The organism is Kitasatospora sp. NPDC048662, from assembly GCF_055587065.1.
Genome location: NZ_JBVJHA010000001.1, coordinates 650,033 through 1,100,194, shown reverse-complemented (window position 1 = coordinate 1,100,194; position 450,162 = coordinate 650,033). Strand labels below are relative to the sequence as shown.

Annotated in this window: 416 protein-coding genes, 13 tRNA genes, 1 other RNA gene and 5 pseudogenes (2 of these 435 only partly in view); 214 read left to right on the top strand and 221 right to left on the bottom strand. The window is 72.4% G+C overall.

The features are described 5' to 3' along the window. The 3 genes from purM to ACZ6R9_RS05280 form a co-directional block, all read right to left on the bottom strand. Positions 1-1,056: the 5' portion of a phosphoribosylformylglycinamidine cyclo-ligase gene (gene purM / locus ACZ6R9_RS05290; protein WP_380479979.1), read on the bottom strand. The gene continues 21 nt to the left of window position 1, outside the view; the window shows 1,056 of its 1,077 coding nt (coding positions 1-1,056); the start codon lies at positions 1,054-1,056; its stop codon lies beyond the left edge, outside the window. Between the two features lie 92 nt (positions 1,057-1,148). After that, complete coding sequence (gene purF, locus ACZ6R9_RS05285; protein ID WP_380479981.1) at positions 1,149-2,750, bottom strand: amidophosphoribosyltransferase; 1,602 nt, start codon at positions 2,748-2,750, stop codon at positions 1,149-1,151. A 172-nt stretch (positions 2,751-2,922) separates the two neighbouring features. Further along, positions 2,923-3,735, bottom strand: coding sequence for a diacylglycerol kinase family protein (locus ACZ6R9_RS05280; RefSeq protein WP_465536636.1), 813 nt, complete (start codon positions 3,733-3,735; stop codon positions 2,923-2,925). 126 nt (positions 3,736-3,861) lie between these two features. Here ACZ6R9_RS05280 and ACZ6R9_RS05275 point away from each other — a divergent pair, with 126 nt between their 5' ends. Continuing rightward, positions 3,862-5,145 (top strand): adenylosuccinate synthase, encoded by a 1,284-nt coding sequence (locus tag ACZ6R9_RS05275; protein ID WP_380479985.1) that lies wholly within the window; start codon positions 3,862-3,864, stop codon positions 5,143-5,145. 123 nt (positions 5,146-5,268) lie between these two features. Continuing rightward, positions 5,269-5,862: a GNAT family N-acetyltransferase gene (locus ACZ6R9_RS05270; protein WP_380479987.1), complete on the top strand. Its 594-nt coding sequence runs from the start codon at positions 5,269-5,271 to the stop codon at positions 5,860-5,862. 7 nt (positions 5,863-5,869) lie between these two features. Here the strand turns inward: ACZ6R9_RS05270 and ACZ6R9_RS05265 are convergent, their stop codons facing one another. From ACZ6R9_RS05265 to ACZ6R9_RS05255, 3 genes are all read right to left on the bottom strand, one after another. Beyond that, on the bottom strand, positions 5,870-6,292 hold the full coding sequence (locus ACZ6R9_RS05265; protein ID WP_380479989.1) for a DUF350 domain-containing protein: 423 nt from the start codon (positions 6,290-6,292) through the stop codon (positions 5,870-5,872). Between the two features lie 82 nt (positions 6,293-6,374). Next, positions 6,375-6,866 (bottom strand): LURP-one-related/scramblase family protein, encoded by a 492-nt coding sequence (locus ACZ6R9_RS05260; protein ID WP_465536634.1) that lies wholly within the window; start codon positions 6,864-6,866, stop codon positions 6,375-6,377. 66 nt (positions 6,867-6,932) lie between these two features. Beyond that, complete coding sequence (locus ACZ6R9_RS05255) at positions 6,933-7,721, bottom strand: phosphotransferase (RefSeq protein WP_465536632.1); 789 nt, start codon at positions 7,719-7,721, stop codon at positions 6,933-6,935. Between the two features lie 130 nt (positions 7,722-7,851). Between ACZ6R9_RS05255 and ACZ6R9_RS05250 the strand changes: the two genes are divergently transcribed. From ACZ6R9_RS05250 to ACZ6R9_RS05215, 8 genes are all read left to right on the top strand, one after another. After that, positions 7,852-8,508, top strand: a complete 657-nt coding sequence (locus ACZ6R9_RS05250; protein ID WP_465536631.1) for a phosphotransferase — start codon at positions 7,852-7,854, stop codon at positions 8,506-8,508. 79 nt (positions 8,509-8,587) lie between these two features. Beyond that, entirely contained in the window at positions 8,588-8,743 is a 156-nt protein-coding gene (locus ACZ6R9_RS05245) for a hypothetical protein (protein ID WP_465536630.1), read from the top strand. Between the two features lie 48 nt (positions 8,744-8,791). After that, positions 8,792-9,625, top strand: coding sequence for a hypothetical protein (locus tag ACZ6R9_RS05240; protein WP_380479997.1), 834 nt, complete (start codon positions 8,792-8,794; stop codon positions 9,623-9,625). 101 nt (positions 9,626-9,726) lie between these two features. Further along, the gene (locus ACZ6R9_RS05235) at positions 9,727-10,572 is read left to right on the top strand and encodes a hypothetical protein (RefSeq protein WP_380479999.1); all 846 of its coding nucleotides are present in this window, start codon (positions 9,727-9,729) and stop codon (positions 10,570-10,572) included. 85 nt (positions 10,573-10,657) lie between these two features. Next, positions 10,658-11,497, top strand: coding sequence for a hypothetical protein (locus ACZ6R9_RS05230; RefSeq protein ID WP_380480001.1), 840 nt, complete (start codon positions 10,658-10,660; stop codon positions 11,495-11,497). A gap of 91 nt (positions 11,498-11,588) precedes the next feature. Beyond that, on the top strand, positions 11,589-12,434 hold the full coding sequence (locus ACZ6R9_RS05225; protein WP_380480003.1) for a hypothetical protein: 846 nt from the start codon (positions 11,589-11,591) through the stop codon (positions 12,432-12,434). Positions 12,435-12,527: 93 nt separating this feature from the next. Next, entirely contained in the window at positions 12,528-13,367 is an 840-nt protein-coding gene (locus tag ACZ6R9_RS05220) for a hypothetical protein (protein WP_465536627.1), read from the top strand. Between the two features lie 675 nt (positions 13,368-14,042). Then, entirely contained in the window at positions 14,043-14,615 is a 573-nt protein-coding gene (locus ACZ6R9_RS05215) for a recombinase family protein (RefSeq protein ID WP_465536626.1), read from the top strand. A gap of 411 nt (positions 14,616-15,026) precedes the next feature. Here ACZ6R9_RS05215 and ACZ6R9_RS05210 read toward each other — a convergent pair whose 3' ends face one another. Then, positions 15,027-15,215 carry a hypothetical protein gene (locus ACZ6R9_RS05210; protein ID WP_465536624.1) on the bottom strand — a complete coding sequence of 63 codons (189 nt, stop codon included), beginning with the start codon at positions 15,213-15,215 and terminating at the stop codon, positions 15,027-15,029. Positions 15,216-15,524: 309 nt separating this feature from the next. On the opposite strand from ACZ6R9_RS05210, the gene ACZ6R9_RS05205 reads away from it, so the two are divergent. Further along, positions 15,525-16,283 carry a helix-turn-helix domain-containing protein gene (locus ACZ6R9_RS05205; RefSeq protein WP_465536623.1) on the top strand — a complete coding sequence of 253 codons (759 nt, stop codon included), beginning with the start codon at positions 15,525-15,527 and terminating at the stop codon, positions 16,281-16,283. A gap of 81 nt (positions 16,284-16,364) precedes the next feature. Next, positions 16,365-18,185, top strand: coding sequence for an NHL domain-containing thioredoxin family protein (locus ACZ6R9_RS05200; protein WP_465536622.1), 1,821 nt, complete (start codon positions 16,365-16,367; stop codon positions 18,183-18,185). Positions 18,186-18,240: 55 nt separating this feature from the next. Here ACZ6R9_RS05200 and ACZ6R9_RS05195 read toward each other — a convergent pair whose 3' ends face one another. After that, positions 18,241-19,542: a M18 family aminopeptidase gene (locus tag ACZ6R9_RS05195; protein WP_380480031.1), complete on the bottom strand. Its 1,302-nt coding sequence runs from the start codon at positions 19,540-19,542 to the stop codon at positions 18,241-18,243. A gap of 214 nt (positions 19,543-19,756) precedes the next feature. After that, positions 19,757-21,586, bottom strand: coding sequence for an acyl-CoA dehydrogenase (locus ACZ6R9_RS05190; protein ID WP_380480033.1), 1,830 nt, complete (start codon positions 21,584-21,586; stop codon positions 19,757-19,759). Positions 21,587-21,797: 211 nt separating this feature from the next. Here ACZ6R9_RS05190 and ACZ6R9_RS05185 point away from each other — a divergent pair, with 211 nt between their 5' ends. The 4 genes from ACZ6R9_RS05185 (at position 21,798) to ACZ6R9_RS05170 (ending at position 24,896) form a co-directional block, all read left to right on the top strand. Then, positions 21,798-22,286 carry an SseB family protein gene (locus ACZ6R9_RS05185; RefSeq protein WP_043915454.1) on the top strand — a complete coding sequence of 163 codons (489 nt, stop codon included), beginning with the start codon at positions 21,798-21,800 and terminating at the stop codon, positions 22,284-22,286. 124 nt (positions 22,287-22,410) lie between these two features. Beyond that, a complete protein-coding gene (locus tag ACZ6R9_RS05180) occupies positions 22,411-23,370 on the top strand; it encodes a pirin family protein (protein ID WP_380480035.1) in 960 nt (319 codons plus the stop codon). Between the two features lie 146 nt (positions 23,371-23,516). Continuing rightward, positions 23,517-24,020 carry a SigE family RNA polymerase sigma factor gene (locus tag ACZ6R9_RS05175; RefSeq protein ID WP_465536620.1) on the top strand — a complete coding sequence of 168 codons (504 nt, stop codon included), beginning with the start codon at positions 23,517-23,519 and terminating at the stop codon, positions 24,018-24,020. Between the two features lie 42 nt (positions 24,021-24,062). Further along, entirely contained in the window at positions 24,063-24,896 is an 834-nt protein-coding gene (locus tag ACZ6R9_RS05170) for a hypothetical protein (protein WP_465536619.1), read from the top strand. Positions 24,897-25,022: 126 nt separating this feature from the next. On the opposite strand, the gene ACZ6R9_RS05165 is transcribed toward ACZ6R9_RS05170, so the two are convergent. Continuing rightward, positions 25,023-25,502 carry a ricin-type beta-trefoil lectin domain protein gene (locus ACZ6R9_RS05165; RefSeq protein ID WP_465536618.1) on the bottom strand — a complete coding sequence of 160 codons (480 nt, stop codon included), beginning with the start codon at positions 25,500-25,502 and terminating at the stop codon, positions 25,023-25,025. 238 nt (positions 25,503-25,740) lie between these two features. Here ACZ6R9_RS05165 and ACZ6R9_RS05160 point away from each other — a divergent pair, with 238 nt between their 5' ends. Then, positions 25,741-26,286, top strand: a complete 546-nt coding sequence (locus ACZ6R9_RS05160; RefSeq protein ID WP_465536616.1) for a maltokinase N-terminal cap-like domain-containing protein — start codon at positions 25,741-25,743, stop codon at positions 26,284-26,286. 19 nt (positions 26,287-26,305) lie between these two features. Here the strand turns inward: ACZ6R9_RS05160 and ACZ6R9_RS05155 are convergent, their stop codons facing one another. Further along, positions 26,306-27,127 (bottom strand): integrase, encoded by an 822-nt coding sequence (locus ACZ6R9_RS05155; protein WP_380480045.1) that lies wholly within the window; start codon positions 27,125-27,127, stop codon positions 26,306-26,308. A gap of 137 nt (positions 27,128-27,264) precedes the next feature. Here ACZ6R9_RS05155 and ACZ6R9_RS05150 point away from each other — a divergent pair, with 137 nt between their 5' ends. After that, entirely contained in the window at positions 27,265-27,393 is a 129-nt protein-coding gene (locus ACZ6R9_RS05150; protein ID WP_465536614.1) for a hypothetical protein, read from the top strand. A gap of 87 nt (positions 27,394-27,480) precedes the next feature. Next, positions 27,481-27,726 carry a DUF5302 domain-containing protein gene (locus ACZ6R9_RS05145; RefSeq protein ID WP_465536612.1) on the top strand — a complete coding sequence of 82 codons (246 nt, stop codon included), beginning with the start codon at positions 27,481-27,483 and terminating at the stop codon, positions 27,724-27,726. Positions 27,727-27,788: 62 nt separating this feature from the next. Here ACZ6R9_RS05145 and ACZ6R9_RS05140 read toward each other — a convergent pair whose 3' ends face one another. The 3 genes from ACZ6R9_RS05140 to ACZ6R9_RS05130 form a co-directional block, all read right to left on the bottom strand. After that, the gene (locus tag ACZ6R9_RS05140) at positions 27,789-28,022 is read right to left on the bottom strand and encodes a hypothetical protein (RefSeq protein ID WP_380480051.1); all 234 of its coding nucleotides are present in this window, start codon (positions 28,020-28,022) and stop codon (positions 27,789-27,791) included. 49 nt (positions 28,023-28,071) lie between these two features. Then, positions 28,072-28,461 (bottom strand): YciI family protein, encoded by a 390-nt coding sequence (locus ACZ6R9_RS05135; RefSeq protein WP_465536815.1) that lies wholly within the window; start codon positions 28,459-28,461, stop codon positions 28,072-28,074. Between the two features lie 155 nt (positions 28,462-28,616). Next, complete coding sequence (locus ACZ6R9_RS05130) at positions 28,617-29,288, bottom strand: ATP-binding protein (RefSeq protein WP_380480052.1); 672 nt, start codon at positions 29,286-29,288, stop codon at positions 28,617-28,619. A 230-nt stretch (positions 29,289-29,518) separates the two neighbouring features. Here ACZ6R9_RS05130 and ACZ6R9_RS05125 point away from each other — a divergent pair, with 230 nt between their 5' ends. The 9 genes from ACZ6R9_RS05125 (at position 29,519) to ACZ6R9_RS05085 (ending at position 40,073) form a co-directional block, all read left to right on the top strand. Then, a complete protein-coding gene (locus tag ACZ6R9_RS05125) occupies positions 29,519-30,343 on the top strand; it encodes a hypothetical protein (protein WP_380480054.1) in 825 nt (274 codons plus the stop codon). Between the two features lie 133 nt (positions 30,344-30,476). Continuing rightward, entirely contained in the window at positions 30,477-31,205 is a 729-nt protein-coding gene (locus ACZ6R9_RS05120) for a YcnI family copper-binding membrane protein (protein ID WP_465536610.1), read from the top strand. 96 nt (positions 31,206-31,301) lie between these two features. Further along, a complete protein-coding gene (locus ACZ6R9_RS05115; protein WP_380480058.1) occupies positions 31,302-31,985 on the top strand; it encodes an SCO family protein in 684 nt (227 codons plus the stop codon). Continuing rightward, positions 31,982-32,467: a copper chaperone PCu(A)C gene (locus ACZ6R9_RS05110; protein ID WP_380480060.1), complete on the top strand. Its 486-nt coding sequence runs from the start codon at positions 31,982-31,984 to the stop codon at positions 32,465-32,467. The genes ACZ6R9_RS05115 and ACZ6R9_RS05110 overlap by 4 nt, the downstream gene beginning before the upstream one ends. A 22-nt stretch (positions 32,468-32,489) precedes the next feature. After that, entirely contained in the window at positions 32,490-34,841 is a 2,352-nt protein-coding gene (locus ACZ6R9_RS05105; protein WP_465536608.1) for a copper resistance CopC/CopD family protein, read from the top strand. Next, entirely contained in the window at positions 34,838-36,055 is a 1,218-nt protein-coding gene (locus tag ACZ6R9_RS05100; protein ID WP_465536606.1) for a Dyp-type peroxidase, read from the top strand. The genes ACZ6R9_RS05105 and ACZ6R9_RS05100 overlap by 4 nt, the downstream gene beginning before the upstream one ends. 212 nt (positions 36,056-36,267) lie before the next feature. Next, entirely contained in the window at positions 36,268-37,203 is a 936-nt protein-coding gene (pheA, locus tag ACZ6R9_RS05095) for a prephenate dehydratase (RefSeq protein WP_380480066.1), read from the top strand. Between the two features lie 675 nt (positions 37,204-37,878). Continuing rightward, a complete protein-coding gene (gene serS, locus ACZ6R9_RS05090) occupies positions 37,879-39,156 on the top strand; it encodes a serine--tRNA ligase (protein WP_380480068.1) in 1,278 nt (425 codons plus the stop codon). Between the two features lie 95 nt (positions 39,157-39,251). Then, on the top strand, positions 39,252-40,073 hold the full coding sequence (locus tag ACZ6R9_RS05085; RefSeq protein ID WP_465536603.1) for an HAD family hydrolase: 822 nt from the start codon (positions 39,252-39,254) through the stop codon (positions 40,071-40,073). 105 nt (positions 40,074-40,178) lie between these two features. Here the strand turns inward: ACZ6R9_RS05085 and ACZ6R9_RS05080 are convergent, their stop codons facing one another. Next, positions 40,179-42,011: an LCP family protein gene (locus ACZ6R9_RS05080; RefSeq protein ID WP_465536601.1), complete on the bottom strand. Its 1,833-nt coding sequence runs from the start codon at positions 42,009-42,011 to the stop codon at positions 40,179-40,181. 327 nt (positions 42,012-42,338) lie between these two features. Here ACZ6R9_RS05080 and ACZ6R9_RS05075 point away from each other — a divergent pair, with 327 nt between their 5' ends. Further along, positions 42,339-43,058: a FadR/GntR family transcriptional regulator gene (locus ACZ6R9_RS05075; protein WP_465536599.1), complete on the top strand. Its 720-nt coding sequence runs from the start codon at positions 42,339-42,341 to the stop codon at positions 43,056-43,058. Between the two features lie 80 nt (positions 43,059-43,138). Then, positions 43,139-44,383: a CynX/NimT family MFS transporter gene (locus ACZ6R9_RS05070; protein ID WP_465536597.1), complete on the top strand. Its 1,245-nt coding sequence runs from the start codon at positions 43,139-43,141 to the stop codon at positions 44,381-44,383. Positions 44,384-44,469: 86 nt separating this feature from the next. Here ACZ6R9_RS05070 and ACZ6R9_RS05065 read toward each other — a convergent pair whose 3' ends face one another. From ACZ6R9_RS05065 to ACZ6R9_RS05020, 10 genes are all read right to left on the bottom strand, one after another. Next, on the bottom strand, positions 44,470-45,186 hold the full coding sequence (locus ACZ6R9_RS05065; RefSeq protein ID WP_465536595.1) for an ABC transporter permease: 717 nt from the start codon (positions 45,184-45,186) through the stop codon (positions 44,470-44,472). Positions 45,187-45,196: 10 nt separating this feature from the next. Further along, complete coding sequence (locus ACZ6R9_RS05060) at positions 45,197-46,138, bottom strand: ABC transporter ATP-binding protein (protein WP_380480080.1); 942 nt, start codon at positions 46,136-46,138, stop codon at positions 45,197-45,199. 9 nt (positions 46,139-46,147) lie between these two features. Beyond that, a complete protein-coding gene (locus ACZ6R9_RS05055; protein WP_465536593.1) occupies positions 46,148-47,044 on the bottom strand; it encodes an ABC transporter permease in 897 nt (298 codons plus the stop codon). Beyond that, complete coding sequence (locus ACZ6R9_RS05050; RefSeq protein ID WP_380480083.1) at positions 47,041-48,054, bottom strand: ABC transporter ATP-binding protein; 1,014 nt, start codon at positions 48,052-48,054, stop codon at positions 47,041-47,043. Before ACZ6R9_RS05050 ends, ACZ6R9_RS05055 begins: the two co-directional genes overlap by 4 nt. Positions 48,055-48,215: 161 nt before the next feature. Continuing rightward, positions 48,216-49,202, bottom strand: a complete 987-nt coding sequence (locus ACZ6R9_RS05045; RefSeq protein ID WP_465536591.1) for a hypothetical protein — start codon at positions 49,200-49,202, stop codon at positions 48,216-48,218. Next, on the bottom strand, positions 49,199-50,170 hold the full coding sequence (locus ACZ6R9_RS05040; RefSeq protein WP_465536589.1) for a hypothetical protein: 972 nt from the start codon (positions 50,168-50,170) through the stop codon (positions 49,199-49,201). The genes ACZ6R9_RS05045 and ACZ6R9_RS05040 overlap by 4 nt, the downstream gene beginning before the upstream one ends. Then, entirely contained in the window at positions 50,167-51,039 is an 873-nt protein-coding gene (locus ACZ6R9_RS05035) for a beta/alpha barrel domain-containing protein (protein ID WP_380480088.1), read from the bottom strand. Before ACZ6R9_RS05035 ends, ACZ6R9_RS05040 begins: the two co-directional genes overlap by 4 nt. Before the next feature lie 34 nt (positions 51,040-51,073). Beyond that, the gene (locus ACZ6R9_RS05030) at positions 51,074-51,988 is read right to left on the bottom strand and encodes a hypothetical protein (protein WP_465536587.1); all 915 of its coding nucleotides are present in this window, start codon (positions 51,986-51,988) and stop codon (positions 51,074-51,076) included. A gap of 200 nt (positions 51,989-52,188) precedes the next feature. Further along, positions 52,189-53,574, bottom strand: coding sequence for a hypothetical protein (locus tag ACZ6R9_RS05025; RefSeq protein WP_465536585.1), 1,386 nt, complete (start codon positions 53,572-53,574; stop codon positions 52,189-52,191). A gap of 125 nt (positions 53,575-53,699) precedes the next feature. Next, the gene (locus ACZ6R9_RS05020; RefSeq protein WP_380480094.1) at positions 53,700-54,587 is read right to left on the bottom strand and encodes an LLM class flavin-dependent oxidoreductase; all 888 of its coding nucleotides are present in this window, start codon (positions 54,585-54,587) and stop codon (positions 53,700-53,702) included. 307 nt (positions 54,588-54,894) lie between these two features. Between ACZ6R9_RS05020 and ACZ6R9_RS05015 the strand changes: the two genes are divergently transcribed. From ACZ6R9_RS05015 to ACZ6R9_RS05005, 3 genes are all read left to right on the top strand, one after another. Next, positions 54,895-55,542: a DUF433 domain-containing protein gene (locus ACZ6R9_RS05015; RefSeq protein WP_465536583.1), complete on the top strand. Its 648-nt coding sequence runs from the start codon at positions 54,895-54,897 to the stop codon at positions 55,540-55,542. Further along, entirely contained in the window at positions 55,539-56,003 is a 465-nt protein-coding gene (locus tag ACZ6R9_RS05010) for a PIN-like domain-containing protein (RefSeq protein ID WP_465536581.1), read from the top strand. Before ACZ6R9_RS05015 ends, ACZ6R9_RS05010 begins: the two co-directional genes overlap by 4 nt. A gap of 309 nt (positions 56,004-56,312) precedes the next feature. Further along, the gene (locus ACZ6R9_RS05005; protein WP_465536579.1) at positions 56,313-57,380 is read left to right on the top strand and encodes a ParB-like protein; all 1,068 of its coding nucleotides are present in this window, start codon (positions 56,313-56,315) and stop codon (positions 57,378-57,380) included. A 61-nt stretch (positions 57,381-57,441) separates the two neighbouring features. Here the strand turns inward: ACZ6R9_RS05005 and ACZ6R9_RS05000 are convergent, their stop codons facing one another. Both ACZ6R9_RS05000 and ACZ6R9_RS04995 read right to left on the bottom strand, forming a co-directional pair. Further along, positions 57,442-58,311 (bottom strand): LamG domain-containing protein, encoded by an 870-nt coding sequence (locus ACZ6R9_RS05000; protein ID WP_465536577.1) that lies wholly within the window; start codon positions 58,309-58,311, stop codon positions 57,442-57,444. A 223-nt stretch (positions 58,312-58,534) separates the two neighbouring features. Beyond that, a complete protein-coding gene (locus tag ACZ6R9_RS04995; RefSeq protein WP_380480103.1) occupies positions 58,535-59,521 on the bottom strand; it encodes an LAETG motif-containing sortase-dependent surface protein in 987 nt (328 codons plus the stop codon). A 264-nt stretch (positions 59,522-59,785) separates the two neighbouring features. Between ACZ6R9_RS04995 and ACZ6R9_RS04990 the strand changes: the two genes are divergently transcribed. The 5 genes from ACZ6R9_RS04990 (at position 59,786) to ACZ6R9_RS04970 (ending at position 62,842) form a co-directional block, all read left to right on the top strand. After that, the gene (locus tag ACZ6R9_RS04990; RefSeq protein WP_380480104.1) at positions 59,786-60,202 is read left to right on the top strand and encodes a hypothetical protein; all 417 of its coding nucleotides are present in this window, start codon (positions 59,786-59,788) and stop codon (positions 60,200-60,202) included. Between the two features lie 96 nt (positions 60,203-60,298). After that, positions 60,299-61,237 carry a hypothetical protein gene (locus tag ACZ6R9_RS04985; protein WP_465536575.1) on the top strand — a complete coding sequence of 313 codons (939 nt, stop codon included), beginning with the start codon at positions 60,299-60,301 and terminating at the stop codon, positions 61,235-61,237. Positions 61,238-61,300: 63 nt separating this feature from the next. Further along, entirely contained in the window at positions 61,301-62,113 is an 813-nt protein-coding gene (locus ACZ6R9_RS04980) for an HAD family hydrolase (RefSeq protein ID WP_465536573.1), read from the top strand. Positions 62,114-62,174: 61 nt separating this feature from the next. Further along, positions 62,175-62,453, top strand: a complete 279-nt coding sequence (locus tag ACZ6R9_RS04975; RefSeq protein ID WP_380480110.1) for a hypothetical protein — start codon at positions 62,175-62,177, stop codon at positions 62,451-62,453. Further along, the gene (locus tag ACZ6R9_RS04970) at positions 62,450-62,842 is read left to right on the top strand and encodes a PIN domain-containing protein (protein WP_465536571.1); all 393 of its coding nucleotides are present in this window, start codon (positions 62,450-62,452) and stop codon (positions 62,840-62,842) included. Before ACZ6R9_RS04975 ends, ACZ6R9_RS04970 begins: the two co-directional genes overlap by 4 nt. An 18-nt stretch (positions 62,843-62,860) precedes the next feature. Here the strand turns inward: ACZ6R9_RS04970 and ACZ6R9_RS04965 are convergent, their stop codons facing one another. From ACZ6R9_RS04965 to hisC, 11 genes are all read right to left on the bottom strand, one after another. Continuing rightward, entirely contained in the window at positions 62,861-64,519 is a 1,659-nt protein-coding gene (locus ACZ6R9_RS04965) for a sensor histidine kinase (RefSeq protein WP_380480400.1), read from the bottom strand. A 199-nt stretch (positions 64,520-64,718) separates the two neighbouring features. Beyond that, positions 64,719-68,162 carry a thiol reductant ABC exporter subunit CydD gene (cydD, locus tag ACZ6R9_RS04960; RefSeq protein ID WP_465536812.1) on the bottom strand — a complete coding sequence of 1,148 codons (3,444 nt, stop codon included), beginning with the start codon at positions 68,160-68,162 and terminating at the stop codon, positions 64,719-64,721. Positions 68,163-68,203: 41 nt separating this feature from the next. Then, positions 68,204-69,211 (bottom strand): cytochrome d ubiquinol oxidase subunit II, encoded by a 1,008-nt coding sequence (gene cydB, locus ACZ6R9_RS04955; RefSeq protein WP_380480114.1) that lies wholly within the window; start codon positions 69,209-69,211, stop codon positions 68,204-68,206. A gap of 11 nt (positions 69,212-69,222) precedes the next feature. After that, a complete protein-coding gene (locus ACZ6R9_RS04950) occupies positions 69,223-70,761 on the bottom strand; it encodes a cytochrome ubiquinol oxidase subunit I (protein ID WP_380480116.1) in 1,539 nt (512 codons plus the stop codon). Between the two features lie 272 nt (positions 70,762-71,033). Beyond that, positions 71,034-72,500, bottom strand: a complete 1,467-nt coding sequence (locus ACZ6R9_RS04945; RefSeq protein WP_380480118.1) for a sensor histidine kinase — start codon at positions 72,498-72,500, stop codon at positions 71,034-71,036. Position 72,501: 1 nt separating this feature from the next. Continuing rightward, positions 72,502-73,263, bottom strand: coding sequence for a response regulator transcription factor (locus tag ACZ6R9_RS04940; RefSeq protein ID WP_465536568.1), 762 nt, complete (start codon positions 73,261-73,263; stop codon positions 72,502-72,504). A gap of 153 nt (positions 73,264-73,416) precedes the next feature. Then, on the bottom strand, positions 73,417-74,022 hold the full coding sequence (locus ACZ6R9_RS04935; RefSeq protein WP_465536566.1) for a hypothetical protein: 606 nt from the start codon (positions 74,020-74,022) through the stop codon (positions 73,417-73,419). A 13-nt stretch (positions 74,023-74,035) separates the two neighbouring features. Continuing rightward, positions 74,036-75,238 (bottom strand): ABC transporter permease, encoded by a 1,203-nt coding sequence (locus tag ACZ6R9_RS04930; RefSeq protein ID WP_380480124.1) that lies wholly within the window; start codon positions 75,236-75,238, stop codon positions 74,036-74,038. Continuing rightward, the gene (locus tag ACZ6R9_RS04925; protein ID WP_380480126.1) at positions 75,235-76,008 is read right to left on the bottom strand and encodes an ABC transporter ATP-binding protein; all 774 of its coding nucleotides are present in this window, start codon (positions 76,006-76,008) and stop codon (positions 75,235-75,237) included. Before ACZ6R9_RS04925 ends, ACZ6R9_RS04930 begins: the two co-directional genes overlap by 4 nt. Next, the gene (locus ACZ6R9_RS04920) at positions 76,005-77,378 is read right to left on the bottom strand and encodes an efflux RND transporter periplasmic adaptor subunit (protein ID WP_465536563.1); all 1,374 of its coding nucleotides are present in this window, start codon (positions 77,376-77,378) and stop codon (positions 76,005-76,007) included. The genes ACZ6R9_RS04925 and ACZ6R9_RS04920 overlap by 4 nt, the downstream gene beginning before the upstream one ends. A gap of 257 nt (positions 77,379-77,635) precedes the next feature. Then, on the bottom strand, positions 77,636-78,712 hold the full coding sequence (gene hisC, locus ACZ6R9_RS04915; protein ID WP_465536561.1) for a histidinol-phosphate transaminase: 1,077 nt from the start codon (positions 78,710-78,712) through the stop codon (positions 77,636-77,638). Between the two features lie 285 nt (positions 78,713-78,997). Between hisC and ACZ6R9_RS04910 the strand changes: the two genes are divergently transcribed. The 3 genes from ACZ6R9_RS04910 (at position 78,998) to ACZ6R9_RS04900 (ending at position 82,691) form a co-directional block, all read left to right on the top strand. Further along, a complete protein-coding gene (locus ACZ6R9_RS04910) occupies positions 78,998-80,155 on the top strand; it encodes a LacI family DNA-binding transcriptional regulator (protein ID WP_380480132.1) in 1,158 nt (385 codons plus the stop codon). A gap of 147 nt (positions 80,156-80,302) precedes the next feature. Next, positions 80,303-81,436, top strand: coding sequence for a metallophosphoesterase (locus tag ACZ6R9_RS04905; protein ID WP_380480134.1), 1,134 nt, complete (start codon positions 80,303-80,305; stop codon positions 81,434-81,436). Between the two features lie 127 nt (positions 81,437-81,563). Beyond that, positions 81,564-82,691 (top strand): hypothetical protein, encoded by a 1,128-nt coding sequence (locus tag ACZ6R9_RS04900; protein ID WP_465536558.1) that lies wholly within the window; start codon positions 81,564-81,566, stop codon positions 82,689-82,691. A gap of 48 nt (positions 82,692-82,739) precedes the next feature. Here the strand turns inward: ACZ6R9_RS04900 and ACZ6R9_RS04895 are convergent, their stop codons facing one another. Continuing rightward, positions 82,740-83,171 carry an LppU/SCO3897 family protein gene (locus ACZ6R9_RS04895; RefSeq protein WP_380480138.1) on the bottom strand — a complete coding sequence of 144 codons (432 nt, stop codon included), beginning with the start codon at positions 83,169-83,171 and terminating at the stop codon, positions 82,740-82,742. A gap of 469 nt (positions 83,172-83,640) precedes the next feature. Between ACZ6R9_RS04895 and ACZ6R9_RS04890 the strand changes: the two genes are divergently transcribed. Further along, the gene (locus ACZ6R9_RS04890; protein WP_465536556.1) at positions 83,641-86,094 is read left to right on the top strand and encodes a ricin-type beta-trefoil lectin domain protein; all 2,454 of its coding nucleotides are present in this window, start codon (positions 83,641-83,643) and stop codon (positions 86,092-86,094) included. Between the two features lie 115 nt (positions 86,095-86,209). Beyond that, on the top strand, positions 86,210-86,635 hold the full coding sequence (locus tag ACZ6R9_RS04885; RefSeq protein WP_465536555.1) for a nuclear transport factor 2 family protein: 426 nt from the start codon (positions 86,210-86,212) through the stop codon (positions 86,633-86,635). A gap of 38 nt (positions 86,636-86,673) precedes the next feature. On the opposite strand, the gene ACZ6R9_RS04880 is transcribed toward ACZ6R9_RS04885, so the two are convergent. The 3 genes from ACZ6R9_RS04880 to thiC all read right to left on the bottom strand — a co-directional run bounded on the left by ACZ6R9_RS04880 (position 86,674) and on the right by thiC (position 89,236). Further along, positions 86,674-87,069 (bottom strand): type II toxin-antitoxin system VapC family toxin, encoded by a 396-nt coding sequence (locus tag ACZ6R9_RS04880; RefSeq protein ID WP_465536553.1) that lies wholly within the window; start codon positions 87,067-87,069, stop codon positions 86,674-86,676. Continuing rightward, positions 87,066-87,296 (bottom strand): FitA-like ribbon-helix-helix domain-containing protein, encoded by a 231-nt coding sequence (locus ACZ6R9_RS04875; RefSeq protein WP_465536551.1) that lies wholly within the window; start codon positions 87,294-87,296, stop codon positions 87,066-87,068. Before ACZ6R9_RS04875 ends, ACZ6R9_RS04880 begins: the two co-directional genes overlap by 4 nt. 137 nt (positions 87,297-87,433) lie before the next feature. Then, positions 87,434-89,236: a phosphomethylpyrimidine synthase ThiC gene (gene thiC, locus ACZ6R9_RS04870; RefSeq protein WP_465536549.1), complete on the bottom strand. Its 1,803-nt coding sequence runs from the start codon at positions 89,234-89,236 to the stop codon at positions 87,434-87,436. A gap of 276 nt (positions 89,237-89,512) precedes the next feature. Here thiC and ACZ6R9_RS04865 point away from each other — a divergent pair, with 276 nt between their 5' ends. Then, on the top strand, positions 89,513-89,713 hold the full coding sequence (locus ACZ6R9_RS04865) for a hypothetical protein (protein ID WP_380480147.1): 201 nt from the start codon (positions 89,513-89,515) through the stop codon (positions 89,711-89,713). A gap of 185 nt (positions 89,714-89,898) precedes the next feature. Beyond that, positions 89,899-91,383, top strand: a complete 1,485-nt coding sequence (locus tag ACZ6R9_RS04860) for an SPFH domain-containing protein (protein ID WP_380480149.1) — start codon at positions 89,899-89,901, stop codon at positions 91,381-91,383. Between the two features lie 149 nt (positions 91,384-91,532). Here ACZ6R9_RS04860 and ACZ6R9_RS04855 read toward each other — a convergent pair whose 3' ends face one another. The 3 genes from ACZ6R9_RS04855 to ACZ6R9_RS04845 all read right to left on the bottom strand — a co-directional run bounded on the left by ACZ6R9_RS04855 (position 91,533) and on the right by ACZ6R9_RS04845 (position 92,940). Continuing rightward, the gene (locus ACZ6R9_RS04855) at positions 91,533-91,733 is read right to left on the bottom strand and encodes a hypothetical protein (RefSeq protein ID WP_380480151.1); all 201 of its coding nucleotides are present in this window, start codon (positions 91,731-91,733) and stop codon (positions 91,533-91,535) included. Between the two features lie 187 nt (positions 91,734-91,920). Beyond that, positions 91,921-92,583, bottom strand: a complete 663-nt coding sequence (gene tenA / locus ACZ6R9_RS04850) for a thiaminase II (RefSeq protein ID WP_380480153.1) — start codon at positions 92,581-92,583, stop codon at positions 91,921-91,923. A gap of 39 nt (positions 92,584-92,622) precedes the next feature. Further along, positions 92,623-92,940 carry a cupin domain-containing protein gene (locus ACZ6R9_RS04845; protein WP_465536548.1) on the bottom strand — a complete coding sequence of 106 codons (318 nt, stop codon included), beginning with the start codon at positions 92,938-92,940 and terminating at the stop codon, positions 92,623-92,625. A gap of 105 nt (positions 92,941-93,045) precedes the next feature. Between ACZ6R9_RS04845 and ACZ6R9_RS04840 the strand changes: the two genes are divergently transcribed. Then, entirely contained in the window at positions 93,046-93,423 is a 378-nt protein-coding gene (locus tag ACZ6R9_RS04840) for a phage holin family protein (RefSeq protein WP_465536546.1), read from the top strand. 93 nt (positions 93,424-93,516) lie between these two features. Here the strand turns inward: ACZ6R9_RS04840 and ACZ6R9_RS04835 are convergent, their stop codons facing one another. Further along, entirely contained in the window at positions 93,517-93,945 is a 429-nt protein-coding gene (locus tag ACZ6R9_RS04835; RefSeq protein ID WP_465536544.1) for an SsgA family sporulation/cell division regulator, read from the bottom strand. Positions 93,946-94,266: 321 nt separating this feature from the next. Here ACZ6R9_RS04835 and ACZ6R9_RS04830 point away from each other — a divergent pair, with 321 nt between their 5' ends. Further along, on the top strand, positions 94,267-94,794 hold the full coding sequence (locus tag ACZ6R9_RS04830) for an NUDIX domain-containing protein (protein WP_380480159.1): 528 nt from the start codon (positions 94,267-94,269) through the stop codon (positions 94,792-94,794). A 3-nt stretch (positions 94,795-94,797) separates the two neighbouring features. On the opposite strand, the gene ACZ6R9_RS04825 is transcribed toward ACZ6R9_RS04830, so the two are convergent. From ACZ6R9_RS04825 to pdhA (ACZ6R9_RS04810), 4 genes are all read right to left on the bottom strand, one after another. Further along, positions 94,798-96,168 carry a globin domain-containing protein gene (locus tag ACZ6R9_RS04825; protein ID WP_465536542.1) on the bottom strand — a complete coding sequence of 457 codons (1,371 nt, stop codon included), beginning with the start codon at positions 96,166-96,168 and terminating at the stop codon, positions 94,798-94,800. A gap of 171 nt (positions 96,169-96,339) precedes the next feature. Then, entirely contained in the window at positions 96,340-97,626 is a 1,287-nt protein-coding gene (locus ACZ6R9_RS04820) for a dihydrolipoamide acetyltransferase family protein (protein ID WP_465536810.1), read from the bottom strand. Positions 97,627-97,631: 5 nt separating this feature from the next. Next, the gene (locus ACZ6R9_RS04815; RefSeq protein ID WP_380480163.1) at positions 97,632-98,639 is read right to left on the bottom strand and encodes an alpha-ketoacid dehydrogenase subunit beta; all 1,008 of its coding nucleotides are present in this window, start codon (positions 98,637-98,639) and stop codon (positions 97,632-97,634) included. Next, the gene (gene pdhA / locus ACZ6R9_RS04810) at positions 98,636-99,787 is read right to left on the bottom strand and encodes a pyruvate dehydrogenase (acetyl-transferring) E1 component subunit alpha (RefSeq protein WP_380480165.1); all 1,152 of its coding nucleotides are present in this window, start codon (positions 99,785-99,787) and stop codon (positions 98,636-98,638) included. Before pdhA (ACZ6R9_RS04810) ends, ACZ6R9_RS04815 begins: the two co-directional genes overlap by 4 nt. 147 nt (positions 99,788-99,934) lie before the next feature. Here pdhA (ACZ6R9_RS04810) and ACZ6R9_RS04805 point away from each other — a divergent pair, with 147 nt between their 5' ends. Continuing rightward, positions 99,935-100,402: an Lrp/AsnC family transcriptional regulator gene (locus ACZ6R9_RS04805; protein ID WP_380480167.1), complete on the top strand. Its 468-nt coding sequence runs from the start codon at positions 99,935-99,937 to the stop codon at positions 100,400-100,402. Between the two features lie 6 nt (positions 100,403-100,408). Here ACZ6R9_RS04805 and ACZ6R9_RS04800 read toward each other — a convergent pair whose 3' ends face one another. Beyond that, positions 100,409-100,993, bottom strand: coding sequence for a TetR/AcrR family transcriptional regulator (locus ACZ6R9_RS04800; RefSeq protein ID WP_465536539.1), 585 nt, complete (start codon positions 100,991-100,993; stop codon positions 100,409-100,411). 381 nt (positions 100,994-101,374) lie between these two features. Here ACZ6R9_RS04800 and ACZ6R9_RS04795 point away from each other — a divergent pair, with 381 nt between their 5' ends. Together ACZ6R9_RS04795 and paaN are read left to right on the top strand one after the other, a co-directional pair. Further along, the gene (locus ACZ6R9_RS04795; RefSeq protein ID WP_465536537.1) at positions 101,375-102,694 is read left to right on the top strand and encodes a hypothetical protein; all 1,320 of its coding nucleotides are present in this window, start codon (positions 101,375-101,377) and stop codon (positions 102,692-102,694) included. A 129-nt stretch (positions 102,695-102,823) separates the two neighbouring features. Next, positions 102,824-104,515, top strand: a complete 1,692-nt coding sequence (gene paaN / locus ACZ6R9_RS04790; protein ID WP_465536535.1) for a phenylacetic acid degradation protein PaaN — start codon at positions 102,824-102,826, stop codon at positions 104,513-104,515. 92 nt (positions 104,516-104,607) lie between these two features. On the opposite strand, the gene ACZ6R9_RS04785 is transcribed toward paaN, so the two are convergent. Further along, entirely contained in the window at positions 104,608-104,871 is a 264-nt protein-coding gene (locus ACZ6R9_RS04785; RefSeq protein WP_465536533.1) for a hypothetical protein, read from the bottom strand. A gap of 130 nt (positions 104,872-105,001) precedes the next feature. Here ACZ6R9_RS04785 and ACZ6R9_RS04780 point away from each other — a divergent pair, with 130 nt between their 5' ends. The 4 genes from ACZ6R9_RS04780 to ACZ6R9_RS04765 all read left to right on the top strand — a co-directional run bounded on the left by ACZ6R9_RS04780 (position 105,002) and on the right by ACZ6R9_RS04765 (position 111,608). Then, positions 105,002-106,477: an FAD-dependent monooxygenase gene (locus ACZ6R9_RS04780; RefSeq protein WP_380480177.1), complete on the top strand. Its 1,476-nt coding sequence runs from the start codon at positions 105,002-105,004 to the stop codon at positions 106,475-106,477. Positions 106,478-106,655: 178 nt separating this feature from the next. Further along, positions 106,656-108,821, top strand: coding sequence for a S53 family peptidase (locus ACZ6R9_RS04775; RefSeq protein WP_465536531.1), 2,166 nt, complete (start codon positions 106,656-106,658; stop codon positions 108,819-108,821). A 239-nt stretch (positions 108,822-109,060) separates the two neighbouring features. Beyond that, the gene (locus ACZ6R9_RS04770) at positions 109,061-110,167 is read left to right on the top strand and encodes a hypothetical protein (protein WP_380480181.1); all 1,107 of its coding nucleotides are present in this window, start codon (positions 109,061-109,063) and stop codon (positions 110,165-110,167) included. 157 nt (positions 110,168-110,324) lie between these two features. Beyond that, positions 110,325-111,608, top strand: coding sequence for a peptidoglycan-binding protein (locus ACZ6R9_RS04765; protein WP_465536529.1), 1,284 nt, complete (start codon positions 110,325-110,327; stop codon positions 111,606-111,608). A gap of 2 nt (positions 111,609-111,610) precedes the next feature. On the opposite strand, the gene ACZ6R9_RS04760 is transcribed toward ACZ6R9_RS04765, so the two are convergent. The 5 genes from ACZ6R9_RS04760 to ACZ6R9_RS04740 all read right to left on the bottom strand — a co-directional run bounded on the left by ACZ6R9_RS04760 (position 111,611) and on the right by ACZ6R9_RS04740 (position 117,193). Beyond that, positions 111,611-112,282 carry a TrmH family RNA methyltransferase gene (locus ACZ6R9_RS04760; protein WP_380480183.1) on the bottom strand — a complete coding sequence of 224 codons (672 nt, stop codon included), beginning with the start codon at positions 112,280-112,282 and terminating at the stop codon, positions 111,611-111,613. Beyond that, positions 112,279-114,414: an FUSC family protein gene (locus tag ACZ6R9_RS04755; protein WP_465536527.1), complete on the bottom strand. Its 2,136-nt coding sequence runs from the start codon at positions 114,412-114,414 to the stop codon at positions 112,279-112,281. The genes ACZ6R9_RS04760 and ACZ6R9_RS04755 overlap by 4 nt, the downstream gene beginning before the upstream one ends. Before the next feature lie 9 nt (positions 114,415-114,423). Further along, positions 114,424-115,380 carry an HTTM domain-containing protein gene (locus ACZ6R9_RS04750; protein WP_380480187.1) on the bottom strand — a complete coding sequence of 319 codons (957 nt, stop codon included), beginning with the start codon at positions 115,378-115,380 and terminating at the stop codon, positions 114,424-114,426. After that, positions 115,377-116,003, bottom strand: a complete 627-nt coding sequence (locus ACZ6R9_RS04745; protein WP_380480189.1) for a DUF5819 family protein — start codon at positions 116,001-116,003, stop codon at positions 115,377-115,379. The genes ACZ6R9_RS04750 and ACZ6R9_RS04745 overlap by 4 nt, the downstream gene beginning before the upstream one ends. A gap of 71 nt (positions 116,004-116,074) precedes the next feature. Beyond that, a complete protein-coding gene (locus ACZ6R9_RS04740) occupies positions 116,075-117,193 on the bottom strand; it encodes a rhodanese-like domain-containing protein (protein ID WP_465536524.1) in 1,119 nt (372 codons plus the stop codon). Positions 117,194-117,405: 212 nt separating this feature from the next. Here ACZ6R9_RS04740 and ACZ6R9_RS04735 point away from each other — a divergent pair, with 212 nt between their 5' ends. Next, positions 117,406-120,093 carry an ATP-binding SpoIIE family protein phosphatase gene (locus tag ACZ6R9_RS04735; RefSeq protein ID WP_465536522.1) on the top strand — a complete coding sequence of 896 codons (2,688 nt, stop codon included), beginning with the start codon at positions 117,406-117,408 and terminating at the stop codon, positions 120,091-120,093. Positions 120,094-120,106: 13 nt separating this feature from the next. Here the strand turns inward: ACZ6R9_RS04735 and ACZ6R9_RS04730 are convergent, their stop codons facing one another. Further along, a complete protein-coding gene (locus tag ACZ6R9_RS04730) occupies positions 120,107-120,874 on the bottom strand; it encodes a hypothetical protein (protein ID WP_380480194.1) in 768 nt (255 codons plus the stop codon). A 225-nt stretch (positions 120,875-121,099) separates the two neighbouring features. After that, positions 121,100-122,851 carry a phosphatidylglycerol lysyltransferase domain-containing protein gene (locus ACZ6R9_RS04725; protein WP_380480408.1) on the bottom strand — a complete coding sequence of 584 codons (1,752 nt, stop codon included), beginning with the start codon at positions 122,849-122,851 and terminating at the stop codon, positions 121,100-121,102. 201 nt (positions 122,852-123,052) lie between these two features. Here ACZ6R9_RS04725 and ACZ6R9_RS04720 point away from each other — a divergent pair, with 201 nt between their 5' ends. Together ACZ6R9_RS04720 and ACZ6R9_RS04715 are read left to right on the top strand one after the other, a co-directional pair. Next, the gene (locus ACZ6R9_RS04720; protein WP_380480196.1) at positions 123,053-123,721 is read left to right on the top strand and encodes a response regulator; all 669 of its coding nucleotides are present in this window, start codon (positions 123,053-123,055) and stop codon (positions 123,719-123,721) included. Then, a complete protein-coding gene (locus ACZ6R9_RS04715; protein ID WP_465536520.1) occupies positions 123,718-124,905 on the top strand; it encodes a sensor histidine kinase in 1,188 nt (395 codons plus the stop codon). Before ACZ6R9_RS04720 ends, ACZ6R9_RS04715 begins: the two co-directional genes overlap by 4 nt. 103 nt (positions 124,906-125,008) lie before the next feature. Here the strand turns inward: ACZ6R9_RS04715 and ACZ6R9_RS04710 are convergent. After that, positions 125,009-125,092: transfer RNA gene (locus ACZ6R9_RS04710), tRNA-Leu, on the bottom strand. 349 nt (positions 125,093-125,441) lie between these two features. On the opposite strand from ACZ6R9_RS04710, the gene ACZ6R9_RS04705 reads away from it, so the two are divergent. The 6 genes from ACZ6R9_RS04705 to pknB all read left to right on the top strand — a co-directional run bounded on the left by ACZ6R9_RS04705 (position 125,442) and on the right by pknB (position 133,711). Further along, positions 125,442-126,308, top strand: coding sequence for an FhaA domain-containing protein (locus ACZ6R9_RS04705; RefSeq protein WP_380480200.1), 867 nt, complete (start codon positions 125,442-125,444; stop codon positions 126,306-126,308). A 12-nt stretch (positions 126,309-126,320) separates the two neighbouring features. Continuing rightward, positions 126,321-126,842 carry an FHA domain-containing protein FhaB/FipA gene (locus ACZ6R9_RS04700; RefSeq protein WP_380480202.1) on the top strand — a complete coding sequence of 174 codons (522 nt, stop codon included), beginning with the start codon at positions 126,321-126,323 and terminating at the stop codon, positions 126,840-126,842. 45 nt (positions 126,843-126,887) lie between these two features. Further along, a complete protein-coding gene (locus ACZ6R9_RS04695; RefSeq protein ID WP_380480204.1) occupies positions 126,888-128,408 on the top strand; it encodes a protein phosphatase 2C domain-containing protein in 1,521 nt (506 codons plus the stop codon). Positions 128,409-128,439: 31 nt separating this feature from the next. After that, the gene (locus ACZ6R9_RS04690; RefSeq protein ID WP_380480206.1) at positions 128,440-129,933 is read left to right on the top strand and encodes an FtsW/RodA/SpoVE family cell cycle protein; all 1,494 of its coding nucleotides are present in this window, start codon (positions 128,440-128,442) and stop codon (positions 129,931-129,933) included. Then, positions 129,930-131,387, top strand: coding sequence for a peptidoglycan D,D-transpeptidase FtsI family protein (locus ACZ6R9_RS04685; protein WP_380480208.1), 1,458 nt, complete (start codon positions 129,930-129,932; stop codon positions 131,385-131,387). The genes ACZ6R9_RS04690 and ACZ6R9_RS04685 overlap by 4 nt, the downstream gene beginning before the upstream one ends. Before the next feature lie 293 nt (positions 131,388-131,680). After that, positions 131,681-133,711, top strand: a complete 2,031-nt coding sequence (gene pknB, locus ACZ6R9_RS04680; RefSeq protein ID WP_380480210.1) for a Stk1 family PASTA domain-containing Ser/Thr kinase — start codon at positions 131,681-131,683, stop codon at positions 133,709-133,711. A 69-nt stretch (positions 133,712-133,780) separates the two neighbouring features. Here the strand turns inward: pknB and ACZ6R9_RS04675 are convergent, their stop codons facing one another. The 5 genes from ACZ6R9_RS04675 to ACZ6R9_RS04655 form a co-directional block, all read right to left on the bottom strand. After that, entirely contained in the window at positions 133,781-134,476 is a 696-nt protein-coding gene (locus ACZ6R9_RS04675) for a class E sortase (RefSeq protein ID WP_465536516.1), read from the bottom strand. Between the two features lie 57 nt (positions 134,477-134,533). Next, on the bottom strand, positions 134,534-135,478 hold the full coding sequence (locus ACZ6R9_RS04670) for a class E sortase (protein WP_465536515.1): 945 nt from the start codon (positions 135,476-135,478) through the stop codon (positions 134,534-134,536). A gap of 4 nt (positions 135,479-135,482) precedes the next feature. Beyond that, positions 135,483-136,145 carry an aminodeoxychorismate/anthranilate synthase component II gene (locus ACZ6R9_RS04665; RefSeq protein WP_380480215.1) on the bottom strand — a complete coding sequence of 221 codons (663 nt, stop codon included), beginning with the start codon at positions 136,143-136,145 and terminating at the stop codon, positions 135,483-135,485. 53 nt (positions 136,146-136,198) lie between these two features. Beyond that, positions 136,199-136,369 carry a hypothetical protein gene (locus tag ACZ6R9_RS04660; RefSeq protein WP_014137037.1) on the bottom strand — a complete coding sequence of 57 codons (171 nt, stop codon included), beginning with the start codon at positions 136,367-136,369 and terminating at the stop codon, positions 136,199-136,201. Between the two features lie 89 nt (positions 136,370-136,458). Continuing rightward, entirely contained in the window at positions 136,459-137,136 is a 678-nt protein-coding gene (locus ACZ6R9_RS04655; protein WP_380480217.1) for a DUF881 domain-containing protein, read from the bottom strand. A gap of 247 nt (positions 137,137-137,383) precedes the next feature. Here ACZ6R9_RS04655 and crgA point away from each other — a divergent pair, with 247 nt between their 5' ends. Beyond that, entirely contained in the window at positions 137,384-137,638 is a 255-nt protein-coding gene (gene crgA / locus ACZ6R9_RS04650; RefSeq protein ID WP_380480219.1) for a cell division protein CrgA, read from the top strand. Between the two features lie 312 nt (positions 137,639-137,950). Here crgA and ACZ6R9_RS04645 read toward each other — a convergent pair whose 3' ends face one another. After that, positions 137,951-138,760, bottom strand: coding sequence for a rhomboid family intramembrane serine protease (locus ACZ6R9_RS04645; RefSeq protein WP_465536511.1), 810 nt, complete (start codon positions 138,758-138,760; stop codon positions 137,951-137,953). Positions 138,761-138,983: 223 nt separating this feature from the next. Continuing rightward, positions 138,984-139,511 (bottom strand): peptidylprolyl isomerase, encoded by a 528-nt coding sequence (locus ACZ6R9_RS04640; protein ID WP_465536509.1) that lies wholly within the window; start codon positions 139,509-139,511, stop codon positions 138,984-138,986. A 167-nt stretch (positions 139,512-139,678) separates the two neighbouring features. Between ACZ6R9_RS04640 and ACZ6R9_RS04635 the strand changes: the two genes are divergently transcribed. Beyond that, positions 139,679-140,548 carry a DUF5324 family protein gene (locus ACZ6R9_RS04635; RefSeq protein ID WP_465536507.1) on the top strand — a complete coding sequence of 290 codons (870 nt, stop codon included), beginning with the start codon at positions 139,679-139,681 and terminating at the stop codon, positions 140,546-140,548. Positions 140,549-140,644: 96 nt separating this feature from the next. On the opposite strand, the gene ACZ6R9_RS04630 is transcribed toward ACZ6R9_RS04635, so the two are convergent. From ACZ6R9_RS04630 to dnaA, 13 genes are all read right to left on the bottom strand, one after another. Beyond that, positions 140,645-140,717: transfer RNA gene (locus ACZ6R9_RS04630), tRNA-Ala, on the bottom strand. A gap of 108 nt (positions 140,718-140,825) precedes the next feature. Continuing rightward, positions 140,826-140,954 (bottom strand): DLW-39 family protein, encoded by a 129-nt coding sequence (locus ACZ6R9_RS04625; protein ID WP_014137031.1) that lies wholly within the window; start codon positions 140,952-140,954, stop codon positions 140,826-140,828. Positions 140,955-141,220: 266 nt separating this feature from the next. Further along, entirely contained in the window at positions 141,221-142,195 is a 975-nt protein-coding gene (locus ACZ6R9_RS04620) for a hypothetical protein (RefSeq protein WP_465536505.1), read from the bottom strand. A 292-nt stretch (positions 142,196-142,487) separates the two neighbouring features. Beyond that, positions 142,488-142,561 (bottom strand) — tRNA-Ile (locus ACZ6R9_RS04615). Between the two features lie 16 nt (positions 142,562-142,577). Beyond that, complete coding sequence (locus tag ACZ6R9_RS04610) at positions 142,578-143,951, bottom strand: class I SAM-dependent methyltransferase (RefSeq protein WP_465536503.1); 1,374 nt, start codon at positions 143,949-143,951, stop codon at positions 142,578-142,580. Positions 143,952-144,175: 224 nt separating this feature from the next. Next, the gene (locus tag ACZ6R9_RS04605; protein WP_465536501.1) at positions 144,176-144,880 is read right to left on the bottom strand and encodes a DUF3566 domain-containing protein; all 705 of its coding nucleotides are present in this window, start codon (positions 144,878-144,880) and stop codon (positions 144,176-144,178) included. A 143-nt stretch (positions 144,881-145,023) separates the two neighbouring features. Next, positions 145,024-147,624, bottom strand: a complete 2,601-nt coding sequence (gene gyrA / locus ACZ6R9_RS04600) for a DNA gyrase subunit A (protein ID WP_380480233.1) — start codon at positions 147,622-147,624, stop codon at positions 145,024-145,026. Positions 147,625-147,661: 37 nt separating this feature from the next. Continuing rightward, on the bottom strand, positions 147,662-149,653 hold the full coding sequence (gene gyrB, locus ACZ6R9_RS04595) for a DNA topoisomerase (ATP-hydrolyzing) subunit B (RefSeq protein ID WP_380480235.1): 1,992 nt from the start codon (positions 149,651-149,653) through the stop codon (positions 147,662-147,664). Positions 149,654-149,925: 272 nt separating this feature from the next. Beyond that, positions 149,926-150,438 carry a DciA family protein gene (locus tag ACZ6R9_RS04590; RefSeq protein WP_043915363.1) on the bottom strand — a complete coding sequence of 171 codons (513 nt, stop codon included), beginning with the start codon at positions 150,436-150,438 and terminating at the stop codon, positions 149,926-149,928. Positions 150,439-150,505: 67 nt separating this feature from the next. Further along, positions 150,506-151,642, bottom strand: coding sequence for a DNA replication/repair protein RecF (recF, locus tag ACZ6R9_RS04585; protein WP_380480237.1), 1,137 nt, complete (start codon positions 151,640-151,642; stop codon positions 150,506-150,508). Between the two features lie 36 nt (positions 151,643-151,678). Continuing rightward, entirely contained in the window at positions 151,679-152,554 is an 876-nt protein-coding gene (gene gnd / locus ACZ6R9_RS04580; RefSeq protein ID WP_380480239.1) for a phosphogluconate dehydrogenase (NAD(+)-dependent, decarboxylating), read from the bottom strand. A gap of 144 nt (positions 152,555-152,698) precedes the next feature. Continuing rightward, complete coding sequence (gene dnaN, locus ACZ6R9_RS04575; protein WP_380480241.1) at positions 152,699-153,829, bottom strand: DNA polymerase III subunit beta; 1,131 nt, start codon at positions 153,827-153,829, stop codon at positions 152,699-152,701. Between the two features lie 1,041 nt (positions 153,830-154,870). Beyond that, a complete protein-coding gene (dnaA, locus tag ACZ6R9_RS04570; protein ID WP_465536497.1) occupies positions 154,871-156,682 on the bottom strand; it encodes a chromosomal replication initiator protein DnaA in 1,812 nt (603 codons plus the stop codon). 426 nt (positions 156,683-157,108) lie between these two features. On the opposite strand from dnaA, the gene rpmH reads away from it, so the two are divergent. The 9 genes from rpmH (at position 157,109) to ACZ6R9_RS04525 (ending at position 163,663) form a co-directional block, all read left to right on the top strand. Further along, entirely contained in the window at positions 157,109-157,246 is a 138-nt protein-coding gene (rpmH, locus tag ACZ6R9_RS04565) for a 50S ribosomal protein L34 (protein WP_043915359.1), read from the top strand. 19 nt (positions 157,247-157,265) lie between these two features. Then, entirely contained in the window at positions 157,266-157,694 is a 429-nt protein-coding gene (gene rnpA / locus ACZ6R9_RS04560; RefSeq protein ID WP_380480245.1) for a ribonuclease P protein component, read from the top strand. Beyond that, complete coding sequence (yidD, locus tag ACZ6R9_RS04555) at positions 157,691-158,005, top strand: membrane protein insertion efficiency factor YidD (RefSeq protein ID WP_035864431.1); 315 nt, start codon at positions 157,691-157,693, stop codon at positions 158,003-158,005. The genes rnpA and yidD overlap by 4 nt, the downstream gene beginning before the upstream one ends. Before the next feature lie 3 nt (positions 158,006-158,008). Continuing rightward, positions 158,009-159,151, top strand: a complete 1,143-nt coding sequence (gene yidC / locus ACZ6R9_RS04550) for a membrane protein insertase YidC (protein WP_465536494.1) — start codon at positions 158,009-158,011, stop codon at positions 159,149-159,151. A gap of 56 nt (positions 159,152-159,207) precedes the next feature. Further along, positions 159,208-159,729, top strand: a complete 522-nt coding sequence (locus ACZ6R9_RS04545) for a Jag family protein (protein ID WP_465536492.1) — start codon at positions 159,208-159,210, stop codon at positions 159,727-159,729. A gap of 139 nt (positions 159,730-159,868) precedes the next feature. Continuing rightward, positions 159,869-160,648 carry a 16S rRNA (guanine(527)-N(7))-methyltransferase RsmG gene (rsmG, locus tag ACZ6R9_RS04540; RefSeq protein WP_380480410.1) on the top strand — a complete coding sequence of 260 codons (780 nt, stop codon included), beginning with the start codon at positions 159,869-159,871 and terminating at the stop codon, positions 160,646-160,648. Positions 160,649-160,909: 261 nt separating this feature from the next. Continuing rightward, positions 160,910-161,875: a ParA family protein gene (locus ACZ6R9_RS04535; protein ID WP_380480412.1), complete on the top strand. Its 966-nt coding sequence runs from the start codon at positions 160,910-160,912 to the stop codon at positions 161,873-161,875. Further along, complete coding sequence (locus ACZ6R9_RS04530; RefSeq protein ID WP_380480251.1) at positions 161,872-162,924, top strand: ParB/RepB/Spo0J family partition protein; 1,053 nt, start codon at positions 161,872-161,874, stop codon at positions 162,922-162,924. The genes ACZ6R9_RS04535 and ACZ6R9_RS04530 overlap by 4 nt, the downstream gene beginning before the upstream one ends. 121 nt (positions 162,925-163,045) lie before the next feature. Next, complete coding sequence (locus tag ACZ6R9_RS04525) at positions 163,046-163,663, top strand: GNAT family N-acetyltransferase (RefSeq protein WP_380480253.1); 618 nt, start codon at positions 163,046-163,048, stop codon at positions 163,661-163,663. Positions 163,664-163,841: 178 nt separating this feature from the next. On the opposite strand, the gene trxA (ACZ6R9_RS04520) is transcribed toward ACZ6R9_RS04525, so the two are convergent. The 7 genes from trxA (ACZ6R9_RS04520) to ACZ6R9_RS04490 all read right to left on the bottom strand — a co-directional run bounded on the left by trxA (ACZ6R9_RS04520) (position 163,842) and on the right by ACZ6R9_RS04490 (position 174,390). Beyond that, positions 163,842-164,168, bottom strand: a complete 327-nt coding sequence (gene trxA, locus ACZ6R9_RS04520; protein ID WP_380480255.1) for a thioredoxin — start codon at positions 164,166-164,168, stop codon at positions 163,842-163,844. A gap of 116 nt (positions 164,169-164,284) precedes the next feature. Beyond that, on the bottom strand, positions 164,285-165,250 hold the full coding sequence (trxB, locus tag ACZ6R9_RS04515; protein ID WP_380480257.1) for a thioredoxin-disulfide reductase: 966 nt from the start codon (positions 165,248-165,250) through the stop codon (positions 164,285-164,287). A 152-nt stretch (positions 165,251-165,402) separates the two neighbouring features. After that, a complete protein-coding gene (locus tag ACZ6R9_RS04510) occupies positions 165,403-166,293 on the bottom strand; it encodes an anti-sigma factor family protein (protein WP_465536490.1) in 891 nt (296 codons plus the stop codon). Continuing rightward, positions 166,290-167,069, bottom strand: a complete 780-nt coding sequence (gene sigM / locus ACZ6R9_RS04505; protein WP_465536488.1) for an RNA polymerase sigma factor SigM — start codon at positions 167,067-167,069, stop codon at positions 166,290-166,292. Before sigM ends, ACZ6R9_RS04510 begins: the two co-directional genes overlap by 4 nt. A 111-nt stretch (positions 167,070-167,180) precedes the next feature. Continuing rightward, the gene (locus ACZ6R9_RS04500; protein WP_380480263.1) at positions 167,181-169,220 is read right to left on the bottom strand and encodes a protein kinase family protein; all 2,040 of its coding nucleotides are present in this window, start codon (positions 169,218-169,220) and stop codon (positions 167,181-167,183) included. Positions 169,221-169,510: 290 nt separating this feature from the next. Further along, positions 169,511-171,952, bottom strand: a complete 2,442-nt coding sequence (gene murJ / locus ACZ6R9_RS04495; protein ID WP_465536485.1) for a murein biosynthesis integral membrane protein MurJ — start codon at positions 171,950-171,952, stop codon at positions 169,511-169,513. Between the two features lie 50 nt (positions 171,953-172,002). Beyond that, the gene (locus ACZ6R9_RS04490; RefSeq protein WP_465536483.1) at positions 172,003-174,390 is read right to left on the bottom strand and encodes a hypothetical protein; all 2,388 of its coding nucleotides are present in this window, start codon (positions 174,388-174,390) and stop codon (positions 172,003-172,005) included. A gap of 266 nt (positions 174,391-174,656) precedes the next feature. Here ACZ6R9_RS04490 and ACZ6R9_RS04485 point away from each other — a divergent pair, with 266 nt between their 5' ends. Continuing rightward, positions 174,657-176,093: a CCA tRNA nucleotidyltransferase gene (locus ACZ6R9_RS04485; protein WP_380480414.1), complete on the top strand. Its 1,437-nt coding sequence runs from the start codon at positions 174,657-174,659 to the stop codon at positions 176,091-176,093. Between the two features lie 7 nt (positions 176,094-176,100). Here ACZ6R9_RS04485 and ACZ6R9_RS04480 read toward each other — a convergent pair whose 3' ends face one another. After that, positions 176,101-176,724 carry an LppU/SCO3897 family protein gene (locus tag ACZ6R9_RS04480; RefSeq protein WP_465536481.1) on the bottom strand — a complete coding sequence of 208 codons (624 nt, stop codon included), beginning with the start codon at positions 176,722-176,724 and terminating at the stop codon, positions 176,101-176,103. A gap of 66 nt (positions 176,725-176,790) precedes the next feature. After that, positions 176,791-178,083, bottom strand: coding sequence for an MFS transporter (locus ACZ6R9_RS04475; RefSeq protein WP_465536479.1), 1,293 nt, complete (start codon positions 178,081-178,083; stop codon positions 176,791-176,793). 163 nt (positions 178,084-178,246) lie between these two features. Between ACZ6R9_RS04475 and ACZ6R9_RS04470 the strand changes: the two genes are divergently transcribed. Further along, the gene (locus ACZ6R9_RS04470; protein ID WP_465536477.1) at positions 178,247-179,011 is read left to right on the top strand and encodes a peptidoglycan-binding domain-containing protein; all 765 of its coding nucleotides are present in this window, start codon (positions 178,247-178,249) and stop codon (positions 179,009-179,011) included. A gap of 128 nt (positions 179,012-179,139) precedes the next feature. Here the strand turns inward: ACZ6R9_RS04470 and ACZ6R9_RS04465 are convergent, their stop codons facing one another. Next, the gene (locus ACZ6R9_RS04465) at positions 179,140-180,222 is read right to left on the bottom strand and encodes an inositol-3-phosphate synthase (protein WP_380480274.1); all 1,083 of its coding nucleotides are present in this window, start codon (positions 180,220-180,222) and stop codon (positions 179,140-179,142) included. 145 nt (positions 180,223-180,367) lie between these two features. Further along, positions 180,368-181,030, bottom strand: a complete 663-nt coding sequence (locus tag ACZ6R9_RS04460; protein ID WP_380480276.1) for a PadR family transcriptional regulator — start codon at positions 181,028-181,030, stop codon at positions 180,368-180,370. Positions 181,031-181,545: 515 nt separating this feature from the next. Between ACZ6R9_RS04460 and ACZ6R9_RS04455 the strand changes: the two genes are divergently transcribed. Next, positions 181,546-183,933, top strand: coding sequence for a transglycosylase domain-containing protein (locus ACZ6R9_RS04455; protein ID WP_465536474.1), 2,388 nt, complete (start codon positions 181,546-181,548; stop codon positions 183,931-183,933). A 99-nt stretch (positions 183,934-184,032) separates the two neighbouring features. After that, positions 184,033-185,571, top strand: coding sequence for a glycosyltransferase family 87 protein (locus ACZ6R9_RS04450; protein WP_465536472.1), 1,539 nt, complete (start codon positions 184,033-184,035; stop codon positions 185,569-185,571). Between the two features lie 63 nt (positions 185,572-185,634). Here the strand turns inward: ACZ6R9_RS04450 and ACZ6R9_RS04445 are convergent, their stop codons facing one another. From ACZ6R9_RS04445 to ACZ6R9_RS04435, 3 genes are all read right to left on the bottom strand, one after another. Then, positions 185,635-186,666 (bottom strand): alanine racemase, encoded by a 1,032-nt coding sequence (locus ACZ6R9_RS04445; RefSeq protein ID WP_465536470.1) that lies wholly within the window; start codon positions 186,664-186,666, stop codon positions 185,635-185,637. Positions 186,667-186,695: 29 nt separating this feature from the next. Continuing rightward, the gene (locus tag ACZ6R9_RS04440) at positions 186,696-187,814 is read right to left on the bottom strand and encodes a lipid II:glycine glycyltransferase FemX (protein WP_380480283.1); all 1,119 of its coding nucleotides are present in this window, start codon (positions 187,812-187,814) and stop codon (positions 186,696-186,698) included. 190 nt (positions 187,815-188,004) lie between these two features. Then, positions 188,005-188,310, bottom strand: a complete 306-nt coding sequence (locus tag ACZ6R9_RS04435; protein ID WP_380480285.1) for a hypothetical protein — start codon at positions 188,308-188,310, stop codon at positions 188,005-188,007. Positions 188,311-188,548: 238 nt separating this feature from the next. On the opposite strand from ACZ6R9_RS04435, the gene rpsF reads away from it, so the two are divergent. From rpsF to rplI, 4 genes are all read left to right on the top strand, one after another. Continuing rightward, complete coding sequence (gene rpsF, locus ACZ6R9_RS04430; RefSeq protein WP_030270167.1) at positions 188,549-188,839, top strand: 30S ribosomal protein S6; 291 nt, start codon at positions 188,549-188,551, stop codon at positions 188,837-188,839. Positions 188,840-188,940: 101 nt separating this feature from the next. After that, a complete protein-coding gene (locus ACZ6R9_RS04425; RefSeq protein ID WP_465536467.1) occupies positions 188,941-189,534 on the top strand; it encodes a single-stranded DNA-binding protein in 594 nt (197 codons plus the stop codon). 67 nt (positions 189,535-189,601) lie between these two features. Further along, complete coding sequence (rpsR, locus tag ACZ6R9_RS04420; RefSeq protein ID WP_030457605.1) at positions 189,602-189,838, top strand: 30S ribosomal protein S18; 237 nt, start codon at positions 189,602-189,604, stop codon at positions 189,836-189,838. 17 nt (positions 189,839-189,855) lie between these two features. Next, positions 189,856-190,302 carry a 50S ribosomal protein L9 gene (rplI, locus tag ACZ6R9_RS04415; RefSeq protein WP_035864395.1) on the top strand — a complete coding sequence of 149 codons (447 nt, stop codon included), beginning with the start codon at positions 189,856-189,858 and terminating at the stop codon, positions 190,300-190,302. Positions 190,303-190,366: 64 nt separating this feature from the next. On the opposite strand, the gene ACZ6R9_RS04410 is transcribed toward rplI, so the two are convergent. Then, complete coding sequence (locus tag ACZ6R9_RS04410) at positions 190,367-191,713, bottom strand: MATE family efflux transporter (RefSeq protein ID WP_465536464.1); 1,347 nt, start codon at positions 191,711-191,713, stop codon at positions 190,367-190,369. A gap of 464 nt (positions 191,714-192,177) precedes the next feature. Between ACZ6R9_RS04410 and dnaB the strand changes: the two genes are divergently transcribed. Continuing rightward, positions 192,178-193,773, top strand: coding sequence for a replicative DNA helicase (dnaB, locus tag ACZ6R9_RS04405; RefSeq protein WP_380480291.1), 1,596 nt, complete (start codon positions 192,178-192,180; stop codon positions 193,771-193,773). A 22-nt stretch (positions 193,774-193,795) separates the two neighbouring features. Here dnaB and ACZ6R9_RS04400 read toward each other — a convergent pair whose 3' ends face one another. Then, on the bottom strand, positions 193,796-195,007 hold the full coding sequence (locus tag ACZ6R9_RS04400) for a GNAT family N-acetyltransferase (protein WP_465536462.1): 1,212 nt from the start codon (positions 195,005-195,007) through the stop codon (positions 193,796-193,798). A 102-nt stretch (positions 195,008-195,109) separates the two neighbouring features. Here ACZ6R9_RS04400 and ACZ6R9_RS04395 point away from each other — a divergent pair, with 102 nt between their 5' ends. Further along, a complete protein-coding gene (locus ACZ6R9_RS04395) occupies positions 195,110-195,742 on the top strand; it encodes an HD domain-containing protein (RefSeq protein WP_465536460.1) in 633 nt (210 codons plus the stop codon). Here the strand turns inward: ACZ6R9_RS04395 and manA are convergent. Continuing rightward, positions 195,739-196,932: a mannose-6-phosphate isomerase, class I gene (gene manA / locus ACZ6R9_RS04390; RefSeq protein ID WP_465536808.1), complete on the bottom strand. Its 1,194-nt coding sequence runs from the start codon at positions 196,930-196,932 to the stop codon at positions 195,739-195,741. The genes ACZ6R9_RS04395 and manA overlap by 4 nt on opposite strands. 212 nt (positions 196,933-197,144) lie before the next feature. Between manA and ACZ6R9_RS04385 the strand changes: the two genes are divergently transcribed. The 6 genes and pseudogenes from ACZ6R9_RS04385 (at position 197,145) to ACZ6R9_RS04360 (ending at position 202,044) form a co-directional block, all read left to right on the top strand. Next, positions 197,145-198,137: an MBL fold metallo-hydrolase gene (locus tag ACZ6R9_RS04385; RefSeq protein ID WP_465536458.1), complete on the top strand. Its 993-nt coding sequence runs from the start codon at positions 197,145-197,147 to the stop codon at positions 198,135-198,137. Between the two features lie 66 nt (positions 198,138-198,203). Next, positions 198,204-198,797, top strand: a pseudogene (gene mobA, locus ACZ6R9_RS04380) (molybdenum cofactor guanylyltransferase); the annotation flags it as partial. Between the two features lie 778 nt (positions 198,798-199,575). Next, entirely contained in the window at positions 199,576-199,842 is a 267-nt protein-coding gene (locus ACZ6R9_RS04375; RefSeq protein ID WP_380480299.1) for a DUF6457 domain-containing protein, read from the top strand. Further along, positions 199,839-201,056 (top strand): molybdopterin molybdotransferase MoeA, encoded by a 1,218-nt coding sequence (locus ACZ6R9_RS04370; RefSeq protein WP_465536456.1) that lies wholly within the window; start codon positions 199,839-199,841, stop codon positions 201,054-201,056. Before ACZ6R9_RS04375 ends, ACZ6R9_RS04370 begins: the two co-directional genes overlap by 4 nt. A gap of 213 nt (positions 201,057-201,269) precedes the next feature. After that, positions 201,270-201,467 carry a hypothetical protein gene (locus ACZ6R9_RS04365; protein WP_465536454.1) on the top strand — a complete coding sequence of 66 codons (198 nt, stop codon included), beginning with the start codon at positions 201,270-201,272 and terminating at the stop codon, positions 201,465-201,467. 310 nt (positions 201,468-201,777) lie between these two features. Beyond that, positions 201,778-202,044, top strand: a complete 267-nt coding sequence (locus ACZ6R9_RS04360) for a hypothetical protein (RefSeq protein ID WP_465536452.1) — start codon at positions 201,778-201,780, stop codon at positions 202,042-202,044. 239 nt (positions 202,045-202,283) lie between these two features. Here ACZ6R9_RS04360 and ACZ6R9_RS04355 read toward each other — a convergent pair whose 3' ends face one another. After that, entirely contained in the window at positions 202,284-203,393 is a 1,110-nt protein-coding gene (locus ACZ6R9_RS04355; RefSeq protein WP_380480305.1) for a potassium channel family protein, read from the bottom strand. Between the two features lie 151 nt (positions 203,394-203,544). Here ACZ6R9_RS04355 and ACZ6R9_RS04350 point away from each other — a divergent pair, with 151 nt between their 5' ends. The 5 genes and pseudogenes from ACZ6R9_RS04350 (at position 203,545) to ACZ6R9_RS04330 (ending at position 209,645) form a co-directional block, all read left to right on the top strand. After that, complete coding sequence (locus ACZ6R9_RS04350) at positions 203,545-204,513, top strand: NAD(P)H-quinone oxidoreductase (RefSeq protein WP_380480307.1); 969 nt, start codon at positions 203,545-203,547, stop codon at positions 204,511-204,513. 117 nt (positions 204,514-204,630) lie between these two features. Next, complete coding sequence (locus ACZ6R9_RS04345) at positions 204,631-205,650, top strand: hypothetical protein (protein ID WP_465536449.1); 1,020 nt, start codon at positions 204,631-204,633, stop codon at positions 205,648-205,650. An 88-nt stretch (positions 205,651-205,738) separates the two neighbouring features. After that, positions 205,739-206,350: a bacterial proteasome activator family protein gene (locus ACZ6R9_RS04340; RefSeq protein ID WP_380480311.1), complete on the top strand. Its 612-nt coding sequence runs from the start codon at positions 205,739-205,741 to the stop codon at positions 206,348-206,350. Positions 206,351-206,438: 88 nt separating this feature from the next. Next, a pseudogene (locus ACZ6R9_RS04335) lies at positions 206,439-207,773 on the top strand (protein kinase domain-containing protein); the annotation flags it as partial. Between the two features lie 192 nt (positions 207,774-207,965). Continuing rightward, positions 207,966-209,645, top strand: coding sequence for a protein kinase domain-containing protein (locus ACZ6R9_RS04330; RefSeq protein ID WP_380480313.1), 1,680 nt, complete (start codon positions 207,966-207,968; stop codon positions 209,643-209,645). A gap of 28 nt (positions 209,646-209,673) precedes the next feature. Here ACZ6R9_RS04330 and ACZ6R9_RS04325 read toward each other — a convergent pair whose 3' ends face one another. Then, entirely contained in the window at positions 209,674-210,762 is a 1,089-nt protein-coding gene (locus ACZ6R9_RS04325; RefSeq protein ID WP_465536446.1) for a phosphotransferase enzyme family protein, read from the bottom strand. Positions 210,763-210,820: 58 nt separating this feature from the next. After that, positions 210,821-211,480: a response regulator gene (locus tag ACZ6R9_RS04320; protein ID WP_380480418.1), complete on the bottom strand. Its 660-nt coding sequence runs from the start codon at positions 211,478-211,480 to the stop codon at positions 210,821-210,823. A gap of 309 nt (positions 211,481-211,789) precedes the next feature. Here ACZ6R9_RS04320 and pdhA (ACZ6R9_RS04315) point away from each other — a divergent pair, with 309 nt between their 5' ends. The 3 genes from pdhA (ACZ6R9_RS04315) to ACZ6R9_RS04305 are packed head-to-tail and all read left to right on the top strand — an operon-like array spanning position 211,790 to position 215,356. Continuing rightward, positions 211,790-212,938 carry a pyruvate dehydrogenase (acetyl-transferring) E1 component subunit alpha gene (gene pdhA, locus ACZ6R9_RS04315; protein ID WP_380480317.1) on the top strand — a complete coding sequence of 383 codons (1,149 nt, stop codon included), beginning with the start codon at positions 211,790-211,792 and terminating at the stop codon, positions 212,936-212,938. Then, on the top strand, positions 212,938-213,912 hold the full coding sequence (locus ACZ6R9_RS04310; RefSeq protein WP_380480319.1) for an alpha-ketoacid dehydrogenase subunit beta: 975 nt from the start codon (positions 212,938-212,940) through the stop codon (positions 213,910-213,912). Before pdhA (ACZ6R9_RS04315) ends, ACZ6R9_RS04310 begins: the two co-directional genes overlap by 1 nt. A 13-nt stretch (positions 213,913-213,925) precedes the next feature. Continuing rightward, positions 213,926-215,356 carry a dihydrolipoamide acetyltransferase family protein gene (locus ACZ6R9_RS04305; RefSeq protein WP_465536443.1) on the top strand — a complete coding sequence of 477 codons (1,431 nt, stop codon included), beginning with the start codon at positions 213,926-213,928 and terminating at the stop codon, positions 215,354-215,356. Positions 215,357-215,438: 82 nt separating this feature from the next. On the opposite strand, the gene ACZ6R9_RS04300 is transcribed toward ACZ6R9_RS04305, so the two are convergent. Then, on the bottom strand, positions 215,439-215,732 hold the full coding sequence (locus ACZ6R9_RS04300) for a helix-turn-helix domain-containing protein (protein WP_380480323.1): 294 nt from the start codon (positions 215,730-215,732) through the stop codon (positions 215,439-215,441). Between the two features lie 260 nt (positions 215,733-215,992). On the opposite strand from ACZ6R9_RS04300, the gene ACZ6R9_RS04295 reads away from it, so the two are divergent. Further along, the gene (locus ACZ6R9_RS04295) at positions 215,993-217,219 is read left to right on the top strand and encodes a M64 family metallopeptidase (protein ID WP_465536439.1); all 1,227 of its coding nucleotides are present in this window, start codon (positions 215,993-215,995) and stop codon (positions 217,217-217,219) included. Between the two features lie 81 nt (positions 217,220-217,300). Continuing rightward, positions 217,301-218,680: an MFS transporter gene (locus ACZ6R9_RS04290; RefSeq protein WP_465536437.1), complete on the top strand. Its 1,380-nt coding sequence runs from the start codon at positions 217,301-217,303 to the stop codon at positions 218,678-218,680. A 1-nt stretch (position 218,681) separates the two neighbouring features. Here the strand turns inward: ACZ6R9_RS04290 and ACZ6R9_RS04285 are convergent, their stop codons facing one another. Further along, entirely contained in the window at positions 218,682-219,509 is an 828-nt protein-coding gene (locus ACZ6R9_RS04285; RefSeq protein ID WP_380480327.1) for a maleylpyruvate isomerase family mycothiol-dependent enzyme, read from the bottom strand. 158 nt (positions 219,510-219,667) lie between these two features. Between ACZ6R9_RS04285 and ACZ6R9_RS04280 the strand changes: the two genes are divergently transcribed. The 3 genes from ACZ6R9_RS04280 (at position 219,668) to ACZ6R9_RS04270 (ending at position 222,173) form a co-directional block, all read left to right on the top strand. Then, complete coding sequence (locus tag ACZ6R9_RS04280) at positions 219,668-220,465, top strand: carbon-nitrogen family hydrolase (protein ID WP_380480329.1); 798 nt, start codon at positions 219,668-219,670, stop codon at positions 220,463-220,465. Positions 220,466-220,581: 116 nt separating this feature from the next. Continuing rightward, positions 220,582-221,478 (top strand): GntR family transcriptional regulator, encoded by an 897-nt coding sequence (locus ACZ6R9_RS04275; RefSeq protein WP_465536434.1) that lies wholly within the window; start codon positions 220,582-220,584, stop codon positions 221,476-221,478. Between the two features lie 44 nt (positions 221,479-221,522). Continuing rightward, positions 221,523-222,173, top strand: coding sequence for a hypothetical protein (locus ACZ6R9_RS04270; protein WP_380480333.1), 651 nt, complete (start codon positions 221,523-221,525; stop codon positions 222,171-222,173). 144 nt (positions 222,174-222,317) lie between these two features. Here ACZ6R9_RS04270 and ACZ6R9_RS04265 read toward each other — a convergent pair whose 3' ends face one another. Then, the gene (locus ACZ6R9_RS04265) at positions 222,318-223,103 is read right to left on the bottom strand and encodes an SLATT domain-containing protein (RefSeq protein WP_380480335.1); all 786 of its coding nucleotides are present in this window, start codon (positions 223,101-223,103) and stop codon (positions 222,318-222,320) included. A gap of 419 nt (positions 223,104-223,522) precedes the next feature. On the opposite strand from ACZ6R9_RS04265, the gene purD reads away from it, so the two are divergent. From purD to ACZ6R9_RS04245, 4 genes are all read left to right on the top strand, one after another. Beyond that, positions 223,523-224,767: a phosphoribosylamine--glycine ligase gene (purD, locus tag ACZ6R9_RS04260; RefSeq protein WP_465536431.1), complete on the top strand. Its 1,245-nt coding sequence runs from the start codon at positions 223,523-223,525 to the stop codon at positions 224,765-224,767. 428 nt (positions 224,768-225,195) lie between these two features. Next, the gene (locus tag ACZ6R9_RS04255; protein ID WP_465536429.1) at positions 225,196-226,686 is read left to right on the top strand and encodes a M48 family metalloprotease; all 1,491 of its coding nucleotides are present in this window, start codon (positions 225,196-225,198) and stop codon (positions 226,684-226,686) included. Positions 226,687-226,839: 153 nt separating this feature from the next. Further along, the gene (locus tag ACZ6R9_RS04250; RefSeq protein ID WP_380480340.1) at positions 226,840-228,384 is read left to right on the top strand and encodes a N,N-dimethylformamidase beta subunit family domain-containing protein; all 1,545 of its coding nucleotides are present in this window, start codon (positions 226,840-226,842) and stop codon (positions 228,382-228,384) included. Between the two features lie 138 nt (positions 228,385-228,522). Continuing rightward, the gene (locus tag ACZ6R9_RS04245) at positions 228,523-229,422 is read left to right on the top strand and encodes a phosphoribosylaminoimidazolesuccinocarboxamide synthase (RefSeq protein ID WP_380480342.1); all 900 of its coding nucleotides are present in this window, start codon (positions 228,523-228,525) and stop codon (positions 229,420-229,422) included. Between the two features lie 30 nt (positions 229,423-229,452). Here ACZ6R9_RS04245 and ACZ6R9_RS04240 read toward each other — a convergent pair whose 3' ends face one another. The 7 genes from ACZ6R9_RS04240 to ACZ6R9_RS04210 form a co-directional block, all read right to left on the bottom strand. Then, the gene (locus ACZ6R9_RS04240) at positions 229,453-230,067 is read right to left on the bottom strand and encodes a response regulator (RefSeq protein WP_380480344.1); all 615 of its coding nucleotides are present in this window, start codon (positions 230,065-230,067) and stop codon (positions 229,453-229,455) included. Beyond that, entirely contained in the window at positions 230,064-231,308 is a 1,245-nt protein-coding gene (locus ACZ6R9_RS04235) for a sensor histidine kinase (protein WP_380480346.1), read from the bottom strand. Before ACZ6R9_RS04235 ends, ACZ6R9_RS04240 begins: the two co-directional genes overlap by 4 nt. 52 nt (positions 231,309-231,360) lie before the next feature. Then, a complete protein-coding gene (locus tag ACZ6R9_RS04230; RefSeq protein ID WP_380480348.1) occupies positions 231,361-232,218 on the bottom strand; it encodes an ABC transporter permease in 858 nt (285 codons plus the stop codon). Then, a complete protein-coding gene (locus ACZ6R9_RS04225) occupies positions 232,215-233,189 on the bottom strand; it encodes an ABC transporter ATP-binding protein (RefSeq protein ID WP_465536425.1) in 975 nt (324 codons plus the stop codon). Before ACZ6R9_RS04225 ends, ACZ6R9_RS04230 begins: the two co-directional genes overlap by 4 nt. 184 nt (positions 233,190-233,373) lie before the next feature. Continuing rightward, positions 233,374-233,449: transfer RNA gene (locus tag ACZ6R9_RS04220), tRNA-Gly, on the bottom strand. Between the two features lie 37 nt (positions 233,450-233,486). After that, positions 233,487-233,559, bottom strand: a tRNA-Gly gene (locus ACZ6R9_RS04215). Positions 233,560-233,710: 151 nt separating this feature from the next. Then, complete coding sequence (locus ACZ6R9_RS04210) at positions 233,711-234,028, bottom strand: histone-like nucleoid-structuring protein Lsr2 (RefSeq protein WP_073807183.1); 318 nt, start codon at positions 234,026-234,028, stop codon at positions 233,711-233,713. A 423-nt stretch (positions 234,029-234,451) separates the two neighbouring features. Here ACZ6R9_RS04210 and purS point away from each other — a divergent pair, with 423 nt between their 5' ends. From purS to ACZ6R9_RS04190, 4 genes are all read left to right on the top strand, one after another. Further along, positions 234,452-234,706 (top strand): phosphoribosylformylglycinamidine synthase subunit PurS, encoded by a 255-nt coding sequence (purS, locus tag ACZ6R9_RS04205; protein WP_033250393.1) that lies wholly within the window; start codon positions 234,452-234,454, stop codon positions 234,704-234,706. Next, on the top strand, positions 234,703-235,380 hold the full coding sequence (gene purQ, locus ACZ6R9_RS04200) for a phosphoribosylformylglycinamidine synthase subunit PurQ (RefSeq protein WP_465536422.1): 678 nt from the start codon (positions 234,703-234,705) through the stop codon (positions 235,378-235,380). The genes purS and purQ overlap by 4 nt, the downstream gene beginning before the upstream one ends. After that, the gene (gene purL / locus ACZ6R9_RS04195; protein ID WP_380480352.1) at positions 235,380-237,635 is read left to right on the top strand and encodes a phosphoribosylformylglycinamidine synthase subunit PurL; all 2,256 of its coding nucleotides are present in this window, start codon (positions 235,380-235,382) and stop codon (positions 237,633-237,635) included. Before purQ ends, purL begins: the two co-directional genes overlap by 1 nt. Before the next feature lie 76 nt (positions 237,636-237,711). After that, a complete protein-coding gene (locus ACZ6R9_RS04190) occupies positions 237,712-238,524 on the top strand; it encodes a maleylpyruvate isomerase family mycothiol-dependent enzyme (protein WP_380480354.1) in 813 nt (270 codons plus the stop codon). 3 nt (positions 238,525-238,527) lie between these two features. Here the strand turns inward: ACZ6R9_RS04190 and ACZ6R9_RS04185 are convergent, their stop codons facing one another. From ACZ6R9_RS04185 to ACZ6R9_RS04160, 6 genes are all read right to left on the bottom strand, one after another. Beyond that, the gene (locus ACZ6R9_RS04185; RefSeq protein ID WP_380480356.1) at positions 238,528-239,391 is read right to left on the bottom strand and encodes a nucleic acid/nucleotide deaminase domain-containing protein; all 864 of its coding nucleotides are present in this window, start codon (positions 239,389-239,391) and stop codon (positions 238,528-238,530) included. A 19-nt stretch (positions 239,392-239,410) separates the two neighbouring features. Beyond that, entirely contained in the window at positions 239,411-240,106 is a 696-nt protein-coding gene (locus ACZ6R9_RS04180) for an SUKH-4 family immunity protein (protein WP_380480358.1), read from the bottom strand. A gap of 57 nt (positions 240,107-240,163) precedes the next feature. After that, entirely contained in the window at positions 240,164-240,865 is a 702-nt protein-coding gene (locus tag ACZ6R9_RS04175; RefSeq protein ID WP_465536418.1) for an SUKH-4 family immunity protein, read from the bottom strand. Positions 240,866-240,936: 71 nt separating this feature from the next. Beyond that, complete coding sequence (locus ACZ6R9_RS04170; RefSeq protein WP_465536416.1) at positions 240,937-241,344, bottom strand: hypothetical protein; 408 nt, start codon at positions 241,342-241,344, stop codon at positions 240,937-240,939. A 243-nt stretch (positions 241,345-241,587) separates the two neighbouring features. Next, positions 241,588-242,529, bottom strand: a complete 942-nt coding sequence (locus ACZ6R9_RS04165) for a nucleic acid/nucleotide deaminase domain-containing protein (protein WP_380480362.1) — start codon at positions 242,527-242,529, stop codon at positions 241,588-241,590. Continuing rightward, the gene (locus ACZ6R9_RS04160) at positions 242,526-243,311 is read right to left on the bottom strand and encodes a WXG100-like domain-containing protein (protein WP_465536414.1); all 786 of its coding nucleotides are present in this window, start codon (positions 243,309-243,311) and stop codon (positions 242,526-242,528) included. Before ACZ6R9_RS04160 ends, ACZ6R9_RS04165 begins: the two co-directional genes overlap by 4 nt. A gap of 127 nt (positions 243,312-243,438) precedes the next feature. Between ACZ6R9_RS04160 and ACZ6R9_RS04155 the strand changes: the two genes are divergently transcribed. Beyond that, a complete protein-coding gene (locus tag ACZ6R9_RS04155; RefSeq protein WP_465536412.1) occupies positions 243,439-245,178 on the top strand; it encodes a hypothetical protein in 1,740 nt (579 codons plus the stop codon). A gap of 16 nt (positions 245,179-245,194) precedes the next feature. Here the strand turns inward: ACZ6R9_RS04155 and ACZ6R9_RS04150 are convergent, their stop codons facing one another. The 4 genes from ACZ6R9_RS04150 to fbaA all read right to left on the bottom strand — a co-directional run bounded on the left by ACZ6R9_RS04150 (position 245,195) and on the right by fbaA (position 248,535). After that, a complete protein-coding gene (locus ACZ6R9_RS04150) occupies positions 245,195-246,055 on the bottom strand; it encodes a DUF3152 domain-containing protein (RefSeq protein WP_380480368.1) in 861 nt (286 codons plus the stop codon). Between the two features lie 118 nt (positions 246,056-246,173). After that, positions 246,174-246,899 (bottom strand): hypothetical protein, encoded by a 726-nt coding sequence (locus tag ACZ6R9_RS04145; protein WP_465536410.1) that lies wholly within the window; start codon positions 246,897-246,899, stop codon positions 246,174-246,176. A gap of 93 nt (positions 246,900-246,992) precedes the next feature. Continuing rightward, entirely contained in the window at positions 246,993-247,412 is a 420-nt protein-coding gene (locus ACZ6R9_RS04140; protein ID WP_380480372.1) for a DUF3151 domain-containing protein, read from the bottom strand. 100 nt (positions 247,413-247,512) lie between these two features. Beyond that, positions 247,513-248,535 (bottom strand): class II fructose-bisphosphate aldolase, encoded by a 1,023-nt coding sequence (gene fbaA / locus ACZ6R9_RS04135; RefSeq protein ID WP_380480374.1) that lies wholly within the window; start codon positions 248,533-248,535, stop codon positions 247,513-247,515. Between the two features lie 262 nt (positions 248,536-248,797). Here fbaA and ACZ6R9_RS04130 point away from each other — a divergent pair, with 262 nt between their 5' ends. Then, positions 248,798-249,511: a DedA family protein gene (locus ACZ6R9_RS04130; protein WP_465536407.1), complete on the top strand. Its 714-nt coding sequence runs from the start codon at positions 248,798-248,800 to the stop codon at positions 249,509-249,511. A 94-nt stretch (positions 249,512-249,605) separates the two neighbouring features. On the opposite strand, the gene pyrE is transcribed toward ACZ6R9_RS04130, so the two are convergent. The 6 genes from pyrE to ACZ6R9_RS04100 all read right to left on the bottom strand — a co-directional run bounded on the left by pyrE (position 249,606) and on the right by ACZ6R9_RS04100 (position 256,469). Continuing rightward, entirely contained in the window at positions 249,606-250,142 is a 537-nt protein-coding gene (gene pyrE / locus ACZ6R9_RS04125) for an orotate phosphoribosyltransferase (protein ID WP_043915296.1), read from the bottom strand. Positions 250,143-250,174: 32 nt separating this feature from the next. After that, a complete protein-coding gene (locus tag ACZ6R9_RS04120; RefSeq protein WP_465536405.1) occupies positions 250,175-251,038 on the bottom strand; it encodes an SRPBCC family protein in 864 nt (287 codons plus the stop codon). Between the two features lie 129 nt (positions 251,039-251,167). Next, positions 251,168-252,838 (bottom strand): spermine/spermidine synthase domain-containing protein, encoded by a 1,671-nt coding sequence (locus tag ACZ6R9_RS04115; protein ID WP_465536403.1) that lies wholly within the window; start codon positions 252,836-252,838, stop codon positions 251,168-251,170. Positions 252,839-252,917: 79 nt separating this feature from the next. After that, positions 252,918-253,550, bottom strand: coding sequence for a DUF2617 family protein (locus ACZ6R9_RS04110; RefSeq protein ID WP_380480382.1), 633 nt, complete (start codon positions 253,548-253,550; stop codon positions 252,918-252,920). A 422-nt stretch (positions 253,551-253,972) separates the two neighbouring features. Then, positions 253,973-254,932: a hypothetical protein gene (locus ACZ6R9_RS04105; RefSeq protein WP_380480384.1), complete on the bottom strand. Its 960-nt coding sequence runs from the start codon at positions 254,930-254,932 to the stop codon at positions 253,973-253,975. 370 nt (positions 254,933-255,302) lie between these two features. Then, the gene (locus tag ACZ6R9_RS04100) at positions 255,303-256,469 is read right to left on the bottom strand and encodes a pyridoxal phosphate-dependent aminotransferase (RefSeq protein ID WP_380480386.1); all 1,167 of its coding nucleotides are present in this window, start codon (positions 256,467-256,469) and stop codon (positions 255,303-255,305) included. Positions 256,470-256,678: 209 nt separating this feature from the next. Between ACZ6R9_RS04100 and ACZ6R9_RS04095 the strand changes: the two genes are divergently transcribed. From ACZ6R9_RS04095 to ACZ6R9_RS04085, 3 genes are all read left to right on the top strand, one after another. Then, positions 256,679-257,203 carry a hypothetical protein gene (locus tag ACZ6R9_RS04095; RefSeq protein ID WP_380480388.1) on the top strand — a complete coding sequence of 175 codons (525 nt, stop codon included), beginning with the start codon at positions 256,679-256,681 and terminating at the stop codon, positions 257,201-257,203. A 4-nt stretch (positions 257,204-257,207) separates the two neighbouring features. Continuing rightward, on the top strand, positions 257,208-258,305 hold the full coding sequence (locus ACZ6R9_RS04090) for a COG1470 family protein (protein ID WP_465536399.1): 1,098 nt from the start codon (positions 257,208-257,210) through the stop codon (positions 258,303-258,305). Positions 258,306-258,527: 222 nt separating this feature from the next. Beyond that, positions 258,528-259,985: a DUF2079 domain-containing protein gene (locus ACZ6R9_RS04085; RefSeq protein ID WP_465536397.1), complete on the top strand. Its 1,458-nt coding sequence runs from the start codon at positions 258,528-258,530 to the stop codon at positions 259,983-259,985. Between the two features lie 75 nt (positions 259,986-260,060). Here the strand turns inward: ACZ6R9_RS04085 and ACZ6R9_RS04080 are convergent, their stop codons facing one another. From ACZ6R9_RS04080 to ACZ6R9_RS04070, 3 genes are all read right to left on the bottom strand, one after another. Next, positions 260,061-260,624, bottom strand: a complete 564-nt coding sequence (locus tag ACZ6R9_RS04080) for a type III secretion system chaperone family protein (RefSeq protein WP_380480394.1) — start codon at positions 260,622-260,624, stop codon at positions 260,061-260,063. 195 nt (positions 260,625-260,819) lie between these two features. Continuing rightward, positions 260,820-263,423: an ATP-dependent chaperone ClpB gene (gene clpB / locus ACZ6R9_RS04075; protein ID WP_380486181.1), complete on the bottom strand. Its 2,604-nt coding sequence runs from the start codon at positions 263,421-263,423 to the stop codon at positions 260,820-260,822. A gap of 87 nt (positions 263,424-263,510) precedes the next feature. Further along, complete coding sequence (locus ACZ6R9_RS04070; RefSeq protein WP_380486183.1) at positions 263,511-264,440, bottom strand: LysR family transcriptional regulator; 930 nt, start codon at positions 264,438-264,440, stop codon at positions 263,511-263,513. Between the two features lie 70 nt (positions 264,441-264,510). Here ACZ6R9_RS04070 and ACZ6R9_RS04065 point away from each other — a divergent pair, with 70 nt between their 5' ends. The 6 genes from ACZ6R9_RS04065 to ACZ6R9_RS04040 all read left to right on the top strand — a co-directional run bounded on the left by ACZ6R9_RS04065 (position 264,511) and on the right by ACZ6R9_RS04040 (position 271,160). Next, positions 264,511-265,620: a TDT family transporter gene (locus ACZ6R9_RS04065; RefSeq protein WP_380486184.1), complete on the top strand. Its 1,110-nt coding sequence runs from the start codon at positions 264,511-264,513 to the stop codon at positions 265,618-265,620. Positions 265,621-266,260: 640 nt separating this feature from the next. Further along, on the top strand, positions 266,261-267,265 hold the full coding sequence (locus ACZ6R9_RS04060; RefSeq protein ID WP_380486186.1) for a LuxR C-terminal-related transcriptional regulator: 1,005 nt from the start codon (positions 266,261-266,263) through the stop codon (positions 267,263-267,265). Continuing rightward, positions 267,258-268,229, top strand: coding sequence for a helix-turn-helix transcriptional regulator (locus ACZ6R9_RS04055; protein ID WP_465536393.1), 972 nt, complete (start codon positions 267,258-267,260; stop codon positions 268,227-268,229). Before ACZ6R9_RS04060 ends, ACZ6R9_RS04055 begins: the two co-directional genes overlap by 8 nt. Next, positions 268,222-269,175 (top strand): LuxR C-terminal-related transcriptional regulator, encoded by a 954-nt coding sequence (locus ACZ6R9_RS04050; RefSeq protein WP_380486190.1) that lies wholly within the window; start codon positions 268,222-268,224, stop codon positions 269,173-269,175. Before ACZ6R9_RS04055 ends, ACZ6R9_RS04050 begins: the two co-directional genes overlap by 8 nt. After that, on the top strand, positions 269,168-270,121 hold the full coding sequence (locus ACZ6R9_RS04045; RefSeq protein WP_380486192.1) for a LuxR C-terminal-related transcriptional regulator: 954 nt from the start codon (positions 269,168-269,170) through the stop codon (positions 270,119-270,121). The genes ACZ6R9_RS04050 and ACZ6R9_RS04045 overlap by 8 nt, the downstream gene beginning before the upstream one ends. 58 nt (positions 270,122-270,179) lie before the next feature. Further along, entirely contained in the window at positions 270,180-271,160 is a 981-nt protein-coding gene (locus tag ACZ6R9_RS04040; protein ID WP_380486194.1) for a LuxR C-terminal-related transcriptional regulator, read from the top strand. A 7-nt stretch (positions 271,161-271,167) separates the two neighbouring features. On the opposite strand, the gene ACZ6R9_RS04035 is transcribed toward ACZ6R9_RS04040, so the two are convergent. Continuing rightward, positions 271,168-271,788 (bottom strand): hypothetical protein, encoded by a 621-nt coding sequence (locus ACZ6R9_RS04035; protein ID WP_380486196.1) that lies wholly within the window; start codon positions 271,786-271,788, stop codon positions 271,168-271,170. Between the two features lie 346 nt (positions 271,789-272,134). Between ACZ6R9_RS04035 and ACZ6R9_RS04030 the strand changes: the two genes are divergently transcribed. After that, positions 272,135-272,296, top strand: coding sequence for a hypothetical protein (locus ACZ6R9_RS04030; RefSeq protein WP_380486199.1), 162 nt, complete (start codon positions 272,135-272,137; stop codon positions 272,294-272,296). 102 nt (positions 272,297-272,398) lie between these two features. Here the strand turns inward: ACZ6R9_RS04030 and ACZ6R9_RS04025 are convergent, their stop codons facing one another. The 5 genes from ACZ6R9_RS04025 to dnaK form a co-directional block, all read right to left on the bottom strand. Continuing rightward, positions 272,399-273,406 (bottom strand): helix-turn-helix domain-containing protein, encoded by a 1,008-nt coding sequence (locus tag ACZ6R9_RS04025; RefSeq protein WP_380486200.1) that lies wholly within the window; start codon positions 273,404-273,406, stop codon positions 272,399-272,401. A gap of 204 nt (positions 273,407-273,610) precedes the next feature. Next, a complete protein-coding gene (locus tag ACZ6R9_RS04020; RefSeq protein ID WP_380486202.1) occupies positions 273,611-274,129 on the bottom strand; it encodes a heat shock protein transcriptional repressor HspR in 519 nt (172 codons plus the stop codon). A 7-nt stretch (positions 274,130-274,136) separates the two neighbouring features. Continuing rightward, complete coding sequence (dnaJ, locus tag ACZ6R9_RS04015) at positions 274,137-275,285, bottom strand: molecular chaperone DnaJ (RefSeq protein ID WP_380486204.1); 1,149 nt, start codon at positions 275,283-275,285, stop codon at positions 274,137-274,139. 139 nt (positions 275,286-275,424) lie between these two features. Then, positions 275,425-276,015, bottom strand: coding sequence for a nucleotide exchange factor GrpE (gene grpE / locus ACZ6R9_RS04010; RefSeq protein WP_380486206.1), 591 nt, complete (start codon positions 276,013-276,015; stop codon positions 275,425-275,427). Beyond that, complete coding sequence (gene dnaK, locus ACZ6R9_RS04005; protein ID WP_465536388.1) at positions 276,012-277,859, bottom strand: molecular chaperone DnaK; 1,848 nt, start codon at positions 277,857-277,859, stop codon at positions 276,012-276,014. Before dnaK ends, grpE begins: the two co-directional genes overlap by 4 nt. Before the next feature lie 327 nt (positions 277,860-278,186). Between dnaK and ACZ6R9_RS04000 the strand changes: the two genes are divergently transcribed. The 4 genes and pseudogenes from ACZ6R9_RS04000 (at position 278,187) to ACZ6R9_RS03985 (ending at position 284,050) form a co-directional block, all read left to right on the top strand. Beyond that, positions 278,187-280,400, top strand: a complete 2,214-nt coding sequence (locus ACZ6R9_RS04000; RefSeq protein WP_380486210.1) for a (Fe-S)-binding protein — start codon at positions 278,187-278,189, stop codon at positions 280,398-280,400. A 385-nt stretch (positions 280,401-280,785) separates the two neighbouring features. After that, positions 280,786-281,859: pseudogene (gene manB, locus ACZ6R9_RS03995) on the top strand (mannose-1-phosphate guanylyltransferase); the annotation flags it as partial. Between the two features lie 236 nt (positions 281,860-282,095). Further along, positions 282,096-283,061, top strand: a complete 966-nt coding sequence (locus ACZ6R9_RS03990) for a Yip1 family protein (RefSeq protein WP_465536385.1) — start codon at positions 282,096-282,098, stop codon at positions 283,059-283,061. Positions 283,062-283,156: 95 nt separating this feature from the next. Beyond that, positions 283,157-284,050 carry a metal-dependent hydrolase gene (locus ACZ6R9_RS03985; protein ID WP_465536383.1) on the top strand — a complete coding sequence of 298 codons (894 nt, stop codon included), beginning with the start codon at positions 283,157-283,159 and terminating at the stop codon, positions 284,048-284,050. Positions 284,051-284,133: 83 nt separating this feature from the next. Here the strand turns inward: ACZ6R9_RS03985 and dcd are convergent, their stop codons facing one another. Next, complete coding sequence (gene dcd, locus ACZ6R9_RS03980) at positions 284,134-284,709, bottom strand: dCTP deaminase (protein ID WP_380486216.1); 576 nt, start codon at positions 284,707-284,709, stop codon at positions 284,134-284,136. Positions 284,710-285,159: 450 nt separating this feature from the next. Here dcd and ACZ6R9_RS03975 point away from each other — a divergent pair. Then, positions 285,160-285,233 (top strand) — tRNA-Gly (locus tag ACZ6R9_RS03975). Between the two features lie 401 nt (positions 285,234-285,634). On the opposite strand, the gene ACZ6R9_RS03970 is transcribed toward ACZ6R9_RS03975, so the two are convergent. After that, positions 285,635-286,516 (bottom strand): M4 family metallopeptidase, encoded by an 882-nt coding sequence (locus ACZ6R9_RS03970; RefSeq protein WP_465536381.1) that lies wholly within the window; start codon positions 286,514-286,516, stop codon positions 285,635-285,637. A gap of 448 nt (positions 286,517-286,964) precedes the next feature. On the opposite strand from ACZ6R9_RS03970, the gene ACZ6R9_RS03965 reads away from it, so the two are divergent. Next, positions 286,965-287,966: a cytochrome P450 family protein gene (locus ACZ6R9_RS03965; RefSeq protein ID WP_465536379.1), complete on the top strand. Its 1,002-nt coding sequence runs from the start codon at positions 286,965-286,967 to the stop codon at positions 287,964-287,966. Positions 287,967-288,068: 102 nt separating this feature from the next. Further along, positions 288,069-288,542: a hypothetical protein gene (locus ACZ6R9_RS03960; protein WP_465536377.1), complete on the top strand. Its 474-nt coding sequence runs from the start codon at positions 288,069-288,071 to the stop codon at positions 288,540-288,542. An 18-nt stretch (positions 288,543-288,560) separates the two neighbouring features. On the opposite strand, the gene ACZ6R9_RS03955 is transcribed toward ACZ6R9_RS03960, so the two are convergent. The 3 genes from ACZ6R9_RS03955 to ACZ6R9_RS03945 all read right to left on the bottom strand — a co-directional run bounded on the left by ACZ6R9_RS03955 (position 288,561) and on the right by ACZ6R9_RS03945 (position 291,144). Next, positions 288,561-289,181 carry a hypothetical protein gene (locus ACZ6R9_RS03955; protein ID WP_465536375.1) on the bottom strand — a complete coding sequence of 207 codons (621 nt, stop codon included), beginning with the start codon at positions 289,179-289,181 and terminating at the stop codon, positions 288,561-288,563. 38 nt (positions 289,182-289,219) lie between these two features. After that, positions 289,220-290,731, bottom strand: a complete 1,512-nt coding sequence (locus ACZ6R9_RS03950; RefSeq protein WP_465536373.1) for an LCP family protein — start codon at positions 290,729-290,731, stop codon at positions 289,220-289,222. 185 nt (positions 290,732-290,916) lie between these two features. Further along, complete coding sequence (locus ACZ6R9_RS03945) at positions 290,917-291,144, bottom strand: hypothetical protein (RefSeq protein WP_380486241.1); 228 nt, start codon at positions 291,142-291,144, stop codon at positions 290,917-290,919. A 173-nt stretch (positions 291,145-291,317) separates the two neighbouring features. Here ACZ6R9_RS03945 and ACZ6R9_RS03940 point away from each other — a divergent pair, with 173 nt between their 5' ends. Continuing rightward, entirely contained in the window at positions 291,318-292,499 is a 1,182-nt protein-coding gene (locus ACZ6R9_RS03940; protein ID WP_465536371.1) for an ROK family transcriptional regulator, read from the top strand. A gap of 165 nt (positions 292,500-292,664) precedes the next feature. Here ACZ6R9_RS03940 and ACZ6R9_RS03935 read toward each other — a convergent pair whose 3' ends face one another. The 3 genes from ACZ6R9_RS03935 to ACZ6R9_RS03925 form a co-directional block, all read right to left on the bottom strand. Then, entirely contained in the window at positions 292,665-293,924 is a 1,260-nt protein-coding gene (locus tag ACZ6R9_RS03935; protein ID WP_380486245.1) for an RNA polymerase sigma factor, read from the bottom strand. A 5-nt stretch (positions 293,925-293,929) separates the two neighbouring features. After that, positions 293,930-294,292, bottom strand: a complete 363-nt coding sequence (locus ACZ6R9_RS03930; RefSeq protein ID WP_380486247.1) for a YciI family protein — start codon at positions 294,290-294,292, stop codon at positions 293,930-293,932. A 98-nt stretch (positions 294,293-294,390) separates the two neighbouring features. Beyond that, on the bottom strand, positions 294,391-295,203 hold the full coding sequence (locus tag ACZ6R9_RS03925; protein ID WP_380486249.1) for a GNAT family N-acetyltransferase: 813 nt from the start codon (positions 295,201-295,203) through the stop codon (positions 294,391-294,393). A 94-nt stretch (positions 295,204-295,297) separates the two neighbouring features. Between ACZ6R9_RS03925 and ACZ6R9_RS03920 the strand changes: the two genes are divergently transcribed. The 4 genes from ACZ6R9_RS03920 to ACZ6R9_RS03905 all read left to right on the top strand — a co-directional run bounded on the left by ACZ6R9_RS03920 (position 295,298) and on the right by ACZ6R9_RS03905 (position 297,403). Continuing rightward, the gene (locus ACZ6R9_RS03920) at positions 295,298-295,711 is read left to right on the top strand and encodes a MerR family transcriptional regulator (protein WP_380486251.1); all 414 of its coding nucleotides are present in this window, start codon (positions 295,298-295,300) and stop codon (positions 295,709-295,711) included. An 18-nt stretch (positions 295,712-295,729) separates the two neighbouring features. Further along, a complete protein-coding gene (trxA, locus tag ACZ6R9_RS03915; RefSeq protein ID WP_380486252.1) occupies positions 295,730-296,053 on the top strand; it encodes a thioredoxin in 324 nt (107 codons plus the stop codon). A 76-nt stretch (positions 296,054-296,129) separates the two neighbouring features. Continuing rightward, entirely contained in the window at positions 296,130-296,552 is a 423-nt protein-coding gene (locus ACZ6R9_RS03910) for a MarR family winged helix-turn-helix transcriptional regulator (RefSeq protein ID WP_380486254.1), read from the top strand. Positions 296,553-296,632: 80 nt separating this feature from the next. Then, positions 296,633-297,403, top strand: a complete 771-nt coding sequence (locus ACZ6R9_RS03905; protein ID WP_380486256.1) for a MerR family transcriptional regulator — start codon at positions 296,633-296,635, stop codon at positions 297,401-297,403. Positions 297,404-297,425: 22 nt separating this feature from the next. Here ACZ6R9_RS03905 and ACZ6R9_RS03900 read toward each other — a convergent pair whose 3' ends face one another. The 3 genes from ACZ6R9_RS03900 to ACZ6R9_RS03890 all read right to left on the bottom strand — a co-directional run bounded on the left by ACZ6R9_RS03900 (position 297,426) and on the right by ACZ6R9_RS03890 (position 301,817). After that, on the bottom strand, positions 297,426-298,442 hold the full coding sequence (locus ACZ6R9_RS03900) for a helix-turn-helix domain-containing protein (RefSeq protein WP_380486258.1): 1,017 nt from the start codon (positions 298,440-298,442) through the stop codon (positions 297,426-297,428). Between the two features lie 378 nt (positions 298,443-298,820). Beyond that, a complete protein-coding gene (locus tag ACZ6R9_RS03895) occupies positions 298,821-300,311 on the bottom strand; it encodes an aminopeptidase P family protein (protein ID WP_465536366.1) in 1,491 nt (496 codons plus the stop codon). A gap of 135 nt (positions 300,312-300,446) precedes the next feature. Next, on the bottom strand, positions 300,447-301,817 hold the full coding sequence (locus ACZ6R9_RS03890) for a PP2C family protein-serine/threonine phosphatase (protein ID WP_380486262.1): 1,371 nt from the start codon (positions 301,815-301,817) through the stop codon (positions 300,447-300,449). A gap of 353 nt (positions 301,818-302,170) precedes the next feature. Here ACZ6R9_RS03890 and ACZ6R9_RS03885 point away from each other — a divergent pair, with 353 nt between their 5' ends. Further along, entirely contained in the window at positions 302,171-302,827 is a 657-nt protein-coding gene (locus ACZ6R9_RS03885) for a bifunctional DNA primase/polymerase (protein ID WP_380486264.1), read from the top strand. Positions 302,828-303,017: 190 nt separating this feature from the next. Here the strand turns inward: ACZ6R9_RS03885 and ACZ6R9_RS03880 are convergent, their stop codons facing one another. From ACZ6R9_RS03880 to ACZ6R9_RS03865, 4 genes are all read right to left on the bottom strand, one after another. Continuing rightward, positions 303,018-303,995, bottom strand: a complete 978-nt coding sequence (locus ACZ6R9_RS03880; protein WP_465536363.1) for a DUF5926 family protein — start codon at positions 303,993-303,995, stop codon at positions 303,018-303,020. Positions 303,996-304,059: 64 nt separating this feature from the next. Then, positions 304,060-304,587, bottom strand: a complete 528-nt coding sequence (locus ACZ6R9_RS03875) for an ATP-binding protein (RefSeq protein ID WP_465536806.1) — start codon at positions 304,585-304,587, stop codon at positions 304,060-304,062. A 259-nt stretch (positions 304,588-304,846) separates the two neighbouring features. Next, a complete protein-coding gene (locus ACZ6R9_RS03870) occupies positions 304,847-305,659 on the bottom strand; it encodes a glycerophosphodiester phosphodiesterase (RefSeq protein ID WP_380486268.1) in 813 nt (270 codons plus the stop codon). 83 nt (positions 305,660-305,742) lie between these two features. After that, positions 305,743-307,101, bottom strand: a complete 1,359-nt coding sequence (locus ACZ6R9_RS03865; protein WP_380486270.1) for a purine-cytosine permease family protein — start codon at positions 307,099-307,101, stop codon at positions 305,743-305,745. A 558-nt stretch (positions 307,102-307,659) separates the two neighbouring features. Here ACZ6R9_RS03865 and ACZ6R9_RS03860 point away from each other — a divergent pair. Then, entirely contained in the window at positions 307,660-309,213 is a 1,554-nt protein-coding gene (locus tag ACZ6R9_RS03860; RefSeq protein WP_465536804.1) for a S1C family serine protease, read from the top strand. Positions 309,214-309,274: 61 nt separating this feature from the next. Next, a tRNA-Ser gene (locus tag ACZ6R9_RS03855) sits at positions 309,275-309,360 on the top strand. A 70-nt stretch (positions 309,361-309,430) separates the two neighbouring features. Here the strand turns inward: ACZ6R9_RS03855 and ACZ6R9_RS03850 are convergent. The 3 genes from ACZ6R9_RS03850 to ACZ6R9_RS03840 form a co-directional block, all read right to left on the bottom strand. After that, positions 309,431-309,988 carry an NUDIX hydrolase gene (locus ACZ6R9_RS03850; protein WP_465536360.1) on the bottom strand — a complete coding sequence of 186 codons (558 nt, stop codon included), beginning with the start codon at positions 309,986-309,988 and terminating at the stop codon, positions 309,431-309,433. Positions 309,989-309,992: 4 nt separating this feature from the next. Next, complete coding sequence (locus ACZ6R9_RS03845; protein WP_465536358.1) at positions 309,993-311,480, bottom strand: hypothetical protein; 1,488 nt, start codon at positions 311,478-311,480, stop codon at positions 309,993-309,995. 83 nt (positions 311,481-311,563) lie between these two features. Beyond that, positions 311,564-311,785 carry a hypothetical protein gene (locus ACZ6R9_RS03840; RefSeq protein ID WP_380486278.1) on the bottom strand — a complete coding sequence of 74 codons (222 nt, stop codon included), beginning with the start codon at positions 311,783-311,785 and terminating at the stop codon, positions 311,564-311,566. Positions 311,786-311,890: 105 nt separating this feature from the next. Here ACZ6R9_RS03840 and ACZ6R9_RS03835 point away from each other — a divergent pair, with 105 nt between their 5' ends. Continuing rightward, positions 311,891-313,255 carry an FAD-binding oxidoreductase gene (locus ACZ6R9_RS03835; RefSeq protein WP_465536355.1) on the top strand — a complete coding sequence of 455 codons (1,365 nt, stop codon included), beginning with the start codon at positions 311,891-311,893 and terminating at the stop codon, positions 313,253-313,255. 638 nt (positions 313,256-313,893) lie between these two features. On the opposite strand, the gene ACZ6R9_RS03830 is transcribed toward ACZ6R9_RS03835, so the two are convergent. After that, positions 313,894-314,862 carry an EamA family transporter gene (locus ACZ6R9_RS03830; protein ID WP_380486282.1) on the bottom strand — a complete coding sequence of 323 codons (969 nt, stop codon included), beginning with the start codon at positions 314,860-314,862 and terminating at the stop codon, positions 313,894-313,896. 366 nt (positions 314,863-315,228) lie between these two features. Between ACZ6R9_RS03830 and ACZ6R9_RS03825 the strand changes: the two genes are divergently transcribed. Both ACZ6R9_RS03825 and ACZ6R9_RS03820 read left to right on the top strand, forming a co-directional pair. Further along, positions 315,229-316,890, top strand: a complete 1,662-nt coding sequence (locus ACZ6R9_RS03825; protein ID WP_465536353.1) for a long-chain fatty acid--CoA ligase — start codon at positions 315,229-315,231, stop codon at positions 316,888-316,890. A gap of 99 nt (positions 316,891-316,989) precedes the next feature. Next, positions 316,990-317,250 (top strand): annotated as a pseudogene (locus ACZ6R9_RS03820) (DUF4396 domain-containing protein); the annotation flags it as partial. A gap of 74 nt (positions 317,251-317,324) precedes the next feature. Here ACZ6R9_RS03820 and ACZ6R9_RS03815 read toward each other — a convergent pair. Beyond that, the gene (locus ACZ6R9_RS03815; protein WP_465536351.1) at positions 317,325-317,969 is read right to left on the bottom strand and encodes a hypothetical protein; all 645 of its coding nucleotides are present in this window, start codon (positions 317,967-317,969) and stop codon (positions 317,325-317,327) included. A 134-nt stretch (positions 317,970-318,103) separates the two neighbouring features. Between ACZ6R9_RS03815 and ACZ6R9_RS03810 the strand changes: the two genes are divergently transcribed. Continuing rightward, on the top strand, positions 318,104-318,781 hold the full coding sequence (locus ACZ6R9_RS03810) for a response regulator transcription factor (RefSeq protein ID WP_380486288.1): 678 nt from the start codon (positions 318,104-318,106) through the stop codon (positions 318,779-318,781). Continuing rightward, on the top strand, positions 318,774-320,258 hold the full coding sequence (locus tag ACZ6R9_RS03805) for a sensor histidine kinase (protein ID WP_465536349.1): 1,485 nt from the start codon (positions 318,774-318,776) through the stop codon (positions 320,256-320,258). The genes ACZ6R9_RS03810 and ACZ6R9_RS03805 overlap by 8 nt, the downstream gene beginning before the upstream one ends. A gap of 7 nt (positions 320,259-320,265) precedes the next feature. Here the strand turns inward: ACZ6R9_RS03805 and ACZ6R9_RS03800 are convergent, their stop codons facing one another. Continuing rightward, positions 320,266-323,490: a PAS domain-containing protein gene (locus ACZ6R9_RS03800; protein ID WP_380486292.1), complete on the bottom strand. Its 3,225-nt coding sequence runs from the start codon at positions 323,488-323,490 to the stop codon at positions 320,266-320,268. A 201-nt stretch (positions 323,491-323,691) separates the two neighbouring features. Between ACZ6R9_RS03800 and ACZ6R9_RS03795 the strand changes: the two genes are divergently transcribed. From ACZ6R9_RS03795 to ACZ6R9_RS03770, 6 genes are all read left to right on the top strand, one after another. Further along, positions 323,692-323,782: transfer RNA gene (locus ACZ6R9_RS03795), tRNA-Ser, on the top strand. A gap of 177 nt (positions 323,783-323,959) precedes the next feature. After that, positions 323,960-324,035, top strand: a tRNA-Arg gene (locus ACZ6R9_RS03790). Positions 324,036-324,069: 34 nt separating this feature from the next. Beyond that, a tRNA-Arg gene (locus ACZ6R9_RS03785) sits at positions 324,070-324,145 on the top strand. Between the two features lie 1,272 nt (positions 324,146-325,417). Then, entirely contained in the window at positions 325,418-328,516 is a 3,099-nt protein-coding gene (locus tag ACZ6R9_RS03780) for an Ig-like domain-containing protein (protein ID WP_465536346.1), read from the top strand. Between the two features lie 192 nt (positions 328,517-328,708). Then, positions 328,709-329,947 carry an SPFH domain-containing protein gene (locus tag ACZ6R9_RS03775; RefSeq protein WP_465536344.1) on the top strand — a complete coding sequence of 413 codons (1,239 nt, stop codon included), beginning with the start codon at positions 328,709-328,711 and terminating at the stop codon, positions 329,945-329,947. Next, on the top strand, positions 329,944-330,903 hold the full coding sequence (locus ACZ6R9_RS03770; protein WP_465536342.1) for a C40 family peptidase: 960 nt from the start codon (positions 329,944-329,946) through the stop codon (positions 330,901-330,903). Before ACZ6R9_RS03775 ends, ACZ6R9_RS03770 begins: the two co-directional genes overlap by 4 nt. A gap of 72 nt (positions 330,904-330,975) precedes the next feature. Here the strand turns inward: ACZ6R9_RS03770 and ACZ6R9_RS03765 are convergent, their stop codons facing one another. Continuing rightward, positions 330,976-331,932, bottom strand: coding sequence for an aldo/keto reductase (locus ACZ6R9_RS03765; protein WP_465536340.1), 957 nt, complete (start codon positions 331,930-331,932; stop codon positions 330,976-330,978). 151 nt (positions 331,933-332,083) lie between these two features. Here ACZ6R9_RS03765 and ACZ6R9_RS03760 point away from each other — a divergent pair, with 151 nt between their 5' ends. Continuing rightward, the gene (locus ACZ6R9_RS03760) at positions 332,084-332,284 is read left to right on the top strand and encodes a hypothetical protein (protein ID WP_380486302.1); all 201 of its coding nucleotides are present in this window, start codon (positions 332,084-332,086) and stop codon (positions 332,282-332,284) included. A 103-nt stretch (positions 332,285-332,387) separates the two neighbouring features. Beyond that, complete coding sequence (locus tag ACZ6R9_RS03755; RefSeq protein ID WP_380486304.1) at positions 332,388-333,236, top strand: tyrosine-protein phosphatase; 849 nt, start codon at positions 332,388-332,390, stop codon at positions 333,234-333,236. A 226-nt stretch (positions 333,237-333,462) separates the two neighbouring features. Here the strand turns inward: ACZ6R9_RS03755 and ACZ6R9_RS03750 are convergent, their stop codons facing one another. From ACZ6R9_RS03750 to ACZ6R9_RS03725, 6 genes are all read right to left on the bottom strand, one after another. Further along, positions 333,463-334,287, bottom strand: coding sequence for an RNA polymerase sigma factor SigF (locus ACZ6R9_RS03750; protein ID WP_380486431.1), 825 nt, complete (start codon positions 334,285-334,287; stop codon positions 333,463-333,465). 173 nt (positions 334,288-334,460) lie between these two features. Next, positions 334,461-335,318, bottom strand: coding sequence for an RNA polymerase sigma factor SigF (locus ACZ6R9_RS03745; protein ID WP_380486306.1), 858 nt, complete (start codon positions 335,316-335,318; stop codon positions 334,461-334,463). 204 nt (positions 335,319-335,522) lie between these two features. Continuing rightward, a complete protein-coding gene (locus ACZ6R9_RS03740) occupies positions 335,523-335,816 on the bottom strand; it encodes a Dabb family protein (protein WP_380486308.1) in 294 nt (97 codons plus the stop codon). 76 nt (positions 335,817-335,892) lie between these two features. Continuing rightward, positions 335,893-336,033 (bottom strand): hypothetical protein, encoded by a 141-nt coding sequence (locus tag ACZ6R9_RS03735; protein WP_380486435.1) that lies wholly within the window; start codon positions 336,031-336,033, stop codon positions 335,893-335,895. Between the two features lie 403 nt (positions 336,034-336,436). Beyond that, entirely contained in the window at positions 336,437-340,147 is a 3,711-nt protein-coding gene (locus ACZ6R9_RS03730) for a HEAT repeat domain-containing protein (RefSeq protein ID WP_380486309.1), read from the bottom strand. Further along, positions 340,144-340,572, bottom strand: a complete 429-nt coding sequence (locus ACZ6R9_RS03725) for a hypothetical protein (RefSeq protein WP_465536336.1) — start codon at positions 340,570-340,572, stop codon at positions 340,144-340,146. Before ACZ6R9_RS03725 ends, ACZ6R9_RS03730 begins: the two co-directional genes overlap by 4 nt. Positions 340,573-340,837: 265 nt before the next feature. On the opposite strand from ACZ6R9_RS03725, the gene ACZ6R9_RS03720 reads away from it, so the two are divergent. Beyond that, on the top strand, positions 340,838-342,862 hold the full coding sequence (locus tag ACZ6R9_RS03720; RefSeq protein ID WP_465536334.1) for a DUF7507 domain-containing protein: 2,025 nt from the start codon (positions 340,838-340,840) through the stop codon (positions 342,860-342,862). Positions 342,863-342,933: 71 nt separating this feature from the next. Here ACZ6R9_RS03720 and ACZ6R9_RS03715 read toward each other — a convergent pair. From ACZ6R9_RS03715 to ACZ6R9_RS03700, 4 genes are all read right to left on the bottom strand, one after another. Then, positions 342,934-343,020: transfer RNA gene (locus tag ACZ6R9_RS03715), tRNA-Ser, on the bottom strand. Between the two features lie 65 nt (positions 343,021-343,085). Further along, positions 343,086-343,625 (bottom strand): tRNA adenosine(34) deaminase TadA, encoded by a 540-nt coding sequence (tadA, locus tag ACZ6R9_RS03710; protein WP_380486316.1) that lies wholly within the window; start codon positions 343,623-343,625, stop codon positions 343,086-343,088. A 29-nt stretch (positions 343,626-343,654) separates the two neighbouring features. Further along, on the bottom strand, positions 343,655-344,218 hold the full coding sequence (locus tag ACZ6R9_RS03705; RefSeq protein WP_380486318.1) for a tRNA adenosine deaminase-associated protein: 564 nt from the start codon (positions 344,216-344,218) through the stop codon (positions 343,655-343,657). A 284-nt stretch (positions 344,219-344,502) separates the two neighbouring features. Further along, complete coding sequence (locus ACZ6R9_RS03700; protein ID WP_380486320.1) at positions 344,503-344,763, bottom strand: hypothetical protein; 261 nt, start codon at positions 344,761-344,763, stop codon at positions 344,503-344,505. Positions 344,764-344,912: 149 nt separating this feature from the next. Between ACZ6R9_RS03700 and upp the strand changes: the two genes are divergently transcribed. Then, positions 344,913-345,548 (top strand): uracil phosphoribosyltransferase, encoded by a 636-nt coding sequence (gene upp, locus ACZ6R9_RS03695; protein WP_380486322.1) that lies wholly within the window; start codon positions 344,913-344,915, stop codon positions 345,546-345,548. Positions 345,549-345,642: 94 nt separating this feature from the next. Here the strand turns inward: upp and ACZ6R9_RS03690 are convergent, their stop codons facing one another. From ACZ6R9_RS03690 to ACZ6R9_RS03680, 3 genes are all read right to left on the bottom strand, one after another. Further along, complete coding sequence (locus tag ACZ6R9_RS03690) at positions 345,643-346,326, bottom strand: LytR C-terminal domain-containing protein (RefSeq protein ID WP_465536331.1); 684 nt, start codon at positions 346,324-346,326, stop codon at positions 345,643-345,645. A 205-nt stretch (positions 346,327-346,531) separates the two neighbouring features. Further along, on the bottom strand, positions 346,532-346,828 hold the full coding sequence (locus tag ACZ6R9_RS03685; protein WP_014136828.1) for a type II toxin-antitoxin system VapB family antitoxin: 297 nt from the start codon (positions 346,826-346,828) through the stop codon (positions 346,532-346,534). Between the two features lie 78 nt (positions 346,829-346,906). After that, positions 346,907-348,070 carry a hypothetical protein gene (locus ACZ6R9_RS03680; protein WP_465536328.1) on the bottom strand — a complete coding sequence of 388 codons (1,164 nt, stop codon included), beginning with the start codon at positions 348,068-348,070 and terminating at the stop codon, positions 346,907-346,909. Positions 348,071-348,164: 94 nt separating this feature from the next. On the opposite strand from ACZ6R9_RS03680, the gene ACZ6R9_RS03675 reads away from it, so the two are divergent. Then, entirely contained in the window at positions 348,165-349,001 is an 837-nt protein-coding gene (locus tag ACZ6R9_RS03675) for an alpha/beta hydrolase (RefSeq protein ID WP_380486329.1), read from the top strand. 49 nt (positions 349,002-349,050) lie between these two features. Then, positions 349,051-349,569 (top strand): YbhB/YbcL family Raf kinase inhibitor-like protein, encoded by a 519-nt coding sequence (locus ACZ6R9_RS03670; protein WP_465536326.1) that lies wholly within the window; start codon positions 349,051-349,053, stop codon positions 349,567-349,569. A gap of 10 nt (positions 349,570-349,579) precedes the next feature. Here ACZ6R9_RS03670 and ACZ6R9_RS03665 read toward each other — a convergent pair whose 3' ends face one another. After that, complete coding sequence (locus ACZ6R9_RS03665) at positions 349,580-350,074, bottom strand: FBP domain-containing protein (protein ID WP_380486333.1); 495 nt, start codon at positions 350,072-350,074, stop codon at positions 349,580-349,582. Positions 350,075-350,128: 54 nt separating this feature from the next. Beyond that, positions 350,129-350,713, bottom strand: a complete 585-nt coding sequence (locus ACZ6R9_RS03660) for an HhH-GPD-type base excision DNA repair protein (RefSeq protein ID WP_380486335.1) — start codon at positions 350,711-350,713, stop codon at positions 350,129-350,131. A gap of 95 nt (positions 350,714-350,808) precedes the next feature. Between ACZ6R9_RS03660 and ACZ6R9_RS03655 the strand changes: the two genes are divergently transcribed. Both ACZ6R9_RS03655 and ACZ6R9_RS03650 read left to right on the top strand, forming a co-directional pair. Further along, positions 350,809-351,318, top strand: coding sequence for a SixA phosphatase family protein (locus tag ACZ6R9_RS03655; protein WP_465536323.1), 510 nt, complete (start codon positions 350,809-350,811; stop codon positions 351,316-351,318). Between the two features lie 26 nt (positions 351,319-351,344). Next, positions 351,345-351,953 (top strand): hypothetical protein, encoded by a 609-nt coding sequence (locus ACZ6R9_RS03650; RefSeq protein WP_465536321.1) that lies wholly within the window; start codon positions 351,345-351,347, stop codon positions 351,951-351,953. Here ACZ6R9_RS03650 and ACZ6R9_RS03645 read toward each other — a convergent pair. Further along, the gene (locus ACZ6R9_RS03645; RefSeq protein ID WP_380486340.1) at positions 351,941-352,951 is read right to left on the bottom strand and encodes a TolB family protein; all 1,011 of its coding nucleotides are present in this window, start codon (positions 352,949-352,951) and stop codon (positions 351,941-351,943) included. The genes ACZ6R9_RS03650 and ACZ6R9_RS03645 overlap by 13 nt on opposite strands. 514 nt (positions 352,952-353,465) lie before the next feature. Here ACZ6R9_RS03645 and ACZ6R9_RS03640 point away from each other — a divergent pair. Beyond that, positions 353,466-354,266 carry a VOC family protein gene (locus tag ACZ6R9_RS03640; RefSeq protein ID WP_380486342.1) on the top strand — a complete coding sequence of 267 codons (801 nt, stop codon included), beginning with the start codon at positions 353,466-353,468 and terminating at the stop codon, positions 354,264-354,266. A 4-nt stretch (positions 354,267-354,270) separates the two neighbouring features. Then, the gene (locus tag ACZ6R9_RS03635) at positions 354,271-354,792 is read left to right on the top strand and encodes a DinB family protein (protein ID WP_380486344.1); all 522 of its coding nucleotides are present in this window, start codon (positions 354,271-354,273) and stop codon (positions 354,790-354,792) included. A 20-nt stretch (positions 354,793-354,812) separates the two neighbouring features. On the opposite strand, the gene ACZ6R9_RS03630 is transcribed toward ACZ6R9_RS03635, so the two are convergent. The 3 genes from ACZ6R9_RS03630 to ACZ6R9_RS03620 all read right to left on the bottom strand — a co-directional run bounded on the left by ACZ6R9_RS03630 (position 354,813) and on the right by ACZ6R9_RS03620 (position 357,259). Then, positions 354,813-355,793, bottom strand: a complete 981-nt coding sequence (locus ACZ6R9_RS03630) for a restriction endonuclease (RefSeq protein WP_465536318.1) — start codon at positions 355,791-355,793, stop codon at positions 354,813-354,815. Positions 355,794-355,889: 96 nt separating this feature from the next. Next, positions 355,890-356,270 (bottom strand): MerR family transcriptional regulator, encoded by a 381-nt coding sequence (locus tag ACZ6R9_RS03625; RefSeq protein ID WP_465536316.1) that lies wholly within the window; start codon positions 356,268-356,270, stop codon positions 355,890-355,892. After that, a complete protein-coding gene (locus tag ACZ6R9_RS03620) occupies positions 356,267-357,259 on the bottom strand; it encodes a helix-turn-helix transcriptional regulator (protein WP_465536314.1) in 993 nt (330 codons plus the stop codon). Before ACZ6R9_RS03620 ends, ACZ6R9_RS03625 begins: the two co-directional genes overlap by 4 nt. A 137-nt stretch (positions 357,260-357,396) precedes the next feature. On the opposite strand from ACZ6R9_RS03620, the gene ACZ6R9_RS03615 reads away from it, so the two are divergent. From ACZ6R9_RS03615 to gap, 3 genes are all read left to right on the top strand, one after another. Beyond that, positions 357,397-357,960 (top strand): DinB family protein, encoded by a 564-nt coding sequence (locus ACZ6R9_RS03615; RefSeq protein ID WP_380486352.1) that lies wholly within the window; start codon positions 357,397-357,399, stop codon positions 357,958-357,960. A gap of 393 nt (positions 357,961-358,353) precedes the next feature. After that, a complete protein-coding gene (locus ACZ6R9_RS03610) occupies positions 358,354-359,310 on the top strand; it encodes a GlxA family transcriptional regulator (RefSeq protein WP_465536311.1) in 957 nt (318 codons plus the stop codon). A gap of 152 nt (positions 359,311-359,462) precedes the next feature. Further along, the gene (gene gap / locus ACZ6R9_RS03605) at positions 359,463-360,461 is read left to right on the top strand and encodes a type I glyceraldehyde-3-phosphate dehydrogenase (RefSeq protein ID WP_465536309.1); all 999 of its coding nucleotides are present in this window, start codon (positions 359,463-359,465) and stop codon (positions 360,459-360,461) included. Between the two features lie 98 nt (positions 360,462-360,559). On the opposite strand, the gene ACZ6R9_RS03600 is transcribed toward gap, so the two are convergent. The 3 genes from ACZ6R9_RS03600 to ACZ6R9_RS03590 form a co-directional block, all read right to left on the bottom strand. After that, positions 360,560-361,756, bottom strand: coding sequence for a serine hydrolase domain-containing protein (locus tag ACZ6R9_RS03600; protein ID WP_465536307.1), 1,197 nt, complete (start codon positions 361,754-361,756; stop codon positions 360,560-360,562). Positions 361,757-361,948: 192 nt separating this feature from the next. Beyond that, entirely contained in the window at positions 361,949-362,611 is a 663-nt protein-coding gene (locus ACZ6R9_RS03595) for a response regulator (protein ID WP_465536305.1), read from the bottom strand. 100 nt (positions 362,612-362,711) lie between these two features. After that, positions 362,712-363,836 (bottom strand): sensor histidine kinase, encoded by a 1,125-nt coding sequence (locus ACZ6R9_RS03590; protein WP_465536303.1) that lies wholly within the window; start codon positions 363,834-363,836, stop codon positions 362,712-362,714. A gap of 120 nt (positions 363,837-363,956) precedes the next feature. On the opposite strand from ACZ6R9_RS03590, the gene ACZ6R9_RS03585 reads away from it, so the two are divergent. From ACZ6R9_RS03585 to ACZ6R9_RS03565, 5 genes are read left to right on the top strand one after another with little or no spacing between them, the layout of a single operon-like run. After that, a complete protein-coding gene (locus ACZ6R9_RS03585) occupies positions 363,957-364,145 on the top strand; it encodes a hypothetical protein (RefSeq protein WP_465536301.1) in 189 nt (62 codons plus the stop codon). After that, positions 364,142-365,047 carry an ABC transporter ATP-binding protein gene (locus tag ACZ6R9_RS03580; RefSeq protein ID WP_465536299.1) on the top strand — a complete coding sequence of 302 codons (906 nt, stop codon included), beginning with the start codon at positions 364,142-364,144 and terminating at the stop codon, positions 365,045-365,047. The genes ACZ6R9_RS03585 and ACZ6R9_RS03580 overlap by 4 nt, the downstream gene beginning before the upstream one ends. Further along, a complete protein-coding gene (locus tag ACZ6R9_RS03575; protein ID WP_465536297.1) occupies positions 365,044-366,036 on the top strand; it encodes a transporter in 993 nt (330 codons plus the stop codon). Before ACZ6R9_RS03580 ends, ACZ6R9_RS03575 begins: the two co-directional genes overlap by 4 nt. Positions 366,037-366,095: 59 nt before the next feature. Continuing rightward, positions 366,096-366,608 carry a SigE family RNA polymerase sigma factor gene (locus ACZ6R9_RS03570; RefSeq protein WP_380486370.1) on the top strand — a complete coding sequence of 171 codons (513 nt, stop codon included), beginning with the start codon at positions 366,096-366,098 and terminating at the stop codon, positions 366,606-366,608. Beyond that, positions 366,605-367,543 (top strand): hypothetical protein, encoded by a 939-nt coding sequence (locus ACZ6R9_RS03565; RefSeq protein ID WP_380486372.1) that lies wholly within the window; start codon positions 366,605-366,607, stop codon positions 367,541-367,543. Before ACZ6R9_RS03570 ends, ACZ6R9_RS03565 begins: the two co-directional genes overlap by 4 nt. Before the next feature lie 12 nt (positions 367,544-367,555). On the opposite strand, the gene ACZ6R9_RS03560 is transcribed toward ACZ6R9_RS03565, so the two are convergent. From ACZ6R9_RS03560 to ACZ6R9_RS03545, 4 genes are all read right to left on the bottom strand, one after another. After that, the gene (locus ACZ6R9_RS03560; protein WP_465536294.1) at positions 367,556-368,962 is read right to left on the bottom strand and encodes an alpha/beta hydrolase family protein; all 1,407 of its coding nucleotides are present in this window, start codon (positions 368,960-368,962) and stop codon (positions 367,556-367,558) included. Between the two features lie 163 nt (positions 368,963-369,125). After that, on the bottom strand, positions 369,126-369,902 hold the full coding sequence (locus ACZ6R9_RS03555) for an ABC transporter permease (protein WP_465536292.1): 777 nt from the start codon (positions 369,900-369,902) through the stop codon (positions 369,126-369,128). Then, positions 369,899-370,981, bottom strand: coding sequence for an ATP-binding cassette domain-containing protein (locus ACZ6R9_RS03550; protein WP_465536290.1), 1,083 nt, complete (start codon positions 370,979-370,981; stop codon positions 369,899-369,901). The genes ACZ6R9_RS03555 and ACZ6R9_RS03550 overlap by 4 nt, the downstream gene beginning before the upstream one ends. A 67-nt stretch (positions 370,982-371,048) precedes the next feature. After that, positions 371,049-371,717 carry a DUF4097 family beta strand repeat-containing protein gene (locus ACZ6R9_RS03545; protein WP_465536288.1) on the bottom strand — a complete coding sequence of 223 codons (669 nt, stop codon included), beginning with the start codon at positions 371,715-371,717 and terminating at the stop codon, positions 371,049-371,051. A gap of 225 nt (positions 371,718-371,942) precedes the next feature. Between ACZ6R9_RS03545 and ACZ6R9_RS03540 the strand changes: the two genes are divergently transcribed. After that, positions 371,943-372,722, top strand: coding sequence for a helix-turn-helix domain-containing protein (locus ACZ6R9_RS03540; RefSeq protein WP_465536286.1), 780 nt, complete (start codon positions 371,943-371,945; stop codon positions 372,720-372,722). 48 nt (positions 372,723-372,770) lie between these two features. On the opposite strand, the gene ACZ6R9_RS03535 is transcribed toward ACZ6R9_RS03540, so the two are convergent. Continuing rightward, positions 372,771-374,165: an MFS transporter gene (locus tag ACZ6R9_RS03535; protein ID WP_465536284.1), complete on the bottom strand. Its 1,395-nt coding sequence runs from the start codon at positions 374,163-374,165 to the stop codon at positions 372,771-372,773. Between the two features lie 271 nt (positions 374,166-374,436). On the opposite strand from ACZ6R9_RS03535, the gene ACZ6R9_RS03530 reads away from it, so the two are divergent. Continuing rightward, positions 374,437-375,342 carry a LysR family transcriptional regulator gene (locus ACZ6R9_RS03530; RefSeq protein WP_380486387.1) on the top strand — a complete coding sequence of 302 codons (906 nt, stop codon included), beginning with the start codon at positions 374,437-374,439 and terminating at the stop codon, positions 375,340-375,342. Between the two features lie 7 nt (positions 375,343-375,349). Here the strand turns inward: ACZ6R9_RS03530 and ACZ6R9_RS03525 are convergent, their stop codons facing one another. Both ACZ6R9_RS03525 and ACZ6R9_RS03520 read right to left on the bottom strand, forming a co-directional pair. Further along, positions 375,350-375,904 carry a cysteine hydrolase family protein gene (locus ACZ6R9_RS03525; RefSeq protein WP_465536281.1) on the bottom strand — a complete coding sequence of 185 codons (555 nt, stop codon included), beginning with the start codon at positions 375,902-375,904 and terminating at the stop codon, positions 375,350-375,352. A gap of 98 nt (positions 375,905-376,002) precedes the next feature. After that, on the bottom strand, positions 376,003-377,238 hold the full coding sequence (locus tag ACZ6R9_RS03520; protein ID WP_465536802.1) for an MFS transporter: 1,236 nt from the start codon (positions 377,236-377,238) through the stop codon (positions 376,003-376,005). A 127-nt stretch (positions 377,239-377,365) separates the two neighbouring features. Here ACZ6R9_RS03520 and ACZ6R9_RS03515 point away from each other — a divergent pair, with 127 nt between their 5' ends. After that, positions 377,366-378,301 (top strand): LysR family transcriptional regulator, encoded by a 936-nt coding sequence (locus tag ACZ6R9_RS03515; RefSeq protein WP_465536279.1) that lies wholly within the window; start codon positions 377,366-377,368, stop codon positions 378,299-378,301. 7 nt (positions 378,302-378,308) lie between these two features. Here ACZ6R9_RS03515 and ACZ6R9_RS03510 read toward each other — a convergent pair whose 3' ends face one another. Next, positions 378,309-378,641, bottom strand: coding sequence for an alpha/beta fold hydrolase (locus ACZ6R9_RS03510; protein WP_465536277.1), 333 nt, complete (start codon positions 378,639-378,641; stop codon positions 378,309-378,311). Between ACZ6R9_RS03510 and ACZ6R9_RS03505 the strand changes: the two genes are divergently transcribed. Beyond that, positions 378,634-379,368: a hypothetical protein gene (locus tag ACZ6R9_RS03505; protein WP_465536275.1), complete on the top strand. Its 735-nt coding sequence runs from the start codon at positions 378,634-378,636 to the stop codon at positions 379,366-379,368. The two genes, ACZ6R9_RS03510 and ACZ6R9_RS03505, sit on opposite strands and share 8 nt — an antisense overlap. Beyond that, positions 379,334-379,687 (top strand): ArsR/SmtB family transcription factor, encoded by a 354-nt coding sequence (locus ACZ6R9_RS03500; protein ID WP_465536273.1) that lies wholly within the window; start codon positions 379,334-379,336, stop codon positions 379,685-379,687. The genes ACZ6R9_RS03505 and ACZ6R9_RS03500 overlap by 35 nt, the downstream gene beginning before the upstream one ends. Here ACZ6R9_RS03500 and ACZ6R9_RS03495 read toward each other — a convergent pair. From ACZ6R9_RS03495 to ACZ6R9_RS03475, 5 genes are all read right to left on the bottom strand, one after another. Beyond that, positions 379,638-381,146 carry a hypothetical protein gene (locus tag ACZ6R9_RS03495; protein ID WP_465536271.1) on the bottom strand — a complete coding sequence of 503 codons (1,509 nt, stop codon included), beginning with the start codon at positions 381,144-381,146 and terminating at the stop codon, positions 379,638-379,640. The genes ACZ6R9_RS03500 and ACZ6R9_RS03495 overlap by 50 nt on opposite strands. Before the next feature lie 245 nt (positions 381,147-381,391). Next, positions 381,392-381,598: a hypothetical protein gene (locus ACZ6R9_RS03490; protein ID WP_465536269.1), complete on the bottom strand. Its 207-nt coding sequence runs from the start codon at positions 381,596-381,598 to the stop codon at positions 381,392-381,394. 568 nt (positions 381,599-382,166) lie between these two features. Continuing rightward, positions 382,167-383,279 (bottom strand): hypothetical protein, encoded by a 1,113-nt coding sequence (locus tag ACZ6R9_RS03485; RefSeq protein ID WP_465536267.1) that lies wholly within the window; start codon positions 383,277-383,279, stop codon positions 382,167-382,169. Between the two features lie 268 nt (positions 383,280-383,547). After that, entirely contained in the window at positions 383,548-384,561 is a 1,014-nt protein-coding gene (locus ACZ6R9_RS03480; RefSeq protein ID WP_465536265.1) for a CU044_5270 family protein, read from the bottom strand. Then, positions 384,558-385,295: an RNA polymerase sigma factor gene (locus tag ACZ6R9_RS03475; RefSeq protein WP_465536263.1), complete on the bottom strand. Its 738-nt coding sequence runs from the start codon at positions 385,293-385,295 to the stop codon at positions 384,558-384,560. Before ACZ6R9_RS03475 ends, ACZ6R9_RS03480 begins: the two co-directional genes overlap by 4 nt. Positions 385,296-385,311: 16 nt before the next feature. Between ACZ6R9_RS03475 and ACZ6R9_RS03470 the strand changes: the two genes are divergently transcribed. Together ACZ6R9_RS03470 and ACZ6R9_RS03465 are read left to right on the top strand one after the other, a co-directional pair. Then, positions 385,312-385,593: a type II toxin-antitoxin system Phd/YefM family antitoxin gene (locus tag ACZ6R9_RS03470; RefSeq protein WP_380486410.1), complete on the top strand. Its 282-nt coding sequence runs from the start codon at positions 385,312-385,314 to the stop codon at positions 385,591-385,593. Positions 385,594-385,596: 3 nt separating this feature from the next. After that, on the top strand, positions 385,597-385,875 hold the full coding sequence (locus tag ACZ6R9_RS03465; protein WP_465536261.1) for a type II toxin-antitoxin system RelE family toxin: 279 nt from the start codon (positions 385,597-385,599) through the stop codon (positions 385,873-385,875). 56 nt (positions 385,876-385,931) lie between these two features. On the opposite strand, the gene ACZ6R9_RS03460 is transcribed toward ACZ6R9_RS03465, so the two are convergent. Beyond that, positions 385,932-388,187 (bottom strand): helicase C-terminal domain-containing protein, encoded by a 2,256-nt coding sequence (locus ACZ6R9_RS03460; protein WP_465536259.1) that lies wholly within the window; start codon positions 388,185-388,187, stop codon positions 385,932-385,934. 531 nt (positions 388,188-388,718) lie between these two features. Beyond that, positions 388,719-389,142: pseudogene (locus ACZ6R9_RS03455) on the bottom strand (PIN domain-containing protein). A gap of 118 nt (positions 389,143-389,260) precedes the next feature. Here ACZ6R9_RS03455 and ACZ6R9_RS03450 point away from each other — a divergent pair. Then, on the top strand, positions 389,261-389,722 hold the full coding sequence (locus tag ACZ6R9_RS03450; RefSeq protein ID WP_465536257.1) for an SRPBCC family protein: 462 nt from the start codon (positions 389,261-389,263) through the stop codon (positions 389,720-389,722). A gap of 303 nt (positions 389,723-390,025) precedes the next feature. Here the strand turns inward: ACZ6R9_RS03450 and ACZ6R9_RS03445 are convergent, their stop codons facing one another. Next, positions 390,026-391,171 (bottom strand): FUSC family protein, encoded by a 1,146-nt coding sequence (locus ACZ6R9_RS03445; protein WP_465536255.1) that lies wholly within the window; start codon positions 391,169-391,171, stop codon positions 390,026-390,028. Between the two features lie 592 nt (positions 391,172-391,763). Between ACZ6R9_RS03445 and ACZ6R9_RS03440 the strand changes: the two genes are divergently transcribed. Further along, a complete protein-coding gene (locus ACZ6R9_RS03440; protein WP_465536253.1) occupies positions 391,764-392,081 on the top strand; it encodes a potassium channel family protein in 318 nt (105 codons plus the stop codon). 254 nt (positions 392,082-392,335) lie between these two features. Here the strand turns inward: ACZ6R9_RS03440 and ACZ6R9_RS03435 are convergent, their stop codons facing one another. From ACZ6R9_RS03435 to ACZ6R9_RS03415, 5 genes are all read right to left on the bottom strand, one after another. Next, entirely contained in the window at positions 392,336-392,602 is a 267-nt protein-coding gene (locus ACZ6R9_RS03435) for a Txe/YoeB family addiction module toxin (RefSeq protein WP_380486422.1), read from the bottom strand. Further along, the gene (locus tag ACZ6R9_RS03430; protein ID WP_380486424.1) at positions 392,599-392,877 is read right to left on the bottom strand and encodes a type II toxin-antitoxin system Phd/YefM family antitoxin; all 279 of its coding nucleotides are present in this window, start codon (positions 392,875-392,877) and stop codon (positions 392,599-392,601) included. The genes ACZ6R9_RS03435 and ACZ6R9_RS03430 overlap by 4 nt, the downstream gene beginning before the upstream one ends. Before the next feature lie 762 nt (positions 392,878-393,639). Next, entirely contained in the window at positions 393,640-394,101 is a 462-nt protein-coding gene (locus ACZ6R9_RS03425) for a prevent-host-death family protein (protein WP_465536250.1), read from the bottom strand. Positions 394,102-394,471: 370 nt separating this feature from the next. Then, complete coding sequence (locus ACZ6R9_RS03420; RefSeq protein ID WP_465536248.1) at positions 394,472-395,368, bottom strand: hypothetical protein; 897 nt, start codon at positions 395,366-395,368, stop codon at positions 394,472-394,474. 345 nt (positions 395,369-395,713) lie between these two features. Beyond that, a tRNA-Ser gene (locus tag ACZ6R9_RS03415) sits at positions 395,714-395,798 on the bottom strand. A 151-nt stretch (positions 395,799-395,949) separates the two neighbouring features. Here ACZ6R9_RS03415 and ffs point away from each other — a divergent pair. The 8 genes from ffs (at position 395,950) to ACZ6R9_RS03375 (ending at position 403,747) form a co-directional block, all read left to right on the top strand. Continuing rightward, positions 395,950-396,046, top strand: an RNA gene (ffs, locus tag ACZ6R9_RS03410) — signal recognition particle sRNA small type. Positions 396,047-396,108: 62 nt separating this feature from the next. Continuing rightward, a complete protein-coding gene (locus tag ACZ6R9_RS03405; RefSeq protein ID WP_465536246.1) occupies positions 396,109-398,232 on the top strand; it encodes a DNA polymerase III subunit gamma and tau in 2,124 nt (707 codons plus the stop codon). 191 nt (positions 398,233-398,423) lie between these two features. Then, entirely contained in the window at positions 398,424-398,735 is a 312-nt protein-coding gene (locus tag ACZ6R9_RS03400) for a YbaB/EbfC family nucleoid-associated protein (protein ID WP_380487984.1), read from the top strand. Between the two features lie 272 nt (positions 398,736-399,007). Then, on the top strand, positions 399,008-399,607 hold the full coding sequence (recR, locus tag ACZ6R9_RS03395) for a recombination mediator RecR (protein ID WP_380487986.1): 600 nt from the start codon (positions 399,008-399,010) through the stop codon (positions 399,605-399,607). A gap of 187 nt (positions 399,608-399,794) precedes the next feature. Then, positions 399,795-400,418 (top strand): DUF5063 domain-containing protein, encoded by a 624-nt coding sequence (locus ACZ6R9_RS03390; RefSeq protein ID WP_465536799.1) that lies wholly within the window; start codon positions 399,795-399,797, stop codon positions 400,416-400,418. Positions 400,419-400,655: 237 nt separating this feature from the next. Continuing rightward, positions 400,656-401,936 carry an aspartate kinase gene (locus tag ACZ6R9_RS03385; protein WP_380487841.1) on the top strand — a complete coding sequence of 427 codons (1,281 nt, stop codon included), beginning with the start codon at positions 400,656-400,658 and terminating at the stop codon, positions 401,934-401,936. 256 nt (positions 401,937-402,192) lie between these two features. Continuing rightward, on the top strand, positions 402,193-402,720 hold the full coding sequence (locus ACZ6R9_RS03380; RefSeq protein WP_157032412.1) for a SigE family RNA polymerase sigma factor: 528 nt from the start codon (positions 402,193-402,195) through the stop codon (positions 402,718-402,720). Continuing rightward, positions 402,713-403,747, top strand: coding sequence for a hypothetical protein (locus ACZ6R9_RS03375; protein ID WP_465536243.1), 1,035 nt, complete (start codon positions 402,713-402,715; stop codon positions 403,745-403,747). The genes ACZ6R9_RS03380 and ACZ6R9_RS03375 overlap by 8 nt, the downstream gene beginning before the upstream one ends. Before the next feature lie 193 nt (positions 403,748-403,940). Here the strand turns inward: ACZ6R9_RS03375 and ACZ6R9_RS03370 are convergent, their stop codons facing one another. Next, positions 403,941-404,528, bottom strand: coding sequence for a DUF6197 family protein (locus ACZ6R9_RS03370; protein WP_465536241.1), 588 nt, complete (start codon positions 404,526-404,528; stop codon positions 403,941-403,943). Between the two features lie 142 nt (positions 404,529-404,670). Between ACZ6R9_RS03370 and ACZ6R9_RS03365 the strand changes: the two genes are divergently transcribed. Both ACZ6R9_RS03365 and ACZ6R9_RS03360 read left to right on the top strand, forming a co-directional pair. After that, positions 404,671-406,494 (top strand): S9 family peptidase, encoded by a 1,824-nt coding sequence (locus ACZ6R9_RS03365; RefSeq protein ID WP_465536239.1) that lies wholly within the window; start codon positions 404,671-404,673, stop codon positions 406,492-406,494. A gap of 33 nt (positions 406,495-406,527) precedes the next feature. After that, positions 406,528-407,193 carry a hypothetical protein gene (locus ACZ6R9_RS03360; RefSeq protein WP_465536237.1) on the top strand — a complete coding sequence of 222 codons (666 nt, stop codon included), beginning with the start codon at positions 406,528-406,530 and terminating at the stop codon, positions 407,191-407,193. A gap of 25 nt (positions 407,194-407,218) precedes the next feature. Here ACZ6R9_RS03360 and ACZ6R9_RS03355 read toward each other — a convergent pair whose 3' ends face one another. Continuing rightward, a complete protein-coding gene (locus tag ACZ6R9_RS03355; RefSeq protein WP_380487849.1) occupies positions 407,219-408,001 on the bottom strand; it encodes an SURF1 family protein in 783 nt (260 codons plus the stop codon). Between the two features lie 69 nt (positions 408,002-408,070). Between ACZ6R9_RS03355 and ACZ6R9_RS03350 the strand changes: the two genes are divergently transcribed. Beyond that, positions 408,071-408,589 (top strand): GNAT family N-acetyltransferase, encoded by a 519-nt coding sequence (locus ACZ6R9_RS03350; RefSeq protein WP_465536234.1) that lies wholly within the window; start codon positions 408,071-408,073, stop codon positions 408,587-408,589. 16 nt (positions 408,590-408,605) lie between these two features. Here ACZ6R9_RS03350 and ACZ6R9_RS03345 read toward each other — a convergent pair whose 3' ends face one another. After that, entirely contained in the window at positions 408,606-408,977 is a 372-nt protein-coding gene (locus tag ACZ6R9_RS03345) for a YybH family protein (protein WP_465536232.1), read from the bottom strand. A 90-nt stretch (positions 408,978-409,067) separates the two neighbouring features. Between ACZ6R9_RS03345 and ACZ6R9_RS03340 the strand changes: the two genes are divergently transcribed. Then, the gene (locus ACZ6R9_RS03340; protein ID WP_380487854.1) at positions 409,068-409,940 is read left to right on the top strand and encodes a LysR substrate-binding domain-containing protein; all 873 of its coding nucleotides are present in this window, start codon (positions 409,068-409,070) and stop codon (positions 409,938-409,940) included. Positions 409,941-410,033: 93 nt separating this feature from the next. Here the strand turns inward: ACZ6R9_RS03340 and ACZ6R9_RS03335 are convergent, their stop codons facing one another. From ACZ6R9_RS03335 to ACZ6R9_RS03315, 5 genes are all read right to left on the bottom strand, one after another. Further along, entirely contained in the window at positions 410,034-411,149 is a 1,116-nt protein-coding gene (locus ACZ6R9_RS03335; RefSeq protein ID WP_465536230.1) for an aminopeptidase P family protein, read from the bottom strand. A 20-nt stretch (positions 411,150-411,169) separates the two neighbouring features. Continuing rightward, positions 411,170-412,516 carry a dipeptidase gene (locus ACZ6R9_RS03330; protein WP_380487858.1) on the bottom strand — a complete coding sequence of 449 codons (1,347 nt, stop codon included), beginning with the start codon at positions 412,514-412,516 and terminating at the stop codon, positions 411,170-411,172. Between the two features lie 114 nt (positions 412,517-412,630). After that, a complete protein-coding gene (locus ACZ6R9_RS03325; RefSeq protein WP_380487860.1) occupies positions 412,631-413,680 on the bottom strand; it encodes a hypothetical protein in 1,050 nt (349 codons plus the stop codon). Between the two features lie 210 nt (positions 413,681-413,890). Continuing rightward, positions 413,891-413,964 (bottom strand) — tRNA-Pro (locus ACZ6R9_RS03320). 88 nt (positions 413,965-414,052) lie between these two features. Then, a complete protein-coding gene (locus tag ACZ6R9_RS03315; RefSeq protein WP_465536227.1) occupies positions 414,053-414,997 on the bottom strand; it encodes a metallophosphoesterase in 945 nt (314 codons plus the stop codon). A gap of 131 nt (positions 414,998-415,128) precedes the next feature. Here ACZ6R9_RS03315 and ACZ6R9_RS03310 point away from each other — a divergent pair, with 131 nt between their 5' ends. Beyond that, positions 415,129-415,584 (top strand): GatB/YqeY domain-containing protein, encoded by a 456-nt coding sequence (locus tag ACZ6R9_RS03310; protein WP_465536225.1) that lies wholly within the window; start codon positions 415,129-415,131, stop codon positions 415,582-415,584. Between the two features lie 90 nt (positions 415,585-415,674). Here ACZ6R9_RS03310 and ACZ6R9_RS03305 read toward each other — a convergent pair whose 3' ends face one another. Next, positions 415,675-417,999, bottom strand: a complete 2,325-nt coding sequence (locus tag ACZ6R9_RS03305) for a transglycosylase domain-containing protein (RefSeq protein ID WP_380487902.1) — start codon at positions 417,997-417,999, stop codon at positions 415,675-415,677. A gap of 400 nt (positions 418,000-418,399) precedes the next feature. Here ACZ6R9_RS03305 and ACZ6R9_RS03300 point away from each other — a divergent pair, with 400 nt between their 5' ends. Then, on the top strand, positions 418,400-418,723 hold the full coding sequence (locus tag ACZ6R9_RS03300; RefSeq protein ID WP_380487904.1) for a WhiB family transcriptional regulator: 324 nt from the start codon (positions 418,400-418,402) through the stop codon (positions 418,721-418,723). 37 nt (positions 418,724-418,760) lie between these two features. On the opposite strand, the gene bagB is transcribed toward ACZ6R9_RS03300, so the two are convergent. Both bagB and bagA read right to left on the bottom strand, forming a co-directional pair. Continuing rightward, positions 418,761-419,906 (bottom strand): ATPase BagB, encoded by a 1,146-nt coding sequence (bagB, locus tag ACZ6R9_RS03295; RefSeq protein WP_380487905.1) that lies wholly within the window; start codon positions 419,904-419,906, stop codon positions 418,761-418,763. Next, the gene (gene bagA, locus ACZ6R9_RS03290) at positions 419,903-420,988 is read right to left on the bottom strand and encodes an ATPase BagA (protein ID WP_380487907.1); all 1,086 of its coding nucleotides are present in this window, start codon (positions 420,986-420,988) and stop codon (positions 419,903-419,905) included. The genes bagB and bagA overlap by 4 nt, the downstream gene beginning before the upstream one ends. A 173-nt stretch (positions 420,989-421,161) precedes the next feature. Here bagA and ACZ6R9_RS03285 point away from each other — a divergent pair, with 173 nt between their 5' ends. The 5 genes from ACZ6R9_RS03285 (at position 421,162) to ACZ6R9_RS03265 (ending at position 423,830) form a co-directional block, all read left to right on the top strand. Then, on the top strand, positions 421,162-421,317 hold the full coding sequence (locus ACZ6R9_RS03285) for a DUF4177 domain-containing protein (RefSeq protein WP_152645221.1): 156 nt from the start codon (positions 421,162-421,164) through the stop codon (positions 421,315-421,317). Between the two features lie 2 nt (positions 421,318-421,319). Then, positions 421,320-421,784 (top strand): RidA family protein, encoded by a 465-nt coding sequence (locus ACZ6R9_RS03280; protein WP_380487909.1) that lies wholly within the window; start codon positions 421,320-421,322, stop codon positions 421,782-421,784. Positions 421,785-421,879: 95 nt separating this feature from the next. Further along, positions 421,880-422,722, top strand: coding sequence for an NUDIX hydrolase (locus tag ACZ6R9_RS03275; RefSeq protein ID WP_380487911.1), 843 nt, complete (start codon positions 421,880-421,882; stop codon positions 422,720-422,722). 95 nt (positions 422,723-422,817) lie between these two features. After that, positions 422,818-423,012 carry a hypothetical protein gene (locus ACZ6R9_RS03270; RefSeq protein WP_380487912.1) on the top strand — a complete coding sequence of 65 codons (195 nt, stop codon included), beginning with the start codon at positions 422,818-422,820 and terminating at the stop codon, positions 423,010-423,012. Continuing rightward, positions 423,009-423,830 (top strand): MBL fold metallo-hydrolase, encoded by an 822-nt coding sequence (locus ACZ6R9_RS03265; protein WP_380487914.1) that lies wholly within the window; start codon positions 423,009-423,011, stop codon positions 423,828-423,830. The genes ACZ6R9_RS03270 and ACZ6R9_RS03265 overlap by 4 nt, the downstream gene beginning before the upstream one ends. A 209-nt stretch (positions 423,831-424,039) precedes the next feature. Here the strand turns inward: ACZ6R9_RS03265 and ACZ6R9_RS03260 are convergent, their stop codons facing one another. Together ACZ6R9_RS03260 and ACZ6R9_RS03255 are read right to left on the bottom strand one after the other, a co-directional pair. Continuing rightward, a complete protein-coding gene (locus ACZ6R9_RS03260) occupies positions 424,040-424,714 on the bottom strand; it encodes a Crp/Fnr family transcriptional regulator (RefSeq protein ID WP_014136744.1) in 675 nt (224 codons plus the stop codon). A 194-nt stretch (positions 424,715-424,908) separates the two neighbouring features. After that, positions 424,909-425,334, bottom strand: coding sequence for a universal stress protein (locus ACZ6R9_RS03255; protein ID WP_380487916.1), 426 nt, complete (start codon positions 425,332-425,334; stop codon positions 424,909-424,911). 114 nt (positions 425,335-425,448) lie between these two features. Between ACZ6R9_RS03255 and ACZ6R9_RS03250 the strand changes: the two genes are divergently transcribed. The 3 genes from ACZ6R9_RS03250 to ACZ6R9_RS03240 all read left to right on the top strand — a co-directional run bounded on the left by ACZ6R9_RS03250 (position 425,449) and on the right by ACZ6R9_RS03240 (position 427,359). After that, positions 425,449-426,063 carry a universal stress protein gene (locus ACZ6R9_RS03250; RefSeq protein ID WP_465536218.1) on the top strand — a complete coding sequence of 205 codons (615 nt, stop codon included), beginning with the start codon at positions 425,449-425,451 and terminating at the stop codon, positions 426,061-426,063. Continuing rightward, positions 426,056-426,394 (top strand): hypothetical protein, encoded by a 339-nt coding sequence (locus ACZ6R9_RS03245; protein WP_380487920.1) that lies wholly within the window; start codon positions 426,056-426,058, stop codon positions 426,392-426,394. The genes ACZ6R9_RS03250 and ACZ6R9_RS03245 overlap by 8 nt, the downstream gene beginning before the upstream one ends. A 122-nt stretch (positions 426,395-426,516) precedes the next feature. Then, positions 426,517-427,359 carry an NAD-dependent protein deacetylase gene (locus ACZ6R9_RS03240; RefSeq protein ID WP_380487922.1) on the top strand — a complete coding sequence of 281 codons (843 nt, stop codon included), beginning with the start codon at positions 426,517-426,519 and terminating at the stop codon, positions 427,357-427,359. Positions 427,360-427,377: 18 nt separating this feature from the next. Here ACZ6R9_RS03240 and ACZ6R9_RS03235 read toward each other — a convergent pair whose 3' ends face one another. Together ACZ6R9_RS03235 and ACZ6R9_RS03230 are read right to left on the bottom strand one after the other, a co-directional pair. Continuing rightward, a complete protein-coding gene (locus tag ACZ6R9_RS03235) occupies positions 427,378-427,638 on the bottom strand; it encodes a hypothetical protein (protein ID WP_380487924.1) in 261 nt (86 codons plus the stop codon). Then, positions 427,635-427,787: a hypothetical protein gene (locus ACZ6R9_RS03230; protein ID WP_380487925.1), complete on the bottom strand. Its 153-nt coding sequence runs from the start codon at positions 427,785-427,787 to the stop codon at positions 427,635-427,637. Before ACZ6R9_RS03230 ends, ACZ6R9_RS03235 begins: the two co-directional genes overlap by 4 nt. Positions 427,788-427,914: 127 nt before the next feature. Between ACZ6R9_RS03230 and ACZ6R9_RS03225 the strand changes: the two genes are divergently transcribed. From ACZ6R9_RS03225 to ACZ6R9_RS03185, 9 genes are all read left to right on the top strand, one after another. Beyond that, a complete protein-coding gene (locus ACZ6R9_RS03225; RefSeq protein ID WP_380487927.1) occupies positions 427,915-428,067 on the top strand; it encodes a hypothetical protein in 153 nt (50 codons plus the stop codon). Then, positions 428,064-428,153, top strand: a complete 90-nt coding sequence (gene kdpF / locus ACZ6R9_RS03220; RefSeq protein WP_380487929.1) for a K(+)-transporting ATPase subunit F — start codon at positions 428,064-428,066, stop codon at positions 428,151-428,153. Before ACZ6R9_RS03225 ends, kdpF begins: the two co-directional genes overlap by 4 nt. Before the next feature lies 1 nt (position 428,154). After that, positions 428,155-429,816, top strand: coding sequence for a potassium-transporting ATPase subunit KdpA (gene kdpA, locus ACZ6R9_RS03215; protein WP_380487931.1), 1,662 nt, complete (start codon positions 428,155-428,157; stop codon positions 429,814-429,816). Further along, on the top strand, positions 429,816-431,903 hold the full coding sequence (kdpB, locus tag ACZ6R9_RS03210) for a potassium-transporting ATPase subunit KdpB (protein ID WP_380487932.1): 2,088 nt from the start codon (positions 429,816-429,818) through the stop codon (positions 431,901-431,903). Before kdpA ends, kdpB begins: the two co-directional genes overlap by 1 nt. 19 nt (positions 431,904-431,922) lie before the next feature. Then, positions 431,923-432,540 (top strand): K(+)-transporting ATPase subunit C, encoded by a 618-nt coding sequence (kdpC, locus tag ACZ6R9_RS03205; protein WP_465536213.1) that lies wholly within the window; start codon positions 431,923-431,925, stop codon positions 432,538-432,540. A gap of 101 nt (positions 432,541-432,641) precedes the next feature. Next, on the top strand, positions 432,642-435,185 hold the full coding sequence (locus tag ACZ6R9_RS03200) for an ATP-binding protein (RefSeq protein ID WP_465536211.1): 2,544 nt from the start codon (positions 432,642-432,644) through the stop codon (positions 435,183-435,185). Continuing rightward, complete coding sequence (locus tag ACZ6R9_RS03195; protein ID WP_380487937.1) at positions 435,182-435,856, top strand: response regulator; 675 nt, start codon at positions 435,182-435,184, stop codon at positions 435,854-435,856. The genes ACZ6R9_RS03200 and ACZ6R9_RS03195 overlap by 4 nt, the downstream gene beginning before the upstream one ends. A 35-nt stretch (positions 435,857-435,891) precedes the next feature. Beyond that, positions 435,892-436,551 (top strand): response regulator, encoded by a 660-nt coding sequence (locus ACZ6R9_RS03190; protein WP_465536208.1) that lies wholly within the window; start codon positions 435,892-435,894, stop codon positions 436,549-436,551. Beyond that, complete coding sequence (locus ACZ6R9_RS03185; RefSeq protein ID WP_465536206.1) at positions 436,548-437,729, top strand: sensor histidine kinase; 1,182 nt, start codon at positions 436,548-436,550, stop codon at positions 437,727-437,729. Before ACZ6R9_RS03190 ends, ACZ6R9_RS03185 begins: the two co-directional genes overlap by 4 nt. Before the next feature lie 155 nt (positions 437,730-437,884). Here ACZ6R9_RS03185 and serS (ACZ6R9_RS03180) read toward each other — a convergent pair whose 3' ends face one another. After that, positions 437,885-439,180, bottom strand: a complete 1,296-nt coding sequence (gene serS / locus ACZ6R9_RS03180) for a serine--tRNA ligase (protein WP_465536204.1) — start codon at positions 439,178-439,180, stop codon at positions 437,885-437,887. Between the two features lie 280 nt (positions 439,181-439,460). Here serS (ACZ6R9_RS03180) and ACZ6R9_RS03175 point away from each other — a divergent pair, with 280 nt between their 5' ends. Both ACZ6R9_RS03175 and ACZ6R9_RS03170 read left to right on the top strand, forming a co-directional pair. Beyond that, positions 439,461-439,886 carry an SRPBCC family protein gene (locus tag ACZ6R9_RS03175; protein ID WP_465536202.1) on the top strand — a complete coding sequence of 142 codons (426 nt, stop codon included), beginning with the start codon at positions 439,461-439,463 and terminating at the stop codon, positions 439,884-439,886. Then, positions 439,883-440,383 (top strand): MarR family winged helix-turn-helix transcriptional regulator, encoded by a 501-nt coding sequence (locus tag ACZ6R9_RS03170; RefSeq protein ID WP_380487946.1) that lies wholly within the window; start codon positions 439,883-439,885, stop codon positions 440,381-440,383. The genes ACZ6R9_RS03175 and ACZ6R9_RS03170 overlap by 4 nt, the downstream gene beginning before the upstream one ends. 125 nt (positions 440,384-440,508) lie before the next feature. On the opposite strand, the gene ACZ6R9_RS03165 is transcribed toward ACZ6R9_RS03170, so the two are convergent. After that, on the bottom strand, positions 440,509-441,306 hold the full coding sequence (locus ACZ6R9_RS03165; protein WP_465536199.1) for an alpha/beta fold hydrolase: 798 nt from the start codon (positions 441,304-441,306) through the stop codon (positions 440,509-440,511). 32 nt (positions 441,307-441,338) lie between these two features. After that, positions 441,339-441,533: a DUF4287 domain-containing protein gene (locus ACZ6R9_RS03160; RefSeq protein ID WP_380487950.1), complete on the bottom strand. Its 195-nt coding sequence runs from the start codon at positions 441,531-441,533 to the stop codon at positions 441,339-441,341. Between the two features lie 259 nt (positions 441,534-441,792). Between ACZ6R9_RS03160 and ACZ6R9_RS03155 the strand changes: the two genes are divergently transcribed. Beyond that, a complete protein-coding gene (locus ACZ6R9_RS03155) occupies positions 441,793-442,698 on the top strand; it encodes a hypothetical protein (RefSeq protein ID WP_380487952.1) in 906 nt (301 codons plus the stop codon). A 9-nt stretch (positions 442,699-442,707) separates the two neighbouring features. Here the strand turns inward: ACZ6R9_RS03155 and ACZ6R9_RS03150 are convergent, their stop codons facing one another. From ACZ6R9_RS03150 to ACZ6R9_RS03140, 3 genes are all read right to left on the bottom strand, one after another. Next, positions 442,708-443,151, bottom strand: a complete 444-nt coding sequence (locus ACZ6R9_RS03150; RefSeq protein ID WP_465536196.1) for an iron chaperone — start codon at positions 443,149-443,151, stop codon at positions 442,708-442,710. Between the two features lie 160 nt (positions 443,152-443,311). Then, complete coding sequence (locus ACZ6R9_RS03145; RefSeq protein ID WP_465536194.1) at positions 443,312-445,564, bottom strand: heavy metal translocating P-type ATPase; 2,253 nt, start codon at positions 445,562-445,564, stop codon at positions 443,312-443,314. Positions 445,565-445,620: 56 nt separating this feature from the next. Beyond that, positions 445,621-445,893 carry a heavy-metal-associated domain-containing protein gene (locus ACZ6R9_RS03140; protein ID WP_380487957.1) on the bottom strand — a complete coding sequence of 91 codons (273 nt, stop codon included), beginning with the start codon at positions 445,891-445,893 and terminating at the stop codon, positions 445,621-445,623. 358 nt (positions 445,894-446,251) lie between these two features. Between ACZ6R9_RS03140 and ACZ6R9_RS03135 the strand changes: the two genes are divergently transcribed. From ACZ6R9_RS03135 to ACZ6R9_RS03120, 4 genes are all read left to right on the top strand, one after another. Next, positions 446,252-447,241, top strand: coding sequence for a hypothetical protein (locus ACZ6R9_RS03135; protein WP_465536192.1), 990 nt, complete (start codon positions 446,252-446,254; stop codon positions 447,239-447,241). A gap of 203 nt (positions 447,242-447,444) precedes the next feature. Then, the gene (locus ACZ6R9_RS03130) at positions 447,445-448,872 is read left to right on the top strand and encodes an MFS transporter (protein ID WP_465536190.1); all 1,428 of its coding nucleotides are present in this window, start codon (positions 447,445-447,447) and stop codon (positions 448,870-448,872) included. A gap of 105 nt (positions 448,873-448,977) precedes the next feature. Then, complete coding sequence (nth, locus tag ACZ6R9_RS03125) at positions 448,978-449,853, top strand: endonuclease III (protein ID WP_465536188.1); 876 nt, start codon at positions 448,978-448,980, stop codon at positions 449,851-449,853. Next, a protein-coding gene (locus ACZ6R9_RS03120) for an NUDIX hydrolase (protein WP_380487965.1) crosses the window boundary here: on the top strand, positions 449,850-450,162 show its 5' portion. The gene runs 383 nt beyond the window's last position; the window shows 313 of its 696 coding nt (coding positions 1-313); the start codon lies at positions 449,850-449,852; its stop codon lies off the right edge, out of view. Before nth ends, ACZ6R9_RS03120 begins: the two co-directional genes overlap by 4 nt.

Genomic DNA, 450,162 nt, shown 5'->3' with positions numbered 1-450,162 from the left:
GTACAGCGCCGCGCCGCCGTCGTGCTCCGCGTCGCGCTCGACCACGTCGCCGAGCAGCCACGCCTCGACGCCGCGGTCCTCCAGCACCGACAGCACCACGTCGACCGACTCCGGCGGGACGACGGCGACCATGCCGACGCCCATGTTGAGGGTCTTCTCGATCTCCAGGGTCTGCATCGCGCCGACCTTGGCGACGGTCTGGAACACCGGCAGCGGGGTCCAGGTGCCGCGGTCCAGGCGGGCGTGCAGGTGGTCCGGAATGACCCGGGCCAGGTTGGCGGCCAGGCCGCCGCCGGTGACGTGCGAGAAGGCGTGGATCTCGGTGGCGCGGGTGAGCGCCAGGCAGTCCAGGGTGTAGATCCGGGTCGGCTCCAGCAGCTCCTCGCCGAGGGTGCGGCCGAACTCCTCGACCTGGCGGTCGAGCTTCCAGCCGGCCTGGTTCAGCAGCACGTGCCGGACCAGCGAGTAGCCGTTGGAGTGCAGGCCGGAGGCGGCCATCGCGATGACCACGTCGCCGGCCCGGACCCGGTCCGCGCCGAGCAGCGCGTCGGCCTCGACCACGCCGGTGCCGGCGCCCGCGACGTCGTACTCGTCGGGGCCGAGCAGGCCCGGGTGCTCGGCGGTCTCGCCGCCGATCAGCGAGCAGCCGGCCAGCGTGCAGCCCTCGGCGATGCCCTTGACGATGGCGGCGACCCGCTCCGGGACGACCTTGCCGACGCAGATGTAGTCGGTCATGAACAGCGGCTCGGCGCCGCACACGACCAGGTCGTCGACGACCATGCCGACCAGGTCGTGGCCGATGGTGTCGTGCTTGTCCATGGCCTGGGCGATGGCCACCTTGGTGCCCACGCCGTCGGTGGCGGAGGCCAGCAGCGGACGCTCGTAGCGCTTGAAGGCGGAGGCGTCGAACAGTCCGGCGAAGCCGCCCAGGCCGCCCAGTACCTCGGGACGGTTGGTCTTCTTCACCCACTGCTTCATCAGCTCGACGGCACGGTCGCCGGCCTCGATGTCGACACCCGCGGCGGCGTAGGTCGCCCCGGTCTCGTTGCTGGTCACCTGGTGTGGCCCTTTCGAAGTGGTGGTGCTGCCTCCCCCGGCCGGGGCCGGGACGGGGTGCCCCCGGCCCGGGCCGGGGGCGGTGCGCCTGGTTACGGGCGTCGCAGCGCGTCCGCCGCGCCGGCGCCACCCAGCAGCGACTGCACGCCGTCGAGGTCGCTGGTCTGCTTGCCGCCGCGGGCCGGCTGCTGCTGCTTGGTCTGGCCGCCGGCGCTCGCCGCACCGGCAATTTCAGCCTCCAGCAACAGCTTGCCGAGCAGCGCCGGGTCCGGCAGCTCCATCGGGTACTCGCCGTCGAAGCAGGCCCGGCAGAGCTTGTCCTTGGGCTGCTTGGTGGCCTCGATCATCCCGTCGATGGAGATGTAGGCCAGCGAGTCGGCGCCCAGCGAGCGGCCGATCTCCTCGACCGACAGGCCGTTGGCGATCAGCTCGGCGCGGGTGGCGAAGTCGATGCCGAAGAAGCACGGCCACTTCACCGGCGGCGAGGAGATCCGGATGTGGACCTCGGCCGCCCCGGCCTCGCGGAGCATCCGCACCAGGGCGCGCTGGGTGTTGCCGCGGACGATCGAGTCGTCCACGACCACCAGGCGCTTGCCCCGGATGACTTCCTTGAGCGGGTTGAGCTTCAACCGGATGCCCAGCTGGCGGATGGTCTGGTTGGGCTGGATGAAGGTACGGCCGACGTAGGCGTTCTTCACCAGGCCGGAGCCGAACGGGATGCCGCTGGCCTCGGCGTAGCCGATCGCGGCGGGCGTGCCGGACTCGGGAGTCGCTATCACCAGGTCGGCGTCGGCCGGGGCCTCGGCGGCCAGCTTGCGGCCCATCTCCACCCGGGAGAGGTGCACGTTGCGGCCGGCGATGGTGGTGTCCGGGCGGGCCAGGTACACGTACTCGAAGACGCAGCCCTTGGGCTTGGCCTCGGCGAAGCGCGAGGTGCGCATGCCGTTCTCGTCGATGGCGATCAGCTCGCCGGGCTCCACCTCGCGGATGAAGCTGGCGCCGACGATGTCGAGGGCGGAGGTCTCGGAGGCGACCACCCAGCCGCGCTCGATCCGGCCCAGCACCAGCGGGCGGATGCCCTGCGGGTCACGGGCGGCGTAGAGCGTGTGCTCGTCCATGAAGACCAGCGAGAAGGCGCCCTTGACGCCCGGCAGCACCTTCTGTGCCGCCTCCTCGATGGTCAGGTCGGGGTGGCCGGCCAGCAGGGCGGTCAGCAGGTCGGTGTCGTTGGTCGCGGCGGTCCGCCCGGAGCGGGAGACGTGCTCCTCGCCGGGCAGCTCGGCGACCTTCGCCGCGAGTTCGGCGGTGTTGACCAGGTTTCCGTTGTGGCCGAGGGCCAGCGAACCGTTGGCGGTCGCCCGGAAGGTCGGCTGGGCGTTCTCCCAGACCGAGGACCCGGTGGTCGAGTAGCGGGCATGTCCGACGGCGATATGCCCGTGCAGCGACCCCAGGGAGGTCTCGTCGAAGACCTGGGAGACAAGTCCCATGTCCTTGAAGACGAGAATCTGGGAGCCGTTGCTCACTGCGATGCCCGCGGATTCCTGTCCGCGGTGCTGCAGGGCATAGAGGCCGAAGTACGTGAGCTTTGCGACCTCCTCGCCGGGAGCCCAGACACCGAAGACGCCACAAGCGTCCTGGGGGCCTTTCTCACCGGGAAGAAGATCGTGGTTGAGTCGTCCGTCACCACGTGGCACGTCTCCAAGTCTAGGGCAGACGGGGGGAAAGCCCTGATGGCAGCCTCGCGGTACGCGCGTAGACCTCGCCCCTTACCAGCTTTCGGCCCGGACGGTGGCCGGCTTCACGCCCTTGTCATCAAGCCTTCGCACGGCGGGCGGGCGGTCTCGGCGGCCGTTGTTGTGAGCCTGCTCACCCGGCGGGCAGCAGCAGCCGCCAGGAGTCCGGGCGGACCGTCCAGGTGCGGTGGCGGACCGGGCCGACCGGGCAGCCGTCGGCCTCGTAGCCGAAGCCGCGCCCGGCCACGGTGATCCGGCCGACCCGGTGGCGCTGCGGGCTGCCGTCCAGGTCGAGGGTGAGCTCCATGGCGTCGTCCACCATGGCGACCCGCAGGTGGCGCACCCGCTGGTGGACGTCGGCCAGCAGGCGGCCGTCGGCCTCGATCCGCAACTCCTCGGATCCGGAGGGGCTCGCCTGCTCGGCCGCAGCAAGTTTCGCCCATAGCGAACGCCAGCCACCCGTTCGGCCCTGCCTCGGGCCGGTGAAACGGACCTCGGACAGCACCACTCCGCCGCCGTCGTCGAGCAGCAGCCCGAGTCGCCGGGCGCTGCCCGCCAGCACCGTCCGCGCGGCGGCGACCGGCTCGGCCGGCACCCCCAGCAGGCGGGCCGTCGCGGTGGCCACCGGACCCCCGACCGGCACCAGCCCGACCGGGTCGGCGTCCAGCTCCCGCTGCCGGTGCAGCGCCTGCAACACCCGCTGCAGCGCCTGGTCCGAGCCGATCACCACGGCGCGCCTGCGGCCCCGGTGCGCCAGCACCCGGTCCAGCTCGGACGGGCTCTCCGGCAGGGTGACCTTCACATCGGCCCCGCCGCACAGCACATCCTTGGCGATCCGCACCGATTCGCCGTCCGCCTGCCGGGCCGACGGGTCCAGCACCACCAGGAGCGGCCCGGCCCCCTCGGCGTCCGGGGGGCGGGATACGGGCGTGGACAGCGACGACACGACCGGTCCTTCCTCAGGTAATCTCTCGGTGCAAGAGCCCCTTGCGCCATTGCGCCAGGGGCTTCGTCCATCTCGGGGCAGACTGCGGTCTTCGCAGGATGCCCCAACCGGAAGGGGTGTACGCCTGTGCCGGCACTCGTGCTCGTTGGTGCCCAGTGGGGAGACGAGGGCAAGGGAAAGGCCACCGACCTGCTCGGCGGCTCCGTCGACTACGTCGTCCGCTACCAGGGCGGCAACAACGCCGGTCACACGGTGGTCATCGGCGACCAGAAGTACGCCCTCCACCTGCTGCCTTCCGGCATCCTCAGCCCGAACGTGGTGCCGGTGATCGGCAACGGCGTGGTCATCGACCCGGGCGTGCTGCTCTCCGAGCTGCAGGGTCTGAACGACCGCGGCATCGACACCTCCAAGCTGCTGATCTCGGGCAACGCCCACCTGATCACCCCGTACCACCGGACGCTGGACAAGGTCACCGAGCGCTTCCTCGGCAAGCGCCGGATCGGCACCACCGGCCGCGGCATCGGCCCGTCCTACGCCGACAAGATCAACCGCGTGGGCATCCGGGTCCAGGACCTGTTCGACGAGTCGATCCTGCGCCAGAAGATCGAAGCGGCGCTGCACGACAAGAACCAGCTGCTGGTCAAGCTCTACAACCGCCGCGCGATCCCGGCCGACCTGGTGCTGGAGGAGTACCTGGGCTACGCCGACAAGATCAAGCCGTTCCTGGCGGACACCACGCTCGTCCTGGACGAGGCGCTGAAGGCGAACAAGGTCGTGCTGCTGGAGGGCGGCCAGGGCACCCTGCTCGACGTCGACCATGGCACGTACCCGTTCGTCACCTCCTCGAACCCGACCTCGGGCGGCGCCTGCACCGGCTCCGGCATCGGCCCGACCAAGATCGACCGGGTGATCGGCATCCTGAAGGCCTACACCACCCGCGTCGGCTCGGGCCCGTTCCCGACCGAGCTGCTGGACGCGGACGGCGAGGCGCTGCGGCGGATCGGCGGCGAGCGCGGTGTGACCACCGGCCGCGACCGGCGCTGCGGCTGGTTCGACGCGGTGATCGCCCGCTACGCGACCCGGGTCAACGGCCTGACCGACTTCTTCCTGACCAAGCTGGACGTGCTGACCGGCTGGGAGCAGATCCCGGTCTGCGTGGCGTACGAGATCGACGGGCAGCGGGTCGAGGAACTCCCGTACAACCAGTCGGACTTCCACCACGCGAAGCCGATCTACGAGAACCTGCCCGGTTGGAGCGAGGACATCTCGAAGGCGAAGACCTTCTCCGACCTGCCGAAGAACGCGCAGGCGTACGTGAAGGCGCTGGAGGAGATGTCGGGCGCGCCGATCTCGGCGATCGGTGTCGGCCCCGGCCGGACCGAGACCATCCAGATCAACTCCTTCCTGTAGGACGGGTTCGAGAGGCCCGGCATCCCTGTCGCGGGGGTGCTGGGCCTTTCGCATGGGCATTCGCGTTTGCACTAGTGCAGAGATTGCTTGCGCCTAGTGCAAAAACGCCTCTACGGTGGGCGCATGACCGCGAAGCTGCCCGCACCCGTCGTCCTGACCGGCCGCCACATCCGGCTGGAACCGCTGACCCGCGCCCACGTGCCCGACCTGTTCGCCGCCGGCGGCGGGGACGAGGAGGTGTGGCGCTGGGTACCGACACCGCTGCCACGCACGCTGGAGGAGATGGCCCGGGTGATCGACACCCGGCTGGCCGACGTGCACTGCGAGCCGTACGCGGTCATCTCACTCACCGACGGGCGGGCGATCGGGGTGAGCTGCTACTACGACGCGAGCGCGGCCGAGGAGCAGGTGGAGATCGGCGGCACCTGGTACGCGCGCTCCGCGTGGCGGACGGCCGTGAACACCGAGGCGAAGCTGCTGCTGCTCACGCACGCCTTCGAGGACCTCGGCATGGGCCGGGTCAGCTGGCGCACCGACATCCGCAACGAGCGCTCGCAGAACGCGATCAAGCGGCTCGGCGCCTCCTACGAGGGCACGTTCCGGCGCAACAAGCAGCGTACGGACGGCAGTTGGCGGGACACCGTGTACTTCTCGATGCTGGCCGACGAGTGGCCGGCGGCGAAGGCGCGGCTGACCGAGCGGCTGGCCGCCGGGTGACGGCGCCTCAGTAGATGGCGGCGGAGACGATCGCGGCGACGGCCAGGTTGGTGGCGGCGGTCACCCACACCGCCGGGTGCGGCTCCTCGTCGACCAGCAGCTCGCCCAGCCTGCCGGGGGTGACCAGGTCGAGCACCCAGAACGAGACCGCCATCAGCAGCAGGCCGAACAGGCCGAACACGGCGGCGGCGGCCAGGCCCTTGCCGAACTCCTGGTAGGTGGAGATCACGGCGGTGAAGACGATCGCGCCGACCGACAGCAGCGCGGAGCTGAGCACCACGGCGGCGTTGCGGTTGCGCTCGATCCAGATCTGCCGGCGCAGCTCACCGGGCGTCAGCAGGTCGACCAGGACGACGCCGAGCAGCAGCAGGACCAGGCCGACGCCGCCGTACGCAGCCGCGTAACCCAGCTGATGAAGGATGTCGCTCATCCGGTCCCGCCCCCCCTGTCCGCCTGCCGGCCCCGCGCCGAGAACCGGCACAACATAGCGCACGGGGCCGGCGGGGCGTGGCTCAGTCGTTGTGCTCGACCAGGCGGTCCAGGCAGACCGCGACGGCGATCATCAACGGGATGTCGGCGCCGTCCTCGACCTCCACGCCGTACGCGTCACGGATGCTGAACCACTTGCGGGAGACCTCGCCGATCCGGTGCCCGTCGTTCTTGACGGTGTACTCCTTGTCGATCAGGTCGCCGTGGATCTCCCACTCGCCGCCGTTCTCCAGCTCCACGTGGTACTTGTCGTGGAACGGGGTGAACAGCTTCTTGCGGACGGTGGCGACCACATCCCCGTCGGCGTTCTCGATCTTCATCGCGTCGCGGACGGTCAGCACCTTCTCCCGGACGGTGGCAAGCGTGTTGCCGGCGGTGTCCTGCAGCTCGAAGGTCTCGCGGACGCGCAGCACCTTGCCGTCCACCAGGAAGCACTTCTCGCCGTGCTCGTCCTCGACCCAGTAGTCGTCACCGACCGCGAACAGGCGCTCCTTGACCACGAACTTCCGACCCATGACCCGACTCCCTCGTCTGCTTGCCGGCCCGCCGTCGGGCGGCCCTCGACATGCTGCCAGCCCGGGCTACGCGAGACCCCACAACAGGCGGTAGTACGCGAGGCGTTCTTCGTCGGGTTCGACCCCGTACGCCTCCAGCAGGGGACGCTCCCAGCCCGGGCCGTAGTTCCAGACCGTGCTCCAGCTCGCCACCGCGAGGTCGGCCCAGCGGTCGGCCACCCCGAGGGAGCCCAGGTCGACGTGGCCGGTGGGGCGGCCGTCCTCGCCGACCAGGGTGTTGGGGGCGCACGCGTCGCCGTGGCAGACCACCAGGGCGTCCACCGGCGGCGGGTCGGCGAGGATCGCCAACGCCCGCTCCAGGGTGCCGTGGTGGCGCAGGTCCGGGTGCCAGTCGGCCGGGTCGCGGCGCAGCGCGACGGCGCGGTCGATCCGGTCGCGGACGGACCACTGGTAGGGGCAGCCGGCCACCGGCAGCGCCTCGTGGAAGGCGCGCAGGCCCTCGCCGATTGCGCGGACGGCGATCGCCGGCTGCTTGCGCAGTTCCGGGTCCACGGCGGAGCGGCCGGGCAGGCCGGCCGTCAGCAACCAGCGCCCGGTGTCGTCGCCGCCGACCTCCAGCACCTCGGGGACGGTGGTGAACGCGCCTGCCCAGCGCAGCCGTTCGGCCTCCGCGTCGAGATCGGCGCCGCTGCCGGCCGGCGCCCACTTCGCGAACCGCCGCCCCGGGCCGTCGCTCAGCCGGAACGTCAGCCCGCCGAGCTCGTTGCGCCACACCGCCACCGGCGCGGCGCCGCCGGCCAGTTCGGCGATCGCGGGCGGGACGGGAACGTCTTCCTCGGGTGCACAGGCGCTCATCCGGCCAGTGTCGCGCATGGGTCGGCCGATGGTCCCCCGGTTTTCCCGCACCCCGATCAAGGACGCGGACACGCAACGATCCACCGCTCCCCCTCCCCGTGCCGGGCCCGGGGCGCTAGCTTCTGCTCGCATGGAAATCGGCGAACTGATCGCGAGCGGCCGCACCGCGGACGTCTGGGCACTCAACGACGGGCGGGTCCTGCGCCGCTACCGGGACGGGCTGACTGCCGACGGCGAGGCCGAGATGATGGCGCACCTGGCCGAACACGGCTACCCCGTGCCCGCGGTGTGGCCCGCCGACCGGCCCGAGGACCTGATCATGGAACGCCTCGGCGGCCCCACCATGCTGGAGTCGCTCCTCGCCGGGACGATCAGCCCGGGCGCCGCCGGTGAACTGCTCGCCGGACTGCTGCGCCGGCTGCACCAGATCCCGCCGCGCGCCGCCGCCCGGCCCGGCGACCGGATGCTCCACCTCGACCTGCACCCCGACAACGTGCTGCTCACCGCGCACGGCCCGGTGGTCATCGACTGGTCCACCGCCGCCGAGGGCGAACCCGGCCTGGACGACGCGATGAGCGCCGTCATCCTCGCCCAGGCCCTGCACGACCGGCCCGACACGGCCCGCACCATCCTGGTCCCGCTGCTGCGCGGCCTCCCCCCGATCGCCGACCGCCACCTCGCCGAGGCCCGCGCCCGCCGCGCCGCCAACCCGACCCTGAGCGCCGCGGAGATCGCCGTCCTCGACTCCGCCCTCGCCCTCATCTCTTCTTGCGCCAACGGGAGTTGAGCACTTCACCGAACGCCTTACGGGCCGTTCGGGATACGCCGCCCTGGGGAGCGGCGGCAAGCTCATGCCGGGGGAGAACATGGGGGCCTACAACTCGGTGCCGGAGATGCAGGCCGACGGCAACTTCGCGATCTGCACCCGCGACGGCACCGCCCTGTGGGCCACCGGCACCCGGGGCCTGACCCGCCCCGCCCCCCGAACACCCCCGCTACCTAAGGAACTTGAGGGTGTATAAGTGGTGGGCCCACGAACTGTGGGCCCACCACAGAGGGGGCTTCACCACATGCGGAAGAGTGTGTTCAGACGTGTCACTGCGGCGCTGCTCGGCGCCGCCGCCATCGCCCTGATGGCACCCGCCACCAGCGCCTCCGCCGACCAGGGGACGCCCGTCTACCTGGACAGCGGCGCCAAGTTGATGCCGGGGCAGAGCCTCAAGCACGGCAACTCCGAGCTGGTGATGCAGGGCGACGGCAACCTGGTGCTCTACCTGAACGCCGCCAACGGCGCCCACGGCCCGATGCTGTGGAACAGCCACACCTGGGGCAACTGGAACGCCTACGCCTACATGCAGCCGGACGGCAACCTGGTCGTCTACAAGCAGGGCAGCACCACCGACGCCCTGTGGAGCACCGGGACGTGGGGCAACTGGGGCGTGAAGCTGTCGCTGTGGAACGGCTACCTGAGGATCTGGCCGGCCAACGCCCAGGTGCTCTGGGATGCCGGCGCCTCGCGCGTCCATGCGTGTTGCGGCGTCGGAGGTGACCACCCAGAGGCCTACCTCGCCGCGAGTCAGGGCATCGGGCCCGGAGGGTGGCTGGAGTCGAACTCGGTCTGGCTGGTCAACCAGCCGGACGGCAACCTCGCGCTCTACCGCAAGCGCGACGGCGCCACGCTCTGGTCCACCGGCACCTGGAACCGTCCGGGCTCGACCGCGTTCCTCTGGGGCTCGCAGTACTACGGAGCCCTGGAGATGTTCGACCACGGCACGGTGGTGTGGTCCACCCCGGTCAAGGGCCAGGACGGCGACTACATCCACGTGCAGGACGACGGCAACTTCGTGATCTACAACAGCGGCAACCAGGCCAAGTGGAGCACCGGCACCTGGGGCAACTGGTAACCCACGAACCGGGTGACGGCCCTTCGGGGCCGTCCCGGTCACGACGCACCACCGATGGGCCGGCACACCGTGGGCCCACGCACCCAGAAGGGACTTCCCGCATGCGGAAGAACGCTTTCCGACGTGCCACCGCGGCCCTGCTCGGCGCCGCCGCCATCGCCCTGACGGCGCCCGCCACCACCGCCTCGGCCTACCCCTACCCGACAGTCGTCCGACTCAACAGCGGCGAAACCCTCATGGCGGGGCAGACCTTGCGGGACGGCAGCTCCGTCCTGGTGATGCAGGGCGACGGCAACCTGGTGCTCTACCTGGAGGGACCCAACGGCACCCGCCTGACGGCGCTGTGGAGCACCGGGACCTACGGCAACCCGGGCGCGTACGCGTTCATGCAGCCCGACGGCAACCTGGTCGTCTACAAGCAGGGCAGCACCGCCGATGCCAACGCCCTGTGGAGCACCCGCAGTTGGAACAACCCGGGTGCGGTCCTGAGCATGAGCGGGGGCTTCATGACGGTGTGGTCGCCGAAGAACGGCAGTCGGCAGTGGGAGAGCCGCACCGGACTCGCCCCCGCCTACGGCTTCGACAACCCCCACCCGGAGTCCTGCCTCACCAGCGGGAAGAACATCGAACCCGGTCAGTGGATCGAGTCGAACTCGGTCTGGCTGGTCGACCAACCCGACGGCAACCTGGTCCTCTACCGCAAGCGGGACGGCGCCGCGCTCTGGTCCACCGGAACGTGGAACCATCCGCGCGCGTCACTGACTCTCATCAACTCCCCTTCGTTCCCTGCCCTGTGGCTGCTGCAGGAGAACACCGAATGGAGCTGGGTCACCCCGGTCAACGGCCGGTCCGGCATCTACGCGGTCGTGCAGGACGACGGCAACTTCGTGATCTACACCAGTGACAAGCAGGCCCTGTGGAGCACCGGCACCTGGGGCAACAACTGACCCTCGCGCCACGGCCGTCAGGCTCGCGGTGTACAAGTAGTGGGCCCACAGACCGTGGGCCCACGAAAGAGGGGGACTCCGTCCTATGCGGAAGAACGTTTTCAGACGTGCCACCGCGGCCCTGATCGGCGCCGCCGCCATCGCCCTGATGGCACCCGCCACCGGCGCCTCGGCGGCGACCGACGTCGCAGACCTGCGCAGCGGCGACAAGCTGATGTCGGGTCAGAGCATGAAGAGCGGCGACTCGGTCCTGGTCATGCAGGCCGACGGCAACCTGGTGCTCTACGTGGAGAGCTCCACCGGTGTCCGGATCTCCACGGCGCTGTGGTCCACCGGCACCTACGGCAACCCGGGCGCGTACGCGTTCATGCAGCCGGACGGCAACCTGGTCGTCTACAAGCAGGGCAGCACCGCCGATGCCGACGCCCTGTGGAGCAGCAAGACCTGGGGTACCCCGGGCGGGCACCTCACGCTCAACTGGGGCGGCATGACGATCTGGCCGGCCCGCGGCGGCAACGCCGCCTGGGAGAGCCGCACCGGCGTCGCCCGCGCCGTCGACTTCGGGGGCGACCGCCCGGAGTCCTTCCTCACCAGTGCCCGGAACATCGAATCCGGCCAGTGGATCCAGTCGAACTCGGTCTGGCTGATCGACCAGCCCGACGGCAACCTGGTCCTCTACCGCAAGCGGGACGGCGCCGCGCTCTGGTCCAGCGCCACGTGGAACCGCGGGCCCTCGACGCTGGCCCTCGGCAACTCGCAGAGCGCCCCCGCACTGGTGCTGAAGAACAGCGGCGGCACGACCACCTGGTCCACTCCGGCCACCGGCCGGTCCGACCTCTACGGGACCGTCCAGGACGACGGCAACTTCGTGCTCTACAGCAACGGCTCGGCCGTGTGGTCCACCGGCACCTGGGGCAACGGCTGACCCTCCCCTCCCTCGGGGTGACCGGCCCGGGGTGTGTATAAGTTGTGGGCCCACGCTTCGTGGGCCCACGACGGAGGGGGACCCCACCCACATGCGGAAGAACATTCTCAGACGCGCCACCGCCGCGCTGCTCGGCGCCGCTGCCATCGCCCTGATGGCACCCGCCACCAGCGCCTCGGCGGAGGACAGCGTCGCCACGCTGTCGAGCGGCGCCAAGTTGATGCCGGGCCAGACCATGAGGAGCGGCGACTCCCTCCTGGTGATGCAGGGCGACGGCAACCTGGTGCTCTACTTGCAGAGCCCCACCAGCGGTGCCCGCGGCCCGGCGCTGTGGAGCAGCGGCACCTGGGGCAACTGGAACGCCTACGCGTTCATGCAGCCCGACGGCAACCTGGTCGTCTACCGCCAGGGCAGCACCGCCCCGTCCGACGCCGTGTGGAGCACCGGGACCGCGGGCTCCTGGGGCGCGAGCTTCTCGCTGTACCGGGGCCAGATGACGCTGTGGCCGACGATGGCCGGCGGCAAGGGCTGGGAGAGCCGCACCGGACTCGCCCCCGCCATCGGCTTCGGCGGCGCCTACCCCGAGGCCTTCATCACCAGCAGCCGGAACATCGAATCCGGCCAGTGGATCCAGTCCAAGTCGGTCTGGCTGGTCAACCAGCCGGACGGCAACCTGGTCCTCTACCGCAAGCGGGACGGCGCAGCCCTCTGGTCCAGCGGCACCTGGAACCACCCGCACGGGCAGCTGGTTCTCTGGAACTCGCAGTGGTACCCCCTGCTGAGCCTGCAGGACCGCGACAACGGCCAGCGGATCTGGTCCTCGCCGGGCAAGGGCCAGGACGGCACCTACGGAATCGTCCAGGACGACGGCAACTTCGTGATCTACGGCAGCAGCGGTGCCGCCCTGTGGAGCACCGGCACCTGGGGCAACTGGTAATCCGTCAGCCCCCTCCACCGGGCAGTCGTTCGATCCGTGTACAAGTGGTGTGCCCACAGACCGTGAGCACACCACAGAGGGGAATGCCGCCCCATGCGGAAGAACATTTTCAGACGTGCCCGCGCAGCCCTGCTCGGCGCCGCCGCCATCGCCCTGATGGCACCCGCCACCACCGCCTCGGCCGCCGACGTGCCGGAAGCCACGCTGGCGGCCGGCGACAAGCTGATGCCCGGTCAGAGCCTGAAGGCCGGCGAGGCGGCCTTGGTGATGCAGGCCGACGGCAACCTGGTCCTGCGTCTTGAGGGCCCCACCGGCGCCCGCGGACCCGAGCTGTGGGCCACCGGCACCTGGGGCAACCCGGGCGCCTACGCGTTCATGCAGCCGGACGGCAACCTGGTCGTCTACCGCCAGGGCAGCACCAGCCAGTCCGACGCCCTGTGGTCCACCGGCACCTGGGGCGACCCGGGCGCGCGCCTGATGCTCGGCCTGGGCTTGCTGACCGTCGGGGGGCAGAGCAAGCACTGGTCGAGCGGGACCGGGCTCTACCGCGCCACCTGCGCCGGCGGCACCACCCCGGGGTCCTGCATCGCCCCGAACAACCCCGGCATGAACCCCGGCCACTGGATCCAGTCGAAGTCGGTCTGGCTGGTCAACCAGCAGGACGGCAACCTGGTCCTCTACCGCAAGCGGGACGGCGCAGCCCTCTGGTCCAGCGGGACGTGGAACCGTCCGGGTGCGGTCCTGTTCGTCCAGGACTCGACGACGTTCACCGGTGTCCTCCACCTCTCCAACCCCTACACCGGCAAGATCACCTGGTCCACCCCGGCCACCGGCAGGCCCGGCGCCTACGCGGTCGTGCAGGACGACGGCAACTTCGTGGCCTACAGCAACGGCACCGCCCTGTGGAGCACCGGCACCTGGGGCAACTGGTAACCCCCCGCCGCCCCGCCAACCAGCGGGGCGGCCTGCCATCGCCCACCCGGAACCGGCGCGTCGCCGGCTACGGGCGCGCCACCTTGATGCGCAGGCGCCCCGAGGCCTCGACGAGCTGCCCGATGTCTCCCGGGTCGTCGGTGAGAATCGGCGCGTCGAGATGCTCGACGGCGGCCAGCACCACGCTCGCATCGACGACGTCCCGGCTGCCCGCCCGGCTCCACAGCGAACAGGTCGCAGCTTCACCCGAGCTCCGCTCAGCCCTTCGCGGTTGGGCGGAGCGTCTTCGTTCGTGCGGATGCCGTTGGTTTGCCCGGAGACATGGGGCGGGGCCTCGCCCACCGGCGGGGAGTGCTGCTGTGCTGTTTTGGATCAAATTTCCAAATGACCATAGAAACCTATAGCTAAACGAGAGTCGGCTACGAGGCATCACTCCAGCACGCGGGGCAGCCCCGGACGCTGGAAGCCCGGTACTCCGGGTTCGCCACTTCGCCGCATCAGGGCGGTTCGATCACCGTGTGACGCAAAGTCACTCTGCCCGCTCGTCTCAGAAACGATGGTTTGCGAGACGGGTGGCAAATGGGCCAGAGAAGGGACGTTCATGCGCCCAAAACTCGTCTCAAAACCTATTGAAAGCCCTTGATGTTATGAGACGAGTTATGAGACGGTTGGGGCATGGCGAAGAACATGGGACGCCTGATCGGCTATGCGCGAGTCTCCACCGACGACCAGGAGGCGCAGCTCCAGCACGACGCACTCGCCGAAGCGGGTTGCTCCCGGATCTTCACGGACAAGGCTTCGGGCAAGAACACCGATCGGCCGGAGCTTGCCGCCGTACTGGACTACCTGCGCCCCGGAGACACCTTGTGCGTGTGGAAGCTGGACCGCTTCGCCCGCTCGCTGATCGACCTGGTGACCATGGTGGACGCCCTGTCGGCCCGGAGCATCGGATTCAAGGTGCTCACGGGTGCGCTGGCGAGCATCGACCCGAACACGCCCGACGGTCGCCTGATGCTCCAAGTGGTCGGCGCGATGGCGGAGTTCGAGCGCAGCCTGATCAAGGACCGCACTCGCGCCGGACTGGAAGCCGCCAAGACGCAGGGGCGCACCGGTGGGCGGCCGAACGTGCTGGACGCCGGCAAACTCGCTGCGGCCCGCGCCCGCAAGGCGAACGGCGAGAGTGTCACGACCATCGCCAGGGCCTTGGGAGTGAGCCGCGCGACGCTGTACCGCCACCTCGACCATTGACCACGGGAGCAGCAACGGCCAAGAGCCGTCCACCTGTTGAGGGTGGGCGGCTCTCAGTCATGTCGGAGCGCGAGGCCAGGGCACTGCGAAAGTTCGGCGCACTGCCACTCAGCGATCCCGGCCCCAGCTCGCCAAGCGCGCCCTGGGTGTGACGCCGTTTTTGGTGAGCCAATCACGGGCGGCTTGCATGATAGGTGGCCCACAACTCTCCGTTGCCGTCGGACAATCGGCCATGCCCGAAGCGATCGGACTCACCCAGGGCACGAAGCACTTCAAGGTGCAGGTCACCATCCATGGGCGTTACTCGGAAGCTGAGTTGTACGCCGCCCGCCACCTGCGACACTCGTACCTTCTCGCCCGTCAGGGCCACGAACTGGGCAGCCGCATCCCAGGCTCGGCTGAGGGCATCCGTCACCGGGCCGGGGCCGTACGCTCCGGCGGGGCGAGTTCGCCCAGCGTGGTGATGCTCTCCCGTCCGTCCCGCAGACGTCGGACGAATACGCCGCAGGCGTGCACCGCCATCACCCTCACCGGCTGATCGGAGCGCTGGTCGTAGGCCGCCCCACCCTCCTGGGGCTCCCACTGCTCAGGAGTGCTCATCCGCCCACCTCGCGGCATCTCCGAAGAACGGGAACACCATCGGTTCGCCGTCGGACCGGGTGACTGGGCTGTCGGCATCGGCGCAGTCGGCCAGGCCCCAGAGATCTGTCAGCAATGCGCCGGGTTCCGCCGGCGCGGGCACCACTCTGTAGCGCTGATGGGGCGTTGTGGGCATGAGCTGCTCCTCCGTCCGATCGGTCCACGGCCCACACTGACGCGCCCTCTTGGACGAATCCTGCACGTACGTAGGACAGTTGGACCGTCGCGGCAGTAGGTTCGGAAAAGGCCCAAACGTCCCTGGGAGAAGTCTTGAACGCCGCCTTACGATCAGCTATGTCCGCTGCTGGCCTCTCACCACGTCAGTTGGCGGGCCGGGTGGGAGTGTCAGGCAAGACCGTTGAACGGTGGTTGTCCGACGGCCGGCTGATCCCCCACGCCCGCAACCGCGAGGATGCCGCCAAGGCGCTGGGAGTTGACTCAACGATGTTGTGGCCGAAGGCAGTTCGGGACGCACTCAAGACCGGCCCGGACCGGGAGATCATCCGGAGTTACCCGTACAGGTCCTCCTACCCTTCCACCGTGTGGGGGGACCTGATCAAGAACGCCCGGACGGATCTTTTCTTCGCCGGTTACACCAACTACTTCCTGTGGCTGGAACAGCCCAACCTGGTCGAGACTCTGCGGCGGAAGACGGAAGCCGGTTGCCGAGTCCGATTCCTGCTGGGCGACCCGGCCGGGGATGTCACCCGGCAACGGGAAGCGATTGAGGACGTGGCCCTGACCGTCTCCACGCGCATCAGAATCACCCTGGAGCACCTGGCCCGCCTCGGCCTGCTGGAAGGCCTGGAAGCCCGCTTCTCGGCCCCCGAGGACGCCATGAACCACGTGAGCCTGTCCGTGTTCCGGTTCGACCGTGACGCCCTGGTCACGCCGCACCTTGCCCGGCTGGTGGGTCACGACTCCCCACTGATGCACCTGCGCGGACAGGAGAAGGACGGCATGTGGTCCCGGTTCACCGACCACGCCGAAGAACTCTGGGGACGAGGTACGGCGGTACCGCTCAGCTGAGCTCCGTGAACAACAAACGCCCAGCTCCTGGCAGTGAGTGCCACTGTAATTCGCGCCCTGCCGGTGGGGTTTGATTGGGGTATGGCTTCTCGTGCACGTGTCCGCGCCCCCGAGCTGGTCGGCGCCGGCGGATGGCTCAACACAGGCGGCAAGGAACTCAAGCTTGCCGACCTGCGAGGTAAGTGTGTCGTACTAGACTTCTGGACCTTCTGCTGCATCAACTGTCTCCATGTCCTCGACGAGCTCCGGGAGTTGGAGGAGAAACACCGCGACACCGTGGTGATCGTCGGGGTGCACTCGCCGAAGTTCGTGCATGAGGCGGACCATCGGGCGGTGGTGGACGCGGTGGCCCGGTACGAGGTGCACCATCCGGTGCTGGACGATCCGGAGCTGGTGACGTGGAAGCAGTACGCGGTGCGGGCCTGGCCGACGCTGGTGGTGATCGACCCGGAGGGGTATGTGGTCGCGCAGCACGCGGGTGAGGGGCATGCGCACGCGATCGCCAGGCTGGTCGAGGAGCTGGAGGCGGAGCACGAGGCGAAGGGCACCTTGCGGCGCGGCGACGGGCCGTACGTGGCGCCCGAGCCGCAGGCGGGTGACCTGCGGTTTCCGGGAAAGGCGGTGCGGCTGCCGAACGGGCACTACCTGGTGGCGGATTCCGGCCACCACGCGCTGGTGGAGCTCGCCGAGGACGGCGAGACGGTGGTGCGGCGGATCGGCGACGGCGTGCGCGGCCTGGTGGACGGTGCCGCGCCGCGGTTCAGCGAGCCGCAGGGCCTGGCGCTCGTCCCGGAGGGCCTCGGCCTCGGCTACGACCTGGTGGTGGCCGACACCGTCAACCACGCGCTGCGCGGGGTCCGGCTCGCCGACGGCACGGTGACCACGCTGGCCGGCACCGGCCGCCAGTGGTGGCAGGGCTCGCCGGCCTCCGGGGAGGCCACCGCCGTCGATCTGTCCTCGCCGTGGGACGTCGCGTTCTTCGACGGCAGGGTCTGGATCGCGATGGCCGGCGTGCACCAGCTGTGGTCGTTCGACCCGGTGGCCAAGGCGGTCGCGGTCGCGGCCGGCACCACCAACGAGGGCCTGGTCGACGGCCCCGCCGAGCAGTCCTGGTTCGCCCAGCCGTCCGGCCTGGCGGTCTCCGCCGACGGCGAGCGGCTGTGGGTCGCCGACTCGGAGACCTCCGCGCTGCGCTGGGTCGCGCGCGGGACGCACGAGGTGCACACCGCCGTCGGCACCGGCCTGTTCGACTTCGGCCACCGTGACGGGGCGGCCGAACAGGCCCTGTTCCAGCACCCGTTGGGCGTCACCGTGCTCCCGGACGGCTCGGTCGCGGTGGCCGACACCTACAACCACGCGCTGCGCCGCTTCGACCCGGCGAGCGGTGAGGTCTCCACGCTGGCCACCGACCTGCGGGAGCCGTCCGGCGCGGTGGTGGTGGACGGCGACATCGTGGTGGTGGAGTCCGCCCGGCACCGGCTGACCAGGCTGCGGCTGCCCGAGGAGGCCGTCCGGGTGGAGGCCGTCGCGCACCGCACGCAGCGCGCCGCGACCGAGGTCGCCCCGGGCACGCTCCGCCTCGACGTGGTGTTCTCCGCGCCCACCGGCCAGAAGCTGGACGAGCGCTACGGCCCGTCCACCCGCCTGCTGGTCAGCTCCACCCCGCCCGGGCTGCTCACCGCCGGCGCGGGCGCGGACAGCGCGCTCTCCCGCGAGCTGGTGCTCGCGGAGGGCGTGACGGAGGGCGTGCTGCACGTCTCCGCGATGGCCGCGTCCTGCGACGACGACCCGGCGATCGAGTACCCGGCCTGCCACGTCCACCAGCAGGACTGGGGCGTGCCGGTGAAGGTGGTGCCGGGCGGCGCGACGCGGCTGCCGCTGGTGCTGGCGGGCATGGAGTGACCTGGCGTCAGGGTGGGGGAGGCCTCCCGGGGCTCTCCCACACCCTGACCACCGCTCAGCCTTCCAGGAACGCCTTGATGGCCCCCGCCAGGTAGTACGGGTCCTCCGCGCCGCACAGTTCGCGGGCCGAGTGCATGGACAGCGCCGCGATGCCGCAGTCGACCGTCGTGATGCCGAGGCGAGCCGCGGTGATCGGGCCGATCGTCGTACCGCAGGGCATCGCGTTGTTGGAGACGAAGCTCTGCCACGGGACGCCGGCCTTCTCGCAGGCGGCGGCGAACACGGCCCGCCCGACGCCGTCGGTGGCGTACCGGTTGTTGACGTTGACCTTGAGGATGGGGCCGCCGTTGGGCAGCGGGTGGTGGCCGGGCTCGTGGCGCTCGCTGTAGTTGGGGTGGACGGCGTGCCCCATGTCGGAGGACAGGCAGATGGTGCCGGCCAGCGCGCGGGCGCGGTCCTCGGCGGTGCCGCCGCGGGCGTAGCAGGAGCGCTCCAGCACGTTGCCGAGCAGCGGGCTCTGCGCGCCGGTGTCGGACTCGCTGCCGGTCTCCTCGTGGTCGAAGGCGGCGAGCACCGGGATGCAGGGCAGGTCGGCGCCGGACGCGGCGACGGCGGCGAGCGCGGCGGTGGCGGCGTGCACGGAGAGCTGGTTGTCCAGGCGCGGGCCGGCCAGCAGTTCGCGGTCGCGGCCGAGGTAGGAGGGCGGCTGGACGTCGTGGGCCATCAGGTCCCAGCCGATGATGTCGGCGGCGGCGAGGCCGGCCTTCTCGGCGACGTACCCCAGCAGGGCGCCCTCGGTGGTGTCGCCGAGTCCCCAGATCGGCGTCAGGTGGCGCTGGCGGTCGAGCTTGAGGCCGTCGTTGACGCTGCGGTCGAGGTGGATGGCGAGCTGCGGGACGCGCAGCAGCGGCTCGTCGAGGTGGACCAGGCGGGTGGTGCCGTCGCGCAGGACGAGCCGGCCGGAGAGGCCGAGGTCGCGGTCGAGCCAGGTGTTGAGCGGGACGCCGCCGTAGATCTCGACGGCGATCTGCCGCCAGCCGGCCGAGCCGGTGTCGGGGATGGGCTTGACCCGCAGGTTCGGCGAGTCGGTGTGGGTGCCGACCACCCGGTAGGGGGTGGCGGGGCCGGCCCCCTCGGGCACGTACCAGGCGATCAGGGCGCCGCCGCGCACCAGGTAGCGGCCGCCGCTGCCGCCCTCCCAGGCGTCCGTCTCACGGACCTCGCGGAAGCCGACCCGCTCCAGCCGCTCGACCGCGCTCTGCACCGCGTGGTACGGGGAGGGGGAGGCGGCGAGGAAGGCGATCAGGTCGTCCGTGTGCTTCCGGTCGAAGTGGGCCGTGCGGGCGGCGGTCGACATGTTGCTCCTGGGTTGAGGGCGGCCGAGCCTGATGGGGGTTAACAGGCCCGCCCCCTGAGCATATGCCCGTACACGGACAGGACCGTGTGAAGTCCGCAACGGTGACACAACAGTGAGCATGGCGCGACCCAACGCCGCGGGGCCCGGTGGTGAACCGGGCCCCGCGGGGTGAGGGTGGGTCAGGCGGTCGGGTGAGCGACCCGCCGCCGCTCGATCAGAACGCCTCTTCGGCGAGGTCCATCAGCTCGTTGTCGACGGCCTCGGCGATCTGGCGCTGCGCGGCGGTGGTGGGCAGCACGGTGCGGGCGAAGTGCTTCGCCGCGGCGATCTTGCCCTGGTAGAAGGGGACGTCCTTCTCCGCGGCACCGGCCTCCAGCTTGGCGAGCGCGACGGCGGCCTGACGCATCAGCAGCCAGCCGACCACCACGTCGCCGGAGACCATCAGCAGGCGGGTGGTGTTCTGGCCCACCTTGTACATGTTCTTGACGTCCTGCTCGACGGCCGTCAGGTCGGCGATCAGCTTGCCGACGATGGCCTCCAGGTCGCCGGCGGCCTTGGCGAGCAGGTCGCGCTCGGGGGCCAGGTCGGCGCCGCCCTCGTTCGAGGCGAGGAACTTCTGGATCTGCTCGTTGACCGCGGTCAGCGCCTGGCCGCCGTCCTTGACGATCTTGCGGAAGAAGAAGTCCTGGCCCTGGATGGCGGTGGTGCCCTCGTACAAGGTGTCGATCTTGGCGTCCCGGATGTACTGCTCGATCGGGTACTCCTGCAGGTAACCCGAGCCGCCGAAGGTCTGCAGCGACTGGGCGAGCTGCTCGTAGGACTTCTCCGAGCCGTAGCCCTTGACGATCGGCAGCAGCAGGTCGTTCAGGCGCTCGGCGGCGGCGTCGTGCTCGCCGCGCAGGCGGGCGGCCAGCATGTCGTCCTGCACCGAGGCGGTGTAGAGGACCAGGGCGCGCATGCCCTCGGCGTACGCCTTCTGGGTGAGCAGCGAGCGGCGCACGTCCGGGTGGTGGGTGATGGTGACGCGCGGCGCGGTCTTGTCCATGAACTGCGAGATGTCGGCGCCCTGCACGCGCTCCTTGGCGTACTCCAGCGCGTTCAGGTAGCCGGTGGACAGGGTGGCGATGGCCTTCGTGCCGACCATCATCCGGGCGAACTCGATGATCTTGAACATCTGGCGGATGCCGTCGACGGTCTCGCCGAGCAGCCAGCCCTTGGCCGGGTGCTTGGCGCCGAAGGTCATCTCGCAGGTGTTGGACGCCTTGAGGCCCATCTTGTGCTCGACGTTGGTGGCGTAGGCACCGTTGCGCTCGCCGAGCTCGCCGGTCTCCCAGTCGAAGTCGTACTTCGGCACGATGTACAGGCCCAGGCCCTTGGTGCCCGGCTTGCCGCCCTCGGGGCGGGCCAGCACCAGGTGGATGATGTTCTCGGACATGTCGTGCTCGCCCGAGGTGATGAAGCGCTTGACGCCCTCGATGTGCCAGGAGCCGTCCTCCTGCTTGATCGCCTTGGTGCGGCCGGCGCCCACGTCGGAGCCCGCGTCGGGCTCGGTCAGCACCATGGTGGCGCCCCACAGGCGCTCGACCATGCGCTGGGCGACCTTCTGCTGCTCCTCGGTGCCCTCGTCGTAGACGACGCCGGCGAAGGCCGGGCCGGAGGAGTACATCCAGATCGCCGGGTTCGAGCCGAGGATCTGCTCCGCGTACGCCCAGACCAGGGAGCTCGGGGTGACCTGGCCGCCGATGCCCTCCGGGATGCCCAGGCGCCACCACTCGGAGTCCATGAAGGCCTGGTAGCTCTTCTTGAAGGTCTCCGGGATCGGGGCGGTGTTGGTCTCCGGGTCGAACACCGGCGGGTTGCGGTCGGTGTCGGTGAAGGAGGCGGCGAGGTCGTTCTCGGCCAGCCGGGAGATCTCGCTGAGGATGTTCTTCGCGGTGTCGACGTCCATGTCGGCGAACGGACCGGTGCCGTACACCTGGTCGCGGCCGAGCACCTCGAAGAGGTTGAACTCCACGTCCCGCAGGTTGGACTTGTAGTGACCCATGACCGTATCTCCGGTTCGTCTTCCACGGGCGAGCCGCTTACGGCGCACCGCTTACCCACCAGTACGCCCCATGATGCTACCCAGCGGTAACTTGTTCAACCCCTCTGCTGCGAAGCACCTATGAACGTGGTCACGTCCCACAATGCGGCCCGCCGCCGGATTGTGCGGATCACCCGCCCCCAAGCGGGGCCCGGCCCGATAGCCTTGTCCCGTGTACGGCTACGAGCAGAGCGCCTACCAGGATCCCTATCAGCAGCAGATGCAGCAGGGGATGTCCGGCATGCCCGGCGCCGGGTACGGCGACCCGCAGGCCGCCCAGCAGTCGCTCTACCCCGAACCCTCGCCGCCCTCACTGGCGGACGCGGTGCGCGCCTTCACCACGGGGGCGATGCCGGTGGAGGACTTCCAGGCCATCTTCATCACCTCGAAGGTGTACTGCCCGCGCGGCGACCGCCCCGGCTTCCTCGCGCTGCACAACACCCCGACGCCGGTGATCCCGATGTTCAGCTCGCTCAAGGAGCTGAAGCGGTACGCCGGCAAGGACTCCAAGCACTTCTCGGTGACCGGCGCCGAGGTGCTCGACCTGCTGCCCACCGGCTACGGCTTCGCCCTGGACATGGAGGGCGAGCACCGGATGGTGTTCGACGCCCGCGCGGTCGAGCAGATGGTCGACTTCACCATGCGCCGGATGTACGGCTGACCTTCCCTCCCGCCCCTCCCCGGGCCGGAATACGTCCACGTAGTTCAACGTTCAACCTTGCGAGTGGTTGAGAGTTGAACTACTGTGGTGGACGTAGGCCACAGACCCGCCGAAGGAGGCCGACATGCCCGCCGTGACCGTCGAGAACCCGCTGACCCTGCCGCGCGTGACCACGCCCGACCCGGTGCACAGCACCGCCCGGCCGGTCCTCACCGTGGCCACCGCCCCCGAGGGCTACGAGGGCGAGGGCTTCCCCGTCCGCCGCGCCTTCGCGAAGATCAACACCAAGTTCCTCGACCCGTTCATCATGATGGACCAGATGGGCGAGGTGGACTACGAGGCCGGCGAGCCCAAGGGAACCCCCTGGCACCCGCACCGCGGCTTCGAGACCGTCACCTACATCATCGACGGCACCTTCATCCACCGTGACTCGCACGGCGGCGGCGGTGTCATCACCGACGGCGACACCCAGTGGATGACGGCCGGCTCCGGCCTGCTCCACATCGAGACCCCGCCCGAGTCCCTGGTCATGTCCGGCGGCCTGTTCCACGGCCTCCAGCTGTGGGTCAACCTGCCCGCCTCCGACAAGATGATCACCCCGAAGTACCAGGACATCCGCAGCGGCAGCGTCAAGCTCCTCACCTCCGAGGACGGCGGCGCGCTGGTCCGCCTGATCGCCGGCGAGATCGACGGCCACCAGGGCCCGGGCGCCACCCACACCCCGATCACCATGATCCACGTCTCGCTCACCCCCGGCGCCCAGCTCACCCTCCCCTGGCGCTCCGACTTCAACGCCCTCGCCTACGGCCTGGCCGGCAGCGGCTCCGCCGGCACCGAGCAGCGCCCCTTCCACATGGGCCAGGCCGTGGTCTTCGGCGACGGCGACACCCTCACCATCCGCGCCGACGAGAAGCAGGACTCCCGCTCCTCCAGCTTCGAGTTCGTCCTCCTCGGCGGCCTCCCGATCCGCGAGCCCGTCGCCTGGTACGGCCCGTTCGTCATGAACAGCCACCGCGAACTCCAGCAGGCCATGGAGGACTTCCAGGCCGGCCGCCTCGGCACCATCCCCGCCGACGAGCACTGACCCCCCCCCGCCAACTCCCCAAGCCCGCGCACCCCGTCCTCGGAGGGGGTGCGCGGGCTTTTCGTGTCCGGCGGGAAATTCGGGCTCAACCTTTCTCCGCACTCGCGCATTGAGGACGGGTGAGAGACGCGAACCAGGAGGGGTGGATGCGCGGACCGGACGAATTGGGGTTCGAGGAGTACGCGGCGACGCGCGGGAGACGGCTGTACCGGACGGCGTACCTGCTGTGCGGGAACCGGCACCGGGCCGAGGACCTGGCGCAGGCGACGCTCGCGAAGCTGTTCGCACACTGGCGGCGGGCTTCCCGGTTGGAGAACCTCGACGCCTACACCCGCACCGTGCTGACCCGCACCTTTCTCGCGGAGCAGCGCAAGTGGTCGGTGGCCCGCCGGCTCGGGGCGCTGGCGGGGTCGCCCGAGGTGTCCCCGGACGGGGACACCGACCTGCGGGTGACGCTGCTGACCGCGCTGGCCGAACTCCCGGCGCGGGCCCGGGCGATGGTCGTCCTGCGGTACTGGGAGGACCTGAGCGTGGAGACGGTGGCCGAGCTCCTCGGCTGCAGTACCGGCACCGTCAAGAGCCAGTGCTCCCGTGCGCTGGCCCGGCTCCGCGAACAGCTCGGCGAGCCGAGCCCGTACACGCCCGCGTGAGCGCCGCCGTGAATTCCGACCGAGACCGTGAGGGAGTACGACATGCATGAGCAGGCGCCGGAGGCGCTCTTTGTCAAAGAGGCGATGGACCAGGCCACCGACGACCTGGTCGAGCCGATCGGGTTGACCGCCCGGGCGGTACGGGACGGGCGCCGGCGGCGGCTGCGGTCGCGGCTGGCGGTCGGCGGGGCGGCCGCGTGCACGGCGGCGCTGGCGGTGACGGGGCTGGCGGCCGTGCTGCCCGGCACCGGGGACGGCACGGGTTCCACCGCCGTCCTGATGGGGGACGGGGCGCCACCGCGGGTCTTCCCGACCGTCACGTTCTCCCCCACCGCCGGCCCGTCCGCGCCGACGGCCCCGCCGAGCGAGGCCGAGCGGCAGCGGATCGAGACGTTCCGGCAGGCGACGGCCGGGGTCCTGCAGGACCTGCTCCCGCCGGAGATCGGCCAGATCCAGCTGGTCGCCGACGACGTGTCCGGCTACCAGGCGATCTCCCCGCAGGGCACCTACTTCGTCCGGTTCTCCGTAGCTCCCGCCCCGGACGGCTCGCGGGAGAAGTTCTGTCCGCCGGCCGATGTGGAACAGAAGGGAACGTGTCAGGTGGTGCAGCTGCCGGACGGCACGCGGGCCACCGTACGGGTGGCGCCCTCGGGCGACGGCTCGGTGACGGGTACCTCGGCGACCTTCCACTTCGGCGGCAGCGATGTGGCCATTTTCGTCAACGCCTCCGGCATCAACGGCAGTTCGGCGCCGGTGACGGACACGCAGATGGCGGATTTCATCCGCGCGCCCCGGGTCCTGGACCTGATTCGGCAGGCCGACCAGCACCCCGTGCAGGAACCCCAGATCTCCCACAACGAAGGGGAGAGCCGATGAAGCGACGCACCGCCCCCTCTGTGACCCGCTGAACCGCCCGAACGCACGGAAGGCGCCGTCCCGCCGGTGGGCAACTGCCCCGGCGGGACGGCGTGTTGGTTCACTCAGGAACGCTGTGGCGACGTGTCAGGTGAGGGCGAGGCTGATCTGGTCGTTGAAGACCACCCAGTGCTGGCCCTTGTCGTTGACGTCGCACGGCTTGGTGGAGATGTTCGGGGTACCCCAGGCGTTGGCGAGGCAGTAGCCGGGGGCGAGGGTGAGCGAGATCTGCTGGCCCGAGATGGTCCAGTACTGGCCCGGGTCGCCCGAGGCGCACGCCTTGGTGGAGACGTCCGGGGCACCCCACTTGTTGGCCAGACAGTAGCCGCGGGCGTTGGTGAGGGAGATCTGTTCGCCCGAGACGGTCCAGTGCTGGCCCTGGTCGTTGGTGTCGCACGGCTTGGTGCCGACGTTCGGCGTCCCCCAGGCGTTGGCGAGGCAGTAGGTGCCGGGGGTGCGCGTGGTCGCGTGGCCGGTGTCGGCCGCTCCGGCGCCGCCGGTCGGCAGGAAGGAGGCGGCGAGCCCCATCGCGGCAATGGCGAGCGTCTTGCGGAAAGCGAGGGCCATGAGGCGTTTCCGTTCTGGTCGCAAGGCCGCACGATTCCCCTGCGGCCATGGGGTTTTCTCGGCCCGGACCCGGGCGCAGGCAAATTTCTAGCACCGGGCGACCGCGAACCAGTGGCGTTGCGCGCCGGGGTTCATCCGAATGGGCAGCCCGGGGGCAGTCCAGCGCGTTCACTGCCGGCCGGGCGCCCTTCGTAGGCTTGGCCCGGCAAGGACACCGCGCGAGAAGTGAGGACCAGCGATGGCGACGATCCATCAGACCACGATGACCCCGGGCAAGTTGGACCTGCTGGCCGACTGGCTGCCGAAGCAGGACTGGTACCGGCCCGGCGGCGGCGCGCTGGTGCGGGCCGGCGGATTCCGGCTGGACGACCCGGCGGGCGAGGTCGGCATCGAGCTGATGGTGGTGGCGGACGGTCAGGCCGCCTACCTGGTGCCGATGGCGTACCGGGGCGCACCGCTGGACGGGGCGCCCGAGGGCGCGCTGATCGGGATCGCCGAGCACGGGGTGCTGGGCACCCGCTGGTTCTACGACGGCGAGCAGGACCCGGTGGTCCGCGCCGAGTTGACCGAACTGCTGCACGGCCGGGCGGTGCCGCAGAAGCAGAGCGAGAGCGACATGGTGGACGACACGGTGGCGGTGGCGGCCGTCGCCGGCGAGGTGACGGTGACGCTGCGCCGGGAGCTGCGGCCCGCCGGGGAGCCCGCGCCGGGCGAGGTGGTCGCCGGCTACACCGCGCCGGACGGGTCGGCGGCCCGCGCGGTGTACCTGACGGCCGGCCGGTAACGGAGCTCCAACTGCCCGGTCACAGGCGGGCGTAGAGCGCCGCCGCGTCGTCGTGGGCCTTGCCGCGGGGCCACCGGACGCAGTCCGCGTCGGTGCGCTCCGCGGCTCGGACCTGGGCGATCAGCTCGGCGGGGCCGGCCTCGGCGAGCAGTCGGACGGCGTCGGCCCAACTGCCCAGCCCCAGACGCTCGGTGAAGCGGGAGGCGCCGTCCGACAGGGCGGCCACCCCGTGCAGGTCGGCGCGCGTGACCACGCCGGTCTCGGCGTGCTGGGCGGCCTCCGGGGTGGCGGCGGCGATCCACGGCCCGTGGCCGGAGTTGCGTGCGGCGCGGACGGCGATCGCGTACCGCAGGTAGAGGTCGGCGCGTTCGGCGGTGCCGGGGACGGTCGACCAGACCTGGCGGCGCAGTTCCTCGCCGCCGGGGAAGCGCTGGTTGTCGCCGATCACCCGGGGCGGGCCGGCCTTGGGGTGCAGCACCAGCAGGGAGTCGCCGAGCGCCAGGTACTCCAGGGCGTCGCCGCGCAGGCGGGCGGCGACCACCATCGCGGCGGGCGTGTTGGGGTTGGCCAGGTCGCAGGTGTCGCCGTGCAGGGCGGCGGTGTCGGCGATGGCGTCGGCCAGGCAGTCGGCGACGGCCCGGTCGGGGTGGTCGGTGAGCCGGGCCACCAGGTGCGCGCCGAGGCGGCGCACGTACCAGGGAATGCCGTGGCCGCAGCCGGAGTCCAGGGTGTCCGGGGCGCTGGAGCCGTCCAGCAGCACCAGAACCTCCGGGGTGGCCACCACGAAGTCCTCGCAGGCCCGGTCGGGGCGGCGCGCGTCGACTGCCAGCTGTACCCGCATGCCTCACAGTCTGCGTCGGCCACCGGTCCTTCGAACAGGGGCTGTTCGACCCTTCCGCTCGCCCCTCTCGCGCAGCGATTCGGACATAATTGGACCAAATATGGCAACTCGCCAAGGCTTCGTGACAGGAGAGTCCCATGGTCTGGCAGTTCTTCGTCCTGGTGATCGCCTCGTTCGGCTTCCCGATCCTCGCCCTGCTGTTCATGATGGGCGGCCTGCAGTACCGCGACGAGCGGCACCCCCACGGCACGGCACACCGGGACTGACCGACTCCGGTGTCGGCCGACAGCCGCCCCCGTCGGCATGGGAGGGTGTGCTGCAGCACACCCCACTCCCGTCCAGGAGGTCCCGAAATGAGCAGCGACACCGCCCTGGCAGCCGAGCCCGCGCCGGAGGCCGCCACCGACGCCACCGCCGACACCGCCGCCGCCGAGGCACCCGGCCAGGACGACCAGAAGGCCAAGTTCCTGGCCGCGCTGCAGCGCAAGGGCGGCAACAACCGCGGGTCCGGCGGCGGCCCCGGCGGCGACTCGAAGATCCACGGCACCGCCGCCGCGGCCGGCGGCAAGCGCACCTTCCGCCGCAAGAGCGGCGGCTGAGACCCCGGCGCGAACGGCCGGTCCCGCCCGGGGCCGGCCGTTCGGCGTCTGTGCCCGGTGATTCAGTCGGTGTGCTCGTCCGGGAAGTACGGGGTCTCGCGGAGGAACAGCGCCCCACAGGTGTGGCAGTTGCGGTCGGGATCGAGCGTCCAGCGGGTGGCGTCCTGGACGGGGGCGGCGCTGTTGAGCGTCTTGCCGCACAGGGCGGTGAGGTCCGCGTCGCGGACGATGTGCCAGCTGACCACGGAGTCCGTGGCGCCGTCGGGGCCGGTCTCGGCGCGCATCTGATGCATCATGATCACCATCGTCCGCCGACCGGACATACCCGGCAATTCGCGCAGGCGGTCAGGGCTGCGCCGGGGGCTCCGACAGCACCTCGCGGACCTCGATCGGCATGTTCATCGGCTTTCCGTCGTGGCCCGGCGCGGCGGACAGCAGCGCGGCGATCTCCAGCACCCGCGCGTCGCTCGCGCAGTTGACGATCCACCAGCCGAACAGGAACTCCTTCCCGGCCGGGAACGGCCCCTCGGCTACGGACGCCCCGCCGTCGCCGGCCCGGACGATCCGCGCCGTGTCGGGCATCGCCAGGCCCTGGGCCTCGACGAGTTCGCCGCTGGCGGTGAGCTCGGCCACCGAACGGCGCATGAAGGCGATGTGCGCGGCGGTCGCCGCCGGATCCCAGGAGGGGATCGGGGGAACGGCGGTGTCCGACTGGCTGAAGTGCATCTGCAGCATGTGCGTCACGGCGGACGGCTCCTCTCGGTTCGGGCGTTCTCGTCCCATCATCCTGAGGACGGAGCTGCGGCCCGGTTCTCGACACCGCGCCCCGCATGCTCTCGGACCGCGGGCCGGAGGGACGGGCAGAGCGGCCGGTGCGCCCGGTGCGGCCGTCAGGACGCGGTGCGCAGCAGCGGGGCGGTGAGGATCTTGTCGAAGCTGACGGTGGCGCCGCGCTGCGGGTGGGTGCGGAGCTGGACGTGGTCCGCGAGGGCGTGGATGAGGAACAGGCCGCGGCCGGACTCGGCGGTCAGGTCGGGCAGCACGCCGGGGTCGGTGGCCTGCAGGGCCGGGCGCAGCGCGGGCAGGACGTGGGTGTCGTAGGGGGCGGCGGGCCGGTCGGCGGCGGGGCTGCGGGTGGCCAGCACCCGGGCGGGAACGGAAGCGCGGCCCCGGCGGGTGCGGCAGCGCGGCGCGGGGCGGTCGGCAGCTGGGCGGTCGGCGGCGGGACGGTCGGCTGCCGGGCGGTCGGTGGCGGCAGGCCGGTCGGCCGGACGGCGGCGTGGGCGGGACGCGGCGGGCGCGGCCGGGGCCGGACTGGTGTTGGTGACCTCGATCCGCAGGCGGTCGCCGCTGAGCGCGGCGGTGACCTGGAAGGTGTCCCCGAAGTGGCCGGGCCCGGCGTGTTCGACCGCGTTGGCGCAGGCCTCGGTGAGGGCGAGGCCGAGGTCGAAGGCGTCCTGCGGGTCGACTCCGGCGGAGTCCATGGCGCCGAGCAGGATGCGGCGGGCGAGCGGCACGCTGGCCGGGTCGCGCTTGAGGTGCAGAGTCCACCAGATGTCCACGGGAGATCCCTCCTGGCTGCGGCTCCACATACAACTAGCTATCTCCTCGGCGGTGCGCGGTGAACCGTCCGCACTCGCCGGTACCGCCCGTTCGGCGGATGGACTGCCCTTGTCGGGTGTGCCGATCGGCGCGTGGGCGGATGCGTGCGCCGGTCGGGTTCTCGCCATTCGCGGCGGGTTTCGGGGCCTGTCCCGGGAGCGCCTGTAGGCGGTGAGATGATGGCTCGGCCATGACTGACCCGACCGCCGCCGCCCGCCGGGGCTCCGCCCTGCCCGCGGCGCGGGTCTCGGCGGCGGCCTGGGATCTGCGGGTGCTGCGCGCGGTCCCGTTCGCGCTGGTGTGCACGCTGGTGGCGGCCTTCGGGCACGCCCGGGCGGGTGGCGCGGTGGCGCCGGACACGCTGGCGGTGGGTTTCGCCGCCGTGTGCGCGGCGGCGGCGCTGCTCGGCGGGCGGGAGCGCTCGCTGGTGTCGATCGCGGCGGCGCTGGGCGCCGGGCAGCTGGGTCTGCACGTGCTGTTCCACCGGTTCGGCGACGGCCTGGGCGGCGGCATGGCGATGACGCATCCGCCGATGGCCGGAAACGGCGGGCCCGACGCTCTGGCGTCCGTGGCAGGCCGGCTGCTGTGCAACGACACCCCCGGCGACGCCCTGACGGTCGTCCCGCCGACCACCACGGCGGACCAGGTGGTGAGCGCCGCGGGCCTGGACCCGCAGGCGTACGCGACGGCGATGCCGCACGCGGCGGGCTGGCTGGGGCTGGCGCCCGGCATGGTGCTGGCCCACCTGGCGGCGGCGCTGGTCGCGGGCTGGTGGCTGCGGCGTGGCGAGGCCGCACTGTGGCGGCTGGTGCGGACGGCGGCGCTGACCGCCCGCGAGTGGGCGGCACCGCTGCGGACGGCGGTGACGCTGCTGCTGGCGCTGCTGCTGGGCGGTCCGCGCCCGGTGGCGGCGCGCCGGGGCGGGCGGCCGGAGGACTGGCGGCTGCCGGTGGCTGCGGCGCTGCGGCACTGCGTGCTGCGCAGGGGACCTCCCGCGGTGGCGTTCGCGCGCTGAGCCGGGCCCGGAGGGCCGGGGCTCGGGCGTGCGTCGCCGCACCGCGCCCGCCACGTGAGCGGGCCGGTCGAGTCCCCTCCCCACGTTGCCCGCGCGGTGCTCGCGCGGCCTCTCCCTCCCCAGGAGTCCCCTGATGCGTTCGCTTTCCGCCCGTTCTGTCCGTCGTTCCGCCGGCGCGCTCGTGGTGGCGACCGGTGCCCTGCTGGCGTCCGCCGTTCCCGCCTCCGCGCACGTGTCCGTCCAGCCGGGCAGTGCCCAGCAGGGCGGGTACACGGCCGTGGCGTTCCGGGTGCCGAACGAGAGCGACACCGCCTCCACCGTGAAGCTGGAGATCAACCTGCCGCTGGACCACCCGCTGGCGTCGGTGCGCACCCAGCCGCTGCCGGGGTGGACGGCCAGCCTGGAGAAGTCGAAGCTCGACAAGCCGCTGGAGGCGCACGGCCAGCAGATCACCGAGGCCATCTCCAAGATCACCTGGACTGCCGACGCGGGCACCAAGATCGCCCCCGGCCAGTTCCAGGAGTTCCGGGTCTCGCTGGGCGCGCTGCCCACCGACACCGACAAGCTGACCTTCAAGGCACTCCAGACCTACGACAACGGCGACGTGGTCCGCTGGATCGAGGACACCAAGGACGGGCAGCCCGAGCCGGCCAAGCCCGCCCCCGTGCTCAGCCTGACCAAGGCCGACGCCGCGGCCGGTGACCACCACTCGACGGACACCACCGCCCAGCAGGACGCCGCGCCCGCCGCGAAGTCCTCCGACTCCACCGCCCGCACCCTGGGCGTGGTCGGCATCGTGGTCGGCGTGATCGGCTCGGCGCTCGGCGTGGCCGGGCTGCGCCGCCGCTCCGCGCAGTCCTGACCCCCGTCGGGCGGGGCCGCACCCGCGGGCCCGCCCGGCATCCGCCCTCCCGCACCGCTCTCCCGCACCGCTCTCCCGTACGGAACGGAAAGTCCCTTGGCATCCCTCCGCAGCACCCGGCCCCGGCTCCTGACGGCCGCCGCCCTCGTCCTCGGCGCCTCGCTCGCACTGTCCGCCTGCTCCTCGTCCTCCTCGGGCGGCGGGGAGGGCAACGGGGCGGCGAAGGTCAGCAAGCAGGCCTCGACCAGCCAGTACCAGGGCACCGCGCTCAGCAAGCACTTCGACAAGCCGAACCTGGTGCTGAACGACACCTCCGGGCAGCCGTACGACCTGAAGGCGCGCACCGCCGGGCGGACCGTGCTGCTGTTCTTCGGCTACACCAGCTGCCCGGACGTCTGCCCGACCACCATGGGCGACATCGGGGTGGCCATGTCCAAGCTGACGCCGGAGGAGCGGCAGAAGATCGACATCGTGTTCGTCTCCACCGACCCGGAGCGCGACACCCCGCAGGTGCTGCGGACCTGGCTGGACTCGATGGGCAAGGACTTCATCGGGCTGACCGGCGACCTGGCGCAGGTGAAGGCCGCCGCCAAGCCGCTGGGCATCCTGATCGAGGACCCGGTGGTGGCCGCCAACGGCACGGTGACCTCCACGCACGGCGCGCAGGTGCTGGCGTTCCTGCCGACCGACGACAAGGCGCACCTGCTGTACATGGCCGGCACCTCGGTGGACACCTACCGGCACGACCTGGAGCTGCTCGCCAAGGGGGTGGCGGTGTGAGCCGCGCGTTCCGGCGCAGCGCGCTGATCGGGGCCGGCCTGGCGACCGCGTTGGCCGCGGGCACCGTGGTGGTGGCCTGCCAGTCCTCGTCCTCCGACAGTGCCTCCGCCGCGCCGCCGCAGTTGTCGGTGGCCGACCCGTACATACCGCTGCCCGCCACCCCCGGCGGGATGGGCGCCGGCTACCTGACGGTGCGCAACGACGGCGGCGCGGACCGGCTGGTGAAGGTGAGCAGCCCGGGCGCCGGGTCGGTGACCATGCACCGCTCCACCGAGAAGACCATGGAGGAGGTCGGCGAGCTGGCGGTGCCCGCGCACGGCACCCTGGATCTGGCCCGGGGCGGCACCCACCTGATGATCATGGACTGGGCGAAGCAGCCGGCCCTCGGCGACGAGGTGGAACTGGACCTGGAGTTCGCCAAGGCGGGCACCGTCGTGGTCAAGGTTCCGGTGAAGCCGCTGACGTACCGTCCGGGAAGTTAGGGTCCCGGCGATGGTCCCGGCGATGGCGGCAGACAGCGCAGTGACGAGAAGAGGCGCACAGGTGATCACGGTGGCGAAACGGCGGCGGCTGGGCGCGCTGCTGGCGGTGCTGGTGGCGGCGCTCGCCCTGGTACTCGGCGGGGCGACGACGGCGTCCGCGCACGCCACCCTGGAGAGCACCGACCCCGCGCAGGGCTCGGTGCTGCAGACCGCGCCCGCCGCGGTCACGCTGAGCTTCAGCGAGGGCGTGTCGCTGTCCGCGGACTCGGTGCGGGTACTCGACCCGAAGGGCACCGCCGTCGACAACGGCAAGCCCGACCACGTGGACGGCAAGGCCGCCACCGCCCGGGTGACGCTCCGGCAGGGCCTCGGCAACGGCACCTACACGGTGGCGTGGCGGGCCGTCTCGGAGGACTCCCACCCGATCGGCGGCGCGTTCACCTTCTCCATCGGCGCGCCCTCCGACACCACCGTGAACGCCGCCGCCGTCCAGGGCGCCAAGGCCGACGGCGCGGTGGGCTTCGCCTACGGCACCGCCCGCACTGTCGCCTACGGCGCGTTCGCGCTGCTGGCCGGCGCCGCCGCGTTCGTGATCGTGGTCTGGCCCGGCGGCGCGGCCGTCCGCGGCGTGCAGCGGCTGCTGATGACCGGGTGGGTGGCGCTGCTGCTGTCCACCGTCGCCGTACTGATGCTGCGCGGCCCCTACGAGCGCGGCACCGGCCTCGGCCAGGCCTTCGACCTGTCGCTGGTGCGCGCCACCCTGGACGAGCGGATCGGCACCGCGCTCGCCGCCCGCCTGCTGCTGCTCGCCGCCGCCGGTGTCTACCTGTCTCTGCTGGTCGGCCAGCTGGGGCTGCAACCGAAGCCGGCGGCGCCGAACCGCGCACCGGACTCCGCCCAGGACGAGCGCGAGGAGGAGGACGAGGAGGCGGAGGCGGAGGCGGAGAAGGCGGAGCTGCGCCGGCTGGAGCGGGCCGCCACCGAGCGCCCGCAGCGCGACACCCGGCTCGCACTGGGACTGGCCGGGCTCGCCCTGGCCATCGCGCTGTCCGCGACCTGGGTCGGCGCCGACCATTCCTCGGTCGGCATCCAGGTCCCGCTGGCACTGCCGCTGGCCGCGCTGCACCTGCTCGCCATGGCCGGCTGGCTCGGCGGCCTCGCCGTGCTGGTCACCGGCCTGCGACACGGCCTGCCCGCCGCCGCCGTCGGACGCTTCTCCAAGCTGGCGTTCTGGCTGGTCGCGGTACTGGCCGGCACCGGCCTCTACCAGTCCTGGCGCGGCCTGGGCAGCTGGGGCGCGCTGGTGGACACCGAGTACGGGCGGCTGCTGCTGGTCAAGGTCGGCTGCGTGGCGTCGATGCTCGGCGTCGCCTGGATCTCGCGGGCCTGGAGCGCGCGGTTGCGTGGCGCTGACGGGACGGCGGCGGCTTCGGCGGTCGCTCCGGTGGCCGCTCCGGGGGGGACGGCCGCTGCGGGGACTGTTTCTGTCGCTGCCTCTGCGCGGATGGTTTCGGATGCGATCACAAACGAACAGGGCGAGGAGATCATCCCTGCGGAGATTATCTCCGCGCAGACCATCGCGGCGAAGTCGGACGCGGGTGCGGGTGCGAGCACAGACGCGGGTGCGGGTGCGAGCACGGGCACGGACGCGGGCACGAACACGGACGAGGGTGCAGGTACGAACGCGACCCCCGGCGCGAACGCGGGCACGCCCGCCGACACGCCCGCCGGAGCCACCGCCGCCGAAGACGCAAAGGCCGAGGACGCCGACCCCGAGCGCGCCGCGCAGCTCGCCCGCCAGCAGGCGGTGCTGGCCAAGGCGCACCGGCGGCGGGCTGCCGAGGGCTCGCCGGTGCGGGCGGGGCTGCGTCGCAGTGTGCTGGTCGAGACGAGCGTCGCCGCGCTGGTTCTGGTGGTCACCACGATGCTCACCAACTCCCCGCCCGGGCGGGTCGCCGAGGCGATCGCCGCTCAGCCCGGGGCGGGCGGCGGGGCTCCGGTGGCGGGGGCTTCCGCGGTGCCCGGGAAGACGCAGGAGTTGAAGCTGCCGTACGACACCGGCGGCCGGACCCCGAATGCCAAGGGCACCGCCACCGTCACCATCAATCCGGTCGGGACCGGGCCGAACGAGGTCACGCTCAAGCTCGGCAACGCTGCCGGGCAGCCGGTGGACGTCCCCGAGTTGCAGCTCGCGTTCACCCTCCCCGACCGCGATCTCGGACCGCTGCCCGTCGCCCTCAAGTCCGAGGGCACCGGCTCCTGGAGCGGTACCGCGCAGTTGCCGCTGGCCGGGCAGTGGGTGGTTTCGGTGACGATCCGGTCGTCCGACATCGATCAGGTGACGGCGACCCAGCAGCTGAAGGTCGGGCAGTGACGGAGATATCGGCACTCTCCCGGCGGGCCGTGCTCGGCGGGGCCGGGGCGGGGCTGGCCGTGGGCGCGGTCGGCGGGGCGTGGGGCGGGCGGGCGTCGGCGCGGGGTGCGAAGGTGTCCGGGCCGGGCGAGGCCCGGGTGGCGTTCCACGGCCCTCGGCAGGGCGGCATCGTGGAGCCCGCGCAGGCCCGGGTGGAGTGGCTGGCCTTCGATCTGGTCCCCGGCGCCGGGCGGGACCGGGCGGCGGGGCTGCTGCGGGACTGGTCGGCGGCCGCGGCCCGGATGGCCGTCGGCGAGCCGGGCGGCGACGGCGGCAGCGGGATCGCGCTGGACGCGGGCCCGAATTCGCTGACCGTCACCTTCGGCTTCGGCGCGAGCCTGTTCGACAAGCTGGGCCTGGCCGACCGCCGCCCGCCCGCGCTGGCCGCGCTGCCCGCGTTCCCCGGGGACGCGCTCGACCCGGCGCGCTCCGACGGCGACCTGTGGGTGCAGATCGGCGCGGACGACGCGCTGGTCGCGGTGCACGCGCTGCGGGTGCTGCGCCGGCTGGCGGCGGGGGTGGCCGCGCCGCGCTGGCAGATGTCCGGCTTCGGCCGCACGCCCGGTGCCACCGCGCGCCCGATGACCGGCCGCAACCTGATGGGCCAGGTCGACGGCACCAACAACCCGCGCCCGGCGGACGCCGACTTCGCCGCGAAGGTGTTCGCCACCGGCCCCGACTGGATGTCCGGCGGAAGCTACGCGGTGCTGCGCCGGATCCGCATGCTGCTGGACGACTGGGAGTCGCTGCCGACGGACCGTCAGGAACGCCTGGCGGGCCGCCGCAAGAGCGACGGCGCCCCGCTGTCCGGCGGCCCGGACGCCGGCGAACGCACCCCCGTCGACCTGTCGGCGACCGCCCCGGACGGCACCCTGGCGATCGCCCCGGACGCGCACGTCCGGGTGGCGGCGCCCGACTCCAACGGCGGGGCGGCGATGCTGCGCCGCGGGTTCTCGTTCCACGACGGCCTGCTGGCCGACGGCTCGCCCGACGCGGGCCTGCTGTTCGCCGCGTTCCAGGCCGACCCGGCGCGCGGCTTCGTCCCGGTGCAGCAGCGGCTGGCGCGCGGCGACGGGCTGTCGCGGTTCCTGCGGCACGAGGCGGGCGCGCTGTTCGCGGTGCCGCCGGGCGCACCGGCGGGCGGGTACGTGGGGCAGCCGCTGCTGGAGGGCTGACCTCGCGCACGATCGTTCGACCCCGCTGTTCGCCGTCCGGACGGCGGCCCGGCCGCACGGTCGTTCGACCCCGCTGCCCGGCTGTCGAACGGCGGCACGGCGGGGCCGCGGAAGTGGCTAAGGTGGCAGACCGAGGCCTGTGGGGCCCACGCAGTTCGCATCACGCGTTCGCATCACGCAGTTCGCGTCACGCTGTTCGTTCGGAGGCGGTCATGTCGGCGACCCGTTACACCTATCTCGGGCCCGCGGGCACCTTCACGGAGGCCGCGCTGCGCACCCTGCCGGAGTCGGGGACGCGGGAGCTGACGCCGGTGGCGTCGGTGTCGGCGGCGCTGGACGCGGTGCGGGCGGGCGAGGCCGCGGGCGCGATGGTGGCGATCGAGAACTCGGTGGACGGCGCGGTCACCACCACCAGCGACGAGTTGATCAACGGCAGCGCGCTGATGATCTACCGCGAGGTGCTGCTGCCGATCTCGTTCGCGCTGCTGGTCCGCCCGGGCATCGCGCTGGGCGACGTGAAGACCGTCACCGGGCACCCGGTGGCGCAGCCGCAGGTGCGGCACTGGCTGGCGGCGAACCTGCCGGACGCGCAGTGGGAGTCGGCGGCGTCCAACGCCGAGGGTGCCCGGCTGGTCCAGGACGGCCGGTACGACGCTGCGGTGGCGGGGGCGTTCGCGGCGGAGCTGTACGGGCTGCAGGTGCTGTCGGACGAGATCCAGGACGCGGCGGCGCCGACCACCCGGTTCGTGCTGGTGGGCCGGCCGGGGCGGGTGTCCTCGGCGACCGGCTGGGACAAGACCTCGATGGTGGTGTGGCTGCCGGAGGACCACCCGGGTGCGCTGCTGGAGCTGCTGCAGGAGTTCGCGGTGCGCGGGATCAACCTGATGCGGATCGAGTCCCGGCCGACCGGCGAGGGCATGGGCAACTACTGCTTCCTCATCGACTGCGAGGGGCACCTGAGCGAGCGGCGGGTCAGCGAGGCGCTGATGGGTCTGAAGCGGATGTGCCCGCAGGTGCGTTTTCTCGGCTCGTACCCGCGGGCCGACCGGGGCACCGCTTTCCCGCTCCGGCAGGGCACCTCGGACCTGGATTTCGCGAACGCCTCGGACTGGCTGTCGCGCTGCCTGGACGGCCGCGGCGAACTCTGAGGCCCACAACGCCCCGTCCGCCGCAAGAACGCGATTTCGGCCGGGGCGGGGCCTTGCCGGGCCCCGTTCCGTTCATTTTCGACACGCCCGAACGTCACCTGCCCGGCCGACGGGTGTTCACCGGCGGCGCTCCGGGGGCCTTCGGTGCGGGGTCCGGGGCGGCGTGGTTCATCCACAGGGCGGTGGCCGGCATCCACAGGGGACGGTTGTCCCCAGGAGCGGGAAGTTATCCACAGGGCGGGCCGGAGTCGACAAACCGGTAAAGACACCCTCAGGCCTGGTCGGATCATCAGCTAGGGGCATAGGGAGGACTAATCGGACCAGAGTCACCCCTGCGCCGACAAATCACCTGTGCGAGCGAGCGAATTCCCTCACTCGGGAAGCCGTATCGAGGTTTGAAACCTGGAATTGCCGGTTCGGAAGCCTACGGACCATGGGTTTTCCCCTGTCCACAGCCCCAAGCGCGCACCTGTGGATAACCGGCCCTCGAAAGAGTTGTCCACCGGGGTTATCCACAGGCCGGCGGGAGTTATCCCCAGCCCCGGAGTGCCCGCCCACACCCCCCTGCGCCGATGGCCGGGCACAGGATGCCAGATTTCCGGACAGAGCGCGACATACCCACCCAAGCCTCACGATGGCCGGAACCGGACCACCGGCCACCGGTAGGCTTGATCCGTGATCGACCTTCGCCTGCTCCGTGACGACCCGGACCGCGTACGTACCTCGCAGCGCTCCCGCGGAGAGGACGTCGACCTGGTCGACGCCCTGCTCTCCGCCGACGAACGCCGCCGCGCGGCCGGCACCCGATTCGACGAACTGCGCGCCGAGCAGAAGCAACTGGGCAAGCAGGTCGCCGCCGCCAAGGGCGAGGAGAAGGCCGCCCTGCTGGCCCGCACCAAGGAGCTGGCAGCCGAGGTGAAGGCCGCCGACGCCGCGCAGAGCGAGGCGAAGGAGGAGGCCGAACGGCTGCAGCGCTCGCTGGCGAACCTGATCGACCCGGCCGCTCCGGTCGGCGGCGAGGAGGACTTCGTCACCCTGGAGGAGATCGGCACTCCCCGCGACTTCGCCGCCGAGGGCTTCGAGCCCCGCGACCACGTCGAACTCGGCCAGCTGCTCGGCGCGATCGACACCGAGCGCGGCGCGAAGGTGGCCGGTGCCCGCTCGTACTACCTGACCGGTCCGGGCGCGCTGCTCGAACTGGCCCTGGTCAACATGGCGATGGCGCAGGCCTCCGCGGCCGGCTTCACCCCGATGATCACCCCGGCGCTGGTCCGCCCCGCCGCGATGGACGGCACCGGCTTCCTCGGCCAGGCCGCCGAGAACGTCTACTACCTCGAGGACGACGACCGGTACCTGGTCGGCACCAGTGAAGTCCCGCTGGCCGCCTACCACATGGACGAGATCCTGGACGGCGACAAGCTGCCGCTGCGCTACGCCGGCTTCTCGTCCTGCTTCCGCCGCGAGGCCGGCACCTACGGCAAGGACACCCGCGGCATCATCCGGGTCCACCAGTTCGAGAAGGTGGAGATGTTCGTCTTCACCACCCCCGAGGACGCCGAGGCCGAGCACCGCCGCCTGCTCCAGTGGGAGAAGGACTTCCTGAACGCGCTGGAGCTGCCCTACCGGGTGATCGACGTCGCCTCCGGCGACCTCGGCGCGTCCGCCGCCCGCAAGTTCGACATCGAGGCGTGGATCCCCACCCAGGGCAAGTACCGCGAGGTCACCTCGACCTCCAACACCACCGAGTACCAGGCCCGCCGGCTCTCCATCCGGATGCGCGACAAGGACGGCGTCCGTCCGCTCGCCACCCTCAACGGCACCCTGGTGGCCGTCCCCCGGGTCATCGTCGCGCTGCTGGAGAACCACCAGCAGGCCGACGGCTCGGTGGTGCTGCCCGAGGCGCTGCGGCCGTTCCTCGGCGGGAAGGCCGTCCTGGAGCCTGCGGCCAAGTAGCCGCCGCCCACCCGACGTTCCCGTCCGGCCCGTCCGGCCCGGCCCGTTCCTCCCGTCACCTCCCGTCGTCCCGGAGCACCTGGAGCACTTCGCGCATGAGCACCGACGCCCTGCCCTACCGGCTGGTCGCCACCGACCTGGACGGGACGCTGCTCACCGGCGCCGAGAACGTCTCCGCCCGTACCCGCGATGCCCTGGGCGCCGTCACGGCGCTCGGGGCGCAGCACATCGTCGTCACGGGCCGCTCGGCGGGCTGGACGAAGCCGGTGCTGGACGAGATCGGCTACACCGGGATAGCGGTGTGCGGGCAGGGCGCGCAGGTCTACGACGCGGGGGCGCACAAGTTGCTCACCTCGGTCACTCTGGACCGGCAGCTGGCGGCGCTGGCGCTGGCCAAGATCGAGGCCGAGGTGGGTCCGCTGGCGGTGGCCGCCAGTCAGGACGGGCTGGACGGCGAGGTGGTGGCGGGGCCGGGTTTCCGGCTGCGGATCGCCACCGGGCTGCCGGTGCGGCAGGTCGCGCCGGAGAAGCTGCTGGCCGCGCCGGTGAGCAAGCTGTACATCCAGCACCCGGAGTTGACGGACGACCAACTCGCCGAGGCGGCTTGGTCGGTGGCCGGTCAGCTGGTCGGTGTGGTGATGGCCGGGGACGGCATCGTCGAGCTGCTTCCGCTGGGTCTGACCAAGGCGACGGGTCTGTCGCTGGCCGCGCGCCGGCTGGGTGTGACCGCGGCCGAGACCATCGCGTTCGGCGACATGCCCAACGACATACCGATGTTCCGGTGGGCCGCGTACGGGGTGGCGATGGGCAACGCGCACGAGCAGTTGCGGGCGGTGGCCGACGAGGTGACGGTCTCCAACGACGAGGACGGTGTCGCCGTGGTGCTGGAGCGGGTGTTCGGCCTCGGCGGGCGGTAGTCGGCGCGAGAGACGGCGAAAGCGCCACCGGCCGGGTGCCGGTGGCGCTTTCGTGCGCTGCGGGGCCTGTGGGCCCTGTGGGGGCCCGCAGGGCCTTGCGGCGGGTCAGCCGTAGCTGACGTTGGCGCAGGGGTCGTCGTCCGCGGAGCGGGCCTCGTTGGTGACGCTGCTCGGCAGCGGTCCGGGGGCGGGGCTGTTGCCGCCCTGGGCGCCTCCGCCGCCGCCGGCGCTCGCGGCGTAGTCCTTGCCGAGGATCACCGAGACACCGGCGGAGGAGCCGGCCTCGACGGTGGCGCCGGGGAACAGCGAGGCGACGGCCTGTGCGTTGGCCTTCTGGCTGCTGCTGCCGTACTGGACCACGGTGGTGGCGTGGTTCTGGTTGCTGGCGTTGCCGGTGCTGGTGACGGTGAAGTTGGCGGCCTTCAGGGCGGTCGCGGCCTTGTTGCCGAGACCAGCGGCGCCGCTGCCGTTGAGGACGGCGACCTTGATGCCGGCACCGTTGGCCGGCGGGGCGGCCGGGGCGCTGCTGGACGGGGCGGCCGACTCGCTCGGTGCGGGGCTCTCGCCGCCGACGCCGGCGTCCTGGCCGTCGAGGGTGCGGTCGGCCTTGAGGGCCGCCCACAGCTGGTCGACCTCGGGGTGGTTGAGGCCGATCCGTTCCTTCTCGTAGTGCCAGGGGGTGGTGATGAACTTGATGTCGTGCAGGTCGATGTCCTTGAGCGACATCCCCAGGTCGAGCAGTTTGTCGACGCCGGCCAGGTCGGGGTCGACGGTGAGCGACTTGGTGGCGGCGTCGGCCAGCGGCAGCATGTTGGTCGGGCTCATGCCCTTGGTCTTGACCGCCTTGATCAGCGAGGCCAGGAAGGCCTGCTGGCGTTTCATCCGGCCGACGTCGGAGCCGTCGCCTATGCCGTGCCGCAGTCGGACGTAGTCGAGGGCGGCCTGGCCCTCGACCTTCTGCACGCCCTTGGGGTAGATCTCCTTGCCGCCCTTCTTGGGCAGGTTGGGGTTGAGGTCGTAGTCGTGGATGGGGTTGGGCAGGCAGACCTCGACGCCGCCGACGGCCTTGGTCATGGAGGCGAAGCCCTCGAAGTTGACCACGATGGTGTGGTCGACGCGCAGGTCGGTGAGCTTCTCCACGGTGTTCTGGGTGCAGGCCGGGTTGCCCTGCTCGGTGCCGCCGACCGAGAAGGCGCCGTTGAACCTGACGTTGGTCTGCGGCTTGGTCCAGTTCTTGTTCGGCAGCAGGCACTTGGGGATGTCGACCGCGGCGTCGCGGGGGATCGAGACACCGACGGCGTGCTTGTGGTCCGCGTAGACGTGCAGCAGGATCGTGGTGTCGGAGCGGGCGCCGCCGTCCTGGCCGCCGCCGAGGTCCTTGTTGGCGCCGTCGCGCGAGTCGGAGCCGATCAGCAGGATGTTCATCGGGCGGCGGCCCTCGGAGTCGGCGTCGGCGGCCGCGGGGCGGTCCTTGCTGATGCCTTCGCCGTCGAAGGCGGAGATGTTGCCGTTCAGGCGCCAGTAGAAGTAGCCGCCGGTACCGACCACGGCGAGGCTGGTGCCAACCAGCGACCAGATGATGATCCGTTTGGCGCGGCGGGGCTTGCGGCGCCCCTGGGCGCCCGCCCGGCGGGAGCCGGCCCGACCGCCGGAGCCGCCCGCCGACTCGGTCTCGGGCTCGGGTTCGGCGGCGGGGGCGGCGCGGCGCCCGGAGCGCGGCGGGGGGGCTGCCGAGCCGCGGCCCTGGGCGCGGCGGGCTCCGGCGCGGCCGCCGGCAGCTGGTGCGTCGTCGTGGCTCGCCGCGCGACGGCGTGGGACGCCGGGGGACGGTGCGTCGTCGCGACGGGGCGCGTCCTGCCGGTAGGTGCCACCTTGCGGCGGCTCGTTCTCCCACCAGCCGGCGTCCGCGTCGGACGCCCCCGCCCTCTGGCCTGCCATACGTACACCCTTCACCGGAGGCGGCCGTCGGGCGCCTCAGCAACCAGTCCGTCCGCTGGGCTGACGGATGAAGCTAGAGAGCGGAGCATATAAAGGGATCATTTCGAAAGTCACGGCCCGGGTCTCCACTCCGAGCTCTCGAACGACGTGTTCACACCAGGGGTTCCCGTTCTCCCGTGTGAGACATGTGACTTCAGCACCCCGACAGCCCTTGTGCGGGCGCTCGCAGACGCAGTGTTTCCGCACGCCAGAGCAGTTGTAGGATGACCGGGCAAGGAGTTGTAGGATGACCGACATCCAACAGTGAGCGAGAGAGGAGCCCGGCGCGTGGAGGGACTGCAGGCGGCCGGGCGGCGTTCGCTGGTGGACGAGGCGATCGAGCAGCTGCGCGAGCAGCTGGCGGGCGGGGCGTGGCCGGTGGGATCGCGGATCCCGACCGAGCACGAGCTCGCCGAGCGGCTGCGGGTGGGGCGCAACACCGTGCGGGAGGCGATCCGGGTGCTGGTGCACGCGGGGATGCTGGTCTCCCGGCAGGGCGAGGGGACGTTCGTCCGCTCGACCAGCGACCCGGCGTCGGTGCTGCGCGGAGTGCAGCGCTCGGGGGTGCGGGACGTGCTGGAGGTGCGGGCCGCACTGGAGACCGAGGCGGCCCGGCTGGCCGCCGAGCGGCACACCCCGGACGACCTGGCCCGGATGCGGGCGGCGCTGGCCCGGGAGGCCGAAGTGATGGCCGCGCACCCGGAGCGGGCCGGCCGGGAGGCCACCGTCGAGCACGACCTGGAGTTCCACACGGCGGTGGTGGAGGCGGCGCACAATCCGGCGCTGACCGAGGTGTACCGGTACTTCGGGGCCTCGGTGCGGGAGTCGATGCGCACGGCGTTCGGCGACCACGAGATGCCGGAGGTGGCGATCGCCACCCACGCGGCGCTGGTCGACGCGATCGAGAGCGGTGATCCGGAGCAGGCCGAGGCGGCCTGCCGGGCGCTGCTGGCGGAGCCGACGGCGGCCGTGGAGCAGCTGCTCGCCGAGATCGCCGCGCGCAAGTAGCGTCCCGCCGCCCGCCCGGGAGCGCACCCGGCGCCCCGCTCTCCTTCTTTCTTCCACCCGCACAGAGAGTCAGCCCTGCCATGTCGGTCACCCGTGCCGTGCAGCCCGTCCTCGATCCGAAGGTCGGTACCCGAACCTCCAAGTTCGCGCATCCCGCCCTGCTGTTGACGGGGATCGTGCTGGTGGCCCTGAACATGCGGGCCTGCCTGGCGGCGGTCTCGCCGATGGTGGCGGAGATCCAGCGCACCTTCGGTCTGTCGGCGGCGGCGAGCGGCCTGATCACCACGGTGCCGGTGCTGTTCCAGGGCGTGGGCGCGCCGCTGACGCCGCGGCTGACCCGCCGGTTCGGCGCCGAGCGGGTGGTGCTGGGCGCGGTGCTGACGCTGGGCGCGGGCGTGCTGCTGCGGGTGCTGCCCTCGGTGTGGACGCTGTACGCGGGCTGCGTGGTGATCGGCGTGGCGATCGCGGTGCTGAACGTGTCGATGCCGGGCCTGGTGAAGCGGGAGTTCCCGGAGCGGGCGGCCATGATGACCGGCGTCTACTCGACCACCATGCTGGTCGGCGCGACCGTGGCGGCCGCGCTGTCGGTGCCGCTGGAGCACGCGCTCGGCGGTGGCTGGCAGGCCTCGCTGGGCGCCTGGTCGGTGCTGGCGCTGGTCGCCGGGGTGGCCTGGCTGCCGCAGGTGCTGAAGGCCCGTCAGGAGCCCACCGTGCCGCTGCGGGTGGCCCCGGCGACGGCGTCGCGGCGCAGCACCGTCAGCCCGTGGAAGTCCGCGCTGGCGTGGCAGATCAGCGCGTTCATGGGCATCTCCTCGCTGCTGGTGTACACCCTGGTGGCGTGGATGCCGACGATCCTGGCCGACCACGGGATGGAGCGCGGCGAGGCCGGTCTGGTGTTCGCGTTCAGCAACCTGGTGCAGGTGGTCAGCGCGTTCCTGGTGCCGCTGGCGGCGGGCCGGATGACCAGGCAGCGCGGGCTGGCGCTGGCGATGGTCGGGCTGAACGCGGCCGGCATCACCTGGCTGCTGCTGGCGCCGGTGTCGGGGGCCTGGTTCTCGGCGGCGGTGCTGGGTCTGGCGCAGGGCGGCTCGCTGGGTCTGGGCCTGGCGTTCATCGTGCTGCGCACCGACAGCGTGCTGGGTGCGGCGCGGCTCGGCGGGATGAGCCAGGCGGTGGGGTACCTGGTGGCGGCGGCGGGCCCGGTCGGCGGCGGCGCGCTGCACCAGCTGACCGGCGGCTGGGACGCGACGCTGATCGTGATGCTGGTGCTGGCCGCGGTGGCGGCGGCGGCGGGCTGGGGCGCGGGCCGCGACCGGACGATCTGACGGCTGACGGCGGGCGCGGGCGAATCGGACAACGAAACGGCGGGGACGGCACGCAGCCGTCCCCGCCGTTTCGCGTTCCTCGGGGCCTACTCCTCGGCGTTGAGGGTGAGGCCGGCCAGCTTGACCGAGGCCAGCGCGGTGGCGCCGACGGCGGCGATGATCAGCAGCCACACCGCGGTGGTCAGGGCGACCGGGGCGGTGACGGTGCCGTCGGCGGCGATCGCCTTGGTCAGCGACAGGCCCCACTGCTGGACGGACAGGGTGCGGGCGCCCTCGACGTAGTTGCCGATCAGGCTCTCCCAGATCAGCGCGTAGGCGAGGCCGGCGATCACGGCGTGCCGGGTGACCACACCGAGCAGCAGGAACAGCGCGCTGTAGGCGGTGCCGGACACCAGCGTGCCGACGGCGTAGCCGAGTGCGACGTTGTCGGCGCCGCCGTAGAGGAGCAGCCCGGCCAGGTAGGTCGGGACGGTGGCGAGCAGCCAGGTGCTGCCGATCGCGACGGCCAGTTTGGTGGTGACGATCTTCCAGCGCGGCAGCGGCTTGGCGAGCAGGTAGACGATCGAGCCGTCCTCGATCTCGGTGGCGATGACGCCGGTGCCGGTGATCAGTCCGGTGATCGGGACCAGGGTGCCGAGGGCGAGGTTGCCCAGGATGCTGTGCGCGAGTTCCAGCTTGTCGAGGTGGCTGTTGCGGGCGATCACCGCGATGACCAGCAGCAGGACCGGGACGGCCAGCAGGATCAGGATGCGCCGGCGGCCGAACAGTCCGCGCGCGGTGAGCCTGGCGACGGTGGTGTTCATCGGGGGCCCTTCAGGACGAGACCAGGTACGAGAAGACGCTTTCCAGCGACTCGTCGGCCGGGGAGACGGTGTACAGCCGGATGCCGGCCTCGCGGGCGACCTTGGGCAGCAGGGTGGTGAAGCGCTGGAAGTCGATCGCCTGGATGCGCAGGGCCCCTGCGGCGGAGCCGCCGTCGGGCAGGGCCGCGGTGTCGAGTTCGATGCCGGCGGTGGAGGCGTCCGCGATCAGCGCGGCGGCCAGGCGGCGGTCGTCGCTGGAGTGCACCAGGTAGCGGTGCGGGCGGTCGGTCATCAGGCGGCGGATCTCGTGGAAGTCGCCGGAGGCGGCGTGCCGTCCGGCCACCACCACCTCGATGTGGCGGGCGAGTTGCTCGACCTCTTCGAGGATGTGCGAGGAGAACAGTACGGTGCGCCCGTCGGCGCCGAAGCGGCGCAGCAGTTCCATCAGTTGGAGGCGCTGGCGCGGGTCCATGCCGTTGAAGGGCTCGTCGAGCAGCAGCACCGCCGGGTCGTGGACCAGGGCGGAGGCCATCTTGACGCGCTGCTTCATGCCCTTGGAGTAGGTGCCGGTCTGCCGGTCCTGGGCGTATTCCATCTCGACCAGCGCGATGGCCCGCTTGGCGGCGGCGCCGGGGTCGGCGAGGCCGTGCAGTTCGGCGTTGGCGAGGACGAACTCCCAGCCCGTCAGGTAGTCGTACATCGACTCCTTTTCGGGGACCAGGCCGATCTGCCGGTAGACCTGTTGGTTGCGCCAGATCGGGGCGCCGTCCAGGGTGACCGCGCCGGAGGAGGGGGCGAGGAAGCCGCTCATCATGTGGATGAGGGTGGACTTTCCGGCGCCGTTGGGGCCCAGGAGGCCGGTGATGCCGGGTCCGATGTTCATGGTGACGTCGTTGACGGCGACCACGTTGCCGAACCAGCGGGAGACCTTGTCGATGGTGATGACGGCCATGGCTGCCTCTCAGACGTTCCGGTAGCGGCGCAGCGTCAGCGCGTAGCTGCCGGCCGTGAGGAGGACGATGACGGCGGTGAACACCAGCACGCCGAGGGAGCCGGGGGCGACCAGCTTGTCGGGGCCGTCGCCGCCGAGGTCGAAGATCTTGTTGACCAGGCCCTGGACGGTGCCGCTGGGCGAGATCAGTTCGGCCCAGTACGCGGACTCCTTCGGGACGGGGTCGTAGCCGCCGGTCAGGCCGCGGATGATCGCCGAGATCGCGCTGGTGATCATCAGGGTGCCCATGATGGCGGCGACGCCGAAGCCGCGGCGCGGGGTGAGGGCGGCGATCAGCAGGCCGAGCGCGGCGTACAGCATCGCGTACAGGACGGCGGCGACCAGGCCGTACAGCAGGTGGACCAGGTTGTCGCCGAACGGGAACTTGGCGAGCATCGAACCGACGAACAGCACCAGCAGGGGCAGCGTCAGGATGATCAGCAGGGCGCTGAACATGGCGGCGAACTTGGCGGCCACGTAGTCGCCGCGGCTGGCCGGGCGGGAGAAGTACAGCGGCACGACGTGGTGGCGCAGGTCGCGGGACATCAGCACGGGTGCCTGCGCGGCGAGGAAGATCTGCGTCAGCACCCCGAAGTTGGCGAGGTACGGGGCGTAGTCCATCGGCATCTGCTTCAGGCCGGCGAAGGTGGCGATGGCGAGCATCGCGAGCGCCGGGGCGACCAGGCCGCCGAGCAGCAGGAACGGCAGCACCTTGGACTTGCCGGAGCGGCCGAGGCCGAACGCGGCGCGCAGGCTCTGCACGTACAGCGAGCGGGTGGCGTAGCCGCGTCCCAACCGGGGTCCGGTGTAGGGGCGGTAGCCGATGTCGTGGATGACGCCGCTGTGGGTGTTGGCGGGGGTGGTCATGCCTGCTCGCCTCCTGCCGGCACGGCCGCGGCCTGCTCGTCATGCGTCTCGGTCCGGCTGGGCTGCTCGTCGCCGTCGGAGTGGGTGCTGAAGATCTCGGCGACCCGGTGGCGGCGCTGTTCCAGCCGGATCAGGCCGAGGCCGAGGTCGTCCACGGTGTCGCGGACGGTGTCGTAGGTCTCGTCGCCGGTGAGTTCCACCAGCAGGATGCGGCCGCTGTCGGCGCGCACGGTCAGTCCGGCGGTGGTCAGGCGTTCGCGCAGCACCGCTTCGGCGTCGAAGGTGCGGTCGGTGGGGTGGTCGGTGACCTCGACCGCGAGCAGCTGGGTGGCCTCGGTGAACGAGGCGGTGGAGGAGGACCGCAGCAGTTTGCCGCCGTCGATCACCACCAGGTGGTCGCAGGTGCGTTCCAGCTCGCCCAGCAGGTGGGTGGTGACCAGCACCGAGATGCCGAAGTCGGTGTGGATGCGGCGGATCAGGCCGAGCATCTCGTCCCGGCCGACCGGGTCGAGGCCGTTGGTGGGCTCGTCCAGCAGCACCAACTGCGGGTCGTGGACGAGTGCTTGGGCGAGTTTGACGCGCTGCTTCATGCCGGTCGAGTAGCCGCCCATCGGGCGGTAGCGCTCCTCGTACAGGCCGACGTGGCGCAGCGTGTCGGCGGTGCGCTCGCGGGCGGCGGCGGCCGGCAGGCCGGACATCCGGGCCATGTGGACGACGAACTCGGTGGCGGACACGTCCGGCGGCAGGCAGTCGTGTTCGGGCATGTAGCCGACCCGTTCGCGGATCTCCGCGCCCTGGGTGGCGATGTCCAGGCCGAGCACCTGGCCGGTGCCTTCGGTGGCGGGGGACAGCCCGAGCAGGATCTTGATGAGGGTGGACTTGCCCGCGCCGTTCGCTCCGACCAGTCCGACCACGCCGGGCTGCACCTCCACGGTGAGCCGGTCGAGTGCGGTGACCCGGGGGAACCTCTTGGTGAGGCCGTCCGTCTTGATGACTGTGGACACGGTCATCAACGTAATGCCGGTCACCCCGGCGCGGAATGCGCTGACAAGCTGAGCTTTCGTCCGCCCACGGGATGACACTGCGGGCCCGCCCCCTAGGGGTTCCGGGGGCGGGCCGCGGGCCGATGCGTCGTTGACTGTGCGTCAACTCATCTGCGTTGTGGGGTTGTTCAGACCAGCAGGCTGCTCTGCAGCAGCAGGATCTGGCGGAATGCCTGGTCCGGGACGCCGTTCGGATTGGTCATCTGGACCAGCGTGACCACGTCGCCGTTCTGCAGCCAGCCGAGCCGGCCGGTGGGCACGTTGCCGGCCTTCGCGTCCGAGAGCCGGACGTTCACCTGACCGAGCGCCACCTTGTAGGTCCCGGTGACGTCCAGGGACGTGGAGTTGATGTCCGTGGTCGCGTTCGTCTGGTTGACGGACGAGAAGAAGTTGCCCGCCTCGTCCGCCGAGCCGAACCGGATCAGCCGCAGCTCGGTGCGGGTGCCGTCCTTGGTGGTCCAGCCCTGTGCGGCCGCGCCCCGGCAGGCGTCGCTGACCAGGAGGTGCGTGTACTGGTCGTCCTTGGCCAGCATCATGTCCCGGTCGCACGGCATCCAGCGGCCCGCCACCGGCGGCAGGCTCGCGGGCGCACTCGCGGAGGCACTGCCCGAGGCGGAGGCGCCCGCGGACGCGCTTGCGCTCGCACTCGCGCTCGGGGAGGCCGAGGCGCTCGGGGCGGCGGACGGGCCGGTGCCGACGGCGCCCTTGGGCAGCGGCAGCAGCAGCGCCCGCAGGTCCGCGGCGTGCGTCTTGATCTTGTAGTCGGACGGGGCCGAGGCGCCCACCGGAAGCGGAGGCATCGTCAGTTCCGGGAACACGTACCGGCCGTCGTTCGGTGTGGCCAGACCCGGCAGGTCGGTGCGCTCCGGCAGGGTCACCGCGACGGCGGTGGCCGCCCCGGTCACCACCGTCAGCAGCAGCGCTCCGCCGACCTGCCAGAGCCGCTTGCGGTCGCGCTTCGGCGGCTCGGGAGACTCGCCGTGGCCGGCCGGGACGAAGGCGTCCAAGGGGCCGGGCGCCGCGGCGTCGTTCCCCTCGCCGGCGGCCTCGGCGACCGGCACGATCGGCTCGGACGGTTCGGCCGGGCCGGGGTTCGGGGTGATGTCGGTGCTCATGCGGTGGCTCCCGGGATGGCCAGTCGGTCGAGTTGCTGACGGAACAGGTCGACGACCTTGTTCTGGTCGAGGGGCGCGACCCCGGTGACGTCCATCTGCACCAGCAGGTCGCCCACGCCGGCGTAGCACTGCAGGTAGTCGAGCTGGTCACCGGCCTTCAGCGTCGGCAGCGCACAGTGCGCCTCCGAGTGGCCCGCGACGCCCGGGCCCAGCCGGTACAGCTCGTTGTCGGTGTACCACTTGCCGTACGAGTTGTTCTCCGCGGCCACCGCCTGCTGGTTGAACTGGCTCAGCACCAGCATCACCGAGGTCCGGTTGTCCATGGTGACCAGGCTGCGCGCGCCGATGCCCTGGATGTGCAGCGAGGACAGCGCGTTCTCGGCGTCCTTGCGGTACTTCTCCGGAACGTCGGCGAGGGTCTCCTTCAGGGCCTTGTCCAGGTCCGCGTCGCGCAGCTCGTTGTCGTTGCCGATCGACTTGTAGTCCGGGCCCAGCCGGTAGCTGGACGGCACCGGCAGCAGCAGGTCGCGCAGGCTGCCGAAGTGGTTGCCGTTGGACTTCGCGCCCCACGGCTGGGTCTGGCTCTCCGAAGGAGCGGGAGCCGCCGCCGCAGGGGCCGGGCTGTCCTTGTAGTGGACCTTGATGATCGCCTCGCCGATGCCGACGCCGACCAGCGCCGCCGCGACGACCGCGGCGGCCGCCTTGAGCGCGAGACGTCGCGGCTTGGCGGCCGGGGCGGCCGCGGGATCGGCGAACTCGCCTGCGGCAGCGGCCGGTTCGGCGCCCGCGGTCTCGGCGACTGCGGAGTCGGCGACCGTGGAGCTGGCGACCGTGGTCTCGGCGACTGCGGGGTCGGCGACCGTGGAGCTGGCGACCGTGGTCTCGACGACTGCGGAGTCGGTGGACGGGACGGCGGTGGGCGGCTGCGCGGGGGCAGCGGCCGGCTCGGGGGATTCGATGTCGGTCACGCGAGACGCTCCCACTGTCGCTTGGCGATGTCCTCCAGCTGGCTGCGGTCCACCGGGTTCTTGGCGAAGACGTCGATGCTCATCAGCACGGTGCCCCTCCGGGCCAGGGCCGAGGCCCAGTAGTACTCCTCGCTGCTGCGGGCGTACTTGGAGGGCGTCTTGGAGACCATGATCAGGCTGTCCTCGTTGCCCGGGACCTGCGACAGGTCCACGCCGGAAGTGCGCGGGGTCAGGGCGGTCATCACCTTGACCACGTCCTCCGGCCGGTACTGCCGCAGGTTCACCCGGTACTTGACGTCGCCGGCGATCCAGCTGACGTTCGCCTGCCGACGGAATCCACCGGACAGCAGGTCGGTGAACTGGGAGGCGCTGTTGCCGTAGGTCTCCGCCACGTCCGCGACGGACATCCAGCCGTCGCCGTCGCCCAGTTCGTCGTCCTTGGTGCCGTCCGGACGCTTGATCAGCAGGTCGCGCAGGTCGCCGTCGATGTTCAGCGGCTGCGGGCCGGCCGCGGCCAGCGCCTTGGCGTCGATCCGCTCGGCCGGGTAGCTGAGCTTCACCGCGGCGAGCTCCGGCAGCGGCGTCGCCGGGCGGGATGCCTGGATGCCGTAGCCGATGACCCCGCCGATCACGGGCCCGGCCACCACGGCGGTCAGGAACATCGCGCCGACGCCGAACTTCCGCTTCTTGCGGGCGGGTTCCTCACCTTCCGCGAGCACCTCGACGTGCTCGAAGCCCTCGGCGGTCGGTGCGTCGGACGGGGTGCCGGTGGGTGCGTCGCCGGGCGCGGGCGGGGTGGCCGTCGGGGGTTCGGACGGCACGGCGGCGGCCGCCCCGGGCTCCGCGGCGCCCGTGGACTCGGTGCTCAACTGGTACTCCTGAAAAGAGAGTTCGGGACGGCCGTCAGCCGTTGGTGAGGCGGTCGCGCTCGCGCTTCATGGCGTCGAAGAGCAGCGCCTTGTCGGGGTCGCCCTGCACCTCGACGGTGATCTCGTAGACCACGTCGCCGACCACGCCGATACCGATCAGCGCACCGGTGTACGCCTGCTCCTTGGGCTTGAAGATGTAGCCCTTGGCGTTGGACACCCCGTCGATGTCGAAGGAGTTGTCGCCGTAGCCCGAGTGGTCGGCGAAGCCCTGCGCACGGTCGGCGCGGCCGAAGCGCTTGAGTTCCGAGCGCACCTCGGTCTTGCCGTCCCGGAGGCGGTAGGTGCGGCCGGCGGCGTCCTTGAAGCCCCAGGAGTCCAGCACCTCCTTGATGTCGACGCTGTCCTTGTACTGCGCCTGGAGGTCGTCCGTGCTCAGCATCGCGCCGTCCGGCGAACCGTACGGGTCGGCGTTGTCCGGCACCGGCAGCAGAAAGTAGCGCAGGTCGCCACTGTGCTTGCCGCCGGAGACGCTGCCCTGCAACGTGCTGGACGGGCGCGGCGCGGCGCTCGGCGTGGAGCTCGGGGTGGGCGAGGGGCTGGGCGAGGCGCTCGCACTGGCCGAGGCGCTGGCGGTGGCGGCCGGGGCGGCGGCCACCCGCTTCGCCGGGTCGGGCTTGCCGACCGCGACGGTGACGGCCGCGCTGGTCGCGGTCACCGCGAGCAGGCCCGCCACGGCCAGCGCCACGCCGGCCGCCCGGGGCAGGCCGCGGCGGCCTGCGGCGGGCTGCCCCGTGGGCTCGGCGAACTCGGCGGGCTGCTCAGGGTCGGCGGGCTGCTCGGGGTCGGCCGGGGCCTGGGCCGGGGCGACGGGGTTGGGCTCGGTGACCGCCGGCCGGTCGGCGGGCTCGGCGGCCGACTCCTGACCAGGGGTCGGTTCGGAAACGGACAAGGGTCTCCCCCCAGAGTGCGCATGGACGACCGCACGGCACCCACGAGCCATCCCCCCGGCCGGCTCGAACACCGGTGCCACCATGCGGTGCACGAATTATGGGAGCCCTGTGCAGTCGTCAACAACACGGTTGCGAGGTCGATTTGGCGCAATCCCGAGCCAATCGGACAGGCCGTGACCGAAACGCAACCCTGCCCGGATCAGCTCGCGCCCAAGTCATCCTTCGTGGACGGAGCAGGGGGTCCCGACGGGGCATCGGCGGACGGTTCGGCCCGGTCCTCCGGCGCGGTCGGCGCGGGCGGTGCGGGCGGCTCCGCCGGGGCCGCCGGAGCGGACGGGCTCGGCTGGCCGGCCGTCTGCGCGGGCTGGGCCGGCTGGGCCGACTGCGTGGGCGGTGCGGGCGGTGCGGCCTGCGCGGGCGGTGCGGGCTGCGTGGGCGGTGCGGCGGGGTCGGCCAGTCGGATGCCGGCGGCCTCGGCCAGCGCGATGTCGAGACGCTCCTTGCGGATCCGGCGGTCGATGTACATCACCCCGTTGGCGAGCGGCGTGAGCGGCGCCGTCATCGCGGTGAACAGCAGCACGACCAGCGCGCCGATCACCACCAGCGCGGTCAGCGCACCGTTGCTGGGCGCCACAGCCTCCTGCTGCGAGTCGACGCCACTGCCCGCGGCGGCCGGCATGAAGGCCCCGAGAACGAGTCCGAGCGGAGCGGTCACGATGTTGGCCGCGATCCGGCCGGCGAACGCCACCAGGACGCTCAGCAGCAGGCTGCGCCACCAGTTGCCCGCGTTGAGCCGCCAGGCCCGGCGGATCGCGCCGATCGGCGTGGTCTCCTCCAGCACCAGCGCCGGCACCTGCAGCGTCAACCGGATGGAGACGAACACGGCGCCGATCGTGACCGCCGGGAGCAGCACGAGCAGGGCCAGCATCGGCAGCGGGTTGTCGGTCAGCACCCCGAGGCCGATCGGGCCGCCCACCGCCACCAGCTCCAGCAGGGTCATCGGCAGGAACACCGCGCCCAGGGACAGCACGGTCGGCCACAGCTTGGGCAGTGCCTCCGCCCAGGCCTGACGGGCCGTCATCGGACGGCCGAGCGTCGCCGCCCGCAGCACCACGGTGGCCAGCGGGGCGACCACGACGGACAGGGCGAGCAGCACCAGTCCGAGCGTCAGGAGCAGCAGCAGCATCGGACTCATCAGGTCCCACAGCTGCTGCCGGGTCGCCGCCTCCCCGTCGTCGGGCATCCGGTCGAGCGCGTCGCGCAGGTCGCCCACGAAGAACAGCGAGACCGCCGTCACCGGCACCGCGCCGACGCCGGCTATCGCGAGCAGCGGCAGGTAGAGCGCCTTGAAGTAACGGCGGATGGTGTCGAACACCGCGCCGAACATCTCGCCGAACGACAGCGGGCGCAGCGGGATGACGCCCGGCTTCGGTGCGAGCGGCACGGCCCCCCAGGGGCCCTGCCCCCACCCGCCGCCGGGCGCGCCGGGCCGCCCGTACCCCGGCCAGTGGCCCTGCCCGGGAGGCTGTCCCTGGCCCCACTGCCCGCCGGGCTGCTGCCCAGGACCTCTGTTGTCCGCGCTCATCCGTACCCCCTTCAGAGGCCACCGCCCCGGACCTGCGCCGGGCTGCGACCGAGCCTAGGACTCCCGTCCGACCACGCCCTCGGCGGCCCCTGACCGGGCGGGGCGGGCCCTCACCTGCCGTCCGTTCAGTTCAACTGCCGCAGACCGTCGGTGGCGATCCGCTCGAAGACGTCGAGATCGTTCGCGAAGATCGAGTCCGGGACCGGCCAGTGCACCACCAGTTCGGTGATTCCCAGTTCCCGGTACGTTCCCGCCCAGTCGACGAAGGCGTCCACGGACTGCAGCGGCTGCTCGGCGGTCGATCCCTGAAGCAGCACCTTCTCCAACTCGCCGACGTCCCGGCCCCGTTGCTCGCACGCAGCGGTCAGCTTCGCGATCTGCCCGGCGATCACCGCGGGCGCCTGTTCCACCGGCACATCGGCGGGCGCCTTCGGGTCGCCGTACGTCACCCAGCCCTGCCCGTACTCCGCCGCCAGCCGCAGGCCGCGCGGCCCCGTCGCCGCCACGTAGAACGGCACCCGGGGCGTCTGCACACAGCCGGGAATGTTCCGGGCCTCCACCGCCGAGTAGTACGCGCCCTCCCGCGTGGTCGCGTCCTGCCGCAGCAACTCGTCCAGCAGCGGCACGAATTCACCGAGTCGCTCGGCCCGCTCCTTCGGCGACCACGCCTCCTGCCCGAGCGCCGTCGCATCGAACCCCGTCCCACCGGCCCCGATCCCGAGCGTCACCCGCCCATCGGACACGTCGTCCAGCGTGATCAGTTCCTTCGCCAACGTCACCGGATGCCGAAAGTTCGGCGACGTCACCAACGTCCCGAGCCGAATCCGCTCCGTCGCACACGCCGCCGCCGTCAACGTCGGCACCGACCCGAACCAGGGCTCCTCCCGAAAGCTCCGCCAGCTCAAGTGGTCGTACGTGTAGGCCGCGTGGAAGCCGAGTTCCTCGGCCCGCTGCCAGATCTTCTGTCCTTCGGCCCACCGGTGGATGGGGAGGATCACGGTGCTCAAGCGCATGGCCCCGACCCTACGTCGCCCGGGCCGGTGGGCGAGGGTTCGACCGAAGCTCGGTGCGGTGAGGCAGCGCGGGTGAGGTGCTCGTGTGCCGACGCAGATCGCTGTGCCACACAGATTCCCCGAGCAGCCGTACTCGTGACCGGCGAGCACTTCCGTGGGCTCGCCGCCGACACCGGCGGACGGAAGCACAGCTGACCGCAACGTCCCTCCCCGGTCACCCCGTCCGGGTGAAACGTCGGCAGGCCTGATACCTGCACGGGACGATGGAGTAGCGTCGAGTCGTCGCCCGAAGTCAAGGAGGTGTCGCATGTCGTACGAGCCCAAGCTGGCTGCCGCGTTGTCCGGTGCGACTCTGCGGCAGCTGTCCCACTGGCGGCGGGCCACCGGCGAGCGCGGAGCTGTCCTGGTGCCGGAGATCTCGGCATCTCGTCCGGTCCTCTACTCCTTTCGCGATGTGGTTGCTCTCCGCGCCTGTGTCCGTCTCCGCGAGGAGGCGTCTCTCCAGAAGATCAGACGGGCACTGAGCACGTTGCGCGAGGGCCTCGACGAACGGCAGCATCTCTCGGCCTACCGACTGGTCGCGGGCGGGGACACGATCTACCTGGCAGACCCGGACCACGCGGTGGACCTCGTACGGGGCAAGGGCAATGTCGTGATCCACGACATGGTGGACGTGCTCGCGCCGTTCTACCGGGGGGGGCGGCGAATCCCGGATCTCCTCGAACCCCGGCCTCACGTGTCCATCGACCCTGCCGTGCGCGGCGGCGAGCCGGTCGTCGAGGGGACACGTATCCCGGCGACAGAGGTTGCCGCGCTCCTACGGGACGGCGTACCACCGGAGCAGATCGGCGACTACTACCCCGGCGTCACAGCAGAGGCAGCGCGTGACGCAGCGGACTTCGCCGACTACGTCGACAGTTACGAGGGAGTGGAGATCCGGCAGGCAGCGTCTTGAAGCTTCTACTGGACGAGAACGTGCCGCTCCCCATGGCACGGATCGTGCGGTTGCTCCTGAAGCAGCACGTCGTCGAGCATGTGGCTGACCTCAGTGGTTGGGCGGGGACCAGAGACATCGACCTCTACGCACGCGCGGCAGCGGATGGCTTTCAGGTCGTTGTCACGAATGACACGAAGCAACTGAGCCGCCCACTCGAGGTCGTCGCCATCGCCGAGTCGGGCCTGCATCGCATCGAGTTTCGCCAGAACCACAAGCACGGTGGACTGGTGGGTCTCGGTGCTGCCATCGCCACAGTGTGTGCCGGCCTGCCCCGTGCCTTGGCTGAACTGGACCAGGCAGACGGCCAGCGCCTGATCTCGCTGAATGCGGTCGACCCGTCCCAGCAGAGCCGCTTGCGGATCGTGGATCCTGCCAGCGTGCCACCGAAATTCTGGCCGGCCGACTCACAGAACCACTGACATCAGGGCGAGAACCGGCTGTCTGTCGACGGCCGCAGGGGCATCGACAGACAGCCGGCGGCGCTCAGCCGTTGCGTCCTTCGGTAACCACGAACTCCGCGCATCCGCAGACGGCTGACGTGGCCTTCCAATGGCTGCTGCGCGGGCCGGCGGCGTGCGCGTCCCAGGTCGGCCTCGGCCCGGGGCCCCCGGCGTCCGGGCCAGGGATCGTTCACCCGCGTTCTCCGGGAGGCCATGGCGGTGATGCCGGGTGTTGGCCGTCCGCTGGGACGCTCTCGGGCACATCCAGCCATGCTCGCAGGGAGTGTCATGCGATTCCGAGTCCCTTCCGCGGTACCGCTGTTGGCGGTCGGTGCGGCCCTGGTCAGTGTCGCCGCGACGGCGCCGGGCGCGGTGGCCGCGCCCGGTGCGCCGGGGCAGCGTCCGTCGTTCTGCGGGCACGACAACCGACACACGCCGTTCGCCGGCTACTTGTGCGCGAGGCCCGGGGAGCTGTTGGACGTGCGGATCGGGGACGTGCACCCGACCCAGCCGTCGCTCGGCTACGACGAGGTGTACTACAAGCTCGGCCGGTACACGCTCGGCAAGGACGCGATCAACAAGAAGTTCAGCGACTGGTGCGAGGCGGACGGCCGGATCGAGGCGGCCGCCGTGCAGTCGAACGCGCGGCTGGACGACCCGTCCTCGTTCACCTGCGCGCTGCCGGTCGGCAGGGAGACCGCGGACAGCGAGGCCGCGATGAAGACGGTGGTGATCGGCCCGGGCGGCGAGCCGTTCCTGACGGACGGTCATCACACGCTGACCTCGTTCTACGAGACCCCGGACGGCGGCGCGAACCTGCACGTGCGTCTGAAGGTGCTGGCGAACCTGAGCACGCTGACCCAGAAGGACTTCTGGGCGCAGATGCAGGCCAACAAGTGGGTGTACCTGAGCGACCCGCAGGGCAACCCGGTGAAGATCAACAAGCTGCCCACCTCGGTCGGGCTGGCCAACTTCCAGGACGACAGGTACCGCAGCCTGCTCTACTTCGGCCGCGACATCGGCTACACCCAGAACTCGGTGCCGTTCCAGGAGTTCTACTGGGGCAGCTGGATCCGGGACACCGCGCCGGTCGACCTGTCCGGCTGGAACCGCTCGGACCTGACCAGCTACCTGGCCGCCGTGAAGAGCACCACCCGGACAATGGCCGCACTGACGAAGAACACCGTGATCGGCAGTGGCTTCACCGCCGCCGACCTGGGCGCGCTGAGCCAGTGGAACGCCGGAAAGGCCGCCGACAAGGGCGAGTTCGACAAGCTGGGCAAGCCGTACTCGGACGCCAAGCCGGGAAAGCTGGCGTACGCGCTGGAGTACAAGAAGGTCAACGGCCTGGGCTGAGCAACGAAAGGAGGGGGCCGGCGGGTGTCCCGCCGGCCCCCTCCCTCGTGCCCGGAGACGGTCAGGAGCCGAGCAGGCTCGCGGCCGGGGCCTCGGTGGCCTTGCCGGTGGCGGCCTTGGAGACCTGCTCAGCCGTCAGCGCCTTCTTCCAGACCTGGACGCCGGTGATCGAGCCGTTCCAGGCGTCCGCCCACTGCGACTTGGAGCGGGCCCGGCCGAGTTCCAGCGGGCCGGTGCCGTGGACGATGGACGGCGCGGCGGTGGTCTGGGCGAGGGTGCCGTCCACGTACAGCGAGATGCTCTTGGCCTTGGCGTTGTAGACGCCGGTCAGGGTGGTCCACTGGCCGGTGGCGGCGGTCGCGGTGGACACCGCCAGCGCGCTCTTGCCGGCCTCGTTGGCGGTCTGCACCTTGAAGACCCAGCGGTTCTTGTTGCTCCCGGAGTCCTCGCGGCCCAGGTAGAAGGAGAAGAACTGCTCGCCGTTCTGCGACAGCGCCGCCTTCGACGCGCTCGCGGCGTCGTTGCGGACCACGGCGGAGACGGTGAAGTCCTTGGTGGTGTCCACGGTGGCGTCGGCGGCCTCGGCGTAGCCGTCGCCGCTGCCGGTCAGTTGCAGCGCCTTGCCGTCGCGGCCGTCGGCAGCGCCGACCTTCGCGGCGCTGCCGAGCTTCAGCCCGGGCACCGAAGCGGCAGTGTCTGGGGCGGAGCCACCCTGGCCGCCCTGGCCGGCGGGGGCCTTCGCGGAGGGCTTGGCTTCGGCGGACGCGGCGACACCGGCCTTGGCGGTCTTGGGCGTTGACGGATCGTCGGCGCGGTCGGTGACGATCACGGCGACGGCGACCATCGCGCCGACCGTCACCAGGCCGGTGGCCAGGGCGGTGATGCCGAGGGTCCGCTTGCGGCTGGCCTCCCGTGCGTCCGCCTCCGCCATCGCCCGCCAGTACGCCGCTTCCGCTCCCCCGGCCGCCGGTTCTCTGGTCGCGCCCGCACTACCCGCCGCCCGCCTGCCCGCCACGTTCTCCCCGATCCGTCCGCTTGCCTGTCGGCGGAACTCTAGGCGGCCCGGTTCGAACACGCGAACCGGAACGCCAGGCAGCACTCCACCCCGAGCACCGGAATCGGCGTCGGGGCGGAGGGAGTTGATCCGGGACCGGTCAGCCCCGGTGGGCGGCGGCCCGGCGGCGGGCGGCGAACACGACGGCGCCGGCACCGAGCAGTACCAGGGCGGTGCCGCCGATCAGCATCGGCGTGCTGCTGGAACCGCCGCCGGTGGACGCGAGGTTCCCGGTGCCGGCCGGGACGGAGGCCGGGCTCGGGGTGGTGCTGCCGAGCAGGGCGGCCGGAACGACGGCCGGACCGGCGGCGTCCTTGGCACCCGGGGTCTGCGCCGGGGTGGTCGGCGCCGACGGGGTCGCGGCCGGGGTGCTCGGGGCCTTGCTGGTGGCGGTGGGCGCCGGGGTGGCCGGGGCAGCCGGGTGGACGATCGGCAGGACAAACCCCTTGCCGGGTATCGGGGCGACCTGGCCGGCCCGAACGCCCACGCTGACGTCGATCTTCTGCTGCGCCTCGTTGGAGTGGGTGGTGACGGACAGGCGGAAAACGAACCTGACGGTCTGGCCGGGCGCCAGGTCGGTGGCGAGCGAGGAGTAGTCGCCGCGCAGCGTCGGGTCGCAGCCCCACTTCATGGGGAGGGTCTTCCAGGCGCCCCCGGTCTTGACCTCCAGCACGAGGTCTTCCGGGTGCAGGATGCTCTTCGGGTCACCGGAGTCGTTGAAGAAGGTGGGGAACGGCTGGACGCCGTCTATGGTCTCCGTGCCGCCGTTGCTGATCTCGACACCGATCTGCACAGGCGCACCACCTGCGGTGATCGTGTCGGCATCCCGCCAGATCGAGTCGACGCGCAGCTTCACGTCCGCGGCCGGGGCGGCCGCCGGAGCGGGCGCGGCCGGGGCGGAGGCGGGCGCGGCCGGGGCGGAGGCGGAGGCGGACGCGGCCGGGGCGGAGGCGGGCGCGGCGGCAGCCGGCTGGTCGTCGCCGCAGGCCCAGGCGGTGGTCGCCCCGCCGAGGACGGGAATGGTGGCGCCGAGGACGGCGGTGGCGGCGAGGACGGCGAGCCGGGTGCGGCGGGTGCGGACGGACATCGGAAGTTCCCCCCAGGAACTGATGACGGTGAGTGGTGGATGCGGCGGTTGCCCTTGTTCGTCTCCCCTGTCGGGCGAGCGCCGTTAAGAGAATTCTGTCGAGCGGATGTCCGCTGCGAATCGCCGATTCGTCACCGGACGGCAACGGCCGATCGCATCCGTACCGGCTCTGCCCGACAGGGGATCCGACGCCTCGCCGGAAAGGACCGGAGGCCCTCCGCGCGGAACCTGGGCTCGATACGGGGAGGGGGTATCGTGGCGGGGATGGAGCGCACTGGGCGGGCGACGGACCCCGCCGGGCGGACGGTCGCCCGGTGGGCGGTGCTGTGCGCCCTGCTGCTCGGGCTGTTCCTGATGCACGGAAGCCCGGCGAGCGCCGCGGGCTGCCACCGGGCCGAGGGTGCCGCGGTGATGACCCACCCGGGGGCGCACGCCGGTGAAGGGGGCGGCCGGATCGCCGCGGGTGCGCCGGGCGCGCACGACCGGACCTCCACCGACTGCGTCTCCACCCAGGCCCGCGACCGGTCGCCGCTGGCCGCCCCGTCCGCCGCCGCGCCGTGGAGCCACCCGCAGCCGCCCGCCGTCGCCGGACCACTCCGGACGGGCGGGGCCCGGACCGGCCGGTCACCGCCGGACAGCGGGCGGGAGTTGCTGACCCGGGTCTGCGTCGCCCGCAGGTGAGGGCGCCACCCGGCCGTCCCGTCAGGGGCCGCCGGGCGCCGCGTCCTGTCCGCGAACGCGCACCGCAGGTGCGCGCGCACCTTGGAGCGAACTCCGATGACCCGCACCACCACGACCACCCGCCGCACCCTGCTGGCCACCGCGACCGCCGCCGCGACCGCCGCCGCGCTCGCCCTGACGCTGGCCGCCTGCGGCAGCGACGCGATGTCCGGCATGGATCACGGCGCCATGCCGTCCGCGAGCGGCTCCGCCGCCGGGCACGACATGCCCAACGACATGCCCGGGATGAGCCACGGCCCGGACGGCATGGCGGGCATGCCGGGCATGGCCCACAGCGCCGACGGGCCGGCCGCCGAGCAGGGCGGCTACCGCCTCGACGGCGGCCTGGCCGGCAACGAGTACCGGTTCACCGTGACCGGCCCGGACGGCAAGGTGCTGACCGAGTACCAGCCCGAGCAGACCAAGGAGATGCACTTCTACGCGATCCGCTCCGATCTGTCCGGCTTCCAGCACCTGCACCCGACGCGCTCCGCCGACGGCACCTGGACGGCCCCGCTGGCCGCCCTGCAGCCCGGCGACTGGCGGATGTACGCCTCGTTCGTCCCCGGCGCGGGCAGCGGCAAGGGCACCGGACTGGTGCTCAGCCGCACCGCCACCGTGGCCGGGCAGGCCACGCCCGTGCCGCTGCCCGCGGCCGCCGCCACCAGCACCGTCGACGGCTACAGCATCACGGTGGCCGGTACGCCGAAGGCCGGCGCGGCCGGGGAGCTGACCGTCACCGTCAGCAAGGACGGCAAGCCGGTCACCGACCTGGAGCCCTACCTGGAGACGTACGCCCACCTGACCGCCTTCCACGCCGGTGACCAGGCGTTCGCGCACCTCCACCCGGAGACCGGGGTCACGGCCCAGGGCGGCGGCCCGACCCTGCCGTTCCACGCCGAACTGCCGAAGGCCGGCGACTGGCGGCTGTTCCTCCAGTTCCAGACCGGCGGCACCCTGCACACCGCGGCACTCACCCTGAACGCCGCCGCCTGACACCCCGGACCCGCCCCACCCGGGGCGGGTTCACTTCCCGTACAAGTGCGCGAAGATGGACGGATGACCGCCTCCCCGCGCCCCCGCCTGATCGCCACCGACCTCGACGGCACCCTGCTGTGCCCCGGCGGGACGGTCTCCCCCCGGACGGCGGCCGCACTGGCCGCCGCCGAGGCCGCCGGCGTGCAGGTGGTGTTCGTCACCGGTCGCCCGCCGCGCTGGATGCGCCACCTCGGCCCGCACATCGGCGGCCACGGCGTGGCGATCTGCTCCAACGGCGGCGCGGTGGTCGACGTCCGGCGCGGCGAACTGCTGGAGACCAGCCCGCTGGGCCGCGCCGACACGCTCACCGCCGTCGAGCGGCTGCGCGCCCAACTGCCCGGCACCGCCTTCGCGTTCGAGTTCCCGGACGGCTTCGCGCGGGAGCCCGAGTACACCGTCTTCCACGGCGAGTCCGACAACGACCACCCGGTCGGCCCGGCCGCCGAACTCCTCGCCTCCGGCCGGGTCGACGGCCTGTTCAAGCTGCTCGGCAAGCACCCCGACCTCTCCCCCGACGAGTTCCTCGACCGCGCCCGCACCGCCGTCGGCCCGATCGCCGAAGTCACCCGCTCCAGCCCCATCCCCCTGGTCGAGATCAGCGCCCCCGGCGTCACCAAGGCCAGCAGCCTGGCCCGCTGGTGCGCCCAGCACGGCATCGACGCCACCGAGGTCATCGCCTTCGGCGACATGCCCAACGACCTCGAAATGCTCGCCTGGGCCGGCCAGTCCTACGCCGTCGCCAACGCCCACCCCCTGGTCCTCGCCTCCGTCACCCGCCACACCGTGAGCAACGACCAGGACGGCGTCGCCGCGGTCATCGAAACCCTGCTCTGACGGCCCGTCACCGCACGGCTGCGATCACCCGCCTTCACACATGGAGTACTACACTTTTTCCATGGAAGGCTCCCGCCCCGGCCGGACCCGGGTGACCAGCGTCTCCCTGCGTGCCGAGACCCTCGAAGCGATCCGGGCGCGCGCCGGAAAGCAGGGCGTGTCCTCCTACATCGAGGAGGCTGTCCAGCGGCAGTTGCAGCGGGAGGCCATCGACGAGTTCATCGCCGCCGCAGAGGCCGAGCACGGCCCGGTCGACCAGGCCGAGGTCGCGGCCCTGGTCGAGAGCATCCGCGCCCACCATGCCGCGCACCCCGGGGATGCCTCCTCGGATGCCGCATGAGCGGGACATTGGTGCTCGACAGCGAGGCGCTCTCCAAGCTCTCCCGGCGGCACCGCTCCATGACCACGTGGCTGGACGCCGCCCGCACGCTGGATCTGCTGCTGGTCACCAGCGCGGCCACTCTGGTGGAGGCCCGCGACCCGAAGGTGCCGCAGGCCGCCTTCGACCACGCCGTCTCGCTCACCAAGGTGCGCCCCGTCACCGAGGAGGTCGCACGGGACGCGAGCAAGTTGCTGACAGCCGAGGGCCTGCACGGCCACAAGTACGCGATCGACGCGATGCTCGCCGCCACGGCGCATCTGGAGCGCGGCCACGTGACCGTGGTGACCAGCGACACCGACGATCTGCGGCGACTGTGTCACCCGCGCATCGCGGTGCGGGCAGTCTGAAGCCGAGTCAGCAGCTGGTCACAGCCTCGCCGTCCAGCGGACGCGGGTGCCCTTGGCGTGGGGGCCGGGTTCGTGCCAGGCGTCGCCGCCGAGGGCTTCGGCCCGGCGGGTGAGGTTGCGCAGGCCGGAGCGGCGGCCGCCGTCGGGGATGCCCACGCCGTCGTCGGTGACGGTGAGGAGGACGCCGGGCAGGCCGGGGCGGGCGGGATCGGGGGCGACGGGGCGGCCGTCGGGGCCGAGGTGGACGGTGGCGTCGAGTTCGACGGCGACCCGGGAGGCGCGGGCGTGGCGGGCGGTGTTGGAGAGCATCTCCCGCAGTGCGGCGAGGAGTTGGCGGGAGGCCTGTTCGCCGACCAGGCTCTCCACCGGGCCGGTGAAGGTGATGCTGGGCCGGAAGCCGAGCGCCGCCGCGGCCTGGCTGCCCTCGCGCAGGACGCGGGTGCGCAGGGTGTCGGGTTCGTCGTCGGCGTCGCCGTGCTGGAGGGCGTAGATGGTGGTGCGGACTTCCTGGATGGTGGCGTCGAGTTCGTCGACGGCCTGCCCGATGCGTTCCTTGACCTCGGGGACGACGGCCCGGCGGGCGGCGGTCTCCAGCATCATGCCGGTGGCGAACAGCCGTTGAATGACCAGGTCGTGCAGGTCGCGGGCGATCCGGTCGCGGTCCTGGAAGACCGCCAGGCGCTGCTGGTTGAGCTGGTACTCGGCCAGTCGCAGGGCCAGCGCGGCCTGCGAGGCGAAGGTCTGGGCGAGGGTCCGTTCGGTGCCGGTGAACGGTGCGGCGCCGGCGCCGCGCCACACGCAGAGCGCGCCCAGGACTCGGCCGGAGGACACCATCGGTACGGCCATGGACGGGCCGAACTCCCGTGCCAGACGGTCGAACTGACTGTCCGAGGCGGTTTCGGGGGCGGCTGCCAGGTCGTCCAGGTGGACGGCCTCGCCGGACAACAGACGCGGGGTGAGGCCGTGTTCGGGGAGCAGTTCGCCGGCGAGGTAGTCGGCCCGTTCCCCGGAGGCGTACGCGACCCGCATCCGGCTCTCGCCGGCCGGCAGCAGGACCATGCCGAGCGCGCCCTCGGCGAGTTCGCGGACCTGTTCGGCGGCGACGGTCAGCGCGATCCGCGCCTCGTCGGTGGAGAGCAGTGAGGTGGTGACGGCCGCCGCGGCGGTGATCCAGCGTTCGCGGCGCCGCCCTTCCTCGTACAGGCGGGAGTTCTCGATCGCGACGCCGGCGGCGGCGGCCAGTGCCTGCACCACCTGTTCGTCCTCGGGGGTGAACGAGCCGCCGCCCTGTTTCTCGGTCAGGTAGAGGTTGCCGAACACTTCGCCGCGGACCCGGATCGGCACGCCCAGGAAGGACACCATCGACGGGTGGTCGGGCGGGAAGCCGACCGAGCGCGGGTCGGTGGACAGGTCGGTCAGCCGCAGCGGCCGCGGGTCGTCGATCAGGGCGCCGAGGATGCCGCGCCCGGCGGGGAGCCGGCCGATCCGGTCGGCGGTGTCGTCGTCGATGCCGACGTGGATGAAGTCGGACAGGCCGCCGCCGTGCGGGTTCACCACGCCGAGCGCGGCGTAGCGGGCGTCGACGAGTTCGGCGGCGCCGGAGGCGATCCGTTGCAGGGTGGTGTGCGGGTCGAGGCCGGTGCCGACCGAGACCACGGCCTCCAGCAGGCGCTGCATCCGGTCGGCCACCGCGGCGGCGGACTGCAGCCGCTCCGAGACCTCGGTGACCAGGGTGTCCAGCCCGAGCGAGGAGATCTCGGGAATGCGCGGTGGGCCGTTCTCGGCGGCCGGCTGATCCATGCCACCAGTGTGCCTGTTGGTCCCGATCGGTCCGGGTTCGTCCGTGCTTCCGGGCGGGGCGGCACCCCGGCACCCGTCAGGCGGCCACCTCGCGGGCCTCGGCGTCCCGTTCGCGGGCCAGCATCGCGGCCAGCTGTCCGCCCGGCCGGGCCGCCAGCGCGGACCAGCGGCCGCGCTCCACCACCCGGCCGTCGTCCAGTACCAGGACCTCGTCCACGCCGCTGTCGTCGAGTCCGGCGAGCCGGTGGGTGATCAGCAGGGTGGTGCGGCCTTCGGTGGCGGCGAGCAGGTCGGCGGTGAGCGCGTCGGCGGTGGCCACGTCGAGGTGTTCGGCGGGCTCGTCGAGGATCAGCACGGGGAAGTCGGCGAGCAGCGCGCGGGCCAGGGCGAGGCGCTGGCGCTGGCCGCCGGAGAGCCGGGCGCCGTGTTCGCCGACCATGGTGTCGAGGCCGGCGGGCAGTTCGTCCACCCAGTCCAGCAGCCGGGCCCGGGCGAGTGCGGCGCGCAGCTGCGACTCGTCGGCGTCGGGGCGGGCGAGGCGCAGGTTCTCCCGCACGGAGCTGTCGAAGACGTGCGCGTCCTGCGCGCACAGGCCGATCACCCGGCGGACGTCCTCGCCGGTCAGGTCGCGGGTGTCCACGGCGTCGGGTTGGCCGTCGGCGAGTCGTACGGAGCCGGTGGACGGTTCGAGGAACCGCAGCAGCACGTGCGCGAGCGTGGTCTTGCCGGAGCCGGACGGGCCGACCACCACGACGCGCCGGCCGGGCCGCAGTTCCAGCTCGACGCCGCGCAGCGCGTCGCGGGTGGCGCCGGGCCACCGGGTGGTCAGGTCACTGACCCGGATGGGCAGTTGTTCGGCGGGCAGGGTCTTCGGCGCGGCCGGTTCGGTCACCGGCAGGGGCGCGGCCAGCACCTCGGCGAGGCGTTCGCGCGAGGCCCTGGCGCGTTCGCGGAACCGCATCGCGGTGGGCATCCCGGCGACGGCCTCGAACGCGGCGAGCGGCGTCAGCACCACCACGGCCAGGCAGACGCCGGGCAGCGCGCCGGAGGCGACGCCGCGTACGCCGACCGCGGCGGCGGCCACCACCGTCAGGCCGGACACCAGGGCGACCAGGCCCGCCGAGAGCGCGCCGGAGGCGGCGGAGCGTCCGGCCAGCCTGGTCAGCGCGGCGTCGGCGCCGCGGGTGGCGCGCAGCCGGTCCGGGAGGGCGCCGGCGACGGTCAGTTCGGCGGTGCCGGTCAGGGTGTCCAGTACGGCGGTCGCCAGTTCGCCCTTGGCGGGGGCGTGCCGGCGTTCGGTGCGGCCGGAGATCCGGCGCTCCAGCGCGGGGACGACGGCCCCGGCGAGCAGCAGGCCGAGGGCGAGCACCAGGCCGGCCAGCGGCAGGAGGGCGGCGAGGGCGGCGGAGGCACCCAGCGACACCACGAGGGCGATCGCGGCGGGCAGCCGCCAGCGCAGGTGGTGGTCCTGCACCGCGTCCACGTCGGCGACCAGCCGGGACAGCAGGTCGCCGCGCCGGAACTGCGGGAGCCCGGCGGGGGCGAGCTGTTCCAGGCGGCGGTAGACGGCGGTGCGGACCCCGCCGAGGGCCTTCAGCACGGCGTCGTGCGAGACCAGCCGCTCGGCGTAGCGGAACACGCTGCGGCCGATGCCGAACGCCCGGACCGAGGTGACGGCCACCATCAGGTACAGCACGGGCGGCATCTGCGAGGCCCGGGAGATCAGCCAGCCGGAGGTGCCCATCAGGGCGACGGCGCAGCCGAGGGCGAGCGAGCCGAGCAGCACGGCGAGCCACAGTCCGGGGATCCGGGAGGACGGCTCGGCGGCGTCCGCCGGCTCCTGCGGCTGCGCGGGCCGGGGCGCGGCCTTGGCGGCAGCGGGCTGCGAGACCGGCGCGGAGACGGGCGCGGGTGCGCCGGGCAGCCGCTCGTGGTGGTCGGCGAGGGCGATCAGCGCGGGCCGGTGGGTGATCAGCAGCACGGTGCGGCGGAGCCCGCCGAGGGTCTCCAGCAGGGCGGCCTCGGTGACGGGGTCGAGGTGCGCGGTGGGTTCGTCGAGCACCAGCAGCGGGCGGTCGGCGAGCAGCGCGCGGGCCAGTGCGAGGCGTTGGCGCTGGCCGGCGGACAGGCCGTGGCCGTTCTCGGCGAGCCGGGTGCCGGGGTCGGCGAAGTCGACCCGGGCGGCGGCGAGGGCGGCGGCGAGTTCGGTGTCGGTGGCGGCGGGGCGGGCCAGCCGGACGTTCTCGGCGACGGTGCCGGCGAACAGGTGGGGGTGTTGCGGGACCCAGGCGAGTTGGGCGTGCCAGCTCGCCAGGTCGGTGTCGGCGAGCGGCTGGTCGCCGATCAGGATGCGTCCGGCGTCCGGCCGGACGAAGCCGAGCAGGGCGCTCACCAGGGTGGTCTTGCCGGCGCCGCTGGGTCCGGTCAGCACCGTGGTGCGTCCGGCCGGCACCACCAGTGAGACCTCGTGCAGGGCGTCCTGGGTGCGGCCTTCGTGCCGGACGGTGAGGCCTTCGATCCGGATGTCGGTGCCGGCGGGGTTCGGGGCGGGGCGGTGGCCGGCCCGGGGCAGCGGGGTCTCCAGCACCTCGAAGATCTTCCCGGCGGCGGCCAGGCCCTCGGCGCTGGAGTGGTAGAGCGCGCCGACCTGGCGCAGCGGCAGGTAGACCTCGGGGGCGAGGACCAGCACCAGCAGGCCGGTCTCCAGGTCGAGGCTGCCGCGCACCAGCCGGAAGCCGATGGAGACGGCGACCAGGGCGACGGAGAGGGTGGAGAGCAGTTCCAGCGCGAAGGAGGAGACGAAGGCGAGGCGCAGGGTGCGCAGGGTGGCGCGGCGGTAGTCCTCGGTGATCCGGCCGATCGCGGCGGCCTGGGCCTTGGCCCGGCCGAAGACCTTGAGGGTGGGCAGTCCGGCGACCACGTCGAGGAAGTGGTGGGAGAGCCGGGACAGACCGGCGAACTGGCGGTCGGTGCGGGCCTGGGTGGCGTAGCCGATCAGGATCATGAACAGCGGGATCAGCGGCAGTGTCACGCAGATGATCGCGGCGGATTCCCAGTCGGCGCCGAGGATCCGGGTCAGCACGACGAGGGGGACGACCACGGCGAGGGCCAGTTGCGGCAGGTAGCGGGCGAAGTAGTCGTCGAGGGCGTCGACGCCGCGGGTGGCGAGGGTGGCGAGGTCGCCGGTGCGGCGGCCGGTCAGGTAGCCGGGGCCGAGCGCGGTGGCGTGGTCGAGCAGGCGGCGGCGCAGGGTGGACTTGACGGTGGCGACCGAGCGGTGGGCGGTGAGTTCGGTCAGCCAGGCGACCAGGGCCCGGCCGAGGGTGACGGCGGCGAGGCCGAGCAGCGGCCCCCACAGTGGGGACTGGCCGTGCTGGAAGGCGCGGACCACCAGGTCGGCGATCAGCGCGGCCTGGGCGACCAGCAGGGCCGCGCCCACCCCGCCGAGCAGTACGGAGCCGGCGAGGAAGGCGCGGGTGGTGCGGGCGTAGGCCAGCAGCCGGGGGTCGATCGGACGCATCCGCTGCTGGCTTTCCATCAGGTGTGCTCCTGCGACGGCGGTCAGTGGTGGGCGGCGGCGGGGATGTGCTGGACACCGATCCGGCGGCGGAAGACCCAGTACGTCCAGCTCTGGTAGAGCAGCACGATCGGGGTGAAGATCACTGCGACGACGGTCATCACCTTGAGCGTGTAGGGCGAGGAGGAGGAGTTGCTGACGGTCAGCGACCAGCCCGCGTTGAGGGTGGAGGGCATCACGTCGGGGAACAGCGACAGGAACAGCATGCCGACGGCGGCGACGATGGTCAGGCCGCTGAAGCCGAACGCCCAGCCCTCGCGGCCCGCCTGGTTGGCGCCGAGCGCGCCGAGCAGGGCGAGGACGGCGACGATCAGCGCGGCCAGGCTCCAGGCGTTGCCGGAGTGGACCTGGGTCCAGATCAGGAAGGCCGCCGCGAGCGCCGCGGTGACCAGCCCGAGCACGGTGGCCTGGACGCGGGCCCGGTGCCGGATCTCGCCGCTGGTCTTCAGCGCGGCGAACACCGCGCCGTGGAAGGTGAACAGCACCAGGGTGGTGAGGCCGCCGAGCAGCGCGTACGGGTTGAGCAGGTCCCAGAAGGTGCCGACGTAGTTCTTGTCCTGGTCGATCGCGACGCCGTGCACGATGTTGCCGAAGGCGACGCCCCACAGGAAGGCGGGCAGCAGGGAGGTCCAGAAGATGGCGAGTTCCCAGTTGCGCTGCCAGCGTTCGCTGTCGCGCTGGTGCCGGTACTCGAAGGAGACGCCGCGGACGATCAGGCAGACCAGGATGATCAGCAGCGGGATGAAGAAGCCGCTGAACAGGGTGGCGTACCAGTCGGGGAAGGCGGCGAAGGTGGCGCCGCCGGCGGTGAGCAGCCACACCTCGTTGCCGTCCCAGACCGGGCCGATGGTGTTGATCAGGACGCGGCGTTCGGCGGTGTTGCGGGCCAGCAGCCGGGTGAGGATGCCGATGCCGAAGTCGAAGCCCTCCAGGAAGAAGTAGCCGATCCACAGGACGGCGATCAGGATGAACCAGAAGTCGTGCAGGTGCATGTGATCCGTCCTCAGTACGCGAAGGTGAGCGGCTGGTCGGAGTCCTCGTCCGAGGGGCCGCGCAGGGTCGGGTCCTTGGCGGGCGGCTTCTCGTCCGTGTTGGGGCCGGCGGCGGCGTACTTGGCGAGCAGCTTGACCTCGATCACGGCGAGGATCGCGTACAGGGCGGTCAGCGTGGTCAGGCCGAGCACCTGGGTGCCGACGCTGACGTTGGGGGAGACCGCGTCGCGGGTGAACATCAGGCCGAACACCACCCAGGGCTGGCGGCCCATCTCGGTGAAGATCCAGCCGAAGCTGTTGGCGATCAGCGGGAAGCCCATGGTGAGGATGCCGATCCGCCAGCTCCACCGGGTGAAGAAGACGTTCATCTCCCGGTTCCTGGTGAGCATCAGCTTCGGTGGCTCGTCCTCGCCGGTGCGGTGCTCGGGGGCCAGCCAGAACCTGCGGCGGGTGGTCCACAGGCCGATCAGCGCGGCGACGAAGGACGTCATGCCGAAGCCGATCATCAGCCGGAATCCCCAGTAGGTGACGAAGATGCTGGGGATGTAGTCGGTGGGCTGCCCGCCGTGCTGGGCGGCCTCGGAGGCGGCGATGTCGTTGATGCCGGGGACTTCGGACGAGAAGTCGTTGTGGGCGAGGAAGGACAGCAGTCCGGGGATCTCCAGGGCGACCGAGTTGTGGCCCTTGGAGACGTCGCCGACGGCGAACACCGAGAACGGGGCGGGGGCCTGGGTGTCCCAGAGCGCTTCGGCGGCGGCCATCTTCATCGGCTGCTGCTCGAACATCACCTTGCCGAGGGTGTCGCCGCTGATCGCGGTGCCGAGGCCGGCCACCGCGGCGATGACCAGGCCGACGCGCAGCGAGGTGCGCATCGCGGCGGTCTTGCGCTTGTCCGGCTGCTTGCCCTGCTTGGCGCGCCACAGGTGGTAGCTGGCGATGCCGACCACGAAGGCGGCGCCGGTGAGGAAGGCGGCGGTGAGGGTGTGGAAGACCTGCACCAGGGTGGTGTTCTGGGTCAGCACCCGGACGATGTCGGTGAGCTGGGCCTTGCCGGTGACGGGGTCGATCCGGTAGCCGACCGGGTGCTGCATCCAGGAGTTGGCGGCCAGGATGAAGTACGCGGACAGCACGGTGCCGATCGCGACCATCCAGATGCAGGCCAGGTGGATCTTCTTCGGGAGCTTGTCCCAGCCGAAGATCCACAGTCCGATGAAGGTGGACTCGAAGAAGAAGGCGATCAGCGCCTCCATCGCCAGCGGGGCGCCGAACACGTCGCCGACGAAGCGGGAGTAGTCGGACCAGTTCATGCCGAACTGGAACTCCTGGACGATGCCGGTGACCACGCCCATGGCGATGTTGATCAGGAAGAGCTTGCCCCAGAACTTGGTGGCGTGGAAGTACTTCTCCTTGCCCGTGCGCACCCACGCGGTCTGCAGACCGGCCACGATCGAGGCCAGGCTGATCGTCAGCGGGACGAAGAGGAAGTGGTAGACGGTGGTGATGCCGAACTGCCATCGCGAGATGGTCTCGTGAGCGACTGCTAGGTCCACTGCGCCCTCTCTCACAGGATGTGCCTGCCGGACAAAAAGGCACATGTAGCACGCGACCGCGCCGAACCTGCCCAAGCTTGTCCGCTTGTGAACGTGAACACGTTCACAAAAGCAGTATCCATGATGCTTATCAGTGCATTCGCACGGGGGGGGTGTTTTCCGACAATGGAATGATCTGCCGCCGGTTCCGCCGGTCACAAGCCGCAGCCGGGCGGCACCGCTGTACCGACCGGCACTTGACACCGGCCTGGCTGACGATACATCAGCCCAGCTCAGCGCTGATGCGGCAGGGCCACCCTGAAGGCCGCGCCGTCGCCCGGCGCGGTGCGCAGGGTCAGCTCGCCGCCGTGCGCGGACACCAGCGCGGAGGCGATCGCCAGCCCCAGGCCCGATCCCCCGCCCCCGTCGGCCCGGCGGGTCCGGGAAGCGTCCGCCCGGTAGAAGCGCTCGAACACCAGCGCCGCCTGCTCCTCGGTCAACCCCGGCCCCCGGTCGGCCACTTCGAGCAGGCAGCTGCCGTCCACCCGGCCCACCCCGATCCGCACCGCGGTGCCCGGCGGGGTGTGCTTGACCGCGTTGCCCACCAGGTTGCTCACCACCTGGCGCAGCCGGGCCTCGTCGCCGAGCACCGGCGCGGGCTGCGGGGCGCCCTCGCCGTGCGGGCCGGTGAGGGCCACCGGGCGGCCCGGGTCCAGCGCGGTCAGGTCGTGCAGGGCGTCGGCGGCCAGCGTGCGCAGGTCCATCGGGGCCAGGTTCAGCGGGCGTTCCTCGTCCAGGCGGGCCAGCATCAGCAGGTCCTCCACCAGGCCGCCGAGGCGCACCGCCTCCGACTCGATCCGGTCCATCGCCCGGTCCACGTCGTCCAGCGCGCCCATCCGGTGCAGCTCGGCGAAGCCGCGGATGCCCGCCAGCGGGGTGCGCAGCTCGTGCGAGGCGTCGGCGACGAAGCGGCGCATCCGGCGTTCGGAGGCGGCGCGGTCGGCGAACGCCGTCTCGATGTCCGTCAGCATCCGGTTCAGCGCCGCGGACAGCCGGCCCACCTCGGTGCGGGCCGGCAGGTCCGGCATCCGGTGCGACAGGTCGCCGTCGGCTATCCGCTGGGCGCCCGCCTCCAGCTGGCGCAGCGGCCGCAGCCCGGCCCGCACCGCGACCGCGCCCAGGCCGGCCAGGCCCACCAGGACCGCCCCGCCGATGGTGAAGAAGGTGGTGCGCAGGTGCTTGATGGTGGACTGCACGTCGTCCAGCGGCACCGCGACCTGCACGTACCGCGGCGAGCCGAAGTCGGTGGCGACGGTGCGCTGCAACGGCAGCACCAGCGAGCGCCACTCACTGCCGCGCGGCACCTTCGCGGTGAACGGCTCGGCGCCCTCCCGGTGCGCCAGCGCGGCGGCGGTCGGCGCGGGCAGCTGCGGGGCCGGCTCGGAGTCGGTCAGCGGCTGGCGCAGCACCGACAGCACGGTGCCGTCCGCGGACAGGTAGCGCACCACGTACTCGCTGGGCAGCGCCTGGCCGGTGCGGCGGCTCAGCGTCTGCGGGCTGAACACCGACGCCGGGGACTGCTGGCGGCTCGGCGCGCGCCGCGACAGCGGCTCGGCGTACCGCTCCAGTTGCTGGTCGGCGCGTTCGACCAGCTGGCCGCGGACGGTGCCGAGCACCCAGGTGTCGCTGACCACCAGGCCGGTGGTGACCAGCAGCAGGGCCAGCACCAGCAGCCGGACCCGCAGCGAGAAACGCGCCATCTCAGCTGTTCGGCGGGCGGCGCAGCGCGTAGCCGATGCCGCGCACCGTGTGGATCAGCTTGGGGCCGTGCGCCGGGCCGGAGTCGAGCTTGCGGCGCAGGTAGGAGATGTACGACTCGACGATGGACAGGTCGCCGCCGAAGTCGTACGCCCACACGTGGTCGAGGATCTGTGCCTTGGAGACCACCCGGCCGACGTTGGCCAGCAGGTAGTGCAGCAGCTTGAACTCGGTGGGGGAGAGCGAGACCGGGACGCCGCCACGGGTGACCTCGTGCGCGGTCGGGTCGAGGGTGAGGTCGGCCACCACCAGGCGGCCGTCGTCGGCGGGGCCGCCGGCCCGGCGCAGGATCGCCCGGATCCGGGCGATCAGCTCCTCCAGGCTGAACGGCTTGGTGACGTAGTCGTCGGCGCCGACGGCCAGGCCCTGGACCTTGTCGCCGGTGCCGTCCTTCGCGGTCAGGAACAGCACCGGGACGTGTTCGGGGCTGCCCGGCCACTGGGTCTGGTCGCGCAGCCGCTGGACGACGGTGAAGCCGTCCAGGTCGGGCAGCATCACGTCGAGCACCACCAGGTCGGGGCGCTCGGTGGCGATCGCGTCCAGCGCCTCCTGGCCGGTGGCGGCGGAGGCCACCCGGAAGCCGGAGAAGCGCAGGCTGGCCGACAGCAGCTCGCGGATGTTGGGCTCGTCGTCCACCACCAGCAGGAACGGTTCACCGCCCGCCGGAGTCGCCGCGGACGGGCTCGACTGCACTGCGCCAGACACGATCTTGCTCCGCCTCCAGGGCCGGGACGAAAAGGGCCGGCCCGAGCGGTTTCCGGGACGGTCGGACGAGGTTCGCCGGGCACGCCCGATCGAACGTCGTCAGACAGACCCTAGCCCGGGCACGCTGCGCCAAGTGAATGAAGAGGGGTTTGGTCATCCGGTCGTACTCGAACCGGTACCGGGTCCGCCGCCCTGGCCTGCGCCACCGCCACCGCCGCCCCGGCCGCCGAAGCCGCCCGCGCCGCCCTCGGTGAGCTGGGTGGCGTTGTAGGAGCCGTCGGCGCCCTTGCTGCCCAGCACGGTGACGCTCTGGCCGGGCTGGAGGTCGCCGACCTTGCCCTCCTTGGTGGTGGTGACCTTGGTGGAGTCGCCGGTGGTGACCTTCACGGTGTTCCCGCCCGCGTCGGTCAGGTAGACGGTGGTGCCGTCCACCGACTTGACGGTGCCGCGGGTGAAGCCGCCACCGCCGGGGAACTGACCGCCCCCCGGCAGCTGCCCGCCGCCCTGGCCGCCGCGGCGGCCGCCGTTCTGCTGACCGCCGCCGGGGAACTGGCCACTGGAGGCGCGGGTGGCGCCGTTGCCGCCGCTGCTGTTGTCCTTCTGGTACCAGACGCCGCCGGCGAAGGACAGCACGGCGATCAGGCCGCCGGCCAGCGCCAGGGTGGGCCAGGGGAGCTTGCGGCTCGGCGGGGCGGCCAGCTCGGCGGTGATGTCGCGGGCGTCCGGCGCGGTGGCCAGCAGCTCCTGCTCGTCCGACATGAAAGGACTCCTTCTACTCGTGCCGGAGGGCGTCGATGGGGCGCAGCGAGGCGGCCCGGTTGGCGGGGTAGCTGCCGAAGAACAGGCCGATGGCGACGGCGATGGCGAACGCGCCGAGCACCGACTCGGGGATCACCACCGGTTTGATGCCGACCACCGGGAAGTGCGAGCCGGCGATCCCGGCGAGCACGCCGAGGCCGGCGCCGGTCACCGACAGCAGGGTGGACTCGGCGAGGAACTGGCCGAGGATGACCGCGCGGGGCGCGCCGAGCGCCTTGCGGATGCCGATCTCCCGGGTCCGTTCGGTGACGGTGACCAGCATGATGTTGGTGATGCCGATGCCGCCGACCAGCAGCGAGATCGCGGCGACCGCGCCGAGCAGCACCGTGAAGGTCTTGGTGGTGGACTCGCGGGCGCTCAGCAGCGAGGTCTGGTTGCTGATCCGGAAGTCGGCCTTGGTGGGGTCCTTGATGGCGTGCGTGCCCATCAGGATCCGGGTGATGTCGGCCTGCGCCTCGGTGGTGGTGTCGGCGGAGGACGCCTGTACCAGGATCTGGTTGACCGAGCCGAAGCCGGTGAACGCGTTCTGCACGGTCGGCAGCGGGGCGATCACCACGTCGTCGGGGTCGTTGAAGCCGGTGGAGCCCTTGGTGGTGAGCACGCCGGTCACGGTGAACGGGGTGCCGCCGATGGTGATCCTCTTGCCGATCGGGTCCTCGGTGGCGAAGAGTTCCTTGGCGGTGGTGGAGCCGAGCACCGCGACCTTGCGGGAGTTCAGCACGTCGTCGGCGGAGAAGTAGTCGCCTTCGGCGATCTTCTGGTTGGCGGTCTCGAAGTACGCCGGGTAGCTGCCGACGATCTGGCCGGGCTGGTAGGAGATGTTCCCGTACAGCGCGGTGCCGCTGGTGGTGACCACCGGGGCGACCGACTTGATGGCCGGGCTGTCGGTGGCCGAGGCCAATGCCTTGGCGTCCTCCACGGTGAGCTTCCTGGCGGCGGTGGCGGAGCCGCGGGAGGCCGCGGCGGAGACGGTCAGCGAGTTGGTGCCCAGCGAGGTGATGGACTCCTTCACCGCCACCGAGGAGCCGTTGCCGACGGCGAGCAGCAGGATCACCGAGGCGACGCCGATCAGTACGCCGAGCATGGTCAGCGCGGAGCGGACCTTGTTGGCGGCCAGGCCGCCGACCGCGAAGCGGATCATCTGCCAGGCGATCACGCGACCACCTCCGCGGCCAGGGCCGGCGGCGGGCCGTCGACCGGGGCCTGCCGGACGTCGGAGACGATCGCGCCGTCGACCAGGCGGACCACCCGCTTGGCGTGCCGGGCCACCTCGTCCTCGTGGGTGATCACCACCACGGTGCGGCCGCGCGCGTTGAGACCGTCGATGATGCCCAGCACCTCCTCGGTGGAGCGGCTGTCGAGGTTGCCGGTGGGCTCGTCGGCGAGCAGCATCGCGGGGGCGGTGACCAGGGCGCGGGCCACCGCGACGCGCTGCTGCTGGCCGCCGGAGAGCTGGTTGGGCTTGTGGCCGGCCCGCTCGGCCAGGCCGACCAGGGTGAGCGCGGCCATCGCCCGGCGGCGCCGCTCGGCGGCCCGCACGCCCGCGTAGGCGAGCGGCAGTTCGACCTGGGCGAGGGCGGTGGTGCGCGGCACCAGGTTGAAGGACTGGAACACGAAGCCGATCCTGCGGTTGCGGACCAGCGCGAGCCGGCCCTCGTCGAGGTGGCCGACGTCGGTGCCGTCGAGCAGGTAGCGGCCGGCGGTGGGGACGTCCAGGCAGCCGAGGATGTTCATCAGGGTGGACTTGCCGGAGCCGGAGGAGCCCATCACCGCCACGTAGTCGCCCTCGGCGACGTCCAGGTCCACGCCGAGCGGTTCGCCGTCCGGGCCGAGCGGGCCGCGCAGTGCGTGCACGACGGCGTCGCCGTGGCCGTAGGACTTGAGGACCCGGCGGACCTGGATCACCGGGGGCTTGCCGGTGCTCATCCGCGCGAACCCCCGCCGCCGTTGCCGCCGCCGCCATTGCCGCCGCCGCTGCGGCCGCCGCCACCGCCGAGGCCGCCCGCGCCGCCGCCGAAGCCGCCTCCGTTCAGGCCGGGGAACTGTCCGGACGGGAAGCCGTTGCCGGTGCCTGCGGTGGTGGCGGTCAGTTCGACCTTCTCGCCCTCGGTGAGGCCCTCGGTGACCTGCACGGTGCTGTCGCCCTCGATGCCGACCGTCACCTGCACCCGCTCGGTGGAGCCGTCCTCGTGCAGCACGGTCGCGGTGCGGGTGGAACCGGTGCCCTGCAGGGCCGCGGTGGGCACCGACAGGGCGTTCTCGGCGGAGCCGGTGACCACCGAGATGGTGGCGCTCAGCCCGGTGCGCAGCGCGGTGGTGTCACCGGTGATCCGCAGCGTGGCGCCGTACTGCACGGCGCCGTTGGTGGAGCTGGACGGGAGCGGGCTGACCGACAGCACGGTGGCGTCGAGCCTGGTGTCGGACTGCGCGTTCAGGGTAACGGTCGCGCTCTGGCCCTTCTTCAGCTTCAGCGAGTCCAGTTCGGAGAAGTTCGCGGTGACCTCCATCCCGGAGGGGTTGGTCAGCACGATGAAGCCGGTCGGGGTGGTGCTCGAACTGGCGTTGCCGGTACCGGACTTGGTTCCGGTGGAGGTGCCGCCGGAGGAGGATCCGGAGCCGCCGGCGGAGACGGTGTCGCCGACCTTGCCGGAGACCGAGGCGACGGTGCCGTCGGTGGTGGCGGTGAGCGTGGTGCCGGACAGCGCGGCCTTGGCGTTGGTCAGCGCGTTCTGCGCGTTGTCGACCTGCTGCTGGGCCTGCGCGACCTGCGCCTGGTCGATCTTCACGGTGGTCGTGGTGGTCGGCTGCGGGGTGGCGGCGGCCGTGCCGGAACCGCCGCGGCCCGAGGAACCGCCGGCGCCCGAGCCGGACGAGCCGGTGCCGGGGACGGTGGTGGTGACCGTCTCGCCCGCCTCGGCCTTGGTCAGGTTGGCCTGCGCCGCAGTCAGCGCGGACTGTGCCTGGTCGACCTGCTGCTGGGCGGTGGTGGTGTCGACGGTGGCGAGCACCTGGCCCTTCTTCACCGTGTCGCCGACCGCGACCTTCACCGCCGTCAGCCTGCCGCCGGTGGTGAAGTCCTGGCCGGCGTCGGAGGGCGAGAACAGCGTGCCCGATCCGGACACGGTGGCCTGGACCGCGCCCTTGGCGACCGTCGCGGTCCGGACCTTGGAGCCGGTGGCGGCCCTGCCCGTCCCGCCGTCCAGGGTGGTGTACGCCAGCGCGGCCCCGCCCAGCAGGGCCACGCCGAGCGCGGAGTTGACGAGGACGGCACCACGCCGTCGCGGAAGCACCTTCATGGCACCGAAGCATCGCCCTGGGCTCTTTCGCCGCCCTGTGCGCTTGCTGGGCGCCCGCTGGGAGCAGCGATCCGGACGAATCGTCACGAATCACCCGGCCGTTGGCCGTCGGATGCCCGGCGGAGCACCAGCTCTTGACCGGACTCCCGGAAAGCTCCCAGCGAAGTCCCGTCCCCGGTTCACCCGGGGCCGGCACCGGGCCGGTCATGCCGACGGGGCGGACAACCGTGCTGCCCGCCCCGACTGTTGATACTGCGTCAGATCTCCTTGCGGAACGCCTCCGCGGCGCCCAGGAACAGGTCGTTGCCCTGGACCTCGCCGATCGAGACGCGCACGCCCTCGCCGGGGAACGGGCGGACCACCACGCCGGCCTCGGCGCAGGCGGCGGCGAAGTCGAGGGTGCGCTCGCCGAGGCGCAGCCAGACGAAGTTGGCCTGCGAGGGGAGGACCGTCCAGCCCTGCTCGCGCAGCGCGGCGGTCACCCGGACGCGCTCGGCGACCAGCGCCTCGACCCGCTCCAGCAGGGCGTCCTCGGCGCGCAGCGAGGCGACGGCGGCGTCCTGGGCGAGCTGGCTGACGCCGAACGGGACGGCGGTCTTGCGCAGCGCGCCGGCGACCTGCTCGTGGCCGATGGCGAAGCCGACCCGCAGGCCGGCCAGGCCGTAGGCCTTGGAGAAGGTGCGCAGCACGCAGACGTTGGGGCGGTCGCGGTACAGCTCGATGCCGTCGGGGACGTCCTCGTCGCGGATGAACTCGCGGTAGGCCTCGTCGAGGACGACCAGGATGTGCGCGGGCACGGCGTCCAGGAAGCGGACCAGTTCCTCGCGGTGCAGGGCGGCGCCGGTCGGGTTGTTGGGGTTGCAGACGAAGATCAGCCTGGTCCGGTCGGTGATCGCGGCGAGCATCGCGTCGAGGTCGTGGGCCTCGTCGGCGGTGAGCGGGACGGGCACCGGGGTGGCGCCGGCGATCTGGGTGATGATCGGGTAGGCCTCGAACGAGCGCCAGGCGAACATGACTTCGTCGCCCTCGCCGGCGGTGGCGAGCACCAGGGACTGGGCGACGCCGACCGAGCCGGTGCCGGTGGCGATGTGCTCGGCGGGGACGCCGAAGCGCTGGGCGAGTTCGGCGGTGAGCGCGCCGACGCCCATGTCCGGGTAGCGGTTGAAGGAGCCGGCGGCGGCGACCGCGGCCTCCAGGACGCCGGGCAGCGGCGGGTAGGGGTTCTCGTTGGAGGAGAGCTTGTAGGAGTCCGCGCCGGCGGGCTTCCCGGGCTTGTAGCTGGGGATGTCGTCCAGGCTCGGCCGCAGCCGGGGGCCCTGCTCACGCTGAACCACGGGGTTCTCCGTTTCTCTTCGGGCGGTGGTACCGGTCGCTCCCCGGTCGGGTGCCGTGAACGATACCGACCGCTCCTCACCCGTGCGGGTGAGATGCTCGTCCGGGTTACGGGTGCAGATCAGCCATTCTGCCGGGTTCCTTTGGCACATGTCAGAGGTATTGGAGCCGCAAAACCGCAGCTGTCGAAGGGTGCACCCCGGGAATGGCCTTGGAGAAACGGTTCTTTGACGGCCGGTAGCGATCCGGTCACAGAACGCCGCGATGCGCCATACGATCGGTCCGCCATGACAGCAGCAGCCAATCAGAACGGTCGCCGAGCCACCGCCTCACGGCGCCTGGAACGGGCAGGCATCCGGGACGTCGCGGCGGCCGCCGGAGTCTCCATCACCACGGTCTCGGACGCCCTCAACGGAAAGGGCCGGCTCCCCGACGAGACCCGCAGCCGGGTCCGCGAGGTCGCCGAGCGCCTGGGTTACCGGCCCTCCGCCGCCGCCCGGACCTTGCGCACCGGCCGGTCCGGCCTGATCGGACTGACCGTCACCACCTACGGCGAAGAGCCGTTCACCTTCACCGAGTTCGCCTACTTCGCGGAGATGGCGCGGGCCGCCACCAGCGCCGCGCTGGGCCGCGGCTACGCCCTGGTGGTGCTGCCCGCGTCCTCCCGGCACGACGTGTGGAGCAACATCGCGCTCGACGGGACGGTGGTGATCGACCCGCCCGACCAGGACCCGCTGGTCACCGAGCTGTACCGGTCCGGCGTGCCGGTGGTCTCCGACGGCAAGCCCGGCAACTGCCCGGTCACCGCCTGGGTGGACAACGACCACGAGGCCGCGGTGCTCGGCATCCTGGAGCACCTGAGCGAGGCCGGCGCCCGCCGGATCGGCCTGCTCACCGGCACCTCCACCGACACCTACACCCGGCTGTCCACCGAGGCGTACCTCGCCTGGTGCGATCGGATCGGCCAGGAGCCGGTGTACGAGGCGTACCCGGCGCACGACCCGGCCGCCGGGGCGGTCGCCGCCGACCGGCTGCTGGCCCGCCCGGACCGCCCCGACGCGGTGTACGGACTGTTCGACCCCAACGGCACCGACCTGCTGGCCGCCGCCCGCCGCTACGGCCTGCGGGTGCCGGACGACCTGCTGCTGGTGTGCTGCTCGGAGTCCGACGTGTACGCCAACACCGAACCGCCGATCACCACCCTGTCGTTGAAGCCCCGTCGGATCGGCACCACCGTGGTCAACCTGTTGATCGACGCGATCGAAGGAGTCGGCGCGGGATCGGGATCCGTGCCCGGTCGGCTGTTCCCGCCGCGCTACCGCACCGCCGGGACGGGCCCGCCGCCCGGCACCCTGATGCCCACCGAGCTGATCGTGCGGGCCTCCTCGCAGCGCCGCAGCCCGCGCACCACGGTCAGTCCGCCCCGCCCGCCGGGCGAGGTGTGAGCACGCGCCGCCCGCGCCCGCCGACGGTCCGGACCGCCCCGGACCGGGGCAGACCGGGCGGCCCGCCCGTCGCCCGGCGGGTCAACGGGGAAAACGGATACCGACCAGGTGAGGACGGCGGGAGAGTGCGCTTCCTATGATGGGCGAATGACACCCGAGGACCTCTTCCGCGAACCCGAGCAACCGCACTCGGGCATCCGCTCCCGCCAGGACCTCGACGTGCTCCCCCAAGGCTCCTGGTTCGAGCCGGCCGAACCCGCCGGCTACCAGTACGAGGACACCCACAGCACCTACGGCGGCGCCCACTACCTGGAGCAGCACTGGGCCCCCGCCGGGCAGTTCGGCGACGCCGCCCCGCAGGCACCCGGGCACTACGCGCACGAGGACCCGCCGACCATCGAACTCGGCCCGCCGATCGAGGCGGTGCCCCCCGTCGAGGTGCACTTCCCGTACCCGCAGCCCGAACCCGGCGAGGGCCCCGGCCCGCTGTTCGTCATCGGCGACGTGCACGGCTACCTCGACGAACTGCTCGCCGCACTGCACCAGCAGGGCCTGATCGACGCCGACGGCCACTGGTCGGCCGGGCGCTCCCGGGTCTGGTTCCTCGGCGACTTCACCGACCGCGGCCCCGACGGCATCGGCGTCATCGACCTGGTGATGCAGCTGGCCGCCGAGGCCGCCGCGGCCGGCGGCTACTGCCGCGCCCTGATGGGCAATCACGAACTGCTCTTCCTCGGCGCCGCCCGCTACGGCGACGAGGCCGTCCAGTCCACCGCCGGCACCGCCTCGTTCCTCGCCGCCTGGCGGCTCAACGGCGGCCAGCAGCACGACCTGGAACGCCTGCAGCCGCACCACATCAGCTGGCTGTCCCGGCTGCCCGCGATGGCGCTGGAGGACGGCCACCTGTTGCTGCACTCCGACACCACCGCGTACCTGGAGTACGGCGAGACCATCGCCGACGTCAACGACGCCGTGCACGCGCTGCTCGCCGACGAGGGCATCGACGAATGGTGGGACGCCTTCCGCAAGTTCACCAAGCGGTTCGCGTTCCGCGGCCAGGCCGGCACCATGGCCGCACAGGAACTCCTCGCCGTGTACGGCGGCTACCGGGTGGTGCACGGCCACAGCCCGATCCCGTACCTGACCGGCGACCACCCGGAGGACGGCGTCCCCCCGCACGTGCCCGGCCCGTACATCTACGCCGACGAACTGGCCATCGCGATGGACGGCGGCGTCACCATGGACGGCCGCCTGCTGGTCGCACAACTGCCGCTGAACTGAACAACTGCTCGACGGCGCAAGGGAACTGAACGAGCCGAAGTTCCGGAAAGAGCCTGTCGGCGCGCTCCCGCGCACCCCTACCATCGAGGCCAGTGACCTTCCGTCCACCTCGCGGAACGGGGTACCCATGAGCCACCCGCCGCGCCTGCTCGCCGAGGACCGCGCCGACTTCGCCCGGCTGCTCGACGAAGCCCTGCGCGACCCGTCCGTCCGGCAGGCCCTGGCCGCGCCCGGCGAGCACCTCACCGCCGAACAGCTGCACACCCGGGCGCTCGCGGACGCCGACACCGTCGCCGCGCCCGCCGCCGCCGAGTACGCCCACTACCTGGCGCTGCGCACCTCGCAGGCCGAACACCCGAACGGCACGCCGCCGGGCGGCGCCGGGCTGTTCCCCGTACTGACGGTGCTGACCCCGGTGCTGGCCGGCTCCGCCGGACTCGCCCTGCTGCTGCTCGGCTGGCTGCTGCGGGCCGCCGCGCCCGGGCTGGCGCTCGGCCGCTCCACCGTCACCGCCGGCCTGCTCGCGCTGGCCGTCGCCGCCGCCGCGCTGCTGATCGGCGGCACCGGGCTGGTCCTCACCGCGCGGCGCGACGGCTCCCGCGCGCCCGGCGCGGACCCGCAGCGGCAGGCCGCGCTGGCCGAGGCCCGGGCCGCCTGGCACACCGCGCTGCGCGAACGCGCCCTGCTGCCCTGGCTGCTCGCCGACCACACCGCGACCCCCGGTGTCCCGCGCGCCCGGACCGCGCCGCCCGACCTGCTCAGCCCCGGCTACAGCCGGGCCGGGTACGCCAGCCCCGGGTTCAGCACCCCCGTGCCCGACGGGCGGCCGCGCCCCGACGGGCCCCGCTACACCTCACCCGACTTCACCGGCCCGGGCCCCGAGGGCCTCACCGACGACCAGGGGCGCAAGCGCCCGGACGGCCCCCGCTTCACCAGCCCCGGCCCCGAACACCTCACCGACGCGGACGGCCGGCCGCGACCCGACGGCCCCCGATACACCTCACCCGACTTCACCAGCCCCGGACCGGGCGGCCTGACGAACAACCAGGGCGGCCCGCGCCGCCCCGCCGGGTTCACCGGGCCCGGACACAGCAGCCCCGACTTCACCAGCCCCGGACCGGAAGGACTGACGGACAGTCAGGGCGAGCCGCGTCCCGCCGGGTTCACCGGCCCCGGACACAGCAGCCCCGACTTCACCAGCCCCGGACCGGTCCCGCACGCCGAGGACTCGGAGCGGGACGACCCGGCGGAATGACCGGCCAGTGCCCGCCCCGGGCTCGGGGGCGGGCGACGGACCCGGTGACTACTTCTTCGGCGTCAGGCAGAGAACGAACTTGTCGCTGCCCAACTGCTGGCCGAGAGCATCGAACTCCGGGCCACAGGCGTGGGTGTCGAAGCTGTTGTCGATGACCTTCTCGACCGTGTGGGTGGCCTTGCTGTCGCCGCAGCCGACCGTGTCCACCTTGGGGTCGTTGTCGCTGCCCGTGACGGACACGCACTCGCCGACCTTGGCGTGCACCGGCTTGTCGGACAGCATGTCCCGGAGGCCGACCTTGACGATCGCCACCACGACGATCACCACCAGGATGCCGACAGCGGAGAGCAGCTTCTTGCCCATCCCCCGCTTGGGCGCGACCGGCGCCGGCGCGGCCTGACCGTACTGGAACGAAGCCGACTCACCCGCGCCGGGCGCGACCGGGGGCTGGGGAGTCTGCGGGGGCTGTGGGGTAGCCATGAATTACCTCTTGTGCGGATCAGGTCGAACGTTTCCGCGCACCTTATCCAGATCCGACACTGGCGCTTTCCGGCAAATACGGCCATATCAACCGGCCGTCATTCAAGTGAGATGCAAAGACTTGACCAACCCTCAGGACCGCCACGCACCTGTGCCGGCGTCCCGATCCCGCACGACCGCAACGCCGGATGAGCCCCGAGCTCGGCCATGGTGGGCCTGGAAGTCCCCTCCGGTGGTGCGCCGTTCTTCTTTCGCGCGGCCTGTCGTGGCGGGCCGAACTCCGTTGCTCCGGGGGCGACCCACCACTAGCCTTCACCGGGCGTCCCAGGTCTTCACAGTTCTCCCAGGGGTCAGGATCTCTGGTCGAGCGGCGCGAGCCGGGCCGCATCCGCGCACTTTTCGGAGGGGACCTCGGATGAGGACAGACGTGCGTTCCACGAGCAACAGACCTGGCGGCCTGATCCGCCGGTTGGCAGTCGCAGCCGCAGCCACCGCCATCGCCGCCACCACGGCGGCGGGCACCACGGGCACCGCTTTCGCGGCCCCGGCCGGGGCCCGGTCGGCGAACACCACGGCGTCGGTGCCGGGCGACCTGACCGGTGACGGCGTTCCGGACGTCGCGGTCATCACCGGCGGCGGGTACGCGAAGGCCCCGGGCAGCCTCTCGTTCTTCTCCAACGGCAGCGCCCCGGTCACGGCCTCGGACGACGCGCACAGCCCGGAGGGCGACAACTGGTCCAACTACGTGGTCACCCACCACGGCAGCCTGACCGGCGGCACCCTGGACGACCTGCTGGTGCTGAACACCGTCTCGCACCAGCTCTACGCCTACCCGAACGATGCCGGCACGGGCGGCACCCCTGGGCACTTCACCAGCAGATTCTCCACCAGGCTCGCCAAGCCGGCCTGCGCCCCGCCCACCGATTGCGCGGACTACGACGCGACCTGGAACAGCACCACCCAGATCGTCGCCACCGTCGGCAGCGCGAACACTGCCGGTCTGCCGGACGTCATCACGGTCGAGAACGGCAAGCTCTGGTACTACCCGGGCAAGGCCGGCACGATCCTCGGCAGCCCGTCGCTGCTCGGCACCGGCAACTGGGGCAACACCACGGTCCTGGCCCCGGGCAAGGCTGTCTCCGCTCCGGCCCTCTGGGTGCGTGAGAACACCAGCGGTGCCATCGCCACCCTTCCGCTGACGTTCAAGGCCGACGGCACCCCGGCCGCCCGGCTCGCACCCCCCACCACCGTGCAGCTGGAGAACGGCAGCACGCGGTCCGACGGCGCTCACCTGTGCCTCGGCACCGGGCCGAGCGGCCCGGGCGTGCGCGGCTTCGACTGCGACAACATCCCCTACGGGGTGGACAGCCAGTGGATCCTCGGTGCCGACGGCACCCTGCGCGCGACCGGTGGCTGCCTGGACAGCACCCCGGACGCGGCGCCCGCTCAGCCGATCTGGCGGTCCTCCCCGTGCAGCGGCGCTTCGAGCCAGAAGTGGAAGGCCGGGGCCGACGGCACCATCCGTGAGCCCGGATCGGGGCGCTGCCTGACCCTCGTCAACAACAGCTACGTCGGCCATCTGACCGAGCTCGACCCCTGTGACGGCACTCCGTCCCAGCTCTGGGGCACCTCCGGTGCCCAGGGCCCCGGAGCCCTGCCGAACCCACAGAACGTGCTGCCGGTGAGCGTGCAGCAGAACAGCGCCCAGCTGGCGGACTTCGGCAATGCGCACACCCTCGCCGTGGCGGCCGGCCGCGACGGCACCCCGGACCTGTTCACTGCCGGCGGCTGGGTGCAGCAGTACCCCGGCCGACCGCCCGTCAACGGCGTCGCGCAGTTCGGCGACCGGGTCGAGCTCGGCCGGGACAATCCGCGCTTCACGACGGTCGGCCGGGCGGGGGACAGCATGGTGAACTACGACGTCGTCTACTCGCAGTGCGCGAAGCTGACCCTGCAGCGCGACGGCAACCTGGTGCTGACCAAGCTGAAGACCGGTCAGACGCTGTGGTCCAGCGGCACCGCCGGCCTGTACGCGGCGTACGCGATGGTGGAGCCCGACGGCAGCTTCGGGGTCAACCGGTACGGGGACAGTCAGGTGGTGTGGTCGACCCAGACCCCGAGCCCGAGCCCGAGCACCACGCTGCTCGCCGTCCAGGACGACTGCGACATGGTCCTGCGCACCGGCGGCACCCAGCTCTGGTCCACCAACACCGCACCCTGGTCGAAGGGATCGGTACTCGCCCCGGGGATCACGCTGCACGGCGGTGACTCGGCCACCTCGGCCGGCGCCAGGCTTTCGATGCAGGCCGACGGCAACCTCGTCCTCTACACCACCGAGGCCTCCGGACGGACGCTCTGGTCCACCGTGACCTGGGGCCACCCCGGCGCGAGCGCCACCCTGCAGCCCGACGGCAACCTCGTCGTCCACGACACCGGCAACAACGCCGTCTGGTCCAGCGGGACTTGGGGCCACCCCGGCGCCCGGCTGACCGTGCAGGACGACCGCAACCTGGTCCTCTACGACTCCGACAACAAGCCCGTCTGGTCCACCGGCACCTGGGCCGCCGGTCCCGACAGCCGAGGCGTCCCGGTCGCCGTCGGCACCGTCCTCTACCCGGGCACCAGCATCGTCGCGGCAGGCACTCACCTCGACATGCAGGCCGACGGCAACCTGGTGCTGTACTCCAAGGCCACCGGCCGCGCCCTGTGGTCCACCAGCACCTGGGGCCACCCCGGTGCCCGCGCCGCCATGCAGGCGGACGGCAACTTCGTGCTGTACGACGCCAACGGCGGCGGTCTGTGGTCCACCGGCACCTACGGCCACGCCAACGCCCACCTCGTGGTCCAGGACGACAACAACACCGTCCTCTACGGTCCCCAGGGCGACCCGCTCTGGTCCACCGGCACCTGGCACCAGTCCTGACCACCACAGGCCCCCCGTGAGCCCGGTCCCCGCGTCCAGCGGGCACCGGGCTCACCGGGTGACAGCGTCCGAAAACCGCCAGTGTCACGACCCGCGCCCGCCTAGCCTCGCGGTCATGTCTCAACGTAGCCGCGACATCGTTCAGCACGCCTGGAAGGCGTTCGCCAGCCACGACGCGGAGCAGATCTCCGCCGTCTTCACCGAGGACGCCGAGTGGCTGGCGCCGGCCGGGAACGCCACGGCCGTCGCGTTGGACTGCCCCAGTCACATGGTCGGCAGGGCGGCGATCGCAAAGTTCCTCGCCGAGGACTTCGGCCGGTTGTTCGTCCGGGACGTCAATGTCGCGTTCCACGGCTTCCATGCCGACGGTGACCGCGTCGTCGTCGAGGAGACCATGACCGCGACGCTCGCCAACGGCAACCACTACGTCAACGACTACTGCCTCGTCTTCGAACTCCGCGACGGCCTGATCCACCGCGTCCGCGAATACATGGACACCGCGCGCGGCCACCGCATGGTCTTCGGCGACGGCGAGAAGTAGCGGGCGAGAGGGCCGCCCCGAGCCGGTCAAGGGTGGATCTACGCGAAGACCTCGACCACGCACTTCGCCGCACCACTGCGTTTGATCCTCGCGTCGCTGGTGATCAGCGGCACGCCCAGGGCTTCCGCCAAGACAACGTACTGGGAGTCGTACGCACTGAGGTTGGCGTGCAGTTTCTTCACCCGGTCCCAGAAGGGCAGGGTCTCCCGTTTGGCGATGGGGAGCATCCGGTACGCGGCTACCGCCCGCTCCACCTCCTTCTCGGTCAGTTTGCCGCCACGCTGCATGCCGAGGAGGGCCGACTGGATCTCGTAGTCCAGGAGGGTGGGCGCGTAGACGTCCCTCGCCTCGGCCACCCGGCTGCGGATGAGGTCTCCGTCGGATCCGTGGGCCGTGAGGACCAGGACGAGAGCGGAGCAGTCGATGACGATCAACGTCTGGCTCGCCCCTCGTCGATGGCGGCGAGGACGTCGGCGGTGCTGATGGTGGCGGTGGTCTCCCGGTTCAACCGGTCCATCATCTCCGCCATCGTGGGCTTGGACGCCTCCTTGGCGATCAGGTCCTGCATGAACGCCTGGAGCGACTGGCCGGCCTGAGCCGCGCGAACCTTCAGGGTCTGGATCTGATCGTCCGGGACGTCCCGGATCGTGAGGACGGTCATGCCTGCATTCTACTTCGATGTCTGCAAAATGCAGATGACTCGGCGGCCGCATCAGGCCTCAGGAAGGCCGGGAGCGAACCGCAAAGAGCCGCCCCGAGAGGCACAAGCTCTCGGGGCGGGCTCTCGCGTGCAGTGCGTCAGTCGGCCAGCGGGAGGTAGACCCGGTTGCCCTGGGCCTTGAACTCCTCGGACATGGCCTGCATGCCGGCTTCGGCTTCGGCGTCGGGCTCGGTCTCCGCGGCGGTCGATCCGGTGCCGTGCTCGTCCCGGATTTTTTGGCTGATCTTCATGGAGCAGAACTTCGGGCCGCACATGGAGCAGAAGTGCGCGGTCTTGGCGGGTTCGGCGGGGAGGGTCTCGTCGTGGAAGTCGCGCGCGGTCTCCGGGTCGAGGGCCAGGTTGAACTGGTCCTCCCAGCGGAATTCGAAGCGGGCGTCGGAGAGGGCGTCGTCCCAATCCTGGGCGCCGGGGTGGCCCTTGGCGAGGTCGGCGGCGTGGGCGGCGATCTTGTACGTGATGACGCCGGTCTTGACGTCGTCGCGGTTGGGCAGGCCGAGGTGTTCCTTGGGGGTGACGTAGCAGAGCATCGCGGTGCCCCACCAGGCGATCATCGCGGCGCCGATGCCGGAGGTGATGTGGTCGTAGCCGGGTGCGACGTCGGTGGTGAGCGGGCCGAGGGTGTAGAAGGGGGCCTCGTCGCAGATCTCCTGCTGGAGTTCCATGTTCTCGCGGATCTTGTGCATCGGGACGTGCCCGGGGCCTTCGATCATCACCTGGACGTCCTTGGCGCGGGCGATCCGTCCGAGCTCTCCGAGGGTGGTGAGTTCGGCGAACTGCGCCTCGTCGTTGGCGTCGGCGATGGAGCCGGGCCGCAGGCCGTCGCCGAGCGAGAAGGTGACGTCGTAGGCGCGCAGCAGGTCGCAGAGTTCCTCGAAGTGGGTGTAGAGGAAGTTCTCCTGGTGGTGGGCCAGGCACCAGGCGGCCATGATGGAGCCGCCGCGCGAGACGATGCCGGTCTTGCGGCGGGCGGTGAGCGGCACGTAGCGCAGCAGGACGCCGGCGTGCACGGTCATGTAGTCGACGCCCTGCTCGCACTGTTCGAGGACGGTGTCGCGGTAGACCTCCCAACTGAGTTCCTCGGCGCGGCCGTCGACCTTCTCCAGGGCCTGGTAGAGCGGGACGGTGCCGATCGGGACGGGGGAGTTGCGCAGGATCCACTCGCGGGTGGTGTGGATGTTGCGTCCGGTGGAGAGGTCCATGACGGTGTCGGCGCCCCAGCGGGTGGCCCAGGTCATCTTCTCCACCTCTTCCTCGATGGAGGAGGTGACGGCGGAGTTGCCGATGTTGGCGTTGATCTTCACCAGGAAGTCGGTGCCGATGATGGCCGGTTCGCTCTCGGGGTGGTTCACGTTGACCGGGATGACGGCCCGTCCGCGCGCCACCTGCTCGCGCACGAACTCCGGCTCCAGGCCTTCCCGGAGCGCCACGAACTCCATCTCGGGGGTGATCAACCCGCGCTTGGCGTAGGCGAGTTGGGTGACGGCGCCGCCGTCCCTGGCGCGCAGTGGGCGGCGTGGGCGGCCGGGGAAGACGGCGTCCAGGTTGCGCAGGTCGCCGCCGCGCGGCGCGGTGTGCTTGATGCCGTCGTCCTCGGGGCGGACCTCGCGGCCCTGGTACTCCTCGACGTCGCCGCGCTGGCGGATCCAGGCGTCACGCAGGGCGGGCAGTCCGCGCCGGACGTCGGTGGGCCGGTCCGGGTCGGTGTACGGGCCGGAGGTGTCGTACAGCGGGACGGTGCGGCCGTCGGTGAGGTGGACCTCGCGGTAGGGGACCCGCAGGTCGGGGCGGCTGCCCTGGCGGTAGGCCTTGCGCCAGGCCGGGGTGGGGTACCCGGTGGCGGCCGACTCGCGGGCAGACGGGTACTCGGAAAAAGCGGTCATCGGACCTTCAACTCCCTACGCCGGCATTACCCGGTCAGGTTCCTGCGGTCGGCGCAGCAGGTGGTCCGCGGGTCCGCGTACCGTCAGCGCCCTCTCAGCCCGGTGCTCCGAGCTCCCGTTCCGCGCAGGCGTCGTCCGCCTGCGTTCGGTTCCTCACCGTAGGGCACGCGGCGGCGCCGGTCCAGGGCGCGCTCCCGGGGCGGGGCCGCCCCGGCAGGCAACTCCCGCGTGGGCCCGCGCTGTTCACGCCCCTGGCGAGGTGGGAGAATCGTCCGGGTGATCGGACTGACGGGGCGGGTGACGGGGCGGATCGGCGCGGGCCTGGTCGGCGAGGTGATGGTGCACGTCCCGGAACGGCTGGGCACCGAGGCGTTCCTGGCCTACCGCGCCACCCCCGGCGAGCCGCTGGCGCCGGGCACCATGGTGGTCGTGGTCGAATACCAGCCACCGCGCACGGTGTACGTCGAACCCTTTTGATTGCACGTCAGGGAGCTTCCGGCAAACCTGCCGCAACAGTTTTGAGACAGTGAGAGTTCCCACCGTCCAGACCCTTCCCCCGTGATCCGGAACGGCGGAGAATGCGGCTGCCACCGGGTCCGCGCCAGTTCTGCACAACCCAAGCGCAGCACGGGACCGGTGCGCCCTGAAGGGGGAGATTGCCGATGTTGGTCGGCATCGTTGGAGGCGCCGTCGCCGGCGTCGTTCTGTTGGTCGTACTTTTCAAACTGATGTGGCGCGTGGCGGAACCCAATGAGGCGCTGGTGATCTCGGGTTCCAAGCACGGCGAGGGTCTGGGCTTCCGCGTGGTGACCGGACGGGGCACCTTCGTGGTGCCGGGCGTCCAGGCGGTGCGCCGGCTCTCGCTGGACCTGAACGAGGCCGCGCTGGACGTGGAGTGTGTGACGTCGCAGGGAATTCCCGTGCACGTCAAGGGGGTTGTGATCTTCAAGGTGGGCGACGACCCGGCGTCGATCGCCAACGCCGCCCGGCGTTTCCTGGACCAGCAGAAGATGATGGGCCAGCGGGTGCACAACGTGTTCGCCGGCCACCTGCGGTCCATCGTCGGCGGGCTGACGGTCGAGGACATGATCCGCGACCGCGAGCGGCTCACCGGTGAGACCCGCTCCGCCTCGGGCATCGAGATGGAGAAACTCGGTCTGATCATCGACTCGCTGCAGATCCAGGAGATCCTGGACCCGACCGGCTACATCACCAACCTGGCCGCACCGCACGCCGCGGCCGTCCAGCGCGACGCCCGCATCGCCGCCGCCGAGGCGGACCGGCAGGCCACCGAGGCCGAGCAGGAGGCGTTCGCCCGCAAGGCCGAGGCAACCCGCAACTCCGGTATCCAGCAAGCCGGTTACCAGGCCGAGATGGACACCGCCGCGGCCCGCGCGCTGCAGGCCGGACCGCTCGCGCAGGCCGCCGCCCGGCAGGAGGTCGTGGTCCAGGAGACCAAGGTCGCCGAGCTGGAGGCGCACCGCAAGGAGCAGCAGCTCCAGGCGGACGTCCGCAAGCCGGCCGACGCCCGCGCGTACGAGACCCGCACCAAGGCCGAGGCCGACCGCGATGCCCGGATCTCCGCCGCCGAGGCGCTGTCCCGGGAGACCGAGCTGAAGACCGCCGCCGAGGCGAACCGGGTCAAGGTCGCCGCCGCGGCCGAGGCCGAGGCCACCAGGGCCCGCGGTCTGGCCGCGGCCGAGGCCACCCGGGCCACCGGTGAGGCGCAGGCCGCCGCCGAGGCCGCCAAGGGTCTGGCCGAGGCGGAGGCGGCCCGGGCGAAGGGTCTCGCCGAGGCCGAGGCCACCCGGGCGCAGGGCCTGGCCGAGGCCGAGGGCATCAAGGCCCGCGCCGCGGCGCTGGCCGAGAACCAGGAGGCGGTGGTCGCCCAGCAGCTCGCCGAGAACTGGCCGGCGATCGTCCGGGCCGGCGCGGACGCGTTCGGCAACGTCGAGCACATGGTGCTGCTGAACGGCGCCGAGGGCATGTCCGAGATGTTCGCCAAGGCGCTCACCATGGGCGGGACCGGCCTCGGCCTGGCCCGCCAGCTGCTCACCGCGATGTCCCCAGCCGCCGAACCCGCGGAGGCCGCCAAGGCCGCCGCCGCCCCGGCCCAGGTCATCCCGATCGAGTCCGACGCCAAGTAACTCCCGGCAGTGATCAAAAATCCGCCCGGGTGAGGGAATCCCCTCCCCGGGCGGACCCATGACCCCACTCCTCGCCGCGCGGACACCGCGAGCCGCCGCCCGGCATCCGCGAGCCGCCGCCCCGCACCCGGGCAACTGCCCGGCGGGGACTAACTCTTGGCAGCCTTCTTGATCAGGATCACCACGGCGGCGGCGATGCCGACCAGCACCAGGGCGTTGACCGCGAAGCCGATGATTCCCAGCACCGTGCCCACGATGGTCCAGAAGACCTTCCAGGCGATGACCAGCAGAATGATCGGGACGACGATGTTGCGCACCCACGAGGGCAGCGACTTCCAGAGCTCGGCCATGTCCGTACCTTCTCCCCTCGGGCTCGGTGCCGGTGGTTCCGGCTGCGTTCCCGCTCCCTCGATCTCGACACTTCGATCGTAGGACGCCCGGAAGGCCGAAACGAGGCTTCCCGGCCCGGAGAGAACCCGGAGATCGGCCCCTGACGCGGGCCCCGGGAGAACCCTCAGGGCCCGGCCGGGCCCGGGGTCAGACCGGCCAGCTCTCGCCCTGCCAGGCGGCGTCCCAGAACATCCACTCGTACCGCGAGGTGGTGGTGAAGTGCTCGACCACGCGCCGCCGTTCGGCCCCGGAGAGCTCCTCGCCGATCCGGTCGGTGAGGTCCAGGACGCGGCGCACCACGGCCTGGAACTCCTCCCCGCCGTAGGCGGCTATCCACTTGGCGTACAGCGGGTCGGGGGAGGAGCGGCGCAGCAGTTCCTCGCCGACCCGGGCGTAGATCCAGTAGCAGGGCAGCACCGCGCCGAGCGCCTCCGCGAAGGAGCCGCCGTAGACGGTGGCGAGCAGGTAGCTGGTGTAGGCGCGGGTGGTGGGGAGCACGGGTTCGGCGGCGGCCGTGGCGCCGTCCTCGCCGAAGGCGTGCAGGAAGTCGGCGTGCATCTCCTGTTCGGCGGCGATGGCGCCGACCGCGTCGTTGGAGAAGGCCAGCACCTCGTCCTCGCCGGGGGCCTTGGCGGCGCACACCGCGAGCGCCCGGGCGTAGTCGCGCAGGTAGTGCGAGTCCTGCACGACGAAGTGGCGGAACGCGGTGCGCGGCAGGGTGCCGTCGGTCAGGCCGGCCAGGAACGGGTGGTCGAGGATGCGGCCGTAGACCGGCTCGATGGCCGCCCAGAGTTCCTCGGTGAGTTTCACAAGCTGCTCCTCAAAATGTGCGGTCCGGCGCGGTCACGGTCAGTCCTCCGGTGGGGAGAACACCACGAGCACCCGCAGTTCCTCGGTGATGTGGTGGAAGCGGTGTTCCGTCCCGGCGGGGACGAACACCACGCTGCCGCGGGCGACGGTGGCGGTCTCCCGGCCGACGGTCAGTTCGGCCCGGCCGCTGACCACCAGGTAGATCTCGTCCTGGGCGTGCGGGGTCTGCGGGTCGGTGTCGCCGGGGGAGAGCGCGTACAGCCCGGCGGACATCGTGGGCTGCTTCAGGAAGCGCAGGTACGCGCCGTCGCCGACGGCGCGTTCGGCGTCGAGTTCGTCCAGCCGGAACAGTTTCATCGGGGCACGGCTCCTCTCCCGGTCCGCGCCCATTCAACAGCACTCCACATCACGGTTGTTCGGGAGAGCTTCCGCCCGGGCGGGCGGGCTGCCACCATCCGCAGCATGAAGAATTTCGTGATCAAAACGCTCATCAACGCGCTGGCGATCTGGATCGCCGCCTGGATCGTCAACGGGATCACGCTCTCGGGGGGCGACTGGAAGCACAAGACGATCACCGTGCTCGCGGTGGCGCTGATCTTCGGTGTGGTCAACTTCGCGATCAAGCCGCTGGTGAAGCTGTTCTCGCTGCCGCTGTTCATCCTCACGCTGGGCCTGGTCACCTTCGTGATCAACGCCCTGATGCTCTGGCTGACGTCCTGGGCCTCGGACCAGCTGAACCTGGACTTCCACGTGGAGGGCTTCTGGGCGGCGCTGCTCGGCTCGCTGATCATCAGCCTGGTCTCCTGGGGCCTGAACCTGGCGTTCGGCGACGACGACTGAGACCGCGGCGGCGGGCGCGAGCCCCTGACCGGCCACCGGACGGCGCTCCGTGGCTGTCCGGTGGCCGGTCACCTCAGGTACGTGTCCTTCGGCTCAGCCCGCGTTCTCGTGCCCGGTGGTGGACAGGATGCTGGCCAGTTCCTGGTCGAGGTCGCCGCCGGTGGTCTCCTGTCCCAGCGGCACCACCAGGTCGGTGCGGGCGAGGAAGGCCAGCAGGGGCGCGGCCTCGGCACGCATCCGGGCGTCGCCCTCGGGGGAGCGCAGGACCAGGCCGACCTCGGCGAGGTCCTCGCCGACGGGGTGGATGTGCACGTCGCCCTCGCCGCTGGCCAGGCCGAGCCCGTCGACCAGCAGTTCGCGCGCGAAGACCCAGGTGACCGGTTCGTCGCCGGGCAGGTGGAAGGTGAATCGGACGGCGAACGGATCGCCGCCGTCGTACTCCATGTCGACCAGGACCCGGAAGGAGAGCTCGCTCGACACCACGAGGCGCATCGCCATGTGGGCTTGGACCGTGCTGTGCATGCGCCAGTACCTCTCGTTCTGCCCGCCCGGAACGCCGAGGGTCGAGCGGCGGGGTCGGGCTTCTGTGCGGTTCGCTGTCGGTTCTCTGTCGGTTCTTTGTCCCCAATTCCCCGTTCGGACCTCATCGTCCAGGTTTGACGGCGACGCGGACAAGGCGTGCTTTTTCAAATGGTGAACAACACGGCGCCGAGCCGGCGCGGCACCGCCCGCGGGTCGCCGGCGGTGGAACAAAATCCTCCGATTCGGCCCCTTGTGCGAGTTTCATGGTCACCGGGGCGCGGGAGACTCCCGCACAACGCTCGTGCCCCGGAGGTGACAGCCATGTCGGGCCCGGTCCGTCCTGTCGTCAAGCGCACCGCCCGCGCGATCCTGCTGGAGTTCGATCCGGCCGTCCCGCACGCGCCCGCCTCGCTGGTGCTGATCCGCCGGGTCCGCCCCGGCTCCCCGCACCCGTACTGGATCACGCCCGGCGGCGGCGTCGAGTCCACCGACCCGACGGTGGTCGCCGCCCTGCACCGTGAGGTGGACGAGGAACTCGGCGGGAAGATCACCGACGTGGTGCCCGCCTTCGTCGACACCGTCGCGCACTCCCACCACGAGGACGGCACCCCCGCCCACCCGCACGGCGTCAAGGTGCAGCACTTCTTCGTCTGCCGGCTCACCGACTTCGACCCGGCCCGCCGGCACGGCCCCGAGGTGGAGCAGCCCAACGGCGAGTACGAGATCGTCCGGGTGCCGTTCACCCGCGAGGGCGTCACCTCGGTCAACGTGGTCCCTCCCAGCCTCCGTGCCTACCTCGCCGCCAACATCGAGGGCATCCGCGCCCTGCTCGCCGAAGACCTCGGCTGACGCTCAGGCCGGCTCCCCCACCGGGTCGTGCCGGACGGCCCCGGCCGCCAGCCCGCAGCGCCGCAGCGCCGCCGCCCCGCCGCGCACCATCGCCGCCGGGCCGCTCAGGTACGCCGCGTACCCGTGCCACGGGGCGTGCCGGGCCACCAGCTCCGGCAGGGCCGGGGCATCCCCCTCGGACAGCACCGGACGGACCGTCAACCATTGGTGGAGCTCGGCGAGTTCGCGCAGCTCGGCCAGCCGGTACAGCCCGGACTCCCGGCGCGCCCCGTAGAACACCTCCACCCGGCGGCCCGCCGCCCCGTGCGCGGCGACCTCCTCCACCAGCGCGCCGATCGGGCCGATCCCGGTGCCGCCGCCCAGGCAGAGCAGGTGCTCCCCCGCCGTGTGGTCCACCGTCATTCCGCCCTCCGCCGGGCCCAGCCGCAGCACGTCGCCCGGCCGCGCCCGGTGCACCAGCGCATTGCTCACCCAGCCCGCCGGCACCGCCCTCACGTGCAGGGTCAGCAGCCCGTCCGCCCGCGGCGCCGAGCCGAACGAGTAGGGCCGCCACACCCGCGGCCACCAGGGCGTCTCCACCGCCGCGAACTGCCCGGCCCGGAACGGGTACTGCTGGTCCGGACGGAGCGTCAGCACCGCGACGTCCTCGGCCGCCTGCCGGTGCCCCACCACCTCGGCCTGCCACCACGGCGGGGCGGACCGCGCCTGCTCCTCCAGCCCCTCGACCAGCAGCCGCGACACCATCGCCAGCAGCCGCCGCCAGGCCGCCTCGGCCCGCTCGTCCCAGGCGTCGCCGCCGTACCGGGCCAGCGCCTGCACCAGGCACTCCTCGGCGGCGGCGTAATGCCCGGGCAGCGCACCGTACTTGCGGTGCCGGCGCCCCAGCGGGACGAGGAACTCGCGCAGCGCCGCCGGGTCGTCGCCGCCCTGCGCGCACTGCCGCAACGCCCGCAGCAGCAGCTCGCGCTGCTCGTCCATGGCGGCCGGGAACAGCGCCCGCAGTTCCGGGTGGCGCAGGAACATCAGCGCGTGGAAGTGTGCCATCGCCCGGTCCGCGACCGGCTGCACCGCCGCCAGCACCGCCCGGACCAGTGCCAGCTCGGCCGCGTCCAGTGGCCGCATCACCACCCCGGCCGTCCGCTCCACCGCCGCCACCGGCTGCGGCCAGGCCGGCTGCACGCCCCAGGCCCTGGTCCAACGGTCGCCCGGGCCCACCCAGTTGAGCGGAGCGGCCGGGGCGAACAGCGACTCGACGGGCGCGGGCCGGGCCGGGGCCGGCGGCGCGGGCACCGTCGGCGGGCGGGTGGGCTTCGCCGGGACGGCCGGCACCGGGGTGAGCGGCCTGCTGCCGAGTGCGAGCTGACGAGTAGCCAAGGGAATCGTTCCGCTTCCGGTCGACCGATCTGCTGACGCCGCCAGCACAGTGCCACCGACCGCGCGGCAGATCCGTCGAATCCGGCAAATTCCGGACACCCGGCCGGTCCACCCGCTACCCTTCCCCCGCCCGGGTGCGGCCGGCCCGAACCGGCCGCACCCGGACCGGGCTCACAGCCCCCGCAGCAGCATCCCCGGGCGCTCCACACAGTCCGCGACGAACCGCAGGAACCCGCCCGCGGTGCCCCCGTCGCAGACCCGGTGGTCGAAGGTGAACGACAGCTGGGTGACCTGACGGACCGCCAACTGCCCTTCGTGGACCCAGGGTTTGGGCGTGATCCGGCCCACCCCGAGCATCGCCGCCTCCGGATGGTTGAGGATCGGCGTGGAGCCGTCCACCCCGAACACCCCGTAGTTGTTCAGCGTGAACGTCCCGCCGGTCAGCTCCGCCGGGCCCAGCGACCCGTCCCGGGCCGCCTCGGTCAGCCGGGCCAGCTCCACCGACAGCCGCTCGGTGCCCAGCAGTTGGGCGTCCCGCAGCACCGGCACCACCAGCCCGCGCTGCCCCTGCGCGGCGAAGCCCAGGTGGACGGCGCGGTGCCGGCGGACGGCCTCGCCCTCGACGCTGGAGTTGAGCTCCGGGAAGCGCTCCAGTCCGGCCAGGCAGATCCGCGCCAGCAGCGCCAGCACGCTCACCTTCGGGCCCGGCACCTGGTTCAACTGGCCGCGCAGCGCCATCAGTTCGGTCGCGTCCGCGTCCACCCAGCAGGTCGCCGCCGGGATCTCCCGGTGGCTGCGGGTCAGCTTCTCGGCGACGGTGCGGCGCAGCCCGCGCAGCGGGACCAGCTCGTCGTCCGCTCCAGCTGGAGCCGCCGCCGTCCGGGCAGCCGGCGCGGCTCCGTCGATCGCCCGCTCGACGTCCCGCCGGGTGATCAGCCCGTCCGGGCCGCTGCCGGGCACCTGCGTCAGGTCGAGCCCGTGCTCGCGGGCGATCCGGCGCACCAGCGGCGAAATCACCGGCAGCACCGCCGGAGCCGTCGCCGCAGCAGGCGCGGGAGCCGCCACCGCGACCGGCGGCGCGGGTGCCACCACAGCGGCAGCGGCGCCGCCCGGCGCGACCCGGCGACGGCCGGCCCGGCGGGTCTCGGCCACCCCGTAGCCCACCAGCGGCCGCTCCGCCTGCGCGGCGGGCGCCTCCTCGGGGACGTGCCCGGGGGCGACGGCCACGGTGACCAGCGGCGCGCCGACCGGCACCTCCTGCCCGACCTCGCCGAACCGGGCGGTGACCACCCCGCCGTACGGGCAGGGCACCTCGACCACCGCCTTGGCGGTCTCCACCTCCACCACCGGTTGGTCGACGGCGATCACCTCGCCGACCTCGACCATCCAGCGCACCACCTCGGCCCCGGTGAGTCCCTCACCGAGGTCGGGCAGTGTGAACTCGCGGACCACCGGCATCGCCATCACTCCTCCCATTGGAGCCGGGCGACGGCGTCCAGGATCCGGTCCACCCCGGGCAGGTGGTGGTGCTCCAGCATCGGCGGCGGGTACGGGATGTCGAACCCGGTGACCCGCAGCACCGGCGCCGCCAGGTGGTGGAAGCACTTCTCGGTCAGCCGGGCGGCGATCTCCGCCCCGGCCCCGCCGAAGCCGCTGGACTCGTGCACCACCACGGCCCGGCCGAGCGAGCGCACCACCTCGCAGGCGGTGGCCTCGTCGAACGGCACCAGCGAGCGCAGGTCCAGCACGGCCAGGTCCCAGCCCTCGGCCTTGGCCGCCTCGGCGGCCTCCAGGCAGACCGGCAGCGACGGTCCGTAGCTGACCAGCACCGCCGAGGTCCCCGGCCGGCGCAGCACGGCCTTCCCGATCGGCTCCACGCCGGCCGCCGGGTCCCACTCGGCCTTGCCCCAGTACAGGCGCTTGGGCTCCAGGAACACCACGGGGTCGTCGGAGGCGATCGCCTCCCGCAGCAGCCCGTACGCGTCGGCGACGGTGGCGGGGGTGACCACGTGCAGGCCGGGGGTGTGCGCGTAGTACGCCTCGGAGGCGTCGCTGTGGTGCTCGACGCCGCCGATGCCGCCGCCGTACGGGACGCGGACGGTGATCGGCAGCGGGAGCTTCCCGGCGGTGCGGTTGCGCATCTTGGCGACGTGCGAGACGAGTTGCTCCATCGCGGGGTAGGCGAAGGCGTCGAACTGCATCTCCACCACGGGGCGCAGGCCGTACATGGCCATGCCGACGGCGGTGCCGAGGATGCCGGCCTCGGCCAGCGGGGTGTCCAGGCAGCGGTCGGTGCCGAACTCGGCGCTCAGGCCGTCGGTGATCCGGAAGACGCCGCCGAGGGCGCCGACGTCCTCGCCGAGCACGTGCACGGACGCGTCGGCGCGCATCGCGTCGCGCAGCGCGGTGTTCAGGGCCTGCGCCATGGTGCCGGTGCGCAGGCCGGACTGTTCGCGGGTGGCGGTGGTCATCGGGTGTGCACCTCGGCCTCTGCGGCCAGCTCGGCGGCCAGTTGCGCGGCCTGTTCGCGCAGCTGCTGGGTGGGTTCGGCGTAGACGTGGGCGAACAGGGACATCGGGTCGAGGTCGGGGTCGGCATGGAACTCGGCGCGCATCCGGGCGGCCAACGCCTCGGCCTCCTCGCCGGCCTCGGTGACCAGTTGTTCGTCCAGCAGGCCGCGCTCGCGCAGCGCGTCCTCCAGCAGCCGGATCGGGTCGTGCGCCTGCCAGGCGGTGACTTCCTCGGGCTGCCGGTAGCGGGTGGCGTCGTCGGCGTTGGTGTGTGCCTCGACGCGGTAGGTGAGTGCCTCCACCAGGGTCGGGCCGCCGCCGCTGCGGGCGCGTTCGACGGCCTCGGTGAGCACCTGGTGGACGGCCGCGGCGTCGTTGCCGTCCACCAGCCGGCCGGGCATGCCGTAGCCGACCGCCTTGTGGGCCAGGGTCGGCGCGGCGGACTGCCGGGTCAGCGGGACGGAGATGGCGTAGCCGTTGTTCTGCACCAGGAACACCACGGGGGCGTGCAGCACGGCGGCGAAGTTCAGGCCTTCGTGGAAGTCGCCCTCGCTGGTGCCGCCGTCGCCGAGCAGGGCCAGCGCCACGGTGTCGTCGCCGGCCAGCCTGGCGGCGTGGGCGAGGCCGACCGCGTGCGGGACCTGGGTGGCCAGCGGGGTGCACAGCGGGGCGGTGCGGGTGGCGCGCGGGTCGTAGCCGGTGTGCGCGTTGCCGCGCAGCAGGGTCAGTGCCTGCAGCGGGTCGACGCCGCGGGCGACCACGGCGAGGGTGTCGCGGTAGGAGGGGAACAGCCAGTCGTCGTCTCGCAGGGTGAGGGCGGCGGCTATCTGGCAGGCCTCCTGGCCGGTGGACGCCGGGTAGACGGCGAGCCGGCCCTGCTTGGTGAGGGTGGTGGCCTGCTGGTTGTAGCGGCGGCCCGCGACCAGCCGGCGGTACAGCTCGCGCAGCAGGTCGGGGTCGGCCTTCTCGGCGGCGGGGGTGCCGAGGACGCGCAGCGGTTCCTCGTCCGGCAGCAGCGGGGCGGGGTCGGTGCGGGGCGCGGTGGCGCCGGGCAGCCAGCCGGGCACGACGCCCGGGTCGGCCTGATCTCGGTGGTCCAGAACGGTCATGTGGGGCACCTCCGGGGTGGTGGGGGCTCCCTACCGATTGTTCGGTCGTCTGTTCATCTTGACCATAACCCCGTCAAGACGGTGGACAGTCGGCCGAAAGGGCGGTCTGCTGGGGCCAGCACGTCCAATCGCGAGGGATGGGGGGCCATGTCGGCTGAACAGGTGTCCAGACTCGACCGTGTCGACCGGTCGATCCTGCGGCTGCTGCGGCAGGACGGTCGCGCCTCGATCCGCTCGGTCGCCGAGCGGGTGCACGTGTCCCGGGCGAACGCCTATGCCCGGATCTCCAGGATGGTCGAGGACGGCGTGATTCGCGGCTTCACGGCCCGGATCGACCACGAGCGGGCCGGGCAGAGCGCGTCCGCGTACGTCACCCTGCGGATCGTCCAGAACTCCTGGCGCACCGTGCGCGAGCAGTTGCTCCAGCTGCCCGGCGTCGCGCACATCGCGCTGGTCGGGGGTGACTATGACGTGCTGATGCTGGTGCACACCGCCGACAACCGCGAGCTGCGCGAACTCGTCCTGGGCAGCATCCAGTCGATCCCGCAGGTGCTCAGCACCCGCACCATGCTGGTGTTCGAGGAGACCGACCACATTCCCTCGGACGCGCCCTGACCCGGCTCAGCGGGCCCGCAGGCCGTCGAAGGCCAGCTGGACCACGGCGTCCGGCAGGCCCTCCGAGTCGCGCTGGCCGGGGCGGTACCACTCCACCACCGAGTTGATCATGCCGAACAGCAGCCGGGTCGCCAGCCGGGGCTCCAGGTCGGCCCGCAGCTCACCCGCGCCGACGGCCTGCTGGACGAGTTCGGCCACCCGGTGGTCGAAGTCGCGCCGCCGCTCCAACGCCCACTGCTCGGTCACGGTGTTCCCCCGGACCCTCAACAGCAGTGTCACGTACGGCAGTTCGGCCAGCAGCACCTCGGCGGTGCGGCGCACCACGTGCTCCAGCCGGTCCACCGGCCGGCCCTCGACCGCCCGCGGCTCCTCCAGGATCGCGAACAGCGCGTCCAGCGCCCGCCCGACGGCCAGCCGCAGCAGTTCCTCCTTGCCGCGCACGTGGTGGTAGATCGAGGACTTGGAGATCCCCGCGGCCCGGGACAGGTCCTCCATCGAGGTGCCGTCGTAACCGCGCTCGTTGAAGACCCGCACCGTGACGGCGAGCAGCGACTCGACCGTGTAGGAGGCGCGCGTGAGGTTTTCGGCCATGGCAACGAGTATCGCGCCGCCCACACCGCCCCGTCAGCCGGGGTGCGGTTCCCGGCCGTCCGCCGAATCGCCCCGGACAGTGGGAGTTTCGGTCCGATATCGGCGCAAAAGATCAGGGAAAGCGGGTCACGTCCGTCGAATTCGCCGCCACCTGCCGGGTTCCGCGCGGGAATTCTCCGCATTGATTCGCAGCCGCCCGAGGTGCCCCGGATCCGCGCTGGTACGGCCCCCACCAGGAGTGGTTCGGCCCCGGCCGGGGCGCCGCCGCTCCGGGGGCCGACGCACCCGTCCACGAAGCGCGGTGGCCAGTCCTGACGCAGCCTTACACTGTCCGCACCGCCGCCCCCGGCGGCCCGAGATGGCACAGGATGGAGGCGGCCCGTGGGTGTCGTCCGGCAAGGGATGGCGGGTCGTCCACCGACCTCCGCCGAGAGCGGGATCACCACCGTGGACGAGGCCCCGGCCGAGACGGACGACCGGGCGCGGGAGGACTCGGCCGCCGAACCGGCCGCCGGCTCCGGGGCGGGTTGGGGATTGCGCCGCACCGCCCAGCGTTTCGGGCCGGCGCTCGCCCTGTTCGGCGCGGTGAAACTCGCCGGATTCGCCGCTTTCATGTGGCTGCTGGAAACCAGCGGCCACTACCGCACCACCGACCCGCGTTTCGGCGGCGGCACCCACCCGTGGGATGTGGTCGGCACCTGGGACGGCCTCTGGTACCAGAAGGTCGCGCAGCTCGGTTACGACCCGCAGCTGATTCCCGAGCAGGGTTTCTTCACCATCAAGCAGAATTCCGCCGCGTTCTTCCCGCTGTATCCGGGCCTGATCCGCCTGGTGTCGAACACCGGTCTCGGCCTGTACGGCGCCGGCATGCTGGTGTCGATCGTCGCCTCCTTCGTCGCCGCGGCCGGCATCTTCGCCGTGGTGTCCCGGCTGTACGGCCACCGGGCGGGCGTGATCGCGGCGGGCCTGTGGGCGGCGTTCCCGGGCTCCGGCGTGGAGTGGGCGGTCTACTCGGAGTCGGTGTTCGTCGCCCTGGCCGCCTGGGCCTGCTTCTTCGTCGTCGACCGCAACTGGGTGAGCGCGGCGGTGGTGACCTTCATGGCGGGCCTGGCCCGGCCGAGTTCGGTCCCGCTGATCGCCGGCGTGGCGCTGGCCGCCGCGATCGCCCTGTGGAAGCGCTCCGACGGCGTGGTGGGGCCGCTCACCGCGATCGTGCTGCCACCGATCGGCTGCCTGGGCTACCTGGGCTGGGTCGGCTACCGGATGGGCCACCTGGACGGCTACATCACCCTGCAACGCGGCGGCTGGCTGCACTTCTTCGACTGGGGCCGCTACACGCTGCGGGCAGCCACCAACGTGCTGCGCGGCGAGACCGACTACCTGTTCGCGTACCCGACCGAGGACCTGATCGCGGTCGTGGTGCTGCTCGCGCTGCCGATCCTGCTGGTGTCGCTGCTGTCCAAGCGCCCGCCGCTGGTGCTGACGGTGTACACGGTGGGCACCCTGGTGATGGTGCTCGGCAGCCAGCAGATGTTCGGCACGCTGTCCCGTTTCGTGCTGCCGATCTTCCCGCTGCTGATCCCGCTCGCGGTGGCCCTGGCCCGGGTCCGGCTGCGCAACCTGGCCACCGTGCTCGGCGTGGCCGCGCTGTCCTCCGGCTGGTTCGCCGGCTACGTCATCTTCCAGCTCGGCATTCCGTAGACGACCGGGTCGCCGCCCGCTCCGGCGCGTTCCGGCGCGGGCGGCGCCGCCTGCCGAGAACCTCTTGCACCGACCGATCGTTCGGTTACGCTGAGCCGTGTCCCGCCCCGCCCCCGTGAGGAGCGCACCATGGCCGCTGCGACCCCCCTGCCGGTCGCCGAACTGATCGCCCGCCACCAGGACACCCTCGACCGCGCAGTCGCCGCGGCCGGGTCCCGCGACTACTGGTCGCCGTACCCGGAGTTCCCCAAGGCGTACGGCGAGAGCGCCGCCGCCGACGGCAAGGCCGCCTTCGACGCCCTGCTGGGCCGGGAGTTCGAGCTGCCGGGCCACCCCGACGGCGGCGAGCCGGTGACCGGCGAGGCGAGCCCGTACGGCATCGAGCTGGGCATCTCCTACCCGCACGCCGAGCCGGACGCGCTGCTGGCCGCCCTGGAGGCCGCCCGCCCCGCCTGGGCCAAGGCCGGCCCGGCCGCCCGCGCCGCGGTCTGCCTGGAGATCCTGGCCCGGATCAACGCCCGCTCGCACGAGTTCGCGCAGGCGGTGATGCACACCACCGGCCAGGCCTACGGCATGGCCTTCCAGGCCGGCGGCCCGCACGCCCAGGACCGCGGCGTGGAGGCCGTGGCCTACGCGTACGCCGAGCAGACCCGGCTGCCGCGCTCCGCGCAGTGGACCAAGCCGCAGGGCAAGCGCGACCCGCTGGTGCTCACCAAGGAGTTCACCGCCGTCCCGCGCGGCACCGCGCTGCTGATCGGCTGCAACACCTTCCCCACCTGGAACGGCTACCCGGGCCTGTTCGCCTCGCTGGCCACCGGCAACGGCGTGCTGGTCAAGCCGCACCCGCGGGCCGTGCTGCCGCTGGCGCTGACGGTACGGATCGCCCGCGAGGTGCTCGCCGAGGCCGGCTTCGACCCGAACCTGGTGTGCCTGGCCGCCGAGCACGAGGGCTCCGCGATCGCCCAGGTGCTGGCGGTGCGCCCCGAGGTGAAGCTGATCGACTACACCGGCTCCACCGGCTTCGGCACCTGGCTGGAGGACAACGCCCGGCAGGCGCAGGTGTACACCGAGAAGGCCGGCGTGAACACCGTCGTCGTCGACTCCACCGACAACTACCGCGGCATGCTGGACAACCTGGCGTTCTCGGTCAGCCTGTACAGCGGCCAGATGTGCACCACCCCGCAGAACCTGCTGATCCCGCGCACCGGCATCCGCACCGAGGACGGCGAGCGCAGCTACGAGCAGGTGGTGGCCGACCTGGCCGCCGCCGTCGAGGGGCTGCTCGGCGACGACGCCCGGGCCGCCGCCATCCTCGGCGCCGTGGTCAACCCCGGGGTGCTCCAGCGCAGCGCCGCCGCGGCCGGCGGCGAGCTGGGCGAACTCGCCCTCGCGCCAAGGGTGGTGTCCTCGCCGGAGTTCCCCGGCGCGACCATCCGCACGCCCGCCCTGGTGAAGGCCGACGCCGGCAAGCCGGACGACCTCTCGCGCTTCCTGACCGAATGCTTCGGCCCGGTCGCCTTCGCGGTCGCCGTGGAATCCACCACCGCCGCCGTCGAACTGCTGCACCGCACCACGGTCGAGCACGGCGCGATGACCGCCGGCGCGTACACCACCGACCCCGAGGTCGAGACCGCCCTGATCGACGCCTGCCTGGACGCCGGCGTCTCGCTCTCGCTCAACCTCACCGGCGGCGTGTACGTCAACCAGACCGCGGCCTTCTCCGACCTGCACGGCACCGGCGCCAACCCGGCCGCCAACTCGGCGTACTGCGACGCCGCGTTCGTCGCCAACCGGTTCCGCACCGTCGAGATCCGCAAGTAGTCACGACCGGCGCGAAGCGGGCCCGGAGGCCGTCCACCACGACGGCGTCCGGGCCCGCTCCTATCCCTGCCCCAGGGGGAGTGGACAGGGAGTCAGGAGCTCCGGCGCGGATCGAACACCCACGCCCGCAGCAAGGTGGCCGCGGCGTTCGCCGCCACCAGCACGCCCAGCTCAAGGCCGCGCCCGGCCCGCGGGGAGAGCGCGTGCAGCACCGACACCGCCCGGTGGTCAGCGCCAGGCAACGAGTGCTGCTCGGTGTGCACGGGCACCACGATCTCCACCAGCCGCGTCCGGACCACCGCGCCGGCCGGAGCCAGGGCGGCGCGGAGCGTGGGAGGCATCGCGGGCTGAGTCATGGGAAGGAGGTTCACAGCCCCGGATGGGGCCGCGATGATGGCAGTCTGAAAGCGCTCTGAGAACCCGAAAGCCGTGGGACTCCGGTCCGTTGACCACCGGCACACGAGGGATGACGACGGGAGAGACGGGATGTCCGAGACGGAGTTCACCACCGATGTACTGGTGGTCGGGGCCGGCCCGACCGGCCTGCTGCTGGCCGGCGACCTGGCCGCGGCCGGACTGCGGGTGACCGTGGTCGACAAGCGGGCCGAGGAGTCCAGCCTGACCAGGGCGTTCGCGGTGCACGCCCGCACCCTGGAGCTGCTGGACTCCCGCGGCCTGGCCGACGAACTGATCGCCACCGGCCGCACCCTGCCCTCGCTGCAGGCCTTCGGCGGGGTCCGGATGGACTTCTCCGGCCTGCCCACCCGGTTCCCGTTCGCCCTGGTCACCCCGCAGTCCAACACCGAGCGGGTGCTGCGCGAACGGGCCGTCAAGGCGGGTGCGGAGCTGCGCCGCGGCGCCGAACTGACCGGCCTTCGGCAGGACGCGCTGGGCGTCACGCTGACCGTCCGCACCGCCGAGGGCGAGCAGCGGCTCCGTTCCCGCTACGCGGTCGGCGCGGACGGCGTGCACTCGGCGGTCCGCGACCTGCTGGGCATCCCGTACCCCGGCGAGTCGGTGGTGCGCTCGGTGATGCTGGCCGACGTCCGGCTGGAGCACGAGCCCGAGGAGCCGCTGACGGTCGGCGCCGGCGAGCGCGGCTTCGTCCTCCTGGCCTCGTACGGCGACGGCTGGCACCGGGTGATCGGCTGGGACCGCGACCACCAGGTGCCCGATTCCGAACCGGTGGTGGCCGCCGAACTCGCCGATCTGCTGCGCGAGGTGACGGGTCGTGACCTCGGCATGTCCGAGCCCCGCTGGACCTCCCGCTTCCACAGCGACGAACGCCAGGCCACCAGTTACCGCTCCGGCCGGGTGTTCCTGGCGGGGGACGCCGCGCACTGCCACTCCCCGGCCGGCGGCCAGGGCATGAACACCGGCCTGCAGGACGCCGCCAACCTGAGCTGGAAGCTGATCGCCGCCGTCCGCGGCTGGGCCGCCGACGCCCTGCTGGACACCTACCAGACCGAGCGGCACCCGGTCGGCCGGGCGGTGCTGCGCAGCTCCGGCACCCTGGTGCGGCTCGCGCTCGGCCGGCACGCCCCCACCCGGGCGCTGCGCTCGGCCCTCGGCGCGGCCGCCGGGCACCTGGGCCCGCTGGCCGAGCTGGGCGCCAAGCAGATCTCCGGCATCGGCTACAGCTACCCCGCCGAGAAGGGCTCCCACCCGCTGGCCGGCCGCCGCGTCCCGGACCTGCGCCTGGCGGTGGACGTGCCCGGCGGCCCGTCCCGGCTGCACGAGGCGCTGCGCGCCGGGAAGGCCGTGCTGATCAGCAACGACGAGCTGTCGGTGGCGGACTCCTGGGCCGACCGGGTGGTCACCGCCGCCCCCGCCGACCCGCACGGCAAGCTGCGCGACACCGTGCTGCTGGTCCGCCCGGACGGCTACGCGGCCTGGGCCTGTATCGACCCGACCAGGGGCGAGCTGCGGGCCGCGCTCAGCCAGTGGCTGGGCCGTCCCTGATATTCACTGAATTCACCGGCCGGAACCCTGTTCATTCACTGAAGCCTTCTCCGGTTCCACAGTTGACTGTTTTTTAGTTGGTGGTTACTCAGGCATGGGCCAATTCCTGAGAGTTCTCTGAGAGATTCTGGCGAGCGTTTTCGAAAACCGGAACGCCCCCAGATTTCCGGAGGAACCCGTGCGACCCCGCTCGCTGGCCCTTGCCGCAGCCCTGGCTGTCCTGCCTCTCACCGCCGTCTCGCTGGGCGTCGGTACCGCCCAGGCGGCGCCGACGCCCAACGCCAGTGCCCGGGTGGCACTGCCGCAGACCGTCACGCCGGCGGTGGCGCACTCCCACAAGCAGGGGGACGTACCGGCCGACCGGAAGATATCCGTGGCGGTCTCCCTGAAGCTGCGCAACACCGCCGAACTCGACCGTTTCCTTTCGGCGGTCGCGACTCCCGGCACCGCTGAATTCGGGCACTATCTGACGCCCGCGCAGTTCAACGAGCGTTTCGGCCCGACCCAGGCCGACGTGGACCAGGTGCGCGCGTTCCTGGCCGCGCAGGGCCTGAAGGTCGACTCGGTGAGCGCGAACCGCCAGGTGGTGAACGCCACCGGCCCGGCTTCCGCGGTCGCCGCCGCGTTCGGCACCCACGAGTCGACCTACAACGACCCGCAGCAGGGCAACCGGAGCTTCTTCGCCAACGACGACGCGGCCTCGGTGCCGGCCGCGCTGGCCGGCGTGGTCGAGGGCGTCAGCGGCCTCAACGACCACACCGTGCGCACCTCCCGGGTCGCCAAGCCCGAGGCGGCCACCCCGCACGCCACCCCCAGCGGCTTCGGCCCGTCCGGCTACGACGGCGCCTACCGCCTCGACCAGCTGGGCGCGGACGGCACCGGCAGCACCGTGGCGCTCTGGGAGTTCGACGGGTACAAGTCCTCCAACCTGACCACCTACGACAGCCAGTTCGGCCTGTCGGGCCCGGCGGTCAGCACCGTGTCGGTGGACGGCGCGAACTACGACGCGGCCCCCGGCGGCGGCCAGGGCGAGGTCGAGCTGGACTCGGAGATCGTCCGCGGTGTCGCCCCCAAGGCCACCCAGCTGATCTACGAGGCGCCCAACAGCGACCAGGGCGAGATCGACATGGCCGCGAAGATCGTCTCGGACAACCGGGCCTCGGTCATCTCCATCTCCTGGGGCTCCTGCGAGCCGGACACCACCGCCTCCTCGATGACCGCGGTGAACAACTCCTTCAAGCAGGCCGCCGCCCAGGGCATTTCGATCTTCTCGGCCTCCGGCGACGACGGCTCCCGGGACTGCACCCGCTCCACCTCGGGCTCCACCGTGAAGGCCGTGGACTTCCCCGCCTCCAGCCCGTACAACACCGGCGTCGGCGGCACCAACCTGAAGGTCTCCGGCACCACTTACAGCTCGGAGAGCGCCTGGAGCACCGCCGGCGGCGGCGTCTCCACCCAGTTCGCCAAGCCGGCCTGGCAGACCGGCACCAACGTCACCGGCACCATGCGCACCGTGCCCGACATCGCCTCCAACGCCGACCCGGCCAGCGGCTTCGCGATCTACACCCAGGGCAGCAGCAGCCCCGGGTGGCAGGTCTACGGCGGCACCTCCGCGGCCGCCCCGCTGTGGTCCGGCTTCGCCGCGCTGTACAACCAGAAGGCCAAGGCCGCCGCCAAGCCCGCCCTGGGCGAGGTCAACCCGAAGCTGTACCCGGTCGCCAACAGCAGCTCCTACGGCACCGCCCTGCACGACGTGACCAGCGGCTCGAACCAGGACTTCGCCACCAAGGCCGGCTACGACCAGGTCACCGGCTGGGGCACCCCGATCGCCGACGGCCTGGCGAACGCCCTGCTCGGCACTGGCGGCACCACCCCGCCGCCCACCGGCGGCTGCACCGCCGCGCAGCTGCTCGGCAACCCCGGCTTCGAGACCGGCACCGCCGCCCCGTGGGCCACCACCACCGGCGTGCTCGACAACTCCACCTCGCAGGCCGCGCACAGCGGTTCCTGGAAGGCCTGGATGAACGGCTACGGCTCCGCCCACACCGACACCGTCTCCCAGACGGTGGCGATCCCGGCCGGCTGCAAGGCCACCTTCAGCTTCTGGCTGCACGTCGACACCGCCGAGACCGGCACCACCGCCTACGACAAGCTCACCCTGTCGGTCAACGGCACCTCGGTGGCCGCGTACTCCAACCTCGACAGGAGCACCGGGTACGTCCAGAAGACCGTCGACCTGTCCGCCTACGCCGGACAGACCGTCACCCTGAAGTTCAACGGCGTCGAGGACGCCTCGCTGCAGACCAGCTTCGTCATCGACGACACCGCGCTGAACGTCTCCTGACACCTGCTCACCAGGGGTGCCGGGAGGGCCTTTCACCGGCCCTTCCGGCGCCTGTGTGTCAGGAGTGTTTCCTGTTCGGTCCGCCTGCGAAATACTTGTCGTGACCACTGTCATATGTCCTGATTGATGACGTAGCCTCTCAACCCTGCATAGGGTTCCCCCACACTCGGCGGCGCACCTCCGACGCATCGCGGAGCCGGGGCGAACCCACCGAACCCGCCGGGTGGGGAAGGTGTCGCATGGGCCCACAGCAACCACAGCACGCCGGCCGGCTCCGCCTGGTCGGCCAGCGCGAACACGGCGGTGACCGACCACCGGCCGGCCCCGCCGCGCCGGCCGGCCCGTCGGCCGCCGTCCGCAGCAGCAGCACCGCCCCCGTACCCACCTCCGCGCAGAGCGCCGCCCCCGCACCGGCCACTGCCGCCGTACCCGCCGCCACCCCCGTCGCCGCGCAGGGCGGCTTCGCCGAAGTCCTCAACGCCGCCATCGAACACAGCGGGCTCAGCCTCGACCGGATCCGCGCCGCGCTCGCCAAACAGGGCGTCAGGGTCAGTGTCACCACGCTCAGTTACTGGCGTCGCGGCCGCAGCCAGCCCGAGCGGGCCACCTCGCTGCGCGCCGTCCACCTGCTGGAAGAACTCCTCGGCCTGCGCCACACCGCGCTCACCGCGCTGCTCGGCCCGCCCCGCCCGCGCGGCCGCTGGGTCGCCCAGGGCCCGGCCCCCGACGGCCTGCGGGTCGAACAGGTCTGGCCCGGCCAGACCGAGCTCGGCGAGGTGTTCGCCGAACTCGACGCCCCGCCGGCCGGCCAGCTGGAGCGGCAGTCCATCCACGACGCCTACTACGTCGACGCCTCCCGCCGCGGCCACCTGCTGCGGATGCGTCAGGTGGTCCGCGCCACCGTGGACGGCGTCACCCGGCACGTCGTGGTCCACAAGGCCGACGAGGGCACCGACACCTGCCCCGAGATCACCAACGTGCGGCACGCCCGCCTCGGCCGGATCCGCCGCCGCCCGCTCAGCGGGCTGCTGGTCGCCGAACTCCTCCTCGACCGGCCGCTCGCCCTCGGCGACTCCACCATCCTCGAATACGAGGTGCGGATCCCCGACTCCGGCCCCACCACCGACTACGGGCGGTACTTCGCCGCCCCCGTCCGCGAATACGTCCTGCAGGTCCACTTCGACCCCGCCGCCGTCCCCGTCCAGTGCGAACGCTTCGACCGCACCCCGGGCGCCGAGACCGACCGCCACCGCGAACCCCTCTGGATCGGCGCCTCCGCCAGCGCCCACGTCCTCACCTCCGACCAGCAACCCGGCCAGGTGGGCATCCGCTGGCAGTGGGAGTAGCCGCTCCAACCGCCCGCCCGCACCGCGCCGCACCACCGCCCGCCGTTCACCCGTTCCGCCCAGTCCGACCGCCCATCAGGTGGTCCGTGCCGCTGCCTCCGTGAAAGGTGAGTCCCACTCACCGCGTCACCGAGGGAAGGCAGGTCCCACCGTGCTGATGGAGTTCGACGAGGTCGAGCCGGACGAGTCCTGTGTCTGCGGAGACTGCGCCGCCCACCGCCGGGCCCGGCGGCCCGTCGTCCGGTCGGGCCACGGCGCCACCACCCGGGCCCGTGGCGCACGGCGGGCGGCGGTGCTGCTGGCCGCCGTCGGCAGCGTGCTGGGCGGCGGGGTGGTGGCCTCGACGGCCGCCGCCGTGCCGCGCACCGACAGCGGCCCGCAGACCGCGGCCACGCCGCAGGGCGGGGTCGCGGGCCTGTTCGGCGGACCGCTGACGGACCGCCTGGCGGTGGCCGCGCAGCCGGCCACCACCCGGGCGGAGATCATGCGGCGGGCCCAGTCCTGGGTGGATCAGAAGGTGCCGTACAGCATGTCCTCGTACTGGTCGGACGGTTACCGCCAGGACTGCTCCGGTTTCATATCCATGGCCTGGGGCCTGGGCAGCAGTCAGACCACCTGGACACTGCCGGACTTCGCCGACCCGATCTCCAAGGACGCCCTCCAGCCGGGCGACGTACTGATCCGCAACAACCCGGACGACCCGCAGGGCGGCTCGCACGCGGTGCTGTTCGGCGGCTGGCTGGACGCGGCGCACACCACGTACACGGCACTGGAGCAGACCCGTCCGGCCACCACGGTGCGCGGCACCCCGTACGCGTACTGGAACAACTCGGACGGCTACCTGCCGTACCGGTACAAGGGGTTGAGCCAGCCGATGCCGACACCGGACGGGGACGCGTTCCCGGGCGCGGACGCGTTCGGGCCGGGGAAGGTGAACGACTCCATAGCCCGGCTGGGGCGGATGCTGGTGGAGCGCGGCGGCGGGCGGTTCTACCGGGAGGGGCCGAGCCCGGAGTGGGGCGAGGCGGACCGGAGGGCCACCGAGGCTTTCCAGCTGGCGCAGGGCTGGCGGGGCGCGGAGGCGGACGGCTACCCGGGCAAGGACACCTGGGACTTCCTGGTCCACCACAAGGGCAAGGACATTCCGCCCGCCCAGGGCGTCCCGTCGCCCCCGTCGCCCCCGCCGCCTCCGGCGCAGGGCCCGCCGCCGTTCCCCGGGGCGGACACCTTCGGGCCGGGGCGGGTGAACGACCACGTGACGCAGCTGGGCCGGCAGCTGGTGAAGAAGGGCTTCGGCGGCTCCTACCGGCAGGGCCCTGGCCCCGCCTGGGGCGAGGCGGACCGCCGGGCCGTGCAGGCGTTCCAGTCGGCGCAGGGCTGGCGGGGCGCCGAGGCGGACGGCTACCCGGGCCCGCACACCTGGAAGCTGCTGTTCTCCTGACCTCAGGCCGTCCCGGCGGCGGCGTGCTCCCGCACCCAGGCGTGCATGGCGATCGCCGCGGCCGCCCCGGCGTTGATGGAGCGGGTGGAGCCGAACTGGGCGATCGAGCAGACCGCCGCCGAGTGCTCCCACGCCTCGGCGGTCAGCCCGGGGCCTTCCTGGCCGAACAGCAGCACGCAGCGCTCGGGCAGCGGGTAGGTCTCCAGTGGCACCGCGCCGGGCAGGTTGTCGATGCCGATGATCGGCAGTCCCCGCTCGGCGGCGTAGGCGGCCAGCGAGGCCACCGAGTCGTGGTGCCGGACGTGCTGGTAGCGGTCGGTGACCATGGCCCCGCGCCGGTTCCAGCGCCGCCGGCCGACGATGTGCACCTCGCCCGCCAGGAAGGCGTTGGCGGTGCGCACCACGGAGCCGATGTTGAAGTCGTGCTGCCAGTTCTCGACGGCGACGTGGAAGCCGTGCCGCCGGGTGTCCAGGTCGGCGACGATCGCCTCGTGCCGCCAGTACCGGTACTGGTCGGTGACGTTGCGGCGGTCGCCGGCGGCGAGCAGTTCGGGGTCGAGGCGGGGGTCGTCGGGCCACGGTTCGGGGTGCGGGCCGACGCCGATCTCGCGGTCGTCGGCGAGGTGTCCGTCGTCGTACTGCTCGCCCAGCTGGGGCACCGAGGTGTCGCTCACGCCCTCGAGGGTACGGGCTGCCCGCGGGCGGGCTGCGGGCGCGCCCGCACCGAGCGCTCCAGCTCGGTGAGCGCCTGCATGACCAGCCGGACCCCGGCCCGGGTGACGTCGGTCCCCTCGTCGCGGGGGAGCTGGGCCAGCAGGTAGTCCCAGGTGCGGTGGGCCTCGCGCAGCTGGGCGAAGTCGACGTTCTGGCCGAGCAGCACGGCGGCGGCGGCGATCGCGGTGGCGTCCCGCAGCTCCTCGCCGAACGCGCCGGCGCCGGGCAGCGGCGGGGCGTTCTCGGCCGGCAGGTGGGCCTCCAGCAGGACGATGGAGCGGTCCAGCATGCCGACCGCCGAACGGGCCCGGTCGAACTGTTTGCGGCTCAGTTCCGGGGTCCGCGCGAAGTGCCGCACCGGTTCCACCTCGGCCCGGTCCAGCGCGGCCAGCATCTCGCTGCGGGCCTCCCGGACGTCCAGCAGCGCCGGCCGCACGTCCCGCTCGGCGTGCCCGCCCGCCGGGTCGCCGTACGCGCTGAACACGGCGGCCGCGTACCGCCCGGCGGCGGCCAGCCACTCGGCCAGGCGCTCCGGCAGCCGGGCGGTCTGCCAGGTCGGGAACAGCGCGTACGCGCCGAGCGCGACCGCGCCGCCGAGCAGCGTCATCGCCACCCGGTCGACGGCCAGCTGCACCGGCTCGCCGGGCTGCAGGCCGAGCAGGAACACCACGTACGAGGAGATCGCGGCCGTCAGCAGCGCGTACCCGGTGCTCAGCATCATGTAGGAGAGCCCCATCGCGATCACGGCGAGTGTGGCCAGCACCCAGTCATTGGGGTGGAACACCTGCACCACGATGGTGGACACCAGCACGCCGGCGGCGGTGCCGGCGATCCGGGCGACGCCGCGGCTGAAGGTCTGCGCGAAGTCTGGGCGCATCACCATGGCGGAGGCCATCGGCGCCCAGTAGCCGTGCTCGATGCCCAGCAGCCGGGCCGCCAGGTAGGAGGCGGTGACCACGGCGGACATCCGCATCGCGTGGTGGAGGATCACCGAGTGCTTGTGCAGCTGCCGTCCGACGGTGGCCAGCGCGCCGGGCACCACCTCGATCAGCGAGGGGCGGCGCAGGCCGGCCCGGCCGGGGCTGGAGACGGTGGCGCGGTCCTGCCGGTCGAGGCGGTCGGCGGCCCGGCCGAGCAGGCTGGACAGCCGGCGGGCCGAGCGGCGGGCGCCGCCGCGCAGCAGGTCCTCGCCGGTGCCGGGGCGGGCCAGCGCGAGGCCGGGGGTGTCCACGGGCATGCGCACCGGGTCGCCGGTGCGGATCGCCCGGGCCAGCGCGTCCAGCACTTCGGCGGCGGCGGCCAGCACCTCGCGGGCCCGGTCCCGCTCGGGGCCCTGTTCGGCGGCGCCGACCCGCGGGTCGGCGAGCGCGGCCAGTGCGGGGCGGATCCGTTCCGCGATGGTGCGCAGGCCGCGCAGTTCGGCCGGGCGGCGGCGGGCCTGCCGGGGGGACAGCCGGGCCGCCTGCCGGGCGACCATGAACGGCTCCGGGTCGACGTGCGCGACCGGGTCCTGCCGCAGGCTCCGGGCGTAGTCGCCGAGCCCGGCGTAGATGTCGGCGAGCGCGTCGCGCTGCCTGCGCCAGCTGTCGATCGGCCACAGCGTGACCACCAGCGCCTGCACGGCGCCGCCGACCGAGCAGAGCAGGGCGTGGCCGAGCGCGGCGGACACCGACACCGGCAGCTGGACCACCACCAGCATCACGGACAGCGTGTTGGCCGCAACGACACCGGCGGTCGGGCTGACCGCCCAGGCCATGCCCGCGCCGAACGCCCACAGCGCCAGCAGCACCGGGAACGCGCCGGAAATGCCGGCCGCGACGTACCCGAGGAAGGTCGACACGCCCAGCCCGGCGCCCGTCACCAGGGCCAGCGAGGCGCGCGGCCGGAAGGAGCGCTGGAAGGTCGCGACGCCGGCGGTGAACGCGCCCATCGCGGCGGAGGCGGCGTGCGTGGGCCCGTAGATCGCCATGGTCGGGAAGATCACCAGCGCGGCGGCGACCGCGGCGCGCAGCGACCGGCGCGGGTTGGTGAGCGAGAAGTCCACGGTCAGGCCGGTCCGCGCGGTGTCGCGCAGCGCCTTGAACCAGGACATAACGGGAGCTTAGCGACTTTTCCGCCACCGGCCCGTCAGTACGTGCTCCACTGCCAGCAGCGCCCCGGTGGGCCAGAACACGGCGTCGGCGGCGAGCATCGCCAGCGAGAAGAACGGCAGTCCCAGCACCACCGCGATCGCCAGGTGCTCGGCGCCCATCAGCACCAGCAGCACGTTCTTCAGCCGCCGGCTCGCCAGCGCGAACGGGAAGCCCACCTGCGCCAGCACCGTGCCGTAGGTCAGCAGGAAGGTCACCAGCAGGCTGCCGCCGAGCAGCGCCGACAGGCCCGGCCAGGGCGTGAACCAGCCCAGGTGCAGCGGGTAGTGGACGGCGGTGCCGTCCTGCCAGCGGGCGCCCTGCACCTTGTACCAGCCGGCCGTGGCGTACACCAGCACCACCTGCGCGGCGATCACCAGCATCGCGCAGTTGTGCAGCATCGCCGCCAGCGCGTCGGCCAGTGCCCGCGGCTCGCTCCAGGCCGCCCGGTCGGGGGCCGGGCGGCGGGCCCGGCGGCGGGCGTCCAGCGACCAGACGGTGCCGCAGCGGGTGAACACCAGGTAGATCGCCAGCAGGTGGACCAGGTTGTCGCCGCCGTCGCCGACCAGCACGTTGCGGTTCTGCAGCGACAGCACCGTCAGCGCGAACGCCGCCGCGCTCGCCCGGGTGCGCCAGCCGAGCGCGAGGGCCGCCGCCGAAGCCAGCGCCAGCAGGTACACGGCCTCGAACCACCAGCGGCCGCCGCTCCAGGAGAGCACCGTGAAGGCGTGGGTGTCGGCGAGCAGCCGTTCGTTCAGCTCCGCCGACCAGGGCGAGCGGTCCCCGTACAGCAGCCGCCGGTTCGGCCACTCGCGCAGCAGGTAGGCGCCCCAGGTGCCGGCCACCCCGATCCGCACCGCCGCCGCCTGGTACGGGGCGAGGGTGGTCAGCAGGCGCGGCAGCGCCGCCCGGATCGCGCCGGAACTCACGCCAGGCCCCGCCAGTCCTCGGCCCGCACCGGCCACCAGGGCAGTTCGCGGGAGTGCACGGAGGTGTCGACCTGCTCCTCGCTCCAGGCCGGCGGGGCGATGGCCGCCGTGTCCACCCGCAGCTGCACCTGCAGCACCCGCTCCCCGCCGGGGCCGATCCGCTGCAGGGCTATCCGCTTCAGGTACTGCTCGGCGAGCCGGCCGCGCGAGCCGGCGGCGGCCGGGCCGTCGCCGTCGGGGTGGGTGGTGACGTAGAAGTCCCAGGCGCGGCGCAGCAGGTTCTGGTCGAGGTGGCTGGGCGCCGGGTCGTGCCGGATCGCCGCGAGGTCCCCGGCGGTCAGCGAGTGCCAGTCGAGGGTGGTGATCCGGCCGTCGTCGGCGATGGTCTGCACCCGGGCCGCCACGGTGACCTCGCGCTGCAGCGGGTCGGGCGCGAACAACTGCCAGTTCTGCTCGAACTCCGGGTACACCACGGCGTCCAGCTGCGCCCGGTACTCCCGGGACACCGAGTTCTCCGGCGCCACCTGCAGGAACAGCACGCCGAGGAACGCCAGGGTGCCGGCCCCCAGCCCCGCCCCGGCGAACGCCAGCACCGCCCGGGCGGGCTTGGACCAGACGCGCACGGCGGCCATCCTGCCGCACCGCGCACGCGTTCGAACAGGGGCGGGAGGGACGCCGGTTGCCGGACGAAGGCCTACAGGACGAAGGCGCCCTGGCCGTCGCTGCTCACCATCGGGCGGCCCGCGGCTTCCCAGGCGAACATGCCGCCGTCCACGTTCACCGCGTCCCGGCCGCCCGCGACCAGGTACTGCACCACCTGCGCGGAGCGGCCGCCGACCCGGCACAGCACGTACAGCCGGCCCTCGGGCAGCTCGTCGAGGCGGGCCACCACCTGGCCGATCGGGATGTGCAGCGCACCGTCCACGTGGCCGGCGTCCCACTCGTCCTGCTCGCGGACGTCGAGCAGCAGGGCGTCGGCGGGCACCGAGGCGACGTCGGTGGTGGGCAGCTGAGCGAACATCGGGGCGGTCTCCTGGGGTCGGGACGGGTCGTTCGAGCCATTGTCCGGCAGCAGGGCGGCCAGCCTGGCCTGCCGGTCGGCGGCGGTGGCCAGCAGCTGTTCGGCGAGGTCCTCCAGCAGGCGCTCCGGCTCGTCCGGGCGCAGCAGCAGCAGTTCGCCCATCGGGGTGCGCTCCAGCCGGACCCGCTCGGTGGCCAGCGCGGTGATCCGGCCGGTCAGCCACTCCAGGCGCTGGCGCAGCCAGGCCAGCCGGTCGGGGGAGTCGGCGGCGGGCGCGGAGTCCGGGTCGGCGGACCACTCCTCGGCGAGCCGTTCCAGCCCTTCGGTGTCGGCCAGCGCGTACGCCTCGTTGACCCGGGCGATGAACGCCGAGCGGCGCTGCTGCTCGGCCGGGTCGGTGGACAGGTCGGGGTGGGCCCGGCGGGCCAGTTCGCGGTAGATCCGCTGCGCGTCCTTGTCTGGCCGCACCCGGCGGGCCTCCGGCTCGCCCTCGCGCGGGCCGCGTTCCTCGGCGGGCTCGACCCGCTCCCGGGCCTCGCGGGCCCGCCGCAGGTCCTCCGGGTCGCCGCTGAGCGCCGCCACCGACTCGGCGATCAGCGCGTCCAGCTCGTCCAGCTCGGCGTACAGCGGGCCGAGCAGCTGATGGTGGGCGAGGGCGAAGTTGTCGATCTCCACCTTCAGGGTGGCCACGTCGACGTCCAGGGTCAGCCAGGCCAGCTCGGCCGCCGCGACCCGCTCCTCCAGCTCCTGCCGCTCCGGGTCCGCCCACACCTCGACGCTCGGTACGCTCACCCGGGCCACCCTACCGGGGCGCCACACCGCCCGACCGGGTGAGTGTGGAGCACGCCGGGGGCGCGCCGTCAACGACACGCAACTGATACGGACGAATCTGCCCGATTAACTACCTCCCATTGGCATCTCCGTGCTTCATTGGAGGACGCGTGCAAGGACGCGCGCACCGGCCAGGAGGAGCAGCAAGAACACAAAGGGGCAGACCGATATCCATGGTGGACCAGCCCATTTCCGCACCCGACCGGGCGGACCTCCCGGTCGGCCGCCCCGCCGGGGTGGTGGCGCTGCTTCGGGTGGCCGCCGTGCTGATCGACCCGGACGGCCGGATCGCCGTGTGGAACCGCACGGCGGAGGAGCTCTTCGGCCACCGCGCCACCGTCGCCGCCGGCCGCACCGCCAGCGGTCTGCTGCCCGCCGTCTGCCCCCGCCACGACCCCGGTTCCCCCGCGCACCGCTGCGACGCCTTCGACACCCTCGACGACCTCGCCACGGCCGACCCGTGGGCCGGCGCGATGACGGTGCACGACCGCGAGGAACGGCCGCGTGACGTCCTGTGGTGGGCCTACCCGCTGGTCGAACCGGCCGGCCGCTCGCTGCTCGTCCTGGCCGCCGACGCCCGCCCGCTGCGCGCCGCCGGCCCCCGGATCGCCCTCGGCGACCGTCTCGTCCCGTACGCCGCGGCGCCCGCCGCGGCCCGCCCGCAGCAGGTCGAGGCCGCCTTCGCCCCGCCCGCCGGGCAGGCCCCGGAGTCACTGGCCGCGCTGCTGCCCTCCTGCTCCCCGGAACGCCGCGGCCGGCTGCTGGCCGCCCAGGCCGCCTCCGGCCCGCCCGCGCTGCGGGTGGACGGGGCGACGCTGCTGCCGGTGGTGCCCTACCAGTCCTCGCCGGGCGGGCCGTCCGGCACCGCCCGGGTCGCGACCGGCCTCGGCCGCCGCTACCCCACCCCGCAGCAGCGGGCCGCCCAGCAGCGCGAGCGCGCCGCCCGCCGCCCCGCGGAGCCGCTGCGCACGGGTGTCAGGGCCCCGCTCGGGGTACGGATACAGGCTGCCGGGCCCGCCTCCGCCACTTCCCCGGAGGACGCGCGGGTGACCGGCAGCACCGTCCCTGGCCCACGCGAAGCCGCCGCCCACGGCCCGACCCCGGGAGGCCCCGCCATCGACCCCGCCCCGCCCGCACCGGCCCCCACCCTGCCCGGCCCCGCCAAGGCCTCCGAGGGCGTCGAGGTGGTCCGCGGCCTGCCCGACGACGGCGACCTCGCGCTGCTGGCCTCGGTCGGCAGCCAGGTCGGCACCACCCTCGACCTGGACACCACCGCCCGCGAACTGTGCCAGGTGCTGGTCCCCCGGGTCGCCGACTTCGCCTGCGTGGACCTGCTCGACGGGCTGCTCTCGGACGGCGAACTGCCCGCCGACCCGCCCGACGACCGCACCGTGCTGCGCCGCGTCGCCCGCGCCTTCAACGCCGCCTCGCCGCGCTGGAACCACGTCCTGGACGAGGGCTCGCTGCGGACCATGCCGCGCTCCACCCCGCCGGGCCTGGCCCTGCAGGAGAACCAGCCAGTGCTGGTGCCGCTGATCTCCGCGGACGTCGCGGTCGACTACGCGGCCTCGCTGGGCGGCCCCGAACTGGAGCCGACCGTGGTCGGCCGCTCCATGCTGGTGCTGCCGCTGTCCGCCCGCGGCGCGGTGCTCGGCATCCTCAAGCTGCTGCGGCTGTCCGACCGGGCGCCGTTCACCCGCGCCGACGCCGACACCCTCAAGGAGATCGCCGCCCGCGCCGCGCTGTCGCTGGACAACGCCCGGCTGCACCGCGCCGAGTCCAAGGTCGCCACCACCCTGCAGCGCTCGATGATCCCCACCCGCCCGCCGAAGATCCCCGGCGTGCAGATCGCCCACCGCTACATGCCGGGCGACCGCAAGGCCGAGGTCGGCGGCGACTGGTTCGACGCCATCCAGCTGCCCGGCAGCCGGGTCGCCCTGGTGGTCGGCGACGTGATGGGCCACGGCCTGCACTCGGCCGCCGCGATGGGCCGCTTCCGCACCGCCATGCAGACCCTCGCCGCCCTCGACCTGCCACCGGGCCAGCTGCTGCGCCACCTCGACAACCTGGCCCACAAGCTCGGCGACGACCATCTCGCGACCTGCCTGTACGCCGTCTACGACCCGATCAACCGCACCTGCGAACTCGCCTCCGCCGGCCACGTCCCACCGGTGCTGGTCCACCCCGACGGTCGCGGCGAACTGCTCGACCTGCCCTCGGGCGCGCCGATCGGCGTCGGCGGGGTGCCCTTCGTCGCCACCAGGATCGACGTCTCGGACGGTTCGATGCTGGTGCTGTGCACCGACGGCCTGGTCGAGGTCCGCGGCGGCGACATAGGAGAGGGCCTGGCCGCGCTGTGCGGCAACCTGATCGACCCCAAGCAGACCCCCGACGAGGCCTGCGACACGGTGCTGAACACCCTGCACTCCGACGACCGGCAGGACGACATCGCGCTGCTGGTGGCCCGTTTCGACGGCGTCCCGCCGACCGAGGTCGCCACCTGGCAGCTGGGTGTCACCGAGGCGGAGGTCGCCCGGGCCCGCCGCCTGGTGCGCGACCAGCTCGCCGCCTGGCAGCTGACGGCGCTGTCCGAGACCGTCGAACTGCTGGTCTCCGAGCTGGTCACCAACGCGGTCCGGGTGGCCCGCTCCGAGGTGCAGCTCCAGCTGATCCGGGTCGACAAACTGCTGGTCGAGGTCAGCGACGACAACCACAACCTGCCGTCGCTGGAGCCCGCCGACTCGCTCTCCGAGCACGGCCGCGGCCTGAACCTGGTCAGCAAGCTGTCCGAGAAGTGGGGCACCGCCCGCAAGGCGGTCGGCAAGGTCGTCTACTTCGAGATGCCGCTGCCGCGTGGCTGAGCACCTCCCGGGGTCAGGGCGTGACCGCCCTGGCCCCGCCCTGCGCGGCCACCGAGGCGGCCGCGCCGACCCCGGACAGCACCCGCGGCCAGTAGTCGCCGAACACCTCGACCCACACCGCGATCAGCACCGCCGTGCTGATCGCCACCAGGTGCTCCAGACCCGCCAGGTTCGGCAGCAGCACGGCCTCCACCACCATCGCCGTCACCACGGCGCCGCCCGTCCACCAGGCCCGGCAGCGGAACGCCACCACCACGGCCAGCGCCACCACCGCCGCCGAAGGGCCGGTGTCGCGCACATGCGCCACCCAGCGCGGGAACCCGAACAGGTGGTGCGGGCCGAGCGCCACCGCGATCCGGGCGAACAGCGTCCCCGCCAGGGTGCAGGCGTACGCCACCACCAGGGTCAGCCGCCGCCCCAGCACGATCTCCGCCACACCGAACACCAGGAACACCTGCGCCAGCGCCCCCCACACCGGGAGGTCCAGGGCCGGCACGTACAGCGACAGCGGGGTGCGCAGCAGCGACACGTCGAGCGGCAGCGCCGCCTTCACCACCCCGATGTCCGCGACGAACCGGGCCCCGCCCGGCAGGTGCTGGACGATCGAGAACAGCAGCACCAGCGCGGTCGCCGCACTGGCCAGCGGCACCGCGGCGAATTTCCGCCGCAGCACCCGCTCCTTCACGGCGCCGAACAGCGCCCCCCACTCGGCGATCGCGGCCCGGCGGAATACCGCCCCGAGCCCCGACCGCACGCCCCCCGCGTGGGTGTTCTGCTTCACGAACCGGTTCTCCCGTCCCGACGACGTGCGGACTATTCCGACGCCCGTCCTGCTTCGCTTCTCTTCTCTCTACGCCTCGTCTTCGACCCTACGCATCGGGCCGAACAACGGCATCAGCTTCGAAGCCCTCCCGTGTCATACCGGGGTCTGATATTCCCGGCCCACTCCGCCCCCCGGCGGAGGGACCACCGTCCCCGGCCCCAGCGGGCCGGGAAGCCCATGAACTCAGCCCTGCCCGGTATGCCGCCGACGGAACAGCGCCGGCATGCTCGGCACCGTGATGAAACCTTCCGCACGGGCCGAGGCGATACCGATCCGGGGAATCTCGCTGCTCTTCTCGAAGAGCAGATAACGCGGCTCCCAGATCGGCCGGTATTTCGCATTCGCCCGGTACAGCGACTCGATCTGCCACCAGCGGGAGAAGAATCCCAGCACCGCACGCCACAGCCGCAGCACCGGACCGGCACCCAACTTGGAACCGCGCTCGAAAACCGACCGGAACATGGCGAAGTTCAGCGACACCCGTTCCAGCTGGACCTCCTTGGCACGCTGCAGGAGTTCGATCACCATGAACTCCACCAGGCCGTTCTCGCTGTCCCGGTCGCGCCGCATCAGGTCCAGCGACAGGCCGTTCGCGCCCCACGGCACGAAGCTCAGCAGCGCCCGCAGCTCGCCGTCCCCGTCGAAGCACTCCAGCATCACGCAGCGCCCGTCGCCCGGGTCGCCGAGCCGGCCCAGCGCCATCGAGAAGCCGCGCTCGGTCGCGCCGTCCCGCCAGTGGTCGGCCTTCGCCACCAGCTCGGCCATCTCCGACTCGGGGATGGCCTCGTGGCGGCGGATCCGCACCGTGTACCCGGCCCGCTTGACCCGGTTGTAGGCCTGCCGGACCACCCGCATCGCCCGGCCGTCCAGCGAGAACTCGTCCAGCTCGACGATCGCCTCGTCGCCCAGCTCCAGCGCGTCCAGACCGTGCCGGGCGTAGATCACCCCGGCCTCCTCGGAGGCGCCCATCACGGCCGGCACCCAGGCGTGCTCGCGGGACTCCGCCAGCCAGGCGTCGATCGCCCCCGGCCAGGCCTCCGGGTCGCCGATCGGGTCGCCGGACGCCAGCGTCACGCCGCCGACCACCCGGTAGGCGATCGCGGCCTTCCCGCTCGGCGAGAAGACCACCGCCTTGTCCCGGCGCAGTGCGAAGTACCCCAGCGAGTCCCGCTCGCCCTGCCGGTCCAGCAGCTCGCGCAGCTTCCGCTCGTCCTCGTCGCTCTGCAGTTCCTCGCCGCGCGGCGAACGGAACGCCACCCACAGCACGAACAGGAACACCACCGCGCTGATCGCGTTGATCGCCGCGTTCACCCAGGTCGGCACCGAGACCACGTCGGCGACCTTCGACGACGGGGTCACCGTGATCATCCGGTGCACCGCATAGCTGAACCGGGTAACGAAGCCCGCCCCGCTGATGGTGTTGGTCAGCTGCACCAGCACCGAGCCGATCAGGCCGCCCAGCAGCAGGCCGCCAACCCCCACCACCACCGCCGTCCCCGGGTTCGACCGGTCGCCCTTGGAGGTGAACTCCTTGCGGGAGACCAGCAAGGCCAGCAGGAACAGGCCGGTCAGCACCACCGAGAAGTAGTTCCACGGGTGCGAGGCGAAGTGCTGGCCCCAGGCCATCAGCGCCAGGTAACCGGCGAAGGTCAGACCGGCCAGCCCCGTGTTGAAGATCCACGCCGCCCGCTTGCGGCGGCGCATCGCCACGGCCAGGAACAGCGCCAGCGCCACCGAGGCCAGACCGGCGGTCACCAGGTACGGGGTGAAGAACTGCCCCTCGTTGTGCCGCTGCACCGTGTCCTTGAACGGCACCGACAGCACCGCCAACACGTTCAGCAGCGCCACCAGCCGCAGGTACCAGACCGTCGAGGCGGCGGCCTGCCGGCGCCAGCGCTTTTGCGCCCCCGGCCCCTCGCCGCGGGCGGGGGACACGGCCGAGGCAGGCGACTTCACAGTGGACACAGCAACCATTCCAGACGATCGAACATCGGGACGCATCCGCGCGCGGCCTGCGCACTTCACCCCGATTTCCATGGTTGCCCAGCGCAGATGAGAATTGCGTGAATCCGGTAGCGGATTCCCACCCCCGCCGATCGGCGGGGGTGCCAGCCCGTACCCCCACCAGGGAGAGACATGCCGCCGACCCGGGTCCTGATCGTGGACGACGAGGTGCTGGTCCGCTCCGGGCTGGGCCTGATCGTCGGCTCCGCACCCGACCTCGAAGTGGTCGGCGGCTGCTCCGGCGCCCAGGCGGAGCAGCAGACCCGGGCGCTCACCCCGCAGGTGGTGCTGCTCGACGTCCGGATGCCCGACCTGGACGGCATCAGCGTGCTGCGCCGCCTGCGCGCCCTGCCCGACCCGCCCACCGTCGCCATGCTCACCACTTTCGACACCGACGAGTACATCGGCACCGCGCTGCGGGCCGGCGCCGCCGGGTTCCTGCTCAAGGACACCGCCCCCGAGCAGCTGGTGCACGCCGTCCGGGTGCTCGCGTCCGGCGGCAGCGTGCTCTCCCCGACCGTCGCCCGCACCGTGATCAGCGGCTACGTGGACGGCGGCGGCCCCGACCTGACCGCCACCGCCCTCACCCACCGGCTCACCGGTCGCGAACTCGACGTCCTGGCCCTGCTCGGCGAAGGCCTCTCCAACGCCGAGATAGCCGACCGGCTGTTCCTCGGCACCGGCACCGTCAAGGACCACATCAGCGCCATCCTGGCCAAGCTCGGCGCCGCCAACCGGGTCCAGGCCGCCGTCATCGCGCACCGCGCCGGGCTGGTCCGCGAACCCCGGGACGGGGAGTGACCTCCGCCGCCGCCTCCCCCTCCGACGACGCGGCCGAGGCCGACGCCGACCTCCCCGCCGAAGCCGGGGCCCCGCGCCGCTGGGCCTGGCTGCGCTCCCCCCGCACCACCCTGCTGATCCCGGTGGCGGCCGCCGCGCTGGACTCCGCACTGGTCGCCAAGGGCTCCGCACCCTGGCAGCTCGCGCTGTCCGCGCTGTCCGTCGTCGCCCTGCTCGCCCGCCGCCGCCACCCGCTGCCGGTGGCCCTGCTCACCCTGCCCGGGGCGTTCTTCAACGAGATCTGGCTGGCCCCGCTCACCGCCGTGTACGCGGTCTCCGCCGCCTACCCGAAACCGCGGATCCCGGTCACCTGCGCCATTTCCTTCGCCCTGGTCGAGTTCTTCCACTGGCCTTTCGCGCCCGAACTGCTCGCCCTCAGCCGGGACAACGCGCTGTACGCCATCCAGTCCGCGATGCTCGGCGCCGGGCCGGCCGCGCTCGGCACGCTCACCCGCACCCGCCGCGAACTCGCCGAACGCGTCACCGAACTCACCGAGGGCCGCCAGCGCGAGAGCCGGCTGATCGCCGATCGGGTGCTGGCCGCCGAACGCGCCCGGCTGGCCCGCGAAATGCACGACGTGGTCTCCCACCAGGTCAGCCTGATCTCCATCCAGGCCGGGGCGATCCAGGTCGCCAGCACCGACCCGGCCTCCCGGGACGGCGCCCGGACCATCCGCGAACTCTCCGTCCGCACCCTGGACGAACTGCGCCAGATGGTCGGCGTGCTGCGCGCCGCCGGCCTCGGCAACGGCACCCCGCTCGCCCCGCAGCCCACCCTCGCCGACCTGCCCCGGCTGATCGACGGCAGCGGCCTGCCCGTCACCCGCCGACTCGACCCCGGCCGCCGCGACTGGCCCGAAGCGGTCGAACGGGCCGCCTACCGGACCGTCCAGGAAGGCCTCACCAACATCACCAAGCACGCCCCCGGCGCCCCGGTCACCGTCCGGGTCGCCGCCCGCGGCGAGAAGCTCCACGTCGAGGTCCGCAACGGCCCGCCGGCCGACCGCCCCACCACCGTCCCGCTGCCCGGCGGCGGCCACGGCCTGATCGGCCTGCGCGAACGCGCCGCCCTGCTCGGCGGCACCTTCACCGCCGGCCCCACCCCCGACGGCGGCTTCCGTCTGCACGCCGTCCTGCCCGCCTGAAACCGCCGGGAATTCCAGCCGGGCGCACCCGGACAACAACCGGGGAAACCACAAGGGAGAACAAAAAAGCCCCGCAGATCCTGAGATCTGCGGGGCTTCGCTGTGCGCGAGGGGGGAGTTGAACCCCCACGCCCTTTCGGGCACTGGAACCTGAATCCAGCGCGTCTGCCTATTCCGCCACCCGCGCATGGGTGTTGTCTTCCGGAGCTTGTCGCTCTTTCGACTCTTCGAGAAGCTTAGCGCATCTCTCCGGGTCTTCCGTTCGGCTCCCTTGCGGGCGCCCCTTCCGACATGGAAAACATTAGCACGCTCCGAGCCCCACCTGCGAATCCATTCCCGAGGGCCCCCGGCACCGCTCCCTGCGGACCGCAACCGACGTGGGTCCGAACGGGTGAGCGGACCGCCCGGTGGGTACCCTCCGGGCGCGACCTGGCCGGGGAACCGTACGGAAGGGCCGGGCGTGGATACGATCAGTACGGAAGTACCGCTTTCCAGCCGACGAGCCGGCCCGACCGAGCCCTGAGAGGGGGTGCCCCGTGGGAGTCCTGAAAAAGTTCGAGCAGCGACTCGAAGGTCTCGTGAACGGCACCTTCGCGAAGGTGTTCAAGTCCGAGGTCCAGCCGGTGGAGATCGCCGGCGCCCTGCAGCGCGAGTGCGACAACAACGCCAGCATCTGGAACCGGGACCGCACGGTCGTCCCGAACGACTTCATCGTCGAGCTCAGCCCGCACGACCACGAGCGGCTCAGCCCTTACGCCGGCCAGCTCGGCACCGAACTGGCGGGCATGGTCCGCGAGTACGCCGAGGCGCAGCGGTACACCTTCATGGGCCCGCTCCAGGTCGCCCTGGAGAAAGCCGACGACCTGGACACCGGCCTGTACCGGGTGCGCAGCCGCACGCTGACGGCCGAGGAGCCGCAGCGGCCGCCCGCGCCGCCCGCCGCCCCGCCCGGCTACGGCCGCCCGCCGACCCCGCCCGCGCCCGGCGCGCCCTGGCAGCAGGGCGCCGGAGCCCCGTACGGCGCACCGCCGCCGCCCTCCGCCCCGCCCCCGATGCCGCCCGCCCCGCCGGCCCCCGGCCACAACGTCCGGCCGTTCCCCGGCGCGGGCCACGGCGGTGCCGGCACCCGGCGCTGGGTCGAGGTGAACGGCGCCCGGCACCAGATCAGCCAGAACGCGGTCGTACTGGGCCGCTCCACCGAGGCCGACATCCGGATCGACGACCCCGGGGTGTCCCGGAAGCACGCGGAGATCCGCCCCGGCACGCCCGCGATGGTGATGGACCTCGGCTCCACCAACGGCATCGTGGTGGACGGACAGCACACCCAGCGCGCTACGCTCCGCGACGGCTCCCGGATCGTCCTGGGGTCGACCACCATCGTCTACCGACAGGTCGAAGGGTAGAAGCGGGCCGGTATGTCTGATCTGACCCTGACGGTCATGCGGCTGGGCTTCCTCGCCGTGCTCTGGCTGTTCGTCATCGTCGCGGTGCAGGTGATCCGCAGCGACCTGTTCACCACCAAGGGCGCCACGCGCTCCGGGCACCGGGCCGCCGCGCCCAGCGCCCCGGCCGCGTCCGGTGCGGGCCGCCCGCCGCAGGGGCAGCCCGCCGCGGCCCAGCAGCAGGCCCGGCAGCGCCGCGGCCAGCCCACGCACCTGGTGGTCACCCAGGGCTCGCTGGCCGGCACCACCGTCGCGCTGCACGGCCAGACCGTCACGCTGGGCCGGGCGCACGACTCCACGATCGTCCTGGACGACGACTACGCGTCCTCCCGTCACGCCAGGATCTACCCCGATCAGGCTGGGCAGTGGACCGTCGAGGATCTAGGCTCCACAAACGGCACCTATCTGGACCGACAGCGGCTGACCACGCCGACGCCGCTCCAGATCGGCGTGCCGATCCGAATCGGCAGGACCGTCATCGAGCTGCGGAAGTAGTCAGCGCATGAGGACCAGCTCCACCCGAAGGAGGGCCCGGACAGCATGAGTCTCGTGCTGCGCTTCGCCGCCGGCTCGCACAAGGGCCTGATCCGCGAGGGGAACGAGGACTCCGGCTATGCCGGGCCGCGGCTGCTCGCGGTGGCCGACGGCATGGGCGGGGCGGCGGCCGGTGAGGTCGCCTCCTCCGAGGTGCTGGGGTCGATCGTCCGGCTCGACGAGGAACACCCCGGCGCCGACCTGCTGACCCTGCTGGGCGACGCGGTGCAGACCGCCAACGACCGGCTGCGGCAGATGGTCGAGCAGGACCCGCAGCTGGAGGGCATGGGCTGCACCCTGACCGCGCTGCTGTGGGACGGCCACCGGATGGGCCAGGTGCACATCGGTGACTCCCGCGCCTACCTGCTGCGGGACGGCCGGCTCGACCAGATCACCCAGGACCACACCTGGGTGCAGCGGCTGGTCGACGAGGGCCGGATCACCGCCGAGGAGGCCGAGACCCACCCGCAGCGCTCGCTGCTGATGCGCGCCCTCGACGGCCGCGGCCAGGTCGAACCCGACCTGTCGATCCGCGAGGTCCGGGCCGGCGACCGCTACCTGATCTGCTCCGACGGCCTGTCCGGCCCGGTCAGCCACCAGACCCTGGAGGAGACGCTCGGCAGCTACTACGCGCCGCAGCAGACCGTCCAGGAGCTGATCCAGCTGGCGCTGCGCGGCGGCGGCCCGGACAACATCACCTGCATCGTCGCCGACGTGATCGACGTCGGCGCCACGGACACCCTCAGCGGGCAGGTCACGCAGGCCCCCGAGGTGGTCGGCGCGGTCGCCGACACCCAGCCGCACCCGATGCACGACCCGCACCTGCTGGACACCCCCGCCGGTCGCGCGGCAGGCCTCGGCCGCGCCCCGCAGCCCCCGCAGGGCGCCTTCGGGCCCGCCGAGGGCTACCAGGGCGGCTACGACCAGCAGCCCGGCTACGGCGCCCCGGCCGGTGATTTCGGCCCCGCCGAGGGCTACCAGGGCGGCTACGACCAGCCCGGCGGCTACGGCGACCCGGCGGGCTTCCCGCCCGCCGACGGCGGCGAGTACGGCGGCCCCGACCCGTACGAGGGCGAGGCCCCGCCGAGCCGGCGCAAGAAGAAGAGCGGCCTGAAGTTCACCCTGATCGGGGTGCTGGTGCTCGCGGTGCTCGGCGGCGGCGGCTTCTTCGCCTGGCAGTGGAACCAGAACCAGTACTACGTGGGCGCCGAGAACGGCCACCTCGCCGTCTACCGCGGCCTCGACCAGAACCTGGCCGGCCTGAAGCTCAGCTCGGTCTACCAGCAGTACGGCGACGTGGAACTGAAGTACCTGCCCGCGTTCCAGCGCGACCAGGTCGCCAAGAACATCCAGGCGAGCAGCCTCGACGACGCCCGGAAGCAGGTGGAGACGCTGCGCGCGCAGGCGGAGGTCTGCAAGAAGGTCGCCGAGTCCAAGGCCGCCCCGGCCACCGGGGACGCCACGCCGTCCGCCCCGCCGTTGACCGAGCAGGAGCAGCAGCTCGCCGTGTCCTGCTCCGGGCAGTAGGCCGCGGGCGAACCCGGGGGTTTTCACAGGCATGAGCACATTCGACGTGAGCAACGGCAGCACGCCCACCACCGGGCGGCGCCGTGCCGTCGGCCGGTCCGCGGCGGGCGCCCCCCCGAACCGGCGCAACACCGAACTCCTGATGCTGGCCTTCGCCCTCGCGATCCCGATGCTGGCGTACGCCAACGTCGGCCTGGCGATCGACGGCAGCCTGCCCGTCGGCATGCTGAAGTTCGGGCTCGGCATGGGCGTGCTGGCGCTGGGCGCGCACCTGGCGGTGCGGCGGTTCGCGCCGTACGCCGACCCGCTGCTGCTGCCGCTGGCGACGCTGCTGAACGGGCTCGGCGTGGTGATGATCTGGCGGCTCGACAAGGCCGGCAAGCTGCTGCGCAACAACTTCCCGGCGGCCGGGAACCAGCTGATGTGGTCCGCGCTCGGCGTGGCGATGTTCATCGGCGTGGTGATCCTGCTGAAGGACCACCGGATCCTGCAGCGCTACACCTACATCTCGATGGTGGTGGCGCTGGTGCTGCTGGCCGCGCCGGCCTTCTTCCCGTCCCGCGAGGAGGACTTCGGCGCGAAGATCTGGATCCGCATCGGCTCGTTCTCGATCCAGCCCGGCGAGTTCGCCAAGATCATCCTGACGGTGTTCTTCGCCGGCTTCCTGATGGTCAAGAAGGACGCCCTGGCGCTGGCCAGCCGCAAGTTCATGGGCCTGTACCTGCCGCGCGGCCGCGACCTCGGGCCGATCGTGGTGGTCTGGCTGCTGTCGATCCTGATCCTGGTGTTCGAGACCGACCTGGGCAGCTCCTTCCTGTTCTTCGGCCTGTTCGTGGTGATGCTGTACGTCGCCACCGAACGGACCAGCTGGATCGTCTTCGGTCTGACCATGTCGCTCGGCGGCGCGGCCGTGGTGGCCTCCGCCGAGCCGCACGTGAAGACCCGCATCAACGCCTGGCTCGACCCGATGGCGGCGTTCGCACCGAAGCCGCCCGCCCAGTCCTCGGAGCAGATCGGGCAGACCCTGATGTCGCTCGGCTCGGGCGGCACCCTCGGCACCGGGCTCGGGCAGGGCCGCAGCTGGCTGATCCAGTTCGCGGCGAAGAGCGACTTCATCCTCGGTTCGTTCGGCGAGGAGCTGGGCCTGACCGGCCTGATGGCGCTGTTCATGATCTACGGGCTGGTGGTGCAGCGTGGTCTGCGCACCGCGCTGGCGGCCCGCGACCCGTTCGGCAAGCTGCTGGCGGTCGGCCTGAGCTCGGCGTTCGCGCTGCAGGTTTTCGTGGTCGCGGGCGGCGTCACCGGCCTGATCCCGCTGACCGGTATGACCATGCCGTTCCTCGCCCAGGGTGGTTCGTCCGTGGTGGCGAACTGGGCCCTGATCGCCATCCTGCTGAAGATCAGCGACACCGCCCGCCGGCCCGCCGTCGAACCGGCCGCCGCCATCCCGGAACCGGCCGGACCGGAGCGGCTCGGGGCCGCCGGCCCGGGCGCACCGGACGAGAGCAGGGGAGCGACCTCGTGAACAAGCCGATCCGCCGGGTGTCGGTCTTCTGCCTGGTCCTGATCCTCGCCCTGATGCTCCGGGTGAACTGGGTGCAGGGCGTGCAGGCCTCGGCGTGGGCCAACAACCCGCACAACGACCGGACCAAGTACGACAAGTACGCCTACCCGCGCGGCAACATCATCGTCGGCGGCCAGGCCGTCACCAAGTCCGACTTCGTCAACGGCCTGCGCTACAAGTACAAGCGCTCCTGGACGGACGGACCGATGTACGCGCCGGTCACCGGGTACTCCTCGCAGACCTACGACGCCACCCAGCTGGAGAAGCTGGAGGACGGCATCCTCTCCGGCACCGACTCCCGGCTGTTCTTCCGCAACACCCTGGACATGCTGACCGGCAAGCCCAAGCAGGGCGGCGACGTGGTCACCACCATCGACCCCAAGGTGCAGAAGGCGGCCTTCGAGGGGCTGGGCAACAAGAAGGGCGCCGCGGTCGCCATCGACCCCAAGACCGGGGCGATCCTCGGGCTGGTCTCCACGCCGTCCTACGACCCGGGCACCTTCGCGGGCGGCACCAAGGAGGACGAGAAGGCCAAGGCGGCGCTCGACGCCGACCCGAACAAGCCGCTGCTGAACCGGGCGCTGCGCGAGACCTACCCGCCCGGTTCGACCTTCAAGCTGGTCACCGCGGCGACCGCGTTCGAGACCGGCAAGTACCAGCAGCCGTCGGACCTCACCGACACCCCGGACCAGTACATCCTGCCCGGCACCAGCACCCCGCTGATCAACGCCAGCCCCACCGAGGACTGCGGGAACGCCAGCGTGCAGCACGCGATGGACCTGTCCTGCAACACGGTGTTCGGCAAGATGGGCGCCGAGCTGGGCGGCGACAAGCTGCGGGCGCAGGCCGAGAAGTTCGGCTTCAACAAAGAGGTGAACATCCCGATCCGGGCCGACGCCAGCCACTTCCCGTCGAACTCCAAGCCCGACGGCACCGCGATGGACGCGATCGGCCAGCACGACACCCGGGCCACCCCGTTGCAGATGGCCATGGTGGCGGCGGCGATCGCCAACAACGGCTCGCTGATGGAGCCCTACCTGGTCGCCCAGGAGGGCTCGGCCGGGAACGTGATCTCCACCCACACCGAGCACCAGATGTCGCAGGCGGTCTCGCCGGCCACCGCGCAGAAGCTCCAGCAGCTGATGGAGTCGGTGGTGCAGAACGGCACCGGCAAGAACGCGAAGATCCCGGGCGTGACGGTCGGCGGCAAGACCGGCACCGCCCAGCACGGCCAGGACAACTCGAGCCCGCCGTTCGCCTGGTTCGTCTCCTACGCCAAGGGCCAGGACGGCAAGCAGGTCGCCGTCGCGGTGGTGGTCGAGGACGGCGGCGGCGGCGAGGCGCGCGAGGTCACCGGCGGCTCGCTGGCCGCGCCGATCGCCAAGTCGATGATGCAGGCGGCGCTCGGCAAGTAGGTCGGTCGTATCCGTCACATTCCGGCCATCGATCCTCGATCGGTGGCCGGAATTGTCACAATGGGACGGTCCGGGTCGATACCGGTCTGGTCTCAGCTGGCCGCCTGCACCAGGCGGGTCAGGTTCGCCCGGTAGCGTATCCGCCAGCAGCGGGTGTACCCGCAGCCAGTCCGCGGCGACCAACTGCGGACGCCGGCACCGTGAAACCACCGCGGCGGCGGCCGCGTCAAGACAGAGCGTGCGGGGACACTACGTCATATCCTCACCGACCGGTGGGGGAGAGGGTCGGAGATATGGAAGAGCCTCGTCGCCTAGGCGGCAGGTACGAGCTCGGCGGCGTCCTCGGACGCGGTGGCATGGCCGAGGTGTACCTCGCCCACGACACCCGGCTCGGCCGCCAGGTCGCAGTGAAGACCCTCCGTACCGACATGGCCCGCGACCCCTCGTTCCAGGCCCGGTTCCGCCGCGAGGCGCAGTCCGCGGCCTCGCTCAACCACCCCGCCATCGTCGCCGTCTACGACACCGGTGAGGACTACATCGACGGGATCTCCATCCCGTACATCGTGATGGAGTACGTCGAGGGCTCCACCCTGCGCGAACTGCTGCACACCGGGCGGCGGCTGCTGCCCGAGCGCGCGCTGGAGATGACCATCGGCATCCTGCAGGCGCTCGAGTACTCGCACCGCGCCGGCATCGTGCACCGCGACATCAAGCCCGCCAACGTCATGCTGACCCGGCAGGGCAACGTCAAGGTGATGGACTTCGGCATCGCCCGCGCGATGGGTGACGCCGGCATGACGATGACCCAGACCTCCGCGGTCATCGGCACCGCCCAGTACCTCTCCCCCGAACAGGCCAAGGGCGAGACCGTCGACGCCCGCTCCGACCTGTACTCGACCGGCTGTCTGCTGTACGAACTGCTCACGGTGCGCCCGCCGTTCGTCGGCGACTCCCCCGTCGCGGTGGCCTACCAGCACGTGCGCGAGGAGCCCGCCCCGCCGTCCGCGTACGACCCCGAGGTGCGCCCCGAGATCGACGCGATCGTGCTGAAGGCGCTCGCCAAGGATCGCGACTACCGCTACCAGTCCGCCGACGAGATGCGCGACGACATCGAGCGCTTCCTCGACGGCCTCCCGGTCGCCGCCGCCCAGCAGGCCGCCTACGGCGCGGGCGCGGCCGGCTACGGATACGACCAGGGCGGGCAGTACGACCCGTACGGCCAGACCAACATGCTGCCCCAGCAGGGCGGCCCCACCACCATGCTGCCGCCGGTCGGCCACCAGCAGCCCGCGCAGTACGGCGGCTACCAGGACGGCAACGGTGGCGGCGGCTACGAGGACGACGGCTACGAGGGCCGGGGCAGCCGGCGGCGCGAGGAGCAGCCGAAGAAGAGCAACACCTCCTGGATCATCCTCGCCGTCGCGGCGGTGCTGGTCCTGGTCGGCGCGTTCTTCGTGGTGCAGTCGATGGTGAAGACCGGCGGCTCGAACGCCAAGACCACCGTCCCGAACCTGATCGGCAAGACGCTCCCCGACGCGGAAGCCGCGGCGAAGGCGCAGAACAGCTCGCTCACCGTGGCCACGGGCGACCCGATCGCCTGCCCCGACACCAAGATCCAGAAGGACCAGGTCTGCACCCAGGAGCAGGCCGCGGGCACCGAGATCGCCACCACCGGCAAGATCACCGTGCACCTGTCCTCCGGCCCCGCCCAGATCGACGTCCCCGACGTCACCGGCCAGACCAAGGACGCCGCCACCGCGGCGCTGACCGGCAAGGGCTTCACGGTCACCGTCAACTACAGCAACGACGACAAGGTCGAGCAGGACAAGGTCATCTCGCAGTCGGTGACCGGCAAGGCCGCGACCGGAACCTCCGTCACGCTGGTGGTCTCCTCCGGCCAGCAGAAGGTCACCGTGCCGAACCTGATCGGCCAGTCCCAGGACAACGCGACCCAGGCGCTCGCCGACCTCAACCTGACGGCGAACGTGGTCACCAAGGTCGTCGGCCCCACCGAGCAGGCCAAGGTCGGCCAGGTCATCGGCCAGGACCCGAAGGGCGGCCAGGTCGCCAAGGGCACCAAGGTCACCCTCACGGTCGGCAAGCTGGCCGACAAGGTCTCCATGCCGATCGTGGCCAACAAGACCTACAAGCAGGTCGTCGCGGACCTTCAGAAGCTCGGCCTCAACTCGGTGGTCGTGTCGGGCCCGCAGGACGAGAACGCGATCGTGATCGGGAGCGACCCGCCGTCCAACCAGCCGGTCGACCCGAGTATCCCGGTCAAGCTCTGGACCAGGGCCGGCGACAAGACGCCGGCCACACCCTGACCGGCACCGCACAGCGTGAAGGGGCCGCACCGTCCAAGGACGGTGCGGCCCCTTCGCGTTGACGGTGAGTCAGCGGATCTCGGGCGGCGGGGTGCGGTGGGCGTCCATCGGATCGACCCGGACCAGCTTGGCCCACACCGCCATCCGGTAGCGCGAGGTGTACACGGGCGTGCAGGTGGTGAGCGTCAGGTACCGGCCCGGGCCGGTGAACGGCGAGCCCTCGGGGACGGGCGCGACCACACCCACGTTGTACTTGGAGGTCTGCTGGAGCGTCCCGGCGACCCGGTACACGTACCAGTCGTCGCGGGTCTCCACCACCACCGGATCGCCCTCGGAGAGCCGGTCCAGGTCGTGGAACTTCGCGCCGTGCCCGTCCCGGTGCGCCGCCATCGTGAAGTTGCCCTCGGCGTCCCACGGCATCGCCGACCGGTACGGCTCCTCGTACACCCCGGCGACGCCTTCGTTGAGCACGTCCGTGCTGGTGCCCATCCGGATCAGCGTCGTCCGGTCGTCCTTCTCGAACGCCGGCACGTGCAGGAAGCCCACACCATCCCCCGCCCCGTACTCCGGGGCGGGGGCCGGGGCGTCGGACCCCGGCGAGGTGACCGCCGGGGCACTCCAGGCCTGCCGCAGCCTGTCCCCCTGCCGGCTCGCGGCCCGGGCGGCCACCACGTCCGTCCACCAGAGCGAGTAGCCGACGAACAGCGCCAGCACCAGCCCCAGGGTGATCAGCAGCTCCCCCACCAGACCAAGGGCCGCGGCCACCCCTCCGCGCCGTCGCCCGCCCAGATCGGTTGTGCCCATGGTGCCGTGCCTCGCTGCTCAGTGTTGCCCGGTCAGCGCCTCCGGCTGGCCCTGGCTCCTCGGCCGTTCGTCGACCATCTTGCCAAAGACGATGAGCCTTCCCCGGGCACTGAACTCCGGCGTGCATGTCGTCATGGTCAGGTAGCGGCCCGGTCCGGTGAACGGCGAACCCTTGGGCACCGGCTGAATCACCGTCACGTTGCTCGGCGGGGTCTCCGGGATGCCGCCCGCCACCTCGTAGGTGTAGTAGGACGTCGCCGTCTCCACCACGATCTTGTCGCCCGGCGCGAGCTTGCCGATCTCCCGGAACGGCTGGCCGTGCGTGGTGCGGTGCGCGGCGACCGAGAAGTTGCCGGTCTGGTCGGAGGGCATCGCGGTGCCCGGATAGTGGCCGACCAGGCCCTTGTCGAGCACCTGCTGCTTGTTGATGCCTTCGGCGATCGGGTAGTTCAGGTCCAGCTTCGGGATGTGGATGATCGCGAAGCCCTGACCGGGTTCGAACTTGGCCGGTACCGGCGGCGCGCCGTCGGCCGACGGGGCGGCCGGCTGCTTCCACTGCTGTTCCAGCTTCTTGCCCGCGGCGTCGGCGGCGTTGTCGGCCACCACGTTGGTCCACCACAACTGGTAGGAGACGAACAGCAGCATCACCAGGCCGAGGGTGATGAACAGCTCCCCCACCACCCGGGCCAGCACCACCCGCTTGCGCTCCTTGGGCCGCGCCGGACGCGGGCCGGAGGCCCGCCCGGACGCCCGCCGCCGACCGGTGCCCGCCCGCAGCCCCACCGGGCCCTGGGCGCGCCGCTGTCCGGCCCGGGCACCCGGCCCGGGTATCGCGGCCGGATCCGGCCCGTTGGGCGGCAGCCGCAGCTGCAGGGTCTGTTCCGGGGCCGGCTCGTAGACACCCCAGCCGTCCGGCTCGCCCATCTCCTCGGGAACGCCCCGCTCCGGGCGCACGGCGGTCACCGGGTCAGCTCCGGCCGATCACCGGGGCGAGGCCGGACGAGCGGCCCACCGCCTCCGGGAACCCGCACTCGGCCAGCCAGTTGGCGAGCATCCGGTGCCCGCCCTCGGTGAGCACCGACTCCGGGTGGAACTGGACGCCCTCGACCAGGAGTTCACGGTGCCGCAGGCCCATGATCACCCCGCTCTCGGTGCGCGAGGTGACCACCAGTTCGGCGGGCACCGTCTCCGGCTCGACGGCCAGCGAGTGGTAGCGGGTGGCGGTCAGCGGCGAGGGCAGACCCTCGAACACCCCGCCGTCCTCGTGCACCACCGAGGAGGTCTTGCCGTGCAGCAGCTCCGGCGCCCGGCCGACCACCGCGCCGTACGCCACCGCGATCGACTGCAGCCCCAGGCACACCCCGAACAGCGGCAGCCCGATTCGCGCGCAGTGGTGCACCATCTCCACGCACACCCCCGCCTCCTCCGGCGTCCCGGGCCCGGGGGAGAGCAGCACCCCGTCGTAGCCCTCCTCGCCGTCCCTGACCCTGGCCTGAGCCACCGTCAGCCGGTCGTTGCGGACCACCTCGCAGACCGCACCCAGCTGGTACAGGTACTGGACGATGTTGAAGACGAAGCTGTCGTAGTTGTCGACCACGAGAATCCGGGGCGGGTGGCCGGCGGAGGTCATCGCTAACTCCTGGGGTGTGCGTGCGTCGAAGGGCGGACGGAGCCGGAGCCGGTTCAGCCGCCGGCGCCCTGGTCCACCGTCACGTTCCCGAAGGGGAGCAGCGGCTCGGCCCACGGGAACACGTACTGGAACAGGACGTAGACCACCCCGAGGACGAGCAGCAGGGCGATCAGCGCACGAACCGGCGCGGGGCCCGGAAGATGCCGCCAGATCCAGCCGTACATGGTGCTCCTCGATGCTCGGGTCGGCTCAAGCGTAGACGCCCACCCGCCTGCCTCAGGCGGGTATCGGCGCAACGGGCCGCCGTGGCGGCCTACTGGGCGGAGGCGGCCCGCAGATCGATCGATCCGGCGTACCCTGGCAGGCTGAGCTCGTTGCTCTCCTGGACCTTCCAGCCCAGCCCGTAGGCGGCCACGTAGCCCAGGTAGTTGCGGATCGTGGGGTCGGCGTCCACCGCGGCACGCAGCGAGTCGGTCCGGCCGACCGCGCGAATCACGTACGGCGGGGAGTAGACCCGGCCCTGCAGCAGCAGGGTGTTGCCGACGCAGCGCACCGCGCTGGTGGAGACCAGCCGCTGGTCCATCACTTGGATGCCCTCGGCGCCGCCGCGCCACAGCGCGTTCACCACGGCCTGGATGTCCTGCTGGTGGATCACCAGGTCGTTCACCCCGGGCTCGGGAACGCCCGGGATCCGGGCAGTGGCGTTCGGCGGGGCGTCGTCCAGCGTGACGGTCAGCCCCGGCCCGTGCAGCGCGTCCAGCCCCGCGGCCTGCTGCAGCGCGGTCAGCCGGGCCGCGTCGTCCGGGCTCTGCCCCTGCTCGCGGGCCAGCCCGTCGGCCCGGTCCTGGTCGGCGGCGACCTGCTCCTGGAGCTGCTGGTTCTGGGTGGAGCGCTGCTGTATGACGTCGCTGAGCCCCAGCAGCGAGTTGTCGGTGCGCAGGTCGGTCCCGTGCGCGGTCTGTGCGCTCACGTAGAACAGCAACCCGGCCATCGAGAAGACGGTGCAGGTCAGGGCACGTCCGACAATTCGGCCCCGGCGCGGGCGCGCGACCGGGCTCGGCGAAGAATTCGTGGAATCAGGCACCGTACCCTTATCTCCCTCAGACCCGGCGAGCCACTACGCTAACGGACGCCGGTGGCATGTGCGGAGCTCCGCGACCGTACGGACCGGTCCACACGTGCCACCCGCCCCCACTGACCACCTGCGCGGTCACAGCGCATCGACAGGAGAGCCCCTCGTGCCGAAGTCTCGACTCCGCAAGAAGGCCGACTACACGCCGCCGCCGACCTCCGCGACCGCCGTGAAGATCAGTTCCGGCCGGAGCTGGGTGGCACCGCTGATGCTGGTGCTGTTCCTGATCGGCCTGGCCTGGATCGTCAGCTACTACGTGACCAGCGGCACCTGGCCGGTCCAGAGCTGGGGCAACTGGAACATCCTGGCCGGTTTCGGCTTCATCGCGGCGGGCTTCGCCGTCTCCACGCAGTGGAAGTAGGGCCGGTGCCGCCCGCCGGGCGGTTCTCGGCCTGATGCGTGCCCCGCACCGCTTCGGCCTCCGGGCCGGGGCGGTGTTCGGCATGCCCGGGCGTCGCCTGCCCGGAGGCCGCCTGCCCGGGAGTCGGCCGGTCACGGAGCGTCCGAACGTTTATCCACAGGGTTGTCCACACTGGGGAAAACTTCCCCATGCCTGTGGATAACTCGCAACGCAGCAGGATAACGCGCGTAGATCAGGGAAATCCAATCGCCCGGCACGCCCCACCGCCCACCACCTGTGGACAGCTCACGCCCGGCCGCTGCCACCCGCGGATCAGCCGGGCAGACGGGCCATCCCGAGCAGCACCAGACCCAGGCTCACGGCCAGCACCGCGGCCGCCGTCAACCCCTGCACCAGGTTCCGGTGCGCCCGTGGGGCGTACATCATGCCCGCGCCGATGACGGTGCCCGCCACCAGACCACCGACGTGCGCCCGCCAGTCGATCATGCTGCTCAGCGAGAAGGTGATCACCAGGTTCACCACCAGCAGCGCGATCACCGGCTGCATCGGCACCCGGTTCACCCGGAACAGCACCGCGGTGGCCCCCAGCAGCCCGAAGATCGCCCCGGACGCGCCGACCGTGAACAGCTGCGCATGCGGCGGAGACAGCAGGAAGGACAGCGCGTTGCCGGCGATGCCCGCCACCAGATACAGGCCGAGGAACCGCACCCGGCCGAGCACCCGCTCCAGCTGAGGCCCGAGCACCCAGAGCGAGAACATGTTGGTCGCGATGTGCAGCAGCCCGCCGTGCACGAACATCGCCGTCACCAGCCGGTACCACTCCTGCGGCCCGTCGGCGATGCCGAACCTCAGCCCCGGCAACGGCGCCCAGCTGACCAGACCCAGCCTGACCTGCCACTGCCTGGACACGTACTCGGTCAGCAGGAACACCAGCAGGTTCAGGCCGATCAGCACCTTGGTGACCAGCGCACCGTCGCCGAGCGCCAGTATCCCGCCGAACGCCGTCCGCTGCCGGGGCTGCCGCTCGGCCGCGCCGCGCACGCAGTCCGGGCACTGGAAGCCCACCGAGGCGGGCACCATGCACTCCGGGCAGACCGGCCGCCCGCAGCGCGCACAGGACACGCCGGTCTCCCGCTCGGGGTGGCGGGGACACCGGGGCAGCCCGGATTCCTGGCCGTCCACGGGCGTCGGCCGCACGGGCTCCTCCGGAAGCATCGGCGCTGTCCCTCCATCAACGAAACGGTCCCGGTGCCGCCGCCGTGCGAAACGGGGCACCACCGGGACCGTCCAGGCTACTGCGCGCCGGAACGCGCGGCGCCGCCCCGCAGGGCGGCAGGGATCCGAATCAGCCGCGCGAGACGACGACCGACTCGATCACCACGTCCTGGACCGGGCGGTCGTAGGGCTTGGTGGTGGCGGTGGTGGCGATCGCGTCCACGACCTTCTGGCTGGCCGCGTCCACGACCTCGCCGAAGATGCTGTGCTTGCGGTTCAGCCAGATGGTCGGGGCCACCGTGATGAAGAACTGCGAGCCGTTGGTGCCCGGGCCGGCGTTGGCCATGGCCAGCAGGTACGGACGGTCGAACGACAGGTCCGGGTGGAACTCGTCGGCGAACTTGTAGCCCGGGCCGCCGGTGCCGTTGCCCAGCGGGTCGCCGCCCTGGATCATGAAGCCGTCGATCACGCGGTGGAAGACGGTGCCGTCGTACAGCGGCTTGGCGGCCACCTCGCCGGTCTCCGGGTTCTTCCACTCGCGGGTGCCCTCCGCCAGCTCGACGAAGTTGGCCACGGTCTTCGGGGCGTGGTTCGGGAAGAGCTTGACCACGATGTCGCCGCGGTTGGTCTTCAGGGTGGCGATGAGTTCCTCGGCCACGGGAGTACCTTCCTGTCTTTCTAGCTGACTATCCGAGGAATCATCCCATGATCGCCGCAGACGGCTCAGCCGAAGGTGCTCGGCAAAGAAGCGGGATGCATGATCTCCTATCAGGTGGAAAGGTGCATACCGGACAACACCGGACACCCGCCGAGAAGGAGAAGCCCGTGAGCCGTACGGACACCGCGCGCGAGACCGCCGCACGGGCGAAGGACGCCGTCGCGCCCTACGCCGCCTCCGCGAAGGAAGCCGCCCTGCACTACGCCGAGGAGGCCAAGCAGGTGCTCGGCCCCAAGCTGGAGGCGCTCGGCCCGAAGGCCGCGGCAGCCGGAGCACAGGCCCGCAACGGGGCCGGGCAGGCCGCGCACGCCGCCCGGGTGCAGTACGTCAAGCACGTCGCACCACACCTGGAGCAGGCCTTCTTCAGCCTCCCCCCGGAGACCCAGAAGGCCGCCCTGAAGGCCGTCCACCGGGCCCAGGAGGCCGCGCTCGCCGCCAAGCTGTCGGCCGGTCAGGCCGCCTGCCAGGCCCGGACGAACGTCGCCCCCAAGGTCGCCGAGACCTTCCAGGCCGCCAAGGAGAGCGTCGTCCCGCTCGCCCACGAGGCCCAGGCCCGCGGCGCCGCCGCGATCACCGCGCTGCACGGCAACGTCAGCGCCGCCGAGATCAGCAGCCTGGCCGCCAAGAACGCCAAGAAGAAGCGCTGCAACAGCTGGACGACCGGCCTCGCGGTGGCCGGCACCATCGCCATCGGCGCCGGCGTGCTGGTCTGGCAGTGGTACCGCAAGCAGAACAACCCCGAATGGCTGACCGAGCCCCCGGAGCCCGCCACCACCCCGCCCGCGACAGCCGAGGCGACCCGGCCCGGCAGCGCCACCGGCACCCCGGTCGGCGGGGCCACCATGAACGGCTCCGTCCCGCACGAGGAGCCGGAGGCCTCGGCATCCGACCCCGCCACGAAGCCGACCCCGCCGCCGGACACCCGGCCCGCCGACGACGACCGTCCCAAGCCGCACGACCCGCGCAAGCCGCACTGAACGCCCTGGACGCCGAACCCACCGGCGGCCGGGAGTCTCCGGACGCAGAACGGCCCCCGACCTTAGTTTCCCCGGTCGGGGGCCGTTCAACGACTGTGGAGCCTAGGGGAGTCGAACCCCTGACATCTGCCATGCAAAGACAGCGCTCTACCAACTGAGCTAAGGCCCCGAGCAATGGGCACTAGCCTACCCGCTCCCGGGCAACGCCCCACGCGGGTTTCGGACCGGCCCCGGCCTGTGCTCCGCAGGCCGGTCCGAGGAAGACTCGTGCGTCAGCTCAGCGGCCGGCCGGAACCGGGTCGGTCGCCTCGGTCCACAGGTCCTGCTCGGCGCGGTCCGCCTGGACCTGACGGTAGACAAAGAAGCCGCCGAGGGCGACCAGGGCGACCAGGAGAAGCTTCTTCACCGCGGGACCTCGTCCTTCTTGCTTGCTTGGATGTAAGAGTACGAACCAGCGGTCAGGCTGAAGACCGCCCTGGGGCCGATGATACACACCGGTAACCGGTTCAGAAGCGGCCCCCGCCACCGCCAACCGGCCGATCTGCAAGCGCCTTTGACGCTTCCCCACCAGTACGGTCATCGGACTGCGGGCCCGCTGCCTCCCCTACTGTCGACGCCCCGGGCCCGCCAACGGTTCCGAACCGCCGGCGGGCCCTTCGAAAGGCCCGCCGCCTACCCGGCCTGGCCGCGACGCCGCCTGCGCAGATGCGCGACATCCCGCCGGATCGCCAGCACGTGCTCGCTCAACGAATCCAACCGGGCACCGTGGGCGTCCAGCCGCGACTCCTGGCGGGAGACCCGCTCACTGATCGCGGTGATCACCATGCCCTGCGCCTCCAGCCGCCGGTCCACCGACCCGAGCGCGGCGGCCAGCTCGGCGACCACCCCCGGCAGGTCCTCCGCGGTGCAGCCGTACTCCGGCGGCTCCTCCCCCACCGGCGGATACCCCTCGAAGGGCTCCAGCCCGTCGATCCGCCGCCGCCAGGCCGCCACGGCCGGATCCCGCCGCACCGCCTCCTCCTCGTCCCACCGCAGCTCGCTCCACCGCTTCCACGGCGGGGCCGGGAACAGGTGGTGCACGGCCGGCGGCTCGGCCGCAGGCCGGGCGGCGCTCTCGACCAGGTCGAGCAGGCGACTGCGGACCTCGCGGGCGACCTCGCTGTCCCGCAGCAGCATCGCGACGTTCAGCACGGCGCGGCGGGAGTACAGCGCGACGCCGTTCCCGCCGCCCTGGGGGCGGCGGCCGACGGGGGCTTCAGGGGTGCTGACCTGCCAGAGGGACTCTTTGTCCCTCTGGTCCATGGGGTTGTCCACAGGGCCTGCGATCGGATCGCCCGCCTCCGCCTCGGACTGACCGCTTCGCAGGCCCGTGACCTGCCAGAAGTGCGGATTGCACTTCTGGTTCCCGAGGTTGTCCACAGCCTTGCGAATGGTGAACCCGTTGCTCTCCAACTCCGGCCGGTGACGCCGGACCATCTTGCGGATGGCGTACTCGCTGACCCCGAAGTAGTCGGCGACCATCCGCGTGGTGACGTGCAGCCCGTCGGGCAGCAGGACGAGGGCCTTGACCTCGTCGAGGACTTCGGTGCGCTCGCACAGGCCGCTTCGGAGCGTCCTGGACTCGAGCAGCGCGGCTTCCATGGACATGGGGATGCCTCACAGGGTGAAAGAAGACATGACGTGGGAACCGCCCAGTCGCCCGGGGCGGGCGGGGCCGGTCATCCGCCGGCCGGAGCAGAGGTCGCGCTGTGTCCTACGTCACCCAATGACCGGGTCTGTCGCCCGGCTATCCCCGACTTCACATCAGTTTCGAGTCAGCTCACCCTGTGTTGCCTCTGCGCACCCACTTCAACGAGCGGTGCCGGACGGAGGTTACGGCCGTTCGTGGGGGAAAATGTCGAAGGCCCCGATCACCTGGTGATCGGGGCCTTCGCGCCGGTGGGCCTAACAGGACTTGAACCTGTGGCCTCTTCCTTATCAGGGAAGCGCTCTAACCGTCTGAGCTATAGGCCCTTGCCGCACTGAAAGATTAGCGGACCGATGGCCGATCTCCCAAATCCGTATCCGCGGGCCCCGCCGGACGGCGCTGCTCAGCGGCCTCGGCGAGCCACTGGGCGCGGGTGGCGGGGAGGCGGGAGGCGCCCGCGGGGGTGGGGCGGACGGCGAGGATCTGGTTGATGCCGATGCGGTTCTGCTCGAAGGCGAGGGCGCAGGCGGACATGTAGAGACGCCAGACCCGCGCCCGGCCACGGCCGGCCAGTGCGGCGGCGTCGGGCCAGTGGGCCTCCAGGTTCGCGACCCACTCGCGGAGGGTGCGGCCGTAGTGCTCGCGGAGGGCCTCGACGTCGCGGACCTCGAAGCCCGCCTCCTCCAGGCGGGAGACGGTGGCGCCGACGGGGGAGAGCTCGCCGTCGGGGAAGACGTAGCGGTCGATGAAGGGGGAGAGCTGGTACTTCTCGCCGGGGTCCAGTGGGCGGCGGGCGATCTGGTGGTTGAGCAGGCGGCCGCCGGGGGCGAGCAGGTCGTACAGGTGGCGGGCGTAGACCAGGTACTGGGCCGAGCCGACGTGTTCGGCCATGCCGACGCTGGAGATGGCGCCGAAGGGCCCGTCGGGGATCTCCCGGTAGTCCTGGAGCCGGATCTCGATCCGGTCGGCCAGGCCTGCCTCGGCGACCCGCTCACGGGCCAGGGCGACCTGTTCGGTGGAGATGGAGACGCCGACCGCCCGGACGCCGTAGTGGCGGGCCGCGTGCAGGACCAGCGAACCCCAGCCGCAGCCGACGTCCAGCAGGCGCATGCCGGGGCGCAGGCCGAGCTTGCGGCAGATCAGGTCGAGCTTGGCCTCCTGGGCGTCCTCCAGGCTCTTCGCCCCGGGGGCCCAGTAGGCGCACGAGTAGACCATGGTGGGGCCCAGTACGAGCCCGTAGAAGTCGTTGCCGACGTCGTAGTGGTGGCTGATCGCGGCGCGGTCGCGACGGCGGCTGTGCAGCGGGCCGCGGCGGCTCCGGACCTCCTCGGGCGGGGGCGTGGGTGCCGGGCCGAGCGCGCCCAGGCGCAGGGCGGTGCCGAGCAGGCGGCGGCCGGGGGCGGCGAGGAGCCGGCGCGGGCCGAGCCGCAGGGCGCGGATGTCCGGGTCCTCGGCGAACGCGGCGACGGCGTCCAGCACCTCGTAGAGATCGGTGCCGGGGTCGAGTTCGAGGTCGCCGGCCACGTAGGCGCGGGCCAGGCCGAGCTCGCCGGGGGCCCAGATCAGGCGGCGCAGGGCCCGGCGGTTGCGCAGGACGAGGGTGGGGGCGCCCGGCGGGCCGGCCTGGGAGCCGTCCCAGATGCGTAGTCGCAGTGGGAGCCGACGGCCGATCAGGCCTTCGAGCGCTCGGACCAGTTGCTGTGCGTTCTCCGCCATCACGGACACCTCTCGACCGGCCGTACCCGTCCCGGGCCGCCCGGTGTCCGCTGTCGCGGCCGGTGGGCCCCGTGCTCGTTCGTGGCTTTCATTTGTCCATGCGGGGGCGGTGCGGCCTCTCCCGGCGCGCCGCCCGGTCACCCGATTGCCGCCGGGGACGGCGACGGGCCCCGAAGGCTTCAACAGCCTTCGGGGCCCGGGGAATTCCGCGAACTGACGTGGGGTCAGTCTTCTTCGGCGAGGGTGAGTTCGACGCCTCCGGTGAAACCGGCCGCGGTGTTGTAGATGAACGCGGCGAGGGTGGACAGCGCGGTCATCAGCACCACGTCGACCACCGCGATCAGGGTGGTGAACATCATGACCTTGCCGAACCCGATGTAGTCCATCAGGTTGAACGCGCCGGAGCTGTCGCTGCCGGTGACGTCCTTGAGGGTGCTGGTCAGCGAGTCGAAGACGCCGAGGCCGTCCAGGGTCATCCAGAGCACCGCGGAGGCGACGATGACGATCACGCCGACGGCCAGCGAGAGCACGAAGCTGACCTTCATGACCGACCAGGGGTCGGCCTTGGTGATCCGCAGCCGGGCCTTGCGGACCCGGGCGGTGCCGCCACCGCCGCCACCGCCGCCACCGCCGGCGGCGCCCGGTGCGGGGCGCTGGGCGCCGGGGGCGCCGCCCTGGGGGCCCGGGCCGGTGCGGGTGCCGCGCGCCGGGGTGTTCTGGCCCTTGGCGTACGTGGTGGGCTGGGAGAAGCCGGGCGGGCCGCTGGGGGCCGGCGGGTTCTGGCCGCCGTAGCCGGGCTGGCCGGCCTGGGGCATCACCGAGGTGGACGCGGCGGGGTTCTCGGGGCGCTGCGGTGCACCGTACGGTGTCCCGCCCGGTCCGCCCGACAGGCCGCCCGTGGCACCTCCAGCACCCGTGGCTCCGCTCACCGTGGTCCTCCCGAACCGTCCGCCAGGCCGATCGAACCGCCTGGTCCGTGTTGTGCTCGCTCCGCCTGCCCGGTTGGCCTGCGGTCAACCCGTGGTGCCCGCCCCGCCGGAAGCGGAACGGGCACCACGGTCGCGGTCGCGCGTCAGCCCTGGTCGGGCGTGCCGTCCGCCTCGTGCTCGGTGGCGGTCGCGGTCCCGGTCGCCTCGGCGTCGAGGTCCGCGCCCTCCTCCTCGTCGGCCTCCGCGTTGCGGGCCATGCCCACCACCGCGTCGCGCTTTCCGAGGTTGATCAGTTGGACGCCCATGGTGTCACGTCCGGTTTCACGAACCTCGGAAACCCTGGTCCGGATCACTCCTCCGGAGAGCGTGATGGCCATGATCTCGTCGGTCTCCTCGACCACCAGGGCGCCGACCAGCGAGCCCCGGCCCTCGACGATCTTCGCAGCCTTGATACCGAATCCGCCGCGTCCCTGGACACGGTACTCGTCGACCGACGTCCGCTTGGCGTAACCGCCGTCGGTGGCGGTGAAGACGTACGTCCCCGGGCGGACCACGTTCATCGAGAGCAGTTCGTCGTCCTCGCGGAACGACATGCCCTTGACGCCGGAGGTGGCCCGGCTCATCGGGCGCAGTGCCTCGTCGGTGGCCTTGAAGCGGATCGACTGAGCCTTCTTGGAGATCAGCAGCAGGTCGTCCTCGGCGGAGACCAGCTCGGCGCCGATCAGCTCGTCGTCCCGGCCCTCCTCGTCCTGGCGCAGGTTGATCGCGATCAGGCCGCCGGAGCGCGGCGAGTCGTAGTCCTTGAGCGGGGACTTCTTGACCAGGCCGCCGCGGGTGGCGAGCACCAGGTACGGCTTGTCCTCGTAGGTGCGCACCGCCATCACCTGGGTGATGTGCTCCTCCGGCTGGAAGGCCAGCAGGTTGGCGACGTGCTGGCCGCGGGCGTCGCGCCCGGCGTCGGGCAGCTCGTAGCCCTTGGCGCGGTAGACCCGGCCCTTGTTGGTGAAGAACAGGATCCAGTTGTGCGTGGTGGTGACGAAGAAGTGGTCGACGATGTCGTCCTGCTTCAGCTGCGCGCCGCGTACGCCCTTGCCGCCGCGCTTCTGCGAGCGGTAGAGGTCGGAGCGGGTGCGCTTGACGTAGCCGCCGCGGGTGATGGTGACCACGATGTCCTCCTCGGCGATGAGGTCCTCGATGGAGAGGTCGCCGTCGGAGGGGATCAGGGTGGAGCGCCGCTCGTCGCCGTACTTCTCGACGATCGCGGTGAGCTCCTCGGAGACGATCTCGCGCTGCCGGGCGGGCGAGGCGAGGATCGCGTTGTACTCGTTGATCTTGGCCTGGAGTTCGTCGTGCTCGCTGAGGATGCGGGCGCTCTCCAGGGCGGCCAGGCGGCGCAGCTGCATCTCGAGGATGGCGTTGGCCTGGAGTTCGTCGATCTCCAGCAGCTGCATCAGGCCGGTGCGGGCGGCGTCGGCGCTCTCCGAGGCGCGGATCAGCGCGATCACCGCGTCGATCTGGTCGAGGGCCTTGAGCAGCGCGCGCAGGATGTGGGCGCGCTCCTCGGCCTTGCGCAGCCGGAAGGTGGTCCGGCGGACGATGACCTCGATCTGGTGGGCGACCCAGTGCCGGATGAAGGCGTCCAGCGAGAGGGTGCGCGGCACGCCGTCGACCAGGGCCAGCATGTTGGCACCGAAGTTGGTCTGCAGGTCGGTGTGCTTGTACAGGTTGTTGAGCACGACCTTGGCGACCGCGTCCCGCTTGAGCACGATGACCAGGCGCTGGCCGGTGCGCGAGGAGGACTCGTCGCGGACGTCGGCGATGCCGGCGATCCGGCCGTCCTTGACCAGGTCGGCGATCTTCAGGGCGAGGTTGTCCGGGTTGACCTGGAACGGCAGCTCGGTGATCACCAGGCACTGGCGGCCCTGGATCTCCTCGACCTCGACCACGGCGCGCATGGTGATCGAGCCGCGGCCGGTGCGGTAGGCGTCCTCGATGCCGCGGCGGCCGACGATCAGCGCGCCGGTCGGGAAGTCGGGGCCCTTGATCCGCTCGATCAGGGCTTCCAGCAGCTCCTCGTTGGAGGCCTCGGGGTGCTCCAGTGCCCAGAGCGCGCCGGAGGCGACCTCGCGCAGGTTGTGCGGCGGGATGTTGGTGGCCATGCCGACCGCGATGCCGGTGGCACCGTTGACCAGCAGGTTGGGGATGCGCGAGGGCAGGACGGTGGGTTCCTGCTGGCGGCCGTCGTAGTTGGCGGCGAAATCGACGGTCTCCTCGTCGATGTCGCGCATCATCTCCATCGCCAGCGGCATCATCTTGCACTCGGTGTAGCGCATCGCCGCGGCCGGGTCGTTGCCCGGGGAGCCGAAGTTGCCGTTGCCGTCGACCAGCGGCATCCGCATCGACCAGGGCTGGGCGAGGCGGACCAGGGTGTCGTAGATCGAGGTGTCGCCGTGCGGGTGGTAGTTGCCCATCACGTCGCCGACCACGCGGGCGCACTTGTAGTAGCCCTTCTCGGGCCGGTAGCCGCCGTCGTACATCGCGTAGAGCACGCGGCGGTGCACCGGCTTGAGGCCGTCGCGGACCTCGGGCAGGGCGCGCGAGACGATGACGCTCATCGCGTAGTCGAGGTAGGAGCGCTGCATCTCGGTCTCGAGCTCGATGAGCTCGACCCGGTGACCGCTCTGGGCAAGGGTGGTGCTGTCCTCGGGCTGCTCGCCGCCGTCCGGACGGTTGTCGTCGACCACTGGTGGTCAGTTTCCTTTCAACGATCCTTGGCGGACGTCAGACGTCCAGGAAGCGGACGTCCTTCGCGTTGCGCTGGATGAAGGAGCGGCGGGCCTCGACGTCCTCGCCCATCAGGACGGAGAACAGGTCGTCGGCGCGGGCGGCGTCCTCCAGGGTGACCTGGAGCAGCAGGCGGTGGGCGGCGTCCATGGTGGTGACGCGCAGCTCCTCGGCGTTCATCTCGCCGAGGCCCTTGAAGCGCTGGATGGCGTCGTCCTTGGGGAGTCGGCGGCCGGCCTCGACGCCGGCCGCGATCAGCGCGTCGCGCTCGCGGTCGGAGTAGGCGTACTCGAACTCGTCCCGGCCCCACTTGATCTTGTACAGCGGGGGCATCGCCAGGTAGACGTACCCGGCCTCGACCAGCGGGCGCATGAAGCGGAACAGCAGGGTCAGCAGCAGGGTGCGGATGTGCTGTCCGTCGACGTCGGCGTCGGCCATCAGCACGATCTTGTGATAGCGGAGCTTCTCGGCGTCGTAGTCCTCCTGGATGCCGCAGCCGAAGGCCGAGATCAGCGCCTGGACCTCGGTGTTCTGCAGCACCTTGTCGATCCGGGCCTTCTCGACGTTCAGGATCTTGCCGCGGATCGGGAGGATGGCCTGGGTGCGCGGGTCGCGGCCCTGCTTGGCGGAGCCGCCGGCCGAGTCGCCCTCGACGATGAAGATCTCGCACTCGGCCGGGTCCTTGGACTGGCAGTCCGAGAGCTTGCCGGGCAGCGAGGCGGACTCCAGCAGGCCCTTGCGGCGGGTCAGGTCGCGGGCCTTGCGGGCGGCGACCCGGGCGCTGGCGGCCTGGATGGACTTGCGGACGATGTCCGCGGCCTCGTTGGGGTTGCGGTCCAGCCAGTCGGCCAGGTGCTCGTTGACCACCTTCTGCACGAAGGTCTTGGCCTCGGTGTTGCCGAGCTTGTCCTTGGTCTGGCCCTCGAACTGCGGCTCGCCGAGCTTGACCGAGATGATCGCGGTCAGGCCCTCGCGGATGTCCTCGCCGGAGAGGTTGTCGTCCTTGTCGCGGAGCAGCTTCTTGTCGCGCGCGTAACGGTTCATCAGACCGGTCAGCGCGGCGCGGAAGCCCTCCTCGTGGGTGCCGCCGCCGTGGGTGTGGATGGTGTTCGCGAACGAGTACACGCCCTCCGTGTAGGAGGAGTTCCACTGCATCGCGATCTCGGCGGAGATCCGCTTGTCCTTGTCCTCCGCCTCGAAGTCGATCACCGAGGGGTGGATCACCTCGCCCTTGCGGGAGTTGAGGTGCGCGACGAAGTCGGCGATGCCGCCGTCGTACTTGTACGTGACGGCGAGCGGCTTGCCCTCCTCGTCGGCGTGCTCGGCGCGCTCGTCGGTCAGCGAGATGGTCAGGCCCTTGTTGAGGAAGGCCATCTCCTGGAAGCGGCGGGAGAGCGTCTCGAAGGAGTAGACGGTGGTCTCGAAGATGTCCGGGTCGGCCCAGAAGGTGACGGTGGTGCCGGTCTCCTCGGTGGCCTCGTGCTTGGCCAGCGGGGCGGTCGGGGCACCGGCCTTGTACTCCTGGGTCCAGCGGGCGCCGTCGGTGAGGATGTCCACCGCGAGGCGGTTGGAGAGCGCGTTCACCACGGAGATGCCGACGCCGTGCAGACCGCCGGAGACCGCGTAGCCGCCGCCGCCGAACTTGCCGCCCGCGTGCAGCACGGTGAGGACCACCTCGACGGCGGGCTTGTCCTGGCCGGGCATGATGCCGACCGGGATGCCTCGGCCGTTGTCCACCACCCGCACGCCGCCGTCGGACAGGATCGTCACGTCGATGGTGTCGGCGTGGCCGGCCAGCGCCTCGTCGACCGAGTTGTCGACGATCTCGTAGACCAGGTGGTGCAGGCCGCGCTCACCGGTCGAACCGATGTACATGCCGGGGCGCTTGCGGACGGCGTCGAGGCCCTCCAGCACCTGGATCGCGCTGGCGTCGTACGCCTTGTTGTCGGACGGGTCTGGGGTCTGGCTGGGGTTGCCGGAATCGGCCACGAAGCGCCCTCTCTGGCACAGCGGGGCCGCGCCCCTTCCCGCTTGCCCGGGCAGGTGTGCGACCACGGCGTTTCGACTCTGTTGCTCCACGCAACGGTGTTTGCGCTTCAGTCTACCGGTACGACTGACAGAGAGGGGCGTTTGGCAGCCCCTGAGGGCAGATGTGCCGCCCTGAATCCCCTCGGGACGAGTCCCGATACTTGGCAGGGGGGCTCAGAGCGCCTGGACGGGCCGTCAGCGATTCCGGAGGGCCCCGATCCGCTCCGCCGGGCTCAGCCCCAGGTGTCCCCGGGGCCCTTGCTGCCGGGCGCCCGCAACCGCCCGTAACCGCGCACCGGGGCGTCCGGCCCCAGCACCTTGATCACCCGGACCGTGCCGTGCCCCAGCTCGTGATTCAGCCGGGCCACCAACTGGCGTGCCAGCAGCCGGAGTTGAGTGGCCCATGCGGTGGAGTCGCACTGCACGGTGAGCACCGCCTCGGCCTCCGCGTACGACTTGGGTTCACAGTGCGCAGCGATGTCCGGCCCCACGATCTGCGACCAGCGGCCCATCACTCCGCCCACCGCGGCCGGCGCCTCCCAGCCCCGCTCGGTGATCAGACGGTTCAGCGCGGCGCCCAGCGGCACCGGGTCGCGGCCGTCCGCGCGGGCCCCGCTGCGCAGCCCGGTCCGCTTGGCCTCGCGGCGCTCGCGGACCTGCTCGCCGCGCTGCCGGGCCTGCTCCTTGGCGGCGCGCAACGCCACCCGGGCCAGGTCCACACCCGAAAGCTCCGAGCCCTCCGACATCACGCTCCATCCCCAGGCTGTGGATAACTGCACCGACGAGCGGTCCAGGGTACGGGCTCGCCGGGGTTCACGGCGTGAGCCGGGTCACGGTGCCGTCCGAGACGGCGTACCGGGCACCGCTGAGCGCCTTCGGGACGTCCTCCGCGACCGCCGCGGTGACCAGCACCTGCTCGCCGCCGGCCACCAGCTCGGCCAGCCGGTCGCGGCGGCGGGCGTCCAGTTCGGCGAACACGTCGTCCAGGATCAGCACCGGCTCCCCGCCCTCGGAGCGCAGCAGCTCGTAGGAGGCGAGCCGCAGGGCCAGCGCGTACGACCAGGACTCGCCGTGGCTGGCGTAGCCCTTGGCGGGCAGCGGGCCGAGCCGCAGCAGCAGTTCGTCGCGGTGCGGGCCGACCAGGGTCAGGCCGCGCGCGACCTCCTGCGCCCGGGCCGCCTGCAGGGCGGCCAGCAGTTGCTGCTCGGCCTGTTCGCGGCTGGTGGGCAGCTCGCCCTCGAAGGAGGAGCGGTACTCCAGCACGGTCTCCCCGCCGCCGGGGGCCAGCTGACGGTAGGCCTCGGCGACCAGCGGCTGCAGGGCCGCCACCAGCTGGATCCGGAAGGCGGTCAGTTCGGCCCCGGTGCGGGCCAGGTGGCCGTCCCAGACCTCCAGGGTGGCCAGGTCGGCGGCCCGGCCGCTGCCCGCCCGGCGGGCCGTCGCGGCGGTCTTCAGCAGGGCGTTGCGCTGCTTGAGCACCCGCTCGTAGTCGGAGCGCACCCCGGCCAGCCGGGGCGCCCGGGCGGTCAGCAGCTCGTCCAGGAAGCGCCGGCGCTCGCCCGGGTCGCCCTTGACCAGGGTGAGGTCCTCGGGGGCGAACAGCACGGTGCGCAGCACGCCCAGCACATCGCGCGGGCGGACCTTGTCGGAACGGTTCAGCCGGGCCCGGTTGGCCTTGCCGGGGGTGATCTCCAGCTCCACCAGGGTGGTCCGGCCGCCCTGGGCGACCACGCTGGCCCGGACCACCGCGCGCTCGGCGCCGAGGCGCACCAGCGGGGCGTCGGAGGCCACCCGGTGGCTGCCCAGGGTGGCGAGGTAGCCGATCGCCTCGACCAGGTTGGTCTTGCCCTGCCCGTTGGGCCCCACGAACGCGGTGACGCCCGGGTCGAGCGGAACCTCGACCCGGGCGTAGGAACGGAAGTCGGCGAGCGACAGGTGCGCGACGTGCATGACGGTGGACTGCGCTCGCCTTCTGGCCGTGGGTACTTACTTGGACTCGACCGCGTGGCCGCCGAACTGGTTGCGCAGCGCGGCGATCATCTTCATCTGCGGCGAGTCCTCCTGGCGGGAGGCGAAGCGGGCGAACAGCGAGGCGGTGATCGCCGGCAGCGGCACCGCGTGGTCGATTGCGGCCTCGACCGTCCAGCGGCCCTCGCCGGAGTCCGCGGCCCAGCCCTTGAGCTTGGCCAGGTGCTCGTCGTCGTCCAGCGCCCGGACCGCCAGGTCGAGCAGCCAGGAGCGGATGACGGTGCCCTCCTGCCAGCTGCGGAACACCTCGCGCACGTCGGTGACCTCGGGGGCCGCCTCCAGCAGCTCCCAGCCCTCGGCGAAGGCCTGCATCATCGCGTACTCGATGCCGTTGTGGACCATCTTGGCGAAGTGGCCGGCGCCGACCTTGCCGGCGTGCACCGAGCCGAACTCGCCCTCGGGCTTGAGCGCGTCGAAGATCGGCTGGACCTTCGCGACGTGCTCGGCGTTGCCGCCGTACATCAGCGCGTAGCCGTTCTCCAGGCCCCAGACGCCGCCGGAGACACCGCAGTCGACAAAGCCGATGCCCTTGGCGGCCAGCAGCTCGGCGTGCTGGATGTCGTCGGTCCAGCGGGAGTTGCCGCCGTCCACCACCACGTCACCGGGGGAGAGCAGCTCGGCCAGGTGCTCGACGGTCTCCTGGGTGGGGCCGCCGGCCGGGACCATCACCCACACCACGCGGGGGCCCTCCAGCTTGGCGACCAGCTGCTCCACGCTGTCGACGTCGGCGAGGTCGGGGTTGCGGTCGTAGCCGATGACGGTGTGGCCGGCGCGGCGGATGCGCTCGCGCATGTTGCCGCCCATCTTGCCGAGACCGATGAGGCCGAGCTCCATGACAAGTCCTTCACTGTGGTGTCGTGCCTGACGGCGGCGCCGTTGCCGCGCTCCCCGAGCCTACGCCGCTGGTCGGGGAGGTCCGGGCAGCCACAGGGGCGCGGAGGCCGATGGCCCTCGCGCCCCTGGTGCCTGGAGACTTGGTCAGCCGGAGAGGCGGACCGGCATGATCAGGTACTGGTAGGCCTCGTCCGGCTCCGCGTCCACCGAGGGCTTGCCGGTGAGCAGGGCCGGCTTGGTCGGGGTGGTGAAGCTCAGCTGCGCGTACGCGGCGTCGATCGCCTTGAGCCCCTCCTCCAGGTAGCCGGGGTTGAACGCGATCGAGATGTCGTCGCCCTCAAGATCCGCCTCGACCCGCTCGGAGGCCTGGGCGTCGTCGCCCGAGCCGGCCTCCAGGGTGAGCACGCCCTGCTCGAAGTTCAGCCGGACCGGGGTGTTGCGCTCGGCCACCAGCGAGACGCGCTTGAGCGCCTCCAGGAACGGCTGGGTCTGCACCGCGGCGACGGCCGAGAACTCGGTCGGGAAGATCGACCGGAACTTCGGGAACTCGCCCTCCAGCAGGCGGGTGGTGGTCCGCCGGCCGGCGCCCTCGAAGCCGATCAGGCCCTCGCCGGCACCGCCGGTGGACAGCGCGATCGACACCTGGTCGCCGCTGCCCAGCGACTTGGCGATGTCCTGCAGGGTCTTGGCCGGGACGAGCGCGACGGCGTTGATGTCGTCCTGCTCGGGCTTCCACAGCAGCTCGCGGACGGCGAACCGGTAGCGGTCGGTGGCGGCCAGGGTGATCCCGCTGCCGTTGATCTCGACCCGGACGCCGGTCAGCACCGGGAGGGTGTCGTCGCGGCCGGCGGCGACCGCGGCCTGGCTGACCGCCGAGGCGAACACGTCGCCCGGGACGGTGCCGGTGGCGGTCGGCATCTGCGGCAGCGCCGGGTACTCGTCGACCGGCAGGGTCGGCAGGGTGAACCGGGAGCTGCCGCAGACCACGCTGACCCGCATACCGTCGGTGGAGATCTCCACCGGGCGGTTCGGCAGGTTGCGCGAGATGTCGTTGAGCAGGCGACCGGAGACCAGGACGGTGCCGGCCTCCTCGACGTCCGCCTCCAGCTCGACCCGGGCCGAAACCTCGTAGTCGAAGCCGGACAGCGCCAGCGTGCCGTCCTGCGCGGTCAGCAGCAGGCCGGCCAGCACCGGCACCGGCGGCCGCGCGGGGAGGCTGCGGGCGGCCCAGGCCACCGCCTCCGCGAGGACATCACGCTCCACCCGGAACTTCACCGGTAACCGCCTCCTGGCTGCTGTCGCCGCGCCCTCGGCCCGTATCGCCGACCGGCGCTGTTGATCGTCTTCCGGCTCCCCGCCGACCGGACTCGCTCCGCTCGGCTTCCAGGTGCCGAAGGACAGTCTGACGTACTCGGCCGACAGTCGGGGCAGATGGGCGGAAGCGAGCCGAACAGATGTCGGGGCGCGGTTGTCCACAGATTCGGGCCACCCCCACTGTTGATCAAGTCGCGAGGTCTCTAGGTGTAGCAGTAGTAGTAGGGCCTGTGGATACCGTGGATAACCCCGTTTTCGCAGGTCAGACCCGGTTTTTTGTCCACAGGTCTTGTGGATGCGGACTGTGGACAACCTAGGCCTGCTGTGGACAGCGGAGCGTAATCCACAGGGCACTGTGAGTATCCACAGGTTATCCCCAGGTTCATCCACAGAAATTGCCGGAGTTATCCACGGGCTCCGATCAACATCACGTGACGCCTTTCACACCCAGGCCTGACAAGGGAGTTGATGTTGTCGAACTGTGGACGCCGCTGTGGAAAACCTGGGGATAACTCCCCTGCTCCTGTGGACGGCCTGTGGACGACCCTGAGGTCATCCTGACGGCTCCTCAGTTCTCCACAGGCTGTGGATAACTGTTGTGCACAAGTCCACAGGGGTCTGACCTGCGCCGAAGAGCGTAGCGGCGATCCGCCTGTGGAGGAACCTCTGGATAACTCGGGCCGGTGGAGCCTGTGGACGGGGAAATCCCACCCGTTCCTGTGGACAACTCCAGTACGCACCCGAACCGTTCGATTTGCTGAGCAGATGTTCGGGTGGGCGGCGGATCGGCCGCCCGGGCCGCTGACCCGATTCCTGCCCCGCCACCGGCCGTTCCACACCCACCGATCGCCGGGATTCGCCCGGGCGGCCCGCCACAGGCCCGTTGTGGGCCCGCCGCAGGCCGTTGTGGGCCCGCCGCCGGCCCGTGGCGGGCATGCCGAAGGGGAGCCCGGCCGACTCGGCCCGACTCCCCTTCGACCTGCGTCAACTACCGTGCTGCCGCTAGCTCTTGATGCGGTTGGTCAGCTCGGTGACCTGGTTGTAGATGGACCGCCGCTCGGCCATCAGCGAGCGGATCTTCCGGTCCGCGTGCATCACCGTGGTGTGGTCCCGGCCGCCGAACTGCGCGCCGATCTTCGGCAGCGACAGGTCGGTCAGCTCCCGGCACAGGTACATGGCGATCTGGCGGGCCGTCACCAGCACCCGGCTGCGCGAGGATCCGCAGAGGTCCTCCACGCCCAGCCCGAAGTACGCGGCGGTCTGCTGCATGATCACCTGCGCGGTGATCTCCGGCCCGGCGTCCTCGTCGCCGCCCGGGATCAGGTCCTTCAGGACGATCCCGGCCAACTCCAGGTCCACCGGCGCCCGGTTCAGGTTGGCGAACGCGGTGACCCGGATCAGCGCGCCCTCCAACTCCCGGATGTTGCGGGTGATCCGGGACGCGATGAACTCCAACACGTCGGCGGGAGCGTTGAGTTGCTCCTGGATCGCCTTCTTGCGCAGGATCGCGATCCGGGTCTCCAGCTCCGGCGGGGTGACGTCGGTGATCAGGCCCCACTCGAACCGGTTGCGCAGCCGGTCCTCCAGCGTGATCAGCTGCTTGGGCGGCCGGTCCGAGGAGAGCACGATCTGCTTGTTGGCGTTGTGCAGGGTGTTGAAGGTGTGGAAGAACTCCTCCTGCGTCGACTCCTTGCTGGCCAGGAACTGAATGTCGTCGACCAGCAGGATGTCGATGTCCCGGTAGCGCTTGCGGAACGCGTCCGCCTTGCCGTCCCGGATCGAGTTGATGAACTCGTTGGTGAATTCCTCCGAGCTCACGTACCGCACCCGGGTGCCCGGGAACAGGCTGCGCGAGTAGTGCCCGATGGCGTGCAGCAGGTGGGTCTTGCCGAGACCGGACTCGCCGTAGATGAACAGCGGGTTGTACGCCTTGGCCGGGGCCTCGGCGACCGCCACCGCCGCGGCGTGCGCGAAGCGGTTGCTGGCGCCGATCACGAAGGTGTCGAACAGGTACTTGGGGTTCAGCCGGGCGTTCGGCTCGTCCTTGCGCGAGCCGCCCGCCGGGGGAGCACCGGGCGGGGCCGGGACGCCGGGCGCGGGCCGGCGCTCCACCGGGGCCGGCCGGTCGGACGGGCGGGGCGTGCCGCGCCGGGAGCCGCCGTGCCGCGGCCGGTCCTCGTCCGGGGAGCCCAGCGCGCCGCCGAACAGGTCGCCCTGCGCGGAGTCCGGGCCCGGACGGCTGGTCCGCCGCGGGGCCGGCTCGGGGCGCCGCTCGGGCACCGCCTGCGGCTCCCAGCTGCCGCCGCTCGCGTCGGGCTGCTCCCGGTACGGGTCCTGCGGCGCCGCCCCGTAGGGCTCGGCCGGCGGGTAGCCGGGCTGGTACGAGGGGCGCTGGTAGTCCTCGGCGGGACGGCCGGGCCAGGCGCCGGGCTGCGGCTGGTGGACGGCGGGGCCGGGCTGGTAGCCCTGCTCGGCCCGCGGGTGCGGCCACTGCTCGGCGCTCTCCGGCTCGGGCTCGGACTCGGCCTCCGGTTCGGCGGGCGGGGCGGCGTTGGCGTCCACCATCACGGCGATCCGCACCTGGCGGCCGAACTCCTGCGAGATGGCCTCGGTCAGCTGCGGCAGCAGCCGGCCCTCCAGCACCTGCTTGGCGAATTCGTTGGGCGCCGCGAGCAGGGCCGTGTCGTGCATCATCCACATCGGCTGGGTGCGGAGGATCCACTGCTTGTCCTTCTCCACGACATTGCTGTCGCTCACCAGTCGCTCGACGACCCTCGACCACATCAGGACGAGATCGCTGTTGACATCAGCCACTGGTACACGCTTTCTCGTTCCCCGGGCAGGGGCAGTCAGTCAAGGTCGGGAGTGATTCGGGTGGCGCGGCGCGGAGGCGGCCACGAGCACAGAACAAAAGAGACAAGTCCTGCAACGGTAGTCAGCGCGCAGAGCTGATTCAAGTCGTTGTCCACAGGCTGTGGGCAACGGGCCGACACCCACCTGGTTTGACCCTCCGACCCGCCGCCGCGTACCGTAACCAGGTCGAGTTGTCGATGGCCGCTGCCGCATGTCCGCGGGTCCGCCCGCTTCCATGACGCGCGCAGCACGGGCGCCGTGGTGGTCCCGGTCCAGCAGATCTGGGTCCCGGGACCGGATTTCCCAGTGCAAGGGGAGATCGCGCGGACGCACGGTGACGGCCAAGCGACCCCCCGTCATCCTACGATTCACCCCAGGAGCCCCCGAGTGAGCAAGCGCACCTTCCAGCCGAACAACCGTCGTCGCGCCAAGACCCACGGCTTCCGGCTGCGTATGCGTACCCGCGCCGGCCGCGCCATCCTGGCGTCGCGCCGCGCCAAGGGCCGCAGCGCCCTGTCCGCCTGATCCGCGCCAAGGGTCTGCAGTGCTGCCCACCGAGAATCGGCTGCGGCGGCGCCAGGACTTCGCGACCGCGGTGAAACGCGGTCGCCGCGCCGGTCGGCCCCTGCTGGTGGTCCACCTCCACAGAGAGGTGGTACCCGGGGAGGGCGCCGACCGGAACAGCGACTCCAGCCCGCACGTCGCCGAGGGGCTTCCTTCGGCGCGTGCGGGTTTCGTCGTGAGCAAGGCCGTGGGACCGGCCGTGGTTCGCAACGTGGTGAAGCGTCGGCTGCGTCACCTGGTCCGCGAGCGTCTGTCCCGGTTGCCCGAAGGTAGCCTGATAGTGGTACGGGCGCTGCCCGCTGCTGCGGCGGCCTCGTACGACGAACTCGGGCACGACCTGGACGCGGCGTTGCGCCGCCTGCTCAGGTCGGATCCGGCCGGCAGTGCCCCGACGGGAACAGGGCGATGAAGTACCTGCTGATGGGCCTGATCAGGCTCTACCAGTGGACGATCAGTCCACTGCTCGGCCCGGTGTGCCGTTACTACCCCTCGTGCTCCCGCTACGGGTACGAGGCGGTGCGCGTCCATGGGGCGATCAAGGGTGGCGGGCTGACCGTCTGGCGCATTCTGCGCTGCAATCCCTGGTCTCCCGGTGGGGTCGACCATGTTCCGCCGCGAAAGCATCCGGTGTGGCACCGCCGACTGCGCAATCTGCTGACCCCCACGAGCGGGACCGCCGAGCCGGAGCCGGTGGCGAAGCCCGATGTCCAAGGAGTCTGACCGGTGACCTTCGGTTTTCTGAGTCCCCTCTACTACGCGGTGTCCTGGATCATCGTCCAGTTCCACTCGCTGTTCAGCCACGTCTTCGATCCTGACGGCGGCTTGGCGTGGGGCCTGTCCATCGTGATGATGGTGGTCGCCATCCGGATCTGCCTGATCCCGCTCTTCGTGAAGCAGATCAAGGCGACCCGGGCCATGCAGGCGATCCAGCCGAAGATGAAGGCCATCCAGGAGCGCTACAAGAACGACAAGCAGCGCCAGTCCGAAGAGATGATGAAGCTGTACAAGGAGGCGGGTACCAACCCGTTCTCCTCGTGCCTTCCGATCCTCGTGCAGGCGCCGTTCTTCACCGCCCTCTACGGTGTGCTGGCCTCGGTCGCCAACGACAAGCCGATCGGCGTCATCGACCAGAGCCTGCTGGAGAGTGCCAAGCAGGCGCACATCTTCGGTGCCCCGCTGTCGGCGAAGTTCGTCGGTGCGGACAGCATCCAGGTCCAGATCGTCTGCGCGGTCATGATCGTGCTGATGTCGCTGTCGCAGTTCATCACCCAGCGCCAGCTGATGACCAAGAACGTGGACCTGACGGTCAAGACGCCGTTCATGCAGCAGCAGAAGATGCTGATGTACGTCTTCCCGGTCATGTTCGCCGTGATGGGCATCAACTTCCCGGTCGGTGTGCTGGTCTACTGGCTCACCACCAACGTCTGGTCGATGGGCCAGCAGCTGATCGTCATCCGCAACAACCCGACGCCGGGCAGCAAGGCGTGGGACGAGCGTCAGGCCCGCCTGAAGAAGCAGGGCCGGCTCAACCCGGACGGCTCGGTCAAGAAGACCGGCGGCGTGCTGGCCGCGCTGACCGGTTCCAAGGGCAGCGCGGAGGCCCAGGCCCAGGCGGCGGCCGAGGAGAGCGTGCAGGTGCGCCGGCAGCAGCCGCGCAAGCAGAGCAAGGCTCAGCGGCAGGCTTCGGCGGCCCACCAGGCACACGCCGCGGAGGAACAGAGCGCGGCGGGCGACGAGGCGAACGCCGAGCCGGCCGGGGCCGGGCAGTCCGGTACGAAGGCGGGCGGGGCGAAGCCGGCCGACCGGCAGGGTCAGCGCCAGCAGCCGAAGCGCGGCGGCCAGGCCCAGCGGCCGAAGAAGAAGTAGTCCCGACCCTCGTTCTCGGCCCCATCCGAGGGCCTCATTCCTGAAGGAGTCCACCTGTGACCGATGGCACCACCTCCGCCGTCGACACCGCGCCGGCCGGTGAGAGCGCCCTCGCGCGTCTGGAACGCGAGGGTGACATCGCCGCCGACTACCTGGAGGGTCTGCTGGACATCGCGGACCTGGACGGCGACATCGACATGGACGTCGAGGGGGACCGGGCGCTGGTCTCCATCGTCGGCGAGGGCGACGACCGGACGCTGCAGCGGCTGGTGGGCCAGGACGGCGAGGTGCTGGAGGCGCTCCAGGAGCTGACCCGGCTGGCCGTGCACCGGGAGACCGGTGAGCGCAGCCGACTGATGCTGGACGTCGCGGGCTTCCGGGCCCGCAAGCGGGCCGAGCTCGCGGAGCTGGGCGGGGACGCGGCCGAGCGGGTCAAGCGCACCGGCGAGCAGGTCAAGCTGCAGCCGATGACCCCGTTCGAGCGCAAGGTGGTGCACGACGCGGTGGCAGCCGCGGGACTGCGCAGCGAGTCGGAGGGCGAGGAGCCCCAGCGTTGTGTGGTCGTACTGCCGGCCTGATGCCGGTGGTGCCGTCGGAACGGCGTCCGACCCCGCCCGCCTCTCGCGGGCGGGGTCGTTGCCTTTGCGGTGGACTGATGTTTCACGTGGAACAGTGCAGGACGGGTGGGTGGATTCGACGGTGAGCGGAGAGGCAGAGATGGACAGGGACGGCACGGAGCCCGAGGCGCCGCTGGAGGGGCTGGCCGAAGCGCCGGCGGCAGCGGGACGGATCTTCGGTGATCGGCTGCCACTGGCCGTGCGCTACACCGAGCTGCTGGCGACCGCCGGGGTGCAGCGCGGGCTGATCGGCCCGCGCGAGGTGCCCCGGCTGTGGGACCGGCACGTGCTCAACTGCGCGGTGCTGGCCGAGCTGCTGCCCACCGGGGTCTCGCTGTGCGACGTCGGCTCGGGCGCCGGACTGCCCGGCATCCCGGTGGCGCTGGCCCGGCCGGACGTCTCGGTGACGCTGCTGGAGCCGCTGCTGCGGCGCACCACCTTCCTGGAGGAGGTGGTGCGCGAGCTCGGCCTGGACAACGTCACCGTGCTGCGCGGCCGGGCCGAGGAGATGATCGGCAAGCTGGCCGTGGACGTGGTGACCGCCCGTGCGGTGGCGCCGCTGGACCGGCTGGCCGGGTGGGGCATGCCGCTGCTGCGGCCCTACGGGCAGATGCTGGCGCTGAAGGGCGACACCGCGGAGCAGGAGCTGACCGACTCGCGGGCGGCGCTGACCCGGCTGGGCGCGGTGAAGTGGTCGGTGATCGGCGTTGGTGAGGGCGTGCTGGAGACCCAGACCCGGGTGGTCCGGGTGGAGGCCGGTGAGAGCCCCGGCGGCGTCAAGGCGGCCACCCGGCGGGCCAAGGCGGCCCGGGCCGGTCGCGGCGGCAAGGGCGCCGAGGGTGCGGGCCGGCGTGGTGGCGGTGGCCGCGGCCGGCGCTGAGCCGGTTGGGTGCGTTCAACTTGCGGGGCGGGTGGCGATCGGGTCACCCGCCCCGTCGGCTTGTCGGCGCCCCGGAGTGTCGGGCCGTCGGACACCGACATTCCGGGCATCGTGTTTCACGTGAAACGTCGCTTCCTGCTGACCGGCGTACTTGATCAGGAGCTGAACCGGGCCCGTGAACGGGACCCGGCAGTGACTGTCGCGGCTCCGGTTTCACGTGAAACACTGGCCCCCATGCAGGAGTCGGAGATCGTCGATCAGGTGGATGAAACCCCCGTCGCACGTGCCGCGCACGCCGTCGTCCCGGTCACCGGGTACGCCGGGGAGGGGCTTCCCCGACCCGCCGCCACCCGGGTCATGGTGGTCGCCAACCAGAAGGGTGGGGTCGGCAAGACCACCACCACCGTCAACCTGGCCGCCTCGCTCGCCATGCACGGTCTGCGAGTGCTGGTCATCGACCTCGACCCGCAGGGCAACGCCTCGACCGCCCTGGGCATCGACCACCACGCCGAGGTGCCGTCGATCTACGACGTGCTGGTGGAGGGCAAGCCGCTGGCCGACGTGGTGCAGCCGGTGGTGGACGTGGAGGGGCTGTTCTGCTGCCCGGCCACCATCGACCTGGCCGGCGCGGAGATCGAACTGGTCTCGCTGGTGGCGCGGGAGAGCAGGCTGCAGCGGGCCATCGCCGCCTACGAGCAGCCGCTGGACTACGTGCTGATCGACTGTCCGCCCTCGCTCGGGCTGCTGACCGTCAACGCCCTGGTGGCCGGTCAGGAGGTGCTGATCCCGATCCAGTGCGAGTACTACGCGCTGGAGGGCCTGGGGCAGCTGCTGAAGAACGTGGAGCTGGTGCGGGCGCACCTGAACCCGCTGCTGCACGTGTCGACCATTCTGCTGACCATGTACGACGCCCGGACCAGGCTGGCCGCGCAGGTTGCCGAGGAGGTGCGGACGCACTTCCAGAAGGAGGTGCTGGCCACCGCCATCCCGCGATCGGTGCGCATCTCCGAGGCCCCGAGCTACGGGCAGACCGTGCTCACCTACGACCCCGGTTCCAGCGGCGCGCTCTCCTACCTGGAGGCGGGACGCGAGCTGGCGCTGCGGGCCGAGGTCGCGAAGACGACGGTGGGGCGCCACCGGGCGGGTGTGGAGGTCGTTCCGCCCCGCAACGGCGCGGAGTCGTCCGCGTCGACGGCACAGCACAGTTCGATGGAGGGCAAGCGGTGAGTGGCACGCGCAGGGGTCTGGGCAGGGGTCTGGGAGCGCTGATCCCGGCGACCCAGCCGGCGGCCGGGGGAGCGGCCGCACCGGCCGACCCGCCGGCGCCGGTGGTTCCCACCGATCGCGGCACGGTGGCCGCCAAGGCGGCCGCGGAGAGTCTGCGGGAGCTGGCCGGAGACAAGCGCCGCAGCGTCCTGGAAGCGGCGCTGACGCCCGTGGACGGCGCCCGCTTCGCGGAGCTTCCGCTGGACTCGATCAGTCCCAACCCGCGCCAGCCGCGCGAGGTGTTCGACGAGGAGAAGCTCGCCGAACTGGTCGCCTCGATCAAGGAGGTCGGCCTGCTGCAGCCCGTGGTGGTCCGTCAGACCGGCCCGGAGCGCTATGAACTGATCATGGGTGAGCGCCGCTGGCGGGCCTCCCGGGAGGCCGGTCTGGCGGTGATTCCGGCGATCGTCCGGGCCACCGGGGACGACAAGCTGCTGCTGGACGCGCTGCTGGAGAACCTGCACCGGGCCGAGCTGAACGCGCTGGAGGAGGCCGCCGCGTACGACCAGCTGCTGCGCGACTTCGCCTGCACGCACGACCAGTTGGCGGCTCGGGTCGGCAAGTCCCGTTCGCACGTCTCCAACACGCTGCGACTGATGAAGCTGCCGGTCCCGGTGCAGCTGAAGGTCGCGGCCGGGACGGTCAGCGCCGGGCACGCGAAGGCGATCCTGATGGTGCCGGACGGTGCGGGCCAGGAGCTGCTGGCCGAGCGGGTGGTGGCCGAGCTGCTGACGGTGCGGGCCACCGAGGAGATCGCCGGGCTGATGGCCGGGGAGACCCCGAAGGCGAAGAAGGCCGGCCCGCGGGCGGGCCGGACGGTTTCACCGGCCTTCACCGAGCTGTCGGACCGGCTCTCGGACCGCTTCGAGACCCGGGTCAAGGTCGAGGCCTCGCAGCGCGACGGCCGGATCGGCAAGGGCAAGGTGGTGCTGGAGTTCGCCTCGGTCGAGGACCTGAACCGGATCCTGGACAGCCTCGCGCCGGGCGAGCAGGGGCTGCGGCTGTCCTGAGGTCGGTGACCGCGAACGGCGAACAACGGGTGCATGTTTCACGTGAAACGTGCACCCGTTTCGTCGCTCGGAGCAGACTGGACTCCAGGGCCGGTTTCCGCGTGGAGGAGGAGGTACGGGCGTGGGGCGAAGGGTCGTTCCGCTGACACTGGACAACCTCTCGGAGCTGCCGAACACCTGCCGCTCCTGCGTGTTCTGGGAGCTCGATCCGGTCAGCGGACGGGCCGCGCAGGACGGCGGCAAGGGCGAGTTGGAGAAGGAGGGCTGGATCTCCGCCGTACTGCTGGACTGGGGATCCTGCGGCAGAGTCGCCTACGTGGACGACCGCCCGGCCGGGTTCGTGCTCTACGCTCCGCCCGCGTACGTGCCGCGCGGGCAGTCGTTCCCGACCAGCCCGATCTCCCCGGACGCGGTACAGCTGATGGTCTCCCGGGTGCTGCCGGAGTTTCAGGGGCAGGGCCTGGGGCGGGTATTGGTGCAGGCGGTGGCCAAGGACCTGATCCGGCGCGGCTTCCGGGCGATCGAGGCGTTCGGTGCGCAGGGCAGCGAGATCCCCAGCTGCGTGCTGCCCGCCGAGCACCTGCGGGCGGTCGGCTTCAAGACCGTCCGGCCGCACCACCGGTATCCGCGGTTGCGGTTGGAGGCGCGCTCCACACTGTCCTGGAAGGGCGACATGGAGGGTGCGCTGGAGCGGCTGCTCGGCGGCCGGCGCAAGGAACCGGCGCTGCGGCCGTTCTGAGGGAGGCGTTCTCCGCTCTGGGCCCGCCCACGCGGAGCGGGCCGCCGCGCTCTCGGGGCTTCCTGACGAAGCCGTAGGAAGCCTGCTGAAGCCTTGCCCGAGGGCACGGAAACGCCGAGGCGGCCCGTACGAGGATTCCCCGTGCGAGCCGCCTCGGCGACGGTCGGCCGGAACTGACTTACAGGTACTCGGCCAGCTCGCGCAGCAGCGCGGCCTTCGGGCGGGCACCGGTGATGGTCTTCACCAGCTCGCCGCCCTTGTAGACGTTCAGCGTCGGGATGGAGATCACGTTGTAGGCCGCAGCGGTCTCCTGATTGGCGTCCACGTCGAGCTTGACGACGGACAGCTTGTCGCCGTGCTCGGCCGCGATGTCCTCCAGGACCGGGGCGATCTGGCGGCACGGGCCGCACCAGGTGGCCCAGAAGTCGACCAGGACGGGCTTGTCGCTCTTGAGTACCTCGGCCGCGAAGGTGGCGTCGGTTACTTCCTTGGTGGCGCCGGCCACGGGAACTCCTTGGGGTCGGAGGGGAAATGCGAGAGGGATAACAACGGCGGGGGCGGTTCTGTTTCGTGGCGGAAACGGTCGCCGCCCCGGCCGGGGGCTGCTCGGCCCGGTGGACGTCAGACCGCGAGGGCGGCGGTCTCGGCCTCGGCGTCGGTCAGCGCGGCGAGGTAGCGCTCAGCGTCCAGCGCGGCGGAGCAGCCGGTACCGGCGGCGGTGATCGCCTGGCGGTAGGTGTGGTCGACCACGTCGCCCGCGGCGAAGACGCCGGGGATGTTGGTGCGGGTGGAGGGGGCCTCGACCTTGAGGTAGCCCTCGGCGTCCAGGTCGAGCTGGCCCTTGAACAGGTCGGTGCGCGGGTCGTGGCCGATCGCGATGAACAGGCCGGTGACGGGCAGCTCGCGCAGGTCGCCGGTGTTGGTGTCGCGCAGGGTCAGACCGGACAGCTTCGGGTCGCCGTGGATCTCCTCGACCGCGCTGTCCCAGGCGAAGGTGATCTTCGGGTCGGCGAAGGCGCGCTCCTGCATGGCCTTGGAGGCGCGCAGGGTGTTGCGGCGGTGGACCACCGTGACGCTGCGGGCGAAGCGGGACAGGAAGGTGGCCTCCTCCAGCGCGGTGTCGCCGCCGCCGACCACCGCGATGTCCTGGTCGCGGAAGAAGAAGCCGTCGCAGGTCGCGCACCAGGAGACGCCGCGGCCGGAGAGCTTGTCCTCGTTCGGCAGGCCGAGCTTGCGGTGCTGCGAGCCGGTGGTGACGATCACGGCGCGGGCGCGGTGCACGGTGCCCTCGGAGTCGGTGACGGTCTTGATGTCGCCCGTGAGGTCGACGGCGATCACGTCGTCCGGCACCAGCTCGGCGCCGAAGCGCTCGGCCTGGGCCCGCATGTTGTCCATCAGCTCGGGACCCATGATGCCGTCGCGGAAGCCCGGGAAGTTCTCCACCTCGGTGGTGTTCATCAGCGCGCCGCCGGCCGTGACCGCGCCCTCGAAGACCAGAGGCTGGAGGGAGGCACGCGCGGTGTACAGCGCAGCGGTGTATCCGGACGGGCCGGAACCGATGATGATCACGTTACGGACGTCGCTCACTGCATCTCCTGGTTCGCATGGCGTCCCGCTTGCGCGGGGGAGGGCGGTCGCTCCGCCGCCCCGGACAACGACTTACCAGTCTCCCGCATTCCCAGGCCCGACCGGACCAACCACCCCCGGTCCGGGAGTGGGCGGCGCGGAACGGTGAGGAATCAGGGGGCCGGGACGGTGCTGTGCAGCAGGATCGTCGAACGGGGGCAGTCCGGGGTGGCCAGGTAGACGTCCAGCGGCCCGCTGCCGCCGGGCGGGCGGAACACCAGGGCCAGCACCGGCCGGCCCTGGTAGCTGCCCGTTCCGGTGGCCAGCGGCGGCTCGTCCGGGTGCCCGGTGGCGCTCAGGGCGCAGGCTGTCGGGTCCTTGCCCGGGTCGGCCGCGGAGAGGTGCCCGGCGGGTTTGGTGGTCAGCAGCTCGTGGATCTGGGCCGGGAGCTGTTCGGCGGTGAAGGCCGGGCCCGAGCCGCCGACGGCGTTCGGCTCGGGGCGCGCGGCGTCGGCGGTCCTCGGTTCGGACGTGGCGTTGCCGTGGGCGGTGGTGAGAGTGCCGCTGCCCGATGGGTTCCGGCTGAGCAGCACCCCGCCCACGGTGGCCGCGACGGCCACGGCGGCGGTGGCGAGCAGCAGGCTCAGGGCGCGACGGCGGCGGCGCGCGGGGCGTCCCGGACCGCTCGCCGCGCGCGGGGCACCGGCGGGCCCCCCGGTGCGGGGCGGGCCGGACGGGGCCGCAGCGGGGCGCTCCGGACGAGCCTCGGCACAGGTTTCGGCGCGGGTCTCGGCACGGGTCTCGGCACGGGTTTCGGCGCGAGCGGCGGATTCGGCGGCCAGCGCCGCCGTCAGCCGGTCGGCGACCTCCTGCGGCATCGGCGGGGCGGGGGTGTCCGCCAGCAGCTCCGGGAGGCCGCGGAGCGCGGCGTAGTCCTCGGCGCAGGACGGGCAGCCGGCCAGGTGCTGGTGGAGCGGTTCGGCCTGCTCGGGCGGGAGCAACTCCTCGGCCAGGTCGGCCAGCGCGTCCAGGTCGGGGTGCTCGGAAGGCGGGTGCGGCGTCATCGCGGGGTCGCATCTCCTTCCAGCGCGGTGGCGGGATCCGTGGGTGGGACGGGTGTGGGCCGGTTCGGGTTCCCGGCCCGGGGCGCGGGCGGTGTTCCACGTGGAACACCGGCCGGATCGTTCTCCCGCGGCATGCGGGCGGCGTCGGTTTCACGTGGAACACGGGCGGCGCCGGTGCCACCTGGAACCTCGGTTTCACGTGGAACACCGCCCGGCCCGAGGTGGCGCAGCAGCGGCAGCAGCCTGGCCCGGCCGCGGGCGCAGCGGCTCTTGACGGTGCCGACCGGGACGCCGAGCACCGCGGCGGCCTCGGCGACCGGGTAGCCCTGCATGTCGACGAGTACCAGGGCGGCCCGTTGGTCGGCGGGCAGCCCGGCCAGGGCGTCGGCCACCTCGCGCCGGGTTTCGGCGCGCACCGCGTGGCTCTCCGCGCCCTCGCTGGTGCCGAGCGCGGCCTCCGGCGGGCCGCCCGGGTGCTGGTCGAGCGACTCGGCCCGGCGGACGGCGCCGCGGCGGGCGCGGTCCAGGCAGGCGTTCACCACGATCCGGTGCAGCCAGGTGGTGACCGCCGAGCGGCCCTGGAAGCCGGCGGCGGCCCGGAACGCGGAGACCAGGGCGTCCTGGAGCGCGTCCGCGGCCTCCTCGCGGTCGCCGAGGGTGCGCACCGCGACGGCCCACAGCCGGTCGCGGTGGCGGTGCACCAGTAGCCCGAAGGCGTCCGGATCGCCCGCCGTGTGCCGGGCGAGCAGTTCGGCGTCGGTGGGCTCCTCGGCCATCCGCCCCCTCCTCGCGGTCCGGCCGTCCGCTCCGGCGGCCGTGGGTCACCATCGTTGGGGATCCGGCGGAGCGGATCAAGAGGCGCCGGGGTTCCGGCCGCCCGTTGGGGGCTATCCGTTGACCTGGATCTCGGCGATCTTGCCGCGGTAGCCGCCGTCGTCGCCGGTGGGCAGGTTGGTGAGCCAGACCAGCAGGTACCGGGTGCTGACCGGGGCGGTGGGCTTCAGGGTGACCTTGGTGCCGGAGCCGGTGGCGATCGAGGTGAGGCTCTTGAAGCCGTTGTCGTCGGGGGTCGGCGCGGTGGTGGCGCCGGTCGGGGCGGCCCGCAGTTCGACCTTGGTGGAGCCGATGAGCTGGACGTCCACCGAGCCGACGGCGCGGGCCGAGCCGAGGTCGATCAGCAGGCCGGTGCCGGGCCGCCAGTCGCCGAACTGGTCGTTGTAGCGCTGGGTGGTCCAGGTGGTCGCCGGGTTGCCGTCGGTGGCGTTCGGGATCTCGCTGGGGTGCTCGTCCTTGGTGTCGCCGTACGCGTTGAACGGGGAGACCGATGTGATGGCGAGCTTCTCGCCGGTGACGGCGGGGGCGCTGCCGGACGGGGTGGGGGCGGGCGAGCTGTGGTTGGTGGTGCCCTTGTCGTGCTTGTTGACGTAATCCACTGCCTGCCAGGAGCCGACCGTGACGGCGGACAGAGCCACCAGCGAGGCGGTCCACTTGAGCACCCGGCGCAGGGCGCTGCGGCGGCGCGGGGCGGGGCGGGGGGCGACCGGGGCCGGCGCGGGAGCGGGTGCGGTGGTGGGGATCGCCTGGGTGGGCGCGGCGGGGGAGTAGCGCGGCCGGGCGGTGGGCAGGGCGCGCAGCGTGGGCGGGGCGGGCTGCTCCGGCGGGCGGATCTTCGGCAGCTCGGCGATCGCCGCGGCCAGTTCGGCGGGGGTGGTGATCGGCGCCTTGTGGTGCGGCGGCTGCTCGCACAGGATCCGCGCGGCGAGCTCCGCCAGGCCCTTGTGGACGCCGGCCCGGACCTGGTCCGGGGGCACGCAGCCGAGGTCCTTGGGGAGCCCTTGGAGGTCGTAGCGGTCCTCCGGGTAGGGCCAGCGGTGGGTGAGCGAGGCGTACAGCAGTGCGCCGATCGCACGGACGTCGGTCAGTTCGGCGTTCTCGGTGGGCAGTCCGCGCAGGGCGGCGTCCACCGCGATGCCGTTGATCCGGTACTGGCCGCCGTCGGTGCGCAGCACGCACTTCGGGGTGAGCCGCAGGTGGGCCTGGCCGCGCTGGTGGGCGGCGGCGATGGCGTCGGTGACCTGGCGGACCATCTGGTAGGCGTCGTACGGCTCCAGCGGGCCGTCCGCCAGCAGCTCGGCCAGGTCGCGGGCGCCGGGCAGCCACTCGCGGACCACGTACACCAGCTCGCCCTCCTGCACCGCGTCCAGCACCTGGACGAAGCGCGGGTCGCCGAGCAGGGCGGCGCTGCGGGCGGCGGTGAGCACCGACTTGGCGCGGCGGTGGCCGGCCGAGAGCAGGTGCACGCCGACGGCGCGGCGGAGCTTCTCGTCGACGGCGCGCCAGCTGGTGAAGGTGTCCGACTCGGAGATGCACTCCTCCAGCCGGTAGCGGCCGCCGATCTTGTCGCCGCTGTGCCGCGGCGGGGCGGGCAGCACGGTGGGCAGGGTGGCCGTGTCGGCGTCCAGGGTCTCGGTGCTGGTGGCCGGGGCGGGCTCGGACGGCTCGATCGGGGGCAGCGGGCGGCGCACGCCGCGGCTGCGGGAGGGGCGCTCGGCGCGGGCGGCGCCCTGGGCGGCCAGCTCGGCGTCGATCTCCTGTGCGGAGAGCGGGGCGGTGGCCTCGGCGAGCGGCTGCTGCGGGTCGTCGCTTCCGGCCTCGTCGGCGGGCGCGGCAGGGGTGGGCCGCAGCGGGGTGGTCGGGGTGTCCTTCACCCGGGGCTTCGCCGAGCCCTTCGAGCCGGCCTTCGGCGCGTCCTGGGGGGTGCTCTTCGGGGAGCCGGTCGCGGTGCTCTTCACCGCGCCGTCGGCGGAGCCTTTCGCGGCGCGGCCGCGGTCGGATCCGGTGTCGCGCTGCGAGGTTCCGGGCGCGGCCTCGGTCGCCGCCCCGTCCGTCTCGGACGTGTCGACGATCGCCTTGGTGCCGTCAGCCACCGTGGTCCTGCCTCCCCTTGTGTCGTCCCGGGCCAAGCCGGGACGGTCGACGAGCCGCTGCCGGAGTGGACGTCCGTGCTGCAAGGTCAATTGTGCCCACTCCCGGCACCCTGGTACGACCGCTGAGAGTGCCGGGAGGTTGCCCACTCGTCCACTTCCGGGCGAACGGCAGACGAATGGGCCGGAATCGGGGGTGTGCCCCGACTCCGGCCCACCGTAGGCGGACTGGGTCGCCGACAGATCGTCAGCACTCCGGGTGACGTGCCGTCAACCCGCGATCGGCGTTCCGGTCAGCGGCCGAGCCGCCGGCGGACCATTCCGGTGAGCGCGTTGAGCTCCTCGATGCGCATCCGGCGGGCCAGCAGCAGGAACACCGCGATCTGGACGACGGCCGCCGCCAGCAGCGTCAGTACGTTGCCGAGCCAGCCGTCCAGCATCCGCAGCGCGAACAGCTCGATCACCAGGCCGACCACGGCGGCGGGCAGCGAGGCGATCGCCAGCCGGACGTAGGTCTTGGTGATCCGGGCGGTGTCCAGGCCGCCGATCCGCGCCTTCAGCTTCGGCACCGCGACGAACACGCCCACCGCGTAGGACAGGCCGTAGCCCAGTGCCATGCCGGTCACCGCCCACTGCGCGGGCAGCAGCAGCCAGCACAGCACTGCGGTGCCGGCCTGGGTGAGCGCCACCCAGACGGTGTTGGAGAACGGGGTGCGGGTGTCCTCGTAGGCGTAGAAGCCGCGCAGCAGTACGTACTGCACCGAGTACGGGATCAGGCCGAGAGCGAAGGCGGAGAGCATGTAGCCGACCGCGGTGGCGCCGTGCGCGGCCGCGCCGCCGTTGCCCAGGCCGTAGATCGAGGAGCCGATCACCGGGCCCAGCGACAGGAACAGGAACGCCGCCGGGACGATCGCCACCGCCGAGGTGCGCAGGCCGTAGGAGAGGTCGTCGCGGACCGCCCCGGCGTCCTGGTCGGCGGCCGCCCGGGACAGCCGGGGGAGCACCGCGCTCATCACCGACACGGTGATCACCGCCATCGGCAGCTGCCAGATCAGCAGCGCGTTGGAGTACGCGGCCAGGCCGACGCCGAGGTGGCCGTCGTGCTCGGCGGCCTTGCCGGACGCGGTGGCCAGCTGCGTCACCACCAGGAAGCCCGCCTGGTTGGCCAGCACGAACAGGAACGTCCACTTGGCCAGCCGGGCCGCCTTGCCCAGGCCGTGCCCGCGCCAGTCGAAGCGCGGCCGGAACGCGAAGCCCGCCGACCGCAGGTACGGGATCATCGACAGCGCCTGCACCGCCAGGCCCAGCATGGTGCCGATGCCGAGCAGCCGGACGCCCTCGGGGGAGATGGTCTGCGGGGTGGTCCCGGTGTGCTGGAAGGTGCCGTACACGCCGATGTACATCGCGAAGGTGAAGATCACCACGAGGTTGTTCAGGACCGGCGTCCACATCATCGCGCCGAACCGGCCGCGGGCGTTGAGGATCTGGCCCATCACCACGTGCACGCCCATGAAGAAGATGGTCGGCAGGCAGTACCGGGCCAGCGCGACCGTGGTGTCGGCGCTCTGCTGGTCCCGCATCAGCGCGTGCGAGATCAGCTGCACCAGCACCGGCGCGGCCAGCACCGCCACGAACACCACGCCCGCCAGGCCGGTCACCACCAGGGTGAGCAGCCGGTTCGCGTAGGCGGTGCCGCCGTCCTCGTCGTTCTTCATGCTGCGCACCAGCTGCGGGACGAACACCGCGTTCAGCGCGCCGCCGCCGATCAGGATGTACAGCAGGGTGGGCAGCGTGTTGGCGGCGTTGTACGAGTCGCCCATCGAGGCCACGCCGATCGCGGCGGCGATCACCATGGTGCGCAGGAAGCCGGTGCCGCGGGAGACCAGGGTGCCGGCCGCCATGATGGCGCTGGAGTTCAGCAGGCCGGCGACCTTGCCGCCGCCACCCCCGGCCGGGACGGCGGGCTCGGGCGGAGCGGTCGGGGCGGGCGGCGCGGTCGGCTCGGGCGGCGCGGTGGCGGCGTTGGCCTCCAGCACCGCCGCGTCGGCCCGCATCACCGCCTCCTCCTCGGACAGCGGGGGGTCGAACTCGATCGGCGGCACGTACGGGTGGCGCTCGTCCGCCGCCGGGACCGGCTCGGCGCCGAAGGCCCGTGCGGGCTCCGGGGCGTCGGCGGGCTCGGGGTGTTCCGGCGCGTCGGTGTCCGCGGCCTTCGCCACGGCCTGATCCGGTGCCGTTACCGGAGCAGCCTGCGCGCGTGCCTGTACGGGTGCCTGCGCGGATTCCTGTTCGGGGGCGGCCGGTTCCTGTTCGGGGGCCGACAGCAGGCTCTCCACGCCGACGTACTCGGTGGTCTCGGTGCCCCGGCGCGACCCGGCCGGCTCGGCGGCCTCCGCTGCCACCTCGGCGGCGATCGACGCCCAGCGCGGTGCCGGCGCGGTCAGCCGCAGGGCGGACTCGGAGCCGCGGCTCGGCTGGCCGGGCACCGCCGCCGTGGTCTCCGGGGCGTCCTGGACGTCCGTGGTGTCCGGGACGGCCTCCGGCACGTCGACCTCGCCGTACGGGTCCGTGCCCCCGTACGCCTCGGCGGCGTACGGGTCACGGGCGTAGGTGTCGGCGACGTACCAGTCGGCGGTGGGGTCGGCGGGGGCGGCGGCGGACCGTGGACCGCCCGCGCGGTCCTGGGGCCTACCTCCGCCCTGGTCCTGGGCTGCTCGCTCGCTCCGCTCGTTCATGCCACCAATCCACGTCAGAGAGGGGGGACGGGCGCCCGGGGGTGAGGCGCCTAGTGATCCACCTTCTCATCACCGGAGACCCGATCGCTGTCATCCCGGTCGGACGAGGGCTCCGCGTCGGTCGGCTTCCCCTCGGCGTCCGGCCGCAGGTCCTCGTCGTCGTCCTCGACGTCCGACAGCAGGCGCTCCGGGTCCTCGTCGATCTCGCCGGCCGCCTTGCGCTTCTTGCGCTGGAGGTAGAACCGCAGCCCGGCGAGGATCATCAGCGCGGTGCCGCCGGCGATCACGTACGTCACACCGCTGGCCACCGAGGTGACGTCGACGACGAACTCCACCGGTTCGCCGTAGCGCTGCGCGTTCGGGCCGGTGGTCCAGAGCTCCGCGTTCACCTTGACCTGGCCGTTGACCTGCGCCTCGGCGGGGAAGCGGAAGGTGCGGCTGGTGGTGGCGTCCAGTACCACGGGCTGGTTGTCGCCCACGAGGAGGCGGTTCTGCTGGGTCGAGTAGAGCCGCAGCTCCAGGTTGCCGACCGCCTGGGTGAGGTCGTTCTTGACGCTGATCAGCAGCGTCGCGTTGTCGCCCGGCAGCGTCACGGTGGTCTTCTTCGGCACCCGGACCGCCGACTTCAGGTTGTCCAGGTAGCGCTGCACGCCGGCCCGGTAGTCGACGCCGGCCTTCTGCTGGTCGCGCCAGCTGGTGGACATCGACCGCACCATGGCCGCGCTGAACGGGCCGCGCACCCGCTCCGGCTGGGTCAGGATCATCATCAGCTGGTCCACGCCGCCCTGGATGCCCATGGTGGCGTTCAGCTCGGCGGAGGACAGCTCGGCGCCGGTCGCGTCGCCCGGGTAGTCGTTCGGGACGTCGGTGTTGACGCCCGGGTCCGCGGGCATGTCGGCGATCTTCTGCAGGCTGGCCGGGGCCACCCAGCCGCCGTTGCCGGACGCCGCCTGCATCGAATCGCGCAGCGCCAGCGCGGTGCCGACGGTCAGCGAGCGGGACGGCAGCACCAGCACGCCGCGCGGGTGCTCCGGCTCCTGGTGGGCGATCGCCAGGGTCTCGGCCAGGAACCGCTGCTGGGCCGCGGTGCGGTCGTGGGCGGTGCCCAGGTCGCCCTGGAACAGCGAGGCCAGCACGGCGTCGGAGACCACCGCGGTCTGCCCGTTGCCGATCGGACGGGCCGCGCCCGGCGTGTAGGTCAGCTTGTCGGACTCCTGCATCGACGCGCCGTTGACCAGCAGCAGCCGGCCGCCCGCCGTGTTCGCCACCGCCGCCGTGCGCTGGTCCAGCAGACCGCGGTACGGCCAGGCCACGTCCGAGTGGACATTCACCTGAAGCCGGGTCTCGGTGGTGACCTGACCGGCCGTCATCGCCTTGCGCAGCGCGTTGTCCATGCCGTTCAGCTTGGCGCCGTTGTGCGCGATCGACGCCAGGTCCGGGTCGGCGTACGGCAGCGACACCACCTCGGAACCCTGCTTCGACACCGCCGTTTTCAGCTTCGCCAGCCAGGCCGTCGCCGCGTCGCGCCCGGTGCCCGGCACGGTGTTGTCCTCGCGCGCGGACTCGCCGGAGGTGCCGGGCTTCTGCACCCGGTACGGCTTGGTCATCGCGAACACGGTGTCCAGCAGGTCCGGGTCGATCGCCCAGGTCAGATTCGGCATCCTTTCGCCGATCTCGACCAGCTGGTTCAGCCGTCCGTCACCGGTCAGCTCGCCCACCAGGCTGTCGTCCCGCAGCACCGGCGTCTGGTCCTGGTCCGGCATGGTCTGCGCGACCAGGACCGGGGCGTGGGTCAGCGGCCACACCACCGCGACCTGCGAGGGCTTGGCGGTGGTCCGGCCCTGGACCGGCAGGTAGGTGCGGGCGATGCCCAGCGAGTGCGGCTTGTCGTCGCCGGTCCGGCCCCAGAGGTCCACCGCCAGCTCGTAGCTGCCGGTCTCCTTGGCGTTCAGCGCGGATACCGGCACCGGCAGGGTGAAGTCCTTGCTCTGCCCCGGGTCCAGGTCGCCGACGTCCTGCGCCGGGTTCTCCAACGGGGTGCCGTCCTTGGCGCTCGGCGAGCCCCAGGAGCCCATCATGTCGATGTCGCTGCGGGTCGCCAGCATCGGCTTGCCCGGGTTCGGCACCCGGACCATGACCTTCGGCGACTTCAGCTTTTCCGAACCGGAGTTGGTGACCTTGCCGGTGATCGTCACGGTGTCGTTCTCGTGCGCGACCTGCGGCGCCCCGGTGCCGACCTGCACCGTGTCGATCTGCACCGCCGCCGGGTACTCGCCCGAGGCAGTCACCAGAGTGCCGGGCCCGGCCGCCGCCGGAGCGGCCGCCACGGCCCCGACCAGCCCGCCTGCCAGCAGGGCGGCGGTGCTCCTGGCCAGCCGGCCCGTCCACCGTCCGCGGCGCCCGGCCCCTGCCGCGCCCCGCCCGGTCCGCTCGTCCACGCGCGTCCTCGCCGTTCCTGATCGTCTCGATCGACCCACGCACCGACGCGGCCCCGCCCGACCCCGGCGGTCTCCGACAAGGAGCGTTCACCCGGCATGGTAACGACGCTGTGCGGCCCACAGTGTTGCGGGCCGGAAGCTGGCCGGAGCGGCGGGGCGGAGGAAACGGGAGGGCGACGGGGCAGGGCGGGCACGTACCCTTGTGAGCCGTGTCCACTGCCAATGCGTCCAGCACCAATCATTCCAGCTCCGCCGACCGGGTCGCCCTGCCGGGCCTGACCGAGGCGCAGACCCTCGGCCTGCAGGAACTGCTTCGGGTCTCCCCGGTCGCCGACGAGATCGCCCGCCGGTTCCAGGAGGCCGGCCACCGGCTCTCGCTGGTCGGCGGCTCGGTCCGGGACGCCCTGCTCGGCCGGCTGGGCAACGACCTCGACTTCACCACCGACGCCCGCCCCCAGCAGATCCTCAAGCTGGTCAAGGGCTGGGCCGACGCGGTCTGGGACGTCGGCATCGCCTTCGGCACCGTCGGCGCGCGCAAGGACACCGCCGAGGGCTCGTTCCTGATCGAGATCACCACCTACCGCAGCGAGGCCTACGACCGCAGCTCCCGCAAGCCCGAGGTCAGCTACGGCGACTCGATCGAGCAGGACCTGGTCCGCCGCGACTTCACCGTCAACGCGATGGCCGTCGACCTGCCCGGCCGCGGCTTCGTCGACCCGCACCACGGCCTGGACGACCTGGAGGCCCGGGTGCTGCGCACCCCCGCCACCCCCGAGGAGTCCTTCTCCGACGACCCGCTGCGGATGATGCGGGCCGCCCGCTTCGCCGCCCAGCTCGACTTCGAGCCGGCGCCCGAGGTGGTCGCCGCGATGACCGCGATGGCCGAGCGGATCACCATCGTCTCCGCCGAACGTGTCCAGGCCGAGCTCAACAAGCTGCTGCTCTCCGAGCACCCGGTCAAGGGCCTGCGCCTGCTGGTCGACACCGGCCTCGCCGAGTTCGTGCTGCCCGAGCTCCCGGCACTGCGCCTGGAGAGCGACGAGCACCACCGCCACAAGGACGTCTACGAACACTCGCTGACGGTCCTGGAGCAGGCCATCGCGCTGGAGACCGACGGCCCCGACCTGGTGCTGCGCCTTGCCGCGCTGCTGCACGACATCGGCAAGCCGCGCACCCGCCGCTTCGAGTCCGACGGCGGGGTCTCCTTCCACCACCACGAGGTGGTCGGCGCGAAGATGACCCGCAAGCGGATGCGCGAGCTCAAGTACTCGAACGAGCTGATCGGCGAGGTCTCCCGGCTGGTCGAGCTGCACCTGCGCTTCCACGGCTACGGCGGCGGCGAGTGGACCGACTCCGCGGTGCGCCGCTACGTCACCGACGCCGGCCCGCTGCTGGAGCGCCTGCACAAGCTGACCCGCTCCGACTGCACCACCCGCAACAAGCGCAAGGCCGCCGCGCTGGCCCGCACCTACGACTCGCTGGAGGAGCGGATCGCCGCCCTCAAGGCGCAGGAGCAGCTGGACGCGATCCGGCCCGCGCTGGACGGCAACGAGATCATGCAGCTGCTCGCCCTGCGCCCCGGCCCCGCGGTCGGCCGCGCCTACAAGCACCTGCTCGAACTGCGCCTGGAGCACGGCCCGATGGAGCACGAGGCGGCGGTGGCCGCGCTGCACGAGTGGTGGGCGGCGCAGCCGAAGGACTGACGCCTGCTCAGTTGATCCGGCCGGGGTTGCCGGGAGTCTGACCGTTCATCGGGGACAGGCACAGCTTGTTCTTCTGCGTGTGCCCGCTCCGGCGGTACCGGGCGTGGTAGGTGTCGGTGGCCCCCGGCGTCTTGCTGCAGCTCGCGGTCACCAGGTTGTCGGTGCTGTACTTCTGCAGCACGTGCCACCGGGCGTCCGCCGAGGTGCAGGCCACCACCTTGTGCTTGCTGTCCAGGCAGTCGCCGACCCGGGGCACCTTGTCCTGGGTGAGCCAGATGGCGAGCACGCCGAGGACGGCCAGCACCGCGAGTCCGATGAACCCGCGGAACAGGCAGCTGCCCCGGCGTTTGTCCTTCTCGGTGATGACCAGCTCGGGCGCCTGCCCCCAGGCGGGCATCCCCTGACCCGACGCGTCCCCGCCCGTGGACGGCTGCTGGCCGTAGGCGGGCGGCTGTTGCCCGTAGGCCGGCGGTTGTCCGTAGGCAGGGGGCTGCCCGTACGCGGGCGGCTGTCCGTAGCCGGACGGCTGGCCGTACGCGGGCGGTTGCTGGCCGGGCTGCTGGCCGTACGGGGCGGGCTGGCCGTACGGGCCTGGCTGGCCGTACGGGCCGGGCGGCGGCGGTGTGCTCATCTGTTTCTTCCCCCCAGGACGACGAAGGCGTGCCGTGCGCCCACGACCCTAGCGGCAGAAACCCCGTCAGGAGCGGCGCGCGGCACGGAAGTACAGCACCGCGCCGAGCGCGTAGAGCACCGAAAGGCCCAGCACCACCGGCACCGAGCGGCCGTTCAGCGGCAGCACCAGGGCGGTCACCCCGGCCGCCGCGACGAACGAGACGTTGACCAGCACGTCGTAGATGGCGAACACCCGGCCGCGGTACTCGTCCTCCACCGACTCCTGCACCAGGGTGTCCGCGCAGATCTTGGTGCCCTGGGTGACCACGCCCAGCAGCAGCGCCGCGGCCATCGCCGGGACCTCCTGGAACGTGAGCCCGAGCGCCGGGACGAACACCGCGGCGCTCGCCAGACACGTCGTCATCCAGCCGACCAGGCCGAGCCGCCGGGTGCACCAGGGGCTGATCAGCGCCGCCACGAAGAAGCCCAGCGCGGAGAGGATCACCGCCCGGCCCAGGCTGGACAGGCCGCCCGCGGTGTCCTCCGCGCTGTTGAAGGTGTACCGGGAGAGCATCAGCACCACCACGATCAGCACCCCGTAGCAGAACCGTGCCAGGGTCACCGCGGCCAGCGCCTGCACGGCCGGGCGGCAGTCCCGCACCAGGTGCCGCAGGCCCGCCAGCAGGTCGTGCCAGGAGGTGGACAACGCCTCTCGCAGGGAAGGGAGTGCACCGTCCACCTCGGGGCCGAGCGCGTCCGGGGCGATCCGGCGGGCGGCCAGCGCGGCCGACAGGTAGAGCAGCGCCGCCAGCGTCACCAGGACGGCGTCCGCGTGCCGTCCGGGCGGCATCACCTGGTGCACCAGGAAGCCGACGATGCCGCCGGAGGCCGCCGCCACCGTGCCCAGGGTGGGCGAGAGGGCGTTCGCGGTGACCAGGTCCGAGGTCGCCACCACCCGGGGCAGCGCGGCGGACAGGCCGGCCAGGATGAACCGGTTGAGCGCCGTCACCAGCAGCGCCGCCGCGAAGAACATCCAGTCCGGGGCCCGTCCGAGCAGCAGTGCCGCCGTCACCAGGCCCAGTCCGAAGCGGGCCAGATTGCCCATCAGCAACACCTGCCGGCGCCGCCAGCGGTCCAGCAGCACCCCGGCGAACGGTCCGATCACCGAGAACGGCAACAGCATCACGGCCAGCACCGCGGCGATGTCGGCGGGGGAGGACTGGTGTTCGGGAGAGAAGATCACGTACGCGGCCAGCGAGACCTGGAAGACCCCGTCCGACAGCTGCGAGAGCAGGCGCACCGTCAGCAGGCGCCGGAAACCGGAGCCTTGCAGCAGGCCGCGCAGGGTGGCCTCCCGCGGGGGCCGTTCGGTGATCACCCGCCAAGGGTGCCACGAGGCCGACGGTGTTTCACGTGAAACCTCTGCCAACTTCGCGCGGCGCGCGCCCCCCATACGCCTCGCACCACCGCTGGCGCCACCATTCCGATGTGGTGGGGCACTTACGGGGGAAGAACCCTCTCAGAACGACGGGAGGCTCCCCATGCGAGACGAGTTCACTGCCCTGTTGCTCGGTCAGGTCGGCTACCACGAGGGCCGCGACTCTGACGGAACCTGGAACAACCGCCAGCGCTACAGCGAGGAAACCCCCGGCCTCGAATGGTCCGACGGTCAGCCCTGGTGCGCGACCTTCGAGGCCTGGGCCGCCCACCGCACCGGCATGGACAACCTCTGGCCAATGACGGCCTCCTGCCTCGAAGCCGTCGCCTGGTGGCGCCACCAGAACCGCTGGACCCCGTACCCCGTCCTCGGCGGCCCCTTCTACCTCGGCCCCAACGGCGGCGACCACACCGGAGTCGTCTACGCCTACGACGCCGACACCATCTACACGGTGGAGGGAAATACCAACAGCTCCGGCTCCACCGAGGGCGACGGGGTCTACCGGAAGTCCCGGGCGCGGCGCGGGCCCGGGTCGCCGTACGGGTACGGGGTGCCGGCGTTTCCGGAGGGCACGGTGTCGGCGGACCCGGCGCTCGGGGGAGTTCCGGCGGCGCGGGTGTCCGGGCCGGGGTCCGGCTCCGGGGCGCCGCCGTGGCCGGGCCGCTACCTGAAACTCCAGTCGCCGATGATGCACGGGGACGACGTGCTGACGTGGCAACGGCGGCTGGCCTGGCGCACCTGGCAGATCACCGCGGACGGCTGGTACGGGCCCGCCTCGGCGCGCATCTGCCGGGCCTTCCAGCAGCGCCACGGGCTGACGGTGGACGGCATCGTCGGGCCGGTCACCTGGAACGCGGCCTGGTCCTGACACGCCGGAGGGCCGCCCCGCGAAACACGGGACGGCCCTCCGCTCAGGCTTGACGAAACGTCAATGCTGAAAGCTCAGCGCTCAGCGCTCAGCGCTCACCCTTCACAGCGAGCAGGCTTCGCTGGCGCTCAGCGCTCGACCTCGCCGCGGATGAACTTCTCGACGTTCTCCTTGGCCTCGTCGTCGAAGTACTGAACCGGCGGGGACTTCATGAAGTAGGAGGACGCGGAGAGGATCGGGCCGCCGATGCCGCGGTCCTTGGCGATCTTCGCGGCGCGCACGGCGTCGATGATGACACCGGCCGAGTTCGGGGAGTCCCAGACCTCGAGCTTGTACTCCAGGTTCAGCGGGACGTCGCCGAACGCGCGGCCCTCGAGGCGGACGTACGCCCACTTGCGGTCGTCGAGCCACGCGACGTAGTCGGACGGGCCGATGTGGACGTTCTTGGCGCCCAGCTCACGGTCGCGGATCTGCGAGGTGACGGCCTGGGTCTTGGAGATCTTCTTGGACTCCAGGCGCTCGCGCTCGAGCATGTTCTTGAAGTCCATGTTGCCGCCGACGTTCAGCTGCATGGTGCGCTCGAGGATGACACCGCGGTCCTCGAACAGCTTCGCCATCACGCGGTGCGTGATGGTCGCGCCGACCTGGGACTTGATGTCGTCGCCGACGATCGGGACACCGGCCTCGGTGAACTTGTCGGCCCACTCCTTGGTGCCGGCGATGAACACTGGGAGGGCGTTCACGAAGGCGACCTTGGCGTCGATGGCGCACTGGGCGTAGAACTTGGCGGCGTTCTCGGAGCCCACCGGCAGGTAGCAGACCAGGACGTCGACCTGGCGGTCCTTGAGGACCTGGACGACGTCGACCGGAGCCTCGTCGGACTCCTCGATGGTCTCGCGGTAGTACTTGCCCAGGCCGTCGAGGGTGTGGCCACGCTGGACGGTGACGCCGGTCGGCGGCACGTCGCAGATCTTGATGGTGTTGTTCTCGCTGTTGCCGATGGCGTCGGCCAGGTCGAAGCCGACCTTCTTGGCGTCCACGTCGAAGGCGGCGACGAAGTCGACGTCCTTCACGTGGTAGTCGCCGAACTGGACGTGCATCAGGCCGGGGACCTTACCGGCCGGGTCGGCGTCCTTGTAGTACTCGACACCCTGCACCAGCGAGGCGGCGCAGTTGCCCACGCCGACGATGGCTACGCGAACCGAACCCATTCCGGTTGCTCCCTGAATCTCATGAGGGTCGCCGTGGTGTGGCGGCACCTCGTTCCACATCTGTTCTGACTGTCTGACGGGCGCGCGGGGCGCCCACGCCTCGCCGCGGGCGGCAAGGCCGGCGCGGTGTTGCACAGCGCTCCGGTCAGGAGCGCCCCGGGCGGTCGTACGGTGGCCCGGGCGGGTCCGAGGACCCGGCGGCCGGGCCACGGCCGTCCGAAGTTTGCGGGGACGCGGAGTTGCGTCCGTTTCTGGTGGCCCGCTCGGTCTCGATCAGCTCGTTGAGCCAGCGGACCTCGCGTTCCACGGACTCCAGGCCGTGGCGCTGGAGTTCGAGGGTGTAGTCGTCGAAGCGTTCGCGGGTGCGCGCGATCGAGCTGCGCATCCGCTCCAGCCGTTCCTCCAGCCGGCTGCGGCGGCCTTCCAGCACGCGCATCCGGACCGCCCGGTCGGTCTGGCCGAAGAAGGCGAAGCGCACGCCGAAGTGCTCGTCCTCCCAGGCGTCCGGCCCGGACTCGGCGAGCAGCTCCTCGAAGCGCTGCTTGCCCTCGGCGGAGAGCCGGTAGACGATCTTCGACCGCTTGCCGTTGAGCGCGGTGGCCGGGACGTACTCGACGTCCGGGTTGTCCTCGACCAGAAAACCCTGGGCGACCAGGCTCTTCAGGCAGGGGTAGAGCGTTCCGTAGGAGAAGGCCCGGAACGAGCCCAGCAGGACGTTGAGCCGCTTGCGCAGTTCGTAGCCGTGCATCGGGGCGTCGTGGAGCAGGCCGAGGACGGCGAATTCGAGGACGCCGGAGCGTCGGCTCATACCGCCTTCCTCCTTCCGTCGCGGGGTCCTGCTCTTCGGATGCCGGGCCGGCCCGCAAGGTATGCCGGACCGATGTGTCGCGCCGATGTATCGGCTCGATATATCGGCAACAGTAACCCTGGGTCACGAAAGGAGCAAGGGGGGCACGCGTAACCGCGATCACAAGGCCTCTGGGCAACGGGCATGTAATGAATCGCGGCCGGTTCGTCCTGGTTGGCTTCCAATGCCCGATTGGAGACCTTTCGGGGACCCGTACTCTGTCGCCTGGTGCACCCTGACCGAGAGGCTGCGGAGAGATGAGCGAACACCGGCGTAGGTCGGCCAACCCCGGGGGCGAAGAGCCGCCCTCCAGGCGGGCGTCCGCCGGGCGTCCGTATGCCTACGGCAGCCCGGTCGAGGGCGCACCCGATTACGCGCACGAGCAGGGCGGGCCGGCGTCCGGTCCCGGCCGTCCCGGTCCGGGGGCCGGCCCCGGTGGCCGCCGCCCGGTGCGGGAGACGGCCCAGCAGCCCCGGATGACCCGGGCGGAGATGCGCAAGCAGGGCCGCAAGGGCAGCGGTGGCGGCGGTTCGGAAGGCCCGCCGAACGGCCGGAACGCCGGTCGCAACGGCAAGCCGGGCAAGAAGCGGCTGATCGACTACCCGCGCTTCGGCAAGTCCGGCTTCAAGCGGTGGATGCCGTCCTGGAAGCAGGTGCTGAGCCTGTTCCTGATCTTCTTCGGCGGCGGTGTGGCCGCGATAGGCGTGGCGTTCGCCGTCATCCCGGTGCCGAACGCGAAGGACTCCATCAAGCTCCAGAACAACATCTACTACTGGGCCAACGGCGACGAGATGGTCCGCAAGGGCGACACCAACAAGCAGTGGGCGGAGCTCTCGGAGATCAGCCGCCCGGCCCAGGACGCGGCGATCGCGGCCGAGAACGAGACCTTCCGCACCGACAGCGGCATCGACCCCAAGGGCATCGCCCGCGCCGTCTACAAGATGGCGACCGGCGGTGAGACCCAGGGCGGTTCGACCATCACGCAGCAGTTCGTGAAGAACGTCTACCTGTCGCAGGAGCAGACGCTCAGCCGCAAGGCCAAGGAATTCGTCATCGCGTTGAAGATCGCGGACGACAAGGACGGGATCCTCACCGGCTACCTGAACACCAGCTGGTACGGCCGTGGCGCGACCGGCATCCAGGCCGCCTCGCAGGCCTACTACGGGGTGGACGCCAGCAAGGTGGACATCTGTCAGGGCGCCATGCTGGCGGGCCTGTTGAAGGGTGCGGCGCTGTACGACCCGTCCCTGAACCAGGGCAACCACGACCGCATGCAGGAGCGCTGGAACTACGTCCTGGACCGGATGCAGGCCACCAAGGCGATCACGGCCGAGGAGCGCGCCAAGTGCGGGCCGAAGTTCCCCGAGCCGATCGAGGTGAAGGCCCCGGCCAACATGAACGGCGAGATCTACTACCTGGTGGAGACCGCCAACAACTTCATCACGGCCAAGGACAAGACCATCGACGGGGCCAAGCTGGCCCGTGGCGGCTACCAGATCTACACCACCTTCGAGAAGGACAAGGTGGACGCTCTGAAGACGGCCGTGGACCAGGTCAAGTCCGAGTCCCTGGAGCCCAACAGGCGCGAGGCGGACAAGTTCGTCCAGGTCGGCGCCGCCTCGGTGCGGCCCAACGACGGTGCGATCGTGGCGCTCTACGGCGGCGACGGCATCGAGAACGGCCACTACAGCAACAACGCGGACTCCAAGGTCCCGGTCGGCTCGACCTTCAAGCCGTTCGTGCTGGCCGCCGCGATGCAGTACGGCGTGCAGACCAAGAACGGCCCGACCCAGCTCAACCAGGACTCGCTGTACCTGGCGGACAACCTCTCGCCGATCTACCGGGACGGCAAGCCGCTGATGGGCGACGACGGCAAGCCCTACAAGCAGCGCAACGACAGCCCGACCAAGCCCGGCTACGTCACGCTGAAGAGGGCCATGCAGTCGTCGTACAACGTGCCGTTCGTGCAGCTCGGACAGGACGTGGGTGGCGCGAACGTGGAGAAGATGGTCAAGGAGCTGGGGATCCTGCCCGGCAGCCTGGAGCCGTCCTCGACCATCACCTTCCCGCTGGGCACCTCGCACCCGAGCTCGATCCGGATGGCCTCGGCCTACTCGGTGTTCGCGGCCCGCGGCCAGCAGACCGACCCCTACTCGGTGTCGAAGCTGCTCTACAACAACGTCGAGAATCCGGCCTTCGGCAAGCCCCAGCCCAAGAAGGTGCTGGAGCAGGCGGTCGCCGACAACATCACCGACGTGCTGGAGAACGTGGCCAAGAACGGCACCGGCACCAAGACCAACGCGCTCGGACGGCCGGTGGCCGGCAAGACCGGTACCACCGACGCCGGTACCTCGGCCTGGTGGGCGGGGTACACCCCGGAGCTGTCCACCGCGATCGGCATGTGGCGTGAGGAGGCCGGCAACCCCAAGCTGCTCTCGCTGAACGGCACCGCGGGCCACGAGTCCGTGCACGGTGGTGACTTCCCGACGGACATCTTCACCCGCTACATGAAGATCGTGCTGAAGGACAAGCCGGTGCAGGACTTCCCGAACCCCGCGCCGTGGGGCCAGGAGGTCGACTCCTCGGGTGCCCCGGTCAGCCCGTCGGCCGGGACCTCGACCTCGGCCTCCGCACCTGCCGAGCAGTCGAGCGCGCCGGCCGAGCCGACCACGTCGAAGTCGCCGGACGGGTCGCTGACGCCGTCGCCGAGCAACAGCTCGACCTGCCAGGGCAACAACTGCGGGCCGAGCAAGAGCCCGGGCCGGCCGAGCAAGAGCCCGAGCGAGAGCGCCAGCGGCAGCCCGAGTGCGCCGCCCGGCGGCGGCGGAGGCGCGGGCAACCTGCTGGGAATGATGGGCCAGTAGGGCGCAGCACCCGATACCCGGACAGAGGGGCACCGGATCGCGAACGGCGATCCCGTGCCCCTCTTCGGTTGCGGGCGAGGGTGCGGCAGTATGTCCGCCATGACGTCCAGCCTGCGCGACGAGACCTCAGCGCCCGGACCGGCTCCGGCCGAGGGGCCGCTGCCGAACACCGTGGTGGTGCCCGCGGACGAGGACCCGGTGGCGGAGGCCGGCAGCGAGTTGCTGGGTGGTCCGCCCGGACGCCGGGCGCTGCTCGGGGTGTCCTGGTGGACGCCGGCCAAGTTCCTGGCCGTGGCCGCGATCGTGGTCTTCGTGCTGGGCCTGTTCCAGAAGGCGTCCTGCTTCCAGGACGGCTGGTTCTTCGGCGCCACCAGCCAGTACACGCACGCCTGTTACAGCGACATTCCGCACCTGTTCTCGGCCCGCGGCTTCGCCGAGGGGAGCCGTCCGTACCTGGACCCGATCCCGCAGCCCTCGGCGGACATGCAGTACCTGGAGTACCCGGTGCTGACCGGTCTGTTCATCCAGGTCGCGGCCTGGCTGACCACCCACAACGGCGACATGATGAGCCGCGAGCAGTGGTTCTGGCTGGTCAACGCCGGAATGCTGATGATCTGCGCGGTGATCGCCGTGGTCGCGGTCTCCCGCACCCACCGCCGTCGCCCGTGGGACGCGCTGCTGTTCGCCCTCGCCCCGGCCCTGGCGCTGGACTCCACCATCAACTGGGACCTGCTCGCGGTGGCGCTGGCGGCCGTGGCGATGGCGTACTGGGCAGGGGCCCGGCCGGTGCTGGCGGGTGTGTTCATCGGCCTGGCCACGGCCGCCAAGCTCTACCCGGTGCTGCTGCTCGGGCCGCTGCTGGTGCTGTGCCTGCGGACCGGCAAGTGGCGGGACTTCGGGTTGGCGTTCGGTGGTGCGGCCGGCTCCTGGCTGATCGTCAACCTGCCGATCATGCTGGCCAACTGGAAGGGCTGGGCGACCTTCTACACCTTCAGTCAGGTCCGTGCCGAGGACTACGGCTCGTTCTGGCTGATCCTGATGCAGGCCGTCCGGGACGGGCAGCACCTGGAGACCCTGAACACCTGGATCGCGGTCCTGCTGGTGCTCAGCTGCCTGGCGATCGGCTGGCTGGCGATCAGCGCCCCGCGCCGTCCGCGCTTCGCCCAGCTGGCCTTCCTGGTGGTCGCCGCGTTCGTGCTGACCAACAAGGTGTACTCGCCGCAGTACGTGCTCTGGCTGACCCCGCTGGCCGTGCTGGCCCGGCCGCGCTGGCGGGACTTCCTGATCTGGCAGACCTGCGAGGTGCTGTACTTCCTCGGCATCTGGTCGTACCTGGCGTACAACGGTGACGCCAAGCACCATGGCATCGACCTGCAGTGGTACCACTTCACGATCGCCCTGCACCTGATCGGCACCCTGTACATCTGCTACCTGGTGGTCCGCGACATCCTCCACCCGGACCGCGACCCGGTGCGCTGGGACGGAAGCGACGACCCGTCGGGCGGTGTGCTGGACGGCGCCCCGGACCGGTTCGTGCTCGGCAGTGCCCGCGGCCTGCGCGAGGAGGAGAGCTACTCCGACTACGCCCCGCAGGGCGAGGTCGACTGGCTGGTCAAGGCCGAGCCCGACCCGAGGTAGCCCGGCGAACGCCGGAAGCCCGCCCGCCTTCACGGCGAGCGGGCTTCCGGCGTTCCAGGGGCCTCAGCGTTCGACCACCCGGTCGAAGTGGGTGGTGGTGTGGCGGATCGTCAGCGGCAGCTCGTCGCCCACCGCCGGGGGCTTGAGTTCGCCGGGCAGGAACAGGATCGACACCTGCATGTGCGGCGGCTCGGCGAACCACAGCTGCTTGCCCTGCCAGGTGTACGGGGAGAGCGTCCGGTTCAAGGTGGCCAGACCGGCCCGGGCCAGGCCCTTGGCGCGGGGCAGTATCCCGTGCACGTACTTGGGGGCCTCCAGGCCGACGCCGTGCGCGGTGCCGCCGGTGACCACCAGCAGGTGGCCGTCGGACGGGGCCTTGTGCTGCCGGTAGCCGTAGCGCTCGCCGCGGCCGATCGGGGTGACGTCCAGGACGGTGGCCCGGGAGGACATCGCCTGTACGTCGCCGAGCCACAGCCGGGTGCCGATCCGGGAGCGGAACTCGGTTTCGGGGTGGCGTTCGGCCAGCCGCCGCACGTCCTTGGCGGCCAGGTGGCTGAGGTAGACGGTGCGGTCGGGGAGCCCGGCCGCACCGATCGCCCGGACCCAGTCGGCGACCTCGTCCACCGGGTCGGAGCCGTCCGGCCGGTCCAGCGGGAGGTGCAGTGCGAAGCCCTCCAGCTCCAGGTGGCCGACCGGCAGTTCGGCGAGGTCGCCGACCGGGATGCCGTGCCGCCGCATGCTGGTCATGCCCTCCACCACCACGCGGGTGCCGGCGGGCAGGGCGGCCAGCGCTTCGGCGTGCGCGACGGTCCGCACCACCCGGCCGGCGGGCAGTTCGACCTCGGGCTCGCCGACCCGGTACGGGGTGAGCACCAGCAGGTCACCGGGGAAGGCGTCGGCCATCTCCGCCGCCTCGTCCGCGGTGCCGACGGCCAGCAGGGGGCTGCCCAGCCGGGCGGCCTCCTCGGCGAGCCGCCGGTTGCCGAAGCCGTAGCCGTTGCCCTTGGCGACCGGGACCAGCCCGGGGAACTCGGCCAGCAGCCCGCGCTGGTGCGCCCGCCAGCGGCTGCCGTCCACGTACATCGTCAAGGTCATCGCGTTCTCCCCGTAAAGGTCATGTGTGCTCAGCGGCGCGACATGTAGAGGTCGAGTGCCTTGTGCAGCAGCTTGTTGAGCGGGTAGTCCCATTCGCCGAGGTACTCCGCGGCCTGTCCGCCGGTGCCGACCTTGAACTGGATCAGTCCGAACAGGTGATCGTCCTCGTCCAGGGTGTCGCTGATGCCGCGCAGGTCGTAGACGCTCGCGCCGAGCGCGTAGGAGTCGCGGATCATCCGCCACTGGATGGCGTTGGACGGCTTCACCTCGCGCTTGTGGTTGGCGGAGGCGCCGTAGGAGTACCAGACGTGCTCGCCGACGGTGAGCATGGTGGTGGCGGCCAGCGCCTCGCCCTCGTGGTAGGCGATGTAGAGCCGCATCCGGTTGGGGTCCTCGGCGGTGAGCGCCTTCCACATCCGCTGGAAGTAGGACAGCGGGCGGGGGGTGAAGTGGTCGCGTTCGGCGGTGATCACGTACAGCTTGTGGAAGACCGCGAGGTCCTCGTAGCTGCCCTGGACCACCTCGACGCCGGTCTTCTCGGCCTTCTTGATGTTGCGCCGCCACAGCTGGTTGAAGCCGCGCTGGACGTCGTCCAGCGAGCGGTTGGCCAGCGGCACCTGGAAGACGTAGCGGGGCTGGACGTCGCCGAAGCCGGCGCCGCCGTCCTCGCCCTGCAGCCAGCCGGAGCGGCGCAGGCGTTCGGCGGTCTCCAGGGCGCGCGGCTCGGACCAGTCCGGTTCGACGTCGCGCAGCCGCTTGGCCTCCTTGGAGGCGATCGCCTCCTTGAGGGTGGCGGCCTCCCAGCGGCGGACCACCACCGGAGGGCCCATCTTCACCGAGAACGCGCCCTGCGACTTCAGGTGCGCCAGCATCGGCTTCAGCCAGCGGTCCAGGTCCGGGTCGAACCAGTCGATGACCGGGCCCTCGGGCAGGTACGCCAGGTACCGCTTCACCTTGGGCAGCTGGCGGTAGAGCACCAGGCCGGCGCCGACCAGCTCGCCGGCCGCGTCGAACCAGCCGAGGCTCTCGGCGCGCCACTCCGCCTTGACGTCCGCCCAGGAGGGCACCTGCATGTGGCTGACAGAGGGCCTGCTCTGCACAAAGGCCAGGTGTTCCTCACGCGTGATCGTCCGCAGACGCAGGCTCATGCTCCGTGCTCCTCCTCGTCAGGCTTTCCAAAGGTGACCCTATCGCCCGAATGGTCCGATTCGGGCGGGAAGTGGTCCGACATGGTTGCGCCCCCCCGTTCGCACCTGCTTGGCACAGGTACTACGCGGGGAGGGCGGGGGAGGTTGCGCGATCTCTGCCAGGTTCACCCGGTGCCGCCGCGCGCGGGCGTCACCACACGCCCCCGAAGAGTCCGCCGTGCGCCACGCCGAGGAACAGGCCGAACGCGGCGGCTCCGGTGCCGATCACCACCACGAAGCGCTCGGCGGTGGTGACGGAGACGAACAGGCCGATCATTCCGGTGACGATCCCGGCCAGTCCGGCCCACGAACTGAGCAGGTGCAGGTTGTAGAAGAACGAGGTGACGAAGGCGACCGCGCCGAGCAGCAGCGTCACCCCCACCAGGATGTTCTCCCGCGGATGCGGGTTCCCGTCGGTGTTCAGGGTGAACTGCGGCCGGTGGACGTTCTGCGCCATAGGACCCACCTCCCGTGGTGGAGGGAACGTTCGTTCTGTCCAGATTGATACCGGTATGGTCGAAATGACAACCCCGGGATCCCGGTGTTTTGTCCGTCGGTCGGCTCACCCGGTAGGCTGGCCCCTCTGCACTGGTGTAGGGGCGTGTCCGCATGCCCTGGCCCACCGGTGCCGACGCGCACAACCCTCCTGCCACGGAGAGACCGTGGCCGTTGAGTCCAAAGGAGGTGGGTTACACATGCGTCACTACGAGGTGATGGTCATCCTCGACCCGTCGGTCGAGGAGCGCGCTGTCTCCCCCCTGATCGAGAACTTCCTCAACGTCGTCCGCACCGGCGGCGGCAAGGTTGAGAAGATCGACACCTGGGGCCGTCGTCGCCTGGCGTACGAGATCAACAAGCAGTCCGAGGGCATCTACTCGGTCATCGACCTCAAGGCCACGCCCGAGGTCGTCAAGGAGCTCGACCGCCAGCTCAGCCTGAGCGAGTCGGTTCTGCGGACCAAGGTCCTGCGCCCGGACACCCACTGAGCCCACTTCCGGCATTGATGCCGGAGGGCTCGCGTCCGGTGTTCCACGTGGAACACCGCTGACGAGCACCGCAGAACTTCTTTCCGAGAGGTCATCACCACATGGCAGGCGAGACCGTCATCACCCTCGTCGGCAACCTCGTCGACGACCCCGAGCTGCGTTTCACTCCGTCGGGCGCCGCGGTGGCCAAGTTCCGCATCGCGTCCACCCCGCGCACCTTCGACCGTCAGACGAACGAGTGGAAGGACGGCGAGAGCCTCTTCCTCACGTGCAACGTCTGGCGTCAGCCGGCGGAGAACGTGGCCGAGTCGCTGCAGCGCGGCATGCGCGTCATCGTGCAGGGCCGACTGCGCCAGCGGTCTTACGAGACCAAGGAAGGCGAGAAGCGGACGGTCTTCGAGGTCGAGGTCGATGAGGTCGGCCCGAGCCTGCGCTCGGCGACCGCCAAGGTCACCCGCGCCAACCGCTCCGGCGGTCCCGGCGGCGGCGGTGGCTTCGGTGGCGGCGGCCAGCAGGGCGGCGGCGGGTACGGCGGCGGCAACCAGGGTGGCGGCGGCTGGGGTGGCAACCCCGGCGGCGGCAACCAGGGCCCGTCCGACGACCCGTGGGCGTCCAGCGCTCCCTCGTCCAACCAGGGCGGCGGCGGCTGGGGTGGCAACTCCGGCGGCGGCTACTCGGAAGAGCCCCCGTTCTAAGCGGTGCGGGCCGGACCCGTCGAGGGTCCGGCAACGCTGACAGATCTCGTACTTAACGGAGCACACAATGGCGAAGCCGCCTGCTCGCAAGCCCAAGAAGAAGGTTTGCGTCTTCTGCAAGGACAAGGCCACTTACGTGGACTACAAGGACACGAACCTGCTGCGGAAGTTCATTTCCGACCGCGGCAAGATCCGTGCCCGCCGGGTCACCGGCAACTGCACCCAGCACCAGCGTGACGTCGCCACGGCCGTGAAGAACAGCCGTGAGATGGCCCTGCTGCCCTACACCTCCACCACGCGCTAAGAGAGGGTGACCGAAGAATGAAGATCATCCTCACTCACGAGGTCCCCGGTCTCGGCAGCGCCGGCGAGGTCGTCGAGGTCAAGGACGGCTACGCCCGCAACTTCCTGGTCCCGCGTGGCTTCGCCATCCGCTGGACCAAGGGCGGTCAGAAGGACGTCGACGCCATCCGTCGCGCCCGGAAGATCCACGCCATCCAGACCCTCGAGGCCGCCAACGAGGTCAAGGCCAAGCTCGAGGGCCTGCAGGTCAAGCTGGCCGTTCGCTCCGGCGACGCCGGCCGCCTGTTCGGCTCGGTGACCCAGGCCGACGTCGTGGAGGCCATCAAGGCCGCCAACGGCCCGGCCGTGGACAAGCGCGCCGTCGCGATCGCCTCGCCGATCAAGACCGTGGGCACCCACAAGGTCTCGGTCAAGCTGCACTCGGACGTTCAGGCCAACCTCGACGTCGCCGTCGTCGCCGCCTGATTTCGGCCGCAGAGCTGACGAAGGGGCCGGACTCCACTCGGAGTCCGGCCCCTTCGCCGTGCGCCTAGGCCCGGACGGCGCCGGTCACCATCCAGCGGCCGGTGCGTATCCGGCCGGACAGGACCGCGGCCCGGCCCAGCATGAACAGGTTCATCGCCCACCACAGCCCGGCCAGGCCCAGGCCCAGCGCGGGTGCCGCGAGGGCGGCCGGGACGAACAGCAGCAGGGCGCCCAGCATCCCCCAGGCCAGGAAGCGGCCGTCGCCGGCGCCCATCAGCACACCGTCCAGCACGAAGACCACGCCGCCGATCGGCTGGGTCAGCGCCGCCAGCAGCAGCACGGTGGACAGCTGCGCCCGCACCGACGGGTCGTCGGTGAACAGCGGGATGTACAGCGGCCGGGCCAGCACCATCAGCAGGCCCAGCACCAGCCCGGCGCCGACACCCCACTCGATCATCCGGCGGGTCGCCGCCCGGGTGCCCGGCAGATCGCCGGCGCCCAGGTAGCGGCCGATGATGGCCTGCCCGGCGATCGCCACCGCGTCCAGCGCGAAGGCCATGAACGACCAGATGGTCATGGTGATCTGGTGGGCGGCGATCTCGGTGTCGCCCAGGTACGCGGCCACCGCGGTGGCCAGCAGCAGGGCGGCGCGCAGGCTCAGGGTGCGCACCATCAGCGGGCCGCCGGCCCGGGCGGAGGCCTTGATGCCGGCCAGGTCGGGCCGCAGCCCGGCACCCTCCCGGCGGGCGCCGCGGACCACCACGGCCACGTACACCGCGGCCATCGCGTTCTGCGCGATCACGGTGCCCCATGCGGAGCCGGCCACCCCGAGACCGGCGCCGTACACCAGGCCCAGGTTGAGCAGCAGATTGGCGCCGAACCCGCCGATCGCGACCAGCAGCGGGGTGCGGGTGTCCTGGAACCCGCGCAGCACGCCGGTGGCGGCCAGCACCAGCAGCATCGCGGGCACGCCGAGGGCGCTGATCCGCAGGTAGGTGACGGCGTACGGGGTGGCGGTGGGGGAGGCCCCGAGCAGCTGGGCGGCCTGCGGAGCGAGGGCCAGGGTGAGCACGACCAGGCCGGCGGAGAGGATCAAGGCCAGCCAGATCCCGTCGATGCCCTGCTGGACGGCGGCCCGGCGGTCTCCGGCGCCGATCCGGCGGGCGACCGCGGCGGTGGTGGCGTAGGCGAGGAAGACGAAGATCCCGGCGGCGGTGGTGAGCGCGGCGGAGGCGATGCCCAGGCCGGCCAGCTGGGCGGTGCCGAGGTGGCCGACGATCGCGGAGTCGGCCATCAGGAAGAGCGGTTCCGCGACCAGCGCGCCGAAGGCCGGGACGGCCAGGGCGAGGATCTCGCGGTCGTGGCGGCGGTGTTCGGCCGCGGCGGCGGGGCGGGTGGGCGTGGCTGGCATGCCGTCCACCCTACTCATCCACAGGTAATGACCGCTAGTGGCTTTCGTCTCTTACCGAGCCTGTGGACGGACGGTGGATCGAACGACCGATCGAACGGCTGGGCGGTCTCGTCCCCGGCTGTGTGAAGAATTTCTCATGCACAGGCGGTGGAAGAGGTAATCGCAGGTCAGCGAGTTGACAGCAGAGCGATCGTGTGGTTATCCACAGCGGTGTCCACAGGGTTGTGCACAGCTTTCCGGGGTTTCTCCACAGGCTGCGGAGAGTTATCCACACGGCCTGTGGATAACCGTCTTGGAGGAACCGCCCGGCCCCCCGTACCGTGGCTCCGGACCAGACCCCGGTGGCCGCGCGACACCGCCCCGCACACAGCCGGAACTGTCGGCTCGGTGGCGTAAGAAAGACCGAGCGCCGGCACCGGACAGGCCCGCACCAACTCGCACCAACCGCTGATCGGGGAACACGCGTGACCGGCCCCCAGTACGACGACCACGACGTTCCTCCGCCCCCGGAGGACGACTGGCAGCCGTCCGACGACGCCTTCCCGCTCGACGCCTTCCCCGACGTCCCGGGCGACCGCCTCCCCGCCGCCCGCCGCTCGAACAACGCGGGGGGCAACGGCTCCGGCGGGGGCTTCCAGCGCCGTGACGGCGGCGGAAAGGGCGACCGCTTCCCCGGCAAGGGCGAGCGGCGCGACCGCGACGGCGAGAGCGGCCTCGGCGGCGCCGAGGGCTTCGAACGCGTACCCCCGCAGGACCTGGCGGCCGAGCAGTCCGTGCTCGGCGGCATGCTGCTCTCCAAGGACGCCATCGCCGACGTCGTCGAGGTGCTCAAGCCCGCCGACTACTACCGGCCCGCCCACGAGCTGATCCACGGCGCGATCCTCGACCTCTACGCCCGCGGCGAGCCCGCCGACCCGATCACCGTGGCCGGCGAACTCACCAAGCGCGGCGAGCTGGTCCGCGTCGGCGGCGCCTCCTACCTGCACACCCTGGTCAACTCCGTCCCCACCGCGGCCAACGCCGAGTACTACGCCGAGATCGTCCACGAGCGCGCCGTCCTGCGCCGCCTGGTCGAGGCCGGCACCCGGATCGCCGGCATGGGCTACGCCGCCGAGGGCGACGTCGACGACATCGTCAATGCCGCCCAGGCCGAGATCTACGCCGTCACCGAGCAGCGCACCAACGAGGACTACGCCCCGCTCGCCGACATCATGGAGGGCGCCCTCGACGAGATCGAGGCCATCGGCTCCCGCTCCGGCCAGATGTCCGGCGTCCCCACCGGCTTCGCCGACTTCGACCAGCTCACCAACGGCCTCCACCCCGGCCAGATGATCGTCATCGCGGCCCGCCCGGCCATGGGTAAGTCCACCCTCGCGCTGGACTTCGCCCGCGCCTGCTCGATCCACAACAACCTGCCGAGCGTGATCTTCTCGCTCGAAATGGGCCGCAACGAGATCGCCATGCGCCTGCTGTCGGCGGAGGCACGGGTGGCCCTGCACCACATGCGGTCCGGCAATATGACGGACGACGACTGGACACGGGTGGCGCGGCGGATGCCCGAGGTGAGTGCGGCGCCGTTGTACATCGACGACTCGCCGAACCTGTCGATGATGGAGATCCGGGCCAAGTGCCGGCGGCTGAAGCAGCGCAACGATCTGCGGCTGGTGGTCATCGACTATCTGCAGCTGATGCAGTCCGGCGGCTCGCGGCGGGCGGAGAGCCGGCAGCAGGAGGTCTCGGACATGTCCCGAAACCTGAAGCTGCTGGCGAAGGAGCTGGAGATCCCGGTGATCGCGCTGTCCCAGCTGAACCGTGGCCCGGAGCAGCGCACCGACAAGAAGCCGATGGTCTCCGACCTGCGTGAGTCCGGCTCGATCGAGCAGGACGCCGACATGGTCATCCTGCTGCACCGCGAGGACGCCTACGAGAAGGAGTCCCCGCGGGCCGGCGAGGCGGACCTGATCGTGGCGAAGCACCGTAATGGTCCGACCGCCACCATCACCGTCGCCTTCCAGGGTCACTACTCGCGCTTCGTGGACATGACCCGCGACGTGACCTGACGGCCAGTTAGGTGGCGTGCCGTCAGAACCAGTGCAGGCAGTGCGGTTCGCGTTCGGCGCGGAACATGGCGTCGGCGAGGGCGGCCGCGGCCGGGTGGTGGGCGCGGATGTGTCCGGCCCGGACCAGGGTGCTCGGGGTGGTGCCGCCGAGGTAGATCGAGCCGAGGTCGCTGACGTCCAGCGACAGGTCGGGCTCACGGTCGGTGGGGGTGCACTCGGCCCGGCCGTCGCGGACGGTCAGCAGGTGCCGGGTGTGCTCGCCGAGGAACGGGTCGGCGACGTCGAGGACGAGCTCGCCGTCCGCGGACCAGGTGCGCGCGGTGAGGGCACGCGGGATGTCGAGCAGCCGCACCCAGAGCCAGTCGGTGTGCTTGCCGAGCTGGCCGGCGTTGAAGTCGGCCAGCTGCCACTGCAGCGGGTGCCCGGGCGGGAAGTGCCGGAAGGCGACCTCGGTGACCAGGTCGTGGCCGAGCAGGTAGCGGGCCAGTGCGGTGAACGCGGCGTCGTCGAGCGTGACGGTCTCGTCGACCAGCAGGGTGCCGGAGTCGTCGAGGGAGTAGCTGGCGTACCCGTCCGGGGTGCCGTCGGCGTCCCGGTGGAGGGCGATGTAGCGCGGGGTGGGAGCGATCGGGGGGTGCCCGGCCTGCCGGGCCCACCAGCGGGGCGGGCGGGAGATCGCGCCGGGCTGGGTACGGCGGTAGCGGTCGTAGATCTGCTCCACCAGTTCGCGGCAGTCGTTGAGCCGGAGCAGTTCGACCGTGCCGGCCGGCTGCTCGCCGGCCCGGGGCGGGGTGAGCGCGGCTTGGTGCCGGGGGACGGTCAGCCGCCGGGTGTAGGTGGCCGGGCCGTAGCCGAACCGGCGGTAGATCATCGCCTCGGAGGCCAGCAGCACCGACATGATCTCCCCGCGCTCGCGCAGCTCGGCCAGCTGATGGCGCTTCATCGCGGTGAGCACGCCCTGCCGCCGGTGCGAGGGCAGCACGCCCACGCAGCTGATCCCGGCCACCGGAACGGTCGCCCCACCGGGCAGCGTCAGCTCGAAGGAGTAGGCGGAGGCGGTGCCGATCGGACGCCCCTGGTCGGTGACGGCGAACAGCCCGCGGTCGAGTTCGAGCGCCGACCACCAGACTCCGCTGCCGTCCTCCTCCGGCGGCGTCGGGTGCTTCCCGAACGCGGCGAACACGGTGTCGATGAAGACGTCGAGGTCCTTCTCGGTGGTGGAACGAATCTCCATGGCGGTGCTGTCTCCCCACAGTCGTCGGCCAGGTGCCAGCCCCAGTGCAACGGCGGCCCGCCGTCGGGTCAAGCGATTTTGCGGCTGGTAGCCTCGCCCGCCGTGACGGACGAGGACGATCTGCGGCTGTGCCCGCTGCCGGACGAAGTGGCGCTGCTGCTGGCCGAGTTGGCCGCTCCGCCGCGGCTGGTGGCGCACCTGCGGCTGGTGCACGACGTGGCGGTGCGGCTGGTGGACGGGTCGGCCGCGCTCTGGCCGGGGCTGGAGTTCGACCGGGCGGCGGTGCTGTTCGGCGCGGCCACCCACGACGTGGGGAAGGCCGTGCACCGCGCGGAGCTGTCCGGGCCCGGATCGGCGCACGAGGGGGTCGGCCGGGAGCTGCTGCTGGCGGCGGGAGTCGCCCCGCAGCTGGCCCGCTTCGCGGCCGGCCACGCGAGCTGGGGCCCGCACTCCGGCGTGGAGGACCTGCTGGTGTCGCTGGCCGACAAGGTGTGGAAGAACAAGCGCGTCCCGGACCTGGAGGACCTGCTGGTCGGCGCCGTGGTCCGGGCCGGCGGCGGCGAACGGTGGGAGGTGTTCCTCGCGCTGGACGAACTGCTCACCGCGATCGGCGACGGCGCGGAGGAGCGCCTGGCGTACCAGGCGCTCTTCGCGGCGGACCGGGCGTTCTTCGCGGCGGAGCGGGCGTTCTTCGCGGCGGAGCGGGCGTTCTTCGCGGCGGAGCGGGCGGACTAGGAGAGGGTGACGGTGCTGCGGAAGACGGTCGCGCCGGGGCCGGTCAGTGCGGTCTCGGCGCCGTCGGCGGGCAGGAACGCCGACTCGCCCTGGTGGAGCGTCAACGTCTGTGCTTCGGAGGCGAGTTCGACCGTTCCGGCGGTGCAGAGCAGGATCTGCGGGGCGTCGCCCGGTAGCACGGCGGGGTGCTCGGCGAGGTCGTAGCGGGAGAGCCGGAACTCGTCGATCGGCACCGGGTAGAGCCGCTCGCCGTCCGTGCCGGGCTCGGGGCGCAGGATCTCCGGGCTGCCGCTGTGGAAGCCCACCACCTTCAGCAGCTCGGGGACGTCCACGTGCTTCGGGGTGAGCCCGCAGCGCAGCACGTTGTCGGAGTTGGCCATGATCTCCACACCGGTGCCGCGCAGGTACGCGTGCGGCAGGCCGGCGCCGAGGTAGAGGGCCTCGCCGGGCTGCAGGCGGATGTAATTGAGCAGCAGGGCGGCGACCAGACCGCGGTCGCCGGGGTGCTCGGCGGCGGCGAAGGCGTAGCCGGCCATCGCACCGCTCGGGTCGGACGGGGCGGCGGCGGTGACGGCGCGGGCCACGGCCTCCACGGTGGCCCGGCCCTGCTCGCCGGTCAGCGCGAGCGCCTCGGCGAGTGCGCCGGACAGCGCCTCGGCCTCCGGCTTGGTACGCAGCAGGTCGATCAGCGGCTCCAGCCCGGGCACCTCCAGGGAGGCCATCAGGTCGGCCGCGTCGGTGGGCGTCCGGAAGCCGCACAGGCCCTCGAACTCGCTGAGCGCGCAGATCAGTTCGGGCTTGTGGTTGTCGTCCTTGTAGTTGCGGTGCGGTGCGTCGGCGGGGACGCCGCGCCGCTCCTCGTCGGCGTAGCCGGCCCGGGCCTCGGCGCGGGTGGGGTGGGCCTGGATGGACAGCGGGACGGCGGCGGCCAGCACCTTCATCAGGAACGGCAGCGTGGGCCCGAACTGCTCGACGGCGGCGGCGCCCAGCTCGGCCGCCGGGTCGGCGGCGATCACCCGGTCGAGCGGCACCGGGCCGTTGCCGCGGTCGATCACCGAGGGCGCGCCAGGGTGGGCACCCATCCACAGTTCGGCCTGCGGCTCGCCGGTGGCGGGTCGGCCGAGCAGCTCGGGGATGGCGGTGGCCGAACCCCAGGCGTAGTCGCGGACGGTGTTGTCGAGCCGGTCCATCAAGTACTCCAAGATGCGTGCGGACATGCGTGCGCTGCGGTGGCCGGTGCGCGAGGACCACCGACAATATCCGACGCGATCGGCGGCCCGATGGTGCCAGTGATCACTCTGCTGGGCGTGCCTACCCGGCATTGGCGGGGTGTTCCGGAGAGGGTGGACGTCAACCGGGGCCGATCGGGGCCCGCCACCGAACACCGACCAGGGGAGCAGCCGTGACCGCGTCACCGCCCGACGAGAGCGCCGAGGGCCGCGGGGCGGGTGCCGCGCCGGCCTTCCGTCCGCTGGAGGTCGAGGTCTTCACCGGCCCGGAGAGCGCGTTCTTCGCCACGTCCAGCCTGATCATGGGCGAGCACACGGCGATCCTGGTGGACGCCCAGCTGACCCGCAGCGCGGGCCGGGAGCTCGCGGAGTGGATCGCGGGCAAGGGCCGGCAACTGCTGGCGATCGTGGTCACCCACCAGCACCCGGACCACTACTTCGGGGCCGAGGAGGTGCTGCGGCTGTTCCCGGGGACGCGGCTGCTGGCCGCGCCGTCGGTGGTGGACGGGATCGGGCGGACCGCGGCGGCGAAGGTGACGCAGTGGAAGCCGGTGTACGGCGACGACATTCCCGACCAGCCGCTGCTGCCCGCCCCACTGCTGCCGCAGCCGCTGATGATCGACGGTCAGCTGATCCAGGTGCTGCCGCTCGGCCAGGCCGACTGCGCCGGCTCCACGGTGGTCCACCTGCCGAGCATCCGTACCGTGATCGCGGGCGACTTCGTCTACAACGGCACCCATGTGTGGACCGCCGACACCGATCCGGCGGCGCGCGGCCAGTGGTCGCACAACCTGAGCCGGATCGCCGACCTGGGTGTGGACCGGGTGATCTCCGGGCACCGCGCCCCCGGCATGGACGACGCGGCGCACCGGGTGCTGGGCTTCACTGCCGAGTACCTGCGCGACTTCGACGAGGCGCTGGCCGACCACCCGCACGACGCCGAGGCGCTGGCCACCGCGGTCAACGAGCGCTACGGCGGCCTGACCCTGCCGGCCATCCTGGAGCTCGGCGCGGAGGCGAACGTGGGCCGGGTCGATGCGGCGGTGCCGGAGGTCTCGCAGGAGGAGAACGGGATCATCGACGCGGAGATCGTCGAGGAGAGCGACGAGACGTCTGGTGACGAGCGGGACGAGACGTCTGGCGGCGGGAGGGGCGAGGAGCGGTGACGGCGGGCGCCACGGGGAGCGGTGGCGGGAGGGACGAGGAGCGGTGACGGCGGTGATACTGCCCGGATGACGCAATACGACGCGGTGGTGGCGGCGGGTGGGGCGGGCCGGCGGCTCGGCGGCGCGGACAAGCCGGCCCTGAGGGTCGGTGGCCGCCCGCTGCTGGACCGGGTGCTGGCGGCCTGTGCGGGGGCCCGCCGGGTCCTGGTGGTCGGCCCGGAGCGGCCCACCACGCGTCCTGACGTGCACTGGCTGCGCGAGGACCCGCCCGGTGGGGGCCCGCTGGCGGCGGTGGCTGCCGCACTGCCGGAGGTGTCGGCGCCGCTGGTGCTGCTGCTGGCGGCCGACCTGCCGTTCCTGGACGCCGCGACGGTGAACCGGCTGGTGGCCGCGGTCGGTGACGTGGGTGACGACACGGGCGGCGACGTGGGCGGCGACACGGACGGGGCTCTGCTGGTGGACGCCGAGGGCCGTGACCAGCCGCTGGCGGCCGTGTACCGCACCGCCGCGCTGCGCGAGACGCTCAGGTCGCTCGGCGACCCGGCCGACCGCCCACTGCGCGCCCTGACCGGGGGGCTGCGCCTGGTTCGGGTGCCCGACCTGGCGGGCGCGTCCTTCGACTGCGACACCCCGCAGGAACTGGCGGCGGCCCGACAGCGGGCGGCGGGGGAACGCTGAGGCCGCCTGCGGGCGGGTTTTGGGCGGGGGCGCGCCGTTCGTCGGCCGAGCGGGAGGTCTCGGCGCTGTGGCTTCGGCGGGCGGCGGGGCAGGAGGGCTGCGGGTGGGGCGAGCCGGGTGCGAGCTGGGCCTTGTGACTCGGGCAGGGGGTTCCGGGCAGGCGCTGCGGGGTGTTGGGTCTGGCCCCGCAAGGCGTGTGGTCGGTGGCGGGAGGGGTGCTGTTCGTCGGCCGGGGGGCGTTGGCTGGGGGCTGGAGGGCCGGGTGCGGGGCGACGGACGGGCGTTCGCTGTTGCGTGCCGGGCTCTGTGATGCGGACGCGGCCCGGCGGCGTGGGTTTACGGGCAGGCGCGTCGCGGCCCGGGGCCCAGCGCGGGTTGTGATGCGGACGCGGCCCGGCAGCGTGGGTTTGCGGGCAGGCGCGTCGCGGCCCGGGGCCCGGCGCGGGTTGTGGGCAGGCGCTGCGGGGTGCTGGGTCGGGATCGGTGCCGGTGCTTCCGGGGTGGGGAGGGCGGTGGTTGCTGACCGGCCGGGCTCAGGTGTCGGCGGGTGGCGCGTGGGCTTGCGGCGAGTGCTGTGCGTGGTTCGGTTGTCGGCGCGTCTGGGCCTGTCCCGGCCGGTGGGCGTGTGTGCCTGTCGCTGCCCGCCGGGGATCGGTGGGTGGATCGCGGTCGGTGTGTCGTCCGTGGGCTGGGCGGGAGTGGGCGCGGCGGTGCCGGTGGTGGCGGCCTGCGGTGGGGCGGATCGGGCAGCATGGGCGTCATGGAGCGCACATTGGACGAGTGGATGGCTGCGGCCGCTGCCGAACTGGGGCTGGACCTGGCGGTGGACGTCCGGGGACTGCTGGACATGACCCGGGTGGTGGCGCACGGGGTGGAGCGTCCGGCGGCGCCGTTGACGGCGTTCCTGGTCGGGTATGCGGCGGCGTTGAACGGTGGCGGGGCGGCGGCGGTGGCGGAGGCGTCCGCCAAGGCGACGGCGCTGGCCGAGCGCTGGGCTGCCGAGGCGGACGGTCCGGCCGAGCGGTGAGCAGCGGGACGGCGGATCCGGTGGGTGCGTCGGTGCTGTCCTCGGGTGCGGCCACGTTGCGCGGCTGCCCGTGGCCGGTGGCCCGGCGTACCGCGTGGGCGGCGGGGCGTCCGCTGCCGGTGGAGCGGGTGCCGCTGGCGGCTGCGGCCGGGCGGACCCTCGCCGAGCCGCTGACCGCGCTCACCGACCTGCCCCCCTTCGACACCTCGGCGATGGACGGCTGGGCGGTGGCCGGGCCGGGGCCGTGGCGGCTGTCAGGTCGGGTGCTGGCGGGCCAGGACTGCGCCCCGCTGGCGGACGGTGCGGCGGTGGTGATCGCCACCGGGGCACAGTTGCCGTCCGGCGCCACCGGGGTGCTCCGCCGTGAGCACGGCCGCTCGGTCGAACTCCCGGACGGCACCGTCCAGTTGCGCGGTGAGGTTGGCCCCGGCCAGGACGTCAGGCCGCGCGGGCAGGAGTGCGGGCGGGGCGAGGAGCTGCTGCCCGCCGGGCTGCCGGTGACTCCGGCGGTGCTCGGTCTGGCGGCGGCGTCCGGGCATGACGGGCTGGCCGTGCGGCGCCGTCCGACCGTCGAACTGCTGGTGCTGGGCGACGAGTTGCTGACGGCGGGGCTGCCCGCGCCGGGCCGGGTGCGGGACGCGCTGGGCCCGCTGCTGCCGCCGTGGCTGGCCACCGCCGGGGCAGAACTGCTCGGCAGCCGTCACGTCCGGGACGACTTCGGGCTGCTGCGGGACGCGATCCGGCACTCGCCGGCCGACCTGGTGCTCACCACTGGCGGCACCGCAGCCGGGCCGGTGGATTTCCTGCACGCCGCACTGGAGGCCACCGGCGGCCACCTGCTGGTGGACGGGGTGGCCGTGCGGCCCGGGCACCCGATGCTCCTGGCGGCGCTGCCGGGCGGTCGGCACCTGGTGGGTCTGCCGGGCAACCCGCTGGCGGCTGTCGCGGGCACCGTCTCGCTCGCGCTGCCGCTGCTGCACGCGCTCTCCGGGTGGGCCGCAACCGGTGCGACGGGAGTGCTGGCCGTCGGACTGCCGGGACACCCGGCGGACACCCGACTCCACCCCGCTCGGCACACCCCGTCCGGGCTCGCGCCATTGCCGCACGACGGCCCGGCGATGCTGCGCGGGTTGGCTCTGGCGGAGGCATTGGTCGTGGTGCCGCCCGGCGGTCTGACGGCGGGGGAGCGTGCCGAGGTGCTGCCGCTGCCCTGACCCGGCGGGGCGGATGTTCCACGTGGAACCGGTGGTCAGGATGGGGCGGGTTCTGCCCGGAGGGGCTGTCGGGGCGATTCGGATGCTGGCGCCGGGCCGGGTACCCGGTTCAACCCCGGCCGGGCTTGCCCCGCTGCCGCACGACGGCCCGGCGATGCTGCGCGGGCGGCCCCGGCGGAGGGAGCGTGCGGAGGGGCTGCCGGGGCGATCGGGATGCTGGCCGCCAGGCTGTCCGGGCACCAGTTGGATACCCAGCTGCACCCCGCTCGGCACACCCCGGCCGGGCTTGCCCCGCTGCCGCATGACAGCCCGGCGATGCTGCGCGGGTTGGTGCGGACGGAGGCGCTTGCCGTGGTGCCGCCCGGTGGTCTTGCGGCGGGGGAGTGCGCCGAGGTGCTGCCGCTGCCCTGACGGCGGGGCGGATGTTCCACGTGGAACCCGAGCTGGGAAAACCGGGCAGCGAACCGGCCGGTGGACCTCGGCCGCGGAACCGCGCGCTGCCTGACCGGTCGGATCGCGCAGCTTCGCCGGATCGATCGCGGCGTTGGCTGCCTCGTTGCCCCGAGCACCCGGCGGACATCCGGCTCCACCCTGCTCGGCACACCTCGGCCGGGTTGGCCCCGCTGTCGCACGACGGCCCGGCGATGCTGCGCGTGCTGGCTCTGGCGGAGCCGCTTGCCGTGGGCCGCCCGGCCGTCTGGCGGCGGGAGAACGCGCCGAGGTGCTGCCGCTGCCCCGACCGACCGGGCGGATGTTCCACGTGAAACCGGTGGTCAGGATGGGGCGGGGTCTGTCCGGAGGGGCTGCCGGGGCGATCGGGATGCTGGCGCCGGGCCGGGTACCCGGTTCAACCCCGGCCGGGCTGGCCCCGCCGCCGCACGACGGCCCGGCGATGCTGCGCGGGCCGGCCCTGGCGGAGGCGCTTGCCGTGGTGCCACCCGGCGGTCTGGCGGCGGGGGAGCGTGCAGAGGTGCTGCCGCTGCCCTGACCGGCCGGGCGGGTGTTCCGCGTGAGAGTCGAGCAGCGAACCGGCCAGTGGACCTCGGCCGTGGAATCGTGCAGTGTCCGGTCGGTCGGATCGCCGGGCTGCCCGGGCATCCGGCTCCGCCCCGTTCGGCACTCACGGCCGGGCTTGCCGCGCTGTCGCCCGGCGGTCCGGTGGCGGAGGAACGCGTCGGGGCGCTGCCGGGACCCGACCGGGCGGGTGTTTCACGTGGAACCGTCAGGTCACTGCGGGACGACGGGTGTGCCCGGCTTGATGACGATCAGGCGGTCGGTGAGCTGGAGTACCGCCGCCTCCGGTTCGGTGTAGTTGAGTACCCGGCGTCCGCGGACCACGGCCACCACCAGGTCGGGCAGTTCGCGTGGGCTCAATCCGGCTTCGGCCTTGGTGACCGGGCGTTCGGCGACGTCCAGGCCGTTGCCGTAGGTGAGCAGGTCCTCCATCACGGCGCCCGCGTTGGGGCTGAGCATCGACATGCCGAGCAGGCGGCCGGCCGAGCTGGAGGAGGTGACCACCACGTCGGCGCCGCTCTGGCGGAGCAGTGGGGCGTTCTCGTCCTCGCGGACGGCGGCGACGACGGTGGCGCCCCGGTTGAGCTGGCGGGCGGTCAGGGTGATCAGCGCGGCGGTGTCGTCGCGTTCGGGGGCGACCACCACCTGGGCGGCGCGCGGCAGTTCGGCGCGCATCAGGGTCGCGGTGCGGGTGGCGTCGCCGAGTACGCCGACCAGGCCGTCGTGGGTGGCCTGGTCGATCGCCCGGGCCTGCGGGTCGACCACCACGATGGAGTCCTTCGGGACGCCCTGCCCGAGCAGGGTGTCCACGGCGCTGCGGCCCTTGGTGCCGTAGCCGATGACGACGGTGTGGTCCCGCACGGTGTGCCTCCAGCGTTCGATCCGCCATTGCAGGCGGGTGCGTTCGGTGAGCACTTCGAGCGTCGTGCCGACCAGGATGATCAGGAAGACCACGCGCAGCGGCGTGATCACGAAAATGTTCACCAGCCGCGCGCTGTCGCTCACCGGGGTGATGTCGCCGTAGCCGGTGGTGGAGAGGGTGACGGTGGCGTAGTAGGCCGCGTCGAGGAAGCTGACCGAGGTGTCGGCGTTGTCGTTGTAGCCGTCGCGGTCCAGGTACACGATCAGCGTGGTCACCACCAGCACGCCCAGGGCCAGCAGCAGGCGGCGGGCGACCTGCCGCGTCGGCGGACGGGTCCGGCGGGCGGGCAGCGCGATTCGGCGGGCGGGGTCGGTGTCTTCGGTGCCCTGGTCCCGGAAACGGCTGAGCGTCAGACGGGACGGTCGGGCACCCGGGTCGTCGGGCGGGTTGGAGTTCGACACAGGCACAAGGATGGGGGGTGGAGGCGCCCCCGACGGACCCCGGGGGCGGAGTGTCGCCAGCCTGTCCAGCCCGGGCGCCGGCCTTTGACGGACTGCCTGTTGACGGCGGGTGGACGGGGTGTCCCGGGAGCGGGGGCGTAGCGTGGCGGCCATGCGAGCCATCACGATTCCCGAGCCCGGTGGTCCCGAACGGCTGGTCTGGGCCGAGGTGCCCGATCCCGTTCCGGCGGCCGGCGAAGTGCTGGTCGAGGTCGCCGCCACCGCGGTCAACCGGGCCGATCTGCTGCAGCGTCAGGGCTTCTACGATCCGCCGCCCGGAGCTTCGCCCTATCCCGGGCTGGAGTGTGCGGGCCGGATCGCCGCGCTCGGCCCCGGCGTGGCCGGCTGGGCGGTCGGCGACGAGGTGTGCGCGCTGCTGGCCGGTGGCGGCTACGCCCGGCAGGTGGCCGTCCCGGTCGGTCAACTGCTGCCGATTCCCAAGGGGTTGACGCTGATCCAGGCCGCCGCGCTGCCCGAGGTGGCCTGCACGGTGTGGTCGAACGTCTTCCAGGTCGCGCACCTGCGCCCCGGCGAGACGGTGCTGCTGCACGGCGGGGCCAGCGGCATCGGCACCATGGCGATTCAGCTGGCCAAGGCGGTCGGTGCCCGGGTCGCGGTCACCGCCGGAAGCCCGGAGAAGCTCGCCCGGTGCGCCGAACTCGGTGCGGACGTGCTGATCGACTACCACCGGCAGGACTTCGTGGCGGAGATCGCCGCGCTCGGCGGGGCCGACGTCATCCTCGACATCGTCGGTGCCAAGTATCTGCAGCGGAACGTGGACGCCCTCGCGGTCAACGGCCGGCTGGTGGTGATCGGCATGCAGGGCGGCATCAAGGCCGAGCTCAACCTGGCCACCCTGCTGTCCAAGCGAGCCGCGGTGATCGCCACCAACCTGCGCGGGCGCCCGCTGGCCGAGAAGGCGGCGATCGTCGCCGCGGTGCGCGAGCACGTCTGGCCACTGGTCGAGGCGGGTGTGGTCCGCCCCGTGGTGGACCGCGTCCTGCCGATCACCGACGCCGCCGAGGCGCACCGTGTGGTCGAGGCCGGTACCCAGGTCGGAAAGGTCGTCCTGGAGGTGTGAGCCCGGGCTCCGAGGCGGCGGAAATGCCCGGAATGTCCCGGTGTGTGAGTCTGGTGGGAAGCTGTTCCGCCTCCGTCCGCACCGAGTGCGGACGGCCGTCGGGAGGACCTGCTTTCGATGCTCGCTCGCCGCTGCCTCGTGCCCCCGGCCCCGCGCCGCACCCCCACCGCCCGCCCCGGCGTGCTGCTCCGCAGAGCGGCGTTGACCGGCCTGGCGCTGCCGCTGCTGTTGTCCGCCCCCGTTTTCGCCGTCGATCCGGCGGCCGATACCCGCCAGCAGATCCAGGCCCGGCTGGACGCCGCCGGGCAGCAGGTGCAGGCGGAGTTCGACGCCGCGCGCGAACAGGCGGCGGAGCAGGTCGCCCAGACCGTCCCGGCCGGGCAGTCCGGGCAGTCCGGGCAGTCCGTGCAGCCGGAGGCGCCGACCGACGGCGCGATATCCGGGACGGTCCAGCCGGCCGTTCCCGTGCCGGTCCCGGTGCCCGCCGTCCCGAGCGCGACCCGGACGGCAGCCTCGCCGAGCCCGACCCCGAGCCCCGCACCCGCCCCCGTCCCCGCAGAACCGGCCGGGCCGTCCCACCCCCCGAAGCCCGTCGCGGAGCCGCCCGAGCCGTCCGCGTCGCCCGAACCCTCGGCCTCCGCGGAGCCGTCGTCGGCCACCGAACCGTCCGAAGAACCCTCCGCCGAGTCCCCGGCGCCGCCGCGCGAGGAACCGACGGACTCCCCGGAGCCGGGCCGGCCCGGGTGGGCGCACCATCACCAGCCGGTGATGCCCCCGGCCCCGGCCAGGACCTCACCCCCGGTCCCTGCGGCGGCGCAGCCGGAGCCGTCGGCGGACGGGCCGGGCGGGGACGGCGGGCAGCAGGCGGTGCCCGGGACGGGCACACCGGACGTGGCGGGCGCGCAGGCCGGGGCGGAGGCGGTCGGGGGAGGTGAAGAGGAAGCGGCCCTGCCCCCGGCCGGGCCGGGCGGGGAGGACGCGGTGGTCGCGGGCGGGGCGCCGATGGCCGGCCCGGTGCTGCCGGTGGGGCCGCTGCCCTCGGGCGATCCGTCCGCAAATCAGCTGCCGCTGGGCGTCGGACTGGGCATGATCGGGCTGGGCCTCGGCCTGGTCGGAGTGAAGCTGCGCCGGCGGTGAGGCCGTGCGACGCGGGTACCCGCCGGGTGGGACGATCCGGGTACCAGGCGCGTTGACCTTCGCGGTGGACGAAGCATATGAAGGAGCTATGACCAACCCGATGAACGAGCGGTCGGAGCAGGAGCCTCACCAGGCGTCGAGCGGGAAGTCCGAGGACAGTCCGACGGTGCTGATCGTCGGACCGGACGGCATGGCGGTGGGCACCGCGCCGGTCGGCGGGCTCGGCCGGGGCGACGAGGGCGACGAGCCGCGTGAGCTGCCGGTGACCGAGATGGTCGAGCAGCCGGCCAAGGTGATGCGGATCGGCAGCATGATCAAGCAGTTGCTGGAGGAAGTGCGGGCGGCGCCTCTGGACGAGGCGAGCCGGGCCCGGCTGAAGGACATCCACGCCAGCTCGATCAAGGAGCTGGAGCTGGGCCTGGCGCCGGAGCTGGTCGAGGAGTTGGAGCGGCTGTCGCTGCCGTTCGCCGACGGCACCATCCCCACCGAGGCCGAACTGCGCATCGCCCAGGCCCAGTTGGTGGGCTGGCTGGAGGGCCTGTTCCACGGCATCCAGACCGCGCTGTTCGCCCAGCAGATGGCGGCCCGGGCGCAGTTGGAGCAGATGCGCCGGGCGCTGCCGCCGGGACTGCACGGCGTGGAGGGGGACTTGGAGGAGCCGGGCCCGGGCCGCGGTATCCGTTCCGGCCCGTACCTGTAACGGCTTCGGGGGCCGCGCTGCGGCGCGGCCCCGAACCGCTACCCTGGCCCCTGTCCGGAAGTACGGCACGCCGAGGGGGAGCTGGACCATGACTGAGGGCACCACGGAGGGCCACTCGCTCGGCCACGGCCGGTACGTGCTGCAGCGGTTGCTCGGGCAGGGCGGCATGGCGGCCGTCCACCTGGCCTACGACACGGTGCTGGACCGTCAGGTCGCGGTGAAGACGCTGCACACCGAACTGGGCCGGGAGGCCTCGTTCAAGGAGCGGTTCCGGCGCGAGGCGCAGGCGGTGGCCCGGCTCCAGCACACCAACATCGTCTCGGTGTTCGACTCCGGTGAGGACGTCGGGCCGGACGGGACGGCGACGCCGTACATCGTCATGGAGTTCGTCGAGGGCCGTTCGCTGAAGGACGTGCTGGACGAGCAGGTGACCAACCGCGGCGCGATGCCGACCGAGCAGGCGCTGAAGATCACCGCGGCGGTGCTGTCGGCGCTGGAGGCCTCGCACGACCAGGGGCTGGTGCACCGCGACATCAAGCCGGCGAACGTGATGGTGTCCACCAAGGGCGTCGTCAAGGTGATGGACTTCGGCATCGCGCGCGCCCTGCAGTCCGGGGTGACGTCGATGACGCAGACCGGCATGGTGGTCGGCACCCCGCAGTACCTGTCGCCGGAGCAGGCGCTCGGCAAGAGCGTGGACGCCCGGTCCGACCTGTACTCGGTGGGCTGCATGCTGTTCGAACTGCTCAGCGGGCAGCTGCCGTTCGACGGCGACTCGGCGTTCTCGATCGCGTACAAGCACGTGCAGGAGACCCCGCCGGCGCCGTCCACGCTGAACGGGGCGGTCACGCCCGCGGTGGACGCGCTGGTGGCGCAGGCGCTGCGCAAGGATCCGGCGCACCGGTTCGCGACGGCGGAGGCGATGCGCGAGGAGGTGGAGCGGGTCGCGGCGGGGGAGCAGGGCAACACGCCGCTGCAGGCGTCCACCCCGCTGGTGATCGGCGAGGGGCCGCGGTCGGTGCACGCCTCGCCGTCGCTGACCAACTTCCCGCCGGTGGGCGGCGGCACTCCGCCGCCGCAGCCGTACCAGCCGGCGCCCGGGCCGCAGACGCCGCCGCCGTACGCGCAGACCCCGGCGCCGTTCCCGCAGACGCCGCCGCCGTTCCCGCAGGCGCCGCAGACGCCGCAGCCGTTCCCGCAGCCGCAGTTCCAGCAGGGTTTCCCGCAGACCACGCCGCCGCCGTTCCCGCAGCAGCCGATGCCGGGTCCGCCGATGCCCGGTCCGATGACGGCTCCGATGCCGATGCCGTACCCGCCGCCGGCGAACAACAGCAATGGTTGTTCGACCGCGCTGATCGTGGTCGGTGTGATTGTCGGCGTGGTGATTCTTGCGGTCATCATCGTGGCGATCGCGGCGGCCGGAGCGAGCACCTCGACCTACTGAGCCCGGGCAGTGCTCCGTGCTCGAACTCCGCCCCGGGTGGGCTCGCGGAGCCCGCTGTGAGCCCCCGCACCCGCCCTCCCGTGCCACACCGGCGGGCGCGAGACGGTAGCGTTCTGAGGACGGAACCGACAGGGCGAACGCGCGCCGAGCGAATGCCCGGGGCGAGGAGCGATGGGTCAGAGCGAACGACCGGACGACGGCGGGGCGGACCAGCGGGACGTCCCGGCGCGGGACGCACGGGACGAGGGTGACGGCCGGGCCGCCGAGGTCACCGGACCGACCGAGGCACTGCCGGTCGGGGCGGCCACGTCCGGGCGGGGCGGCGCACTTCCCTTCCCCACCGTCGGGGACGGCCGCTACCGGCTGACCGGCCGGCTGGGCCGCGGCGGCATGGCCGAGGTGCTCGCCGCCCAGGACCTGCGGCTGGGCCGCACCGTGGCGGTCAAGCTGCTGCGTTCCGAACTCGCCGAGGACGACACCGCCCGGCTGCGCTTCACCCGCGAGGCACACTCGGTGGCCGCGCTCAACCACCACTCGATCGTGGCGGTCTACGACACCGGCGAGGAGCACCACGGCGGGGAGTCCACCCCGTACATCGTGATGGAGCTGGTCGAGGGCCGGACGGTGCGCGAGCTGCTGGTGGACGAGGAGGCACCGCCGGTCGACCAGGCGCTGATCATCACCGCCGGGGTGCTGGAGGCGCTGGCGTACAGCCACCAGCACGGGATCGTGCACCGGGACATCAAGCCCGCCAACGTCATCATCACCAACGGCGGCGCGGTCAAGGTGATGGACTTCGGCATCGCCCGGGCGCTGACCGGCGCGGCCACCACCATGACGCAGACCGGCATGGTGATGGGCACCCCGCAGTACCTGTCGCCGGAGCAGGCCCTCGGCAAGGCCGTCGACCACCGCTCCGACCTGTACGCGGCCGGCTGCATGCTGTACGAACTGCTGACGCTGCGGCCGCCGTTCGTCGGCGAGACCCCGCTGTCGGTGGTGTACCAGCACGTCCAGGACGCGCCGGTGCCGCCGTCCCGGGCGAACGACCGGGTGCCGCCGCAGCTGGACGCGCTGGTGCTGCGGGCGCTGGAGAAGAACCCGGACGACCGGTTCCAGAGCGCCGACGAGTTCCGCGCCCACGTGCAGCACGCGCTGCGGCAGCTGCACGGCGCGGCCGCAGCGGGCTACCCGGCCGAGACGGCCGTACTCGGGGCCGGCGGCTGGGACAGCACCCCGGCGGGCGGCTCCGCCGCGCCGACCACGGTGCTGGGCGCGGTCGGCGACGGTGCCGCCCGGACCGAGGCGCTGCCGTATCCGATGGCCTCGGGCTACCAGACGCCCGCGCGCCCGTACCCGGCCGTCGGCGGCGGGGACCACGACGGCGGCGAGGACGTGAAGGAGCGGCCCCGCCGCAACCCGTGGGGCCTGGTGCTGGGCGCGGTGGCCCTGGTGCTGGCCGCCACCATCGGGGTGGCGCTGGCGCTGACCGCGAACGGGGGCGACAACAACAAGTCCCAGGATCAGGACCCGAAGACCCAGGTGCACTCCACCGGCAGCCCGTCCCCCGGCGAGCAGACGGAGCGGCCCACCAGCCCCCCGCCGACCCGCAGCCAGGGCACCGGCCGCCAGAGCGAGCAGCCGAGCTGGTCGCCCTCGGCCAGTGCCTCCGCCTCCGCCAGCGCGTCCGCGTCCGCCTCGGCCAGCCCCTCGCACTCGACGAAGCCGTCGCCCTCGCCGAGCGCGTCCGGCGACAAGAGCTCGCCGCCGGCCAGCCCGAGCTCCAGCGCCCCGCCGGTGACCAGGCCGAGCACCAGCCCGGGCGTCGGGGCGCAGCCGCAGACGGGCTGAGCGGAGGCCGGGACGGGCCGCGGGCAGGTCAGTTGGCGAACGCGTCCATGACCTGCTCGTAGTCCTGGCACCACCAGGTGAGCTGCCCGGCGGAGGCCGGGAACAGCGGGTCGGCCCGGTGGTCGTGGCGCTGGTAGTGCCACTGCAGCATCCACAGGTCGTTCAGCCGCTCCCACCACACCCGGTGCACGGCGGCGGCGACCTGTTCGGCGTCCGCGGCGCCGGTGGCCCGGTAGGCGCGGGCCCAGCGCCGGACCCGGACCAGGTCGAGGACGCCGGTGGTGCGGTCGTTGAACAGCAGCGTGGCGGCCCGCACCGCCTCCTCGGCGACCGGGTGCGGGGCGAGCTTGTCCCAGTCCAGGACGGCGCTGACGGTGTCGCCCCGGTAGAGCACGTTCAGGCCGTGGAAGTCGCCGTGGGTCCAGCCGGTGGGCGGGGCGGCGGTCGGGTTGGGACGGCGGTGCCGGTGTGCGGCGAGCAGGTCCAGTCGCTCGGTCAGGCGCTGCTCGGCGAGCCGGTCGAACGGCCCGTAGGGGCGGTGGGCGCGGGCCAGGTCGCGCAGCTCGGCGACGATCCGCTCGGTCTCCTCGGCCTCGGCGCTGAGCACCCGGTCCGGCTGCCGCAGGGGGGCGCAGACCTCGCGGAGTGCGCCGTGCAGTGCTCCCAGCAGGGTGCCGAGTTCGCCGCACCGGGCGGGCGCGAGTTCGGTGCCGTGCCGGTGGCTGCCGGGCACCCACGGGTAGAGCGCGAACAGCCGGCCGCCGTACGCGGTGACGGTCCGGCCGTCCCGGTTGGCGAGTGGCGGCGGCACCGGGAGGCCGAGCGCGGCCAGCTCGGTGGTGGCGCGGTGCTGGGCGAGGACGGCGGGCCGGTTGGCGGTGGCCCGGTCGACGTAGCACTTCAGGAAGTAGGTGGCGCCGTCGGTGGCCGCGATCCGGTAGCCCCGGTTGAGCAGTCCTTCGGCCACCGGAGTGACCGCGCCGGGCGGTGCGGTGGGGTAGGCGCGCAGGACCCCGGCCACCGCGGCGTGCGCGACCGGGGGGCTGAGGGTGCCGATGGGGGGAGCGGTGGCGTCCGGGCGGGCCGGCGCGAGGGAGATGGTCTGACCGTACGTCACGGAGCAGAGCGTATTACTCGGCGTGATAGCGACTTGACACAGCGTGTTCGGTGTGATCTCAGTGCTGCCCGCCCGCGCGGCGGCGCGCGACGTACGCGGCGGCCTGGGTGCGGCGCTCCATGCCCATCTTCGCCAGCAGGCTGCTGACGTAGTTTTTTACGGTTTTTTCGGCCAGGTGCAGCTCATTGCCGATCTGCCGATTCGTCATCCCCTCGCCGATCAGATCGAGGATGCGGCGCTCCTGTTTCGTCAACTGCGCGATGCGTTCGTCCTCCTTCTCGCCCCCGTCGCGCAGCCGGGCCAGCACCCGGCTGGTGGCGACCGGGTCGAGCAGGGATTTGCCGGCCGCGACGTCGCGGACCGCGGAGAGCAGGTCGGTGCCGCGGATCGCTTTCAGGACATATCCGGAGGCGCCCGCCATGATCGAGTCGAACAGTGCCTCGTCGTCGGAGAAGGAGGTGAGCATCAGGCATTTCACCGACGGGTACCGGGAGCGGATCTCCCGGCACACCTCGACCCCGTTTCCGTCGGGCAGTCGGACATCCAGCACCGCCACGTCGGGATGGACCACCGGAATCCGGTTGAGCGCCTCGGCGGCCGTGCCGGCCTCGCCGACCACCTCGATGTCGCCCTCCATCGAGAGGAGCTCGTGCACGCCCCGACGGACCACTTCGTGATCATCGAGGAGAAACACCCTGATATGTCCGTTATCAGTCATTTGCAAAGCCTCGCACAAATCGATGGGCGTTACCCCCTTTCGCAGCGGGCCGCGCCCGGATACCGTGCGCTGGTGTCCTGACCGGGCGGTAAGCCGCGTCACAGGCGGTTTCCCCACCGGAGAACAACTAGGACGTCCTAGCGCAAGAGCGCCAAGGGGTGCCGCTGGGTAACGTTCTCGTGAGGGACGCCGTCGGAAAGGGAACACCGCCTGCCCGTACTGGCGCGCACACCCACGCGCGCGAGCCGGGAGGGCGACCGGACCGGCCACCGGCGACCCCGGGCGGCCGGACAGACCGAGGGAGTGAACGTGACCGTCAAAAGCACGGCGAGGGCGCGCAAGAAGGCCGCCCCCGGCGTCTCTGACAAAACCAGTGCCGGCTCCGCCGCACCGGAGCTCGTCCAGCTGCTCACCCCGGAGGGCGACCGGGTCGAGCACCCGGACTTCCCGCTCACCGTGACGCCCGAGGAGCTGCGTGCGCTCTACCGGGACTTGGTGCTGGTACGGCGCTTCGACGCCGAGGCCACCTCACTCCAGCGGCAGGGCGAGCTCGGCCTGTGGGCCTCGCTGCTGGGCCAGGAAGCCGCCCAGGTCGGCTCCGGTCGGGCGATGCGCCCCGGCGACTACGCCTTCCCCACCTACCGTGAGCACGGCGTGGCCTGGTGCCGCGACGTGGACCCGCTGAACCTGCTCGGCATGTTCCGCGGCGTGAACAACGGCGGCTGGGACCCGAACGAGAAGAACTTCCACCTCTACACCATCGTGATCGGCGCGCAGGCCCTGCACGCCACCGGGTACGCGATGGGCATCACCAAGGACGGCGCGGACGACGCGGTGATCGCCTACTTCGGTGACGGCGCCTCCAGCCAGGGCGACGTCAACGAGGCCTTCACCTTCGCCTCGGTCTACAACTCGCCGGTGGTGTTCTTCTGCCAGAACAACCAGTGGGCGATCTCCGAGCCCACCACCGTGCAGACCCGCATCCCGCTGTACCGCCGCGCCTCCGGCTTCGGCTTCCCCGGCGTCCGGGTCGACGGCAACGACGTGCTGGCCTGCCTCGCGGTCACCCGCTGGGCGCTGGACCACGCCCGCACCGGCCAGGGCCCGGTGCTGGTCGAGGCGTTCACCTACCGGATGGGCGCGCACACCACCTCCGACGACCCGACCCGCTACCGGCAGTCCGAGGAGGCCGAGGCCTGGAAGGCCAAGGACCCGATCCTGCGGCTGAAGGCCCACCTGGAGAAGGAGGGCCTCGCCGACGAGGCGTTCTTCGCCGAGGTCGAGGCCGAGAGCGAGAAGCTGGGCCTGCGCGTCCGGGAGGGCGTCCGGTCGATGCCCGACCCCGACCCGACCCTGATCTTCGACCACGTCTACACCGAGCAGCACCCGCTGGTGGACGAGGAACGCGCCGAGTACGAGGCGTACGCCGCCTCCTTCGAGGGTGGGGAGCACCACTGATGGCCGGTCAGCTCAGCATTGCCAAGGCGCTCAACGACGCGCTCCGCAAGTCGCTGGAGAGCGACCCGAAGACCGTCCTGATGGGCGAGGACATCGGAAAGCTCGGCGGCGTCTTCCGGATCACCGACGGCCTGCAGAAGGACTTCGGCGACGACCGGGTGATCGACACTCCGCTCGCCGAGTCCGGCATCATGGGCACCGCGATCGGCCTCGCGCTGCGCGGCTACCGCCCGGTGGTGGAGATCCAGTTCGACGGCTTCGTGTACCCCGCCTTCGACCAGATCGTCTCCCAGCTCGCCAAGATGCACGCCCGCGCGCTCGGCCACGTCAAGATGCCGGTCACCGTCCGCATCCCGTTCGGCGGCGGCATCGGCGCGGTGGAGCACCACAGCGAGTCGCACGAGGCGTACTTCGCGCACACCGCAGGCCTGCGGGTGGTCAGCCCGTCCAACGCGCACGACGCGCACTGGATGCTGCGCCAGGCCATCGAGTCGGACGACCCGGTGATCTTCCTTGAGCCCAAGCGTCGCTACTGGGACAAGGGCGAGGTCGGCGAGGACCCGATGCTGCCGCTGCACTCGGCGCGCATCGTCCGGCCCGGCACCGACGCCACGCTGATCGCCTACGGGCCGATGGTGAAGGTCTGCCAGGAGGCCGCGCAGGCCGCCGAGGAGGACGGCCGCCGGCTGGAGGTGATCGACCTGCGCTCGCTGTCGCCGATCGACTTCCCCACCCTGGAGGAGTCCCTCAAGCGCACCGGCCGCGGCATCGTGGTGCACGAGGCCCCGGTCTTCCTCGGCCTGGGCGCGGAGCTCGCCGCCCGGCTCACCGAGCGCTGCTTCTACCACCTGGAGGCGCCGATCCTGCGGGTCGGCGGCTACCACGCCCCGTACCCGCCGTCGCGGGTCGAGGAGACCTACCTGCCCGACCTCGACCGTGTGCTCGACGCCGTCGACCGCGCGCTCGCGTACTGAGCGGGGAACGAAGATGACCAACGGAACCACCGTGCTCCGCGAGTTCAAGATGCCCGACGTGGGCGAGGGACTCACCGAGGCCGAGATCCTCACCTGGTACGTCAAGCCGGGCGACACCGTCACCGACGGGCAGGTCGTCTGCGAGGTGGAGACCGCCAAGGCCGCGGTCGAGCTGCCGATCCCGTTCACCGGCGTGGTCGAGGCGCTGCACTTCCCGGCGGGCGCCACCGTGGACGTCGGCACCGCGATCATCGCGGTGGCCGTCGCCGGTGCCGCCCCGGCCGAGGCCGCACCCGCTGCCGCCGCGCCCGCCGCCGAGGCGGAGGCCGAGCCCGAGCCCGAGCGCCGCGAGGTGCTGGTCGGCTACGGCCCGCGCACCGGCTCGGTGCAGCGCCGGGCCCGCCGCACCAACGGCACGGCGGCCACCGCTCCGGAGGCTCCGGCCGCTCCCGCAGCGCCGGCCGCTCCCGCAGCGCCGGTCGCGCCCGCCGCACCGGTCGTTCCGGTGGCCGTGGTCGCGGAGGGCGAGCGCCCGCTGGCCAAGCCGCCGGTGCGCAAGCTCGCCAAGGACCTCGGCATCGACCTGCGCACCGTACGGCCGACCGGCCCGAACGGCGTGGTCACCCGCGAGGACGTGCACGCCGCGGCCGCCACCGCCGCCGAGACGGTCGTCGAGCCGGCCGCCGCGCCGGTGGCCGAGCCGGTCGCCGAGCAGCCCGTGCTGCCGGTGCCGACCGCCGCCGGGGACGTCCGGGTGCCGGTCAAGGGCGTCCGCAAGGCCACCGCGCAGGCGATGGTGGCCTCGGCGTTCACCGCGCCGCACGTCACCGAGTTCGTCCAGGTCGATGTGACCCGGACGATGAAGCTGGTGCGCAAGCTCAAGGAGAGCGGCGAACTGGGCGCCGGGGTGCGGGTCAGCCCGCTGCTGCTGGTCGCCAAGGCGCTGCTCACCGCGATCAAGCGCCACCCGGAGATCAACGCCAGCTGGGACGAGGCCGCCCAGGAGATCGTCATCCGGGGCGCGGTGAACCTCGGCATCGCCGCGGCCACCCCGCGCGGGCTGATCGTCCCGAACATCAAGGACGCCGGCGCCAAGACCCTCTCCCAGCTGGCCGTCTCGCTCGGTGAGCTGGTGGAGACCGCGCGGCTGGGCAAGACCTCCCCGGCGGACATGTCCGGCGGCAGCGTCACCATCACCAACGTCGGCGTGTTCGGCGTGGACACCGGCACCCCGATCCTCAACCCCGGCGAGGCCGCCATCCTGGCCTTCGGCGCGGTGCGGGAACTGCCCTGGGTGCACAAGGGCAAGGTGGCGCCGCGGCAGGTCACCACGCTGGCGCTGTCCTTCGACCACCGGATGGTGGACGGCGAGCTCGGCTCCAAGGTGCTGGCGGACGTCGCCGCGATCCTGGAGTACCCGAAGCGCCTGATCACCTGGGGCTGATCCGCCCCGGCCGCCGGGCCCCGCTCCGTCCGCGGAGCGGGGCCCGGCGCGTTCAGGCGCGTTCCGGCCTGCTGAGCGGCGATCAGCCCCGGGCGGTCCGCCAGGCGGCGTGCGCCAGGGTGTGGAAGGCCTCGGTGCCCGGGCGGTCCAGGCCGAGCGCGGCGGACAGCAGCACGGCGGTCGCCGGGCGCGGGCCGGCCGTGCCGCGTTCCAGGTCGGACAGGGTGCGGATGCCCAGCCCCGCCTTGACGGCCAGCTCCTGCTGGGTGAGCCGGGCCCCCTGTCGAAGTGTCCGCAGGGCCTGTCCGAATGCCCTGCGCGGATCCGTGTCCGGCCCGTTCTCCATGTCCGCCGCCTTCCCCCCTGGGTGGTTCACGTTCGGCAGGGTATCCCGCCGGGCGGCGGATCGTTCGCCGTTTTCAACTGCGCTGCGGGCATTCGGAATTGACTGCTCCGATCGTTCTCCTCCGGTGATTCTCCGGTGATTTTCGAGGTCCCTCGGGGCAGGGCGTGCATTGCGCCGCCCGAGGGAGTTTCGCGCCGTCCCCGCCGGGCCCCGGGCGGCGATGGGTACGTCTGTGCGACCAGCCACCCGCGCAGTCAGGCCGGGTGTCGTCGCAGCGAGGATTCCCGCGTATGCCGCCTGGTGCTCCCGGCCCCGTGATGCGCTCCGCGGCCGCCCTGGCGCTGGTCGCCACCGCCGTGCTGCCCGTCGTGGTGGAGCTGGCCTCGCCCTCGCCGTCCACCGTCATCGGCCCGCCGCTGCCGGGACCGGACCGGCCCGCGCCGCCCGCCGCCCGCCCCGACCTGCGGGCCCCCGGCGCGCCCGCCGTGGACCTGCGGACCTCCGGCGACCCGGCCAACCGGATCACCCTGGTGCTGCTGGGCGACGGCTACACGGAGGCCCAGCTGCAGCTGTTCCACGAGCAGGCGGACCGGGCCTGGCACGCGCTGCTGGACATCGAGCCGTTCCGCACCTACCAGGGGTTGTTCAACATACGCCGGGTGGACGTGGTGTCCCCGGTCTCCGGGATAGCCGAGACCGAGAGCGCCGGGAAGAACCCCGACACCCCGCTGGGCATGCACTTCTGGTGCGAGGGCACCGCCCGCCTGCTGTGCGCGGACGAGGACGCCACCGCCCGCTGGGCCGGGCAGGGCGAGGGCCCGCAGTACCTGATAGCGCTGGCCAACTCGACCGAGTACGGCGGGGCCGGCGGCACCGGGGTGACCACCCTGGCCGGCGGCAGCCCGGACGCCGGGCGGATCATCCAGCACGAGATCGGCCACACCATCGGCCTGCTGGGCGACGAGTACGACAGCGCCCCGAGCGACCCCGACTACCCGAACCTCTCCCTGGTGGACGCGGAGGAAATGGCGCGCGACAAGGTCAAGTGGTGGCGCTGGCTGGGTGCCCTCTCCCCGGACGGCGGCGGCCCGGTGGGCGCCTACCGCAGCGCCAACGGGCTGTACCGGCCGACCGAGGACTCGGTGATGCGCACCCTCGGCGGGGCGTACAACCTGCCCTCCCGGGAGGCGATCATCGAGCAGCTGTACCGCCGGGTGAAGCCCGCCGACGACCCCGAACCGGCCCCCGGCCAGGTGTCCGGCCGGCCCAAGCTGCACGTGCGGCCGCTGGCCCTGACCGGCCCGCGGCAGCTGCGGATCACCTGGTCGCTGGACGGGAAGCCGGTGGACGCCGGCACCGCGGACGGCACCTGGCTGGACACCGCCGCGCTGGCGCTGACGCCCGGTCACCGGCACACCGTCACGGCGACCGTCCAGGACACCACCGACTGGGTCCGCGACGAGGCGTTCCGTGCCCAGTACATGACCGAGTCGGTGAGCTGGACGATCACCGGCTGAGCGGGGGGCGGCGGCGGTTTCGCGCCAGGTTCGCACCCTGACCAAAAGGTCAGGTGATGGGATGACTAGCCTGGTTCCACTATGAGCGTGGACCCCGCCCCCAGCGCACCGTCCCTGTCCGCACCCGCTCCCCGCCAGACCGCCGACGCCCAAGCCGAGCCCCACGCCGCCCCCCAAGCCCAGCCCCACGCCGCCCCCCGATCCGCGTTCCCGCACCCGCCCGGCGGCCGCGCCGCCTGGGTCGCCTGGTCGGTCGGTGTCAGCGTCTACGTCCTCGCCGTGGTGCACCGCACCAGCCTCGGCGTGGCCGGCCTGGACGCCGCCGCCCGGTTCGGCATCGGCGCCTCCGCCCTGTCCACCTTCTCCATCCTCCAGGTCCTGGTGTACGCCGGGATGCAGATCCCGGTCGGCCTGCTGGTCGACCGGATCGGCCCGCGCCGGGTGCTGCTGCTGGGCGTGGCGCTGATGAGCGCCGGCCAGCTGGCGTTCGCGTTCTCCACCGCGTTCGGGCCCGCACTGGCCTCCCGCGCGGTGCTCGGCTGCGGCGACGCGATGACCTTCATCAGCGTGCTGCGGATCGCCGCCCGCTGGTTCCCGGCCGCCCGCAACCCGTTCGTCGCCCAGCTCACCGGCCTGGCCGGCATGGGCGGCAACCTGTTCACCACCGTGGTGCTCGCGCAGGCCCTGCACACGGCCGGCTGGAGCACCACCTTCGGCGTCATCGCGGTGACCGGCGCGCTGGTGTTCGTCGCCGTGCTGGCGCTGCTGCGGGAGGCCCCGCCCGGGGCGCCCGCCCCGGTGCCGCGGGAGGGCGGGCAGCTGCCGGTCGGGCGGCTGATCCGGTCCGCCTGGTCCGAGCCCGGCACCCGGCTCGGCCTGTGGGTGCACTTCACCACGGCGTTCCCGGCGAACGCGTTCGGCCTGCTGTGGGGGCTGCCCTACCTGGTCGAGGGCCAGGGCATGTCCCGGGCCGGCGCGGGCGGCCTGCTCAGCCTGCTGGTCCTCAGCAGCATGGCGTTCGGCCTGCTGTTCGGCCGACTGATCTCCCGCTCGGCCGCGCTGCGGCTGCCCGTCACCTTCACGGTGCTGGGCGCCACCGCGCTCTGCTGGACCGTCACCCTGGCCTGGCCGCACGGCCACCCGCCGCTGTGGCTGCTGGTGGTGCTGGTGCTGGTGATGGGCAGCAACGGCCCGGCCTCGCTGATCGGCCTCGACTACGCCCGCGCCCACAACCCGCCCGAGCGGATGGGCACCGCGTCCGGCATCGCCAACATGGGTGGCTTCCTCGGCTCGATGATCACCCTGTTGGGCATCGGCGTACTGCTGGACGCGCTGGCCGACCCGGGCAGCGACAGCTACGGCGCGCACGCCTACCAGCTGGCGTTCTGCTTCCAGCTGGTGCCGCTGCTGCTCGGGACGGCGATGATCCTGCGGCTGCGGCGCAAGGTGGCTGCGGCCTGAGTCAGGGGGTGCTCGTCAGATGGGCGAGCACCCGCAGGCCCAGCTCCTGGTCGCCGATCACGTTCACCAGCGCCGTCTCCGGGCGGACCCGGCCGCAGCACAGCCGCACGAAGGTCTGCCAGTCCATCGCCAGCCGCACGTCCGGCTCCGGTGCCACCGACTCGTCCAGGGTGCCCCGGCCGTGCGCGCCGACCCGTACGGTGCGCTGGAACGGCATCGCACCCGCCACGTCGAACACCACCGTGCTGCCGATCGGCGCGCCCGCCTCCTTGGCCACCTGCTTCGGCAGCGTCTCGATCAGCAGGTCGCGGGTCACCAGGGCGGCCGGGGAGTCCAGGTTGCCGGGCTCCTGGAGCGCGCGGCGCAGGTCCTGCTCGTGCACCCACACGTCGAAGGCGCGCAGCCGCAGCACCGTTGCGTACGGGAGCTCCCGGGACAGCGGGCCGGCCGGCCAGCGCACCAGGTCCTCCGCGCCGTGGCGGGAGTTGCGCAGCGCCCGGGAGCGGCGGATCACCGTGTACTCCAGCTCGCTGGTGATCTCCACCGGCGTCCAGCAGCGGCGCTTGTCGACCGGCAGCTCCATGTACCGGGTGAAGTCGTTGGTGACGTGCCGCAGGTCGCGCGGCAGCGCGTGGATCGGCCGGGGGTCGCCGAGCATGTCCGACTCGACGCCGATGATGTGCGAGACCACGTCGCGCACCGACCAGCCCGGGCACTCGGTGGCCCGGTTCCACGCGTCGGTCGGCAAGGGAGCGAGCAGCTCGGATATGGACTCGATCGACTGCGTCCACGCATCGGTGTACGCCTGCACGGTCTGGTTGTCCGTCACGGGTATCTCCGGCCCTCCGTCGGCTTGCGTCGTCCCACGTCGCCCGGGCTGCCGAGACCTCCGCACGGACGCGCATACGGCACGTTACGCTGCCGGGTGAGAGCAAGGCAGCGCTTTCGGGTGACGATCGTAGGACTCTTGTCGTGGACGGTGGTACTGTGCGCGCTTCATTGATCCAACTCGCGGTCTCGGACGCCGAGCCGGCCGCCGAGCGGCGGGCCAGGGCCGCGGCGCTGGTCCGCGCCCAGGACGGCGCCGATCTGGTCGTGCTGCCCGAACTGTGGCCGGTCGGCGGCTTCGCCCACGACGCCTGGTCCGAGGGCGCCGAACCGCTCGACGGGCCCACCGCCGAGACGATGTCCGCCGCCGCCCGGGCGGTCGGCTGCTGGCTGCACGCCGGCTCGATCGTCGAACGCGACCCCGACGGGCCGATCTACAACACCTCGCTGCTGTTCGCCCCCGACGGCGAACTGGTCCGCACCTACCGCAAGATCCACCGCTTCGGCTTCGACGCCGGCGAGGCCGTCGTGATGGGCGCCGGCCAGGAGATCGTCACCGTGGACGCCGGCTTCGCCACCCTGGGCCTGGCCACCTGCTACGACCTGCGCTTCCCCGAACTGTTCCGGGCCCTGCTGGACGCCGACGCCGAACTGCTGGTGATCCCCGCCGCCTGGCCCGCCCGGCGCGCCGAGCACTGGAATCTGCTGGCCCGCGCCCGCGCCGTCGAGGAACAGGCCTACGTGCTGGCCTGCAACACCGCCGGCACCCACGGCGGCGTCGAACAGGCCGGCCGCAGCCTGGCCGTCGACCCGTGGGGCCGGGTGCTCGCCGAGGCCGGGCCCGACGAGCAGGTGCTCAGCGTCGAATTCGACCCGGCCGAAGTCGCCAAGTGCCGCACCGAGTTCCCGGTCCACCGGGACCGGCTGCTCGGAATTCCGGCACCCGTACAACGCTGACATTTCGCCGCATTTTGCCGTACCTTGGTCCGGATTGACCATTCCGGGGTAATCTGTGCCCGTTTTGGGAACTGGGTTTGGCCGCGGTCGGCACGGCCCGGAGAGGGGGAGCGGCGATGAACGCTGCGGGAGCCGGGAGCGGCCGCGCCCTGATCCGGCGCAACAGTCTCCGTGAACAGATTTCCGACGCCCTGCGCGACGAGATGATGACCGGCCGGCTGCCCGCCGGCCGCAACTTCACCGTCAAGGAGATCGCCGACATCTACGGCGTCTCCGCCACCCCCGCCCGGGAAGCCCTGGTCGATCTCTCCGCCCAGGGCCTGCTGGTCAGCGAACCCCACCGCGGCTTCACCGTCCCCGAGTTCGACTGGGACGACTACCTGGAGATCTTCGAGGCCCGGGCCCTGCTCACCGACAACGCGCTGCGTCACCTCGGCAACCGGGAAGACTCCTACGACTGGTCGCGGACCGTCTCGCTGCGCCGCCGCGCCGATGCCGCCACCCGCGCCGCCCGGGCCGCCCACCTCGATGTCCTGGTCGGCTGTGACCTGCGGTTCTGGGAGGAGGCCGCGGTCATCCTGTGCAACGAGCGGATCGCCGACTACCTCGGCCGGCTGCGCGTCCAGTCCTGGATGTTCGCCGCCCCGCACCTGCGGGCCGCCGACGGACTGGTCGGCGCCCTGTGGGACCGGCACGGCGAACTCGTCGACCGGATCGAGGCCCGCGACCACGACGGCGCCCGGCGGCTGGTCAACCACTACAACCTGTTCACCATCGAACTGCTCGCCCGGCTGCTCGGGCGGCCGCTCGACGGGTTCTCCGTCCTGCGACTGCTGCGCGAGACGGCGCCGGCCGACGCGCCGTCAGCTCCCCCGGAGACCAGCGAGGACGCCCCCCAACCGCCGCACGGCGCCGTCGGATTGGGCCGGGTGCCACTGCCCAGGTTCGTACCACCCGGCCGCTTCACCCGGTCCTTCCGACCGGGGCGCGGAGAGCCCGCCACGGGCCGGTAGGGTTGGGGCCCATTGCCCCGCCACCCGAGAGGATGAGCCGGCCCATGGCCTGCGACCTCTGGCTCGTCCCGCTCGTGGACGTGCTCACCCAGAGCCCCGAGAACCCGTTCCGGGACGACCTCGACCGCTACAACGGGGTGCTCGCCCAGCACGGCCTGCCGCCCGTTCCGGTCAACCCCTACGTACCGGGCTTCACCGGCGACGTCGAGACGATAGCCGCGTTCGACTACGACTCGCTCCACTTCCTGCGCCGCGCCTACCTGTTGGGGCTCACCGGCTTCGAGGTGGCGCCGGTGGACGCGCTCGGCTCCGACTACGAACAGCTCCTGGAGATGTTCGAGGCCACCGCCGAACAGTCGCACCTGGTCTGGCACTTCGACCACGCCGGGGCGTACATCCCGGTGGACTTCGCGATTCCGCTGGTCGCCGACGAACTCCTCGCCGCGGGCGGCCCGTTGGGATCCTCGCACGGCCTGCTCCGCGAACTCCAGGCGGTCGCCCCCCTGTTGGGCATCGATCCCCTCAACCCCCCGGCCCCCACCCGCCCCCTGGGCCCCACCCAGCTGGAACAGCCCTTCGGCCCCCCGATCGACGACTTCCAGCACCCCTTCGCAAGGGAACGCCACGCCTGGGCCGGTCTCTACTCGGCGGCGACACGCAGCGTGGCGCAGTCCTCGATGATCGTCTTCGCGTAAGGGATCAGGGAAGGGCGGAGCTGCGAAACCAGGGAGAGCACAACCAGGGGCGCGGGGAACTGTGCGAAGCGGAAGGCACCCGTCAGTAAGGTCGCGACGCAGGACAATGACCTGCATGTGCGTGCGACCTCACTGACACGTGCACTAGCGCAGGGGCCCCTCCGGGGGACGCTGTCGTGGCATCGTGGGCCGGGTGCCCGGAGGGGGCAGGACGCGGACCTGTGCGCCGGTGCCACTCTCGGTTCGGCCGCCCCAGGTGCCGGGGGCCTGGGTGGGGAGTTGGGTCATGCCGGCGCGGAATTCGAGCATCCACTCGGAGGTCTCGGTGCGGACCATCTCGGAGACGTCCTCGCAGAAGCGGCGCAGCACGCCGAGGCAGCGTTCGGCGGCCTCGCCGGCGGTGCCTTCGGTCGGGCCGAGGACTTCCCGGACGCACTCCGAGGCCCAGTCGAACTGGAAGGCTTCCAGGCGGCGTTGGAGTGCCTGTGAGGTGGAGACGTCGCGCATCCAGCCGGAGGTGAGTCCGAACGCGCGGTCGGCGACCAGCGAGGCGGCGGCGAGCGCGAGGCCGGCGTAGCCCCACTCCAGGGCGTGCGGAAGGACGCCGGTGAGGGAGATGATCGGGGCCGTGACGCCGCCGACGGTGAACACGGCGGCGGCCTTGCGGAGGAGGCGGGCCCAGCGGCGCTTCCAGACCCGGTCGCGGCGGTACCACTCGATGGCCTCGACGGCGCGTTCTTCCGACCAGCGGTAGAGCTCTTCGAGGCGTTCGGCCGGTTCGCCCCAGTCGCCGAGCGGGAATTGACGCGCGCTCAGGTCGGTGCGGCGGCGGGTGGGGATCCGTCCGCCGGAGCCCGGGGCGCTCTGGTCGTCATCGGCGACCTCTTTGCCCCAAGGACTCTCCTCGGGCTGCATTTCCGGCTGGCTCACCTGTGGCGCTCCCTGTGGCGGGGTGACTGCGGAGGCCCGGCGGGTACCGGGACTGACGGTGCGGACATCGGGATCCGGTGTGGACGGAGTTCGGCGGAGCCGCCCATGGTGCCGTGCACGGTCTGCGGCCGGGTCCTTGTCCAACAGCACTTCTTACCGCCAAATGGCTGATCGTGGGGGCGCTTCCGCAGTGATCGTTATGTGATTTCACCTCCGGAAGCCAAGGTCGGAGGGTTGTGCTGCCCGGCCGGATTTCACCCTTCCGAGCGAGGTGAACCGGGGCTGTCGGTGTGACTGCGCGGCTGTTCGAACAGGCCCGGTGCTTTTCCGTGCCCGGGCCCGCCGGATTCGTCCGGCTTTCGGGGGCCGGACGGAGCCGCCGACGGTGCGGAACCGGCCACCGACTAGGCTCTGGGCTCGTGAAGGTCCTCGTCATCGGCGGCGGCGCCCGCGAACACGCCCTGTGCCGCTCCCTGTCCCAAGATCCCGCCGTCACCGAGCTGCACTGCGCCCCGGGCAACGCCGGGATCGCGCGGGTGGCCACCCTGCACCCCGTCGACCAGCTGGACGGCGCCGCGGTCACCGCGCTGGCCCGCGAGCTGGGCGCCGACCTGGTGGTGGTCGGCCCGGAGGCCCCGCTGGTGGCCGGTGTCGCCGACCCGCTGCGGGCGGCCGGCATCCCGGTGTTCGGCCCGAGCTCCGAGGCCGCGCAGCTGGAGGGCTCCAAGGCCTTCGCGAAGGACGTGATGGCCGGGGCCGGCGTCCCGACCGCGCGGTCCTACGTCTGCACCACCGAGCAGGAGGCCGCCGAGGCGCTGGACGCGTTCGGCGCCCCGTACGTGGTGAAGGACGACGGCCTGGCGGCCGGCAAGGGCGTCGTGGTCACCGAGGACCGCGCCGCCGCCCTGGAGCACGCCAAGGGCTGCGAGCGCGTGGTGATCGAGGAGTACCTGGACGGCCCGGAGGTGTCGCTGTTCGCGATCACCGACGGCACCACGGTGCTGCCGCTGGTGCCCGCGCAGGACTTCAAGCGCGCGCTGGACGGCGACCAGGGCCCCAACACCGGTGGCATGGGCGCCTACACCCCGCTGCCGTGGGCCCCCGAGGGCCTGGTCGAGGAGGTGCTGGAGACGGTTCTTCAGCCGACCGTCGACGAACTGCGCCGCCGCGGCACCCCGTTCTCCGGTCTGCTGTACGCGGGCCTGGCGCTGACCTCGCGCGGCACCCGGGTGGTGGAGTTCAACGCCCGCTTCGGCGACCCGGAGACCCAGGTGGTGCTGGCCCGGCTGCGCACCCCGCTGGCCGGCGTGCTGCTCGCCGCCGCCAACGGCACGCTGGCCGAACTGGAGCCGCTGCGCTGGGACGAGGGCGCCGCGGTCACCGTGGTGATGGCGTCCGAGGGCTACCCGGCGAACCCGCGCACCGGTGACCCGATCGAGGGCCTGGACGAGGCGGAGGCCGACGGCACCGCGTTCGTGCTGCACGCGGGCACCAAGGCCGGTGCCGAGGGCGAGGTGCTCACCGCGGGCGGCCGGGTGCTGTCCGTCACCGCCACCGGCGCCGACCTCGCCGAGGCCCGGGCCAAGGCGTACGCGGGCCTGTCGAAGATCTCCTTCAAGGGCGCCCAGCACCGCACCGACATCGCGGCCAGGGCCGCGCGGTAAGAAGGCCGTCCATGGGGCGCTGCGTCCGGACCGACCCGTCCGGACGCAGCGCCCCGCGGCGTTTCCCGGGTCGGGGCGGAGCGGGCCACGGGTCGAAAAAGCAGTCCTTCGGGTGATCTGTTGGTCATCCTGCTGACGGGGCCGGAGCGGGCGCCGTAGGGTGCGCTGCATCGTGCAGGGGCGGGGGCACCGGCGCGGGCGCGGCTCGTCGGCTCGACGCGCCCGGGGGATGCTGGGAGCGGTGGCGCGTTCCGCCGCGGTGTCACCAGGACGGGTGGTCTCCCGGGAGTTCCGGAACACCCTCCCGTACCGGGGCGTCGAGACTGGCAGGAAAGCGCCACGCGAGTCGTACCACCGGGTTCGGCACCCGCCGCTTCCCGTACCGGAATTGATCGAGTCGAGTCGGCTGCGAAGGGGGTGCCGCGGCGATGGCTGCAGTGGACACCGCACGCGCACGAGCCCGGGCCGTCCTGCGCCTGCGCGGAGGGGCCGTGGCCGCCGCCGCGCTGCCCGCCGCCTGCGCGGTGGTGCTGCTGGTCGGGCGGTTCACCGGGCGGATAGGCGCCCCCGGGGCACCGGACGCCCCCCTGTGGGACGGCATCCGCTGGGCGGTCGGCGCGGTCGCCGCGCTGACGCTGCTGCTGGCCGCCGTGGTGGCCCGCGCGCACCGCCGGGCCGTCCCCCCGGTCACCCCCGCCGTGCCGCTGACCAGGGCGGAAGCGCCGGAGCTCTACCGCCTGATCGAGGAGCTCGCCGACCGGCTGGACGTTCCGGCGCCCGGCGCGATCGCGCTCACCCCCGACTGCGACAGCTGGCTGGAGGAGCCGCACCGGCCCGGCCGGCGGGCCGCGCCCGGCGCGCCGGTGCTGGTGATCGGCTCCCCGTTCCTGTGGTGGATGCGGGCCGGTGAGCTGCGCGCCCTGCTGGCCCCCGTGGTGGCCGGCACCGCGGCCGCCGCCGATCCGGACATCGCCGCCGCCCGCCGCTGGCTGCGCACCCTGGACGCCGCGCTCGGTGACCGGCACCGCGGCCCCGCCGCGCTGGTCGACCGCATCGACCGGCGCCTGCTCGGCGCCTGCCGGGAGCACTCCGCCGAGTTGGAGCACGCCGTCGCCGCGTGGGCCTCCGAGCAGGCCAAGGCCGTCGACTACGGTCTGCGGATCGCCGCCCAGGAGCAGGTCGGCCTCGCCTACGCGGGCTGGGACCGGCTGCTCACCCGGGTCGCGCTGCCCGCCTGGCGGCTCGGCCGGCACCCCTCGCACCTGAACGCCGGCGTGGTCGCCGCGCTCACCGAACTCTCCCGCCGCGACCGGCTCGCCGACGGCTACGAGAACCGGCTCGGCGACCGCCCCGCCTGCGACCTGCTGGAGGAGCCGGGCCTGGTGGACACCCGGGTGTCCCGGCTGGCCGCCGAACTGCTCCACGAGGAGCCGTCCGGCGGCTGGCAGCCGCTGGACTGGGAGGACTACCCGGAACAGGTGGTCGACCACGGCTGGCGGGAGAGCGCCGCCGCCCTGCAGAGCGCCCTCGGCGACGACCGCCCGCACACCGGCCCCGCGCTGGACAAACTGCTCGCCCGGCTGGCGGCCGGGGAGGCCGAGACCCTGGCGGCCGCACTGGCGGGAAGGGTGGCGCGCGCCGCCGAGGTCGCGCCCCCCTTGCCTCCCGTGCGCAGCGGACGCGAGCTGTTGGCCGAGCACCTCACCGCCACCGTCTGCTGCGCCGCGGTGGACGCGGGCACCGCGAGCCCCGGCCTGGACTGGCTGGACGGCCCGGTCCTGCTGTCCCGCGCGGCACCCCGGGCGGGGCTGGCCCCGGCGGTGGCGGCCGCCGCGGAGGCCGGCCAGGACGGCCCGCTGCGGGCCTGGCTGGAGCGGGCCGGGGTGCGGCTGGAGCGACCGGTACGGCTTTTCGGCTGAATTTCCGAAAGATCCCGGGAAACCCGGTTTCGTCGATACAAATTGCTACGGTGGGGTGACACTGCGCCAGCAGACTGTGGTGTGCTGGTCCGCACGCACATCCGCATGGCAATTGCCACCCTCGGCGGATGCGCAAGGGTGTGGGGAGGGCGTGTGGGAACGGAATCCAACCGCCGGTGGGAGTCCGGCACGCTGGCGCACGGGGTGTCCGATCCGTTCGGCCAGGGCCCGCTGCCGTGGCTGCGCAGCCCCGACCACTACCTGGCGGACGGCGAGGGCGCCGTGCCCTGGTACGTGAGCGTGGACGCCCCGGGGCAGCGGCCGCTGGAGGGCGCGGCCCGGCCGCCGCGGCCCGCGGTGAGTGGCCCGCGCAACTCCGACGACGTGCGGCAGCAGATCAAGGGATTCGCCTCCTCGGGCGTGGCCCGGCCGGGCGGTTCGGTGGATTTCCGGGTGACGGTCCACCCGCCGCAGGAGTTCCAGGTGGACGTCTACCGGATCGGCCACGACGGCGGCGACGGCGCCCGCCAGGTCGCCTCCAGCCCGCTGATCGCCGGTCTGGCCCAGGCCGCCCCGATGGTCGCCGACCGCACGGTCTCCTGCCACCACTGGTGGCAGTCCTGGCGGCTGCAGGTCCCCACCGACTGGCGGCCCGGCGCGTACGTGGCGGTGCTGACCACCGCCGACGGCGGGCACCGCAGCCACATCCCGTTCACCGTCCGGGACTTCAACGCGGCGGACCTGCTGCTGGTGCTGCCGGACGTGACCTGGCAGGCGTACAACCTGTTCCCGGAGGACGGGCACCTCGGGGCCAGCCTCTACCACGCGTGGGACGCGGCGGGGCGGCTGGTGCACGAGGAGGAGGCGGCCGTCACCGTCTCCTTCGACCGCCCGCACGCCGGGGCCGGGCTGCCGCTGCACGTCGGGCACGCGTACGACTTCATCCGGTGGGCCGAGCGGTACGGCTACGACCTGGGCTACGCCACCGCCACCGACCTGCACGCCGGACTGGTCGACGCCGACCGGTACAAGGCGCTGGTGTTCCCCGGGCACGACGAGTACTGGTCGGAGCCGATGCGCCGGGCCGCCGAGCGGGCCCGGGACGGTGGCACCTCGCTGGTGTTCCTGTCCGCCAACTCGCTGTACTGGCGGGTGGAGCTGACGGCCGGCGCGAACGGCGAGCCGTCCCGGCTGCTGAACTGCCGCAAACGGCAGAAGGTCGCCGCCGACCACCCCGCGGCCGGCCCGGCGGGTTCGGCGAGCGCGCTGTGGCGGGACGCCGGGGAGCCCGAGCAGCACCTGCTGGGCATCCAGTACGCGGGCAGCGTGCCCGCGCCGGTGCCGCTGGTGGCCCGGAACACCGCGCACTGGCTGTGGCAGGGCACCGGCCTCGCGGAGGGCGAGGAACTGCCCGGCATGGTCGCGGGGGAGGCCGACCGCTACTACCCGAAGGTCGCGCTGCCCGCCTGCACCGAGCGCACCCTGCTCGCCCACTCCCCGTACCGGGATGCCGCCGGGCGGCTCACCCACCAGGAGACCTCGCTGTACCGGGCGCCCAGCGGGGCGTACGTGTTCGCGTCCGGGACGTTCGCCTGGTCGCCCGCGCTGGACCGGCCCGGGCACACCGACGAGCGGATCCAGCGGGCCACCGCCAACCTGCTCGACCACCTGTGCAAGGAAGGGCGCACCCGCCCCTGACCTGCGCCGTCTCCCGGTGCGGGGCAGGGCCGCACCCGCCCCGGTCCCCGCGCGGGGCGGGGGCGCATCCGCCCCGGTCCCGGGCGCCGTGAAAGACTCCCCGCAGCAGAGCCCCCCAGCTGTGAGGACTGACTGACCGTGAGCGGATTCGTCACCAAGCCCGAGCCGGTCCAGGTGCCCGGCCTGGTCCACCTGCACACCGGCAAGGTGCGCGACCTGTACCGGGACGGCAACGGCAACCTGGTGATGGTGGCCAGCGACCGCACCTCCGCGTACGACTGGGTGCTGCCCAACGAGATCCCCGACAAGGGCCGCATCCTCACCCAGCTGTCGCTGTGGTGGTTCGAGCGGATCGCCGACCTGGTGCCCAACCACGTGATCTCCACCGAGCTGCCCGAGGGCGCCCCCGCCGACTGGGCCGGTCGCACCCTGATCTGCCGCAGCCTGGAGATGGCGCCGGTGGAGTGCGTGGCCCGCGGCTACCTGGCGGGTTCCGGCCTGGAGGAGTACCGGGTCTCCCGCACGGTGTGCGGCATCGCGCTGCCCGAGGGCCTGGACAACGGCTCCGAGCTGCCCGCCCCGATCTACACCCCGGCGCTGAAGGCCGAGGTCGGCGAGCACGACGAGAACGTCTCCTACGAGGAGACCGCCCACCGGGTCGGCGCCGACCTCGCCGCCACCCTGCGGCAGATCACCCTCGCCGTGTACTCCCGGGCCCGCGAGATCGCCCGCGAGCGGGGCCTGATCCTCGCCGACACCAAGTTCGAGTTCGGCCTGCTGGACGGCCAACTGGTCATCGGCGACGAGGTGTTGACCCCGGACTCGTCCCGCTACTGGCCCGCCGACGAATGGCAGCCCGGCCGCGACCAGCCGTCCTTCGACAAGCAGATCATCCGCGACTGGCTGACCTCGCCCGCCTCCGGCTGGGACCGCAAGAGCGACAACCCGCCGCCGGCCCTGCCCGCCGAGATCGTCGAGCACACCCGGCAGCGCTACATCGACGCGTACGAGAAGCTCACCGGCCTCGACTGGAAGTGAGGCCCCCGCGCGGCTGGCTGTGACGCGCCGTCACAGCCAGCCGTGCTCGCGGGCGATCCGCACCGCCGCGTGCCGGTTCTCCGCGCCCAGCTTGCCCGCCGCCGATGACAGGTAGTTGCGCACCGTGCCCTGGGACAGCGACGCCCGGTCCGCGATTTCCGCTATCGAGGAGCCGTCCGCGGCCAGCTCCAGCACGTCCGTCTCGCGCGGCGTCAGCGGGGAGTCGCCCGCGCTGATCGCCTCCGCGGCCAGCTCCGGGTCCACGTAGCGGCCGCCCGCCCGGACGGTGCGGATGATGCCCGCCAGGTCGGAGGCGGACACGGTCTTCGGCAGGAAGCCGCGCACCCCGACCTCCAGGGCCCGCTTCAGGTAGCCCGGGCGGCCGTGCCCGGTCACGATCATCACCCGGCAGTCCGGCAGCCGGTGCCGCAGCTCCGAGGCCACCTCCAGGCCGTCCAGGCCCGGCATCTGCAGGTCCAGCACCGCCACGTCCGGGCGGTGCGCGGTGGCCATCGCCAGCGCCTCCGGGCCGGACGCCGCCTCGGCGACCACCGTCAGGTCGTCCTCCAGCGCGAGCAGCGCGGCCAGCGCCCCCCGGATCAGATGCTCGTCGTCGGCGAGCAGTACTCGCACTCGGTCGCTCACGCCACGGACTCCCTTGCCTTCATCGGTAGTTCGGCGGTCACCCGGAACCGCCCGGGGCCGGGGCGGGCCGCCGTCAGGGTGCCGCCCTGGGCGGCCAGGCGCTCGTGCAGGCCGCGCAGGCCGCTGCCGGCGCCCTCGGTGCGGGCCGGCGGGACGGCGGGCACCCCGTCGTTCTCCACCTCCAGCACCGCGAGGCCGCCCGAGACCCGCAGCCGGAACGTGCAGCGGGCGGCCTCGGAGTGGCGCAGCACGTTGGTCGCCGCCTCCCGCACCACCCAGCCGAGCACCGACTGCGCCTCGGTCGGCAGCGCGTCCGTGCCCGCCAGTTCGGTTCGGCAGTCGACGTTCGCGGCGCGCAGCACGGAGGCCGCGCCGATCAGTTCGGTGTGCAGTTCGACGGTGCGGTAGCCGCGCACCACCTCGCGGACCTCGCGCTGCGAGTCCTGCGCGATCCGCTGCACCTCGGTCATCTGGTCCACCGCCTCCGGGCGCCCGCGGCGCGCCAGTTGCACCGCCAGCTCGCTCTTCAGCGCGATGGTGGCGAGGTTGCGGCCCAGCACGTCGTGCAGGTCGCGGGAGAACCGCAGCCGCTCCTCGGCGACCGCCAGCCGGGCCTGGGCCTCCCGGGCCCCGTCCAGCTCCCAGACCACCTTCGCCATCCAGGCCGAGCAGCGGGCGGCCGCCGCGGCCCCCGTCGCGCCGATCAGGGTTCCCAGGACGATGGCGATCACCGATCCCGGGTGGGCGCCGGAGAGCGCCGACGGCACCGTCAGCACGGCCAGCAGGGCGAGCCCGCCCAGCAGGGCCCGGCGGGTCGGCAGCGCGATCGACGCGGCGGTGATCCAGCAGGTCGCCCCCATCGTGGCGGTGACGCCGGCGGCGGCCGCGTCCGGCGCGTCCGGTGAGAGCGGGGGCCCCGTCAGCAGCACCGTCAGTGCCAGGCCGGCCGACACCGCCGCCGACAGCGCCGCCCAGCCGTACGGGTGCGGGCGGCGGCCGAGGTAGGCGGCCAGGCCGGTGCGGAACATGACGATGTTCAGCGCGCCCGCCACCAGCACGCCGAGCACCAACCACCGGAAACCGGCGGGCAGCTCGTCCGGCCGGCCCGCGGCGGCCACCGAGCCGATCGCCAGCAGCGGCTGGGCCACCGCCACCAGGTACAGCGACCACCGCACGTACAGCTCGATGCGTTGCGGCTTGGACAGCGACTGCCAGCGGCGGATCGGTCGTGGCCTGCTCACCCGCACGGCGTGGTTCCCTCGCTTCCCGGCTTGATCAACGACTCCGGAGAATCTATCGGCGCGGTTCCCAGCGGAACCAGCGCCGGGCCGCCCAGGCCACCGCGGCCGTCCACAGCACGGCCAGCAGCAGCGGCAGCGCGCCCTGCGACCATGTCGATGGCGTACCGGCGAAGCCCTCGGCCGGGCCCGAGCCGTCAGTGCCGAACCAGCCGATCCGCAGCAGCTGCATCGCCGGGGTGGTCGGCAGCAGGCGGCAGATGTTCGCCACCGAGTCCGGCATCGACTCCAGCGGGACCATCAGGCCGGAGCCGAGCTGCGCCACCAGCAGCAGCGGCAGCGTGGTGATGCCGGCGCTCTCCACCGTCTTGGTGAAGGCGCTGGACAGCGCGGCCAGCGCGGTCAGCAGGGCCGCGGACAGGGCCAGCCCGGCCAGCATCAGCAGCGGGTTCACCGGGGTGGGCAGGTCGAGCAGCAGCGCGCCGCCGACACCCAGCAGCAGGCACTGGGTGAGCGCCAGCGCGACCGACGGGGCGGCGGTGCCGAGCAGGATCTCGGCGTCGGTGCCCTCGCCGGTGCGCAGCCGCTTCAGCACCAGTTCGCTGCGCCGGGCGGTGTAGGCGGAGGTCAGATTGCAGTAGATGACGATCAGCAGCACGATGCCCATCGAGCCGGCCACCAGGTTGCCGTTCACGTCCAGGCCGGGGGAGTGCTCGGAGAGGCGGTCGAGCATCGAGCGGAGCGTGCTGACCAGCACCAGCGGCAGCGCCAGGGCCATGAACATCGCGGTGCGGTTGCGGCGCAGCAGGGTGGCCTCGGCGCGGCCGAGGGCGAGCAGGCGTCCGGCGGCGGTGGTCGCGACCGGAGTGGTCGCGGCCGGGGAGCTTGCGGCGGGGGAGCTCGCGGCGGTCATGCGGCACGTCCGATCTGCGGCGAGGTGGCCGCGTCGGACGCGGCGATGGCGAGGAAGGCCTCTTCCAGCGAGGCGCTGCGGGCGTCCAGCCGGCCGAGTTCGACCCGGTGGTGGGCGGCCCAGCCGAGCAGCTCGGTCAGGGTGCCCTGCAGGTCGGTGGTGCGCAGGGTGATCCGGCGGCCGTCGATCCGCGGGTCGGCGCCGGGCAGGGCCGGCAGGTCGAGTGCGGCGTGCGGGCCGGTGCGCTCGGGCAGTTCGAAGCTGATCCGGGCGGGGTGGTCGGCCAGGACCTCGGCGACGGTGCCGCCGGCCACCACCCGGCCGCCGTGCATGATGGCCAGCCGGTCGGCGAGTTCCTCGGCCTCTTCCAGGTAGTGCGTGGTGAGCAGCACGGTGGTGCCGGCCTCCCGCAGTTCCCGGATCAGCCGCCACACCGAGGCCCGGGCTTCCGGGTCCAGGCCGGTGGAGGGCTCGTCCAGGAACAGCACCTCGGGGTGGCCGAGCAGGGCCATCGCCAGGTCGAGGCGGCGGCGTTCACCGCCGGACAGCTGCTTGACCCGCACCGAGCGCCGGCGCAGCAGGCCCACCAGGTCGAGCGCCTCGTCCACGGTGCGGGCGTCGCTGGTCATTCCGGCCCAGCAGCGGCCGGTCTCGGCGACGGTCAGTTCGCCGGGGAAGCCGCCCTCCTGCAGCATGATGCCGATCCGGGGCCGGAGCGCGGCCCGCTCGCGGGCCGGGTCCAGGCCGAGCACCCGGACCTCGCCGGCGCTCGGCGCGGCCAGGCCCTCCAGCACCTCCATGGTGGAGGTCTTGCCGGCGCCGTTGGTCCCGAGCAGCGCGAACAGTTCGCCGCGGGCGACGCGGAGGTCCAGGCCGCGGACGGCCTCGAACCCGGCGGCGCCGGACGGTCCGTAGCGGCGGTGCAGTCCGCGGGCCTCGACGGCGGGGCGGTGACGGCTGGTGTCGGTCATGGCTCCAGCCTTCCGCCGGCCCGGGCCGTCCAGTAGTGCGGGCCGTCACCGGGTGCCGGTGGAGTTCCACGGGTCGGCGATGACAAATGTCAGGCCGCTCATCGGTCGTTCACTGGCCGCGCACCGGGTGCCGCGCGGAGCCGGAAACGCCGAAGGCCCCCTCGATCGAGGGGGCCTTCGAAACTGGAGCGGACGACGAGATTCGAACTCGCGACCCTCACCTTGGCAAGGTGATGCTCTACCAACTGAGCCACGTCCGCAGGATATTGACTTGTGACAGCTGTAACGCTAGCTGCGAGCGGACGACGAGATTCGAACTCGCGACCCTCACCTTGGCAAGGTGATGCTCTACCAACTGAGCCACGTCCGCACGGTGCCTGGGCACCGGCCGCCTCGTTCGGGTTTCCCCGGTTGCGGCGACAAGAAGAACTCTACAACATCAATCGGCCTGCTCGCCCCACCCTTCCCCGGCGGCGTGGCCGGGGAAGGGTCGGCGGCCCACAACGGGCCGCCGGGGAAGGTCAGTTGTTCTCGGAGAACGCCTCGTACACGTGCTTCGGGATGCGGCCGCGGGCGGGCAGCTCCATGCCGTTCGACTGCGCCCAGGCGCGGACCGCGGCCGGGTCGGGGGTGAGCGCGGTGCGGCGGAAGGACTTTCCGCTGCGGCTCTGCCGGCGCCCGGCGGCGACGAACGGGGCGAGAGCCTCCCGAAGCTTTTCCGCGTTGTCGGCGGACAGATCGATCTCGTACGACTTCCCGTCCACGCCGAAGTGGACGGTTTCCGCGGCGGCGCCGCCGTCCAGGTCGTCGGAGAGCGTGACGACTACACGCTGAGCCATGGGTGTCAATCCTCTCGGGCAATTCGGCCGACGGAGGTCTCGGATGCCCCGCCGGTCCGTTGGGCCGGGATCACGGCATCCGTCGGCGGGCAGGGAGAGCCCACGCCGAGATGCGGCGCGTTCGGCTGCCGGTCGCCCTATTCTGCACCCGGAACCGGTGGAAATCGAAGAGTTCGGGATTCCTTTTTTCCGGATATTCACGGGGTTCCCTCGGATGCCGATACAGCCTCGTTACAGACGGGATTAAACCGACGAAATCGGATGCGGGTGGGGGCCGCCGCTCCCGGGGGCGGAGGCCCCGAGGCCTTGCCGCGTAAGGGGCGGGTGTCTACGCGCGTTGCCGCAGGTGGACCGCAAGACGGCCCTCCGGCACAGGTAGGCTGAAGGTCCCCCGCCTTCACGCAATCACCACCGGGAGTGCCAGTGGCACGCGTCGTAGTCGACGTCATGCTCAAGCCGGAGATCCTCGACCCGCAGGGACAGGCGGTGCAGCGTGCACTGCCGCGTCTCGGATTCGCCGGGATCGCCGACGTCCGCCAGGGCAAGCGTTTCGAACTGGAGCTGGAAGGGCCGGTCGACGATGCCGCGCTCGCCCGCATCCGTGAAGCCGCCGAGACCTTCCTCGCCAACACCGTGATCGAGGACTTCACCGTCCGCGTCGAGGAGGAGGGCAAGTGACCACCCGAGTCGGCGTCGTCACTTTCCCCGGATCCCTCGACGACCGCGACGCCCAGCGCGCGGTCCGCCTGGCCGGCGCGGAGCCGGTCGCCCTCTGGCACCGTGACAAGGATCTCCACCAGGTCGACGCCGTCGTCCTGCCCGGCGGATTCTCTTACGGCGACTATCTGCGCTGCGGTGCCATCTCCCGCTTCTCCCCGGTGATGGACACCATCATCGAGCAGACGAAGCTCGGAATGCCGGTCCTCGGTATCTGCAACGGCTTCCAGGTGCTGTGCGAATCGCACCTGCTGCCCGGCGCGCTCACCCGGAACGACTCGCTGCACTTCATCTGCCGCGACCAGAAGCTCCGCATCGAGAACGCCGACACCGCCTGGACCCGGGATTACTCGGCCGGCCAGGAAATCGTCGTTCCGCTCAAGAACGGCGAAGGCCGGTTCGTCGCCGACGAGCGCGTCCTCGACGAACTCGAGGCGGAGGGCCGCATCGTGGCCCGGTATCTCGACGTCAACCCGAACGGTTCGTACCGCGACATCGCCGGCATCACCAACGCCGCCGGCAATGTCGTCGGCCTGATGCCGCACCCGGAGCACGCCGTGGAGCCGCTCACCGGTCCGACCACCGAGGGCCTGGGCTTCTTCACTTCCGTCCTGAAGCAGCTGGTGAACGCCTGATGAGCCTCGACACCGTCAAGAACGCCGAGCAGACCCCGGACGCGGCCCAGCCCTGGGCCGAACTCGGCCTCAAGGAGGACGAGTACGCCCGGATCCGCGAGATCCTGGGCCGCCGCCCGACCGGCGCCGAGCTCGCCATGTACTCGGTGATGTGGTCGGAGCACTGCTCGTACAAGAGCTCCAAGGTCCACCTCAAGCAGTTCGGCGAGAAGGCCCCGGAGAACGACGCGATGCTCGTCGGCATCGGCGAGAACGCCGGTGTGGTCGACGTCGGCCAGGGCTACGCGGTCACCTTCAAGGTCGAGTCGCACAACCACCCGTCGTACATCGAGCCCTACCAGGGCGCGGCCACCGGCATCGGCGGCATCGTGCGCGACATCCTGGCGATGGGCGCCCGCCCGGTCGCCGTGATGGACCCGCTGCGCTTCGGTGCGGCCGACCACCCGGACACCCGGCGCGTGCTGCCCGGGATCGTCGCGGGCATCGGCGGCTACGGCAACTGCCTGGGCCTGCCGAACATCGGCGGCGAGGTCGTCTTCGACTCCTGCTACCAGGGCAACCCGCTGGTCAACGCGCTGTGCGTCGGCGTGATGAAGCACGAGGACATCCACCTCGCGAAGGCCTCCGGCCCCGGCAACAAGGTCATCCTGTACGGAGCCCGCACCGGCGGCGACGGCATCGGCGGCGTCTCGGTGCTCGCCTCGGAGACCTTCGACGCGACCGGCCCGGCCAAGCGCCCCGCCGTCCAGGTCGGCGACCCGTTCCAGGAGAAGCTGCTCATCGAGTGCACCCTGGAGATCTTCAAGGAAGACCTCGTCGCGGGCATCCAGGACCTCGGCGGCGCCGGCCTGTCCTGCGCCACCTCGGAGCTGGCCTCGGCCGGCACCGGCGGCATGCGGATCGAGCTGGACACCGTGCCGCTGCGCGACCACACGCTCTCGCCCGAGGAAATCCTCATGAGCGAGTCGCAGGAGCGCATGTGCGCCATCGTCGAGCCCGGCAAGGTCGAGCGCTTCCTGGAGATCTGCGAGAAGTGGGACGTCATCGCCACCGTCATCGGTGAGGTGACCGACGGCGAGCGCCTGGAGATCTTCTGGCACGGCGAGCAGGTCGTCGACGTGCCGCCGCGCACCGTCGCCCACGAGGGCCCGACCTACCAGCGCCCGTACGCCCGCCCGTCCTGGCAGGACGCCCTGCAGGCCGACGCCCCGACCGCCGAGCGGCTCGCCCGCCCGGTGGGTGGCGCCGAGCTGAAGGACGCGCTGCTGAAGGTCGCGGGTTCGCCGAACCAGGCCTCCAAGGCGTGGATCACCGACCAGTACGACCGCTACGTGCTGGGCAACACGGTGCTCGCCACCCCCGAGGACTCCGGCATGATCCGGATCGACGAGGAGACCAACCTCGGCGTCTCGGTCGCCACCGACGGCAACGGCCGCTACGCCAAGCTGGACCCGTACACCGGCGCCCAGCTGGCGCTGGCCGAGGCGTACCGCAACGTCGCGGCCGGCGGCGCCAAGCCGCTCGCGGTCTCCGACTGCCTCAACTTCGGCTCCCCCGAGGACCCGGACGTGATGTGGCAGTTCGCCGAGGCCACCCGCGGCCTGGCCGACGCCTGCCAGGTGCTCGGCACCCCGGTCACCGGCGGCAACGTCTCGCTGTACAACCAGACCGGCGACGTCGCCATCCACCCGACCCCCGTGGTCGCGGTGCTCGGCGTCATCGACGACGTCACCCGGCGCACCCCGGTCGGCTTCGCCGAAGAGGGCCAGCTGCTCTACCTGCTCGGCGACACCGCCGACGAGCTGGGCGGCTCCGCCTGGTCGCAGGTCGTGCACAACCACCTCGGCGGCCTGCCGCCCAAGGTGGACCTGCAGCGCGAGAAGCTGCTGGGCGAGATCCTGATCGCCGCCTCCCGCGACGGCATGATCGACGCCGCCCACGACCTCTCCGACGGCGGCCTCGCGCAGGCCCTGGTGGAGAGCTGCCTCAAGGGCGGCAACGGCGCCCGGGTGGTCGTGCCCGAGGGCATCGACCCGTTCGTGTTCCTGTTCTCCGAGTCCGCAGGGCGCGCCGTGGTGGCCGTCCCGCGCAGCGAGGAACTCCGGTTCAACGACATGTGCGGCGCCCGCGGCCTGCCCGCCGCCCGGATCGGCGTGGTGGACGGCGACGCCCTGGAGGTCCAGGGTCAGTTCACCGTCACCCTGGCCGAGCTGCGTGACGCCCACACCGGCGTCATCGAGGCGCTGCTCGCCTGACGGTTCGTCCACCCAGGGCGGTCGGTTCCGGTGGTTTCCGGACCGGCCGCCCTGCGGCGTTTTGTACGCTGCGGGCATGCCCACCGCGAAGCCCCGGACCTACGACCCGGTGAAGGTGCGTGCCGCACTCACCGGGCAGCTCGACGCGATCGCCGCCACCGTCCGTTCCCTGGACGACGAGCAGCTCGCCCTGCCGACCCGGCTGGGCGACTGGCGGGTGCGTGAACTCGTCGCCCACCTCGGCATGGTGGCCAGTTGGGTGCCGCTGCACCTGCACGACCCGCTGCCCCCGCAGGCCCCGATCACCCCGCTGTACTGGGCGTCGCGCACCCGCACCGCGGCCGCCGCGATCAACTCCACGGCGGTGGAGCTGGTGGCCGAGCAGTTCGCCGGGGACGCCGCCCAGGTGTCCGGCGAACTCGACCGGCAGATCGGCGAGTTGTGGCGCGCCCTGGACAGCGAGGACGGGCAGCGGCCGGGCCGGGTGATCCTGATGCGGTTCGGGCCGATGCTGCTGGCCGACTTCCTGGTCACCCGACTGGTGGAGACCGTGGTGCACGCCGACGACCTGGCCGACGCGCTGGGGATCGACGCCTTCCCGCACGACCGCTTCGCCCTGGCCTCCGCCACCCGGCTGCTCGCCGACGCCTTCGCGGCCCAGGTGCCGGGCGGAGCGGTCGAGTTGAGGATCCCGCCGGCCGCCGTGGTGCAGGCCGTGGCGGGCCCCCGGCACACCCGGGGCACCCCGCCGAACGTGGTCGAGACCGACCCGCTCAGCTGGATCCGCCTGGCCACCGGCCGCCTCGCCTGGTCCGACGCCCTGGACGCCACGCTCACCGCGAGCGGCGAACGCAGCGACCTGTCCGGCTACCTGCCCGTCCTCGGCTGACGGCTACTGCTGTTCGGTCAGTGCGGCGGCCAACTCCCGGATGCCCGCGTCGCGTTCGGCCGCCGTGTCGCCGTAGTCGTAGCTGTGGGTGAACTCGGCGTTCGGGAACGCCCGGGCCATCCACATCGCGCAGTAGTGGCCGGGCATGGTGCAGGCCTGCAGCTCGGTGTAGACCTCGACCACGTCGTCGGGGTCGAGGCCGCCCGCGGACAGCCGGTGCCAGAGCGCCTCTTCGGCATGCAGGGCGAGCGAGCCGTCGGCGGTGATGATCTGCGGCTCACCGTCCTTGCCGCGCACCTTGAACGCCGCGTAGCCGGGCACGCCCCGGGTGTGCCGGATGTCCTCCAGCACCCGGGGCCACCACTGCTCGTCGCTCTCGAACGCCCGCAGGTCGGTGCCGCGGAGCCGGCCCTCCGCCGCCGAGAACAGCTGGAACACCTCCTCCGGGCGCTCGGCGGCGGCCAGCGCCCGCAGGTTCTCGTCCAGGTCGCACAGGCTGTCCAGGAACGCGCCGAGCGAGCTGTTGACCGGGACGGACGGCCCCTGGAAGGCGAGGTACACCGCCCAGACCCGGCCGCCGCCGTCCACGCACAGCTCCGCGCCCCGGTCGTTGCCCAGCCGCACCCAGTCCGCCTCCGGCCGCCCGTCCGCGGACAGCCCGACGCCGCGCGCCCAGTCACCGAGCCGGAGCGGCTGCCCGGGCTCCGCCGCGAAGTACGGCCCGACCTGCAGCGGCAGCCCCGCCCCGGTGAGCAGCGCCACCGTCCCGGCGGAGGCCGCGGTGCCCGCGAGGGCAGCGGGGCCGGGACGGTACAGGCCGGCCGGCCCGAAACGGTCGAGCAGACGCTGGGTGAGTTCGGTGGTCATGGGGACTCCGTGGGTCGGGTCAGTAGCCGTGCTGGAAGTCGTGCATGATGTCCTGCCAGACCGGCTGGTCGAGCAGCCCGGGCTCAACCGCGAGCAGTTTCGCGGTCAGTCCGGCGACGATGTCCTCCAGGGCCGGTTGCCCGGCGAAGAACTCGGGGTCCACGTCCTCGTCGTCATCGAGGAACGGGGGGTACAGTTCGGCGAACTCCGGCAGGTGGGTGCGGCACCAGTCGATGGTGTCCGGGTCCATCTGGTCGACCATGACGGACAGTTCCAGTCCGCCGAAAGCAAGTTGGCAGCGCGCCAGGGAATGCAGGCTGCGGTGGGCGGGCCGGCCGTCAACGGTCGGCGGCCGGTTCGCGCCCAAGGCGTACACCTCGCCAGTGGCGCCGTCGAGCGCGAAGATGCCCGAGCCGTAGTTGCCGACCACCACCATGCCGGCACCGTCGCCCGGCAGCCCGGGCCAGTAGTGGGCGGGGCCCTCCGGCGCGCAGTCCACGGCCAGGGCGCGCAGCGGCGGCCCGAAGAGCCGGACCATCGAACCAGGTGCGTCGATCAGACCGACCTCGCCGAGGAAGGCCCGGGCACCCGGGTCGGTGACGACGGCGGGCAACTCCGCGTCGGGGACGCGGAGCAGGCCGTCAGCGCCGTAGACCTGCTCCAACTCGGCGCGGCTCACCGGGCGGATCGGTGGCTGGAGTGCTGTGGGGGCCATGCCGACAGCTTAGTCGGGAGAAGGGAAACTGGAGTTCGAGGAAGTCGGCGTCCGGGGTCAGTAGCCGTGGCGGTAGTGCTGGAGGATGAACTGCCAGGCGGCGTGGTGGGAGAGGTTGGCTTCGATCCGGTCGAGCTTGGCGATCAGCCCGGCGAGGATCTCGTCGGGGTCGGGCGCCTCGGACTCGTCCTCGGGGTCGATCTCGAAGCCGTCCTCGTCGTACTCAGGAACGGGGACGAGTTCGACGAACCCCGGCACGTGCTCCCGGCACCAGTCGAGGCTGTCCGGGTCCATCAGATCGGCCAGCAGGTACAGCTCCTTCGCCCCGAAAGCGAGCTGGGCCCGGACGAAGGAGTGCAGGTTCCGGTGGGCCGGGCGGCCGTTGACCGTGGGGCTCTGACCGGTGAGCAGGGCGTACACCTCGCCGGTGGCGCCGTCGAGCGCGAAGACCGAGGGGCCCCAGGCACCGACCACCACCATGCCGGCACCGTCGTCCGGCAGCCCGGCCCAGAACGCCGCCGCCTCGTCCGGCTCGCAGGCCTCGGAGAGGCTGATGAGCGGAGGATCCACCGGCGGAACGATCGCGTTGACGGCACGGGGCAGTCCGATCCCGGTGAGGAAGGCACGGGCGGCAGGGTTGGTGATCGCGTCCGGTAGATCTGCGACGGGTACCCGGAGAAGGTGGTCCGGCCCGTAGATCTGCTCCAACTCGGCGCGGCTGACGGGCGCGATCCGCGGCCGGGAATCGTCGGACGTCATGCTGGCAGCCTATCCGGCGGGTGAAGCGTCCGTCCGGGGAACCGGTGCCCGGCCGGAAGCGCGCTGCGCGGTCATTCGCCGTACTGGAAGACCTCCATGACGTCCTGCCAGAACGGCTGGTCGAGCAGTCCGGGCTCGACCGCGCGCAGCTCGGCGAGGATGTCCTCCTCGTTGGCCAGCCAGTCCAGGAATGCGGTCTGCTCCTCGCTCTCCTGCTGCTGCTCCTCGTCGACGGAGGCGTACAGCGTGGCGAACTCCGGCAGGTGGGCGCAGCACCATTCGATGGCGTCCGGGTCGAGCAGGCCGGCCACGGCCCACATCGCCCGTCCGGCGAAGGCGAGTTGGCAGCGGGCCAGCGAGTGCAGGCTGCGGTGGGCGGGGCGGCCGTCCACGCTCAGGGGCCGGTTCGCGGCCAGGGCGTACACCTCGCCGGTGGCCCCGTCGAGCGCGAGGACGCCCGAGCCGGAGCGGCCGACCATCACCAGGTTCGCGCCGTCCTCCGGCAGGCCGGCCAGAGCTCGGCGGGGCTGTGCGGCGCGCAGGTCTCGGGCAAGCCGCGTAGTTTCTCCTCGGGAAAGACGACCAGGCCTGGTGTGTCGGGCAGTCCGATCCCCGTGCGGAAGTCACGGGCACCGGGGTCGGTGACGACGGAGGGCAGCTCCGCCGCAGGGTAGCGACGGTGTCGCGTCAGGGCTGGGTGGCAGTCGCCAGGAGTGCCAGGCCTAGAAGATCTGCTTACGGCGCTGTTTGAGGCGGCCGAGGTATTCCGTGTGCGGCGTGTGGTCGTTCGAGTAGTCGAAGCTGTGACTGACGTCCGTGAGGTGCGGGAACGTCTTGTGGAGCCAGGAGCCGCAGTTGGACCTCGGCTGGTCGCAGGGGGCCCGTTCGGTGTACAGGGCACGGATGTTGGGCCCCTTGAGCTTGTCCAGGATGGGGGCGGCGATCCGCTGTTCGGAGTGCGCGTTCATCAGGAAGTCGCTGCGGGAGACCAGGATGAAACTCCGCTGCTCGTCCTGGTAATGGAGTGCTGCGTAGTTGCTCCGAGCCCGGTTGACGGGGTTCTTGGGGGAGACCGGGGTGCCGAAGTCCTTCTCCGCGTACCTGGCCCGCTGGGTGGCTCTGGCCAGCTCGGTGCCACCGTCGCGGACCTTGCGGGAGTGCACCGCGGGCGAGCCCACCGGCGGGATCTTCGACTGGTCAGGGCGGAACCGCGGGTAGTTGCCGTTCTTGATGAAGTCGTTGATCCCACTGTCGTCCGTGTGGTCGACCTTGGTCTTGGTGCCGTCCGCGTGCAGGCGGTGCAGGTCGCCCTTGTGATCCAGCAGGTACACCGGGGTGGTGTCGTGGTCCTTGGTGATCTTTTTGTAGTCGTCGGCGAGCTTCTTCTCCAGCTGGCGGTGGTTCTCGCTCATCTTGCGGATGCCGCCGGAGACGTCCTTGGCGTGTTGGGCGAGGCCGTCCAGGGCGGTTTCGATCGCGCCGAGTGCCTTGTCCGCCATGTTGGAGACGATCTGGCCCATTTTGTCGCCGCCGCGTCCGCTGACGGCGCGGGTGCGGTTGCGGGTGGTGCGGGTGTGGTGTTCCCGCATGGTGTCGAAGTGCTTGTCGAACTGGCGGGCCAGGGTCTCGGCGGCGTCGTAGTCGTGCTTGACGGTGTCGCTCATCGTCCGCTCCGCTGGGTCGTGGACGGCCGGCCGCCGTTCTGTGCGGCACCGGTGACGGTGTTCTCGGCGAACTGCTTTGCCGCGCCGAGCGGGTTGTCGGCGTAGCCCTTGACCTGGGTGACGGACTGCTGGACGCCGTCCTTGAAGCCGTCCTTGCCGGCGTTCGCGGCCTCGCCCCAGTCGATGCCCTGCTGCGCGCCGAGGGCGTTGCGGGTGAGCTGGACGACCAGGTCCTGGGCCATGTTGCCGAGTGCGGCGAAGACCGGGCCCTCGACGAGCGAGAGCAGTTCGGACAGCAGCTGCTGCTCGGCTTCCTTGAGCAGGCGTTTGACGATCATTCGGGTGGCCTGGGTGGCGCCGAGCGCGCCGGCCTCGGAGAGGCCGAAGGTGAACGGGGCGGCAGCCTGGGCGGCGATCACTTCGGTGGCCAGGATCACGAGTTGGGCCACGGCGGCGAGCTTCGCTCCGGTGATCACCAGGGCGGCGCCGTCGAGCCCGGTGGCGAACAGCCGGATGGCCTCGGCGACCTGGGGCATGTGGGTGCCGGCCACCTTGTCCCAGTGCGCCTGGAACGCCTCGGCTCCGGCGCCTGCGCTGATGCCGAGGAAGTCCTGGGCGGCGGCGGAGATGTAGTCACGGTCGGCGACCAGGCTGCCGGCGAGGTCGCGGAGTTCGTCCGCCATCTCGCGGTATTCGTCCTCGTCGACGTTCGGCCAGTTGATGCCGATCAGGTCCAGGACCCAGACCAGCTCCCCGGGCAGCACCACTCCCATGTCGCACATCCCTCCCCCGAATAATGCTTGTATGACTATCGATTGATCGGTGAGGGTGGGTCAACTCTCGGCATCGCCCCGGTGTGCGATCGTTGGGCGCCTGCGGGGCGACAGTTCGGAAAGCGGGGGGCAGGGTATGGGGACGGGACCGTGGACACCGCCGCTGGATGCCGGACGGCGGCCGGCCGGTGCGGCACTCCTCGGCTGGCTCGCGGACCCGCGGGCACCACGGCTGTGCCTGGTCTCCGGTGGGCCGGGTGCCGGGAAGAGCCACCTGCTCGGCTGGCTGCTCGCCCACGGCACCGCTCCCGGCGGCCCGGTCGAGCGGCGCGTCCACGCGGCTCTGCCGTCCGCCGGAATCGACGTGCGCGGGGCACTGTGGTTGCTCGGCAGCCAGCTCGGAATCACCGCTCGGACGGTTCCGGAACTGCTGGCCGCGCTCGCCGGGGACGATCGGCGCACCGTCATCTGCGTGCCCGAGCTCGACCGGGCCGCCGACCCCGGCCGGCTGGTCGCCGAACTCCTGGACCCGATGCTCGAACTGCCGCACCTGAGACTGGTCGTGGAGGCCGCCCCGGAAGTGGCGTTCGCGAACGTCACGGCCCCTGCCGTCCTGGACCTCGACGACCCGGCCTGGACCGACCGGGGCCGGTTCGAGGCCTGGTGCGCGAAGGAGGGTCATGACCCGAACGGCTACCCCAGCCCCGGCCGGGCCGCCGGTTCCGCCCTGCCGACCCCGCAGAGCGCACCCGAACTGATCGCCCGGGTACCGCGCGGCGCCGACGGGGCACTCGATCTGGCCGCCGCGGGCGAGGACCTGCTCAGCGACCTGTGGCTGGCCGCCGCCCGAGCGGGCGACCTCGGCCCGCTCGCCACCGACCCGCTGCTCTACGCCCTCGCCCGGCCGACCAGTGTCACCACCGCTCTTGCCGGGCGCACCGATCCGCTCGCCACCGCGTGGTCGGCGGTCGGGCCCGCGCTGGTCGACATCCCCGATGCACCGGGCCGCGCCCACCTGCTGCGCGCCAGGCTGCTCGGCACCGACCCGGCCGCCGCCGCCAGGCTCGCCGACGCCCCGAGCCCATGGGCCGTGCGCTGGGCCCGCTGGGAGCCCGGCGCGGTTGCCGCGGCGGTTCAGGGCGGACACTGGCTGGTCGCCGACCGCAACGGCACCATCCGCAGACTGGCGGCCTTTGACGGCTCGATGGTGGGCGTGGTTCCCGTCGGCGAACCACGCCCGCTGCAGGCGATCACCGTCACGGCGGGTGGCAGTCTCGTCATGCTCGACACCTGGTCGGGCACCGAACTCCTCGCCCCCACCAGTCCCGCCCCCGGTCTCGAACCGTTCGACCTGGACGAGGCACTGGCCCGGCTCCGCTCCGCCGCCGGCCCGCTCACCGCCCTTGCCGCCGAGCCGCAACTGCCCGCCGCCGCGCCCGCGGTGGGTGACGCGGCCGGAGCCGTCCACTGGTACGAGGGCGGCGAGGTGCACAGCGTTCCCCTGCACACCGGGCCGGTCACCGCCCTGGCCGCGCACGCCCTCGGCATGGGCCAGGACGCCTTCCCCCTGCTCGCCAGCGGCGGCTACGACGGGGCGGTGCGTCTCTGGGGGCCGGACGACGATCCGATGCCCGGCCCGGCCGACCGCCGGCCTGCTCCCGTCACCGCCCTCGCCCTGGCCTCGGACGGCTCGGCCGGTCTGCTGCTCGCGACCGCCTGGTCCGACGGTCTGATCCGGGTCCGCCGACTCGAACTCCCCGGTCGGCCGGTCGAGTTGCGGCTCGGATCGGACGTGCGAACGCTCGGCTTCGCGAACGGCGCCCTGCTGGTCGGCCTCACCGACGGTCTGCTCGCGGTCGACCTGCTGCCGGGGTGAGCCGGCCGGTCGGGCGTCAGGGCACCGACGGGCCCTTGAGGTAGCTGCCGTTGGCGTCGTACGGCCAGGCGTTGGCGGTGCAGCCGTTCAGGCCGTAGATCTGCTGCATCATCGCGGGGGCGGGCTTGCCCGGGCCGGGGCAGCCCTCGTGGCCGTGGCCTATCCGGTGGCCGACCTCGTGGTTGACGATCAGTGCCCGGTAGTCGTCCAGGCTGCCGTCGAACTGGGGTGAACCGGTCAGCCAGCGCTTGGAGTTGACCACCACCTGCTTGCCGACGTCGCAGTTCACCTCGCCCTTGGTGTCCAGGCCGCCGGCGCCGCAGATCTTGTCGGTGGTGTCGGGCGAGGCGATCAGGACGGTGAAGTCGTAGGGGCCGGAGGAGACCAGCTTGAAGCTGTCGCGCTTGTTGGAGATCCAACTGCGCTTGTCGCCCAGCACCTTGTGGATGGCGTCGGCGGCGGCCTTCGGATCGATGTTGATGCCGTCCTCGACCTGCACCTGGTAGCGGCGCACGGTGCCGCCGGTGCCGACCGCGCCGCTGCTGGCGGCGGCGGTGGTGAAGGTGCCGTTGCCGTGCTGGACGACCTGCGCGTCGTTCTTGGACGGGTCGTTCTTCGGGGGCCCGCTCTGCGAGGGGGCGCTGCTCTCCGCGGACTTGACGGGCTCGGGGGAGTCGCTGACCGGGGGGACGGGCCGGGCCTGGGTGGTGGATCCGGCGTCCTGCGGCTGCCCGTCGGCCGGGCCGAGCTGGCTGAATCCGGCCGCGCCGAGCACGACCAGCGCCGCGGTGCCGCCCAGCGCCAGGGTCAGCCGTCGGCGGCGCGAGCGGGCGCGGCGCCGGGCGGACCTGCCGGGTGACCTGCGGGCTGCGGGCATCTGGTTTCCCTCGGGACGACGACATGGCGGGTGTGCGCTCCGGTGGCCCGTTTCGCACGCTTGTGCTGCATCGTGAACATACGCGGTATGGCTGCGGTTGGTTCCCTCGGCCCGGGTCTCAGCCGTGGATCCGGCCCTGGAGCTGCTCCAGCACCTTGGCCAGCGGCTCCCCGGTCAGGGCCGGATCGGCCGGGTCCGCGTCGCCCTGGGAGAGCAGCAGCACCAGGTCGCCGTCGCCCTTGAGCGGGACCCGGGCGATCGCTCCGAGCCCGGCGCCGGGCAGCAGCACAGGCTTGCCGCCGGGCTTCGGCCGGCCGGTAACCACCTCGCCGAGTTGGTCGGCGGTCAGCTGCCCGGTCCGCTGGAGGGTCGGCAGCATCACGCTCACCCCGACGTCGCTCAGCGGCACGGCCTCCAGGTCGAGCCGGACGGTCGCGGTGCCGGCCGTCCAGGTGCAGGTCACCCAGGCGTGCGGCGGAAGGCCGGGCGCGGAGGCGGTGGTCGGCGACGGGCTGATGCCGGACGGCCACGGGTAGGGCGGGGTGCCGTCGCCGAGCTCGCCCTCGACCGCCTTCGCGTCCTTGGCACCCGGGGTGACGGGCCGGTCGATCCCGGCGTCCCGGAGCGCGGTTGCCAGCCCGTCCAGGCCGAACGGGCAGGCGGTGGAAGGCTGTTGGCGGAGCTGCTCGGCGGTGGAGCGCACCTTGGCGTACGAGAGGCCGGTGCCGGAGCTGTCGCCCGAGCTGTCGCCCGAGCAGGCGGTCGCCCCGAGGGCGACGGTCACGGCGACGGGCAGGACGAGCAGCCGGCGGGCGGCCGGGCCGGATATGCGGTCAGCGGTCACCGGGCCAGGCTATGCCCTTGCTGCGAACGGGAGTTGACGGAGGTGCGACGGGCCGCCCCCCCGCGGTGGGGGACGGCCCGTTCGGTGGTGCCGCTACTGCTTGAGTTCGGCGTACGCCTCGGCGCTGCTGTCCTTCAGGAACTGCCAGCAGCGGGTCTCCTCCTCGCTCTCGCCGATCGAGCCGGCGGCCCGGGCGAGCGCGGCCAGGCAGCGCAGGAAGCCGCGGTTGCCGCGGTGCTCCCACGGGACGGGGCCGTGGCCGCGCCAGCCGGCGCGGCGCAGCTGGTCCAGGCCGCGGTGGTAGCCGGTGCGGGCGTACGCGTAGGACTCGACGGTTCGGCCGGCCGCGAAGGAGTCGTCCGCGAGCATCGCCCAGGCCAGGCAGAACGCCGGGTACTCGGCCGCCACCTGGGTCGGGGAGGCGGATTCCTCGGCCAGCATCCGGTAGGGCTGCTCCTCCTCGGGCAGGAGGGTCGGCTCCGGTCCGTCGAGCAGGTTCTTGTGCATCTCCATGGTGTGCCAGTCTGCCACTCGGGCCGCCCGTGGTCGCCGCGCGCGGGAAAACGACGGTGCCCCGTACCCGGGCGGGTACGGGGCACCGTTCGCGCCGTGCCTACTTCATCCGCTTGCCGGCCGAGCGCAGCTGCTGCGCGGCCTCCAGCACGCGGGCGGCCATGCCGGCCTCGGCCAGCTTGCCCCAGGTGCGCGGGTCGTAGGTGCTCTTCTTGCCGACCTCGCCGTCGACCTTCAGCACGCCGTCGTAGTTGCGGAACATGTGGTCCGCGACGGGGCGGGTGAAGGCGTACTGGGTGTCGGTGTCGAGGTTCATCTTGACCACGCCGTTCTCCAGCGCGGTGCGGATCTCCTCCGCGGTGGAGCCGGAGCCGCCGTGGAAGACGAAGTCGAACGGGTTCTGCTTGCCGTACTGCTTGCCGATCTCGGCCTGCAGGTCGGCCAGCAGCTCCGGACGCAGCACCACGTTGCCCGGCTTGTACACGCCATGCACGTTGCCGAACGAGGCGGCCAGCAGGTAGCGGCCCTTCTCGCCCAGGCCGAGCGCCTCGGCGGTGCGCACCGCGTCGTTCACGGTGGTGTACAGCTCGTCGTTGATCTCGTGCGAGACGCCGTCCTCCTCGCCACCGGTCGGGGTGATCTCGACCTCGAGGATGATCCTGGCGGCGGCGGCCTGGGCCAGCAGCTCCTGCGCGATGGACAGGTTGTCGGCCAGGGTCTCGGCCGAGCCGTCCCACATGTGCGACTGGAACAGCGGGTTCTCGCCGCGGGCGACGCGCTCGGCGGAGATCGCCAGCAGCGGGCGGACGTAGCCGTCCAGCTTGTCCTTCGGGCAGTGGTCGGTGTGCAGGGCGACGGTGACGTCGTACTTGGCCGCGACGACGTGCGCGAACTCGGCCAGCGCGACGGCGCCGGTCACCATGTCCTTGTTGTGCTGGCCACCCAGGAACTCCGCACCACCGGTGGAGATCTGGATGATGCCGTCGCTCTCGGCCTCGGCGAAACCGCGCAGGGCGGCGTGCAGAGTCTGCGACGAGGTGACGTTGATGGCCGGGTAGGCGAACTTGCCCGCCTTGGCCCGGTCGAGCATCTCGTTGTAGGCCTCGGGAGTTGCGATGGGCATGCGAATCCGCTCCTGTCGGTGTGGGGCGATCGGACGACGCTGTCCGAAGGCTCGATACGCCTGTGGTTCACGACGGATGCGGTACGAGCTGAGGGTGGTTGCTCGACCGCGGGCCGGACACCTCGGTCATCTTCCCAGACTCGCCCGGCGGACACACCCAAGGGCCCGCAGGTTGGGACAGCCGCTTCGGCGGGCCCTCGGGCAAGGGCTTCGCGGGCCTCCGGCCGAGCCTTCGCGAATCGAGTCGGGCTATCCTGCGCGCGTGGAACACATCCAGCTCGCCGTCAACGTCCTTGACGCCAAATCGCTCGTCGCCTCCGTCGGCGCCATCGGGATCCTGGCGATCATCTTCGCCGAGACCGGCCTGCTGGTCGGGTTCTTCTTCCCCGGTGACTCGATGCTCATCCTGGCCGGTGTCGCCGCCTCCAGTGCCGCTCCCGCGGTGCTCGGCGACGGCGCCCAGATGAACATCGGTCTGCTGCTGGTCGGCGCCCCGCTCTGCGCGATCGCCGGAGCCCAGCTCGGTCACCTGCTCGGCCGCAAGGTCGGCCCGAGGATGTTCGACAAGCCGAACTCGAAGATCTTCCGGCCCGAGTACGTGGAGAAGGCCGAGGAGTACTTCGAGAAGTTCGGCCCGGCCAAGGCCGTGGTGCTGGCCCGCTTCATCCCGATCGTGCGGACCTTCCTCAACCCGGTGGCCGGCACCCTGCAGATGCCCGCCAAGACCTTCCTGGTCTGGAACGTGGTCGGCGGTGTGCTGTGGACCGAGTCCATGCTGCTGATCGGCTACTTCACCGGCGACCAGCTCGCCCCGGTGATCGACAAGTACCTGCTGCCCGCGATGGCGCTGATCATCCTGGTCTCGGTCTCGCCGATCATCGTCGAGGTGATGCGCGAGCGGAAGAAGAAGAAGGCCGGCGGCGCCGAGGCCGAGACCGCCGAGGTGGTCGGCAGCGGCCGTCACCGCAAGCACTGAGCCCGCACCGCGCGAGGCCCCGGCCACCTTCGGGTGGCCGGGGCCTCGCGCTTGTTCCACGTGGAACCGGCGCGGACGGCGCCGGCTCGGGGGCTCACAGGCCCAGGTCGTCCAGGGTGTACGCGGTGATGTACGGCAGGCCGGTCTCCGCGATCGCCGGGGCCGCGCCGCGCTCCACGATCACCGCGACGCCCACCACCTCGGCGCCCGCCTCGCGCAGCGCCTCCACGGCGGTCAGCACCGAACCGCCGGTGGTCGAGGTGTCCTCCACCGCCAGCACCCGGCGGCCCTTCACGTCCGGGCCCTCGATCCGGCGCTGCAGGCCGTGCGCCTTGCCCGCCTTGCGGACCACGAAGGCGTCCAGCTTGCGGCCGCGGGCCGCCGCCGCGTGCAGCATCGCCGCGGCCACCGGGTCGGCGCCCAGGGTCAGGCCGCCCACCGCGTCGAACTCCAGGTCCGCGGCCGCGTCCAGCATCACCTTGCCGACCAGCGGGGCCGCCTCCGCGTCCAGGGTGATCCGGCGGAGGTCGACGTAGTAGTCGGCCTCCCGGCCCGAGGAGAGGGTGACCTTGCCGTGCACGACGGCCTTGTCCTTGATCTGCGCCAGCAGGGCGTCCCGGTCGTTGCTCATGGACAGCCAGTTTAGGTGCAGAAACGGACCCGTCAGCGCCGCCGCAGGGCCCGGACCAGCACCACCGCGCCGCCGAGCAGCGCCACACCGCCGCCGATCACCCACGGCAGCGCGCTGCGCTCGCCGCCCGCGCCCGGCAGCAGGGCCGGCTCCGCGCCGCCCCAGCGGGTGGCCGCCCGGGCCCGCGCGCTGTGCGCCGGCGGGGCGGGCGCGTACCGGCCGTGCGGCGGGGCGTGGTCCACCTCCTCCGCGGAGCGGCCGACGATGCTGCGCCGCACCGGGGCGCTCTCCTGCTCGAACACCGGCTCCGGGCGGGCCGAGGGCGCCGGCTCGGGCAGGTCGTCCTCGCTGAACGCGATCAGGTCCGAGAGGTCGTCGTCCAGGTCCGGGCCCTGTGCCCGCTCGTCCAGGAACACCACGGTCGCGCCGTCCGCCGGGTCGTCCTCGGCGTCCTCGCTGGGGCCGGACAGCTCGGCGACCAGGGCCGCCACCGCCCGGTCGATCAGCCGACGGCCGGCCGTCTCCAGCGCCGGGCCGTCGAAGCCCGCCAGCCGGCCGGAGGCGGTCAGCGAGGTCGCGAAGCACACCACGGTCTCGCCCGGCCGCTCCCGCAGGGTGACCCGCAGCTCGGCGGTCACCGGGGCCGCGCCGCGGATCTCCTCGCCGGTCAGCCGCAGCTCCAGCGCGCCGTCCTGCCAGCCGCCCACGGACAGCCGGCCGGCGAAGGTGATGGTGGAGCCGGCGATCCGGACCCTGAGCCGGCTGTCCGCCGCCGAGGGCGCGGACGTGGACGCGACCGCGCTCAGGCCCGGCACGCAGCGGGCCACCAGCTCGCGGTCCACCAGCGCCTCCCGGACCACCTCGGCGGGCACCGGGACGACAACCTCATGCTCCATACCGGCGAGCCTACCGACCGGCCGCCGCCGTGCCGAGCCCCGCACCCGAAGCCGGGCCGGGCGTGCCGCGAACGGGCGCACGGCGAACGGCGGTTCGACCGCCGCGGGCCCGGCCGGGCGGCGATCCCGTCAGGGCCCGATCAGCGCGTGCGGCGGCGGCAGCGGCGACGGCCGGTGCGCGGACAGCCGGGCCGCCGTGCCGCGCAGCCCCTCGACGGTGAGCGAACGCGGCGCGGGCGCGGCCGGGTCCAGCGCCAGCGCGGGGACGGCGTGACCGGCCAGCAGGAACGCCGGGGCGGGCCCGGCCGGCCCGCAGTCCCCGGCGGCCGGCGCGAGGCCCTGGTAGGGGACGGCGTCCAGCCCGGCGGCGGCCAGCCCCGCCTCGGAGCTCCACAGCACGCCGTCCGGGGCGCCGCCGCGCACCGCCAGCCGGCCGTCCGGGGCCAGCCGCCGCGCGGCCAGGCCGTAGAACTCGCGCGAGCGGTACTTGCCGTGCGCGGCCTCGTCGTCCAGGTCGGAGACGATCACGTCGAACTGCCCGGGGGTCTTGCGCAACCAGCCCATCGGCTCGGCGGTCACCAGCCGCACCCGCGGGTCGTCCCAGGCGTGCTCGGTCAGCGTGTCGTAAGCGTCGTCCCGGCGGGCCAGCGCGGGCAGCTCCGGGTCGCGTTCGACCACCAGCACGCTGCGCACCGCCGGGTGCCGCAGCACCTCGCGCAGCGCCAGGCCGTCGCCGCCGAGCACCAGCACCCGGCCGCTGGGGCCGCCGGCCAGCGCGGGGCGGACCAGCGCCTCGTGCTCGCGGTACTCGTCGGGGCCGCAGACGGCGAGCCGGCCGTCCAGGAAGAGCTTCAGCGGCGGTGGGGTGCGCTGCCCGGCGACCGCTTCCGCCGGGCCGCCGGTGAGGACGATCTCCTGGTAGCGGCTCTGCGCCGCGAACCGGATCGGACCGCCGTACAGGGCGTGCCGGGCGGCGCGCTCGATCGCTCCGGTGCAGGCGGCGGCCAGCCCGAGGGCGGCGAGCACCAGGCCGCAGCCGGTCCACAGCAGCAGGCGGGCCCGCCGGGTGGGTTCGGCGCGGAACAGCCAGAGCACCACCACCGCCCCGGCGACCGCGTTGACGGCGCCCGTCACCAGCGCGCCGGCGGTCTGCCCGAGCGCGGGCAGCAGCACGAACGGGAAGGCCAGGCCGCCGATCAGCGCGCCCACGTAGTCGGCGGCGAACAGGTCGGCGACGGCCCGGCCGGCGTGCTCCCGCCGGATCCGCTGGATCAGCGTCATCAGCAGCGGGATCTCGGCGCCGATCAGCAGCCCGATCAGCACGGTGGCGGTGACCAGCGCGACCAGCGTGGCGTGCGGCTGGCGCAGCCAGGCCCAGCCGCAGTACAGGGCGAGCGCGGACAGGCCGCCGGTCAGCGACAGCGCGTACTCGACCAGCGCGAAGGAGGTGGCCGGGCGGCGGGTGAGGCCCTTGGCGAGCAGCGAGCCGATGCCCATCGCGAAGACCATCACGGAGAGCACCACGGAGGTCTGGGTGACCGAGTCGCCCAGCAAGTAGCCGCCGAGCGCGACCAGTTCGAGTTCGTACACCAGGCCGCAGGCCGCGCAGACGAACGCGGCCAGCAGCACCAGGATCCGGGCCGGCCGGGCGGGCAGGGCGAGCGGTATGGCGCCCGCTGCCCGGATCGCGCCGCCGAGGCCCGCGGGGCGGGGGGCGGTGGGGCGGGACTCGGCCGCCAACGGGGGAGCGGGGGCGTCCGGACCCGGCTGCGCGGACCGTCCGACCGGATGGTTGATCATGAATGAACGCTAGGCGAGAGCCCGGGTGAATGGCTGCGCCCAATCGGGGGACAGCTGGCGGCGTCCGGTTGACGTCCGGTCACCACCGGGCCTGCGGTTCCGGGCCGCTCCCGGGGCTACGGTGCCCGCCCTGACCGCCCAGCTCGCCCGGGGCGGCCGGGGTGGCCGGGACGCCGACCGGGCGGCGCAGCGAGAGCGAGGAACGGGTGCACACCAGGCGGCCCTCCTGCGGGTAGGCGTGCCAGGTGCGCCAGTGCACCCGGCGGTCCCCGCAGTGGGCGACCAGGGCGGTGAAGGCGTTCGGGTCGCCGGGGAAGACCCCGGCCAGCGCCCGCGGGTGCCCCTCGACCAGGGCCAGCAACTCCTGGGCGCGGGCCTCGAACACGTGCGGCGGGAGTTCCTCGATCCGGGCGGCGAACTCGTACTCCCAGCCGGCCACCTGCTCGGCGACCCGGGCCGGCAGCGGGGTGCGGCGGCCGGGCAGGCAGGCCACCGTCTCCAGGCAGTCGCCCGGGCCGGCCGCCAGGACGACCTGGTGGGAGGCGCCCAGCAGCCGCAGCTGGAGGGTGCCGCCGGGGGCGCCGGACCGGCCGGTCCCGTCGTCGAGTCCGATGTCGCGGACGGCCAGCGCGGGAAGCGGTTCGCCGCCCAGCTGCCAGGCCAGGTCGCCGGCGCGGGTGTCCGTGTAGGAGGTCTGCAAGGTGGTGAGCATGCTCGGCTCCGCGTTTCAGCTCCGTACGCGCCCCATCGGCCGGAGTCCACTCCTCAGTGCGTGAGGCTGTTCGAGGCTGTCCGATCCGGGGCGCGGCCGACCGTGGAAGGAGGAATTCCGGCTGGAGATTCAGCAGCAGAGAAGCACGAATTCTCCGGGTCCGTCGGGGATTTACCCATGTTTGGCACTCATTCACTGTTCTGAGGCCTGTGCCCGACTGGGTGTGATCGGTCCCGGGTTGCACTCTGTTCGCGGAGTGCCGCTACGCCGGTCTCGTGCGCCGTGCACTCCTGGAGTGCGCTCGGAGCGAAGGGCATTCGGACATGCCAGGACGCCCGGTGTGTACGGCGCGACGGGCGCCCTTCCCGGTGCGGAAGGGCGCCCGTACGGTGTCGCCCGGAGCTGATGGGCGGGTTGCTGGGTCAGCTGCGGGTGGTGGCACTCCCGGTGACGCCGGTGGGCTGGAGCGGAGTGAAGCCTTGGGCGAGGAGTTCGGCGGTCACGGTCACCCTGCCGACCCGAGCTCCTGGCCTCCCGGTCTCGCCGAGGAACGTGAGCTGGATGTCCGTGGACACCGACTGGCCGGGGAGCAGGTCGGTGGGGCTGCTGCCCGTCACGATGCCGGTCAGTTCGCCGCGGGCGCCCTGGGTCAGCGGGACCGGGACTCCGTTCGCGGTCAGTTCCACGGCCGCCGGGTCGAGGCGCCGCCGGGAATCGAGGGTGATCCGGGTGCCGATGTGCTGGAAGTGCGGGCCGTCCGCGGGGCTCTCGAAGGTCACGGTGCCGTCCACCGTGCGCTCGAACCGTGAGTTCTGGCCGCCCCGCAGCGTGACGTCGCCGGTGGCCCTGCCGTCCACGGCGAAGTCGTAGGTGGTGCCGTCCGCCGTGATGTTGTCGACGTAGGTGTCGAGGGTGGCGTTCGGGTCGCCGAGCCTGCCGACGTTGGCGATGACACCGAGGGCCCCGCTGTTGGCACCGGTGCAGGTGTCCACGTAGGTGCTGAGCGGGTAGTCGCCGCCCGCCGTGATCGGCGTGCCCGGGATGGTCTGCGAGCTGCGCCAGACGCCTTCCGGGCCGGAGGTGAAGTGCTGCCAGGTGTCCGGCACGATGCCGTGGTTGCCCTGCGCGTCGGTGGCCAGCTGCGGCTGGAAGCTCATCGTGGTGAACGTGCCCAGGCAGTAGATCGGCAGCTGGAGGCTGGGGCCGGTGTCGGCGGCGGTCGAGTGGGCGCTGTCGACGTACGTGTCGTACGACAGCGGGGAGGAGGCGATCTCACTCAGCGTCACCGGCGCGAAGTAGTGGGCGGCCTGGGACTGCTCACCCGGCCCGACAGCCAGGTGGAGGCTGCCGTTGAAGCTGTCGGGCGCGGCGAACGGCGACACCTCCTGGACGCCGTGGGGCCGTCCCGCGTTGCCAGGCTGATCCTGGAGACGGAACCAGGGACCCTGGGGGCCGAGATCGGCGGGGGTGACCTGGACAGTGGCGGCTTGCGCCGGGGAAGCAGGGCCGAACACGGATGCGCCTGAGGCCAGAAGGACCGTGACCAGACCCGCGGTGAGTCGCTTCATATGAGACTCCTGTTCGATGGCTGTCCGCGAGAGCGGAGAGACGCGGCTTCGAACCGCGAGTCCCCAATTCCCGGGCCCTGCCATGGCCGCAGCCGTCCCCTTGGCCAAATCACCCGTTCAGCCACCCCGGCCGGCGGTCGGCCGGGCAATGCACAGCCGTAGCCCGGCTCCTGCCCGTAGGGGCTCAGACCTTCAGGCGCTGCAGTCGCTCGACGGCTCCGGCCAGGACCCCATCCCCCTTGCAGAAGGCGAAGCGCACCAGCGAGCGCCCAGCCTCGGTGTTGTCGTAGAAGACCACGTTGGGGATGGCCACGACGCCGCAGCGCTCGGGGAGGGTGCGGCAGAACTCGATGCCGTCCTTCTCGCCGAGCGGGGTGATGTCGGTGGTGATGAAGTACGTCCCCTGCGGTTCGAACACCCGGAAGCCCACCTCGGCCAGGCCGGCGGCCAGCAGGTCGCGCTTGCGGCGCAACTCGGCGCGGAAGTCGGCGTAGTACGTGTCGGGCAGGCGCAGCGCCTCGGCGACGGCGTACTGGAACGGGCCGGCCGAGACGTACGTCAGGTACTGCTTGGCGGTGCGGACGGCGGCGACCAGTTCGGGTGCGGCGGTGACCCAGCCGACCTTCCAGCCGGTGAAGGAGAAGGTCTTGCCGGCCGAGGAGATGGTGACGGTGCGTTCGCGCATGCCGGGGAGGGCGGCGAGGGGGTGGTGGGCGCCGGCGAAGACCAGGTGTTCGTAGACCTCGTCGGTGATCACCAACAGGTCGTGCTCGACGGCCAGTTCGGCGATCGCGGCGAGTTCCTCAGGGGTCAGCACGGTGCCGGTCGGGTTGTGCGGGGTGTTGATCAGCAGCAGCCGGGTGCGCGGGGTGATGAGCGAGCGCAGCTCGTCCAGGTCGGGGCGGAACGCGGGCTGACGAAGGGTGAGCGGCACCCGTACCGCGCCGGCCATCGCGATGCAGGCCGCGTAGGAGTCGTAGAACGGTTCGAAGGCGATCACCTCGTCGCCGGGCTCCAGCAGGGCGAGCAGGGCGGCGGCGATGGCCTCGGTGGCGCCGGCGGTGACCAGTACCTCGGTGTCCGGATCGACCGTCAATCCGTAGAAGCGGTACTGGTGTTCGGCGATCGACTGTCGCAGCTCCGGCACCCCCGGGCCCGGCGGGTATTGGTTGCCGCGGCCGTCGCGCAGTGCCCGCACCGCCGCCTCCCGGACTTCCTCGGGGCCGTCGGTGTCCGGGAACCCCTGCCCCAGGTTGATCGCGCCGGTGGCGGTGGCCAGGGCGGACATCTCCGCGAAGATCGTCGTTCCCATGCCCGCCAGCCGGCGGTTCAGCAGCGGCCTTGCACCCATTGCGGCTCCTCGCAGGTTGTGTTCGGCCAATCCTGCGACGGCCGCAGGCCGCGGACAAGCACACGTGGGGCGTGGACGGTGGTCCCGCCGGTGCGCGGATCGGCGCAATCCGGGTTGCGGGGACAGGTCGCGCTGGATTGGCTGATCACGCGTCAAGAGGCGTTCCAACCCGGCAACTCTGTCCTCGGGGGACTACTCCAGGAGCTACTGTGCGTGCACGAATTCTGTCCATCGCGGCCGTGGCCGCCGCCCTCGCCATGACCCAGCCCGGCCTTGCCGGCGCCGTCGTCGAGGACGCCGACCCCAGCACCACCCTCACCTTCACGGTCACCTCCGGCGCGCTGACGCTGTCGGTACCGGCGGCCGCCACCCTCGGCTCGGGAGCGCCCGGCACCACGATCGGCGCACAGATCGGCCCCTGCACCGTCGTCGACGACCGCGCCCTGGCCTCGGCGAGCTGGACGGTGACCGCGTCGGAGACAGACTTCGTGAACGGCCCGTCGACGATTCCCGCCACCGACTCCACCTATGCGGTCGGATCGGTGACGACGACCGGCACCATCACCGTCACCCCGACCAACGTGACGCTGAGCAACTCCGCGCAGACGGTGCTCACCGGGACCGCCGGGGTCGGGGACAACACCGCGACCTGGGATCCGACCGTCAGCGTCCACGTACCCGCCTCGGCCGTCGGCGGGGTGTACACCGGCGTGCTGACCCAGTCCGTTGCCTGACGCGATGAAAGGTGCGCGCGGGTACTTGGTGCCGCTGATGCTGGCGGCCGTCGTGCAGGCGGCCGCGATGACGCCGGCCATGGCGGACGGGATGCCCTCCCCGGCGGTGGGCACGGCCGAACACGAGCAGCACGGGGAACGGACCCCGGAGCAGGGCCCGGAACAGCGGACCATCGGCATCAAGCTGCTCGACGCTCCGGAGGACCGCCGCGACGACCCCAGGGCGCAGGCGTACATCGTCGACCACCTCGCACCCGGCTCGACCATCGAGCGCCGGGTGGAGGTCAGCAACGAGTCGTCCACGCCGATGCACGTGGACGTCTACGCCGCGGCGGCCGCCATCACGAAGGGGCAGTTCACCTTCGCGCCGGACCGCACCCCCAACGAGCTGACCGGCTGGACGTCGCTCGACACCACCGGCCTCGACCTGGCGGCGCACGAGACGGCGCAGGTCCGCGCCACCGTCCAGGTGCCCAAGAACGCCTCCGCCGGCGAGCGGTACGGCGTCATCTGGGCGCAGACCGGCCGCCCCGAGGACCGCTCCGCGCAGGCCGGCCGGCCTGCGGACCGTTCGCACAATCTGACGATCCTGGGCCGGGTCGGCGTCCGGATGTACCTCGACGTCGGCCCGGGCGGTGAGCCGGCCTCGGACTTCGAGATCGAGCAGCTCACGCCGGCCCGGGGCCACGACGGGCGGGCGGAGCTGCACGCCCGGGTCCGCAACACCGGGGGCCGCGCCCTGGACATCGGCGGGACGCTCGCGCTCTCCGACGGGCCCGGCGGACTGCGCGCCGGACCCTTCTCCGCCAGGACCGGCACCGCCCTGGCCCCGGGCGAGAGCGCGGACGCGGTCGTCCCGCTGGACACCCGGGTGCCGGAGGGCCCGTGGAACGTGGAGCTCGCGCTCCGCAGCGGCGTGGTCGAGCACTCCGCGCGGGCCACCGTCACGTTCCCGGTGGCCCCCGGCGGCACCGGGGCGGTCACCGCGTCGGCCGCCCGGGCGGGGAGCTTCCCCACCCCGCTGGTCGGCGGGCTCTCGGTCCTCGCCCTCGCCGCGGTGGGCCTGCTGCTCCCCAAGTTCCGTCGCCGGAGCCGCCGCTGACGCCGGAGCGCCTGCTCGATCCGCACGGGCCGCGGCCGCGCCGGACACCGTCCGCCGGGGCCGCGGCCCGTGACTGTTCCTTGTCCGAACGGATCGTCCGTTCGCGAAGGCTGGTCTAGCCTGGCGCCACAGGGGTGATCCCCGTTCGGGGATCCGTGGGGCCGGGGGGAACCGGGCCCGCGTGGGGCTATCGGAAGTGAAGATATGGCGTCCGGAACAGTCGTGTCGTCGTCTCCCGTCCGGCTGAGCGGGGACGACGGGAGCCCGCCGGCCCGGTGGCGCGGGATCAGCTGGCCGCGGCTGCTGCCGTGGGGTCTGGCCGCCGGGTTCTTCGCGTTCTACGCGCTGTTCTGCCTGCGCCGCCACGGACTGCTCCTGACCACCGGGTACGACCTGGGGATATTCGAGCAGGCGGTGCGCAGCTACGCGCACTTCGAGCTGCCGGTCGCCCCGCTGAAGGGGGAGGGCTACAACCTGCTCGGCGACCATTTCTCGCCGATCCTGCTGGCGCTGGTGCCGTTCTACCTGGTGTGGCCGGGCGCCGAGACGCTGCTGCTCGGGCAGGCCGCCCTGCTGGCGCTGGCCGTGGTGCCGATCTCCCGTTGGGCGCAACGGGAGTTGGGCGCGGCGGCGGCCGTCGCGGTGGCGCTCGGGTACGGGTTCTCCTGGGGCGTCGGCTCGACGATCGGCTTCGACTTTCACGAGGTGGCCTTCGCGGCGCCGCTGCTGGCGTTCGCGGTGGTGGCGCTGGCGGAGCGGCGCTGGGTGGCCGCGGTCGCCTGGGCGGCGCCGCTCTGCCTGGTGAAGGAGGACCTCGGCCTCACCGTCGCCGTCATCGGCGGCTACGTGGCCTGGCGCGGGCCGCGGCGGCTCGGGGTGGTGACGATGGTGCTCGGCGTGCTGGCCAGCGCGCTGGAACTGCTGGTGCTGCTGCCGGCGATGAGTCCCAGTCACGCCTACAACTACTGGGACAACCTGGAGAGCCGGCCCGGCACCGAACCGGGCCTGTTGGAGCGGCTGTTGTCGGTGCCGGGGCATCTGGTGACCGCCACCGTCCAAGGGCAGTTGCTGTTCTTCCTGCTGGTCCCGACCCTGCTGCTGGCGCTGCGCTCGCCGCTGTTCCTGGTCGCCGTCCCGACGCTGGGCTGGCGGCTGCTCAGCAAGAACCCGATGTACTGGGGCACCCAGTACCACTACAGCGTGGTGCTGATGCCGATCGTGTTCGCCGCGTTCGTCGACGCGCTGATCCGGCTGCGGGCCGCGAAGCCGCACTGGGGCCGCTGGGCGACGGTGCCGTTCCTGGGCGGCAGCGTGGCCGTCACCGCGATGCTGTTCCCGCTCTTCCCGATGGCGCAGGCGACCGACGCGGGCTTCTACCGCAGCTCCGCGCACGTGCGGACGGTGCAGTCGGTGCTGGCCGACATACCGTCCGGCGCGCGGGTGGCGGCGGGCAACCGGCTGGTGCCTCAACTGACCAGCCGCTGCACGGTGTTCGAGTTCGGCTGGCCGAAGGACTGGCGCACCGCGGAGTGGGTGGTGGTGGACACCCGCAACCCGATGGGCTGGCCGCTGAACGGCGAGCAGGAGACCGAGCAGATAGCGAAGCTGCGCACGGAGGGCTTCCGGACGGTGCGGGAGGAGGACGGCGTCCTGCTGCTGCGCGCGCCGGTCGCCCCGTAGCCGTGCCAGGCGTGCGGAAGGGCCCGCCCACCGGGTCGGTGGGCGGGCCCTTCCGGGGTGCCAGGGGGCCGGGGATCAGGCCTCGTCGGCCGGGCCGTCCTCGCCGTCGGCGGGCTTCTCGTCCTCGACCTGCTCCTGCAGGCCCAGGCGCTCGACCATCCACTGCTCGAAACCGACCGCGGCCTGCGTCCAGTTGGCGGTGGTGCCGACGAAGTACTCCAGGCTGACGCCGTTGCCGACGATCATCTGGGACTCGCCGATCAGGCGGACCACGCCGTCCTCGTGGGTGTGGGTGTAGACCTTGGGCCACAGGGTCTCGCGGTTCCACTCGTCGATCAGGTCGAGGATCTCGCCCTTCTTCTCCAGCGGGAACGCACGGTCGTAGAAGGCGCGGACCGCGAACAGCTCCTTGTGGTCGCCGCGGAACATGTAGTAGACGCGGAAGTTCTCCCACGGGGCGGTGAGGTCGCCCTCCTCGTCCACCACGTGCTTGAGCTGCATCTGGTCGAGCAGCTGGGCGACCAGGTTCTGGTCCGGGACGATCACCGGCGGCGGCCCGGCCGGAGCGCCACCGGGCTGTCCGCCCTGCGGCGGCTGCGGCAGGCCGAAGGACGGGATGGACGACGGGTCGATGCTCACGGGGGTGTCCCTTTCACGGTGCACAAGGTCGGCTGCCGATTGGGGGCCGCCTTCTCATGTTTCCATCCTGCCTCATTCGCGGCTTCCGGCACAGAGTGACTCCGGGGTGTTCCCGCCTGGTCCCGGGGGGTGTACGGACGCCGGCGGGCGGAGCCGCGAGGGCTCCGCCCGCCGGCGAGGCGTCAGCTCGTCAACTCACTTCACCAGCGAGGGCTTCGGGCCGACGCTGAGCCGGTCGTTCGCCTCGTCCCGGTCGACCAGGACGGTGTCCCCGTCGTGGACGCGGCCGGAGAGGATCTCCTTGGCCAGCTGGTCGCCGATCGCGGACTGCACCAGGCGGCGCAGCGGGCGGGCGCCGTACGCCGGGTCGTAGCCGGTGAGCGACAGCCAGTCGCGGGCGGCCGGGGTGACGTCCAGGGTGAGCCGGCGCTCGTGCAGGCGGCGGGCCAGCGCGGCGACCTGGAGGTCGACGATCCGGCTGAGCTCGGCGGTGCCCAGCGGGTCGAAGACCACGATGTCGTCCAGCCGGTTGAGGAACTCCGGCTTGAACGCCTGCCGGACGGTCTCCAGCACCAGCTCCTTCTTGCGCTCCTGGGGGGTGGCCGGGTCGACCAGGTAGGGCGAGCCGAGGTTGGAGGTGAGGATCAGGATGGTGTTGCGGAAATCCACCGTGCGGCCCTGGCCGTCGGTGAGGCGGCCGTCGTCCAGCACCTGGAGCAGTACGTCGAACACCTCCGGGTGGGCCTTCTCCACCTCGTCCAGCAGCACCACGCTGTAGGGGCGGCGGCGGACCGCCTCGGTGAGCTGGCCGCCCTCCTCGTAGCCGACGTACCCGGGAGGGGCGCCGACCAGGCGGGAGACGGAGTGCTTCTCGCCGTACTCGCTCATGTCGATCCGGACCATCGCCCGCTCGTCGTCGAACAGGAAGTCGGCGAGCGCCTTGGCCAGTTCGGTCTTGCCGACGCCGGTCGGGCCGAGGAACAGGAACGAGCCGGTCGGGCGGTCCGGGTCGGCGATGCCGGAGCGGGTGCGGCGCACCGCGTCGGACACCGCCTGGACGGCCTCCCGCTGGCCGATCAGGCGCCTGCCCAACTCGTCCTCCATACGCAGGAGTTTGGCGCTCTCGCCCTCCAGCAGTCGGCCGGCCGGAATGCCCGTCCAGGAGGAGACCACGTCGGCCACGTCGTCCGGGCCGACCTGCTCCTTGACCATGGTGGTGTTCGGCTCGTCCGCCGCGCGCTCCTGAGCCTCCGCCAACTCGCGCTCGGCGGCGGGGATTTCGGCGTACATCAGCTTGGACGCGCGCTCGAAGTCGCCGTCGCGCTGGGCGCGGTCGAGGGAGCCGCGCAGGTCGTCGAGGCGCTCCTTGAGCTCGCCGACCCGGTTCAGCGACTTCTTCTCCTGCTCCCAGCGGGCGTTGAGGGTGCTGAGCTGCTCCTGCTTGTCCGCCAGGTCGCGGCGGAGCCGGCCGAGCCGCTCGACGGAGGCCGGGTCGGACTCCTTGTCCAGCGCCAGCTCCTCCATCCGCAGCCGGTCCACGGCGCGCTGGAGCTCGTCGATCTCGACCGGGGAGGAGTCGATCTCCATCCGCAGCCGGGACGCCGACTCGTCGACCAGGTCGATCGCCTTGTCGGGCAGGAAACGGGAGGTGATGTACCGGTTGGACAGGGTGGCGGCGGCGACCAGCGCGGCGTCGGTGATCTCCACCTTGTGGTGCGCCTCGTAACGGCCCTTGAGCCCGCGCAGGATGGCGATGGTGTCCTCGACGGTGGGCTCGCCGACCAGCACCTGCTGGAAACGGCGCTCCAGGGCCGGGTCCTTCTCGATCCGCTCGCGGTACTCGTCCAGCGTGGTGGCACCGACCATGCGCAGCTCGCCGCGGGCCAGCATCGGCTTGAGCATGTTGCCCGCGTCCATCGAGGAGTCGCCGCCGGCGCCCGCGCCGACCATGGTGTGCAGCTCGTCGATGAAGGTGATGACCTGGCCGTCGGAGTCCTTGATGTCGTTCAGGACGGCCTTCAGCCGCTCCTCGAACTCGCCGCGGAACTTGGCGCCCGCGACCATCGCCGCCAGGTCGAGCGCGACCAGGCGCTTGCCGCGCAGCGACTCCGGCACGTCACCGGCGACGATGCGCTGCGCCAGGCCCTCGACCACGGCGGTCTTGCCGACGCCGGGCTCGCCGATCAGCACCGGGTTGTTCTTGGTGCGGCGGGAGAGCACCTGCACCACCCGGCGGATCTCCTGGTCGCGGCCGATCACCGGGTCGAGCTTGCCGTCCCGGGCGGCCTGGGTGAGGTCGGAGCCGTACTTCTCCAGCGCCTTGTAGGTGCCCTCCGGGTCCGGCGAGGTGACCCGGGCGCTGCCCCGGACGTCCTTGAACGCGGCGAGCAGGGCCTTCGGGGTGGCGCCGTGCTGCTTCAGCAGGTCGGCGACCGCGCCGCCCTCGGCGGCCAGGCCGACCATCAGGTGCTCGGTGGAGACGTACTGGTCGTCCAGATCGGCGGCGCGCTTGCCGGCCTCCTCCAGCACCGCGAGGGTGTCCCGGGCGAGCTGGGGGGCGGCCACCGTGGAGCCCTGGGCGGCGGGCAGCGCGGCGGCCTGCCGGCGGGCCTCGGCGGCGATCGGCGCCGCGTCCGCCGCGACGGCCTTGAGCAGCGGGCGGGCCAGGCCCTCCGGCTGGTCGAGCAGCGCCAGCAGGATGTGCACCGGCTTGACGTCGGGGTTCCCCGCGGCGCCGGCCTGGCGGATGGCGGAGGACAGGGCCTCCTGCGTCTTGCTGGTGAACTTACTGGCGTCCACTGCGGGCATACCCCTCTCGTCTTCGGGACCTCGGCCTCGTGACCAAGTCTGCTGACTACAGCATGCACTAAGTTGAGTCTATTCCGCTCAACTTTTTTTCGGAGCCTGCCCGGCCGCCGCCCCGCGGGTCAGCCCGAGCAGCAGCCGGGCCGGCCCGGCCGGGCGCTGACCGGCGGGCCAGACCGCGCGCAGCGGGCGCTGCAGATCCAGCCCGGCCAGCGGGACGGCGACCAGTCGGCGGGTGGCCAGCTCCTCGGTGACGGCCAGCTCGCTCAGGCAGACCGGGCCGGCGCCGGTCATCGCGGCGGCCTTCAGCGCCGTCGAGGAGGCCAGCTCCAGCCGGGGCGCGGCCGGCCCGCCGTACGGGGCGAGGGCCTCCTCCAGCACCTCCCGGGTGCCGGAGCCGACCTCGCGCAGCACCAGCGGGGTGGCGGCCAGCTCGGGGCCGGTGACGGGGGTGCGGCGGCGGGCCCAGCGGTGCTCGGGGGAGACCACCACCACCAGCCGGTCCGCGGCGACCACCGCGCCGGACAGGCCGGGCGGGGTGGAGGTGCCCTCGACGAAACCGAGGTCGGCCTCCCCGGCCAGCACCCGGGCGGCGACGTCCGCGGAGTTCGCGGTGCGCAGCGTGACGGCCGTGCCCGGGCTGGCCTCGTTCAGCGCCAGCAGCCAGCCGGGCATCAGGTACTCGGCGACGGTCAGGCTGGCTACCACCCGCAGCCGGGCGTCCCGGCGTTCGCGCAGCGCGTCGATCCCGGCGTCCAGCGCCTGGGCGGCCTCCACCACCTGCCGGGCCCACTCGACCACCAGCCGGCCCGCCTCGGTGGGCCGGGAGCCGCGCGGGGAGCGCTCCAGCAGGGCCACCCCGATCTGCCGTTCCATCCCCTTGATCCGGGCGCTGGCGGCGGGCTGGCTGACGCCCAGCTCGGCCGCGGCCCGGCCGACGCTGCCCAGCCGGGCCACCGCGAGCAGCAGCTCCAGGGCGCCGAGTTCCGGGACGTGCGGGGAGAGAGCCATAGGCCCAGGCTATGTCCTCATAGCGGAGCCCCCGCTACCGCCGCCCCACCCGCCCGGGGACGGTGGTGCCATGGCAACCCTCCTCGCGCCGAAGACCCGCCCGCACCCCCCCGGCCCGCCCGCGCTGTCCAAGCTCGGGCCCAACTGGTACGCCGCCGTGATGGGCACCGCGATCACCGGCAACGGCGCCGCCGCGCTGCCGATCGACCTGCCGGGCCGGCTCGTCCTCGCCGAGGCGGTGTGGACGCTGTCGCTGCTGCTGCTCGCCGTCCTGCTGGCGGCCCGCGCCGTGCACCTGGTGCGCCACCGCGAGCAGGCCCGCCGCACCCTGCTGGAGGAGCCGTCCGCCGCGGTGTTCTACGGCTGCCCGCCGATGGCGCTGCTGGCCGTCGGCTACGGCGCGCTGGCGGTCGGCGGGCCGGTGATCGGCGAGCGGGCCGGGCTGGCGCTGGACGTGCTGCTGTGGAGCGCCGGGACGCTGTACGCGCTCGTGGTGGCGGCCGGGCTGCCGTACCTGATGATCACCCGGCACCGGTTGTCCGCGCTGGAGGCCAACCCGACCTGGCTGCTGCCGGTGGTCGCCCCGATGGTGGCCGCCGCGCTCGGCCCCGCGCTGGTGCCGCACCTGCCGGAGGGGGCGGCCCGGCAGGCGCTGCTGTACGGGTGCGTGGCGATGTTCGGGGCCAGCCTGCTGGCCACGCTGGCGCTGCTGCCGGTGGTGTTCGGCGGGCTGGTGCACAGCAAGCTGCCCACGGTGGTGCTCACGCCGTCGCTGTTCCTGGTGCTCGGCCCGCTCGGCCAGTCCACCACCGCCGTCCACCAGTTCGCCGACGCGCTGCCGCTCGCGCTGCCGGGCGCCGGGCCGCAGGGGGCGGCGGTGGCCCGCGGCCTGGCGGAGGTCTACGGCGTCGCGGTGATGGGGTTCGCGCTGCTGTGGCTGGCCGTGGCGCTGGTCGCCAACCTGCGGGCGCTGCGCGCCGGCATGCCGTTCGCGATGACCTGGTGGGCGTTCACCTTCCCGGTCGGCACGCTCGTCACCGGCGCGTCCGCGCTGGCCCGGCACACCGGGTTCGGCGGCTTCACGGGGCTGGCCGCCGCGCTGTGGCTGCTGCTGTTCACCGCCTGGGCGGTGGCCTCGGTGCGCACCCTGGCGGGGCTGCGGGCCGGACGGCTCCCGTAGGGCCTGCCCGTCGAGGGCCCATTCGGGCCGGGTGATCCGGGTGCGGGCCATTCCGGATCGGTGGATTCGGCGAAGGATTGTGGAATTCTCGGCGACGGCAGTGACATTTCCGCGCTCCGTGACGCCACCGGCCCGGCGGCGTCGCGGAGCGTGCCGAATGCCTGTTCGGGGAGGGGGGCAATGTCGAGAAATAGAGGATTTCGGTCACTCGATCGGGTGGTTTGCTGCAGGTTCCTGCACTTGCGGGAACCTGCAGCCGGAGAGCACTTGTTCGGCGTTCCCCGCGCTGTGAGGGTGTAGACACGCCAAGTCGTCCCGGGCCGCCGCAGCCCGAGCCGGCGACTTGCTCTTCGTGTGGGGGGCGACAGGTGCGTTCGTATCTGCGCAACGGGGGGAAGAGCACCGGCCCGGACGCCATGTGTGGTGATGGCCGACGGATCGGTATCGGTGAGGCGTTGCTGCTCCGCCTCGCCGAAAGCGCCTTGACGCTTGGCGTGACACGAGCGGGTCCTCCGGGTCCCGGGTGCCTTTGGCGCCCGCCCCGGGGGACACGCCCGTCTGCGGGGACTCCCGCCGCCGAGCCGGCCGGCCCTGCTGAGATCATCATCCGCAACGGAGGAAGACGGCAGGAGAGCTCGACGTGGCTGCGGACCACCCGAAGTCCGACCCGGACGACACACTCCCGGAGGACGACGCCTCCCGGCTGTACCTCGCCATCCTGAACGCCGGCGGTCGCATTCCGCTCGACGAGCCGGAACTGCCCGGCTCCGACTTCGCCCCCGAACGCCAACGCGCCCTGCTGGAGCAGCTGGTGGCCATCGGGCTGGTGATGCCCAACCGCATCGACGGGTGCTACGTCGCGGTCAGCCCGCGCGCCGTCGCCGAACGCCTCGGCGCCGACCTGCGCGCCCAGGCCACCCGGCTGCTGCTCGACGCCGACCGGCTGCCCACCGCCCTCGACCCGCTCGCCCGCGCCTACGACGCCGTCCCCCGGCCCGCCGACCGGGCCCGGCAGGCGGTCTACGTGGACGGCCAGGAGAGCATCCGGCTGCGGATCGCCCAGCTGATCTCCGACTGCCGGCTCGAACTGCTCAGTGCCCAGCCCGGCCTGCGCCCGCCCGCCGTCCTCGAACTCGCCCACACCCAGGACCAGTTGATGCTCCGCCGGGGCGGTACCATGCGCACCCTCTACCAGCCGGTCGCGCTCACCGAGGAGAGCGCCGTCCGGCACGCCACCGCGATGGCCGAGCAGGGCGCCCAACTGCGGGTCCTGGACGAGCCGTTCCTGCGCGTGATCGTCATCGACCGGCGGATCGCCGTGATCCCCGCCGCCGACGACCACAGCCGCGCCGCCTTCGTCGAGGACCCCGCCGCCATCGCCTACCTGGTGGCCGGCTTCGAACGCGACTGGGCCCGGGCCGACCAGGTCCACTGGAACAGCCTCGACGGCCGCACCCTCACCCGCACCGTCACCCACCGGGTCGGCCGGATGCTCGCCCAGGGCCTCACCCAGCGCGCCGTCGCCACCCGGCTCGGCCTGTCCGAACGCACCGTGGCCGGCCACATCTCCCGGCTGCGCGAACTGCACAACGCCCAAACCCTGTTCCAGCTCGGCTGGTTGATGAGAGGCGGCGGACGTGGCTGACCCCGCCCCCGGACCTCCACCGGTCGACGACCTCGCCCAACGCCTCTACCTGAAGATCCTCGACGTCGGCGGCCGGATCGCCGCCGACCGGATCACCGACCCGCAGCGGCCCGCGCTCGCCGAACTGCTGCGCACCGGCCTGCTGGTCTCCGACGGCCTGGACGGCGCCTACCTGGCCGTCGATCCGCGCTTCGTCGCCGAGCGCCTCGGTGCCGGGATGAACACCGAGGCCGCCCGCCTGCTCAACCGCGCCGAATGCCTGCCCGGCCGCCTCGACCCGCTGATCACCGCCTACGAGAGCCACTCCCGCCCGATCGAACCCGCCGGCTGCGACATCCAGGTGATCGGCCGCGACCACATCCGGCGGCGGATCGCCCAACTCGCCGCCGACTGCCGCGAGGAGGCCCTCACCACCCAGCCCGGAGAGGTCCCCCCGGGCGTCCTGGACGCCTCGCTGCACCAGGAGCTCCCGGTGCTGCGGCGCGGCTGCCGGATCCGCGCCCTGTACCGGCCCGGCATGCTCGCCGACCCCGCCGCGATCCGCTACGCCGCCGCCTTCACCGAGGCCGGCGGTGAGATCCGGCTGCTCGACGAACCCTTCCAGCGCGCCATGGTCTTCGACCGCTGCACCGCCGTCGTCCCCGCCGCCGAGGACCACAGCCGGGCCGCGCTGATCCTCGACTCCGCCACCGTCGCGATGATCGTGGCCGGCTTCGAACGCGACTGGGGCCGCGCCGAACGCGTCCGCTGGGACCTGCTGCTGGACACCGCCCCCACCCGCACCGCCGCCGACCAGGTCGCCCGGCTGCTCGCCACCGGCCTCACCCAGCGCGCCATCGCCACCCGCCTCGGCCTGTCCGAACGCACCGTCGCCGCCCACATCTCCCGCCTGCGCGACCAGCACGGCGCCGACACCCTCTTCCAGCTCGGCTGGCTGATGCGCGGGGGCGAGGACCGTGACTGAACCGGACACCGTCCCCCCGACCGAGGCCGAACGGGCGCTCTACCTCGCGGTCCTGAGGGCCGGCCGGGTCTCGCTGCGCGAGGTGGTGGAACAGGACGCGCACGCGGCCGCCCGGCTGCTGGAGCTGGGGCTGCTGGAGCACTACGTGGTGGACGGCTGGGTGGCGGCCGTCAGCCCGCGCGTGGTCGGCACCCGGCTGGGCGCCACCCTGCGGGAGCACGGCACCGGCCTGCTCGCCCGGGCCGACCGGACGGCGGCCGGCTTCGACGAGCTGGCCGAGTCCTACGACGCCGCGCAGCGGCGCACCGAACCGGTCGCCGGGATCGCCCACCTGGCCAGCGTCCAGCAGGTCCGGCTCCGCCTGCTGGAGATCGAGGCCGCCTACCGGGAGGAGGGCCTGGCCGCCCAGCCGGGACCGCGCCCTCCCGAGTTCCTGGAGGACAGCTCCCGGCTGCACAAGGCGCTGGCCCGCGGAGCCGTCATCGACATCCTCTACCAGCCACTCACCCGGCACGCCCCGCACACCGTCGCCTACGCGGCCGAGGCCACCGGCTGGGGCGTGCGCCTGCGGGTCCTGGACGAGCCGTTCGCCCGAATGATGATCTTCGACCGGCGGGTGGCGGTCATCTCCGCGTCCACCGAGACCCTCGCCGCCGCCTTCATCGAGGACCCCGCCGTGGTGGACCACCTGGTCGCCGTCTTCCAGCGCGACTTCGCCCGCGCCGTCCGGGTCCCCTGGCGCGACCTGGCGGGCCAACAGCTCCCCGAAACCCCCCGCCGGATCGGCGAACTGCTCGCCACCGGCCTCACCCAGCGCGCCGTCGCCTCCCGCCTGGGCCTGTCCGAACGCACCGTCGCCGCCCACATCGCCCGCCTGCGCGAGCGCTACGACGCGGAGACGCTGTTCCAGCTCGGCTGGCTGATGCGGGACGGCGCGCGTGGCTGACCGGCTGCCGGACGAGCACGAGCGGGCGCTGTACCGCCACGTGCTGGAGCAGGGCGGGCAGGTGATGTTCCGTGAGGCGATGCAGCAGAACGCCGCCGCCACCCTGCGGCTGATCGAACTCGGCCTGCTGATCCATGACGCCGTCGACGAGTCGCTGAGCGCCGTCAACCCCCGTGCGCTGGCCGACCGGCTGAGCGCCGGCCTGCGGGAGGCGGCGATCCGCACGCTGGCGAGCTCGCAGCGGGCCCCGGCCCAGCTGGAGGACCTGGTGCACGCCTACGACCAGGCCCCGCGCCGCCCCGACCGGTCGCACGCGGTGGAGCGGGTGAACCACCGTCTGCAGATCCGGCACCGGATCATGCAGATCGAGTCCGAGATGCACGAGGAGACGATCGCCGCCCAGCCCGGCGGCGCCCGCCCGGTCGGGCAGATGCGGCAGGCCCTGACGCGTTCGCTGGACTTCCTGGCCCGGGGCATCGCCCTGCGCACCCTCTACCAGCCGGGCGCGCTCACCGATCCGCCGACCGCCGACTACGCCGCGACGGTCTCGGCCGCCGGCGAGCGGATCCGGGTCCTGGACGAGCCGTTCCGAAAGATGCTGATCTTCGACCGGCGGATCGCCATCATCAGCGCCTCACCGGACGACAACCAGGCCGCCTTCGTCGAGGACCCGGCCGTCCTGGCCACCCTGATCGACCTGTTCGAGCGGGACTGGACACGCGCCGCCCGGATCGACTGGCACGCCCTGGCCGGCCGCCCGCGCGGCACCGGCGTCCCGAAAGAGGTCGGCACCCTGCTCGCCCAGGGCCTCACCCAGCGCGCCATCGCCTCCCGGCTCGGCCTGTCGGAACGGACGGTGGCCGCCCACATCGCCCGGCTGCGCGAGCTCTACGATGCGGAGACCCTGTTCCAGCTCGGCTGGCAGCTGCGCGGAGCGCCTCAATGACCGATCGGAACCGACCGCCCGGGCGCCGCACCGGAGCGGCCCGGAAGGAGTGGGACCTGTGAGCGAGCCGAACGGAGCCGCCCTGCCGACCGGGCCCGAGCGGCGGCTGTACCAGCAGATCCTGGACCAGGGCGGCCGGGTGGCCTTCCGCGAGGCGGTCGAACAGGACTCGGCGGGGGTGCTGCGGCTGCTGGAACTCGGGCTGCTGGCGCACGACGTGGCCGACCAGTCGCTGACGGCGGTCAACCCCCGCACGGTCGGCGACCGGATCAGCGCCGAACTCCGCGCCGAGGGCACCCGGATGCTGCTGCGCGCCGAGGAGATGCCCGCCCTGCTGGAGGACCTCACCCGCGCCTACGACGCCACCCCGCGCCGCGCGGACCGCTCCAGCGTGGTGCAGCACGTCGAACGCACCGACCGGATCCGGGAGCGGGTGCGGGAGCTGGAGAGCGAGGCGGCCGAGGAGGTGCTCGCCCTGCACCCCGGCGGGATGCTCCCGGGCGACCTCCAGGCCGACTCCCTGGAGCGCGTCCGCTGCTTCCTGACCGGCGGCGCCGTGCTGCGCACGGTCTACGAGCCGGCCGCGCTGCTCGACGAGGCCACGGTGCGCTGGGCGGAGGCCGTCACCGGGTGGGGCGGACGGTTCCGCACGCTGAGCGAGCCGTTCAGCCGGATGACGATCTACGACCGCCGGGTCGCCGTCGTCCCGGCGGCGGCGGACAACTCCAGCGCCGCGCTGGTCGAGGACCCGGCGGTGGTCGCGTTCCTGGTCGCCGCCTTCGAGCGGGACTGGGAGCGGGCCGAGCGGGTCCGCTGGCGCTCGGCCGACCGCGAGTGCGAGAGCGTCGTCCCGGTCCACGAACAGGTCGGCCGCCTGCTCGCCCAGGGGCTGACGCAGCGTTCGATCGCCTCCCGCCTCGGGCTGTCGGAGCGGACCGTGGCGGGTCACATCTCCCGGCTGCGCGAACTGCACGACGCGGAGACGCTGTTCCAACTGGGCTGGCAGATGCGGGCGTCCGAAGGCCCGGCGGCGGGCTGACCGGCCGTCAGCCGGTGGCGATCTCCGGGGACCAGAAGCCGTACGGGCCGGCGTGCTCGCGGCGCGTCCGCGGGAACTGCTCGCCCGGTGCGGTCCAGAAGCCGCTGCGCAGCGACAGCGCCATGCCGGCCCAGTCCAGCGCGGTCTCCACGGTGTGGTGCAGCGCCTCCTGCGACCAGGTGTCGTCGAACACCAGCGGCAGCACGGGGGAGACCTGCTCGATGGTGGCGATCAGCGGGTTGTGGGTGATCGCCTCGTCCACCAGCAGCACGATCGGCTTGCGCAGCGCCGACGCCCAGCCCAGCTCCAGGCTGACCCCGGCGGACAGCGGGGCACCGACGTACGCGAACACCAGGTCCGCGCTCTGCATCGCCCGGAAGTCCGAGGGCACGCGCTGCTCCGGCGCCCGGCCGGCCACCGTCCACGCGTCGCTGTGGTGGGCGCTGTACACCGCGGCCCCGCTGCGCAGCAGCGTGCTCCGCAGGGTGGTCAGCCTGGTGCGGCTGGCCAGCGTCACCACGCTGTCCGCCGGCCCGGTCAGCCGCATCAGGGGTGCGGCGAGGAAGACCCGTGCGCGCCGCCCTTCGCTGCTCGCGGACGTCTGGTGCTGCAGTTCGGACTCTCTCATCTGTCAGCTCCGGGGACAGGCCGTCCGGATGATCGAGTGCCGGCGGCGGTGTGGTCAGTGGCTGCTCAAGCTGAAGCTTGGGGTGCATTGTTGAACTGGGAATTGATGGTGCATTGGCAAGTGTGGTCGGCTTGCCGGCCCATTGAGAGCGAACTGATCGTCCATCGTGACCTGCGGTTGCGTCCAGGGTTGTCCGGTGGCATGTGGATGCCTGGCAGCGAGATGACGCACCGGGGCAGCCTGGCCTCTTGGCGGAGTTGAGCGAACTGCGGCACTATTGGTGCCGATTGAGCCTCGAATTCGGTTCAACGACAAGAACGGGGACAGGGGAGGTTGTATGTCTCGCATGAGGCGTTTTGTCCGGAAGGCACTGATTCCGCTGGCAGTCGGCGCGGCGGTTCTGGCCGGTGTCGCGCTCAGCGGTTCCAACACGGGAACGGCGGCGGAAAACGGCGCCGTCGCGAAGGCGTCCACGGCGGCTTCCGCTCTGGACATCGGCTGGGCCTGAGTCATTCGGTGTGCTTGTGGCGTCCCGGACAGGGGACCGAGTCCGGCGGCCGATAAGGCCGTACGGATGCCGGGATGACCACAAGACCGGGGGCGCGTCCGATCACTCGCCCGGGAGCTGGGAGGCGGCCGACGCCTGGGCGAGTACGTAACCGAGCTGGAAGAGGGAGTCGACGTTGTAGTCCTCCCGCATTTCCGCGATATGGCGTGCCAGAGTTCGTTCGCTGATGCCGAGCCGTCGCGCTATGACGCGGTGGTTCGTGCCCGCCAGTAGCAGTTCGATAATGGTCTGGCGCAGCCGTGAAACCACCTGTTGGGGTACGGAGCGATCGCCGTCGAAGGTGAGCGCCCGGTTCCAACTCGGTTCGAAAACGGCGTCCGTGAGATAGGCGGCGATGGCCGGTTCGTGGATGAACGCCGCCAGGCCCATGTCGTCGCCCACCGGGATGACGGCGAGGCGGCGGTCGAGCACGATCAGCCGGCCGTACGGCTCGTCGAGCGTGCGGTACTGCCCGCCGGCCTTGGTCAGCTTGGCGACGTAATCGCGGGTGGGCTGATGGTAGCGGGTGCTCGCGTGGTAGATGGTGCGCATCGTGGTGCCGCGGCTCAGGCTGCTGAGATCGCGCTCGAAGGTGGCATCCAGCAATTCCGGCGGGCGGGGGCCACCGGGCTGGAGGGCGAGCGCCTCCTTCATTCCGGAATCGACGTACTGCTGGATCTTCTGATTGATGAGCACCTTCCCGCGGACGTACTCGATCGAGCCGCCGAGGTCGGCGGGCGAGTGGTACGCCTGGAAAAGGTCGTGGAATTCGGTCGGCAGGGAAATCGTCCGGGACAGCAGGTCCAAAGCCTGTCGTTGCCAGGTATTTGCCAAACCGGCGGCGAGCTGGGTCGGGTCGACTGCGATCAGATGGCCGGCCTCGGTGGTGTCCGGAACCAGCAGTCCGAGTCCGACGAGTTCGGCCAATGCCGCCGCTTCCACCGGGTCGGCGGCTGATTGCGGGTGCTGCCCGCCGGCCCGGACCACCCTCAGGTACAGGTCACGGGCTTCCGCGGTCAGGACCGTGGTCGTCCCCGCCGCCACGGAGCCGAATGGAGCCTTTCCACTCATTTGCGGCTCCTCGCCGTCGCTTCGATCACACCGGGGATCCTCCTTGTCAGGATTCCAGGCGGCAAGTCTTTTGTCGAAGAGCTGGAGGGACGGCCCGGTCCGACCCTCCGGATTCGATCCAGGGGAACTCTCTCACGGAACCGCGAACCGCCGGCACCCCGCGTCGGATCGGGGTGCCGGCGGTCGGTGACCGGAGGGCCGGATTCAGCGCTTGGGACGCCAGACCACCAGCGCGCTGGACTGCTGGACCTGCTGGTAGGGCACCAGGTCGCGGCGGTAGGAGGCGTGCACGGCGGCCTCGCGCTGCTGGAGCGTGGCGGCGGCGCCCTCCAGGGCGTCGACCAGCTCGGAGACCCGGGACTGCAGCGCGGCGACCTGGTTCTCCAGTTCGATGATCCGCTTGATTCCGGCCAGGTTGATGCCCTCGTCCTGGGAGAGCCGCTGGACCTCGCGCAGCTGCTGGATGTCGCGGGCGGAGTAGCGCCGCCCGCGCCCGGCGGTGCGGTCGGGGCAGACCAGGCCGAGCCGGTCGTACTGGCGCAGGGTCTGCGGGTGCAGACCGGAGAGCTCGGCGGCCACCGAGATCACGTAGACCGGGGTGTCCTCGGTGAGGATGTACGTCGGCGGGCCGGCGGGGCGGCGGCCCGCGCCGGGCAGGCCCTCGCCGATGCCGGCGCCGATCCGGCCCTCGGCGCCGCGCGGGCTGTCGGGGTGGGGACTCATCGGGGTCTCACGCTCCCTCCGCCGCCTTGAACAGGGCGGCTCGCGGGTCGTCCGAGGCGGTGGCCTCGCGGTACTGCTCCAGTGCGCTCAGGGCGTCGCCGCTGACGATCTTGGGTACGGCGACCTCGACAGTGACCAGCAGATCTCCACGGGTGCCGTCCTTGCGGGTGGCGCCCTTGCCGCGGGCCCGCATGGTCAGGCCGTTGGCGCTGCCCGGGGGCAGCTTGAGCTTCACGGCCGGTCCGTTCAGGGTCGGCACCTCGATGGTGCCGCCGAGTGCGGCCTCGGGGAAGCTGACCGGCACCGTCACGGTGAGGTTGTCACCCTTGCGCCCGAACACCGGGTGCGAGTCGACGTGCACAGTGACGTACAGGTCGCCGGGCTGGCCGCCGCGCTCGCCCTGGGCGCCCTTGCCCTTGAGCCGGATGCGCTGGTTGTCCTGCACGCCGGCCGGGATCCGGACCTGCATGGTGCGGGCCGAGGAGGCCCGGCCGCTGCCGTGGCAGACGGTGCACGGGTCGTCGACGATCATGCCGCGGCCCTTGCAGTCCCGGCAGGGCTCGGAGAGCGCGAACGCGCCCTGGCCCCGGCTGACGGTGCCCGCGCCGACGCAGGTCGGGCAGACCCGGGGGGTGGTACCGGTCTTGGCGCCGGTGCCGGCGCAGGCCCGGCAGGCGGCCTGGGAGGTCATCCGCAGCGGCACCGTCGCGCCGTCCACGGCCTCCTCGAAGTTCAGGGTGACCTCGGTCTCGACGTCCGCGCCGCGGCGCGGCTGCGCGGTCTGCCGGCCGCCGCGGTTGAACAGGCCGCCGAACACGTCGCCGAGCCCGCCGCTGCCGCCGGCCCCGCCGTTGAACAGGTCGCCGAAGTCGAAGCCGCCGGCGCCGCCCGCGCCGCCGCCCGGCCGGAAGCCGCCGCCGGCGAACAGCGAGCGCGCCTCGTCGTACTCCTTGCGGCGCTTCTCGTCGGAGAGCACGTCGTACGCCTCGGAGATGTCCTTGAACCGCTCCTCGGCCTTGGCATCGCCCTTGTTGGCATCCGGGTGGAACTCCCGGGCCAGCTTGCGGTAGGTCTTCTTGATCTCGGCGGCGGTGGCGTCCTTGGGCACGCCGAGGACCTTGTAGTAGTCCTTCTCCACGTAGTCCTTAGCGCTCATGGCCTTTGACCGCCACCTCCCGTAATCAATCCTGAAGTCTGTTGGTGAAGCGTGCTGTTGTGCAGAGCCGTAATACGGCGCTGCGGAGCCGGCCGCCGTACTGGACGACGTACGACTCCGCAGCGCTCAGGGACTCTACTCAGCTGTCGGACGAGCCGTCAGCCTTGTCGCCGTCCGGTTCGCCGGCGGTCTGGGTGCCCGGCTGGGGCTCCGCGACCGCGACCATCGCCGGGCGGATGATCCGCTCGCCGATCCGGTACCCGGGCTGGAGGATCTGCACGCAGGTGTCCTCCGTGACGTCCGACGAGTAGCTGTGCATCAGCGCCTCGTGGATGGTCGGGTCGAAGGGCTCGCCCTCCTTGCCGAACTGCTGCAGCCCGAGCTTGGCGACGACCGTCTCCAGCGACTCGGCGACGGACTTGAAGCCACCCGTCACCTCGCCGTGCTCGCGGGCCCGGCCGATGTCGTCCAGCACCGGGATCAGCGACTCCACGATGCTGGAGACCGCGATCTCCCGGACGGTGGCCCGGTCGCGCTCGACCCGCTTGCGGTAGTTCTGGTACTCCGCCTGGAGACGCTGAAGGTCGGCGGTGCGTTCAACGGCCTCGCGCTTGGCGGCGGCCAGCTCCTCGGCACCCGCGCCCGCGACAGCCTCTTCGGCGGCCTTCAGCACGGCTTCCTCGGCGGCGGAGTCGTCGCCGGGCTGCTCGCCCTGCGGCTTCTCCGTCATGCCACACCGCCCTTGGGCTTCTCGTCGTCGACGATCTCGGCGTCGACCACGTCGTCGTCCTTGGCGCCGGCCTCGCCGGCACCGGCCGCACCGGTGGCCGCACCCGCGCCGTCGGCCTGCGCGTACAGCGCCGCGCCGAGCTTCTGGGCGGTGGTGGAGACCTTCTCGGTGGCGGTGCGGATGGCCGCGATGTCCTCGCCCTTGAGGGCTTCCTTGAGCTCGCCGATGGCGGACTCGACCTCGGTCTTGACGTCGGCCGGGAGCTTGTCGGCGTTGTCGGCGATGAACTTCTCGGTCGAGTAGACGAGCTGCTCGCCCTGGTTGCGGGTCTCCACGGCCTCGCGGCGCTTGTGGTCCTCCTCCGCGTAGCGCTCGGCCTCCTCGCGCATGCGGTTGACCTCGTCCTTCGGCAGCGAGGAGCCGCCGGTGACGGTCATCTTCTGCTCCTTGCCGGTGCCGAGGTCCTTCGCGGCCACGTGCATGATGCCGTTGGCGTCGATGTCGAAGGTGACCTCGATCTGCGGCAGGCCGCGAGGGGCCGGCGGCAGGCCGGTCAGCTCGAACATGCCGAGCTTCTTGTTGTACGCCGCGATCTCGCGCTCGCCCTGGTAGACCTGGATCTGCACGGAGGGCTGGTTGTCCTCGGCGGTGGTGAAGATCTCGGAGCGCTTGGTCGGGATCGTGGTGTTGCGCTCGATCAGCTTCGTCATGATGCCGCCCTTGGTCTCGATGCCCAGGGACAGCGGGGTGACGTCGAGCAGCAGGACGTCCTTGACCTCGCCCTTCAGCACACCGGCCTGCAGGGAGGCGCCGATGGCGACGACCTCGTCCGGGTTGACGCCCTTGTTGGCGTCCTTGCCGCCGGTCAGCTCCTTGACGAGCTCGGCGACGGCCGGCATACGGGTGGAGCCACCGACCAGGACCACGTGGTCGATCTCGGACAGCTGGATGCCGGCGTCCTTGATGACGTTGTGGAACGGAACCTTGCAGCGGTCCAGCAGGTCGGCGGTCAGCTGCTGGAACTGGGAGCGGGTGAGCTTCTCGTCCAGGTGCAGCGGGCCCTCGGCGGAGGCCGTGATGTAGGGCAGGTTGATCGAGGTCTCCGAGGAGGAGGACAGCTCGATCTTGGCCTTCTCGGCAGCTTCGCGCAGACGCTGGACGGCCATCTTGTCCTTGGACAGGTCGACACCGTGGCCGGACTGGAAGACCTTCACCAGGTGGTCGACGACGCGCTGGTCCCAGTCGTCACCGCCGAGGTGGTTGTCACCGTTGGTGGCCTTGACCTCGACCACGCCGTCGCCGATCTCCAGCAGCGACACGTCGAAGGTGCCACCACCGAGGTCGAAGACCAGGATGGTCTGGTCGTCCTTGTCCAGGCCGTAGGCCAGGGCGGCGGCGGTCGGCTCGTTGACGATGCGCAGGACGTTCAGGCCCGCGATCTCGCCGGCCTCCTTGGTGGCCTGGCGCTCGGAGTCGTTGAAGTACGCCGGGACGGTGATGACGGCGTCGGTGACCGTCTCGCCCAGGTAGGCCTCGGCGTCCCGCTTGAGCTTCTGCAGGACGAAGGCGGAGATCTGCTGCGGCGTGAAGTCCTTGCCGTCGATGCCGATCTTCCAGTCGGTGCCCATGTGGCGCTTGACCGAACGGATGGTCCGGTCGACGTTGGTGACCGCCTGGCGCTTGGCGACCTCGCCGACGAGCACCTCGCCGTTCTTGGCGAAGGCGACGACGGACGGCGTGGTCCGAGCACCCTCGGCGTTGGTGATGACCGTGGGCTCACCGCCCTCAAGAACACTGACGACGGAGTTCGTCGTACCGAGGTCGATGCCGACCGCGCGTGCCATCGTGAATACCTCCGGGGAGAAGTTGAGCAGTACAGGCTCAAGGATGCATGAGGGATCCGGAACCGTCAACAGCTTTGAGTCGATGAAGCTCAACTTTACTGAGCGCTTATCTCGTGACCCGCTCCGAGCAGGGCTCGGAGCTGCTCCGGACGGGTGAGTCTGGGCTTAGTGACTGCCGCCATACCTTGAACATCTTCTGGGCGGGTGCTAACGCGCGGTAATGTCCGGCGCGTCACCCCTGAAAGTTACCGACCAGTACACTCTTGGGGGGAGACTTGGAAAGGCTGGGGAGAACCCGGACCGGAAGCCGCTGAAGACGGAGAGCCGATGCAGCTAGCAGCGATCGTCATCTCGCTGGTCACCTTCGTGATCGGCACCGCGCTCGCCGCCCGGGCGGCGCTGTACATCTACAAGGTGGTGCGCACCGGCTCCGCCGACAGCACCCGATTCGGGCAGCCCGCGCAGCGCGTGGCCACCGTGGCCAAGGAGTTCCTCGGCCACACCCGGATGAACAAGTGGGGCGTGGTCGGCGTCGCCCACTGGTTCGTCGCGGTCGGCTTCTTCTCGCTGATCCTCACCCTGGTCAACGCCTTCGGCCAGCTCTTCGACGCCGACTTCGCGCTGCCGGTCATCGGCCACTGGCTGGTGTGGAACATCTTCGTCGAGCTGATCGGCACCCTGACCACGCTGGGCATCGCCACCCTGATCGTGATCCGCCTGCTCAGCCTGCCGTCCCGGTCCGGCCGCAAGTCCCGGTTCGCCGGCTCGATCGCCTGGCAGGCGTTCTACGTCGAGTACACGATCCTCGGCATCGGCATCTGCATCATGATGCTGCGCGGTCTGGAAGGCGCCCTCGAAGGCGTCACCTCCTACGACCCGACGTACCTGATCTCGTACCCGATCGTCGCCGCGTTCCAGGGCACCGCCCACGGCACCCTGGTCAACCTGATCTACCTGTTCGCGATGCTGAAGATCTGCATCTCGTTCGCCTGGGCCATCACCATCGGCATCAACCCGTCGATGGGTGTCGCCTGGCACCGCTTCCTGGGCTTCTTCAACATCTACTTCAAGCGCGAGGATGACGGCGGCACCGCGCTGGGCGCCCTGCGCCCGATGACCAGCAACGGCGCCCCGATCGATTTCGAGGACCCGGCCGACGACGCGGTGTTCGGCGTCTCGCAGGTCGAGCACTTCTCCTGGAAGGGCATCCTCGACTTCTCCACCTGCACCGAGTGCGGCCGCTGCCAGTCGCAGTGCCCCGCCTGGAACACCGGCAAGCCGCTGTCGCCCAAGCTGCTGATCATGAGCCTGCGCGAGCACGCCTTCGCCAAGGCCCCCTACCTGCTCGCCGGTGGCGGGAAGGACATGGAAGGTGCCGAGAAGGCCTCCAGCGAGCAGCTCGCCGGCGTGTCCGCCGAGGCCCTCGCCGAGGCCGAGCGCCCGCTGATCGGCACCGCCGAAGAGGGCGGCGTCATCGACCCGGACGTGCTGTGGTCCTGCACCACCTGCGGCGCCTGCGTCGAGCAGTGCCCGGTCGACATCGAGCACGTCGACCACATCGTCGACATGCGCCGCTACCAGGTGATGATCGAGAGCAGCTTCCCGACCGAGGCCGGGACGATGCTCAAGAACCTGGAGAACAAGGGCAACCCGTGGGGCCTGGCCACCAAGGCGCGCCTGGACTGGGTCAAGGAGCTGAAGAAGGAGACCGGCATCGAGGTGCCGGTGATCGGCGAGGACATCGACCCCGCCGAGGTCGAGTACCTGTACTGGGTCGGCTGCGCCGGCGCCCTGGAGGACCGGGCGAAGAAGACCACCAAGGCCTTCGCCGAGCTGCTGCACACCGCGGGCGTCAAGTTCGCGATCCTCGGCAAGGAGGAGACCTGCACGGGTGACTCCCCGCGCCGCCTCGGCAACGAGTTCCTGTTCCAGATGCTCGGCGCGCAGAACGTCGAGACCCTGAACGCCGCGCTGGAGGACGCGCCGACCAAGCGGATCGTCGCCACCTGCCCGCACTGCTTCAACACCATCGCCAACGAGTACCCGCAGCTCGGCGGCCACTTCGAGGTCATCCACCACACCCAGCTGCTGCAGCACCTGATCGACGAGGGCAAGCTGCTGCCGGTCAACCCGGTGGAAGGCCTGATCACCTACCACGACCCGTGCTACCTCGGCCGGCACAACAAGGTCTACACCCCGCCGCGCGAGATCATCGGCAAGGTGCCCGGCCTGCGCAACGAGGAGATGCACCGCCACAAGGAGCGCGGCTTCTGCTGCGGCGCCGGCGGCGCGCGGATGTGGATGGAGGAGCGGATCGGCAAGCGGATCAACACCGAGCGCGTGGACGAGGCGCTGTCCCTCAACCCGGACATCGTCTCCACCGCCTGCCCGTTCTGCCTGGTGATGCTCTCCGACTCGGTCAACGGCAAGAAGAACGAGGGTGCCGCCAAGGAGCACCTGAAGGTCGTGGACGTCGCCCAGCTGCTGCTGGAGTCGGTCAAGGCCACCCCCGCCGCCGAGGCGGAGCCCGTCCAGGCCTGACGCCACCCCACTCCCCGGACCCCGGACGCCCGTTGCGGCTCCGGGGTCCGGGCGTTCGGGCCACCGCCGCCCGCGACGGGCCCGCCGACCGCGCACGGCGACACCGGCGGCCGGGCGGACAGTGGCAGCCCCGACCGGCGGAACCGACGCCCGAACGGCCGCCGAACGTTCCTGGCTGCTGCCCCAAGGCGTGCCCCCGCCCGCACACCTGCCCGGCGGGGGCAGTGGGTTTGACACGCTGTTCGAGCAAATAGAGTATGCGGCGGGGCCGGGAAATAGCCGGTTCCGTCGAAGGCCGCCTTGGGTTGGCCCGACACAGTCACCGAGCGAGCGCACCGGACCCTGTCGAGCCGGGCCGCCGGAATCTGACCAGGGGAGATAGGACATGACCGAGGCGATCATGTTGGTCGGCGGCAAGGGCACCCGGCTGCGCCCGTTGACCACGCACACGCCGAAGCCCATGCTGCCCGTGGCCGGCGTCCCGTTCATCGCCCACCAGCTGGCCCGTGCCGCCGCCGCCGGCGTCACCCGCGTCGTGCTCGCCACCTCGTACCTGGCCGACGTCTTCGTCGACCACTTCAAGGACGGCAGCCCGTACGGCCTCGAACTGGTCTACCTCACCGAGGACGAGCCGCTCGGCACCGGTGGCGCCATCCGCAACGCCGCGGCCGGTCTGACCTGCGGCCCCGACGAGCCGGTGCTGATCTTCAACGGCGACATCCTGTCCGGCCTGGACATCGCCGCCCTGCGCGAGGAGCACACCGCCTCCGGTGCCGACGTCACCCTGCACCTCACCCGAGTGGCGGACCCGCGCGCCTTCGGTCTGGTGCCGACCGACGAGAACGGCCGGGTGCTCGCCTTCCTGGAGAAGCCCGAGACCCCCGAGCAGATCGTCACCGACCAGATCAACGCCGGCTGCTACGTCTTCACCCGCTCGGTGATCGACCGCATCCCGACCGGCCGCGAGGTCTCCGTCGAGCGCGAGACCTTCCCCGAACTGCTCGCCACCGGCGCCCTGCTGCGCGGCGTCGTCGACACCTCGTACTGGCTGGACCTCGGCACCCCCGCCGCGTTCGTCCGCGGCTCCGCCGACCTGGTGCTCGGCAAGGTCGACTCCCCGGCCGTCCCCGGCCCGACCGGCGAGGCCCTGCTGCTGACCGGCTCGCACGTCGACCCGGCCGCCGTGCTCAGCTCCGGCACCGTGGTCTCCGCGGACGCCGAGATCGCCGCCGGCGCCATCGTCGAGGGCAGCGTGGTGCTCCAGGGCGCCCGGATCAAGGCCGGCGCGTACGTCAAGGACTCCATCGTCGGCGCCTTCGCCGAGATCGGTGAGCGCTGCTCGCTGGACGGCGTGGTGATCGGCGACGGCGCCGTCCTGGAGGCCGAGAACGAGCTCTCCAACGGCCTGCGGATCGCCTGCGGCACCCGCCTGCCGATCGGCGCCGTGCGCCGCTCCGCCGGCCCCGGCGGCTGCGAGGCCGGCCTGAGCAACGCCGCCGCGGTGCACGCGCCCGGCACCCGCGTCGCCGGCTGACCTCCTACGGCCCCGCACGGCCGCGCCCTCGGCAGACCCGCCGACGGCGCGGCCGTGCGCCGTTTCCGGGCCCGCGCGGCCGCGTCACAGGACGGCTGCAATCCGGTCGCACCGTCATGATCACCCGGCCAGGGGTCGGCCGTTGCGGGTACCGTCGTGCCGTGGCTGGCAATCGACACGACGACGGACGGGGAGCCGACCCCCGGCGCTGGACGGCACCCCAACCGGGCACCCCGCAGAGTGACCCGTACCGCGGTGCGCCCACCGGCGGCCCCGAGTACTTCACCGCCCCGACCCCCGGCTACCCCGCCCCGAGCCCGGGTTACCCCGCCCCGCCCGCGCACCCCGGCGACCAGCCCGGTCACACCAGGGCCTTCGCGATCGGCGAGCAGCCGTACGACGACGGGGCCCACCAGGGGGCGTACGGCGCCCCGTACGACCCGTACGGTGGCGCGAACGCCGGGGCGGACGGCTACTACCAGCAGCAGTACGACCAGCAGTACGACCAGCAGGGCGGCTACCCGGTCGAGGACAACGTCGCCGTCTACCGGGCCGGCGGGCAGGCCGCGCCGCACCTCGGCGGGCCCCGGCTGCCCTGGCGGGAGCTGCTCGCCGGGATCTACCGCCGCCCGAGCGCCACCTTCGACCGGATGCGCGACCACCAGGTGTGGCTGCCCGCGCTGAGCGTGTCGCTGCTGTACGGCGTGCTCGCGGTGTTCGCCCTCGACAGCACCTACGACGAGGTGGTGCACTCCACCTTCGCGGTCGCACTGTGGGCGATCGCCGCGGCCGCGGTCGGCTTCACAGTGGCGGGCGGCATCCTCAGCGCCGTCACCTACGCGCTGGCCCGGCAGTTCGGCGGCGACGGGCCCTGGCAGTCGACGATCGGACTGGCCGTCCTCGTCAGCTGGACCACCGACGTCCCGCGGCTGCTGCTCGCGCTGTTCCTGCCCGCCGACAACCTGGTGGTACAGGCGGTCGGCTGGGCGACCTGGGTGGGCTGCGCGGCGCTGCTGACCATCCTGGTGAGGCGGATCCACGACCTGCCCTGGGGCAAGGCGGCCGGCGCGGCGGCGGTGCAGCTGATCGCGCTGCTGGTGCTGATCAAGCTGCCCACGCTGGGCTGAGCCCCGATCGCCGCGGAGCCCCGGCCGTCCGGATGGTGGGATTTTTGTAGGGTGGGGTGTTCGGCCCACCCTCAGATCCCGTCCGGAGCCCGCGCATGAGCCTGCCCACCACCCACGTCAGCTTCCCGGCCGGGGCGGTGACCGGCGCCTCGCCGATCCTCGCCGTGCACACCCTGCCGGACGGGCGCACCGCCGTGGTCACCGAGGCCACCCCGTTCCACCCGGTCGACCACACCTGGCCCGACCAGCCTGCCGACCTCGGCACCCTCACCGTTGACGGCGCCACGCACCCGGTTGTCGACTGCCTCACCGGCGGCCACGGCCCGGCCGGCGAGTTCGCGGCCGGCGCCGACATTCCGGTCCGGCGCGGCGACGAGGACTGGTCCTGGCTGGTGCTGCACGTGCTGCCCGCCGGCGCGCTCGGCCCGGAGGCCGTCGGACACACCGCCGAACTCGCCGTCGATGCCGAGCGCCGCGCGCTGCTGTCCGCCGCGCACACCGGCTGCCACCTGCTGGCGCTCGCCCTGAACGCCGCGCTCGCGCCGCGCTGGCGCAAGGACCCGGGCCGCGCCGACGCCTTCGGCCACCCGGACTTCGACAGCCTCGCCATGGACACCTCGGTGATGGACACCGAAGCCAGCACCGACACCTACCGGATCGGCAAGTCGCTGAAGAAGAAGGGCTTCACCGTCGACGCCACCGAGGAACTCCCCTCCCTCGCCGACGCGCTGCCCGCCCTCACCGAGGACGTCAACGCCCGCCTGGCCGCCTGGGTCGCCGCCGACGCGGCCGTCCGGATCGACGTCCCCGGCCCCGAACTCACCGCCCGCCGCCGCTGGCACGCCGAGCTCCCGGACGGCGCCGCGGAGATTCCCTGCGGCGGCACCCACCTCCACCACCTCGGCGAACTCGCCGAGCTGCGCACCGAGTTGACGCTCTCCGCGGACGGCACCGAGCTGGTCGCCCGGACCAGCCCCAAGCGCGCCTGACCCCGCGCCCCGCACATGGCGAGGGCCGGCCCCGAACTGCGGGGCCGGCCCTCCTTGCTGTCCGTGCGCTCTGCTGAAGCGGCTCAGACCTCGGTGCGGTGGAAGTTCAGGAACGACCGCGACGGCGTCGGGCCGCGCTGACCCTGGTAGCGGGAGCCATAACGCTCCGAGCCGTACGGGTGCTCGGCCGGCGAGGAGAGCCGGAACAGGCACAGCTGGCCGATCTTCATCCCCGGGTACAGCTTGATCGGCAGCGTCGCCACGTTCGACAGCTCCAGCGTCACATGGCCGCTGAAACCCGGGTCGATGAAGCCCGCGGTCGAGTGCGTCAGCAGGCCGAGCCGGCCCAGGCTGGACTTGCCCTCCAGCCGCGAAGCAACGTCGTCCGGCAGCGTGATCACCTCGTAGGTGGACGCCAGCACGAACTCGCCCGGGTGCAGGATGAACGCGTCATCGCCCTCCGGCTCCACCAGCCGGGTCAGGTCCGGCTGCTCCTCGGAGGGGTCGATGTGCGGGTAGCGGTGGTTCTCGAAAACCCGGAAGAACCGGTCGAGGCGGACGTCGATGCTCGACGGCTGGACCATCGCCGGCTCGAACGGGTCGATGACGACCCGCCCCTTGTCGATCTCGCTACGGATGTCATTGTCGGAGAGCAGCACGCCCCCGAGGGTACGTGCCACGGGCGGGCCACCCAAAAGCACCCGCCCCGCGGACCTGCCCCGACCGCCGCCCGGACCGGCGGCCGCACCGTCTACGCCCGCAGCCCGCGCGACAGTTGGGCCGCCGACAGCTCCGACACATCGGCCCGCACCGAACTCCGCAACCGCCCGCACCGCGGACACCGCAACAACCGCCCCGGCCCCAGCCGCCCCGCCTGCAACTGCTGCATCGGAAACGCCACCGTCCCGAACAGATGCCCCTCCGCACAACGAACCAGAGTGCGCTGCTCCATCGGTCCCCTTCCCACACATCCGCCGAAAGCCGTCACATTAGGGGACCAACCGGACACCCCCCCACCAGGCTCGCCGCCACCCCGAACCCTGCACTCCCACCCCACTCGATGGGGTACAGTGGTGCTTGATCGATCCGTCCCTGACGGGTCATCAGCTGCGGGCGTAGTTTAATGGTAGAACATGAGCTTCCCAAGCTTAGAGCGCGAGTTCGATTCTCGTCGCCCGCTCCAGCAGAAAGCCCCAGGCCAAATGGCCTGGGGCTTTTTTGTTGTCCGATTTGGATTTTTGGGCCATGGGCTTGGCTCGGGGTGTCGCGGGCTTTCGGGGGGTGGACCTGCGGCCGAGCCGCATGCCGCTCCTGGCTGGGAACTTGTGCCCTGATCCGGCCCTTGGCGAGCGGGGTGAACGCGGCCTGGTCGTAGGTGCGCATGAATAGCGCGCGAGTGGTTCAGCGGGCTTGCCGCCGTCGGCGAGGACGACAATCTCCCACCCCGCCGTGCCGCCGGCCGCCCCGGGAGCTGCGGCTGCTGGGGCCGGAGTGGCACATGAAGTTCTGGCAGTACTGCGACAGCATCTGGGGCAAGCAGGAGTACTGCGTGCAGACCCCGGCCCCCACCCCGACGGGGGGAGGTCAGAGGACGCCGACGGTTTTCCAGGCGGTGTTGACGGCGTCCAGTTCGGTTCCGGTGCCGTAGAGCTCTTCGGCGACGGTCGCGGTGAGCTTGGCGAAGTCGGTGAAGGTGGCCTCGTTGGAGAGCTTGCCGCCGGTGGCGGCGTCGTACCAGATCCGGCCCGCCTTCTCCCAGGCGTTGCCGCCGATGGCGGTGGCGGTGAGGTGGAAGGCGCGGTTGGGGATGCCCGAGTTGATGTGCACGCCGCCGTTGTCGCGGTAGATCGGCATGTCGTGGTAGTCGTTCGTGTGGGCCACCTGTGGGTCCTTGCCGAGCTTGTCGTCGTCGTAGGCGGTGCCGGGAGCGGCCAGTGAGCGCAGGGCCTTGCCCTTGACGCCCGGGGCGAGCATCCCCAGCCCGAGGAGCCAGTCGGCCTGGTCGGCGCTCTGGCCGAGTGCGTACTGCTTGACGAGGGAGGCGAAGACGTCGGCGATGGACACGGCGAGCGCGCCGGGGTCCTTGACGGACAGGAGTAGCGGGGCGGTGATCTGCTGGGCCAGGCCCGCCGCGACGACGTCGAGGATCTCGTGCGGGCGCAGTCGGAACAGTTCGCCGTCGCCGTCGCCGAGGACGAACCGCTCGCCGTCCCAGAAGGCGTTGGCGAACTTCTCGCGGTAGTGGACGGTCACCCGCAGCGGGCTGCCCTTGCCGTCGATGGAGTTCCTGCCGTACACCTCGCGGAAGAAGTCGAAGGTGCTGCCGAGCGCGTCGTAGACGCTGTTGACCAGTTCGTCCGTGCTCGGGTCGTCGCCCTCCGAGCGCACCAGGGTGCCGGGCAGGGTGTCCTTGTTTCCGGCGTCGTGGATTTCGCGGTGGACGGCGGGGGTGTCTTCGGTTTCCATACGATCCAGTGTCGGTAGCGGCAGGTCCGGCCGCCGTGGTTTCGGCGTTTTCCGATCTCGTGTCCTGGTTCGCGTGGTAGGGCCGGGATGGTGTGCGGGCCGGACATCGGCAGTGCGTCCGGTAGTTGACGTCATGGCACCTTGATCCGGCCTGTAAAGGAACTACAACGGATCAGCGCTGATCAGGCGGCCGGAGATGGCATATGTCCACTGTGGGGCGGGCGCGGCGAAGGCGAACAGGTCCGGCATCGGCGGCCCCGCGCCCGGGGTGCGGTGAGGTGGCTTGCGGGGCCCGGGGATTCATGCGGTCGGTTCAGAAGGAGACGAGGGGTGATGGTGCATCAAGTAGTGCTAGGAAGACGGGAGTTCCGCTCCGGTGTGGCGATGGGTGCGCGGGTGGCATGCGCGGTCGGCCGAGGTGTGCGCCTGTGAGGAGGAGGCCGGGGCGATGGACGTACGACTTCACGAGGCGATGGCGGGGTGTCCGGTCCAGGGTGGGCGGGTGCCGCTGTACGGGCCCGAGTTCGCCGCCGATCCGCAGGGGTACTACGAGCGGTTGCGGCGGTTCGGGGCGGCGGCGCCGGTGGAGTTGGCGCCCGGGGTGGAGGCCACGCTGGTCACCGACTACGCGACCGCCGAGCAGGCCGCCCAGATGCTGTTCGGTGCGGTCGGCGAACTCGTCGCGCTCAAGCGGGAGCGGCCGGGCGACGATGTGGCCAGCTGGCTGATGGGGCATCACCAGCGCTTCACGGACGAGGAGATGGTCCACCAGCTGGCCCTGATGCTGGGCGCCGGGGCCGAACGGCTCGGCAACCTGATCGGCAACACCCTGCACCGGCGGCTCACCGACGACACCTACCTCAAGGGCGGCGGTCTCACCGACGAGGCGATCGACGACACTCTGTGGGACAACCCGCCGATCACCAACCTGGCGCCGCACTACCCGGTGACGGACCTGAACCTCGGTGGGCAGCGGGTGCGGGCCGGCGATCTGGTGCTGGTCGGCTTCGCCGCCGCCAACACCGGCCCGGAGCTGGTTGCGCAGCGCCAGGCCGGCAGTCGCGCCTACCTGTCGTGGAGTGCCGGGCCGCACGCCTGCCCGTCCAAGGACCCGGCGCTGCACATCACCATGACCGCGCTGGACAACCTGTTGCAGCTGCCGGATCTCGAACTGGCCGTCCCGGCAGCCTTGTTGAGCTGGCGCCCGGGCCCGTTCAACCGTGCGTTGGCCGCCCTGCCGGGCCGGTTCACGCCGCGGGAGCCAATGCCGCGGGAGCCGGCGGCACGAGAGTCAATGGTGCGAGAGCCAATGGCGCGGGAGCCGATGCCGCCGGTGGCGGTGGCGGTGGCGGTGGCGGTGGCGGTGGAACCGGAACCGGCTCCGAAGCAGGAGGCGCCCGCCGGAAGGCCCGGCCGCTGGAGCCAGTTCCTCAACTGGCTGACCGGCTGAGCCGGCCGCCCTCCCGTCCTCCCTTGCCCGGCGCGAACGGCCCGGCCACACTTGCCGTCGGGCCGGAGCGCCCGCTCCCGCAGCGGGTGCAGCCCCGTCCAGGTGCTTCCCCGGCTGCTCGCCGGGCCCGCGCTGGACCGCGCCGACGGGGAGATTCGCCCCCTGGCCGGGGGTGTGCTGGCGGTCGGCGACGAGCTGCACCGCCGGATGGCCGAACCCTCCGAAGGCCCGGCGGCTCGTCAACTGGCCGCCGTCTACGAGACCTTGTACGCCGCTGCGGCCTTCCTGCTGCTCTGGGAGGCCGGCCAGGTGGCCGGGCAGCTGTGGCTGCACGCCGCTCTGCGTGGCCTGCTGGTCCGCCTGCACCGCCTGCACCGCCTGCACCGCCTGCACCGCCTGCACTGCCTGCACCGCCTGCACTGCCTGCACCGCCTGCACCGCCTGGTCGGCGAGCCGCCGCCGGCCCTCGGCGCGTACCCGGCCGAGGAGTCGCTGGCGGCCGAACTCCACGCCGGTGCCCCGTTGTTCCCGTTCCGGGCCGGCGCCCGGATCGGTGTGCCGACGAGTGCGGCATGACGGTGTGTGCCCCGGTCTTCAGCCGTCCGGCGGCTGTGGGCCGGTGGTGTCCGGGGCGGTCAGCAGGAAGGGGATCAGTCCGCGGTGCAGCAGGGCGGTGCGCCAGGCGGTGCGGGCGGCGGACAGGTCCTGGGTGTGCTGCGGCTGCGCGTGGGGCGCGGCGCGCTGGCGGGAGGCGCTGAGCAGCAGGCCGAGCAGGCCGATCACGGCGCTGGCGACGGCGGCGGCGACGGTGGACCAGGCGGCGGTGCGCAGCGTGTCGGCGAGCGCGGCGTGCGGGCGGGACAGGCCGATGACGGCGCCGAGCAGGAAGAACACGGCGGCGGCGCTGCCGGTGACGATCGGCACCACCAGGGCGAGCGCGCCGAACCAGCCGGACAGCCGTTCGCCGGGTTCGGCGGCGGGGCCGGGTTCGGTGGGCGCGGTGTCGCGGAGCCGGCGGTACGTCAGGTACTCGGGTTCGGCGGCGGCCAGGATCTCCGTGGTGCGCTGCCGGGCCAGGGTGCGCAGCCGGGCGGCCCGTGGCGGGTCGGCGGCGAGTGCGGCGCGCACCGCGGGGTCGGCGAGTGCCCGGCCGAGGGCGTATTCGAAGTCGGCGCGGTCCTGCTGGGTGGGGCCGTGGCCGGTGAGCGGGTTCATCGCTGCTGTCCCCCGTGGTGGTCGAGTGCCGGTCAGCCTTAGGTGAGGTCGGAGCAGGTGTCGTCGTCGGCGGAGCGCGCCTGGCTGACGCTGGTGGGGAGCGGGCCGGTGGGAAGCGGCGGCGGGGCGGCGGTGGTGCCGTTGCCGGCCGCGTAGTCGGCGCCGAGGGTGAGGGAGATGCCGGCGTGGCTGCCGGCCTGCAGGGTGGCGCCGGGGAACAGCGCGGCGACCTTCTCGGCCTTGGCCTGCTCGCCGGGCCCGTACTCGACCAGGGTGGTGGCGTGGGTGTGGGAGGCGGCGTTGGCCCGGTCGGTGACGGTGAAGCCGGAGGCCTCCAGCGTCGCGGCCGCCTTGCCGGCCAGCCCGGCGGTCTCGGTGCCGTTGTGGACGGCGACCTTGATTCCGGTGCCGTCGACCTTGGCCGGTGCGGTGCTTTGGCCGGGCGCGGCGGTGGGGCTGTCGGCGGGTGCGGGGCCGGCCGAGGCGTCCTGGCCGTCCAGGGTGCGGTCGGCCTTGAGCGCGGCCCACAGCTGGTCGGCGTCGGGGTGCACCAGGGCGACCCGTTCGCCCTGGTAGCGCCACGGCACGGTGAGGAATTTGATGTCGTGCAGGTCGATGTCCTTGAGGGACATGGCGAAGTCGACGAGTTTCTGTGCCGAGCCGAGGCTCTCGTCCACGGTGAGCGACTTGGTGACGGCGTCGGCCAGTGGCAGCAGCGTGACGGGGTTCATGCCCTGCGACTTGACCTGCTTGATCAGTGAGGAGAGGAAGGCCTGTTGGCGTTTGGTGCGTCCGATGTCGGAGCCGTCGCCGAGGCCGTGCCGGATCCGGACGTAGTCGAGGGCGGCCTGGCCGGAGATCTTTTGGTGGCCCTGTTCGAAGAGCAGCTTGCCGCGGTGTCCGAGGTTCGGGTTGAGGTCGCCCTCGTACACCGGCTTGGGCAGGCAGACGTCGACGCCGCCGACGGCGGAGGTCATGTCGGCGAAGCCCTGGAAGTTGATCACCATGGTGTGGTCGATGCGCAGGCCGGTGAGCTTCTCCACGGTGTTCTGGGTGCAGGCGGGGTTGCCCTGTTCGGTGTTGCCGACCGAGAAGGCGCTGTTGAACATGGCGCCGGCCTGCGGCTTGGTCCAGTTCTTGTTGGGCAGCAGGCAGGGCGGGATGGCGACCAGCGAGTCGCGCGGGATGGAGACGCCGACGGCGTGTTTGTGGTCGGCGTAGACGTGCAGCAGGATCGCGGTGTCCGAGCGGGCGCCGCCGTCGTCGCCGCCACCGAGGTCCCGGTTGCTGCCGGAGCGTGAGTCGGAGCCGATCAGCAGCAGGTTGACCGGGACGCGGCCCTGGGCGTCGGCGCTGGCGGCGTCCGGGCGGTCCTTGCTGATGCCGTCGCTGCCGAAGGTGCTCAGGTTGCCGTTGAGCCGGTAGTAGACCAGGCCGCCCGCGGTGACGGCGAGCGCGGCGATGCCGGCGGTGGTCCACAGGGCGATCCGGCGGACCTTGCGGCCGCGGCCGGATCCGGTCTTCGGGCCCCCCGCCCTGCGTGCAGACATGACGCACCCTTCCCCGTCGTGGCCGGTGGAGCGCCGGCCCGAACTTCTACAGAGCTGTAGAGGTTCAGCGAAGCATACAAATTCGGTCCGGTGAAGTCACACCCGTCCCGCTGTGCGCTCCGGCGGGGGAAAGTGCGATCCCCCGGCGGCCGGTGGCCGTCGGGGGATCAGCGGGCGGGGGAGGGTCAGTGTGTGCGCAGCAGGGCGAGGTGGACGACGGTGACCCGGGCAAGGTCCAGGGCGGCGCCGCGGCGGTGGCGGCGGGCCTCGGCGGACTCGGCGCGTTCGATGGCGGTGCGGCGGGCGTCGTCCTCGGCGGGGGCGTCCACGATGAACAGGTGGCTGCCGGAGCGCACTTCGTTGGCGTGCGGGATCTCGACGCGCCAGCGGTGACGGTTGTGAGTGGCGTCCATCGGCCTTCCTCTCCCGGCGGGACCTCCGTGCCGGTACCTGAGGAGGCTTTCTCGGGCGGCAGGGGTTCTTAGACCATAGGTATAGGCCAATTCCTCCGTCAAGAGGACAAGTTGTCCATCAGATAATCCGTTCAACGGTGTATATCCGGTCGCTGTCCGCTACCGTTCCGGGCATGACCGCCCCCGCCCACCCGGCACCCTCGGCCCGCCGCCTGCGCACCCGGGCCACCCTGCTCGCCGTCCTCGGCGAACACGGCACGCTCAGCCGCGCCGAAATCAGCCGGCTCACCGGGCTCTCCCGCTCCGCCGTCAGCAGCGCCGTCACCGACCTGATCGACGAAGGACTCGCCGGCGAAACCGCCGCCACCACCCCCGCCGGACGCGGCCGCCGCGCCGCCGCCGTCACCCTGCGCCGCGCCCACGCCCTCGTCCTCGCCCTCGACTTCGGGCACACCCACGTCACCGCCGCCGTCGCCGACACCACCGGTACCGTCCTCGGCGAGGCCACCGCCCAGCTCGACGTCGACAACCACCCCCACGAGGTCCTGGACGCCGCCCGCACCCTCGCCGACCGGGCACTCGCCGCCGCCGGTCACCCCCTGGACGCGATCACCGCCGTCGCCGCCGGCATCCCCGGCGCCCTCGACACCCGCACCAACGTGGTCCGCGCCCCCTCCACTCTCTCCCAGTGGATCGGCATGGACCCCGCCGCCGAACTCGGTCGGCTCTTCGGCCTCCCCGTCACCGTCGGCAACGACGCCGAGATGGGCGCCCGCGGCGAACGCGCCCACAGCGGCGGACACGCCGTCAACGACCTGATCTACGTCAAGGCCTCCACCGGCATCGGCGCCGGACTGCTGCTCGACGGCCGCATCTACCGCGGCGCCAGCGGCATCTCCGGCGAGATCGGGCACATCCAGCTCCCCGACACCGGCACCTGGTGCCGCTGCGGCAACCGCGGCTGCCTGGAGTCCGTCGCCTCCGTCGTCGAGGTCCGCCGCCGCCTGGCCCACGTCCTCGCCCCCGGCGCCCGTCCCGGCGAGAGCGTCGAACTGCCGCCGCTCGGCGAGCTCACCGACACCCCCGCCGCCGCCCGCGTCCTCGGCGAGGCCGGCCGCACCATCGGACGCGTCCTCGCCGACCTGGTCAACTGCCTCAACCCCGCCGCCATCGTGATCGGCGGCGAACTCGGCCTGGCCGGACAGCCGTTGATCAACGGCGTGCGCGAATCCGTGGACCGCTACGCCCAGCCCGCCGTCGCCGAGGCCGTCGAAATCCGCGCCAGCCGGCTCGGCCTGCGCTCCGAGCTGTACGGAGCGATCGACGCCGCGGTGGCCACCGCCGTCGGAGCCTAGGGTCTGTCCGGCCGACCGATCTTGCCGGGCGCGCGCCGCCGGATCATCCCGGCTGGAAGCACCGGCAAACCATCCAAGTACACCCAGTACGAGGACGGTTCGCCGGCACTCCCAGCCGGGCGCCCGACAACGCACGCTGATCCGACAAGATCGACCGGACAGACCCTAGGGCCGGACGCCCTGGAACAACGATCGCGCCCGCTCCGCCAGGAAGCGCCGCTCCGGCAAGCTCGGCGCCAGTGCGGACGCCCGGCGGAACACCTCCGCCGCCAAGTCCGCCTCGCCGGTGCGGGCCAGCAGCTCGGCCCGGACCGCCAGGAAGCGGTGGTGCCGGCCGAGCACCGGCTCCAGCACGTTCAGTTCCTTCAGCGCGAGCTCCGCGCCGTGCACCTCCGCCAGCGCCACCAGCCGGCCCAGCTCCGGCATCGGACCGGGCGCCACCCGCACCAGCAGGTCGTACAGGGCCAGGATCTGCGGCCAGTCGGTGGCCGCCACGTCCGGTGCCTCGTCGTGCAGCGCCGCGATCGCCGCCTGCAGCTGGTACGGGCCCACCCGGCCGTGCGGCAGCGCCCGCTCCACCAGCGCCACGCCCTCGGCGATCGCCGCCCCGTCCCAGCGGGTCCGGTCCTGTTCGGCCAGCGGCACCAGCTCCCCGCCCGGACCCGTCCGCGACGGCCGCCGGGCATCGGTGAGCAGCATCAGCGCCAGCAGGCCCATCACCTCCGCGTCGGCGGGCAGCGACCGGTGCAGCAGCCTGGTCAGCCGGATCGCCTCGTCGGACAGCCGAGGGGTGGTCAGGTCCTCGCCGGAGGTGGCGGTGTAGCCCTCGTTGAACACCAGGTACAGCACCTGCAGCACCTCGCGCAGCCGCTCCACCGCCTCGCCCGGCTCCGGCAGCACGAACCGCAGGCCGGAGGCCCGGATGGTCTGCTTCGCCCGGCTGATCCGCTGCGCCATCGTCGCCTCCGGCACCAGGAACGCCGCCGCGATCTGCGCGGTGCTCAGACCACCGACGGCGCGCAGGGTCAGCGCGATCCGGCTCGGCGCGGTCAGCGCGGGGTGACAGCACAGGAACAGCAGCGCCAAGGAGTCGTCCCGGTCGGCGGCGGGGTCGGCGTCCGCCGCCCGGCCGAGCAGTTCCGACTGCGGCGTGGCCAGGAACAGCCGCTCCTCGCGCTCGCGCCGGGCCCGGTCCGCGCGCACCAGGTCCACCAGCCGACGGGTGGCCACCGTCACCAGCCAGCCGCGCGGGTTCGCCGGCCGGCCCTGCTGCGGCCACTGCGTCGCGGCCGCCAGCAGTGCCTCCTGCACCGCGTCCTCGCAGCTGTCGAAGGCGCCGGGGTGGCGGTGCAGCAGCACCCCCAGGACCTGCGGCGCGAGGTCGCGCAGCAGGTCCTGGTCGGCGGGTGCCCGGTCGGCCGGCACGCGGGTCAGTCCGCCATCGGCGTCTCGTGCAGGATCGGCCACAGCTCCACCGGTTCCTGGTCCGCCCACGGCATGTCGGCGGCGATCTCCAGCGCCCGCTGCTCGCTCTCGCAGTCCAGCAGGTAGAAGCTCGCCATGTACTCCTTGGTCTCCAGGTACGGCCCGTCGCTCACGGCGGGCAGCCCGTCCTGGCGGCGCACCAGCCGGCTGGCGGCCGCGTCGCCCAGGCCGTACGCGCCGATCAGCTCGCCGCTCTCGCGGTAGCGCTGGTTGAACGCGTCCTGCTGGGCGATCGCCGCCGTCCACTCCTCGGCCGAGATGGACGCCCACTTCTCCTGGTTGCCGTAGGTCATCAGCAGATACTTCACGGGGACCACGTCCTTCGTGCTCGGTGGGTGCTTGCGTCCACTGGTCGGAGCAGGGCCGGCGTCTCTCTACACGCGGGGCTGCCCTGTCGGGGGCCGCCCTACTGCGGGGCGGAGGCCGGCGGGGTCCAGACGTACGGCGTGGTGGTGGTGACGGCGTGCATGCCGAGGCGGCGCAGGATCGGGGTGCTGTCGGGGGAGGCGTCGACCTGGAGGTAGCGAATGCCGTGGTCGAGGGCCCAGCGGGCACGGTGGGCGACCAGCGAGCGGTAGATGCCGCGGCCGCGCCAGGCGGCCAGCGTGGAACCGCCCCACAGCCCGCCGAACTCGCTGCCGGGGGTGCGGGTCAGCCAGGCGGCGGAGACCACCTCGGGGGTGGGGGTGTCGGTCTCGGCGACCACCACCAGGAAGCCCTCGGGGTCGGCGGCGGCGTTCTCGGTCAGGTCGCCGACCAGCCAGCTCCAGTCCTGGCCCCAGACCTCGCTCTGCAGCGCGGCGATCCGCCGCATGTCGGTGCGGGCGGTGACCCGGCGCAGCGTGATGCCCTCGGGGGCGGGGGTGGGGGTGGCGAGTTCGGCGGCCAGGCCGATCAGGACGGTCTCCGGCTCCTCGGCGACGAAGCCGGCCGCGGTCAGCCGCTCCGGCAGGTCGGCGGGCAGGTCGTGGCCGCGGGTCTTCCACTCGACGCTCTCGCCGCGGGCGGCGAAGAAGTCCCGCTGGCGGGCGATCAGCGCGTCGAGCTCGGCGCCGCGCAGGCCGAGGTCGGCGGCGGGCGAGGTGAGGAAGCCGCGGAAGCCGCCGCACTTGCGCAGCAGCGGCCCGTCGGCGTCCCGGATCTCGCCGTCGCGGGCGGGGCCGAGGCCGCGCATGTGCTCGTCGTAGGCCGCGAGCAGGGCCGTGGTCAGGTCGGTCACCAGGCGAGGGTAAACGATCTTGGCGGGCGCTTTCCGGCAATTCACGTGAACACCACTGGCGTTGACGCCGGGGTGAAGGTCTAGCGTCGGGGCCATGCGGATCGGCGAGCTGGCACAGCGGGCGGGGACCACCACCAGGACGCTGCGGTACTACGAGTCGCGGGGGCTGCTGCCCGCGCGGCGCGGGGGGAACGGGTACCGGGCGTACGACGAGGAGGACCTGCGGCTGCTGCGGCAGATCCGGGTGCTGCAGGACTTCGGGTTCGAGCTGGAGGAGACCCGGCCGTTCGTGGAGTGCCTGCGGGCCGGGCATCCGGCCGGCGACTCCTGCCCGGCCTCGCTGGAGGTCTACCGGGCGAAGCTGGCCGAACTGGACGCCATGGTGGCCCGGTTGAGCGAGGTCCGGGAGCAGGTGGCGACCCAGTTGGCCCAGGCCGAGGCGGCGCGCGACGCGCTGGCCGCAGTGGACCGGGAGCCGCGCTGCGAGCTGGTCCGCGACCACGACTGAACGACGAGAGGGGATCCGATGAGTGGCGTGCAGGTGGTGACCGACCAGGACTTCGCGAGCGAGGTGCTGGCGGCGAAGGGCACCGTACTGGTGAAGTTCACCGCCGACTGGTGCCCGCCGTGCCGGCAGCTGGCGCCGGTCCTGGCAGAGGTCGCCGAGGAGCAGGCGGACAAGCTGAAGATCGTCCAGTTGGACGTGGACCGCAACCCCGAGACCCAGGCCGCGTACGGCGTCCTGTCGATGCCGACGCTGATGGTCTTCCGGGGCGGTGAGCCGATCCGTTCCCTGGTCGGCGCCCGGGCCAAGGCCCGGCTGCTGCGGGAGCTGGACGATCTGCTGTAGGCCCCGGCCGGTCGGCGCGGGCGGGCGGGTGCCCCTACGGTGGGTCGCAACACCGCACGACGAAGGAGCCACCGCCATGCCCGACCGCGACGCCGCGCTGGAGACCATTCAGCGCGAGCTCACCGCGTTCGCCCGCCGGGCCCGCCACAAGGCAGCCCAGCTGCACCCCGAGCTCTCGCTGGTCACGTACAGCATGCTCGACCTGGTCAAGGAACGCGGCTCCTGCCGGGCGGCGGACCTGGCGGCGCACTTCATGCTCGACAAGTCCACCGTGAGCCGCCAGGTCGGCGCGCTGGAGCGGCTCGGGCTGCTGGGCCGCCAGGCCGACCCGGACGACCAGCGCGGGCAGCTGCTGCACCTGACCGACGCCGGCGAGCAGCTGCTGGCGGAGGCGCACGAGCAGCGGCGGCGGGCCTTCACCGACCGTTTCACCTCCTGGGACGACGAGGACCTGGACCGGTTCGCCGGCTACCTGGTCCGCTACAGCGCGTCCGAATGACCGCCCGGCCGGGCCGACTTGACCCTCACGCGACGTGAGGCCGGAGGCTGGTTCGCAGCGGGAAGGGAGGAGACGGCGCGATGAGCGGATACACGGTGGGAAAGCTCGCCCACCTCGCCGGAGTGACCGTGCGCACCCTGCACCACTACGACGAGATCGGGCTGCTGTCGCCCAGCGGCCGCACCCCGGCCGGCTACCGGCGGTACAACGACGCCGAGCTGGACCGGCTGCAGCAGATCCTGTTCTATCGCGAACTCGGCTTCCCGCTGGAGGAGATCGCGGCGATCCTGGACGACCGCTCGGTCAGCCCGACCGAGCACCTGCGCCGGCAGCGCGAGCTGATCGGCGACCGGATCAGGAAGTTGGAGGACCTCGCCGCGGCGGTCGAACGAGCGATGGAGGCAAGGACGTTGGGCATTCAGCTGACCCCGGAGGAGAAGTTCGAGGTGTTCGGCAAGGACTACCAGGAGAGCTGGGAGGACGAGGCCGAGCAGCGCTGGGGCGACACCGACGCCTGGAAGCAGTCCCAGCAGAGGACCTCGAAGTACACCAAGGCGGACTGGGAGCGGATCAAGGAGGAGACCGACGCCATCAACGACGCCCTGGTGGCGGCGTTCACGGCCGGCGCGGCCCCCGACAGCCCGGAGGCGATGGACGCCGCCGAACGGCACCGCGAGCACATCGGCCTGAACTTCTACGAGTGCGCCCCGCAGATGCACCGCTGCCTCGGCGACATGTACGTCGCCGACCCGCGGTTCACCGCCACCTACGAGCAGCTCGCCCCGGGCCTCGCCGGGTGGCTGCGGGACGCGATCCACGCCAACGCCGACCGGCGCGAGCAGCAGTCCTGACGCGCGGTCGGAGGGCGGGCCGTCAGGCGGCCCGGCCGAAGGTGCGCCGGTAGGCGGTGGGCGAGGTGCGCATGGTGCGGCCGAAGTGGTGGCGGAACGTCGCCGCCGATTCGAAGCCCACCGCCGCGGCGATCTCCTCGACGCTGCCTTCCGGCGACTCCAGCAGCGGCAGGCTGGCCGCGATCCGCTGGATCGCCACCCACCGCATCGGGCTGACCCCGTTGCGGGCGGTGAAGTGCCGCAGGTACGAGCGGTCGGACATGCCGGCCGCCCGGGCCAGCAGCGGTACGGTCAGCGGCCGGGCGAGGTGGTCCAGCGCCCAGCGCATCGACCGGGCCACCCCGTCCTCGGGCTCGTCCACCGGCCGCACCGCGGCTTCGACGTACTGCGCCTGCCCGCCGTCCCGGTGCGGCGGGGCGACGAAGCGGCGGGCGACCGTGTTGGCGACCTTGGCGCCGTGGTCCTGCCGGACCAGGTGCAGGCACAGGTCGATGCCGGCGGCGCTGCCCGCGCTGGTCAGTACCTGGCCGTTGTCCACGTACAGCACGTCCGGGTCGACCCGGACGGCCGGGTGGCGGCGGCGCAGTTCCTCGGCCCACCGCCAGTGCGTGGTGGCGGGCAGGCCGTCGAGCAGACCGGCCGCGGCCAGCGCGAAGGCGCCGGAGCAGATCGACACCACCCGGGCGCCGCGGGCGTGCGCGGTGCGCAGCGCGGCGACCACGGCGGGCGGCACCTGCCCGTACGGGTCGGGCACTCCGACCACCACGGCGGTGTCGGCGGCGGCGAGTTCCTCCAGGCCGTGCCGGGGTGTCAGGGTGAAGCCGCCGACCGCCTCCAGCGGGTGCCCGGGCCGCTCCGCGCACACCCGCACGTCGTACCAGGGGGCGGCCAGCAGTCCGGCGAGTTCGGGGCGGGCGAGGGCGAACACCTCGACCACCACCCCGAGTTCGAACGGGGCCATGCCCGCGAAGGCGTACACCGCGACGGTGTGCACGGGCGCCGGGCGCTTTCCGATGGTGACGGGTACGGGCTCGGCCATGTGGTGCTCCAGGTGCGGCCGGTGGCGGGACGCGGCGAGTGTAGCGGCCCGCGCCGCCGTCGTGCCGCGCGCCGGGCCGGGGCGGACCGGGTGCGTACGGGCGGTGCCGCAAGCTGACCGGACGGGGGCGGAAAACCTTTGGAACTGAGCGGCGACCGCCCGCGAGTATGGGGGTGTCAGCACGCGGGGGCAGCGGCAGCGCCCTTCGCGGACACCACCACACCCCTTTTCCGGAGAGCAGCCATGTTCACGCCCGGTCGTGCCCGTTTCGAGAAGATTGTCGTGATCGCCGCCGCCCGCTCCGGGTGGGGCCGACGGCACTGAGCGCACCGAAGCCCCCGCCGGCAGGCCGGACGGGGGCTTCGGGGCGACGCTGTGTCAGCCGTTCAGCGAGGCCATCCAGGCCTCCACCTCGTCGGCCTGCCGGGGCAGACCGGCCGAGAGGTTCTCGTTGCCGTCGGCGGTGACCAGGATGTCGTCCTCGATCCGGACGCCGATGCCGCGGTACTCCTCGGGGACGGTCAGGTCGTCGGCCTGGAAGTACAGGCCGGGCTCGACGGTCAGCACCACGCCGGGCTCCAGCACCGCGTCCACGTAGCTCTCGCGGCGGGCGTGCGCGCAGTCGTGGACGTCCAGGCCGAGCATGTGGCCGGTGCCGTGCAGGGTCCAGCGGCGCTGCAGGTCGAGCTCCAGCACCTTCTCCACGTCGTACACCGAGGAGTCGATCAGGCCCCACTCCAGCAGGCGCTCGGCGAGCACCCGCTGCGCGGCGTTGTGGAAGTCGCGGAACTTCCCGCCGGGCTTGACCGCGGCGATGCCCGCCTCCTGGGCGTCGTACACCGCGTCGTAGATCTTGCGCTGCAGCGGCGTGAAGGCGCCGTTGATCGGCAGGGTGCGGGTGACGTCGGCGGTGTAGAGGGTGTGGGTCTCCACGCCGGCGTCCAGCAGCAGCAGTTCGCCGGGGCGGACGTCGCCGTCGTTGCGCACCCAGTGCAGGGTGGTGGCGTGCGGGCCGGCGGCGGCGATGGTGCCGTAGCCGACGTCGTTGCCCTCGACCCGGGCGCGGCGCCAGAAGGTGCCCTCGATCCAGCGCTCGGAGGTGGCGACGGCCTGGCCGAGCTCGCGCACCACGTCGACGAAGCCGTTGACGGTGGCGTTGCAGGCGGCGCGCAGCTCGCCGATCTCCCACTCGTCCTTGACCAGGCGCAGCTCGGACAGGAACACCGTCAGCTCGTCGTCCTTCTCGGCGTCGAGCTGCTTGCCGAGGGCGGTCTCCAGGGCGGCGTCGTAGCCGCGCACCAGACGGGTCGGGACGGTGACGGCGGCCAGCTCCTCGGCGGCCTTGCGGACGTCCCGCACGGGCAGGCCGTACAGCTGTTCGGCCTCGGCGTGCGAGTTGCGGCGGCCGACCCACAGCTCGCCCTGGCCGCTGAGCCAGAACTCGCCGTTCTCCCGGTCGGAGCGCGGCAGCAGGTAGAGCACGAAGTCGTGGCCGCCCTCGACGGGCTCGCCGACCAGGATCGCGTCCTCGGTCTGGTTGCCGGTCAGGTGCACGTACTCGCTGGCGGCGCGGAACGCGTACTCGGTGTCGTTGGCGCGGGTGCGCAGGTTGCCCGCGGGGACGATCAGCCGCTCGCCGGGGAAGGCGGCGGACAGCTTGGCGCGGCGCTCGGCCGCGTACGGGGCCTGGGCGACGGGCTGCAGGCCGTGCAGCTCGGTGTCGGCCCAGCCGGAGCGCATGGACGCGGCGAGCTCCTCGGAGATCTCGCCGTGCAGGCCGTTCTTGCGGCTCTTGATCGGCTCCTCCTCCTCGCCGTCGGCGGCCCCTTCGGGGTTCTCGGACTCCGCCGGGCTGCGGTCCTCGGTCACTACGTCGCCTCCTTGCGCGCGTGGTACCGCCCCGCACTCCCCGGGTCGCGGGGCGCGAGGGCGGACGTCGCCCCCATGGTACGTAGGGCCGTTCCAGTGAAGAAAGGCTGTTCGACCTGCGGTTCCTGCCGGGCGTCAGTCGAAGCGGACCGCCAGCAGCACCAGGTCGTCCTCGCCCGGGCTCTCGCCGCCGGCCTCGGCCAGCAGGTGGTCGCAGAGCCGCTCCGGGTCGGTCCGGATGTCGCGCGGGGCGTCCGCGGCGGCCCGGCGCAGCGCGCTCTGCCCGGCGTGCAGGTTGGTCCCGAACCGGCGGGCCAGGCCCTCGGTGTACAGCACCAGGACGTCGCCGCGCTCCGCGGTGAGCTCCACGCCGGGCGCCTCCCAGCAGCTGAGCATGCCCAGCGGCGCGGACAGCGAGGTCTCCACGAAGTTCGCGCCGTACCGGGTGAGCAGCACCGGCGGGCAGTTGGCCGCCCCGGCCAGCGCGATCCGGCGCTCGGCGGGGTCGATGTTGGCGTACACGGCGGTGGCCGAGCGGGTCGGCTCGGTGGTCTTCAGCAGCAGTTCCAGGTCGCCGAGCACCGACACCGGGTCCTCGCCCTCCAGCACCGCGTAGGCGCGCAGCGCGGCCCGCACCCGGCCCATCGCGGCGGCCGCGCCGGCGCCCGCGCCCGGGCCGGCGCCGGGGCCGCCGCCGAGCACGCTGCCGACGGTCAGCGCCAGGGTGTCGTCCGGCAGCGGGACCGCGTCGTACCAGTCGCTGCCCGCGGCGTGCTCCAGCGCGGCGGGCACGCAGCGGGCGGCGATCCGCAGGCCGGGCCTGGCGGGCAGGTGGTCGGGCAGCAGCGAGCGGCGCAGCGTGGCGGTGGCGCGCACCGCCCGGTCGGCCTCCAGCTGGCGGGCCAGCAGCGGGGAGGCGAACTCGCAGTAGCGGCGTGCCAGGTGCTCGCGGTGCTCGTCGGGGCGGCCCGGCTCGTCGTAGAACCAGGCCGCGGCGCCGAGCGCGCCCTCGCGTGCGGTGGCCAGCGGCAGCGCGTAGCAGGCGCCGAGGCCCAGCTGCGCGGCGATCTCGCGGAACCGGGGGCCCACCGACGGGTCGGTGGCCAGGTCGGAGATCAGCAGCCGGCCGGTGGCGCCGGGGAGGCTGAGCAGATCGGCGAACGGGCCGTGCTCGGCCGGGATGGTCTCCAGTGAGCCGAGCGTCGCCGGGTCCAGGCCGAGGCCGACCGGCCGGGCCAGGGTGCGGGCCGGCCCGGGCCGCAGGGTGACCACCAGGCCGCGGCGGGCGCCGAGCAGCGCGGCGCCGGAGTCCAGCAGCGCGTCGAGGGTGCCGGACAGCCCGTCGGCCCGGGCCAGCAGCTCCACGTGCTCCTGGAGGCTGGTGAAATCGGACAGCCATCCGGCCAAACGGTCCTGCAGATCCGCCGAGGGCACCTCGCCGAGTTCCGGCAGCAGCACCGGCTCGGACCTCAGGGCTTCGGCCGCCAGCGGCTGGACGTCGGTCATGTCACAACTCCCCACAATCCGGAACGTGTCACGCAGGAGCCCCGAGACCGACCGAAAACGATGTCTTTACTCACTACTCGGCACGATTCCCCCACTTGTACACAGGCCGATCGGGGCATGTCCAGGAGTGCGGCGGGCCGAATGTGCCAGGGATCGTACGGCGCGGCCCCGCAGGTGCCACCCGGGGCGCCGGGCACTCACTCGTACGGTGGAACCGGTGTCGGCCGACCCGCGTCCATCCGGACGTATGGGGGATTCTCGTTCCAGCGGCGCAGCGCGGGCCCGGCCGAAGCGCACCCGCACCGCCCGCACCCCCGGCCCACGCCGACCCACGCGGAGAGGAACGAGCCGCCATGCGCCGACACCGCCGAGAGCTGCTGACCGAGCGGGTCGGCCAGTGGTGGCCGGGCCGCCGCGGCCGGACGCTGGCGCTGGCCGCCGCGCTGCAGGCCGCCGCCGGCTGCGGCTGGCCGGTGGTGCCGGGCGCGCGGGCGCTGCGCGGCCCGGCCTGCTCGTGCCCGGACCGGCTCTGCCCGACGCCCGGCGCGCATCCGTGCGACCCGCCGCTGGAGGCGGCCACCACCGATCCGCGGATGGTCCGCCACTGGTGGGAGCGGCGCGCGCCCGGCGCGCCGGTGCTGGCGGCCACCGGCCGGTCGCTGTGCGCGGTGAGCCTGCCGCGCGCGGCCGGGCCGTGGCTGCTGCGTCACCTGGACGAGATCGGCGTCCCGTTCGGCCCGGTGCTCGCCACCCCGGGCCGGTTCGTGCTGCTGACCGCGCCCTACACGCTGCCGGAGCTCGGCGGGCTGTTGTCCGAACGGCCTTGGGTGCCGGGCACGTTGCGCTACCACGGGCCGGGCGGCTACCTGGTGCTGCCGCCCTCGCGGACGGGCGCCGGGCCGGTGCACTGGGTACGCCGCCCGGGCTCCGGCCGGCCCTGGCTGCCCGAGGTCGGCACGCTGCTGGGCGGGCTGATCACCGCCAGCGCGGTGGCCCTGCCCTACTGCTGACGTAGCGTCAGCTCCCTTGCGCGGCAGGCCCGGAGACAAAAAAGGCCCGACCGCTGGCGACGGGGGATGCACCAGCGGTCGGACTGTTCAAACAGTAACAAAGATCCGGCTCCGCGCCAATTTGTCCACGCCGAAAGGCCCTTGGGACTTTCGGCCACCTGGCGGAAATGTGACGCCGGACACTGCCCTGTCAGTTGAGGGTGATCTGACGGTTCACCAGGTTGGCGCGGGCGCGGCGCTCCTCGGCGGACAGCGGCGCGGGCGCGGCCAGCGCCTCGGCCAGCTTCGCGGCGAACTCCACGGCCGGCTTCTCCACCTCGGCGGCGGTCATCTCCACCGGCAGGTCCCACACCGGCACGGTCAGGCCGTGCGCCCGGAACGAGCCGACCAGCTTGGTGCCCTCGCCCAGCGAGCTCTCGCCGGACGCCGACAGCCGGGCCAGCGCGTCCAGCAACTGCTCCTCCGGCACCGTCATCACCCAGCGCAGGTGGTTCTTGTCCGGCGTGCCGCACCAGTACGCGGAGTCCACCCCGGCCAGCTTCTCGGTCGGGATCGCCGAGGCGTTCGCCCGCTCCAGCGAGGCCGCGACCTCGCCGGTCGCCGACTCGGCGTCCTCCAGCCAGAATTCGAACCCGGTGTGCACGGCGGGCACGAACTCGGCCGTGACGTCCAGCAGTTCCTGCAGGCGACGGCCGCCCGGGTTGGTCCGGCGGGCCGGCACCGGGGTGCCCGGCTCGGTGGCCAGCGCCAGCTCCAGCGCGTCCGCCAGGTCACGGCTCAGGTCGCCCGAGGACGACTGGGTCTGCAGACCCAGCAGGATCGAGCCGTCGGCGCGGCGCAGCGCCGGCCAGGCCAGCGGCAGCACCGTCGCCAGCGTCACCGACGGGACGGTGCCGACGGCCTCCTCGGCCACCCCGGCGGCCAGCGTCAGCGGCACCGTGGCGGCCGGCACCAGCTCGCGCAGCGCCACCCAGTCCGCCTCACCCGGCAGGCCCTCGAACGGCCGGTGCACCAACTCCTGCACCGCGTGCGCCGCCTGACGGCCGTGGCAGGCCTTGTACCGGCGGCCCGAGCCGCACGGGCACGCCTCGCGCGCTCCGACGACCGGGATCTCGCCCTCGACGACGGTGGACTGGCTGGGCTGCTTCTTCGCGGCCTTCTTTGCCATGGTGCGGCTCTCCCGGGGACGTCGGACTTTGCACCGCGCAGCCTACTTCGCCCGCGGCCCCGGCTCAGGCGCTGCGCCGCTCCCCGCCGCCCACCACCTGCCCGAACGCCGGCAGCTCCGCCCACACCGTCACCTGACCGGGGGCGTGCCGCACCCCCCAGTCCCGTGCCAGCTTGCCGACGATGCTCAGCCCCCGGCCGCCGTGCGCCGACACCGACGGGCTGGCCGGCACCGGCCGGGTGGTCGCCCCGCCGTCCGTGACCTCCAGGGTCAGCAGACCGTCCCCGCGCATCCGCCAACTCACCAGCACCGTACCGATCTCCGCGTCGTCATCGGCGTGCGGACGCCGACCGGACGATCTGTCCGCCGCGTCAGGATCATCGGCCGACAGCGGTCTGGCATGACGACAGGAATTGCTGAGCAGTTCGGAGAGGATCAACACCGCGTCGTCAATCACCGCATCCGGTATCGAACGATCACCGAGATCGTTGCGCAGCCTCCGCCGCGCGGTCGAAACACTGGCCGGACCATGCGGAACGGCCATGGCCGATGAGGTCGACCCGGCCTGAACTGGCACAGCTCGCGCCACCATCAACGCCACCCCCGGACCTCCTTCAGCTTCTGCCGAGGGATGGATGCCCGCCGTTAATGCGTCGGAAACGGGAGTTCGACGATCCGATCGGGGCATTAACGAGATCCGCGCGGCCCGCGGGCAAAAGGTGAGGAGCGTCTCACCTTCAGTCGCGTCGGGGGGCTTGTCCGAATGACCGACAGGAAATACCCCGTTCAGTATTTCTGTCACGCCGATGGGGCGCGCGTGCCCGCCCGCCCCCGCGCCCGCCGCGCCGCGTTCAGCGGCCCAACTGGGCCAGCACGTCGGCCGGGCGGTTGGTGATCAGTGCCTCCACGCCCAGTTCCAGGCAGAGTTCGACGTCCTCGGGGCGGTCCACCGTCCACACGTGCACCCGGTGGCCGGCCCGGCGCAGCGACCGGATCAGGTCCGGGTCGCGGCGCACCAGCGAGATGCCCGGGCCGGCGATCGACGCGCCGCCCGGCAGTGCCCTGGTGCGGCCCAGCAGCGGCACCGGGCGCTCCCACAGGTACACCCGGGGCACCGCCGGGGCGTTCCGGCGCACCCGGTGCAGGGCCAGCTCCGAGAAGCTCATCACCCGCACCGTGGACTCCTCCGGCGCGGCCGGCAGCAGGCCGAACCGGCCCAGCATCCGCAGCAGTTCGGACTCCACCCGGCCCGCGTACCGCACCGGGTGCTTGGTCTCGATGGCCAGCTCCACCCGCCGCCCGGCGTCCGCGACCAGCTCCAGCAGCCGCTCCAGGGTCAGCACCGAGCTGCGCTGCGGCTGCTCCGGGTGCTTCCAGGAGCCGAAGTCCAGCGCGGACAGCTGAGCCAGCGTCATGGTGGACACCACGCCCTGCCCGTCGGAGGTGCGGCGGATGTCGCGGTCGTGCACGCACACCAACTGCCCGTCGGCGGTGACCCGGACGTCGCACTCCAGCCCGTCCGCGCCCTCCTCCAGCGCCCGCCGGTACGCCTCCTCGGTGTGCTCCGGGAGGGCGGCGGAGGACCCCCGGTGGGCGATCACCTTGACCGCCGAGCGGTCGATCGGAGCGGGGAGCGGGGCCGAGGCGCTGTGCTGGGTGTTCACGTCAACCAGCCTACGCGGCACCGGATGGCGGGTCGCTTCCGATCCGGCGACGCCGCGGTGAACAGCTCGCCCTTGACGTGACGTCAGCCCTTGCGCCGCTCCACGGCCGCCACCGCGCCGGTCGCCAGCGCCGCCACCAGGAAGGAGAGCAACGAGGCCGAGCTCCACGCCTGCGGGGTGAAGTGCACCGCCTCCTGCGCCTTCGCCCACAGGTCCGTCCACCAGCCGGCCACCGCCGTCGGCGCCAGGAACTGGTACACCGCGAAGCCCAGCGCCCACGGCGCCAGCATCACCCAGCGCGCCGGGGCGTCCTGGCTCAGGTTCCAGCCGCGCCGGCCCGCGCCCAGGAAGTAGTCCACCGCGAGCACCGCGAACAGCGGCACGAACACCGACCCGATCAGGCCGAGGAACGCGTAGTACGAGTCGGTGAACTCCTTGATCCGCAGCGCCAGCACCGTCACCAGCACGCCGATGCCGCCGGTCAGCACCCGCCGGTCCACCTTCGGCCACAGGTTGTGGATCGACATCGCCGTCGAGTACACGTTCGCGAACGACTGGTCCGACTCGCGCAGCACCAGCACCAGCAGGAACGCCCAGCCCGCCGCCACGCCGGTGAACGAGCCGAGGATCCGGTCCGGGTCGCCGCCGGACTGCAGCAGCGCCACCACGCCCAGCACGTAGCACCACACCTGGGCCACCGTGTAGCCGGAGAACGTCCCCCAGAACGCCTTCGCCGAACTGCGCGCATGCCGGGTGTAGTCGGCGGCCAGCGGGACGAACGAGATCGACACCGCGATCACCGCGTCCGTCGCCGACAGGAAGCCGTCCCAGTTGCCCGCGCCCGGGTCCGGGAAGCCCTGCCGGGCGAACTGCACCGTGAAGTACACCATCGCCACACCGACCGCGACGGCCACGTACTTGCGCAGCACCGCGATCGCGCCCAGCGGCCAGATCGTCAGCACCGTCGTCAGCACGCCCGCCAGCAGCACGAACAGCCAGCGCCAGCCCTCGGTGCCGGCCACCGTCTGGGCGCCCCAGGCGATCACCGTCAGCTCGTACACGCCCCAGCCGACGCACTGCAGGATGTTCAGCACCGTCGGCACGTACGACAGCCGGGTGCCGAACAGGCCGCGCAGCACCGCCATGGCCGGCGCGCCCGTGCGGGCGCCCACCAGCGCCGCCACCGCCAGCATCGCGGTGCCGATCGCGGTACCCGCCACGACCGCCGTCACGGCGGCGGCGAAGCCCAGCTCGTGGCCCTGCTTGCCCAGCACCGTCGCGGCGCTGGTGAACCCGATCAGGCTCACCCCGAGGTTCGCCCACAACGCGAACAGCGCCCGGAAATCCAGCGTGCGCGGCGGCGCCGTGTCGAGGGTCAGCGGGGCCTCGGCCCGCACGGCCGTCTCAAGATCGGAAATTGGGGCAGACGGAACAGCCGTCATGGCCGATACTCCCTACGCCGGCATTACCCGGACAGGTTCCGGCGGTCAGCGCCCCCTCGACCGGGGCGGCGTCACCGCCATGCCCTACGGTCGATCCGGCGCACTCTCAGCCTGGCTGGTCCAAGCTCCCGCGACGTTCTTCGGTTTACAGGAGCGACAGGCTAGCCTCCAGGTGAGGGAACGCCAAGGCCGGGGGGAACGGCGTCCGCATCGCGGGACCACTGATGTGCATGTCAGCGAGGCCTAAGGCTTCTCATGATTTCTTCAGGGGCCCGCTTACGGTGTCCGAATCCGGCATAGGAAAAACTGTGCCCGAGGCTGTGGCCGCGCCGCCCGCGCGACGGACCACGCCCAAGGTTCTGTCAGCGATGGAGGTCGTCCGTGAGCACCGAGCACGCGAGTGGTACCACCCCGCCGGAGAAGGCCCCCGAGGCCACCGGCACCGAGGCGGCTTCCACTTCCGGGACGCCCGCGCCCGCGCCCGCCTACCTCGACGCCCCGCCGCCGGTGCTGCCGGCGGCCCCGGCCGCGCCCGCCGCGCCGGTGTCCGACGGCACCATGCAGCTCGCGAAGGTCCCCGCCGGGCCGGTGCCCGACCAGACCATGCAGCTCGGGAAGGTCCCCGCCGGGCCGGCGGCCCCGTCCGCCGCCCCCATCCCCGCTCCGGCTCCGGCTCCGGTGGACGCGCCGCCGCCGTTCCAGAACCCGTACGGCAGCGTCAGCGGGCCCAGCCCCTACACGCCGACCGCCGTCGCCCCGGCCGTGCCGCCGCTCGCCCAGGATGTGGCGCCGCTCGCCCAGGACGTGCCGGGCGGGGTCCCGGGCACGCCGGGCGCCCCGGGTGTTCCCGGCGAGGGCCAGCACCCGTTCGGCGCCGGTCACCCGGTGGGCGGCTGGGGGCACCCGTCCGGCGGTGCGGGCGGCTTCGGCGGACCGGGCGAACCGGGTGCGCCGTGGGGCGGCCCGCAGCCCGCTCCGGGCGGCGACTCCGGCAAGCGCAAGCGCGGCAGCCTGGTCGCCCTGGTCGCGGCGGTCGCCCTGGTGGCCGGCCTGGCCGGTGGCGCGATCGGCGCCTCCGTCTCGGGCAAGGACGGCGGCAGCGGCACCAGCCACAACAGCACCACCGTCAGCGTCGGCAACGCCCACCAGACCCTGGACCGGGCCCCCGAGTCCGTCGCCGGGATCGCCGCCAAGGCGCTGCCGTCCACCGTCACCATCAAGGCCTCGAACTCCAGCGAGTCCGGCACCGGCACCGGCTTCGTCTTCGACACCGAGGGCCACATCCTGACCAACAACCACGTGGTCGCGCCCGCCGCCAAGGGCGGCAAGCTCAGCGTCAAGTTCTCCGACGGGTCCTCCTACACCGCGTCCGTGGTCGGCCGCGCCGAGGGCTACGACGTCGCGGTGATCCGCCTCGACAACCCGCCCAAGGACAAGCTCGTCCCGCTGCCGCTCGGCGACTCCGACAAGGTCGCCATCGGTGACGCCACCATCGCCATCGGCGCGCCCTACGGCCTCGAAGGCACCGTCACCACCGGCATCATCTCCGCCAAGGACCGCCCGGTCGCCTCCGGCGACGAGACCGGCGCCAACTCCTCGTACATGAACGCCCTGCAGACCGACGCCTCGATCAACCCCGGCAACTCCGGCGGCCCGCTGCTCGACAGCTCCGGCTCGGTCATCGGCATCAACTCGGCGATCCAGTCCAACACCGGCGGCTCCGGCCGGGCCGGCTCCATCGGCCTCGGCTTCGCCATCCCGATCAACCAGGCCAAGTGGGTCGCCCAGACCCTGATCAAGGACGGCACCCCCGTCTACGCGATCCTCGGCGTCCTGCGCAACGACGACTACCGCGGCGACGGCGCCCAGATCGCCACCGCCCCCGTCCGCGACACCCCCGCCGTCACCCCCGGCGGCCCCGCCGACCAGGCCGGCCTCAAGGCCGGCGACGTCATCACCAAGCTCGGCGGCGTCGCCATCGACAGCGGCCCGACCCTGGTCTCCGAGATCTGGACCCACAAGCCCGGCGAAAAGGTCGAGGTCGAGTACACCCGCGAGGGCAAGGCCGCCAAGACCACCGTCACCCTCGGCGAACGCAAGGGCGACAACTGACCACCCCTCCACAACGGAGTGCACCGAACCCGCTCCGACCCGTTAGGCTGGCCTCCGCCGAGGAGGGTTGCCCGAGCGGCCTAAGGGAACAGTCTTGAAAACTGTCGTGGCCTCGCGCCACCGTGGGTTCAAATCCCACACCCTCCGCGCCTGAGGACGGCCCCCGACCTGCAGTTCCGGTCGGGGGCCATTCGGCGTACCCGGGGCTGAGGGGCCGTCAGGGGAGGCGGCCGTGGGCCTGGGCGAGGGTGAGGGCGGCGAGGGTCATGCCGTCGTCGAGGTGGCCGGTGGTGATCCAGTGGCGGAGGTCGGGGAGGGCGAGCCAGCGGGTTTCGGTGACTTCGTCGGGGAGCAGGGGGGTTCCGGTGGGGGTGCGGACGGTGGCGCGGACGACGGCGACGGTGCTGGCGAGCAGGCCGGAGTCGGGAGTCATGGTGCCGAGGAGCTCGAACTCGGCGTCGGGGACGCCGAGTTCTTCGTGCAGTTCGGCCCGCGCGGTGACCAGCGGGTCGGCGCTCTGCGAGAAGCCGCGGGGCAGGCCCCACTGGAGGCGGCCGAGCGGGTAGCGGTAGGTGCGGACCAGTCCGATCCGGTCGCGGTGGACGGGGATGATCACCACGCCGTGCCCCTCGTCGCGGTGACGGATCCTCAGGTAGTGCCCGGCGGCCCCGCTCGGGAAGGCGACCTCGTCGTCGTAGACGTCGACGAAGCGGTTGCGGTACGCGAGGACCTCCCGGGTGCGGCGGATGGCGTCCGGGTGCTCGGTGTCCGTCATGGCGTCAGCTCCTCACATCGACGACTCGTCCCAGCGCGCAGGCCAGCCGTCTGGTGGAGAGCCGGCGCGCCACGCTGTCCTTGCCCTTGCGGTACAACACGTTGCCGACCGCACCGGCCGCCATCGCGGGGTAGCCGACCAGCCCGGGCAGTTTCCACACCTCGGTGGCCAGTGCGGGGCCGACCGTGCCCGCCGCGGTGAGCACCAGCTCGACCGCCAGCCCGCCGATCGGGGCCAGCCCGGTCCGGTCGCCGAGGACGGCGGCGACCCGGGCCAGGTGGGCGTCCAGCGCCTTGCGCGCGGAGAGCGGGTCCTCGGCCGCCCGCAACCGCTCGACGCCCTGCCAGAACGGCGACTTGGCGGTGCGGCCGCGTTCGGCGCGGGCCCGCAGCAGTGCGGAGATCGCGTCGGCGGCGTCGGTGCGCAGCGCCGCCATCCGGGCCCGCACCCGCTCGTCGGCGAGACCGGCCGCCGCGCCGACCTTCACCTCGAACAGCGGCCCCGAGCCGGTGTCGTCCGGTTCCGGGAGGGCCCGCCCGGCCCGGTAGCGGTACTGGGCGAGGGCGAGTTCCTGGGCGGTGGCGCGGGCGGCGAGCCGGTGGTCGTCGCGGCCCTGGCCGGTGCTGAGGGTGGTGTCGGCGACGCCGATGGAGTCCACCACGATCAGGTTGTAGAGCGTGTCGACGAACTCCACCAGCAGGCCGAGGGTCTCCGGCCCGCCGACGATCTCCTCGGGGGTCCGTCCGGCGGCGTCGCCGGGCCACGGCCGGGGCAGCCGCAGCCGGCTGCGCTGGTGGAACGCGTGCGGACGGTCGGCGCCGAGGCGGCGGATCGCGGTGGCCAGCGTGGCATGCACCTCCCGGTACGGCTCGGGCAGGCCGGCCACCGCCCGGCCCATCGGCGAGGTCTCGTCCACGGCGGCGAGCACCAGCTCGCCGAGGGCGTACAGCCGGGCCGGCGGCCGGGCCGCCACCCGGGGGAGGTGCCGGAACTCGTCGCGGACCACCGACAGCCCGTCGGCCCGTTCCGGGCCGAGCCACTCGGCGTTCAGCAGCCGGTCGAAGTCGGCGGCCTGCTCCCGTACGTCGCCGGGGTCGAGCCCGTACCCGGCAGGGTCGTTGAGCTCGGGCAGCAGGCTGCTCAGGAACGGACTGGCCGGATCGACCGCCTGGGCGAGGATGCCGGCCACCGCCTCCTCGTACGAGCGCACCCCGAACAGGTGGAGCCGGAACGGGTGTTCGCCCGCAGCGCCGCTGTCCCGGGCCCGCAGCACGGTGGCCGCGACCCGCTGGAACCCGAACGAGTCGAACGCGTACGACTGCGGGACGACCACCTCGCGGCCGAGCGCCAGCGTCATCAGCACCTCGGTGAAGATCTGCAGGTGCAGCTCGTCCTGGTACCCCTGCTGAAGCCCGTCCGGCCCGGGCCAGGCCAGCCGGGTCGAGTCGAGCGACTCCAGGTACTGGTACCGCGTGCCGTCGTCGTACGCCATGTCGTGCCCCCCCAGGACGAACCGTCGCACCGGGGACGCTACCTGTGGCGTCCGGTGCTGAACAGCCCCGGGCCGACGGGTCGTCAGAACAGCGTCGGATCCTCGTCCTGGGCGGGCAGGCCGGGCAGCGCGTCCTGCCACAGGGCGGCGTCGCTGAGCGGGAGCTGGCGCATGCTGCCGTCGCACAGCACCAGCGAGCGGCGGTCGCGCTTGTGGTCGTGGATGACGCCGTAGCCGGTGCGGCGGGTGGGCATGAGGGCGACCGGGCGGCCGCAGGCGGGGCACTGGACACGGGGTGCGCGCATGGGTACCAGGGTGCCCGAACCGACCGACAGCCCGACAGGGGCCGGCGACGCTTGCCGGGGGCGGGGCGGGGGAGGAGAGTGCGGGCGGAACGAGTGGAGGTTGTCGTGGGTGAGTTGGTCGAGCGGCTGAGCAAGGGGCTGCCGGACGGCGCCGTCGCGGTGGACCCGGACGTCACGGGCGCGTACGCCCGCGACATGGCGGGCTTCTGCGACGCGGGCGAGCCGGCCGTGCTGGTCTTCCCGGAGACCGTCGAACAGGTGCAGTTCGTGATGCGCACCGCGACCGAACTGCGGGTGCCGGTGGTGCCGCAGGGCGCGCGCACCGGCCTGTCCGGCGGCGCGAACGCCGTTGACGGCTGCATCCTGCTCTCGCTGACCAGGATGAACCGGATCCTGCACCTGGACCCGGTCGACCGGATCGCGATCGTGCAGCCCGGCGTGGTCAACGCCGAACTCTCCCGGGCCGCCGAAGCCCAGCAGCTGGCCTACCCGCCGGACCCGTCGAGCTGGGAGTCCTGCACCATCGGCGGCAACATCGGCACCGGCGCCGGCGGCCTGTGCTGCGTGAAGTACGGCGTGACCAGCGAGTACGTGCTCGGCCTGGACGTGGTGCTGGCCGACGGCCGACTGCTGCGGACCGGCCGGCGCACGGCCAAGGGCGTGGCCGGCTACGACCTGACCCGGCTGCTGGTCGGCTCCGAGGGCACCCTCGGCGTGGTGGTCGAGGCGGTGCTCGCGCTGCGCCCCGCGCCCGGCCCGCAGCTGGTGCTGGCGGCCGAGTTCGACTCGGTGGACGCCGCCGGGCAGGCGGTGTGCGAGGTGATGGCCGCCGGGTTCACGCCCTCGCTGATGGAGCTGATGGACGCCGCCACCGTCCGCGCGGTCAACGAGATGGCGCAGATGGGCCTGCCGGAGTCGACCCGGGCGCTGCTGCTGGTGGCCTTCGACGGCCCGGACCAGCGCGCGTTGCTGGACGCGGTCGGTGCGCTGTGCACGGCCGCCGGGGCCACCGAGGTGGTGCCGGCCGAGGACCGGGCGGAGTCCGAACTGCTGCTCCAGGCCCGCCGGTTGGCGCTGCCCGCGCTGGAGCGGATGGGTACCACGATGATCGACGACGTGGCGGTGCCGCGCAGCGCGCTGGCGGCGATGCTGAACGGCGTCGCGGAGATCGCCGAGCGGCACCGGCTGACCATCGGCGTGGTCTCGCACGCCGGCGACGGCAACACCCACCCGGTGGTGATCTTCGACGCCCGGGATCCGGAGCAGGTGGAGCGGGCCCGGACCTCCTTCGACGAGATCATGGCGCTCGGCCTGGAGCTGGGCGGCACGGTGACGGGCGAGCACGGCATCGGGCTGCTGAAGCGCGAGTGGCTGGCCCGGGAGCTGGGATCGGTCGGGTTGGAGTTGCAGCGGCAGATCAAGGCGGTCTTCGATCCGCTGGGTCTGCTCAATCCAGGAAAGATGATCTGAGAACCGGGAAAGATGATCTGAGAATCGTTCTGAATTCGGATCGGATTTCCCTCGCATCCCTTGGGCGGATGAATATCGACATTTGACGGTCACCGCACCGGAACGGGGCGCGGGCGCACCGTTCGTGCGCCCGCAGGGTGGCGCGACTCGCCGGGAACCGGGGGCCTGACCGGCGCCACCAGCCTCGGCCGGCCCGGGCAGAAGTGCAGCTCAACGGCGTTGCGGCCGACGGCCGGTGGTCCCCGGCGGGCCAATCCGCGGGGCCGGCGTATCACGCGAACGAGGGAAAATGCCCAGCGGCGCTGGTGCTTTGTCGATTTGTTGCGGAATTCTGTTCCCAGGAAGTGCAGGACAGCAATTCACGGTCATCAGCGGTGACCATCGGCAGTGGACAGGCAGTGGACAGGCAGCGGACATCGGCAGCACGGAGGAAATCCATGGCGCGCTACTGACCTCCCGGCGGGAGGTGCGGACGGATCGGCGGGGGCGCCGAGCCGGCCCGAGCACCGACCGCCGGAGTACCCGGGAGTGGAAAGGGTCACCCGCCTCGGGGCGTACGAGGAGCAGAAACCCCTCGGTGGCGCGGCAGCCGCGAACGGCACCGCGCCCCCGAGGGGTGTCGGGCGAAAACCGGAGGACTACCGTCGAGCGGTGAGGGTGGCCCCGACGCTGGCCGCGACCACGCAGCAGATGCCGACCAGCTGCGGCAGGCCCAGTACCTGGCCGAGCACCAGCAGCCCGACCAGCGCACTGACCGCCGGGTCCAGGCTGACGATCACGCTGAACACCCGCTGCGACATCCGGCGCAGCGCGACCATCTCCAGCGCGTACGGCAGCACCGGGAAGAGCAGGGCGACACCGGCGATCGCGAGCAGCAGCAGGGCGGGGGAGTCGGAGCCGGACAGTCCGTGCATCGCCTCGGCGGCGCCGAACGGGGCGAGCACCACCATGCCGACGGTGAAGGAGACCGCCAGGCCCTCGAAGCCCTTGAACGCCGCGCCGACCTTGTCGGTGAACAGGATGTAGCCGGAGTAGCAGGCGGCCGCCCCGAAGGCGCAGGCCAGGCCGACCGGGTCCAGGCTGGAGCCGGACTCGCCGTGGCCGAACAGGGTGAGCAGCACCACGCCGGCGGCGGCGAGCATCGCCCACAGCACGTGTCCGGCGCGCCGGGCGAAGACCAGGGCGACGGCGAGCGGGCCGAGGAACTCGATGGTGGCGGCGGTGCCCATCGGCAGCCGGTCGACGGCCGCGGCGAACAGCAGGGTCATGCCGGCGGATGCCACGCCGAGCAGTCCGGCCATCGCCAGGTCGCGCGGGCTGCGGCCGCGCAGCCGGGGGCGGGTGAAGGCGAGCAGCACGACGGCGGCGAAGGAGATCCGCAGGAAGGTCGCGCCGGCCACTCCCAGCACCCCGAACAGCGGCTTGGAGGCCGCCACGCCGAGCTGCACCGCCAGCATCGAGACCATGCACAGCACCGGTGCCGGGATACCGCCCAGCCGTCGTCGCATTCCGCTCGCCCGAGCCCGGCCGGAGCTGGTGACCTTGGAAACGGAGGCGATGGTGGGGAGTTTGGTGGTGCTTTCGACGGTGAGGGAGGTGCCTGGCATGAGATCGAGTGTCTCGTAAGGAGTGCTTTTGGTCAAAGACAGTTACCGCCGGATGGTGCGGGGGCCCACCCGGGAGTGCTTCGGCGCCCACAGTGGTGGCCGGCGGGCACCGGCGACGCGTCCCGCCGCGCGAACCGACGACCGGGCGGCCACCTTGCCGCGCGACCATGAAAAGGCGGTGCCCCCCGCATTCCGAACACGCCACGGACCCGGACGGACACGGGCGGAGACGGAAAGCCGCGCAGGTCGGCGGCGTCGGTCTCATCTCGGTTGCGGCTACTGACAGCGCGGGTGTGCCGGGGAAACAATCGAGGCATCGCACTACCTGCGGGTAACAATCCGCCGGCCGGTCAAGGAGGACCCCTGGTGTACAGCACGATGCAGGACGTTCCACTCACTGTCGCCCGGATTCTGCAGCACGGGTCCACCATTCACAGCCGGTCGACCATCACCACCTGGACCGAGAACGGCCCCGTCGTGCGGACCTTCGCCGAGGTCGGCGGCCGCGCCGCGCAGCTCGCCCACGCGCTCCGGGACGAACTCGGGGTGACGGACGGCAGCGTGGTGGCCACGCTGATGTGGAACAACACCGAGCACCAGGAGGCGTACCTGGCGATCCCGGCCATGGGCGCGGTGCTGCACACCCTGAACCTGCGGCTGCCCGCCCAGCAGCTGGAGTACATCGTCCGGCACGCCGCGGACCGGGTGGTGATCGTCAACGGCTCGGTGCTGCCGCTGCTCGCCGCCGTCCTGCCGCGGCTCGGCGACGTGGTCCGGCACATCGTGGTGGCCGGCCCGTACGACCCGGCGCTGCTGGCGGGCTTCGAGGGGACGGTGCACGACTACGAGGCGCTGATCGCCGGCCGCCCGACCGACTACCCGTGGCAGACCGAGATCGACGAGAAGCAGGCCGCCGCGCTCTGCTACACGTCCGGCACCACCGGCGACCCCAAGGGCGTGGTGTACAGCCACCGGTCGATCTACCTGCACTCGATGCAGATCATCGCCGCCGACAGCTTCGGCCTGACCGCCCGCGACACCGTGCTGCCGGTGGTGCCGATGTTCCACGTGAACTCCTGGGGCATCCCGCACGCGGCGTTCATGACCGGCGCGAGCCTGCTGATGCCGGACCGCTTCCTGCAGCCCAAGCCGCTGGCCGAGATGATCGACCAGGTGAAGCCGACCTTCAGCGCCGCCGTCCCGACCATCTGGACCGGCCTGCTGGACGAGCTGGACGCCGGTGACTACGACACCTCCACCCTGAAGACCGTGGTGATCGGCGGTTCGGCCTGCCCGCCCGCGCTGATGAAGGCCTTCGAGGAGCGGCACGGGATCCGGGTCATCCACGCCTGGGGCATGACCGAGACCTCCCCGCTGGGCACCGTCGCCCACCCGCCGGCCGGCGTCAGCGGCGAGGACGAGTGGGCCTACCGGGTCACCCAGGGTGTCTTCCCCGCCTCCGTGGAGGCCCGGCTGATCGGCCCCGGCGGCGAGCCGATGCCGCACGACGGCGTCGCGGAGGGCGAGCTGGAGGTGCGCGGCCCGTGGATCGCCGGGGCGTACTTCGGCGGCGCGGACGGCGAGGCAATCCGGCCCGAGGACAAGTTCAGCCCCGACGGCTGGCTGCGCACCGGCGACGTCGGCACCATCACCGCCGACGGCTACCTGACCCTCACCGACCGGGCCAAGGACGTGATCAAGTCCGGTGGGGAGTGGATCAGTTCGGTCGCCCTGGAGAACCACCTGATGGCCCACCCCGAGGTGGCCGAGGCCGCCGTGGTGGCCGTCCCCGACGAGAAGTGGGGCGAGCGCCCGCTGGCCACCGTGGTGCTGCGCCCCGGCGCCACCGCCGGCCTGCCCGAGCTGCGGGCCTTCCTGGCCGAGCGGGTCGCCTCCTGGCAGCTGCCGGAGCGCTGGTCGGTGATCGAGTCGGTGCCGAAGACCTCGGTGGGCAAGTTCGACAAGAAGGTGATCCGGGCCGACTACGCCGCCGACCGGCTGGACGTGACGGTGGTCGGCAAGGAGTGACCGCCAACGGCCCCACGAGGGCCACGGCGACCACCACGGCACCACGGTCATGGCGGCGGCGGCAACAGCTGGGCCACCGCCGCCCGGACGACCGGCGTCGGCTTCGGCCTGCACAGCGGCGCCACCGCGGTGCTGCCGATCGCCCCGGCCTTCGTCCCCGGCCACGCAGTGACCGCGCGCGGCGTGCCGAAGGCCGGCCCGAGCGTCCGCGAGGCGACGAAGGCCGCGCAGACCGCCGACACCGCGTCGATCCTCGTGCTGGAGCTGATCGACAACGGTCTGATGGCCGCCCTCCCGGGGCAGCTGCTGTTCCGGGTCCGCCGGCTGATCGGCCACGCCGTCGTGCATGCCCACCACTGACCCCGGGCGGGCCACGAACGCCCGAAGGGCCCCGCCGCAGCTCTCGGTTCTGCGGCGCGGCCCTTCGGGCCCGGTCAGCGACCGTTCACGACGGTGTTGCCGGTGATCGACCCGTCGGTGCCGTCCACCATCACCAGGTGGCGGACGCCGTCCGTGCCGAGCACCTCGACCGCCCAGGAGCTACCGCCGCCCTCCCGGCCGACCACCGACAGCGCGCCCACCTTGCCGCCGGGCACCGCACCGGCCGCCTTGGCCAGCGCCTGATCGGCGGCCACGGCCGGCAGCGGCGCCGGCGCGAGCTTCGCCGCCCGACCACCCGGCTGCTCCGCCCCACTGCCCTGGGCACCGCGGTGCGCCGCCTTCCCGTTGCCCTCCCTGTCGCCCATCCAGCCGTCCATCCGGCCGTCCTGGTGGGCCCCCGGCCAGCCGTACGCACCGGGCGCACCGGGCGCCCCGGGTGCCTCGGGCGCACCCGGCACCCGGTGCCCGAACCCCCACTCGGCCATCGGCCGCCCGCGCTCGGGGTGGTGCAGCGCCACCCCGGCGGTGAGCGCGCCGACTCCCAGCACCAGTACGGCCGCCGCGCCCAGCGCCCAGCGGCTGCCCCGCCGCTTCGGCAGCCGGACCCAGCGCCGACGGAACGCCGGCCCGGCCGCCTTCCCGACCTCGGGCTCGAACGGCTCCGGCGACTGCGGCATTGGCGACTGCGGCTCGGACATCTGCGTCCCACTTCCCCTCGACGACCCGGCCGGGACCGAATCCGCCGGCCGGGCGCCCAGCATGCCGCCGCCCGCCTGAAGCCAAGCTGAAGCCGCCCCCACGGCCCGGCCCGGCGCCTGCCACGCTGGTTTCCATGCGCGTACTGGTGGTCGAGGACGAACGGCGGCTCGCCGCCGCACTGCAACGCGGCCTGCGGGCCGAGGGGTTCGCCGTCGATGTCGCCCACGACGGCGAGGACGGCCTCTGGCTGGCCACGGAGCACGACTACGACGTGATCGTGCTCGACATCATGCTGCCCCGGCTGAACGGCTACCGGGTCTGCGCCCGGCTGCGGGCCGCCGGCGACGACACCCCGATCCTGATGCTGACCGCCAAGGACGGCGAACTCGACGAGGCCGAGGCGCTGGACACCGGCGCCGACGACTTCCTGTCCAAGCCGTTCTCCTACGTGGTGCTGGTGGCCCGGCTGCGCGCCCTGGTCCGGCGGACCGGACGCCGCCTCCCGCAGACCCTGGAGTTCGGCGACCTGGCGATCGACCCGGCCCGCCGCACCTGCACCCGCGCGGGCACCGAAGTGCGGCTCACCACCCGCGAGTTCGCCGTCCTGGAGTGCCTGGCCCGGGCGGCCGGCGGGGTGGTCTCCAAGCGCGAGATCCTGGAGCGGGTCTGGGACTCGGCCTACGACGGCGACCCGGCCGTCGTCGAGGTCCACATCAGCGCCCTGCGCCGCAAGATCGACGCCCCTTTCGGCCGCAGCGCCGTCGGCACCGTCCGCGGCGCGGGCTACTGGCTGGCGGCGGACGGTGGTTGATCGCCTGCGCCGCCTCCGACCTCGCCTCCTGCGCCTCCTGCGCCGCCTGCGGCGGTTCGTGCCGCGCTCGGTCCGCGCCCGGGCGACCTTCGCCGCCACCGCGGTGGTGACGCTCGCGCTGGGCGGCAGCTCGGTCGCGCTGCTCGCCGTGCTGCACACCAACCTGCTCCGCACCGCCCGGGACTCCGCGGTCGAACAGGCCGGCAAGGTGGTCGAGCTGGCGTCCCGCGAACACCTGCCGCCGGTCCTCTCCCCGCGCGGCGGAGCCTCCGTCTGGGTGCTGGACGCCGACGGGAAACCGGTCGCCGCCACCCCGGACCTGCTGTTCCGCCCCCTCGCAGCGCCGCCCGCCCCGAAGCTCCCGGGCCCGCACGCCCCCGTCCCGGACACCCCCGTCCCGCACGCCCCCGGACCGGACAACGACCTGCTCCCGTACCTGTCCGGCGAACCGCCGTTGATGCTCGGACCGCGCATCCACGACCGCCGCCAGCAGGTGATCACCTTGTCCGTCACCGGACCGGACGGGCCGCTCACCGTGCATGCCGCCGCCTCGCTGCGCGACGTGGACGCCGCCGGGGACACCACCGGCACCGCCCTGGCCGTCGGCGTCCCGGTGCTGGTGCTGCTGGTCGCGGCCGTCACCTGGCGGGTCACCGGCCGGGCGCTGCGCCCGGTGGAGGCGATCCGCGCCGAGGTCGCCGAGATCACCGGCCACGACCTGCACCGCCGGGTCCCCGTCCCGCACACCGGCGACGAGGTGGCCCGGCTGGCCGTCACCGTCAACGCCACCCTGGACCGGCTGGAGGACGCGGGCCTGCGCCAGCGCCGCTTCATCGCCGACGCCTCGCACGAACTGCGCAGCCCCATCGCGGTGTTGCGCACCCAGCTGGAGGTGGCGCTGGCCCACCCGGACCCGGAACTGTGGCCCGAACTGCTCGCCGACGCGCTGGAGGACACCGTCCGCCTGCAGGACCTGGCCGCCGACCTGCTGCTGCTGGCCCGGCTGGACGCCGCCGACCCGGTCGCCGTCGAACTCCTCGACCTGACCGCCCTGTTCGCCGACGCGCTGGCCGCCCGCACCGCCGACCGGATCCCGGTCACGGCCCAACTTGCCGAGGGCGCCCAGGTGTTGGGCAACCGCACCTGGCTGACCAGGCTGCTCACCAACCTGGTCGACAACGCCCAGCGCTACGCCACGGGCCGGGTGGAGGTCCAACTCGCGCTCCAGGGAGCGTTGGTGGTGCTGGAGGTGTCCGACGACGGGCCGGGCATCCCGGCGGCCGACCGGGAGCGGGTGTTCGAGCGCTTCACCCGGCTCGACGACGCCCGCAGTCGCGAACTCGGCGGCGCCGGGCTGGGGTTGGCCATCGCCCGGGATCTCGCCGGGCACCACGGCGGCACCCTGTCCGCCGAGCCCGCCCGCACCGGCGCCCGCCTGGTCGCCCGCCTGCCGAAGGCGGGGGCCGAACAGGACTGACGTGCAGTCAGAACGAGGCGGCCGTCGCCACCTGCCCCAACGCGCCGACCCGGGCCAGCAGTTCGACGATCCGGCGCTGCACCTCGTCGGTGGTGGAGCGCTCAGCCAGGAACAGCACGTTCGCGCCGGTGCGCAGCCCGGCGCGGGCCTGCGGGTCCAGGTCGGCCGAGGTGTACACCACCAGCGGGGTGCGGTGCAGGCGGTCGTTGGCGCGCAGCCAGTCCAGCAGGCCGAGGTCGCCGCGTTCGATCCGCTGCAGGTCGAGCACCACCAGGTTGGGCTGGATGCTGCTGGCCCGGGCCACCGCCTCGTTCTCGTCGGCGGCGTGCTCCACCTGCATGCCGCGCCGCTCCAGGCTGGCGACCAGCGCGGCGGCGACGTCGGGGTCGGACTCCACCAGCAGGACCCGGGCGGCGTGGTTCTCGCTGTCCCGGGGGGCCAGTGCCCGCAGCAGCACGGCCGGGTCGGCCCCGTAGGCGGCGTCCCGGGTGGCCTGGCCGAGACCGGCGGCCAGCAGCACCGGGATCCGTCCGGCCAGTGCGGCGGTGCGCAGCGCCTGCAGGGCGGTGCGGGTGATCGGCCCGGTCAGCGGGTCGACGAAGAGGGCGGCGGGGGTCTGCGGCACCTGGGCGTCGACCTCCTCGCGGGAGGCCACGACGACCGGCCGGAAGCCCCGGTTCTGCAGCGCGCCGTGGGTGGACGGGTCGGGTTCGGGCCACACCAGCAGCGGCCGGGGGCCGTCGAACGCGGGCTCCTTGGCGGGGGCCAGTTCGGCGACCGGCCGGGGCGGCGTGCGCCCCTCGACCACGCCGGGCCCGGCGGGCAGCGCCAGCGCGCCGCCGCTCTCGCCCGAACCGGCGGGCAGTGCCTGCCCGTTGACGGCCTGCGGGGCCGTCTCGCCCGGGGCGGCGGGCAGTTCTTCGGCCTGCTGCGGCGTCCCGGGCGGCGGGAAGGCGCCCGGGAAGGCCAGCGGGCGCGGCGGGACGAGCCCGCCCAGGCCGGTGCCGACCGGCTGCGGCTGGCCGCTCTCGGCGGCGACCGGCTGCGTGGCGGGCACCTGGGGCACGGCCGGCGCGGCGGGCCGGACGGCGACCTCCAGCGCGGTGGACGGCTCCGGGGCGCCGGCGGGGACGGGCGGCAGTACCGTCGTCACCTCCTCCGCCCTCTCCGCGGTGTCGGCCGGCAGCGCCAGCCGCCGCCGTCGCCCGGTGGGCTGGGCCGGCGGCACGACGGGCTCCGGCGGGCTGGTGGGCAGCGCGTGCTCCAGCCCCGGGTAGACGGGCGTACCGGCGTCCGGGATTCCGGGCAGCTGCAGCGCCGGTGAGCTGTCGCCGGAGCCGGCGTGCGCCCGGCGGGCCCGCCGCCCGGTGCGGCTCGGCGGCTCGGCGCTCGGCAACTGTCCGTCCCCGGCGGACCCGGCGGCCCCGCTTTCGGCCGGTTCGGCGGCGGCCGGCCCGGGGCTGCCGGGAGCGGCCGGTTCGGGCGGGGCGTCGTCCTCGCGGGCCGGACGGGCCCGGCGGCGGCCGGAGCCCTGGGTGTCGTCGGCCCGGGCGGTGGCGGCGCCGTCCTTGGCCGGCTCGGGCTTTGACGCTTCGTCGCCCTTGGTCGCCTCCGGCTCGGCCGCGGGGGGCTGCCCGGGGAGGTCGGGCAGCATCGCGGTGTCGGAGTCCTTGGGGACGTGCTGCTGCTTGTCCGGCGTGTCCCCGTCGCCACCGTCGGGGTCGAGCGGCAGCTCCACCACGTAGGTGGCCCCGCCGCCGCCGGGCAGGTCGTGCCGCTGCAGGACGCCGCCGTGCCGCTGGACGGCGGCGCGGGCGATCGGCAGGTGGACGGCGCTGGCGCTCTGCGCGGGGCCGCGCACCTCGATCCGGGCGACCTGTCCGCGCTGGGCGGCGGCCAGCACCACCATCGGCGGCTGCCCGGGGTCGGGGGCCGGCCCGGCGAACGCCCCGCCGGTGGTGGCGGATTCGTCCTCGGCGCGGGCGGGTTCGGGTACGGGGGTGACGCCGCTGACGTCGGCGACCAGGTGGGCGAGCGCCTGGGCGAGGCGTTCGCGGTCGGCGAGCACCTTCACGGCGGCGGCGTGCACCGAGTAGCGGACCCGGCCGGGGCCGACCAGTTCGCCGGCCCGGTCGACGGCCAGCTGCACGACCTCGTCCAGGCCGATCCGTTCGCGGTCCAGGGCGGCCTTGCCGCGCTCGGCGGCGGCCTCGAAGCGCTGGTGCTCCAGCACGCCCTCGATCAGCCGGCCGAACCGGCGGCACTCGTCGGCGAGCCGGCGCAGCGTCCAGTTGGCCTCCGGCCAGAGCTGCCCGGCGGGGTCGGCGGCGAGCGCGTCGATCCGCCGGTGCAGGGCGCCGAGCGCGCCGCCGAGTTCGGACTCCAGCACGGCGGTGAGGTGCTCGTTGCGTGCGGTGAGCGCGAGTTCGTGGGTGCGGTCGGTGAACGTCATGACGGCGCCGACCAGTTGCTCGCCGTCCCGGACCGGTGCGGTGGTCAGATCGACGGTGACGGGGCTGCCGTCCTTGCGCCACAGCACGGTGTTGCGGATCCGGTGCTTGCGGCCGGAGTGCAGGGTGTCGTTCAGCGCCGAGCTCTCGGCGGCCAGCGGGCTGCCGTCGGGCTGCGAGTGCTGGATCAGCGGGTGCAGTTCGCGGCCGCCGAGTTCGCTGGCCCGGAAGTCCAGGATGTGCGCGGCGGCCGGGTTGACCAGCACCACGCGGCCTTCCAGGTCGACGCCGAGGACGCCCTCGGCGGCGGCCCGCAGGATCATCTCCGTCTGCTTGTGCTGGCGCCGCAGTTCGGACTCCACGCCGAGACGCGTCGACAGGTCACGGACCAGGATCAGCAGCAGGTCCTGGTCGGTGGTGGTGAAGGACAGGAAGCCGTGCGCCTCCCCGCCGCCCTCGTCGGTGAAGTCGTTGCCGGACACCTCGACGGCGAAGGTGGTGCCGTCGGTGCGTCGGGCGGTCATCCGGACCGGTGTTTCCAGGCTCTGGGTCTCGCTCGCCGGGGGCCGCATCGAACCGGGGATTCGGCTGGGGTCGAACTCCGGCAGCAGGTCCAGCACTCCCCGGCCGACCAACGAGGTGCCGGGGGCCTGCAGGCTCTCCACGGCGGCCTTGTTGACGTCGACCACCGTGCCGTTGGAGTTCACCAGCAGCAACGGATCGGGCAGTGCGTCGAGTATCGCGGCGAGGCGAGCAGCGCCTCGGGTCGGCCTGCTGCTCACGTCGACAGGTCTCCTCACGCCTTCGGGCCGCCGCTTCGACGGGCGGCTCTGGCTCTCCTCGGAGACTGGAGTATCTCATTCTTCTTTGCGCCGTGGACGACCCGGCCAGTATCGTTGTGGTGGTTGGTGCCGGAGCCTTCGGCTGTGGCATCATCGCAGTCGCACGGAGTGCGCCGGAGTCCCGGTCGCAGTCCGGGTGTTGGAGGCGTCGCCTAGTCCGGTCTATGGCGCCGCACTGCTAATGCGGTTTGGGCTTTACCGTCCATCGAGGGTTCAAATCCCTCCGCCTCCGCTTCACCGGGAGCCCCGTCGGTCACTGACCGGCGGGGCTCTCGCGTTGTCTGGCGTTGTTCGCCGAGCGGCCTCCGAGGCGGCCTTGACGGGGCCACCGGCAATCGATTTCGCCCCAGGTCGCCGGTCATGTAATGTTGTCCCCGCACCGCCCAGGAGGCCAAGGCCGACGGGGCGAGCGCTCATAGCTCAACGGATAGAGCACTTGACTACGGATCAAGAGGTTGCAGGTTCGAATCCTGCTGAGCGCACCAATCTCCGCTCGCGGTTCCGCAAGGGGCCGTCCGAGCGCTCATAGCTCAACGGATAGAGCACTTGACTACGGATCAAGAGGTTGCAGGTTCGAATCCTGCTGAGCGCACCAGCCGAAGGCCCCGGGTTCCCACCCGGGGCCTTCGCCGTTCCCGGGCCGGCCGAGCTCGCGTTCCGCGGGTGTTCGCGGGCGGCTGCGGTTGAACGTGGCGGTGACGGGTTGCGCGGGACGCGCTTGGGATCGGCGTGCCGGTCGAGGAGTTGGGCGGCGAACGCGGGCGCGCGGTCCGGGCGGCCGGACAGGTGGATGGCGCGGCGGGCGGATCCCGATGGAGCGGGGACGCGCCGGGCGCGGACGCCGAGAGTACGGCGTGCAGCCACGCGTGCGCCTTCACCAGGCGCGGCGGCCGGTCGTCCCGGGCGAGCTGTTCCAGCAGAGCCTTGATCCGGGCCCAGCCGGTGCCGTCGGCGATCACCAGCAGCGGCCGCTCGAAGCCCTCGCCGACCGGCGGTCCGAGCCGCAGGCGCTCTCCGGGCCGGACGTCATCGCCCCGGTCGGAGCTGACGGTCAGGTACCGGCCGGCGGTGACTGGGTACGGGTGGTCGGGCGCCACGGTGAGCACCGCCAGGTCGGTGGTGGCGCGGCGGACGGCCGGCGCGGGGTGCCGACGGGGACGGCCTGCTCGGCCCGGCGCTCGACGACGGCGTGGCCGACACCGGCCGACCGCAAGGCCGTAGGGCACCGGGGAGGACCCCAGCCTGCGGCGGCTTCGGTCGGAGCCCCGCCCGCGACCTCCGTGGCGACGCCGTACAGGGCCGCCCAGGACGCCGCGGCCACCGTTGTCCAGGCGTTCCCGAGGGCGGCCAGCTCGCGCCGACGACGGGGAAGTGCTCGGGGAGGGCGCCGTACCCCGCGTGCGGGCGGCCCAAGCCCTGCGGCAAGTCGACCACGGTGTCGGTGTCGTCGAGTTTGTTCGCGCACCCGGGTTGTGCTCGAACAAATGGGCGTAGAAGTATGCGGTGACATCGCCCCCGCAGGGCTCGGCGCGGGCGAAGCTGCTTTTGGTGAGCGTGGAATCAATAGTCACGCCAGCCGACTCAACCGATAAACACACCAATTCCAATCAAGCGATCTGACGGCCAGTCAAATAAGCGCAGCAGTGCCCGATTGATGCCTGCTTGGGCGAGTTGGTGCCCGGCCTGGCGGGTATCCCGATACTGCCGACCGATTGGCTGCTGAACGGGTGGAATCGGGCGATCGAGCAGGTGTCGCGGTACGACCGAAACCACATCGTGATTCCCTTTTGTCTGATCGTCATCACCATTCGGGTGTATGGCATCGGACCGCGAATTCGGCGGACGAAGACACCGAGAGGAGAGCCGGATGTGCCGACAGTTCCTCCACCGGGCCCCGGCCCCCGACGCCCGCCCGGCCGACCGTGACCGGCCCGGGCCCCGGATCGGCCGGACCACCACCGCCCTGATCGCCACCGGGCTGCTCACCGGTCTCGGCACCCCGCCGGTGGCCGCCCAGCAGACGCCCGACAGCTGGTCCGCCGAGCGGCGCGCCCAACTGCCCTCCGGGCTGGCCGTCCGGTTCGACTTCGAGGCCGTTCAGGGGGTGACGGTCGAGGCCGCGCCCGGCAAGCTCGCCGAACGGGCCGCCGGCGCCGGCGTCTACACCGACGGCATCCGCCCCGGCGACCCGGCCGAGACCTTCCGCGTCGCCGAGGACCACCCCCATGCGGACGGCTCCTGGCACCCCCTCGGCACGCTGCGGCTCTCCTTCTCCCGCCCCGTGCGCAACCCCCGCCTGCACCTCAGCGGCCTGACCGGCCTGGCCACCGGCCGGGGCGGTACCACCGGCACCAGTACCCGGCTGACGGTCGCCGGCGGCAGCCCCGCCGCCCCCACCCTGGTCGGTCGCACCGGCTGGCCGGGCTGGACGGTCGGCCCCGGCGAACTCGCCCCCGCCGCCGACGGCCCCCGTGACGGCGACGCCGGCGGCGACGGCACGCTCGAACTGTCCGGCACCGTCACCACCGTCGAGCTGCGTGTTGAACAGCGCTCCACCGCCCGTGGCGGCTCCACCACCCCGCCGATGACGCTCCGTCCGGCCTGGACGGTCTCCCTCGACGAGAGCCTCGGCAGCGCCCCGCAGAGCTACGGCAACGCCTCCCACCTGGTCTCCGACCTGTTCCTCGGCCAGGACGCCGCACCGGCCAACCGCTCCCGGCCCGGCCTCGCCCAGTCCGTCGAGAGGCCGCTGCTGCCCGCCCCGCCCGCCGCCGGCCCGGTCGCGCTCAGCGTGGAGACCGACGGCGGGGCGAGCCGCCGCAGCCCCTGGGCCAGCCCGCCGTCGCCGCCCCGGCTCCAGCCCGGCCGCGCCGACCACCAGGGCGCCGACCCGACCCTCGCCTTCCCCGCCGAGGCCACGCCCGGGCGCACCTACCGGATCGAGGTGCCGGTCGGCCCCGGCCCCGAGCCCGCGGTGCTGGCCGGCTGGATCGACTTCGACCACAACGGGCGGTTCGACCCGGCCGAGCGGGTGCAGGCCGAGGTCCCCGCAGGGGCGAGCAGCGCCGCGCTGGAGTGGATGGTCCCGGCCGGCGCCGCGAGCGGCGACACCTGGGCCCGGCTGCGGGTGGCCCGCGACGGCTCCCAACTCGTCACCGCCGACGGCTTCGCCGACTCCGGGCAGGTCGTCGACCAGCGGGTCGCCCCGGCCGTCCGCGCCGCCGAACCGGAGAGCGCCGCCGACGGGCCGGAGATCGGCCTGCCCGTCCCCGGCACCGTCACCGGCGAGGTACGCCCCGAGTTCCGCGGTGACGGCGCGCGGGCCGGAGCGGGCATCGCCGTCCAGGAGAACGGCGCCACCCTGTGCACCGCGCAGGTCGGCGAGGACGGCAGCTGGAACTGCCGCCCCGACAGCGCGCTCGGCGAGAGCACCCACGCCCTCGTCCTGGCGCAGACCCTGCCGGGCGGCACGGCCGTGCGCGGTGAGCCGTTCCGGCTGACCGTCAAAACCACGGCGCCGACCGCCCCCGTGCTCACCCTGCCCGCCTACAGCAACGATCCGGGCCTGCTGGTCACCGGCCTCGGCGAGCCCGCCTCCGCCGTCACCGTCACCGCGGACGGCGGGCCGGAGGACCTCGACCTGTGCACCACCGGCGTCGCCGCCGACGGCAGTTGGTCCTGCCTGCCGGTGGAGAACCTGGCCGACGGCGTCCACCGGCTCACCCCGCACGCCCGCGACGGCGCCGGCAACCACTCCGACGGCAAGTCCGTCGCGCTCACGGTGGACACCGTCGCGCCCGACAAGCCACGGCTGCTCTCGCCGACCGCCGGTGAACTCCTGCACACCGCCCGCCCCTTGATCAGCGGCCGCGCCGAGCCCGGCGCCACCGTCACCGTCACCGCCGGCCACGGCAACAGCGCACCCGCCACCGTGTGCAGCGCCGTCGCGGCCGCCGACGGCAGCTGGTCCTGCACCGCCACCCACGACCTGGCGGGCGGCGAGGTCACCCTGATCGCCACCGCCACCGACCCGGCGGGCAACGGCACCCCGGGCGACCCGGTCCGGGTCCCCGTCCCGGCCACGGCGGGCGGCAGCGCCGCACCGACACCGTCTCCGGCAACGGCCGTGTCCTCGTCGGCGGTGTCGGTCCCGCCGTCCGCCCACAGCCCGGCCGCGACGAGCCCATCCGCCCCGCCCTTCCCGGCCGGGATTCCGACAGGTGCGGCCCCCTGGGTGCCGGTCCTGTCGGACCTCCTGCCGATCGTGGTGCCGGTGGTGATCCCGGTGCTGACGCCCACGCAGGCACCACCGGTTCCGACGCCGGCGCCCATGCCGACCGGGGGCCAGAGCTCGCCCGCAGCGAGCCCGTCCGTCTCCGCCTCGGCCACCGCGTTCGCCTCTGGCACTGCCCCGGCTTCGGCCGGCGCCTCCGCCGCGGCCATGGCTTCCGCCTCTGCGTCCGTTTCCGCCGCCGTGCCGGTGCCCAGCACGGTCGCCGTGCCGCCGCCGCCGTTCCTGGCGCCGGGGGTGATGCCCGATCAGCCGGTGTTCGCGGCGCCGCACCCGGGGTCGCCGCAGGCCCCGGAGCCGCGGGTGCCGGACGGGACGGCCGCGCCGTCCGGGAGCCCGTCGCCGGTCATCGCGTCGCCCGCGGTGATGCCGTCGGCCGGGAGGCCGAGCGTGACCCGGCCCCCGTCGGCCGCTGCACCGGCCGTGCAGGCCGCACAGCCCAAGCAGCCCAAGCACGCCGCGCGGGCCGAGCAGACCGGTGCCGGCTCTGCGGACGAGGTCGCGAGGGGGCGGACGTTGCCGGCACCACCGCCGGGTGGGGCGGCGGTGGTGCATCGGGCGGCGGCCACCGGATGGCGCGGACTGGCCTGCGGGGCGCTGCTGATCACGGCGGGCTTCGGGCTGCTGGTGCGCCGGATGCTCGCCAGTCGTCGCGGTGGCGCCCGCCGCCACTGACGGTCGGCTCGGTACCGCCCGTCCCGCGATGTGCGGCGGGCGGTACTCCGGTCGAGCCATTTTCCGACATAGCGACACACCGAATGGCATACGTCGCATTTGATGATCAATCAGCCTAGCCTGGGTCCCCGGCACTGCCCGTCAGCTCCGGGCCGCCCGTTGCGCGACACTCTGAACCCTTAGGACACGTGCATGGACGTCACCCGCGACTCGTCGCCGCGACCCCGTACCTGGCCCTCCGCCGCCGAACCCCCCGCCGACCCCGTCGGCGCGACCCCACTGACCAAGGCGGTCGCCAAGGCGGTGAACAACCCGCTGATCAAGGCCACCGCCCCGGTCGAGGAGCAACCCGACCGCAGTGCGCCGACCCAGCTGCTCCCGACGGTCGAACCGGAGGACCGGCCGGACCGCTCCGAGTCCTCGGCCCACCCGACGGTCGCGGACGCCGCCACCCACCGGCGGCCGCCGCGCGCCGACCAGTCGCTGCGCGAGCGCCCGGCGTTCGCGCTGCCGGGCTGGCTGCCGCTGCTGGCGCTGCTCCTCGGCACGGCCGGTGTGCTGCTGGTGCTGGCCCGCGCCGGTGTGGTCCCGCACCTGTCCGGCCTGCCGGACGTCCGTACGGCGGCCGTGAAGGCCGACGGGGCCGCGGCCGACGACCGGACCATCGCCACCATCAGCGCGATCGGGCTGGCGATGATGGTGGCGCTGGCCGGACTGCTGTCCAACCCGGGCGGTGAGACCCGGGTGCTGACCCGCTGGGGCCGCTACCGGGGCACGGTGCGCCGCACCGGCCTGCTGTGGGTGAACCCGATGGTGCGCCGCCGCCGGGTGGACGTCCGGCTGCGGCACTGGCGCAGCGAGGCGGTGCACGTCACCGACCGGACCGGCACTCCGCTGCTGGTGCGGGTGCTGATCGTGTGGCGGGTCAAGGACACCGCGCGGGTCACCCTGGGCATCGCCGACCACGAGACGTATCTGCGCGAGCAGGTGCAGGCCGTTCTCACCCGAACCGCCTCGGCCCTGCCGTGCGACTCCAACTCCGCTCCCGGACCGGCGCTGCGCGACGGCCAGTGGTTCGCCGACGAGCTGACCCGGGCGCTGGCCGCGGAGACCGCCCCGGCGGGCATCGAGGTGTACTCGGTGCAGCCGCTGGCCCTGGACTACGCGCCGGAGGTCGCCGAGTCGATGCGGCGCCGCCGGCTCGCCGACCTGGACGCCGGGCTGCGGACCGTCCTGGTGGACGACGCGGTGGAGGCCGCGGCGCTCGCGGTGCGCCGCCTGGAGCGCGCCACCGCCCACGAGTTGGACGACAGCGCGCGCAGCGCCCTGATGGAGCAGCTGCTGGTCGCGTTCGTCGCCCCGGCCGGGGTGACCGCCTCGGTGCCCGCCCCGGCCGCCCGGCCGGGCCGCAAGGAAGGGAAACCCGCGTGACGACAGCGCTCGCCTCCATATCCACCGACCCCACCGATCTGCCCGACTGGTCGGGCGCCCCGCTCATGGGCTTCGCCGAAGCCGACGGGGCGGCCGCCTGCCGCTGCCCGCAGTGCACCCGCCCGGCCCCGCGCGCCGCCGCGCCCGACGTGGCCGACCGGGCGAGCCGAATACACCGGGCCGTGCGCTCGACCTGTCTGGCCACCACTGTTCTGGCCGGCGCGGGAGCCGTCGGTCTGGGCCTGGGTGCGAGCACCGCGCACGCCATGCCCGCACCGTCCGGCCCGGGCTGGGACGGCAGCGTCTACTGGTTCAAGAACGCGGCCGGGGAGTGGCGCTACACCAAGTGGCACAGCGTCTACCTGGAGCGCACCGGTGGCGCCAAGGGCCAGTCGTCGTCCTCGCAGAGTTCCGGCTCCGCGCAGTCCTCGGGCGGGATCCGCCAGGGCTGGGACGGCAAGGTCTACTGGTTCAGGAACGCGGCCGGTGAGTGGCGTTACACCAGCCACTACGACGTCTATCTGTCCCGCACCGGCGGGGGCGGGTCCTCCTCCTCCTCTTCCCACCAGCCCGGGCCCCCCGCGCCCGCCGCGAGCGGGGTGGAGGCGGCGGTGTCGTACGCGCTGGCGCAGGTCGGCAAGCCCTACGTGTGGGGCGGCAACGGGCCGAACGGCTTCGACTGCTCGGGCCTGGTCCAGCAGGCGTTCCGCCGGGCCGGGGTGTCCACGCCGCGGGTCGCCGACGACCAGTACCGGGCCAGCACGCCGATCACTTCGAAGCAGCTCCAGCGGGGCGACCTGATCTTCTGGTCGGGCAATGGCCGGGTCTCCGGCATCCACCACGTCGCGATCTATCTCGGGGACGGGACGTACGTGGAGGCCCCCCGCCCCGGCAAGAACGTCCGGGTCTCCCGGCTGAGCAGCGGGTACTACCCGGACTTCTTCGGCCGCCCCTGACCGGCCGCGGCCACGCCGACGGCGCCCCTTCCACGGCTGCGGGAGGGGCGCCGTCGGCGCGTTGACGCCAGGTCAGGCGGAGGCGGCGTCCAGCAGCTTCAGCTCGGTCTCGGTCAGCCGCAGCGCGGCGGCGGCCAGCAGCGGGGGCAGCTGCTCGACGGTGCGGGCGCTGGCCAGCGGCGCGGCGATCGTGGGCTGCGCGGCCAGCCAGGCCAGCGCGACGGTGGCGACCTCGGCGCCGTGGGCGGCGGCGACCTCGTCCAGCGCGGCCAGCACGCGCGGACCGCGCGGAGTCTCCAGGTGCCGGAACGCGCCCTGCGCCCGGGAGCTGTCCACCTGCGCGCCGGGGCGGTACTTGCCGGTCAGGAAGCCGGAGGCGAGGGCGTAGTACGGGACGGCGGACAGGCCGTGCGCGGCGACCACCTCGGCGAGCTCGCCCTCGTAGGTGTCGCGGGAGACCAGGTTGTAGTGCGGCTGCACCGACACGTACCGGGCCAGGCCCTCGCGGGCGGCGAACTCCAGCGAGGCGGCGAGCCGCTGCGCGCCGATGTTGGACGCGGCGAGCTCCCGCACCTTGCCCTCGCGGACCAGCTCGTCCAGCGTCGTGACGATCTCCTCGACCGGCGTGTCCAGGTCGTCCCGGTGGGTGTAGAACAGGTCGATCCGCTCGACGCCGAGCCGGCGCAGCGAGCCCTCGACGGCGCGCCGCACGGTGTCGCGCTTCAGGTTGTCCATGCCGGGCGCCATGCCGGCCTTGGTGGCGATCACGATCTGCTCGCGGTTGCCGCGGCTGCGCAGCCAGTTGCCGATCACCGTCTCGGACTCGCCGCCGGAGTTGCCCGGCGCCCACGAGGAGTAGCCGTCGGCGGTGTCGATGAAGTTGCCGCCCGCCGTGACGTACGCGTCGAGCACCGCGAAGGACTGTGCCTCGTCGGCCGTCCATCCGAACACGTTGCCGCCGAGGGCCAGTTGGGACACGGACAGGTCGGAGGTGCCAAGGGTCACCCGGGGTGCGTCAGTGGAAGTCATGCCCAGGGACAACCCGTTCGGGTCCTGCTTGATTCCGGTGCGCCCGGTTGTTCACCAGGGTGTCGTCCGAGGTGAGGGCTCCGTGCAGAGTGGGCCCGCAGTGGGGTCCGGGGTGTCGGCGGGCCGTCGGGGTTGGCTAGAGTCCCGTTCCATGGCTGACAACGACTACGACCCCGCCGGCTCCACCCAGATGTTCCGGGCGTTCGTCGACGAGGCCCCGGCCGCGCAGGCCCCGGGCACCGTCACCACTTACGGCAGCAACTCCTCGTCGAACCGCACCCCGATGATCGTCATCGGGGCCATCGTGGCCCTGGCGGTCGTGGTCGGCGTGATCTGGCTGGCCGTCAAGTAACCCGCGGAACCCGCCCGCCCGGGACCGGCCGGACGCCCCGGGCGGTCCCGCGCCGCGGCGCGCCTACACTGGCGGCAACCGTCGCAGCCCGCCAGGAGGCCCCGTGTCCGCGCCGTCCACCGAGACCGCCCGAAGCCTCGGCCTGACGGCTGCCGTCAACGCCCGCGACCTGGGCGGCTACCGCACCGCGAACGGCCGCACCGTCCGCCCGGGCCTGCTGCTGCGCACCGAGGCGCTGAGCCGGCTCGGCGAGCGCGACCGCGAACTGCTCGGCGCGCTCGGCCTGCGGCACGTCGTCGACCTGCGCAGCCTGGACGAGGTCCGCCACCTGGGCGCCGACCTGGTCCCCGGCCTGCCCACGGCGGTGCTGCCGATGGACGCCGCCGCGACCCTCAGCGTGCCCTCACCGGACGGCCTCGGCCCGGCCCTGCATCACCTGCCGGTGTTCTCCGCCGACTTCGACCTCTACGTGGACCTGCGGCAGGCCCTGGGCAGCGGCGAGCCGGAGGCGATGCACGCCGTGCTCGGCGACGGCCGGGGCACCGCGATGATGACCTCGATGTACCGCTGGTTCGTCACCGACCCACTCGCCCGTTCCCGCTTCGCCACCGTGCTGCGACTGATCGCCGAGGCGGAGGGCGGCCCGGTCCTGTTCCACTGCACCGCCGGCAAGGACCGCACCGGCTGGACGGCCGCCCTGCTCCTCACCGCCCTCGGCGTGGACCGCGACGCGGTCCTCACCGACTACCTGCTCACCAACGAACGCGCGGCGACCCGGATCGCCCGGGTGGACCCCTTGATGCGTCCGTTGGCCCGTGCCGAAACGATTTACCTCGACGCCGCTTTCGACGAACTCACCCGTGGCTGGCCCACTTTCGAGGACTTCTGGCACGACGGCCTCGGCCTGACGGACGATCACCTGTCGGTGCTCCGGACCACCTGCACCCTTTAGGTGCGCGATTCCAGGGGCTCGGGGAACGGCGAGGCCAGGTCTGCGAGTGATCAACAGGGCGCGAGAACGTCCCGAAGTTTCTGGCCCCTGTCTTTGACCCGCCGCCACGTGGCCATCCGCTGTCTTCGACCAGCCGCCGCCTTGGCCTCGCCGCTCTCCGCCGGCCCCGGCGGGCCGGGCGGCACCCCCACGGGCCCCTGGAACCGCACCCCCGGGCCACTGGCGGTCACCCCTCCGCCGTCAGGCCTTCCCGGAGGTGGGCGAGGGTCTTGGTGAGCAGTCGTGAGACGTGCATCTGCGAGATGCCGATCTCCTCGCCGATCTGCGACTGCGTCAGATTGCCGAAGAAGCGCAGCATGATGATCCGGCGCTCGCGCGGCGGGAGCTTGGCGAGCAGCGGCTTGAGCGACTCCCGGTACTCGACGCCTTCGAGCGCGAGGTCCTCGTAGCCGAGGCGGTCGGCGAGCGGGCCGTCGCCGCCGTCGTCCTCGGCGGGGGTGGAGTCGAGGGAGCTCGCGGTGTACGCGTTGCCGACGGCGAGGCCCTCGACCACGTCGTCCTCGGAGACGCCGAGGTAGGCGGCGAGTTCGGGGACGGTGGGGGAGCGGTCGAGCCGCTGGGAGAGTTCGTCGCCGGCCTTGGTGAGGGCCAGGCGCAGTTCCTGGAGGCGGCGCGGGACGCGCACCGACCAGCTGGTGTCGCGGAAGAAGCGCTTGATCTCGCCGACCACGGTGGGCATGGCGAAGGTGGGGAACTCGACGCCGCGCTCGGGGTCGAACCGGTCGATGGCCTTGATCAGGCCGATGGTGCCGACCTGGACGATGTCCTCCATCGGCTCGTTGCGGCTGCGGAAACGCGCGGACGCGTACCGGACCAGCGGCAGGTTGAGCTCGATCAGGGTGTCCCGGACGTAGCCGTGTTCGGCGCTGCCGGGCTCCAGGACGGCGAGCCTGCGGAACAGCGAGCGGGAGAGCGTACGGGTGTCGAGCGCCCGGTCGGGGGCCTCGGCGGGCCCGGCCTGGGCCGGGATCGGTACGACGACGGACTCGATGACCGCACTGCCCTGTTCTGTGAACACGCGCCCACCCCCTTGTGACTGCCTGTCGAACGGGTGCCGCCGTACGGCGGTTCCCGACTGCCGTGTCCTCCTGCTCAATACCGGATCACCGGGCCCGGCAAACCCGATCGTGACGAGTCGTCACCCGGCAGCTGACGGCGGGCGGCTCACTCCTCCCAGGAGTTCCCGGTGCGCAGCCGGGTGAGGATCCGGGACAGCAGCCGGGAGACGTGCATCTGGGACATGCCGAGTTCGGTGGAGATCTGCGACTGGGTGAGGTTGGCGAAGAACCGCAGCATGATGATCCGCCGTTCCCGTTCGGGGAGTTGGACCAGCAGGTGGCGGACCATGTCGCGGTGTTCGACGTCGGTGAGGGCGGAGTCCTCGTAGCCGAGCCGGTCCAGCAGGGCGAGCCCGCCCTCGTGTTCCTGGGCGGCTTCCAGCGAGGCGGCGTTGTAGGCGCGGCCGGCGTCCAGGCAGGCCCGGACGTCCTCCTCGGGGATGCGCAGGTTGGCGGCGATCTCGGGGACCTTGGGGGACCGGCCGTGGATGACCGTCAACTCCTCCATGGCGCCGCTGACTTGGACCCACAGCTCCTGGAGCCGGCGCGGCACGTGCATGGTCCGGACGTTGTCGCGGAAGTAGCGTTTGATCTCGCCGAGGATGGTGGGCAGCGCGTAGGTGGGGAACTGGACACCGCGCTCGGGGTCGAACCGGTCGATGGCGTTGATCAGGCCGATGGTGCCGACCTGGACGATGTCCTCCATGGGTTCGCTGCGGCTGCGGAAGCGGGTGGCGGCGTAGCGGACCAGCGGGATGTTGATCTCGATCAGGGCGGCTCGTACCCGGGCGCGTTCGGGGGCGCCGGGGGGCAGTTCGGCGAGCCGCTCGAACAGCACCCGGGTGAGCGTCCGGACGTCGATGGTGCCGCGGCCGCCGGGGCGGCGGGCGGCCAGTTCGACCGGGTCCGGCAGTTCCTCGGCCCGGTCCTCCGGCGCACTGCTGCCCTGCGTCCGCACGGACACGTCACCCCTCCCTCTGAACCACCTCGCCAAAATTTCCGGCAAAACCGGTCATAGCATCACAAGTCGCTCTGCGGCCGGGCAAGTACCCGGCCGAGGCGTGTTGACGGCCTGTGGAGCATTCGGCGGAGCGCGCCGCGACCCCCGGCCTGATCGGGAGGCCGGGGGTCGCGGCGGTGGTGCGGGTACGGCGGGGGTGGCGGGCGGTCAGACCTCCAGATCGGCGATCACCCAGGTGGCGAAGGTCTTCCACTGCCCGGCGGCGGCCTGATGGGCCGGGTGGCCGAGGTAGGCGGCCAGCGCCTCGCGGTCCTCGACCAGGCTGTTGATCGCGTAGTCGTAGGCGATGTCCCGCTCGGTGGTGTTCCAGCCGCACTCCCACTCGCGCAGCTCCGGGATCAGCGCACCCAGCTCCTCGAACGCCTTCGCGCCCGCCAGGGCCCGCGGGTCGTCCTTGCCGACGCCTTCGTTGAGCTTGAACAGGACCAGGTGCCGGATCACGATGCCGCTCCTCGCGGATCAGGAGGGCACGCCCCGGCCGGGGAGCGCCCCCGAAGGACGAACCCCGCAAACGGTACTAGCGGACCAGTCCGGTCATGAAAGAGCCGACCGCCTTCGCCGCGTCGGAGATCCCGACGAACCCGGACTGCACCAGCTCGGCGGCACGCACCGGCGAGGTGATGATCGTGTAGATGACGAAGATGACCACAATCCACATGGCCACCTTCTTCGCCTGAGCCATCGAACGGGCCTGCCTCCCTGAGTCGGGCCGCCGTCCTCTCCCCGCACGGCCCTGCCACCCGCAGCTTATCCACCGGACGGCGCAAGAGGTGAGGACCTTGTTCACCCGCCAGGACGAAGGTCCTGCTCGGACGGGGCTTTCTCCGGGTGTGCCCTCCCCGGTGGCGCGGCAGGATGGTTCATGTACCGAGGATCTGGCAGGAATCCCCGGTACGGCGATCCGGAGGTCCCCGCTGTGGGACCGGGCACCGCGGCTTCCCCCCGACGCGGACCCGGTTGTGGGACCTCCGCCCGGGGCAGCAGCTCGTTCCCCCGGAGCTGCTGCCCCCACCGCGGACCGAGAGGTTCGTCCCGGCTCCGCACTCCCCGAGGCACGGTGGTCAACCGCCCGGGAGTGCGGGGCCGTTCGCCGTCCACGGCGCCCCCGCCGCGCGCAGCGCCTCACCCAGCCGGGCAGCCTCCACCGCCACCGCCGGCAGCCGCTCGGCCCGCGCCCGGGCCGCCAGCAGCTCCATCGTCGGCGGCCCCGGGAAGGCGAACGCCAGCGCCCGCAGCGCCGCGATCCGGGTCTCCTCGTCGCCGTCCGCCACCGCCCGCAGCCGCAGGAACTCCGCCACCTCCGGGTCGGCAGCCAGCGCCCGCAGCGCCACCCGGCGCGGCAGCGGATCGGCGTCCGCCACCGCCCGCTCGCGCAGCAGACCGGCCGGCCCGGCCGCCCGGTCGCGGGCCAGCGCGTGCAGGGCGATCGCCCGGATCGGCGCCGAGGAGTCGGCCACCGCCCGCTCCCGCAGCAGCGCCCGCACCGCCGGATCGCCCGGACGGTGCGCCAGCAGCGCCCGCAGCACCGACAGCCGCACCGCCGCGTCCCGCAGGTGCGCGGCCCGCGCCAGCAGCAGCACCCCGGCCCGCTCCTCACCGTCGTAGCAGCGCACCACCGCGACCAGCGCCAGATCACGGGTGCGCGGATCCGGGTCCGCCACCGCCCGCTCCAGGAACAGCGCCCGGGCCTGCGCGCTCGGCGAGCGGCGGTCCGCCAGCGCGGTCAGCACCGCGCCCCGCACCAGCGGGTCCGGCGAGTGCACCGCCTCGTGCCGGACGAACGCGTCCAGCTCCGGGTTGTCCGCGAAGTGCGCCGCCAGCTCGCCAGTCGCCTGCGCCCGGCCGTGCCCGTCCGCCGCCCGGGCCCGCTCGAACAGGAACTCCGCCACCTCCGGGTCGCCCGCCCAGCCCTGGCCCAGCAGCGTCAGCGCGAACGCCCGCACCTCCGGCAGCCCCTCGCCGGTGACGAAGCCGCGCAACTGCTCGGCCACCTGCCGGTCGCCCGCCCAGCGGTGCGCCAGCACCGCGAGGGTGCGCCGGCGCACCATCGGATCCGGGTCCTGGGCGACCCGCAGCCGCAGGAACTCCGCCACCTCCGGATCGCCCGCCCAGCCGCGCGCCAGCCCGGCCAGCGCCACCACCCGCACCCGCGGATCCTTGTCCGCCCCGGCCAGCAGCCGCAGGAACGACGCGTTGCGCGGATCCTCGGCCGGCTGCAGGCAGATCGCCTGCAGCGCCAGCCCGCGCACCCCCGGATCCCGGTCGCTCCGCACCCGCTCGCGCAGGAACTCCGCCAGCGTGCCGCCCACCCGCTCGTTCACAGTCAGCGCGAACACCGCCAGCCCGCGCAGCTCCGGCTGCGGGTCGGCCGCCGCGAGCTCCCGCAGCAACTGCTGCGCCGGGCCGTCGCACGCCCACCCCTTGCCCAGCGCCAGCATCTCGTTCAGCCGGTTCTCGCCCCGGGTGCCCGCCACCCGGGCCCGCAGGAACGCCCCGCTCGCCGCCTCGCCCGCCCAGCCGTCCGCGAGCGCCGCCACCGCCGCCTCCTGGGTCAGCGGGTCCGGGTCCTCCTCTATCCGGCGGCGCACGAACGCCCCGACCCGCTGGTCGCCCGCCCAGCCCTCGGCGAGCGCCGCGAACGCTGCCGCCCGCTGCGCCGGCGACCAGCCGTGCTCGGCCCAGGCCCGCAGCACCGCCGGGCCGCGCGGATCGTTCAGCAGCAGCGCGCACGCCAGGCGGGCCGTCACCGCGCCCACCGCCGGCAGCGGCGACTCCCGCTGCGCGTGGTGCCCGTACACCAGGTACCAGCGCAGGAACCGCTCCCGCCCCACCCAGTGCGGCCCGAGCCCGGTCAGCACCGGCCGCAGCCCGTCCAGCGCCTCCACGGTGTCGCCCGGGAGCACCGTCGAACCCTCCGCGGCGTACGCCTCGAACAGCGCCACCAGGGCGTCCACCACCGCCTCGCTCTGCGCCGTCACCAGCCCGAGCTTGCGCACCTCGCCCAGGCAGCGCACCGCCAGCACCAGCCACTCCGGCACCGGGTCGCCCGCCCCCGGCAGGGCCGGCGCCGCCGCCAGCAGCCGTGACACCGCCTCGCCGACGAACCGCTCGTCCAGCTCGCCCGCCAGCAGCAGCAGTACCTCCCGCCACGCCGGGTCCCGCCAGCGGGCCGCGAACACCCCCTCCAGCAGCTGGTCCTCGGTCAGCGAGCGCTCCCGGTTGAACCGGTAGGCGATGTCGGACGCCGCCAGGTACTCCAGGAACGCCCGGTGCACGAAGCCGTACACCTCGCCGCCGAACCGGCTCAGGATGAAGTTCCGCTCCCGGAACTGCTGCAGCATCGCCCGCGCCACCGGCGCCGCCCGGTCGGCGGGCAGCTCGTAACGCTCCCGCAGATAGCTCTCGAAGGACGCCAGCAGCACCCGCCCCGGAATGTGGTTCCCGGCGATCCCGTCGCCGCCCTCCTGCATCCGCCGCGCCACCAGCCGCAGCAGCTCCAGCCGGTCCTCGGACGCCAGGTACGGCATCCCGCCGTCCACCCGCCGGTCCTGCAGGTACTTGCTCGGATCCCAGTGCTCCACCAGCACCGCCACCGCGTGCTCGTACACGGTGCGGCGGTCCCGGGGCAGCTCCCGGCGGCGGCCGATGATCGCCAGGATGGTCAGGATCAGCGGATTGCCCGCCAGCTCCCGCACCGGCACCGAGGACGCCACCGCCGCCGTCACCCGCCGGCGCAGCCGCTGCGCCTCCACCGGGTCGCCCGGGCAGGCGGTGGCGTACCAGCGGGCCGCGAAGGCGTCGATCTGCTGGGCGTCCAGGTCCTGCAGCATGTAGTGCCCGAACCCGGCGGCGTCCAGCGGCTCGCGCCGGTAGCCGATCACCCGGGACGTCACCAGCACCCGGACCTGCGGGTAGCGGGCGGCGAACGCGGCGATCCGGCGGCTCGCGGTCTCCCGGACCTGCGGGTCGAACAGCTCGTCCAGGCCGTCGAACACCACCAGGGTGGCCGCCGGATGTTCCGCCAGCTGACGCCCCAACAGGTCGGCGGGCAGGCCTAGGCCCTCGGTGCCGTGCAGATGGGCCAGGAAGTCCTCGAAGGTCCGCTCCCGCCACGCCGGGTCCGCGTACCGGCGCAGCTCCACGATCAGCGGCAGCCGGCCGGCCAGCGCCGCCACCTCCTCCGGGACGGCGGAATCCGGGTGCAGCAGCGGCTCGGTCAGCGCCAGGCCGAGAAACCGGGCCAGCGTCGACTTGCCCGACCCGGGGTCGCCCAGCAGCACCGCCCGGTGGCCGTCCGGTCCGGCGAGCAGGGGCAGGACCGGGACGGCCGGGCGGCGCCGGTAGGCCTCCCGGACCCGGCGCACCGTCTCCCGCTCCACGCCCGGCGGCAGCCGGCCCGGGTCCAGTTCGCCGGTCTCGGTGAGCCGTTTCAGCAGCTCCCGGGGCAGTTCGACGGGTGGCGGGTCGGCCCGCACCAGCTGCGGCACGAACACCTCGCGCAGGTGCACCGCCGGGTGCTCGTCCTGCTCCGACAGCGGGGTCAGCACCTCCAGGTCCAGCCGGTGGTAGCGCTCGCGCAGCCGCACCGCGTGCCGGCGGCGCGCCCCGGCCAGGTCGCCGGGGGGCGGCGGCGCGGTGCCCACCGTGATCTGCACGCTCTGCGCGTGCTGGATCATCGTCAGGTCGCCGCCCGCGGTGGCGTGCTCCGCGGACTGGCCGCCGCCCGCCGCCGCGCCCTGCGCGCCGAACAGCCGGCGCCAGAAGCCGCTCACGGCTGCTGCTGCTCGCCGAACCGCACCGAACCCTCCACCCCGTCCACCAGGTTCACGTCGCCGCCCGCGCGGACCCCGCGCGCCGACTGCCCGTCACCCGCCGCGTCCGTGGCCGGCGCCGACGAGGCGTCCGGGACGGGGCCGGGCACGGCGGGGGCGCCCCCGATCACCACGTCGCCCTTCACATCGCGCACCATCCGTACCGACCCGCCGGCCGCCGCGCCGTCCGCGGACTGGCCGCCGCCGCGGCCGCGCACCCCGCCCGTCACCGACAGCACCAGGCCCGCCAGCCCGACGAACAGGCCCAGCACGCCCGCCCACTGATTCGCCCGGTCCAGCCCCTCCTCCCACAGGAAGAACGCCAGCCCCACCACCGAGATCCCGGCCCCGACCCACACCATCCAGCGCCACCGCGTACTCCCCATGCCGGCATCATCCCCTCAACTGCGGCCCCGGCAACCGGAAATGGGCCGCCGGTGCGCGACAGGCCCCGGGAAAACCGGGCGGACCGGGGTGCCACTCCGAAGGCCCCCGGTGGCTGGACCGGGCGGGTACTTACCGGCGGTCGCGCGCGTGTCCGAGCCCCGACCCGCCGTTCGGGCAGGTCGACTGCGAGGCGTCGACAGCAGACGCGGGCGTCCGCGACGGGGCAGTGGCCCGGCGGAACGCCGCAGGAAGGCGGAACGAGAAGTGCTGAACACCCTCCGGCCCAGCTGGACCGGCCGCAGACTCCTGGCAGGCGTGGCCTGCGCCCTGGCGGCCCTCGGTCCGGCCGCCCTGCCACTGGCCGCCGCCGCGCCGACCGCGCCCCGGGCCGGCGCCGGGACCCTGCTGGTGTCCGAGACCTTCACCGGCGCGACCGCCGACCCGGCGTTCGTCGCCACCTCGGGCGCCTGCCTGACCGGCGCCCCGGCCACCAGCACACCGCCGGTCGGCGACCCGCACCCGCTGGGCGGCTGCCCGCCCGTCCAGGTCGGCCCCGTCCCGCCGGCCGACGCCGCCCCGCACGGCTACCTGCAGCTGACCGACGCCGGCCACGACCGCACCGCCGCCGTGCTGTACGAGCGGGCGCTGCCCGCCCACGAGGGCATGCAGGTCACCTTCGAGCAGTGGCAGTACGGGGGCGACCCCGCCGAGCCGCGGCCTGCCGACGGCATCTCGTTCTTCCTGGTGGACGGCGCCGCCCCGCTGACCCGGCCCGGCGCGTACGGCGGCAGCCTCGGGTACGCCCAGAAGCTGCCCGACGACAACCCCGCCAACCCGTTCCTGCCGGGCGTCGAGGGCGGCTACCTCGGCGTCGGGCTCGACGTGCTCGGCAACTACTTCGGCGACTGGGAGCACCGCGGCAACGGGTGCCCCCCGGGTGAGCGTTCCCCGGCCGGCACCGGCTTCCACGTGCCCGCGCCCGGACCCAACATGATCACCCTGCGCGGGCCCGGCGACGGCACCACCGGGTACTGCTACCTGGCCGCGACCACCAGCAACACCACCACCACCGGTCCGTGGCCCTCCACCCTGCCCGGCGAGCTGCAGGGCCCCACCACCGCCGCCGACCTGCCGCCCGGCATCACCCCGGCGCAGGCCGAGGCCGCGCTGGTGCCCAGCAAGCGCACCGTCACCGTCACCGTCACGCCCACCCCCGACCCGCAGGTCGAGGTGGACGTCGACTTCGGCTCCGGCCCGGTCCGGGTGCTCAGCACGCCCGCGCCGCAACCGGTGCCCAGCACCTACAAGTTCGGCTTCGCCTCGTCCACCGGTGACTTCACCGACGTGCACCTGCTGCGCAACGTCGTCGCCCGCAGCGTCAACCCGCTGCCCCAGCTGGACCTGGTCAAGCAGATCGACCGCACCACGCCACTGCCCGACCCCGTCACCGCCGGCACCGTCGTGCCCTACCAGTTCGTGGTCACCAACGCGGGCGGCAGCGAGATCCGCGACCTCGTGGTCACCGACCCGCAGGTCGGCCTGATCACCTGCCCGACCACCACGCTGGCCGTGGACGAGACCGTCACCTGCACCGGCAGCTACACCGTCACCGAGGAGGACGTGCGGCGCGGCTTCATCACCAACGTGGCCGTCGCGGGCGGCGACTCGGACAGCGGGCGGGTCACCTCCCCGGAGGCCGACCACACCCTGCCGCTGAACGACACCTACGGCCTGCTGCTGGAGAAGCACGTCGACGACAGCCGGGAGTACCTGGCCGGTGAGACCGCGACCTACACGTACACCGTCACCAACACCACCGACCGGACCGTCTCCGACCTGGCCGTGCTCGACGACCGGCTGACCGACGTGAGGTGCGAATCCACCACGCTCACCCCGGCCGAGACGCCCGGCGCGGTCACCACCTGCACCGGTTCGTACACCGTCACCGAGGCCGACGCCAAGGCGGGCGTGGTCCGCAACACCGCGCACGCCACCGGCACCACGCCCGAACGGACCGTCACCTCGCCGCCCGCCCAGGAGGAGATCGCGGTCAGGGCCGAGGAGCCGAGCCCCAGTCCGTCGCCCTCGCCGTCGCACTCCGAGAAGCCGACCGAGCACCCGACCGAGCACCCGTCGGAGCAGCCGACCAAGAACCCCGGCGAGCACCCGATGCGCCCCGGCGAGCTGCCCAGGACCGGTAGCGGCTCCCCGCTGCTGCCGCTGCTGATCTCCGCCGGACTCGGCGTGGCCGGCCTGTTCACCCTCCGCTGGGCCCGCCGCCGCGGCTGACCCACCCGGCAACTGACGCCCGGGACACGCAGAAGGGCCCCGACCTGATGGTCGGGGCCCTTCTTTGCGAGCGGTAGCGGTGGGATTCGAACCCACGGTGGAGTTGCCCCCACACACGCTTTCGAGGCGTGCTCCTTTGGCCGCTCGGACACGCTACCGAGGGGAACTCTACCGGATGCGTGGTGACGGACGAAATCCGTATCTGCGGGGCTCGTGACCGGGGTCAGCGCTGGGTGTCGAAGAAGGCTCGCAGCTGGGCGGTGCACTCGTCGGCGAGGACGCCCGGGATGACCTCGGGGCGGTGGTTGAGCCGGTTGTCGCGCAGGACGTCGAAGAGTGAGCCGGCCGCGCCGGCCTTCGGGTCGAGGGCGCCGTAGACCACCCGGTCGAGTCGGGACAGCACGATCGCGCCCGCGCACATGGTGCACGGCTCCAGGGTGACCACCAGGGTGCAGCCGCTCAGCCGCCACTCTCCGACGGCGTTCGCCGCCTGACGGATCGCCACCACCTCGGCGTGCCCGGTCGGGTCGCCGATGGCCTCGCGGACGTTGTGGCCGCGGCCCAGCACCGACCCGTCCGGGCCGAGCACGAACGCCCCGACCGGGACGTCACCGGTCGCGGTGGCCAGTGCGGCCTCGTCGATGGCGAGGCGCATCAGGCCACGCCACCGGTCGCGGACCGGATCGGGGCGTTCGGGGGCGGGCAGCGGAGCGATCCGCGGCCGTTCGCCCAGGGTGCTGGAAGGGGCGGGGGCGTGCTGCATGGACCCAGTGTCGGGCACCGGGCCCGCCGCTAACGAACGGCCTCCAGGACCTCGCCGCAGCCGAGCGCCTCGGCGATCTCGCCGAGCGCGTCGCCGGGCGCCGCGCCCTCGCCGGCCAGCTCCAGCAGCGCGGCCTGGCCGAGGCCGAACTCGCTCAGCAGCTCCGAGTCGCCGATCGGCCCGACCGGGGTCGCGGCCCGCCCGACGGCCGGCTCGTCGTCCTCGTCGTCCGTCTCGTCCTCGTCGCTCGCGGCGTTCTCCTCGTCGAGTTCGGCCACCAGGCCGTCCAGGTCGTCGAAGTCGGCCTCTCCGTCCTGTTCGATCAGCTCGTCGGTGAGCACCGAGCCGTACGAACTGCGCGCCGCGGCGGCCGCGTCCGAGACGAAGATCCGCGGGTCGTCCTCACCGTCGATCCGCAGGACGGCGAACCAGGCGTCCTCCTGCTCGATGAAGACCAGCACCGTGTCGTCGTCCTCGGCCGTTTCGCGGGCCAGGTCGGTCAGGTCGGCCAGGGTCTCTACGTCGTCGAGTTCGGTCTCGCTCACATCCCACCCGGCACCGGTGCGAGCAAGCACTGCAGCGAAGTACGCCACCAGGGACACTCCCAAGATTGGTCTCGGCTGTCGGCGATCTCGGGCGGGTGCGGTCCGGCCGCCCCCGCGCCAGAAGAGCGGTCCGCTGTTCGGACCGTCCCACCGCATCGTGACAGAAAGCCCGCCGCTGCGGGGGGTGTTCGGCAGCGCGTCTTCGCAGGTCGTGTCGGAATGGCCTGCTTCCGGCCGCTCCAGGCGTGGATCATGCCCCTCGAACGCCCCCGGTGGGGGGCGGACGGGGGCTTGCGGGGCGTGATGGTGGTGCGGGCGCGTCCCCCGGCGGCTCAGATCCGGAAGGTCCGCATCCGCATGGCCTCGCGCATCCGCCGCTCCTTGGTGCGTCTGGGCTGCACCCGGGCCCGCAGCTCGCGGGCCTCGGCCAGCTCGCGGAGGAACACGGCCCGGCGCCTGCGCCGCTCCGCGTCGGTCTCCTCGGCGGTCTGGGTGTCGGTCTCCTCGTCGGTCGCTGACTCCGGACGGGACTCGTCTGTCGAGCCGGACCCGCCCGCGCCGGCGTTCGATGCCCGCGTCGGGTTGCTCTTCATAGGTTCCGACTTTCCCAGATGTCACCCGCCGATACCACAGCGGCGGCCGGGAATCGGTGATTCCGGTGGGACTCCAGGCAGGTCACGGCGGGTCCCCGAGGGCCATCCGGAGTCGTACAGATGTGCCGACGGCCGTTATCGTCGTTGTCATGCGCCTCCACGTCGTCGACCACCCGCTGGTCGCCCACAAGCTGTCCACCCTGCGCGACGAGCGCACGGACTCGCCGACCTTCCGGCGGCTCACCGACGAGTTGGTGACCCTGCTCGCGTACGAGGCGACCCGGGACGTCCGCACCGAAACGGTCGAGATCACCACCCCGGTCGCCGTCACCCAGGGCACCCGGCTGTCCTACCCGCGCCCGCTGGTGGTCCCGATCCTGCGGGCCGGCCTCGGCATGCTCGACGGCATGACCCGGCTGCTGCCCACCGCCGAGGTCGGCTTCCTCGGCATGGTCCGCAACGAGGAGACCCTGGAGGCCTCCACCTACGCGACCCGGATGCCGGACGACCTCTCCGGCCGGCAGGTCTACGTCCTCGACCCGATGCTCGCCACCGGCGGCACCCTGGTCGCGGCGATCCGGATGCTGCTCGACCGCGGCGCCACCGACGTGACCGCCGTGGTGCTGCTCGCCTCGCCCGAGGGCATCGCCGTGATGGAGCGCGAGCTGGCCGGCCAGCCCGTCACCGTGGTGACCGCCGCCGTGGACGAGCGCCTCAACGAGAACGGCTACATCGTCCCGGGCCTCGGCGACGCGGGCGACCGCCTGTACGGCACCGCCGGCTGAGACCTGGCAGGCGACCTGCGCGGCGCCCCGGAACACAGCACGATCCGGCCGGAAACGGAAGCCCCGTTTCCGGCCGGATCGTGTGGTCCGTGGGTCAGCAGTGGCCGGACGACTCCGGGCTGGGCGACGGCTTGGTGAGCTCGGCCAGCGTGGCCGCGGCCTGGGTCGGGTCGGCCAGCGCGCTGAAGGTGTCGCCGATGACCAGGTCCACGGTGGCGTCGGTGCGGCCGTCCTGGGTGCTGGTGGCGGAGGCCACCTGGGAGACCAGCAGGGTGGCCGCGCCCAGCCCGCCCGGGCCGCTCAGCACCTGCGCGGTGCCGGGGACCTTCTTGTCCAGTGCGGACGGCGCGTTGCCGACCTTGCCGACCTGGAAGCCGCGCTTCTTCAGCTCGTCGGCGGTCTTGGCCGCCAGACCGGACTTGTCGGTGGCGTTGTAGACGTTCACCGTGACGGCCGAGGGCTGCGGCACGGCCGTGTTGGCCGGGACCGCCCCCGGGGAGTCGGCGGCGCCGGCCGAGGGGGAGCCCTCCGGGGCGGCCAGCGACTTGCCGGACGGCTTGGCGGAGGCGCAGGCCTGCGCGGCGCTGTTCTTGTTCTTGCCGGTGAACACGTCGTAGAGCTGAACACCGCCGACCGAGACCAGACCGAGGGCGAGGATCCCGCCGACGGCGGCGACGACCTTGCGGCCGCGACGCGGGGGACGTCCGAGACGGGGGTAACTGTTGCCGGTGATCCGGTACTGCTTCCCCTTCAACCCCCGGGGAGTCAACATGCTCATGGTCTGTCTCCCCGTAGGTGCCGAGGTGGGGTGCCGGTGACCGCGGTGCGGCCGTGAGAAAAGGCCGCGTGTACCGCAGTAGTCAGCAGACTAATCCGACTGCAGCGGCACAGGTACTGGATGATCATCATCCGGGGGACGACGGCACTCGAAAGGACGTACCGACACCGACCATCGGTTGCAGCCGACGGCGGGTGGCGGTACGTCAGTCCATTTCCAGGACCCGGGCGTGCAGAACCTGCCGCTGCTGGAGGGCGGCCCGCACGGCTCGGTGCAGCCCGTCCTCCAGGTAGAGGTCACCGCGCCACTTCACCACGTGGGCGAAGAGGTCCCCGTAGAAGGTGGAGTCCTCGGCGAGGAGGGTCTCCAGGTCCAACTGGCCCTTGGTGGTCACCAACTGGTCGAGCCGCACCGGACGCGGCGCGACGTCCGCCCACTGGCGGGTGCTGGTCCGGCCGTGATCCGGGTACGGCCGCCCGTTACCGATGCGCTTGAAGATCACACGGAAAGCCTACCGTTTGGGACATGGCGGGCGCAGCAAGCGGGACCAACGGTGACCGACTTTCCACGTTGGTACAGCTCAGCGCAGTGCGGCGCCGATCCGGTCGAGTGAAGAGAGCCGCATCAGGCCGTAGTTGTAGAACTCGACCTCCGGGACGCCGAGCTCGCGGAGGGTGGTGATCTTGGCGGCGAGGTTGGCGGGGCCGTCGCAGTCGGAGGACATCGGGCGGAGGATGACGGCCAGGTCCTGGGGGCGGACGCCGTGCAGGGCGAAGGCGGCGACCTTCTCGCGGACGGCCTCGGGGGTCTTCGCGTAGCCGAGGGTCTCGATCTGGTGGGCGGCGCGGGCCAGGGCGGGGAGATCGATGCCGGAGAGCCAGCCGGTGCCGGGGCCGCCGCCGTCCATGAAGGTCAGACGCATGCCGTGGGCGGCGGCGGTGGCGGCGAGTTCGGCGGCGAGGGTGGTGACGGTGCGGGCACTGGCGTCGAGGTAGGCGGCGAGGGCGCCGCCGGCCAGTTCGTCGAGCGGGACGGGGGTGAGGGCGCGGTTCTCGTCGGCGAGGCGGGCGCGCAGTTCGGTGCGGACGGTGTCGCGGACGTGCTCGGCGGGGACGCCCGCGGCGGTGGCGGCGGCCAGGCAGTGCGGGCAGAAGCAGATCGACAGCAGGGCCTCGGTGACGGGGCCGAGCTGCTCGAAGTAGCGCTCGTGGTGGTAGCCGTGGGCCAGGCCGTGGAAGTGCAGGGACTCGGCGCGGATCGCGTCCACGCCGTAGCGGGCGAGTTCCTCGACCAGGGTGTGGCAGTAGGCGCGGACCTCGGGGTTGGCGGGGCAGAGCTCGGTGAGGTGGCGGTCGCCGAAGGCGTTGGCGGGGGCGCAGTCGGGGTGGGCGAAGCCGAGCCGGTCGTTGTGGCAGAAGACCGTCCAGGCGTGCAGTTTGAGGCCGCGTCGGCGGGTCTCCTCGGCGGCCTCGGCGAACGGGTCGCGGGTGCCGATCGCGGTGGAGGGCAGCGGGGCGAGGCGGTGGCCGGCCCAGTGGGCGGGGTCGGGGCGGAAGTAGGCGGCGCCGGGTTCGAGGTAGCGCAGCACGCGGTGCGGGTGGTGCGGGAAGACGTCGCGGGCCTCGTGGTAGACGGCGGCGAGCGTGACGCCGCCGACGCCGGCCCGGTCGGTAAGGTTGCCGAAGAAGGTGTCGGCCCCTTCGTCGAGCAGATCGGTGGCGAAGGCGAGGACGGACGTCTCCACGGGGCAACTCCGGAGAAGGAAGTACAGGGAGTGACCACGCTAACCGCGGGCTCCCGCATTGGTCTATACCTGGTTGGGTGAGGGGAGCGGCAAGGTGGCGGTCTACCGGGGCTTCGACCAGCGGGAACTCGACCGGGAGTATTCGCCCAGCAGCCTGGTGACGGACTTCGACGCGGAGATCGCCGCGTACACCCGGGAGAGCGGGCGGGCCCTGCGGGAGCTGCCCGGGCACCGGGAGCTGCGGTACGGGGCGGACGGGCCGGAGCTGATCGACTTCTTCCCGGCGGTGCCGGGCGCGCCACTGCACATCTTCGTGCACGGCGGCTACTGGCAGGAGCTCGGCAAGGAGGACTCGGCCTTCCCCGCACTGGACTTCGTCGCCCGGGGCACCGCGTACGCCGCCGTCGGCTACGGGCTGGCGCCCGCCTGGACGGTGGAGCAGATCGCCGGGCAGGTCACCGAGGCGGTGGTGTGGCTGGTCGAGCACGCCGCCGAACTGGACGTCGCCCCGGACCGGATCGTGCTCAGCGGCAGCTCGGCAGGCGCGCACCTGGCGGCCACCGCGCTGCTGGACGGGCGGCTGCGCGGGCGGATCGCCGGGGCGGCGCTGCTCAGCGGCGTCTACGACCTGGAGCCGATCGCCCTCAGCTACGTCAACCAGCCGCTCGGTCTGGACGCCGAGCGGGCCCGCAGGCTCAGCCCGCTGTTCGCCGACCTGACCGGTCTGCCCTCGCTGGTGGTGGCGCTCGGCGAGTACGAGACCGGTGAGTTCGCCCGCCAGCAGGTCGAGTTCGCGCACGCCGCGCGGGCCGCGGGGGTGCCGGTGCGGGAGTTGCTGGTCGGTGGCCGCAACCACTTCGACCTGGTCTTCGACCTCGGCCGGACCGACACGGTGCTCGGCTCGGCCGTCGAGGCGCTGGGTCGCGGCTGACGCTCCGTAGACTGCCCGGCGTACCCCGAACAGCTGCGAGAGGACACCGATGACCGGCCGCATCCCGCTTCCGTACGACTTCCTGCCGCCGGTGCCCAGGTTCGAGCTGCGCAGCGCCGACCTGGCGGACGGGGCGACCATGCCGGACGCGCATGTGTACGCGGCCGGGAACCAGTCGCCGCAGCTGTCCTGGTCGGGCTTCCCGGCGGGCACCCGGTCGTTCGCGGTGACCTGCTACGACCCGGACGCGCCCACCGGGGCCGGCTGGTGGCACTGGCTGGCCGTCGACCTGCCGGCCGACACCACCGAACTGCCGCGCGGCGCCGGGGCGCAGGACAGCGACCTGCCCGGCGGGGCGTTCCACGTCCGCACCGACTTTCCCGGGTACCGCTACGACGGCGCCGCCCCGCCGCCCGGGCCGGCCCACCGCTACGTGTTCGTGGTGCACGCCCTGGACGTGGCGAGCCTCGGCGTGGAGCGCGACACCCCCGCCGCGCAGGTCGGCTTCGCGCTGACCGCGCACGCGCTGGGCCGCGCCCTGCTCACCGTGGAGTACAAGTCCGCCTGACGGCCCGGCCTCAGGCCAGGATCTGGCGGAGGAACGCCTCCATGTTGGCGGCCGTCCGGGCGATCTGGTCCTCCAGCGGGAGCGACTCGTTCGGGCGGCTGACCGTCGCCGGGCGGCGGATGCCGCGCACGTACAGCGAGCAGGCCAGGTCGGCGCAGAGGTAGGTGCCGACCGAGTTGCCCTCGCGGCCGCGGGCGCCCGCCCGGGGCGCGGTGAGCAGCGAGACGCCGCTGCCCTGGTGGGCGGTGATGCACACCGAGCAGACGTTCGTCCTGGTCAGGCTGCGCCGGACGTTCGGGGAGCGGAGCGTCACCCCGACCAGGTCTCCGTCGAGCTCGGCGACCAGGTACGCCCGGTCGGGGGCGCCCAGATCCCGCCAGCCGAGGAAGTCCAGGTCGTCCCAGCGCTGTTCGGACAGCTCGCGCGGGACGGGCAGCCGCTTGGCCTCGCCCTTCGAGCAGTTGACGAAGGAGGCGCGGATCTCGGACTCGGTCAGGGCACGCATGGACGGGACGCTAGCCGAGACATCCCGGGCGTGTCGTCCGGTTTTCCCTCGGTATCAGCCCTTGGCGGCCTTCGCGGCACGCTTGGCCTCCTGCTTGGTGGCACGGACCTTCAGCAGCGACTCGGGGCCGGTGATGTCGGCGACCGAACGGTGGCAGCCCTCCTCGCCGTACGCGCCGGCCGCCTCGCGCCAGCCCGCCGGACGGACGCCGTACTGCTTGCCGAGCAGGGCCAGGAAGATCTGCGCTTTCTGCGGGCCGAAGCCGGGCAGCGCCTTCAGCCGGGCCAGCAGGTCCTTGCCGGTGGGGGCGTCGCGCCAGACCGCCTCGGCGTCGCCGTCGTAGTGCTCGACCAGGTGGGCGCAGAGCTGCTGGACCCGCTTGGCCATCGAGCCGGGGAAGCGGTGCACGGCCGGCTTCTCGGCGAACAGCGCGGCGAACGCCTCCGGGTCGGCGGCGGCGATGGCGTGCGCGTCCAGGTCGTCCGCGCCCATCCGCCGCGCGATCACCAGCGGGCCGCTGAACGCCTTCTCCATCGGCACCTGCTGGTCCAGCAGCATGCCCGTGAGGGCGGCCAGCGGGCTGCGGCCGAGCAGTTCGTCGGCGTCGTCCTGCTGGGCGAGGTGGACGGTGGGGGCCATGACGGGCTCCAGGGGTCGGGATTCCCATCCTGGCAGCCGCGGTTCGGCGGCGCGTCCCGCAACACACCACCGGCGGGGCGGGCCACACTGGGTGGATGACCCAACAGCGGCGGTTGATCGTGCTGCGGCACGCCAAGGCGGACTGGCCGGACGTTCCGGACGAGCTGCGCCCGCTGGCGGAGCGCGGCCGGGCCGACGCGGCGGCGGCCGGGCGCTGGCTGGCCGCGCACGCTCTGGTGCCGGACCGGGTGCTGTGCTCGACGGCGGTGCGCACCCGGCAGACCTGGGAGTTGGCCGAGCCGGCCCTCGGCGGCGTGCCCGAACTCGTCCTGGAGCCCCGGGCCTACCGCGGCGAGGTGGACGAACTGATCGGCCTGGTACGGGAGTTGCCGCCGGTGGTGCGCACCGCGATGCTGGTCGGGCACCGGCCGCAGGTGCAGGAGCTGGTGCTGGCGCTGGCCGGGGAGCGGGAGAGCGAACCGCTGGAGCGGCTGCGGGAGAAGTTCTCCACGGCCGGGATCGCGGTCCTCGCGGTGCCCGGGGAGTGGAGTCAACTCATCCCGGGAAGTGCCGAGTTGACCGAATTTGCGGTACCGCGTGGGTGAGTCGTGGGGCGTGATAGGCATGGGGCATGCGTTTCGACTCCGTGCCCAAGCCGCCCGCCGTGGCCGCCCGCCCGCGTGACGAGCGCGGCTATCCGGTCCCCGCGATCACGCCGTGGGAGGACGGGCATCCGCAGTTCGGGCTGACCGACTACGAGCGGTCCGCCACCTGTGCCCGCGAGCGCCTGTGCTCGGTGTGCAACACGCTGATGCCGCTCGGGCCGGTGTGGCGGGTGGTCGGCGGGGAGGAGGCGCTCGCGATCGGCGAGGCGCTGGCGGCCGGCCGCCCGTACCGGAACATGGCGCCCACCATGGAGGCCCCCGGCCACCGGGCGTGCATGCTGTACGCGTCGATGGTCTGCCCGTACCTGGGCCGCCCGAACGCCCGCCGCCAGGTGACGGCCGAGCAGGAGGCGGCCCCGGACGGCCTGACCGCGCACGTGGTGCGGGGGGCCGCCCGGGGCGAACTGGGCGCCGTGGTGGGCTTCGAGGAGTACGAGTTCGCGATCACTCCGAGCCGGGTGCTGTTCCGCTTCATCGACCCGATGGAGTGCCTGCCGCACGACCTGGCCGAGCAGCAACTCCCGAACCTCCAGGCCGAGTTGGCCCGGATGGCCCGGGGGGATCAGGAACGGTAGGCGGGCAGCCCGACCGTGTCGGTGATCTTGTCGGGCTTTCCGCCCTTGACCGGCACCGTGTAGATGCCGTCCGGGCCGCGGAACGCGACGGACTTGCCGTCGTGCGAGATCGCCGGCTCGGTGTAGTCCACCGAGGCGTCCGGCGTCAGGTCGACCTCCTTGGCGCCCTCCTCCTTCGCCTTGGCGAAGATGTGGGCGTGGCCGCTGACCGAGCGGACGAACACCACCTCGCCGTCGTCGGCGAGCGCGGGCTGCGAACCCTTGGTGATCACACCGCCGTTGGTGCGGGAGATCACGTCGTGGAAGTAGACCTGGCCGTCGGTCTTGTTGGCGTACACCGTCATACCGAACTTGCCGGCCGAGTTCGGCCACAGGTTCCCGGCCTCCGGGAGCGGCTTCTCGGCCTCGGAGTCGCCGACGTGCAGCGGCTCCGGCTTGGCGCCCGCCTTCGCCTCGACGGACAGCAGCTTCAGCGCCTTCTTGTCGTCCGCGGTGAACAGCAGGTAGGTGCCGGCGCCGTGCGGCTCGTCCGGGCCGTACACCTGCCAGGTCGGGTGCGACCAGGTCTCGCCGGACGGGGCCTTGGCGATGACGGTCTTGTGACCGCCGTCCGGGTCCGAGGTCTGCAGGTTGCCGCTGCCGTCGATGAACGCGGCGTGCTTGCCGTCCGGGGACCACGCCAGGTCGCGGACCACGGTGCCGAAGTCCACGGCCTTGCCGTCCATCAGCACGGTGTTGGTGCCGGTGCTGACGGTCAGCTTGGTGCCGGCGGTCTTGTTCAGCTTGCCGCCCGCGGCGGGCGCGGAGGAACCGGCGCTCCCGCCGCTGCTGCTGCTCGGGGTGTCGGCGGCCGGGCTGTTGGCGGCACTGCTGGGCGAGGTGGTCCCGGTGTCGCCGCCCTCCGGGTCGCAGGCGGTCAGCAGCAGGGCCGACCCGGTGGTGACCGCGGCCACCAGCAGGGCGGCGGCGGATCGGCGCAGACGGGTGCGTTCGCTCATCGGAAGAGTCCCCCCATGGAACGGATCTACGGACTGCGGCGGCCCGGCGGAAGACCGGGCCGCCGCCATCACAGGCATGTGCCTCGTACACATCCTGTCAGTAAGTGACAACAGTCCGGAAGGCAGGGGCCGTTCGAACTGTTGGGGTATCAGTTGCGTTCTGTGGTCCGCGCAGACGCGAACCGGGACGGGGTGGGGCATCGGCCGCGGAACGGCGGAGCGCGGACATGGATGGTTCCCCCGTGGAGCGGTGACAGGGGCGGGTGGTGCCCCCGGCGACGGCATCAGCTTGGCAGCCGCACGTCCGGGCCAGGTGCGGGTGCTGTCACCGCCGTGCAACGGGCGGCCGCGTTGCGCCTTTCGGCTGGTGACGGGCCGTCGGCCGGTGGCCGCGCGCGTCGCCGGGCAAGCGCGGGCGTCGCTGGTTAGCGTGGCAGCGCATGTGCTGTCCGCGGCCGGGCCTTTCGCCGGCCGTTTCGACCCCCCGATCCCCGACAGCGGAGCGAGAGACACCATGGCTGCGCAACCCGAAGGCACCCCGGTCTGGGCGGACGCGATGTTCACCGACCTGGAGGGCGCCAAGAAGTTCTACGGTGAGGTGCTGGGCTGGACGTTCGGCGAATCCTCCACCGAGTACGGCAACTACACGCAGGCGTACCGGGACGGCAAGGCGGTCGCCGCGATCGTCCCGCCGATGCCCGGACAGGGCCCGGGGCAGTCCGCCTGGGTGCTCTACCTGGCCTCGCTGGACGTCGAGGCCACCGCGGAGCGGATCCGGGCGGCCGGCGGCTCCCTGCTCCTGGAGCCGATGAAGGTCGGCACCTTCGGCTCGATGGCGCTCGCCAAGGACCCGGCCGGGGTGGTGTTCGGCCTCTGGCAGGGCGGTGAGCACGCCGGCTTCGAACTGCGCGACGCGCCCGGCAGCTACGGCTGGGCGGAGGTGTTCACCCGGGACCCGGCCGCAGCCAACGCCTTCTTCCCGAAGGTGTTCTCCTACGGGGTCCGGAAGCTCGTCGACGAGAAGGTCGAGTACTGGGTGTTCAGCATCGGCGACGTGCCGGTGCTCGGTTCGATGGGCATGACGCCCGAAGTGCCCGCGGAGGTACCGTCGTTCATCAGCGTGTACTTCGTGGTGGACGGCTGCGACGCCGCGGTCGAACGCGTCGCCAAGGCCGGCGGGCAGAAGGTGTTCGGGCCGATCACCACCCCGTTCGGGCGCTTCGCGTCCTTCGTGGACCCGCAGGGCGCGGCGTTCTCGCTGATCGACCCGGGCGCCGCCGAGGGCGAGATGCCGGCCACCGTGGAGGTGGCCTGAACCGATGGTTGTGCCACGACCCGAACTCACCGGCGAACGCGCCGACCTCCTGACCGCGCTCGACAAGCACCGCGGTTTCCTGCGCTACACCGTCCGCGGCCTGACCGACGAGCAGGCCGGGCAGCACACCACCGTCAGCGCACTCACCCTCGGCGGGCTGATCAAGCACGTCGCCGGGGTCGAGGAACGCTGGATGCGGTTCGCGGTCGGCGGCGCCGAGGCGATGCGCTCCGAGGGCGCGCCGCAGGACGCCGAGGCCTGGGCCCAGCAGTTCCGGATGCTGCCCGGCGAGACCCTGGACGTCCTGCTCGAACGCTACCGGGCCGTCGCAGAACACACCGACGGCCTGGTCACCACCCTCGACCTCGACAACGAGCACCCACTGCCGTCCGCGCCCTGGTTCGAACCCGGCGCGGTGTGGAGCGTCCGCCGGGTGCTGCTGCACGTCCTCGCGGAGACCGCGCAGCACGCCGGGCACGCCGACATCCTCCGCGAGAGCCTGGACGGCCAGCGCACCATGGGCTGACGGGGCCGGGGGGGGAGTTCTCAGCCGTCGGTGAGGATCTCCATCAGGGGCTGGCCGTGTTCCAGCCAGCGTTCCACGCCCATGCCGTCGACCAGGTGTATGGACAGATCCTTGGCAACCTTCCGGGTCTCCCGGCTGTACCTGCCGTTGGTGACGACGACCATGACATCGGCCTCGTGGAGGGTGAACGCGGCCGGTGCGGCGCGAATGGTCTCCGGGGGAACGGTCCGGCCGGTCGTGGTGTGCTTCACCTGGACGACGAACTTCTGCTTGATCGGCCAGATCGCGATGACGTCCGCCCCGTTGTCGCCGCTGAATCCCTGAGCCCGGTCGACCCGGAAGCCGTCCCGCTTCATCAGCGCGGCGACCAGCCGTTCGAAGGTGGTCGGCTTGATCTCCTCGGCCATCTTGATCGGGAGCGTGCTGACCGGCGAGAACAGGGCCGTCGGTTCCTTCCCCAGGACCTCGGCGAGGTTCTTCGTCTCCTGCGCCAGCTTGGTGCGGATCGACTCCAGGGCTTCCACGTCGTTTCCCGAGCCGGCGAACCGACTGGTTCCCGGCCGGGCCTTGACGCCCTTGACGCGCTGCCAGTAGCTGCTCTCCGACGCGGCGAAGGCGGCACGCTGTTTCAGCAGTTCGAACTCGGTGGTGGTCAGCCAGTAGCCCACGCGGTCCCGGTGGTTGTCGAGGTACTCGCTGGCGGCGGTCATCACGGAGGTCGCCTCCCGCCGGACCCGTTCCAAGTGGGCCCGGGTGTCGTCGATGATCGCGAAAGCCGTGTCGATCAGGCCTGCCAGGTCGTGGGCAACCACGCGGTACGGCCGACTGCTCGCGGGTGTGGAGGCCCTTTTGCTGATGTCGGTCAGGACACCGAGGATGCTCGGCAGGAACTCGTCGTACGGCTCGCCGGACCGGTGGGCCTTGGCCAGGTACCTGTCGTAGCTGCAGGTGCTTCCCAACGGGCCTGGGGTGGAGGGGAATTCGTCTTGGTCGTGAACCACGGGCGGCAGGGTAGCCCCTGATGCTGACAGCGGGCACACCGTTCGGTGGCGCGCACTGCGGACGGCCTTGGTGGCCGAACGGGTGGCCGGGGGTTGTCAGTTGGCATCGAGGAGGCTGCGGTACCAGTCGATCTTCGCGCGCAGGTGGGTGCGTTGGCGTTCCAGCAGGGCGATCCGGTCGTTGACGGCGGCATCGTGCTGTTCCAGCAGGCCGATCCGGTCGCGGAGGCTGTCCGGGCCCTCGGTGCGGGCGAGTTCGGCGTAGCGGCGCATGTCGGCGATCGGCATGCCGGTGTCGCGCAAGCAGCGCAGGATGCCGAGCCAGGCCAGGTCGTCGGGGGTGAAGCGGCGGTGGCCGCTGGTGGCGCGGGTGATGGCGGTGAGCAGGCCGATGCGCTCGTAGTAGCGCAGGGTGTCCAGGCTGAAGCCCGAGCGTTCGGCGGCCTCGGCGGGGGTGAGCAGCTGCTGAGTCGTCACGGAGCCGATTCTGCCCGCTCGTTGGGGAGGGCGCAGCGGGTGAAGCGTTCGCCCCAGGTGGCGAGCAGCGCGGCGAGTTCGGGCGGGGAGACGACCTGGAAATCGGCGTCCAGTGAGCCGATTGCCATCGCGGGCCAGTCCAGTGCTTCGGCGTTCATCAGGACCCGGCAACGGGCCTCGTCCAGCTCCTCGACCTCGGTCCAGGGGCCGATGCGCTGCCGGACCGTCCCCGCCGGGGCGTCGATCAGGACCTCGACCCGGTATGGGCGGGACTGGCCGGAGAGGCCGGCCCGGACGAATTCGGCGGCGTCGGCGGCCGGGAGGGCGCGCGGCAGGAAGTGGGCGCCGGTCGGTGCGGGCGCGGTGAGCCGGTCCAGGCGGAAGGTTCGCCAGTCGTGCCGGGTGAGGTCGTACGCCACCAGGTACCAGCGCCGTCCCAGCCGGACCAGGTGGTGCGGCTCGGTGTGGCGCTCGCCGGCGCGGCCGTCGGCGGTGCCGTACTGGAAGCGCAGCCGTTCGGTGTCGCGGCAGGCCAGGGCGACGGCGGTGAGGGTGTCCGGGTCGATCCGGGCGTCGTTGCCGCCGTTGCCGTGCCAGCCGGCCGGCACCGTGACGGTGCGCAGCGCCTCCACCCGGCGGCGCAGCCGGGACGGCATCACCTGCACCACCTTCGCCAGCGCCCGCACCGAGGCCTCGGCCAGGCCCTCCACCGCGCCGTCGGCCGCCGCCTGGAGCCCGACGGCCAGCGCGACCGCCTCCTCGTCGTCGATCACCAGCGGTGGCAGCGCGGCGCCCGCGGCCAGCTGGTAGCCGCCGTCCACGCCGCGGCGGGCCTCCACCGGGTAGCCGAGCTCGCGCAGCCGGTCGACGTCGCGCCGCAGGGTGCGGGCGGAGACGCCGAGCCGGGCGGAGAGATCCTCGCCGGGCCAGAAGCGGTGGGACTGGAGCAGGGTGAGCAACCGCAGGGTGCGGGCGCTGGTGTCGGCCATGCGATCGATCCTCCTCGAATTGCGGCCGGAAACTGACCGCAATGGTCCCTAGTGTGGAACACGAGCGAGCGAGACACCGCGAAGGTGGTGTTGAACTCCGTTGTGGCGAACCGCAGTTGCTATCGAGAGGCGAGACGATGACCGAGACCACCGTCGGCGAGTACCCCGCTGCCACCATCACGGACGAGCGGCTGACCGGGGAGAAGGCCGACCTGGTGGCGGCGCTTCGCGCGGCCCGGCACTTCCTGCGACTGACCGCCCGCGGCCTGACCGACGAGCAGGCCGGGCACCGCAGCACCGTCAGCGAGCTGTGCATCGGCGGCCTGATCAAGCACGTCACCTCGGGGGAGCGGCTCTGGGCCGGGTTCATCGAGTTCGGCCCGTCCGCGATGCCGGACTTCAACAACTTCACCGAGGCCGACTACGAGCGCCGCGCCCAGGAGTACCGCATGCTCCCCGGCGAGACCCTGGCCGGCGTGCTCGCCGCGTACGAGGCGGTGGCCGCCGCGACCGACGAGCTGGTGGCGGGCCTCGACGACCTGGGCGCCTCCCACCCGCTGCCCGCCGCCCCCTGGTTCGACTCCGACGAGCACTGGTCCGCCCGCCGCACCCTGATGCACATCATCGCCGAGACCGTCCAGCACGCCGGCCACGCCGACATCGTCCGGGAGGCCATCGACGGGGCGAAGAGCATGGGCTGAGGATTGGAGCGAGTCGAGGGGCCCGGCATGGCTGACGCGGCGTCAGTCGTACGGGCCCCGCGTCATGATCCCGGTGAGGGACCGGCCGCTGGGGGAGCGGGTGCTGCGCGCGCACTACGCCGACCTGGCCCGGACGGAGGGCGCGGTGCTGGCCGGCGGGCTCGACCGGACGGTGGTCCGGCCGCCCCGGCTCACCGACCAGGCGCTCATCCGGGACCACCGGATCGCGTACGGCCGGAACGTGCATGGTGGCTCGCCGTCTCCCGGGCCGACGTCGCGCACTGCATGCTGCGCGGCCTGGCGGATGCGGAGACGGTCGGGCGGACCCTCGGCATCGCCGACCGAGCGCGAGCGCGTGCCGGGCGCCGGTCGGGCGGCGCCTAGGCTGAAGGGGTGTCTGCTCCTCGTCTGCGCCGCGTGGCCGTCCTGGTCCTGGACGGTGCGAAGCCGCTCGATGTCGGGATTCCGGCGCAGGTGTTCTCCACCCGCGCGAGCATGCCGTACGAGGTGCGGGTGTGCGGGGCGGCGCCCGGGCTGGTGGCGGGCGGGGACGGGCTGTCGTACCACGTGGCGCACGGGCTGGAGGCCCTGGAGTGGGCGGAGTCGGTGTTCGTGCCCGGCTACCGGCATCCCGACCGGGACGACCCGCCGGCCGCCGTGGTCGAGGCGCTGTGCGCGGCGCACGCCGGCGGGGCCCGGCTGGCAGCGATCTCCACCGGGGCGTTCGCGCTGGCCGCCACCGGGCTGCTGGACGGCCGCCGGGCCACCACGCACTGGCACTACGCCCGGGCGCTGGCAGCGAAGTATCCGCGGGTGCGGGTGGACGAGAACGTGCTGTTCGTGGACGAGGGCAGCGTGCTCACCTCGGCGGGCGCGGCCTCCGGCATCGACCTGTGCCTGCACATGCTGCGCCGCGACCTCGGGGTGGCCGCGTCCAACCACACCGCGCGGCGGCTGGTGGCCGCGCCGTACCGCAGCGGCGGGCAGGCGCAGTACGTGCCGCGCAGCGTGCCCGAGCCGATCGGGCAGCGGTTCGCCGCCACCCGGGAGTGGGCGCTGCACCGGCTGGACGAGCCGCTGACGGTGCGGACGCTGGCCCGGCACGCCGCGGTCTCGCCGCGCACCTTCTCCCGGCGGTTCGTCGAGGACACCGGGTACACGCCGATGCAGTGGGTGCTGCGGGCCCGGGTGGACCTGGCCCGTGAGCTGCTGGAACGTTCCGAGCGGAGCGTGGAGCGGATCGCCGCCGAGACCGGGCTGGGCACCGGTGCGAATCTGCGCACGCACTTCCAGCAGATCCTCGGGACCACGCCGAGCGAGTACCGGCGAACGTTCACCAAGGGGGAGTGAAAGCGCTTTCCGGATGCGGAGGGAAAGCGTTTTCCCGTTGGGGCGGAGCATTGGCACGATCCTTTTGAACCATGGCACGGACGCCACTGCCACCGGCCCCGGGCGCGAGCGAAAGTGGAGGCGTTCACCCAGCGCACAGAAGGGCACCTGCCATGACCCGCATCGCCATCAACGGATTCGGCCGCATCGGACGCAACGTGCTGCGCGCCCTGCTGGAGCGCGACAGCAAGTTGGAGGTCGTCGCCGTCAACGACCTGACCGAGCCGACCGCGCTGGGCCGGCTGCTGGCGTACGACACCACCTCGGGCCGGCTCGGGCGCCCGGTGACCGTCGAGGGTGATGTGCTGGTGGTGGACGGCCGCCGGATCAAGGTGCTCGCCGAGCGCAACCCCGCCGACCTGCCCTGGGCCGAACTGGGCGTGGACATCGTGCTGGAGGCCACCGGCCGGTTCACCTCCGCGGAGGCGGCCCGGGCGCACCTGACCGCCGGGGCGAAGAAGGTTCTGGTGTCCGCGCCGTCCGCCGGTGCCGACGTCACCCTCGCCTACGGCGTCAACACCGAGGCGTACGACCCGGCCGCGCACACCATCGTCTCCAACGCGTCCTGCACCACCAACGCGCTGGCCCCGCTGGCCGCCGTCCTCGACGAACTGGCCGGTATCGAGCACGGTTTCATGACCACCGTGCACGCCTACACCCAGGAGCAGAACCTCCAGGACGGCCCGCACCGCGACCCGCGCCGGGCCCGCGCCGCCGCCGTCAACATCGTGCCGACCACCACCGGCGCCGCCAAGGCGATCGGCCTGGTGTTGCCGCAGCTGGACGGCAAGCTGTCCGGTGACTCGATCCGGGTGCCCGTCCCGGTCGGCTCGATCGTCGAGCTGAACACCACCGTCTCCCGCGACGTCACCCGCGAGGAGGTGCTCGCCGCCTACCGGGAGGCCGCCGGCGGCAGGCTCGCGGGCATCCTGGAATACTCCGAGGACCAGCTGGTCTCCTCCGACATCACCGGCAACCCGGCGTCCTCGATCTTCGATTCGGAGCTCACCCGGGTCGACGGCCGCCACATCAAGGTGGTCGCCTGGTACGACAACGAGTGGGGCTTCTCGCACCGGGTCATCGACACCCTGGAGCTGCTCGCCGCGAGCTGACGCCACGCCAGGGGCCCGCGCCGATCGGACGGTGCGGGCCCTTTCGTGTGTTGATCAGGCAGTCAGGCAGTCAGGCAGGCAGTCAGGCGGCCCGGTGGTCAGTTGGTCGGCAGGTCGAACGCGGCGGCGGCAACCCGGTACTGGGCCGAGAAGGGGGCGCCCGCGCGGGAGGTCGGGGTGAAGGAGTAGACGAGGTCACGGGAGCCGTCGCGGGTGGCGAAGACCGCGCTGGTGTACCCGGGGCGGCTGCCGGTCTTGCCCCAGAACTCGATGCCGGGGGCGGGGGAGAAACGCATCAGGCCGGTGCTGAAGCAGGCCCGGCCGGAAGTGGGGCCGATGTCGCAGTGGTCGTTCTGGTGGTTCGGGACATCGGGGACGGCGAACAGTTCGGCCTGCTGGGCGGGCGGCAGCAGCTTGCCGTGCAGCAGCGCGGACATGAAGCGCTCCAGGTCGGGCGCGTTGGAGATCATGCCGCCCTCGGCCCACGGCCAGGGGCTCTGCCGGGTGACGTCCGCCAGGCCGGTGCTGCCGTCCGGGCGGGTGACGGCGAGGACGGCGTGCGCGCTCGGGTTCGGCAGCGCGGTGTCGTCGGCGTCGGGTGCCCAGGTGTGGTGCAGGCCGAGCGGGCGCAGGATCCGGGCGTTGAGCTCCTGGGCGAAGCTGTGGCCGGTGACCTGTTCGATCACCATGCCCGCCAGGTAGTAGTTGATGCCGTTGTACTGCTGGGCGGTGCCCGGGTCGAACTGCTTCGGGTTGGCCATGATCCGCCTGACCACTTCCTGCGGGGTGAAGCTGTCGCTCGCGTGGGCGGCGAACCACTCCGGGGTGCCGTCGTCGGGGAACTGCCCCTGGCCGGTCGGCAGGCCGCTGGTGTGGTTGAGCAACTGCCGTACGGTGACCGCGGGGTAGTCCTTCGGCAGGGTGTTCGGCGGCAGGTACTGCTGGACGGCGCCGTCCAGGTCGACGCGGTGCTCGGCGACGAGCTGGAGCACCACGGTGGCGGTGAACACCTTGGAGATGCTGCCGATCCGGAACTCCCCGTCCGCCTTCACCGGCCGTCCGGTGGCCGGGTCGCCGGTGCCGGAGGTGCCCGACCAGCGGCCGTCCTCGCCGCCCACCAGCACGACGGCGCTGGTGAGTTGGGCGTTCGGCAGGCCTGCGATGGAGGCGCGCAGCGCGGCCGCGTTCGGCGGGGTGCTGTGGCCGGTGGCGGCCTGCGCCCCGCCGACCGCCCCGGCGGTGAGTCCGGCCACCATCGCCACCGTCATGGCCGTACCCGCCAGCTTGCGACCCATCGCCTTCACGGTCATCCCCCGTGCCCCCAACTTCGTGTCCCAGCCAGTGTTCTGACGTCGAGAAGTGTGGCGCGCGAGGCTGGTCGGGCGGATCCGGGCCGGACCCCGAGCTGCCCCTGATCCGTCCCGGGGAGCGGTCTCGGGGGCGGATCAGGGGCGGCGCTCCTCGGGGCGGGGGCGGCGCTCCTGGGGTCAGGTGGAGGGCCGGTCCATCAGGTGGTGCTGCCAGGCCCAGGCGGCGATCTCGACGCGGTTGCGGGCGCCGAGCTTCTGCTGGACGGCCGTCAGGTGGCTCTTGACGGTGCTGAGGGTGATGAACAGGTCGGCGGCGATCTCCTGGTTGGTGCGGCCCTTGGCGATGGCGCGGACCACCTCGGTCTCGCGGACGGAGAGCGGCCGGCCGGGTGGGTCGGCGGCGGGCGTGGCGGGGGCGGTGAGGCCGCGCAGCAGGCGGAGGGTGAGGGAGGGCGAGATCAGGGCGTCGCCGGCGTGCGCGGCGCGAACCGCCTCGATCAGCAGGGCCGGTGCGGCGCCCTTGAGGACGAACCCGACCGCGCCGGCGTGCAGCGCGCCGTGCACGTACTCGTCGAGGTCGAAGGTGGTCACGACGACCACCCGCAGCGGGTCCGGGACGCCGGGGCCGGCCAGCGCGCGGGTGACGTCGATGCCGTCCAGTCCGGGCATCCGGATGTCGACCAGGCAGACGTCGGGTTGCAGCCGGCGGGCGAGTTCGATCGCCTCGGGGCCGTCGGCGGCCTCGCCGACCACGGTGATGTCGTCCTGGTCCTCCAGGATCAGCCGCAGGCCGCCGCGGATCATCGCCTGGTCGTCGGCGAGCAGGACGCGGATGGTCATCGGGCACCACCGGAGGGGAGTTCGGTAAGGGCGGAGGCGAAGTCGGCTTTGGGGGGCCCGAGTTGGGTGGGCTGTCGGTCCGGGGCGTCGGTTGTGGTGGTCATCGGGCCGCGCCGGCCGGGACGGGGAGTTCGGCGTGGACGGTCCAGCCGCCGGTGGGGGCGGGGCCGGCGGTGAAGGTGCCGCCGAGGGCCTCGACGCGTTCGCGCATGCCGAGCAGGCCGAAGCCGCCGGGGCGCAGGTGGCGGGTGTGGGCGGGTGGGGCGTCGTCCTTGACGGTGACGGTGAGGGCGCCGGGCGGGTGGGCGACGGTGACTTCGGCGGTGCGGGCGTGGGTGGCGTGGCGGGCGACGTTGGTGAGCGACTCCTGGACGATCCGGTGCACGGTGGTGGCGACCTCCGGCGGCCAGGGTGCGGCGTCCCGGTCGGGGAGGTGCAGCTGGACGGCCGGGCCGTGGCCGTCGAACCGCCGTACCAGGGCGGTGAGTTCGGCCGCGCCAGGGGCGGTGGGGGCGGTGCCCGGGGTGTCGTCGGCGGCCCGCAGCAGGCCCACCACCCGGCGCATCGCGGACAGCGCGTCCGCGCCCGCCGTCTCGATGCCGGCGAGGGTCTCGTCCAGTTGCTCGGGGCGTTTGCGGGCGACGATCCGGGCGGCCTGGGTCTGCACCACCACGCCGGTGATGTGGTGGGCCACCAGGTCGTGCAACTCGCGTGCCAGCGCCAGGCGTTCGTCCCGGCGGACGGATTCCGCGGCGGCCCGGCGGCGGTGGTCCAGCAGCCGCAGGCCGAGGCCGGCGGCGAGTGCCAGCGCCCACACCTCGACGCCGATCCGGAACGAGGTGGCCGGGGCCGGGGCCGCCAGCAGGCCTGCCGTCATCAGGGCCAGTCCGGCCGCGCCGAGGGCCGCCGCGGGGCGCCACGGCAGCGTCCGCACCGCCGACCCGCCCAGCACCAGCAGCCCCAGCACCGCTGCCGCGCCCGGCTCGCCGGGCAATCCCGCCGCCCGTGCCACCAGCGCCGCCGCGCCGGCCACGGCCAGGCCCAGGGCGGCCGCCCAACCCCGGTGACGGTCACGCCCCAGCGCCAGCGCGCACACCACCGCACCGGTCGCCGCGTCGAGTGTCCACACCCGGCCCTGCGCCGTGTACTGCGCCGCCATCACCAGCAGCACCAGCGCGAATCCCGCGCCCAGCACCGCGTTTCCCACCATCGCCGTTCGTCTCACGGCCGCCACCGTAGGCGAATGCGCCGCCGCCGCGAACCGACCGAAAGTACGACCCCGTGCGGCCCGGACCGTACCTTCGGCCGCTGCGGGCGTCTGCCGCCGAACGGGAACGTGGGGCCCATGACCACACCCCTGGCCGGCGCCGCACTGCTCGCGGTGGCCGAGAAGACCGAACGCAGTCCGCTGCTCTACGCCTGGTGGGCGCTCCAACTGGCCGTGCTGATCGCCCTCGGCTGGGGCGGGTACCGCCTGGTGCGGGCCTGGCGGGCGCGGCGTGCCGAGCGGGACGCGGAGGACGGGCAGTGGTGACGCCGGTGCTGGAGACCGTCGGGCTCGGCAAGCGCTACGGGCGCCGACTGGCGCTCGCCGACGTCGAGTTGAGCATTCCGGCGGGCCGGGTGGTCGGCCTGGTCGGGCCCAACGGCGCGGGCAAGTCCACGCTGATGCAGCTCGCCTGCGGGCTGATCGGCCCGACCTCGGGCCGGATCCTGGTGCACGGCACCGAGCCCGGCACCCACCCCGACCACCTGGCCCGGGTCGGATACGTCGCCCAGGACACCCCCGTCTGTCCGGACCTCACCGTCGCCGAGCACCTGCGGCTCGGCGCCCGCCTCAACCCGCGCTGGGACGCCGCGCTCGCCGAACGCCGGCTGGCCCGTTCCGGGCTCGACCCCCGGCAGAAGGCCGGCCGGCTGTCCGGCGGGCAGCGTGCCCAGCTCGCCCTCACCGTGGCCGCCGCCAAGCGCCCCGACCTGCTGATCCTCGACGAGCCCGCCGCTGCCCTCGACCCGCTTGCCCGGCACGCCTTCCTCGACCACCTGATGGAGTCCGTCACCGAACTCGGCGCCACCGCCGTGCTCTCCTCGCACGCGCTGCCCGACGTCGCCCGGGTCTGCGACCACCTGGTGGTGCTCGCCCGTGGCCGCGTCCAACTGCACGGCGACATAGGGCCGTTGCTCGACCGGCACGCCCGGGTGACCGGACGTCCCGCCGACCTCGACGCGCTCCTGGCCGACGGCACCGTGCTCACCCGCACCGACCCGGCGGACGGCCCGGCCACCGCCCTGGTCCGCACCGAACGGCCGCTGCCCGCCGGGCCGTTCACCGTCACCGCGCCCGACCTGGAAGAACTCGTCCTCGCCCACCTCGCCCGCGCCGAACGGCCGGGCGGCCGCGGGCCCTCGACCGGCCGACCGGAGGCCCGCCGATGATCTGGCTGACTTGGCGCCAGTTCCGCACCCAGGCCCTGATCGGCCTGGCCGCGCTGCTCCTGCTGGGCGGCTACCTGCTGCTGCTCGGCCTCGACATCCACCACGCCCACCAGGACACCCTCGCGCACTGCGCGGCCCGCGCCGACTGCACCGGGCAACTCGCCGCGTTCGCCGACCGCTACCGGCTGCGCACCGACCTGCTCGGCCACCTGCTGCTGGTGCTGCCCGTCGTGTTCGGCGTGTTCTGCGGGGCGCCGCTGGTCGCCCGCGAGTTCGAGGCCGGCACCCACCGGCTGGTGTGGAACCAGAGCATCACCCGCCGCCACTGGCTGGCGGTCAAACTGGCCGTGGTGGGCGGCAGTTGCACGCTCGCGGCCGGGGCTGTCGCGCTGCTGCTCGGCTGGGCCACCGGCCCCGTCCTCGCCGTCGAGGGCGCGCGCTTCGAACCCCTCGCCTTCGCCGCGCACGGGCTCGTGCCCGCCGCGTACGCCGCCTTCGCGTCCGTGCTCGGGGCCACCCTCGGCCTCCACCTGCGCCGGACCGTCCCGGCGATGGCCGCCACCCTGGCGGTGTTCACCGTCGTCCAGCTGGCCGTTCCGGCCCTGGTCCGACCGCACTACCGGGCGCCCGAGCGGACCAGTGTGCAGCTGACCGCGCCGATCGTCGCCAAGCTCAGCAAGATCGGCACCTACGGCGACATCGGCGGCCTGCGCGTCCCCGGCGGCCCCTGGGTGATCGACACCAGCGCGATCCTCGACGAGACCGGCGCGACCGTCGGGCACAGCGACTGGTTCCAGGACTGCATGGATCACAGCTCGCTCGCCGAGCTGCCCCGCTGCCTCGCCGACCACCGGATCCACGTGGAGATCACCCAGCAGCCCGCCGACCGCTACTGGACCTTCCAGGCCGTGGAGAGCGCCCTGTTCGCGCTGCTCACCGCCGCCACCGCGCTCCTCGCGGTGCGACGGCTGCGCACCCGAGCCGACTGACCGGAGAATCGATCGGAAGACCTGACAACCTTTCGGATGGGCTCGGGCGTGTGGTCGGTGTGACCCGAGGAACCGAGGACGACCTCTACACGGCATTCGTCGCGGCCGCCTGGCCGCGACACCTACGGACGGCCACCCTGATCACGGGGGACCGGCTCCGCGGCGAGGAACTGCTCCAGGACTGCCTGGTCAAGCTCTATGTCCGCTGGCACCGGATGGCCACCGACGACCCGCACGCCTACCTGCGGCGGATGCTCGTCAACGGTCATGTCAGCTGGTGGCGCCGGCGACGACGGGAGACCCTCACCGCCGAGCTGCCGGACCTGCCAGGCACGCCCGGCGACGAGTACGGCGCGACGGACGAACTCCACCGCGCGCTGCGCTCGTTGCCCGCCCGGCAGCGTGCGGTGGTGGTGCTGCGGCACCTGGAGGACCTGTCCGAGAAGGACACCGCCGCCGTCCTCGGCTGCTCGGTCGGCACCGTCAAGAGCCAGCACTCCCGGGCCTTGGCCCGGCTGCGCACGGCGCTTCCGAAGAACCGCTCGAAGAACGAGGAGGCTGTCAGCCCATGAGCACCAACGAGCACGAGGACCTGTCGCAGGCGCTGGAGGTGCTGGCGGACCGCCAGCTCCCGCCCGGGTCCGCACCCACGGCGGACCTGCTGCGGCGGGGCCGCCGCAGCAAGCGGCTGCGCGCCGCCACCGTGTCCGGCACGGCCGTCGTCGTCGGCGCGGTCGCGATGGGGGCGCTGTTCATCGGCGGCCCGGCGGCCACCTCCTCCGGCATTGGGCCGGCCGCTGCGGCCGCGTCCGGTCCGGAAGCCTCGGGCAAGCCCTCCGGTACGCCGTCGGGCAAGCCCACCGAGTCCTCCAAGCCGTCCAGCCAGCCGTCGGGCAAGCCCACCGAGTCCTCCAAGCCGTCCAGCCAGCCGTCGACCAAGCCCTCGGGCTCGTCCAAGCCCTCCGGCACGCCGTCGACCAAGACCAGCAACAGCCCCGTCCTCAACCCGAGGGTGCAGGAGCTGCTGGCGGCGCGGAACCCGGCCGGCTACCGGATCGCCAGCAGCTACGACGACCCCGACCCGGAGCCCGGATCGGGCGTGCGGTACCGGGTCGCGACGACGGAGACGCTCGTCAACGACGCGACCAACCCCGTGCGGGTCGGTGATCTCCGCATCGAGATCACCCACGTGAAGGAAATGGCGCCCGGGACGACGTACCAGCCGAACCCGAGCTGCGACGCGACGTCCAACTGCACCATCACGCACCGCCCCGACGGCAGTGTGCTGATGGTCAAGCTTCCCCCGGCGGCGGGCGGCATTTACTGGTGGCAGGCCACCCTGTACCGCACCGACGGCAGCCTGGTCACCGCCATCTCGAACAACTCCCCGATGGCGCCGGACGGCCCGATCGATCCGCCGGCCCTCAACGGCGACCAGCTCACGACCCTCGTCCTGGACCCGGTCTGGTCGCACGTGATCGATCAGCTGGTGGCTCAGTTCGGCTGATCCCGTCGCGGGTCAGGGGCGCAGCAGTCCCCAGTACAGCGCCCACGGGACGAACGCCGCGCCCGAGAGCGCCAGGAGTCCGAGCCGCACCCGGACACCGTCCGCCGGGGGGTTGCGGACGGTGGTGGCGACGGTCGTTCCGGCCGCCACCACCGTTGCCACCGCCGCCAGTTGCAGCATCAGCCAGGCGACGGGCCGGCCGAGCAGGACCGGCCCGGGCAGCCCGGCCGCCGTGATCGCCATGAACAGCAGGTAGAGCGGGGTGCCGACGACCGCGAGCGTGCCGGTCAGCGCGGCCCAGCGGGCCGGGCGCGGCACTCCGGCGGGTACGGGGCGGCGGCGCAGCCGGCGGACGGCTCCGGTGGCCAGGTGACCGGCGAAGCCGACCAGGCAGACGGCCGTCAGTGCGGCCTGCAGCCAGGGCCGCTCGTACCAGTGGAGCGGGGCGAGCGGCCGGCTGGCGTACTCCTGCGCGGGGGCGGCGCCGACGGACACCGGCGGCAGGCCGCCGGCCAGGCCGGTGATCCAGCGGGACTCGAACTCGGCGTAGTCGTCCGGCAGTTGGCTCGGGCGGTCGAAGCCGTCGGCGAAGCTGCGCCGGAGGTTGTGGCGGACGTCGGGGACGGTGCGGATGGTGTAGTGCTGGTTGCCCGCGCGGTCCAGGGCGTCCCGGACGATCCGCTCGCTCTCGGCGGGCACGGCCTCCCGGTCCAGCGTTCCCCACTCGGCGAGCACCGGCAGGTGGAGCCGCTCCCAGGCGGGCACCGGGTCGTACTCCGCCTCGGGGAAGAGCCGGGCGGCGGCCAGCTCCCGGATCAGCGTGCTCTGCATGGTCGGGACCAGTGAGCCGGTGATCCCGGCGTGCCGCAGGTACTCCCCGTACGCCCAGGCCTGTTGGCGGGCCGGGCTGAGGCCGACCGCGCCCGCGGTCACCACGAAGGACACCTCGGAGGTCCGTCCGGCGGCCAGCGTGGCCACCCAGGCGCCCTCCGAAAGGCCCCACAGGCCGACCCGGTTCGGGTCGATCCCGGGCCGGGAGCGCAGGAGTTGGACGGCGGCGAGGGCGTCGTCGGCGAGGCGGTCGTAGTCGCGGCTGAGGGTCGAGTAGCCGGCGGTCCGTTTGTCCCAGATCAGCGTCGGGATGCCGTGCGCGGCGTACGCCTCGGCGGCGGGCCGGAGTTCGTCCATGGCGACCGGGCCGGCCCCGCCGACCATCACCAGTCCGGGGGCGCCGCTCGCGCCCGGTGCGGCGATCAGCTCGCCGTGCAGCCGGGTGCCGTCGGCGCTGGTGAACTCGACGGCGGTGTGGGCGAGTTGCTGTCCGGCCTCGGTCGGGGCGGCCGCCGCGGGGGTGGTGACCAGCAGGGCGAGCAGGAAGGCGATCAACCCCAGCAGCCGTGTTCTGTGCTTGTCCCGCATGGTGTGGTCTCCCCGTGGTCGAGCGCGATCGGTCGGACCCACCCTTTCCGATCGCGCGCCGCTGCGGGATGGGGGCGCCACCCGGGTCTGCACGGGGGACAACCCCCGGACATGACACCAGAGCTGACGAGACGTCAGCTCCGAGTCGAGTGCCGGGCGGCGATCACTTGGGCTCACGGTCGAACTGCGAGCGGGACCAGACGTAGCCGAGCACGGTGAGGGCGGCGCACCAGAGCAGCGCGATCCACCAGTTGTTGCCGATGTGGGTGCCGAGCAGCAGGCCGCGCAGCGTCTCGATGGCGGGGGTGAACGGCTGGTACTGGGCGATCGGCTGGAACCATCCGGGCATCGAGTGCAGCGGGACGAAGGCGCTGGAGATCAGCGGCAGCACGATCAGCGGCAGCGCGCTGTTGCTGGCGGCCTCCGCGTTGGGGCTGCCCAGGCCCATGCCGACGGCGATCCAGGTGAGGGCGAGCGCGACCAGCACCAGCAGGCCGAACGCGGCCAGCCACTCCAGCGTGGTGGCGTCGTGCGAACGGAAACCGATGGCCACGCCGACCGCGCCGACCAGCACCACGCTCAGCACCGACTGCAGCACGCTGCCGATCACCCGGCCGAACAGCACCGAGCCGCGGTGGATCGCCATGGTGCGGAACCGGGCGACGATGCCCTCGTTCATGTCCGTCGCCATCGAGACGGCGGTGCCGATCACGGTGGAGCCGATGGTCATCATCAGGATGCCGGGCACCAGGTAGGCGATGTAGGCGTCGCGGCCGGCCCCGCCGCTCATCGCGTCGCCGAAGATGTAGACGAACAGCAGGAGCAGCATCACCGGGGTGAGCAGCAGGTTCAGGGTGAGCGACGGGTAGCGCCGGGCGTGCAGCAGGTTGCGCCGCAGCATGGTGGACGAGTCGCGGACGGCGAGGGCGAACGAACTCATCGGGCAGCCTTCTTCGAGGAAGCGGCCTCGGCGGCCGGGGCGGTGGACGCGGTGGGCGCGGTGGGCGCGGTGGGCGCGGTGGGCGCGGTGGACGCGGTGGACGCGGTGGGCGCGGTGGCGGACGGGGCGTCGGGCTGGGCGGGGACGGCGGCGGGCGCGCCGGTCAGCGCGAAGAACACGTCGTCCAGGTCAGGGGTGTGCACGGTCAGCGAGTCGGCCTCGACGCCCGCCGCGTCGAGCCGGTCGAGCACCGAGCGCAGCGCGCGCTGGCTGCCGTCGCTGGGGACCAGCAGGGTCAGCGACTCGTCGTCGCGGGCGCTCTCGGCGAGTGCGTCGGCGGCGGACCGGTACCCGGTGGGGTCGGTGAAGCGGAGGCTGACGTGGCCGCCCGGGACGAGGCGCTTGAGCTCCTCGGCGGTGCCTTCGGCGGCGATCACGCCGTTGTGCAGGACGGCGATGCGGTCGGCGAGTTCGTCGGCCTCCTCCAGGTACTGGGTGGTGAGGAAGACGGTGACGCCGCCGGTGACGAGCTCCCGGATGATCTGCCACATGCTGTGCCGGCTGCGCGGGTCGAGGCCGGTGGTCGGCTCGTCCAGGAAGATGATCCGCGGGCTGCCGACCAGCGTCATCGCGATGTCGAGGCGGCGCTTCATGCCGCCGGAGTAGGTGGAGGCGGGCTTCTGCGCGGCCTCGGTGAGATCGAATCGGGCGAGGAGGTCGGCGGTGATCCGGCGGCCCTCCGCCCTGGGCAGGTGGTGCAGGTCGGCCATCAGCAGCATGTTCTCCTCGCCGGTGATCAGGCCGTCGACGGCGGAGAACTGGCCGGTGACGCCGATCGCGGCGCGCACCGCCTGCGGGGCGGCGGCCAGGTCGTGGCCGCCGATCCGGATCGGCCCGCTGCCCGGGCCGGCGGAGATGAGGGTGGAGAGGATCTTGACGGCGGTGGTCTTGCCGGCCCCGTTCGGGCCGAGCAGGGCGAAGACGGTCCCTTCCGGGACGGACAGGTCGATGCTGTCGAGGACGGTCTTGTCCCCGTAGGACTTGCGCAGCCCCTGTGCCGCGATGGCCAGGCCGGTCATGGGAGAGCTCCTTCTGCTGCTGTCGCTGGTGCTTGGTGGGTGTGGCCGGGGCGGTGCGTGGTGGTGGTCAGACGGTGCGGGCGCTGATGTCGCCGTTCTTGGTGGTGGCGCGAATGGTCAGCGCGGGCACGTCGTCGGCGTTGCGCAGCGCGTTGTGGATGCGGCCGTAGGAGGTGCCGGCGTCCAGCGAGGCGGAGACCCCGCGGGCGGCGCCGACGGTGATCGAACCGGACTGGGTGGTGAGCACCAGCTCGCCGCGCACCGCCTCGGCGACGGTGAGGTCGCCGCGCTGGGTGTCGAGCTGCGCGGACCCGGTGAGGCGGCCGACCTCGATGGCGCCGTCCTGGAGGACCAGCCGGCCGCCGGCCGTCTCGTCGAGCTTGGCCGCGCCGCGGGCGCTCTCGTAGGAGACCTCGCCGAGCCGTCCCACGCCGCGCAGTTCGGCGTCGGCGGCCTTCGCCTCGACCCGCGAACCGGACGGCAGCTGGACGGTCACCTCCACCGCTCCGCTCGGGCCGAGCAGGCGGTGGTTCGCGGAGGCGGTGACGATCCGCAGCACGCCGTCGGTGAGGACCGCCTCGGTCTGCTCGGCGGCCTGCACGTCGCGGCCCTTCGAGGGGTTCGCGGGGAGCACCTCGACGACGGTGTCGGTGCGGTCGGCGGCGATCAGGCGGAGGTGGCCGGCCGGGATGTCGATGACGGCGGTGATCGTGGCGGGGGTGTCGAACTTCTGCATCGTGGGCTCCGGCTTCGCGTCGTTTCTGATGATGGAAACGCTACGTTGCGTTCATGAAGTCGGCAAGACGGTTATTGCAATCAATCTGTATCTCTGCAGCTCAGGGATGGTAAATCGTTGCAATGGTTCGCGAGATAACGCAACGGAGGGATGGTTGGCGTTGCAATGACTTATAGGTGAACGCTATGCTGGGGCCGTACCGGGAAACCGACCGAGGAGACCGCGATGCCGGGAGGCAGGCTCACCCAGCAGGAACGCCAGCAGATCGCGCTGGGACTGGCCGACGACTTGGCGTACGCCGAGATCGCCCGCCGTCTGGACCGGCCGACCTCGACCATCACCCGCGAGGTCATGCGCAACGGCGGCCCGGGCAACTACCGGGCGGACCTCGCCCACCGCGCCACCGAGCACCGCGCCCAGCGCCGCACACTGCCCCGCGACCCGTACACCGACCGGCCCGCCGACGGGCGCGACCCGGAGGCCGTGCGCGCCTACGAGGAGACCGCCACCACGGTCTTCATGCACTCCGGCATGAGCCGGATGCCCGCCCGGGTGCTGGCCGCCCTGATGGTCACCGACGAAGGCGCCCTCTCCGCGGCCGAACTCGCCCAGCGCCTCCAGGTCAGCCCGGCGTCCATCTCCAAGGCGGTCGCCTTCCTGGACGAGCAGACCATGATCCGTCGTGAGCGCGACGACCGCCGGCGCGAGCGGTACCTGATCGACGGCGACATCTGGTACCAGGCCACCATCGCCAGCGCCCGTGCCAACGCCGCCGTGGTCGCCACCATCCGTGAGGGCATTCCCGTGCTCGGCCCGGGCACTCCGGCCGCCACCCGGCTGGAGAACATCGCGCGGTTCCTCGACTTCGTCTCGGACGGGTTGTTCCGGATGGCCGAGCAGGCCCGGGAAATCCTGTACGTCACGCCCGAGTCGGACACCGAGGCCACCGAGACCGCCGAAGCCGCCGAGACTTCCGAGGACAAGGGAGACGGCGGCAGGAGCTGAACGGCGGTGCCCGGTCAGGCCTTCCGTCCGGCCGGCCCCTTCGCCCGGTCAGGCCTGTCGCCCGGCCGGGCGCCCCAGGAAGGCGGCGACCACGGCCGCGCCGGCCAGCAGGGCGAGACCGGCGACCAGCAGGGCGAGCCGGGTGCCGGAGCCGTCCCGGGCGGTGTCGGCCAGCGCGCCCAGCACGGCCACGCCGAGCACCGCACCGGTCTGCCGGGCCGAGTTCAGCGCGCCCGAGGCGATCCCGGACTGCTCCCTGGCGACCGCGCCGACCACCGCCGTCATCAGCGACGGGATCGCGAACGACACCCCGAAGCCCAGCACCAGCAGCCCGGCCGCCATCGCCACCCGCGCGGCCGTCGAGTCCGCGGTCGCCGCGGCGGCCACCAGCACCCCCGTGCCCATCAGCAGGAACCCGGCAACGGCCGGGCGGCGGGCCCCGATCCGGCCCACCAGCCGTCCCGTGAAGACCGGGTTGAAGGCGGTCGGCAGCATCAGTGGCAGAAACGCGACACCCGCGCCGAGCGCACTCAGGCCGTGCGCCCGCTGGAAGTGCAGCGAGAGCACGAACAGCACCCCCGACAGCCCGAAGTTCACCAGCAGCCCGGCGAACAGCCCGGAGGCCACCGTCCGTTCGCGCAGCAGGCCGAGCGGCAGCATCGGGGCACGCCGCGCGACCTCCCGCCGGCGTTCGACCGCAACGAACGACCCGCCCGCCACCGCGAACACCGCGAAGCCGCCGAGCACCGGCAGCGAGACCCAGCCCGCTTGCCCGCTCTCGACCAGCGCCCAGGTCAGCCCGGTCATCGCCGCCACCGCGCAGACCTGACCAGGAAGGTCCACACCCTTCGTCGGCCCGGGCCGGTCCACCGGGGCGTGGCGCGCCGTCAGGGCGACGGCGAGCAGCGCCACCGGCACGTTGACCAGGAAGATCGCCTGCCAGCCGAACCGGTCGGTGAGCACCCCGCCCACCAGCGGCCCGGCCGCCAGCGCGCTGCCGCTGATCGCCGCCCACACACCCATCGCCCGGGCCCGGGCCGCCGGTTCGGTCCAGGCGTGCGCGATCACCGCCAGCGAGGCGGGCAGCAGCAGCGCGCCCGCCGCGCCGAGCAGCACCCGCAGGGCGATCAGCGCGCCCATCGAGCCGGCCGGCGCACTCGCCCCGGAGCAGGCGCCGAACAGCCACAGCCCCGCCAGGAACACCCGCCGCCCGCCGTGGCGGTCGGCCAGCGCACCGGCGGTGAGCAGCAGCGCGGCAAAGCTGAGGGTGTATCCGTTCGAGACCCACTGCAGGCCGCCGAGCGAACCCGACAGGTCCGCGCCGATCGCGGGCAGGGCCACGGTCACCACCGTGGTGTCCAGCATCACCATGAAGTAGCCGAGCGAGAGTCCGAGCAGCAGCAGCCCGGTCCCGCGCCGGGCGTCGGCCTGTCGACCGGGCACAGTCGTCCCCCGAGGGTGTGAGAAGGAGTGGATGCGAAGGCGCGCCGGACGACGGCGGCACCGCGGTTCGCCGGGCCGGTTGTGAGCGGCGGGCGATCACTGAAATTCTTGTCGCGGCACGGTGGTTGAGGAAGCGGGAGGTTCCGATGACACCCATCGCCGGAGCCGATGAAGCCGGGCCGCCGACCGAGGACGCCGGACGGCCCGCCGAGGATGCCGGGCCGCCGGCCGACGAAGCCGGACGGCCGGCCGACGACGAGGAGCGGACACCGTGGAACTGCGCCACCTTCGGACCTTCCGCACCGTCGCCCGGACGCTCAACTTCACCCGGGCAGCAGCGGAGTTGAGCTATGCCCAGTCCAGCGTCACCGAGCAGGTGCAGGCCCTGGAGGCGGAACTCGCCACGAAGCTGTTCGACCGCAGCCACCGCCGGCTGGCCCTCACCCCGGCCGGGGAGCGGCTGCTCGAGTACGCGGACCGGATGCTGCTGCTCGCCCAGCAGGCCCGCACGGCCGTCGAGGAGGAGGACCGCCGGCCGGGCGGGCGGCTGGTGATCGGCGGCCTGGAGACGCTGTGCGCCCACCGCCTGCCCGCCGTCCTCGCCCCGTACCGCCGTGAGTGCCCCCAGGTGCAGGTGGCGGTCCGCCAGGGCAACCGGGGCGAGCTGTACGACTGGGTGCGGCGCGGCGAGATCGACGTGGCGCTGACCTTCGGCCGGGCGCCACGGGACGTGCTGACGTTCAGCGAGACGCTGGCCGGTGAACGGCTGATGGCGGTCGTCCCCGTGGGCCACCGGCTGGCCCAGTACCCGCAGCTCGGCGGGCCGGAACTGCGCGGCGAACCCTTCCTGGCCACCCCGCCCGGCTGCGGCTTCCGGGAGATGCTGGACGGCCTGATCGGGAGCCTCGGCCCGGACGCCCCCGTGATCGACACCGAGCTGGCCGGCATCGCGGCCCTGCGCGAGTGCGCCGCCGCCGGGCTGGGCTGCGCCCTGCTGCCCGAGCTCGCGGTGGCCGACGCGGCGGCCCGCGGCGAACTCGCGGCCGTTCCGGTGATCGGCGACGCCGCCCGGACCACGATCACCATGACCTGGCTGCGCAGCGCCGAACTCCGGCCCGCCGTCACGGCGTTCCTGGCCACCGCGCGGGCCGCGTTCGCCCGATTGGCTGCGGCCTGAGGCCCCGTCAGGGCGTGAACAGCCCGGCGCAGGTGACCAGTTGCGCGCGGGACGGCAGCAGCCGGTGCAGGACGAAGGCGTGCACCTTGGGGTCCGGGTCCGCGATGCCGTCGGACAGCACCCGGAGGCGGTAGTCGCGGTCGACCGCGTGCAGGACGGTGGACAGCACCGCGCCGCCGGTGCTGAGCCCGCCGACGATCAGGGTGTCGATGCCACGACCGCGCAGCCGCCGGTCGAGGTCGGTGGTGGACAGCGCGCCGAGGCGGGTCTTGCGGGCCACCAAGTCGCCTTCCTGCGGGGCGAGTCGAGGATGAAAGTCGGCGGCCGGGTCCTGGTGGTGCAGGGCGCGGTGCCGGGCCACGGCGGCGAACGTGGCGTTGGCGGCAGGGACGGCCGCCCAGTCGTCCTCGGTGAACGCGACCCGCACATGGGCCACCGCACCGCCCCTCGCGCGGACTTCGGCGGCGGCCCGCTCCAGCCGGTCGAGCAGCGGCCCGGCCTCCGGCAGTGCGGACAGGACGGCCGACTGACAGTCCAGCAGGAGCAGGGCGGTGTTCTTCACGGGGTGTCCTCGCTCTCGGTCTCGGTGAGGTTTTCGGTGAGGTTTTCGGTGAAGCCGGCGGTGGTTTCGCGGTGGAGTTCTCGGTGGAGCTGGGCCGGTCAGGCGCGGCTGTCGAGCAGCGCGGGCTCGTGCGGCGCCGCCGGCTCGCGGCGGGGGAGCAGTAGCGGGGTGCCCAGGGCGAGCAGGCCCGTGACGGCCAGCGTGGTGCGCGGGCCGGTCAGGTCGGCGAGCAGTCCGCCGAGCGCGGTGAGTGCGGCGATGGCGGCCTGCTGGCCGATCGACCAGGCCGACAGGGTGCGGGCGACCAGGTGTTGTGGGGTGCGTTCGAGCCGGTAGGTGGCGAGCACCGGCGTGAACAGGCTCATGTTGACGATGATCGCCAGTTCGACGGCCATCACCGTGACCAGGCCGATCACGCCAGGCCGGACGAAGGCCAGCCCGATCAGCCAGACGGCGCGCAGCGTGCCGACCGTCCGGAACACCCACGCCCGGCCGTACCGCGCCACCACCCGTGGGGCCAGCCGGGAGCCGACCAGCCCGCCGAGGCAGGGGGCGGCGAAGGCCAGGCCGTACTGCCAGGCGGGGAAGTGGAGTTGGCGCAGCAGCAGGACGGCGAGGACCGGTTCGGCGGCCATGATCAGGCCGGACACCAGCAGGTTGTTGAGGTACAGCGCGCGCAGCCCGGGGTCGCCCAGCAGGTGCCGCCAACCGTCCAGCAGTGAACCGGAGTTGGTGGCGCTCCGGGGCCCCGGGGCTTCCTCCCGGTCGCGGATCGCCGCCAGGCCCAGCGCCGAGAGCAGGTAGCTGCACGCGTCCGCCAGTACGGTGGTGACGGGCCCGAACGCGCCGATCGCCGCCCCGCCGAGCGGCGGCCCGATCGCGATCGAGCTCCAATTCGTCGACTCGAAGCGGGAGTTGGCTACCAGCAGGTGCTCCGGCCGGACCAGCGCCTTCAGGTAGGCGCCACTGGCCGCGCCGAACGCGATCTTTGCCGCGGCGACCACCGCCGACACCGCGAACAGCTGCCCGATGCCGAGCACCCCGCAGGCGTACCCGAGCGGGATCGACGCCATCGCGCCGAACCGGACCAGATCGGCCGCGATCATCACCGGCCGCTTGCGCCGGAACTCCACCCACGGCGCGAGTGGCACCGCCAGCAGCGCCCCCACCGCCGGGCCCACGGCCGACAGCGCCGACACCTCGGCCGGGCCGGCATGCAGCACCAGCACCGCGATCAGCGGCAGCGCGCCGAACCCCAGCCCCGACCCGTACGCGCTCACCGCGTACGCCGCCCACAGCCACCCGAACCGCCGCCCCAAGGACCGCCTGCCCACCGTCACCCCCGCCGACCGTACAAACCTGCGTTGACCGGGGAGAGCCAACCGGGCCGCACAACCGCAGGTCAAACAACCAGGAAGGTCCCACCGCACAACCACTGGTTGTTCACTAAGGTGGGGTGGCGTGGACCTCGAAGCCGTACGCACCTACCTCGCCGTCGCCGAGGCGGGCCAGTTCCAGAAGGCCGCCGCCGACCTGGCGATCACCCAGCAGGCCGTCTCCAAGCGCATCGCCGCCCTCGAACGCGAGCTCGGGGTGCGGCTGTTCACCCGCACCCCGCGCGGCGCCGAGACCACCATCGACGGCCAGGCGTTCCTGCCGCACGCCCGCGAACTGCTCCGGGTCGCCGAACGCGCCGTCGCCTCGGTGAACACCGCCCGCCGCCCGCTGCGGGTGGACGTGATCAACCTGCGCGGCGCGGCATCCGGCCTGCTGCGCGACTTCCACCGCGCCCACCCCGGGATCGAACTCGACGTGGTGAAGCTGCTCGACATCGACGAGGCCGTCCGCGCCGTCCGCTCCGGCACCATCGACGCCACCTTCCGCGCCGTCGCCGCCCCAGGCCGGCCGCTGCCCGACGACCTCGCCGCCGCCCGGGTGATCGACGAACAGCTCCACCTGCTCACGGGCCCCGGCCACGCCCTGGCGGGGGCCCGCTCGGTGACGCCGCGCCAGCTGGCCGGGCACCGGATCTGGATGCCCGGCATCCTCCCCGGCTCCGAGTGGGCGGCCTACTACGACGACCTGGTCGCCGAGTTCGGCCTCACCATCGAGGCCACCGGCCCCAACTTCGGCTCCGACGCCCTCCTCGACACCATCGCCGACACCCCGGCGCTGGCCACCTTCCTCAGCGACGGCACCCGACTGGTCTGGCCGGCCGGCCACGGCCTGCGCCGGATCCCGCTCACCGACCCGACGCCCGTCTACCCGCACTCGCTGCTGTGGCACCGCGACAACCCGCACCCGGCGCTGGCCGCCCTGCGCACCCACCTGGCCGCCACCAAGGCCGCCCACGACGCCCCCGGCACCTGGGTGCCCGCATGGGTGCAGCGCGACTGACGGCGGCTCAGAGCAGCGCGCGCAGGAAACGTTCGAACTCGTCCGGCGCCGACAGCATCGGGAAATGGTCCGCCTCCGGGAACTCCGTCAGCTCCGCATCCGGCGCCTGCGCGGCCAGCCGCCGGGCCCACAGCCGCGTCGCCTCCAGGTCGTGGCCACCGACCAGGACGCTGACCGGGACGGTGAGTTCGGCGAACCGGGTCTTGACGGGCGGGTCGAGCTCACGGCCGAGATACTCCTCGTCGGGCAGCGTCATCAGGTGGGAGTTCGCCACCTCCAGCCCGATCACCAGCCGCCGCTGGTCCGGCCCGAGCGCCGAACCCCACGCATCGATGTCCACCGCCGCCGAGGCGTGCATCCCCTCGGCCGACCTGGCCCGGACCAGCTTCAGCATCTCGCCACTGGAACAACTCCTCACCGGCTCGCTCGCCGTTGACAGCCGCCGCCGCACCGGCCCGAAAGGCCGCTGGTGGCGCGGCATCCGCTCGCGTATCCCGCGACGGGCCGCGCCCCTCCTCGACCTGCTCGCCGCCAGCCCCCGCGGCATCCCCGACTTCCTGCTCGCCGCCAGCACCGCCTACCTGCGCACCTCCGCCGACGAACTCGACAGCGTGCTCACCGCCGACGACGAACACATCCGCACCGAACTCGACCACTGCTACGACCACTGCGCACCACCCGTCGTCCAACGCCCGCGCGACGAAGGCGCCCGCGCGCTGCGCCCCGTGGTGAACGCCGCCGCCGCCCTCCACCGCGAATGCCTGGCCCCCGACTGGCGGGACCTGCACCGCACCCTCGACGCCGAAGTCCGGCGCCACGCACAGACGGTGGTGACGGACGGCCCTGCCGCGATGCTCGACCGCCTGCACCCCCGCCTCGGCTGGCGCGACACCGGCACCCTCACCGTCGAACGCCCCAGCCCGCCCCTCCGGCACCGACTCGCCGGCCGGGGGCTGCGCTCCACCGAACCTGTTCCTCGACAAGTGCGCCGTCCTGCACCCGCCCAACCGTCCCACTGCGCTCCTGCACCCAGTGACGCCCGCCACGCGCCCTGCCTCCACCGCTGACGGCCTGCACACACTGCTCGGCCCCGCCCGCGCCCGGGCGCTACGAGCGATCGCCCAAGGCCCTTCCCGCACCGGCGAGTTGGCAGTCACCCTCGGAATCGCCCCGCCATCGGTCTCCCCGCACACCAACGCGCTACGGGCCGCAGGACTGATCACCACCACCCGCCAGGGCCGCCACGTCCAGCATGCCCCCACACCGTTCGGCCGCGCCCTGGTCACCGTGCGGCCGGAGCGCGAGGACGCCCGGCCGATCCGTCGAGCGGCCACGATCAGCCCGCCGGGACGGGGTTGCCGAGAGCCGACTTGCCCGGTCGGGTGACCCACTGCATCGCCTCCCGGACCCGGGCCGCACCGGCCCGGGCGAACGCTGCGCCGCCACCGACGGCGGGCACGCGGCGGGCACCCAGGCCGGCGCACGGGCCGCAGATACCGGGCTGCGGGATCGGGTCGCAGCACTTGGCGCACTCCGGGCGGGGACCCGGTGCCGGGGGTGCGGGTTCCGGGACGGGAGGCAGCTTGTTCACCAGCCGGTAGCGGATCAGACCGGCCGGCGACGTGAGATTGGCGGGCATATCGCTCGTCACGGCCCGAACGAGATCGGCCTCCGGCAGGCCGCGCTCCAACCACGGCATGACCAGCGGCGCGAGCCTCCGCGCCTCGGCCTCACCGAGGCGCAGGCGCGGCTCGTTGCGAATCGCCCGGAACAGCGCGGCGACCGCCTCGCGGGTCTTCTCGTCCATGGCCGCCCGGGCTGCGCCCCGCGCGGCTCGCGGGCCCCGCTGTGTGCGCACAGCCCGTTCGGCGCGCTGCGGTGACTTGGCGCGCGTGCCGGGTTCGCCCGGCTCGGCGCGCCCAACCCGCTCGCCGGGCACGTCCGGCCCGCAGGGCTCACCGGGCGCTTGCGGCCGGCCCAGTCCATCGAGCCAGCCTAACCCGCCCAACTCGCAGAGCTGGCCCAGCGTTTCGAGCCCGCTCGGCTCGCGGGGTTCACCGGGCTGCTCGGGTTCGTCGGGCACGCCCGGGAGGTCCGGCGCCACGGGCTCACCAGGTTCGTCCGGCAGGCCCGGCAGGCCCGGCAGGCCCGGCAGGCCCGGCAGGCCCGGTCGGCCCGGACCGTCCGGCAGGTTCGGTTCATCGGGCTGGCTCGGTTCGCCCGGCTGGTCCGCTTCGTCCGGCTGGTTCGGTTCGGTCGGCAGACCTGGCCCATCGGGCTGGTCCGGCTCGCCCAGCAGGTCCGGTCCGCCGGGCAGGTCCAGCGCGCCCAGCTCGCCCAACTCGTCGGGCTGGCCCGGCTCGTCGAGCCCGCTCGCTCCGCCCGGCGTGAGCCGGCCACTCGCCGCGTCCGGCTCGCGCCGGCCGCTCGGCGCTGGGGGCGGTAGGGGGGTAGTTTCTTTTACCTGCTTTACCAGGGAACCGCCCGGCGCACCGACGCTCGCTGCACCGGCGCCCGGCTTCTCGGTCCCCGGTGTGTCGGTGTCTGACGGGAGTTGGGGGGTGTCATGGACGTGGATCTCGCTGACGATCCGGCCCGCCGGGAGACGCTTCTTCACCAGCCGGTAGTACCCGGCGGCCTTCAGCTCGTCCGTGGCCCTCTTGATGGTGGCGCGTCCCTCGATGCCGGTGTCGGCCAGGTTCTTGGCGCTCTCCCACGAGTCGTCCGGCAGCGAGAGGAGGTACGCGAGCACCCCTCGGGCGACGAACGAAAGGTCACAGTTCTGCAGAATGTCGTTGGCGATAGCCGTGGATTCGGCGCTCTGGGCGCTACGATGAATACGCATTGGGAGTTGAGTTCCTGGTGCCATGCCCCGGGACGTTGGCGCGTCGCCGGGGCGAAACTTTGCTGTCAGGCACGGAACTTAGCACCCGAACCGATCGGAGATCGGCGCAAGTGCCGGGCGACCGAAATATCGCTACATGGGCGCGAGTTCTGACCATCTCAGATCGCAAACGGTCAAAATCTGTCACACACCCGACCGCTTTTGTCCGTTTGCCTGAAGCATGCCCTCTCGCCACCCGCCCACACCTACGCGTTGAGGTGCGCGGGCACGGCCAGCACGCGACGGTTGCTGTCGCTGTCCGGCGGCAGCCGGAGCTTCGCGAAGATGTCCGAGATGTGCTTCGCCACCGTGCCGTCAGTGCCGAACAGCCGTTGCGTGATCGCGGTGTTGGAGCAACCCTCGGCCGGCTCCAGTGCCTCGCGCAGGTGACTGATCGTCAGCTGTGCGCCCACGGCCGGGCCCATCGCGGTGTGCCGGCACCGACCCGCCGGATCGCGCCGATGAACTGCTCGTTGTCGAAGGCACGTCGTGCCGAGCGACGACCACGACACGCCTGGCGCCGGAGTACTTGAGCACCTGCCCTGCCCCTGCACCGCAACCCCCCACCCTCTCGGCCACGCACCTCGCGCGCATACGTGACCAACGCCGGGAACGGCGGCGCCCGCCCGCCACACTGGCATCCCCTGGCGCCCGCGAAGGAGAACTTCCGCCACCCGCCCCTTCGTTCAGGCGAAGGCGGCCGCCCACCGCTCGATCCCGAACCCGCCGCCCGCCGTCCGCGCCCGCCGCCCGCCGCACCTCCAGTGCACCGGCCCCGCGAAGTGCGCCGGCACCACCAACTCCCGACGAGCCGAGGCCCGTTCGAGGATTCTCCGCCGACTCGCCGCCACCTGTTCCGGGTCCACACAGAAGCAGCTGCTGCACGACGGGGGCGAGGATCTGCACCGGGCTGTGCACCAGGTCGCCGACGAAGACGGCCCGATCGCCCCCGGACTCCAGCCGCAGCACCGCGGAGCCTGCTCAGCCGCCGCCGTAGGTGGCCTGGGTGACGGCGAAGACGTTGCGTCCGCCCGTGGTCTCCTGCAGCGACCACAGCAGGTCGGGGTTGGTGGCGTCCTCCCAGTAGGAGAGGCTCTCGCCGCCGCTCACCCAGGCGAAGGTGGACGGTCCGGCAGTCGGCGTCCAGTAGTAAAGCTGCGGTTCCCTCGAGGAGTTGAACCACCACCGGCCGTTGTGGGACGCCACGCCGTTCAGGTGGTACCAGGACAGCAAGAGTGCCTGACTGGCGGTCGTCGTCGCGGCGAACGTCGTCGCTCCCGGCGTGAACGGGAAGCGCACGGCCCGCGGCGCCCGCTTGGGGAAGTTGGGGCAGTTCGTGGCGCCCGCCGGGCAGGTGTACTCCGTCATCACGATCGACTGGCTGACCCGGTCCAGCGAGATCGTCGACCACACCAGGCCGTCGACACCGGTGGCCGTCCGCGAAGTGATCGTGCCGACCTGGGGCAGCACGTAGGCGTAATTGTGGGCGTAGTAGGCCCCGTTGGGCTGGCGGCCGATCTGATCGGCGGTGCCCCCGGTGTCGGTGTTGAGGATCTTGCGCATGTCGAAGACCCGCATGCCGTTCGCGGTGTCGGCGACATAGAGGTAGTCCCCGTACCAGGAGACGCCGCCGGCATGGATCGGGATGTCCTTGAAGTCCGGCGCCGCCGCCGTCCCGGTCGGCTCCACCAGCAGGATCTTGCGGTACGTGTTGGGGTAGGTCGCGTCCCAGTCCACCAGCGTGATCCGACTGCGCTGGTGATCCCCCTTGCAGGCGTCGGCGGTGTACCAGCTCACCAGCACCAGCTGATGCCCGTCGTAATTCCCGCTGTTCGCCGTCCCCACGGCATCCCGACTCGTCGTGATCCCCTGCGGCACATTCGGACAGTCCGCGTTGTCACCGTCGTCGAACCGGAACCCCGTGGACAGCCCCGCCACCGAGAACGACGTGGGCAGCGCCTGCCGGGTGTGGTTCGCGTTCTCCATCACCGTGTGCACGGCGGACGTCCCCAACGCGTTCACCAGCGCCGAGTCGAGCGCGTCGTACTTGTGATAGTCCGCGCTCAACGTGTAGTCGGACGCGGTCAGATCCACCGGTGCCACCACCGCCGCGGCCGGCCCCGCACTGACAAACCCTCCGGCGACCACCAGACTCGCCGCAATCACCGCCTGTGCCACAGCCCTGACTTGACGGAGCATCAAGGAAGCCTCTCCATGCGAACGGACCAGTGTCCGCCCACGCTAGGCTCGCACTGAGCATGTACGCAACACCCTCAAGTGGCCTCGTCACGAACGCTCCGGCGGCACGGCGGCATGGCGGCACGGTTCTGAAGCAGACCGGCCAACCATCGGCCAATTTCGATCAGATGCTTGATTCTGTGCCGGCTGCCTGCCCGGGAGCGTCCACCACATCGCGCGCGAGGATCGCCACCGAGGCCACCTCGTCACCCGCCCTGCCCCAAGGGCCGTCCTTCAGCAGGACGGTGCGCTCGCCGAGCAGGCGCAGGCTCTGCTTGTCGAAAATCCACTCATTGCGTTCGCCGCCGTGAACCCGGGCGACAGCGACACCGTGACGTCCGGCCGCATCGACCGCGTCGTCGATGGTCACCACCCCCGGGATGTGCTCCACGGCCCGGTACAGAGCGGCGCTGACCTGCGGAGGCGCGACCGAGGAACGCAGCAGGTCGCCGATGGTCACGAACGCCTCCTGGTCGGGGCCGGTCGTGGAACCGCTGCCGGCGCCGTGGTTCAGCCCGGCATCGGCGTAGATGCGCTTCAGCAGTGCCTCGGGGTCGGTCGGCAGCCCGGCCAGGAGCTTGTAGGTGGGGGAGTTGAGCGCACCGCCGCCCGGGGCCGGGATCTCCCTGTCACCCCCGGTCCCGCGCTGGAGGCCGGGCCGCAGGCCGTCCACCGCGATCCACTGCTCCCTGTTCTCGGTGATGACGTCGCGCTGCATCGTCCCGCCGCTGCCCTCACTGAGCGAAACGCTGTGTCCGACCGTCCTGACGTAGCTGTACTGGTCGTCACGGACCTGCGGCTGAGGCTCGCTGTAGGCAGCCTGCGCCACCCGGTCCAGGAGTTCGACCGAGGCCGCAGTGGCCGGCGGAGCCTTCTCCGCGGGCGCGTTGCCGCCCTGCGTGGCGAGCATCACGGCGACGGCGGCCACCGAGGTCGCCAGGGCGAGCCAACCCCGGCGCCGAGGTGCGGCGGTGGACGGACGGCGGTCCCGATCGATCTCGTTCAACAGGAACTCCTTGTTCGCGCGATGGCGGGCGGGTCCCATGTCCGGGTGGGACGGGGGCGGCAACAGACGCGCGAGTTCGCTGCGCGCACTGTGCTCGTCCGGCGCATGACGGTCCCCGGATCCGGTGATCACGGCTGCTGCCTCCCTTGGCGACTTCCCACGGAGAGATGGCTGTCATGGAGGTGGTGTCCGCGAGCGGGCCGGGGTTCCAACTTTCTTCGGGCCGACGGCTGCTCCGCAGAAACGATCTTGTGGAGTCTGTCCCGAGCGCGCGAGAGTCGGGAGCGTACGGTGCCAACCGGAATGCCGAGCGCCTGGGCCGCTTCCGCATACCCGAGGCCCGACCACACCACGAGCATGAACACCTCGCGCTCGCCCCGCCGCAGCCGACCCAGCGCCCGCACCGCCGCCGCAGCCGTCTCGGCATCGACGATCCGCCCCACCACCTCGTCGGCGAAGTCCGGCAACGGTTCCCGCGGCGGCACCCGAGCCATGGCCACCCGATGCCGCCGCGCCGCCCGTGCCGTATTGCGCAGCACATTGGTCGCGATCCCCAACAGCCACGCTCGCGGGTTGACCACCTCACCCCGCAGCTTCTCGCGCAGCCGCCACGCCTCGAGGAACGTCAGCGAGACCACATCGTCGGCCAGGTCCCGGTCCCCGGTCGCTCTGACCGCATGCAGATACACAGCCCTGGCGTGCTCGTCGAAGAGCAGGGCGAAGGCACGCCGGTCACCGGCCGAGCTCTGCTCATAGGGCAAGAAGGACTCCACACACTTGCCGTGTCCGCAGCAGCGCAGCGGTTCCCAGAAATTTTCGCTGGAGGCGGGGGCCGGCGCTGCACTCAAAGAAGACTGGATGTACATCTGCTACATTTGTTGCATGAGTGAGCCGGTGATCGAATCCATGGCCGAGGTCCGCAGCCACCTTGCGGACGTCCTCGATCGCGCGCGCAGGGACGAAACCCCGACGATCATCACGCGGCGCGGCAAGCAGGAAGCCGTAGTGATCGACATCCGCGAGTACCAGCGCCTGCGCGGACTCGCGGAGCAGGCTGAAGACGCATGGCTCAACCGGCTGGCCGACGAGGCGGAGACGGAAGGGCTCGACGGATCCGTGTCGCTGGAGGAGATGGCCGCCATGCTCCGCGACCACCACGCCTGAGCCATGGGCTACGTCACGCGGTTCACACCGCACGCCCAGCGGGACATGCTCAAGATTCCCCGGTCCGACGCGGTGCGTGTCCTGCATCGCCTCAATGGTCTTCAGAAGGCGCTGGACGACGGGGACACTGGGGCCTTCGATGTCAAAGCCCTTCAGGGGCACAGTGCACGCTGGCGACTGCGGGTCGGGGACTGTCGCGTCGTGTACACGGTTGAAGACAGCCAACTGGTCGTGTGGGTCCTGACCGTTGGCAACCGCCTCGACGTTTACCGCAGCCTGTAGGCGAGCTCGGCCGCCCAGCCGGAGGTCCCATGACAGGAGGCCGACGGCGGCGTTGGCTACCCGGGCATCACCCCGTGGATGCGCGAGATGGTGAACACGCGTTCGTCGTTTCGCAGATGGCACCAGGCCTGAAGGTAGGGCGCGTCGAGATCCAGACGGCTGAGGGTGCGGACGGTCTCGTTGCCGGAGGTGGCGAGGTACTCGATGGTGACCGCCAGGCCTTCGTTGACCGCGTGGGCCAGCTGGCGGACGTCGGTGAAGGACAGGTTGCGCGCGTGCCCGGCGATGATCTCCTCGGTGTCACTGCTGTAGGGGCGGCCGTCCCACGGGTCGGGCTCCGGGATGTCCTGCGGGCCGGCCAGCAGCCGGGCGGCGAGGGCGCTCAACTCGACGGTACGGTTCTCCGGTTGCTGCGGCCGGTGCCTGCCGCCGGGCCGGCGCGGGGACGGGACCGGGGCCGCCGCGCGGGGGCGCTCGGCTCGCTCGACGCGGACGGTGCCGTCGGGCTTCTCGGCGACGGGGGCATAGCCTGCGGATCGCAGTGCCGCGAGTGTCTTGTCCGGCGGGGTCCGGCTGATCAGGACGGTCGGTGCCAATTGCCGTAGACCGAGCTCGGCGAGCTGGCGGTGGGCAGCGAGTTCGGCCAGGAGGGCCGGCTCCTCGCCGTGGATCACACTGGCCGCGGAGACGACACGGACCCGGCCGTGGCGGCGCGCGGTGTCGTGGATCAGGTACGAGAGCGGCTGGGGAAGCGGTTCGACGGCGACGGCGGCCAGGTCGGCCGTGATCGCGTCGGGGGTCAGGCCCCCGTCGAGGGCGCGGCGGACGCTTCCCGGGCTGAACCGCCACACGGACGCCGTCCCGACTGTCTCCCGGTCTGCGGCGGAGTCCAGCAACGTGACGATGGCTGCCGACGGCGTACCGGCAACCATGGCCGTGAGATCGCTGCCGAAGCGGGCGGTCCCGCTGGCGGCGGGCAGTAGCTGCCGGCAGGCGTCCGCCAGCGCGGCGGTGTCACCGGCGAGCAGCGCCGTCCCGATGGGTGACAGCGCCCCGAGGGCGAGTGCGCCGAGCAGTTCCGCTTCACGGATCAGGGTGGCGAACGGCGTGGCGTCCTGGGGGAGTTCGTCGGCGAGCGGCCGGTGCCACACGACCAGCGCCCCCAACTCCGCTGGTTTCGCCGCGCCTTCGCCGACCGGGAGCTGTGACGCGGCCGAGAACAGTCCGTGCCGACCCTGTACGCAGCCCTCGCAGGCCGGTGGGCCGGCGAGGGCAGGCAGAGCCTTCCCGTCCTCGTCGCGGCTGCCGCCGGGGGACAGCGGGAGTGTCCACCACGCCTGGAGAAGTACGGCGAGTTGCTCGGCCGGCTCCTTTTCGGCCCAGACGTCGTAGCCGGCGGTCGCCGCGACCCGGTCGCCGTCCCGGGCGAGCAGCCCAGCCCCGTTCGCCGCCTCCAGCGCGATGCGGACCACGATCTCGTCGCACTGCGCCGCCTTGCCGATCCGGGACAACTCGCGTGCGCCGATCCCACCAGCCTTGAGCCGAGTCGGGGGAGTGGCGGCGCACACCCTGAGAACCGACGCGGCATGGGCGGCGAACGCCATCGAGGCGGCTGCGGCCTCCCGTTCGATCTGCGAAGCAGCGATGGACACCGATCGCACGACCGGCGGGACGGGCGTGAACGGAGCGAGCCAGTCGGGCCCGCGCACCGCGAGTGCCACCTCGGCCGGCATCCGGGCCGACCCGTACCGATGGCGGTCCTGGATCAGCAACCCCCGCTCCAGCGCCCACTGTTCGCCTGGCTCGGAGCCGGGCTGCGAACCGGTGAACATGATGAACGCCGGTTGCTTCGGAGGCCGGCTCGCACGCTGCTCAAGGAGCTTCCTCGTTGCTCCCGGAGCCTTGGCCACCAGCGCGGCGACCCTTTCCGGATCGCTGTGATGGTCGATCAGCGCCGCCAACCGCCGTGACTTGTTGTTGCCGGCCGGCTTGACGCCCAGCTTCGCCAGTACGCGGCCCAGTTCGTCGGAGCTCACGCCTGCGAGCAGATGCGCCAGCGGTGCGTCGAGCCCGAGGGGTGAGTCCCATGCGTGCCACAGCGGTGCTGCCATGTGCAGCACCCCGTCGTGGCCCGGCCACACCAGAGCGTGATCGGCCAGTGCCTCCAGGGCCACGTCCAACCCGCGGGTGCGCTCCCCGTCCGCCGCGTCCAGGAAGGCGGCCAGGTCGTCCCGGGACACGGACCCCAGCGCGGCGATGGCCTCCGCCACTTGCAGGCACGGCAGGGCGAGCCGGGGCAGGGCCAGTGCCACTGACGCCGGGCGCTGAAGACGGTCTGCCAGTTCACCGACCGACTGTGGCTCCGGTGCCGACACCACATCCGGGCGCGCCGCCAGGACCCGTTCCAACTCGGCTGCGTCGAGTCCGTGCAGCCACGCCGCCAGGGCCGAACCGTTCGTCTTGTTGCTTATGGGGAACACCTCGCCACGCAGGAGTACCGCCGTTCCGTCGCGGGACGGGCCGGGGCTCAAGGATGGCGCACGGAAAGGGTCGCGCGTCACACGAACGACTGGATGACGCCGGTGGGATACGAGATTCGAACTCATGAGTGGTTGCCCAACCACGCTTTCCAAATGTTCGTCCGACTGTCCGGGGACGGTCGCTGGGGTCCTGGCCTGCGGTGGAGTGGCCGGGCCGCCGGCTGCTGGACGGGCGCCGCACGTGCATGAACGCAACCAGAACTGCAACCGCGACGCAGCGTGTTCCGCTGGGTCGTGGGCGTGTGGTCGCAGGATCCAGGGCTCCGCATCCTTCTCCCGGTCGTGGCGCGGATCCATCGGCGTTCACTTGTCAGCCGCTGGCCCGTGCCATTGGAGGGCTTGTCCAGTGCCGTTCGCGACGCACTCGAAGTCGCGGTCCCGGTGCAGGAGGGGTCAGGCCCTGCAGCTCGGCTGTGGCGGCGACGACGAGGTCGACGGCTCCGGCGCTGCGATGCTGACCTCGTCTGGTCAGCAAGTCCTGGACCTGCCAGGCTCGGTCGTAGGCGCGATCACCGACCGGTACCCAGCTGAACAGCAATCGCATGTCCTCGATCCCCCGAGCACGGTCGGCGGACGTTCATGCGCGGTAGAAGAACTCGAGTTCGGTGATGGGGCAGGTTGCGATCAAGCCGGCCGCCGCAGCCTGGTCCCAGCCGTACTGCTCGGCGTCTGTGCGCATGAAACGCGCGAGCGCGCTGGTGTCGATCAGGAATTGCGCCGCGTTCACCGACGGTAGTTCCTCTTTCCGCATGGCCTTGGCCGAGCCGGTGGGATGGTGCGATCATCCACCGATCGTTCCCGGTCCACGACGACGTCTGGACCCGGGCCGGACAGGGGAGTTGGACGTGCCGAGCACCGAACTGAGCCACAGCTACGACATCGCGGCGACGCCCGCCGCCGTCCTTGCCCATCTGGCGGACCCCGAGAACTACATCGGGCTCTCTCCGCTCCTCGTGGACGTCCGGGACGTGCGGCGCGAGGGCGGGGTCACTCACTACGTGGCCGTCGAGCGCTTCCGGTTCCTCGGACTGGTCCGGCACGACAACGTCATCCGGGTCAGCCTGCGCACCGAGGGCGCCCGGCTGCCGGACGAGGCGACGATCAGCGGCGAGGTGGTCAGCCCTGGCGGCGTGCGGATGGACTACCGCTTCGCCGTCACCGCCCGAGGCGACGGCGGCTCCCTGGTGGTCGATCTACTGAGGCTCCACACGCCGGTCGGCCTGCTCCACTATGCGGCTGGCAAGGCCGCAGCAGTGCAGGCCGAGCGCGCCCGAGTACTGGCCCGGCGGCTGGGCCGCGGCAACTGAGGCGGGCCCGTGGAGACTGCGGTTGAGACTACGAACCCGAAGTCCCCAACGGGAAACCCGGTCAGGCCCTTCAACTGCCTTGCTGGGCAGAGGCAGAGGACACGAGATTCGAACCAACGGCCGTTCCGCTCGCCAACGACTCGCCGACCTGCTCCGGGGACGCCCCGGCGACGCTTCGGGGAAACCGGACGAGGACGCTGCCTGAGCGCTCCCGCCTGAGGCCAGAACGCGGCTTGCCCCGGCTGTGATTGCAGCCGGGGCAAGCGCCCTCGGTGATCGCCCGGCGGTGATCAGTCCGCCGCGTCATGCCGGTCGTGAATCCGGTGGCGGCGGTGCTTTGGCAGCGTGCTTGGCAAGCAGGCCGGCGAGCAGCATGAGGAGCAGAGCGATACCCGCGCCGCACGCGGTCCACAGCACCCGGTAGCCCTCGGCGGCGTAGTTGGACGGTTGAGGGAGGTCCACCATGATGAGCACTCCTGCCGCGATGGCCGCGCAGTAGAGCGCGTAGCTGTAGAAGCGAATCGACACCGCGTGCATGAGCAGTACGAGCGCGACCACCTCGAGTCCGCGCGCGACCGCGAACAGCCTGAGCCCGTGTTCACTAGCGGGAATCAGCAGCAGTAGCGCAGCCGCGACGGCGCCGATCACCGCACCGGAAAGGCGCTGCACGGCCACGAGCGTCGTCTGTTCCAGGCTCGGCTTCATCGCGACCACGGCCGCGATCGGCATCCAGTAGCCGTGCGACAGGTTCAGCCCGAACGCGAGCGCGACGGCGCCCGCCACGGCCACAGCACGGAGCACCGCGAACACGACCACCGGAGGGGTCAGCTTCTTCCGGGAGGTGTCGCCGGGGAGTTCCGCGATGGGCTGGGACCGGTCGCGTCGCCCGCGGATCAGCCAGCCGATGAATGCGCCGACGGCCCACAGCGCCGCCCCTCCTGTCCAGGCGAGTGTCTGGGCCCAGGTGTAGCTGGTGATACGGGCGGCGTGATGGAAGCTGGAGGCGAGCCCGAGGGTGACGACGAACCAGATGTTGAGAAGCATGGCGCTGACGAACCTGCGTACCCCGAACGTGACCGCCAGGCCGGCCGCCAGCGTGACCGCGAAGGCCGCAAGCGTGAGCCAACCCCAGGAGTCCGCTCCGATGCCGAACCCCAGGGCGGTCAGCCCTGCGCCGAACAGCGCGAAGACGGCGACGCGCGATACACGGTGCACGTAGCTGCCTCCCGGGTCGTCGAGCCATGCGAACAGCAGGCCGAACAGCGCGCTCAGGAGGTACTGCTGGTGCCCGATGGCCCAGAAGACGACCAACGGCACCAGTGCGATGTCCAGGAAGGTCACCGCTCGCGGCAAGTTGAGCCCCGCAGGGTTGAGCTCGAACACCTTCGACAGCCCATTCACGGCCCTTCTCGCGTGAATGGGCTGTCCTTCTCCGCTCGTGCTGGCCATGGCCGCTCCCATCCCCCGACTCGGTCGACAGGTATGCCGCTTGTGCCGCTCATTATTCGATTCCACCGTGATCGCTGCGAAGCGACCCGCAGGGCACGGTCACGGTCACCGGTCATACGGTGGAGCGAGTCACGACACCGAGCCGATGGTGCGGGCGCCTTGCGGGCGCCTCGCGAGCAAGGACGACACGGGGGACGATGAATACGGTCGCGGCCCCGCCCGGCAGCATGATCGCCGGGCGCCGCGTCGCTGATCCAGCCGCTCGAGCAGGTCTCCGATCTCCAGGCGAACAACGCCGGAGGGAGGAAGCATGAAAGTGCCCAAGGCCTTCGAGGTGCCGGCCCCATGAACGGCAGCACCAGGTCGGAGTACGGCCTCCGGCCCAGGAACCGGGTCCCGCCCGGCGTGGTCACCCGGATCGTGCTGCGGGTGCTCGGGTCGGTCGCCGCGCTGGCGGCCCTGTACTACGTGCTGCCGCTGGACCGCTCCTCCACGGCGATCACCGTCATGATGCTGGTCGCGGGGCTCGCGGGGGTTCGTCGTCCTGGTTGTCTTTCAGGTGCGCCAGATCGTCCGGTCGCCGTTACCGATCGTGCGCGCGGTCGAGGCACTGGCCGTCAGCATTCCGTTCTTCCTGCTGCTGTTCGCCAGTACCTACGTGGCCCCGGCCGGCCTGTCCTCCGGCAACTTCGGCGGGCACCTGTCGCACACCGACGGCCTGTACTTCAGCGTCACCGTGTTCTCCACTGTCGGCTTCGGCGACATCACCGCGAAGTCCCAGACGGCACGGCTGGTGGTCACCGCCCAGATGATTACCGACCTCGTCATCCTCGGCCTCGCGATCAGGATCGTCGTGAGTGCCGTCCGACGTGGCCGGCAGCGCAAGGCACCGCACCAGCGCCAGGAGTGACGATGAGCCGAGCCCGACCAGACGGCCGGAGCCGCACCGGACGACCCCGGTGACGTTCCTCGACCACGTGGGCCCGAAGGGGGTGATCGAGATCCCAACTGAGACCGCGGAACGACGAGGGCCCCGACCGCTCAGCGGTCGGGGCCCTCGTTCTGCCCTGGCGGGCAGAGGCGGAGGATACGAGATTCGAACTCGTGAGGGGTTACCCCCAACACGCTTTCCAATTCTCCGTGTCTTTCGGCCAGTCTCGGGTCCTAATTGCCGTAGTGGTAGCGGCACGCGACGATGCACAAGGCATCGGCCTGTTCGTTCAGCACATAGACCAGGCGGTGTTCTTGGTCGATTCGGCGGGACCAGGCCCCAGCGAGCTCGTGCCGCAGGGGTTCGGGTTTACCGATGCCCTCGTTGCCGTTTCGGCGGATGTCGTCGATCAGCAGGTTGATGCGTTTGAGGAGTCGGCGGTCGTCGGCCTGCCATGAAAGGTAGTCGGCCCAGCCGCGTTCGGTGAACTCGATCTTCATGCGCTCTGCTCGGCGAGGTCCCCGGGGTCGATCAGTTCGCGGGTCGTCGTACGGCCTTCCCGGTACTCCTGCAAGGACCGGCGAAGGTGGTCGGCATTGGCCGGAGAGCGCAGCAGGTAGTCGGTCTCGCGGAGCGAGGCGTACTCGGCCAGCGAGACGACGACCAGCGGCTCGTGGCCGGCGCGTGTGATGACGAGCTCTTCGGCGTCACTTTCGACGGCGTCCAGCGCGGCGGCGAGGTTGCCGCGGAGCTCGGTGGCACTCATCGTCTTCATGGCGTACAGAATAACGTACATCTATCGGGCCGACCAGGGGTGCGGCGAGAGCCCGAGGCGCTTTCGCATCATCCAGGCTCAGGGATGCGCCAGATGATTCGAACCTGCTCATCGAGGGGGAGCGATGGGCCGCCGATGTAGATCCGACGGATCAGGTAGAGCACCGCCAGCTGGAACGCTTCCGCCCGAGGTCTTCCATGGTCGAGCGGCTCAGCGAAGTGCAGGACGTGGTCCGCCGGATCGAACTCGAGGCTGAGGATGCCGAAGACCCGGACCGCTGTCGCGGTCCGGGCCTTCGATCAAGGCGGAGGATAGGAGATTCGAACTCGTGAGGGGTTGCCCCCAACATGCTTTCCAATTCCCCGTAGTGTCGTCCGCCAGGGTTCGCGGCCGTCTTGATCTGCGCTGGAGCGCATCGTCGGGCGGTGACCGAACCCGGCCGGACGGCGATGAATGAGACCAGAACTGAGACCACGCCGTTGGATGCCTACGGCTGGATCGCCAGTCTCGTCCTGGTCAGCTGTCCGTGTCTTTGGGATGCCGGGGCGAGGCGTAGACGAGATGGACGGTCCGTCCTGACTCGTCGACGAGGTAGCGCACGCGCCCGCCGGCGGTCACCTCGTACTCCCACTGCGGCAGCTCGTTCCCTCCGTGCCTCCGTGCAGAGGTCGCCCCAGCCTTTGGCGGCTTCGTTGGTGGCGAATCGCAGCCGCCACTCGTCACCGATCGGTGGCGGCGGGACGTCGTCTCCGCGCTTGGGGCTCATGGGGCGAGTACCTCGCCGTGGTCCTCGCCGGAGAGCGGTTCGGTGAGCTGCGCGCTCAGTTCGGGGTCCGCCAGGATCCTGGCTGTGGCACGCCATTCGACGATCACGCGGTGCAGGTTGGCGTGGACATCCAACTCCACCACGTCCCGGGTGGCGTTCACGAGGTCGACGACGAACTCCCGTACTTCCTCGGCCGAGAGGTGTCGGGTCCAGGGGAAGACCTGAGGGAGGGCGAGGAGGACCGCGCGCGCACCGTCGTCGCTGGTGATCAGGGCTGCGAACAGGCGCGCGGTGACATCAGCAGTCTCCTCACGCTGACGGTCGTGGCGCTCGGTGGTCAAGTACAGGTCCTCGCCGTCGCGGCGGGTGACGTGGACGCGCTGGGCCTGCTCGACAGTGTCCGCGACGCGCTTCGAGTTCTTCGACAGGTCGGAGAACGACACGGTGAGAGTCGACATGCAGTCACGCTACTTCGGAATACGTTCCGAAGTCAACGGCGGCGTGCCTGATTCGGGGACAGGCCTTCGCGCCGTGAGCCGGACACGAGGGTTGGAGCGTCCTGGGGCCTGGAGTGTGGAGATTCGCAACTGCGCGGAGCGGCACCGCGCTCACGGTCATGGCGTTCGTCGTTGCGGCTGCCCCGCTCGGCGCGGATGGTCCTGCGGCTGGCGGCCGACGTGGCGCGCTCCCGGCGCGACCTTCGGCAGGATCCCGACAGTGGCCCGCCGATGCCGTACGGCGTGGGCACCAGAATCGGTGGCTTGCTCTGGAGGACCGGAACGGCGGCGGACCGGTGAAGGGCGGTGAGTTCTGACCGGGCCGTGCCGATCAGGATTTCCTGTTTCGTCGGAGGAAGCCGGTCTTTCCCCGGGTCGTCTGCCAGCGTGACCGGGCCTGGTGCAGGACTGCGGCCCATTGGTCGCGCACCTCGTTGTCCGGCGGGCGTTCGCCGCGTCCGATCCGGGTGATCTCGGTGTGCACTTCGTTGCCGATCGCGGCCGAGGCGACGACCGTGAGCATGGCCCCGAAGAGGGCGGAGAGCATCGCGAAGACCGCCCCGACCGCGCCGTAGCGGTTCGCGTAGGAGTCGAACAGGCGGGGCAGGTAGACGGTCATGGCCACCGAGTAGCCGGACAGCGCGAGGGCACCGATGACGGCGAACGACATCAAGTCGCGTCTGGGGATCCGGCCGGCGGACAGCAGGCGGCCGCCCCAAAGGAGGAAGGCGAAAGTCAGGGGTGTCTCGACCAGAGCCGCTCCCAGTCCCAGCGGACGGCGGCTGAACGTCGCGTGGGCGAGGCCGATCAGTGCGACGTACGCGGCGAGCAGCAGGATCCATCTGAGCCCGTTGACGGTGTTGCGGACGCTCAGTGGTGGCAGGTCCCACCCCTGCTCGAAGAGCCGCTGTGCGGCGCGCGCGAAGCTCAGGACCGAGATCAGGAGGAAGGCGCCACCGAACAACCCCAGCGTGGCCCATTCGCTCGACTCGGGAAGGAGCCGGCGCACGGCCTCGGCACCCTCGCCGGTGAGGCCGTAACGGTCGACGATGCGTTCGGCGATGTCCTTGCCCCCGAAACGGGCTGCCAGACCGCCGCACAGCAGGGCCAGCGGGATCAGCGCTGTCAGAGCGGCGGAGGCCAGGGCCATCGAGCGGTCGAAACCGACGAGACGCTGGAACCGGTTGTAGACGCGCAGCGTGAACGCCGGGCGGAGCCAGAACGTCACCGACCGGACGATGGTGTGGCGGTTGACCCGGGACGTGTGCCCCTCCGGACGTAGTGCGCACGCGGCCATGCGCCAGACTGGAGTGGGACCACGCTATGCGGCCGGTCCGGGGTGCGGGGTTTCGGCACGCGAGGCGATGTCGAACTGCCGCCCCGGGCAGCAGAACCCCCCGAGGCCCTTGAAGGATCTCGGGAAGTTCCGTTGGGCTGGAACGCGGGCGAACCATCCCGAGGCCTTCGCCGTCCGTGCCGCCATCCCATTGTGGTCGAACGGGGCCCGCACCTGACTGCGACGACGACACGACGAAGGCCCGGGCCGCTGTGCGGTCCGGGCCTTCGATCAAGGCGGAGGATACGAGATTCGAACTCGTGAGGGGTTGCCCCCAACACGCTTTCCAAGCGTGCGCCCTAGGCCTCTAGGCGAATCCTCCGTGGGAGAGCTTAGTACATGTCGAGGGGTGGTTGCGACCACGGTCTCGCAGGTGGGTGGCGGGGGTGGCCTGCGGATCGGAGATCGGGGTGGGATCGGGGTGGGATTGGAGTGGGTGGGGGGAGTGGGGGCCGGGATCCGCTACTCTTGGGGGCAGCCCCTCGTGTGGCGTCATCTCTCTGAACCCCCCCAGGGCCGGAAGGCAGCAAGGGTAGGAGGGCTCTGGCGGGTACGCGAGGGGTCCTTGCGTTTCCGGGGTCGGTGGTGGTGGGGGGCCACGTTTGTCGGTTGGTCCCGATATCGTCGGTGGCGTGTCCCTAGCCCTGTACCGCCGCTACCGCCCCGAGACCTTCGCGGAGGTCATCGGGCAGGAGCACGTGACCGTCCCGCTCCAGCAGGCCCTGCGTAACAACCGGGTCAACCACGCGTACCTGTTCAGCGGGCCGCGCGGGTGTGGAAAGACGACCAGTGCCCGCATCCTGGCCCGCTGCCTGAACTGTGAGCAGGGGCCGACCCCGGAGCCGTGCGGGGAGTGCCAGTCGTGTCGCGACCTGGCGACCGGCGGGCCGGGTTCGATCGATGTGATCGAGATCGACGCGGCGTCGCACGGTGGTGTGGACGATGCGCGTGAGCTGCGGGAGCGGGCGTTCTTCGCGCCGGTGCACAGTCGCTACAAGATTTTCATCCTGGACGAGGCGCACATGGTGACCTCGGCCGGTTTCAACGCGCTGCTGAAGGTGGTGGAGGAGCCGCCGGAGCACCTGAAGTTCATCTTCGCCACCACCGAGCCGGAGAAGGTGATCGGGACGATCCGGTCCCGCACCCACCACTACCCGTTCCGGCTGGTTCCCCCGGGCACGCTGCGCGACTACCTGGCGCAGGTGTGCGGCCGTGAGGGCATCCAGGTGGAGGATTCGGTGTTCCCGCTGGTGGTGCGGGCCGGCGCCGGGTCGGTGCGTGACTCGATGTCGGTGATGGACCAGCTGCTGGCGGGTGCCGGTGAGGCCGGTGTGACGTACCAGATGGCCACCGCGCTCCTGGGGTACACCGATTCCTCGCTGCTGGACGAGGTGGTGGACGCGTTCGCGGCGCAGGACGGCGCGACGGTGTTCCAGGTGGTCGACCGGGTGGTCGAGGGCGGGCACGACCCGCGGCGTTTCGTCACGGACCTGCTGGAGCGGCTGCGCGACCTGGTGATCCTGGCCACCGTGCCGGACGCGGGGGAGAAGGGCCTGATCGACGCCCCGGCCGACCGGGTCGCGGTGATGCAGGCGCAGGCCGACCGCTTCGGCCGGGCCGAGCTGAGCCGCGCCGCGGACCTGGTCAACACCGGCCTGACCGAGATGCGCGGCAACGCCGCCCCCCGGCTGCAGCTGGAGCTGATCTGCGCCCGGGTGATGCTGCCCGGCGCGTACGGGGACGAGCTGTCGACGCAGGCCCGGCTGGACAAGCTGGAGCGCCGGGCCGCCACCGGCGGCTTCGCCGCGCCGATGGCGTTCCAGCCCGCGCCGGTGGAGGCGCCCGTGCAGCAGGCCCCGGCTCCGCAGCCGCAGGCCCAAGCCCCGGCGCCCGCGCCCGTGCCGGCCCCGGCCCCGGCCCCCGCGCCGTCGGGCCCGGCCCCGGGCGCCTGGCCGATCGCCCGCAGCTTCCCCCCGGCGGACCAGACCCCGCAGCCGCAGGCCCCACAGGCTCCGCAGCCGCAGGCCCCGGCACCGCAGCCACAGGCTCACGCGCCGCAGCCGTCCGCCGCCCAGCCCTCCGTGGCCGCGCAGCAGGGCGCGGCGCAGATCAGGCAGATGTGGCCGCAGATCCTGGAGGCGGTGAAGAACCGCCGCCGGTTCACCTGGATCCTGCTCAGCCAGAACGGCCAGGTGGCGGGCTTCGACGGCAGCACGCTGCAGGTGTCGTTCGTGAACGCGGGCGCCCGGGACAGCTTCGTCGGCAGCCACAGCGACGAGGTGCTGCGGCAGGCGCTGACGGACGCGCTGGGCGTGGACTGGCGGGTGGACTGCATCATCGACCCGTCGGGTGGCACGTCCTCGCCGTCCGGCCAGCCCGCCGCCTCGTACGCGCCCCCGGCGGCTCCGACGGCCCCGGCCCCGGCCGCGCCGGTCGTGCCGCCCGGCGGTGGCTGGGGCGGGACTCAGGCGCACGCCCCGCAGTCGGCCGCGCCCGCTCCGGTCGCACCGCCCGCGCAGCAGCCCCCGTCCGCCCCGCAGGCCCAGGTCCAGGCCCCGAGGCCGTCCGCCGCACCGCCCGTCCAGCAGCCCCCGGCCGCCCCGCCGGTGCAGGCGCCCCCCGCGGTGGCGCCGGAGGACGACATCCCGGAGGAGGACGACCCGGACCTGAACGAGGACGCGTTCTCCGCGCAGGAGCTGATCGTCCGGGAGCTGGGGGCGACGGTGCTGGAGGAGATCCACCACCGTCCGGGCTGAGCCGCCGCAGGCAGCGCGGGCCTTCGGAGCTGCCCGGGCCTGCGCGGGGTCCCGGAACTGACGTGGGGCCGACGAGCGGCCGCGTAGGCTCGGGGGCAGGTGTCGGCGCGGGTGCTCGTGGTGGTTCGCGTCGGCCGTGTGAGTGCCGATGGATCGAGGAGAGTGCCGTGTTCCCTGGTGGCCAGCCGAACATGCAGCAGTTGCTGAAGCAGGCGCAGAAGATGCAGGAAGAGCTCGGCCGGGCTCAGAAGGAGCTCGCCGAGACCGTGGTCCGCGGTTCGGCGGGCGGCGGTCTGGTGGAGGTGACGGTCACGGGCGCCGGCGAGCTGACGTCGGTGACGATCTCCCCGGAGGCGGTCGACCCGGAGGACACCGAGACCCTGGGCGACCTGGTGCTGGCCGCGGTGCGGGACGCCAACGCGGCGGCGCAGAAGCTCCAGGCGGAGCGGATGGGCCCGCTGACCCAGGGCCTGGGCGGCGGCATCCCCGGCCTCCCGTTCTGAACCACGCTGAACCGCTCTGAACCACGCACAGCAACCGAACCGCACGCGGCACTGCCGCCGCAGCATTGCGGCACTGCCGCCGCAGCACTGCGGCGCGTAGCCCCGAGCAGCACCGTGCAGCGCCCGGCGGTTCCTGCACGCTTCACTGGCAGCTTCACTGGCAGTGAGTTGTGTGATTTATGAGCCAGTAGGGCGTCGGGCGGTGTGTCCGGCGCCCGATTCGTTGGATGATGGCACCGGAGTGCGAACCCCGGTCGAAGGAAGGCGTGGCGGTGTACGAGGGCGTGGTGCAGGACCTGATCGACGAGCTGGGCAGGCTGCCCGGAGTCGGTCCGAAGAGCGCCCAACGGATCGCCTTCCACATCCTGCAGGCCGATCCGACGGACGTGCGCAGGCTGGCGTACGCGCTGCAGCAGGTGAAGGAGAAGGTGCGGTTCTGCGTGGTCTGCGGCAACGTCGCGGAGTCCGAGCAGTGCCGGGTCTGCCTGGATCCGCGCCGCGACCTCGCGGTGATCTGCGTGGTGGAGGAGCCCAAGGACGTGGTGGCGATCGAGCGGACGCGCGAGTTCCGCGGCCGCTACCACGTGCTGGGCGGGGCGATCAGCCCGATCGAGGGGGTCGGCCCGGACGATCTGCGGATCCGTGAGCTGATGACCAGGCTCGCGGACGGCACGGTCACCGAGCTGATCCTGGCCACCGACCCCAATCTGGAGGGGGAGGCGACCGCGACCTACCTGGCCCGGCTGTGCAAGCCGATGGGCCTCAAGGTCACCCGGCTGGCGAGCGGACTGCCCGTCGGCGGGGACTTGGAGTACGCCGACGAGGTCACCCTCGGCCGGGCGTTCGAAGGGAGACGACTGCTCGATGTCTGACCGAACCGACACCGCTCACCGGACTGACACCGCTCACCGGACCGACGCCGCCCACCGCGCCGACGCCGCCCACCGTGGCACCGAAAGCGCGTCCTGCAACAGCGCGCTCCACACCAGCGCGCCCTACAACAGCGCGTCCCCCCACGACACCGCCGACCGGCCCCACCCCTCGGACCCGGCCGCGCTCCTGGGCCGCACCGAGGCTCCGGACGACTTCGCGGTGCAGATCGCGGACTCGGTGGAGAGCTTCGTGCTGGCCGTCACCGAGGTCGCCAAGGGCGACGAGCCGGGCAGCGCGATCTCGCTGCTGCTGCTGGAGGTGTCGCAGCTGCTGCTGGCGGGCGGCCGGCTGGGCGCGATCGAGGACGTGCTGCCCGAGGACCGCTTCGAGCCGGACGCCGGCCCGGAGCCGGACGGGGTGGAGCTGCGCGAGCGGCTCGCCGAGCTGCTGGCGCCGATCGACGTCTACCACGAGGTGTTCGACCCGTACGGCCCGCCGGAGAAGCCGAGCGCGTTCCGGATCTCGGACGACCTGGCGGGGGTGGTCAGCGAGCTGAGCCACGGCCTGACGCACTACCGCGAGGGCCGGGTGTCGGAGGCGCTGTGGTGGTGGCAGTTCTCGTACCTGTCCAACTGGGGCTCGACCTGTACGGCGGTGCTGCGCGCCCTGCAGTCGCTGATCGCGCACGTGCGGCTGGACTCGCCGCTGGGCGCGGTGCCGGACGGGGCGGACACCGACGACGACGGGTTGACGGACGAGCAGCTGGAGCAGCAGGCGGGCGACCTGATGGCGGCCGAGCTCGGGCTCTGAGGGCGAATCGCGGGGGAGTGTGACGCATCCGTCACCCGCGCGCCGGAGGCGAAGATTCCGGTACCGGGGTGGTGTGCGGGCGGCGATTCTTCGGGGCGGGTCGCCGGGGCCCGCAGACCTGACGGTCCGCGGTGATCAGATTTCGATATTCACATCTCACCATGTGGAAGTCGTCGGCCGGAACATCCCTGCTCGTTAGACTGACGGTGACCCAACACCCCAAGTCGAGGAGCCCCCGTGGGCCTTGTCGTGCAGAAGTACGGCGGCTCATCCGTCGCGGATGCCGAAGGCATCAAGCGCGTCGCCCGCCGAATCGTGGACACCCGGAAGGCCGGCCATGAGGTCGTCGTCGTGGTCTCCGCGATGGGTGACACCACGGACGAGCTCATCGAACTCGCGGAACAGGTGACGCCTATTCCGTCCGGCCGTGAGTTCGACATGCTGCTGACCGCCGGAGAGCGCATCTCCATGGCGCTGCTGGCGATGGCGATCAAGACGCTGGGCTTCGACGCCCAGTCGTTCACCGGCAGCCAGGCCGGTGTGATCACCGATGCGACGCACAACAAGGCGCGGATCATCGACGTGACGCCGGGCCGGATCCGCAACGCCCTCGACGAGGGCAACGTCGCGATCGTGGCCGGTTTCCAGGGCGTTTCGCAGGTCTCCAAGGACATCACCACGCTGGGCCGCGGCGGCTCCGACACCACCGCGGTGGCGCTGGCGGCCGCGCTGGGCGCCGAGGTGTGCGAGATCTACACCGATGTGGACGGCGTCTTCACCGCCGACCCGCGGGTGGTCAAGAAGGCCCGCAAGATCGACTGGATCGCCTTCGAGGACATGCTGGAGCTGGCCTCGTCCGGTACCAAGGTGCTGCTCGACCGCTGTGTGGAGTACGCGCGGCGCTACAACATCCCCATTCACGTACGATCGTCGTTCTCCGGCCTGCCGGGGACCATCGTCAGCGCCACCAACCCGAACCAGCCCGAAGGGGGCGAGATGGAGCAGGCCATCATCTCCGGAGTCGCCCACGACACGTCGGAGGCCAAGGTCACCGTCGTCGGCGTGCCGGACAAGCCGGGCGAGGCGGCACGGATCTTCCGCGCCATCGCCGACGCCGAGGTCAACATCGACATGGTGGTGCAGAACGTCTCCGCCGCCGCCACCGGCCTCACCGACATCTCCTTCACCCTGCCCAGCACCGAGGGCCAGAAGGCCATCGACGCGCTGAACCGGGTCAAGGCGGGCATCGGCTACGAGTCGCTGCGCTACGACGACGCGATCGGCAAGATCTCGCTGGTCGGCGCCGGCATGCGTTCCAACCCGGGCGTCACCGCGACCTTCTTCGAGGCGCTGTCCGAGGCGGGCGTGAACATCGAGCTGATCTCCACCTCCGAGATCCGGATCTCGGTGGTCACCCGCGCCGAGGACGTGCCGGAGGCGGTCCGCGCCGTGCACACCGCCTTCGGGCTGGACAGCTCCGGCGACGAGGCGGTCGTCTACGGCGGCACCGGCCGCTGAACCCCGCACCCGAGGCCGTGCACAGCGCAGAGGTTGTGTGCGGGACGGGTGAAGCGGACCCTGACCGTCCGCCGGGTCTGCCAGAATCCCCCTTCGGAGCGATGTGTTCCGAAGGGGGATTCCCTCTCTGCGGAAGAACTCCCCCGGCGCGGGGCAACCAGGACAGGGGATCGGGTGTCCAACCAGCGTGATGAACGTGACAGGGGCGGTGGTGGCGATCACCCTGCCCGGGGCGGCCCGGCGGGCCGGTAGTCGGATGGGCTTTGCTGCGGCGGCAGCGGACGCGACCGGGGCCAGCGTCGACCAGCTCACCGACACCTACCGGGCCCACTACCGTTCCCTGCTGCGGCTCGCCGCACTTCTGCTGGACGACCTGTCCTCCTGCGAGGACGTCGTGCAGGAGGCGTTCATCCGGGTGCACGCCGCCCGGCGCCGGGTCCGCGATCCCGAGAAGACCCTGGCGTACCTGCGGCAGACCGTGGTCAACCTGTCCCGCTCCACGCTGCGACGCCGACTGCTCGGCCTGCGCCTGCTGCCCAAGCCCATGCCTGACATGGCCAGTGCAGAAGAGGGGGCATACGATGCGCTGGAGCGCGATGAACTGAAGGCCGCGCTACGGGGGTTGCAACGCCGTCAGCGGGAGGTGCTGGTGCTGCGCTACTACGCCGACCTGACGGAGGCGCAGGTCGCGGAGGTGCTCGGCATCTCCATCGGCTCGGTCAAGGCCTACGGCTCGCGCGGACTGGCCGCCCTGCGGGTGCGGCTGGAGACCGGCGATGACTGACCCGCACCGGCCGCACCCGCCCCGCGAACTGACCGAGGACCAGCTCCGGGACCGGCTGCACCGCGCCGTCGCCGGTGTCCAGCCCGAACCCGGGGCGCTGCCCAGGCTGCGCGCCGCCGTCCCCCGCCGCCGGGCCGCCCGGCGGCGCGCCTGGGGCGGCGCCGCCGTGCTGGCCGCCGCCGTCGCCGGGCTGCCCGTGGTGCACGCCGCCCAGCCGTTCCACCTGTCCGGCGACCCCACCGGCGGCCAGGCCGTGCCCGGCGCCACCGCCGCCCCGGACCACTCGGTGGCCGCCCCCGGCCGCGCGCACAGCCCCGCCACCGCGACCGCCGCCGGGGCCGACGGCACCGGCCCCGGAACCACCGCCGACCCGAGCGCCGACAGCAGCCCGGGCGGCTCGCCCGCCGCCGCGCCGCTGTGCGGCCGTGCCGACCTCGGCCGGGGCGAGTCCCAGAAGACCGCCACCGCCACGGCCGACGGCCGGATCTACGGCTGGTTCCGGCTCACCAACACCGCCGACCACCCGTGCCGGATCACCGGCCCGGGCGCCGTCGACGTCGACCCCGGCACCACCGGCGTCCGCCTGCTCGCCCACACCGTCGGCGACCCGGCCGAGGCGCTGCCCGACCCGGCCGGGCTGCCCCGCGAACTGCTGCTCGCACCCGGCGGCTCCTATCTGGTCCGGTTCGCCTGGGTGCCCACCCGCTGCGCCACCACCTCGCCCACCCCCAGCGGCCCGCAGCCCAGCTCCACCCCCAGCAGCGCCGAAGTGCCCGGCAGCGACACCCCGGCCGGCGGCACCCCCGCGGCCGACCCCAGCCCCACCGGTGGGTACTCCGGCGCCGTCCAGGTCGGCCGCAAGTCGGCGAACGACATCTTCCGGCTCGGCTACACCCCCGACGCGGCCACCGCCTTCGCCGCCACCACGGTCCTCCCCGCGGGCTGCGGCGGCACCGTCTACCACACGGCCCCCGAACCGGCCCCCGCCACCGACGGCCCGTCCCCCTCCCAGAGCCCCGCTCCCTGACGGTCCGCCCAGGCCTGCCGGGCCGGCAGCACCACGAGGTGCCGGCGGGCGGCCGCACGCTGCTGCCGCACCTGGGGGAGGGCGAGCCGGCCCCCCCGGGCTCCAGCCGGTCGTCTGCGCCGCGGAGCCCGGCTCGTCCACCGCGGCAGCGTCGGCACTGCCGGCGGGCGCCGCCCGGATCTGCTGCCGGGTGTCAGATGCCCAGCGACTCGGCGCGGGTCTCGGCGCGCAGCAGCAGGGCGTGCACCTCGGCCTGGCGGCGGCCCGGGCGGTCGTTCCAGGCGTCGGGGGAGGGGGCCGGGCGGCCGGTGGCGTGCAGGACCTCCATGACCTGGGTGCGGGCCCGGCGCACCGTGTACGCGGTGCCGTAGCCGTGCGCGAGGACGGCGGTCTGCGCGCCGAGCAGGCAGACCCGGCCGGCCGCGTCCCACATCGCGCCCTGGATCCAGCCCGCCTCGGCGAGGTAGCGGGAGGTCAGCCGCAGGTGCCCGGCGACGGTGACCGCCACCGGGCGGGCGGGGCGGCGGACCAGCCGGTCCAGCAGGGTGCGGCGCGGCAGCGGGTACCCGAAGTTCCACGGCTGCTGGACGGACCCGTACGGTCCGCCGTCGCAGCCGGGCTCCACCGGCGGTGGTGCGGGCAGTGGCAGCAGGGGCAGCCGGTCGGGGGCGGGGAGTCCGGCCAGGTACTGCTCGATCTCCTCGACCAGGCCCAGGTGCTGGGCGAGGACGGGCAGGTCGAGTCGGTCGAGCCGGTCGAAGGGCGGCGCTGAAGCGGGCATAGTACAACTCCTCCGGTCGTTATGTCGTATTTGTACCTCTTCCGCTGATCGTCCATCAGGAGCCGCACCGCAGCCGTTTCGTGTCCCCACCGTTCGCTGCCCGCCGTTCCGATCACCGCCCGGAATCGGGTTGGATGAGGGTATGAACGAGCAGACGAACGTCGTGCCGGCGTGGGAGCAGCGGTTCCGGGCAGCGCGGGTCTCGCTGCCCGACTGGGCGGACGAGGCACCCGACCGGGCGCTGTACGTGTCCAACGCGACGGGCACCTACGAGGTCTACGCGTGGGACCGCGCCACCGACGAGCACCGCCGGGTCACCGACCGTCCGCACGGCACCACGGACGCCGAACTCAGCCCGGACGGCCAGTGGATCTGGTGGTTCGACGACACCGACGGCGACGAGTTCGGCGTCTGGCGCCGCCAGCCGTTCGCCGGCGGCCCCGACCAGGAGGCCGTGCCGGGCGTGCCCGCCGCCTACGAGGCGGGCCTGGCGCTCGGCCGCGACGGCACCGTGGTGGTCGGCACCTCCACCGACGACGAGGGCACCACCCTGTACCTGCGCCGCCCCGGCGCCACCGAGCCCGAGGTGGTCTACCACCACGCCGAGTACGGCGGCGTCGGCGACCTGTCCCACGACAGCACCCTGCTGGCCGTCGACCACACCGAGCACGGCGACGCCATGCACGGGGCGATCCGGGTGCTGCGGCTGTCCGACGGCGCCACCGTCGCCCAGCTCGACGAGGTCACCGGCCACGCCGAGCCGCGCGGCGTGTCCTGCCTGGGCTTCGCGCCCGCCGCCGGCGACACCCGGCTGCTGGTCGCCCACCAGCGCACCGGCCGCTGGGAGCCGATGCTGTGGGACGTCGCCACCGGCACCGAGACCGAGCTGACCCTGCGCGACGAGCAGGGCCGGCCGTTCCCCGGCGACCTGTCCGCGCAGTGGCGGCCCGACGCCCGCTCGCTGCTCATCGAGCACGAGTACGAGGCCCGCTCCGAGCTGTTCTCCTACCAGCTGGAGACCGGCGAGCTGACCCGGCTGGACACCCCGCGCGGCACCGTCGCCGGGGCCACCGCCCGGCCCGACGGCACCGTGGAGTTCCTGTGGTCCTCGGCCGCCGAACCGTCGGCGGTGCGCTCCACGGCCGGCACCGTGGTGCTGCGCGCGCCCGGCCCGGTGCCGCCCGGCTCGGTGGCGGTCGAGGACGTCTGGGTGGACGGCCCGGGTGGCCGGGTGCACGCCCTGGTGCAGCGGCCCACCGGCGAGGGCCCGTTCCCGACGGTGTTCGAGGTGCACGGCGGCCCCACCCACCACGACAGCGACTCCTTCGCGGCCGGCCCCGCCGCCTGGCTCGACCACGGCTTCGCGGTGGTCCGGGTCAACTACCGGGGTTCCACCGGCTACGGTCAGGCCTGGACCGACGCGCTCACCGAACGCGTCGGCCTGATCGAGCTGGAGGACATCGGCGCGGTCCGCGACTGGGCGGTCTCCTCCGGCCTGGCCGACCCGGACCGGCTGGTGCTGTCCGGCGGCTCCTGGGGCGGCTACCTGACCCTGCTCGGCCTCGGCACCCAGCCCGACCGGTGGACGCTCGGCCTGGCCGCCGTCCCGGTCGCCGACTACCTCACCGCGTACGCGGACGAGATGGAGGCGCTGAAGTCGCTGGACCGCACGCTGTTCGGCGGCACCCCCGAGGACGTCCCCGAGCGCTGGCACGCCTCCTCGCCGCTGTCGTACGTCGAGCAGGTCAAGGCCCCGGTCTACATCAGTGCCGGCGTCAACGACCCGCGCTGCCCGATCCGGCAGATCGACAACTACGTGCAGCGGCTGGAGGAGCTCGGCAAGGTCCACGAGGTGTACCGCTACGATGCCGGGCACGGTTCGCTGGTCGTCGACGAGCGGATCAAGCAGCTTCGCTTGGAGATCGACTTCGTCCGGCGACACCTGGCCCCCGGCACTGTCCGGTGACCCGGTAGACCCGGCCGACCGGGGGGACAACCGATGGGTGGACGCGCCGCGCTGGCCGCTGCCGCGGTCGGCACGATCGTGCTGACCTTGGCCGGCTGCTCGTCGAACAATCAGAAGTACGACTGCGTGGAGGCCGCCGCCCCCGCCAAGGCGGACACCGGCCTCGACCTGCGGGTCCTCGCCAAGGGCAAGAGCGGCAGCCGCGGCTCCAAGGGCTCCAGCGGGTCGAGCGGGTCCGGCGGGTCGAGCGGCTCCAGCGGGTCGAGCGGGTCCGGCGGGTCGAGCGGCTCCAGCGGGTCGAGCGGGTCCGGCGGGTCGAGCGGCTCCAAGAAGGGGTCCGGCATCTCGCCGTACTCGGGGGGCGGCGGCACCAAGGTGGTGCACCACTACCACCACCGGCCGGGCTCCAGCCGCAGCGACGACTACGTCGACGAGTGCGGAAACCCGTCGCCCGCGCCGGGCTTCGGCGACTTCGGCGCCGACTGCGCCACCCCGAACGCGCTGCCGCCCGCGAGCCCCGTCGGCGGCTCGCCCTCGGCCTCGCCGAGCGGGTCCGCCGCGCCGAGCGCCGCCGCCCCGCCGGTGCCCTGTCCGAGCGGGTCGCCGTCCGCCGGGGCCTCGGCCTCGCCGTCCGCGCTCTCCTCGCCCTCGGCCCCGGCCTCGGCCTCGCCGAGCGCGTCGCGGTCGGGGGCGCGCTGACGGGGCGCCAGTAGCCGGTCGGCGGTCAGTCCAGGGCCGGGTCCAGTCCGAGGGCCCGGTCCTGGGCGGCCTCCGCCTCGCGGCGCACCAGCCGGAACCACATGAAGACCACGAACCCGGCGAAGACGAACCACTCCAAGGTGTAGCCCAGGTTCTGGAACGCCCGCAGGCTCAGCCCGTCGCCGCCCTGCGGCTGCACCGTCGGCACCGCCGTCAGCCCCGCCGGGACGTCGTCCGCCGCCACCCAGCCGTCGTACAGCGGGTACGGCAGCACGTTCACCAGCGTCGCCGGGCTGATCGTGCCCAGCTGCCCGGCCGGCAGACCGCCCGCCACCGCGCCGCCGCTGCCGCTGTTCTCCGGCGCCTGCAGCCGACCCGTCACGCTGACCTGCCCGGACGGAACCTCCGGCGCCGCCTTCGGGGAGCCCTCCGCCCAGCCGCGCACCACCGGTACCGCCCGGCCGCCGTCGGTGAGCAGCGGGGTGAGCACGTAGTAGCCCAGCCGGCCGTCCACCGTGCGGTTCGGCACCAGCAGCTGGTGCGCGGCGTCGTACGAGCCCGTGACGTTCACCGTCCGCCCGAGGGTGTCGGTGCCGACCTTCGAGGCGGCCTCCGGCAGCACCTCCGCCAGCGGACTGGGCTGCGCCTGGGCCGCCGAGGCGGCCGCCTTGTCGATCTCCTTGTGCGTCGAGACCCGGTTCTCGAACCGGCCCAACTGCCAGGAGCCCAGCATCAGACAGACCCCGATCGCCGCCACCGCGACGACCGTGCCGACGAGCCACCGCGGGCTGAACAGGAACCGGTACACCCCACCACGGTAACCATTCCTGACACCCGCCCCGACCGCCGGGTGCCGCCGCACCGTAGGGTGACCGCCGTGATCAGCCCACTGACCGCCGACAACCTCCCCGCCCACTGCGAGGCGCTCGCCGATCTGCTGCTGGACGCCGTGGACGACGGCGCCTCGGTCGGCTTCCTGGCCGGCACCCGCCGCGAGGAGGCGGTCGCCTGGTGGCGCACCCTGTGCCCGTCCGTCGCGGACGGCACCCGGCTGCTGTGGACGGCGACCGGCCCCGGCGGCCGCGTGCTGGGCACCGTGGCCCTGGTCCGCGAAAGTCGGCCGAACGGCTCGCACCGCGCCGAGGTCTCCAAGCTGCTGGTGCACCGCGACGCCCGTGGCGCGGGCCTGGGGCGGCGGCTGCTGGCCACCGCCGAGCAGGCCGCCCGCGACACCGGCGTCACCCTGCTGCTGCTTGACACCCAGACCGGCAGCGCCGCCGAACACCTCTACCGCTCCGCCGGCTGGACGGCCTTCGGCACCGTCCCCGGCCACGCCGCCACGCCGGACGGCGTCCTGGCCGACACCACGTACTACTACAAGCAGCTCATCGCCTGAACGGGCCGCTGCTTGCTCAGGCGTCGGCGCCCGGCCGGAGGAACTCGGGCTGGTCGAGCAGCCGCAGCCAGCTGCCGTCCGGCTGCCGCCGCACCACCTGGGCGCGGGCCCCGGCGCCGTCCTTCGGCGGGGTGGCGGTCAGCGCGATGCCGTCCGCGGCCAGCGTCGGCAGCGGCGGCTCCGGGGTGAACCGCGGGCGGTGCGCCAGCACCCGCTCCCACAGCGCCCGGATCGCCTCCCGGCCGACCGTGAACTGCCCCGGCGGGTACGCCATCACGGCGTGCTCCTCGTACAGCGCGGCGACCCCGGCGGCGTCGCCCGCGTTGGAGCGCTCCACGAACAGCCGGGTCAGGTCCTCGGGGCGCATCGCCTTCTCGTACTCGCTCATCACAGCCTCCTCGTCCTCGTGCTCCCAGCCTCCCGTTCGGCCGATCAGAAGTCCAACAGCTGGTTCTGCTCAGAACTAGAATCTGTGGTCATGGAACTGAGGCAGCTGGAGTACTTCCTCGCCGTCGCCGAGGAGCGCAACTTCACCCGCGCCGCCGAGCGGGTGCACATCAGCCAGTCCGGGGTCAGCGCCCAGATCCGGCAACTGGAACGCGAACTCGGCGCCGAACTCTTCGACCGCTCGGCCCGCACCGTCACCCTCACCGTGGCCGGCAAAGCCGCCCTCGAACACGCCCGGCAGGCGGTGGCCGCCGCCCGCGCCGTCGGCCAGGCGGTCGGCGAGGTCAGCGACCTGATCCGGGGCAGCCTCACCGTCGGCATGGTGGCCGGCTGCACCCTCACCCCGCTCTTCGACGGCCTCGCCGCCTTTCACCGGGCCCACCCCGGCGTCGAACTCGCCCTGCTGGAAGCCGACTCCGACCACCTCGCCGAAGCCGTCCGGGCCGGCGCCCTCGACCTCGCACTGATCGGCTGCGCCGGCACCACCCCCGACGGCCTGGACGCACACACCCTGATCAGCGAACCCCTGGTCGCCGCCGTCCCGCCCGGCCACCCACTGGCCGGCCGCGACGTCACACTTGCCGAACTGCTCGCCCACCCGCTGATCTGCCTGCCACCCGGCACCGGCGTGCGCACCGTCCTCGACCGCGACTGCGCCGCCGCCGGCCTCACCCCACGGATCGCCCTGCAGGCCTCCGCCGCCCCCGCGATCGCCGACCTCGCCACCCGCGGCCTCGGCGTCGCCGTGCTCAGCCGGTCCATGGCCGAGGCCTTCCCCGCTCTGCTGCCGGTCGCCGTCACCGACCTCACCACCCCGGGCCTGCTCGCCCTGGTCTCCCGCCCCGGCCCCGCCCCGGCGCTGCGCGCGCTGCTCGCCGAGCTGCGCCGGGCGTTCAGCCGCTGACGGCGGCCGGCCGCGCCCCGCCGGGCGTTCAGCCGCTGACCGTTCGCCGAGCTGCGCCGGGCGTTCAACCGCTGAACGCCCGGCGGGCGGCCGTCAGTTCACGAACGCCAGCTCGTGCGGCGTCCCGTTGAACCGCAGGCCACCGGTCTCCGTGACCGTCACGATGTCCTCGATCCGGACGCCGAACCGGCCCGGCAGGTAGACGCCCGGCTCGATGGAGAAGCACATCCCCGGCACCAGCGGCCGGGTCTCGCCCTCGATCATGTACGGCGGCTCGTGCGTGGTCAGCCCGATGCCGTGCCCGGTGCGGTGGATGAAGTACTCGCCGTACCCGCCCTCGGTGATCACCGCCCGGGCCACCCGGTCGATCTCCTGGCAGCTCACCCCGGGCGCCACCGCGTCGAACGCGGCCTGCTGGGCCCGCCGCACCAGGTCGTGGACCTTCTGCACCTCCTCGGGCGGCTCGGTGCCGACGAACACCGTGCGGGTGGTGTCCGAGCCGTAGCCGTCCTTCAGCCCGCCGAAGTCCAGCACCACCGTGTCACCGCGCTCGATCACCCGCTCCCCGGCCTCGTGGTGCGGATTCGCCCCGTTCGGGCCGGAACCCACCACCGTGAAATCCACCTGGCTGTGCCCGTGCTTGAGCAGCAACGCCGCCAGGTCGGAGGCCACCTCGCGCTCGGTGCGCCCCGCGAACGGCACGCCCAGGATCGCCCCGTACGTCAGGTCCGCCGCCGCACCCGCCGCCGCCAGCCGGGCCAGCTCGTCCGGCTCCTTCACCGCCCGCAGCATCGGCAGCACCGCCGTCAGCGAGGCGTACGAGGTACCCGGCAGCGCCTCCTGGAGGCCCAGCAGGTGCATCGCCCAGGCGTTGTCCGAGATCCCGTACCGGCCGGCCGGGTCCATGCTCGGCGCCAGCACCGCGAACGGGTCCTGGCCGTCGATCCAGTCGGCCATCCGGACGGCCTCCGCACCCGCCGCCCGCTCCGCGTCCGGACGCTCCAGCCTCGGCACCAGCAGCACCGGCTCGGCACCCGGCGCCACCACCAGCGCGGTCAGCCGCTCGGTGTTCACCGGGAGATACCCCGTCAGGTACGTCAGGTCCGGGCCGGGCGTGACGACCAGCCCCGCCAGGCCCGCATCGGCGGCGGCCGTCGCGGCACGGGCCATCCGGGCCTGGAAATCGGCCGTGGTGAACGGCTCGGGCATCAGGATCCCCTCCCTCGGGGTCAGCGGCCGGCGGCCGCGTAGTGACGCAGGAACAGCGCCTCGACCAGGGCCATGTGCTCGATCTCGCCCGGGTCGACGCTCTCGTTGGGCGCGTGGATGAGCGAACGCGGCTCCTCCACACCCATCAGGATGATCTCCGACTCCGGGTACTGCGCGGCAAGAGCACTGCACAGCGGAATCGAACCGCCCTGCCCGAGGAACGACAACGGCCGGCCGTACGCCTCCCGCGCCGCCCGGTCCAGCGCCGCGTACGCCTTCCCGTCCGTCGCGGCCCGGAACGGCGAACCCTTCGACTCGGGCTCCACCGACACCCGCGCACCCCACGGCGCGGCCTTCACCAGATGCGCCGTGAGCGCCTGCTGCGCCGCCTCCGGATCCATCCCCGGCGGCACCCGCAGACTCACCCGGGCCCGCGCCTCAGCGGGCACCGCCGAAGCCGAACCCACCACCGGCGGACAGTCGATGCCCAGCACCGTCACCGCCGGACGGGCCCACAGCCGGTCCGCGACCGTCCCCGACCCCATCAGCGCGACCCCGTCCAGCACCCCCGCGTCCGACCGGAACTGCTGCTCGTCGAACCCCGCGCCCTCCCAGACGCCGTCCGCCGACAGGCCCTCCACCCGCGTCCCGCCGTCGGCGTCGCGCAAGGAGTCCAGGATCCGGATCAGCGCCGCCAGGGCGTCCGGGGCCGGGCCGCCGAACATCCCCGAGTGCAGATCCGACTCCAGCGTCCGCACCGTCACCACCACGTTCGCCATCCCGCGCAACGAGACGGTCGCCGTCGGCACCCCCACCGCCGCGTTGCCGGTGTCGCAGATCAGCAGCGCATCGGCGTGCAACTCCTCCGGATGCTGCGCCAGATACGCCTCCAGGCCGCCCGTCCCCTGCTCCTCCGACCCCTCGACCACCAGCTTCAGCCCCACCGGCAACTCGTCCCCGAGCGCCCGCAACGCGGTCAGGTTCATCACCACATTGCCCTTGCAGTCCGCCGCCCCCCGTCCATACCACCGCCCGTCCCGCTCCGTCAGCTCGAACGGCGGCGACACCCACGCCTCGTCGCCCAGTGGCGGCTGCACGTCGTAATGGCAGTACAGGAGCACCGTCGGAGCCCCCGGCGGCGGCGGACGGTGCCCCAGCACCGCGAAACTCCCGTCCGGCGTCTCCACCAGCCGCACATCCCGCAGCCCCACCCCCGCGAACGCCGCGGCCACCCACTCCGCGGCCTCCCGGCAGCGTTCCGGCGGCTGCTGCCGCGGATCCGCCACCGAGGGAATCGCCACCAGCTCCGCCAGATCCTCCCGGGCCCGCCCCATCAAAGCGGCCACCCGCTCGCCCAACTCACCCACCACGCACGTCCCTTCTCCGCAGCACCGGCACAACCCCACCGATCATGCCCCGCCACGCGGCCCCGCGCGCGAGATCACGCCTTCCCTTGTTCATCTGCACGCCCGCGCGCGAGATCACGCCGTCGCGCCGCCCAGGATGCGCACCCACCACTCCAACTTCTCGACCTCGTCCCGCCGGTACACCCGCGCCCGCAAGCCCCGGTACGCGGCGACCAGCCGCTCGGCGGTCAACCTGGTCAGCACGGGCACCCGATGGTCGAGGATCCGCTCCCACTCCGGCGCCGACGGATCCGCCGGGTCGCGGTGCAGCGCGCCGAGCGGGAGCTCGCGGGCGACCGCCCACACCACCAGATCCGGCGCATCCGCCAACAGATGCCAATGATGCGCCGACCGCTCGCCGAACAACCCCTCCAACTCCCGCAGGATCGCCCGCCGGAACGTGATCGCGATCCGCACCCCCGTCGCCTCCGTGTGCGCGCCGAACAACGCCCGGAACTTCGGCCCCGACGGATCCCGCCAGATCTCCTCCCGGCCCTCCGGCGTCAACGTCTGGAAGGCGAGCGCCGGTTCGCCCCCGGCCAGGAAGAACGCCAACGCGGTGGTCGCCTCGTCCACCGCGTACCCCTCCCGGCTGGGACCTCGCCGCTCACCGCGCCGCAACCGGAACGGAATACCGTCGCGCTCGAACTGCCGCACCAGCCTGCGCATCACCGGATGACGCAGCAGCAGATCCTGCGCGGCCGTCGGATTGTGATGCCGGTGCGCCTGGTCGTGCGCCGCCCGGGCGAGATCGCGCGCCGCACCACTGACGACCCGGACATCCAGCACAGCCCGGTCCAGATGCTCGACCGACAGCTCGGCCGCACCCTGCGCGAGCAGCCCCAGCGTCTGGAACCCGTCGATGCACTCGATCCCCGACAGCTCGACACTGCACCCGCCCCAGTCCGGCTCCGCCCGCCACAGCCGCTCATCCACCCCGAGCACCACCCGCCCGACGATCCCGAACAACTCCGGACACTCCCGCAACAGATGCGCCCGCGCCGCATTCTGCGGACTCACCAGCAACTCCCGCCGCGCCCCCAACCGCTCAGCCGCATCCACCGCCCCACCCAGCCCCGCCAACTGCCCGGCCGGCACCCGCAGATCCCACTGCTCGTCGTCCACCCGCTGCATGTACCCGGGCCTGAGCCAGTACCCCGAACAGAACACCGGAACGCTGATCGGCCCCGGCCCGCCTGGGAACGGCTGTGTCATCGCAAACACACTCATGCCATCACAACGGCCCGACCCGACACAGGTGACGCCCGAACCCCCAGAGCCCCACAACGAGTGAGGGCCGCACCGGATTTCTCCGATGCGGCCCTCACTGCTCGGTCGGGGTAGCGGGATTTGAACCCACGGCCTCTTCGTCCCGAACGAAGCGCGCTACCAAGCTGCGCTATACCCCGGTCCTGCTTTGTTGCTTTCCGTTCCCGGTGCAACGAGTAGAACTCTACAGGAGGTGGGGCCAGACGCGAAATCCGGTTTAGCGGCTGGTCAGCGAGGGGTGGGGGTGAGGGTGAGGAGGGTGGCCTCGGGGGGGCAGGCGAAGCGGATGGGGGTGTAGCGGTTGGTGCCGCAGCCGGCGGAGACGTGGAGGTGGGAGCGGTGGCCGGCGGCGGTGTGGGTGGAGAGGCCCTTGACGCGGTCGGTGTCGAGGTCGCAGTTGGTGACGAGGGCGCCGTAGAAGGGGATGCAGAGCTGGCCGCCGTGGGTGTGGCCGGCCAGGATCAGGGGGTAGCCGTCGGCGGTGAAGGCGTCGAGGACGCGCAGGTAGGGGGCGTGGACGACGGCGAGGGAGAGGTCGGCCTCGGGGGAGGGGCCGCCGGCCACCGCGGCGTAGTCGTCCTGGCGGATGTGCGGGTCGTCGAGGCCGGTGAACTCGATGTCGAGGCCGGCCACCGTGAGGCGGCCGCGGGCGTTGTTGAGGTCGAGCCAGCCGGCCCGGTCGAAGCCGTCGCGGAGCTTCTGCCAGGGGTTGTGGACGGCGCCGGTGATGCCGCGGCGGCCGGTGCCGTCGGGGTTGTTGAGGCCGTGGACGCCGCTGCGCAGGGCCTTGAGGTAGCGGGTGGGCGACTTGCGGGCGGGGCCGTAGTAGTCGTTGGAGCCGAAGACGTAGACGCCGGGGAAGTCCATCAGCGGGCCGAGCGCGTCCAGCGTGGCGGGGACGCCGAGCGGGTCGGAGAGGTTGTCGCCGGTGTTGACGACCAGGTCGGGGTGGAGCCCGGCGAGGCTCTGCAGCCAGCGCTGCTTCTTGGCCTGCCCGGTGACCATGTGGATGTCGGACACCTGGAGGATCCGGATCGGCCGCGCGCCGGCGGGCAGGATCGGAACCTCGACGCGCCGCAGCCGGAACGAGCGGACCTCGTACCCGGCGGCGTAGACGAGACAGGCGGCGCCGGTGGCGGCGACACCGAGCGGGACGGAGTACAGCGGTCGCATCGGTCCATGGTCGCAGACCGTTCGAAAAGACGGACAAGCACCCGGGGTTCGGCGGAGGATGACGGGCCGTCAGCACGAACCGGCAGGTAAAGGGGCGGCGGCGGGGCGGGACAGGTGTCAGAATCGGCGGCATGACGACGCTCAAGGAGCAGCTGCACGAGGACCTCACGGCTGCCATCAAGGCACGGGACGAGCTGCGCTCGTCCACCCTCCGGCTGACGCTGGCCTCGGTGACCGGCGCGGAGGTGGCGGGCAAGCAGAAGCGCGAGCTGTCCGACGCCGAGGTGCTTCAGGTGATCGGCAAGGAGGCGAAGAAGCGGCGGGAGGCCGCGGAGGCGTTCGAGGGTGCCGGCCGGACGGAGCAGGCGGCGCGCGAGCGGGCCGAGGGCGAGGTGCTGGCGGCGTACCTGCCCAAGCAGCTCACGGACGAGGAGCTGGCCGCGATCGTGGCCGCCGCGGTGGCGGAGTCCGGGGCGAGCGGCCCGCAGGGCATGGGCGCCGTGATGAAGCTGGTGCGTCCGCAGGTCGAGGGCAAGGCGGAGGGCGGCCGGGTGGCCGCCGCGGTGAAGGCCGCGCTGGCCGGCTGACCTGCGACAACCCCTGCAACTGCTGAAGCCGCCCGCCCGGAGGTGATCTCCGGGCGGGCGGCTTCCGTGTGTAAGGCGTGCGGGGTGGGGTCAGTGGTGGCCGGGCTTTCCGGTGGTGCCGCCGGTGGTCGGCGGGAAGGAGAAGCCGCCGGTGGTCAGGCCGCCGGTGGTCAGGCCGCCGGTCGTCAAGCCCGTGGTGCCGCCGTTGGTGCCGCCGCCATTGCCGTTGCCGCCACCGTTGCCACCGCCGTTGCCGCCACCATTGCCACCGCCGTTGTTGCCACCGCCGGTGGTCGCGCCGGCGGTGTCGCCGGACGGGGTGTCGGTGGCGGGCGGGTTGCTGGTCGCCGGCGGGGTGGTGACGAGGTTCTTGAAGGTGGAGATCGGAGTGCCGTCCAGGGCGTCGTTCATGGCCATCTGCCAGATCGGGCCGGGGCCGTCGGCGCCGTAGACCGCCCCGAAGGACTTGCCGCCGATGGTGATGTTCTTCATCGAGACGTTGCCGCCGACACCGCCGAGCCAGACCGAGGTGGAGAGGTCGGGGGTGTAGCCGGTGAACCAGGCGGCGTACCGCTCGTCGGTGGTACCGGTCTTGCCGGCGATCGGGCGGCCGTCGTCGAGGCCGAGGGAGGAACCGGTGCCCTTCTCGGTCACGCCGAGCAGCAGGCTGTTGACGTTGTCCGCGGTGGACTGGCTCATCGCCTGGTTGCAGTTGGCCTTCGGCACGTCGAGCTTCTTGCCGTCGCTGGCGACCACGGAGGTCAGCGCGATCGGGGCGCAGTAGACGCCGCGGGAGGCGAAGGCCGCGTAGACCGAGGCCATCTGGAGCGGGCTGACCTCCTGGGTGCCGAGCACCATGGAGGGGACCTCCTGCAGGGGCTTGCCGTTGGCCAGGGTGCCGACGCCGAGCTTGTCGGCCATCTGCTTCATCGGGCACAGGCCGGTCTGCTGCTCCAGCTGCACGAAGTAGGTGTTGACCGACTTCTGCATGGCGACCGTCATGTTGTACGGGCCGATTTCCCGCTCGGACTCGTTCGACACGGTGGGCTTGGAGGTGTCGTTCCAGGTGCCCTGGCAGGTGGAGACCCGCGGGTACTCCATCTTCGGCGGCGAGGACAGTTCCTGGCTGATCGGCACCCCGCTCTCCAGGGCGGCCGCGGCCAGGATCGGCTTGAAGGTCGAGCCGGGGGAGAAGCCGTTGCCGCCGCCCATGGACGCGCCGGCGTTCAGGTTGAGGACGGTCTGCTTCTTGGCCTCGTCCAGGCCGTACGGGCGGGTCTGCGCCATCGCGAGGATCTCGCCGGTGCCGGGCTTGACCATGGTGCCGGCGGCGGACACCTTGTCGGTCACGTAGACCTTCTTGGTGACCGCGTTGTACATCGCCTGCTGCTTTTCCGGGTCGATGGTGGTGTTGATCTTCAGGCCGCCCTGCGACCAGAGCTTCTGCCGGTCGGCGGCGGTCTTGCCGAACACCGGGTCCTGCTTGATCACGTGGCGCACGTAGTCGCAGAAGAAGCCCATGCCGTTCCCGGCGGTGATGCAGCCGTTCTGCGGCTCGGTGTAGGTGATGCCGAGCGGGGCGGCGAGGGCGGCCTTGGCCTCCTCCGGCGAGATGTGCTTGTACTCCAGCAGCTTGTTGATCACCGTGTTGCGGCGGGTCTGCGCGGCCTGCGGGTGGGTGATCGGGTCGTACGCCGAGGGGTTCTGCACCAGGCCGGCCAGCATCGCGGCCTGGGGGATGTCGAGGTCCTTGGCGCTCTTGTTGAAGTAGCGCTTGGCGGCGGACTCGATGCCGTACGCCTGGTGGCCGTAGAAGGTGATGTTCAGGTAGTTGGTGAGGATCTGGTCCTTGCTCAGGTCCTCTTCCAGCTTGATGGCGTACTTGAGCTCCTGGATCTTGCGACCCATGCTCTTCTTGGTGGCTTCCAGGAACGCCTGCTGGTCGTCGCCGGCCTGCTCGACGAAGACGTTCTTCACGTACTGCTGGGTGAGTGTCGAGGCGCCCTGGGCGGTGGTGCCGGACTCGGCGTTCTTGGTGGCGGCGCGCAGCACGCCCTTGAGGTCGACGGCGCCGTGCTCGTAGAAGCGGTTGTCCTCGATGTCGACCTGGGCCTGGCGCATGATCGGCGCCATCTGCTCCTTGGTGAGGATGGTGCGGTCGCGGTCGTAGACCTTGGCGATCAGGCCGCCCTTGGCGTCGTAGATCATCGACACCTGGGAGAGTGTGGGCGTCTTGAAGTCGTCCGGGATGTTGTCGAACGACTCGGCGGTGTCCTTGGCGGTCAGGCCGAACGCGCCGACGGCAGGCAGGGCCATGCCGGCGACCAGGATGCCTGCGAGCACGGCGCTGCCCAGGAACTTGACGCCGAGCCCTGCCTTGTCCAGTGCGGTGCCCGTGGATCGCGTAGCTGCCATGGGGAGAACCCTACGTTGCGGAATCCCGTACAGGGGGGCAGGTGTTCGCCTACGCTTGTCACAGAACTGCGACAGCTTCGCTCTGCTCATCATCATCACTCTTGTGAGTGATGAGCTTTGTCCGATTCCGGGCATTCTGGGCCCATTTCAGGCGGCTGCACGGCGGGCCGCTGTTGCACACCGTGACGAAAACGCACCATTCGGCCCCCGCAAGGCCCGCGACCTGCAATCACTCCAACGAGTGAGCTGTCGGACACCCATAGTCCGATCGGGTCATTCGAGATTGGGCCGACAGGGGCTGTTGCGTTGTGTCGTTCTTCCGTAACGTCCTCAACTGGCAACGGTGAATATGCCGTTGCCGCCGTGGGGGAGCCCCGAATCGGGAGAGGACGGCGCCGGGATGGGCTGGGTGGACGACTGGAGCGTGCAGGCCGCGTGCCGCACGAGCGATCCGGATGAACTGTTCGTGCAGGGGGCGGCGCAGAATCGCGCCAAGGCGGTGTGCAGCGGCTGTCCGGTGCGCACCGAGTGCCTCGCGGACGCACTCGACAACCGTGTCGAGTTCGGCGTGTGGGGCGGAATGACGGAGCGCGAGCGTCGGGCGCTGCTGCGCCGGCGCCCGACTGTGGGGTCCTGGCGCAGGCTGCTGGAGACCGCGCGCACCGAGTACGAGGAGTCGCTGGCCACCGGGGTGGTCCTGCGGGACTACGCCCAGGCGGGCTGAGGCTCCGTCAAGCAGGGCGGTGGGGCGGGCCGTTGGCTCACTCGGCGGGGGAACCGAGTCGGTCGCCGATGGCCCGCAGTCCGTCCAGGTCGTGGACGTCTCCGGGCAGTGCGGGCACTTCGACGATCGGCACGTCCGGGTAGACCGAGGCGAAACGGTCGCGGGTGCGCCGTTCCCGGGTCATGACCTGCATGCGTTCGGCGTGCAGGCGCAGCAGTCCGGCGGCCAGGGTCTCGGCCTCGACGGTCGAGGTGGCGGTGCCGTTCTCCTCCAGCGCCTCGGCGGCGGCCAGGGCGCGTTCCGAGGTGAGCTGCGGGGCGCCGCTGGTGTGCACCCGGTTGAGCACCAGGCCGGCCAGCGGCATGGTGTCGGCGGCGAGCCGGTCGACGAAGTACGCGGCCTCGCGCAGCGCGTCGCGTTCCGGCGCGGCGACCACCAGGAACGCGGTGCCCTCAGCCTTCAGCAGCTGGTAGGTGCGGTCGGCGCGCTCCCGGAAACCGCCGAACATCGAGTCCATCGCGGAGACGAACGTCTGGACGTCGGTGAGCAGTTGGGCCCCGAAGATCTTGCCGAGGGTGCCGGTGATCAGCCCCATGCCGACGTTCAGGAACTTCATCGCGGAGCGGCCGCCGACCTTGGCGGGGGCGGTGAGCAGCCGGATCACCTTGCCGTCCAGGAAGGACCCGAGCCGGGTGGGGGCGTCCAGGAAGTCCAGCGCGGAGCGGGACGGCGGAGTGTCGACGACGATCAGGTCCCAGCGGTCCTCGGCGCGGAGCTGGCCGAGCTTCTCCATCGCCATGTACTCCTGGGTGCCCGCGAAACCGGCCGACAGCGACTGGTAGAACGGGTTCTCCATGATGGCCCGGGCCCGGTCGGGTTCGGCGTGGGCGAGCACGACCTCGTCGAAGGTCCGCTTCATGTCCAGCATCATCGCCTGGAGCTCGCCCTCGCCCCGGGTGCCCTTGACCACCCGCGGGGTGTTGTCGAGCTCGGTCAGGCCCATCGACTGGGCGAGCCGGCGGGCCGGGTCGATGGTCAATACCACGACGCGGCGGCCGCGTTCGGCGGCGCGCAGGCCGATCGCCGCGGCGGTGGTGGTCTTGCCGACCCCGCCGGAGCCGCAGCAGACCACGATCCGGGTCGCCGGGTCGTCGATCAGGGTGTCGATGTCCAGCCCGGTCATGCCGCTCCCTGCCGCTTCAGTTCGCCCGCCAGCCGGTACAGGCCGGCCAGGTCCATGCCCTCGCCGAGCAGTGGCAACTCGTAACTGGGCAGACGCAGTTGTTGAAGGTCGATGCGCTGGGTGCGTTCCAGTTCGACCCGTTCGGCGTGCTCCCGGGCCTGTTCCAGCAGCGGGTCGAGCAGCGGCTCCACGGCGGCCCGCACGGTCTCCGGCTTGCGCGAGCGCCCGCCGAGGCCGGCCTCGCCGAGGGCCAGCGCCACCTCCTCGCGGTGGTCGCCGTGGGCGGCCTCCACCGCCGCCGCGTCCAGTATCGGCGGGCGCACCATGTTCACCAGGACACCGCCGACCGGCAGCCCGGCCTCGCGCAGGTCGGCGATCCCGTCCACCGTCTCCTGCACCGGCATCTCCTCCAGCAGGGTGGTGAAGTGCACCGCCGTCTCCGCGGAACGCAGCACCCGCATCACGGCCTGCGCCTGGGTGTGGATCGGGCCGAACCTGGCCAGGCCCGCCACCTCGGAGTTGACGTTCAGGAAACGGGTGAGCCGACCGGTCGGCGGGGCGTCCATCACCACCGCGTCGTAGGCCCGCCGGCCGTCCGGGCCCTTGCGGCGGGCCGCCTCGCAGGCCTTGCCGGTGAGCAGCACGTCGCGCACGCCCGGGGCGATGGTGGTGGCGAAGTCCACGAAGCCGACCTTCTGCAGGGCCTTCCCGGCCCGGCCCAGCTTGTAGAACATCTCCAGGTACTCCAGCAGCGCCTGCTCGGTGTCGATGGCCAGCGCGTGCACCTCGCCGTGGCCCTTGCCGGGCAGCCCCAGCTGAGCCGGCGTCACCGTGGCCACCCGGCGCTCCTCGTACGGCAGCGCGGCGATCTGGAACAGCTCCGCGATGCCCTGCCGGCCCTCCACCTCGATCAGCAGGGTGCGGCCGCCCTCGGCGGCCAGCGCCAGCGCGAGCGCCGCCGCCAGCGTGGTCTTGCCGGTGCCGCCCTTGCCGCTGACCACGTGCAGCCTGACGCCCTCCCAGTCCGGCTCCCGCGGCGACGTCTGCCCGGTCGGCCCCGCCGTACCGCTGCTGCCCGCCACGCCCGCTCTCCGTCCGTCGCCGCCTGCTTCTGCCGAGGGGTCCCCCGCGGGCATCCCTCACCGCGAGGGTAACGAGCGCGCGCTCCGGATGACGGGAGCATCCCGGCCACCCCGGCGTTTGATGCCCGCTTTGTGTCCCACCTCACACCGGGCGGGGCGGCTAGAGTCACCCCATGACCAAGTGGGAATACGCAACCGTGCCGCTTCTTGTGCACGCCACCAAGCAGATCCTCGACACCTGGGGCCAGGACGGCTGGGAGCTCGTCCAGGTCGTTCCCGGGCCGAACCCGGAGCAGCTGGTGGCGTACCTGAAGCGCGAGAAGGAGTAGTCATGGGTCAGGTAGAGCAGAAGCTCGCCGAGCTCGGGCTGACCCTGCCCGAGGTGGCGGCCCCCGTCGCCGCGTACGTCCCGGCGCTGCGCACCGGTCACTACGTGATGACCTCCGGGCAGCTGCCGATGGTCGGCGGCAAGCTCCCGCTGACCGGCAAGGTCGGCGCCGAGGTCACCGCGGAGGACGCCAAGGACCTGGCGCGGATCTGCGCGCTGAACGCGCTGGCCGCCGTCAAGTCGGTGATCGGCGACCTGGACAAGGTCGAGCAGGTCGTCAAGGTGGTCGGCTTCGTCGCCTCCGCCCCCGACTTCACCGGCCAGCCCGGCGTGGTCAACGGCACCAGCGAACTGCTGGGCGAGGTCCTCGGCGACAAGGGCGTGCACGCCCGCAGCGCCGTCGGCGTCGCGGTGCTGCCGCTGGACGCGCCGGTCGAGGTCGAGCTGATGGTCCGCGTCCGCGACTGACCGCCTGTGCGGAAGGGCCCGTTGCCGCACCGCGGTGGCGGGCCCTCGCATTGGGGCCTGTCGGCCCGGGGCGACGGCGGTTAACATCCGTGAACATGCCCGAGATGCCGCCGTCCTGGCCCGCCCGAATCCGCGCCCTGGCCACCGGGGAACTCACCCCCGCCGCGCCCCGGCCCGCCGCCACCGTGGTGCTGCTGCGCGACGGCGCCACCGGCCCCGAGGCGTACCTGCTGCGCCGGCGCACCACGATGGCCTTCGCCGGCGGCATGTACGCCTACCCCGGCGGCAGCGTCGACCCGCGCGACCGCGAGGTGCGCCCGCCGTGGGCCGGCCCGTCCACCGAGGAGTGGGCCGAACGTCTGGGCGTGGACGAGCCGACCGCCTGCGCGGTGGTCTGCGCCGCCGTCCGGGAGACCTTCGAGGAGGCCGGCGTGCTGCTGGCCGGCCCCGACGACCGGACCCTGGTCGAACCCACCGACCGGTCCGCCGAACGCGCCGCGCTGGAGTCCCACCAGCTGTCCCTCGCCGAGTTCCTGACCCGGCACAACCTGGTGCTGCGCAGCGACCTGCTGGCCGCCTGGGCCCGCTGGGTCACCCCCGAGTTCGAGGAACGCCGCTTCGACACCTGGTTCTTCGTCGCCGCGCTGCCGGCCGGGCAGACCGCCGCGGACACCGTCGGCGAGGCCGACCGGGTCACCTGGATGACCCCCGCCGACGCGGTGGCCGGCTTCCACGAGGGCCGATTCGGGATGATGCCGCCGACCGTCACCGTGCTGCGCGAGCTGACGCCGGTGCGCAGCGCCACCGAGGCGCTGACCGCCGCCGCGGACCGCAAGGTGACCCCCGTGCTGGGGCAGGCCGAGGTGCGCGGGGACCGCATGACGGTGCGCTGGCCCGGGTATGACGAACTGACCGTCGACGGCGTGTTCCCGGCGTGAGAGCCTTCCCCCGGGAAGCTCGGCAGCAGCCGCGCCGACCAGCGGCTTTCCACTGCGACAGCACCGACCGCGTACACCCCGGAAGGAGACCTCCGATGACTCACAACGACGTGGCTCGCCGGACCTCGGCCACGCCCGCCCGCACCGTCACCCCCCGTGCCGCCGCCTGCGACGCACCGGCGCCCGCGGCCACCACCGCCCGCCTGCTGGTCCGCGAGCTGCCCGCCCGGGCACTGGTGCGGACGCTCCCGCTGCGGCAGCTCAGTCGGGCCGAGGCGGACGCCGCGTGAGCGGTCTGCTTCCGGGCGACCCCGCCGACGTGGTCGGCGGGGCCGCCACCGCGCGCGCCCAGTGCGTGCTCGCACCCAACCCGTCCCCGATGACGCTGGACGGCACCAACACCTGGCTGCTCTCCGAACCCGGCTCCGACCTCGCCGTCGTGGTCGACCCCGGCCCGCTCGACGAGACCCACCTGCGACGGGTCGTCAGCACCGCCGAACAGCAGGGCAAACGGATCGCCCTCACCCTGCTCACCCACGGACACCCCGACCACGCCGAAGGCGCCGCCCGGTTCGCCGAACTCACCGGCACCGCCGTGCGCGCCCTCGACCCGGCACTGCGACTCGGCGAAGAAGGCCTGCACGGCGGCCAGCGGCTGGAGATCGGCGGCCTCGACCTGCGGGTGGTCGCCACCCCCGGGCACACCTCCGACTCGCTGACCTTCCACCTGCCCGCCGACGGCGCGATCCTCACCGGCGACACCGTCCTCGGCCGCGGCACCACCATGGTCGCCCACCCCGACGGCCGGCTCGGCGACTACCTGGCCTCGCTGCGCCACCTGCACGCGATGGCCGCCGAGCACGGCGTCCGCACCGTCCTGCCCGGCCACGGCCCGGTCCTCGCGGACGCGCTCGGCGCCGTCGACTACTACCTCGCCCACCGGGCCGGCCGGCTCGCCCAGGTCGAGACCGCGGTCGAGACGGGATGCCGCACGGCGGCCGAGGTGGTCGCCCGGGTGTACGCGGACGTGGACCGCGCGCTGTGGCCTGCGGCGGAACTGTCGGTGCGGGCGCAGCTCACGTACCTGGAGGAGCACGGGCTCATCTGAGAACGGCAGCGGGTGCGCAAACAGGGGCGCGGGGAACTGCGCGAAGCGGAAGGCACTCAACCGCAAGATCGCGACGCAGGACAATCACTTGCACTTGATCGCGACCTTGCGGATGAGGCTTGCGCTTGTCGCGCAGTTCTCCCCCAGCCCTGGCGGGCCGGGAGGTACCCCCACGCGCCCCTGTTTGCGCGTCCCCTGGGCGGAGCCCCTTAGCGTGAGCGGCGCGAGAGGCGTTCGACGTCCAGCAGGACGACCGCGCGGGCCTCCAGCTTCAGCCAGCCGCGGCCGGCGAAATCGGCGAGGGCCTTGTTGACCGTTTCGCGGGAGGCGCCGACCAGCTGGGCCAGTTCCTCCTGGGTGAGGTCGTGGGCGACGTGGATGCCCTCGTCGGACTGGACGCCGAAGCGGCGGGACAGGTCGAGCAGGGCCTTGGCGACGCGGCCGGGCACGTCGGAGAAGACCAGGTCGCTCATCACGTCGTTGGTGCGGCGCAGGCGGCGGGCGATCGCGCGGAGCAGCGCGATGGAGACCTCGGGGCGGGCGTGCAGCAGCGGGAGCAGGTCGCCGTGGCCGAGGCCGAGGAGCTTGACCTCGGTGAGGGCGGTGGCGGTGGCGGTGCGCGGGCCCGGGTCGAACAGCGAGAGCTCGCCGATCATCTCGGAGGGGCCGAGCACGGCGAGCATGTTCTCGCGGCCGTCCGGCGAGGCGCGGTGCAGCTTGACCTTGCCCTCGACCACGACGTACAGCCGGTCGCCCGGGTCGCCCTCGTGGAACAGCGACTCGCCGCGGGCGAGCGTCACCTCGGTCATGGAAGCGCGGAGCTCGGCAGCCTGGTCGTCGTCGAGTGCCGCGAACAGCGCGGCGCGCCGCAGAACGTCGTCCACGAGCTTCCTCCTGCTGGTGTCATGGGCAGTGCTATTCACCACCAAGGATGACGCATGTCGCTCCGATCATATGAGGAGGGGGGTGGGCCGGGTGCGGCCCACGCGGCCATTCGCGCACTTCGGGTGACGGCCCACGACGGCGCCCGTCCGGCGGCGTGTCGTCGAACGGGCGCGCGGCGCGGGCCGGTGGGTGCTCAGACGGTCAGCCCCAGGCCGGACGGCGGAGCGGTGACGGTCAGCACCGGGCACGGGGCGTGACTGCGGCAGTGCCGGGCGGTGCGGTCGCCGTGCGGGTGCGCCCAGCGGCGGTGCGGGGTACCGAGCAGCAGCAGGTCGGCGGGGCCGGTGACCGCCGCGACCAGGGCCGGACCGGCGGCTCCGGTGACCACGGTGGGGCGGACCAGGACATTGCCCGGCCAGCCGCCGAGCGCGGTGTCGAAGGCGGCGTCCAACAGCAGCCCGGCGGCGCGGGCGGGCACCTCGTCGGACGGGCGCCGGACGAGCACCGGGACCAGCACGGCGCCGCGCACCGCCGCCTCCATCGCGGCCCGGCGCAGCGCCGCCAGGCTGTCCGGCGAGCCGTCCACACCGACCACCACATGGGTTTCGCCGTGTTCCATGACCGGCCTCCTCGTCCCTCTCCTTCAGTGAACGCCGTCGGCGGCGGCCCGGGCGTCAGGGCGGCGTTGGGAAACCGGCCGTGGGCGTCAGGGAGCCGTCAAGGACGGCCGGAGGTGGGGCGGCGACGCGATCTGCTGGGTGGTGCGGGCCCCGCCGGGGTCCGCGAGTTCCTGGACGGAGGACGCGTGATGGAGCAGCGGCCGCGCATCGTGGTCGGGGTCAGCGGATCGCTCGGCAGCCTGGCGGCCGTGCACCGTGCGGTGGCCGAGGCCCGGCGGTTGGGCGGCGAGGTGCTGGCCCTGCACGCCTGGGAGCCGCCGAACGGGGAGTTCGGCCACCGCCGCTCGCCGTGCCCGCCGCTGCTGTCGGCGGTGCGCGAGCTGGCCGCGACGACGCTGGCGGAGGCGATGGCGGAGGCGTTCGGCGGCACCGACCCGGGCGTTCCGCTCACCGCCCGCACCGTCCGGGGACAGACCGCCCCGACCCTGCTGGCCGCCGCCGACCGGCCGCGCGACCTGCTGGTCCTCGGCCCGTCCGGCTCCTGGCTGCACCGCGGCCTGCGCGGCTCCGTCCCGGCGTACTGCGTGCGCCGGGCGAGCTGCCCGGTGCTGGTCGTGCCGCGCTCCGAACTCGCGACCACCCTCGACGAGGTGAGCAGCCGCCTGTTCGCCGCCCGGGCCCTGGACGCGGAGCTGCGCGACCTGGTCGCGGTGTCCGACGGTGCCTGAACGGCTGCCGGTCGCCCTGTCGGGCGCGGCGGCACTGCTGCTGGGCGCGGCGACCGCGCTGGCACTCGCGCCGCTCGGCGAACTGCGCGCCGGCTGGTTCGCCCTCACCGCGTTCGCCGCCGGGTGCGCCGCCCTCGGCAGCCGCTCGCGGCCGGCCGCCGCACCGTTCGTCGGCCTGGCGGCATGGCTGTTCCACAACGGCTTCGCCGAACACCGCTACGCCGAGCTCAGCTGGTCCGGCCCGGGCACCGAGGCCGGCCACCTGGCACTGTTCACCGCGGCGGCACTGCTCGCCGCCCTCCCGTGGGCCCGGATGCGCCCCCGGAAGTGAGCGCAAGTACAAAAGAGACGGCGGCAGTTCGGGCTGTGGGGGCCGGGGCTGCCGCGAACGGGAGCGGCCCGGGTGGTGCGTGGGGGCACCGTCCGGGCCGCGTTCCTTCCCGGGCGTCCACAATGGACGGTATGACTGCGCACGAGGACGGCCTGTCCGCGCTGGTCCGGCTGCTGGCCGGGGGCGGGGTGGCGGTGCTGAGCGGCGCCGGGCTGTCGACCGAGTCCGGGATCCCGGACTACCGGGGGCCGGACGGGATCCGGCGGCACCGGGCGCCGATGACGTACCAGGAGTTCCTGGCGGGGGAGCCGGCCCGCCGCCGCTACTGGGCACGCAGCCACGCCGGGCGCGCCGTGATCGCCGGGGCCCGCCCGAACGCCGGCCACCTCGCGGTCGCCCGGCTGCGCGCCGCCGGGCCGGTCTCGGCGGTGATCACCCAGAACGTCGACGGCCTGCACCGTGCCGCGGGCACCACCGACGCCGTCGAACTGCACGGCGGCCTCGACCGGGTGGTCTGCCTCTCCTGCGCCGCGATCAGCCCCCGCGCCGAACTCGACGAACGCCTCGCCGCCCTCAACCCGGCCTTCCGGGACGCCGGTTCACGCATCAACCCGGACGGCGACACCGAACTGACCGACGACCTGGTGGCGTCCTTCACCCTCGCCGACTGCGCCCGCTGCGGCGGCATCCTCAAACCCGACGTGGTGTTCTTCGGCGAGAGCGTCCCCAAGGACCGCGTCGAGCACTGCTACCGCCTGGTCGACGCCTCCCGCGCCCTGCTCGTCCTCGGCTCCTCGCTGGCCGTCATGTCCGGCCTGCGCTTCGTCCGCCACACCGCGAAGTCCGGCAAGCCGGTCGCCATCGTCAACCGCGGCACCACCCGCGCCGACGACCTCGCCACCCTCCGCCTCGACGGCCCCCTCGGCGAAACCCTGACAGCCCTGGCCGCCCAACTCGGCGCCTAGCCCTGGCCCGACCCGGGCTCACGCCGCCGGTGGCGCGGTGAGCTGGCAGATCGCGACGAGTTCCAGTCGTGGCACGACGTAGTAGGTGAGCAGCCCGCCCGCGACGTCGAGGTGGCGCATCGGCTCGCCGGGGCCTTCGTACGACGTGCCGTCGAGGTACCGGGCCTCGGCGGCCCGGACCGGTTCGGCGGCACGGAGCTCAACGGCGGCGAGGAAGCCTGCGGGAAATCCGCCGGCGATGTGTTCCGCGTCGGGCAGATACTCCCAGCCCCAGCTCACCCGTTCACCGCCGCGAACGCGGCCCGGTACAACTCGGCGACCGCGATGGCGTGCCGACGGCACTCCTCGATGCTCGCCGCGTGATTGGCGAGGTAGTTCGACCGGTGGTACGTCCGGGCGGTCGCCGGGAAACGCTCGATCTCCAGCACCGCGGCCCATGTTGTGAGGCCACCGGGCCGGACCCGCGCCCAGGGGCCGGGAGGCGGGGCGTCAAGGAGGCGTCAAGGTCGGGGAACCACCCGTATGGGGGGCGTCAGGAACCGTAATGGCGGATGGATGCGCTGGTTGGCTCAGGGTGCCGGCGAAATACGCAGGCCGTTGTCCCGAGCCACCTTGGTGGATGCCATGTCGGATCTGATCTATGTCGGTGTCACGGTCGCCGTGTTCGCCGTCATCGCCCTGATCGCGCGGGGGGTGGAGAAGCTGTGACCGTGGAGAACCTCGTCGGTCTCATCGTCGCCGCCGCGCTGGTCGGTTACCTCGTTCTCGCGTTGATCCACCCGGAGAAGTTCTGACATGAGTGCCACTCTTGCCGGCTGGCTCCAGGCGCTCGCCCTGGTCGGTGCGCTGGCCCTGTGCTACCGGCCGCTGGGCGACTACATCGCGCGGCTGCTGACGTCCGCGAGACACCTCAGAGCCGAGAAGGCCCTGTACCGACTGGTCGGCGTCGATGGCGACGCCGACCAGCGCTGGCCGGTGTACCTGCGGTCGGTGCTGGCGTTCTCGATGCTCTCGGTGCTGTTCCTGTACGGGCTGATCCGCCTTCAGACGCATCTGCTGCTGAGCCTGGGCGTGCCCGAGATGGAGGCGCACCAGGCGTGGAACACCGCGATCTCCTTCACCACCAACACCAACTGGCAGTCGTACAGCGGCGAGTCCGCGATGGGCCACCTGGTGCAGATGATGGGCCTGGCGGTGCAGAACTTCGTCTCCGCGGCCGTCGGTATCGCCGTGGTGGCGGCGCTGATCCGCGGCTTCACCCGCAACCGCACCGACCGGGTCGGCAACTTCTGGGTGGACCTGACCCGGATCTCGCTGCGCCTGCTGCTGCCGATCGCGATCCTGTTCGCGCTGGTGCTGGCCGCGAACGGCGTGGTGCAGAACTTCCACGGCTTCCACGAGGTGACCACCCTGACGGGCGGTCAGCAGGCCGTCCCCGGCGGGCCGGTGGCCTCGCAGGAGGTCATCAAGCTGCTCGGCACCAACGGCGGCGGCTTCTACAACGCCAACTCGGCGCACCCGTTCGAGAACCCGACCGGCTTCACCAACCTGGTCGAGGTGTTCCTGCTGCTGGTGATCGCGTTCTCGCTGCCGCGCACCTTCGGCCGGATGGTCGGCGACAACCGGCAGGGCTACGCGATCGTCGCCGTGATGGCCATGTTCTGGGTGGCCTCGGCGTCGCTGATCACCTTCTTCGAGCACCAGCACGCCGGCAGCGCCCTGCAGGCGGCCGGCGCGGCGATGGAGGGCAAGGAACAGCGGTTCGGCATCGCCGGCTCCAGCCTGTTCGCGGCGTCCACCACGCTCACCTCGACCGGTGCGGTGGACTCCTTCCACGACTCGTACTCGCCGCTCGGCGGCGGTCTGACGATCTTCAACATGATGCTCGGTGAGATCGCGCCCGGCGGTACCGGCTCCGGCCTGTACGGCATGCTGATCCTGGCGATCGTCGCGGTCTTCGTGGCCGGTCTGATGGTCGGCCGCACCCCCGAGTACCTGGGCAAGAAGCTCGGCGGCCGGGAGATGAAGTTCGCCTCGCTGTACATCCTCACCACCCCGGCGATCGTGCTGATCGGCGCCGGCATCGCGATCGCCCTGCCCGGGGAGCGCGCCGGGATGCTCAACTCCGGGGCGCACGGCTTCTCCGAGGTGCTGTACGCGTTCACCTCCGCCGCGAACAACAACGGCTCGGCGTTCGCCGGCATCACCGTGAACACCACCTGGTACGACACGGCGCTGGGCCTGGCGATGGTGTGCGGACGGTTCCTGCCGATGGTGTTCGTGCTGGCGCTGGCCGGCTCGCTGGCCCGCCAGCAGCCCGTCCCGGCGAGCGCGGGCACCCTGCCCACCCACAAGCCGCTGTTCGTCGGACTGCTCTCCGGTGTGGTGCTGATCGTCGTCGGCCTCACCTACTTCCCGGCCCTGGCCCTCGGGCCGATCGCAGAAGGTCTCCACTGATGTCCACCACCCTTGAACCGGCGGCCCCCGAACAGGCGCCGCACAGAGTCTCCGCGGGCCTGCTCGATCCGAAGCTGCTGCTCGCCTCGCTGCCCGACGCGGTGAAGAAGCTCGACCCCCGGGTGATGGTGAAGAACCCGGTGATGTTCGTGGTCGAGGTCGGCTCGGTGGTCACCACCGTCGCCGCGATCGCCGACCCGTCGGTGTTCGCCTGGGCGATCACCGCCTGGCTCTGGCTGACCACGGTGTTCGCCAACCTGGCCGAGGCGGTCGCCGAGGGCCGCGGCAAGGCACAGGCCGACACGCTGCGCCGCACCAAGTCCGACACGGTGGCCCGACGGCTCGTCAACTGGCCGTCCGAGAAGGCCGAGGAGGAGGTGCCGGGCACCGCGCTGCGGCTCGGCGACCACGTGGTGGTCGAGGCCGGGCAGATCATCCCCGGCGACGGCGACGTGGTCGAGGGCATCGCCAGCGTCGACGAGTCGGCGATCACCGGCGAGTCCGCGCCGGTGATCCGCGAGTCCGGCGGCGACCGCTCGGCCGTCACCGGCGGCACCAAGGTGCTGTCCGACCGGATCGTGGTGAAGATCAGCTCCGAGCCGGGCAAGACCTTCATCGACCGGATGATCGCCCTGGTGGAGGGCGCGGCCCGGCAGAAGACGCCGAACGAGATCGCGCTGAACATCCTGCTGGCCTCGCTGACCATCGTGTTCCTGATCGCCGTGGTCACCCTGCAGCCGATGGCGACGTACGCGGGCGCCCCGCAGCCCACCGTGGTGCTGGTCGCGCTGATCGTGGCGCTGATCCCGACCACCATCGGCGCGCTGCTCTCCGCGATCGGCATCGCCGGCATGGACCGGCTGGTCCAGCGCAACGTGCTGGCCATGTCGGGCCGGGCCGTGGAGGCCGCCGGCGACGTCAACACCCTGCTGCTCGACAAGACCGGCACCATCACGCTCGGCAACCGGCAGGCCGCCGAGTTCCAGCCCGCGGAGGGCGTCACCGTCGAGGAACTGGCGGACGCCGCCCAGCTGTCCTCGCTGGCCGACGAGACTCCCGAGGGCCGCTCCATCGTGGTGCTCGCCAAGACCGCCTACGGCCTGCGGGCCCGCGCCCAGGGCGAGTTGGCGCACGCCGAATGGGTGCCGTTCACCGCGCAGACCCGAATGTCGGGCGTCAACGTGGACGGCCGCGAGGTCCGCAAGGGCGCGGCCGCCTCGGTCTCCAACTGGGTGACGGGCAACGGCGGTTCGGTCGGCTCCGAGGTGGCGCAGCTGGTCGACGGCATCTCCGCCGCCGGTGGCACCCCGCTGGTGGTCGCCGACCGCGAGGGCGGACGGCCGCCCCGGGTGCTCGGCGTGATCCACCTCAAGGACGTGGTCAAGGAGGGCATGCGCGAGCGCTTCGCGGAGCTGCGCCGGATGGGCATCAAGACCGTGATGATCACCGGCGACAACCCGCTGACCGCCCGGGCGATCGCCGAGGAGGCGGGCGTCGACGACTTCCTCGCCGAGGCCACCCCCGAGGACAAGATGGCCCTGATCCGCAAGGAGCAGGAGGGCGGCAAGCTGGTCGCGATGACCGGCGACGGCACCAACGACGCCCCGGCGCTCGCCCAGGCCGACGTCGGCGTGGCGATGAACACCGGCACCATGGCCGCCAAGGAGGCCGGCAACATGGTGGACCTGGACTCCAACCCGACCAAGCTGATCGAGATCGTCGAGATCGGCAAGCAACTGCTGATCACCCGCGGCGCGTTGACGACCTTCTCGATCGCCAACGACGTGGCCAAGTACTTCGCGATCATCCCGGCGATGTTCGCCGGCGTGTACCCCGGCCTCAGCCACCTGAACATCATGGGCCTGCACAGCCCGACCTCCGCGATCACCTCGGCGATCATCTTCAACGCCCTGGTCATCATCGGCCTCATCCCGCTCGCCCTGCGTGGCGTCAAGTACCGCCCGTCCGACGCGAGTTCGCTGCTCTCCCGGAACATCGGGATCTACGGCATAGGCGGACTGGTGGTGCCGTTCGTCGGCATCAAACTGATCGACCTGATCGTCCAGTTCGTCCCCGGCCTCAACTGACCAGAGAGGAGAACGAGACATGCCCGTCTTCCTGCGCACCCACCTCACCGCGCTGCGGATGCTGCTGGTGATGACCGTGATCCTCGGCATCGCCTACCCGCTGCTGATCACCGGCATCAGCCAACTCGCGTTCCCCGCCAAGGCCAACGGCTCCCTCGTCAAGAGCGACGGCAAGGAGATCGGCTCCAGCCTGCTCGGCCAGAGCTTCGACCTGCCCAAGCAGAACCCCGACGACCCGGACGAGCAGGCGCAGCCCGACCCCAAGTGGTTCCAGCCGCGCCCGTCCGCCGGCAGCTACGACCCGACGTCCTCCGGCGCCTCCAATCTCGGCCCGAACAGCGAAGAGCTGCTGAAGGCCGTCGAGGAACGCCGCGCCGCCGTCGCCGCGTTCGACGGCGTCGACCCGGCGAGCGTCCCCCCGGACGCGCTGACCGCCTCCGGCTCCGGACTCGACCCGCTGATCTCCGTCGCGTACGCCAAGGAACAGGTCCAGCGCGTCGCCAAGGCCCGCGGCGTCAGCCCCGAACAACTCGACCAGCTGATCGGCACGTACACCGACGGCCGCTCGCTCGGCATCTTCGGCCAGGGCGGCGTCAATGTGGTACTGCTCAACCGTGCGGTCGCCGACCTGAAGTGACGATGCGTCCCTTACCGAAGCAGGCCGACCCGGGCGCTCCCACGCCCGGGTCGGCCGGCCGCGTCCCCGCCCCTACCGACCCGACCGTGAGACGAGCCGCCATGCCAGTTGACCTCGGAGCCCAGATGCCCGCCCACCGGCGGGGCCGGCTACGGGTCTACCTCGGCGCGGCCCCCGGCGTCGGCAAGACCTACCGGATGCTCGACGAGGCGCACCGCCGCCAGGAACGCGGCACCGACGTGGTCGTCGGCTTCCTGGAGACCCACAACCGGCCCCGCACCGCCCGACTCCTCGACGGCCTCGAACAACTCCCGCGCACCGTACGGCGCTACCGCGACACCGAGTTCGCCGAACTCGACCTGGACGCACTGCTGGCCCGCCGCCCCGAACTCGCCCTGGTCGACGAACTCGCCCACACCAACGTCCCCGGCGGGCGGCACGCCAAACGCTGGCAGGACGTCGAAGAACTGCTCGCCGCCGGCATCGACGTCATCACCACCGTCAACATCCAGCACCTCGAATCACTCAACGACGTGGTGCAGAAGATCACCGGCGTGCCACAGCGCGAAACCGTCCCCGACGACGTGGTGCGCCGCGCCGACCAGATCGAACTGGTCGACATGGCCCCGCAGGCCCTGCGCCGGCGCCTCGCCCACGGCAACGTCTACCAGGCCGAAAAGGTCGACGCCGCACTCGCCAACTACTTCCGGGTCGGCAACCTCACCGCACTGCGCGAACTCGCCCTGCTCTGGCTGGCCGGCCGGGTCGACGAAGGACTGCGCGACTACCGGGCCGTGCACAACATCGACCGGGTGTGGGAGACCCGCGAACGCGTCGTCGTCGCCCTCACCGGCGGACCCGAAGGCCCCACCCTGATCCGCCGCGCCGCCCGGATCTGCGACCGCACCGCCGGCGGCGAACTCCTCGCCGTGCACGTCACCCGCAGCGACGGCCTGGCCGGCGCCTCGCCCGGCCGGCTCGCCGAACAGCGCAGCCTGGTCGAATCCCTCGGCGGCAGCTACCACGTGGTCGTCGGCGACGACATCCCCGAGACACTGCTGACCTTCGCCCGCGCCCGCGACGCCACCCAACTCGTCCTCGGCACCAGCCGGCGCGGCCGCACCAACCGCTTCCTCACCGGACCCGGCATCGGCGAAACCACCGTCGACCGGTCCGAGGACATCGACGTCCACATGGTCACCCACGCGTTCACCGGCCGCGGCCGCCTCCCCTCGCTCGGCCGCCGCCACTCCCGCCGCCGCACCCTCGCCGGATACGCCGCCGGACTCGCCGTCCCCTGGGTGCTGACCGCCATCCTCTCCCAGTCCCACCACACGCTGAACCTCACCACCGACGCGCTGATCTTCCAACTCGGCGTCGTCGCCGTCGCCTTGCTCGGCGGCGCGACCTCGGCCCTGCTCGCCTCGGTGGTCGCCTCACTGCTGCTGAACTACTACTTCATCCCGCCCGTCCACACCTTCACCGTCGGCGAGGCCAACAACTTCATCGCCCTCGCCGTGTTCGCCGCCGTCGCCCTGTGCGTGTCCACCGTCGTCGACCACGCCACCCGGCAGACCGCCCGCGCCGCCCGCGCCACCGCCGAAGCCGAAACCCTCTCCACCCTCGCCGGCTCCGTCCTGCGCGGCGCCGACGCCGTCCCCGCCCTGCTGGAACGCACCCGCACCTCCTTCGGCCTCGACACCGCCGCCCTGCTCGACCCCGCCACCGGCGAAGTCCTCGCCCGCACCGACACCCCCGCCGCCGCCGACCAGCACCCCGAAACCACCGAACTGCCCGTCGGCGCCGACGCCTTGCTCGTCCTCACCGGACGCCGCCTGCCCGACACCGACCACCGGGTACTCGCCGCGTTCGCCGCCCACCTCGCCGCCGCCCTCGAACGCGACCGCCTCGCCACCGTCGCCGCCGAGGTCGAACCCATCCGCGCCGCCGACCGGATGCGCACCGCCCTGCTCGCCGCCGTCAGCCACGACCTGCGCACCCCACTCGCCACCGCCCTCGCCTCCGTCGGCTCCCTGCGCAGCCCCGACGTCGAATTCTCCGCCGACGACCGGAACGAACTGCTCGCCCTCGCCGACGAATCCCTCGTCGAACTCACCCGACTCGTCGACAACCTGCTCGACCTCAGCCGCCTCCAGGCCGGCGCCCTCACCCTGCACCTGCAAACCACCCACCTCGACGAGATCCTGCCGCGCGCCCTCGACTCACTGCCCGACCCCGACGCACCCGTCCAACCCCTCGACCTCGACACCGCCCCGCCCGTCCTCGCCGACCCGCCCCTGCTGGAACGCGTCCTCGCCAACGTCGTCACCAACGCGCTCCGGCACAACGCCCCCGGCGCACCCGTCCTGGTCACCGCCTCCACCCACGCCGACCGCGTCGAAATCCGCATCGTCGACCGCGGACCCGGCATCCCGCCCGAGGACCGAGACCGCGTCTTCCTACCGTTCCAACGCCTCGGCGACACCGACAACACCACCGGCCTCGGCCTCGGCCTCGCCCTCTCCCGCGGCCTCGCCGAAGCCATGGGCGGCAGCCTCGACGTCGAGGACACCCCCGGCGGCGGCACCACCATGCTGCTCACCCTGCCCGCCGCCACCGAAGCACCCCACGAGGAAACCCCATGACCCGCGTCCTGGCCGTCGACGACGAACCCCGCCTGCTGCGCACCCTGCGCCTCAACCTGCTCGCCCGCCAGTACGCCGCCCTCACCGCCGGCACCGCCCGACAGGCCCTCCAACTCGCCGAACAGACCCCGCCCGACGCCGTCCTGCTCGACCTCGGCCTGCCCGACCAGGACGGCATGGACGTCCTGCGCGCACTGCGCCGCCACAGCGCCGCACCCGTCATCGTGCTGTCCGGCCGCACCGACCCCGCCGACCGCATCCACGCCCTCGACGGCGGCGCCGACGACTACCTCACCAAACCCTTCGTCATGGACGAACTCTTCGCCCGCCTCCGCGCCGTCCTGCGCCGCCCCGCACCCGCCACCGCCCCGCCACTCGCCCGGATCGGCGACCACGACATCGACCCCGCCGCCGCCCGCGCCACCGGACCCGACGGCCCCGTCCGGCTCACCCCCATCGAATGGAAACTGCTCTCCGTCCTGCTCGCCGCCCCCGGCCGGCTCGTCGGCCGCCAACAACTCCTCACCGCCGTCTGGGGACCGGGCCACGAAGAACACAGCAACTACCTGCGAGTCCACTTCGCGGCCCTGCGCCGCAAACTCGAACGCGACCCGCACCGCCCCCGTCACCTGGTCACCGAACCCGGCCTCGGCTACCGCTACCTCCCCTGACGGACCGTCAACAACGCTGTGACAGAATCCGCCGGGTGACCATCCGGGTACTGCTCGCCGACGACCAGGAGATGGTGCGACGGGGACTGCGCCGCATCCTGGAGACCCAGCCCGACCTCCAGGTGGTCGGCGAGGCCGCCGACGGCATCGCCACCGTCGAAGCCGCCCGCGCCCTGCGCCCCGACGTCGCCCTCGTCGACGTCCGGATGCCCCGGATGGACGGCCTCGAAGTCGTCCGGCAACTCTGCGGGCCCACCGCCGACCCGCAGGTCAAAGTGGTCGTGGTGACCACCTTCGACCTCGACGAGTACGTGTACCCGGCGCTGCGCGGCGGCGCCTCCGGATTCCTGCTCAAACGCTCCGGACCGGCCCTGCTGATCGAAGCCGTCCGCGCCGCCATGGCCGGCGACAGCCTGATCAGCCCGTCCGTCACCGTCCGCCTGCTCCAGCACGTCACCGGCCGCCGCGCCGAGAGCACGCCGCTCACCGAACCGCTCACCACCCGCGAACAGGAGATCACCCGCGAAGTCGCCGCCGGCCGCACCAACGCCGACATCGCCGCCGCCCTGTTCATCTCACCCGGCACCGTGAAAACCCACGTCGCGCACATCCAGCGCAAATTCGGCGTCCGCAACCGGGTCGGCATCGCCATGCGCGCCTTCGAACTCGGCTACCTCACCGACCTGCCCGCATGACCGCGCGCACTCCAGTCCGTACGGCCGCCGGCACTTTCGTCCGCACGACGGTCCGTACGACCGTCCGCCGGGTCCTGACCGTCCGCCGGGTTCTGACCGCCCGCCGAGTGCTCACCGCCGTCGCGGCCGTCCTGCTGCTCCTGCCCGCGGCGGCCGCCCCGTGGACGGCCTGGCTCCCCGCCACCGCCGCCGCCCTGGTGCTCGCCCTCACCACGCTCCGCCCGCCGCCCGTCCTGGCACCCGTCGCCGCCGCCCTGCTCTCGCTCGCCGTCGACGTCGGCTACCTGGGCGACCACGGGCTGACACTGCTCTGGATGCCCGTCGAATTCGCCGCCCTGCTGGTCCTGGTGGTGCGCTCCGTACGACGGCTGACGGACCGTCGGGCCTGGGCGGTCGGCACGCTCACCGCCACAGCCGCCCTGGTGCTGCCGCTGCGCTTCACCCTGCGCCAGCCGCGCCCTGCGGACGCCTCGGTGGCCGGCCTGCTGCTCGCCGCCGTCCCCGTCGCCGCCGGCCTGGGCGCCGCCCTCTACCTGCGCGGCCAGGACGACCGCCGGGCCCGCGCCGTCCGCGACGCCCGCCACCAGCAGCGCCTCACCGTCGCCCGCGACCTGCACGACTACGTCGCCCACGAGCTCACCGGCATCCTGCTCGAAGTGCAGGCCGCCCAGGTCAGCGGCTACGACGCGGACGAGAACGCCCGGCTGCTGACCCGCCTGGAAGCGGCCGGACAGCGCGCCCTCGCCTCCATGGACCACACCCTCGACACCCTGCGCGCCCCCGACGGCGCCGGCCCGCGCCGCCACACCCTCACCGAACTGCCCGCCCTGCTCGACCACTTCCCCGACCGGCCCACGTTGCAGCGCCCGGCCGAGCTGCCCCCGCTGCCGCCTGCCGTCGAGGACGCCGCCTACCGGGTCGCGCTGGAAGCCCTCACCAACATCCGCCGCCACGCACCCGCCGCCGACCGGATCACCGTCGCCCTCGCCCACCACCCCGGCACCGGCCTCACCGTCACCATCACCGACACCGGCCCCGCCCACCCCCGCGCCCGCCCCGGCGGCGGCACCGGCCTGGCCGCGCTGCGCGCCCGGATCGCCGACCTCGGCGGCGAGCTGACGGCCGGCCCGCACGGCACCGGCTGGCAGGTGGCAGCGACACTGCCCACCGGGGGCTGAACGTGGTGACGGCGCGTGGACGTACTGACGGCGCGTGAACGCGCTGACGTTGCGTGAACGCGCTGACCTTGCGTAAACGCGCTGACGGCGCGTGGCCGCCCCTGGTGCCGGGGGCGGCCACGCGCCGTTAATTCGCCTGTTCTTCCCCGGGGGGTCTACTCCTCGACCGGGGTGCCGTCGGCGGCGATCCGGGCGAAGCCGAGGTACTTGTGCAGCGCCGTCGGCAGCAGCACCGAACCGTCGGCCTGCTGGTGCTGCTCCAGCACCGCCGCGATGGTGCGGCCCAGCGGCAGACCCGAACCGTTCACGGTCGCGGCCGGGGTCGGCTTGCCGTTCTCGTCCCGGGTGCGGATGCCGGCCCGGCGGCCCTGGAAGGTGCCGAAGTCCGACACCGAGGAGATCTCCCGGTAGGTGTCCTGGCTGGGCAGCCACACCTCCAGGTCGTACGTCAGCTGCGAGGAGAACCCGGTGTCGCCGGCCGCCAGGGTGACCACCCGGTAGGCGAGTTCCAGCTCCTGCAGGCACGCCTCGGCGTGCGACACCATCAGCAGCATCTGCTCCCGCGCCTGCTCGGCGGCGCAGATCCGCACCATCTCCACCTTCGAGAACTGGTGCAGCCGGATCAGCCCGCGGGTGTCCCGCCCGTACGAACCGGCCTCCGAACGGAAGCACGGCGTGTGCGCGGTGAGCGCCAGCGGCAGCTCGGCCGGCGCGACGATCTCGTCCGCGTACAGGTTGGTGAGCGGCACCTCGGCGGTCGGGATCAGGAACAGGTCCCGGTCCGCGACACCCGTCCTGAACAGGTCCTCCTCGAACTTCGGCAGCTGCCCGGTGCCCGTCATGGTGCGCCGGTTCACCAGGTACGGCACCGCGTGTTCGACGTAGTCGTGCCGGCGGGTGTGCAGGTCCAGCAGCAGCGCGACGATCGCGCGCTCCAGCGCCGCACCGGTACCGCGCAGCACGCTGAACCGCGAACCCGACAGCTTGGTGGCCCGGCCGAAGTCCATGATGCCCATGGCCTCGCCCAGATCGACGTGGTCCTTGGGCACGAAGTCGAAGGCCTGCGGCTCGCCGACCCGGCGCACCTCGCGGGCGTCCTCGTCCGAGAAGCCGTCCGGCGCCTCGTCGGCGGGCAGGTTCGGGATCGTCAGCAGCAGCTCGGTCAACTCCTGCTGAACCGACTCCAGTTCGGCCTCGTTCTGCTGGATCTGCTCCTTCAGCGAACGGGCGCTCTCCTTCAGCTCCGAGACGTCCCCGCCCTGCTTCGCCGTCCGCTGCACCTCCTGCGCGACCTGCTTCGACCTGGCCCGCAGCTCGTCACCGGTCTGGATCCCCGCGTTCCGCCGGGACTGCAGGCTCTCCAGCGCGGACAGGTCGAGCCGGTAGCCGCGACGTGCGAGCCGCCGGACGGCTTCGTCCCCCAGGTCGATCAGGGCGCGGGCATCATGCATCGGAGTCTGCTCCTCGGGACAGCCAGGTGAGTGCCCCGACGGTAGCAGGGGGGCGGATCGGGGTGCACGGGCTTTGGGGGGCGGTCGGGGGAGTGGCGGGGGATGGTCTGGGGGCGGTCCGGGGGTGGCTTGGGGGCGGTCCGGGAGCGGTCCGGAGCGGTGGGGGTGGTCGGGTTCGGTCGGATTCGGTCAGGTGTGGTCACGCTTGCGAGTTGCTCTACGCGGAGATAATCTCTGCGTAGAGCAACTTGCTCCGACCGACTCTGCAGGGGGACCCACCATGTGGCAGCACGAGTACACCGCCGACACCACCGCCGCGCCGCACGCCGTCTGGGCCGTGCTCAGCGACTTGAACGCCTGGCCGAGTTGGGACACCTCGATGGAGTCGGTGACGCTGGACGGCCCGTTCGCCGTCGGCAGCAAGGTCGCGATGACGCCGACCGGTCAGGAGCCGATCGTCTCGGTGATCACCCAGATCGAGGAGAACCACGTCTACGCCGACGAGACCGAGTTCGGCGGCACGACGCTGCGCTTCTCGCACACCCTCACCGCCCTGCCCGAGGGTGGGACACGCGTCCTGCACCGCCTGGAGATCACCGGCCCGGACGCGGACGGGCTCGGCCCCGAGCTCGGCCCGATGATCACCGAGGACTTCCCTGAGGCGATGGCCGGCCTGCTGGCCCAGGCGGAGCGAGTGGCCCGATGAAGATTCACCCCGAGGACGCGGCGATCGTCGAGCAGGACCTGCTGGCCGACGGCCCGGTGCACAGCCCCGGCTTCTGGCTGTGGCACGCCACCATGCGCTGGCAGCGCGAAGTCGCCGCCGCGCTCGCCCCCTACGACCTGACGCACCCCCAGTTCGTCCTGCTCTCCTGTGCCTGGTGGCTCAACGAGCAGGGCAAGACCCCCAACCAGCAGGAGCTCTCCCGGCAGGCCGGCACCGATGTCCGCACCACCTCGCAGGTGGTGCGGAAGCTGGAGGCCAAGGGCCTGCTGACCCGCACCACCGACCCGGACGACACCCGGGCCCTGCGCCTGCGCATCACCTCGCAGGGCGTCGGCCTGGCCCGCGCCGCGATCCCCGACGTCGAGGCCGTCGACCGTGAGTTCTTCGCCCCCGCCGCCTTGGCCCTCCCCGGCCACCCGCCCATGGACGGAGTCGCCCTCAGCGCCCTGCTCCGCCACCTGGTCGACGCCCCCTGAGACAGCCGGCCTTCCGTCGGCGGCTGTCCCCAGCCGACCGTCCCCAGCCGACCGTCCCCAGCGGGTTCCCCTGCCGGGGCCCCCGCCGGCCCCCGCCCGGGGAAACGGCCCGGGGACCAGCCCCGTCAGCCCTTGGCGACGAACTCCGCGAGCACCGGCGCCAGCACCTCCGGTGCCACCTCATGGGTCTGACCCTCCAGCGTGCGGTACTCGGAGCCGGCGGCCGCGGCGGCGGTCGCCCGGGCCGCGTCCCGCAGCATCTCGGGGCTGAGGCCACCGTCCAGGACCAGCACCGGCACGGTCAGCGCGGCCAGTCGCTCGGTCGGCACCGGCGCACCGCCTTCGCCGTCCAGGGCCTCCGCGTCGGTGACCAGCGTCGGCGCGACGGACTCGAACACCGGCCAGACGGGGGAGTTGCGCATCCCGTCGATCATCGGCTCGGGCATGCCGACGAACGCCATGAAACGCGCGACCGCCGCGCCCCGCTCACCGGCGGCGATGTCCTGCGCCACGCCCGTCCGATAGTCCGTGAACCGGGCCCGCTGCTCGTCGCTGGTGCTGAACGGCGGCTCGTACACGGCAACCCGCTCGACCCCGATGCCCGCACCGGCTGCCCGCAGCGCGAGCGCCCCGCCGGAGGACAGGCCGAGCAGGGTCGCGGAGCCGCCCGCCATCGCGACGATCGCCGCCAAGTCCTCGATCTCCCGCTCGGCGGCGTATCCGTCGAGCGGCCCGCTCTCCCCGCGGCCGCGCCGGTCGTAGCTGAACACCCGGTGCCCGTCGGCCAGTTGGTCGGCGATCCCGGTGGACGGGCCGAACGCGCGGTGGCAGATCGCCCCGTCCACGATCACCACGGCGGGGCCCTCGCCCACCACCTGGTAGGCGATCCGGGTGCCGTCGGCGGAGGTCACGAACTCGGTCATGCAAGGCTCCTCGGGAGGGTGGGACGGGACGCTCAGGCGGCGAGCGTGTGGGCGACCAGCGCGTTGGCGTGGCCGTGGCCGATGCCATGCTCCGCCTTCAGCCAGGCGACCAGCTCCATGTGCTTGGTCAGCGGCGAGTTGCGGATCAGCTCCTGCCAGTCGGTGATCGGGCGCCCGTACTTCTGCTCGATCGAGGGGAAGTAGCTGGCCGGTCCCTTGACGCTCATCCCTGGTTCCTCCGTGCTCGTCGCGCTGCGTTGTTGCCGTCGCTGTCGTTGCCGTCGTTGGTGGTCGTCGTTGGTGGTCGTCGTTGGTCGTCGTCGCCGTCGCCGTCGCCGTCGCCGTCGCCGTCGCCGTCGCCGTCGCCGTCGCCGTCACAGGTATGGACGACCGGCCCCGGCGGAACTCATCGTTCCCCGCGAAACTTTTTCCGCGCCACTTCGCGAACAGCGTCCGCGGCCCGCCGGTGCCACCTACGGTCGGGTCATGGCATGGATCGATGACAGCACGATCGAGCGCGCCGCCGACTACCTGTGGACCGCGGGCCGGGTTCTGGAACAGCGGCGCTTCACCCACCTGTTCGACGCCCCGGACCCGGCGGGCGTCCTCGCCGCCCTGGACGCCTACCGCACTCCGGACGGTGGCTGGGCGTACGGCCTGGAGCCCGACGTCCGCGGCCCGGCCGCCCAACCGCTGGCCGCCGGTACCGCTGCCCGCATTCTCGGCGAGGCCGGCGCGCTGACCGGCCCGCGCGGACGCGAACTCTGCGACTGGGTCGCCACCTTGACCACCCCGGACGGCGGCGTGCCCGCGGTGCTGCCCAGCCTGCGCCGCTACCCGCACCCACCGTTCCTGCCGATCGCCGACGACCCCCCGGCCGAGCTGCTCTCCACCGGCCAGATCGCCGCCCCGCTGCTGCGCCACGGCGTCCAGCACCCGTGGCTGACGGGCGCTCAGGCGTTCTGCCGCCGCGCCGTCGAGGCGATCGAGAAGACCCACCCGTACGAGGTGTTCACCGCCGTCGGAGTCCTGGACGCCTCGCCGGACCGCGACTGGGCCGCCGAACAGGCCGCCCGGCTCGGCGAGTTGGTGCGCCGCCAGCAGCTGGTGCTGCTGGACCCGGCCCACCCGGAGCAGGTCCGGATCGCCCCCGGGTACGCGCCCCGCGAGTACCACCTGCCGCACGACTTCGCGCCCCGCCCGGACAGCCTGGCCCGCGCCTGGTTCTCGGACGCCGAGCTGGAACGCGGACTCGTCCACCTGATGTCCGCCCAACTCCCGGACGGCGGCTGGCCGATCAACTGGGCCCGGTGGTCCGAGTCCACCGAGCACGAGGCCCGCCCGGGCGTCACCCTCGGCGCCCTGCTCACCCTGCGTGCGTACTCCTCCTGAATCGGCCGCTCAGCCGACGGCGCGCTTCACCAGCTCGGTGAGGCGCGCCGTCTCGGCCTCGCCCAAGTCGGCGACCGCGTAGGACGTCGGCCACAGGTCGCCGTCGTCGAGGCGCGCCTGGTCGCTGAAGCCGATGGTCGCGTATCGGGACTTGAACTTGGCGGCGCTCTGGAAGAAGCACACCGGCTTGCCGTCCTTGTTGTTGTACGCGGGCATCCCGTACCAGGTCTTCGGCGCCAGCTCCGGCGCGACCTCGGTGACGATCGCGTGGAAGCGCTCCGCCAGCACCCGGTCCTCGGGCGGCATCTCGGCGATCTTCTCCAGCAGGTCCCGCTCCGCCTCGGCAGCCTTGGCGGCGGCCGACACTCGCTTGGACTCCGCCTTCAGTTCCTTGGCGCGCTCCTTCATCGCCGCGCGCTCGTCCGCCGTGAAACCCTCGTGCTTCTCCGCCATGACCGGCTCTCCTGTCCCGTTCCCTGGTGACGTTCTTCATCGGTGACGTTTTTCATCGTAGGAACGGGGCCGCCACCCCGGCTTCTCGGAAACTGATCGGTCCGGGTACGCCGAAGTCCGGCCCGGGAGGCTCCCGAACCGGACTTCTTGGACGTGAGGCTCAGCGGGCCTTGAAGGTCCGCAGGCGCAGGCTGTTTCCGACCACGAAGACCGAGGAGAAGGCCATGGCGGCGCCCGCGATCATCGGGTTGAGCAGGCCGGTGGCGGCCAGTGGCAGGGCGGCGACGTTGTAGGCGAAGGCCCAGAACAGGTTGCCCTTGATGGTGGCCAGGGTGCGCCGGGACAGCCGGATGGCGTCGGCGGCGGAGCGGAGGTCGCCGCGGACCAGGGTGAGGTCGGCGGCCTCGATGGCGGCGTCGGTGCCGGTGCCGATGGCCAGGCCGAGGTCGGCCTGGGCGAGGGCGGCCGCGTCGTTGACGCCGTCGCCGACCATGGCGACGGTGCGGCCTTCGGCCTGCAGCCGCTGCACGGTGGCGACCTTGTCCTCGGGCAGCACCTCGGCGATCACGTCCTCGGCGGGGATGCCGACCTCGGCCGCCACCGACTCGGCGACCAGCCGGTTGTCACCGGTCAGCAGTACCGGGCGCAGGCCCAGGGCCCGCAGCTCGGCGATCGCCTCCGCGCTGGTCGGCTTCACGGCGTCCGCCACCTCCAGCACGGCCCGCGCCGCACCGTCCCAGCCGACCGCGATCGCGGTCCGGCCGGCCCGCTCGGCCTCGGCCTTGGCGACCAGCAGCTCCGCCGGCAGCCGCTGCGCCCAGTCGGCCAGCAGTGCCTCGCGTCCGGCGACCACCGCGTGGCCGTCGACCACGCCCTGCACGCCCAGCCCGGGGACGTTCTCGAAGCTCTCGACCGCCTCCAGCTCGCCGAACTTCTCCTGTGCGGCGGTGGCGACGGCCTGGGCGATCGGGTGTTCGGAGGCGTGCTCCAGCGCGCCGGCCAGCCGCAGTGCCTCGTCCTTGCTGGTGCCCTCGGCGGTGTGGACGCCGACCAGGGTCATCCTGCCGGTGGTCACGGTGCCGGTCTTGTCGAGGACGATGGTGTCGACCTTGCGGGTGTTCTCCAGAACCTCGGGGCCCTTGATCAGGATGCCGAGCTGGGCGCCGCGACCGGTGCCGACCAGCAGCGCGGTCGGGGTGGCCAGACCCAGGGCGCAGGGGCAGGCGATGATCAGCACCGCGACGGCGGCGGTGAACGCGGCGGTCCAGCCTTCGCCGGCGCCCAGCCAGTAGCCCAGGGTGGCGAGCGCCAGGGTGATCACGACCGGCACGAACACGCCGGAGATCCGGTCGGCGAGGCGCTGCGCGGCGGCCTTGCCGTTCTGCGCGTCCTCGACCAGCTTGGCCATCCGGGCCAGCTGGGTGTCCGCACCGACCCGGGTGGCCTCGATCACCAAGCGTCCGCCGGCGTTGACCGTCGCGCCGGTCACGGCGTCGCCCGGGCCGACCTCGACCGGCACCGACTCACCGGTCAGCATCGAGGCGTCCACGGCGGAGCTGCCCTCGATCACGGTGCCGTCGGTGGCGATCTTCTCGCCGGGACGGACCACGAACCGGTCCCCGACCGCGAGTTGGCCGATCGGCAGCCGCACCTCGCGGCCGTCCCGCAGCACCGTCACGTCCTTCGCGCCCAACTCCAGCAACGCCTTCAGCGCCGCGCCCGCCGTCCGCTTCGACCGGGCCTCGAAGTACCGGCCGGCCAGGATGAACGCGGTGACGCCGGCCGCCGCCTCCAGGTAGATGTTCGACGCGCCGTCGGAGCGGGCGATGGTGAACTCGAAGCCGTGCCGCATGCCCGGCATGCCCGCGTCGCCGAAGAACAGCGCCCACAGGGACCACAGGAACGCGGCGCCGGTGCCCAGCGAGACCAGGGTGTCCATGGTCGCGGCGCCGTGCTTGGCGTTGGTCCAGGCGGCGCGGTGGAACGGCCACGCCGCGTACGTCACGACCGGGGCGGCCAGCGTCAGCGACAGCCACTGCCAGTTGTCGAACTGCAGCGCCGGCACCATCGCCATCGCGATCACCGGCACGGCCAGCGTCAGCGAGGTGATCAGCCGCTGCCGCAGCGGGGCCAGCTCGTCGGCCGCGTCGGTGCCCTGCTCGCCCTTCTCCTCGGCCGGGGGCTCCGGCAGTGCGGCCGTGTAGCCGGTGGCTTCCACGGTGGCGATCAGGGCGGAGACCTCCACGGGCCCGTCGATGACCACCTTGGCCTTCTCGGTGGCGTAGTTGACGCTGGCCTGGACGCCGTCCATGCGGTTGAGCTTCTTCTCGATCCGCGCGGCGCAAGAGGCACAGGTCATGCCGCCGATGCGGAGTTCCACCTCGGTGGAGGCGGGTGCAGCCTGGGTGGTCATCAGGGGCTCCTCGTGGGTTTCGAACATCCCGGCCGGTGGCCGGGCTGCTGCCTTCCTCAGGCGCGGCCGGTCAGTTCGTAGCCCGCCTCGTGGACGGCGGCGCGCACCGTCTGGTCGTCGAGCTCGGCCGCCGAACCGACGGTGACCAGCCCGTTCTGCACGTCCACCTGCACGGTCTCGACGCCCTCCAGGGCCCCGATCGCCTTGCCGACGGCCTTCTCGCAGTGCCCGCAGGTCATCCCGGACACGGCGAACACGGTGGTGACGGCGGCCGGCGCGGTGATGGTCGCGGTGGTGGAGCAGGTGCCGTCGCTGGAGCAGCAGGACATGGGATCCTCCGTTGAAATTCTCGATACCGGGAGGGGGTATCCCTTCCGGCAAGAACATTTATACCCCTGGGGGGTATGCAGTGCAAGCGTTTCCCGCCTGAATCCGGGGCCGGCCCGGTCCTGTAGTGGGGTGTGGCTCCCCGCCGCGGCCGCCCGGCCCTCCGCTTCCGAAAAATTTCCGGCCCACGGCCCGCCCGAGGTCCGCACTGGCCCTGACCTCGCAACTTTCGCCCCATGCAGGCCTCGTCGGGGTCTTCCCGCGCCCCGGAATCCGGTTCCGAGGCGCTTGACACATACCCCTAGGGGGTATCTACTCCGGGGTGTCGCAGGGCACCGTCAACCGCCAAGGGAGTCCGCCATGAACACCGCACTCAAAGTCGCCGTCTTCGCGTCCGGTCTCGCCGTCGCGTTCGGCGCCGCCTTCGGGGTCGGCCACGCCGTCGGCGGCGCCCCGGCCCCGGCCCACACCTCGCACGAGGCCGGCAAGGCCAACGACGCGCACGGGGACCACGACGCCGCCGCCGGTCACGAGGAACGCGGCGGCAAGGACGACCACCCCGGCGGCCTGCAGATCTCCGAGGACGGCTACACCCTGAGCCTCGACCACTCGGTGGTCCCGGCCAGTGGCCCGACCGAGCTGAGCTTCCGGGTGCTGACCCCGGACGGGAAGCCGCTCACCGCGTACCGGCCGGCACACGAGAAGGAACTCCACCTGATCATCGCCAGCCGCGACCTGACGTCCTTCCAGCACCTGCACCCGGTCCGCGTGGCCGACGGCACCTGGAGCGTCCCGGCGAACATCGCCAAGGCCGGCGACTACCGGGTGTTCGCCGACTTCACCCCGGCCGCCGGGGGCGAGGCGCTGACACTCGGCGCGGACCTGCACGCCGGCGGCGACTACCAGCCGGCCGCCCTCCCGCAGACCGGCCGCGCGGTCACCGTCGACGGCTACACCGTGACCGTCACCGGCGACCTGACGGCCGGCCGGGCGGGCAAGCTGGCCTTCGCGGTGTCGAAGGACGGCAAGCCGGTCGCCGACCTCGACCCGTACCTCGCCGCCTACGGCCACCTCGTGGTGCTGCGCACCGGCGACCTCGGCTACCTGCACGTCCACCCGGACGGCGAGCCCGGCGACGGCGTCACCAAGCCCGGCCCGGAGGTCGACTTCACGGCCACCGCGCCCAGCGCGGGCGACTACCGCCTGTTCCTGGACTTCCAGCACGAGGGCACCGTCCACAGCGCGGTCTTCACCCTCGCCGCCGGCGCGAACGGCGCCTCCACCGCCGGGTCCCCGACCACCGCCACGACTGCGGCGCCGACCCCCATCGAATCGGCCCACCACCACTGACCGGCCACCACTGATCGGCCGCGACTGATCGGCACCACTGACCGGCCGCCCCTGATCGGTCGCCACGGACAGGCCGCCCTGATCGGCCGCCCCTGACCGGCCGCCCCTGATCGGTCGCCCCACCCCCGCGCGGATTCCAGGCCTGCGCACACCCACGTCGCCCACATACCCCCTCCCGGTATACCCCCGAAGGAGACCCGGCCATGTCCGACCTCAGCGCACCCCCCGCACCGCGTCGCTGGACAGCGCTCGCCTTAATTGCCCTCGCCCAGTTCATGGTCATCATGGACACCTCGATCATCGGCGTCGCCCTGCCGAAGATGCAGACCGCGCTCGGGTTCTCGCAGGAGAACCTGTCCTGGGTGTTCAACGCCTACGTGATCGCCTTCGGCGGTCTGCTGCTGCTCGGCGGACGCCTGTCCGACCTGCTCGGCGCCAAGCGCATCTTCGCCGCCGGCTGGATCGTCCTCGCTGCCGGCTCCCTGGTGGCCGGCCTGGCCGGCACCGCCTGGGTCGAACTGGTCGGCCGCGCCGCCCAGGGCGCCGGCTCGGCGCTGATCGCCCCGGCCGCGCTCACCCTGCTGATGACCCTGTTCGGCGGCCGTCCCACCGAACTGCCCAAGGCCTTCGCCCTGTACGGCGCGGCCGCCCCGGCCGGCGGCACCGCGGGCGTGTTCCTCGGCGGCCTGATCACCCAGTACGCCAGCTGGGAGTGGGTGTTCTGGATCAACCTCCCGGTCGCGCTGATCGTGCTCGCCGCCAGCCCCTCGGTGATGCCCGCCGCCGCCGCCCGTCGCGGATCGATCGACTGGCTGGGTGCGATCACCGTCACCGCCGGCCTCGCCGTCACCGTGTTCGCCATCGTCCGTGCCCCCGAGGTCGGCTGGGACTCCGCGCAGACCTGGCTGGTGCTGGCCGCCGGTCTCCTGCTGATCGCCGCGTTCCTCGGCATCCAGTCCCGCCGCCGCGAGCCGCTGATGCGCCTCGGCATCTGGCGCAGCCCGAACCTGGCGGGTGCCAACCTGGCGCAGCTGCTGATGGCGGCGGCCTGGATCCCGATGTGGTTCTTCCTCAACCTCTACCTGCAGCAGGTGCTCGGCCTGAAGGCGTTCGCCTCGGGTGCGGCGCTGCTGCCGATGACCGCCGCGATCATGCTGATGATGATCGTCCTGGCGCCCCGCCTGATCGCCCGCTTCGGCCCGAAGCCGCTGATCGTCGCCGGCCTGGCCGCGCTCGCCGCCGGCATGTACTGGCTGTCGCTGGCCCGCCCGGACGGCAGTTTCGCGGTCGATGTCCTGCCGGCCTCGCTGCTCGCCGCGATCGGCATGGCGCTCGCCTTCATCCCGTCGCTGGGCACCGCGCTCGCCGTCCCGAACCCCGCCGAGGGCGGCCTCGCCTCCGGCATCGTCAACACCTCCTACCAGGTGGGTTCGGCCCTGGGCCTGGCCGCCATGACTGCCGTCGCCGCCGCCAACGGCTCCCGTGAACTCGGCAACCCGGTCGCCCTGACCCACGGCTTCTCCGCCGCCTTCGTCGGCGCCGCCGCCCTGGCCCTGCTCGGCGCCCTGGCCTCCCTCCTCACCCTGCGCACCCCGGCCCCCGCCGCCGAGTCCGTGGAGGCCGCGGCCTGATCCGCCCGCACCGACTGCCCGACGCTCCCCGGCGGAGCGCCGGGCAGTGCGTCGTCCTCGGTGCAAAGCGGCCGTGGGCCCGGCGGATCGGCGTAGCCTTCGTGCATGGCAGAGAGCAAGGTCGCGAAGGCCGGGCGGAAGAAGCCCGAGACGCACCTGGGGATGGTGCGCCGGGCCCGGAAGATCAACCGTGAACTGGCGCAGCTGTACCCCTACGCGCACCCGGAGCTGGACTTCGACGGTCCGTTCCAACTTCTGGTGGCGACGGTGCTGTCGGCGCAGACCACGGACCTGAGGGTCAATCAGACCACCCCGGCGCTGTTCGCCAAGTACCCGACGCCGGAGGACCTCGCGGCGGCCGTCCCCGAGGAGCTGGAGGAGATCGTCCGCCCGACGGGGTTCTTCCGCGCCAAGGCGAAGTCGCTGATCGGCCTGTCGATCGCGCTCCGCGACCGCTACGACGGCGAGGTGCCGCGCAAGCTGGAGGATCTGGTCACCCTCCCCGGCGTGGGCCGCAAGACCGCCAACGTCGTCATCGGGAACGCGTTCGGTGGCGCCGGAATCACCGTGGACACGCACTTCGGACGCCTCGCCCGCCGCTTCGGCTGGACCACCGCCGAGGACCCGGAGCAGGTCGAGGCCGACGTCATGGCGATCTTCCCGAAGTCGGAGTGGACGATGCTCTCGCACCGGGTGGTGTTCCACGGCCGCCGGGTCTGCCACGCCCGCAAGCCCGCCTGCGGGGCGTGCCCGATCGCGCCGCTCTGCCCGTCGTACGGCACCGGCGAGACCGATCCCGAGCAGGCCCGCAAGCTGCTCAAGTACGAGCTCGCCGGACAGCCCGGCCAGCGCCTGCGCCCCCCGGCCGACTTCCCGGGCGAGGCGGCGGCCCGCGCCGAGGTCGCGGCCGGACACCCGTTGCCCGACACCGCCCCGGACGCGGTACGGGCGGCCCGAAAGAACGTGGGGGGCAAGGCATGACGGGGCCCGCGGTACTTCGGGACGGCCTGCCCGAGTGGCTGCTGCCGGTGCGCGACGCCGCCGAGCGGGCGGTGCCGGAGCAGCTGAGCCGGTTCCTGCCACCCGCCGAGGGCGGCCGGCCGTCGGCGGTGCTGATGCTGTTCGGCGAGGGCCCGACCGGCCCGGACCTGCTGATGATCGAACGGGCCCGCAGCCTGCGCTCGCACGCCGGCCAGCCGTCCTTCCCCGGCGGCGCGCTGGACCCGGAGGACGGCGACCCGGCCACCGCGGGCCCGTTGGCGGCGGCGCTGCGCGAGGCCACCGAGGAGA

Excerpts from the sequence above, each read along its gene's own strand:
- ACZ6R9_RS05270 (WP_380479987.1), top strand. The coding sequence starts at position 5,269 with ATGACCGCGAAGCTGCCCGCACCCGTCGTCCTGACCGGCCGCCACATC.
- ACZ6R9_RS05265 (WP_380479989.1), bottom strand. The coding sequence starts at position 6,292 with ATGAGCGACATCCTTCATCAGCTGGGTTACGCGGCTGCGTACGGCGGC.
- ACZ6R9_RS05260 (WP_465536634.1), bottom strand. The coding sequence starts at position 6,866 with ATGGGTCGGAAGTTCGTGGTCAAGGAGCGCCTGTTCGCGGTCGGTGAC.
- ACZ6R9_RS05255 (WP_465536632.1), bottom strand. The coding sequence starts at position 7,721 with ATGAGCGCCTGTGCACCCGAGGAAGACGTTCCCGTCCCGCCCGCGATC.
- ACZ6R9_RS05250 (WP_465536631.1), top strand. The coding sequence starts at position 7,852 with ATGGAAATCGGCGAACTGATCGCGAGCGGCCGCACCGCGGACGTCTGG.
- ACZ6R9_RS05245 (WP_465536630.1), top strand. The coding sequence starts at position 8,588 with ATGGGGGCCTACAACTCGGTGCCGGAGATGCAGGCCGACGGCAACTTC.
- ACZ6R9_RS05240 (WP_380479997.1), top strand. The coding sequence starts at position 8,792 with ATGCGGAAGAGTGTGTTCAGACGTGTCACTGCGGCGCTGCTCGGCGCC.
- ACZ6R9_RS05235 (WP_380479999.1), top strand. The coding sequence starts at position 9,727 with ATGCGGAAGAACGCTTTCCGACGTGCCACCGCGGCCCTGCTCGGCGCC.
- ACZ6R9_RS05230 (WP_380480001.1), top strand. The coding sequence starts at position 10,658 with ATGCGGAAGAACGTTTTCAGACGTGCCACCGCGGCCCTGATCGGCGCC.
- ACZ6R9_RS05225 (WP_380480003.1), top strand. The coding sequence starts at position 11,589 with ATGCGGAAGAACATTCTCAGACGCGCCACCGCCGCGCTGCTCGGCGCC.
- ACZ6R9_RS05220 (WP_465536627.1), top strand. The coding sequence starts at position 12,528 with ATGCGGAAGAACATTTTCAGACGTGCCCGCGCAGCCCTGCTCGGCGCC.
- ACZ6R9_RS05215 (WP_465536626.1), top strand. The coding sequence starts at position 14,043 with ATGGCGAAGAACATGGGACGCCTGATCGGCTATGCGCGAGTCTCCACC.
- ACZ6R9_RS05210 (WP_465536624.1), bottom strand. The coding sequence starts at position 15,215 with ATGAGCACTCCTGAGCAGTGGGAGCCCCAGGAGGGTGGGGCGGCCTAC.
- ACZ6R9_RS05200 (WP_465536622.1), top strand. The coding sequence starts at position 16,365 with ATGGCTTCTCGTGCACGTGTCCGCGCCCCCGAGCTGGTCGGCGCCGGC.
- ACZ6R9_RS05195 (WP_380480031.1), bottom strand. The coding sequence starts at position 19,542 with ATGTCGACCGCCGCCCGCACGGCCCACTTCGACCGGAAGCACACGGAC.
- ACZ6R9_RS05190 (WP_380480033.1), bottom strand. The coding sequence starts at position 21,586 with ATGGGTCACTACAAGTCCAACCTGCGGGACGTGGAGTTCAACCTCTTC.
- ACZ6R9_RS05180 (WP_380480035.1), top strand. The coding sequence starts at position 22,411 with ATGCCCGCCGTGACCGTCGAGAACCCGCTGACCCTGCCGCGCGTGACC.
- ACZ6R9_RS05175 (WP_465536620.1), top strand. The coding sequence starts at position 23,517 with ATGCGCGGACCGGACGAATTGGGGTTCGAGGAGTACGCGGCGACGCGC.
- ACZ6R9_RS05170 (WP_465536619.1), top strand. The coding sequence starts at position 24,063 with ATGCATGAGCAGGCGCCGGAGGCGCTCTTTGTCAAAGAGGCGATGGAC.
- ACZ6R9_RS05165 (WP_465536618.1), bottom strand. The coding sequence starts at position 25,502 with ATGGCCCTCGCTTTCCGCAAGACGCTCGCCATTGCCGCGATGGGGCTC.
- ACZ6R9_RS05160 (WP_465536616.1), top strand. The coding sequence starts at position 25,741 with ATGGCGACGATCCATCAGACCACGATGACCCCGGGCAAGTTGGACCTG.
- ACZ6R9_RS05155 (WP_380480045.1), bottom strand. The coding sequence starts at position 27,127 with ATGCGGGTACAGCTGGCAGTCGACGCGCGCCGCCCCGACCGGGCCTGC.
- ACZ6R9_RS05150 (WP_465536614.1), top strand. The coding sequence starts at position 27,265 with ATGGTCTGGCAGTTCTTCGTCCTGGTGATCGCCTCGTTCGGCTTCCCG.
- ACZ6R9_RS05145 (WP_465536612.1), top strand. The coding sequence starts at position 27,481 with ATGAGCAGCGACACCGCCCTGGCAGCCGAGCCCGCGCCGGAGGCCGCC.
- ACZ6R9_RS05140 (WP_380480051.1), bottom strand. The coding sequence starts at position 28,022 with ATGATGCATCAGATGCGCGCCGAGACCGGCCCCGACGGCGCCACGGAC.
- ACZ6R9_RS05135 (WP_465536815.1), bottom strand. The coding sequence starts at position 28,461 with ATGCTGCAGATGCACTTCAGCCAGTCGGACACCGCCGTTCCCCCGATC.
- ACZ6R9_RS05125 (WP_380480054.1), top strand. The coding sequence starts at position 29,519 with ATGACTGACCCGACCGCCGCCGCCCGCCGGGGCTCCGCCCTGCCCGCG.
- ACZ6R9_RS05120 (WP_465536610.1), top strand. The coding sequence starts at position 30,477 with ATGCGTTCGCTTTCCGCCCGTTCTGTCCGTCGTTCCGCCGGCGCGCTC.
- ACZ6R9_RS05105 (WP_465536608.1), top strand. The coding sequence starts at position 32,490 with ATGGCGGCAGACAGCGCAGTGACGAGAAGAGGCGCACAGGTGATCACG.
- pheA (WP_380480066.1), top strand. The coding sequence starts at position 36,268 with ATGTCGGCGACCCGTTACACCTATCTCGGGCCCGCGGGCACCTTCACG.
- ACZ6R9_RS05085 (WP_465536603.1), top strand. The coding sequence starts at position 39,252 with ATGAGCACCGACGCCCTGCCCTACCGGCTGGTCGCCACCGACCTGGAC.
- ACZ6R9_RS05080 (WP_465536601.1), bottom strand. The coding sequence starts at position 42,011 with ATGGCAGGCCAGAGGGCGGGGGCGTCCGACGCGGACGCCGGCTGGTGG.
- ACZ6R9_RS05070 (WP_465536597.1), top strand. The coding sequence starts at position 43,139 with ATGTCGGTCACCCGTGCCGTGCAGCCCGTCCTCGATCCGAAGGTCGGT.
- ACZ6R9_RS05065 (WP_465536595.1), bottom strand. The coding sequence starts at position 45,186 with ATGAACACCACCGTCGCCAGGCTCACCGCGCGCGGACTGTTCGGCCGC.
- ACZ6R9_RS05060 (WP_380480080.1), bottom strand. The coding sequence starts at position 46,138 with ATGGCCGTCATCACCATCGACAAGGTCTCCCGCTGGTTCGGCAACGTG.
- ACZ6R9_RS05055 (WP_465536593.1), bottom strand. The coding sequence starts at position 47,044 with ATGACCACCCCCGCCAACACCCACAGCGGCGTCATCCACGACATCGGC.
- ACZ6R9_RS05050 (WP_380480083.1), bottom strand. The coding sequence starts at position 48,054 with ATGACCGTGTCCACAGTCATCAAGACGGACGGCCTCACCAAGAGGTTC.
- ACZ6R9_RS05045 (WP_465536591.1), bottom strand. The coding sequence starts at position 49,202 with ATGAGCACCGACATCACCCCGAACCCCGGCCCGGCCGAACCGTCCGAG.
- ACZ6R9_RS05025 (WP_465536585.1), bottom strand. The coding sequence starts at position 53,574 with ATGAGCGCGGACAACAGAGGTCCTGGGCAGCAGCCCGGCGGGCAGTGG.
- ACZ6R9_RS05020 (WP_380480094.1), bottom strand. The coding sequence starts at position 54,587 with ATGCGCTTGAGCACCGTGATCCTCCCCATCCACCGGTGGGCCGAAGGA.
- ACZ6R9_RS05015 (WP_465536583.1), top strand. The coding sequence starts at position 54,895 with ATGTCGTACGAGCCCAAGCTGGCTGCCGCGTTGTCCGGTGCGACTCTG.
- ACZ6R9_RS05005 (WP_465536579.1), top strand. The coding sequence starts at position 56,313 with ATGCGATTCCGAGTCCCTTCCGCGGTACCGCTGTTGGCGGTCGGTGCG.
- ACZ6R9_RS05000 (WP_465536577.1), bottom strand. The coding sequence starts at position 58,311 with ATGGCGGAGGCGGACGCACGGGAGGCCAGCCGCAAGCGGACCCTCGGC.
- ACZ6R9_RS04995 (WP_380480103.1), bottom strand. The coding sequence starts at position 59,521 with ATGTCCGTCCGCACCCGCCGCACCCGGCTCGCCGTCCTCGCCGCCACC.
- ACZ6R9_RS04990 (WP_380480104.1), top strand. The coding sequence starts at position 59,786 with ATGGAGCGCACTGGGCGGGCGACGGACCCCGCCGGGCGGACGGTCGCC.
- ACZ6R9_RS04985 (WP_465536575.1), top strand. The coding sequence starts at position 60,299 with ATGACCCGCACCACCACGACCACCCGCCGCACCCTGCTGGCCACCGCG.
- ACZ6R9_RS04980 (WP_465536573.1), top strand. The coding sequence starts at position 61,301 with ATGACCGCCTCCCCGCGCCCCCGCCTGATCGCCACCGACCTCGACGGC.
- ACZ6R9_RS04975 (WP_380480110.1), top strand. The coding sequence starts at position 62,175 with ATGGAAGGCTCCCGCCCCGGCCGGACCCGGGTGACCAGCGTCTCCCTG.
- ACZ6R9_RS04970 (WP_465536571.1), top strand. The coding sequence starts at position 62,450 with ATGAGCGGGACATTGGTGCTCGACAGCGAGGCGCTCTCCAAGCTCTCC.
- ACZ6R9_RS04965 (WP_380480400.1), bottom strand. The coding sequence starts at position 64,519 with ATGCAGCGCCTGCTGGAGGCCGTGGTCTCGGTCGGCACCGGCCTCGAC.
- cydD (WP_465536812.1), bottom strand. The coding sequence starts at position 68,162 with ATGCGTCCGATCGACCCCCGGCTGCTGGCCTACGCCCGCACCACCCGC.
- cydB (WP_380480114.1), bottom strand. The coding sequence starts at position 69,211 with ATGCACCTGCACGACTTCTGGTTCATCCTGATCGCCGTCCTGTGGATC.
- ACZ6R9_RS04945 (WP_380480118.1), bottom strand. The coding sequence starts at position 72,500 with ATGGCGCGTTTCTCGCTGCGGGTCCGGCTGCTGGTGCTGGCCCTGCTG.
- ACZ6R9_RS04935 (WP_465536566.1), bottom strand. The coding sequence starts at position 74,022 with ATGTCGGACGAGCAGGAGCTGCTGGCCACCGCGCCGGACGCCCGCGAC.
- ACZ6R9_RS04925 (WP_380480126.1), bottom strand. The coding sequence starts at position 76,008 with ATGAGCACCGGCAAGCCCCCGGTGATCCAGGTCCGCCGGGTCCTCAAG.
- ACZ6R9_RS04920 (WP_465536563.1), bottom strand. The coding sequence starts at position 77,378 with ATGAAGGTGCTTCCGCGACGGCGTGGTGCCGTCCTCGTCAACTCCGCG.
- ACZ6R9_RS04910 (WP_380480132.1), top strand. The coding sequence starts at position 78,998 with ATGACAGCAGCAGCCAATCAGAACGGTCGCCGAGCCACCGCCTCACGG.
- ACZ6R9_RS04905 (WP_380480134.1), top strand. The coding sequence starts at position 80,303 with ATGACACCCGAGGACCTCTTCCGCGAACCCGAGCAACCGCACTCGGGC.
- ACZ6R9_RS04900 (WP_465536558.1), top strand. The coding sequence starts at position 81,564 with ATGAGCCACCCGCCGCGCCTGCTCGCCGAGGACCGCGCCGACTTCGCC.
- ACZ6R9_RS04895 (WP_380480138.1), bottom strand. The coding sequence starts at position 83,171 with ATGGCTACCCCACAGCCCCCGCAGACTCCCCAGCCCCCGGTCGCGCCC.
- ACZ6R9_RS04885 (WP_465536555.1), top strand. The coding sequence starts at position 86,210 with ATGTCTCAACGTAGCCGCGACATCGTTCAGCACGCCTGGAAGGCGTTC.
- ACZ6R9_RS04875 (WP_465536551.1), bottom strand. The coding sequence starts at position 87,296 with ATGACCGTCCTCACGATCCGGGACGTCCCGGACGATCAGATCCAGACC.
- thiC (WP_465536549.1), bottom strand. The coding sequence starts at position 89,236 with ATGACCGCTTTTTCCGAGTACCCGTCTGCCCGCGAGTCGGCCGCCACC.
- ACZ6R9_RS04860 (WP_380480149.1), top strand. The coding sequence starts at position 89,899 with ATGTTGGTCGGCATCGTTGGAGGCGCCGTCGCCGGCGTCGTTCTGTTG.
- ACZ6R9_RS04855 (WP_380480151.1), bottom strand. The coding sequence starts at position 91,733 with ATGGCCGAGCTCTGGAAGTCGCTGCCCTCGTGGGTGCGCAACATCGTC.
- ACZ6R9_RS04845 (WP_465536548.1), bottom strand. The coding sequence starts at position 92,940 with ATGAAACTGTTCCGGCTGGACGAACTCGACGCCGAACGCGCCGTCGGC.
- ACZ6R9_RS04840 (WP_465536546.1), top strand. The coding sequence starts at position 93,046 with ATGAAGAATTTCGTGATCAAAACGCTCATCAACGCGCTGGCGATCTGG.
- ACZ6R9_RS04835 (WP_465536544.1), bottom strand. The coding sequence starts at position 93,945 with ATGCACAGCACGGTCCAAGCCCACATGGCGATGCGCCTCGTGGTGTCG.
- ACZ6R9_RS04830 (WP_380480159.1), top strand. The coding sequence starts at position 94,267 with ATGTCGGGCCCGGTCCGTCCTGTCGTCAAGCGCACCGCCCGCGCGATC.
- ACZ6R9_RS04820 (WP_465536810.1), bottom strand. The coding sequence starts at position 97,626 with ATGCCGGTGGTCCGCGAGTTCACACTGCCCGACCTCGGTGAGGGACTC.
- ACZ6R9_RS04815 (WP_380480163.1), bottom strand. The coding sequence starts at position 98,639 with ATGACCACCGCCACCCGCGAACAGTCCGGCCTGCGCACCGGCACCATG.
- pdhA (WP_380480165.1), bottom strand. The coding sequence starts at position 99,787 with ATGACCGTTCTGGACCACCGAGATCAGGCCGACCCGGGCGTCGTGCCC.
- ACZ6R9_RS04805 (WP_380480167.1), top strand. The coding sequence starts at position 99,935 with ATGTCGGCTGAACAGGTGTCCAGACTCGACCGTGTCGACCGGTCGATC.
- ACZ6R9_RS04800 (WP_465536539.1), bottom strand. The coding sequence starts at position 100,993 with ATGGCCGAAAACCTCACGCGCGCCTCCTACACGGTCGAGTCGCTGCTC.
- paaN (WP_465536535.1), top strand. The coding sequence starts at position 102,824 with ATGGCCGCTGCGACCCCCCTGCCGGTCGCCGAACTGATCGCCCGCCAC.
- ACZ6R9_RS04785 (WP_465536533.1), bottom strand. The coding sequence starts at position 104,871 with ATGACTCAGCCCGCGATGCCTCCCACGCTCCGCGCCGCCCTGGCTCCG.
- ACZ6R9_RS04780 (WP_380480177.1), top strand. The coding sequence starts at position 105,002 with ATGTCCGAGACGGAGTTCACCACCGATGTACTGGTGGTCGGGGCCGGC.
- ACZ6R9_RS04770 (WP_380480181.1), top strand. The coding sequence starts at position 109,061 with ATGGGCCCACAGCAACCACAGCACGCCGGCCGGCTCCGCCTGGTCGGC.
- ACZ6R9_RS04765 (WP_465536529.1), top strand. The coding sequence starts at position 110,325 with ATGGAGTTCGACGAGGTCGAGCCGGACGAGTCCTGTGTCTGCGGAGAC.
- ACZ6R9_RS04755 (WP_465536527.1), bottom strand. The coding sequence starts at position 114,414 with ATGTCCTGGTTCAAGGCGCTGCGCGACACCGCGCGGACCGGCCTGACC.
- ACZ6R9_RS04735 (WP_465536522.1), top strand. The coding sequence starts at position 117,406 with ATGGTGGACCAGCCCATTTCCGCACCCGACCGGGCGGACCTCCCGGTC.
- ACZ6R9_RS04720 (WP_380480196.1), top strand. The coding sequence starts at position 123,053 with ATGCCGCCGACCCGGGTCCTGATCGTGGACGACGAGGTGCTGGTCCGC.
- ACZ6R9_RS04700 (WP_380480202.1), top strand. The coding sequence starts at position 126,321 with ATGTCTGATCTGACCCTGACGGTCATGCGGCTGGGCTTCCTCGCCGTG.
- ACZ6R9_RS04695 (WP_380480204.1), top strand. The coding sequence starts at position 126,888 with ATGAGTCTCGTGCTGCGCTTCGCCGCCGGCTCGCACAAGGGCCTGATC.
- ACZ6R9_RS04690 (WP_380480206.1), top strand. The coding sequence starts at position 128,440 with ATGAGCACATTCGACGTGAGCAACGGCAGCACGCCCACCACCGGGCGG.
- pknB (WP_380480210.1), top strand. The coding sequence starts at position 131,681 with ATGGAAGAGCCTCGTCGCCTAGGCGGCAGGTACGAGCTCGGCGGCGTC.
- ACZ6R9_RS04665 (WP_380480215.1), bottom strand. The coding sequence starts at position 136,145 with ATGACCTCCGCCGGCCACCCGCCCCGGATTCTCGTGGTCGACAACTAC.
- ACZ6R9_RS04660 (WP_014137037.1), bottom strand. The coding sequence starts at position 136,369 with ATGTACGGCTGGATCTGGCGGCATCTTCCGGGCCCCGCGCCGGTTCGT.
- ACZ6R9_RS04655 (WP_380480217.1), bottom strand. The coding sequence starts at position 137,136 with ATGGCCGGGTTGCTGTTCTACGTGAGCGCACAGACCGCGCACGGGACC.
- ACZ6R9_RS04620 (WP_465536505.1), bottom strand. The coding sequence starts at position 142,195 with ATGTCCATGGAAGCCGCGCTGCTCGAGTCCAGGACGCTCCGAAGCGGC.
- ACZ6R9_RS04610 (WP_465536503.1), bottom strand. The coding sequence starts at position 143,951 with ATGGCGGAGAACGCACAGCAACTGGTCCGAGCGCTCGAAGGCCTGATC.
- ACZ6R9_RS04590 (WP_043915363.1), bottom strand. The coding sequence starts at position 150,438 with ATGTCGGAGGGCTCGGAGCTTTCGGGTGTGGACCTGGCCCGGGTGGCG.
- recF (WP_380480237.1), bottom strand. The coding sequence starts at position 151,642 with ATGCACGTCGCGCACCTGTCGCTCGCCGACTTCCGTTCCTACGCCCGG.
- gnd (WP_380480239.1), bottom strand. The coding sequence starts at position 152,554 with ATGGAGCTCGGCCTCATCGGTCTCGGCAAGATGGGCGGCAACATGCGC.
- yidD (WP_035864431.1), top strand. The coding sequence starts at position 157,691 with ATGAAGTACCTGCTGATGGGCCTGATCAGGCTCTACCAGTGGACGATC.
- rsmG (WP_380480410.1), top strand. The coding sequence starts at position 159,869 with ATGGACAGGGACGGCACGGAGCCCGAGGCGCCGCTGGAGGGGCTGGCC.
- ACZ6R9_RS04510 (WP_465536490.1), bottom strand. The coding sequence starts at position 166,293 with ATGACGCCGCACCCGCCTTCCGAGCACCCCGACCTGGACGCGCTGGCC.
- sigM (WP_465536488.1), bottom strand. The coding sequence starts at position 167,069 with ATGGCCGAGGAGCCCACCGACGCCGAACTGCTCGCCCGGCACACGGCG.
- murJ (WP_465536485.1), bottom strand. The coding sequence starts at position 171,952 with ATGAACGAGCGGAGCGAGCGAGCAGCCCAGGACCAGGGCGGAGGTAGG.
- ACZ6R9_RS04480 (WP_465536481.1), bottom strand. The coding sequence starts at position 176,724 with ATGAGCACACCGCCGCCGCCCGGCCCGTACGGCCAGCCAGGCCCGTAC.
- ACZ6R9_RS04470 (WP_465536477.1), top strand. The coding sequence starts at position 178,247 with ATGCGAGACGAGTTCACTGCCCTGTTGCTCGGTCAGGTCGGCTACCAC.
- ACZ6R9_RS04465 (WP_380480274.1), bottom strand. The coding sequence starts at position 180,222 with ATGGGTTCGGTTCGCGTAGCCATCGTCGGCGTGGGCAACTGCGCCGCC.
- ACZ6R9_RS04460 (WP_380480276.1), bottom strand. The coding sequence starts at position 181,030 with ATGAGCCGACGCTCCGGCGTCCTCGAATTCGCCGTCCTCGGCCTGCTC.
- ACZ6R9_RS04455 (WP_465536474.1), top strand. The coding sequence starts at position 181,546 with ATGACCCGGGCGGAGATGCGCAAGCAGGGCCGCAAGGGCAGCGGTGGC.
- ACZ6R9_RS04450 (WP_465536472.1), top strand. The coding sequence starts at position 184,033 with ATGACGTCCAGCCTGCGCGACGAGACCTCAGCGCCCGGACCGGCTCCG.
- ACZ6R9_RS04445 (WP_465536470.1), bottom strand. The coding sequence starts at position 186,666 with ATGACCTTGACGATGTACGTGGACGGCAGCCGCTGGCGGGCGCACCAG.
- ACZ6R9_RS04440 (WP_380480283.1), bottom strand. The coding sequence starts at position 187,814 with ATGAGCCTGCGTCTGCGGACGATCACGCGTGAGGAACACCTGGCCTTT.
- ACZ6R9_RS04435 (WP_380480285.1), bottom strand. The coding sequence starts at position 188,310 with ATGGCGCAGAACGTCCACCGGCCGCAGTTCACCCTGAACACCGACGGG.
- rpsF (WP_030270167.1), top strand. The coding sequence starts at position 188,549 with ATGCGTCACTACGAGGTGATGGTCATCCTCGACCCGTCGGTCGAGGAG.
- ACZ6R9_RS04425 (WP_465536467.1), top strand. The coding sequence starts at position 188,941 with ATGGCAGGCGAGACCGTCATCACCCTCGTCGGCAACCTCGTCGACGAC.
- rpsR (WP_030457605.1), top strand. The coding sequence starts at position 189,602 with ATGGCGAAGCCGCCTGCTCGCAAGCCCAAGAAGAAGGTTTGCGTCTTC.
- rplI (WP_035864395.1), top strand. The coding sequence starts at position 189,856 with ATGAAGATCATCCTCACTCACGAGGTCCCCGGTCTCGGCAGCGCCGGC.
- ACZ6R9_RS04410 (WP_465536464.1), bottom strand. The coding sequence starts at position 191,713 with ATGCCAGCCACGCCCACCCGCCCCGCCGCCGCGGCCGAACACCGCCGC.
- ACZ6R9_RS04400 (WP_465536462.1), bottom strand. The coding sequence starts at position 195,007 with ATGGAGATTCGTTCCACCACCGAGAAGGACCTCGACGTCTTCATCGAC.
- manA (WP_465536808.1), bottom strand. The coding sequence starts at position 196,932 with ATGGACCGGCTCGACAACACCGTCCGCGACTACGCCTGGGGTTCGGCC.
- ACZ6R9_RS04375 (WP_380480299.1), top strand. The coding sequence starts at position 199,576 with ATGGAGCGCACATTGGACGAGTGGATGGCTGCGGCCGCTGCCGAACTG.
- ACZ6R9_RS04365 (WP_465536454.1), top strand. The coding sequence starts at position 201,270 with ATGCTGGCCGCCAGGCTGTCCGGGCACCAGTTGGATACCCAGCTGCAC.
- ACZ6R9_RS04350 (WP_380480307.1), top strand. The coding sequence starts at position 203,545 with ATGCGAGCCATCACGATTCCCGAGCCCGGTGGTCCCGAACGGCTGGTC.
- ACZ6R9_RS04345 (WP_465536449.1), top strand. The coding sequence starts at position 204,631 with ATGCTCGCTCGCCGCTGCCTCGTGCCCCCGGCCCCGCGCCGCACCCCC.
- ACZ6R9_RS04340 (WP_380480311.1), top strand. The coding sequence starts at position 205,739 with ATGACCAACCCGATGAACGAGCGGTCGGAGCAGGAGCCTCACCAGGCG.
- ACZ6R9_RS04330 (WP_380480313.1), top strand. The coding sequence starts at position 207,966 with ATGGGTCAGAGCGAACGACCGGACGACGGCGGGGCGGACCAGCGGGAC.
- ACZ6R9_RS04320 (WP_380480418.1), bottom strand. The coding sequence starts at position 211,480 with ATGACTGATAACGGACATATCAGGGTGTTTCTCCTCGATGATCACGAA.
- ACZ6R9_RS04310 (WP_380480319.1), top strand. The coding sequence starts at position 212,938 with ATGGCCGGTCAGCTCAGCATTGCCAAGGCGCTCAACGACGCGCTCCGC.
- ACZ6R9_RS04305 (WP_465536443.1), top strand. The coding sequence starts at position 213,926 with ATGACCAACGGAACCACCGTGCTCCGCGAGTTCAAGATGCCCGACGTG.
- ACZ6R9_RS04295 (WP_465536439.1), top strand. The coding sequence starts at position 215,993 with ATGCCGCCTGGTGCTCCCGGCCCCGTGATGCGCTCCGCGGCCGCCCTG.
- ACZ6R9_RS04290 (WP_465536437.1), top strand. The coding sequence starts at position 217,301 with ATGAGCGTGGACCCCGCCCCCAGCGCACCGTCCCTGTCCGCACCCGCT.
- ACZ6R9_RS04275 (WP_465536434.1), top strand. The coding sequence starts at position 220,582 with ATGAACGCTGCGGGAGCCGGGAGCGGCCGCGCCCTGATCCGGCGCAAC.
- ACZ6R9_RS04270 (WP_380480333.1), top strand. The coding sequence starts at position 221,523 with ATGGCCTGCGACCTCTGGCTCGTCCCGCTCGTGGACGTGCTCACCCAG.
- ACZ6R9_RS04255 (WP_465536429.1), top strand. The coding sequence starts at position 225,196 with ATGGCTGCAGTGGACACCGCACGCGCACGAGCCCGGGCCGTCCTGCGC.
- ACZ6R9_RS04230 (WP_380480348.1), bottom strand. The coding sequence starts at position 232,218 with ATGACCGCCGCGAGCTCCCCCGCCGCAAGCTCCCCGGCCGCGACCACT.
- ACZ6R9_RS04225 (WP_465536425.1), bottom strand. The coding sequence starts at position 233,189 with ATGACCGACACCAGCCGTCACCGCCCCGCCGTCGAGGCCCGCGGACTG.
- ACZ6R9_RS04210 (WP_073807183.1), bottom strand. The coding sequence starts at position 234,028 with ATGGCTCAGCGTGTAGTCGTCACGCTCTCCGACGACCTGGACGGCGGC.
- purL (WP_380480352.1), top strand. The coding sequence starts at position 235,380 with ATGAGCCTCGACACCGTCAAGAACGCCGAGCAGACCCCGGACGCGGCC.
- ACZ6R9_RS04190 (WP_380480354.1), top strand. The coding sequence starts at position 237,712 with ATGCCCACCGCGAAGCCCCGGACCTACGACCCGGTGAAGGTGCGTGCC.
- ACZ6R9_RS04185 (WP_380480356.1), bottom strand. The coding sequence starts at position 239,391 with ATGACCACCGAACTCACCCAGCGTCTGCTCGACCGTTTCGGGCCGGCC.
- ACZ6R9_RS04180 (WP_380480358.1), bottom strand. The coding sequence starts at position 240,106 with ATGGCCCCCACAGCACTCCAGCCACCGATCCGCCCGGTGAGCCGCGCC.
- ACZ6R9_RS04175 (WP_465536418.1), bottom strand. The coding sequence starts at position 240,865 with ATGACGTCCGACGATTCCCGGCCGCGGATCGCGCCCGTCAGCCGCGCC.
- ACZ6R9_RS04170 (WP_465536416.1), bottom strand. The coding sequence starts at position 241,344 with ATGGTCGGCCGCTCCGGCTCGGGCGTCCTCGCGCTCGACGGGGCCACC.
- ACZ6R9_RS04165 (WP_380480362.1), bottom strand. The coding sequence starts at position 242,529 with ATGAGCGACACCGTCAAGCACGACTACGACGCCGCCGAGACCCTGGCC.
- ACZ6R9_RS04160 (WP_465536414.1), bottom strand. The coding sequence starts at position 243,311 with ATGTGCGACATGGGAGTGGTGCTGCCCGGGGAGCTGGTCTGGGTCCTG.
- ACZ6R9_RS04155 (WP_465536412.1), top strand. The coding sequence starts at position 243,439 with ATGGGGACGGGACCGTGGACACCGCCGCTGGATGCCGGACGGCGGCCG.
- ACZ6R9_RS04150 (WP_380480368.1), bottom strand. The coding sequence starts at position 246,055 with ATGCCCGCAGCCCGCAGGTCACCCGGCAGGTCCGCCCGGCGCCGCGCC.
- ACZ6R9_RS04140 (WP_380480372.1), bottom strand. The coding sequence starts at position 247,412 with ATGGAGATGCACAAGAACCTGCTCGACGGACCGGAGCCGACCCTCCTG.
- fbaA (WP_380480374.1), bottom strand. The coding sequence starts at position 248,535 with ATGCCCATCGCAACTCCCGAGGCCTACAACGAGATGCTCGACCGGGCC.
- pyrE (WP_043915296.1), bottom strand. The coding sequence starts at position 250,142 with ATGAGCAACGACCGGGACGCCCTGCTGGCGCAGATCAAGGACAAGGCC.
- ACZ6R9_RS04120 (WP_465536405.1), bottom strand. The coding sequence starts at position 251,038 with ATGGAGCATGAGGTTGTCGTCCCGGTGCCCGCCGAGGTGGTCCGGGAG.
- ACZ6R9_RS04115 (WP_465536403.1), bottom strand. The coding sequence starts at position 252,838 with ATGATCAACCATCCGGTCGGACGGTCCGCGCAGCCGGGTCCGGACGCC.
- ACZ6R9_RS04110 (WP_380480382.1), bottom strand. The coding sequence starts at position 253,550 with ATGCTCACCACCTTGCAGACCTCCTACACGGACACCCGCGCCGGCGAC.
- ACZ6R9_RS04100 (WP_380480386.1), bottom strand. The coding sequence starts at position 256,469 with ATGGGTGCAAGGCCGCTGCTGAACCGCCGGCTGGCGGGCATGGGAACG.
- ACZ6R9_RS04090 (WP_465536399.1), top strand. The coding sequence starts at position 257,208 with ATGAAAGGTGCGCGCGGGTACTTGGTGCCGCTGATGCTGGCGGCCGTC.
- ACZ6R9_RS04070 (WP_380486183.1), bottom strand. The coding sequence starts at position 264,440 with ATGGCTCTCTCCCCGCACGTCCCGGAACTCGGCGCCCTGGAGCTGCTG.
- ACZ6R9_RS04065 (WP_380486184.1), top strand. The coding sequence starts at position 264,511 with ATGGCAACCCTCCTCGCGCCGAAGACCCGCCCGCACCCCCCCGGCCCG.
- ACZ6R9_RS04035 (WP_380486196.1), bottom strand. The coding sequence starts at position 271,788 with ATGAGAGAGTCCGAACTGCAGCACCAGACGTCCGCGAGCAGCGAAGGG.
- ACZ6R9_RS04030 (WP_380486199.1), top strand. The coding sequence starts at position 272,135 with ATGAGGCGTTTTGTCCGGAAGGCACTGATTCCGCTGGCAGTCGGCGCG.
- ACZ6R9_RS04025 (WP_380486200.1), bottom strand. The coding sequence starts at position 273,406 with ATGAGTGGAAAGGCTCCATTCGGCTCCGTGGCGGCGGGGACGACCACG.
- ACZ6R9_RS04020 (WP_380486202.1), bottom strand. The coding sequence starts at position 274,129 with ATGAGTCCCCACCCCGACAGCCCGCGCGGCGCCGAGGGCCGGATCGGC.
- dnaJ (WP_380486204.1), bottom strand. The coding sequence starts at position 275,285 with ATGAGCGCTAAGGACTACGTGGAGAAGGACTACTACAAGGTCCTCGGC.
- grpE (WP_380486206.1), bottom strand. The coding sequence starts at position 276,015 with ATGACGGAGAAGCCGCAGGGCGAGCAGCCCGGCGACGACTCCGCCGCC.
- dnaK (WP_465536388.1), bottom strand. The coding sequence starts at position 277,859 with ATGGCACGCGCGGTCGGCATCGACCTCGGTACGACGAACTCCGTCGTC.
- ACZ6R9_RS04000 (WP_380486210.1), top strand. The coding sequence starts at position 278,187 with ATGCAGCTAGCAGCGATCGTCATCTCGCTGGTCACCTTCGTGATCGGC.
- ACZ6R9_RS03985 (WP_465536383.1), top strand. The coding sequence starts at position 283,157 with ATGAGCCTGCCCACCACCCACGTCAGCTTCCCGGCCGGGGCGGTGACC.
- ACZ6R9_RS03970 (WP_465536381.1), bottom strand. The coding sequence starts at position 286,516 with ATGGAAACCGAAGACACCCCCGCCGTCCACCGCGAAATCCACGACGCC.
- ACZ6R9_RS03965 (WP_465536379.1), top strand. The coding sequence starts at position 286,965 with ATGGACGTACGACTTCACGAGGCGATGGCGGGGTGTCCGGTCCAGGGT.
- ACZ6R9_RS03955 (WP_465536375.1), bottom strand. The coding sequence starts at position 289,181 with ATGAACCCGCTCACCGGCCACGGCCCCACCCAGCAGGACCGCGCCGAC.
- ACZ6R9_RS03950 (WP_465536373.1), bottom strand. The coding sequence starts at position 290,731 with ATGTCTGCACGCAGGGCGGGGGGCCCGAAGACCGGATCCGGCCGCGGC.
- ACZ6R9_RS03945 (WP_380486241.1), bottom strand. The coding sequence starts at position 291,144 with ATGGACGCCACTCACAACCGTCACCGCTGGCGCGTCGAGATCCCGCAC.
- ACZ6R9_RS03940 (WP_465536371.1), top strand. The coding sequence starts at position 291,318 with ATGACCGCCCCCGCCCACCCGGCACCCTCGGCCCGCCGCCTGCGCACC.
- ACZ6R9_RS03920 (WP_380486251.1), top strand. The coding sequence starts at position 295,298 with ATGCGGATCGGCGAGCTGGCACAGCGGGCGGGGACCACCACCAGGACG.
- trxA (WP_380486252.1), top strand. The coding sequence starts at position 295,730 with ATGAGTGGCGTGCAGGTGGTGACCGACCAGGACTTCGCGAGCGAGGTG.
- ACZ6R9_RS03910 (WP_380486254.1), top strand. The coding sequence starts at position 296,130 with ATGCCCGACCGCGACGCCGCGCTGGAGACCATTCAGCGCGAGCTCACC.
- ACZ6R9_RS03905 (WP_380486256.1), top strand. The coding sequence starts at position 296,633 with ATGAGCGGATACACGGTGGGAAAGCTCGCCCACCTCGCCGGAGTGACC.
- ACZ6R9_RS03900 (WP_380486258.1), bottom strand. The coding sequence starts at position 298,442 with ATGGCCGAGCCCGTACCCGTCACCATCGGAAAGCGCCCGGCGCCCGTG.
- ACZ6R9_RS03890 (WP_380486262.1), bottom strand. The coding sequence starts at position 301,817 with ATGACCGACGTCCAGCCGCTGGCGGCCGAAGCCCTGAGGTCCGAGCCG.
- ACZ6R9_RS03885 (WP_380486264.1), top strand. The coding sequence starts at position 302,171 with ATGCGCCGACACCGCCGAGAGCTGCTGACCGAGCGGGTCGGCCAGTGG.
- ACZ6R9_RS03880 (WP_465536363.1), bottom strand. The coding sequence starts at position 303,995 with ATGGCAAAGAAGGCCGCGAAGAAGCAGCCCAGCCAGTCCACCGTCGTC.
- ACZ6R9_RS03875 (WP_465536806.1), bottom strand. The coding sequence starts at position 304,587 with ATGGTGGCGCGAGCTGTGCCAGTTCAGGCCGGGTCGACCTCATCGGCC.
- ACZ6R9_RS03865 (WP_380486270.1), bottom strand. The coding sequence starts at position 307,101 with ATGACGGCTGTTCCGTCTGCCCCAATTTCCGATCTTGAGACGGCCGTG.
- ACZ6R9_RS03860 (WP_465536804.1), top strand. The coding sequence starts at position 307,660 with ATGCAGCTCGCGAAGGTCCCCGCCGGGCCGGTGCCCGACCAGACCATG.
- ACZ6R9_RS03850 (WP_465536360.1), bottom strand. The coding sequence starts at position 309,988 with ATGACGGACACCGAGCACCCGGACGCCATCCGCCGCACCCGGGAGGTC.
- ACZ6R9_RS03845 (WP_465536358.1), bottom strand. The coding sequence starts at position 311,480 with ATGGCGTACGACGACGGCACGCGGTACCAGTACCTGGAGTCGCTCGAC.
- ACZ6R9_RS03840 (WP_380486278.1), bottom strand. The coding sequence starts at position 311,785 with ATGCGCGCACCCCGTGTCCAGTGCCCCGCCTGCGGCCGCCCGGTCGCC.
- ACZ6R9_RS03830 (WP_380486282.1), bottom strand. The coding sequence starts at position 314,862 with ATGCCAGGCACCTCCCTCACCGTCGAAAGCACCACCAAACTCCCCACC.
- ACZ6R9_RS03815 (WP_465536351.1), bottom strand. The coding sequence starts at position 317,969 with ATGTCCGAGCCGCAGTCGCCAATGCCGCAGTCGCCGGAGCCGTTCGAG.
- ACZ6R9_RS03810 (WP_380486288.1), top strand. The coding sequence starts at position 318,104 with ATGCGCGTACTGGTGGTCGAGGACGAACGGCGGCTCGCCGCCGCACTG.
- ACZ6R9_RS03780 (WP_465536346.1), top strand. The coding sequence starts at position 325,418 with ATGTGCCGACAGTTCCTCCACCGGGCCCCGGCCCCCGACGCCCGCCCG.
- ACZ6R9_RS03775 (WP_465536344.1), top strand. The coding sequence starts at position 328,709 with ATGGACGTCACCCGCGACTCGTCGCCGCGACCCCGTACCTGGCCCTCC.
- ACZ6R9_RS03765 (WP_465536340.1), bottom strand. The coding sequence starts at position 331,932 with ATGACTTCCACTGACGCACCCCGGGTGACCCTTGGCACCTCCGACCTG.
- ACZ6R9_RS03760 (WP_380486302.1), top strand. The coding sequence starts at position 332,084 with ATGGCTGACAACGACTACGACCCCGCCGGCTCCACCCAGATGTTCCGG.
- ACZ6R9_RS03735 (WP_380486435.1), bottom strand. The coding sequence starts at position 336,033 with ATGTGGATTGTGGTCATCTTCGTCATCTACACGATCATCACCTCGCCG.
- ACZ6R9_RS03725 (WP_465536336.1), bottom strand. The coding sequence starts at position 340,572 with ATGGGGAGTACGCGGTGGCGCTGGATGGTGTGGGTCGGGGCCGGGATC.
- tadA (WP_380486316.1), bottom strand. The coding sequence starts at position 343,625 with ATGCAGCACGCCCCCGCCCCTTCCAGCACCCTGGGCGAACGGCCGCGG.
- ACZ6R9_RS03700 (WP_380486320.1), bottom strand. The coding sequence starts at position 344,763 with ATGAAGAGCAACCCGACGCGGGCATCGAACGCCGGCGCGGGCGGGTCC.
- upp (WP_380486322.1), top strand. The coding sequence starts at position 344,913 with ATGCGCCTCCACGTCGTCGACCACCCGCTGGTCGCCCACAAGCTGTCC.
- ACZ6R9_RS03690 (WP_465536331.1), bottom strand. The coding sequence starts at position 346,326 with ATGAGCATGTTGACTCCCCGGGGGTTGAAGGGGAAGCAGTACCGGATC.
- ACZ6R9_RS03670 (WP_465536326.1), top strand. The coding sequence starts at position 349,051 with ATGACCGGCCGCATCCCGCTTCCGTACGACTTCCTGCCGCCGGTGCCC.
- ACZ6R9_RS03665 (WP_380486333.1), bottom strand. The coding sequence starts at position 350,074 with ATGCGTGCCCTGACCGAGTCCGAGATCCGCGCCTCCTTCGTCAACTGC.
- ACZ6R9_RS03660 (WP_380486335.1), bottom strand. The coding sequence starts at position 350,713 with ATGGCCCCCACCGTCCACCTCGCCCAGCAGGACGACGCCGACGAACTG.
- ACZ6R9_RS03655 (WP_465536323.1), top strand. The coding sequence starts at position 350,809 with ATGACCCAACAGCGGCGGTTGATCGTGCTGCGGCACGCCAAGGCGGAC.
- ACZ6R9_RS03650 (WP_465536321.1), top strand. The coding sequence starts at position 351,345 with ATGCGTTTCGACTCCGTGCCCAAGCCGCCCGCCGTGGCCGCCCGCCCG.
- ACZ6R9_RS03645 (WP_380486340.1), bottom strand. The coding sequence starts at position 352,951 with ATGAGCGAACGCACCCGTCTGCGCCGATCCGCCGCCGCCCTGCTGGTG.
- ACZ6R9_RS03640 (WP_380486342.1), top strand. The coding sequence starts at position 353,466 with ATGGCTGCGCAACCCGAAGGCACCCCGGTCTGGGCGGACGCGATGTTC.
- ACZ6R9_RS03635 (WP_380486344.1), top strand. The coding sequence starts at position 354,271 with ATGGTTGTGCCACGACCCGAACTCACCGGCGAACGCGCCGACCTCCTG.
- ACZ6R9_RS03620 (WP_465536314.1), bottom strand. The coding sequence starts at position 357,259 with ATGGCCGACACCAGCGCCCGCACCCTGCGGTTGCTCACCCTGCTCCAG.
- ACZ6R9_RS03615 (WP_380486352.1), top strand. The coding sequence starts at position 357,397 with ATGACCGAGACCACCGTCGGCGAGTACCCCGCTGCCACCATCACGGAC.
- gap (WP_465536309.1), top strand. The coding sequence starts at position 359,463 with ATGACCCGCATCGCCATCAACGGATTCGGCCGCATCGGACGCAACGTG.
- ACZ6R9_RS03600 (WP_465536307.1), bottom strand. The coding sequence starts at position 361,756 with ATGGGTCGCAAGCTGGCGGGTACGGCCATGACGGTGGCGATGGTGGCC.
- ACZ6R9_RS03595 (WP_465536305.1), bottom strand. The coding sequence starts at position 362,611 with ATGACCATCCGCGTCCTGCTCGCCGACGACCAGGCGATGATCCGCGGC.
- ACZ6R9_RS03585 (WP_465536301.1), top strand. The coding sequence starts at position 363,957 with ATGACCACACCCCTGGCCGGCGCCGCACTGCTCGCGGTGGCCGAGAAG.
- ACZ6R9_RS03575 (WP_465536297.1), top strand. The coding sequence starts at position 365,044 with ATGATCTGGCTGACTTGGCGCCAGTTCCGCACCCAGGCCCTGATCGGC.
- ACZ6R9_RS03565 (WP_380486372.1), top strand. The coding sequence starts at position 366,605 with ATGAGCACCAACGAGCACGAGGACCTGTCGCAGGCGCTGGAGGTGCTG.
- ACZ6R9_RS03560 (WP_465536294.1), bottom strand. The coding sequence starts at position 368,962 with ATGCGGGACAAGCACAGAACACGGCTGCTGGGGTTGATCGCCTTCCTG.
- ACZ6R9_RS03555 (WP_465536292.1), bottom strand. The coding sequence starts at position 369,902 with ATGAGTTCGTTCGCCCTCGCCGTCCGCGACTCGTCCACCATGCTGCGG.
- ACZ6R9_RS03550 (WP_465536290.1), bottom strand. The coding sequence starts at position 370,981 with ATGACCGGCCTGGCCATCGCGGCACAGGGGCTGCGCAAGTCCTACGGG.
- ACZ6R9_RS03545 (WP_465536288.1), bottom strand. The coding sequence starts at position 371,717 with ATGCAGAAGTTCGACACCCCCGCCACGATCACCGCCGTCATCGACATC.
- ACZ6R9_RS03540 (WP_465536286.1), top strand. The coding sequence starts at position 371,943 with ATGCCGGGAGGCAGGCTCACCCAGCAGGAACGCCAGCAGATCGCGCTG.
- ACZ6R9_RS03505 (WP_465536275.1), top strand. The coding sequence starts at position 378,634 with ATGTCCACCGCCGCCGAGGCGTGCATCCCCTCGGCCGACCTGGCCCGG.
- ACZ6R9_RS03495 (WP_465536271.1), bottom strand. The coding sequence starts at position 381,146 with ATGCGTATTCATCGTAGCGCCCAGAGCGCCGAATCCACGGCTATCGCC.
- ACZ6R9_RS03475 (WP_465536263.1), bottom strand. The coding sequence starts at position 385,295 with ATGTACATCCAGTCTTCTTTGAGTGCAGCGCCGGCCCCCGCCTCCAGC.
- ACZ6R9_RS03470 (WP_380486410.1), top strand. The coding sequence starts at position 385,312 with ATGAGTGAGCCGGTGATCGAATCCATGGCCGAGGTCCGCAGCCACCTT.
- ACZ6R9_RS03465 (WP_465536261.1), top strand. The coding sequence starts at position 385,597 with ATGGGCTACGTCACGCGGTTCACACCGCACGCCCAGCGGGACATGCTC.
- ACZ6R9_RS03445 (WP_465536255.1), bottom strand. The coding sequence starts at position 391,171 with ATGGCCAGCACGAGCGGAGAAGGACAGCCCATTCACGCGAGAAGGGCC.
- ACZ6R9_RS03435 (WP_380486422.1), bottom strand. The coding sequence starts at position 392,602 with ATGAAGATCGAGTTCACCGAACGCGGCTGGGCCGACTACCTTTCATGG.
- ACZ6R9_RS03430 (WP_380486424.1), bottom strand. The coding sequence starts at position 392,877 with ATGAAGACGATGAGTGCCACCGAGCTCCGCGGCAACCTCGCCGCCGCG.
- ACZ6R9_RS03425 (WP_465536250.1), bottom strand. The coding sequence starts at position 394,101 with ATGTCGACTCTCACCGTGTCGTTCTCCGACCTGTCGAAGAACTCGAAG.
- ACZ6R9_RS03400 (WP_380487984.1), top strand. The coding sequence starts at position 398,424 with ATGCAGCAGTTGCTGAAGCAGGCGCAGAAGATGCAGGAAGAGCTCGGC.
- ACZ6R9_RS03380 (WP_157032412.1), top strand. The coding sequence starts at position 402,193 with ATGGGCTTTGCTGCGGCGGCAGCGGACGCGACCGGGGCCAGCGTCGAC.
- ACZ6R9_RS03375 (WP_465536243.1), top strand. The coding sequence starts at position 402,713 with ATGACTGACCCGCACCGGCCGCACCCGCCCCGCGAACTGACCGAGGAC.
- ACZ6R9_RS03370 (WP_465536241.1), bottom strand. The coding sequence starts at position 404,528 with ATGCCCGCTTCAGCGCCGCCCTTCGACCGGCTCGACCGACTCGACCTG.
- ACZ6R9_RS03365 (WP_465536239.1), top strand. The coding sequence starts at position 404,671 with ATGAACGAGCAGACGAACGTCGTGCCGGCGTGGGAGCAGCGGTTCCGG.
- ACZ6R9_RS03360 (WP_465536237.1), top strand. The coding sequence starts at position 406,528 with ATGGGTGGACGCGCCGCGCTGGCCGCTGCCGCGGTCGGCACGATCGTG.
- ACZ6R9_RS03345 (WP_465536232.1), bottom strand. The coding sequence starts at position 408,977 with ATGAGCGAGTACGAGAAGGCGATGCGCCCCGAGGACCTGACCCGGCTG.
- ACZ6R9_RS03340 (WP_380487854.1), top strand. The coding sequence starts at position 409,068 with ATGGAACTGAGGCAGCTGGAGTACTTCCTCGCCGTCGCCGAGGAGCGC.
- ACZ6R9_RS03335 (WP_465536230.1), bottom strand. The coding sequence starts at position 411,149 with ATGCCCGAGCCGTTCACCACGGCCGATTTCCAGGCCCGGATGGCCCGT.
- ACZ6R9_RS03315 (WP_465536227.1), bottom strand. The coding sequence starts at position 414,997 with ATGCGACCGCTGTACTCCGTCCCGCTCGGTGTCGCCGCCACCGGCGCC.
- ACZ6R9_RS03310 (WP_465536225.1), top strand. The coding sequence starts at position 415,129 with ATGACGACGCTCAAGGAGCAGCTGCACGAGGACCTCACGGCTGCCATC.
- ACZ6R9_RS03305 (WP_380487902.1), bottom strand. The coding sequence starts at position 417,999 with ATGGCAGCTACGCGATCCACGGGCACCGCACTGGACAAGGCAGGGCTC.
- ACZ6R9_RS03300 (WP_380487904.1), top strand. The coding sequence starts at position 418,400 with ATGGGCTGGGTGGACGACTGGAGCGTGCAGGCCGCGTGCCGCACGAGC.
- bagB (WP_380487905.1), bottom strand. The coding sequence starts at position 419,906 with ATGACCGGGCTGGACATCGACACCCTGATCGACGACCCGGCGACCCGG.
- ACZ6R9_RS03285 (WP_152645221.1), top strand. The coding sequence starts at position 421,162 with ATGACCAAGTGGGAATACGCAACCGTGCCGCTTCTTGTGCACGCCACC.
- ACZ6R9_RS03280 (WP_380487909.1), top strand. The coding sequence starts at position 421,320 with ATGGGTCAGGTAGAGCAGAAGCTCGCCGAGCTCGGGCTGACCCTGCCC.
- ACZ6R9_RS03275 (WP_380487911.1), top strand. The coding sequence starts at position 421,880 with ATGCCCGAGATGCCGCCGTCCTGGCCCGCCCGAATCCGCGCCCTGGCC.
- ACZ6R9_RS03270 (WP_380487912.1), top strand. The coding sequence starts at position 422,818 with ATGACTCACAACGACGTGGCTCGCCGGACCTCGGCCACGCCCGCCCGC.
- ACZ6R9_RS03255 (WP_380487916.1), bottom strand. The coding sequence starts at position 425,334 with ATGGAACACGGCGAAACCCATGTGGTGGTCGGTGTGGACGGCTCGCCG.
- ACZ6R9_RS03240 (WP_380487922.1), top strand. The coding sequence starts at position 426,517 with ATGGACGGTATGACTGCGCACGAGGACGGCCTGTCCGCGCTGGTCCGG.
- ACZ6R9_RS03225 (WP_380487927.1), top strand. The coding sequence starts at position 427,915 with ATGCGCTGGTTGGCTCAGGGTGCCGGCGAAATACGCAGGCCGTTGTCC.
- kdpA (WP_380487931.1), top strand. The coding sequence starts at position 428,155 with ATGAGTGCCACTCTTGCCGGCTGGCTCCAGGCGCTCGCCCTGGTCGGT.
- kdpB (WP_380487932.1), top strand. The coding sequence starts at position 429,816 with ATGTCCACCACCCTTGAACCGGCGGCCCCCGAACAGGCGCCGCACAGA.
- kdpC (WP_465536213.1), top strand. The coding sequence starts at position 431,923 with ATGCCCGTCTTCCTGCGCACCCACCTCACCGCGCTGCGGATGCTGCTG.
- ACZ6R9_RS03200 (WP_465536211.1), top strand. The coding sequence starts at position 432,642 with ATGCCAGTTGACCTCGGAGCCCAGATGCCCGCCCACCGGCGGGGCCGG.
- ACZ6R9_RS03195 (WP_380487937.1), top strand. The coding sequence starts at position 435,182 with ATGACCCGCGTCCTGGCCGTCGACGACGAACCCCGCCTGCTGCGCACC.
- ACZ6R9_RS03185 (WP_465536206.1), top strand. The coding sequence starts at position 436,548 with ATGACCGCGCGCACTCCAGTCCGTACGGCCGCCGGCACTTTCGTCCGC.
- serS (WP_465536204.1), bottom strand. The coding sequence starts at position 439,180 with ATGCATGATGCCCGCGCCCTGATCGACCTGGGGGACGAAGCCGTCCGG.
- ACZ6R9_RS03175 (WP_465536202.1), top strand. The coding sequence starts at position 439,461 with ATGTGGCAGCACGAGTACACCGCCGACACCACCGCCGCGCCGCACGCC.
- ACZ6R9_RS03170 (WP_380487946.1), top strand. The coding sequence starts at position 439,883 with ATGAAGATTCACCCCGAGGACGCGGCGATCGTCGAGCAGGACCTGCTG.
- ACZ6R9_RS03165 (WP_465536199.1), bottom strand. The coding sequence starts at position 441,306 with ATGACCGAGTTCGTGACCTCCGCCGACGGCACCCGGATCGCCTACCAG.
- ACZ6R9_RS03160 (WP_380487950.1), bottom strand. The coding sequence starts at position 441,533 with ATGAGCGTCAAGGGACCGGCCAGCTACTTCCCCTCGATCGAGCAGAAG.
- ACZ6R9_RS03155 (WP_380487952.1), top strand. The coding sequence starts at position 441,793 with ATGGCATGGATCGATGACAGCACGATCGAGCGCGCCGCCGACTACCTG.
- ACZ6R9_RS03150 (WP_465536196.1), bottom strand. The coding sequence starts at position 443,151 with ATGGCGGAGAAGCACGAGGGTTTCACGGCGGACGAGCGCGCGGCGATG.
- ACZ6R9_RS03145 (WP_465536194.1), bottom strand. The coding sequence starts at position 445,564 with ATGACCACCCAGGCTGCACCCGCCTCCACCGAGGTGGAACTCCGCATC.
- ACZ6R9_RS03140 (WP_380487957.1), bottom strand. The coding sequence starts at position 445,893 with ATGTCCTGCTGCTCCAGCGACGGCACCTGCTCCACCACCGCGACCATC.
- ACZ6R9_RS03135 (WP_465536192.1), top strand. The coding sequence starts at position 446,252 with ATGAACACCGCACTCAAAGTCGCCGTCTTCGCGTCCGGTCTCGCCGTC.
- ACZ6R9_RS03130 (WP_465536190.1), top strand. The coding sequence starts at position 447,445 with ATGTCCGACCTCAGCGCACCCCCCGCACCGCGTCGCTGGACAGCGCTC.
- nth (WP_465536188.1), top strand. The coding sequence starts at position 448,978 with ATGGCAGAGAGCAAGGTCGCGAAGGCCGGGCGGAAGAAGCCCGAGACG.